A 461373-nucleotide genomic window follows, 5' to 3' on the forward strand; every position below is an offset into this window, starting at 1 on the left:
ATGTATTAGGCACGCCGCCAGCGTTCATCCTGAGCCAGGATCAAACTCTCCAATAAAGTTAGTTTGTCTAGCATCTAAAAATAAAAATTGACGTTCACGTTGTTTGTTTCGTTCAGTTTTCAAAGAACTTATCTGCCGCTTCAGAAGCGACTTCATCATATTAACATCTTCATTTTTCGATGTCAACTATGTTTTTCAATTTCTTTTTTGTCGTTTTCTGCGTTTCTGCATCAGCGACGTTTATTAATATATCATGTGAAAAAATGAAATGCAACACCTTTTGAAAACTTTTTTGAAACCAACTACATTTCTTTTTTAATATCATATACTTAAACGAAACATCCCTTTCATTTCTAAGTAATTCCTACATATATTCTATAGAAAGTCCCTCTGTCACAAAACGTTTCTTTCTATATAAAGTGAAACTTTAATCAGTGTGGGGGGTGTTCATCCCCCACTGATTATTAGCCTTCACCAATCGGGCATTTACGGGCAGTTGTCTCCCACCTATCTTTCTCACATTCGGCGAATTTTGAGGCGGGGCTTACTGCCCGCAAATAGTGGGATAAACGTTTTATTCATATACTATATCATACAAGGAGGAATACACATGGACTACACCGACTTATTAATAAAACTAGGTCTCTCGGCTATTTTAGGATTCGCTATCGGTTTAGAGCGCGAATTAAAACGTAAACCACTCGGCTTAAAAACTTGTTTAGTTATTTCTATTATTAGTTGCCTCCTAACCATTGTTTCTATTAAAGCAGCTTACAACTTACCACATACCGATCATATGAATATGGATCCACTTCGACTTGCCGCTCAAATTGTATCAGGAATTGGTTTTTTAGGTGCCGGTGTAATTTTACGCAGAGGAAACGATAGTATTGCGGGATTAACGACCGCCGCTATGATTTGGGGTGCTTCTGGCATCGGCATTGCCGTTGGAGCTGGTTTCTATATCGAGGCTATTTTCGGAATGTGTTTCCTTATGATTAGTGTAGAACTTATACCATTAGCGATGAAATACGTCGGTCCTAGATCATTTCGCCAACGTGATATCGCAGTGAAACTCGTTGTACGAAATATGGACAATATCCCGACCGTAATTGAAGAAATAAAAGAAATGGATATAAAAGTTAAGAACATGAAGCTCAAAACATTGGAAAATGGTTCGCACTATTTACATTTGAAATTGTCTATCGATCAAAAAAGACATACCGCTGATGTTTATTATGCTCTTCAGCATCTTGAAAGTGTTCAACAAACCGAAGTGGAGAGTATGTAACATAAAGAAAAACGTTACTAACCAGCCATACCTTTCATTTAGAAGTTAGATAAGGTGTATTACTCCCGCGAGAATACGTACCTTATTACCTATAGAAAGTTATTTTCATTTTTCAGCATATAGATTACTGCCATGGAGATAAAATGGTCCTCTACCTTTCTTTGTTTTAAAACTTCGCGCATGGCAGGAAAAGACACTGACCGATCCTATACTATACATAACCAGTCCCTCTCGGTCATTTTAAAAAATGCTTTTCTGGCGTTTTTTCATAGAGTGACTGAGTAGTTAAAGAAAAACTCTCTTTTTAATTAGAGAGTTTTTCTTTTTTCTATAATGGTAACAATGAATGTAGTCCTGAAAAGTAAGGAGGAATAGGAACTTGAAATCCCGTCCGAATTTAGTAGATACATTTCGTGATTCCATTATTTTTCGTTTAATTTGTTTTATTATTGTACTTACTGCCTTCTCCGGCTTTCTTATACATATATTAGAGCCATCTCACTTCACCACATGGTTCGACGGGGTTTGGTGGTCAATCGTTACCATTTTCACCGTTGGATACGGCGATTTCGCCCCCCATACAACGATAGGAAAACTTATTGGTATATGTATTATTTTATTAGGGACGGGATTTTGTTCTTATTATATGGTTCTATTCGCTACCGACATGATTAATAAACAATATATGAGAATTAAAGGTGAAGCAGCTGCTACCTCTAATGGTCATATGATTATCGTTGGCTGGAATGAGCGTGCAAAACATGTTGTAAAACAAATGCACATATTACAACCGAACCTTGATATCGTTTTAATTGATGAAACACTTTCTTTACTTCCAAAGCCATTTCATCATTTAGAATTTATAAAAGGTTGTCCGCATCACGATCAAACTTTATTAAAAGCTAACATTACAACAGCTCACACTATATTAATAACAGCGGATAAAGAGAAGAACGAAAGCTTAGCAGATACACAGTCCATTTTAAATATTTTAACTGCAAAAGGACTTAATCCAAACATTCACTGCATCGCTGAACTTCTTACTTCTGAACAAATCCAAAATGCAACGAGAGCTGGCGTATCAGAAATTATAGAAGGAAATAAATTAACGAGCTATGTATTTACCGCTTCTCTTTTATTCCCTTCCATTTCAGGTGTACTATTCTCACTTTACGATGAAATCTCTGATAACAAATTACAACTGATGGAGATTCCCCCGTCCTGCACCGGACAATCCTTTGCAAATTGTAGCTATACTCTTTTAAAGCAAAACATTCTCTTACTAGGTGTAAAGCGCGACGAACAATATATGATCAATCCAGTTCATTCTTTCATTCTCATCGAAAGCGACATACTCATCGTTATTCACCATTAAAAAAATGTTTTTCTAGTTCTTGTACCAATACTTTACCAATATTGACATACTTTCTTTTCACATCTCCATCTGGATCTTGCGGCTCCGCAAATTGATCCAATCCACTCGTTCCAGCTGTTAAAGCATTAACATTATCATCTAGTTCGTCTTGATATACGTGCGAAAGAATATACGGTGTTTCAAGACGGACTATTACACCAGGCACATCTAGTTCCCCATCCACCGCTGTAAATGGTACGCGTAAAAATTGATACCCTTCTTCTTCGTCGATTTTATAATCAAAGCATCCTTTATCATAATCCCAATTGCCGCCAATACTATATCCAAGTGGTTTCATAACCTCTTCTAACTTATATAACGCATATGTACATCCTTCTAATTTTGATTGAATCGGAATCAAGCCCATCCCTCCTAGACTTTTCCTTTAGCATACCCATTCTAGTTTGAATATACCGATGTACCTTTCAACAAAATAATAAAAAGCGACCGGAGACCCGATCGCTTTTCATTATTTTAAACGCTCTTCTAATTCTGCTTTTAATTCTTCAAATCCTGGTTTACCAAGTAAAGCAAACATGTTTTTCTTGTATGCTTCTACTCCTGGTTGGTCAAATGGATTTACGCCTAATAGGTAGCCGCTCATCGCACATGCTTTTTCGAAGAAGTATACAAGGTAACCGAATGTGTACTCATTTAATTCAGGGATGTTTACGATTAAGTTTGGTACTCCGCCATCGCTATGTGCAAGTAATGTACCTTCGTATGCTTTTGTGTTTACGAAGTCTATCGTTTCACCAGCAAGGTAGTTTAATCCATCTAAATCGTTGTCGTCTAATTCGATTTTTAGTTCGTGTGTAGATTTACCTACTTTAAGAACTGTTTCGAATAGGTCACGACGACCTTCTTGAATGTATTGACCTAATGAGTGTAAGTCAGTTGAGAAGTTTGCTGAAGATGGGAAAATACCTTTTTGATCTTTTCCTTCACTTTCACCAAATAACTGTTTCCACCACTCAGAGAAGTAGTGAAGTGCTGGCTCATAGTTAACAAGCATTTCAATTGTTTTCCCTTTATTATATAGAGCATTACGAACTACTGCGTATTGGTAAGCCGGGTTTTCTTCAAGTTCTGATTTCGCGAAATCATTATGACCAGCAGCTGCACCTTTCATCATCTCTTCAATGTTTAGGCCACTTACAGCGATTGGCAATAAACCTACTGGTGTTAATACAGAGAAACGACCGCCAACATCATCTGGAATAACGAACGTTTCGTAGCCTTCATTATCAGATAATGTTTTTAAAGCACCGCGCGCTTTATCTGTAGTCGCATAAATACGTTTGCGTGCTTCTTCTTTTCCATACTTTTCTTCTAATAATTTACGGAAAATACGGAATGCGATTGCAGGCTCTGTTGTTGTACCTGATTTGGAAATAACGTTAATAGAAAAGTCTTTACCTTCTAGTACGTCCATTAAATCTTTCATGTAAGTGGAGCTAATGTTTTGTCCAACAAATAGCACTTGTGGAGTTTTACGTTGTTCTTTAGAAAGCGTGTTATAGAAAGAATGGTTTAACATTTCAATTGCTGCGCGTGCTCCTAGGTAAGAACCACCAATACCTACAACAAGTAAAATATCAGAGTCATTTTTAATTTTTTCTGCGCATTTTTGAATGCGAGCGAATTCTTCTTTATCATATTGAAGCGGAAGCTCTACCCACCCAAGGAAATCGTTCCCAGCTCCAGTTTTTTCGTGGATTGCATGATGTGTTACTTTTACTGCATCACGTAAATAAGTTAGTTCATTTTCACCGATGAAGGATAACGCTTTAGAATAGTCGAACGTTACATGTGTACTCATCTTTTTCCCTCCAATTATGTATATGTATTTCTGTATTCACTTTAGCGAAACTAAAGTTGTAAATCAAGCGATTCAGCAATTGTAAACGTAACCATTATTTATTTTTTAGAAAAAGTTCATTTTTTGCATAAAAATTCGAATTTTTCGGTATAGATGTATATACATCGTTTTTCGTACATTTTTCATGTATAAAAACAACAAAACTATACCATTCTATAAAGGAGTTAAATTTTCTTATTAACTCCTTGCTTGCTCACGCTTCACATTAAGGGGGGGACTTTTCATGAGTACCTTGCAACGTATCGCATTAGTCTTCACTGTAATCGGCGCTGTTAACTGGGGACTGATCGGGTTCTTCCAGTTTGACTTAGTAGCGGCTATTTTCGGGGGACAGAAATCAGCTCTTGCACGTATTATTTACGGCATCGTTGGTATTTCTGGGCTTATCAATCTCGGCTTACTATTTAAACCATCCGAGAATCTTGGTACTCACCCAGAAACACATGAAATTCAATAGTCAGTATGTCTTTTTCGCCTCCGACATACGAATATGATTGCATGCAATCATATTTGCAAATATATATATCATAAGTCACAGTAAAAGAGGAACGCTCATATGCGTTCCTCTTTTACTTTATTACCTCCGACTCTTCAATCCATTCCGCTAGCTTTTCTCGCAGTGTATTAAATCCGTTCTCTGATGGATTCGGTATAAGAATTCGTCCTTGCTTTCTTTTCGCCGCTTTTAACGATAAACTCATTTTTCTGTGTTCTTCATCAATTGAAAGTACTTTTACTTCTACTGTATCTCCGACCTTTAAAAAGTCATGAATGTCTTTTACATACCCATTTGTGATTTCAGATATATGCACAAGTCCTTGTGTTTCTGCATCCAAAGCTACAAATGCACCGTAATCTTGAATTCCAGTTACTTTCCCTGTTACAACCACTCCCGTTGTATATTGTTCTGACATGTGAAACACTCCCATACGTTTACCATTTTCTCTACAATTGTAAATAGCAAAGCAGATGTATTTATTGTTAAATATCCGATTAGTGGTAAGTATCCTAAGTAAAACACCGAGGATACTCCCACCTTATATTAGTAAATTATACCACTTTGATAGAACTCATTCAAAATTCACGAAAAAATTTCCTGTAATACGTATAATTCTCCAATATTAGGATAGAATACTAACACATGGCTTTCTAGTATTCCCCCCCTTTTATGGACAAAACGTATTGTGTTTTGTCCTTTTTTTATTCTCTATGAACCGTTCCATTCTCTTCATTGCTTCCATAAGTTGCTCAAGCGATGTTGCATATGAACAACGAATAAATCCTTCACCACTCCCGCCAAACACATTTCCAGGAACAACAGCCACTTTTTCTTCTAATAATAATTGTTCTGCAAATTCTGCTGAAGATAGTCCGGTTGAAGCTATAGAAGGGAAGACATAAAATGCCCCGCCTGGTACATGACATGTTAAGCCCATTTCATTGAAAGATGTCGTCATAAAGTTACGACGCTTTTTATAGCTATCTCTCATTCGAATTACTTCATCATTTCCTCCGCGTAATGCTTCAAGCGCTGCAAATTGAGACATCGTTGGTGCACACATCATTGAATACTGGTGGATTTTGAGCATTAATTCTGAAAATTGAACAGGGGCTGCAATCATCCCAAGACGCCATCCCGTCATGGCAAACCCTTTTGAAAACCCTGAAATTAAAATCGTATGGTCACGCATATTTTTAATACTCGCGAAACTCGTATATGCTTCGTCGTATACGAGCTCTGCATAAATTTCATCCGATAACACGATTAAATTATACTTCTCAACAATAACAGCTAGCTTTTCTAATTCGGATTTATTTAACATTGCGCCTGTTGGGTTATTGGGAGAACAAAGTAATATTGCCTTTGTTTTCGTTGTAATAGCTGCTTCAATTTGATCTGGCTGTACTTTAAATTCAGCTTCTAATGAAGTCGCCACTGGAACTGGGACCCCGCCCGCTAACGTAACAAGCGGTGCATACGAAACGAAACTTGGTTCAATAATAAGTATTTCATCATCAGGGTTTACAATAGCACGCATCGCTACATCTAGCGCTTGACTCGCTCCAACTGTAACAATGATTTCATCATTCGGATCATAAGATACTGCAAATTGTTTTTTTAGATACTTTGCTATTTCTTGACGGAGCTCCAATAATCCTGCATTTGCTGTATATGACGTATATCCTTGTTCTAAAGAACGAATACATGCTTGCCTTACATTCCAAGGTGTAACAAAGTCAGGCTCTCCTACTCCAAGAGAAATAACACCTTTCATATTTGCTGCTAAATCGAAAAACTTTCGAATACCAGATGGTTGTAAAGATTCTGCCGTTCTAGATAGTTCAAATTGCTTCATGGTGTCACCACAATGCGCTTATCATCATCGTTTTTTTCGTAAATAATTCCCTCATGTTTATACTTCTTCAAAATGAAATGCGTTGTTGTAGAAACGACAGATTCAATTGTTGCTAATTTCTCAGAAACAAACATCGCTACTTCTCCCATCGTCTTTCCTTCTAATGTAATAGAAAGATCGTATGTCCCTGACATTAAATACGCAGATTTTACTTCTGAATAACGATAAATTTGTTCAGCTACTGCATCAAAACCGACACCACGCTTCGGTGTAACTTTCACATCAATCATCGCCGTTAAACCAGTATGTTCTTTCACTTTTGTCCAATCGATATGTGTTACATAGTCCACGATAATCTTTTCACTTTCTAATTTCATAACCATTTTTTTCGCTTCTTCTACTTCTATATTTAACAACTTCGCTAATGTATCTACAGATAAACGACTATTCTTTTCAAGACAAGCTAATAATTCCAATTCTTTCTCTGTCACCATATAAATCATCCTTCCTTTTCTGTTGTGTCTAAATTATACAAATACCCTTTCCAGTTTGAAAAGAAGATTTTTTTAGTGAATTATGTCAAAATAAAGTGAAACTTTAATCAGCGGAAAAATGCGTGATAAAGCGAAAGGGGATGGAACCGTGAAACCAAAAGTATATATTGCCGAACCAGTTCCAACATTTGTAGAAAACTATTTATCAGAACACTGTGATTTCGAAAAATGGGATCAAGATGAGAAGGTACCTCGTGATGTTCTATTAGAGAAAATACAAGATAAAGATGGTTTATTAAATTTTGGATCTGCTATTAATGAAGAATTATTAGAAGCGGCTCCTAACTTAAAAGTAGTAAGCAACATTTCTGTCGGTTACGATAATTTTGATTTACAAGCGATGGAAAAGCGAAATGTCATCGGAACGAATACACCATACGTACTAGATGATACAGTAGCCGACCTTGTTTTCGCTCTTATGTTATCTGCCGGTCGCCGTGTTTGTGAACTCGACTCCTACGTGAAAAATGGTGAATGGAACGCTGAAATTGGAAAAGAACACTTCGGACTAGATGTACACCATAGTACAATCGGTATTATCGGAATGGGACGCATTGGTGAAGCTGTCGCAAAACGAGCGAAATTCGGATTTGATATGAATGTTCTTTATTATAACCGTCGCCGTAAAGAAGAAGCAGAGCAAAAATTCGATGCTACATATTGTGATTTACAGACGCTACTAAAACAATCTGACTTTATTGTCCTTCTTACTCCACTAACAGATGAAACATATCATCTTATTGGAGAAAAGGAATTTTCATTAATGAAAGAAACTGCAATCTTCATTAATGCTTCTCGCGGAAAAACAGTAGATGAAGAAGCGTTAATCCATGCATTAACAGAAAAGAAAATCTTTGCAGCGGGCATCGATACTTTTACACAAGAGCCGATTCAAAAAGATAATCCGCTCTTATCATTACAAAATGTTGTAACTTTACCGCACATCGGATCTGCAACATTAAAAACTCGGCAGCAAATGGCAATGACAGCTGCTGAAAATTTAGTAGCAGGATTACAAGGAAAAACACCACCTAATATTGTGCGTGGGTAATTATAAATACGCGAAAGGCAAGATGACATCGTCATCTTGCCTTTTTTTGTTAACATATTTTGTTTCTTGCCGGGAGATGATATGAACAAAAATCAATGGAGTGACAAAAAATGAACCATGAATGCAAATGCCCTTACTTCACTTTTTCCACTCGCGGGACTACTATTCATTACGAATTGTATGAACATAATACTAAAAAAGAACGACCTACTTTCGTACTCGTTCACGGCTTCCTCTCTTCCTCATTTAGCTATCGACGACTCATTCCTTTACTAACAAAGGAAGGTACAGTAATTGCCCTTGATTTACCACCATTCGGAAAAAGTGATAAATCTCATCTCTTTAAATATTCTTATCACAATTTAGCAGCTATTATTATCGATTTAATCGAACATTTATCTCTCTCGAATATTGTACTAGTTGGCCATTCTATGGGCGGACAAATTTCACTCTTTGTAAACCGACTACGCCCTGAATTAATTTCAAAGACGATTTTACTATGTAGCTCTAGTTATTTAGCACGCGCAAACTTACCTTTACTGTACTCCTCTTATTTACCGTTCTTCCACTTATACGTGAAGAACTGGATTATTCGAAGGGGCATCGTCCATAACTTAATGAATGTCGTTCATGACCATTCATTAATTGACAATGAAATGATGGAAGGCTACGCTGCTCCTTTTTATGATGATCGTATATTCCCTGCTTTAACTCGAATGATAAGAGACCGTGAAGGTGACTTATCTTCAACTGAATTACAAAAAATCGAAACCCCAGTATTACTCATTTGGGGTGAAAAAGATCGCGTCGTCCCTGTACATGTAGGACACCGTCTCCATAAGGACCTACCTAATTCAACTTTCATTTCTTACGAAAATACAGGGCACTTACTACCTGAAGAAAAGCCCGATCATGTTTATGAAGAAATTATTACGTTTGCGGCGCAATAAAGTGAGGCTTTAATCCGTGGGGGTTTTTACGGGCAGTTTGATTTCTCGCCTAACCTCTTTGCTTCAACCGAATTTTGAGGCGGGAGTCTTACTGCCCGCAAATAGCGGGATAAAATGAAGCTTTAATCCATCCTCACAAATGAAAATAAACAAAAAGGCTGTCGTAAATTCCGACAGCCTATAATGAACAACTTCCGCCTTCTTTTAGTACGAGTAACTCTACTGCTAATTTTTCGCATTTTTCAAGTGCAGGTACTTCTTCAAAAGACATAAAGTATATATGTTGAATCTTCTTTGCGATGTATTTCGGATCATCAAACACACTTACGACGTTTACAACATCGCTCGCTTCTGTTTCATAAAACTCCGGCCCCATTTGAAACGGATCCCAATTTTTCACAACCTCAATCATTTTGTCATATGCACCCATCTGCTTCCCGCCTTTTCACTTTTTAATGCTTTTCTTTATCGTATCACATCAGCTATTCTATAAGAAGAGTGAGAATTTTCATAACTTAACAGTTTGACAGAAGAAAGGAGCAAACATATGCAACTATTTCATAAAACGGTAAATCGTCGCGGAACGCATAGTACAAAATGGGATACATATAAAAATGAAGAGCTCATCCACGCTTGGATTGCCGATATGGATTTTGAAGTACCAAAACCAATTCAAACTGCATTACAAAAACGCACAGAACATCCTATTTTCGGCTATACACTTCCTCCTGAAAATATTGGGAATATCATTTGTAATTGGACGAAAAGCCAATACAATTGGGAAATACAAAAAGAATGGATTGTATTTAGCGCAGGTATCGTCCCAGCTCTTAGTACGAGCATACAAGCTATAACGAAAGAAGGAGAAGCCGTACTCGTACAACCTCCTATTTATCCACCATTTTTTGAAATGGTCAAAACAAATAATAGACAATTATGTGAGAGTCCCTTGTTTAAACAAAATGGCATATATAAGATAGACTTCGAGCATCTAGAAACTCAATTTAAACAAGGTGTAAAACTAATGCTTCTTTGCAGCCCTCACAATCCTATCGGGCGCGTTTGGACGAAAGAGGAGCTAACAAAACTCGGTACGTTATGTACGCAATATAATGTAACCGTTGTCGCGGATGAAATTCATGCCGATATTATTTATAGAGGCCATACTCATACACCGTTTGCTTCTTTATCTGAAGAATTAGCAGCACGCACTATTACTTGTATGGCTCCGAGCAAAACATTTAATATCGCTGGATTACAAGCATCAACCATTATTATTCCGAATGAAAATCTCCGTAATGCCTTTATGTCTATCCAACATAGACAAGGATTCCACGGATTAAATACATTTGCTTATACAGCAATGCAAAGTGCCTATACAGAATGTAATGATTGGCTAAATGAAATTCGATTGTACGTTGAAGATAACGCTCAATTTGCTTGTGAGTATATTCAAAATCACATACCATCTCTTTCTATAATTAAACCAGAAGGCAGTTTTTTACTGTGGATTGATTGTTCCCACTTGGACCTTTCTCAAAATAAACGAACAGCCTTGCTTGAAGAGAAAGGTAAAATCATCGTTGATCCTGGTGAGAAATACGGAACAGGTGGAGAAGCCCATATAAGAATTAACATTGGCTGTCCTAGATCTGTTTTAGAAGAAATTTTAAACAGACTGCGTCATACATTCTCATAACAAAAAAGGGGGCTATCCCAAAATGATTTTGGGATAGCCTCCTTTTTTTCGATAAATCGATATAATTCCACTTACTATCATGCGGTTTTACAACAAAATCTACCATTCAAGGTAGCTTCTATTTTTTCTTCATATCCGACACTTTTTTTACGATAACACCGCAAGCAATTCGGCCACCAGATTTACCCGTTGGTTGCGTCATACCATCATCAGCGTTTTCTGTAATAATAATAGACGCTCCATCTTTTCTATGAATCGTCGTTTTTCCTTCTTCAAGCGTTATATGCGGAGCATCGATTTCTGCTTTAATCTTTCCCGAACCGTCTGCAACTACGTTCGGTAAATCACCATTTTCTGCACCTTTCGGATTCAAGAGCCCATGTTTTTTATTATCCGGATTAAAATGATTCCCAGATGATTCGAAACGTGGCGCTTTACATTCTCCGATTTCATGCACATGTATCCCGTGTGGTCCTGGTGTAAAGCCTTCCGCTTTAATCGTAATTTTCACTCCACTTGTTTGCTGAACTACTTTTGCAGTCCCAACTTCATCACCTGAAGCATTATGTAATTTCACATCAATTTCTTTCGGCTTCCCTTGGTCACAACCCGCCATTAGAAATAATAAACAACAACTGAAAAAAAGCCGTCTTTTCATTCAATTCCCTCCAAAATGCTTTCTGCCCTTAGATTGTCCGAGCATAGAGGGAAACATACAAAAATGAACTACCGTTTCTTTTCAGCTAAAAGCTTTTCTTCTACTTTCTGTAATCGCTCTGCTTCTCGTTTTGATACACGAATAAACATACGCCACGTAGCAACCGCACCGATGATAAATAGAACGCAAACAATACCTGGAATAATATACTCCGTTTTATCTTCAGGAAAATATAAAGGCATCATATAGAACACTCCTTATCGGGGAATTTATGACAAGAATAAACATCAGAATTTTCTGTTTTATCATCTTAAATTATAATTGAAGCCTGTCATATTCTCAAGGACATTCAAAAATCAACTAATTTCTTTGACTCCTTCTTATACTTTCCTTACTATAAACTTGAGGTGAAAAATATGAGAGAAACATTTGAAATTGGTGAAATCGTTACTGGTATTTATAAAACTGGAAAATACATCGGCGAAATTACAAATAGCCGTCCTGGCAGTTACGTCGTAAAAGTACTAGCTGTTTTAAAACATCCAGTGCAAGGTGATTTACATAATGTAAAACAAGCTGACGTACCATTCTTCCATGAAAGACGTGCTTTAGCTTTTCGTGAACAGACGAACATTCCAGAGCAAATGGTGAAGAAATATGAAGGAGAAATTCCGGATTATACAGAGTCACTAAAATTAGCATTAGAAACTCAAATGAATTCATTTTCTGAAGATGATTCACCTTTTGCGGGGCGTAGTCTAGAAACACTTCAGCAATTGAAGCAAGATTACAAACTTTAAAAAACAAAACGACCAAATTACATATTTTGCAATTTGGTCGTTACTGTGTACTCACTTTCTTTAACACTTTCGAAAAATCAACAAGTTCCCCTAATGTCGGAGGTGCTGGTTTGACTAAATACTCTTTATCTTTTTCTACTAACTTAAAAATATTATATGTCGTCATCGCATCATCAAGCGCACAATGATGCTTTCCTGTTCCTGCTTTTCCATACGCCTCAATTGCCTTCCACAGCCCTGTTTGATTTCTCTCTCCAAAAAACTTCTTATACTCAAGCGATAAATCACGACACTGTCCAAAGAATGGAAATTCTACTCCCGCCATTTCACAGTTATGCTTTAAGACTTTCATATCCATATTTCCCCACGTTACAATTGTCGGTCTACCACTCTTTTCATATTCTGCAAGTTTCTCAACAAGTTCATGAAAAGAAATTCCTTTGTCCACTACTTCCTGTTTAATTCCTAAAAATTTTTTACATCGATCCGTTAAAGACGGAAATGTTTTCGGTCTAATATGCGATGAATACGTATCTTCCACCTTACAACCAACAACTGAAACGAGTCCGACCTCAATAATTTCTGGGAAAAAACCTTTTGGCTTTTTTCTATGCTGGGGCATCGTAAACTCAAAGTCTAAAAACAAAAATCGTTGTTCATCCATACGATCCCTTCCTTATCATATTTGTCATTCCTTTCTATTTGACACTCCTACACGAACAAGCTCGAATGCTGATTCGATTTTAAATATTCAGATTGGATGTATCTTATATATATGTCAGATGCCCACAAATATTTTTAAAAATAAGAAAAAATGACCTATGCAGAAAATATGACAAAATAAACCCTTTCATTTACATCCGCCATTTTTCTACTTTATAATGACGTTATGTGTGTTTCATCTAGTTAATTTTTTGACACACTAAGAAAAGTGAATGAAAGGAGATGAGAGTTTTGCACGAAACAACGCAAGAACTCGCAAACTGGCAGTATTATTTCGCTATCGCAGTCTTTTTAATTACATATGCCATTATTATTTCTGAAAAAATTAACCGTGCTGTCATCGCACTTCTTGGTGCAGCATTCATGGTAATTGCAGGGGTCGTTGACTTACACAATGCCTTTACGAAGCATATTGAATGGGGAACAATTACATTACTCATCGGCATGATGATACTGGTAAATATTACAAGTAAGTCAGGTGTCTTCCAATACGTTGCCATTAAAGCCGCAAAAGGAGCACAAGGAAATCCAATTAAAATTTTAATTTCACTTTCCTTACTTACCGCGCTTGGCTCCGCATTTTTAGATAACGTTACAACAGTACTTCTTGTTGTTCCAGTTACTTTATCTATTACGCGCATCTTGCAAGTAAATCCTGTCCCATATTTACTTTCTGAAATTATTTTTTCAAATATCGGAGGAACAGCAACATTAATTGGTGATCCACCAAATATTATGATTGGTTCTGCAAATAAGCATTTAGATTTCAATGCTTTCTTATTCAACTTAGCACCTATCGTAATCATCATTATTGCTGTTATAGCAACAATTCTTTACTTCATGTACCGTAAGCAATTAATTGCTGATCCTGTACAAATTAAAAAGTTAATGAGCTTAGATGAAAAACAATACATTAAAGACCCAGTATTAATGAAGAAATCTTTAACAGTACTTGGCCTTACTATTGTAGGCTTCATGACTCATTCCATTTTCCATATTGATGCAGCTATCATCGCCTTAACTGGCGCTACTGTACTTATGCTAATCGGTGTGAAAGAACATGAAATTGAAGAGGTATTCGCAAGTGTAGAGTGGGTAACAATCTTCTTCTTCGCGGGACTATTCGTACTCGTTGGAGGACTTATCGATATCGGGCTTATCAAAATGTTAGCTCAAAAAGTAATTGGAATAACAGGCGGAGATATCTCTCAGGCATCTATCCTTATTCTATGGGTATCTGGTATCGCCTCTGCAACAATCGATAACATTCCATTCGTTGCAACAATGATTCCACTTATTAACGATATGGCAGTTGGGCTAGGTTTATCACCTTCTGACGCACAAATCGACGTACTATGGTGGGCATTAGCATTAGGTGCTTGCTTAGGTGGAAACGGAACATTAATCGGAGCTTCTGCTAACGTAATCGTAGCCGGAATCGCAAGTCGTGAAGGACATAAATTCAGCTACATGGAATTCCTTAAAGTCGGCTTCCCAATTATGATCGTTTCATTAATCATTTCTCACATTTACATTTACTTACGCTATCTTATGTAGTAGAAAAAAGCGCCCTGCTCAGCAGGGCGCTTTCGTTCTTTTTTCAGCATATCCGAATTATTATAGAATCAAATATATCGACCGTAGGGCAACTTTGATACGCCTACTCGTTATACCTCACCGGTTCATTCCGAATAATGAACAAATGAATCGGCAAGAAAACCGAAAACGTGATTGTATGAATGATCGTAAATAGTATGGAATTCGTTCCGTATCTATCCAAAATAGCATATATAAGATAAATAGACAGTACAAGTGATACAGCTGTTGCTAATATATATAGAATTGGTACGAAATTAAAGATGAAGCATCCAACATATATGCCAAATACTTTCCACCCTGCTTCTTCTTTCAAGAAATCTGGTAATTTATCTTTCGCTAAATCACCCCATATCTTACTATTTATAAACGGAATAAAAGCAAGAACACCATCAGTTGCACCATCATTTTTCGCCATCGTATAAAGTGCAAAAGCCGTTAACAAATACGAAATAATTGCCCAAATTATTATAACAAGCATAAACGCAAAACTAAGAGCAAAGAAACCTGCTAGTACGCCTTGATCTTCCATCTTATCCTCTCCTCTCTCTTCTCAACATATTTCATTACAGTGCAAGTTATGTTTTAAAATTTAACCAAACTCTTTGTATAATAAGAAGAGAAAGATAATGAGAGAGGAGCACATACCTATGCATCCATTTGTAAAGGCACTACAAGAGCATTTTACAGCTCATCAAAATCCCGAAAAAGCAGAACCGATGGCACGTTATATGAAAAATCACTTCCCGTTTCTCGGTATTCAAACTCCTGAGAGAAGACAGTTATTGAAAGACATCATTCAAATACATACTCTCCCAGATAAAAAGGACTTCCAAATTATCATGCGTGAACTTTGGGACCTACCAGAACGTGAATTTCAAGCTGCCGCACTCGATATCATGCAAAAATATAAAAAACACATAAATGAAACTCACATCCCATTTCTAGAAGAACTTATTGTCACAAAATCTTGGTGGGATTCTGTTGATAGCATCGTCCCTACATTTTTAGGTGCTATCTTTTTAAAACATCCAGAATTAATTTCCGCATATATTCCAAAGTGGATTGCATCAGAAAACATATGGTTACAACGTGCCGCTATTTTATTCCAGCTAAAATATAAACAAAAAATGGATGAAGAACTCCTTTTCTGGATTATCGGACAACTACATTCCTCAAAAGAATTTTTCATTCAAAAAGCAATCGGCTGGGTCCTTCGCGAATATGCAAAAACGAAACCAGATGTAGTATGGGAATACGTTCAAAACAACGAACTCGCTCCATTAAGTAAACGCGAAGCAATTAAGCACATTAAGCAAAATTACGGAATAAATAACGAAAAAATAGGCGAGACTCTATCCTAGATGGGCACGTTCCTCTATTGAGATTTAAAAAAGAACGTGTTAAAATATGTTCATTATTATTAATATAAGTAGCGATGACGGACTTATAAGTACTTGCATAAAAAGCGATTCAGGGATAGTGAAAGCCTGAAGCTGCGAGGAAACGGCAGTCTCGAGCAATACGTGATAAAGTGGATGCACATTTTGTGTATCAACTAGGGTGGAACCGCGGGCAAACGCTCGTCCCTAGGCGATTAAGCCTTGGGACGAGCGTTTTTTTATGTTTTTTAAAGCATATATTGCTCGTTTCCAAAGTACCCATCACGTCATCGCAAATACGTTAACTTTCAAAAGGAGGATTTTATTATGTATTCAATGGAACAAGTTGTAAACTTAGCGAAACATCGCGGTTTCGTTTTCCCTGGTTCTGAAATTTACGGTGGTCTTGCAAACACATGGGATTACGGTCCACTTGGAATCGAATTAAAAAATAACGTCAAAAAAGCTTGGTGGAAAAAATTCATTCAAGAATCTCCACACAACGTTGGTTTAGATGCTGCTATTTTAATGAACCCAAAAACTTGGATCGCTTCTGGTCACGTTGGTAACTTTAATGATCCAATGATCGACTGTAAAAAATGTAAAGCTCGTCACCGTGCTGACAAATTAATTGAAGATGCATTAGACGCAAAAGGTATCGAAATGGTCGTTGACGGTCTTACTTTCGACCAAATGGCTGACTTAATGAAAGAACATGAAGTAAAATGCCCAGATTGCGGTAGCCAAGAATTCACGGAAATCCGTCAGTTCAACTTAATGTTCAAAACATTCCAAGGTGTTACAGAGTCTAGCACAAACGAAATCTTCCTTCGTCCTGAAACAGCACAAGGTATTTTCGTAAACTTTAAAAACGTACAACGCTCTATGCGTAAGAAACTTCCATTTGGTATCGGCCAAATCGGTAAAAGTTTCCGTAACGAAATCACACCTGGTAACTTCACATTCCGTACACGTGAATTCGAACAAATGGAACTTGAATTCTTCTGTAAGCCTGGTGAAGATTTAGAGTGGTTCGCATTCTGGCGTGAAACTTGTAAAAACTGGTTACTTTCACTTGGTATGACTGAAGAAAGCATGCGTCTTCGTGACCACGGTGAAGACGAATTATCTCACTATAGTAACGCGACAACTGATATTGAATTCAGATTCCCATTCGGTTGGGGCGAACTATGGGGCGTTGCATCTCGTACAGATTTCGATTTAAAACGTCATATGGAACACTCTAACGAAGACTTTAACTATATCGATCCACAAACGAATGAGCGTTACGTGCCGTACTGCATCGAGCCATCTCTAGGTGCAGACCGTGTAACATTAGCATTCTTATGTGATGCATATGAAGAAGAGCAATTAGAAAACGATTCTCGTACAGTTCTTCGTTTCCACCCTGCTTTAGCACCATATAAAGCAGCTATCTTACCATTATCTAAAAAGCTATCTGAAGGTGCTACTGAAGTATTCGCAGAACTAGCTAAAGACTTCATGGTAGACTTTGATGAAACTGGTTCTATCGGTAAACGTTACCGTCGTCAAGACGAAATCGGTACTCCATTCTGTATCACATACGACTTCGACTCTGTTGAAGACAAAGCTGTTACAGTACGTGACCGTGACACAATGGAACAAGTTCGTATGCCAATTAGCGAACTAAAAGGTTTCTTAGAGAAGAAAATCCAGTTCTAATTATAAAGTGAAACTTTAATCAGTGGGGGTTTTGTTCATCCCCCACTGATTATTAGCCCTCACCAATCGGGCATTTACGGGCAGTTAATCTCCAACCTGAATTTTGAGGTGGGCGTTTTACTGCCCACAAATAGCGGGATAAGAAAAGAGGCTGCTCATCAGAGCTGCCTCTTTTCTATTTTTCACGTTTTTCTTTAATTGCTACTGTACATCTTGAAATACATAATAAGTCATCATTTTCATCAATGATGCGAATATCCCAAACCATTGTCGATTGTCCTCTATGTATCGGTGTTCCAATTGCTGTTACAATTCCATCTTTCTTTGAGCGAATATGATTTGCATTAATTTCTAATCCGAAACAAATACATTTTTCTTGATCAATTAAATTGTATGAACCAACACTTGCCACAGTTTCTGCTAATGCAACAGATGCACCGCCATGTAAAAATCCAAACGGCTGATGCGTACGTTCATCAACAGGCATTGTAGCAACTACTTTATCCTCTGTCATTTCTAACAACTCAATTCCAAGCGAATCCATTAAAGTTTTTGACATATCGTTTTCAACCTCTCTCCCTTTAGATCAAATGTATAATTTTACCTGTTTAATTTCAAACTACCTATAACACTTATATAAGGAGGTTTCACCTAAATGAAACAGAAATTTTGTATACTATTGCTTATGTTCTCCTTGCTGACTATTGTACCAAATTGTGCAATAGCAGCCAAAGCATCCAACCTGACAATCAATGTTAAGACTGTAACGCAAAAAGGTAAGAAACCTTATATAGAATATCAAATTAATAGGCCTTCCTTTCACAACTTTTCTGATTCGAAATTTCAAAATAAGCTGAATTCCTATTACAAAAACTCTACTACTAAATTTAAAAGTAAATTAGAAAAAGAAGCGAAGAAATATTATGAAGAAACAGAAGGATCTAGCACACCTTTTCATCCATACGTTGCAAATGTTGACTATAAAGTAGCTTTAAACAAACCACCTTTCCTAAGTCTATATGTGAATTACTATCAATATACAGGCGGAGCGCACGGACTGTATACGTGGAAGGCAAATACATTTGATTTAAACGAAAAAAAATTATTACACTTAGACGATTTATTTCAACAAGAGGATACATATAAAGAAATAATTCGCACAGAGATTGTAAGACAAATTAAACAAAATGAAAGCATTTATTTTCCTGATGCAGTCGAAAAAGTAACGAGCACTAAAAAGTTTCACTACTTTTTAGAACCGGATAATCTTGTAATTTATTTCTCTTTATATGAAATTGCTCCTTATTCAAGCGGAATTCCGCAGTTTCGTATTCCATACACATTGCTTAGAGACTATTTAAAGCCTTCTTATCAAAATATTTTGATTGACAACAAGTAAATATTTTCGCTACGATAATGTTAACCTAAACACAACTGGAGGTTAACATTATGAAGAAGCTTCATGTTTTAGATTTAGCATTAGCTGCCATGTTCGTCGCTCTTATGGCTATTGGTGCAAATATTGTATCGTGGGCACCATTCTTACAAATAGCGGGCATTCCATTATCTATGCAACCATTTTTCGCAATTTTAGCAGGTCTTCTTCTTGGGAGTAGACTTGGGGCATTATCAATGACTGTTTACATGCTTGTTGGAGTAGCAGGTGCGCCAATCTTCGCTAACTTCAAAGCTGGATTTGGAGCACTTTTAGATCCTACTGGTGGTTTTATTATCGCATTTATTATCGTTGCTTACGTATCAGGAAAACTAGTAGAACAAAAAGAGCGACCAACATTCAGCACCTTTGCAATTGCTTCTTTCGTCGGAATCATTTTAACGTATATTATCGGTACTACTTATATGTACGGGGCAGTCAATATTTTCATGGGTGGTAATATGAGTTATAAAGCTGCCTGGATGATTATGATGTGGTTCGCAGTAAAGGATATTGCGTTTACAATTATCGGCGCTATTATCGCACCTCGCATATACTATGCTGTACGTCGTTCCGCTTATCAGCATTCTCATTCGACGATTTCATAATAAACAAGGAGCTGTTCCTATTGGAACAGCTCCTTGTTTATTATATTAAGACTCTTGCTTCATTTGCTCGTCTAAAACTTTCTTCATCATTACTAGCATATCATCACGTAATTCTGGGTGCTGCAATGCCATTTCAATTGTCGTTTGAACGAATCCTAATTTTTCACCAACGTCATAACGCTTTCCTTCAAAATCATATGCAAATACACGTTGAATTTCATTTAAGCTTTGAATGGCATCCGTTAACTGAATTTCGCCACCCGCTCCAACTTGTTGCTGTTCCAAGAACATAAAGATTTCAGGAGTTAAAATGTAACGTCCCATAATCGCTAAGTTTGAAGGCGCAGTACCTTGCGCTGGTTTTTCAACGAATTTACGAACTTGATAACGACGTCCCTCTTGCTCTAACGGATCAATAATTCCGTAGCGATGTGTTTCTGCTTCAGGAACAGTTTGTACACCAATAACAGAAGAAAGTGTTTTGTCATACTCGTCCATTAATTGACGTAAACATGGTTTTTCAGCTTGAACGATATCATCGCCTAATAATACTGCAAACGGCTCATCACCAATGAATTTACGTGCGCACCAAACAGCATGTCCTAATCCTTTTGGTTCTTTTTGTCGAATGTAATGGATATCTACCATTTTAGAAGAAGCTTGTACTTTTTCAAGTAACTCATACTTTTTCTTCTCTAATAAGTTTTGCTCTAATTCAAATGCGTTATCAAAATGATCTTCGATAGAGCGCTTTCCTTTACCAGTAACGATAATAATATCTTCGATGCCTGATTTTACTGCTTCTTCTACGATGTATTGAATTGTTGGTTTATCTACAATTGGAAGCATTTCTTTTGGCATTGCTTTCGTTGCTGGTAAAAAGCGTGTTCCTAATCCCGCTGCCGGGATAATTGCTTTTCTCACTTTTTTCATGACAAATACCCTCGCTTTTCATTCTAATTCTCTTAGTAAAGTGCAAATTTATAACACTCGCTCGTAATAATCCTCTACATCAAACAAAACTACATGAAAAGAGGAGGCCGTTCTCCGTTCTCCTCTTTTCCTATCAGTAGCATTCTATTCTATTATAAACGATTCATAATATCTTCTTTAATAGTAAGTAACTTTTGTTCACTATTTTGTAAGGAATCATCTTGTACACCAAAGTAGAATTTAATTTTCGGCTCTGTTCCAGATGGACGTAAGCAGAACCAAGAACCATCTGCTAATTGATATTTTAACACATTTGATTTCGGTAAGTGAATCTCTTCCTTATTTCCATCTTGTAACGTTGTAATGGTGCTTTCCTTATAATCCTCAACTGCAACGACTGTTAAACCAGCTACTTCTTTCGGAGGATTCCCGCGGAATGTTGCCATCATCTTTTGAATCTGTTCGGCACCATCTTTTCCTTTTAACGTTAACGATACAAGGTCCTCACGGAAGAACCCATACTTCTTAAATACTTCTAACAGGCCATCGTATAACGTTTTACCTTGTGATTTGTAGTACGCAGCTACTTCACATACAAATAGGACGGATTGCACCGCATCTTTATCACGGCAGAATGGACGGATTAAATAACCATAACTTTCCTCATAACCGAATTGGAATTCATATTGTCCGCTTTCTTCATACTGTTTAATTTTTTCACCGATAAATTTAAATCCAGTTAACGTATCAACTGTATCTAAACCGTATGCTTTTGCGATTGTGCGGCCAATTTCAGACGTTACGATTGTTTTTAAAACAACACCGTTTTCTGGAAGCGTTCCGTTTTCCTTCTTTTGTGATAATAAGTAATCCAGCATTAACGCACCTGTTTGGTTACCAGTTAATACTTGGAACTCACCATCGTGATTGCGAACTGCTACACCTAGACGGTCTGCATCAGGATCTGTTGCGATTAACACGTCTGCGCCTACTTTTTCACCGTCGCGAATTGCATACTCAAACGCTGCATGCTCTTCTGGGTTTGGTGATTTTACTGTAGAGAAATTTGGATCTGGTAACTCTTGCTCTTTTACAACAGTTACATCTGTAAATCCAACTTCTTCTAAACCACGGCGTACCGAAATATTTGATGTTCCATGCAATGGTGTAAAGACGATTTTTAAATCTTTTCCTACTTCTTTCACCATCTCTTTATTAATAATGACATTGTTCAATTCTGCTGCATAAGCATCATCTACTTCTTGTCCAATTATATGTAATAAACCGTCAGCTTTTAATTGCTCAACATCAGCAACTTCAACTGTTAATTCATTCTCTACTGCATTTACGTAGCTAATTAACTCATCAGCTTCTTTTGGAGGCAATTGTCCACCATCGTCACCATATACTTTATAACCATTATATTCAGGCGGATTATGGCTTGCCGTAAGAACGATTCCACTTGCTGTATGTAAATGACGAACTGCGAAAGAAAGCACTGGTGTTGGACGTAAGCTTTCAAATACATATGTTGTAATACCGTGTGCACCAAGAGTAGCAGCTACTTCCATTGCGAATTCAGGTGATTTATGACGAGAATCATACGCGACAACAACACCGCGTTTTTTCGCTTCTTCACCTAATTTTTCAATAAACATAGCTAATCCTTTTGTTGCTTTACGAACTGTATATACATTTAAACGGTTCGTACCAGCACCAAGTTCACCACGCATACCACCTGTGCCGAACTCTAGATTTTTATAAAAGCTATCCTCGATTTTCTTCTCATCTTGCTTCATGTTTTCTAGCTGTTCTTTTAATTCTGCGTCTAATTCTGCATATGAAAGCCAGCGACTAAATTCTTGTTTCCAATTCATACTTCCATCTCCTCTCGCCTGTCGTACCTTCATTATATGAAAAAAACAACCTGAATCTCAATATTTTTTAAAATCTAGCAGGATTTTACTATAAATATTTGTATACACTATGGTTAAATACTCCACCAAAGGGAATGAGGATTATGCAAGAATGGGGCTTGTCAGAAGAGCTCAAAATAAAAACAAAGCAGATGATTGAAATTGCTGAAAAAGAATTATCAAACATGAAGCATGCAATCGATAAAGAAGATGAATGTATTTTATGTAAAATGGAAGATATTCATCATATGTTAACAAATGTACAGACGTTAGCAGCTACATATTATATTCAAGCATATTTATCACCTTATACGGAAAGTTCACATTTCATCACTACAGCTGTCCAACATTTAAGCGCTCGAAAACACGGTGCTCTTATTATTGTGGAACGAAGTGACGCTCTTGATTCTTTCATTCAAACTGGAACGACATTAAACGCACACTTAACCGCGCCACTACTTGAATCGATTTTTTATCCAGGGAACCCTCTTCATGACGGAGCCGTTCTCATTAAAAATAATCATATTGTCTCAGCAGCTAATATTCTCCCATTAACAAAAAGCATGGAAATCAATCCTGAGCTAGGAACACGTCATAGGGCCGCAATTGGCTTATCCGAGAAAATTGATGCACTTATATTAGTTGTCTCTGAGGAAACAGGGCGTACTTCATTCGCATTAGGCGGGACGTTATATACGATTTCTTTATAGGACGAATCTTTCACTATATAGCACTTTTTGGAACGGTAAAATAATAAATGAAATTATATGAACCGTAACTCCAAATATATCGACGTTTCGACAAGGAGTATCGACTTACCGACAAAAACTTACAATAGTCATACCATATCAATAAGAAAAGGCTATCCCAAAAATTTGAGACAGCCTTTTCTTCAAAAATTATTCTTCTCCGAAACGCTCAACAAGTGTTGCAAGTGTACGCACCATTGCACCTGTTGCTCCAGATGGTCCTAAATCATGTGCTCCTGATGTTTCAGATGTTCCAGCGATGTCTAAGTGTACCCATGGTGTTTCTTCTGCAAATTCACCAATGAATGTCCCAGCCATAACCGCATGTCCTTCACGGCCTGGTGAGTTATTTAAATCAGCAAATTTACTGTTTTTGACACGTTCTTTATCACGTTCAAAAATCGGCAATTGCCAAATTGGCTCATCCGTTTCCATAGAAGCCTCTAACACTTGTTCAAACAACTCTTCATTATTTGTCATCGCGCCTGTTGTATGATTTCCAAGTGCAACAATTACACCGCCTGTTAATGTTGCAACATCAACTAAGTAATTTGCGCCAAGTTTCTTCGCATACGTAATACCGTCAGCTAACGCTAGGCGACCTTCTGCATCTGTATTTAATACTTCAATTGTTTTTCCGCTCATAGATGTAATAACATCATCTGGCTTAAATGCTGTACCACTTACAACGTTGTCAGTTGATGGAATAACAGCAATTACATTTTGCTCGGGGCGAAGTTCACCGATGATCTCCATCGCGCCAAGAACAGCTGCAGCTCCGCCCATATCACCTTTCATACCAACCATGCCTTCACGTGGCTTTAAAGAATAACCGCCTGTATCATATGTAATCCCTTTTCCAACAAATCCAATTACATCTTTCCACTCTTCTTTTCCTTTATAAATAAGAGCGATCATTTTTGGAGGTTCAGTAGATCCTTGGTTTACTGCAAGTAATGCACCCATACCAAGCTCTTCCATCTCTTCTTTCTCAAGAACCTTATAATCCATATCGTATTTTTCTGCTAATTCAACTGCATACTCAGCAAGCTTTGTCGCTGTTAATACGTTTGGCGGCATATTTACAAGCGTACGAGCTGAATTCGTTGCACGTCCATGTACGTATCCTACCGTTAATGCTGCTTCAATTTCTTGTGCATCTTCTGCTGTAATAGCCGTAAACTTCTCTAATTCTACACGATCCTTTTTATCTGTTTTATACGTTTGTAATTCATATGTACCAAGACCTTGTACTTCTGCCGCAATATGAGCTACATCAATCGCATCTAATTTATCTGTCACGAAAGAATCAAGTAAGATTGCTGCATCTTGTACTTTTGCTGCTTGTAACGCTTTAAACGCCTTACCAAGAGCCGCACGTAACGTTTCTGTTGTATATGACTCTTTCTTACCTAAACCAACAAAATAATAACGTTTAACATTTGTTTTTCCTAAGCTATGTACTTTTGAAATGGCTTTCTTCTTAGTTGAAAGTTCTTTTTCTTCTAATAAAACTTGTAATTGTCCTTCAAACGCTTTATCCAGTTCTTGTACAAAGCTACTCGTTTTATCTTCTTCAAATAAGGCAACAATTACCGCTTCATGACTTACTAATTCTTTTTGTACTTGAAACATGTTCAGACCCCCTAAATTTCTCTACGTCCATTATAACTTTATTTTCGATAAAATGCGACAATTCTAAATTCTGTCATTTCATATAAAGTGAAACTTTAATCAGCCCGCACCAATCGGGCGTTTACGGGCAGCAGGGCTCCCCCCTAACTTCTTTGCCCCAGCTGAATTTTTAGGTGGGAGTTTTACCGGCCGCAAATAGCAGGATAAAGATGCTATCTCCAATATCTTCTATGGTGAAATAAGACAAGAAAAAAGTCTAGCGTTATTGCCACTAGACTATCTTTGTTTTAAATATTGTCCACGAAACACTTGCATCGTTTCGTCTTGATTTAACATCGTCAACTCTTCTTCCGAAAACTTACCATTTCCTATTTTCACTATATACACATTTACTTTTTTCTTACCCCATTGGCTATAAACATCTTTCACCGTATCATAATATAAATCGAGACGATTTCCTTTTATAGCACCGCCCTTATCAGCTACAACACCATATCCGTAACCTGGCACGAATAGAATTGTCCCAAGCGGGAATACGCGTAAATCGGCAGCGATTGTGGAATATAAATCCCTTTTTGCTTTAACACCTGAATATGTAATGCCATACTCTGGATGCCCCGGCCTCTTTCCAGTTGACTCTATACCTGATGTATAACCAGTTGCAGTCATTTCTATAACACGATATTTAGACCAGTCATTTGCCTGTTCTAAAGCATTTATCACTTCTTTACTCGGAGCAACTTTTTTCTCAATTTCTGCTGCATGTACTTCTTTTACACTTGTTCCTTCATATGATCTTATAATCTCTAATAAAGAAACTCCTGTGAAAGCCTGCCATGTTACGCATAATGCGAATGCAAGTAAACAAGTCATCATAATGCGAATACAATATCGTTTTAACATTTTTATATTCCACACTCCTTCATCGTTAATCATTCCCTATACGATGAAGGAATATGCAAAAAAATAATCTCCAAATTGATTGGAGATTAAAACATTTGATATCCACTTTTTCGAAGTTTTTTAATTATGATTCCTGCTAAAGCAGCACCTACTAATCCAGTAGATAGAATAAACACATCTGCGTGTCCTAAATGCGATACACTTGTCCCAAATGAAGAAAATGTTTCTTTTGGCTTTGAAAAATATTCCCATACACTCGCTTTATTAATAATAAGCATACAAATAATTGGATATACAATAACCATTACCCACGTAGCTCGCAAAATCATGTTGAGTAAAAATCCAATTCCAAAAAATAAAATAAAGAACAACATCATTGAAATAAGTAGTACCGGTATACTCACTTCTTCTCCCTCTCCTTCGCATACGCCGTAAACACATGATAAGCCGTATAACCAAATTGCTCTCCTGGATTTAATGTTTTGTCCATTTCAAAATGCGACTCTGCTCTTCCTTCTAATAAATATTTGATGAGTACAGAAGTATTTTGATCATCTGCAATATTTTCCGGATGTAAAAAAGCTACTTCCGACAATTCTTTCTCCTGTACGATAACGTCTTCTCCCTCTGGCTCTAGAAGAAAAATAATCATATTATCACTAATTTCATTATGAATAACACCTGAGCGAATACCAATGATCCCCTTTACATGAGCAACAATGCCTGTCTCTTCCAATATTTCACGTTTCACAGCTTCATCAACAGTCTCGCCTTCATTAACAAAACCAGCAGGTAAAGACCATTGCCCTTTCAATCCACCGTATTTTTTCTTAACGAATAGCCATCTCCCATCTTCTGTAGCTACTAAGCCACTGACAGCTAACCACACTTTCCCTCGCTTCCCCATGATGTAACCTCCTCCATCAAAACGAACAGAATATTCTTTCTTTTTGTTTATTATACTATATTTTCAATACGAAAAAAGCAGAAACAGCTCATAGCCGTTTCTGCTTTTTCTACTATATATTAAAAGAACTTCAATTTACCTTTTTTAAGAACTAATAAAGGTCCGCCTAGTAAGAATAAGTAACGGTTGTCAATTACTTTCTTCATGAATGAAGCTTTCCAACCTGTTAACTTTTTGCCCATAACAACGCCCATTGCATCGTCATGACCTAATGAACATACAGATCCTTTATTATCAAATGCGAACTTTTTCATTTCACCTTTGCCGCGAACTAACACAGTTAAATTGTGTGCAATATTATAACCTTCTTGAATTGCAATCTGTGCTGTTGGTGGGTATGGACGGTTAATTTCTTCGTTGATGATTAACGCTGCATCACCAACCATGAATACATCTTCATGACCTGGAGCGTGCATGTACTCATCCACTTTAATACGTCCGCGCATTGCTTCAAATCCAGACTCTTCCACAATACCATTACCACGAACACCTGCAGCCCAAACTACAGTTTCAGATTTAAGAAGTTCAGCATCATCACCGTTTGCAACGATAATACCTTCTTCAGTTGCTTCCTTAATTGCTGTACCGATGCGGAATTCTACACCTTTTTTCTCAAGTTGTTTTACAGCGTACTCTACTAATGCTGGATCGAAACCAGGAAGTGCTGTTGGAGCAGCTTCTACACAGATGATACGTGCTTTTTCACGTGGAACATCATACTCTTTGCAAAGTTCAGGAATACGGTTTGCAAGCTCACCTACGTACTCGATACCAGTAAATCCAGCGCCACCAACAACGATTGTTACTAACTCATCACGTTTTTCAGTCGCATATTGAGCGAATTTTTCTTCCATATGCTCACGAATTTGACGAGTTGCATTAATGTTAGTGATTGAGAATGCATGCTCTTTTAATCCTTTAATTCCGAACGTTTCTGATTCGAAACCAAGACCGATTACTAAGTAATCATACTCTAATTCACCATCTTTTAAGATAATACGTTTTTCAGCAGCTTTAATCTCTACTACTGTATCTTGTACAAAGTTCACTTTATTTGTATCGATAACGTCTTGAATATCTAGACAGATTTTATCATCTTGTAATGTACCAGCTGCACTCTCATGTAACCAAGTTGCTTGGTAGTGATAGCTGTTGTTGTTTACTAACGTAATTTCAGCTTCACTTACAGATAATGTTTTTTGCAGACGAACAGTCGTAATCATCCCGCCATAACCTGCACCTAAAACTACGATTTTTGGAGTCTTCACTAAATCACAACCCTTTTCTTTATATAATAGTAATAAAAAATAATACCAAGTACTAAAAACTCTATTTGTCAAGAATGTGGAATTTATCACATTCTATATCATAACAAAACGCAGTCAAAAAATCGTACGAAATTTGTCATAGAAATTTAACATAATACTTCCCTATATTAGTCGGTTTCATTCCATAATTCAAGCACCTAGAGAATTATCAATATTTTAAAATAACATAGCGTTTTCAAGGGTTTTTCAGCCTTTTTTTCATGTATTTTCCTTTCGCTATATTTTATACAATTCTAAAACATCTATGCGCAAACTTACTTATTATTCAGTCGTTTCCAGAAGTATTATTAACTGAAATATGCTATCATTTATTTGAAAGTGTCATCATTTGCAGGATTTTCATGTACATATGAACAATATATGAAATCAATATTAAAATTCCATCATCTATAGGGGGAATGAAAATGACAGAAAATCAAAAAGTTTACGACATAACGATTATTGGTGGTGGCCCAACAGGACTATTCACCGCATTTTATGGCGGAATGAGACAAGCAAGTGTAAAAATTATTGAAAGCTTACCTCAACTTGGAGGGCAATTATCCGCACTATATCCCGAAAAATATATTTATGATGTAGCTGGATTCCCAAAAGTGCGCGCACAAGAGTTAGTTGATAACTTAAAAGAACAAATGAAAAAGTTCGATCCAACTGTTTGCTTAGAAGAAGCTGTTGATACGCTTGAAAAACAAGCTGACGGTATATTTAAACTTGTTACAAATAAACAAACTCACTACTCTAAATCTGTCATTATTACTGCTGGTAATGGTGCTTTCCAACCACGCCGCTTAGAATTAGAAGGCACAGCAAAATATGAAAAGAAAAACTTACATTATTTCGTTGATGATATGAATAAATTTGCTGGAAAACGCGTCGTTGTATTCGGCGGTGGTGACTCAGCAGTAGATTGGACAATGATGTTAGAACCGATTGCGGACAAAGTTACAATTGCTCATCGCCGCGATAAATTCCGTGCACATGAACATAGCGTAGAAAGCTTAATGAATTCCCGTGCAGAAGTAAGCACACCTTACGTTCCAGTTGAACTTATCGGTGATGATACTATTGAACAAGTTGTTCTTCAGCACGTAAAAACAGAAGAAAAAATTATCATCGATGTTGATGACGTAATCGTAAACTACGGCTTCGTTTCTTCACTTGGTCCAATTAAAAATTGGGGCTTAGATATTCAAAAGAACAGCATCCTCGTGAACTCAAAAATGGAAACAAATATTCCTGGCATTTACGCTGCTGGTGACATTTGTACATATGAAGGAAAAGTAAAACTCATTGCTTGCGGCTTTGGTGAAGCACCGACAGCAGTAAACAATGCAAAAGCTTACTTCGATCCAAACGCAAAACTTCAACCAATGCATAGCTCAAGTATGTTTTAATATAGAAATGAAAAGAGCTCCTTTTACATGAAAGGAGTTCTTTTGTTATAAAGATCCCTAATCCAAATTACCTCTCTTTCTTCACAGCTATGTACTTTAGAAAAAAATACCACATACTCCTAAAATATGTTACAATAAAACAGAACGTACGTTTCATTCAATGGAGGGGAATTTTATCATGAAAGAACCTATTATCATTAAGAAAGAAGCTTTCCAAGCAATCGGCGTTTCTATTACGACGAAAAATGAGAAAGAAGCATCTACTGAAGGAAAAATCCCACAACTTTGGAACCAATACTTCCAAGAACAAATCATGCATCACATCCCAAATCAACAAACAAAAGAAACATTCGCTTTCTACTCAAACTACGAATCAGATGAAACTGGTACATATCAATTTACTATTGGCATGCCTGTTTCTTCATTAAAAGACGTTCCTGAAAATATGACAACTTTAACAATACCTACTGCTACGTATGCGGTATTTACAACGAGAAAAGGTCCTGTGTCTGAAGTCGTTTGTGAAGCTTGGGAATATATTTGGCAATGGTCGAAAGAAAACAAACGTGCTTTTACAACAGACTTTGAGCTTTATGACGAAAATGCAGTAGATCCAAATAACGTACAAGTGGATATTTATATCGCTTTAGCGTGAATGACAAAAAAGAAGATACCCTTTGGTATCTTCTTTTTTGTCGTTAAATAGCCACTGTGCAAATTCATTATTATTGTCTACAATGAGAAAGTGCAGTATAGAAATATTAGAAACTGTATAAAACGATTGTTAATAGGTTTTTCAGTCTAAATTTGGTACATAGAAAGGAAGCAATATGGAGGAACTACAACAAAATAAATCTGCTTTAGAAGGAAGCGGAAAACCGTTATTAAAAAATACGAATTTCCTTTTTCTTTGGGCAGCTACTCTCTTTTCAAGTTTTGCTTTAGCCTTTTTTACTTTTTCACAAACATGGTACATAGCAAAAACATTAAACCTTGAGGCTTCACTCGGTATTGTTTTCGTGGCTCTTAGTGTTCCAAGGCTCATCTTTATGATTATCGGCGGAGCATTAGCTGATAAATTCCCGAAAAAAAATATTATGTTTTACTCTAATATTATTCGCGCTATTCTTGTCGCAACCATTCTCACCTGGTTCATCGTCGGTGATGTAACACTATATACATTTGCTTTGTTCGCTTTGTTCTTCGGACTTGCTGACGCTTTCTTCTGGTCAGCAGATGGATCTATTCTGCCTGAACTTGTAGAAAAAAGCCGTTTAACACAAGCAAATTCACTTACTCAAATGACAAACCAAGGATCGGTCATCTTGGGCCCTGTACTTGGCGGTATTCTCATTAAATTTACGAACTATGAAACAATCTTTTCAATTACAATCCTGCTACTCATTATCGCTGCGATACTCGTTCAAAAAATACAATTTACAGTACCCGAAAAAAATGAAACAGATAAAGGCATGTTTACTTCTATTAAAGAGGGAATTTTATATGTAAAAGAATCACCATTTCTTTCAACTTTCCTTATATGTAGCGCCTTTTTAAATTTATTTTTAATCGGCCCAATGCAAGTAGGCTTCCCGCTCTTCGTCAAAAACGTTCTGCACGGTGATTCACTTCAGTTTAGTTACTTAGAAGCGTCTGTTGGCGGCGGGATGGCGATAGGAGCTGTCATTGTCGGATTAAAAAACATTAACCGCAGACGTGGTCTATTTTGTATTATCATGATGCTACTGTCTGGTGTATTCTTCCTAGCCATCAACTTTAGCACTGTACTTTGGCAAGCGTTATTAGCTGGAATGTTTTACGGTATTACAATTGCGATGGCTATCGTTCCACTTATGGCGATGATTCAATCAACAGTAAAAGAAGAGATGATGGGACGCGTTATGAGCTTACTCATGCTTTCATCGATGGGATTCATTCCACTCTCTTACGCATTTACATCGCTTGCACTTGGGATAGGCATTCCAATTGTAACGGTTATGAAAAGCGGTGCAATCGCTGTTATCGTCTTTGTACTATTTGTAGCAATTCGTGTTCCAGTTGTAAGAAAGTTCGATTAGCTACTTGGAGTCATGTATTATACGCATGGCTCTTTTTTAAATGGATCGAATAACGGTATTCCCTTACTTCTCCTTAATGCCGCTCCCCACTCTAATCCAATTTCTAAAAATAAATCTCGCATCGTACTATACAATAGTGCTCCAACATCTTTACGAATTTCTCCGTACTTATACGCTCTCACAACACTTTTCACCCTCCAAATTAAATTTCCACGCACTTCTTCATCAGCTAATATTCCCTCTAATAAAGCACCTTGCTCTAGTAATCCGCTCTTTTTATAAGCAAGTTCCACCTTACTCCAAAATATATTAATCTTCTTCGGATTACTCGTCATCGGCACCAGTGCATATATAAAAGGCTTAGGTATATCGTGACGACAATACGTTTCATCAAGCTCGTACGTTACTTTTCTTTTCTCTTTTATTTGTGGAATGTTTTTAGAAAGAATTGTTTCCCCCTCATTTTTTTGCTCGTTTCCACTACAGCCATCTGTATGATCATCACTTTCACATGCGGACATTTTCATACGGTCATCCATGCGGTCAATTGCAGATTTAAGAAATACATATAAGTTTGCACTATATCCCCCGCGCTTATATCTTTCTTTTGTCGCAACACGCTTTATAATTCCAAGCTCCTCTAGCTTCGCAATCGAGCGACGTACTGTACGAATACTCTTTCCAATATTCGTCGCAATTGTCTCCATTAACAGACAAGCAACACCAACTGTTTCGTTCTTCTCATTAACCGCATATTTTCCTAAAAAATGAATGACGGCAGAATCAGTCTTATTTAGTTGAAACTGATAACATTTAAAAACTTGTTTTTGATATACATTAAACTCTTCTTTACTTCGAAATTCACTATATGGTTTCATTAAATTATATAAGCTTCCCATTTTTATCACCTCATTTATAGGTAAGAGTCAGGAAGAGAAATTGGCGTGATATTTAATATTTTTTATCCCGCATTAACGGGCAGTAAGACTCCCACCTCCAGATTCGGCGAATGCGAGGAGGTTAGGTGGGAGTCTTACTGCCCGTAAAAGCCCGATTGGTTCAACTAATAATCAGTGGGGGATGGACAAAACCCCCACTGATTAAATTTTCACTTTATTGGAGATGAAAATATGATTGTAATTAGTGCTTGTTTAGGTGGTATTGCTTGTCGGTATGACGGTAACGATAATCTCGTTTCAAAAATAGAAGAGTTATTACAAAGGGAAGATACCATCCTCGTTTGTCCCGAAGTATTAGGCGGTTTACCAACACCACGCCCTTCTGCTGAAATTATCGGCGGTAATGGCGATGATGTTTTAGATGGAAAAGCAAAAGTAATGACGAAAGAAGGACAAGATGTCACGGAGGCTTTCGTGCGTGGTGCTTATAAAGCATTAGAACAAATAAAAGCTTTAAACCCAGAATATATAATTTTAAAAGAACGCAGTCCATCTTGTGGTAGTTCTACTATTTACACAGGGGAATTTAACGGCAATAAACAAACTGGTTACGGAGTGACAACTGCTTTATTCAAAAGGCATGGATTTAAAGTAATTTCAGAAGAGGATTTTGAGAACGAAAAAAGGAATTGACCTTGTTCGTCAATTCCTTTTCCATCTGTCTTATTTCACACCTAATTTTTCTTTCACTTTCGCAGGAAGCTCGTCCTTTTTCACTTCTTCCCAAGCAGTTACACCTTTTTCATCTGAGTGGAATACACGCAAAAATGCTTCTTTACGAAGATTTTTCGCAGCGGTAAATTCCATTTCTTTTTCTTTACCATCCTTATCAAATGCAGGTAGCTTATACTCGAATGATTTGTGCGGCTGACCACTATCAGCTTTTTCATTCTTTTCGATTCCATCAGTAGTAATTTGAACGTAGTACTCATCTTTACCCATACGGTTTAAATCACAGCCAACTAATAGACTTGCAAATACAACTAAAATACTAAAAAGTGCAATATATCTTTTCATTTCCTTCACCTCATGTGTTTTTCTTATATTGTTATCTTAAAGCCTAAGCTTTAAAGAAGAAATTCAAAAACATGACATGAACATTACACTTTTGTAAGATAGTAAATTAAAACTTTAATCAGTGTTTTTTCATTGAAAACGTCATTGACACTCATCTAGCCTAGTCATGACAATCTATTAACGCCAATAACGTCTTCCACGCCAATTTTTCCACTTGTCACGAATCTTATCACGTAATTTCCTTATACCGCTTATTACACCTTCTATTACGCACTCTATTATGATATCTATTACAATGTAACTTACAAATCTAATTATAGGTTTAATCACATATCTCCTTACGAATTCAAAAATATCGTCGATCTTGCGTCCCCTTCTTCTTGCATATATTCGTTATCTTTGTCATGCTCTTTTTCTTTTTAGCGCAAAAGAAAAGACCTTCCTAACGATTTGGTTTCATCGCTAAGAAGGTCTTTATATGCAACCTACCCATTCAATTTCCACTTAGAATAAAGGGATGAAAAAACTTAGCAATCTTCTGGCTTACCAGCATTCGACGCTGTACGGAAAGATGATCCGCATCCACATGATGCGATCGCGTTTGGATTGTCGATTGTGAATCCGCCGCCAAGCATAGATTGTTTATAGTCAACTTTTACTCCTTTTACAATCGGAGCACTTTCTTTATCGATAACAAATTCAACACCGAAAAACTCAAGAACTGTATCGTCTTCTTTTGGTTCTACTTCAAATCCTAAGCCGTAAGAAAGACCACTACATCCGCCGCCATGTACAGCAAGGCGCACGTACTTCTCTCCATCTTCAGCATCTTTTAACATATCTTTAATTTGAAAAGCTGCTTGTTCTGTTACTTCAATCATGAAATACACCATCCTTTCTGTTCTCATTCTATTATACATCTTTACGCTTCTATCTTGTACTCATACACTCCGCGGCAAATTATTTCCGCAGGTCCTTTCATTAATACATTTCCTTCTTCTGTCCATGCGATCATTAAGTCGCCGCCTGCTAAGTGAACCGTAATTTCTTTACCGTGTTCCATTTTCCCATTTAAAATTGCCGCAACGACAGCTGCGCATGCTCCTGTCCCGCAAGCTTGTGTTACACCAGATCCTCGTTCCCAAACGCGGAAATTCATCTCTTCATCATTCAAAATCTCGATGAATTCAACATTCACTCGCTCTGGGAACATTTCATGCGTCTCAAGAACCGGTCCTAACGTTGTAAGAGGCGCTTTTTCTACATCATCAACAAAAATAACCGCATGTGGATTCCCCATTGAAACAGCTGTAAATGCATAACGGTGATTATTGTATAAGAAGTTTTCACGAATAAATGGTGTTTCTCCTTCACCAAGCATCGGTATCTCTTCACGTGTTAAACGAGGTGCTCCCATGTCGATTTTCGCTAATGTAACTTTGTCATCTTCTACCGTTACTTCTGCCGTAACAATGCCCGCTAACGTTTCAATTGTGAAAACTTTACCTTCTACTAGTTTATGCTCATACGCATATTTCGCTACGCAGCGTAAACCATTTCCACAGCTCTTTCCTTCTGAGCCATCGTTATTAAACATGCGCATTTTTACTGGTGCCACGTCAGAAGGACAAATTAAAATCATTCCATCTGCACCAATACCAGTATTAATATTTGAAACCTTTTCCGCTACAATTGCTAAATCTTCTTCTCTAATTTGTTCCTCAAACATATTTACATATATATAACTATTTCCAAGACCATGCATTTTTGTAAAAGAAAATTGGCTCATTTTTATTCACTCCAAAAATAATTTATTATTTCAAGTATAAAATGCATGCTTTTAGAACACAATATGAATGTCCCCCGTTTCTCATATTTGACAGTGTTTTGGCAATAAGCCGTTCTTACACAAATCGTGTAAGAAAAAAGCCCTTCTAAAAGGGCTTTTTTTTTCGAAATAAACACTCCTAATAAAGTGAAACTTTAATCAGTGGGGGGACGGGCAACAGGGCTTCAACCTAACTTCTTTGCTTCAGCTGAATTTTGAGGTGGGAGTCTTACTGCCCGCAAATAGCGAGATAAATGAAAAAAGAAAAACGTTGCCTGTTTGCAACGCTTTAAAACATTGGATTTTCATCCATATAATCATATACATTATTTACAAGTTCTTCTACTGTTGCACCTTGTACCACTTCACCATTTACAAGTGCAAATGGACCTTCAAAACAGATACCACAATATCCTAAACAACCATATTCCATTACGTCTAAATTAGGATCTTTTTCTAATTTTTCTAAAGCTGCTTGCGAACCGCTTGCAAGGTTACCTACACAAAATTCGATTAATGGTTTAATCAAAACTCTCTCCCCCCTGTATCTCTAAACAAATTACCATTTACTTTATATGGTATGTGCATACCTAATTTGCGAAACGGATAAGTAAACCTCTCTACTTGTTACCATTCCACTTTATTTATAAGAAGAAAACTAAGCTGTTTCTTGTTGTTTTCGTTATATATTCTAAACTATTTAGTTACTTCACTATTTCACTTCATAATAGATGGTCTTCTTTATATAACATACTACTCATAATGAAATAGTAAATAGTAACTAGAAAATGAAAACCACTTACTTTACTTTTCTTCTTATTGTACAACAGAGTATTCATTCATGCATTGTTATTTGTTCACAAATTCGATATAATTTGATTGTGTAAAGTCAAAATATTTTATTAATATAAAATTGTATGATTAGGGGATATTTCAACAGAAAAGGGGTAATCCATCATGAAACACCTCGTACTACTAGGTGGTGGCTACGGTGGAATGAGAATTCTGCAGCGGCTACTTCCAAGCAACCAACTTCCAGATGATGTACAAGTGACATTAATCGACAAAGTACCATATCATTGCTTTAAAACTGAATATTATGCATTAGTTGCGGGTACAATTTCAGAAACGCATATTCGCATACCGTTTCCTGAGCACCCACGTCTCAATATTCAATACGGAACAGTAACAAATATTGACCTCGAAACGAAGGCCGTTCATCTCGATGGCGGTGAAACGATTCAATATGATGATCTAATTATCGGGCTTGGCTGTGAAGATAAATACCATAACGTTCCTGGGGCGAAGGAATATACACATAGCCTACAATCAATTGAACAAACACGTAAGACATATGAACAATTAAATAGCTTAGAACCAAATGCAACAGTAGCTGTCGTTGGGGCTGGTTTAAGCGGCGTTGAAGTGGCAAGTGAACTTCGCGAAAGCCGTTCAGATTTAAAAATCTATTTATTTGATCGAAAAGATAGAATTTTATTCCCATATCCAGAGAAATTAAGTAGATACGTAGAAGAATGGTTTGTAAAACATAAAGTTACCATTATACGAAACTCTAACATTACAAAAGTGGAACCAAACATTGTATACAACCATGATGAACCACTTGAATGTGATGCAATCGTCTGGACAGCTGGTATTCAAGCAAATGAAGTTGTTCGAAACCTTCCAGTTGAACAAGATGGTAGCGGACGGGTTGTTTTAACGAAATATCACAATATTCCAAACAATGAGCACGTTTATGTCGTAGGAGATTGTGCAGCACTTCCACACGCACCATCTGCTCAACTTGCTGAAGGTCAAGGAGAACAAATTGTCCAAATATTATTAAAACGTTGGAATAATGAACCCCTTCCTGATGAACTGCCTGTTATTAAATTAAAAGGTGTTCTCGGTTCTCTCGGCAAAAAACACGGATTTGGTTTACTAGCAAACCAACCCTTAATGGGACGTGTACCGAGATTATTAAAATCCGGTCTTCTTTGGATGTACAAATATCATAACGGTTAATACTTTAAAGGCTGCCTACATAGTAGACAGCCTTTTTCTATTCATTTTTTGTAACTACTCAGTCATTCTATGAAAAACCGACAAAAAAGCATTTTTTTAAATGGTCGAAAGGGACTGGCTATGCATAGGATCAGTCAGTGCCTTTTCCTGCCACTCGCAAAGTTTTAAAACAAAGAAAAAAGATGTTCCTTCTAAAGAGACTTTATTTTTCTATTTTTCTCTCTTTTTGATACGATATAACTAGAATCAGAAAGGAGCAATTTATGTTTATATTAAAAGACATCACATATAAAGATATTCTACACATTCCTTATTTACAGATTCAAAAAGAAAAAACAACTTGTATTATCGGTGAAAGTGGTAGTGGTAAAAGCACATTACTTCGCATGTTAAACGATTTACAATCACCCACATCTGGCACAATTGAATATAACGGAAAATCTATTTTAGATTATCCTCCCATTCAATTACGCCGTGAAGTTGTCATGCTCGGACAAACTCCGCCTATTTTTGATGGAACAATTAAAGATAATTTATTAATGGGACTTCGATTTTCTGAAAAGCCATTTCCAAATGACGATGCCCTGCAAGGCGCATTAACGACTGTTAGCCTAGATAAAAAATTAGAAGATAACGCCTCTTCTTTATCAGGTGGCGAAAAACAAAGACTTGCTTTCGCTCGTATTATACTAATGGATCCGCCCGTCTATTTATTAGATGAACCAACTTCGGCACTAGATGGTGACACAGAACGCCGCGTTATGAAACAATTCACTCTACTGGCAAAAGAAAAGAAAAAAACAGTTATCTTCATCACGCACTCGCAACAACTTCCAGAAGAAATCGCAGACGATATTATTGAAATTAGTAAAACAAACGGTGCAACTAGAAAGGAAGTGCTATCAATTGAAGGGCGTTATTGAACTACAAATTTGGCAACTTGCAGCTGCATATATTTTCATCCTTATTTTAATCGGGCTTGTGAAATTAAAAGGAATACCGCGTGAGAAACAAATTACAATTGCTACATTACGTATGACAATTCAGCTCGTACTAGTCGCATATGTTCTTACATACATATTTGAAAATAGTAATCCGTTTTATACAATAGCTCTCATTACTTCTATTACTACATTTGCGATTTTCAACATTTATAAACGAATAAACCTTCCTATGTCAAAAGAATTAAAACGAGTAGCCGCCCTCTCCATGATCGCTGGATCAATTGGCCCTCTTCTACTATTTATCTTTGTCATTATCGGACACGATCCTTGGTATGCTCCGCAGTATATCGTTCCTATTGCCGGCATGCTAATCGGTAACGCTATGACAGGTATTTGCCTCGGGGCAAACACCTTTTTAAACAGTATGAAATCACAAAGAGACCATATTGAAGGTGCACTTATGCTTGGCGCAACTCCAAAACAAGCAGCTGCTCCGCTCATACGGGACGCTTTCGATTCTGCTATTTTACCAACAATTAATTCCATGGTCGGAATGGGAATTATAAGTCTTCCAGGCATGATGACAGGACAAATTTTATCCGGTGTATCACCATTTACAGCTATCCAATATCAAATTGCGATTATACTTGGCATTTCTGGAAGTACAGCTTTCTCTGTTATTATCTTCTTACAGCTTGGGTATAAAACGTTCTTTAATAAGCGGTGCCAGTTGAAAGAAGTTGAAGTACAATCATAAAAAAGACGCTCTGCAAGTTACTTACAGAGCGTCTTTTTTCTTTGCTAATCTTACACTTTCTTAACGAACTGTGATTTTAACTTCATAGCTCCGAAACCATCGATTTTACAATCAATATCGTGATCTCCCTCAACTAGACGGATACTCTTTACTTTCGTACCAATCTTTACAACTGAAGAAGTTCCTTTTACTTTTAAATCTTTAATTACAGTAACAGCATCGCCATCTTGAAGAACGTTTCCGTTCGCATCTTTTACAACTTTTGCACCATCATTACTTTCAGCTTCCGCTTCTTGACCCCACTCATGGGCACATTCTGGACATACGAAAAGAGCGCCATCCTCATACGTATATTCTGAATTACATTTTGGACAATTTGGTAAAGTAGCCATAAATTCATTTCCTCCGTTCATTATTTATACGTAAAAATCAAATCGAATTTTTACATGTCGATAAATAAAATTTGTATAGCATTTCTTTATACTGCCATAGTCTCACGTTATTGACAAGCCTACCTCAAATTCTCATTTTTTATTGTATTTTACAAAATTTCAATTAGTATGGCGTTTGTTTACTAATGTTTTTCTCTTCTTGTTACATATCCTTTCTCATAAATAAAAAGAAGAATCTTCATTAGACTCTTCTTTTTGCGATACATCATTATCTATTTATATTAATACCAGGCATTTTCTTCAATATAAAATTGATACTCTTCTGCTTCTTCTTCATTTAACTTTTTATCGTTTAAATAAATTTCTTTCCATTCAAATCTCTGTTTATCTAAATACACAGCGAACTTAACCTTTACATCCTTTTTTTCCTCATAATCATAACCAGTAAATTCTACTATATCAAAACGTCCTTCTTTTTTTACATACGTCCATTTTGGATCATCAGTAAAAACTTCCAATGTAATCCCTTCATCACTTAAACGAACTACATCTTTTATATTTGGTTCCGTCGGTAAATACGATAACCCATAACCAGCTGCACCAAATACTACAAATAATAACGCATTTAATCCAAGCATAATCCCAACATGAGTGCCACCCTTTGTTTGGAAGTAATAATTGTGTTGTGCATCAGATAACTCTTTTGCCTTATGTAAAACACGAACTGTATGCTTGTAATATAAACGATTCCCTTGCCATCCAGTAAATAGCATAGTTCCGAAATAAACAATAAAATCGATCCACATCGGGATATCTATAAAAACAGAGGTAATTAAAGTAGGAACTCCTACTAATGCAATAATAATAAATAATTTATACATTTTGCGATAAGCTAACCACAATAATGGGAAGAAAAAGGCTATCCAGTTCCAACTATTTCCCGTCTCGGGATCTTTTGCTTTCCCCCACTTAAAGTCGTAATATGCAGTATTATTTCTCACAACTTTATGTAACTCTTTAGGAGCTATCGCTTCCTGTAAAACAGTGCCCTTCACGTACATCATCCTTCTCTTATTTCTATATAACTTTATTGTATATCTATAAAAAGAAGGAATCTAACAAAAAATAGTTATATTTCATAAAAATGAACAAAAATCGAATACATTCCGACAATTATCCATTCTATATTCCATTTTACTATTAAATATATTAGAATACTCATATATAAGACATTTAATACACTATGTTAAACATCTTGTATATTCGTAAAAAAGGATGTATCAAAATCATTTTGACACACCCTTCTCCTATTATATAAACTACTGTTGTAATATGACCAAACCTAAAATCTCGACTTAAGAGACTTCACAAATTAGCTCTCTACTATTTCAAACATATTTCCACTTACACAACTAATGAATAATCTATCATTAACTTCCTCAATTGATACAATAAAATCCACTTCAACTACATTTTTAGGCAGTTTAATTATACCTTTCGTTTCGCCAGATTTTGAAGTGAGAGTCTTACTGCCCGTTAATGCGGGATATACATCAAAAAGAATAGTCTATTACATAATGTTTCACATGAAACTATACATTCCATAACTCCTGTACTAGCTGTCGTTCCAATATTACAAGAAAAAGCATTTTTGCTTCTTACTTGTTTTTCTTTCTACAACTTAAAACAGTACGAACAAGCTAATCGCTACTTACAGCAATACTTGCATTGTGCTGTGTATCTTAATAACGAAGAAAGAGAACCGGTTTTCTTTCATGAAGTTGATATGTATATGAAAAAACTAGTAGAAAACGCAATGTAACTTCACATTGTGCTTTCTACTAGTGCTTTATATTCCTCTTGTAACTTTTTAAATTGTTCTTCATACTTTTGCATCTTCACCGCATCCGTTTTCGAATTAAGGAATGGTCTTCTTCTCCCAATCACCATTATATTTTTCCCTTCTATTGCATCGTTCATATATACGTAAGGTTTAAAAAACTTACATTCCGTATATGGCAATGCTACAGATAATTTTGCATACTCTTCCACTTTAAATTGATTAGATAAACTTAACTCTCGCAAATTTTTTAATTGTATTAAAGGTTCTAACGAATCATCTTTAACCTTTAAGTTCATAAGAGTAAGCTTTTTCAAATGTTGTAATGCAGCGAGTGGTTGTAAAGTTTGTACTTTCATCGTTGTATTTATCCCACCACCCATGTAAAAGGTATTGAGTTGCGGACACTTACTTAAAGCAGTTAAATCTTCTAGCTTAGAAAAATCATCAATTAGTAAGGATTTGAGTTTTTTATTATACGCAATATCCCATAACGTCTTCGCTTTTGTATTCCAGCACATATACAACTGTTGTAAATCAGATAATTTTTGAAGACTACTTAAATCCTCGACCCTCATTTCGTAAACGTACAATATATTTGGACGAGCGTACGTAAGAATATGCTCAAATTGCTTTTGATTTACTGCGAAAACCCATAACTTCTTAACTTGTAAAGATGCTAATCGTTCTATATTTTTTGTTTTCCCCTCAATCGCTAATTCTTCTAAACTAGCAGTAACATTTTCCAAGTCCTTTATAATCCTCGGCTGCTCACCAATTGGAAACATTATATCCCTCCTACAACGCCCAAGTAATATTCATTTCTTCAAACGACTCCTTACTCACTTCCAACCCTTCGTCATCATTCGTTTCAATCATCGCTACCTCTTCTTTAGACAACATAATTTTCTCGTTTGGATTTTTGATTTTTCTCTCATACACGAGTTGTAAAAGATCGATTTGCTCCTCTGTCAGTTCATACTCTTCTTCCACTCTTTCTATTGCAGATTCCGTATCAAGTAATGGAATTTCTAATAAGAATCCACCGTGCTCTTCCATCTCTTCAAATGAATCAATTGAATATGCACCGCTATCCTCAATCCAAAATGCCGTCGTAATGAAAGGAACTGTTTCCCCCTCTACCTCTTCTAATACGTATTGGAGTGCTTTCTCTTTAGCAATTTCTATCACTTCCGAAGATGCCACTTCAAAATAATTTACCGCATCAATCCACTCATCAATTCTCTCACTATTCACATCTTGAAGACATACGATTGTGTACTTCGAATCAAAAGTAATTGTCCCTCTTCCGCCTTGACTATCTTGCATACTATAGTTAAATCCATCCCATGAACTTTCATGTGAGAAATCAGGAGCATGTGCTACAAAAATTGCATCTGCAATCGACTTTAAGATGCAACCTCTCCATAATTGTTCTTTGTCTATATGTAATTTATATTTACTCATCGTCTTCCCCCATACACATATTTTTTCTATTATCTTTCCTCTACATAATACTTGTAAAGCCTTTTCTACCTACTGCAAAATAGGAAAGACGCCCTTTTCAAAAAGGCGTCTTTTTATATTTGAAAATTTACTAATATAAAAAATGAATTATTTAATAAATGAATTCCCCATGGAACGAGTAAATTATTTGTTTTCTTATATGTGTAGGCTAAACATACACCTATACCAAAAATATATAACATACTACCTAAAGTAAGGGGATGACCTAAAGTAAATATAAAAGCACTTATAACAATACTAGTAAGTGTAGAGAAGCGCTGAGATAATTTCGTGAAAAATATCCCCCGAAATAAAAGTTCTTCCCAAATCGGTGCAAAAATGGTGAGTACAACTACGTATAAAATGATTTCACTTATAGTAGGCTCTATTACTATATTTGACTCATCCACACTAAGCCCATGTGGTAAAACTAAATTTAATACCGCAAGATATATAAGCAGTATGATCATCGTCATTACTATCGTTACATAATGTTTAAAATTATTGACCTGTAGTGATTTTACTAACTGTAAACAATAATTTTTTGCTGGTGCATACATTACAATAATCGCACAAAACGTGAAGGGTGGAATAAGATGGTCTACATACCATGGATATAATGAGGAGTTATATAAAAAGTTCAAAAAACCCATTCCATGCATTACCCCAAAAGTAATTATTATAATGCTAATTACTTCGAGCATACTCATTTGTATATTCTTTTCTTCATATGTAGCTAATTCTGTGTTCATCCTATCTCCTCCAGTATAATTAAACCTTTTTAACCATTATATACCAATTTTAACACAAAAACAGACGATACAATTTACTGTATCGTCTGTTTTTTCCCCTACCACTTCCCCCTACACTCTTCAATTACATACAGCAAATACCGCTTCGTCATATCAGCCCGTCTCCACCTAGAGAGCTTTCGCTTTCCTTCTGGATTCTGCCGCATTCGCTCTACTTCCCTTAATAAAGGCTCCCACTTATGAGAGTAAAGTTCCAACATGTATTGTAATCCTCTATCTTTTGAAACAATTGTTTTATGATCTAACGTATATAAAATACGTCCCATCGTAACGACAGCTGATTCTACCCATTCTTCTATGAAAAATAAATAAGGACGCTTCGCTTTTTCAAACCAGTAATGTTCTACGTTGTATTTCATTGTATTTACTACATCGTCCCACTTTATTTGAAAGGAAAGGTCTTCTACTTCTTTCCCGCTAACTGTAATACCTTGATTTTTCAATGTCCACCATGTGACCGCGTTAATATCCCAATGACCAATATCAGCCTTACCATCTGCACAATACACGTACTCATTCATTTCATCATTGTATTTCCCTAAATCAGCAACCGGAATATACATACCATCCATTCTTTTACCTAACGTACTTTTACTATTTTTTTTATGCAGTTCTATAATTTGTTGTTTTTCAGCTTCATTCACGGAATCACTTATTACCGTAACAAAGTCAACATCGCTCGTTTCTATATGAAATGCTCCTAGCGCGATTGATCCGTAAATATATACCCCGACTATTTTTTCATCCGAAAAAATTTCTTTTAATTCTACTATGTACTGCTCCATTAATTGCTTTACTTCTTCTGGTAAAGCATGTTTTATTCCATTCTCCACATCTATCCCTCCAATAAAAAAAGCCTTCGCAAATTCGCAAAGGCTTCCTGCTTTATAAATATTTCTCGATTTCTTCGTAAACATCCTTCAAACGAGGATTTCCTTCTCCAACAATTTCTCCATTTACAAGAACGACCGGATAAAATAGATCTTCTTCCACTACGCGCTCTGCGAATGCTTTTTTATCTTCATCTTCTTGTTCTTCTTGAAAATCAATATACTCGAAATTAAATTTATTTTCTTGTCCTTCATATTTACGACCAATCGCCGCTTGTAACCACTCAAACGTTTCTGTTGAAGATGGCATTCCAACGCAGCTCGCACAAATTACTTTCGTCCCATACACTTGCACATTAACCATTTCTTCTCCCCCGCTTCTTGTTTCAACAGTATATTCAGATGTCTTAGTACATAAGCACATCATTTTACAAACTTATTCCCTACCCCTATACTGAAAAAACACGTTGTAAACATGATAAAAAATTTCGACAATAAAACAAGAACAGAAAAAATAGATTTTCCCCTCTATCTTGATTATAATAAAACTGATGAAAGGAGTCGATAAAAATGGAAAACCCACATATGCAAGAACAAGTATTAGAAGTATTAGATAAATTACGTCCATTCTTACTTCGCGATGGCGGAGACGTTGAATTAGTAGACATTGAAGAAGGTATCGTAAAATTACGCCTTATGGGTGCTTGCGGAAGCTGCCCAAGTTCTACAATCACACTAAAAGCTGGTATCGAACGCGCACTACTTGAAGAAGTACCAGGCGTTATTGAAGTAGAACAAGTATTTTAATTAAAAGCGGAAGCGGCTCGTCCAAAATGTGAGGAGGATGGAGCTTCTGACATAGAGGCGCTTTTTGCCTCGGCGGAAGAAGCGAAGCCACCGAACATTTTAGCCGCTGGAGCTAGATAATATCTAAAAGCGGAAGCGGCTCGTTCAGAACAGAAGGTCATTGGAGCTCCTGACGAAGAGGCGCTTTTTGCCTCACAGGAAGGCGCGAAATGGCCGACTGTTCTAGCCGCTGGAGCTAGACATTATCTAAAAGCAGAAGCGGCTCGTTCAGAATCGCTTCCTAGAAAGAGACCCAAATGGGTCTCTTTTTTTATTCAAATAACACTTCCCCTTTAACATCATAAAACAAAATTGGAAATCCTTCTCAAAAAGTGCGATAATTAATACTATAGAATCGTTCACACATATACAGAAAAAAACATAGGGGGACGACACATGCCAAGAATGGGGAACACTTTCTTAACAATTCAAGAACTAGAAAAGAAAAAAGAGTATTTATTAGACCTTTCATCCGTTATACCAACATGGAATGCAAGTTATCAATTTTTATTTAAAGAAATCCAGCAAGAATTATTGAGTAAAGTAAATGAAAAAATCGAAAGACATCAATTCATTTTAAATATATGTGCAGATCAACAGGTAGGGGCATAATGTATTACATACAATTGTGATATATAAAAAAGAGACCTCACCCGGTCTCTTTTTTCATTTTAAGACAGCCAATCTAATTTCCTAATGCCTAACTTATCAACAGGTAAACGAAATGACTCGTAAAAATGATTCATAAATTGCTCAGTGCGCTTCACGTCATGTAAAATGATTTCTAAACGGGCTCTATATATGCCTTTTTGTTCTTCGTTTCCTGTTTGATAATATCGTTCAATCGTTTCAAAGTAGTGAAGCGGGAACAGAAGCCTTGCGAATAATAAGCGCCAACCAAATGAAGAGAGCGAATAATTACGTTCATAATCTGTAATGAATTGAACTACCGTTTGCTCCCAATCTTTCTTTTTTTCTATCATCATATAGCGAATACATTCTGCTATATCTCTACTTGGGTGATCATATACCCAATCAAAAGGAAGTTTTAAACGCTTCGTTTGCTGCCATAATAAAGGTGTAAATCGTTCTTGGCAAATTGTTGCTGCGTCAGTTATTTGTGGTGTATCATCCATTTCTGTATCGACAACATATTGAATTGCATTTTCTGCAACTCCTAAGTAATACGGGAAGGATTCAATAAACAATTGATCGAATACGTCTGAAGGATGGTTCATCACTTGCGATTGCCAAAACCTTTCTAATTGGTCGAGCCTTTTTTCCCATAATGCTTTCCATTCACCAATGCGGCTTAATTGCTCAACTTCTTCTGGAAAGAATGCGCCACGTTTATGGAATATAGAAAGCTCACTTCCTAATGATGTAGCATGTCGCTCTAACATACGCATACCTTTTAATAAGCAGTAATTTTTTTCTTCTATCTCACTTACATAGTAGCCGTGTATAGTCGGAACGAAAGTCGAAACAGTTATATCCCCTTGCTGGTTCATATAATCACTGAGCTTTTTCATCTCTACAAGTACTTCTTCCTCCATTTCTCCAATTGGAACAAGTACATAAATTTTGTTGCGAATCCAAAAGCTTTTATAGGGGCCAAGGGGGATTAATTCTTTAACATGCATGTGATAATGCTCATAAATATGCTGAATCATCGCAGTCGCCACCTATGGTTTTTCTTTATATATATGAGCTTGTGCTCGCCTTTCATTCCTATGCACATGATAAAGCAACGAAACGTATACAAATACTAAAAAGAAAAAAAGGTGATAAACATGAAAGACTCAAATCAACTACAAGAAAGAGCATTACAACTATTACAAGAGCGCGGTGTAACAATTGACGATATTGCTGATCTTGTTCATTTTCTTCAAAAGAAATACCATGCAAATTTAGAGATGTCAGAATGTCGCTATAACGTTGAGCGTGTACTATCAAAACGAGAAGTACAAAACGCTCTTATTACAGGCATTGAACTTGATGTTCTTGCTGAAAAAGGAATGTTAAGTCAGCCGTTACAAGATATCGTAAAACGCGATGAAGGACTATATGGAATTGATGAAGTCATCGCACTTTCAATCGTTAACGTGTACGGGTCAATTGGCTTCACGAACTTTGGATATATCGATAAATTAAAACCAGGTATTTTAGAATACTTAAATGATAAATCAACTGGAAAGGTGCATACATTCCTTGATGATATCGTTGGCGGAATCGCTGCCGCTGCTTCAAGTCGTTTAGCGCACCGTGCTGAGCATTCGGAATAAGGGGTCTAGGCCGTCAGTTTCACACTGACGGCCTTTCATATTCCATAAGCATGAACTCTCTTCCACGGCTCAAAAAAAGAGGTCCTACTTGAAATCCAATGTTTTTATACAGCCTAATCGCTCTCTTATTGAATGTCGCTACACTCAGTCGAAACATTTTCGAATTCAATTCCTCAGTAGCAAATGCTATTCCCGCTTGAAAAAATATTTCCCCCATCCCTTTCCCTGTTAACTCCGGCTTCATTCCAAGCCCAATATCTACTACATCTTCTCCCCTATATAAATTAGCATCTCTTCCCCCTGGCACTTGTGCATTTTCTCCAAAACAAAAATAGCCGATGAATTCTCCATTCTCTCCGCAACAACCGTAATACGTTCCATCTAGCAACTCTTCTATTACTTCAGCATCTCCCGAAAAGCTATATAACATATAGGGATTTTCATACTTCCACGTATTTATTTCTTTCGCTTCTTCTTCTGTTAACTTATGTATATCCATTCATCTCGCTCCTTATCAAATACTCTACTAATCTATATGTATTTACTCATTCATTTTCCAAACTTGATTCTCCTCTAATCGTAATATGCATAGTTACATACGCACACCCCTTTAAAAAATGCTAAAATTTATTTGAATCGCTGTTGTTACACTTCTTGATTAAGAAAGACTGTTAACCGGAAAATTAACGTCTTATCAAACTCAAGCAATTGGCACGTTTTGTCATCATGAAAGACACTCGAAAGAGTGTCTTTTTTCTATACCTGAGCAGGACCTGCTCATTTACAAAATTAATGCATAAATTAATATAACTCTTTAAACGCATTATTCCCTTTCTATATGTTGCGGCGTTCGTTGCGACATTTTCGGATAATAAAAAGCACTCCAGCCAGAGTGCTTTTTACTTTCAAACAAGGAGGTTACATATATGGATAGTACTCTTGTATTTAACTTTGGTATCGGTATTGTTATCATTTTATTCGTCTTCTTTGTACTTTGTATGAGCGGGATATAATAATCTTTTATGCTGATAACTCCTTTAAAGTATCACTCAATTTAAACTTTCTTAATTGTAATGAAGCAATCATTGCTGCTCCTGCTCCGAGTATAATGCTAGCTAGTGCCAATATTAAAACTTGATTATACGGAATGATAATAACCGTTAACTCTAAGCTTGATAACACAATATAACTAAATACAATTCCACCTAAAACCCCAATACAACCAGCTATCGCTCCAAGTAAAGTGCCCTCTAATAAAACAATCCGTCTCATTTGCTTCGGAATAGCTCCTACCGCACGAATCATACTAATTTCAGCACGTCTTTCATGTAAACTTGAGACAATCGCATTCATTAACCCTATACCAGAAATAATGAAAACAATTACAACTAACAAGCGAATTAACATCATCATTTGCGATAATAACTGCTCCTGTTCTTTTAATAAATCATGGCTATTAATAACTTCTACGTTCTCTTTATTATTTGTAATTTGTTTTACTTGCTTCTTAATCTCTTCAAATGATTGATTAGAATTTGTCATAACTTGAATTGCTTCATATCCTTGCACGTGAAACTTATCACGAACCCATTGTTCATTTACGAAAATGTCTAATCCTCTTCCCCTTAATCCTTGCTCAATAATCGAAACGACTTTAATCGTTTGTTTTTCTTTCCCTTTTCCTTGTACTTCAATCGTATCATGCAACTGAATCCCTAATGTTTTAGCAGTTCTCTTCGTAACGACTCCCTCACCATCTTGTAATGGCTTATTTAAATCTTGTCCTGTAATCACTTTCGCTTTTGTTACTTTTTGATAAGCAACAATATCATTCCCCACAACTTCTATCACATCATATTCAAAATCATCTTTCCTCACATTTTCATACCACTCTTGATCCGCTTTTTTAAAATCATAATTTATAAGCTTCGCTGTAAAGTCAGTAACATTTGCTACGCTCTCTTCTACACCATCAATTTTTTTAACCTTCTCCATCCAACTAAATGGTAATACTTCAGTACTTTGCGACTCTATTGGAATTCTTATTACTAAATCAGCTGGTAAATGTTTTTGTAACCCATCTTTCATGCCTTCGTAAATAGAGTTTATATACATCGTTCCAACAAGTGCTAACATAAAACCAAATGCTAGTATAGCAACCGATACAGCTGCCTTATTTCGATAACGAATTACATTCCGGCTGCTAATCGTCGTTTCAATTCGTAATATCATTTGAAGTGGTTTTGCAATCACTGGTGCTATCATCCGAATAAACAACGGAATCGCAAATAACAAACCGACCGCAAATAACAGCGCACCTATCGCACTTGGATTAAAACCGATATACCGCTCTAATACGTTACCCGTTAGTCCAATAACAGTACCAATGATTAGAATGCTACCACTAAAAGCACTCCATCTCTTTTCTTTTTTCTCATCACTAGGAAGACCTGGCCTAAGCGCTTGAACTGGTGGAATCTTTCTAACCATGAAGGCTGGTATAATAGCCCCTATAATAGACATAACAATTCCTGGTAAAAACGTAATGAGTAAAATCTCGCCTGAAATCGAGAATGATTCTTTCCCTGCACCCTCAATATTCACCCATTTATTAATAAATGATGCTGCGAGTGTTTGCGTACCTGCTCCAAGAATAACTCCTGCTAGTGATCCGATTGCCCCAATACATAAAGCCTCTAATAAAACGACTAATATAATTTGATTTGGATTACTACCAAGTGCACGTAATAATGCCCATTGCTTAAATCGACTTCTGACAGATAAGAAAAAACTTCCCATTATTAAAAGGGCTACAACAAATAAGGCAATACCACCTAAACTAAAAATTAATGGCTTCATTACATTTAGTCGTTCAAATGCCTTATCTACATAAGTACGTTGGTCCACCTTTATATTTTCAATCTTTTTATGTACATCAAAAGCAATTGCTTTTTTCACATTTATATCTTGTACTTTCACTTGAACGAGATTGAATTGATTTGGTAAATTTAATTCTTTTTGAAGCCAATGGATTGGAAAATAAGCACTATGACCCATTGACGCCATTAACGGTGGATTTAAAATACCGACAACTTTCACAGCCTTTTCACCATGCTGCGGGAATGGCAGTTTAATCGTATCTCCTACCCGTATATTTTCACGATCTGTATACCCCTTTGTCAGTGCTACTTCAGCACCTTCTTTCGGATATCGTCCTTCTAATATTTTATAAGAATGCATTTCTGGAGAATCTTGCTCAACACCCCAATAAGATGGCTTTCCCGATAATTCTTTATAATGTGGAAAAGGATACGGTATAAGTGCTTTTGATATTTTTTCAGCATTTTCTAAGCCATCTATTCCTTTTAAACTCTCATTATTTAAATACATATCATTTTTTATATAGCCAAATTGTAAATTATAATCTCCATACCGACTTACTACTTGTTCCTTCACACTTTGCTCTACTGATTGATTGCCTAGCAATAACATCGTCGCTAACATAACACCTAATGCTGCACCGAGAGCAATCAACATATTTCGCAACCAATTTTGTTTCATCGATTTTACCGCATACTTAATTACCCATCGCATCACCTTTACCTCCTACTTTAAAGTGACGATTCATAATCTCTTGAATTTGAGTAACTTGTTGCGGGATATTTCGAAATTTCCATCCTTTACTTTCAGCATGCTCATGAATCACCTCACCATCTAATAAGAAAACGACTTTATCAGCATGAGCCGCTACGAATGGTTCGTGCGTTACAATGACAGCTGTTTGTCCTAATTCATCACATGCATTGCGAAGTACCGCAATAATATTTTTGCTGTTTTCTGAATCTAACGCCCCTGTTGGTTCATCAGCTAATATAATAGCCGGCTCATTTGCAAAAGCTCTTGCTATCGCAACCCTTTGCTGTTGCCCACCTGATAACTGTGCTGGTAAATGCTTTTCTTTTCCTTTCAATCCAACGAGCTCTAATAAACGATTTGCTGTCACCGTTGCCTTCTTTTACGAAACATTATCTAATAGTAAAGGCAACCCTACATTTTCCTCCGCATTAAACACTGGAATTAAATTAAACTGCTGAAAAATAAAACCGATTTTATGCCTTCTAAATAAAGCGAGCTCTTTTTCTTTTAATGTTGAAATCTCCGTACCATCAACTCGAATACTACCTACCGATGGAATATCTAATCCACCTAACAGCTGAAGTAAAGTCGTTTTACCCGATCCACTTGCCCCCATAATACAAACAAAGTCACCTTTTTGAATTTGAACATTAATATCTTTTAAGATCTTTACTTTACTATCCCCAATATCAAACGATTTTTCTAACCCTTCAATTTCAATAATATTCATCCCGATATCCCCTTTTCTCTCTATTTACCAATCTATATATTCTATTCGAAAATGCAAAATCCTTACTATTTTGTATTTTTTTGTCACATACTAACATTTATATTAACCGGCAGTAAGTGCCCGATTAGTGTGAGCAAATAATCAGTGCGGGATGGACACCCCCCACCGATTAAAATTTCACTTTATTTCTCACGTCAGAAAAGTTGACTCTCGCAACGGAAGTAACCATAATAGTTACACGAATATATAAAAACTATTCACATATCCACAATTAGGAGGAAGAACAATGAAACATGTGCTCGTTTATGCACACCCGAATACAGAAAGCTTCAACCATGCTATTTTAGAAACTGTAAAAAGTGAATTAGAAGAAAAAGGTCATCAAGTACGCGTTCGTAATTTATACGAATTAAACTTCAATCCAGTATTAGGCGCTTCCGATTTCATCTCATTTTCCAAAGGAAATACACCAGAAGATATTAAAGAAGAACAAGAGCATATCTCTTGGGCTGATAGCATTACATTTATTTATCCAGTTTGGTGGGCGGGACTTCCTGCTATTTTAAAAGGATACGTTGACCGTGTATTTAGCCATGGCTTCGCTTATGCTTACGGTGAAAATGGTATTGAAAAGTTATTAAGCAGTAAAAAAGGATTGTTATTATCTACGATGGGAAATTCGAAAGAAGTATACACAGCAGGCGGTATGTTTGATGCAATGAAAAAAACAACTGATGTTGGTATTTTTGAATTTACAGGCATTGAAACATTTGAGCATACATTCTATACAAGTGTTCCTTCTGTGGATAATGCTGTGCGTAAACAATATCTTGAAGAAGTTAAAGACGTAGTGAATCGTGCGTTTTAATAAAAAAACTCCGGTTATAACAACCGGAGTTTTTATTTCATCATCAATTTCGGAATATATCTTTGAAGAATGCTTTCTAATTCATTCATATCTTCCTGTCTAATAAGTAAATTCACATTATCATTCATTTTTTCTCGCCCGCGATATAAAAATATATTTCCTTTTGGATTTTCCCATGTTGATGTTTTATAGCCTTTTAATTCTTCGTATGAATAATAGTTCAATCCGTCTATTACACCTTTTTCATATATTTGTACACTTTTAATAAGATTGATCGCTATTAAAATCATAAAACAACTTGCTACAGCATAACTACCTGACTGAACGAGAAACTGTTCAACTGTATCAATATCGCCACTTACGTACTGAGCATATATATACATACATTGCCCGATGAAATACACCGGTCCAAGTAAGGCAATCCAACGTCGTTTCACCCGAGGATATGTTGCAATAAGTTTTCCCGCGCTTTTTTTCATTTCATTTATTTTATATATCTTCCATAGAACAAAGAACAAAACACATAATGTAAAAACAAACATAATACATGACATCCAGTACACTCTTATTTTCCCCTTCACATCATTACATATAAATTTTACATTTTAAATCCCTATAGTACATATGCAATTGTGCATAAAAAAACAGGCAACCTCTTCCGGTTACCTGCCTTTCATTACATCTTCTCAATCCACTCCGTCAAGTTGTGCACAACTTGCGTCGGTTGTACTTCATATTCTGTTAACTTGTCCACAGTTGTTACTCCAGTGTGGACAAGAAGGGTATGCATACTAGCATTTATCCCCGCTAAAATATCTGTATCGTAGTTATCCCCAACCATTAAAGCTTCTTCTTTTCCTATGCCAAGCACTTTTAACGCTTGTTCCATAATGATTGATTCTGGTTTACCAATAAAGATTGGGTCCACACCTGTTGATACTGCAACAACTGATGTTAATGAACCGTTACCTGGTAATAATCCGCGCTCAGTTGGAATTGCAATATCCCCATTTGTTGAAATAAACGTTGCACCGTTACGCACAGCAAGGCACGCTTTCGCTAATTTTTCATATGTGATATCACGATCTAAACCAACAACGACGAAATCAGGATTTTCATCCACAATTTCAAATCCTTTTTCCACAAGAGCAGCGTGTAATCCCTCTTCACCAATCATATATACAGTTGCATCTTGTTTGCGCTCATAAATAAAGTTCGCTGTAGCCATACTCGTTGTGAATATTTGCTCCGCTTTCGCTGGAATATCGAAACGAACAAGCTTTTCTGCAACTTGTTCTGGTTTACGAGTTGAGTTATTTGTAACGAATAAATATGGAATACCGCGCTCTCCTAACGCTTTTACGAAGTCGCTTGCTTCTTCAATTTGCTCTTCACCGCGATACATTGTACCGTCTAAGTCAATTAAATAGCCTTTATACATCTGTTTGTCTCTCCTTCTATGCTAACGTTCATATCTATCATACCACTCTTATATTAACCCCTTTTTCAAAAGAAAAAAACGCTTTACCTTAAAGCGTCCCATAACGTTCATTTTTTCTCTTTTATTTGGTACGAACAATTACAATCGCCCACGCACATGTTTGCTAACGTCTTCACATTTGCATCTGCAAATAACCGCTTATACATATCTTTTTCATCTTCACACACTTGCGGGAATCTCTCTGCAATTTCCTTTAACGGACAGTTTTGCTTTTCAAATATGAAAGAATGCTCCCCATCTCGCTTTATTTGAACCATATAACCGTTTCTCTCTTGCATAGCAGCTACTTCTTGAACTTTATACGCTAAATTGCTTTGATTACTTATCCTCTTTTGCAACTGTTCTTCCATTCGTTTCGTTCTCGCTTGCAAGACGTGACGCAGCATTTTTTCATCGCCCATTCGAGCCAAATCTTCTAGCATATCAATAGCAAATTGCTTATATTCTTTCGGGAATGTATCTTCTCCCTTTTGACTTAATCCATACAAATATGTTGGTCGTCCGACATGCTGTCTTACCATCTTTGAATAGATTAGCTCATCATTTTCTAGTTTACTTAAATGTCGACGAATCGCCATCTCTGTAATTTCTAAAGCTTCGGCTAATTCTGCTACAGTATGCTCTCCTTTTATCTTCAGTAATTGTACAATCTCTTCTCTCGTAGTACGTGCTTCCCCCATAGCTCACCCTTCTCCCTTTTCTTTCTCCTATACAATATAAGATCCCCAAAGGAATTCCCGGGGATCTTATAAGCACAATTATTCTGGTACAAATGCAGATACAGGTCCTAATTCCTTTTCTAAATAACTGTGAATATTCGCTGGGTATTTCTCTACCACGGCGATATGTTTTTGAATCGTCTTATATAATTCATCATGATTCATTTGAATATAATCTTGCGTAAGCATTTTTCGAAGAAGAATAATTTCTTTAATATGCGCTCCCTCTTCTCCACTTATAACTCTCTCGTCCATTAAAATATCAATAATATCTTCGTAACTTCCTGGATCGCGCATAATAAATCCATCAATCATCGCATTCCCTACATCTAATATACAATCGATAATAAGATGCGCCATGCGCTCTAATGCGTAAAATTCAAACTCGGTTTCATATGTCTTTTTCTCTTGAAATGTATTTGTTGCTCGTTCTAAACATACTAGCATTTGTTCTATTTTTTTTCTGTCTACGAAGTACATGAATGTCACCTACCTGGAAATTAAAGCATTTACATTTTAATTGTAACGCTTTCTTCTGAAAAAATCGACAATTTTTCGAATTCACCTTTTCCTCGTTATTTGTTATAGTTATATTTGTATGATTTTTGAAATTGGAGGAATGCAACCTTGGAACGTGAACTCGCACTAGAAATTGTCCGTGTAACAGAAGCAGCAGCCTTAGCATCCGCACAGTGGATGGGCCGCGGAAAGAAAAATGAAGCAGATGATGCAGCAACTACAGCTATGCGTGATATGTTCGATTCAGTAAACATGGCAGGTACAGTTGTAATCGGTGAAGGAGAACTTGATGAAGCACCGATGTTGTATATTGGTGAAGAACTAGGAACAGGTAACGGTCCAGAAGTAGATATCGCTGTTGACCCATTAGAAGGTACAAACATCGTTGCGAAAGGCCTTGCAAATGCAATGGCAGTTATCGCAATCGCAGATAAAGGAAACCTTCTTCATGCTCCGGATATGTACATGGAAAAAATCGCGGTTGGTCCAAAAGCAGCTGGTAAAATTAGCTTAGATGATCCAATTGAAAAAACAATTGAAATTGTAGCAGAAGCAAACAATAAAAAAATTCGTGACCTAACGGTTATCATCCAAGAACGTGAACGTCATCAAGATATTATTGACCGTGTTCGTGCAAAAGGTGCACGCGTAAAACTATTTGGTGATGGAGATGTTGGTGCATCAATCGCTACAGCTTTACCTGGAACGGGTATCGACTTATTCGTAGGTGTAGGCGGAGCTCCAGAAGGCGTTATTTCTGCAGCAGCATTAAAATGCCTTGAAGGTGAAATGCAAGCTCGCTTAGTTCCAATGAACGAAGAAGAAGAAGCTCGTTGTCGTGAAATGGGATTAGAAGATCCTCGTCAACTTCTTATGTTAGATGACTTAGTAGCTGGTGATGACGCAATCTTCTCAGCAACAGGTGTATCTGCTGGTGAATTATTAGACGGCGTGAAATTCCTTGGCGGAGATTTAGCTGAAACATATTCTATCGTTATGCGTTACAAAACAAGAACGGTACGATTCATTAAAACGCATCACCATTTAGATCATAAACCACACTTAAACTTAGATATTTAATAAAGGAGCCATGTGTATGGAAGAACGTTTCTTTCTGTACGACGATACAGTCGCTACAAAAACTCGTTTCGTTAGCTTTTTGGGGGAAAATGAGCGTCATGATTTAGCGCTTTTATACTCCGATCGTCATTACGGTAAAACGATAGTCCTTGATATGCAAAGCAACAAATTTGCTATCATCGGTCCTGACGATTTAAACGAACAAGGCTACTTAGAGCATGCATTTTCGATGTCTGAAGAAAATGCAGAAGAATTACGCTCATTTTTATTTGAACTTATATAATTTATCTGGAGCACCAGCTATGTTAGCTGGTGCTTTTTCATTGTTGTTATTCAGAATTTTCCAACCTCTGTGTTATAATTAAGAATAGATAGAGGGAACGTCAAAGTATATGTAGTTTCTTCGGGCTTATTCCTTTTGTAATTTTCCATAAATAAGTAATTACGATAATAAACACATTCATTTGTTTTTAAATATACTCCAACACTTAGTCCTAAAAATAAAAAAGTGGCATCAAATCGTTTGAGAGAAGAAGCTCCTCATCGTATGCAGTTGCAAAGTTTATGGACACGTTCTTATTTTGTTTTTATTGCTAGAAATGTATCAAATGAACGATGATGGAAATCAAAAAACAAGGGGATGAAATGTATGTCACAGACCCTAACAGTGAAAGTGAAATTGATTCCAACAAAAGAACAAATCCGTTTATTGGAACAAAGTAGCCACGAATATATTAAAGTTATAAATACACTTGTATCAGAAATGGTTGAAGCAAAGAAAAGTACGAAGAAAAGCACAAAAGATATTGAAGCGAATATCCCAAGTGCGGTGAAGAATCAAGCGATTAAAGACGCGAAAAGTTTGTTTGCTACAAAAGTAAAGAAAAGCAATTATAAAATTATTCCGATTCTAAAGAGGCCTGTTTGCGTATGGAACAATCAAAATTATTCATTTGATTACAATTATATTTCAGTCCCTTTGATGATACATGGAAAGTCAACTCGTTTAAAGATACGCGCTTTATTAATCGATAAAAACAATCGCAATTTGGATTTGTTAAAGCATAAGTTAGGTACACTTCGTATCATAAAGAAATCGAATAAGTGGATGGCCCAAATATCTGTCACACTTCCTACAAATGAAAGAGTAGGAACAAAAGTTTTAGGGATAGACCTAGGCCTCAAAGTCCCTGCGGTAGCAATCACAGATGATGATAAGGTTCGTTTCTTTGGAAATGGTAGACACAACAAATATAAGAAGCGTAAGTTTCGTAGTGTCCGTAAGAAGTTAGGAAAAGACAAAAAATTGAATGCTATTCGACGATTAGATGATAAAGAGCAGAGATGGATGCAAGATAAAGACCACAAAATAAGTCGTGAAATCATTGATTTTGCGGTGGATAATCATATTTCTGTCATTCGATTAGAACAACTAACGAATATAAGACAGACGGCAAGAACAAGCCGTAAAAACGAAAAAAACCTACACACTTGGTCATTCTATCGTTTGTCACAATTTATTTCGTATAAAGCAATGCTAGCTGGTATTCAGGTTGAATATGTGAATCCAGCTTATACAAGTCAAAGTTGTCCCAAATGTTCTGAAAAGAACAAGGCGCGGGATAGAAAATACAAGTGTCAATGTGGATTTGAGACACATCGCGATATCGTTGGAGCGATGAATATTCGCTACGCAACTGTGATTGATGGTAATAGTCAATCAGCCTAAGCACCTATATGGTCTGGTTTAGGAGGGGCAATGAGATGCCCTCACCTTGAAGGCTGTTCAAAACAGAAATGGACTGCGAACGCTTAGTCATTCAAGAATCCCACCCGTAACTCCGTAAGGATTCGGGCTTGCGACTTTAGTCGTGGGAGTCTCAAGTTCCTTTGCCACTAATATAAGAAGTGAAGGAAAATGCAGAAAGTACAACTTTCTTGGAGTTTATATGAAAACGAACTAGCAACAATCGAAAAGTATTGTAAAAATTGCAGACTCACTACCCTATTTACTGACACGAACATTCGCAGACATAACGCAAACGGAAAGAACATATACCGATTTGCAATTTATAAATGTCCGAAAGATCATACGTGGAATCAAAAACTTCATATTTATAAATCATTTACTGATCACGTCGAAACTGTCGATATGACTCAGCAAGAACAAACGGAAACAAGTACTACCATTTCCATTACACAATACAAAGAAAGTGGTATAGCCGAAATAACGATCGTATTAGACATAGTTTTCGGTTCCCACCGGATTGATAAAGTGTTATCCACATATATTTCAGATTGGAGCCGTGCACTCATTGTGGATAAAATTAAAAATGGGCATATCCAATTGAACGGACAACAAATGAAACCAAACAAAACTCTTTCTGAAGGTGATTACATTTCAATTTGTTTGTAAGGAGGACTCGCATGTTAAAGGTGAAAAAAGGTACGATTGATTTATTGAATGACTTAGATGTAATGTATACAGCATGCAAAGAATTACTCTTACAGAACCAAATTTACCAATGGGATGATTCTTATCCGACGCGAGAACACATTTCCTATCATCTAGAACAGGCCGAATTGTATTGTCTATTCCAAGATCAAGTACTTGTCGGTGCTGTTGTCTTAAACGAAGCAGAGTCTCCAGAATACAAACTAATTGACTGGTCAGAAATAGACGGACGCTTTCTTATCGTCCACTCTTTTGTCATCCATCCGCTCGCGCAAGGCAAAGGATATAGTAAAGTACTTTTATCCTTTTGGGAAAGCGAAGCAAGACAGATGGGCTACAAAGGAATACGCCTAGATTGCTTTACAGGTAATCCCGTTTCATTAAGCTTATATGAAAAAAATAATTATATTTGTCGAGGTGCTGTTTACTTTGCAAGTAAACAGCCTCCTCATAATTGGTATAATTGCTATGAAAAAATCCTCTTACAATCGTAAGAGGATTTTTTCATTTCTTCACTTTTCGTAATACAAAGTGTGCACAACCGAAGTTACAGTACTCGTATAAATACTCTGATAAAGTACTAATTTTCGTATCATATGTCGAACGTTGATTACTATCATCAAAGAATCCGCGCAATCTAAGTTGCTCATAACCCCAGTCTCCAACGATATAATCATATTTATTTAAAATTTCTGCATAGCGCTCTTTAAGTGCTTCTTCACTAAAACCGTCACGAAAGTTTTTAATCACTTCGTACTGAACATTATTAACGCTCACCGTAGTATGAATCTCTTGTTTTTGCTCCATTATGAACTTCCTCTCTAAGAATTCTTCTTTTTATCGTATCACAAAGCATAACAACCAACAATTTCAAATACAAAAAATTGAAAATTAGTGCATGCTATGGAGGAGGAGGTGCTACATCGTGAAAAAACAAATTATACTCTCTCTTCTCACTCTTTCCTTATTTGCAGGCTGCCAATCAACTAATAAAGCCGAAATGGAGCGTGAAGAAGGAAGTCGTGTTCTTGTTTCCAACAAAAACGACATGTATCATACGGAAAATACAAATACACGGCTCACAAGGGTGGGCTATTCATCTAAACAAAAACATGAAGTATCTAACAAACAAGTAGGAGCCATTAACCGTGAGAAAGTCGCCGAAATGATTACGAGCATGACAGTCAAACTTCCTGACGTCACCAATGCCGCTACACTCGTTACCGACGACGAAGTGTTCGTTGTATACCGTGCAAACACAACGGATCCGAAACTCGTAACAGATCAAGTATATAAAACTGCTTTGTCCATCGTCCCTCGCTATTATAAAGCATATGTATCAACAAACCAAAAGTTGATTTCTCAAATTCAAGGTCTTCAATCTGGTAGCTTAAACGATAAAGAATATGAACAAAGTCTTGATATGTTAAAACGTGAAATGAGCGATAATCCTCATTTGAACAATACGGGGGATCAAACTTTAAATGATATGATAAAAAAATAAAAAGGTGGAGAAAACCTCCACCTTTTTACTATTTCTTACGGTTTGCATAAACCTCCATCGCATCACACATAAACTGCGCTAATCCCACGCCAAACTTATCAATATTTTTCGTAAAGCGCTCATCAGCAACATACATTTGACCTAGTCCCTTAAATGCCTCTAATGAATATTCACCGAAGTTTTGCAAGTAATCGTACCATACCCCGATTGCTTCTTGTGCCTCTTTAGAATCCGGTGCTCCATTTCGAAGTGTCGCTAGATTTCTGTAAATAGTATTAAACTCCTCCTGTTTCTCTGTAGACATACCCTTCGCTGTTTTATTCGCTTTATCTACAGCCTCATCTCCCCATCGTTCACGTGCTTCTTCTTCGTACGGGTTATGACTAAAATCAAATCCTTCAAATTTCTCTTTATTTGTCATCTCAATGTCTCCTTTTGTATGCTTAATTGTTTTATCAATCGTCGCTATCACTTTATCCAACCTAGCTCGCTTTTCAAGAAGCATTTTCTTATGAAGCTGTAGTGCTTCTTTGTGGTCAAATGACGGACTCTTGATAATTTCTTTAATCTTCTTCAAAGGGAAGCCTAGCTCTTTAAAAAACAAAATTTGCTGCAACGTTTCTAAATTTCCATTGGAATACAGACGATATCCAGACTCTGTCGTCTCATCTGGGGTTAACAACCCAATTTCATCGTAATGATGCAGTGTGCGCACACTAATCCCAACTAAATTAGCTACTTCTTTTACCCTCATTGTCATGCGTATCTCCCCCTTAATACATACGATAAAGTATGACGCAACGTTAGAGTCAATAAGTAAATTCATTTATCTCTAAAAGTTTCATCTCTCCCATATTTCATGCATAATAGATATGTACATATATTAGAAAGCGGTGAAAGTATGGTTTCAAATACTGTAATTGCCAGCATCATATTTCAACTCGTTGTTTCGGTTCTGGTCCCAATTATTGTACTCGTTTATTTCCGTAAAAAATATAATATTAATTGGAAAGTGGTCGGCGTTGGTGTTCTTATCTTTATTGGATTTACCCAAATTCTCGAAACACCGTTCCACCTATTTATGCGTGGTAATCCAGCAATCGCTCCATTTTTAGAAAATCCGTATGTCTTTGCAATTTATGGCGGACTAACTGCTGGTATTTTTGAAGAATTAGGACGCTTCGTTGCCTTCTTCTTCCTACTAAAAAAATATCTAGAATATAAAGATGGCTTCGCTTATGGAATTGGTCATGGCGGGATTGAATCCATTTTAGTTGGCGGATTCTCTGCCCTACAAGCATTAATCTTTGCTAATTCCATTAACAACGGAAGTTTCGCTCAAATGGTTGAAAAAATGCCTGAGCTCAGTCGTTTACAGGACATGTTAATTCAGCAACCTGCCTACTTATACTTACTTGGTAGCTTAGAAAGAATTATGGCACTCGTTCTGCAAATTGCCTTCACAATGCTTGTCTTATACGCGGTAAAACAAAAGAAATACATCTTCCTCGTATACGCTATACTATTCCACGCACTTGTAGACTTTTTCGCAGCACTTTACCAAACAAAAATGATTAACATCTTTGTAGCAGAAGGAATTACTCTTCTCTTCGCGATTGGTGGTTTCATTCTTATTCGTAAAATGAAAGAGAAATTAGTAAGTGTGCCAGAGTAAAAAATAACCCACCAGTTGGTGGGTTATTTTTTATATGGATTTTCGTAGTGATGATAACTTTTCCCCCCTCGCAGCTCCCTCTTTGTTTCTGCATCTATAACGATGTACTTATGAAACTCATCTACTTCATCTTGAGAAAAGGAACCAAAAAAATAAAGTGAAACTTTAATCAGTGGGGGTTTATCCACTGATTATTAGTTGAACCAATCGGGCTTTTACGGGCAGTTGATCTCCCATTTAACTACTTTTCTTTAAAACTGAATTTTGCGGTGGGAGTCTTACTGCCCGTTAATGCGGGGTAAACTTGGCGATCTGGATGAACAAACGAATCCTGAATCACCACTCTACTACGACAGCCGACAGCTGTTTTTTGTCGGAAGGTAAATTCTGCATCTTGTACTTCTTTCCATAAAATTTTCTTTCGAACACTATACGAAGCATTTTTGTATTCCTTATAGACCTTCTTATCTAACTGTTCATAAAATAGATTTTCATTCACAAACGATTTATTTCGATTGCTTGGATAGTCTAATTTTTGATTTGATTGTGCATATGTTGTGGACAATTGCGCGAGAAAACAAATACTGAATACAATGCATATCATTTTTTTCATAATTGCACCTCAAATTTTCATTATCCACATTACTTTTCCACATACTTAGATCACTATTCCGTTTCCAATAAAAAGGAATTATTTCCACATTTGTCGAAGTATATAGCGTCAACTTGAAAGATGGGGATGAATTATGAAGAAAATTATTGTAATACGACATTGTTCCGCAACTGGACAAAAACGTGATGCCGAATTAACGTTTGCCGGAAAAGATCAAGCTAACACCCTTGCTGCATTCCTCTTAGAAAATCAGCTACAAATAGATCATATTATTTCGAGCCCATTTGTCCGAGCTATCGATTCCATTCGGCCCTATGCGCTCAAAGCTAACCTATCTATCGAAGAGGATGAACGATTAGCTGAACGTATATTAAGCAACGTTCCGATGGATGATTGGATGCAAAAACTAGAATCTACTTTTACAAACATAGATATTGCCTTTTCAGGCGGAGAGTCAACAAAACAAGCAACGGACCGTGCTATATCGCTTATCCAAGACGTTTTAAAGTTAAACCATACTACAACACTACTCGTTACACATGGAAACTTACTTACGCTCATTTTAAAGCACTTTGATCGTACGATCGGCTTTAGTGAATGGAGAACTTTAACGAATCCTGATGTTTACGAAATTACAATCGATGAACAAAGTTTCATAAAACGATTATGGGAAGCATCGTCCAAATAGTATCCCTTTCCAAAACACTCAGTTGACGCCACGAGAAGAGACTGTATTAACAATAGAGAGGGGTATCATTCAATATGTACGAAGACGTACTTTCTTTACTACATAAAACAAATGCTTCTTATGAAAAATTTGAACACGAACCAGTACTTGACTATGAAACAGATCGTATCGTTCGTGAAAGACTTGGTTTGCAAGGCACTCCAAGTAAAAGCTTATTTTTAAAATCAAAATCCGGGGAGCATTACGTATTCTTTACGTTAGAAGGCACTCGCCTCAACCGAGGAGAGATGAAGGAAATAACAGGAGAGAGCTTATCTCTCTGTTCTCCTAATGAGCTAAGAGAAGAGACTGGTTGCACGCCAGGATGTGTAGCTCCTTTCGGTTATTCACAAGATGTAACGATTATTGTGGACAGTTCAATTTATACTTACGATAAAATTTTAATTACACCTGGTGTACCTGAATTTACAATTGAATTATCCACAGAGGAATTAAAAAAGATTTTATCCACATGTCAAAATAAAGTTTTAGAGTATAAGAAAAAAGAGAGCTAATGATTAGCTCTCTTTTTTCATTATTTCGCTTCTGCTACTTTTTCTTTTGCAGAACGTACTTGCTCGTCCGCATGATAAGAAGAACGTACAAGTGGGCCAGCTTCACAGTGGCTAAATCCTTTGCTAAGTGCAATTTCTTTAAGCTCTGCAAATTCTGCTGGTGGGTAATATTTAATAACTGGTAAATGCTTCTTAGATGGTTGTAGGTATTGTCCAAGAGTTAAAATATCCACATTGTTTGCACGTAAGTCATCCATTGCTTCAATTAAATCTTCTCTCGTTTCACCTAAGCCCAGCATAATGCTCGATTTAGTTGGAATATCAGGCTGCATTTCTTTTGCTCGACGTAAAAACTCTAATGAACGGTCATATTTTGCTCTAGCGCGAACTCGGTTAGATAATCGACGTACTGTTTCAATGTTATGGTTCAAAATATCTGGTTTTGCATCCATTAACATTTTTAAGTTTTCTTCTACCCCACCCATATCAGATGGTAATACTTCGATAGACGTGAATGGATTTTCACGACGTACAGCGCGTACTGTTTCAGCAAAAACAGCTGCTCCGCCGTCCTTTAAATCATCACGTGCAACCGCTGTTATAACAACGTGCTTTAAGCCCATTTGTACTACAGAATCTGCTACGCGTTCTGGTTCTTGTAAATCAAGCTCAGTTGGTAAGCCTGTTTTAACCGCACAAAAACGACAAGCACGTGTACAAACCGCACCTAAGATCATAAATGTTGCTGTTTTCCTTACAGCCCAGCATTCATGAATATTCGGACATTTCGCCTCTTCACAAACTGTATGAAGATTCTTAGAACGCATCATTTTCTTTAAGCCTGTATAGTTTTCATTCGTGTTTAACTTAATTTTCAACCATTCGGGCTTGCGCTTATACTCTGTTTGTTTTGTCATGGTTATCAACTCCGCACAATATGAAATAGTTTACCGTGTTCGCTTCTTTCAATGTAACATATCTATTCTAACGTATGAAAGCGATTTGCTCAAATGAAGATTCTAAGATTTTTTCCAATCGTTCCCTATAATGAAATACTCCGTATATCCCACACTAAAAAGAGTGATGTTGTGAAAGGAGTCTATTTCATGCTTCGAAAAATTTCTCTTTTGCTTTCGATTTGCTTTCTTCTCCACCAAAACATCGCTTACGGTGAAGATAATCAGCAAAGCATATATGAAAAGCGCATGGCACTATATAAAGAAACTGAGCAATCTTCCGGTATTCCGTGGTATTACTTAGCCGCAATGGATCAATACGAAAGAAACATACGGAGCGTAAGAAAAGATATTCCGAAAAAACCAGATGCCATCATTTCCCTTTATTTCAAACCTGAAATATGGGCTGGACCTGTTAATAGTAATGATACTCTCCCCCATACAATTTCTCTATTTGGCGGAATGGGTTTAGATGGTGACAAAGATGGATTTGCAAATGCAAATAACGACCGTGATCTTCTGCATACAGCAGCAACTATTTTAAAGAAACAAGGAACGTCGGAAGACCGTATTAACATTATGCTTTGGGAATATTATAGACGTGCAAAAACAGTTGAATTAATTACAGAATACGCCCGAATTTATAAACATTATGGACGCATTAATTTAGAAGGTAATGCTTTCCCTCTCCCGATTCGCAGTGACCATAGCTATCGTAGTACTTTCGGTGCTGGTAGAAGCTTTGGCGGCAGGAGGATTCATGAAGGAACCGATATTTTTGCTGGATATGGCGTACCAGTACGATCAACTTGCTATGGCGTTATTGAAACAAAAGGATGGAATCGTCTTGGTGGATGGCGCATTGGTATTCGTGACCTTCATAATAATTACCACTATTACGCTCATTTAGGCGGGTTCTCTAAAGAAATACAGCTCGGACAAATTGTCGAACCAGGAAAAGTAATCGGATTTGTCGGTAGTACCGGCTACGGTCCTCCTGGTACAGCTGGAAAATTCCCGCCCCACTTACATTTCGGCATGTATAAAGACAATGGCTATACAGAATGGGCTTTCGATCCATACATGCATTTAAGCCTTTGGGAACGAAAAGAACGAGCAAATACAAAACGATAACCGTAGCAAATTGCTACGGTTATTTTTATAAATATAAATCAATAGAACACTACTGACTAATTATCCGTTTTCTTTTTATCTGGTACAGTAACTCCGCCACTTCCGTAATAAGTAGGCACTTCACCTTGAACGATGCGCGTCGCAATCGGAATGTTTTGCTTCACCTTAATTTCTTTCGTGCGTAACGGAATCATAACTTGTAACGTCACTTCCACTTCCATAATAATTTTGATCGCCGTATTATTAATTCCTTGCGGCTCAACTAATTGTTTAATATCCGTATTCACATGACCAATTGGCGTAAAATTAATCGGAATATCCGGTCCTATATTACCAAGAAGCGCATTATCAGTTATGCGCCCAAAAGGAACTGACATAGATACCCCATTCTCTTCAAAAATACCAAGTGCTTTCGTATCCCCTTTTTCTACTTGTTGTAAATATTTTTCTATGTATGCAGTAGTCGATGTTAATATTTCATTTACTTGTTTTGTATTTAAATCAATTGTAGATACTTTCCCGTTCCTATCCGTTTGCACTTTCATTAATGAATCTACATCAAACCCTTCATTAATTCGGTCTTTTACCGCTTTCGTCATAACTGCTGTTGTCATTTTATGAGTCTCTGTTTCCCCATACTTAATTAACGTTGGCTGAATACTTTTATTTACAATCCATAAACCTTGAACTACCATTACGATAAAAATAATAAATGAAATAAGCAGTATATACCGAAAGGAAATCGGTCCCCTTCGAAACCGCGAATTTTTCGAACGAAATATGCCCATAAGAAAACCCTCCTTCTTATATTATTTCTATGCAAGAAAGAGGGACGATATATGCTTATCTCATTTTTAATAGTGCATCTTTTCCGATTGTGCCTACCGGAATACCTAAAGCTTCTGCTCCAGTCGTTACTGATTCCAGCGGTGCTTCAAGAAGTTGTTCAATCGTTCTTACACCAACCGCACGGCCAGCAATAATTCCTCGATCACCTAACTTCTCATTTAGAAGACCTACATCTAAAGCACCGCACATAATATATCCTTTATCGCTCATTACAGCTAGCAAATTTGTCTTTGGAAGTTTTACGCTAACAGCAATGAACGTATAGTTATCAATTATAATTGGATCTACATTAACCATAGTTCACACTCCTCTCTTTCTTATCTTTATGACAAGAGAAAAATGAGTGTTACAAGTTAACTAGCCTATAGTTTGACTGAAGATGTATAAGTTATCAACATGTCTGTTAGTACATCTCTAAGCAATTCCGGCATATAATATTGTTTGTCAGAAAGTGTGGATAGCTCTGGGTATAAGTATCCGAATGTAAACATATCAATCGTTCCTACCGTATATATCCGGTCTAATTCCAGCGATTCGCCGTTAATCAATACATCCTCTAGTAAAATTTTATTCCCTGGAATCGTATCTGGAATCACTTCCAAACCATCGTAAATCATTTTCCCCATTACTTTTCCACGAAATCCGAATCCTTTCACCTCAAGATTCTCCATATTCGGGCGGCGCGCTTTCAAAATAACTTCTCTTAACGTTTTCCCTGGTACTTTTAACAGACATGGATTAATGGGATGTGGACAAATCCGATGAATATCTCCGCGCGTCACAACACCTTCATTTAATCCCTCAAGAAGTACACCAGCATTCACCATCCCAACATCCGCATTACACCACTCTTTAAGTGCACTTGCCAACATATGAGAAAACGTCGTCTCCTTAAACCAATCAACCGGCAATGATTCTTTTAAATGAACGACAGGCTCAGCCATTATCTGTTTACTTTCTTCCTTTAGCATTTCAATTGTGGATAACGGCTCGCTATAAGCACCTAACCGTTCTGTCTTAATCGCTCTACCGTCTTTTTTCAACAGTCTCTTCGTCTCTTTATCCACAGTAAGCTGAACGTGACCAACGTAATGTCCCCACTTTTCACAACAGCAAAGCAAAGTATTATCCACAAGAACACCGCGCTCAAATAAATGATGCGTATGTGCCCCTAAAATAACATCTATATCATAATGCTCCGCCATATACTCATCCATACTTTTTCCAAGATGAGAAAGCACAACAGTAATATGAGCTGTATCCTTAACTTCTTCTAAAATAGACTCTAAATGGATGATTGGATCTTCAATATGCCAGTCTAACATATGATAAAACTCTGGATAAGCTACCGTTAATCCAATAAAGGCAATCGTAATCCCATCTGTCGTTGTATGTAATTTATAAGGCTGCGCCCACGCCGGACGTACACCTTCTTTTTCAAATAAATTCGCTACAAGCACCTCAAACCCAGCATCATCATATAGACGATTCAAATGCTCTTTCGCTAACGTAATTCCTTCATTATTTCCGATCGTTACATAATCATATAACGCCTCATTTAATAATTTTGTATTCCCAAGTCCATTTGTCGCTTCCGAAATACTATGAAAACGATCCACATGATCGCCAATATCCACAGTTAAAACAGTCTCTCCCGCTTCCTGTCTTCGCTTTTTCTCCCCTCGTACAAACCGAGAAATTTGCGGCCAATTTTCAAAATGACTATGTATATCGTTTGTATGATAAAGGTGGATGATTGTTTCTTTATTTATATTCAGAGAAAAAACCTCCTCTCAGTTCCTTACTGCCATTTACGCTATACGTACGCAATAATCCTGTAAATACTTTTCGTCTTTTCTTGCTATTCTACATTGTACTCGCATTATAAGAAAAAGCCAAAGATTGCCCTTTTAATATGGAAAACTTTATATTACTTTTTCTAGTGTGTTGATTAGTTTTGGGCGGGAATTTTTCGAGAGGTTTAGCGAGCAATGCGGCGGATTTGTCAGTATCTTTGTCTTACCTCTGGTCGTTCTCTTTTCGTATAAAATGTTGCGGGGGGTATGTTTGGGATTTCTTTTGTCTTATTTTGTCGACAAATCGATATTCCTTGTCGAACCGCTGATATATTGAAATAATCGCCGATATATTCCGAGTTGTGGTCGATATATTTGAATAATCGCTGATATATTTTACCGAACACCCACACGGGTATCTTACAGCCGAACCCGAATATACAACATAAAAAAGCGCCCTGCTATGCAGGGCGCTTTCTTCATACATATATTATCCAGTTCCAGCGGCTAGAATGTTCGGTGGCTTCACTTCTTCCTATGAGGCAAAAAGCGCCTCTACGTCAGAAGCTCCATCCCCCTCACATTCTGAACGAGCCGCTTCCACTTTCATATATTGTCCAGCTTCGCCTCCTAGACCCTCATGTCTAAGAACCTTCCGCACCAGAAGATAAAAAGCATCTTCTGTACGAAAGAACCTTAGCCAACGGGTCTGGACAGTCGGCTCCGCATTTCTATTTAACCAATAGAACCTTCCATCTCAAACTTGATTAGGCGGTTCATTTCAACTGCGTATTCCATTGGAAGTTCGCGAGTGAATGGCTCGATGAAGCCCATTACGATCATTTCTGTAGCTTCTTGCTCAGAAATACCGCGGCTCATTAGGTAGAATAATTGTTCTTCTGATACTTTAGATACTTTCGCTTCGTGCTCAAGTGAAACGTAATCGTTTTTGATTTCGTTGTAAGGAATTGTATCAGATGTAGATTGGTTATCCATGATTAACGTGTCACACTCGATGTTAGAGCGAGAGTTTTTCGCTTTTGGTCCGAATTGTACGATACCACGGTAAGTTACTTTACCACCATGCTTCGCAATCGATTTAGAAACGATTGTTGAAGACGTGTTTGGTGCTAAGTGAATCATTTTCGCACCAGCATCTTGGTGTTGGCCTTTACCAGCAATCGCGATAGATAATGTTAAACCACGAGCGCCTTCGCCTTTTAAGATAACTGCTGGGTATTTCATCGTTAATTTAGATCCGATGTTACCGTCAATCCATTCCATCGTTGCGTTTTCTTCACAAACCGCACGTTTTGTAACTAGGTTGTATACGTTGTTCGCCCAGTTTTGGATTGTTGTATAACGGCAATATGCATCTTTTTTAATGATGATTTCTACTACCGCACTATGAAGTGAGTTAGTAGTGTAAACAGGTGCTGTACAACCTTCTACGTAGTGTACGTGTGCGCCTTCGTCTACGATGATAAGCGTACGCTCGAATTGTCCCATATTTTCAGAGTTAATACGGAAATACGCTTGAAGTGGTGTATCAACTTTAATACCTTTTGGAACGTAGATGAATGATCCACCAGACCAAACTGCAGAGTTTAATGCAGAGAATTTGTTGTCTGTTGGTGGGATTACTTTTCCGAAATGCTCACGGAAAATATCTTCGTTCTCTTTTAATGCGCTATCTGTATCTTTGAAGACGACTCCTAGATCTTCTAGGTCTTCTTTCATGTTGTGGTATACAACTTCAGATTCGTACTGTGCAGATACACCAGCTAAATATTTTTGCTCAGCTTCAGGAATACCTAATTTATCAAATGTCGCTTTAATTTCCTCAGGTACTTCATCCCAAGACTTCTCAGATTTCTCAGATGGTTTTACGTAGTACGTAATTTCATCGAAATCTAAGTCGTTTAAGTCGCCGCCCCATTGTGGCATTGGCATTTCATAGAACTTATCCAGTGATTTTAAACGGAAGTCTAACATCCACTGTGGTTCTTCTTTCATACGTGAAATCTCTTCAACGATTTCTTTTGTTAAACCGCGTCCAGCACGGAAAATCGAAACGTCTTTATCCTTGAAACCATATTTATAATCGCCGATATCTGGCAGTTGCTTCGCCATGTTGGTGTGTCCCTCCTTATATAACCTCGTTTTTAGGAACCTTTAACATTACTTATCTTCGTTTAAGCCCTTTTCTAACGCTTTCCACGCTAATGTTGCACATTTAATACGTGCCGGGAACTTGCATACGCCTTGTAATGCTTCAATATCTCCTAAATCAATGCTGTCATCATACTCTTTTCCTAGCATCATGTCAGAGAAAATTTTAGAAAGCTTAAGAGCCTCTTCGATTTTCTTTCCTTTTACTGCTTGTGTCATCATTGAAGCTGAAGACATTGAAATTGAACATCCTTCGCCTTCAAACTTCGCTTCTTGTACAATACCCTCTTCTACTTTCATCGTAAGTTGAATACGATCGCCGCAAGTTGGATTGTTCAAGTTAACGGTAACACTATCTTCTAACACGCCATGGTTACGAGGATTTTTATAATGATCCATAATAACTTGACGATATAACGTATCTAAATTATTAAATGACATTTGTGAAATACTCCTTTGTCTTGATTAGCGATTCAACAAATGTATCAATTTCTTCTTTTGTATTATATAAATAGAAGCTCGCACGTGCTGTAGAAGAAGCTTTTAGCCACTTCATAAGTGGTTGTGCACAGTGATGTCCTGCGCGAACCGCAATGCCTTCTACATCTAATACAGTTGCTACATCGTGAGGATGTACGTCTTCAATATTAAATGTAACTAGACCAGCGCGATGCTTTGGACCATAAATTGTAACGCCATCTACTTCTGATAGTCTCTCTAAAGCGTATTGCGCTAATTCATGTTCATGCTTTTCAATATTATGAAGACCGATTTCTTCTAGGAAATCAATTGCCGCACCAAGTCCGATTGCATTACCGATAATCGGTGTACCTGCTTCGAACTTCCACGGAAGCTCTTTCCAAGTAGACTCTTGTAAGTCTACGAAATCAATCATTTCACCACCAAATTCAATTGGTTCCATATTGTTTAGCAATTCTTTCTTACCATATAATACGCCGACACCTGTTGGTCCGCACATCTTATGAGCAGATAATGCGTAGAAATCACAGTTTAAATCTTGTACATCCACTTTCATATGAGGTGCACTTTGTGCTCCATCAACGATCATGATTGCACCGTTTTCATGTGCGATTGCTCCGATTTCTTTTACAGGGTTAATCGTTCCAAGTACGTTAGAAACGTGCATGATAGAAACGATTTTTGTATTCGGTGTAACTGTTTGACGAACATCTTCTAAAGAAATTGTACCGTCTAGTTGAAGCGGAAGGTATTTTAAAGTTGCACCAGTTTTCTTCGCAACTTGTTGCCACGGAATGATGTTACTATGGTGCTCCATGTAAGAGATGACGATTTCATCGCCTTCTTTTACATTATCAAGACCATAGCTAGCTGCTACTGTATTTAATGCAGTTGTCGTTCCGCGCGTGAAAATAATCTCTTCCATTGATTTCGCATTAATAAACTTGCGAACTTTCTCACGTGCACCTTCATACGCGTCGGTAGCTTTCGTACCGAGCGTATGAACACCGCGATGCACGTTAGAATTATATTCTTTATAATAACGTTCTAACGTTTCAATGACTTGAATTGGTTTTTGAGAAGTTGCTGCACTATCGAAATAAACAAGTTGTTTGCCGTTCACTTTTTGATCAAGAATTGGAAACTGTTTGCGTATTTCATGAATATTCATTAGCGAACTTTCCTTTCAATTACCTCAACAAGCTGTGCTTTTACTCCTTCAATTGGAAGCTCATTTACTACAGGTGCTAAGAATCCATGGATGACTAAACGTTCTGCTTCGCGTTTTGGAATCCCACGGCTCATCAAGTAGTATAATTGGTATGGATCTACGCGGCCTACTGAAGCTGCGTGACCTGCCATTACATCATCTTCATCGATTAAAAGAATTGGGTTTGCATCACCGCGAGCTTTCTCGTCTAACATAAGAACGCGAGAAGATTGTTGTGCATTTGATTTAGATGCACCGTGTTCAATCTTACCAATTCCATTAAAGATAGATGTTGCACTATCTTTTTGTACTCCGTGTTTTAAAATCCAACCTTCAGAGTGTTTACCGAAATGAACAACTTTAGTTGTAAAGTTTTGTGTTTGGTTACCACGGCCAATTGTTACTGTTTTTGTATCAGCAAATGATCCGTCGCCCATTAAGTTCGTAACGTTCTCTGAGATTGTATTTCCGTCATTCATTAGGCCTAGAGCCCAATCAATACGGCCGTCGCGTCCAACAATGCCGCGGCGGTTAACGTAAGTTGTTACGTCTTTTGCTAATAGATCAACCGCACCAAATTTCACTTGTGCGCCTTGTTCCACGATTACTTCTGCTACGATATTTGCAATACCTTTAGCATTTTCATTTGCAACGTAGTTTTCTACATATGTTGCAGTACTGTTCGCATCAGCTACGAATAATACGTGGTTATATACGTTAGCTTCTTCGCCGTCTACTAAGAATACAGCTTGAAGTGGAGTTTCAAGAACAACGTTTTTCGGAACATATACGAATGCACCGCCGTTGATTAATGCAGCATGAAGTGCAGTTAGACGATGCTCGTCTACTTTCACGCCGTCTTTCATTAAGTACTTTTGTACTAGTTCAGCATGCTCTGTTGCAGCTGTTACGATGTCTGTAAAAATAACACCTTTTTCTTTCGCTTCGTCTGCTAAAGAAACGAAAGCAGTTGTACCAGTACGTTGTACTAATACGCTGTTATTTTCATCGATTAAGTTTTTCACTGCTTCTGGAAGCTCTGTTAAAGAACTTACAGGCTCTTGCTTAGCAGCGTCGCCTTTTCCGATAAAGTCCCATTTTTCAATTTTCGTTTTATCAGGCGTTGGCATTGGAAGTTCAGTTGCTTGTGCAAGAGCTTGTAAGCGGAACTCAGTCAACCAAGCAGCTTCGTTTACTTCGCTTGCGCGCTGACGGATTGTTTCTTGATCGAAAGGTAATGTACCGATTGTCATGTTTATGCTCCTCTCTTACGCTTCTTGCTCTGCTGTTTCGTCTTCAATACCTAATTCTTTTTTAATCCAGTCGTAACCTTCAGCTTCTAGACGTTGAGCAAGCTCAGGGCCACCAGATTTAACGATACGACCGTTCATCATAACGTGAACGAAGTCTGGAGTGATGTAGTTTAATAAACGTTGGTAATGCGTAATCATTAGGCAGCCGAACTCTTCGCCGCGCATTTGGTTAATACCTTTAGATACAACTTTTAATGCATCGATATCAAGACCTGAGTCGATTTCATCTAAGATTGCAATTTTTGGCTCGATCATCATTAATTGAAGAATCTCATTACGTTTTTTCTCACCGCCAGAGAAACCTTCGTTTAAGTAACGTTGTGCCATTTCTGGATCCATTTCTAGGAATTCCATGTTTTTATCTAATGTACGGATAAATTTCATAAGAGAAATTTCTTCGCCTTCTTCACGACGTGCATTAATTGCAGAACGTAAGAAGTCAGCGTTTGTTACTCCGCTAATTTCACTTGGATATTGCATTGCTAAGAATAGACCTGCTAGTGCGCGCTCGTCTACTTCCATTTCTAATACATCTTCACCGTCGATGATGATGCTACCTTCTGTTACTTCATACTTTGGGTGACCCATAATCGCAGAAGATAAAGTTGATTTACCTGTTCCGTTAGGTCCCATAATTGCGTGGATTTCTCCACCTTTTACTTCAAGGTTTACACCTTTTAAAATTTCTTTACCGTCGATTGATACGTGTAAGTCTTTAACCGTTAATGTAGAACCAGCCATCTCAATACCTCCATTAATCCTCTATATACATTTTAAAAATTACTAAAACGTTCATATTCTCATTTTATTCTCATTCTAATCTTATAGCAAATAAAATGATATCGCAAACGACGAAAAAAAGTAACAATTTTTTCACAAATGTATATAAGTATTTCCCTTGCATCCTTATATGATACACTTTTCTTCTTATATATATAAAGAAAAAAGGACTGGGAATTTCCCAATCCTTTCCTGCACTTATTCATTTACTGGAAGTACAGCACCTTTATATTCTTTATTGATAAAGTCTTGAATTTCTTTTGAATGCAATACATCTACTAACTCTTTAATTTCTTTTTTCTTCTCGTCACCTTTACGAACTGCGATAATATTTGCATAAGGAGAGTCTGATCCTTCAATTGCAATTGCATCCTTTGTTGGATTTAATTTCGCATCAATTGCGTAGTTTGAATTAATAAATAAAGCATCACCTTCATTGTTTTCGTACAGCTTCGGTGAAAGTCCAGGTTCTACATCTGTTTTAAACTTTAAATTTTTCGGATTTTCTACAACATCTTTTACTGTTGCTTTAACAACATCTACACCGTCTTTTAATTTAATAGCGCCGCCTTTTTGTAACAATGCGAGCATACGACCACGCTCCGCTACGTTATTACTCATAATAACTGTTCCGCCATCTGGAAGTTCTTTTAAGCTTTTATATTTCTTAGAATAAATGCCCATTGGCTCTAAATGAATTTTTCCTGCATTTACAATTTTGTATCCTTTTTCTTGAATCTCTTTATCTAAATAAGGGATATGTTGAAAATAATTTGCATCGATTTCTTTATCAGCTAATGCCTTATTTGGTAAAACATAATCCTGGAATTTTTTTATCTCTAACTTAATGCCCTTTTTCTCTAATATTGGCTGTGCCTTTTCTAAAATAACAGCGTGCGGTATATTAGAAGCGCCAACGACAAGCTTATTCTCATCTTTCCCCCCGCAAGCAGCTAATGTAAATACAGACAGTGCTGTAACAACTGACAATAGAATCTTTTTCATATGATGTCCCCTTCTCCCCTATAGTTATGTAGTAAAAAAAGGACCGGCATACACCAGCCCTTTTTCCGCAATTATTCTTTTACAGGAACAACTGCCCCTTTATATTCTTTAGTAATAAAGTCTTCAATTTCTTTAGAATGCAGTACTTCTATAAGAGCTTTAATCTCTTTTTTATCTTTATCGCCTTTACGAACAGCTACTACGTTTGCGTATGGAGAATCATTTCCTTCAATTGCAATCGCGTCTTTTTCTGGGTTTAATTTCGCATCAATTGCATAGTTAGAATTAATTAGAACCGCATCGCCTTCTTTATTGTTATACACTTGTGGCAATAACCCAGGCTCGATATCTGTTTTGAACTTTAAGTTTTTCGGATTATCCGCAATATCTTTTGGAGTTGCTTTAACTGGCTCTACTCCGTCTTTAATTTTTAAAATGCCTTCTTTTTGTAAAATTGCTAAACCACGACCATGATCAGTAACAGAATTACTCATAATAATTGTCGCCCCGTTTGGAAGTTCTTTTAAGCTCTTATATTTTTGAGAATACACACCAATCGGTTCTAAATGAATTTTTCCTGCTATTTCAAAATCATATTTCTTATCTTTGATCTCTTTTTCTAAATACGGAATGTGCTGAAAGTAGTTTGCATCTAATTCTTTATCTGCTAACGATTTATTCGGTAACACGTAGTCTTGGAATTTTTTAATTTCTAACTCAATTCCTTTTTTCTCAAGTAACGGTTTTGCCTTTTCTAAAATTTCAGCGTGCGGTACGTTAGAAGCACCAACAACAAGTTTCTTTTCATCTTTATCTTTCCCGCCACAAGCAGCTAACCCAAAAATTGAAGTTGAAATAAGTGCTGTAAGTAATAATTTTTTCATTTAAAATATCCCCCTGTTTTCATTATCTTTTATCTATTCGAGTCGTTAAACTATCACCAATCCACTGAATTAAAAATACAACGAGTAATACACAAATTGTCGCAACGATTGTTACATCGTTATTTCCACGCTGGAATCCCTCTAAGTAAGCAAGTGTTCCAAGACCACCAGCACCAACAACACCTGCCATTGCTGTATAGCCTACTAAAGCAATAGTCGTAACCGTAATACCAGATACTAACGCTGGTAACGATTCTGGAATTAACACCTTCAAAATAATTGTGCTTGTTTTTGCTCCCATCGCTTTTGAAGCTTCAATTACACCTTTATCAATCTCACGAAGCGCGATTTCAACCATTCTCGCGTAAAATGGTGCCGCTCCAATAATTAAAGCTGGCAGCGCTGCACTCGCTCCGAGTATTGTTCCAAGAAGAATCTTTGTGAACGGGATTAATAAAATAATTAAAATGATGAACGGTATAGAACGGAAAATGTTTACGAACGCTCCAATCACCGTATTAATCGCTTTATTTTCCCATAAATTATCTTTCGCTGTCATAAAGAGTAATAGTCCTAAAATAAGTCCTAAAACAAATGTGGCAAGTGCTGCGATTGCCGTCATATATAACGTTTCACCAGTTGCTTCTAACATTTGATTCCAATCAATATTTGCGATTAACTTATCCATGTGCAATCACCTCCAGCTCTACTTGATCTTGATGAATCCCTTCTATTGCTTGCTGGATCGCTGTTTCTTCACCATTTAAATGAACGACTAAACTCCCGTAAGATCCGTTATTCGTTTGCGCGATATTTCCTTGCAAAATGCTAACTTCTATATCACCGCGCTGCATTAACCTTTGAAGTACCGGTCTTTCTACCGCTTCACCGACAAACTGCAAACGAATTACTTTTCCATCTGGATACTTTTCTATTAAACTTTCAATCGTTTCATTTGTATCTTCAGAATCTGTTAACTGCTGTACAAATCGTTTTGTAATGTCTTGCTGTGGATTACGGAATACGTCAAGTACTGGACCCGTTTCTACGATCTTCCCTTTCTCCATTACAGCAACTCGATTACAAATTTTGCGAATAACGTGCATCTCATGCGTAATCAATACAATTGTTAAGCCGAGACGCTTATTAATATCTAACAATAAATCTAAAATTTGATCTGTCGTTTCCGGATCAAGAGCTGACGTTGCTTCATCACATAAAAGTACTTGTGGATTATTTGCTAACGCTCTTGCAATCCCGACGCGCTGCTTTTGTCCACCACTTAGCTGAGATGGGTACGCGTCTCCTCTTCCTTCTAATCCAACAAGATGAATTAACTCATCGACACGTTTTCTTCTCTCCGCCTTATCGACACCTGCAATTTCAAGTGGGAATGCGATATTTTCACGCACAGTTCGTGACCAAAGTAAGTTGAAATGCTGAAAAATCATTCCGATTTCTTGTCTTGCCTTACGAAGTTCATTTCCAGTAATCGCTGAAATCACACGATTCGCAATTGTAATTTGGCCAGAAGTTGGTTTCTCTAACTGATTAAACAATCTGATTAACGAACTTTTCCCAGCGCCACTATATCCGATAACACCAAATATTTCGCCTTTCTCTATTTGTAAGTTGGCGTTATCTACAGCAGTGACATCACCGCTTTTTGCCTTATATATTTTCTTTACATTTTCTAATAAAATCATGATGTTCACCCCTTTTTTGTTTAAAAAGCGTAAGCGGCTCGTTTAGAACAAGAGGGCGTTGGAATCCCAGACGTAGAGGCGCTTTTTGCCTCATAGGAAGGGATGAAACGACCGACTGTTCTAGCCGCTGGAGCTGGATTTCATAAAACTTTGGATAGACTCCGCATTTTTTTATTTTTCATGCGTGTAGTCCATCGTTATAGCTCCTCTTATTATTTGAATGTCCTCCGCATTCAAACAACAAAAAACCTTTCCGCTTCTAGAGAAGCAGAAAGGTTTATATGCGTATATAACAACATTATCCCTCTCTCTCATCTCTCAAAGCATTTGCTTTGCAGGAATTGGCACCATTTCAACATAAGTTGACGGTTGCCGGGCTTCACAGGGCACAGTCCCTCCACCTCTCTTAATAAGAGAAATCAGATTAAATTTTCGTCTGATTTAAAATTTATAAAATTGTCTATATTTTATGAATTGAATTGTATCAATATCCACACGCTCTGTCAACAGAAATTTTCGTAAAAAAAGAAACTTCAGAATTTTAAGCTCCGACTGACATCGGTTTACATATATGAAACATCGATTCAACTAATAACATCGTTCGATACGTTCCAGAATATTGTACCCGTCCATCACTCATTAACTTTTGCAACCTCATATTTCCAGTCACTAATTTTTGTACATCCTCTTCCTCTAAACAAACGATTTGTTCCGTTCCTCTCGCCTCTTTCAAAAGTTCTATATAATCTCTTGAAATTTGTAACGAACAGCATTCATCTCCAAAACGAAAATTAACAGTTCTTTCTCCTTGCCTTAAAAGCGGTTCTAAATGATATTGACCATTAGCGTAATTTACAAATGATTGAAGCAAAGAATATAATTTCATCCTAAACCACATCCCTCATATCACTTTCTATTACATACCATTCCCTCTTATTAAAGGGCAATCCTGTTATTTTCGCTCGACAAATACTGTATCTATCATGCATGTCGACATATTTCCCAAGAAATATGTCGAGGCGGCAAAAACTTTGCCGCCTACTTTAATTCCGTATATAAATATTCAACCGAATGAAATGCATATATTTTCTTCATCAGTGTCCCATTTTCAAAAATAAGTAAACACGGTACACTTTCTATCCCATACTCTTTCGCTAAATGTGGGGCATAATTTAAATCTAACATTCCAATTTTTAAATCTTCAATCGTCATCTCAACGACCGTTAACATCTTCTTTGCCAATTGGCATGTTCCACACATTGGTGTATACACATATAACACTGTTTTTTCTTCATTTCCTATTAGGGCTGTAGCTTCGGCACCTGTCCAATCAATCACTTCTATCATTCCTTACCGTAAATATTCTGTATAAACGTCAATGTCTGCTCCCCATAATACATTTGCTAAATGTGAAGAAGGTGCAGTCGCCACCTCGCGATACGAGCGATCAATATAAATATGCTCTGCTTGCGGAAATTCTTTTCGGAATTGTTTCCTTAACTTTTCTCCTGCATCATCAGCATCCACTAGCACATATACGTCCTTATCAAAAAATTGATCAATGAGCTCATCCATTTTCGACAAACCAATTGTACCATTTGTACAAACAATTTCCACTGGTTCACGAATAATAGATTCAATCTTTCTTCTATCCGATTTACCTTCTACAATAATGACTTTTTCCACATAAATCATATGTCATCACCCGATCACCATATACTATACAACCTTTAACTTAGTATATAGTATATTCGTTATTTTCATGTTGTTTCCTGTTTATTTTTGCAAAAGAAAAGCGGAACCGACTGTTTAGCCCTGTTGGCTAAGGTTCTTTCGCACAGAAGACGCTTTTTGTCTTCTCGTACGGAAGGTTCTTAGACATGAAGGGCTAGGAGGTGGAACTAGACAATGAAAAGCGGAAGCGGCTTGCTCAGCATGAAGCCTCCATGAAAAAAGTTTTTCAAAAACGTTCTCCTACATAATAATTAATATATATGTTTTTAAATTCATTATGTACACAACATAAAAAAGGACAGCACAAAGGCTGTCCTTTTTCTTCGACTATAATTAGTCTTGGTTTGTCATTTCCGCATATTTTTCTGCAGTTAATAACTTCTCAACTTGGCTTGCATCAGAAAGTTCAACTTTAACCATCCATGCACCCTCGTATGGAGATTCGTTAACTAGTTCTGGTTGGTCACTTAATTCTTCGTTTACTGCTACAACTTTACCACTTACAGGTGCGTATAATTCAGAAACTGTTTTAACAGATTCTACGCTTCCGAATGGCTCGTCAGCTTGGATTGTTGCACCTACTTCAGGAAGTTCAACGAATACGATATCGCCTAACTCACCTTGCGCAAAATGAGTAATACCGATAACAACCGCATTACCTTCTGTTTTTACCCATTCGTGTTCTTCAGAGTAACGTAAATTATTTGGAATGCTCATGACTGTACCTCCAGTGAATGTATTAATTATGTAAAAATACCTTATTGGTACTTTTTCCACACACTTTCAAACTGCTCTTCGTTAAAACCAAGTGTTACACTCGTTCCATCTGTTACAATTGGACGTTTAATTAACATGCCATCAGATGCTAAAAGCTCGTACATTTCGTCTTCGCTTGCATCCTTTAACTTATCTTTTAAACCAAGTTCGCGGTAACGCATTCCACTTGTATTAAAGAATTTTTTTAATGGTAATTCACTTTTCTCATGTAAATTACGTAAATCTTCTTTTGACGGTGGATTTTCAACAATATGAATCATCTCATATGCTACATCGTTTGCCTCAAACCATTTCTTTGCTTTTTGACATGTGCCACATTTTGGATATGAATAAAATGTTACTGTCATAAATTCACCTACTTTTTTACTAACCTTTACCTTTATCATATAGAAAACATTTTATTATTTCAAACGATTATTCGCTAAACTTTTACTTATTTCGTGATAATTTTTAATAATCCTGCTAATTTTTCTTATTTTTCCGCCATTTATTAAGAAAAATTAAATATATAATTTTTTCTCATCCCACGCCGAACATATATCTTAAACAAACGTTTGATTAATTTCATATTTTTCTACCTCACCCTTCGGAATACGTAGATTCTTTTATACCGAACATATACCTTAAACAAACGTTTGATTAATTTCATGTTTTTCTACCACAACCTTTGGAATACATGAATTCTTCCATACCGAACATACCTCTTAAACAAACGTTTGATTAATTTCATGTTTTTCTATATCACCTTTGGAATACATGATTTTCTATACCGAACATATATCTTAAACAAACGTTTATCCCGCTATTTGCGGGCAGTAAGACTCCCACCTCGAATTTCGGCAAATGGGAGGAAGTTAGGTGGGAGATAACTGCCCGTAAGAGCCCGATTGGTGCGGGCTAATAATCAGTGGGGGGCTGGACAAAACCCCCACTGATTAAAGTTTCACTTTATTTAAAAAATAAGAAGCCCTTTTACAGGCTCCTTCATCATCGACTTAAATAGTCCGAAATGGTTTGAAATACTACTATATACATATTATGAATACTTTCTTCTGTATTTCCACCATTCGATAAACCTACTCCCCATTGTTGCCCTTCGCCACTTCCAATATTTGCAAAACCTTGCGCGTACATAGCATTTACATCTTTTCGTGCACTGTTATACTCTATCCCTTTTGTAATAAAAGTTGAATATGATTTATCTTGTAAACCAATAAAAAACACTGGTTTCTTTAGCGATGAAAATACATCTTTATACTGCTCTTTCGAAGCTTCTTGAAAGTGCTCTTTCATTATTAGAAAACCATCTACTGCTCCAGATTCCTTTTTCAGTTCTTCTAACGTCACTTTTTCAAACTTTATATTTCTAAATGTATCTTTCGGCTTTTCACCAACAACTCCAATGACGAGTGCTCTCCCGTTATATTCTAAATTCTCTCCTTCTTTATCTTTTGCACACCCAGTACTCACCAGGCATAACAATATAAAAACTAAGAAATACAGTGAACGCTTCATATAGCACCCTCCCCCTCTTTTAAGTCAAGTGACAAAAATGTAAGGTGAATTCAAGAAAATGTAAGTAAAATCGATAGCCCAATTGGATTTTCTATATTATAATCAATTGAATTTATTTACATTACTAAAACATAGGAGATTATCATGAAGAAATTTAAACTTTCATCTCTTCTTCCGTTAAGTTATATACTTCTACTCGTACTCGTAAGTCCCCTTTACGATGTATTAAATAAATCTACTGTTCACGCAGTAGATGTCACAACTGTAGTAGATGATTGGATTCCATTTGTCAAAGCATTTATTATTCCTTACTTACTTTGGTTTCCATACTTATACGGTGCACTTATTTATTACTGTTTTGCTGATCGAAAGCAATATTATGTCACTTTAAGTAGTGTAATTCTTGGAAAACTTGCTTGTTTTTCGATTTATTTTTTTTGGCAGACAACTGTACCACGCCCAACCGTCGTTGGAACAGATGTATTTTCCGAACTAGTCCGCTATATTTATAGTATTGATCATCCAGTAAACTGCTTCCCAAGCATTCATGTCCTTACGACATTTGTAATTATGTTAGCTGCCTTTAAGCGTAGAGAACAGCATACTTTGGAATATTACATCCTTACTTTCTTCGGTACGCTTATTATTTTATCAACATTATTTACGAAGCAGCATGCATTTGTAGACGCTATTTCTGGAATGACGCTTGCAAGCGTACTATACTTTGGTGTTCAGCTATTATTAGCAAAAGAAACAGTACGTGTTCCAGTAAAACAAAATCAAAAAATGTAAAAAGCAGACTGTGGCTTCAGTCTGCTTTTCTCTATATTAAGGAGATTTTCAAATTAAGATTGTGGTACAGTCATGTCACCAGAATGAATACGACCTGCTTTTTTAAGAGCAATGTAAAGTATATAAGAAACAGCTACTGGAATGATGATATAAGTGATTACCATCGCTGGGACAACTTCCCACCCTTGGCTGGAAATTAAATTAATTGGAGCTATAAGAGAGCTTAATCCAAGACCTGCAATTTCTTTTCCTGCTTCCAGTTGGAAAATTAGTGCCGATACTGGGCCAACTATTGCACTGGCGACGACAGTTGGGACGAGAATCATTGGATTTTTAGTAATGTTCGGTAACTGCACTTTTGGAGTACAAAGTGCCTGGGCTAATATGCCACCTAAGTTATTTTCTTTCGCTGAAATAACAGAGAATCCGATAAATTGAGCAACACATCCTGCAAGTGCTGCACCGCCTGCAACGCCGTCTAAACTAAGTGCTATTGCTAACGCAGCTGATGAAGCTGGAGAGATAAGTAACAATCCCCAAACTACAGCAATCACGATAGAAGCGATAAACGGGCTACCAGCTGAACTATCTTTAATGAATGCTCCAACTGTATTTAAAACTGGGCTAATATTTTGAGCTAACCAAATACCGACTAAACCAGAACCTAATATTGCTGCAAATGGAACGAGCATCATATCTAAAGCAGTTTTTCCACTTAATCGTTTACCAATATAAACTGCTAAAGTCGCTGTTAATAATGCACCGATTGGTTCACCTGTTTTAATGATGAGACCAGCTTCAGTAATTGAAATTGAACCAGCTCCAATTGCTCCAGCTACCATCGCTGAGAAAATTACGAGTCCGTTTGCACCGAGCATAAAGGCAATCCCGGCTCCAATTGCTGGTGCCATAAGTGATTTTGCAACAACTCCGATTGTAATAAGTAATGGGAGATCAACAATTCTTCCTATATTTTCGATCAGTAAACCAATTCCAAGGGATACGAAAATACCCTGTGCGATTCCGGCTGAAGCTTTAAACACACGAGACATTATATATTCCTTCATTTGTTTCACCTTCTCCTATAATTTAGTAACCAATTGTTTTCATATAATCGCGTAAAACATCGTTTGATTTTGCAAAGCGACTTTCTTCATCTTCTGATAAGTTTAGTTCTACCACTTCTCTTATACCATCTCTAGTAATAATTGCTGGTACTCCTGTACAAATATCGTATTCGCCATATTCACCATCTAAAATGGCTGAAACAGCGATAACACGGTGATCATCATTGAAAATTGAGCGAGCAATATAAGCTAAAGAATTTCCGATTCCGTAATAAGTAGTTCCTTTGCGCTTATAAATTTCCCATCCAGCTTTTGCAGTCTTCTCAACAATTTCATCTAAATCTATTTCACCAAATTGGTCTTTTTTCTCTTCTAAAATTTGTAAAATCGACTTTCCACCAACAGTTACGTGAGACCAAGCAACCATTTGAGAATCACCATGTTCTCCTAATGAATACCCATGAATACTACGAGGATCTACATGTAACATTTCAGATAAAATTGTTCTTAAGCGAGAAGAATCTAGTGATGTACCTGTACCAATCACACGATTTCTAGGTAATCCAGATAACTTCCACACTTGATATGTAATAATGTCAACTGGGTTCGATGCGAGTAAGAAAATGCCATCAAATCCACTTTCCATTACGCCGCCAACAATGCTTTCCATAATCTTTGCACTTGCTCCTAAAGTGTCTAAACGGCTTTGTCCAGGTTTTGGCGCTGGTCCTGCTGTAATAATTACAATGTCCATATCTTTGCAGTCTTCATAACTTCCTGCATATACTTTTGTTCTTGTATTTGTAAAGTTAATGCAATGTGATAAATCCATCGCTTCTCCAACTGCTCGTTCATGATTTATATCAATTAATAATAATTCTTCACATATGCCTTGATTCACAATTGAATACGCACAGCTCGATCCAACTAATCCAGTACCAATAATTGCAATTTTTCTTGTGTTTCTATTCATAGCAATCTCTCCTAATCGATCATGTAATCTATTTCTTTTGTTCTTTACACTCCTAATTATAAAGATTCCCACGATAGAAACCATGGATACTTTGTGAAACATTGAACAAACTTTTGTCCTTTTTGTGAATTGTTATATTCGATTTTCGTCATATTTGTTACAACTGAAAAAATATTTTTTATGTATTTATTGACATATACCAAACAAAAAAACGAGCGAATCCATTCGCTCGTTTCATTCATCACACTATTCCGCACTTAATTGACTTTTTAATTGCTGTACAATCATTGGATTAGCAGGTGCTGCCGGTTTGTAATAACTCTTTTGCTTTGCGTATTCATACATATTACGTTGACGCATCTCATCTTGATTACGAATTTGAATTAACGTTTGATGTAACTGTTCATTATCAGACTGAGAAATATAATTTGCATAACTTGTTAAACTTGAATTTAACCCTGCTAAATAATCATTTACCATATCTTTTTCATTCATTTCCCTCTTCCTCCTATCCTAGAAAATTCATTAATTGCTGTTTCGTATTTCGTGCATCTTGTGCATCCTTTTGTAGCATTTGCTTTAGCTGTGGATCTGTACAAGCCTGTGCATACTGGTCCAATTTGTTAATAATCGTCGCATGTCCACCAATTAAATGACGTAAGTTTTCTACTTCAAGCTCTGTTAAGTTTTGCATAGAACATACCCGCCTTTCTTTGTTCATTCATCATTTATTATTTGATTCTTTTTAAATCATATTCATTAAAAACTTTTTTAAATCCCTTTCATACTCCAACCAACTACATCTATTTATTTAAATGAATTTTTGTTATAATAACAGAATAATACGAATGTTTAAAATAGGAATTGTAACATCTGCTAACAAATAAACCATATTAAGAAGGTATGCTTATGCAAAAAAAGTTTAAAGTTATCTTCTTTATTGTTTATGCAATCCTATATATGAAATTATTAATTGATATATTAACTTCAAAGCCATTACTCACTTCTATACCGTTACATATGTTATTTCTCATTTGTTTCTTATTTATAGCACTTAACAATTATAAAAATCGTAACAATACATTTTTCCTAATATTTATTAGTGCGACTCTATTAGTAAGTGTTAGTTTAATTAAAATCACGATTTTATAAACCTCTTACCAATTTATCTACATACAAAGGAGCAATGACTATGAAAATCCATAACTTCCTTACAAACACTCAAAAAAATTATGATCCGAATCCAAGCCAAGACCCTTTCGTATTTATGTTTTTCAACTTCTTATTAGCAATACATACATTTCTAAAGCCTGCAAAATAATATCATTTAACTAAAAAGAGCCGTTTACAAATACATATGTAAAACAGCTCTTTTCCAGTTAATATTTTCTTTTCAAAACTACGATAGTTAAAGCATACGAACAAAGTACTCCAGCTAATAAAAATGCATTTGCTAACTTATACTGTTCGCCTGTCAATGAATATAGATTCCCAATTAAAAAGATAACTAAATATAGAAATAAAAATACAAACAATGAAATTTTAGCTGCATTCCCTGTAATATGCTCGCCTCTTTCATCTTCCCCTTCATTCTTCTGAAAACGTGTTGAATATAAAACACCTATCAGTCCTGCTATTGAGATTATTATCCCTATTACAATACTCATTCCGTTTCCCCCTCTATCTTATATTGAAAAACTTCATGAAACTCCTTACCTAAAATATGCGCAATTTCAAAAGCTAAAATTAAAGATGGATTGTAACGATTCGCTTCAATTGAGGCGATCGTTTGTCTACTTACCCCAGCTTTGTTCGCTAAATCCGTTTGTGACCAGCGTTTTTCTGCTCTAAGTACAATGAGATTATTTTGTAAATTCCCACTCTGTTTCATAACCTCTCCTCGTTTTACATTATTTTCTATATTTTTATTGTAATTTATTTTTAACATCATATAAACTATTTTTAACATTAGTAAAGTAAAACTTTAATCCTCCCACCTACCGTTCTTTTAAAATCATATGCATTAAAAAACCTTAGAATCGATTCTAAGGTTTCCGGGTGTCTCGCTTCCTATTCAATCTCTCATTACATGTAATCCTTTAATAAACGTTTCCAATAACACATGTAAACTTGTATCTAAATCTAGCGGCAAACCAAATCCACCCTGCTGTTCAATCGACGCAAACCCATGACAAATACTTCTGAATCCACGTGTCGCATGAAGTGCATTCTCTCCTTCTAAGCCGTATTGTTGTAAAACATGAAGACAAAGCTTTACAATTCCGTCACCTGCTTTTCTTACTTCTTCATCTCGTAAAAAAGTTGCTTCATACAATCCAGGATGTTTGCGTACGAATGCTACATACGCTTCTCCTAAAGCATGAACTGCTTCATCCATACGTTTACCCTCAGCCGCTTCTTCCAGTCTGTTATGCAGCTGTTTTATTCCGTAAATACCAAGATTTTTCCGTACATCTTGTAAACCTTTCACATGATTGTATAGCGAGGGAGAACGTATCCCTAACCTTTGTGCTAATGAAGCTAACGTTACTTCTTGTATTCCATTTGTATCTGCAATTTCGGCCGCTGTTTCTACAATTTTCTGTAATGTAAGTCCGATTCTCGGTGACATAAATTAACCTTCTTTCATACTTTCTATATTCCGCTTAGCTTCCTTAATAGCAAGTTTTATGACAGTGCCTGGATCCTTTATCATTTTCCCATGTCCTGCCGCAAGCAAGGAAGGCTCATATTCGCTTAGCTTCTCTGCACTTTGTAATGATATTTCTTTGCACCACGTTGCCATCGCAGGAAACGGAAACCAAAATTTCATTTGACCCGAAACAGCCATACCTCCTCTTGTTTGGAATGCATCCCCGACAATAAGAGCTTTATTTCGTACATCAAGAAACGACATGGATCCTGGCGTATGTCCCTGTGTCATAATCGCAAGAAGTGATCCAACTCGGTCGCCATCTTCCAATAAAACATCAGGTACCGTTTTTACCTTTTTAGGTACACCGCCTTTTATCGGTATATTCGGTTCATCCTCTTGTAACGTCGTATCTCCCTCTAACAGCTTTGCGTCCCGCTTAGAAATATAGACTGGAACATTAGGAAGTACTTCCTTTAATGCGTCTAGTGCACCGATATGATCATCATGCGCATGTGTTAATACAATCTTAGTAATGGGTTTCCCTATGTTCTCAGCCGCCTGTAAAATACCTTTTGCGCTATATGGCAAAGCCGCATCAATTAAAGTTAAACTATCTTCTTCCTCCACAAAGTAACAATTCACAGGAAACACTCTTGGTAAAAATGACAATTGATATACCGTTTTTTCATGTATCATTCTCATATTTCCAGCTCCCTTTCCGAAAAAACTAATGCTATTAGTTTTATTATACTAATGGCATTAGTTTTATGTCACTAAAAATTTCATTTTTTCAAAAAAAATAACAGTAGTCGTATAAACGACTACTGTTATTTAAAGGTATTAAACTGTGTAACGCTCATCTTCTAAAATTTTTGCAGCGATTTCACGTTTCTTCGGAATTACGTTAAGTGGTGTGTGGCGAGTTAATTTACGTAATGATGATAACATCATGCGCAGCATGTCGCCGTTTTCAACTGCGATAAGTGTTTCTTTCGCATCTGCTTCGATTTCGTTGAATGCTTCTTGGCAGAATACTTCAGTGTATAACACTTTTTGTTTATTCTTTTCAAGACCAGTTGTTTTAATTGCTTTTTCTGTACGAAGAACAGCTGACTCCATTGCGTAAAGGTTACTTACGATATCAGCGATATTCACAAGAATTTCTTGCTCTTTATCTAATGCTTTACCGTATTTTTGAGCAGCTAATCCAGCTACCATTAAGCCAATTTTCTTCGCGTTAGTTACTAAATATTTTTGAAGTGCTAATGGCTCATCGCCTACTTCTTCTGGCATCATCATCATTAACTCTTCTTGTAATTTTTGTGCTTTTTGAAGAAGTGGTAATTCACCTTTCATCGCTTTACGTAAGAACGTACCTGGTACGATTAGGCGGTTAATTTCGTTCGTTCCTTCGAAAATACGGTTAATACGAGAATCGCGGTACATTCTTTCAATCTCGTACTCTGCCATAAATCCGTAACCACCGTGAATTTGAACACCTTCATCTACTGTATAATCTAGCACTTCAGAACCGAATACTTTATTTAAAGAGCACTCGATTGCATATTCAGCGATAGAAGCTGCTACTGCTTTACCGTCTTTTACTTCTTCTTCAGATAATGTGCTCATGCGGCTTTCGAATAAACCTACTGTACGATATACAGAGCTTTCAGCTGCATATGTTTTCGCTGCCATATTCGCAAGTTTCTCTTGAATTAATGGGAAGCGAGCGATTGGTTGTTTGAATTGTTGACGTTGATTTGCATATTGTGCTGAAATTTCTACTGCACGTTTCGCAGATCCAACTGTACCAACACCTAATTTATAACGGCCGATATTTAAAATGTTGAACGCGATAATATGGCCTTTACCGATTTCACCAAGTAAGTTTTCTTTCGGTACTAATGCATCTTCTAAAATTAACGTACGAGTTGAAGAACATTTAATACCCATTTTCTTTTCTTCTGGGCTTGTAGATACACCAGCATATTCTTTCTCTACGATAAATGCTGAGAAGTGCTCACCGTCTATTTTTGCGTATACGATAAATACGTCAGCAAATGCAGAGTTTGTAATCCATTGTTTTTCACCATTTAATACGTAATGCGTACCTTCTGCATTTAAACGTGCCGTTGTTTTTGCACCTAATGCGTCAGACCCTGAACCTGGCTCTGTTAATGCGTATGCCGCTAATTTTTCACCAGTTGCAAGTAATGGTAAATACTTTTTCTTTTGCTCTTCGTTACCGAATAATACGATTGGTAAAGATCCGATACCAACGTGAGCACCGTGAGTGATTGCAAAACCACCAGCGCGCGAGAATTTCTCTGCGATTAACGCTGAGCTTACTTTATCAAGACCAATTCCGCCGTACTCTTCTGGTACGTCAGCGCCTAGTAAACCAAGTTCACCAGCTTCTTTTAAAAGACGCACAGAACGATCAAATTCGTGTTGCTCTAAATATTCAAGCTCCGGAAGAACTTCATTTACGATAAAGTCCTCTGTCGTTTTTGCAATCATTTTATGCTCAGATGAAAAATCTTCTGGCGTAAACACTTGATCAATTGTAATTTCCTCTACTAAAAAGCTACCGCCTTTAACCGCATTTCCTACTGTTTTTTCCATGAAAATTTCCTCCTTCATATTTTCATAAGCCGCTTCTCTCATTTTGAAAGAAGCTGGCTCTCATTTTTATTTTTTATAAACCTTTGTTGCTTCCATTCTTTGCTTTAGCGCCCTCTTGTTCTGAGCGAGCCGCTTCCACTTTTTTTATAGTAATTCAAATACTCCCGCTGCTCCCATTCCGCCGCCGATACACATTGTTACGATACCGAATTGTTGGTTGCGGCGTTTCATTTCGTGAATAAGAGATAGTGTTAGTTTTGCTCCTGTACAGCCAAGTGGATGTCCAAGTGCGATTGCACCGCCGTTTACGTTTACTTTTTCTTCATCTAGACCAAGTTCACGAATAACTTGGATAGATTGAGAAGCGAATGCTTCATTTAGTTCAAATAGACCGATATCAGATAGCTCTAAACTAGCTAATTTTAACGCTTTCGGAATTGCAGCAATTGGGCCGATTCCCATTACTTCTGGTGGTACTCCAGCTACTGCGAATGAACGGAATTTTGCAAGTGGTTTCATGCCATCGCTCACTGCTTTTTCACGATCCATTAATAGTACAGATGCTGCACCGTCACTCATTTGTGAAGAGTTACCAGCCGTTACAGAACCGCGAACGTTAAATGCTGGACGTAATTTACCTAAAATGTCTAGCGTCGTCTCTGCTCTTACACCTTCGTCTTGTGCGAAAATGATTGTTTCTTCTTGCAGTTTGTTGTTTGATCCAACAGTACGTAATGTTACATCTACAGATACTGTTTCATCAGCAAAGTTCCCTGCAGCTAATGCTTTCGCAGCACGTTGATGACTTCTTACCGCGAATGCATCTTGCTCTTCACGAGAAATTCCATATTTCACAGCAACTTGCTCTGCTGTATGCCCCATACCCATATAATATTCTGGTGCTGCTTCTACAAGGCGACTATTCGGACGAACAACGTGTCCCATCATTGGAACTAAACTCATTGATTCCGCTCCGCCTGATAATACAGCTTCAGAGTGACCAAGCATAATGCGCTCTGCTCCGTAAGCGATACTTTGTAAGCCTGAAGAACAGTAACGGTTAATTGTAATAGCTGGAACATCGTAAGAAAGTCCTGCTAGCCCACCGATATTACGAGCCATATTTAAACCTTGCTCTGCTTCTGGCATCGCACAACCGAAAATTAAATCATCGATTGGTCCTTCATAATTCGCACGCTTTAACGTTTCTTTTACTACTAACGCCCCTAGATCGTCAGGACGAACTGTTTTTAATGAACCCCTCTTTGCTTTTCCAATTGGTGTTCTTGCTCCCGCAACAATGACAGCTTCTCTCATGAACGATATCTCCCCTCGTTATTAGTTACGTAATGGTTTTCCTTTTACAAGCATGTGCTGCATTCTTGCTTGTGATTTCATCTCACTTACTAAGCTAATAAATGCTTCACGCTCTACATCTAATAAATACTGCTCATCAACTTCTGTTCCGTACGGCACTTTTCCGCCCGCAATGACATATGCCAGTTTCTTCGCAATGTGCAGATCATGTTCAGAAATGTAACCTGATAAATGCATTGCCTCTGCACCAAGTACAAGCGCTGCATATCCTGTCTCACCAACAACTGGTATCTTTTTGCGGATAGGTGCTTTATAACCTGCTTCATATAAAGAAAGTGCTTTTTGTTTCGCATCATATAGTAAGTGATCACCATTCACACTAATACCGTCTTTATCGCCTAAGAAGTTGTTCGATACAGCTTCTTGTGCTGATGTAGAAACTTTCGCCATCGCTACAGATTCGAATACTTTATTCGCAACTTTTTGTAAGTCGAATTCTACACCGTTTGCCATTTTGTTTAAGTGTTTAATGTATAGCTCTTTATTACCGCCTCCGCCAGGGATTAAGCCAACACCTACTTCTACTAAGCCCATATACGTTTCGCTAGAAGCTTGAATGCTCGCAGCTGGTAAGCAAACTTCTGTACCGCCGCCAAGCGTCATACCATATGGCGCCGCTACAACTGGCTTAGAAGAGTACTTAATTTTCGTCATTGCATCTTGGAAGTTTTTCACAACCCACTCAATTTCGAAGTAGTTGTCGTCTTGTGCTTCCATTAAGATCATTGCAAGGTTCGCACCAACGCAGAAGTTCTTCGATTGGTTTCCGATAACAAGACCTTTATAATTTTTCTCTACTTCATCAACAGCGTAGTTAATCATTTGCGTAATATCCATACCGATTGCATTGCTCTTCGAATGGAATTCTAAGCAAAGGATACCATCGCCTAAATCAATTAAGCTCGCTCCGCTATTTTTCTTTAACACACCGTTTTTCTCTTTTAACTGCTTAAGAGAAATTGCTTTTTTGTTACGTTCGATTAGCTTATATTCACCATTGTCGTAATAGTAGCTATCGCCGTTATCATGTTTATAGAAAGTAGTGAAACCTTTCTCTACCATTTCTTTCACCCAAGTAGGAACAACTGCGCCGTTTTCTTCCATCTTTTGAACGGACTTTTCAACGCCGATTGCATCCCAAATTTCGAATGGTCCTTGCTCCCATCCGAAGCCCCATTTCATCGCTTGGTCAATTGCAACGATATCATCAGCAATTTCTTTATGAAGTTTTGCAGAGTATAAAAGAGTTGGTGTAATGATGTTCCATAACAACTCTCCTGCACGGTCTTTCGCGTATACAAGCGCTTTCAATTTATTCGCTAATCCTTTTTCTTGTTTACTTAACTCTACGGATGCAGCTTTTAATTTTTTGCGCGCTTCGTATTCCATCGTTTCAGGGTTTAATTCTAAAATTTCTTTTCCTTGTTTTAAGAAGAAGCCTTGACCTGTTTTGCTTCCAAGCCATTTTTTATCAAGCATGTCATGCATAAAAGCAGGTACTTTAAATACGTCGCGCTCTTCTTCTTGTACATTTTCATATACGTTATTTGCAACGTGTACAAATGTATCTAAACCAACAACATCTAATGTACGGAACGTTGCGCTCTTCGGACGACCAATTAATGGACCTGTTACAGAGTCAACTTCTCCAATGCTATAGCCACGCTTAATCATTTCTTGAAGCGTTACAAGCAATCCATACGTACCGATGCGGTTTCCAATAAAGTTTGGTGTGTCTTTTGCGATAACAACGCCTTTTCCAAGAACGTCTTCGCCAAATAGTTTCATGAAGCTTAATACTTGTGGATCAGTTTCTTTCGTCGGTATTACCTCTAGAAGTTTTAAATATCGTGGTGGGTTAAAAAAGTGTGTTCCTAAGAAGTGTTTCTGGAAGTCGTCTGAACGACCCTCTGCCATTTTTTCAACGGAAATGCCTGATGTATTTGAGCTCACAATTGAGCCTGGTTTACGAACAGCATCTACTTTTTCAAATAGTTTCTTCTTTATATCTAAGTTTTCAACTACTACTTCAATAATCCAATCTACATCAGCTAGACGCTCAAGATCATCTTCTAAGTTACCTGCTTCAATCAGTGCTAAATTTCCTTTCACTGTCAGAGGAGCTGGTTTTTGCTTTAATAGTTTTTGCACAGCCGTATTACTAAAACGATTTCTCACACTTTTATGTTCTAATGTAAGTCCCTTCGCTTCTTCTTCCTTCGTAAGCGCCGGTGGTACAATATCAAGCAATAATGTCGGAATACCAATATTAGCTAAGTGTGCCGCAATCCCTGAACCCATTACGCCTGAACCTAGAACAGCAGCCTTTTTAATTTGGAACATCCATTTCTCCCCCTATTCTTGAATGAATGCTCATTCAATTTTTCGACATAAGTCGCAATCAATGAGTGAGCCTCTACTAATAAATATATGATACAGTTTGAATTTTCGCAATATATTTATTGATAAAATTTTCTGAAATAAATATATTTCTTTCATTTGGCTATGCTATACATGTGTATTTTCTTCATTAAAATGCACTTTTCCTTTTTATGATCTGACGAAACTGGAGGAATATATATGGCAAAACTTAAGAAGAACCCTTCAAAAGCTGGAATTAGCGCAGCAAGTGTAACTGGAAATGCAGGTCCGCATAATCACGGTGTTGAAAAAGGGCGTCAAAGTAATAACCAACAATATAAGAAGCATAATATGGGCGAAAAATAACGCTATATTTTTGGGCAGAGAACGTGGCATAATGATTAATGGCTGCTTTTTCTGCCCAATTTATTTGTACATATGGAAAACAAAAGAGGGAACGACGATGAAACGAACAATAATTATGATTGTAATGATTGCCACACTATTTACAGGGATGATTTTCTTCTCTTATGCACAAAGGCAACAAGTTGTAAGAGCAGATCAGCCTAACATTACTGGGCAATACGGGATTACAATCGATGCAGACACAGGTGAAATTTTGTATGGAAAACGGGAAGATGAACGCTCTTATCCGGCTAGTATAGGGAAAATGATGACTACCTTACTCTTACTAGAAAATGTGAAAGAAGATGAAGAAATTACGGTTACAGAGAATGCGATTAAAACGGAAAGTCAAAGTAAGAAGATTAAGCTTCGCGCGGGTGAAAAATTAAAACGTGATGAGGCATTAAAACTTATGCTTATTATTAGTGCAGACCCAATCGCTGAGTCAATTGCAGAACATATCGCAGGATCAAAAAATGAGTTTGTGAAAATGATGAACGCTAGAGCGAAGGAACTTGGGACAAAACATGCGACTTTCAAAAACGCAAGCGGTGCTGATGCACTTGGAAATAAAGTATCACCATATGACATTGCTATTATTACGAAAGAAGCCTTGAAGTATCCGATCGTTTTAGAATATATGAATTCAATACATACAACACTACATACTTCAGAGCGATCTCCAAAAATCGCAAACTATGGACGAGAAGAACTATATGACGATCCATATGCGATTGGAAGTAAAAGCGGTTTATCAGCTCTCGGAAAATACACAGTCGTAACAGTTGATGAAAAAGACGGTAAACGCGTCATTAACGTCGTGTTATCTTCTACTCGTACGCAGCTATATCCTGATACGAAGAAAATGGCGCACTACGCATTTCAGCAATTAAAATAACCAAGGAGTATTTTCTCCTTGGTTATTTTTTGATCATACCTTTTAATACGAACGCAACGTTTGCTGGACGTTCTGCTAGACGGCGCATGAAATAGCCATACCAGTCGTTTCCATAAGGCACGTAAACGCGCATTTTGTAGCCTTCTTTTACTAGCTCAAGTTGACGCTCTGTACGAATACCAAATAACATTTGGAATTCAAATTGATCCCTTGGAATGTTGTGTTCTTCCGCAAGTTTTTTCGTATATTCAATAATCGCTTCGTCATGCGAAGCAATTGCAGTGTAATTTCCATTTAATAAGTGCATTTTAATAATTTTTTTATAATTGTCATCTACATCTTTCTTTTCCGGGAACGCTACTTCTTCAGGTTCTTTATAGGCCCCTTTTACAAGACGTAAATTAGGATTATAAGCGTTTAAATCTTCCATATCTTTTTCTGTACGATATAAGTAAGCTTGAATAACTGTACCAATATTATCGTATTCAGATTTTAATTGTTTAAAGATATCAATTGTTTTTCCGCAGCGCGTATAGTCTTCCATATCAATTGTAATAAACACACCATTTTCTTTTCCAGCTTCTAAAATACGGCGCATATTGTTCATTACGATTTCGTCAGAGATATCTAATCCCATAGAAGTCATCTTTAAAGAAAGCTGCGAATTAAGACCTTCTCTTCCAATTGCACGAATTGCTTCAATCGATTCGCTAGCCATTTCATTTGCTTCCGCTTCGTTATCAACGAATTCACCTAAATAATCGATTGTTACACAAAGACCTTGCTTATTTAATGCTTTAATTGCAGCTGTCGCTAATTCAATCGTTTCCCCTGCGACGAAGCGACCTGCACCAAAGCGTAAACCGTACTTTTTAGCCAGTTTTGTTAGCGCTTTATTTTTAGATAAGAAAAGAAACGAATTTCGCATTAATTGTTCCATGTAATTCACCCCTATGACTATAATTTATCTGTTTTTTACCCCTCTTCGAAATTATATCATTGTTTAAAATTATTTGATACAAATAATTATTTAGATAATTTATAAAATACTATCAAAACATTTAAAACCCTATATCCTCGTTTATAAATATGAAGAAAATATTTTTCGACATTCAGAAAAAACGGGTTTACTAAGGAAAAAATGAGCATGCCGAAAATATTCGACATGCTCACAAAACCATTTATATTTCATGTAAATTATATAAGGATATTAATAACAAAAACTTGAGGTAACATTATCTCAAGCCTTCTTACTTCTCATTTCGCTTCTCATCATTCAGCTTTTTAATATTCGTAATTAACTGTACCATCTCTTCTTTTGCATCTGGATACGTCTCATTCCAATGTTTCACTAAAGCTGGCATCGTCTTAGCCATATAAGAATATAGTGCCCATTTCTGTACCTGCTCTTTTCGCTCTTCGTTGCTCTCTCCAAGTAATAGTTCCGTGTATTTCTCTAGCAAACCATCAAACTGCTCATTAAACTTTTCACTCATCTTGTTTTCCTCCTATATGAAAAAAGCAGCGAAGATCGCTGCTTTTTCTTATAATTTTGATTGAACAGAGTTTAATTTCTTCTCCATCGTACTTACTTTATCACGGCGATCATCGATACGAATTGTTGTCGCAACGCGCTGTGCACCTTTCGTGTATGGAACTTCATGCATTTGTTGAATGACTTCTAAAATGACAGGAAGATCTCCTTCAATTACTGTATTCATCGGTGTTAATTGATACTTCACGCGATCAGCATTTTTCTCTAGTACCTTTTGTACTTCTGCTACATATTCACTAACACTTGGATTACCTGTTCCTACTGGAATAATCGATACATCAACAATTGCCATAATAATCTTCCTCCTATTACTGCTTCTTATATATCCATTGTCTATTTTACCGAAATTCTCATCATTTTACTAATACGTTACTCTTCTACTTTAAACTGCTCAACCAATCTTTCTAAGTCCTGCATATTCTCTGTCAAACTTTCCATCGTATGAGCTACTTTTTCTAAATGATTCACTTGTGACTCAGTTGCTGCATTTACCTCTTCAGAAACAGCCGCACTCTCTTGACTCGTGCTAGCAATTGTTTGCATAACTTCTGTAATTTCTTCTTGCTCGTGACCTATGTTATTTACCTCTTCTACAATTTTTTCAACTGAGGTACTAATAGTATTTACAACTGACATAATTGTGCGGAATTCTGTCTCCGCCTCTGTCGTAACTTTATTTTGTATATCCGCAATGTCTTTCAATTTGCTTACAACTTCTACAACTCGTTTTACTTCTAACTGCACATCGCTAATCATTATTGTAATCTCACCCGTTGCCTCTTTTGATTGTTCAGCTAATTTCCGAACCTCTTCCGCAACAACAGCAAAGCCCTTACCTTGCTCACCTGCACGTGCTGCTTCAATTGAAGCGTTTAAAGCCAGTAAATTCGTTTGATCCGAAAGACCTTTTATAAGTTCTACCACATTTTGAATCGATCCAACCCTTTGCTCTAACTTACCGGACGCTTCTTCCGTATGAACAACGATAGAAGATGATTGTTCTCTTGTACGAACTAAATTTCGCATCGTATTGAGTCCCTGCTTAGATGCTTCTTCCGCCTTACCAGTCACTCCCTTTATTTCACCAACGGAACTATTCATTTCTTCCATCGACTGCGCCATATTTTCAAGTTGCGCTGAAACCTCCTCTACACTATTAGCAAGAGTAGACGCGCCTCCGCTCACATCATCCATTGCACCTGAAACTTCTCTACTAGCTGCTACAGTTTCATTCGTTAAATAATGCAGATTGTGAGTCGATTTCTGTACTGTCGATACACTATTTTTAATTTTACTTACCATTTCATTCATTTGCTCAACCATATCATTAAAGTGAGTCGTAAGCATACCAACCTCATCTTTACTTGTCACCTTCATTTGTAGTGTTAAATCACCTTCCGCTACTTTTTGAACGTGATTTGTTAATAGTTGTAATGGTCTTGCTAATCTTCTTGAGAATACATACGAAGCTAATATTCCAATCAATAAACTTATACATGCCATTATAATAACTGTATTTCTTGTTTCTATTAGTAAGTTATCAATGGACTCTTTCGGATATACAATCCCGATTTTCCATTTCATCTTATCAAACAATTGACTATAGGCTACTACATCTTTTCCACCTAATGTCGCCGCTGCAAATTTCGTTTCATCTTTATTTAAACTTTTAACAAGTGGTTCTTTCGAAACATCTTTTCCTACTTTCTCCGGGTACACAATGGCAATATTTTTATCATTTATAACAAACATTTCTCCGCCATTATTATATTGAATATTATGGAGTAGCTTTTGAATCGTTCCTAGTGATACATCCATTGCTACAACACCTAACACAGAACCATCTTGTCCGACAATGGCTTTTGAAACTCCAATACTTAACTTACCCGTCGCGATTTCATATTGTGGTTCTCCCCAAATAGTCGATTCTGTATCTGCTTCTGACGCTTTATACCAAGGGCGACTCGTCGGATCATATCCGTCTGGAACTGTCCCACCATCTGCAAGATTTGCACTCAACGTTTTTTTATCTTTCGTCCCAATGTAGACATCTAAAATATCAGGATGATTCTTTTTAAACCTTGAAAATTCCTTTAAAATAAAACTCTCCTCTTCTGGAGTAACCCCATCTTGTAGCATGTTTTGAATATCATCATGAGATCCATAATGACCCATATCTTCTTCAATTCGCTGCATAAATGCAGTTAACTGCTCTGTCACAAGATCCATCGTATTTTCAGAATACTGGTCTAAGGAGTGCGTTTCTTTCTCTTTTTGCAATTGATACACAGCTGTACCTAATATTACAAACATCATAGAAATAAGTACCGAAAATACTACTGCAATTTTTAAACGTAAACTTCTCAACATATTCCCTCAAGCATCCCCTTCTCGGTAAAATCCAATCGTATTAATCACTATATTAAGTATAATAGATAAATAGGAAAGCTCAATCCATATAGTTTAAAAAATTGAAATTTATTCTCATTTCAATCAACTTACTTGTTATCTCAACACTTGTGTAAAAACAAATAGTTCATTATCCTTAACATATAATCTCATTCGTTCGGAGGGAACTATGCTACAAAAATTCGGTTTCTCACAATATGAAAGCCAAGCTTATGAAGTTGTCGTATCAAGCAATGACCCATTAGATGCAACAACTATCGTTAAACATTCAGGTGTTCCAAAAGCAAAAATATACGAAGTGTTAGCACGACTCATTGATAAAGGGATGGTAATGGATTCTGTTTCTGAAAAGAAAAAATTGTATACAGCATTACCACTCAAGCTAGCAATTGAAAAGTTAACGACAGAATTCCAATCTAATATTAAAGAACTTGAAAATAATATTTCTAAAAAATCATTTACAGATGACCGCGTTTGGAGTTTAAAAATGCAGTCTTCTATTAAAGTACAAAGTAGGCAACTTGTAGAAGATGCAAAAGAATCCATACGCATCTCCGCATGGAACGATACCCTTTTAGAATATCTTCCTTTACTAGAACAAAAAGCAAAACAAGGCGTCCAAGTCGAGTCCCTCATAGTTGGAAAAGTGGAAACTGACTTAGAAAACATGCATTTTTTAATCCCAGCTCAAGAACCTAACGCATTAGAGCGTTATTTACTACTCATCGTTGACGATCGTGAAATTTTATTTGCTGGTGTAGAGCAAGAATCATGGCAAGCGATGAAAACAATGTCACAACCTTTCGTGAAGTTCTTTACGGAGTTCTTCTATCATGACGTTGCACTTGCGAAGATTACAGAGAAGCACCATGACCTCTTTATGCAGGATGAAGAAATTAAGGAATTGTTGATGAAGTTGAGGTATTAACAAATCCCAAAATCGATTCTACCATTTGAATAGATAATATAATTTCCCATACAAAAAAAGCTGTACCAAACGGAGTTTTACATACTCATTTGGTACAGCTCTTTTTTACGCTTTCGCTAATTTAATTTTATGTAGTTGGTTTTTCGGATGGTTTTGATTTGTAAATACAGAACGTTCATTTTACGATTTTTTTTGCTCCTTTATCTCCCTCAAAAGCTCAATAATCTTCTCATTTTGCTCTACTTGTTTCTCAGAATTTTGATAGATGAAACGAATCCATCTAAATACAAAAACAATCACAAATAACGGAAGTACTGTGAATATAAAACCAATAATTGAATAATCCATATACTATCACCTCGCTATATACTTCCTTCTCCATTTCTCTACTAACCCCTGTATTTTTTTACACACAAAAAAAAGAACCTATCAAACGATAGATTCTTCTTTCCTAAGCTGATTCGAGCGTCCTCTCGTAATAGAGAAAATCGCACAAAGCAGTGCCAATATAATGAAAACGCCGCCTACCCAAGCGTTATATATAACAGATGATTTCTCAATAACAACTCCGCCTACTGTTGAACCGAGCGCAATTCCTAAATGAAGTGCAGAGTTATTTAAACCTTGCTGAATACCAGCTGATTCTGGCGCAATTTCAATTAAATAGTTTTGCTGTGCTGGCGAAATTGCCCAGCTCAGCATACTCCAAAGACCCATCATAATAATGAAGAGCGGGAATGAGAATGTCATCATCGGCAACATAAAGATTGCACATCCAAATACGATAATGATGGAAATAATACTTTTCTTCGATCCCCATTTATCAGCAAGCCAGCCGCCAAGGCCACCTCCAAGTACCGCTGCAATTCCGAAAATGAAGTAAAACACACTAATCCAATTTGCTTCAACATGCATCACATCTTTTAAAAACGGTGTTAAATATGCGTATAGCGTTAAATGTCCTGTTAAAAATAAAAATGATGTTAACTGTGCACTTACAATTTTTTTATCCTTTAACGTAGCAATTTGTTCTCTTATTGATAATACCGATGTCGCTGGTACTTTCGTTAAGAACAACGAAATACAAGCAATCGCCATAACCGTTAATATTGAAATTAATACAAATGGTGCACGCCATCCATATGCATTTCCGAGCACAAGACCTAGCGGTACTCCAAGTACGAGTGATCCACTAATACCCATGAAAATGATTCCAATTGCACGCGCACGGAAATGCGGCTCTACTACACTAGAAGCAAGTGTTACCGATAGTGCAATAATAAGCGATCCACTCGCTGCACAAATTACCCTCGAGAACATTAACATCTCGTAATTCACACTAAATGCCGAAATGATATTTCCAATTAAGAAAATTGATAATGCCACAACATACAATTTCTTTCTTTCAAACTTGCCTGTTAATGCTAATAAAACCGGCCCTGATAGAGCGAATACTACTGAAAATATTGTAATAAGCTGACCAGCTGCACTAATCGACACACCTAAATCATTAGCAACTAAATCAAGCGTTCCTCCTATAATTAGCTCAACCGTTCCGACTACGAAAGCCGCAATAGCTAAAATATATACACGAAAATTCAAGCCTTTCCCCACACTTTCTCTTTTGGTTACTACCATTATAGTAATCAAAAGAGAAAGTGGACGCAAGTACAAATTTTTTTATAGCAAAAAAGCAGGCGTATAATACGCCTGCCCTTCAATCATTAAACTCCAGTTTCTTTCTTCTTATTTAAGTACCAATATACCGGAAGTCCAGTAAATACAATTCCAATTGATAAGAAGCAGCTTACCGGATCGTTAATAATTGCACTTCCAAGTACAAACAATGACCCTAAAATCGCAACGATTGGTACAATCGGGAATAACGGTACACTATATGCACGCTCTTTATCCTTGTTACGTCTTCGTAAAATGAAGACACCAATAAACGTCATTACGTAGAAAATATAAATAATGAATACGGAAATCTCAGATAGCTTATTCGGATCACTAATAAGCATTAAAATAATTCCTAAAATGATTTCAACAGTAATCGCATTTGCTGGTGTTTTAAATCTCGAATTTTCTTTTGCAATAAACTTAGAAAACGGAAGGTGTCCACGCTCTGCCATCGACATCGGAATACGTGGGAACGTTAAAATCTTTCCATTTAAACAACCGAAAATAGAAATGATAATACCGATACTAATAATTTTCCCGCCATATTCTCCAAGTAACATACCCGCAGCTGTCGCTGTTGCATTTTCTCCAAGGTCTACAATTTTCGCTGCTGGTAATACATTTAATAACGCTAAGTTAATTAACACGTAAGCAGCTGTTACAATTAAAATCCCAACTGTCATTGCCTTCGGTAATAACTTTGTTGGGTTCTTCATTTCTCCGCCAATAGAAGCGAGTAAAATCCAGCCATCATAGGCAAATAAAGTTGCTAAAATTGCCATCCCGATACTTTGATTTTCTGATATCGGTACAACTACGTTGAAGATATCACTATTCCCTTTCCAAAACCCTAGCACAACAATTAATATAATTGGGATCATCTTCCCAACTGTCGTAACCGTTTGGACGATGCCCCCATATTTTGTTCCCAAACTATTTATAACGCCTAGGAACACAACTGTTCCAATTGCGATTGGTAAATTCCAGACTTTATCTAAATAGAAAAAATTAATCATTAAAGAACTAAAATACAAACCTAACGTTCCAATAATAGCTGGCCCATAAACAATTGTTTGCATCCAGCCAGATAAATACCCCCAAAAACTTCCGTAAATCTCCTCTAAATACGTATACAACCCACCATTTTTCGGAATTTGCGCTCCAATTTCGGCTACTGTTAAACCACTTGCTAACGTCAACAGACCACCAATTACCCAAGCAAGAATAGCCATATTAGAACTCCCTGAGTAATCTAATACGCTCCCTGGTTTCATAAACACACCAGACCCAATAATAGTTCCTACTACGATAGAAAGTGCTACTGTTAAACCAATTTTGTTTTTCTCATCATGATGCATGCTGCGTATCCTCCTTCCAATTCTAGTGTGATGCAAAAATGAAATAAAAAAACACTCCTCCCTAAAAAAGGGACGAGTGTTGTATTCGTGGTTCCACCCTTGTTTCAATTAGTAAAGTGACACACTTCACCAATTTCTCAAGTCTAAATAACGGTTTTTGCCGGCATGCAATTACTAGATATCCGTTCACTGCTGCAGTTCAGAGGTGGTAATCGATTTTCCCGTATTAGGAAGCTCACAGCCAAAGGCCTCCCTCTCTGATAATCGTAAAAAACTGATCATATCCTCATCATCACTTCTTGATGTCGAATTTTGTAGTTGTTTCCCATTATATTGAATTGTTATAAAAAATCAATATATTTTTTATATAACATAAGAAACATTTCTCTTCTTATATTATAACAGAAGTTCCGACACTTCTCTAATTCCCTAAAAATGGTATAATTCATGTAGGAGGTGTACTAATAATGATTGCTATTTTTTGTATCATCGCTACTGTTCTTTCTTTTATATTCGCTATCATGTATCGATATAAGTATCCTGGTTATAGCATTTTAGCGGTAGCTATTATACCAGCTGCTTCCTTCTACGTATTAGGTAAATACCAATATACTGAAGTGTTTATCGGTTTTGCAATCTTCTACTGCATCTTTGGATACATACTAACAATGAAAAGAATTTCAATGAATCATTAAAAGGGACCGATTTCTGCTTACAGAAATCGGTCCTCGCATTTGTCGTATGTACCTTTCGGTTGCCCACACGAAAGATACTACATAGTTCAATTATTTATCATCTTTTTTCATAAAAAATTTATGATTTGGAAGATCCACATTTAAATCTGCTAATTGTTTCTTTTCCTTTTCTAGAATCGCTTTCGCTTTTTCTTTTGTCGTCTCATCTAAGTTTGCAAAGATGTCTTCATGCTTCCCTTTCTCTGGAAGATTCACACCTAGTTTTGTCAATTCTTCTTTCGCTTGCTCGCGAGTTAATTTCCCGGACTTTTCTTGCTCAAAAATGGACTTCGCTTTTTCTTTTGTCGCCTCATCTAGATTCGCGAACATATCACCGTGCTTCCCTTTCTCTGGGAATTTCACACCTAGTTCTTTCAACTTCGCTTTCGCTTGCTCACGAGTTAGTGTTCCAGACTTTTCTTGCTTCAAAATTGCTTCCGCTTTTTCTTTTGTCGCCTCATCTAAATTCGCGAACATGTCACCATGCTTCCCTTTCTCTGGAAGCGTTACGCCTAATTCTTTCAATTTCTCTTTCACTTGCTCATGCGTTAATGCTCCGGACTTTTCTTGCTCAAAAATGGACTTCGCTTTTTCTTTTGTCGCCTCATCTAAATTCGCGAATATATCTTTGTGCTCACCTTTCTCTGGGAATTTCACGCCTAGCTTTGTTAATTCCTCATTTGCTTGTTCGCGAGTTAATTTCCCGGATTTTTCTTGCTCTAGAATCGACTTTGCTTTTTCTTTCGCCTGATCATCTAGTCCTGCAAACATTTCCTTGTGCTTACCCTTCTCTGGGAATTTCACACCTAATCCCTCTAACTGTTTCTTTGTATCATCCATAATCGTTTTTACTTTTTGTTTTGTTGCTTCATCTAAATTCTTCTTCGCAGTTCCTTTTGTAACTTGCTCAGCTGCTGGAGTATTAGTTGCCGCAAACGCTGGTATACCAGCTCCTCCTATAATTCCAAGTGATAAAGCACCTGCAATTGCTAAATATCCAACTGTTTTCTTCTTCATAGGAAATTTCCTCCTTCATATTTCTAAAGCATGTACACTTTCGTATACAATGCCAATAGTAATGTTGGTTTCTTAAAATTTCCTTAACGATTTAAATAAAAAACACCGCTCATCACGAGCGGCGTTTATCTAAGCTTTTTGTAATTGTAATTCTTCACGTTCCATTACTTTTCTTAATACAATTGTTTGTGTCATTGTAAATAAGTTACCTGTAATCCAATATAGCACAAGTCCTGATGGCGCCGCAAATCCCATAAATAGAATCATTGCAGGCATCATAATTTGCTGTATTTTCAGCATTTGAACTTGTTCTCCAGGCGTTACATTTGATTGGAACACCTTCATTTGAATAAATGTTGTTAACGCTGCGATAATCGGTAATATATGATATGGATCTGCATGTCCTAGGTTCACCCATAAAAATGAAGATGTACGAATCTCTTCAGTTCGGCTAATCGCATAATACAAAGCAGAGAAAATCGGCATTTGTATAAAGATTGGCCAGCACCCAGCTAACGGATTCCAACCGCCTGATTTCATTAGTTCTGACATTTCTTTTTGATACTGCTTTTGTTTTTCAAGATCTTTACCCACATCACCGTATTTCTGTTTCAGCTTCTGTAATTCAGGTTGCATTTTTTTCATTTTCGCTTGGCTACGATATTGTGAAACAGCTAATGGAATCATTGCTGAACGAATAACGAGCGTCATGATAATGATGGCAATCCCGAAGCTAGCACCAGGTATATGATGAGCAACAAATTGAATCATAAATGAGATTGGATATACGAAATAATGGTTCCAAATTCCCGTACTATGTGAATCAATTGTACCTGCATTACTGCAGCCAGATAAAATAAAAACAAGTAATAATGATAAACTAATGAGCCTAGCTCGGTATGATTTTAACATGTTCATTCCTCCAATGTTTCGTAATTAATTAGCGAAACATTGGTGTATACGGACCTACCTCGTCACTCTCTCCACTCGATTCTTGTCTGCGGACAGAACGAATCATTCCATATTTATAAAAAATAGAAAATAGCGGTACATTTCTTGTACCCTCTTCACACGTATCTACTAGTTTAAAAGCTCTCTGTCTACCGCTCGATGCTTGCTGACGCACAAAGCGAGAAACGTTAGCAAGAAAAAAGACTTCTAATACACAAAGCGCTGTCGTTACAAACGATATATATAGAATTGCATCCTGCAATAAAAATTCCATCGCTTCACATCCTTAATAAAGTCATTTTAGCATATTCAGCAAACATTCTCTATTTCCTTTTGTTCTCAAAAGTTTTTTTGCATATTTCCTCAAAAAATTATGCTAGAAAACCAATGTATTCGCTTTCTTTAGTATATTCACACGTATCTTTGAATAGGTTTAATTTGTTAGAAATTTATAAAATTTTTGCATTATAATAAAACTATTGCCAGTTTTTGAAAAAAGCTTTATTCTCTTCTTGTAATCAAAAATGAATATGGAGATGAAACATACTATGGGTCAACTAGGAGACGCCGATTACGTTCCCGACACCGCCTTTTTATCCTTCCCAGCAGCTAAAACATTTCATTTAGAATTTATCATACAGTTAGTTGTTATTTTTATAGCTTCTATTTTGTATGCAATTTCTATGAATATGTTTTTTATCCCGCATAATATGATTAGCGGTGGGTTCGCTGGTGTAGGGATGATTATCGGTTATTTAATGCACTACAATATCGGAGCACTTATCTTTTTACTAAACATTCCGCTTCTTATTTTAAGTCACTTTTACTTAGGAAAGAAGACAACCTTTTTAACGGCATACTTTGTGGCTGTATCATCTTTAGCGATGAACATTATCCCAGTACACCAAGTTTCAGATGATATTTTGCTGTCTTCTGTATTCGGTGGTGTCATCTGCGGTGCTGCCTCAGGGATCATATTCCGATTTGCTTCTTCAACAGGTGGTTTTGATGTTGTTGGATTGATTGTAGCGAAACATCGCGATGTTTCAATTGGAGCAATCATCTTTGGATTCAACTTAATCTTACTTGTTGCAGCAGGATTTATTTTCGGATGGGATATTACGCTTTATACGTTAATTAGTCGGTTTGTAGTCAGCAAAGTAATTGATGCCGTGCATACAAAACATATTAAATTAACGATAATGACAATTACAGAAAAAGGTGAGGAAATAAAAAGCTCACTATTACATCACGGCATACGTGGCGTAACAATGGTAGATGCTGTCGGCGGCTATACAAACCATAAGAAAAAAATGATTTACACTGTCGTAACTCGCTACGAGTTGGGCGAAATGAAACGTATTATCCGCCAAGTGGATAATAAAGCATTTATGAACATTACTGAAACAGTTGAAATTGTCGGCCGTTTCAAACGTATATAAAAAGGCGCAAGGAACTACAATTCCTTGCGTTTTTTATTTTTTACACTTATTACAAAATCAGATAATTCTATTATTGTATCACTAAATATGTTATAATAAAACTAGACTTACAAAAAAGAGTATATAGACTTGGAAGTTTCTCTTATTTTTATAAGCAAAAAGAAACGAGCAGTCGGGTATATTTCAGACACCATACACGTAACGGTTTAAAAAAACCGATCATCTTAGTTATTCTTCACTGATCTTTTTATAAAAGATACGTACAACTAAAATTCACTTCAATATACTATACCTACCTTTTTGACTTCCAAATCATCTTATTACATAAGGAGATGAACATATGAATCAATATATACGATACACACTAGCTGTCCTATTTGCGATCGTCGGCGGCGTGATCTGTTTCTGGACAAACACAGAGCTTGGAGAGAATATCATTTTTAATGGAATCGAAACCCTTGTAAGCGCTTCGATTTTAGGCGGATACATTTTCTTCCTCTTCAATCCAGAAGAAAATGCTCAAAAAACAATGTTATTAACAATGATCGGAATCGTTGGTGGATGTATTTCCTACTCAATGACAAACTATACATTACCACTTCAATTAAGCTCAGCTTTCTTCCATGGTCTATGGACTTGGTTTATCGCATTCTGCCTAGCAGACGTATTCAACCTATTACAAGACCACGAAGAAGAAAATGGTCAACAAATTGAAAGTAACTCTTAAGCTGGAAGATACTCTTCCAGCTTTTTTATTTTTACTGACTACTTTTGGATACCCCACCCGGAATTCGAAATGAAACATGTGCCCCACCTCGCACCTTGCTATTTTCTACCTGTATTATGCCGCCATGCTTCTCAACAATTGTCTTGGCAATATATAACCCGAGCCCAAAATGCTCCTTGCTTCCTGAACGCGACTGATCTCCCTGATAAAAACGCTGCAATACTTTCTTCAAATCCCCTTCTTGAAAACCAAGTCCTGAATCATATACATGAAACTCTACTGCGCCATGCCAAGCACATACTTTAACAAGCATCTTCCCTGACACCGGCGTAAACCGAACTGCATTCATCACGATATTATCCATTACTTGACTGATCCGCTCTTGATCAAATACTAAGTTTTGTACACCCTCATTATTTTCAAAGGTAACGTCCCACTCAATCTCTTTTTTCCTAGCTATACATTCATATTCTTCTAGTTTTTTAAGAAAGAATGGGGTTATATGCACTTTATTTAAACGTAATTGAAACGAGAAACTTTCTAACTCATTTACTGTTTGGAACTCCTCAAGAAGTTTTGTCATTCTGTTTGTATTTCGTTCAATCGTTTGTAAATACCGATGTAACAAGTCTTCATTTTTCCATAAGCCACTTTGCAAACCTTCTGTATGACCTTGTACAATCGTTAGCGGCGTTTTCAAATCATGAGAAATAGCTCTAATATATTCTCTTCTTTCTTCTTCTAACTCCCATTGCCGTGATAAACTTGTTGCTAATGCTGCGCGCATATTTTCAAACGAACCGACTAACTCACCAATTTCATTTTTCGCGTTGTATTCTAAATGAAAATCTAAATCCTGCTCTTGAATTCTTTTTGAAGCCTCTGATAATTCAGCGAGTGGTTTCTTTATTCTTTTTCCCATTCGGTTTGAAACAATATAAGATAAAATTGTAATGTATATAAAGGGCGAAGCTAAAAATAAGATTACAAACAAGGAGTCAACTGCCGAAGCAGTAGACATTGTCAAATGATAATTAAGTCCTATCGCTCCCCGTAGCTCCCCAGTCTTATCAACTAAAGGCAGATATGTCGTAACTTCAGTATCATCTTCTTCCTCATGAATATTCGTATTAATAACACTCAAAATTGGTCTCTCATTTGTTATTAACTTCTTTTTATATGTACCATAAGAAATATCTCCTTGCCTATTAACAATTTGATATTTAATTCCCTCTTTAGGGATAATTTTCTCTAATTCATTTCGCTCTTTTTCATTTAACAATAGGGCTCCTTTATCTTTTACATATTCTTTTATCATAGGAATTTTTTGTTCATAATAATTTGCAGGAAATACTTTTCCACTCTTCGTTAGCCAATACCAACCACTAGCTGCCGTTAAAACTGTCAGTATTAAACTACCAATTAAAACTATTAAAAAGCCAATTACTAGCTGTTGTTTAATCCTTAACCTTTGCATCAATTCTGTACACTCCACTTATATCCAATTCCCCACACAGTTTGAATATATGTATATTGTCTATCATATACACTAAGCTTTGTTCTAATTTTCTTTATATGCTCAACTACAGTAGAGACATCACTTTCACTATCATATCCCCAAATCTTTTCAAACATCTGCCCTTTCGTCAAAACTTGGCCAGCATGAAGTGCTAACATTTTCACAACTTCATACTCCTTTTTTGTAAAGTGAATTTTTTCTTTACCTAATAGTATTTCATAACTCTGCAAATCTATTACTAAATCGCCATAACGCATTAAATTCTTTTGCCCCATCATTTGCAATTCTGTCGTACGGCGCAAATTAGCAACAATTCTAGCTTTCAACTCTTTTAAACTAAACGGCTTATTAATATAATCGTCTCCACCAATCAATAAACCTTCTATACGAGACCGTTCACTACTATCCGCACTTAAAAATAATATAGGGCATGCATAAGACTCTCTCATCTTCTCGCACACTTTAAATCCATTCATATCAGGCAACATAACATCTAAAATAATGAGATCCACGCTACTATCTAATTTTTTCAAAGCTTCTTCACCACTTAATGCACTTCTTACTTCATAGCCTTCCATGGCAAGACTGTCTTCAATAAATGTAAGAATATCTGGCTCATCGTCTACAAGTAGTATTTTGTCCGCCACAGTAAGTCCCTCCTAATTAAATACATCTTTTTTACACCAACTAAACATAGCCGCTATTGCACATCCTCCTAAAATTGTACCATTTATTAGGTAAAATATGGCTTTCTTCTCACTTAATATTCTTAAAATTGATTCACTTCCCATTACAAAATAACTTATTTCTTCATTCACATACAAACCAGCTACTAGTAAACCAACTATCACAAAATATATAATGATAGCATTTTGAAACCAAAGGCTTACAAAGCTACTCAACATGATTAAAGCACTTGCGATAAACCATAATATTAAATAATATTTCACAGTATATAAAATAGAGGCACCCGTCCCATAAATGACTTGTTTATCCAAAAAGATCGTCTCCTCTGCATGCCTTATAAAAAATGTTCCATATATATAACTCTCAATCAATGCCAGTAACAAAAATAAACTTACGATACTCATTTGAGTCATCCATTTTGCCAATAATAATTCCCACCTACTTACCGGACGGATCATGACAAGACGATATGCGCCAGATGAAATTTCACTATTAAAGCTATCAATAAATAAGATTGGAAAAATTAATAAGAATAGAGTAAAATACCATTCTCTTGTAACTGCAACAGGAAAATTTAAATTACTTAAGATTGCTTCCGTCCCTTTTGTATCGTAAATAGCAACTCCAAAAGTATGAACCCATACACTGTGTAAAATAAGTAGCAGTACAAAAATAACAATTAATACTTTCGTCTTCTTTCTATCAAAAATCCGTTCAAATTCACTTATAAGTATTTGTCTCATTCTTCACACCTCACACAAAATTATCTTTTTTTCCTATCCAATAAACTGTTACAGCATTACAAATAACAATGTATATAAGTAAAATTACAGATCCAAAAAGAATCATTCTTGAACTACCAGATAAAGATATAGCAATTCCTTCATGTTGTAATTTAATTAAAGAAGAATAATTAATATAAAGAAAAGCCGGTGATTTCCCTATCACTAACGCCATGGCTGGGTATCCAAAAGAAAATATAATAAATCCCATACCAAGTAGTGTTGCACTTGTTGTCGATTTACTTACAACCGCTAGCATAATTAATATGCTAGCCATCGCTATTAAAGTAAGATAAGCAATTCCATAATAAGAAATACAGTATAAGAAAACGCCAAGTGCATTCATTTTTTCCGTGAAATAAAACAAAAGAATACTTGGTTCATGCTCAAAGAAAATATAGCCAATACAATAACTACAAATAAAATAGACACCTATAAATAGCAAACTTACTGCTAATATCGTAATTATTTTCGCAATAAGAACCTCAGAATACGTGTATGACCTTTGTATTACCATCCGAATTTGACCGCTATGATACTCTTGAGCAAACACAAGGACAATCAAAACGAGTAAAACAAGATTACATATACTCATAAGCATTTCAGATAATGCAAGTACAGGGAATGAATTCGCATATGTATAATCAACTGCTGTCCTTTCTACCTCTTGATTATGTTTCAAATAGTACTTCGCAGCCCCAAGTAACATCACCGGTATCATCAAAAAACAAAGCCATGTTACTTTCTTTGCCCAAAGCCGTCCCCATTCAGAACGTACTAACATCGTCATGAGCTCATCATCTCCACGAAAGTATCTTCTAATTCTTTATCACTTCCTTGTAACTCTTCCGTCGTTCCACGCCATATTAGTGACCCTTCTCGAATCATGACCCAGGAATTACACATAAGCTCCAACTCACGAATTAAATGACTAGAAATGAAAAAAGTAATTCCCTTCTCACGCTGTAAGTCGAGTACAATTTTACGAAGTTGCTTAATTCCAACTGGATCTAATCCATTAGACGGTTCATCCAAGATGATAAACTCTGGGTCCCCAAGAAGTGCCTGCGCAATTCCTAAACGCTGCTTCATTCCTAACGAATACGTACCAACTTTATCGTCAGCGCGATTTTCTAAACCGACGATTTCTAATACTTGCTGCACTTTTTTTTCAAGAACTTCTCCACCAGTATGTAACGTAATCCTACCTAGGTTGCGTAGATTTTTTCGCCCTGACATATAAGGAAAGAAAATTGGTGCTTCTACAATTGCACCTACATGCTGAAGAGCTTCTTTCCGATTTTTTTGTACGCTAATGCCATTAATTAAGATTTCCCCTTCATTCGGTCGAATTAACCCCATAATCGTTCGAATCAGAGTCGTCTTCCCTGAACCATTCGGCCCAACAAAACCACAAATTTCATTTTTATAAACAGAAAAAGACATGTGACTTAACAACGTTCTTCCCTTCACTCTTTTCGTCACATCTCTTACTTCTAAAACCTCTTTTTTCATTCTTATCGCCTCCTTGCTACTAGAATAGACGGTAAAAATAAACATTTTATAAACAAATAAAAAGAAGTTACCCCCACGGCAACTTCTTTTCCATATACCCCATCCGGTACTTACCGGAATATATCAACGATTTTTTCATTATATCGATTCAATGACATCCTTCGATAACCAAAACGCACAACATACCCTATCCCCCAAGCAGCTTACTGCCGAACTCTACAATTAAAAAGATAATTAATAGGACTGCGAGTATTTTTACTGCTACATATGCCACTTTAAAAATTACATAAATGAGTAAGACTAGCAAAATAATCGCTAAAATTTCCATATATAACTCCTCCAAACTTTGCTCTTCTTACCTCATTTTACTCGCCCCGAACTTTTTATGGAACGGCATAAGATTACATATAGAAAAGAGGATACCTCACCCATCGTAAGATACCCTCTCCTTCAACTGCTCGAACCACTCTCTATCCAATTGTAAATATCCTATTTCACTCTTCTCAGCGCTCTTCAATTCTTTATCCGCTTTCTTCATATAAATATGGCATGCTTCCATATCTTGCTCTAAATATTTGATAACTCCTTGTGCACGGTAATACCCATGTAAGTCCAGCATTGTAATTGCCTTCGCATGATTCTTCGCTTCTTGCAAGTAAAGATTTTCCTGCTGATAAAGTACTCTATATAAAAGATACCAACTATGAAAACTACCAACAAAATATTTATTTTCTTTTGTCACAGGTAACTGCACAATTTTCTCTAAATGCACTATCGCTTTTTCCATTCCCTCTTGATCAGCTCGGGCATAAAATACGAGCATAAGTCCGCTCATTATTTCTCTTATACTTTTATCCTCTTTTATTTTTTCTTCACTAATTTCCACTAATCTCTCATCCCAATCTTTCGGCCGTTTGTAGCTTAATAATTCACCCGATACTTGAATATTATATAAATGCCCTCTAGCCCTTTCATCATCTTTAATTAAAATGAGAAATTGCATGCCATCGCTCAGGAATGTTCCTTTTATCGGCACTATTGTAACGGCAAAAATCGTAAAGTGTAAAACGGAAAAATATAAAAGATATTGATAATAACTAACCATGTATATGTAACCTGAAGTAATACCGAATAGTACACTTGTAATCGGTCCACCTAAAGTCATCCAGGCCCATTTTTTTGAGAGGTTCGGTGTGTGTGTGGAAGGCGGCACTAACATTGCAACGCCACCTACATACATCCATATTTTATTTTCTCGAATTCGTATTTTCCCTTTTTCTTTTTGAACAGTAATAGGTCCTACTGTCATAAACTTAAATTTCAAACCGCACATCAAACCGAATATTACATGCCCTAATTCATGAATAGCTAACACAAGCAATGCAATCCCGAAAAAGGCCCATATTTCTATAATTTGCTGTACTTTTTCTATTCGAATGAATCCGTATAAGGCGGAGCAAACGAAAGCAACGAACATTGAAAAAGCAGGTCTTCTTAAAATGTCCACCGTTTTTCTCCCCTTAATAAATCATTTTTTTATGCATTTCGTACATATATGTTCCAACATGTAATACCCAAACGAACGAAATCATAATGACCATAAAGAAGTCTTTTCCATCTAAAATTGCATACGCAATCGCCGCCAACCACGCACAAGCAAGTGTCATGTTTGTATATTGATATGCCTTATATCCCGCTTCATGAACAATTTGCTTTTGCCCTTCATCTGCATTCTTTGCCCACATTTCCATTGACTGAGAATACGTAACACTCTGTTCTGGATATAGAGCGTTATATCTTTTCCTCATTACAGATCCTAACCAAGTTATAGCAATAAAGCACACTGTAGATACGACAATACTTACACTAACAAAGAGCAAGTTCCCCTCACTTGTATACGTTCTATAAAAAGTGATAACTGAACAAACAAACCATGATGGAATAATAATTTCCATTACTCGAAAATAAATAAGCGCTATCCCTAATCTTCGTCCCTTAACATTTTCTTCTTCATCTTTCGTTTGTGCGAGCGCTCTTGTACGCTTCCAAATATAATATATAATCGCTACGCCAAATACACTCATCATAGCAATGCTAATAACAGGAGGTATTTTGCTATTACCCTCTGTTGCAATATCCCCTACTACATACCCTATAAACCCACCAAAAATTGCTCCTACTAACAACTTCAATATAGCCGTCATTTTCCCCTTACCCTTCATCTCCATCTTCCCCCTCCACTAACGTAAATATTTCCTCCACTGGTACATTGAAAATTTGTGCGATTTTTAGCGATAACACAATAGATGGTGCATAATCTCCACGCTCAATTAAACTAATGGTTTGCCGTGATGAGCCAATCGCTTTCCCTAAATCCCCTTGTGATAAACGATGCTTTGCTCGAAATTCCCTCACTCGATTTTGAAGCTTCATGTCTTCCCTCTTTTTCATTTATTTAATTAAAATTGTAAATAATATCCTTATATTTGTCAATTATAATTGTCATTTTGACGTTAATAATTGACAAAATACCTTCTATATTATCACCTACATAACTTATATAATGAATATAAAATACTAAACATGCGAGGTTACATATGAATAAAACATCTATTCTTTCTTATGTTCTCACTAAGCTTACAGCAGCTTGTTTATTCTCTTTATTACTTGCTATTCTCACACTTTCCGGCAATAGTGGGCTAACAAAATATAAGTTATTGACCGGGGTACCTGAACTACTCTTTTCTTTACCTGCACTTGTCCTTATTTCTTATGCAATCCTTTGTTCCGTTTGCATAGATAAAGTAAAGTTTAAAAGTTACCGCACCTTAAAAACATTAGGTCTTTACATTCTTTGCGGTTATATATTCTTTCTTCCATTCCTATTCTTTCAAGAAACAGGTTTTCTTTTTTTACTTTTTGCAGGATCTATCGGAGCACTTTTTTCTGTTTTCTTCTATTTATGCTCACTTATAACAAAAAAGTTTATATGGATTGGATATATCATCCCTAGTGCTATATTTATTGCACTCATCATGATTAACTTCATTGATGTCACGCAGAAAGAGCAATGGACAGAGAAAAGGAGCCAAAACTCTTTCGAAGCATCTTTTCAACATTTTAGTGGTGAACATAAAATTCCGATTGAACTAAAACGAGGTGACATATTAGAATTCACCATTGAATCACCATCTGGAAATCCCAATGGCTACATGGATGACATAAAAATGGCTAGTGAATTTCAAGAAGAAGAAAATTATTTAGCTTCAGCCGGCCCTAATACATACCATTTCGCGGCAATTAAGACAGGAACTTATTACATTATAGTTAGCGGAGATCAATTAAAAGGAAAGTTGAAAATAGATTGGAACATAAAATAAAAAAGGCAGTGCTTTTGCACTGCCTCCCTAAAATCTGACATAGAATGGATTCCATATTAACTTGCGTTTTGTAAAAATACTCGTTTTAGTTGCTTGCGGAAACGAATGCTTAACGTAATTGCTACAATGACAATCGCTCCGAAAATGATTTTGCCGATATGATCTCCTAGTAATCCGAAAATATCATGTAAGTTACCACCTAACCAGTAGCCACCGATTAAGAAGAATGATACCCAGAATAAAGCACCTGAATAAATTGTAATCGCAAAGCGGCGAAACGGTAAGTTAATGATACCTGCAAAGTATCCTGTAAAATGACGTACACCAGGAATGAAAAAGCCAATAAAGATAAGGAAATATCCGTATTTATCGAACCACATTCTCGTTAAATCAATTTTTCTTTGTGTTAAAAATACGTACTTCCCGTATTTTTGAACAAAAGGCATACCAAGCTTATTTCCTAAAAAGTATTGGATTGTCATTCCTACACTTGTCCCAATAAAGGATAGGATAATTAAAATAGGTAAACTTAGATCACCCTTCTGTGCTAAAAACCCCGCATATGCTAATGTTGGCTCTCCCGGAAACGGAAGTGCAATATATTCTAACAGCAAGCCTACAAGTACTACATAATACCCATATTGCTGAAATAATTCATGAACCCATTCCATGTCATCTCCCCTTTCATTCACGTACAACTTGTTACTATTATTGTATAAAAAAATTGTCGAAATAACTATCACAATAGCTTACATTTTTATTACATTTTTGTAAGGCTCATTCTAAAGTTTTTTGTTCTCTATTTACTTATATCTATTAGCATTTAAAAACAAGCTAACAACTATATATCACGCGAAGGAAATCCATTAATATACATTTTCCATCCAGTTTTTAACTCTCGAAAACCACCTTATTTTGTTCTCTATAAAAAACCACCACAAACTCATATGAACTTCATATTAGCTTCATATACGTATTGTAAGATTATATCGGAATTTGTTGAAAAATTTAGCTAATATATGACTAAACATTAAACTGAATAAATATAAGTCGCTTTTCGAAATTGAAAAAAGGGTGAATAAGAAATGGAAGCTTATAAAATGCACGATTTTATTAATACGAATGTTGAATCTCATCAAAATGAAACCGTTTTTAATTTACAAATATGTGAAACAAATGAATTTGACGTAAGTTTAACAAAATCTACAACGCTGTCTTTTATCGTTTCAAAAAAGAACATTAAGATCGTCACGAGAAAATGGGTTAATTCAAATCAAGAAAGCATGATTGGCAAAAGCTACATCATTCCAACGAAAGCTTTTCACTATTTCTTACCGATTATTTCTGAAACTGAAGATGAACTAAATATTCGAGTTCAAGGTTTTGGACTACATGGTGAGCTGTTATTAAATGAAAGATTACTTATTGATAAAAACAACAAATGTAATACAAAGATTACTACCTTCTTTGAAACATTAGATGAAAATGTCAATCAAGCATTACGAGGATTACAAATTCATTGTATGTAAGACTACTACAATAAGTAAAAGGAGAATATAATGAAAAAACTATTATTAAGTGCGCTATTATCATTAGGATTTTTAACTCTTCCATTCACTACTGCAGAAGCAGCTACGACGAAGGATCAGCTTATCGTAAACACAAAAATAAATAAAATGGATTATTATCAAGATGGAAAATTCATAAAAAGTTTCACTGTCGCTACTGGAAAAGCAGCAACACCAACACCTAAGGGTACTTTTCAAATCGTAAATAAAATTAAAAACCGTCCTTACTATACAGGAAAAATTAAAGGCGGCGATCCACGTAATCCACTTGGGGACCGCTGGCTCGGATTAAATATGGCAGGAACTTACGGAACAACGTATGCGATTCATGGAACTAACAATAATCAAGCAATCGGGAAAGCAACAACACTTGGTTGTATTCGTATGTTTAACAATGATATTCACTGGTTATTTGAGCGCGTTCAGCAGCAAGCTACTGTCACTGTAAATTAGCCTAAGAACAAGATTTATGTGTAGCCAAGAATTTTATGTCTTGGCTTATTTTATTTATTCATTTACAGTAGCAAAGTAACTGTATTTACATATATAATAAAAATAGATTGCATTCAACATCATCGTAACATTGATAAACATGGATATTAAAATTATACAGTTATAATATTTTATAAATTTTACAATACATACTATAATAGAACTACTGTAATTCTGAACTATTCAGTGACACTAAACAATCCCCCTTGCTACTTTCATTACTATTTTATAGCGGGGGCTTATTATATGTATAAACAATCTGAGTCATCCAAAAAATGATGAATTCGAATATTGCAGTAAAAAGCGTTATTTAGGAGGTGTTACTATGACGCATATACTGGTGATTGAAGACAACCCAGATATACAAGAACTTATTCGTGAATTTCTAATGGCACAAAACTTTACTGTTGATGTAGTTGGTGCTGGAACAGAAGGCATTCTTCTTTTCCAAAAAAATTCATACGATCTTGTCCTCCTCGATGTAATGTTACCAGATATAGATGGCTATAGTATTTGTAAAATTATGCGAGGACAATCTGATGTACCAATCATTATGTTAACAGGCTTACATAATGAAGAAAGTGAAATTAAAGGATTTGAGTTAGGTATTGATGACTATATTACAAAACCGTTCCATTACACCGTATTTATAAAACGTGTAGAAGCTGTATTAAGAAGAGCAGCAACAAAGGAAGCAGAAGCTGCAACTATACTACAATTCCATGAATTGATGTTAAATTCTACAGCATATGCCGCTTATGTTCATGGTAATCAAATTGAATTGACTACAAAAGAATTTGAAATTATATATACTTTACTGCAAAATCGGGGAAAAGTACTATCAAGAAGTGATTTGTTGAATAAGGTATGGGGCTATGAACATTATGGTGATGTGAGGGTTATAGATACACATATTAAAAACTTACGAAAAAAATTAGAAATTCCTTATATTAAAACGGTGAAAGGCATTGGCTACAAAATCGAATCGTAGCAAAGACAACATCACCAAAAATATATTCATCAAAACCCTATTGTTTTGTGTTCTTTTATCAATTTGTCTTTATCAAATCATTTATTTTCTAGCCTCAAATTACGATAAAGATCGTTTGAAAGCTTCTGGAACGCAAACTGCGGAACAAGCGGAATCAGACAAACAAAACGACCAAATTAAAACAAAGCAAAATAAAGCTGTGTCAGAGAGTAGCATCTCTAATTTTCAATCTTCTCAAATAGACATGAAAACACTCTCTACAGCCATCAATCATCTTTTGCAGCCTAGCCAAACTGCAAAAGCAAAAGAACATGCACAAAATATTCCGGGGAAAAGTAACACAACGTCTTCACTTACAGAAGCGGGAAAGCAAGTTACTAACAATGATGCCTTACATACACAAAATGCAGCAAGTAAAGCAAATGATACACATGATAATCCAAAGTTAACAGATGTGTTGCAGCAGTTAGCTCCACATATTGGGGCGACAATGCTTGCATTATCTCTGCTTGGATCTTTAATCTACGCAAAAATAATCGCCAAACCTTTCCGATATATGAGCGATGCTTTAAAAGATATTATGAATCTTGATTTCTCAGATAAAAAGCTACTTAACAAAAATACAGATCAAACAGATTTTAATTTGCAAGTAACTGCCTCACAAGTACCTACTATTGTGAAAAATTTACATGAAAGCAATCAAGATTTAAGAAATGAACTCAAGAAGGAACAACAGTTAGAACAATCTCGTAAAGAATTTATGTCTATGATATCCCATGAATTAAAAACACCAATCGCAGCCGTTATGGGACAACTCGATGGCATGATTCACGGAATTGGCGCTTATAAAGATAGAGATAAATATTTAAAGCGTTCATATGAGATGATGCAAGATATTAACATATTAACGGAAAAAGTGTCAGAATTATCCAAAATACAAAACCCTCAATTTAAACCAAATTTAAAAGTTATCTCATTAACTAATATTATTGAGGACGTTATAAAGAAAGTAGATTATTTTGTATCTGTAAAACAATTAAATGTTCAATCTAACATTAAACAAGATGTACAAATTTTAGCTGATCCTAAATTTATGCAAACTGCTATTTTTAACATTATTTCAAATGCAATTCATTATACAATTGACCATCAGCATGTATATATAAAACTTTATGAAAAGCCAAACGGTTACGCATTAGAAGTATTAAATACAGGTTCTCAAATTGATGAAGATAAACTTGCCCATTTATTTGAACCATTCTATCGCGCAAATCCTGACAAACATGGCTTAGTACAAGGTAGTGGTCTTGGGTTATATATTGTAAAACAAATATTAGATAAACATCAGTTTCCTTATGGAATACAAAACACACCTCAAGGTGTAAAATGCTCCATTGTATTCCCAAAAGCAATGTAAAACCTACTCTAATTTCATACCCCAAATTCATACTTCGTATGAATGGCGGAATTTTGTAGAGTATCTAACTCTGTTTCGTTCGCCCGTTATCCTTATTTGGATAGCGGGCGTTTTTTATTATTTAAAAGGAGGATTTTTATGGAGAAGTTTAAGTATTCATTACTAGTTTTATTCGGCGCTTGTAGCTACGGCGTACTTTCAACTATTTTTAAACTCGGATTCATCGACGGATTTTCCGCACACCAACTACTAGGAGGGCAATATGTCTTCGGATGGATTGGACTACTTTTACTCGTTCTGTTCTTTTCACGTCATAAAGTATCAAAAAAACAATTCTTTTCGTTACTAACAGTCGGCACAACAATGAGTATGACAGGTATTTTCTATGCTATTTCCGTAGAAGAATTGCCAGCCTCTATCGCTGTCGTTTTACTCTTTCAGTTCACTTGGATTGGTGTAGTCATCGAAGCGATTGCCAACCGGACATTCCCAAGCCGTGAGAAAGTTATATCTATTATTATTTTATTTACTGGTACATTGTTTGCTGGTGGAGTATTTGAAGGTCTTGGACAAAACTTTTCTACGAAAGGTATTATTTTCGGACTATTAGCTGCCGTCTCTTTCTCATTCTATGTATTTGTAAGCGGGCGCGTTGCTACAGATGTTCCGCCTTATACGAAAAGCTTTCTTATGACAACGAGTGCTACTCTTATTGTATGCTTATTTTTCCCGCCTACCTTTTTAACGGACGGCGCTTTACAAGCAGGCCTATGGAAATATGCTTTCTTCCTTGGACTGTTCGGGGTTATTATACCTGTCATTTGTTTTTCAATTGGGGTACCAAAAGTCGGAACGGGACTTGGTACAATATTAGGTGCAGCTGAATTACCAACAGCAATTATCGCTTCTATTACACTTGTTCATGAAGTTGTATCGCCAATGCAGTGGATTGGGATTGTGGTTATATTACTCGGTATTTTCACACCACAACTACTTACTGCTAGGAAAGAAAAAAAACATAATCGTGTTCATAGTGCGTGACAACATCAACTTGTATATAAATGTGAATAAAGTTACGATATGTTAAACTTTATTACTACCTTTAAAATAACATATGATATTGCGGCTATTATTCTCGTAATCCTTGCTGTGCTTTTCTTTTGAAAGATAAAAAAGAGGGTTATACAACATAGCAAAAGACCTTTCATTTATTTGAAAGGTCTTTTCCTTATATTTCACTTTACCGCTCCATATAACTTCTCTACCTCATGCTCAATTTGTTTTACATCGATTCGCTCAAATAATGGCTGCACATTATCAATTCGGTTTGGCAACGTATTTTGAGGTTCCCAATTTACTTTAACACTCGATAATGTATTTCTAACTCTTTCACTTGAAAACGGTAAAAATGGTTCAAGCAGTTGTGCAAAGTTTGCTATTAGGTAAACACAATTATAAATTGTTTCCTCACATGAAACTGGGTCGTCTTCTCTTTGTTTCCAAGGCTGCTTTTCATCAAAGTATTTATTTGCAAAGCGTACTGCATCAAATATTGTTTCTAGTGCCACCTTAAATTTAGTTTGTTCAATCGCCCCTCCTACACTTTTATATAATCCTTCTACTTTATCTTTCAGCTCTACATCAATACTTCCCTTCGGTACAGTACCACCATAATATTTTTCAATAAACTTTAATGTCCGGTTCACAAAGTTCCCGTATGCACCTAACAATTCACTATTATGACTGTAAATGAATTCACGCCATGAAAAATCAGTATCACGATTTTCTGGTGCGTTAACTGTTAAAAAGTAACGAATAGAATCGGGATTGTAGCGTTCTAATATGTCAGGCACCCATACTGCCCAGTTTTTACTTGTCGATAATTTTCTTTTTTCTACTGTTAAATACTCATTCGAAACGATATGACGCGGGATCGCTTCTTCTCCTATTCCAAGTAATACCGCTGGCCAAATGATTGAATGAAACGGAATATTATCCTTACCATGTACATAATATGTTTTCGCTTCTTTATCCCAAAACTCTTGATCATCTTTCCCTGTTTCTTCAGCCCAATTTTTACTCGCCGAATAATATCCTGTCACTGCTTCAATCCATACGTAAATTTTCTTATCTTCATATCCTGCCACTGGAATTGGTACCCCAATTGGTAAATCACGTGACACTGCCCTATCTTGTAATCCTTCCTTTAAATATCTCTCTGTTAATTGAATTGCATTGTCGCGCCATGTTCCTTTCTGCTTTGCAATTTCTACGGCCTCTTTAATTTGTTGCTGAAATTTATGCAATGCAAAATAGAAATGCTCTGTTTCCTGTACTGATGGCGTATTACCACATAACTTACATTTCTTTTCTAACAAATCGAGTGGATCTAAAATAGCGGAACAAGCATCGCATTGATCGCCCCTTGCTGCTTCATGACAATGCGGACAAATACCTTCTACATATCGATCCGGTAAAAATTGCGTACACGTTTCGCAATAAGCTTGTTCAACTACTTTTTTATAAATATAACCTTCTTCTAATAGTCGCAAAAAGACTTTTTGAACAGTTTCATGATGATGCTCGCTATCTGTACGTGTATAGCAATCATAAGTAAAACCAAGGCTACGAAAACATCGCTCAAACTCTTCGTGATACTTATCAGCAATTTCTTTCACCATCACACCGTCTTGCTTTGCTCTAATTGTAATCGGTGTTCCATTACAATCACTTCCTGAAACATACAACACATGCTCACCTTTTGCCCTGTAATAACGTGCTAAAATATCTCCTGGTAACAAACTAGCAATGTGTCCAAGGTGTAACGAACCATTTGCATACGGCCAAGCGCCTCCAATAAAAATACTCATCTTATATTCCTCCTTTAAAATATAAAAAGCCCCGCCCTTATCTTAAAAAAGATAAGGGCGGGGCTGTATAAACAGTCGCGGTACCACCTTATTTCGTCAGTCATTCGCATAACTAACCTTAACAAGTACGGAGCTATATGCTCTTATACTGTGGTTTTGATAACGAGTACCAACTCTCGTCGCCGCCTACTATTATCATTTGATAAGTTCAGGACGAAGCTCAAAGGCCATTGTTCAAATGAATATTCTTGCTTCTTCTCAGCTACCGAAGCTCTCTGGAAAGAATGGTTCCATTCTACTTTTCCTTTTCAACGCTTTTATGTATAAAACGTATTTTACGACTTAACAACAGAAAAATCAAACTTTTATTCAAAAAAACAGGAAATCCTACTCATTCACCGAATAACTATACGTTCACAAAAGGAGTGATAAAATTGAATCAAAAACAACTAAGTACTATTAATGAAAAAAGCTGGAACGCAGCTGCTTATGAAGCTTGGACAAATCGCCACGGGGCGCCAGAGGATTATGCGAAAAAGCTCATGGAAAATCCCGTGCGCGAGGTAAATCATTATTTACCTTACATACAATCTCCAAAAGGAAAGCGTATTATTAATTTACTCGGATCAAAAGGAAATAAAGCAGTTGCTCTTGCTCTTTTAGGAGCCGATGTAACAGTTGTAGACATTTCAGCAAGTAATGAAAAATACGCAACCGAACTAGCCGAAGCTGCTGGTGTCTCTATCCAATACATCGTCTCTGATGTACTGGATGTAAATCTTTCCGAATCATTTGATGTCGTATTGCTGGAACTTGGTGTACTTCATTACTTTTTAGATTTAAAACCACTCTTTCAAAAGATTGCTAACTTACTTAAACAAGATGGAATGCTTATCCTTCGTGACTATCATCCTATTTACACTAAATTATTAGGTGTAGATCATCCATCATTTCGGGCCAATGGAAATTATTTCGATGAAGAATTGATTGAAGATGATGTTGCTTATAGCATTCTTCTTACAGAATCGCAGAAAGGATCATTACCGAAGACAAACATACGCCGCTGGACGTTAGGAGAAATTGTTACAACACTTGCGGAAGAACGTTTTAAAATTGAAAAGCTAGTTGAAGAACACGGGTCTCATCAAAGGTGGGTTTTCCCTTCTACTTCACCCGAAGGAATTGAAGAACGTATACCAGGTCTATACACATTAATTGCGACAACATGCAAAAAAGGATCCCTTCACGGATAGGATCCTTTTTTTGCATGCTTACGCATATAAGTTGAGGTTGGAGATTACCATAATTCTGTAGAATAGGACACAAGATATTTCAACATTCGTCTCTGACTTACGTCGTCAAAAAGGGGTATGACCAACATAACGAAGAGTAATGTTCAGTTGATAGTGATAATCGTTATCAACTAATTAGAAGTATACAGGATGTTATTTCAAATTACAATACCATTTCTGATTTTTATTTATGAATTTTTTGATATACAAATGTATACATTTTAAGAACATTTAATCACATTAATCTGCCATATTCCATTATCTGCTATAATTTTCATTGAACAGATTAATAACTTCTTAATTATGTTTTTATTAGTTTCGTTCTCAATATTTATAAATTACAATAAATAGTTTTTAAAAAGGTAGGGGTAACAATGAAATATGTTAGCATTCGAAAAAAACTACTGTTCACACTCTTAAGCATTTCTTCCTTATTTAGCATTGCTCTTATTGTTATTCTTTCATTCGCGATGAATCAAGCAAGTGAAATCGAAACATTAAAGAATGATGTATCGAAAAGAGCAACGATTTTAAAAGAACGTGGCGATTGGTTCCAAGCGCAAGTCGCTGGTTTACAAGAATATTTATTATCACATGACCAAAAAGGATTGGATAAATTCAACCGGGAAGGAAAAAAACTAGCTGATACTAGGGAGAAAGTAACAAGTGATAAAAAACTCCCAGAAGGAATGAAAGTGGCCATTTTAATGGGAGCAAAATGGCGCAGCGTCGTAGATAATGAAGTCCTCCCTCTTGCACGGGAAGGAAAATGGGATGAAGCATCCAAAATTGCTCTTGCTCAAACAGATTATGTAAATGATCTTTTAAGTCGTTTTACTAAATATGCAAATGAAGAAAATGACAAACGGGACGTATTAATTGCTGACGTAGAGTCTTCTTCATCCCTTATTCAATATATTATTTTCTTCTCACTCATTACATGTACATTAACGTCTATTCTATTGGCATGGTGGTTCTCTGGTAAACTCGTTAAACCGATTCGACAAATTGATGCGAAGTTAAAAGAATTAGCTTCTCAAGATGGCGATTTAACCGCTAGATTACACGTAACGAGTAAAGATGAAATTGGTGACATCGCAAATTCCTTTAATCAAATGCTTGCTAACTTACAGCGTATAATAAAGCAAGTTCAACAAACATCAACAAGTGTAAAAGAAGCTTCTGAAAATGTGTTTATCGAAACAACTGCTTCTATGGAAAATACCGCAAAAACTAAAGAGACTATGAATGCTCTTGAGCACAATATTCGTTCACAAGTTTCTAGCATTGAAGAAAGTTCAACCGCAATGGATGATATGGCAACGAGTGTTCAGCGCATTGCACAAGCTGCCTCTTCTGCCGCTAGCCTAGCTGTTACAACTTCTGAAAAAGCAGATGATGGAAATAAAGTCATTGAAAAATCTATTACACAAATGCATACAATTAACGAAGCTGTTAACGCTACATCACAAGTGGTAGAGCGACTCATTACACATACGAATCATATTGATACTGCACTTCAATCTATTTCTAATATTGCCGAGCAGACGAATTTGCTCGCTTTAAATGCTTCTATTGAAGCGGCCCGTGCTGGTGAACACGGAAAAGGATTCGCTGTTGTTGCCGATGAAGTACGAAAACTTGCTGAACAATCTCAGCTAGCAGCAAATGACATTAACCATTTACTTCATCAAATTCAAGCGGACACAAAAATAGCAAATGACATGATGACACAAGGTCAGTCAGAAGCTTCTGAAGGAATTACAGTCATTCGTACCGCTGGATCTTCATTCTCAGAAATTGTTAACCACATTAACAATTTCTCTACACAAATACAAGAAATGTCTGCAACTGCTGAAGAAATGGCCGCAAGTTCTGAAGAAATGAATGCAGCTTTAAATAATATCGCTTCTATTTCAAATGAAGTTGCTGCCGAAACATCGAAAACAGCAACTTCAGCTGGTGACCAAGTAAACAAAATGAGTGTCGTTGCTAAAAAATCATCAGAAATGAAAACAATTGTGCAAGAACTTGAAGTGCTCGTTTCTCATTTCAAAACAAATAGTTAAAATGAAAATTTCATTTATACTTCTACGAACTCTAAATTGTTAGAAAGAGCGATTTAGAGTCTCTCTTTTTTCACGCTAAAATATCTCTTTCTATCTCCCATTCTGTCTGCTATAATTCCTAAAGGAAAGAAGAAAGCTTTATTCCAGATGGAGTAAAGCTTTCTTTCAATTTTTTACATTAATTAATTAATTCTAATACTAAGATTTTACAAGGAGGATTTTTATCATATGAATTTTATTAGCATTCGAAAAAAACTAATGTTCATGATGGGAATGATTTGCGCTTTATTCGGCATCGCCTTAGCTTTTATTTTATTCTTTACCATGGATCAGTCTCATAAAGCTGAAACATTACAAAAAGAAATTTCTCCTCTTGCAACAGAATTGAAAGAGCGCGGAGACGCTTATCAAGTACAACTTTCTGCTTTAAGAGGTTATTTACTACAACATGATCAAGTCGAATTAGACAAGTTTAATGAGATGAGTAAACGTCTTGAAGATACAAAAGGGCAACTTCTTTCTAACCCTAACACTTCTCAGTCCGTGAAAAGCACAATGGAATTAGGATCCACTTGGAGAAAGTTCATTGAAGAGAAAGTATTCACTCTTGCAAAAGAACAAAAATGGGAAGAAGCTTTACAAGTAGCTTCTACAGAGAATGGCACTGTTTATAAAGTAATCGGTGATTTCACAAATTACACTAATGAACAAGCTAAATTACGTGAACAATCTATTGAAAAAATCGATCAATCTTCACTACGAATTGAATATGTTGTCTTCTTATCACTTGTTATTTGTATTGTAACTGCAATTATTCTTGCATGGTGGTTCTCTGGTAAGCTTGTAAAACCAATTCAACAAATTGATACTAAACTAAAAGAATTAGCCTCTCAAGAAGGCGACTTAACAGCCCGTCTACAAGTAAATAGCAATGATGAAATCGGTGCTATTGCTACATCATTTAATAAAATGTTAGAAAACTTGCAGCATATCATTAATCGTGTTCAAAAAACATCTGTAGAAGTACAAACAGCTTCTGAAAATATGCTAGAAAAGACTAATACATCACGCGAGGCAACAATAAGAGTTCAAAGCTCGATGTCCAACTTAAATTCAAGTATTCAATCGCAAACTTCTAGTATGGAAGAAAGCTCGACTGCGATGGATGATATGGCAATAAGTGTTCAGCGTATCGCTGAATCTGCTTCATCTGTAGCCGAACTTGCTGTAGCTACATATGAACACGCTAACGACGGAAGTACTGTTATCCAAAAATCTGTTTCACAAATGACAACGATACATGAAGCTGTAAATGCTACATCAGAAGTAGTCGAACGTCTAATCACCCATACGAAATATATTGATACGGCTGTACAATCTATTTCTAATATCGCTGAGCAAACGAATCTACTTGCTTTAAATGCTTCTATTGAAGCGGCTCGTGCTGGTGAACAAGGAAAAGGATTTGCTGTCGTAGCTGATGAAGTTCGTAAACTTGCGGAACAATCAAAAACAGCGGCAAAAGATATTAACCAATTGCTTCATCAAATTCAAAATGATACGGAAACTGCTAGCTCTATGATGTCTCAAGGCCGCTCTGAAGCATTTGAAGGCATTACTGTCGTTCGTGAGGCTGGTACTTCTTTCACAACAATTGTTGAACAAGTAAATAAAGTATCAACTCAAATGCAAGACATATCAGCAACTGCTGAAGAAATGGCTGCAAGCGCTGAAGAAATGAACGCTTCACTTAATAACATCGCTTCTATTTCAAATGAAGTATCTAGTGAAACAGCCGCAACGGCACAATCTGCTGAACAGAAAGTCATCGTGATGAATGAAATGACTCTCACTGCAACACAAATGAAACAAACAGTTGAAGAATTAGATCAGCTTGTATCTCATTTTAAAACTGAATAGCTTTTCAAAAAAATATTCCTCTCTCAGGGAGGAATATTTTTTTGAGCTCATTTCCTGCACTTATCCCGCATATCCGTTATAATGAGAACCGATATCATTAATATTTAGGGGGTGCTACACATGTCACAACAAGCATTTGAAGAAAAGTTATATGCAAACTTAGAAGCTGTTATTGACCCTGAGCTAGGTGTTGATATTATCAATCTCGGATTAGTTTATGACGTTACAGCGGATGAAAATAATAATGCTGTCATTACAATGACGATGACTTCTATCGGTTGTCCAATGGCTGGCCAAATCGTATCAGACGTTAAAAAAGTATTATCAACGAACGTACCTGAAGTAAATGAAATAGAAGTAAACGTTGTATGGAATCCGCCATGGACAAAAGAACGTATGTCGCGTATGGCGAAAATCGCATTAGGTATTCGTGACTAAATAAGGAAAAGACCTGACAATCCAGTCAGGTCTTTTTTCTCTTATTATTTTACTCCTACAGCGTCATAAGCTTTCGTTACAGCTTGTACCTCTTTAGAGTTTTTACCGAATAAATCTTCTGCTGATTGAAGTGCAGCTTGACGCATCATTTTGAAATCAGAGTTTGCAGTTAAATATTTTGTAAGAGCACGATAGTAAATTTTTTCTGTCGCTTCACGGCCCACTCCAGTTACTTTCACATTGTAATGCGTGCCGCCCTCAGACACTAAATACGCCGCCTTATTATTAATACTACTGTTAATATGAACGCCGCCATTATCAGCTGTTCCAGTATAACGTTTATTATAGTGATCTGGGTAACCTTCACCTGGTTTTAATGGGTTTGGAATAGATGCTGGATCCTTTAGAGAACGAAGTGCATCTCCAGGTTTACCAGGTGTATAAATATCAGCACCTAAATCCCAGCTCTTCTTCTCAACCATGACGCCCATAATATCAGATAACGATTCATTTAACGCTCCTGATTCATTTTTATATACAAGGTTTGCTGTATGTTCAGTTACAGCATGCGTTAATTCGTGGCCAATAACATCTAGCCCAGCTGATAATGGAATAAATGTCTTACCATCTCCATCACCATACATCATTTGTACACCGTTCCACGCTGCGTTATTCCAAGATTCACCTACGTGAACAGCAGAAATAAGTTTTGCACCTTTATCATCGAAAGAGTTACGGTTAAATGTCTTTTTATAATAATCATATACTTTTCCTGCATTCACATGCGCATCAACTGCCGCTTTATCTTCGAAGAACTTAGATTTACTTCCAATTTCTTCTCCTGTATATCCAAGAATTTGTGAGAATAAATTAAACCAGTCTTCGTTCATATTCTCTGCATCAAATGTATGGACACCTTGTCCTCGTGTACCATCAAATAAGTTGAACGCTCCTGTTTTCGTATCTTGAGCAATTTCAAATGATTGTCTAGCACCTAATACTCCGTAACCAAATCCAGTAATGTTATCTACAGCATTATATTTCTCAATAACATTTCCATTTGTTGCATCAACAAAGTAATGCCAATATCCTGGAGCTGGTTTCGAAACCGACGCTTTTACAAGATATGCAAGATAGTATTGACCATCTTTTTCATACACATATAAATCTTTTTTCACACCATCATAATTCTTTACTTTACCAATTTCTTTCTCAATATTAGCTTTTGCAATCGTTTCTGCTTGTTCCGCACTAATACTTGCAGATGTAGGAATATTTTTATCATCTAAACTCGGAATAACTTGTCCGAAAAATGCTTTTACATTGTTCTCTTTATCAAGCGTAACTGTTTGATCTGAACCATACACAGGAATGTTATTATGCTTCTCAACTAACTTCACATGTGTTGTACCAGACTCAGCATCTTTTTCTTCACCAACGATATTGAAATGTTTGTCAATATTTCCTGCTAGTTTAAACATATCTTTTTTACTCTCTAAATATTGAAAGACCGTCTCTTTTTTATCTAGTCCTTCCGGCGCTTTCCATTCTTCACCTATGTAAGCTGGTGTTTTAAACTCTTGGTGATACTGGATTTTTTGCTCTTCTGCTTTCGTCGTAGTTGCTCCAAATGCCCCAAACCCACTTGCGATAACAGTTAATGCTAATGCTGATGAAATTACTTGCTTTTTCAATCTAACACTCCCCATTTCCCTAAAAGTTTTTAACACCTTTATAAATATTCTGAATAATCTCTCTAATACCTGCTCTCAAAAATTGAGAAAGTTTTTTCTGATAATTAAACTCACCAAAAAGAGGACATCGAAAAACGATGTCCTCTTTCCTATAACTTTTCATTCCGCTATTTATATGCTGGAAAGCCACCACTGATTAAAGCCTCACTTTATTGCATTTTCATTTCAATTGCTAAATAGTGAGACTTCTCTTTCGCTTGAATGCGAATATATTCTTCTACAGCCTCCGCTGCATCACGCATTACAAGTGTTTCACCGTTTACAACGCTGCTACCTTCAATTTGTACAATGTACAATTGACGTCCTTCTTTAACAGGGAAATGAATTTCTTTACCAGCTTCTAATGATAAAGAATATAAATTTGCATCTTGGTGAATATGAATTGGTGCATCTCCATCAGAAGGAGATACCATATGGAACCACTCATTTTCACGTTTACTCCAATCAAATTTAAACTCACCATAGTTTGGTTTATGACCGTCGCGGTCTGGTAAAATCCAAATTTGCAATAACCGTAATGTTTCACTTCCTAAGTTATGCTCACTGTGAAATACACCAGTACCTGCACTCATATATTGAACATGCCCACGCTCAATTATCCCGCGGTTCCCCATACTATCTTCATGTGTTAATTCACCATCTATAACGTAAGAGATAATCTCCATATCACGGTGCGGATGCATATCAAAACCAGTTTGTGGCGCTATTAAATCATCATTCATAACACGTACTGCTCCAAAATTCATGTTGTTTGGATTATAATAATTTGCAAAGGAAAAATGAAAATGTGTATTTAACCAACCGTGATTTGCTCTTCCCATATTTTTATGATCAACTTTTCTAAACATATCCTTCACCTCATATTATCTCGAAATCGAGATAATTATTTTTAATTTTATCACTGCAACTTCTTCAGTAATTCTAATAATTGTTTTTGTTCTTCTCTATTTAACTTATCAAATTGCTCTGCTTGAAATGTTTCTTGCGGCGGGACTATTTCTTCATATAGAACCTTTCCCTTTTCTGTTAATGAAATATATTTCGTAGTACCTTCTTGTTCACGCTGAACCCAATCTAGTTGCTCCATCTTATTTAAAAGTTGAGTAACATTTCCTTTCGTAACAAACAACTTATTTCCAAGTTCTTGCTGCGTTAAACGATCGTTTCCTCCAATTTGAACTAATACATCAAACTGAGCGGCAGATACATTCCACTTTTTCAAATGCTGATTCGTCTCACGAATACTTCTATTATAAAAGCGTGATAAACGAAACCATAATAGTACTCCAAGTCTTTCCCCTGCTTTCATTCCATCACCTCGCTCATTTGATACTATTAGTTTAGAACTAAACTTATTAAAGGTCAACTACTTATTTTTAATTAGCAATAAATAAAAGCACAGTGATTTTTCTCCACTATGCTTCAGATTAAATTTCTATTTTTATATTCATCTAGCTTCCTCTCCGCGAAACGCCTCGCATCTTTCTCAATCCATCTTTCTTCGTATAGTTCATTTCCAACATATAGTACATCGTCCTTATGCTGCATCGCATGCCTGAATTCATGCAATAGCGTTTTGAGCACTTGCTCATATTCTTCCCACATACAAACGAAAATTAATTGTTTTTCTTTATGATAAAAACCACCTACTGGGAATAAAAACTCCTCTTCTTCTTCTCCTAATGATAAAAGTACATGATTCGCATCACACGTATCACAAAAAATAACTGGCGTTGCACTTACTTCAATAAGAGAAAACAAATCATTTCTTAACTTTTTGACATCCCAAGGAAGCTCCGAATCCAACACATACCAATTCTCGACTTGTTGATATACATTTTGAAACTGGAGTTCCATTTCTCAATAATCCCCTTCCTAAACTCCCTTTTCCTATATATATGCCACAATATGGTAAATATTAAACATACACTTTCATCCTTTAAAAAATGACAATAAAAAAGAATCTATGTCAGCATAGATTCTTTTTCCGTAATCACTTTTTTTTCATCATTTTTTTTAATATAAAATAACCAATTGCACAAACAATAGCAGCAAGTGCAAAGTATTTCACATATGGCCCAGCTACTTTATTAATACTTTCCCACTCTGTTCCTAATTTAAAACCTAAATATACAAATACAATTGACCATGGAATAACAGCTAGTGTAGTTAGCGTAATAAACTTAGCATGTGACATTTTCGCAATACCCGCTGGTATCGAAATAGCATGACGCACAACAGGAATAAAACGCGCTGTAAAAATAACACCAGTTCCGTAACGATTAAACCACGCTTCAGCATAATCAATATGTTTCTTCTGAATCAAAATATATTTTCCATATCGCTCAAGAACAGGTCTTCCTCCGTATCGACCGATCCAATAAATGAATAGTTGTGCGATTACACCACCAATTGTACCGAACGCGACAGCCCCCCAAAATGTAATGCTTCCTGTTGATACTAAATAACCTGCATAAGATAATACGATTTCACTTGGGATAACCTCTATCATTAATCCCAGCATAATTCCCCAATAACCAAGTCCTTCTAGAAAAACTAAAACTGAATGAATCAACTCTCCTAACATCATTTACCTCTCTTTACTGTTTTCATTGCAAAAAATAAAAGTACAAGCAGTAAATATCTTGTACTTTTATTTTTTCAAAATTTATCTAGTCTTCGTATCCCACTTAAAGATTTTATTTAAAAATTTATATACATTCTTTGACTCTTTCGTCAGAAGTGGACCTAAGATCGATAGTATAAGCACGTATAGTGCTGAGAATGGTTTCAATACCGACATTAACCCACCCGCGATACCGATATTAGCCATAATGATTGAGAATTCTCCCCTTGAAACGATTGTTAATCCAATATTTGTTGATGCTTTATGAGATAATCCAGCTTGTCTTCCTGCAATCATCCCTGCTACAAAGTTTCCGATTATCGTCAGAAGTACAGCACCTAACGTTAACCATATTGCTCCGCCCAATGAAAACGGATCGATACTTAATCCGAAACTGAAGAAGAAGATAGCTCCGAAGAAGTCTCTAAATGGAACAACAAGATGTTCAATTCGATCACTATGCTCTGTCTCAGAGAAAACTAACCCTAAAAGAAGTGCCCCGATTGCTTCTGCAACGTGAATTGTTTCTGAAAAACCTGCAATAAAGAACAACGAAGCAAATACTACAATAATAAAAATTTCATCTGAACTAATATTGAGCAATCTATTTAATAACGGCGTTGCTTTTCTAGCCACAATAAAGAATAGAAGCATATATCCTAAAGCAATTCCAATTGAAGTAAGGGCACCTAAGAAGGAAGCGTGATCCCCAAGAACTAAGCCAGAAACTACTGATAAATATACAGCAAGGAATATATCCTCAAACATAATAATTCCTAAAATTAATTCGGTTTCATTATTACCAGTTCTTCTTAAATCAACTAATACCTTTGCGACAATAGCACTAGAAGAAATCGTAATAATACCCGCAATAATTAAGATTTCGAGTAACGGGAATCCCATTATAAATCCGTATAATAATCCTAGTGAAAAGTTAATCAAAATATAGATTGTTCCGCCAATCGCGATAGAACGTCCAGATTTAATTAGTTTTTTCATCGAAAACTCTAATCCCAGATAGAAAAGAAGGAACAGAACACCAATCCTTCCAAGGAAGGATATCACACTTGCACTTTCAATAAATTTGAGATCGATAACACCTATTGTCGGCGCGTGCGGACCTACTAACATGCCAAGAACAATTAGAAAAGGAATTACTGAGAATTTAAACTTTCCAGCGATTACCGCCGCAATTGCTACTAAAACTAAAGCTGTACCAACTTCAAAAATTAAAGTATCCATCTAGTCAGTCCCCCTATTCGAAAGTAATTCATTAATAATCTTTTTAATTTCTTCTCTCTCACCAGAAACTACAAGCATATCTCCTTCTTCAATCACCGTGTCTGGACCTGGATTAAATAGCTTTTTCATATTCTTTTTCATAACTGCAATTATCGTTACGCTATATGTTTTTCTTATTTCAAGGTCGCCAATTGTTTTTCCGATTGCCGGAGCTGCATTCTCCACTTTAAACCACTCAATTGCTAAACCTTCAAAGACCATCTCAACATTTTCTAATGCCCTAGGTTTGTATACCATTCCACCTAATATTGCTGCAATTTGTCTCGCCTCTGAGTCACGTAATGAAATACTTGAGATGCTTTCTTCATGATCTGAATCAAAATGATACATTTCTCTACGCCCATCATCATGAATGACGATCACCATCTTTTCGTTACCTTTCGTAACGATTTGAAATTTATAACCAATACCCGGAAGTTCACTTTCTCTAATATTCATATTTAGCTCCTCCATAACTTCTTTATTTTAATTTTCTGTTTTTCTGTCTTTTGTTCATCCAATCAATTTTAGAAATTCTAACCATTCAGGATACCTATGACTTGGAAATCTTTTATTGTAATAATAAGTGGCTCCTAAAAAGATACTTAAAGATGTAATGATAAAAAATAAATTACTTCTTATTTTCAAACTCTTAAGACTTACTTTCAATAAAGATTCTTCTTTCAAATTATCCCCTCTTTTTCGCTTTAAATTTAGTTTTTTAAAATGTAAATAATTCTAAAAATATTACGATGTAACATAATCATAACACAAAACACATTTAAGTAACATGATTTTTTAGAAAAATTGATTCTGGTATATTTTTTGCATATAATTTTCTTATTACGAAAAAAAGGAAGTGTATTATATGGTTGATATCTTTAGCAGATTCCTTGAGGTAACGAATAATATTTTATGGTCATATATTCTTATTGCAATGTTAATCGGCTTCGGTCTTTATTTCTCTTTCAAATTAAAATTTGTCCAAATTACTCATTTCCGTGAGATGGTCAGTTTAATTAGTAAAGGATTTAATCGAAAAGAAAAAAAGAAAGATAGCATCTCTCCATTCCAAGCATTTTGCTTAAGTGCAGCAGCACGTATTGGTATCGGGAACTTAGCTGGTGTAGCATTAGCCATTTCAATGGGTGGACCTGGGGCAATATTTTGGATGTGGTTTATCGCTATCCTTGGAGCAGCTACTAGTTTTGTAGAATGTACGCTCGCGCAAATTTATAAAGTAAAAGATGGAAGCAGATTCCGTGGTGGACCAGCGTATTACATGGAAAAAGGGTTAAACAAACGCTGGATGGGTGTTTGGTTTTCACTTCTTATTACAGTTGCGTACGGATTAATTTTCAATTCTGTACAAGCAAACACGGTAACAATAGCATTTGAAAATGCTTTTGGACTAGAGCGAACGATCGTAGGAGCTCTATTAGCTTTATTAGTTGCAGTTATTATTTTTGGTGGTATCAAGAGCATTTCACGTATTACAGAAATGATTGTTCCTCCAATGGCAATCATTTATATCGGAGTAGCTGTTTTTGTCGTTATTAACAACTTCAATATGTTACCAAGCATTTTTACAGAAATATTTAACAGTGCATTCGGTTTAGACCAAGCCCTCGCTGGTGGTATTGGAGCAGCAATCAAGTTCGGAATTCAGCGCGGTTTATTCGCAACAGAAGCTGGTATGGGTAGCTCTCCTAATGCAGCAGCAACATCAGATGTATCTCACCCTGTAAAACAAGGACTTGTTCAAGCATTAGGTGTTTTCGTAGATACATTCTTAGTATGTACATCAACAGCGTTTATCGTATTATGTTCTGGACTTTACAAAGGATCGAATTTAGAAGGTATTGAATTAACACAACAAGCATTAAGTTCACAAATTGGACCGTGGGCAAGCACTTTCTTAGCGATTATCATTTTCTTATTTGCTTTCAGCTCATTACTAGGAAACTACTATTATGGTGAAACAAATATCGCATTCATTAAAGAAAGCAAAACATGGTTACTGATTTATCGTGTTGCAGTTGTCGGAATGGTGTTCTTCGGATCTATCGCTGCCCTTCAAACGGTTTGGAGTTTAGCTGATTTCTTTATGGGACTAATGGTATTTACAAACTTAATTGCCATCTCATTCCTTAGCAAGTTCGCCTATGCGGCATTAGTAGACTATATAAAGCAAAAGAAACAAGGAAAAGATCCTGTTTTCATTGCAAGTTCTATCCCTGGCTTAAAGAATACAGAGTGTTGGGATGGACAGGATGTAGAAGAAAATAAGCAAGCAGTATAATAATTAAAAGCAGAAGCTATATATCAAATAAAACTCCCTATTACTTCACAGTAATAGGGAGTTTTATTTACAACAGTTCATAATTTGTTCAAATTAATTCCAGCGAAAGGGTTGATTTATACAAATTACTAGATTATAATAATTATAAATTAGTAATTCATATAACATAATAACTCAAAAGGAGATTGATCATAATGAACAAACAAGTAATCGAAGCATTAAACAAACAAGTAGCAAACTGGAGCGTTTTATTTACAAAATTACACAACTTCCATTGGTACGTAAAAGGACCTCAATTCTTCACACTACATGAAAAATTTGAAGAGCTTTACACAGAATCAGCTACTCACATCGATGAAATTGCAGAACGTATTTTAGCAATTGGCGGCAAACCAGTAGCAACAATGAAAGAATACTTAGAACTATCTTCTATTCAAGAAGCAGCTTACGGAGAAACTGCAGAAGGAATGGTCGAAGCAATCATGAAAGACTACGAAATGATGCTAGTCGAACTGAAAAAAGGCATGGAAATCGCTCAAAACTCTGATGACGAAATGACATCTGACCTACTACTAGGCATCTACACAGAACTAGAAAAACACGCTTGGATGCTACGCGCGTTCTTGAATCAATAATAGATTTTAAAGCGGAGGTGGCTCGTTCAGCTCTGACTGGCTAAGGTTCTTTCACATAGAAGGCGCTTTTTGCCTTCTTATGTGGAAGGTTCTTAGACACGAAGAGCTAGCCACAGGAGCTGGATACCACTTAAAGCGGAAGCGGCTCGTTCAGAACAGGAGGGTGTTGGAACTCCTGATTCCGAGGCGCTTTTTGCCTCGAATGAAGGAGTGAAACAACCGACTGTTCTAGCCGCTGGAGCTAGATACCACTAAAAGCGGAAGCGGCTCGTTCAGAGTCGCTTTTTTCATTATATCGATCGTAACTCGCAATATATCGACGTTTCAACAAAGAATATCGACTTACCGACAAATCACGACAATAATAACACTCCCCGCCTCTACTTTTATCAATATATTACAATCTCTTTTATGTTAAAATATAGGAAACACCCTTTAGTAATTAGATCCAAAAAAGCTTTTCCAAGTTCATCATTTACGACTTAAATGACGGGAGTGGTTCAGTTGAAAGACTACTTAATTAGAGCATTTTTTGCGTTAATAACAGTTGGGATTCTCTTACTTATAGCTAATATTTTCAATATACGTGTCGAGGTTAAAGACTATGCTTTCCTCGTTGTTGTAGCAATTGGTGGCGGCTGGGGTGGCTGGCACCTGTATAAAAAACAAAGTAATCAAAATGATAAAGGCATTCCAAAGTAATATGGAATGCCTTCCTTTTTATTTCCGTCTATAGTAAATAACGAAATTCAGACCACTGATCAAAACAATCCCAATAAACATATTAGAAGACTGCACATCGCCACCTAAACTATATTCATCAGCAATAAATCCTAGCATAACAAGTGTTATCGCAGAAACACCAATACATATAACCGAAATAAACCAAAGCGAAAACTCATTAATCAGCTCTTTCTTCTGTCTTAAAACAATTAGCATAACAAGAATAGACGCTGCTAAAATACTTTTAAAAACAGGACGTAACTACACAAACTCCTCCATCTATTTCTCCTTTTTGAAAACTTAATATTTTAATATTAATATATTTAACTATATTAAAAACACATGCCTTTTTACGATAAAAAGACATGTGTTTCTATAAATCGCTATAAAAATGTACTATGATAATTGCTTCCACTTCGTCCCCAAGACAGGACGCTCGTAATTTTGGATTTCATGAATTAGTTTATCTGCCGTCTCAGCGGAAACGATTAACTCTTTATTCGATGGATTCATAAAGCCTTCTTCTGCTGCCCGTTCAACCATTTGCAAAATTGGTCCGTAAAAGTCTTTTATGTTCAATAAACCAACCGGCTTATTATGTATACCAATTTGTGACCAACATACAACTTCAAATAGCTCTTCAAACGTTCCATATCCGCCTGGTAATGCAATGAAAGCATCCGCAAGCTCTGCCATTTTCGCCTTGCGCTCATGCATTGTTTCTACTTCAATTAATTCTGTTAATCCTGTATGTACGATTTCTCCTCGAAATAGACCGCGCGGCATAACACCTGTTACACGTCCACCTAAACGAAGAACTTCGTTTGCTACTTCTCCCATTAATCCAACGCATGAACCACCGTATACGAGCTCATAGTCGTTCTCAACAAACATTTTGCCTAACTGGATTGCCTGCTCTTTAAATTCTGGTCTCTCCCCTAAATTGGAACCTGCAAACACACAAATCTTTCTCATTCCTACACCCCGAAACTATATATTGTTATGATACAATTGACATTGTACAACATATTGAAGGGATGAGGAAGAAATGGATATCGTTGCATTTCAAAGATGGGTTGAGGAATTTTACGAAAAACGAAGCTGGTCACAGTATAATGCCTTTATTCGCTTAAATTTCTTAACTGAAGAAGTTGGGGAAGTTTCACGAGTTGTTCGCGCTATTGAAATCGGCCGCGATCGTCCTGATGAAGATGCGAAAACAGAAGAAGAGCTAAAACAAGAACTAAAAGAAGAACTTGGTGATGTACTATCTAATCTTATTATTCTTTCGCAAAAATATGATTTAGATTTGCAGGACATTATGGAAGCACACGTCACAAAGCTTTCGAAAAGGTTTGAAACATCTAAATGAGAATGTTATCAATTATGATATAATATTATTGTCACAATAATAAGGGGGATTTTATGTTATCTAAAAAATTGCACGACGCATTAAATGAACAAATGAACTTTGAATTTTACTCTGCCCACGCTTATATGGCAATGGCTGCTTACTGTACAGCTGAGAGCTATGATGGATTCGCTAACTTTTTCCTTGTACAAGCTGAAGAAGAACGTTTCCACGCAATGAAGCTTTACAACTATATTAATGACCGCGGCGAGCGCGCTATTATTACTGGATTTGATCATCCTAATAACGAATATGAGTCTGTATTGAATGCTTTTGAAGTAGCACTTGAGCACGAGCGTGAAGTAACGAAGCGCATTTATCACTTATCTGATATCGCTTGGGATGAGCGTGAACACGCAACAATTACCTTCTTAAAATGGTTCGTTGACGAGCAAGTAGAAGAAGAAGCTTCATTTGATAGCATCATCCAAAAATTAAAACGTATTACAAGCGATTCAAACGCACTATTTATGCTAGATGCTGAACTAGAAAAACGTACATTTACGCCTCCAGCTGAATAATATTTCAATCACCTTAATGAATGGATTAAGGTGATTTTTTTATTTTCTCTCTAGCTTAAAATCACCTTAAATTTCCTTGTATTTGACATAACAACAGTAAATAAATGGTATTATTTTCAATATAAAACAATATACGAGGAGAGAAAAAATGAACCAACGTGTAGAATTTGTTGACGCCATTCGTGGTTTCGCTTTATTTGGCATTTTACTTGTTAATATAACATTAATTCAATTCGGGTTATTCGCTAATGAAAAACCCACTTATATTTTCGGAAAACTCGATGAAAGTGCTAATTGGTTTATTCAATTTTTCGGCACACAGAATTTTATTTCCCTATTCTCTTTTTTATTTGGGCTTAGCATTATTTTGTTACAAAAAAGTATTATCGCAAAAGGAAAAAAGTTTTTCCCTACATATATAAGGCGTATTAGCATTCTTTTACTACTAGGCTACATTCACGGCACTTTTGTTTGGGAGGGAGATATTTTATTTGCCTACGGGATTGTCGGGATTTTCTTAATGATGTTCATCAATCGAAAACCAAAAACGTTACTCATTTGGGCATCCATTTTATTAGCACTCATTATGTTCGCATCTTATCAATCTGAACCAACATCAAACACATTCAATGATGTCGCACCTTATATTGAAAAAGAGCATAAAGTTCATGAAACTGGAAGCTATATGGATCATATCAACTTTAGATTAACTGAAAATCCTTTTGATTACATGGGAATTAACGGTATCTTCGGATTAGTTATCCTGTCAATTTTCGCATTAATTTTTATGTCTCCACTCTTCTTACTCGGCATGTACGTAGGAAAAAAGGGATGGCTATTTGAGATTGATAAACATATACCTGCTGTCAAAAAAATCTGGCTTATTACTGGTATTTTTTCTTTTACAATCAAAATTTTAACCATGTTCGTAAAGCATCCGATTTTAATTATGTTACAAAATGGCTTTACACCCGTAACCATGACCTTCCTTTACGGGTGTACAATTATTTTATTGTTCCATTACAAAAAAGCATCGCGCTTACTAACATACATGGCGAACATGGGAAAAATGTCAGTTAGTAATTACTTAGCACAATCTATTATTGCAACAACCATTTTTTACGCATATGGGTTTGGCTTATACGGTAAAATCGGCTATTTCTTCGGTATTCTTTTAACCATTGGAATTTATACGATTCAATTATTCGTTAGTACCTATTGGCTACAGAAATACCGAATGGGGCCTGTAGAATATGTGTGGAGACTGGGAACTTATTTAGAGAGACCACGATTTAAAAAAGGCTTGGATAAAGCAAGTTAAACAAAAAAGCAATGAGCCTACGCTCATTGCTTTTCTTAATTTATTAAAGCATAACCCCAACGATAATCGCTGATAATATACTTACTAACGTTGCACCATATACAAGTTTTAGTCCGAATGATGATACAACGTTTGCTTGTTTGCCATCGATACTCTTCGTTGCACCTGCGATAATTCCGATTGATGAGAAGTTCGCAAATGATACAAGGAAGATAGATAAAATACCTACTGTACGAGCTGATAAATCACCAGCTACTTTTCCAAGGTCAAGCATTGCAACGAATTCGTTCGTTACTAATTTCGTTGCCATAATTTGTCCTGCTGTTAGCATCTCTGATGTTGGAATACCCATTACAAATGCTAACGGTGAGAAAACGTATCCTAAAATGCTTTGGAATGTGATTCCAAAAATTGAATCGAATACACCGTTAATTGCTGTAATTAATGCTACGAAACCGATTAACATCGCCGCTACTGTTACAGCGATAGAAAAACCAAGCATAATATATTCGCCTAACATTTCAAAGAATGTTTGTTTCTTATCTTCTTGTAATTCTAAAATATCGTCTTCTTCTTTTACGTCATATGGATTAATGATATGAACGATAATGAATCCACTAAATAAGTTTAGTACAAGTGCTGTTACTACATATTTCGGATCAATCATTTTCATATAAGAACCGACGATTGACATTGATACTGTTGACATTGATGATGCACAAAGTGTGTATAAACGATTTTTCGGTAATTTGCTTAGTTGATCTTTTACTGTAATAAATACTTCACCTTGACCAACAATTGCAGCTGCTACCGCATTATATGATTCTAGTTTTCCTAAACCGTTAATTTTACTTAATACGAAACCGACTGCACGAATGATAATCGGTAAAACTTTAATATGTTGCAGGATCCCGATTAATACTGCTAAGAAAATAATTGGTAATAATACTGTTAAGAAGAATGGTGCTTGTCCATCGTTCGCTAAACCACCAAATACGAAATTAACCCCAGCTTCCGCAAATTTTAAAATGGCGCCAAACCCATCTGCAATTCCTTTTACTAACACAAATCCGACCTTTGTATTTAGTAAGAAATACGCAAGTACCAATTGAATGACAAGCATAAGTGCAATTGGCTTATATTTAATTTTCTTACGATCTGAACTTATAAGGAAACCTAGTACAAACACTACAAGTAAACCGACTAGAAACATTACTATTTTCATATATGAATCCTCCACTTCTCCCACGAGTTATTGGTCGTATAACGTATAACGAATGACGTCTGACCATTAATGTTAAAAAAATTTAAACCCCTAAATATTATTCAACTGTTATCTAAAATCAGTAAGCGTTTACATAAATTACAATTTATAAAAGGTAGCCTCTTCTCTCCTACCATACTTGAAAGTCTGAAATTGATACCACCTACAAATCAAATTGTAAGCGTTAACTAATTGAAATGCAATATAAATTTTAAAATATTTTTATATGTTAATATATTCCTAAATAATTGGTTTTTTCATGTAAATTTACCATAAAAAAATAGCCCTAGCTAGGGCTATTTTTTTTACCCCGCTTTAACGGGCAGTAAGACCCCCACCTCAAAATTCAGCGAAAACAAAGAAGTTAGGTGGGTGATTAACTACCCGTAAAAGCCCGATTGGTGAAAGCTAATAATCAGCGGGGGATAAAGCCCCCCCACTGATTAAAGTTTCACTTTATAACATAACACCAACGATAATCGCCGATAAAAGACTTACTAATGTCGCACCGTATACAAGTCGTAATCCGAATGATGAAACAACGTTTGATTGGTTTTCATCGATCCCTTTCGTTGCACCTGCGATAATTCCGATAGATGAGAAGTTCGCGAATGATACAAGGAATACAGAAAGAATACCGACTGTACGAGCTGATAAATCACCAGCTACTTTTCCTAGATCAAGCATCGCAACAAACTCGTTTGATACTAATTTTGTTGCCATAATTTGCCCCGCTGTTACCATTTCCGCTTGCGGGATACCCATTACGAATGCTAATGGTGAGAAAATATACCCTAAAATAGCTTGGAATGTAATACCGAACACTGAATCAAACAAGCTATTGATTGCTGTAATTAATGCTACGAAACCAAGTAACATTGCTGCTACCGTAATCGCAATCGTGAAACCAAGCATAATATATTCACTTAACATTTCAAAGAATGACTGTTTTTTCTTATTTTCTAACTTCAGTGTATCTTCTTCTTCTGTAATATCGTACGGGTTAATAATATGAATGATAATGAAACCACTAAATAAATTTAATACAAGTGCTGTTACTACATATTTTGGTTCAATCATTTTCATATAAGAACCAACGATCGACATCGATACTGTCGACATGGAAGATGCACATAGTGTATATAAACGATGTTTTGGGATTTTACTTAATTGATCTTTTACTGTAATAAATACTTCTGCTTGCCCAACAATTGCGGCCGCTACTGCATTATATGATTCTAATTTTCCTAAACCATTTACTTTACTTAGCATAGTACCAATAGCACGAATAAATATCGGTAAAATTTTAAAGTGTTGCAGAATTCCGATTAACACTGCAAAGAATACGATTGGTAATAAAGCTGTTAAGAAGAATGAAACCTCTCCTTTATTAACAAGACCACCAAATACGAAAACGATTCCAGATTCCGCATATCCAAGAAGTGCTCCAAATCCATCTGAAATTCCTTTTACTAAAATATAACCAATTGGTGTATTTAATAAGAAATACGTTAACGCTAGCTGAATAACAAGCATAATTGCGATTGGTTTATACTTAATCTTCTTACGATCAGAACTTATAAGAAAGCCGAGTACGAATACAACTAGTAGTCCTACAAGAAACATAACAAACTTCATTAATAAAATCCTCCATTTAACTCTTCATTAACGTTGAACGTCTGACTACTCAAAACAAGGAATAATCCGAACTTTCCATTTCTCCTCCAAAACCTTCAATCGGATATGAAAAGCCATAAAATCTCTTGTCTCAAAGCCATTTTCCATTCTAACACAAATTATAACTCACATCCGCACTTTTCTTAAAAAAAATACATTTTATTATAAAACACTCATTAATGTTCGTATTTTCCCTCTTCCTTTAGTTTATCACCATAAAAAAACGAGCATCAAATTTCTCTGATGCTCGTTCCTTTTTTATTATACAGCTTTTTCTTTATCTGCTACTGCTGGCTTGTCCCAGCACTCTGTATTGTTTAAACCCGGAATAGACTCCGCATAAAAGACTGGATCTTTTCCTTGTTTCTTTTGCTTTACGTAATCTGATAATGCCGCGAAAGCATACTTAGAAAGGAATACAATCGCCACTAAGTTAATAATAGCCATGATACCCATGAATAAATCTGCTAAGTCCCAAACAATTTGAATTGTTGCTACAGAACCTAACATAACCATACCAAGTACCGCGATTCGATAAACATTTAGTAAAACTTTACTTCCATTTAAAAACTCAATATTTGTTTCACCATAGTAGTAGTTACCTACCAATGAACTAAATGCAAACAAGAAGATTGCAACTGCTACAAATATAGAAGCCCACGGTCCGATATGTTGACTTAATGCTTGTTGCGTTAATTGAATTCCGTTTAAATCAGCCGCTCCAGGCACATCTGATAATAAAATGATAAATGCTGTACAACTACAAATTAATAATGTATCTGTAAATACCCCTAAAGTTTGAATGAAACCTTGTTTAACTGGGTGCGTTACGTTTGCAGTCGCAGCTGCATTTGGCGCACTACCCATACCAGCCTCATTTGAGAATAATCCACGTTTTACTCCTAATAAAATCGCAGCTCCTAATCCCCCGCCCACTACTTCTTTAATTCCGAAAGCATGTAGGAAAATCTCTTTAAATACATATGGAATTGCCGTAATGTTTGTTACAACAACGAATAATGCCACTGCTACATATATAATTGCCATTACTGGAACAATCATTTCAACCGCACGTGCAATACGTTTTACTCCGCCGAAGATAATGATTGCAAGTAAACCAGCCATAAACAGACCTACAAACTTACCATCTGTGTTAAATGCTCCATCAAAAGCCGCGGCTACTGTGTTTGACTGCACGGCGTTGAAAATTAATCCGAAACTAACTGTTATTAGAACAGAGAAGACAACTCCTAGCCAGCGTTTCTTTAAACCCTTTTCCATATAATACGCTGGACCACCGCGGAATGCGTTCCCATCTTTCACTTTATAAATTTGCGCTAATGTGCTCTCTACAAATGCAGAAGCTCCTCCAATTACCGCGATTAACCACATCCAAAATACAGCTCCTGGTCCTCCTGCTGAAATCGCAATTGCCACACCAGCTAAGTTACCAGTTCCTACACGAGATGCTGTACTCATACAAAATGCTTGGAATGACGATACACCACTTTTTTCTTTTTGCGCTTTTCTTGTTTTTGAACTCGCTCCATCCCCAAGTAAGCGAATCATTTCTCCAAAGTAACGTATTTGAACAAACTTTACTCGGAAAGAAAAATAAAGTCCAAGTCCAATTAGCATCGCAATAATAATATATGACCATAGAACATTATTTATATCCCCAATAACCTGAGTTAAAAAATCCATCATTGCGTTCCCCCTCTTCATGACAATAAGAAAATTATATTCTAAAAACTTTTAGTAATCAAGAACTTTATGTTAGGTTTCATTACATGGATACGTGAAGATTCCTAACATACATGTTTTTTACGTGAAAATATAACTAGTACGTGCATTTATCCAATACTCAATCACTCATCCTATTCGACCAGTCATACTTTTAAGACAGTACGTTCCCTACAAATAACGAGAGGAATGAACAAACAAAAATTATATTAATAATTACCTCTCACCCTTTTTATCATTTACTACAACAAAAAAGGCGAGCATCGAATTCATCTCGATGCTCGCCTTTTTATTATACTGCTTTTTCTTTATCTGTTACCGCCGGCTTATCCCAACACTCTGTGTTCGTTAAACCAGGAATAGAATCTGCACTGAATACCGGATCTTTTCCTTGTTTCTTTTGTTTCACATAGTCCGCCAACGCAGCATACGCAAATCGGCCAAGAAGTGTAATCGCAATTAAGTTTGTGATTACCATTAGACCCATAAATAAGTCTGCCATATTCCATACAACTTGAAGCGTCGCAACAGAGCCGAATAGTACCATTCCTACAACCGCAATACGATAAATCGTTAACCAAGTTTTACTTCGTTTAATAAATTCAATATTCGTTTCACCATAATAATAGTTTCCTAGTAATGAGCTGAAAGCAAATAAGAAAATGATAATCGCTAAGAAGCTACTTGCCCACGAACCGATTTGTGAACTTAGCGCGACTTGCGTTAATTCAATACCTTCTAAATTTGTTGCCTTATACGCACCAGAACATAGTACGATAAACGCTGTTGATGTACATACTAAGAATGTATCCACTAATACTCCAATTGTTTGAATAAATCCTTGTTTAGCTGGATGCGTTACATCAGCTGTTGCAGCCGCGTTTGGCGCACTACCCATACCTGCTTCATTCGCAAATAATCCGCGCTGAATACCAAACTTCATTGCAGCACCAATACCGCCACCTACAGCTGAATCTAAACCGAATGCACCTTTAAAGATTTCTGTAAACATATCCGGTATTAAATAATAATTTTTAATAACAACGAACACAGCTACTGCAATATAAATAATTGCCATCGGCGGAACAATCATTTCTGACATACGCGCAATACTTTTCACACCACCAAAAATAATAACCGCAACCAATACCGCAAGCACAATCCCTACAACATAACGCTCAATACCAAATGCATTTTTAAATGCTAATGTCACTGTATTTGCTTGTACTGAGTTGAAAATTAAACCGTAACTAATTGTAATAAGGATAGAGAACCAAATTCCCATCCAACGTTTATTCAAACCTTTTTCCATATAATAAGCAGGACCACCACGGAAGCCACTGCCATCTTTTATTTTATAAATTTGCGCAAGCGTACTTTCTACGAAACTTGAAGACGCCCCAATAATCGCAATAACCCACATCCAAAATACAGCTCCAGGTCCTCCCATAGAAATAGCTAGCGCTACACCCGCTAAGTTCCCGATACCAATACGAGCTGCTGAACTCATACAAAATGCTTGGAATGACGATACACTTCCCTTTTTACGTGTCTTTCCAGTTAATCCATCACTCATTAATCGAACCATTTCCCCTAAATGAGTAATTTGTACGAATTTCAATTTAATAGAAAAATAAAGACCTAAACCAATTAACATTGCAATAAGAATATATGACCAAAGAATTGTATTCGTTGATGAAACAAATTGCTCTAAAATATTCATACAATTAACCCCTCCTTTTCTCCATAAAACGAATTATATTTAAAAAACATTTAAAAATCAACATTTTTCGACAATTTGCAATTTCCAAATATTAGCCAGACACGAAGTAACAATATCTTTATGACTCTCCTCCCTCTAACTGTGCATACTAAAACAAAAAGTAAATCTACAAACTACCCCATTGACAAAAACACCAACCTGTAACTATAATGATTACATCAGGTTGTAACAAACCTTATTACAACAAATTCATTTACTTTCAGATATACACTTTAACAAAACACTTTGGAGGGATTTATTATGAAAATCGGAATCATCGGAGCAACTGGTAAAGCAGGAAGTCGTATTTTAAAAGAAGCATTAGATCGCGGACATGAAGTAACTGCAATCGTAAGAAACGCTGCAAAAATTACAGAAGAAAATATAAAAGTTTTAGAGAAAGATGTATTCGCTCTTACATCTAATGACCTACAAGCATTTGATGTAGTTGTAAATGCATTCGGCGCTCCAGCAGGAGAAGAACATCTTCACGTAGATGCAGGAAACGTACTAATTGAAGCTATGAAAGGTGCACCTAACACAAAATTACTTGTAGTTGGCGGCGCTGGAAGCTTATTTGTAGACGAAGAGAAAACAACGCGTGTATTTGATACGCCAGGTTTCCCAAATGAATATCTTGCAACAGCTCAAAACCAAGGTAAAAACTTAGAAATCCTAAATCAAACAAATGATATTACTTGGACATTCATTAGCCCTTCTGCACTATTTGCATTAGGAAAACGCACAGGCTCTTATACAGCCGGAAAAGACAACCTTCTTGTTAACTCAAAAGGTGATAGCTACGTAAGTTACGAAGACTTCGCAGTTGCAGCACTTGATGAAATCGAAAATCCAAAACATGTAAACGAACGCTTCACAGTTGTTTCTGAAGCTGAGTAATAGAAAAAAATGCGCGTAGATCCAATATCTACGCGCATTTTTTATTACAATGTTCCCTTTACTAGTTCTAATCCACTTTGAGTGATTTTAAATACAACTTCTGCTGAAGCTACTTGTTCTGCTAACTCATTCTTTTTATACCATTTCAGACGACTTGGTTCTGCATGATACACTTTTACAACATCCCCATACTCAAATGGAGTACCATTTACTTGTTCTGCAAAATTCTTTGAGGTTTCTTGACCGTCTGCTGATATATGCTTTTTCTCATTTCCATTTTGATCATAAATCGCAAAACCTAAATACTGTTCGTTCACAAAACGATAATGAATCACATCATTCGTAAATGTTGCATGTAATTTCTTTTCGTCATGATTTAACGTAACAATAGAACGTGTAACATTGGACACACCTTGATACACCAGGCTATCTCCATACGTCACTTCAATCGGTACTTCTGTTATTGTCTTATTCCAAAACGATCTTTCGTCTCTACTTTTACTTTTTGCTCACCGAGTTTCATTGTGTCTGGTTTCTCTACAAATCCAATTACTTCTCCGTCTTTTACTTCAACAAAGTTTTTCACTTCTAACTTTTCAGCATCTGTTCCGATTACTACTTTTTGCTGTACTGCCTTTACTTCTTGTAGAGCTTCTATTCTTTCAAAACCTTTTTCTGTTACTTTAAAGAATAATTCTTTTTCTACTTTCGCCTTACCTTGACCAGTAAAGTTATTATTTTGATACCAATTAAATCGATCCGATTCTGCATGATACACTTTTACAACGTCACCGTATTCAAATTCTAAGCCGTTAATCGCTTTTGCAAACTCTTTCGTGTTTTCAACACCTTTTACAGTCGCTTTCTTCTTCTCTATTCCTTTTTGATCTAATAATGTAAATTCAAAGTACGTTTCTTCTTTAAAATAATGGTGCACCGGATTCGAATCAGCTGTCGTACTGAATTTTTTCTGATCATGTTGCAATGTTACAATCGATTTAATATCAGTACTATAATTTAGCCCTTTAAATACCAAGCTATCCCCATACGTTACTTCTAGTGATACTTCCGTTACTTTCTTATTCCCGAAACGATCTTTCGTTTCTACCTTTACTTTTTGTTCTCCGATTTTCGTTGTATTTGGTTTCTCTACAAAACCAATCACTTCTCCATCTTTCACTTGAACAAAATCTTTTGCATTTAATTTTGCATCATCTGTTCCGATTACTATTTTTTGTGGTACTGCCTTTATTTCTTGCTGAGCTTCCATTCTTTCGAAACCTTGCTCCGTAACTTTAAAGAACACTTCATGAACGCCATACTGTGCATCCACGAATTCATTCTTTTTATACACTTTAAATCTATCAAACTCTCTTTGATACACTTTTACTATATCGCCATATTCGAACGACATTCCCTTAAATTGCTCTGCGAATGCTTTCGTATTTTCAGACGCTTTTACAGATACTGCTTTCTTCTCTTTCCCATCTTTATCATATACATTCATTCCCATATATTTCTCATCCGCAAATGAAGTATGCATTTTACCTTCTGAATCTGTTGTACCGAATTTCTTCTCTTCATGGTTCAAAGTTACAACCGATTTAATGTTTGTTCCGCCATAATTTGTACCAAAGAACATAATGCTATCTCCGTAAATTACTTCTAACGGCACTTCTGTCACTTTCTTATTTCCAAAACGATCTTTCGTCTCTACCTTTACTTTTTGCTCACCGATTTTTGATGTAGTTGGTTTCTCTACAAATCCAACTACTTCTCCATCTTTTACTTCAACAAAGTTTTTCGCTTCTAACTTTTCTACATCTGTTCCAATTACTACTTTTTGTGGATTTGCTTTTACTGTTTGCTCACCGTCTAACCTTTCAAATCCATTTTCAGTAATTTTGAAGACTAATTCCTTTATCTCTTTACTGTTTCCTTCTCCCACATATAAATCTTTTTGGTACCAATGTAAACGAGAAGATTCTGCATGGTATACTTTCACCACATCTCCATACTCAAATGCAAGTCCATTTACTTCCTTGGCAAAAGCTTTCGTATTCTCCAAACCTTTTACCGCTATATTTTTCTTCTCTTTTCCCCCTTTATCGTACAGTGTGAATTCAAAGTACTTCTCATCTTTAAAGTAATCATGAATCAGATTCTTTGTATCTGTTGCACTCAGTTTTTTCGTATCATGATGTAACGTTATAATTGACTTCATATCGTCAGTACCATAGCTTAATCCATATACAAGTAAGCTATCTCCATATGTTACTGTTAGAGGAACTTCCGTCACTTGCTTATTTCCAAAACGATCTTTCGTCTCTACTTTTACTTTTTGTTCACCGATTTTTGATGTATTTGGTTTTTCTGCAAAACCACTCACTTCTCCATCTTTTACTTGTACGAAGTTTTTCGCTTCTAACTTTTCAGCTTCTGTTCCGATTACTACTTTTTGCGGTACTGCTGTTACTTCTTGTAAACCATCTTTAAATTCGAACCCTTGCGGAGTGATTTGGAATAATTTTTCTTTTTTATTTTTAGCATTTCCTTGATCTACAAGTGCGTTATTTTGATACCACTTCAAACGGTCTGGTTCTGCATGGAATACTTTTACTACATCACCATATTCAAAATCCAATCCATTTAGTTCAAGCGCAAATCGTTTTCCATTTTCTTGCCCTTCTGCCGATACACTTTTCTTTTCAATCCCATTTCGATCATATACCGTTAAGCCCATATATTCTTCTTTTTCAAAACGGTAATGTATTTTATTATTAGTAAAGTTTACATTTAATTTTTTTTCATTGTGACGAAGCATCACTGTCGACATTACTTCATTTGAAAGTCCTTGAAAAATTATACTGTCACCATAAACTCCATTAACTTGGACAGGAATTGAATTTTTATTTCCTTTCTCATCTTCAATTTCTACTAACACTTCCTGTTTTCCATTCTCTAATTTAGGCCATATGATCTTACCTGTTACTTTTACATTCTCACCTAAATTTTGAACGAGTTTACTCGCCTCGTTTTCATCAGAATCCGTACCAACTAAAAGGTTTTGTACCTCATTAGCAGGTTCACCATACGGAACCTTATACGGTTCAACTTGCCTCTCGCGAATATCATTACTATCAGTAGCTTTCCATATTTCTTTTTCTAATTTAGGTAAATTTAATTTTTCTATCTTCTCTCTAGTATCATCATTTGGCGTTAATCCCCATTCCTCAAAGAAAGGAATTAAATTTTGCCCAGCCACTTTTGATGTCATATAAATAAATAGTTGCTTTTTCTCTTCATCAGAATTAGGCATTTCACTCTGAGGCAACAAACGATAAGCTTGATGTAACCTAGGATAAAAATGTTCTCCATACACTACATTTAATTGCCAAAACATTGTAAGAGGATTGATTTCATCAATGACCCTTTCTGCTTTAGGTCTCTCTAAATACTCAAATGACTCTTTATAGTGCTCATCCATTTCTAATTGATTCCCTAATGCCTTTTGAACAGCTAATGAGTAAATATTTACTGTGACTTCCCTTACTTTAGACCACTTCCAAGGTTCTTGCTGATGTAAATGTCCAACTTCATGCCATGGTCCCCAGCCATCCTTTTCAAGTACTTCTAAATCTAAAACTCTATTCATTGCCGTCGGGATATATCCTGTATGATAATTTGTCGCAAACATAAAGTTCCCTTCAGCAGGCTTCCGTTTTTCAACAAACTGAACATAATGAGTTGGAGATTTTGCAACCCCAACACCGTCCTCAGATAATCCTGCCACTGCGTTTTCCAAACGAATAATCTTATCGTGTAATTTCATTAGCTCTGTTGGATCCGTATTCTTCATATATTTCTGCACAGAATCGTAAGTAGTAGTAATTAAGCTTCGCTCACCTTTTAATTCAACTGCATAAGGATCCTTATATTTTTTTAACATTTCATCCCAATCTTTTTTCGTATGTTTACCTAAAATAAACAAAGGGAAATGGCTACCACCATTCGTAACTGAAGCTGTTACCTCTCCTTCGTTATTCATATTATAAAAATATAAAATACCGCCTCTTGGGGATGAAATAACGTTTTTCCCTGGTTTTAAATCAAACTCTTCTGGATCCTTTTCATCATAAGATCTCGTTCCTATGAAAGCTTGAATAGACTGCGTTCCTTTTATGTCAATTGTAACCTCTTCATTTGGCGCTGCATAAATTCCAGTTGGCTCATTAGCAGAAAGTTTCCAAGTAACTCTTAAACGTTTATTTTCTTCATCTACGCTACCTTTACCCGGCAACTGAAACGTCCTCTGCTCAAATTTATTCTCTTCTAAATTCCCACCCTTATTTTCTTCCAAAGGTGCCGCATATCCTTTTGACGCTTCGAAAGCTACTGGTGATAATAATGTAGATATGCATATACCAGCTACTAATACCCTACTCTTCTTTTTCTTCGACATAATCTGTGTCCCCGATTCTTTTTGTCATGCAAACCATCATAGATATATTTTTTTACTGTAAAATCAAATTATCTTTATACAACCATTTAATATATACAACTCAACCTCGCGCCCCTACACCTCTTACCATCGTTCACTTTAAATGTATCCGCTTTCTTATGTGGCGAATTTTTTAAAGCGAAAGTTCCTCCTCACCTTTCTCTATATTTCGTGATGAGTTCTCTTTTTCATGTCAAAATAATGATGAGAGATGGTTTCATCAAGTATTGTTGTCTATACATGAAAAATGCGTATAAAAATATCGTTTTTTACAATTCATTCATAGGCATCCATCTATGGACAGTTTTTCCAAAATGAATTGTACATGATTTCTTTCTCGTTAGATAGCCTTTTCGATTAGATTAATATTACAATTTTATGAATTTAATCCAAAAATCGTAATGTTTAGATTTCTAATTTTTAATGTTATTTTAAAATAAAAACCTGTCCGAAAGATACTATTCTTTCGGACAGGTTTTTATTAATCCAACATACGTTTCATTATAAATCCTTTTCCATGTAACCACTCATCTTCAATTTCACCAGTTAAATGGAAGCCTATTGATTCATATAACTTTTGTGCAAGTTTATTTTCTGGATGTATGCTTAAATACATAACTTTACAATTATATTCTGTGTGAAAATGGTCCATCAACAAACGCAATAATGGTTTTGCATATCCTTTTCCTTGGCATGCACTATCGATGACAAATTGATTTAAATATACAGCCTTTTCTTCTTCCTCAAACCAGCCATACATTGCATATCCAATAGGTACATCGTCATCATATAGACCTACTGAAACTGCATCTTCTTTATATTTTATTTCAGCATCAACTAAACAATTTTCAACTGTACTTTCAATAAATTTATGCTGTTCTTCTGTTACTTTTAAGTTAGCAATTTTATGCCGATTTTCTTTCGTTATTTCACAAATACGAAGTTTCATTTTTTATCTCTCTTTCTAATTTCTTGTTTCCATTATAACGTACGGATCAAAACATTAATGCTGGCGATATAAGAAATCCAAAGCATGCAAAAAAGCACTGGCAAACGCCAATGCTTTTTCCACTATCTTTTAATTTGATTCGGTTTATGTGGTTCATTTGGTGTATAGGGTTTATTTGGTTTATTATCATGACCATTTGCTTTCTTCCAACTTACCGCCAACTCTGGACTTGTTTTCTCTTCACTACGCTCAAGTAATACAACCGCATTTTGAATAGTCGGTGTACCTTTATGTGCAATTCCTTGTAGTTTCGTTAAATTCCCTGATACTTTAAAGCTAAATCCACCCGATGGTGTTTGTTTCGGAATTAAAATGCGGAACTTTTCTCCTACATTAAATTCTGTTTTCCCCTCGCCTTTTTCATTTACGAACTTCGCGCCTTCTGGTGCACCTGTCGCTTGCACTTTATACGTTCCACTTTTTGCATTTGTTTGCACTGTGTATAAACCTGTTTCAAAAAACTCATTTTTTAATACTGCCTCTTGTTCTTCTGATGGTACTACACTCATCGTAATTTCTTGTAGTTCTTCACTAGCGTTTGCTTTCGCAACGATATCTTTCGTTACTTTTTCTACATTTTTATTACGGAAATCTAAATCGTTAATATCAATTTGTTTTAACGCATTCCACACCGCGAGCTGCGTTGCGTAATGTGCCTCTCTCCAATCGGAAACGCCTAATTCTTGTGGACTCTTCTGCGGATACCCGTTTAATAGTACACGGTATACGTTAATATCTACTTTACCCATTTCAGGTAAGTCTTGACCGCTCGGAGATTTCAAATCTACATTTAAGCAAAATGCAATTTTTCCATCTGCCGTTTTAATAAGCTCTGTTCGAATTGGTTTCTTCTTTGACCTACTATAACTCCAATCCATTTCATACTTCGTATGATCCATAACTTCTGCAAATGCTTTTTGAAGCGGGAATAATAAGTTCGCAAATACAAATAAAACACTCAAAAAAGCGGCCATTATCTTGAACGATCGTTTTATATTCATGTCTACAACCCCTTATAAAATAACAAATTTACTACTGTTTATTATTTAGTTAGAAACGTTTTTTATGCATAAGTAAAACAAAAAAGAGTGCAAACTATTTGCACTCTTTCTTCCACTATAAGTTTAGAAATCAAAGTTATCAGGATCTGGACCAACGCGGTGGTTCTGATTTAAAGCATCAATCTTTTCCATATCTTCTTTTGTTAATTCAAAGTCGAATATATTAGCATTCGCAATAATACGCTGTTCTTTCGTTGATTTCGGAATCGTTACAACTTCATTTTGAAGATCCCAACGTAAAATGATTTGCGCTGTTGTTTTACCGTACTTATCAGCAACTTCTTGTAAAGTTTCATTATCTAATAATTGCCCTTGCATAAGTGGTGACCATGCTTCCATTTGGATTCCTTGTTCTTTACAGAAAGCTTGTAGTTCTTTCTGTGTTAAACGCGGGTGATACTCTACTTGGTTAATCATCGGCTTAATTTCCGCACCTTCCAGTACGTCTTTCAGATGATGGATTTGGAAGTTACTTACGCCAATTGCACGCACGCGTTCTTCTTTATAAAGTGTTTCTAACGCTCTCCACGAATCTTTATATTTCCCTTCAACAGGCCAATGGACAAGATATAAATCTAAATAATCTAGTTCTAATTTTTTTAAGCTCTCTTCGTATGCAGCAAGTGTCGTTTCATATCCTTGATCTGCGTTCCACACTTTTGAAGTAATGAATAAATCTTCTCGAGAAATTCCTGCTTCTTTTATACCAGCGCGAATGCCTTCTCCAACTGCTTTTTCATTTCCATAAATCGCAGCTGTATCAATGCTACGGTATCCTTCTTTAATGGCTACTTTCACAGCCTCTACAAGTCCCGGTCCATCTTCTACTTTAAATACACCTAAACCGAACCAAGGCATTTCCACACCGTTATGCAATGTTGTTTTACTTTGTAAATTTTTCATTATATTTTTCTCTCCTTTATTTTGCTTGATCTCTTTTTTCTAAGTTCATACTCCAAGCTGTTAAAATAACAGCGCCTACTACCATAATGCCGCCTACCCAAGCTGTATGAATTAATCCTAACGAGTTCGTTACAATACCGCCCAAATAAGCCCCAAGAGCAATTCCTGCGTTAAATGCTGCAATATTCATTGCTGATGCGATATCAACGGCACTCGGCACGAAACGCTCAGCCAATATAACGACATACACTTGTAGCCCTGGAACATTCATAAACGCGAATAGCCCCATAAAAATAATTGTGATAAGCCCTGCTACTTGAAACGGCGCTGTAAATGTTAGTACGAATAATACAATTGCTTGAATAAAGAACATGTAAAATAGTGCTCGAATTGGATTATGATTCGATAATTTTCCGCCGACCATATTCCCAATCGCAATTGCAATCCCGTACACTAACAAAATGATTGTAACGGTACTCGATTTAAATCCTGCTACTTCTTGTAATAGCGGAGATAAATACGTAAATGTTACGAATGTTCCTCCGTATCCTAATGCAGTAATGACGAAAACAAGTAAGAGTCTTCCGTTCGTGATAAGTTTGAATTGATCACGAAATGATACTCGTGTACCCTTTTTTAAGTTAGACGGAATTAACATACTGTTTGCGACTAAGGCAACAATTCCAATGACCACAATCACCATAAAAGATGCTCTCCAGCCAAATTGTTGACCAATAAACGTTCCAATTGGTACACCTGTAATCGTCGCAACGGTTAAACCAGTAAACATAAATGCTATTGCACTAGCACGTTTATTCTCTGGTACAAGCGCAGCCGCAATTGTGGATCCGATTGACATAAAAACGCCGTGTGCAAACGCAGATACAACCCTCGCCATAAGCAACACAGTAAAACTCGTTGCTACTGCCGCAATTCCATTACCAATAATGAAAATAATCATAATCCACATTAATAACGTCTTTCGCGACATACTAGCTGTTAATGACGTTAATACTGGGGCACCAAACGCTACCCCTAATGCATATAAAGAAACGGTTAAACCCGCTGTTGTAACAGAAACATGTAAATCCTCTGAAATAGATGGTAATAAACCGACACTAATAAATTCGGTTGTACCAATTCCAAACGCACTAATTGCTAGTGCTAATAAAGCAAACATACTTCTTCGATTCGTCTGTACCGCTGAAGAAGATACTGTATATGAATTCAATTGAACTCCTCCTTAATGCGAGAAATCCAATCATAATAGTGTGATAAAAAGGCCTTTTTATCTTCTACAAAAATAATGTTACTGCTGATATATGCTATTATGAATGGCTTCACTCTTTTTTTGAAGAACGCACTTTAAAGTACGATAGGTACCAAAAAGTAACATAGGCACTTTTTAGTACCGTACTACTCATTTCCCTCTTACGTATGCTATTATGGAACATATTCAACATGATAAAAAGTACGTACTTTAAAGTGCTATAGGTACTTTTTAGTAACATTTAAATTATTTAGCTTCTTTTGTTGGAGAACTGAAATCTACATTCATCAAAGGAGATTTTTATATGAAGAAATATAATATTCCCGTTGAAGCGACTTTAGAGGTTATCGGCGGAAAATGGAAAGTCGTTATTCTTTGCCACTTAACGAAAGGTACAAAGAGAACAAGTGAATTAAAACGTCTCATGCCTGGTATTACACAAAAGATGTTAACACAGCAATTACGCGAATTAGAAGAAGACGGAGTTATTCAAAGAAAGGTATACAATCAAGTACCACCGAAAGTAGAATATTCTCTTACAGACTACGGTTGGTCTTTAGAATCCATTCTTGATTCTCTTTGTACTTGGGGCGAATGCCACCTTGAAAAAAGCGGTAACACATCAATGCTAATTACAGAAGGTGAACAATAAAAAAAGGAAAAAATGAACATAAATTTGTCCATTTCCTCCTTTTTTTCTTTATATATATGTACATTTTTAAGATAGATAAAATAATTTATGCGCTTTCATGCCTTGTCAGTACTAGGTTACAGAATCAATATCAAATAATTAGGAATCATTTTTATGTTAACATACGTGTATATAGTATATAATATAGGATATATATTATATACACTTTCCGATAAGGGAACTTTCCATTATGCGGACAAGCCATGTATCGGACAGTTCATAAATAATAGGTAGGACATTATGGTTTTGGATTTATGATTTCAGCTTACTTGCTGTCATAAATTTAAAGGCATTTTATTGTGCTTTGTGAAACTTTGTATAAAGTTTCGCAAGTGTTTACTATCTTATCTATCAAAAATAAGAGTATTGCTATCGTAAAGGAGAATTGGAGATGCCAGAAACTATGACTCAAACAAAGCCAGAACAAGAAACTGTACAAATTTCTGCTAGCCAAGGACAACTTGATGTACTTGATCAGTTGTTAAAACCTGAGGTACAAGAATCATTAACAACACTAGTGGAACAGCTTCCAAAATTAACTGAGCTTGTTAACATTTTAACTAAGTCTTATGACTTCGCTCAAACTGTTGCTACTGATGAAGTATTAAAAAGCGACACTGTTAGTGCAATCACAGAGCTTGTAGAACCTGTAAAAGATACAGTGAAAAGCATGGCTGCAACTGCTATCGAAGCGAAAGATCGTGCTGATGAAAGCAACGAAGTTATCGGCCTGTTCGGTCTATTAAAATTACTAAAAGACCCACAAGCACAAAAAATGTTCCGTTTTGTGAACGCATACCTTCAAATTAGTGCAGAACGTAATAATAAATAATTTAACTTATAACAACAATTAGTAAAGACGGGGGATAACATACTATGTCAAAACAAATTGTCATCTTAGGCGCTGGTTATGGCGGTCTTCTTGCCGCTTTAAACGTACGTAAATACTACAGCAAATCAGAAGCACAAGTTACAGTGATTAACCAATACCCAACGCACCAAATCATCACTGAACTACACCGCCTTGCAGCTGGTAACGTTGCTGAGCAAGCAATTGCAATGCCACTTACAAAGCTTTTCAAAGGTAAAGACATCGATCTTAAAATTGCAACAGTTGAGTCATTCTCAGTTGATAGCAAAGAAATCAAACTAGCTGGTGGCACTACTTTATCTTACGATGCACTTGTAGTTGCTTTAGGAAGTAAAACTGCTTACTTCGGTATTCCAGGACTAGAAGAAAACAGCATGGTATTAAAATCTGCTGCTGATGCAAACAAAATCTACAAACACGTTGAAGACCGTATTCGTGAATACGCTAAAACGAAAAACGAAGCTGATGCTACAATCGTAATCGGTGGTGGCGGATTAACTGGCGTTGAGCTAGTTGGTGAGCTTGCTGACATTATGCCTAAACTTGCAAAAAGCCACGGCGTAAATCCAAAAGAAGTTAAACTTCTTCTTGTTGAAGCAGGTCCAAAAATCCTTCCAGTATTACCAGACCACTTAATCGAACGTGCAACTGCTAGCTTAGAAGCACGCGGTGTTACATTCTTAACAGGTCTTCCTGTAACAAACGTTGCTGGTAATGAAATCGACTTAAAAGACGGTCAAAAAATCGTTGCTAACACATTCGTTTGGACAGGCGGCGTACAAGGTAACCCATTAATTGGTGAATCAGGTCTTGAAGTAAACCGCGGTCGTGCAACTGTTGATGCACATCTACAATCTACTTCTCACAAAGACGTATTCGTTGCTGGAGACAGCGCTGTTGTCTTCTCTCCAGACGGTCGTCCATACCCACCAACTGCACAAATTGCTTGGCAAATGGGTGAGTTAATTGGATACAACTTATACGCAGCACTAGAAGGCAAAGCATTCGAAGAGTTCGCACCTATCAACTCTGGAACACTTGCTAGTCTAGGACGTAAAGATGCTGTTGCTACAATCGGAGCAAGCAATACTCCGCTTAAAGGCCTACCAGCATCATTAATGAAAGAAGCAAGTAACGTTCGTTACTTATCACACATTAAAGGTCTATTCAGCTTAGCTTACTAATCTGAATATAAGCCCGAATCATGCCCTGCATGGTTCGGGCTATTTTTATCCCGCTATTTGCGGGCTGATAATCAGTGGGGATGAACAACCCCCCCACTGATTAAAGTTTCACTTTATCCGTAATTTTCTCTAACTTATTTATTCGGCAAAAGAATAATATAACCTCTTTAATTATCGAAATATACTGACTTTTTCGTGTCGAAATTGTGTATATGAAAAGAGCGGAAGTAGATATCTTACCTACTTCCACTCTTTCACAAGAACTATTCTCCTAATTTCACTAAGCTGTAGTTCTTCTTCCCTTTACGAATAATAATAAATCGTCCATCAAATGAATTTTCTACAGTAACATCCGTAGCTACATCCGTTACTTTTTCACCATTCATAGATATAGCTCCATTATTAATGTCTTCACGTGCTTGTCTTCTAGATGGTTCAATCCCTAAATCAACTAGCCACTCTACAATATTTTTCGTCTCTTTTGAAGACTGGAATGTTGGCATCTCTTTAAATCCTTGTTCAATTTCATCAGCTGTTAACAATTTAATATCTCCGCTAAATAACGCTGCTGTAATTTTCACTGCCTGTAAAAATGCTTCTTCTCCATGAACGAATTTCGTCATTTCTTCTGCTAATACTTTTTGCGCTTCACGTTTATGAGGCTCTGTTTCTACTTTCACAGCTAATTCATCAATTCGCTCTTTCGTTAAGAACGTAAAGTATTTCAAGTATTTAATTACATCATGATCATTTGTATTCACCCAAAACTGGTAAAATTCAAACGCCGTTGTCTTTTCAGGATCAAGCCAAACCGCACCACCTGCTGATTTACCAAACTTCGTACCATCTGATTTTAATAATAATGGAATCGTTAATCCGAATACTTTCGCTTCATGACCTTCTAACTTACGAATTAAATCTAGACCACTCGTAATATTTCCCCATTGATCACTACCACCAATTTGCAATTGAACATCTTCTTTTGTGTATAAATGATGAAAATCCATCGCTTGCAAGATTTGGTACGTGAATTCTGTGAAAGAAATCCCTGTATCTAAACGACTTGCGACAATATCTTTCGCTAACATGCTATTTATGCTAAAGTTTTTTCCGTAATCACGTAAAAACTCGATAATGTTTATTTTATGTGTCCAGTCATAGTTATTTACCATCTTCACTTCGCTATTCCCGCCAAAGTCAAATAGATTTTTCATTTGTGCTGTTAACGCATCTACATTATGCTGCACCACTTCTAACGTTTGTAGTTGACGCTCGGATTGACGACCACTCGGATCACCAATTGTTCCTGTTGCCCCTCCGATTAAAATAACCGGATGATGGCCAGCTAATTGAAATCTTTTCATCATCATGAACGGAATTAAATGTCCAATATGCATACTATCACCAGTCGGATCCACTCCGCAGTATAGTGAAATCTTTTTCTCTTCTACTAACTTACGTAAACCTTCTTCATCTGTCTGTTGATTCACAGCACCGCGCCATTCTAATTCATCAATAATATTCATCTTTTGTCATCCCCTTTATTTTTTTGAAAACAAAAAGCCCCTATGTCTACGATAGACATAGGGACGATTATTCACCGTGTTACCACCCAGTTTGCATAAATAGCATAGCTATTCATACCACTCTTAGCAATAATATCGATTGCTAGTCCGCTTAGCGTTACCTAAGATACTCCAGAGTGTAATTCACAAGTTTGTTTGTGCTAGGTTCCAGCAATCCCTAGCTCTCTTTGATAACAGTGACAAACTGCTACTGGGCTCTTTCAACGTATATTTTATTTGTTAAATTATTAGCCATTATATTGAATCAAAATAAAATTGTCAACAATAACCAAATGTTATTTTGAAATAATTCATACTTTTATACGTTTTTTATTCAAAGATTACTGTAGATCTTCTCCAATAATCCTTACTTCTCTCTCTAATTTCACACCGAATTTTTCTTCAACAGTTGTTTGTACGAAATGAATTAAATCGATATAATCTTGTGCTGTTCCGTTATCAACATTCACCATAAATCCAGCGTGTTTTACAGAAACTTCCACTCCGCCAATTCGCTTACCTTGTAGTCCTGATTCTTGAATCAATTTACCAGCAAAGTTATTTGGTGGGCGCTTAAATACGCTACCACATGAAGGATATTCTAAAGGTTGTTTTGACTCACGTTTAAACGTTAAATCATCCATTTTTTCTTTAATTTCTTCACGCACACCTTCTTGAAGCTCAAATCTCGCTTCAAGAATAATGTAATGGTTGTTCGCAAATACACTCTTACGATATCCAAATTCAAATGCTTCTTTCGTTAAAGTACGTAGCTCTCCATCACCTGTCATTACGACAGCTTCTGTTAATACAAACGATACTTCACCGCCGTAAGCACCAGCATTCATATATAACGCTCCGCCAACTGAACCTGGGATACCACAAGCAAACTCAAGACCCGTTAAATTATGATCTAATGCAATACGTGATACATCAATAATTGCTGCACCACACTGTGCTACAATCGTCGTTCCTGTTACAGTAACACCTGTAATATGAATTAAACTTACTGTGATCCCACGAAGACCACCGTCTTTAATAATAACATTCGATCCGTTTCCTAAAAACGTAACTGGAATATTATATTGGTTAGCATACTTTATCACTTCTTGAATCTCATCATAATTAGTAGGCGCAACAAATACATCTGCTTTCCCACCCACTTTAATGTGCGTATGATCTTTTAGCATTTCATCTTTCTTTACATGACCTTCAGGCAATACCGTACTTAAATATTTATAAACCTCTTGCATATTCATTTTACGATTCCTCTATTTCTATAATCTTTTTATCCCGCTATATACGGGTCCATAATATCCCCACGTAAAAATGCATTACAAAACAACAGCTAACGTGGTGAATACAGTGTACATAAAGCACACCTATAAACCTCTTAAATTATAAGAGGTTCCACTCATATTAAAATATATATCGCATAATAAAGCAACCCAAATGGGCTACTAAACTTGACATGTAACCATATAGACAACAATTTGTAAAATATATAGGTTTTTCAAAGTAATACCCTTCAATATCTTACTATACCATACGAAAGAAAAGTGGTATTTTTTTGTAATCTTTACTTTATTTTCATCAATAAAAAAGAGCACATCCCACAGAATGTGCCCTTTCTATACTTTTTAACTTATTTTTCGTTCTCTTCTTTTTCCTTATCAAACCATAATAGCTCATCGTCATCAACTTCACCATTATAATTGATTAGAATCTCTTCTCCAACTTTTATATCTTTGTAAGCAAAGAAGTTAAACGTATGATTCTCAAAGACAATATCATACGTTGCATTCGGCTTATATGAATGATTAAATAACATGCCGTATCCTAAAAGGAATGCCGTATGATTTACCCCATACTCAAATGCGTAGTCAGCAAGTAACGTTTTCTCAATGTGTTCATGCTGTTCATTCGGATAAGAGATAACTGGTGCTGAGTGTATCAACTCACCCTTTTTAATATCACGAGTTGCAAATACACCTCTATTAAATTCTCCATCACTAAGTTCAGAAGTCTTAACTTCAATCATATGCGTCACCTATATATTTCTTTCTTCGAAGTATTTTTCTCCTTAAGCTTGGCAGAAAATGCGGAGAAAAGCAATTAAATTCCTATCAAGTAGTCGTTTAAATGCAAAAGAGCACATCATTTGCGCTCTTTTAAAGTGAAATTGTTTTTCTAAAATATTCTTTAACGACTCCTCTTGCTAATTAACCGCATGTGACAGCCTTTAACATATTACTTTCTACACTTATACATACCAATTATTTCAGTTTAAATACCGCACTAACTGGGTTATGATCACTATTTTCAAACTTTAAGTCTTTGCCTTGTACATTTACAATCTCGACATTCGGTGAAACGATAAAGCCATCAATAATAGTGACAAAGTTTTCACCTTCCACATACTTCTTCACATCATCCCTTACCGTCATCACAGATGGATCTACAGCCCATTGAAATCCTCCATCCGCAAAGTCCGTTGGTAACTCTACTAGCCATTCAGGACGCTCTTTCACAAACTTAGGATCACTTAATTGAACATTAGAAAGTAACTGGTTCCAATCTCCACCTAATATTACGTAATCACCATTTTGATAACACTTGTTCATATATTCTTTTAAATACTCTGCTTGCTGCTTTCTAATTTTTCCGCCCTCATCATAAGCAGATAAATGTACATTTACAAGCCTAACATACTTCCCATTATTAACAGGAATTTTATGTTCAACAATCGCTCGATCTAAATCGAATAAACGCTTCGGCCAAGGCTCCATTCCGGGTAGTTGGAACCGCGTTGCTGTTTGAACTGCGTATTTAGAAAATGTACTTAATCCTCCCTCAGCATATCCCATCGGTTTCGTGACTGGGACAGGAACCCATTTGGTATCATAGTTCTTTCCAAACGAAGATGCATACTCTGATAATCCTCGCTTTAAAAACTCATGCTCATTTACATCAAATGATCGAAGGGATTTTATATCAACTTCTTGTAACAGCGCAAAATCGCTATTCTCATTTTGTAAAAACGAAAGCATATTCTTTAAATTAACTTCAGTCTGCTCTTTGCTACTCGAGCCAGAACCTTTTCCACCGTCCATAAAAAAATCTTGATCCTTATCTAATCCAGCATATCCAATATTAAATGTTGTAACTTTAAATTCATTTCCTGGCTGCAGTACACGCTCTTTGTTGTTTTCAACCTTTACGTCTAAAACATTCGCTGGCTGTTCTTTTGTAAGTGTCATATAAGCTAAAAAGCCACCTAGAATACAAGCTATTATTAAAATAAATATTAATACTATTTTTAAAAATTTCTTCAACACACATGACCCCTTTTTATTAAATAACGTTTTATTTTTCTGTATTTTCAGTTAAATGAAGGTAAATTAAAGACACAAGAAATATTTTACCATAAAGAAAACTTGATATCATTATATTTAGCTAACAAATAATCGTTGTATCCCTCACTGCAATTATCTTGAAATTCAATCATAACATTTACGAAAGCAAGACTGTAATGTAATTACAACCCACAACAGAGAAATTACAACTTCAAAGAATATAACAACCCCTACTTTCCGCACTTTTCATTAACATATTTATTGGCAATCCAAAATAATATTTAGTAAACTATACATAGAACTTATAGGCGATGGAGTTCGCCATAACCGCGAATTAGCTAATGACTCCTACCAGTATGTACACTGGTAGGAGTCTATTTTTTTGAATAAACTATTAGGGAGGTGAAGAAATTGATATATATTATTGTTGGCATAGCTGGTATATTAGGAGCCCTTTCTCGTTATTATTTAGGCCTTACTATCGATATATTTTGGCATCATTCATTACCATTCGCTACATTAATGATTAACTTAATTGGCTGTTTCTTACTAGCTTGGTTGACCACCTATATCGCTCGGTTAAACATCTTACCTTCCGAAGTTATCACAGGGATTGGAACCGGCTTTATCGGTTCATTTACGACGTTTTCAACATTTAGCGTCGAAACTGTCAAACTAATCAATCATTCTGAGCTAGGTATCGCCTTTTTGTATGTATTATGCAGCATGCTAGGTGGTCTAATTATGTCTGGACTCGGCTATAAACTTGGTGATCTTTCACTACAAAAACGCCTTGGGGAAGGTGAAAAATCATGATTAACACTTTATTAGTAGCAGTCGGAGGATTCTTCGGTGCCATTACACGATTTGCAATTAGTAATTGGTTTAAAGAGAGAAATAAAACTTCATTTCCAATTGCTACATTCCTCATTAATATAACAGGAGCCTTTTTACTCGGATATATAATTGGCAAAGGAATAACTACAAGCTGGCAACTATTATTAGGCACAGGATTTATGGGCGCCTTCACTACATTTTCAACGTTTAAATTAGAGTCTGTTCAGCTTTTCAACCGCAAAAACTTTGGCGTACTATTTTTATATTTAAGTGCTACTTATATGATTGGTATCATCTTCGCATTCCTTGGGATGAAGTTAGGTGGAATATAAAAAAGCGACTCTTTTATCAGTCGCTTTCTTTCATAAAAAGTATGTTGCACCATACGGAATTGAAAATAAACCAGCTGGATACACATTATAATGTACGATTTGCATCGGAGGCTGTGTATACGGTATATACTGACTCTGCATCATTTGCTCTACTTGTGCTTGTTGTTGCATCTGAATAGCCTGATGCACTGCCTGAATTGTCATCTGTGCCCCGGCCATTGTAATAGCCGGACCTACTTGTCTTCCAGTGTAAAAATGATGGTTCATCATTATTCAGCTCACTTTTTATACAGAATGAATTCCTTTTACATGTTATGTTCACATACAATGCAAGTGTTTTAAATTTACATAAAACATGTTTTTAGCCCAACCCATACATCAAACACCTTCATAGAGTATATAAATGCCCACAAATATATGAAAAGGAGTGAGAATATGAGTTTCTACGAACAACAGCCTTTTACTCAAGATAACTATTATCGAGATCAACATTGGCATCCCCAAAATCCACTAAAACACCAAACAATCGCTATAATTGGTCCTGCTGTTTCTCACGGATTACGTGAAGCTGCTCATCTCGGCTATCAACACGCATTAACCGAAGCTGTCGCTATCGGCTACTTACTTGGAAGAGGTTACGATTTTAACACCGCTTGGAAAACCGTTGAATCTTGGTGGAGACCACCAGGATCCCCGCTTCCTACTCCATACTAAAGCGAAAAGACCGTAAATATACGGTCTTTTCACTTTAGCATGCTTTCTTTTTTTGAAGCATCGAGAAAATAGCCATGAACAAAATCGCAATAATTCCAGTAAAAACAAATAAATAAGCTAATGGAATTAAGAAAAATGGTTCCACTAAAGTTCCATCCGGCTTCACTTCCGAACCAATTATATTAAACATAATTATACATAACACTCCTAAAAACATCGGACTAGCCGCTAATAAATATTTGTTTTTCATAATATATTCTCCTTCAATTTCATAATTAATTTTCTGTATTCCTTTTCACTATTCTTACTACCATCATAATAAATCCAACTACATTACAAGTCAACAATTATTTATCGTTTAACGATAAATAATTGTTGACTCAAGTGAAATAAAAAAGGTCTACGAAACATCTTAAATTGCCTCGCAAACCTTTTAAATCATGAATATTTACACTTCAAATCTCCTACTTAATACAACATAAATTGCGCACAATAGTACGAATATCCCCGCATAAATTAACAAAATTTCTACACTAAACGCATCAGCCAAAGGGCCAAATATAATCATCCCCAAAGGCAAAGCACATGAATTTGCAATTTGTACGAGGCTAAACATTCTGCCATGCATAACTGGATCTACTTTCTCCTGCAATAACACAGTAACTGGCGTATTAAAACATGGCATTGTTATACCAATTAAAAAATTAAAGACTAAATACATAATAAATATCGGTGCAATTCCTAGTCCTATCATAAGCAGACCATATAACGCACAGGCTATCGCCGTTGTATGCATACGATTATGAAAGCCACCCCACGCTGCAATCAGTACGCCACCAGCTGCTGCACCAGCACTAAAGGTCATCTCACTAGCAGTAAGTCTCCACATTTCTGCTCCGAAGGAACGAGTTACCATTAAAGGTGTTAAAAAGGCAGCTGGACTTATTAAAATCATGATAATGATTAATAAAACGAGTAGCCTTTTAATAAATACATTTTCTTTTAAATAAACAAACCCTTCTTTTATACCTTGTAGATTAGATTTTTGCTTACTCTCTACATTCACATGTCCTTCAACTTGAATGATAAACATAATACTAATTCCGATTATAGCCGTAATAACATCAATAAAAAATGTCGTTTCAATGCTGGCAATAGAAAGAATTGCAGCACTTACTGCTGGAGAAAGAAACATAATTATAGATGTAATACTGCTATTTATCCCATTTACTTTCATAAGATAATCTTTCGGAACAATTTGTGGGATTAACGCATTCACAGCCGGTGTTTGTACCCCTGTACCAGCTGAGCGAATGAGTAATACTATAAAAAACATCCAAATACTTTTATATCCTGTTAAAAATAAAATTGCCAAAACTAACGTAGCAATCGCTATAATCCCATCCGATAACATAATCATCTTTTTACGGTCATAACGATCAATCCACACACCAGCAAATAAAGATATCGCAATTTGTGGTAGAAAACCGCAAACAGTTGAAATGGTCAACATCACTCCTGATGATGTTGTAAGGGTGATATACCATATGATCGCGTACTGTACGAGAGATGAACCGAACAACGAAATCGTTTGAGCGGTCAAAAACATTATTATTTTCACTTTCCAATCATTATCATTTATCATCTTTTTTACTCTCCTCAATTAAACCGCTCTCTATGTTGAAAATACTATCTGCCCAACCATGATAAAAACTTGCTTCGTGAGATACGAGTATGATGCTACCCTTAAACCGAATTAATGCCTTTTGCAAAGATTCCTTCGCTTCTGCATCTAAATGATTCGTCGGCTCATCTAAGATTAAAAAATTACACGGTGATAATAATAATCCGCACAGTTTCACCTTCGATTGTTCACCACCACTTAACGTATGAATTTCTTGCGAAACATGAGTATCCTTCACACAACACGCAGCTAAATGATGACGTATTTCCTTCATATTCAGTTTAGGAAACTGTTCTGAAATAATTTGAAGCGGCGTTAAAGAATCATTGCTCCAATTTAAATCTTGTTCATAATATCCAATCTTTATTTGCTCTGAGAAGTGAAATTCTCCAGAAATACTAGCAATAGTGCCAACGATTGTTTTTAATAAAGTAGATTTCCCTACTCCATTGAACCCTGTAATAACAAGTTTTTGCCCACCCATTACTGAGAAATTCAATTTTGGTAAGAGAGCAAAGTCATAACCAACTTCAAGGTTATTTACCTCAAGAACTGTTTGAACTGAAATAGGAAGTTCCCGAAAATGAATAGACGGTTTATAAGTAAAACTTGGTGGCGCAATTCTTTCCATACGTTGCAACTGCTTTCTACGTCCTTGCGCTATTTTTGAATTCACTCCAGCAATATTTCTACGAATATACTCTTCCGTTTTTTCAATTTTCTTTTGTTGTGCATGATATTGGCGAATATAATCTTTTCGCAAATGCTTCTTTTGTCTTACAAAATCTGAGTATTTTCCGTAATACTTCTTAACCGTTCCAAACTCTACATCACATATGCAAGAAGTCACTTTTTCCAGAAAATCAAAATCATGTGACACTACAATAAAAGCCCCTTCAAAATTCATTAAATAATTAGCAAGCCACTCCACATGCTCTTTATCAAGAAAATTCGTCGGTTCATCTAGTAATAAAATATTAGGCTCTTCTAATAAAAGCTTCGCTAAAATTACTTTTGCACGTTGTCCCCCGCTTAGTTCAGCGATTATACGATTCATGCCAATAGCATTAACACCTAAGCCAGCTGCAATTTTATTAATTGTGCTATCTACCGAATAAAAATCACGAGCCTCAAGTTGTTCTTGATATGCGGCCGCTTTTAACAATTTGTCAGGATCACCTGTCATAGCACTTTCTTCATACAATTTGTTCATTCTATCTTCCATTTCAAACAAATCATGAAAAGCTCTCTTTAAATATTGTGAAATGGTATAAATTCCATCAATTTCTGCATATTGATCAAGATGCCCAATTTGAATATTAGGCTGCCACTTTATGTCTCCCTTATCAGGAATTATTTCTTCAATCAATATTTTCATTAACGTACTTTTCCCCGCACCATTCTGTCCAACAATCCCCATATGTTCTCCTTTATGCAAATCAAAAGAAGCATTTTCATATAAGGCTTTATCTATAAAACTATGTGATAAACTTTCAACTTTAAGTAAACTCATTCGTATTCCTCTTTTCCTGAAATTAAAAAAAGCAGAGAGATAGCGTCATTCGACACTAGCCCTCTGCTTCGTGGTTTTTTCCTATACTACTCCAATTTATTGTAAAAACTCATCGGAATAATATACACAAAGGGCCATAGACAAAGCATTGTCTATGGCCCCTTAATCTATTTTATACATCAGCTAAAAACCAAAACCAAATAAGCATAGATAAACTATACTTTTTTAGAAAAGTTATTCAGCCGATGAATATCGGGGATTTATACCCCTTGATTAAGCTCCGTACAACGCTTCACCGTATACATTTGTGCGGAGCAAAGTTTTCTAATGAGTTTTACAAATTTTATATAAAGCATGTTCTGCACCTTCCTTAATACTTAAAAGGGATTTTAGCATACGGTTTTATGAAGCGTCAAGATTACTTCCAAATAATTCAACTACTTATTTTCAAAATATTGCTTCTGGAACATACACATTCTTATCGCATTATGATAGTTACCATCAACGAAAAACTCGTCTTGTAACTCACCCTCCACGATAAATCCAACCTTTTTATAAACATGTACAGCCTTTTCATTCTCTTTATCAACAACTAAATAAAGTTTATGCATATTTAATACAGAAAAAGCGTAATCCATCGCTAAACGCGTCGCTTCCGCTGCATAACCATGTCCTTGATAATTCGGATCAATAATAATTTGGAATTCAGTTCTTCGATGAATATAATCGATTTCCACTAACTCGACTAATCCAACCATCTCATTATCTTTCTCCAGGATAAAACGGCGTTCACTTTGATCATGTATATGTTTATCATATAAATCCTGTAGTTCTACAAATGCCTCATACGGCTCTTCAAACCAATAAGACATAATATGTGCGTTATTATTAAGTTCGTGTACAAACTTTAAATCTTCCCGTTCTAAAGGACGTAACTTTAATTCCTGATTCATTTCTATAACCTCCAAGTAAAATAACCTCTTCACTTAATTTCTCAATTTTTTTCGATTTCAAACGCCCTATTTACATTGTAAACTTTCAAGTAACTTGAAGGTCAAGATGAAAAAGTAGTGCAAACTGATGTCTGCACTACTACTCTTTTCTCAAATCTCTCATATTTGATATGTATAAAGCAATGACTAAAACAAGAATGGATCCTGCATATAATAACGTCTCCATCGGTTCCTCATGAGATACAATAATCAATCGAATTAAAGCCGTAATTCCGATATAAATAAAATAGCGTAACGGAAAATGATAATTCGATTTAAAATACTTAATGATTAATGCGATGAACTCAAAGTATAAGAAGTAGACAATGATACTTTCAACTAATTTATAAGATGTATACTTCTTCGCCGAAAATATGTATTGAATAAACGTGATTGTCTCATTAATTAAAAAGATAGATAAAACAATGGATAATATAATTAGAGCTATATTTAATATCCACTGTAACACGCTAGCTATATAATGATCGATATTAAATGATTTCATTTTCTCTTTAAACTCCCCTTCGTATACGTACGTATTTATTATAGCAAAATTATCATTGGAAAGAAGTTAAATCATACTTCCTCCCTTTACTCTCACCGGTATATAGAACTTCCAATACTTGAAGTAACCTTTTCACGATTGAGCTTAATTGCACATTCAGAAGCTCTTCCAACTCACTATTATTAATCGCCTTTTCAATAAGACGTGTTTAATCTTGTAAAATACACTTATGTGCATAGTTAGAAACACTATTACAACTCGAACACTGCCATCCTTTTTTCACCTTAACAGATGAATATTTTTTTCGTACATAATAAAAAAATAAAAAATTTTGTCACAAAACCCGTTATTCCGGGTTCTCTATAATACAGGCATCAAATGAGAGTGAGGTTTTAACTGACATGTTAAAAATAAAAAAGGAAGACAGCCCTTTTTCGGATGTGACATTTGAAGATTTGTTTAAACAAAACTATGTTTACGTTGTGAAACAGATCGTATGGATTGTCAAAAATCAGACTATCGCTGAAGAATTAGCCCAAGAAGTCTTTTTACAGCTATATCGCAACGATTGGAAGAGAATTGAACACTTACCTGGATGGCTAATAAAATCTTCTACTTATGTAGCGTATAAATATCTACGATCTGAAAAACGACATCAGGCGAGAGTAGATAAAACCATACAATATCATGAAGTACAACATATTTCATCATTAGATGATGACTGGATTAGACAAGAAGAAATTACAAAGGTACAAATGGTACTCAGTAACATGGATGAACGGGATCGAACCATTTTATTGATGAAATTTTCTGGTTTTCAGTATAAGGAAATTGCCGAAGTGCTTCAAATCGACATATCTTCTATTGGAACATTATTAGTCCGAGCCAAACAAAAGTTTCGTAAGATTTATAAACAGTTAGAGGAGGCGTAATAAATGAATTGTTATGATGTGGGATTTATTCAAGCATATATGGATGGGGAATTACCTTATGAGACAAGAAAAGAATTCACAAAACATTTAGATACGTGTAACGCATGCCAAGACTTATTACTAGAAATTAGCAAATTAAATCAATGGGAAAATGTCATGTTAGAGGAAGAAATAGTACATTCATCAAAGGAAATCAAAATTGATGTAGACCAAGCGTGGAAAGCATTTGAAAATCGCGCAAAATTAGAAGATGTTTCTTATATCAATCAAAAACCTGAACAGAAGAAGGGATTATTTACAAATATGAATAAAAAATCAAAACGTTTCATGTATATAGCAGTAGCGGTAGCAGGGCTTTTTTCAACAGCCATGATTCCACAAGTTCGAGTGGCAGCTACAGATGTTGCCTCTTATTTTTCCAATGCAATTTCAAATGATACGATTATTGATGAAGGAAGAGACGTTACAAAAGGGCAATTTATTCCTCTTGATGAAAAGATTACAGATCAAGGTGTTACAGTACATCTGAAAGAATTATATGTAGCGGATGCACGTATATCCGTTCATTACAAAATTGAAAAAGAAAATGGAAATGTAGTACCGTTTGAATTTGATACAACGGGGTTACAACTTAAAGATGATGGCAAAGTAAATGGTCAACAAGAAAAAAACCCAGAGTATAAGAAAAATGGGTACTTCGGACAATTAGCATTTATTCAAGGAGCAAATGGTGGACCATTAGAACTAAAAGCATCCGGTGAAGAATTAAAGCATATAGGTATTCGTTTTAAGGATAGACCAGAAGGTGTCATTACATTTATCGAAGGTCCTGAAGGGAAAGATTCTTTCAAACAACCACTTACATTAGATGTAAATATAAGCAGGATTGGAAAATTATCTGGTTCTTGGAAAGGTCAACTTCAAATTGATCCTACCAAATTGAAAAAATAAAGTAAATTTAAATGAAAAAAAGAATAGAACGATGTGTATCCAATACCCTGCTTATATTCTTCCTTGTGTTACTTACATTTATTTTATACATGATTTCTACTCTATCATTTTTAATTTCATAAACATAAAAAGGTAGTATAGAAAGTAGCCGGTTCCTTAACATACAGGGAATCGGCTACTTTTTGTCCAAACGCACAATTTTCTTTTTTCGTATGGTGCCCCTACATGCAAAACTTACATAAAATCTAGATGAACTCCAAATAAACTCCAGATACTTGTTTTATGCTAAATGTAATCTTAAACAAGGAGGTAATGGAAAATGTTTAAAACATTATTAGCAGGAACACTTTTAAGTACAGGATTATTAGCGGGTGGTGCAGTAGATACAGAAGATATGAAAACGAACAAACTAGAATCGAATAAAAAAATAGAATGGAAACAAACAAATAAAAGTGAAAAAGAATCCGCAAAAAAGATGGACAAAGGTAGAAAAATTGATCAAAATCAACCAATGTCAGTTACAACAAGTGTAGATGGAACAACAACTTCTTCGCCAATCCATAATTCACCTGAAGACGCAGTGCCAGCAATTCCTAACGAAGATGTGAAATCTAACCATAATCAAACCTTTGAAATGCCTGAGGACACTAAATCAAAACCTGTACATGATTCTTCTAAATAAGCTATAAAATGAAATAGGATCATACCGTCAGATAAGTAATATTAGAATCCCTGTTGCATACAGCGCAGGGGTTTTGATGTTAAAAAAGTTCCCTTCACTAGTCAAAAGCAAATAATGAAAAAAGAAAAATCAGATGTAAAATAATCAATAATTATTAAAAACAAATAAAAGGATTATCTCTTATTTAATAAGAGATAATCCTTTTATTTTTGGAACCATATCTTTCCCACCAGCAAAAAGAACCATAAACTTGCAGAAAGTTTATTTTAACTTCCCTATTGATAGGTTAACACGGTAATTCCCATACTTTAATAGTCGTCCTAGAAAGTTATCCAATTCTTCATTAGAAGCGAAATGTGTTTTTAATAAATAACACCCCTCACCACTTATACGGTGTACTTCAGAAATTCCTTCTTCTCCTTGAAAGAAATTCATAAACTCTTGATGATTAGCTGTTGTTACGAACAAAGTAACAAATGCAGTCACTACTTGTCCTAATTTGATTCGGTTTATTGCGATTGTGTATTGCTCAATAATCCCTAAATCCTCTAACCTTCGAATTCGATTTCCTACAGCCTGCCCCGTCATATGTATTTTCTGACCAAGTTCTTTCCATTGTATTCTTGAGTTTTCTCCTAATAATTTTAGTATCTCAAAATCTGTTTGATCAATGATATAAACCAATCCTTTCACCGTGAAAGTAGAAAGCCAGAAAGTGTTTCGCCAGCTTATTCTGCTTATCGATACAATTCACTATACTTAGTTTATCCTCTTACATCACATTATTTATCAGTTATATTCACTTATAACATAGAGGACGCAACAAAAAAATACATCTAGATTTAAAGGAGGTTACAAATATGTTATTACAAGAAATCCTATCGTTCAATGAACAATTTGTAGAAAATAAGGAATACGCTCCTTGTGAAGCGACAAAAATGCCTAAAAAACGTATGGTTGTTGTTTCTTGCATGGATGCTCGTTTAATTGAGCTACTTCCAAAAGCTTTAGATATACACGATGGTGATGCAAAAGTTATCAGAAATGCAGGTGGTAAAATTGCTTCTCCTTTCGATAGCGTTATGCAAAGTGTTGTAGCGTCAGTATATGATTTAAATGCAGATGAAATCTTTCTTATCGGACACCATAGATGTGGTGCAAGCCAAACTAATCCAAAAGGAACACTTCAAAAAATATTAGATCGCGGAGTAGCTTCACCAGAAATTTTATCAGCAATTGAATATGCTGGTGTTGACCTTGAAAAATGGTTATTTGGATTCGATGATGTCAACGGTTCAACTCAAGCTAATGTTGATTTAGTAAGAAATCATCCACTTATTCCAAAAGATGTTCCTGTACATGGTCTAGTTATTGATCCTCACACAGGCAAATTAGATTTAGTAGTTGATGGATATAAAAAATTAAATGGTATGGAACATTAATTATTACTTAAATGAAGGGAAGTTATTAGATATGAATAGACAAGAAGCTACGCAAAAAATTATGGAAGCAAAAATCGCAAAAGGTTTAACATGGGACCAAATTTCAAAAGTAAGTGAAAACTCTGAGACTTGGGTTGTAACAGCATTATTAGGACAAGCTACAATGACACGTCCGGAAGCAGAAAAAATTGGTAAACTATTAGAATTAGATGAAGAAGTAGTTCAGGCATTAACAGTAGTTCCACTTCGAGGTCAAGTAATGCAAATGCCTCCTACTGACCCAATCTTATATCGATTATATGAAATGATGTTACAATACGCACCAACTCTTAGAGAATTAATCTTAGAAAAAGCTGGCGAAGGTGTAATGAGTGCAATTAACTTCAATCTAGGTGTGGATACACAAGAAGATCCAAAAGGTGGCGATCCTCGTATCGTTATTACACTTAACGGGAAATTCTTACCGTTCCGTACATGGTAATTAATTAAAAATCTATCTATATAATTAAAATGATTTTATAGATTTACAAAATCCATCCTTTTTAATCTAACTATATAGAACGGGTGGATTTTTACTATGAAATTCTTTTTCGGCAAAGGAGACTAATATGAATAAAAAATACTTTGATACGAGCTTTAGTATTCTACAGTGGTTTGTGTTTTTATTAGCAAATGCAATTGCATTGCCTATCATTATTGGTGGCATATTCCATTTATCAATAGAAGATATCTCAACATTAATGCAACGAACTTTTTTAGTTGTAGGAGTAAGTTCATTTATACAAGCATGGTTTGGGCATCGCTATCCCATAGCGGATGGGCCAGCCGGTTCATGGGTAAGTATATTTGTCATATTGGGACAAGTTGCTATGCATCAGGGACAAAGCGCAAAAGACGTGTTGCAATTTTTAGAAGGCGGATTAATTATTGCAGGTATATTACTCTTCTTTCTTGGTATAACAGGGCTTGTTCATCGAATCTTACGTTTATTTACACCCTTGGTTACAGGAACCTTTCTTTTAATATTATCTCTTCAGCTTAGTGGTGTGTTACTAAAAGGAATGATGGGATTACAAGGAGCTGTAACTCATCCTGACTATACAACAGCTACTATTGCGCTCTTTGTTTTTGCCCTTATTACTTTCTTATCAATTAAAGGGAAAGGATGGATGAAAAGTTACGCTGTGTTACTTGGAATTTCATGTGGTTGGCTTTTGTATGCAGTATTAGGAAAATCATCTCATATACCTTCACATACAACGCTAGTTAAGTTACCAGAGATATTTGCTTGGGGCACACCTAGATTCGATATTGGAATGACTCTAACTGCAACTTTATTTACCTTTCTTTTAGTTGCAAATACAATTGCTGCTATTTCGGCTGTAAAACAAGTGGCTCCCCTATCTAAAGAAAATGAAAAGCAAACACTGAACCGTGGTGTATGGGTCGGAGGTATATCACATATTATCTCATCATTGTTCTCTACAATTGGAATTGTACCATTACCTGCATCAGCAGGATTTATTCAACTAACGGGTCAAAAAAAGGTGAAGTCGTTTCTTATAGCAAGTCTTATATTAGCAGGTATTTCTTTTATCCCCTCAATTGTAAACTTTATATCCTTGCTACCAGGTCCTATTGCTAATTCTGCACTTTTAGCTACATTTGTCCAAGTAATAGGCATTTCATTTCAATCCATTTTACGTGAAGAATTAAAGCAACGCCGATTAGCTATATTAGGAATTTCATTATTAATCAGTTTGGGAATAATATTTCTTCCAGAAAGTGCATTTAGCGGCGTTCCTTCTTCCTTACAATATGTTTTAAGTAACGGATTACTCGTAGGTACTATGATCGTTATTTTGCTAGAACGGTTTTGGAAAGAGTAAAAATTGTGAATAAGTAAAAAAGCGCCCTGATTACAAGGCGCTTTTTTATATCTAATGACTAATACTAGCCGTTGGGTATAATGTTGTTCCTCCAATTGAAACTTTTATTTCATTTGTTAATGGAACATTTTGTTCATTAATAATTGTTCTCCACCATTCCCATGCAAGACCAGTACATTCTCTAGCTACGATTTTTATATTTTTTGAATTTGGTGGAAGAGGGATAACTGTAGAGTAATGAGCTGTTTTGTCTCTGCCGCTACCATCCCATGTTTTATGTGTTAGTACTTCTTTCCCATTTTGATCAAATGTGAATTCATCCCAAGATACATCAAATTGAGCAACGTAAGCACCGTAATGATCCAGTGTCATTTTAGCACTTGAATATTCTGTAGTCGTCGTCTCGATATAATCTGTATTGTTATGAACAGCAGCAGTTGCATTATCTTTTAAGAAAGTGCTTGTATATGAAATTGGATATGCTGGATTTTTAAGACTTAATTCAGCATTATCTTTAATGATATTTCGGATTTCATTGAAATCTTTAGTAACAACCTTGTTATGCTCTTTCGCATCTCCGCCTAATACTACAGCAGTAAAAGTACTTTCTTCAAAAATATCTTTGTACTGTCCACTCGTTTCGACGCTGTTATTCTTAAGTAAGGCTTTAAAAGCAGCTTGTACATCTTTGCTCTTAGATGTTGTTTCTAATTTTACATAAACAGTTCTACCATAAGCTACATTTGAGACCATAACAGGTGGAGCCGAATTACTTACACCTTTACGAGTTAACTCACCAAAAGTAACACTATTATCAAAAAGATCGGATGGATTGTTAGGTAGTTCAGCACTTACGGTATAAAATATTTGCTTATATGCCGCTACCATCACTTTTTTCTCTCCATTTGCAACCGCATTAAAATCAATGTTTAGACTGTTATCAAGATATTTGGCGTTAACGTTAAGGGCACTTGCGATTTGTGATTTACTATAAACCATAGATTCTGTATACTGCATTCTTGCAGGTAACGTATGTGTTTTAGAATACTTTTCATTCCAAGTAGATACTAAATCATCTACTGCTCCAGCCACATTACCATATATCGGATTTTGGACAGTAATTGTATTTTCTTTTCTCATGCCAGGTAAGTCTATACTAATATTCAAAGGCTTTCTCTTAGCCACTAATAAACTCGGTTGATTGTCTGCAAAAGCTTTATTTGCAAGTTGTACCGCTCCTGGATACGTACGATTCACCACAGAATCAATAATCGAAATATCGACTGGTGAAGTTGTAAGTGATTTTTTCTCGCGTTCCACTACTACAAATTTACCATTTGAATTGATACTTTCTTTCGGAACAAAACTCTCTACCTTATCACCATTTACAGCTAAAACCTCTTGATTATTATATTTAAGATTTGCTATACCAGTATCAATGCCACTAGCATTTTTGGTTACATCAGTTGTATTACCTGCTTGTGTTTCTGCGAAGGAAATAGATGAATAATTAATAGTGCATAGACTAACTAATAAACATGTAAGGAACTTTCTTCTTTTAGTGTTTTTCTTAATATTCAGAAAAATCACCCCGTTCTTTTTTTAGTAAGATATGATAATGATTGATAAATGATAGCTAACTAATAAACCTACATAAATGCTTTTAAAAGTTCTTGAATTAACGGGATTACGCCACCTACAAATTTCAAAACTGCCATTGCGATTTCCATATTATTTCCTCCTTTTTTATTGCTACGAAAATGTGATGTATCTTTATGCCCTCATTATAGTGACCCCTTACACTTTTATCAATACACTCTTATATGCAATATTGCATACAAAAAAACAAGCTGAATTCTTATAAAAAGTTATACAGAGATAAATTTTTCGTTTGGTAGATACTTGAAAAGGTGAAGCATTCCTTTGCATTTTATGAGTAATTTACAAGTTTATTGTTGGAAGCGTCGCAGGACTAGAAGTAATGAAATACATGCAGGACTGTTACGAGCATCCAGAAATATTAAGAGTCCTCATGGGCGGCAATCACATAAAAAAAAGCTGCTGCCTATAAAATACAGACAGCAACTTCAACTAGAGTAGCTGGCATGATTTACGCAAGCTACAGTATTTTTTTGACATACTCATTTTTTACACTTTGTAACTAATAAACAGCGATTGGCCCATAAGGACCATTGATAATTTCTATTTTTGTTTCAAAAATATCTGTCAAAATTGTTGGGTCCATAACCTCTTCCACTGTTCCAAAAGCAGCAATTTGTCCATCTTTCATAGCACAAATTTTGTCAGAGTATTTAGCAGCAAAATTTATGTCATGCATAACAGTCAAAATTGTTCTTCCGAATTCATTAGCTGCACGTCTCAAATGCTCCATCATTTGAACAGAACGAGCAACATCAAGGTTGTTCAGAGGCTCGTCCAAAAGTACATATTCAGTCTCTTGGCACAATACCATCGCTACATATGCTCTTTGCCTTTGACCACCAGAAAGCTCATCTAAATATCTATTCTCTAAATTAGTTAAATCCAAGAAATCGATATATTTAGAAATAATAGATTCATCCTCTTTAGTTAACCTTCCCTTTGAATAAGGAAAGCGCCCAAACCCAACTAGTTGTCTAATAGTAAGCCTCGTTACAAAATGATTTTCTTGTCGCAATATAGTCAAAATTTTTGCTAAGTCTTTTGATTTGGATTCAGAAACATCCATATTCGCTACTTGAATTTGGCCTTCATCCATATCTAAGAGTCTTCCAATCATCAATAGTGTCGTAGACTTTCCAGCACCATTTGGTCCAATTAAAGAAGTAAAGCCCGCTTTTGGTATTTCAATATCCAAAGGTCCTATTTTTACCTTATCAGTATAGAACTTTTTAACGTTATCAATTTTTATCATAAAGCCCTCTTCCTTAAAACTATAGTTAAGAATATGATTCCACCAAATAATTCAATAATAACTGAAACTACACCTTGAGCATGGAATACATGATACATTAAAAAGTATGCACTCGTCATTATCAAAAATCCTATTGCAAAAGCCATTGGAAAAATATATCTATGATCATAAGTTGACGCCGCCTGATAACTCAAAGTTGCTACTAAAAAGCCGTAGAAAGTAAGTGGCCCAATTAGAGCTGTTGAAATGGACATCAAAATAGCAACTAATACAAGCGTATAAATTACACTAGGTTGATATTTAACCCCAAAGGAAGTAGCAACATCCTTTCCTAGTGACAAAACATTCAAATTCTTAGAATGAGCCAAAATTAATACTGCTACAATTATGACCATAGGAATTACAATAGGAAAATATGCAGGATCTGCATGATTAACAGAACCAAATAACCTTGCTTGTAAAATATCAAACTCTGAAGGCGCAAGTAGTTTTCTCATGAAAGTTGACACAGAATTTAGCCCGGTACCAATAATAATTCCAACTAAAAGCATAAGTTGTAAATTCCCGTATTTACCGGAAAGTAACCATCCATAAAGTATCAAACTCATGAAGACCATAACAACAACTTGGAATAAAAATGATCCAATTCCACTAAAATTTATCAATGCACTAGCACCAAAGAAGAATATTGTACTCGTTTGAATTGCTGAATAAAGTGATTCGAAACCTAAAAGCGAAGGAGTAATAATTTTATTATTCGTAATAGATTGGAAAGCAACTGTCGACAAACTATGACAAACTGCAGCAATAATCATCGCAACAATAGCTACTATCCTTCTCTTAACAACTGGGATAAAAGAAGGTGAATCTATCGGAACTGGATTGTTATAAACTAAAAGTCCATATGAAGAAAGGAGGCCTAAAGCAATCAATGTTATCAGTAAAATCCAATAACGTCTTGCTTCCTTCTTAGAACGAAAAGCACTAGCTGATCTACTTTCATTATGAAGGCTAGAATCGATTTCGACATTTTCTTTATTTCTATATTCTAATGTGATCATCGTAGCCTCCTTGGTTTTCTTTGTCTCAATAAAATAGTAATAAACACGACTGCTCCCACTGTTGCAAGTATTAAAGAAACAGGTACTTCAAACGGCTTTATAATTGTTCGAGAAATGATGTCACAGGCAGTTATTGTCCCCATTCCGATCACACATACCCAAGGTAAATTACTCCTAAGATCATCACCTCTAAACATTGAAACAATATTTGGAACAATTAATCCCAAGAAAGGTAAGTGTCCAATAACAGCTGCAACAATTCCAACTGCAACAGAGATAAGGCCAGTCCCAAAAAGAACAATTCTATTGTAATTAACTCCAAGGCTTGTTGCGACATCTTCTCCTAGTCCAGCTAAAGTCAATCTATTAGCATACATAAAAATAAGCAAAGTAATGATAACAATCAGCCATAAATATTCATATCTTCCAACCTGAACGTTAGCAAATGAACCTACAAACCAGGTTTCAATACTTTGCGTCATTTGAAAAAGGAGTCCCAAAAAAGTAGACACTGCAGAAATAACTGCTCCAAGCATCAATCCGATAATCGGGACAATTAAAGACGAACGAAGTTTAACTCTTCTTAAAAATAAAAAGAAAATCATAGTTCCTATAAAAGAAAAAATGATTGCACCAGTCATTCTTTGAACTAAAGTCGGGGCAGGAAATAATAAATATACAAAAAGCAGGCCTAAGCCTGACCATTCAATAGTCCCCGTTGTAGTAGGTTCAACAAAACGATTCTGTGTAATGAGTTGCATTACGAGTCCTGCCATCGCCATTGCAGCACCAGTAAGCATTAATGCAACTGTTCTCGGAACACGAGTTATAAAAAACATCTCCATTCCGTCCTCTTGTCCGCGTATATCATAAACTCCAGTAAACAGTGATATAATCCCTAAAATTATAACAATCATAATCGCTATTATAAAAGGTTTTGTCCATATTTTATTGTGATTATAAAACCGGGGTTGAGAAGTATTCTCAACCCTAGAAATCATATTTTTTGACACTGTTTCGTACTCCTTTACACTACTTAGCTAAAGTTTTTGCAATATTACCAAATAACTCTATGTAAGTCTGAATTGATTCATTTGTGTAAGTATCTTCTGGTGCATAAACAACCTGTTTTTTAGAAACAGCAGTTGTGTTTTGAAGAGCAGGTGATTTAGAAATAACATCTTTAGCAGGAGCTGAAGTAGCAGCATCAGATGTTGCAGCATCACGATCTAATACGAAAAGCCAATCAGGATTTGTTTGTGCAATAGCTTCAACAGAAACGTCATCACCTTTATGACCTGCAGTAGAATTAGATACTTCTAGTGCTGGAGTCCAACCGAAAATTTCATACATTGGTCCCCAAACGCGACCAGAGTGAGGAGCAGCAAAACCAATATTCCCACCAGTAACGATAACACTCATAACTTTATCTTTTCCATTATAAGCAGATTTTACATTTTCAATAGATTTATCAAAATCAGCTACTAATTTTTTAGCTTCTTTATCTTTATCAAAGATTTTTCCTAAAGAAATTGTAGAATCTTTAAGCCCTTTTACTAAGTTTTCTCCAGGCTTAGTAGCTTTCTCAGAAACATCAACATTAAGATCAATAACAGCTGCATTTGGCACTAATTTTTTGATCTCTTCGTAATGGCCAGCAAATCTTTGACCAACGATTACAAGGTCAGGGTTTGCCGCTGCAATAATTTCAAGATTTGGTTCGCGGTGATTTCCAATATTTTGAACTTTACTATCCTTTACATATGCTGAATCTGCAGGCATTACATCCTTTGGAGCAGCCGCTAATTTAATTCCCCAATCAGCTAAAGTTTCAAAAGTTCTATTATCCAAAGCAACTACATTTTTTGGATTTACAGGGACTTTAACAGTTCCATGTGCATCAGTGATTTCAACTGTTTTTGGCTTATCACTACTATCACCTTTATTAGCTTTCGAAGTTTCCTTACTTGAATCCGAGCAAGCTGCTAACATTAAAGTGAAAATTGCTAAAATACTTACTAATTTTAAAAGCATAGTTTTTTTCATACGTATACTCCTTATAATGTAATTTAGTTCGAAAATGATAACGTCCATAGATTAAATTAGATAGTAACCTTTATGCATCTAAATTGCTATTGATAATCATTTTCATTTGAATATCCTGTTAATAAGTATAGTCATTAATTATGTGAAAATCTTGTGAATGGTGTGAGTTAATAAAATTAAACATAAATTAGATACAGTCTCATCTAATGCGCACCAGAGTCATCCCCCACACGTACTAATCAATAGATTGGGCACCTTATAAACCATGATTTCTGCTACAAAAAAAATGCCCATTAATAGCTAATTTTTCATAATCCATTGCCTGGTAGTAATCTTCTTTTTATAGTTTCCGTCTTTTAATATTTCACAGAAACTATTTGATTATCAGGTTTAATAGAAAAAACGAGTAAAACTGTACTTTACCTATTATTTTATTTTTATCATTCAACCATTGAATAGCCTCTGCCATGTATCGTTTGAATATATCTCTCTTTCTTCTCGCACTTTAACTTTTTTCTTACATACCCAATATATAAGTCTACTACATTTGGATTGACTACTACGTTATATCCCCAAACCTGATTCAAAAGCATTTCACGACTCAATATTGTATTTTTATTCTTAATTAAAAATACAAGTAAATCGTACTCGCGCTTCGTAAGCGAGAGATTTTTACCACCTTTTTTCACAATATGGCTAGATGCATCCACAAAGAGATCTTTAAACTGAAAAAAGTTTGTCTCATTTTGCTGGATACAGTCACTTCTCCTTAAAATAGCTTGAACCCTTGCTACTAATTCTTCTTTCACAAATGGTTTTCTTATATAATCATCTGCTCCTGCTTGTAGCCCTGCTATGCAATCCTTGCTAGAAATATTGTCGGTCACAATAATTATCGGTGTCGTTTTAACAAGTCGTATTTGTCTACAAATTTCTGGCCCCGATATACTTAATGAATCCCAATCCAATATGATAATATCCCAATCTTGTTCATATACTATATTTAAACCTTGGTTTTCATTGTGAAGTTTTAAAATGAAATAGCCCTCTTGCGTTAGACCGCTTACGATTTTCTTTGCAAAAGACCGTTCATTCTTAATTACTAACACCTGCTTCACCGATGGTTCACCTCTACTTCAATATAACTTAGTTAGATAAAAAGTTATCCCCAAAAAATAATTTAAGATTTATAAATATTAAATCCCTAAAAAAAGCCATTATAACAGCTTATTAGGAGAACTCTATATAATCTTACAATAGATATGGATAAAAACACAAAATATATGAAGATTTAAATACATATTATTTAATCATTAAGAGCAACTATATTATCTAGCTGCTTATTATCAATAACGATTCCCTCAGTTTCTGTTTCAAGGGTACCGTCCTCAACTTAAGCATTTTATCAAACCACAAAACAAAAAGAACCATACCCCCGCCACTCTGGCAAAGTTATGGTTCATATCATACAAAATAAAAAACCACCAAACAGTTATGTATTGGTGGAGACGGTGGGAGTCGAACCCACGTCCAAAAATATCGGCACTTAAGCTTCTACGAGTGTAGTCGATATATTAGCATTTCGCGAACTCTTCAGCCTATCGACAGGCTTCCAAGTTGCTAGTCTGATTGTTCTCTTCCTTCGCCCTCAGACGGCGAACTCCGGCGTAGTCCACTTAGTTTGAGTCCCTTACCCTACCACATGGACGATGGAGGGAGGAACCTTTAGTGCAATTAAGCAGCTAAAGAAAGATTGTTTTGTTTGCCAATTATAGGCTTTGACGTTTTAACGAGGCCGATCCCCTCGACTCGCAACCTAAGCTCGAACTATCCCTGTCGAATCCGTAACGTCCCCATGATAAAAATGGAGCATACGAAGAAATATCGTGATAGCTACTAAGAGCTGTTTTTCAATGTGCAACAATCTTACATAAGTTATTATATCATACGCGCGCCGTTTTACAAATGTAAATATCTGTATTACATCTTTTGACGATCACGGAACACGCGTGCAATTTCACGTTTAGCTTCTTTCTCTTTTAAATCGTGACGCTTATCATATTGCTTCTTACCTTTTGCTAAACCAAGTGCCATTTTCGCAAATCCATTTTTCAAATAGATTCTAACTGGAATTAATGCATAACCTGTTTCTTTTGCATAACCTGCTAGCTTATCAATTTCTTTCTTATGAAGAAGTAACTTTCTTGTACGAAGCGGATCGTGATTAAAACGATTCCCTTGTTCATATGTATTAATATGCATATTATGAACCCATACTTCACCGTTATGTATACGTGCAAACGCGTCTTTCAAGTTCACGCGTCCAGCGCGAATCGACTTAATTTCCGTTCCTTGAAGGACAAGCCCTGCTTCGTATGTTTCTTCGATGAAATAATCATGAAATGCTTTTTTATTTTGCGCAATAACCTTACCTGTACCCTTTGGCATATAACGTCCCTCCTCTATTTTTACTATTGTAACAAATGTAAACCAAAAGCGAAAGTGGCTCGCTCAGAATCTTTGGACATTGGAGCTCCCGACAAAGAAGCGCTTTTTGCTTCGTCCGAGGGCGCGAAATGGCCAATAGATTCTAGCCACTGTAGCTGGATTCAACCAAAAGCGAAAGTGGCTCGCTCAGAATCTTTGGACATTGGAGCTTCTGACCTTGAGGCGCTCTTTGCCTCCTGGGAAGAAGCGAAGCCGCCAAACATTCTAGCCACTGTAGCTAGCTTACAACAAAAAGCGAAAGTGGCTCGCTCAGAATGTAAGGCGAAGCCACTCTTTTCTTACTTGCGCTTTTTCTTTTTCTTCTTGAATCCTGGTACATTTTCAAAGAATCCTTTTTTCTTCTTACCATTACCATTACCATTACCATCTTTTTTCCCTGGCTGACTAGCGGATGTGGATGCAGATGCTGATGCTTTTCCTTTTCCTTGTCCACCACGATCAAACTTTCTTCCTGTGCCGCGTTCACCACCGCGCTCATTACTACGTTCGCTACGTCCACCGCGTTTCTTTCTGCCTGTTCTTGGCTGTTCAATCACAACTGGACGATCTTTGAACTTACGACGAGGTGTGCCTTTCATGCCAACGATTTCAAAGTCGATTGCGCGCTCGTCTTTATTTACGTTAATAACACGAATTGTAATTTCGTCACCGATGCGGAATACGTTACCTGTACGTTCCCCAATCATCGCAAAATGTTTTTCGTCATAACGGTAGTAATCATCTGTTAAATAGCTAACGTGTACAAGACCTTCAATTGTATTTGGAAGCTCTACGAATAAACCGAAGTTTGTTACAGAGCTAATCATACCGTCATACTCTTCGCCAATCTTATCAACCATATACTCTGCTTTTTTCATTTCATCTGTTTCACGCTCTGCTTCAACAGCGCGGCGTTCCATATTAGAAGAGTGCTCTGCAATCTCAGGTAAGTTTTCACGCCATTTCGCTTGCGTTTCGTTGTCTACTTTACCATTAATGATGTATTCACGAATCAATCTATGAACAATCGTATCTGGGTAACGACGAATTGGCGATGTGAAATGCGTGTAGAACTCAGTTGATAAACCAAAATGTCCTAAGCTGTTCGAATCGTAACGTGCTTGCTTCATAGAACGAAGCATAACTGTTGAAATGACTATTTCTTCCGGCTGACCTTGAACCATTTCAAGAATTTGCTGCAATGCACGAGGGTGTATTTCATTCGCACGTCCTTTTACTGCATATCCGAAGTTTGTTACAAACTCGAAGAAACGCTCAAGCTTATCTTCTTTCGGATCTTCATGGACACGGTACATAAACGGTACGTTCATCCAGTGGAAATGCTCCGCTACTGTTTCGTTCGCAACAAGCATAAACTCTTCAATTAACTTCTCTGATACAGAACGATCACGCATTACAACATCAGTCGGTTTTCCTTCTTCATCTACTAGTACTTTCGCTTCTTTAAAGTCAAAGTCAATCGCACCACGGCGCATACGTTTTTCACGTAAAATTTGTGCTAACTGCCCCATTTCTTTAAACATTGGTACTAGCGGCTCGTAGCGTTCAATTAGCGCTTCGTCTTCATCTTCTAAAATGCTTCTTACGTCAGCATACGTCATACGCTCTGTCGTTTTAATTACACTTTGGAAAATCTCGTGTTTTACAACATCGCCTAGATTGTTGATTTCCATTTCACAAGATAGTGTCAGACGGTCTACTTTCGGATTTAATGAACAAATACCGTTTGATAAACGATGCGGAATCATCGGAATTACACGGTCTACAAGATATACACTCGTTGCTCTCTCTGCCGCTTCAACATCAATTGGAGAACCTTCTTGAACGTAATGACTTACATCCGCAATATGAACGCCAAGCTTATAGTTACCGTTCTCAAGCTTCGTTACTGTAACAGCATCATCTAAGTCTTTTGCATCTGCACCGTCAATTGTAACAATCATTTGATCACGTAAATCACGGCGATCTTTTATATCTTCTTCTGAAATCGTTTCTGGTACACTGTTTGCATGCTCCATCACCTCTTCAGGGAACGCTAAAGGTAAATGATGTTTATGAATAACAGATAAAATATCTACCCCTGGGTCATTTTTATGACCTAGAATTTGAATAACTTCACCTTCCGCACTTAAACGATTCTCTGGATAACTCGTAATTTTCACAACTACTTTATGGCCTTCTACAGCGCCCATTGATGCGCTTTTCAAGATGAAAATATCACTTGTCCAACGCTTATTATCAGGTATAACAAACCCAAAGTTCTTCGATTCTGTATATGTACCAACTAATTCTTTCGTTCCACGCTCTAAAATACGAACGATTGTACCTTCTGGGCGTGATCCACTTGATTGTGAGCTAACACGTGCTAATACTGTATCACCATGAAGTGCGCCGTTTAATTCTGTGGGTGGAATGAAAAGATCATCATCTCCAGTTTTCTTCTCTTCTGGAACAACGAACGCAAAACCACGTGCGTGCCCAATTAATTTACCGCGTACTAAATTCATTTTTTCTGGAAGACCGTAGCGGTTACTACGTGTGCGGATAACAAGCCCCTTCTCTTCCATCATTACAAGTGCCTTTACGAAATCTTTAAAGCCCTCAGAGCCTTCGATTCCAAATGCCGATTCTAATTCTTGTATCGTTAACGGTTTATACGCTTCTTCCCTCATAAATAATAACAACTTATCAATATGTTCTTGCATGATTTCTTCCAAGCAGAAATACCTCCTTTAAACCCTTATATTATTTAGTGTATCCGAAAGATGGGGGATGTATAAAGTGAAACTTTAATCATCTCCCAATGATTTTTTACAGCTTTCATAAAGTGTAACTTTAACCAGTGGTTTTTTGTCCGTCCCCACTGATTATTAGCCCACAAATAGCGGGATAAAAATTCCCTTATGAAAAAAAGAGGCAACTAGACCTTACCAATCTAGTTGCTCCAAGAAGTTATATACATCCTCATGTAGCACATCACGTTCTTTATCAAGTGTAATGACATGCGTAGAGTCTTCATACCATTTAATGTCTTTTAACGTAGATTCTACACCGTTATAAATAATGTTAGCACTATCTGTATTAATCATCTCATCATGACGTGCTTGTACAACGAATGTTGGAGCATAAATCATATCAACATTATTGCGTACGTCACGAATCAACTCCTGTAATGCTTTTAATGTATTCATTGGTGTCTGTTTAAATTCAAACATTTCCTGCTCAATTCGTTCTGGTGATTTTTGCTCACGCTTTTTATATTCGCGGGCATATGCCAATATACCTTGGTACATAATTTCTTCACTTTTAATGTACATCGGTGCACACATTGGTACAACACCTAAAATCGGTAATGTATAAGCAAGTTTTAATGAGAATACTCCGCCTAATGATAATCCAACCGCAGCTATTTTCTCGTAACCTTGATCTTTTAAATGCTGGTAGGCATTCATTACATCTTTCCACCAGTCTTCAGGGCCTGTATGAACAAGCTCTTCTGGTGGTACACCGTGTCCTTTGTAAATTGGCGCATGACAAGTATAGCCTTTCTTCTCTAAGAAACGCCCTAGCATGCGTACGTCAGCTGAGTTCCCTGTGAATCCATGTAATAATAAAACAGCGCGGTCTCCACCTTCAAATGTAAATGGTTTCGGAGATGCTAATTTCATCATGTACTTCTCCTCTTTCTCTTCTGTAATCTAGTCGTATTCTTTCTATTCTTAGTGTACCATATTTATAATTCTATAATCTAATTAGAAACTTTTTTTGAATAACAAATCAAAAAAAGAAGAACCATTAGCATAATCCGCTAACGCTTCTTCTTTTAATTTTATAAATTTAAGTACGTAACACCAATTGTTAGTACGAAGAATAGTACAGCTAAGACAACTGTAACACGGTTTAATACCGCTTCAATTCCACGTGCTTTTTGCTTACCAAACAATTGCTCTGCACCACCTGAAATAGCGCCTGAAAGGCCTGAGCTATTACTAGACTGCATAAGTACCATAACAATCATTAAAATCGATACAATAATAAGTAACACTGATAATAACGTATGCACTTGGCGTACCTCCTACAAAGATTCAGTTAGTTTAAATGTTAGCATAAATCCTATAGAAAAGCGAGAGCCTATAGTGTCGCTCTCGCTTTTCTTCTATTACATAAACACCATTGCGAATAACGGTCCGAGCAAACATGTCAAAATTGCTGTTAATGTCATTGTTACCGATCCAATAACACCTTCATGCTCATTATTTTTCATCGCTCTCATAACACCCATAATATGAGACGCACATCCAAAGCCAATCCCTTTACCAACTGAGTTTGTAACACGGCTCCATTTTAATAAAATTGGTCCTGAAATCGTTCCAGTAATCCCTGCGATAACGACGAATGCTGCTGTTAAGGACGGGACACCACCAACTTGTTCAGATACACTCATCGCAACTGGCATTGTCACTGATTTTGGTAAAGAAGATAAAATTAAGCTTTTATCTGTTCCCATAAGTGTGGCGATAGCAAAATCACTTGCAATAGCAACTGTTGTACCTACTAATACACCACCAGCAATTGGTACAACATATTTTTGCAGAACATGACGTTGTTTATAAAGCGGGATTGCAAATGCTACAACACCTGGTCCGAGTAGCTTCGCAATCCAGCCACCACCACTTTCCATATAATTTTGATATGGTATATCAAGCACTATAAATAAGAAAGCCATTAATCCTGTTGCAACAAGCATTGGAATGGTAAATGGCGTTGGAAATAATCCGTAGATTTTTTTAGATAATTGATATAATAGCACCGTAAAAAGAACCCAACCGATTCCGATTAATATTTGGCTCATTGTGTCTCTTTTTCCTTTCTATTCGCAAGATATTGTCCTGTATGTCCTGCGACAATAATAATTAAAAACGTACTCGCTACAACTGTAATGAAAAGAGAAATTCCTTTACTCATAAAAAAAGCACCGTAATTCATTAAGCCAAGCGTTGGCGGAATTAATAAAAACGGCATAATAGCAACGAGTGTTTCTGCTCCTAAATCAAACCATTTCACTGGAAGTACTTTTAGGCTAAGTAAAACAAGTAGGAGGAACATACCAATCAAACTTCCCGGAATCGGAATATTCAACATTTCTTGCACCCAATTTCCAACCATATAAAATACATAAAGAGCAGCAATTTGGACAAGAATCTTTGTAAGTTTCATGTTCATCATCCCTCATGTTTATACGATCTTCTGTTAATATCCTTATCATAGTATAAATTGTAAAAACCTGCAATTTATCAAATCAACAACGAAAATCCACTATATTATACGCTTACACCCTTGATATGACTGCGTTTCCGAATGTAATTTACGTCAAAAACCTTGACCTAATATATAAAGTTTATATTTTCTGAATTTTTATGGTTATTATTTCAATAAAATAAAACCCTTAACTCCATTTTCATTCTGCCTTCTCTCTAGCACACATATATATAAAGATAGGTGGTGAACATATGTCTAAAAAAGTTCTCATTTTTTGTGACCCTGGAATCGACGATACGATAGCCCTCCTCCTCGCATTCTTTATCGATGAAATTGACATCGTTGGGATTGTCGCTGATTACGGCAATGTTCCAAAAGAAATGGCCGTACAAAATGCTCATTTTCTTAAACAAAAATCAATAAATAGAGATATAAAAATATTCGGTGGTTCAGAACGTCCTCTCAATGGATGTCCACCTGCTTTTTTTACCGATGTTCACGGTAAAAAAGGATTAGGACCAATCATCCCAAATGAAAAGTTACAAAACGGAGAAATGGAGAATTTCTTTGAAGTTATCCCTCTTATCGAGCAGTATAAAGACGAACTAATCATTGTAAGTTTAGGGCGACTCACTTCCCTAGCTATTTTATTTATTTTATATAAAAACTTAATGCAGCAAATTAAATCTTATTATGTAATGGGTGGTTCCTTTTTGCACCCAGGTAATGTAACTCCCGTATCAGAAGCGAATTTTTATGGTGATCCAATCGCGGCTAACATTGTATTACAATCCGCATCCAACATGTACATATACCCGTTAAATGTAACGCAGTATTCCATCGTTACACCTGACATGGCTGAATATATTGAGGCGAAAGGAAAGGCTTCTCTCGTCAAACCTCTATTCGATCATTACTACTATGGATATTACGAAAAAATTTTACCACAATTAAAAGGCTGCCCTTTTCATGACACGCTACCGATATTAGCTTTACTTGATAATTCTATGTTTACCTACTACAAATCACCAATTACCGTCATGACCGAATCTTACGCTCAAGGAGTAAGCATCGGTGATTTCCGCTCTTTAGTAGGATCAAGCCCATTCGTCAATCGGCCCTCACAGCAAATTGCTATAGATTTTGATTACAATCTCTTTTTTAAATATTTCATGTCATTCATGACAGATGAACAATTTTAACATAAAAAAAAGACCGTGATTTCTCACGGTCTTTCGTTATTTTCTACAATTATCGTTTGATATTGTAGAAAGATTGTAAACCAGCATAAACAGCGATTTCGCCTAGTTCGTCTTCGATACGTAATAATTGGTTGTACTTAGCAATACGGTCAGTACGGCTCATAGAAATTTTATAAAAACATGATTAAAACAATATTATCCAACTTGTTTCTTCCTATTTATATATGGTTGTATGACTTAGTTCATTAACACCTTTTCTCATTTAACTTAAACCGTGTACGAACTAGTTTAATCATAGTATAGCTTATTCAATATAAAGAATCCAAGCCACCATATGAGTTGAATTTTTATTTTCACTAAAAAGAGCACCTTAGACATACCAGTAACTTCATGTCATACCATTATTAAATCTTTTGTTTAAACTGCTGTCTTTTCTCTTCAAGCATTTCATAAATTTTATCATCTATGCTCCTTAAGGAATCCTGGAATGATTTACTATGCTCATACTCAATTTCATCTATCCTATCATTAAAAGAACCATCATAATCCTCTGGATACCAAGTCATTCTTTTTCGATTCAATATAGCCCTCGGTACCACTTCCCTCGAACTGATTTCACAATATTCACTTTCCGAGATATCATACCCCATAGTCGTTATGTCTAACTTATCAGCTATTCTAATCATTCTTTTAATATCATGTCTCGATTTCCAGTAATCCCATCTTAGATGTGGTGTAATCAAAATATATTTGTTAACACTATTTGTAGTCGTATTTCCTATTTTCACACTGACGATTACCAATACATCAGCTACCCCCCCCTCACCTGAGCTATCCCCTTTAAACTCTTTAAATGTTTTAAGAAAATAAACTTCAATATACTTCTTATAAGCATAAACAGGATATTCATCAATTAATTTACTCAACAAACTTATAAATTCACCTGTATACTTATAACAATCGATACTGTCATACATATATCTACTTGAAGATATTTCATCCTTTTCATCAAACCAACTTCTTTTAATGCCAAATTTCAAAGAAACCCAGCTAAGTAAATCTTCATTAAGTTTTGGAATGATTGAGTTTTCATCAACTATGTCTGAGTACTCAATATTAAACTTCTTATCAATAAAAGATGGTATTTGTAACCTGCTGACTCCATGATACTCAAAAATAGAATAAAATTTATTTTCCAATTCAATTAGTGGACTTTTTTTTTCCGACTCTTTTTTTTCATATACATGAGTTGTGTTATTTATTGTTACCGTTCCATCTGTTTGAATATTATTATTGCCATCTTGATATTTATTGTTTATTGGTTTGACCGAAGATTTTTTTTTAAAAAAACTAATTATCCCACCTACTATAAATATCCCAATACCTGAAAATATCCATTCTTTATTCGCAATTATATAGTCCATTTTTCCCTCCACTATAATAATAAATAAATTCCACTGTAAAACTATGTATCTTCTATCCTTATTGTACCAAAAATCCATTAATTAGTTACGAAGTATTTATTTAACAATCAATCATCCTCTATTAAGACGCTTCAATTTTAGATTGTTTATTTTCTTTCTTGGTTAATAAGATTTGAATCAAAGTATCTATTGCAACAAAAGTTACAAATACTTCCTTAATAACCGAAACAGGCTCTATAGGTAATACTTTTAAAAGGTCACTTTGTGAAAATGTTATAAAATTATATATTACATAAATTAAAATCATCAACACATAACTGTAAATTCTCGTATACAAGACTGTAGAGTATTTATCTAATACATCCTTAACTAACCTAGTCTTAAAGGTACTCATTACAAACTTCATAATACCGTTACCGAAGTAAGCGAAGGCTAAAACTGCAAAAACATTAACTAAATATATTATTCCACCAAGGTAAGGCTTAAAAAAAGAAAATACATTCGATAAATTTAAAACTACAGCAGTAGGAGAGATATAAAATACTATAAACATCATTATCGTAACGATTGGTGCTAAATAATACTGAACTAGCATGACTAATAAAATTGGAAAGCCAAGAACCTTTAACAACAAATCAATAAACCTATTTTTACTTTTCGAAAACAATATTGTTAAACTTAGATATAGACAAAAATAACTCATCCCCCAACCCAATACCTTACTTGTTAAATCTGTTTCATTCTCAGTTAATCTAAAACTAAAATAGCCAAAAGATACGAACATCAAAAATAAAATAATCATTATTGAACTTTTAAAATTCCCCTTCAAGTTATATCTCCTCTCTATTAAAAATAAGCTTCCATATATATAACTGCAAAAACCACACACTTAAGAAAAATAATCCAGCATTTAGCATAATATAAAAATAAATAAAATTAATATATATAATAATATTTCACTATAAAGAGACCAAACAATTTAACAAGCATGATTTTTTATTCAGAGTGCGGGGGCAGATGTGCTTATACACTATTCGATTAATAAATCATACAAAAAGGTGATATGGAGCCCCCTACCTTTTTCTATATATGGTAATTCTTTTCATTCGACACTACTTTCCTGTTCTCTTACTGTTCTATAAAGAGTTGCCCTGCTTATCTTGGTTATTTCCTCAATCTCTTTAACTGTCATCTTATTCGTTGGTCTGTTGTGAAATAACTCAAGGGCATACTGTAAACCTTTGTTATTTTCAGTGTATTTCTTAGGTCTCCCTTTATAGACACCTCTTTTCTTTGCTTCTTCAATGCCCTCTAATTGTCTTTCCTTAATCATATCAGCTTCAAACTCAGCTATTCCAGATAAAACAGTAATCATTAACTTACCAATTGCCGTACTTGTATCAATCTTATCTCCACCCATATTCAAGACAATAAGGGCAACTCCTTTGCTGTTTAAGTACTCAATAGTATTTAAAGCATCCTTAGTACTTCTAGCAAATCTGTCTAATTTTGTAACAACAATAGTATCATCTTTTTGTACTTTCTCAAGGAGCATGTTAAACTGCTCTCTATCTTCTTTCTTCCTTCCACTGACCTTCTCTTTAAAGATAGTTTCACATCCTGCTTCTTGCAGTTGTTTAATTTGTGCACTTAAATTTTGACCTGCTGATGACACACGAGCATAACCATATTTCATGTGAATTTCACCCTTTTATTTTGATACATCTATATGAGACGTTAATAACCTAAGTATATCAAGTACCTCGCTATGTATCAATAGAGTGTACTCAATTGATACATTTATATACACTTTAATCAAACATTTACTAAATCTTATATTATTTTGTACATATTTATTTAAAAATTATAATATAAAAATACTATTATCTACCTAAAACGCTGTTTCAAACGTATATAAATAACTAATGAATACATATGTCGTAAAATAAAAAGGATGAACATTTCATTCATCCTTTTACCTCATTCAAAAATTCTCCATGAGATACTTACCTATATTTTTTGTAAAATGTATATCTAACAAGATTTTAACTTCTTGTTTTTAAAACAAAATTTTTCCACTTCAGATGAGTTTTAATCGGCTCCAATAGGGATAACAGGTAAATCTGGACTCTCTAAACTAGGGAAAGCGGGCAAATACAACGATAACCCTTGTATAATTTTTTCTTTCTTCTCAGTATTTAATAACCTTAAAACTAAGTTACAATAATCATTATTTTGATGCCCGAAGAACCTTCCAATAGTTTTTGATATCCCTTTTTGATTATAATATTTTAAAACATCTCTATATTTACCTTCCTCTAGGAGATTACTAAAAATAAGTTTATTTTTTTGATAAATTTCATTTACATTTAGACTATCAGGTAAATCATTTACAGCTTGCTCTATTTCCGAAAAAATCTTTTTATTTACATCGTACACCGATAATCTATATTTAATTTCATTAACTACAGCATTATTTATTTGTTTATCAATATCCCGCTTAAAAGACTGAATTATACTTTCTTTAACTTCCTGAACTTTTTCTTCATTAAATATCATATGCTCAGCTACCATTTCTAATATTTCTTCTACACAAAAAAGGTTTTCGACCTCCGCAATATCCAATGTAAGGATGTTATGACCTTGTAAAGATTTAATCTCTTCTTCTGTTCTATAATCTCTATCAATTAATCCATAAACCTCTAAATGGTGCAATTGGGTATTACCTCTCATAGATTTGGTAGATTCTATTACCTTAGTACAGCTACCACATGGGATTACATGAAAATCATCGTAAAAATGCCTATACAACGAGTAATCTAAACTGTCTCTATCCCCCTCAATAAACAAGAGCCTTTTCCTTGAGCCTAAAATTTCTAATAGCAACTCTTCAGGTAATCCTTCCGTTTCATTTATAAATTCCAGCTCCCACATTTCATCCCCTAAATATTCATGTACCCATAACTTCTTACAATTCTTATGTGCAGTTGCAAACTGGATGTCGTGTGTTATATATATAAATAAACAATCTTGTCGTTCTTCTTCAAGTTTATTCCATAATCTATTTATTATAGATTTATGCAGATGAATTTCAGGTTCATCTATTATAATAATTGAGTTTAGTGGAGCACATAAACACTGTCCCATTAAATATAATGCTACTCTTTCACCATCACTCATTTCACTACCATGATATTCCATTTCAGAAAAACTAACTGAAACCTTCGCATCTTCCAGCTTAAGTTCCCTATGTGGATATATATCCTTCCAAATCTTAATGATTATATCAATCTCAGTCTCTGGTGCCTTATCATGAAGTAATCCTTGTCGTTCTTTTTCCTTACATTTTTTTACAAACTCATCATTTATCTTGCTTTGTTTTGCAAATAGAGTAGTAAGAACCTTATCATAGTCATTCAATAAAGAGGTGGTATGTTTTCCCCATCCCCATCTGATACCCTTTTTTTGCTCAGGCCCTTTGTAGTTTGCATCCCCCCAAAAGAAGTCATCAAATGCCTGTTCAAAACCCTTCAAATTAACATAATTTGATATTTCTAAAGAGCGTTGTGCCGATACCCTATGCACATTCTCCAAGTTATTTTGTTCAATCCATGCACCCAATCTACTCTTTCCTGCCCCATTTGCTCCTATTATGACTACAGATTGAGATTTCCCAATACTATATTCTTTATTTCCTAGCTCTTTATCAGGTAATATTATCATTCTATCTTCCATAAACATCCCCCTTTATCCTAAAATTAAATACTTCTTAACAAATATTATAACATCCCTTAATATAGAAGGAACAATATTCAAAAAAGGCTAGTTCAACACTTATCCTATTTCACATTTTTTTGATTTAAAAAGGTTCTATAAAAAAATAGATATTATTAATTTTGAGCATAATGGGTCATTCTCTTACCGAAACAACATTAAGCTACTTCAAAAAGTTAGTGCAAACGACCAAAATAAATTATTTAACATAATTAAAGAACTAGAAAGTTGGAAGAAATTACAACCCTCCCTCCCTTAAAATGTAATATCAATTTATAAATCACACGGTAAACACACGCAAAATCATCTTAATTAACAAGTTTTTCATCAAAAATCGTACGTAACACTTTTTTAGATGGACGGAAGCATTGTACATAAAAATCCTATTTTATACAGTTATCCCCCCCATTAAAAATAATGGGGGGGAATTTCTATCACTTTATGTTTGAAATGCTTGATTAGCATTATATATGTTTTATATAAGGTTAATCAAAAATTCCAACACCTCATATTCTCGTTTGTTGACCTTTTTAAATTTTAAAGGTACATTTATTTAAATGTATAGCTGTAATATTCTTGAAGTTTTTGGATACGTTCAGCATACAATTTTTCAAAGTATAATGTGTAATATCCTTCATCAAAAGTGAAATAATCTCTTTCATTGTAATAAGTTTTTGTTGTTGTTTCCATACCATAAACCTCTTGAAGAGTTTTTTCTAATGTATATGTTTTTGTTTTTTTGCCTAAGAATTTATTTTCCACTTCCTGAGCTTTCTTCAAGACAAATTCATGTCGTTCTCTATGAAAGGTGCTTTCATTATCAGTTAAAAATAACCCTTCATTTTGTTTAAACTTCTCAATTACATCCTTATTGTATTTTTCAAGGTATGTGATAATCTTTTTCTTGCTTGCCTTCAAAATAATTGCGTATACCTTATAGAAATAATCCAATCCTAATACATCACCATTTTCATCTGTTACCTGTGCAAGTTCGTTTCTCCAAGATTGATAATATGCTTTTGTTTTTGAGGCGTTTTTATACAGACTTATGTACCAATCATTTACATTATAATTTTCCATCAACTTTCTTTTTAGTGTTAAGATTTGTTTAACTGTATCCTCATGTAAGCTAATAGTTTTACCTTTTCCCATCAAATGACCTTTGTAAACAGGATAATATTCAATAATACCTGCCTTTTGCATTCGGTTAAGTGTTCCTGCTAACTGGTTATTGATTTCCTTTACCATATAAGTAAAATCATCTAGGATTCTTTCTTCACCTTCAAAAATAATATTATTTGCTTTCAAATCTTGTAAGTGCTGTGACCTCAAAAACTCATTATATCTTGATTGCAATAACTCGTACATATTAGGAGTTATTAAACCAAAGTTAACTGCCCATTTAGAAAGAGGGTGTGCAGTTTCCTTGACTAAACCTTGTTCTAACACAGAAACAACCATAATATCCATGTTCTTTGTGTATGGAATACTCCAAGCACCATTATTAATCCGCCCATCTTCTTTAGGTGTAACTTCATCTTTTTTACCACTAAGTTCATAAACATAAGCACGACCCTTTTCAGCTTTGATGGCTTTAACCGAATGATAATACCTTCTCATTTCATTTATTAAAGATTTTTCTAAATCCTTGTTTGTGAATTTCTTATATTTCATAAAATGCTTTTTACAATCCTCAGACCCAAATTGTTCTACTGCTTCTTTCTTTGTAACTATTGTTTTTCCCATGCTTTTCCCATCCCTTTTTAAAATTTTTAAGTAAAGGTAATTACTTAGAATAATATTTTATTTTTTATTACAAGTGATTCCCTTTACTTTCATGTGTATATCATGTACTTTTTACCACCATCCTTTAACAAGCAAAAACCGCTTGTTAAAGCCTAGCCGAAAAAGTACCAAAACGGCTTGCTTAAATCTGGACTTCATTTTCACTCCTTCAACATCAATTTCAATTGGATGTTATCAAAAACAAAAAAACACAAAATAACCTCATTAATAAAAAGAGGATGATTTTGTGTTTGGTTTGTTTCTTTTAATGTTGTATTTAATTAGTTCTTAATGTTTTAGTTTTTGTGGTCACTTAAACCTGACTACAAATAATATTATATCATAAATTATAAAAAAAGTCAAAAAACATGTTACATAACTATTGACACTAATATGTTTTTACGTTAAAAGAATCCCCACTCAATTAAGAACATTTTCATCTAAACATTAAAATTATTTTTTATCTTGAAATACCAAGAATAGATTGCTGTAAAAGCAGGGCGTAGCCCACCGAACGAAGTGAGGTCTATGCGGAGCTACGAAGTAGCTACCGCAAGTATCTATAAATTCATTAACGGACTTGTCTTTGATGCCATTTCTAAAATATTCTCTGTTTCGATTCCTTGCAGATAACGCTTAGTTACTTGAATATTCTCATGCCCAGCTATCTTTGAACAACTATACAAATCAAGTCCATTTCTCAAGTTAGATTGGATAGCATAATGTCTTAATGTATGAGGAGAGCATCGTATATCTTCTCTAACATGAGCTTTTTCACCTGCACGCTTAACAATATTCTCAATTTGTACACCTGTTAATGGTTTACCACTTCGAGACAGAAAATAATTATCATATTCTAATATTTTCTTTTTGAAATAAGCTTCTTTAATCCTTTCATAACGTATCATGTACTTTCTTAACATCAAACTAACAGGAACATAACGCCACTTACTACCTTTACCAAGTATCTTCATATTAGTATCATGAATCCAGCTTGATTGCAGGTTAATTAGCTCTGTCATTCTGATACCTGTATCAGCAAACATAGCAATTATAAGTTTGTTACGGGCATTTAAATATGTTTTAAAATCGTATGCTTCAATCATTTTTGCCACTTCTTTGTCTGTAAATGTTTTAATAACGGTTTTATCCTCTTTAAGTAATTTTATCTTTGCTAAAATATTCAACATTACATATTCTTCTGCCACCAAATACACATAAAAAGCTCGAAGCGATTTAATCATAGTGTTAATGTAACTTGGTTTATTCCCTACCTCTAGTTGATATTGAATAAATTTTTTAATATGCAAAGAAGAAATATCTTCAATTTCAGATATCTCATGTTGTTCACTCAAATAGTTAATTAATTGAACAGCATTATAATTATACGTTTCAATTGTCCGAGGTGCATAATTTTTTATTTTTAAATCAAAAGTAAATTCCTTCAATAAATCCATTATTAACATATAAAAAACCTCCTACTTATTGTGGATTACCACATATAAATAGGAGGTCAAAAGCAATAATTATTGTACGACTAAATTCATGTTTTTGTATCACATAATTCAAACCGTACGCAATTACTTTGTACGACTAAGTTCAGTCGTTTTTTATTTTCTACAATTATCGTTTGATGTTATAGAAAGATTTGATACCATCGTAAACAGCGATTTCGCCTAGTTCGTCTTCGATGCGTAATAATTGGTTGTACTTAGCAATACGGTCAGTACGGCTCATAGAACCAGTTTTGATTTGGCCAGCGTTAGTTGCAACTGCGATGTCAGCGATTGTAGCATCTTCAGTTTCACCAGAACGGTGAGATACAACTGCTGTGTAACCAGCACGTTTAGCCATTTCGATTGCTTCGAAAGTCTCAGTTAAAGTACCGATTTGGTTAACTTTAATTAAGATTGAGTTAGAGATACCTTTTTCGATACCTTCAGCAAGTTTTTGAGTGTTAGTTACGAATAAATCGTCACCAACTAATTGTACTTTATCACCGATACGCTCAGTTAATAATTTGTGACCATCCCAGTCGTTTTCGTCTAAACCATCTTCAATAGAGATGATTGGGAAGTCTTTGCAAAGCTCTTCGTAGAAATCAACCATTTCTGCAGAAGTTAAGCCAGTACGGCCTTCGCCTGCAAGGTCATATTTACCAGTTTCTTTGTTGTAGAACTCAGAAGAAGCAACGTCCATTCCTAAGAATACGTTCTCGCCAGCTTTGTAACCAGCTTTTTCGATAGCTTCGATGATTACTTCTAATGCTTCACGGTTAGAACCAAGGTTTGGAGCGAATCCACCTTCGTCACCTACTGCAGTGTTAAGACCTTTGTCATGTAATACAGCTTTAAGTGCATGGAATACTTCAGCACCCATACGGATTGATTCTTTGAATGTTGGAGCACCAACTGGTAAGATCATGAACTCTTGGAAGTCAACGTTGTTATCAGCGTGAGAACCACCGTTGATGATGTTCATCATTGGAGTTGGTAATTGTTTTGCATTGAATCCACCAAGGTAACGGTATAATGGAAGACCTACGAAGTCAGCTGCTGCGTGAGCTACTGCCATAGATACACCAAGGATAGCGTTAGCACCTAGTTTACCTTTGTTTGGAGTGCCATCTAATTCGATCATAGCACGGTCGATACCAGCTTGGTCAGTTACGTCGAAACCAACGATTTCTGGAGCGATTGCTTCGTTAACGTTGTTTACTGCGTTAAGAACACCTTTACCAAGGTAACGAGATTTGTCACCGTCACGTAATTCTACTGCTTCGTGCTCACCAGTAGATGCACCACTTGGTACGATAGCGCGTCCGAATGCGCCGCTTTCTGTGTAAACTTCTACTTCTACAGTTGGGTTACCACGAGAGTCAAGGACTTCGCGAGCATAAACATCAATAATTGTTGACATAATAAATTCTCTCCTTTTTATATAAGCAAATTATTTAATAATTGTTTTACCTGTCATTTCTTTCGGTTGTTCCACATTTAAAAGAGTAAGCATTGTTGGGGCGATATCTCCTAAAATACCACCTTCACGAAGCTCTACATCATTTTTTGTAACGATGAAAGGAACCGGGTTAGTTGTATGAGCTGTCATAGGTCCACCTTCAGCAGTTAACTCCTGATCGGCATTACCATGGTCAGCAGTAATAAGTGCTACACCATCTTTTGCAAGAATCGCTTCTACAACTTTTCCTAAACATTCGTCAGTTGCTTCTACTGCTTTAATTGTTGGTTCCATCATCCCAGAATGGCCAACCATATCACAGTTTGCAAAGTTAAGAATGATAACATCATGTTTATCATTTTCGATGTCATTTACTAAAGCGTCCGTTACTTCATAAATGCTCATTTCCGGTTTCAAGTCATACGTTGCAACCTTCGGTGAGTTAATTAAAATACGCTCTTCTCCTGGGAATTCAGCCTCACGACCACCGCTAAAGAAGAATGTAACGTGCGGATACTTTTCAGTTTCCGCGATGCGAAGTTGCTTTAATCCCGCTTGCGCAACAACTTCACCTAATGTGTTATCAAGGTTCATTGGCTTGAATGCCACGTAACCATCTACAGTTTCACTGAAATGTGTCATACAAACGAATTCAGGAATGTGAGGTACTTTTTCACCACGATCGAACTCACGGAAGTCTTCGTTTGTAAATACACGAGCAATTTGAATTGCACGGTCTGGACGGAAGTTATAGAAGATAACTGCATCATCATTATTGATTGTTGCAACTGGCGTGTCATCTTCGTTAACAATTACAGACGGCAATACGAATTCATCATAGATACCATTTGCATAAGAGTCTTCTACACACTCTTCTGCTGATTTATAAGTAGGGCCTTCACCATTCACCATAGCACGGTAACATTTTTCTACGCGATCCCAACGCTTGTCACGGTCCATGGAGTAATAACGACCAGAGATAGTCGCGAATTGTCCTACTCCTGTTTCTTTAATTACTTCATTTGTTGCATCGATATAACCTTTTGCTGTTTGTGGTCCAACATCGCGGCCATCTAAGAATGCATGGATATATACTTTCTCCACACCTTCTTTTGCTGCTAAGCGAAGAAGAGCAAACATATGGTTCATGTGACTGTGCACACCACCATCAGAAAGTAAACCGAATAAATGAAGAGCAGTACCTTTTTCTTTCACGCTTTTAATTGCATTTTGGAAAGTTTCGTTCTGATCGAACTCACCTTCACGAATTGCAACGTTTACGCGTGTTAAGCTTTGATATACGATGCGGCCAGCACCGATATTTAAGTGACCAACCTCTGAGTTACCCATTTGACCTGCTGGAAGACCTACTTCCTCACCAGAAGCTGTAAGCGTTGTGTGAGGGAATTTGTTCCAGTAACCATCAAAATTAGGTTTCTTAGCTTGTGCTACAGCATTCCCGTAAGTTTCTTCACGTAGTCCGAAACCATCAAGAATGATTAAAGCTGTTGGCTTTCTCATTTTACCGCCCCCAGAAGACCTAAGAACGAAGCAGGCTCTAAGCTAGCACCGCCAACTAAAGCGCCGTCGATGTCAGATTGTGCCATATACTCTTTAATGTTTTCTGGTTTTACGCTACCGCCGTATTGAATACGAACAGCTTCTGCAGCTTCTGGAGAAACAGCTGCTGCAACAACTTTACGGATGTGCGCACATACTTCATTTGCATCTGCAGAAGAAGAAGATTTACCTGTACCGATAGCCCAGATTGGCTCATAAGCGATAACAGTTACTTTAACTTGCTCTTCTGTTAAACCTGCAAGTGCTTTTGTTACTTGACCTGCTACTAGATCAAATGTTTTTCCGCTTTCGCGCTCTTCTAAAGTCTCACCACAACAAACGATTGGTGTTAAACCATGTTCAAATGCTGCAAGAGTCTTTTTATTTACTGACTCGTCTGTTTCAGCAAACATTTCACGACGCTCAGAGTGGCCAAGTACTACGTAGCCTACTTTTAAGTCGCTAAGTGCTACTGGGCTAATTTCGCCAGTGAATGCACCATTTTTTTCGAAGTGCATGTTTTGTGCACCTACTTGTAAGTCAGTTCCTTCAGCCTTTGCTACTAAGCGCTCTAAGAATAGAGCTGGCGAACAAACTACTGCATCAACAGCTGAAGCTGCTGGGATTTGACCTTTAACTTCCTCTACGAAGCTAACTGCTTCAGCTAGAGTTTTATTCATTTTCCAGTTACCTGCGATAATTGGTTTACGCATGCTTTGCACCGTCCTTTTTCTTTGGCTGCTACTTATTTGTCGTTAAGACAAACTACACCTGGAAGCTCTTTACCTTCCATGAATTCTAATGACGCACCGCCGCCAGTAGAAATGTGGCTCATTTTATCAGCCATACCGAATTTTTCAACAGCTGCTGCAGAGTCACCACCGCCGATAACAGAGTATGTATCTTCTGCATCTGCTAATGCTTGCCCTACTGCTTTTGTACCTTCTGCGAATGGAGTCATTTCGAATACACCCATTGGTCCATTCCATACAACAAGCTTAGAGTTTTTAATTACATCTGCATAAATTTCACGTGTTTTAGGACCGATGTCCACGCCTTCCCATGTAGAAGGGATAGAGTCGATACCAACGATTTGAGTTGTTGCAGTTTCAGAGAATTCCTCTGTGATTACAACATCAACTGGCATATAGAAGTTTACGCCTTTTTCTTTTGCAAGTTGCATAAATTCTTTAGCTAGTTCAATTTTGTCGTTTTCACATAGAGATAGACCAATTTCATGACCTAATGCTTTAACGAATGTGTAAGCAAGTCCGCCACCGATGATTAAGTTATCTACTTTGTCTAATAGATGACGAATTACACCGATTTTATCTTTTACTTTCGCACCACCGATGATAGCTGTGAATGGACGTTCTGGGTTAGAAAGTGCTTTACCTAATACATCTAACTCTTTTTCCATTAATAAACCAGATACTGCTGGTAGGTAGTCTGCGATTCCTGCTGTAGAAGCATGAGCACGGTGAGCTGCACCGAATGCATCGTTTACGAAGATATCAGCAAGAGCTGCAAATTCTTTCGCAAGTTCTGCATCGTTCTTTTCTTCGCCCGCATAGAAACGTACGTTTTCAAGAACTAATACGTCGCCTTCGTTCATTGCTGCAACCATTTCTTGTGCAACTGGTCCGAATGCTTCGTCCGCTTTTTTAACATCTTTACCAAGAAGCTCGCCTAAACGTGCTGCTACTGGAGTAAGACGTAATTCTTCTACTGCTTGACCTTTTGGACGGCCTAAATGACTTGCTAAAATTACTTTCGCACCTTGCTCTATTAAATATTGAATTGTAGGAAGAGCTGCACGGATACGAGTTTCATCTGTAATTTTGCCTTCTTTCATAGGTACGTTGAAATCAACGCGGCAAAATACACGCTTACCTTTTAAATCTACGTCACGAATTGATTTTTTGTTCATTGGATTTCCCTCCGACTACTAGTTAGGATTGACAAAACCCATTCAAAAGCTTAACACATTTGCTTCTAAAACGAAAGAAGAGAGAGAGGGAACAAACCCTCTCCCTCGTTTTGTCATTGATTACTTATATACTTAAGAATTAAAGACCTTTAGAAGTCATGTATGCAGCTAGGTCTACTACGCGGTTAGAGTAACCAGTTTCGTTATCGTACCAAGAAAGTACTTTAACCATGTTACCTTCCATTACCATTGTAGATAATGCATCGATTGTAGAAGAAGCTGTACATCCGTTATAGTCGATAGATACTAATGGCTCTTCGCTGTATCCAAGGATACCTTTTAATTCGCCTTCAGAAGCTGCTTTGAATGCTGCGTTTACATCTTCAACTGTTACTTCTTTGTCAAGTTCAACAACTAAGTCAACAAGAGAAACGTTAGCAGTTGGAACACGTACAGCGCCGCCGTTTAATTTACCTTTAAGTTCTGGTAATACTAATGCTACAGCTTTAGCAGCACCAGTAGATGTTGGGATCATGTTTTCAGCTGCTGCACGAGCACGACGTAAATCTTTGTGTGGTAAGTCTAAGATTTGTTGGTCGTTAGTGTAAGAGTGAATTGTTGTCATCATTCCGCGTTTTACGCCGAATTTTTCGTTTAATACTTTAGCGAATGGAGCTAGACAGTTTGTAGTACAAGAAGCATTAGATACTACGTTGTGGTTAGCTGCATCGTATTGTTCGTGGTTAACACCCATAACTACAGTGATATCTTCGTCAGAAGCTGGAGCTGAGATGATAACTTTCTTAACTGATCCACCTAAGTGTTTCTCAGCGTCTGATTTTTTAGTGAAACGGCCAGTAGATTCTACTACTACTTCTACTCCGTAGTCGCTCCATGGTAATTGAGCTGGGTCACGCTCAGCGATAACTTTAATTTCTTTACCGTTAACAACGATGCTGTTTTCGTTAGCAGATACTTCTGCATTTAAAGTTCCGTGAACTGTATCATATTTTAAAAGGTGAGCTAATGTTTTAGCATCTGTTAAGTCGTTGATTGCTACTACTTCTACCTCAGAGTTGTTAAGAGCTGCGCGGAATACGTTACGTCCGATACGTCCAAATCCATTAATACCAATTTTAGTCATTTAAATTTCCTCCTTGGGGGATTATATTAAAGGGTAATACCCTTTGTTAATTGTTTTGCTGCACCTTCATCTGTAATTAGAATTGAAGTGTGCCCTTGCTTTATTACAGCCTGTATTGCTTTTGCTTTTGAAGAACCTCCAGCGACTGCGACAACGTGAGATACATGTTGTAAATCTTCAAGTTGCATACCAACTGTTCTTACTTTATGAACAACATTTCCTTGTTCATTAAAGTAGTAACCGAAAGCTTCGCCAACTGCTTCGCTTGCCTGAATCTTTAACCAATCTGCTTCTGAAGTATTTCTGCGACGTGCCATTGTTAAGGCATCACCAATTCCATGAATGACGATATTGGAAGATCGAATCAACTCAAGAACTTCTTTCACGGAGGGCTCTGTTACAATAGACGCATATGCTTCGCTACTAACGTGATCTGGAACATACAATAAGCGATAATTACTCATCGTATTTTGTGCCATTTTGGCGCAAATGGTATTGGCTTCTAACTCGACACCTTCTCCAATTCCACCACGTGCTGGGACAAATAGCATATGTAAATCTTTGCAATCAAGTTGCATCATGTCCGCAGCAGCAGCTAGCGTAGTTCCTCCAGCCACAGCAACGATATTATTCACTGTCAGACGGTCTTTTATACAAGTCACACAAGCACGGCCCATCTCCAGTTTGACCCAAGGTGATTCATCACTATCACCAGGGACAACGAAAACTTCATCCAAGTCTAATGTTTCCTTAAGTTGTTTTTCTAAAACCTTTAACCCGGAAATTTCTTTCATAAAGTCTTCCAAAGCAAGAACTAAAGCTGTTCCTTCTTCTGTCAAAGTCATTCCAGAAGAAGCGACGTGAACTAAGTTTTGTTCTTTCAAAACTTGAACTTCACTTCGCAATACTCGTTCTGTCATACCGAGACTTGCAGATAAGTTTCTTCTTCCAATCGGCTGCATAAGCCTAATGTACTGAAGCACTTGCATTCTCGTTTGCATAACAGGTAGCAGATCAGGTAATAATTTTTTTGTGTTCTGAATCCATGAGCGCATATCTTTTCTCCTCACTGCATCGGTTCATTTTCCTTCGTGGTCACTTTATGTCCCGTAGTGACATTTTGCGTCCCACTTAGGTTAAAAAAATAATCCCTGCTACGTGTATTATTGTAACAGGAGACAGAAACTTATTCAACTCTTAACTGCATTGTTTATATAGTTTATTATGACACCTTTGTGAATGTTACCATATTCTACTTGTCTTCCGCCTATTTCTACAACAGGAATCATTAGATGGTATTTCTCTAAAAGGTCATTATCTTCATATATATCTATTTCCTCAATTTGAAAAGAATATTCATATTGTACTTCTTTTAAAACTTGTTTCGCCTTCACGCAAAGACCACAATCTTTTTTTGTATATAGTACAACCTTCATCTTCTTCACCTATCCAATTGTTTTTCTTAGAGACGAAGCAGGAATATGCATTTGTTCTCTATACTTCGCAACCGTTCTTCGAGAAATAACTATTTCATGCTCTTCTTCTAATAATTTTGAAATCTTTTGATCCGAAAGTGGCTTTTTCTTATTTTCTGCTCCAACAAGCGTTTGAATGAATTGTTTCACACGCTTTGTAGAAACCGCCTCATCTTCCGTCGTAGAAATAGAATTACTAAAGAACGATTTCATCTCAAATAAACCGTGCGGCGTTTGCACATATTTATTACGCGTTGCACGACTAATTGTAGACTCATGCACACCTAACTCTTCCGCCACCTCTTTTAAAGCAAGTGGTTTTAAATACTCTGGACCTCCCCAGAAGAAATCATGCTGTTTTTCCATAATAATATTCATCACTTGTAAGAGTGTTTGTTTTCTCTGTTTCAAACTGCGCATAATCCATTGCACATGCTGATACTTCTCCGATACGTAAGAAGCCACTTCACTTTCACTATTATTTAGTAACGCACTATACTCAGAGTGAATTTCAATTCTTGGCATATTTCTCTCATTCATCTGTAAAACGAGATGATCGCCATCTTTTTTTACCGCCATATCAGGCACGATATAAAGTGGTTTATCAGAAGAAAATGCAAGACCTGGTTTCGGCTGCAATGATGTAATACAGTTCACCGCATCCTGTAATTCCTCGTTGGTACACTTCAACACTTGAACGAGCTTTCGCCAATCTTTCTTAACGAAATAATTAAAATGATCATCTATAATTTCTTCCGCTAACCCATTCCTTCTTTGTAAGCGCTTCAATTGTATTGATAGACATTCCTGAATATTACGCGCACCTACCCCTGCTGGCTCTAACGATTGAACAAGCTCCACGGAACAGTCCACTACATCAATTGGCGCAGAAAGAAGCTCTGATAACTCTTCATTTGTTTCTTGTAAATAGCCATTTCCATCCATGTTCATAATAATGAAAGAAGCTGCTTTTCGCTCTTCTTCATCTATTTTATAATACTGTAGTTGATTTAATAAATGTTGCTGAATCGTTGTAGAATCCACACTGTAGATTTCCATTTGATTCTCGACTTGTTTGCGGGTACTTTTACTTGTGTTAGAGCTCTTTTTCTTCTCCCTCTCAAAACCACCTAACTCAATAAGGGGATTCTCTAACGATTGCTCATACAAAAACTCCGATAATTCTTGTACATTATACTGGAGCATTGTAATCGCTTGCCTTAACTCTTGTGTCATTGCCAAACGTAAGCTTTGTTCTTGTAAAAGACTTGCCTTCAAACTAATCTCCCCCTTGTTTCTATTGTACAATAAGTTTGGTAAAAGGAGAATCCTCACGCAGACACCCATTCCAAAATATTATTAATTTATATGTATTAATGAGATTTAGATCTTACAACCGAAATTTGAATAATATTGAAAGAAAATAATAACGCATAAAATTTATTACCACATACTAATAGTAAATCTTATTATCAGATATAACAAGTGATAATAAAAAAAGGTCTGAACTTATACTTGTAAGTTCAGACCTTTTTTACAATGGCGAGTACATATCGAATATTACACGTTTCTTCACCATTGTCGCATTTTCATTTGATAGATTAATTCCGTTCGTATCCTCTACGAGTACCACACACACCAAATTCACAGCGTTGCGATTTGCTATAAAGATACTTTCTTGTTTATCTGCTTTGTGTAATTTTCGAATTGTGACTTGGATTACCTCTGAGTTATTTTTCCAGGGTCTATTCTTACAAGTGAACAACATTTATGACATGTACCTTTTACTTAACTGCAATAAATACCTAGCGATGCCGTTATCTTATAAACTTCATTGAAATTTTCACCTTCCATGAAGACCTCCATGATTTCAGGTATTCCTTTTGCATACGCAACTAACATTTCGAATGCATCATCTTTCGTTATCTTGTGACGAGTCACACTACTGTTGTGATGTTCCATCGTTACATAATAGACCTTTTCTCCGCACTCCTCTTCTTCAATACATGTAAGAAACGATTTTATTTCAAATAGCTTGCGAGAACCTTTTTTCATTCTTCTTCTCCTTCATAACGGTCAAGAAAGTCCGATAATGCCAACGAAAGATGATCACTTTTATTAAACTTCAGCTTACTGGCAAAGACGGCTAGCCTGTCCCTATTGCTTTGTGAATCACTACTATCTTACGTGTCATATCTTCGTTCAGCAACTTAACAATACGCTTGTGCAATATATCTCGTTACAATTTCTTTTAGTGCTAAAATCTGTTCTGATTTGAATTGCATTTCACTCTTTAATTCTTTTCATAACGAAAAACCCCCTATACACGATTATTTCTAATCACATACAAGGGGTTTCTTTAGATTTACTATTAATTTTCAACACGTTCTTCACGCTATTATGTGCTATTTACTCAATACTTTTAAATAGAATAGAACACATCACAACAACAATACATAACGCGCCCAGAGGGATTCGAACCCCCGGCAGACGTGGTACCGGAAACCACCGCTCTATCCGACTGAGCTATGGGCGCATGATTATTACGATAATATCAACGGTTTGCCTCCGTCTTCTTCCGACTTGTTCTTACCGAAAGTTAAACGTAGGATACGAACACCAACACGTAGACGTTCGCTTCTTTACATATGGATATTATATCCTGACGCTAACCTAATACGCAAGCATAAAAACCTCTTCTACACTAGCTTTAGCGCGCAGTTTTCCTTCTTTCGTTCCCCCTTAATCTACTTAAATCGAAATAGAACGCATATAGTCTATAAAAAAAAGACAGGCGAAGTGATGCCCGCCCATCTCCGCACTATTTTATATATTTTGATCGCAGGCTAAATATATCTTCCCCTTCACGAATGCCTGCCGATCCCTTCCTCACATTTTTTACGACAGTCCAATTCGGGTTAGTTTCATCACCGATGTTCTGTACTGTAAAGTTGCCGTCACCATATTCTCGGTGACCTTCTGCCAATTTCTCCGTTAAATCATTCTCTTTTGATCTCACCATCTTTGCGCCATCTCCCTTTTTATACAACTCTCTTAAACTGTCCAACCGATTACACGTCCAGTCAATTGGAGATCCTCGTTTTCCGCTTCGATTAATTTTAACACACTGTCGGGGGTAAGTTCCGATAACGGCTGCCCAATCGCATTAGAAACGTTATTTTCTTTGATAGTAGAAACTCGGCGAGAATTGGGTAAAAGACAATTCGCTGGGCTGCGTCAGGACTTCGCGAGAGATCAACCCCCTGATTCAAAAATCACAAATACTATCTCTAAAGGACTCCTGCGACGGCTCAGCGGGGTGGCTTGGAGGGTTCGGAAAATTTTCGTTTGGGTTGGCTTGTGGTGAATAGTGTATTCATTTTGATGAATGACGAATACAACATAAATGACTTTTTTTACTTTCGACTTTCTCTTCTAAACGTTGATTTAAAAGAATTCGCAAGACTTTCGATTAACAAAACAATTCGTAAATGTTTTATGCATTAAAAGAAACGTTGATTTAATAACGTTCTTCTTTCGTGAATGACTTCGATTGAACGAATAAGATAATGAAGATATTATTTTTTTAAAACTGAAAACATCCTTTTTTTTACTATACAAGAAAATTTTATTTTAAATTGAAAATAACTACAATAATAGAAATATATATATTTTATCGATATGTTTTTTGTGAATAACCAGAAATTTAACCTCATGTAATTTTCAGTTACTTTTTAATCTTCAACAGGTAACATACCTACATCATGAATTACATATCATCCTCTTCCATCTTATAAAGCGCCACTATAACAAAGAATTCATTGACGCTTGAATCAAAGCTTCAACTTCAAAAACCTAAATTTTCCAATCATAAATTCACCCAAACCCACAAATTATAATCTTTGAATTGATATTCCAAAGGGGGCTTCATTCAATGACTGTAATTACAAAACTAAAGCAAACTGTTTCTGGATTAAAAAGTGCACAAGCTAGCTTAGAGGGATTCGCTCTTGATACGGATAACCAACAAGCTAAGCAACTTTTCCAAACAGCTGCGCAACAAACACAAACAATTATCGATTCTTTAAACCCGCGTGTTGAAGAAGTCCAGCAAGAAGAACCACAATACACACAGCAATAACCAAAAGTGCCATTTCATCTAATGGTACACAATTTGAGAAAAAGGATGATATGCAATCATCCTTTTTCTCTCACATTACATACTGCAATAGAAATGGAATGATTATAATGCGAAAACTTGGAATCATAACCGCGTTATTTATGCTCCTATTCGGTTCACTTACCGGATGTGATAATAGCCCGTTAGATAAAAAAGTAAAGAAAGAAGAAGCTAAGCGGGCAGATGAGAAAAAGGGCCCTAAATTAACAAAAATGAGTACAGAATCCTTTAATCAATCTATATCGCAAGACGCTAAGAAAAAAGCTCTTGCTATGGAGGGAATTATAGAAGCTACCGCAGTTAATACAAATTTAGATCTTTACATAGCCGTTAAACCTGAACATCACGAAAGATTTGGTTTAAAACCTTTACGAAGTAAATTAAAAAAGAAGCTAAGTGATGAAAACCCTACTTTCGATATTCGTGTAAGTACAGACAAAAAGATTTTTATGCTCATAGAAGAACTTGAAAACAAAATTAAGAACAAGAAAATAAGCAAGGATGGCATTAAAGATCAATTGAAACTCATTCAATCAGAAATGGGATCTAATATTTAAGTTTTCTAAAAGAGAAGGAAGGATTCAAATGTCTAGTAAAGATAAAAATTTAACACCTGTGCAACAAGAATATAAAAAATTCGAACAACAGCGCGAACCGAAGCGCCCCGTTTTAAAAAATTGTATGAAAGCTTTTTTCGTCGGGGGATTAATTTGTCTAATAGGCCAACTGATTTCCACCTTTTATATTACGTACTTTGATTTCACTGAAAGATCTGCCGGGAACCCTACCGTTGCAACTCTTATTTTTATCTCCATGCTACTGACGGGATTTGGCGTCTACGATCGCCTTGGGCAATTTGCTGGTGCTGGTACCGCCGTTCCCGTTACTGGATTTGGTAACTCTGTTATTGCCGCATGTATTGAACACCGTACAGAAGGATTCGTTCTCGGCGTTGGTGGTAACATGTTTAAACTAGCAGGATCGGTCATCTTATTTGGCGTATTTTCCGCTTTCGTCATCGCTCTTATTAAAACGATTCTCTTTCAATGGGGAGGGCTGTAAATGTTACAAGGACACCGAACATGGGTATTCGAAAACAAACCAGTTATCATCTCAACAGGTGTAGTCGGTGGCCCATTTGAGGCAAATGGAAAAATTCCTGAAGACTTCGATACCCTGCATGAAGATTTATGGCTCGGACAAGATTCTTACGAAAAGGCGCATAAAATTTTATTTGAAGAAGCTTGTAGCCGCGCTACCGAAAAGGCAAAGCTCCGTAAAGACGATATTCAATTCGTACTCGCAGGGGATTTAATTAACCAAATAACTCCAACGAGCTTTGCATGCCGCACACTCGGAACACCTTATCTCGGTTTATTCGGCGCCTGTTCTACCTCTATGGAAGGCTTAGCACTCGGTGCAAGTATCGTAAATGCAAAAGGTGCAAAGTATTTATTAACTGGGGCATCAAGTCATAACGCTGCGGTAGAAAAACAATTCCGCTATCCAACTGAATATGGTGGTCAAAAACCTCCTACGGCTCAGTGGACAGTGACCGGTGCAGGCGCGGCTATTTTAAGCGACACTGGATATGGTCCACAAGTAACATCGGCCACCATTGGACGAGTTATTGATATGGGACTAACAGATCCTTTTAATATGGGTGGTGCGATGGCCCCAGCTGCTGTCGATACGATTGAAGCTCATTTACGCGAACGACAAATTGACGCCTCTTATTACGACTTAATCGTAACAGGTGACCTTGGACATGTCGGTCGCGAAATCGCTTACGACCTACTACATAAACATGGAACAAAGGTAAAGAGCGAGCAATTTCAAGATTGCGGAATCATCATTTATAGAGAAGGTCAACCTGTCATAGCTGGTGGAAGTGGTCCAGGCTGTTCAGCAACAGTCGTATACGGACATTTATTAAACCGAATGAAAAGAGGAGAATTCAAAAAAATACTTGTCGTTGCGACAGGCGCTTTACTATCTCCACTTACATTCCAACAAGAAGAAACGATTCCGTGTATCGCTCACGCTGTTTCGATTGAATTTGGAGGTGCAACGCAATGATTTTTTTCTGGGCTTTCGTCATTGGTGGACTCATATGCGTAATCGGACAGCTTATGTTTGATGTCGGCAAACTAACCCCCGCTCATACGATGGCAACACTCGTTGTTGCTGGAGCTATATTAGATGGATTCAATCTGTATGAACCATTAATAGACTTTGCAGGCGCTGGCGCAACTGTACCTATTACAAGTTTCGGTAATGCCCTCGTTCATGGCGCGATGGAGGAAGCAGCCAAACATGGCATCGTCGGCGTTATTACCGGCATGTTTAAAGTAACGAGTGCTGGTGTATCAGCTGCCATTATTTTCGGCTTCATTGGAGCATTGCTATTCAAACCGAAAGGATAAGGTGTTCGTATGACAGTTATCGCTAGCGTTAAAACCTGCCTTGCCAGTGTAAGGGGCGCTCAAGCAAGTTTAAGCTCCCTTTCACTAAATTCACAGGACGCGGAATCAAAACGTGTATTTCATGAATGTATGTTAGAAATGGACAGCATCATCACCGATTTACAGAATAGAGTTTCAGTATTAGAACGTGAAGAACCTCAATATAAAGGGTTTTAAGTAGACTGGAGGAAATGACTATGTCTCACCTGCCGGAATGGACACTTGTCATTCTTCGCTCTGTATTCATATTAATTATTTTATTCGCTATTACGAAATGGTTAGGAAAAAGACAAATCTCTCAGCTCTCCTTTTTTGAATACATAGCCGGAATGACAATCGGTGACATCGCTGCCCAAGTATCTACAGGGCTTGATTCAAAATTTTTCCACGGCGTCTTTGCGATACTCATTTTCGCTGTGGTACCTTTTTTCACTGGAATCCTCTCTTTAAAGAACAAAACAGCTCGAGATTTTTTTGAAGGAAAATCTACCGTATTAATAAAAGATGGCAAAATACTTGAAGATAATTTAAAGAAAGAAAAGTATACAAGTGATGAATTACTTGAGCTTCTCAGAGGAAAAAATGCGTTCAGCGTAGCTGATGTTGAATTTGCTGTACTAGAACCGAGCGGTGAATTAAATGTATTATTAAAGAAAGATTGCCAACCACTTACAGCAAAAGATATCAGCTTAAAAGTGCCAAACGAAAAAGAACCGCAAACTGTTATTATGGATGGAAATGTACTAGATGAACCTCTTTCTGCTAGCGGACATAATCGCGCTTGGTTACATTCTGAGCTAGAAAAACTCGGTGTTGTCATTGAAAATGTCTTTCTTGGTCAAGTTGATTCATACGGACAACTTACTATCGACATCTATAATGATAAACTCCAAATGCCTTCTCCTCAAAACAAGCCTTTATTATTTGCATCCTTAAAGAAATGCAATGCTGATCTTGAATTATTCTCTTTAGAAACGAAATCAAAATCAGCGAGTGATATGTATAGTAAAAACGCAAAACAAATCGAGAAAATCTTAAATAAAGTAACCTATCTGTTAAAAGAATAAAAAATGAAAGAACGCTTCTATACAAAAGGCGTTCTTTTGCCTTTTCCACACCATTAATCACGTTTAAATTTATGTAATTCGGTTATGATGTTGAAGATACATAAGCAGGGAATTTTAAAAACATAGCGAATAAATCATGATACAACTACATATTTTTTGATTTAAAGTGGTTTCGTTTGACCTTCATTGACCATAATTGTATTATAAGACTAAGAAAGCTTTTAAAGGAGGAAATAACAGATGAATTTAATTCCTACAGTAATTGAACAAACAAATCGTGGAGAACGCGCTTACGATATTTACTCTCGACTATTAAAGGATCGCATCATTATGCTTGGTAGCGCAATTGATGACAACGTAGCAAACTCAATCGTTTCCCAGCTTTTATTCTTGGAATCTCAAGATCCAGAAAAAGATATTCACATCTATATCAACAGCCCTGGTGGTTCTATCACAGCTGGTATGGCAATTTACGATACAATGCAGTTTATTAAACCACAAGTATCAACAATCTGTATCGGTATGGCTGCATCTATGGGTGCATTCTTACTTGCAGCAGGTGAAAAAGGAAAACGTTACGCACTTCCAAACAGTGAAGTTATGATTCACCAACCACTTGGCGGAGCACAAGGTCAAGCGACTGAAATCGAAATCGCTGCAAAACGTATCCTATTCTTACGTGAAAAATTAAACCAAATTCTTGCTGACCGCACAGGTCAACCACTTGAAGTTCTACAACGCGACACAGACCGCGACAACTTCATGACAGCAGAAAGAGCTCTAGAATACGGCTTAATCGATAAGATCTTTACAAATCGTTAATACTTAAAAGCGGAAGCGGCTCGTTCAGAATGAGAGGGGGATGGAGCTTCTGACAAAGAGGTGCTTTTTACCTCGACGGAAGAAGCGAAGCCACCGACCATTCTAGCCGCTGGAGCTGGATACATCTAAAAGCGGAAGCGCCCTACTACAGGGCGCTTTTTTATTATGTACAAGGGTATCACATACCCCCACCACTCAAACTCAACTCACCCCACAAACAGAAAAATAAAAAAAGCTATCGCACATTCGCGATAACCCTTTATTGTACATATGCAGTTAATGCTTCCAAAGCCTCTTCTGCATCTGAACCTTCTGTTGTGATTGTAATCATGCTACCAGTTCCGATTGCTAAGCTCATAATCCCCATTATGCTCTTTGCATTCACTGTCTTTCCATCTTTCTCGATGAAGATATCCGCATGAAAGCGATTTGCCTCTTGTACAAACAACGCAGCCGGACGTGCTTGTAAGCCGTTTTTTAATGCCACTTTAACCAATTTTTGAACCACAGCTCCATTTCCCCTTTAACCTTTTATTTTTTTGCTACTGTTTCCCCCGCGCGTAATTTCTCTGCAATTTCATCGATTTTACGCAAACGATGATTAATACCCGATTTACTAATTTTCCCCCCGGATACCATCTCACCTAACTCTTTCAATGTTACATCTTGATAATCTCTTCGTAACTGTGCAATTTCTCTTAATTTATCTGGCAAAATATCAAGCCCAACCGTCTCATCAATATAGCGGATGTTCTCAATTTGCCTTAGCGCTGCACCAATTGTTTTATTTAAATTAGCTGTTTCGCAGTTAACTAAACGATTTACTGAATTACGCATATCGCGAACAATTCGAATATCTTCAAATCTTAAAAGTGCATTATGAGCACCTATAATATTTAAAAACTCTGTAATTTTTTCAGCTTCTTTCAAATACGTAATGTACCCTTTTCTTCTTTCCAACGTCTTACTATTTAAATCAAATCCGTTCATCAGTTCACATATAGAATCATTATGTTCCTTATATAACGAAAAGATCTCTAAATGATAAGATGATGTTTCTGGGTTATTTACTGAACCACCTGCTAAAAATGCACCGCGTAAATACGATCGTTTACAACATTTCTTCTCGATTAATTCCTGCGATATATTTCGAATAAACGAAAAGTCATCTCGAACAATGTGAAGATCTGCTAATATTTCGCGAGACTTCTCAACAAGCCGCACGATATATACATTATTTTTCTTCAATCGCATTTTTTTACGAACAAGTAATTCTACCGTCACATCATATCCTTTTTTCAAAAGCGTATAAATCCTTCTTGCAATTGCTGCATTTTCCGTTTGAATATCGATAGATAGGCGACGGTTTGAAAAAGAAAGCGATCCGTTCATTCGAAGCAACGCCGATAATTCTGATTTCTCGCAGCATTCCTTCATTTCAAGGTTGGTCAACTCTTTCTTTGTTTCTGATGCAAATGACACAGTCAACACCTCCTTATACTATTACTTTGGAACAAAAATCTTGTCCTATATGAATGAGGAGCGTTACCTCAAATGAGGCAACGCACATTTATAACAATGAATATAAAATAGAAGCTAACTTTAATGTATCATGTCTTACAACACGATCATCATATTTCGCTAATCGATCTTGGATGATTTCGATATTATGTTCAGCAAAACGATTTGTATCCAGTGCCACTGGTTCCGACATCTCTTCCTCATATAACTTACGTAATTCACGAGGAATATCACGATTATTTACAATCGCAGTGTCGATAAATGGTTTACCTAAATGATCATGTAACGCCTGCACATGATCAAACGCAGTATAACCCTTCGTTTCGCCCGCTTGCGTCATAACATTACATACATATACCTTCTTCGCTTTTGCAGCAAGAACAGCGTCTCCAATTTTGTTAACAACTAAATTCGGTAATATACTTGTGTACAGACTTCCTGGACCGAAAACAAGCAAATCAGCTCGTTTAATTTCCGTCAACGTTTCACATAACGGTTCTACATCTTCTGGAGTTAAAAAGACACGATTAATCTTCTTCCCGAAATGAGGAATCTTTGATTCACCTGTTACAATTTCTCCATCTTCTAATTCTGCATGAAGTACCGCACTTTGATTCGCTGCTGGTAATACACGTCCTCTGACATTTAATACTTTACTCGTTTCCGTAATCGCGTGGTAAAAGTCTCCCGTAATCGAGGTCATACCTGCCAATAGTAAATTTCCTAACGCATGCCCTTTCAGTCCGTCTCCAGTTGTAAAACGGTGCTGAAATAAAGCCTCCACTAATGGTTCTACATCCGATAACGCAACAAGTACGTTACGAATATCACCTGGAGGTGGAATTTCTAGCTCATCACGTAGTCTACCTGAACTGCCTCCATCGTCGGCTACTGTTACAACTGCTGTAATATCAACAGGATATTGTTTTAATCCCCTTAATAAAACAGAAAGTCCAGTTCCACCTCCCATGATAACAATTTTAGGTTTTCTCTCTTTTTTCATCCCTTAATGGCCCTTTCTCTTCTCCACATCACGATGAGATACATGAACGCTATACTCTGGTTTCAAATGTTTCCCAAGGTACTCTGTAAGCGTAACAGAACGATGTTGCCCACCTGTACATCCAATCGCAATTACAAGTTGACTCTTACCTTCTCTTTTATAATGAGGCAGCATGAAAGTGATAAGATCCGTCAATTTCTCTAAAAACTTATGTGTTTCATTAAATTTCAACACATACGACGAAACTTCTTCATCCAGTCCTGTTAATGGCTTCATATGTGGAATATAATATGGATTTGGTAAAAAACGAACATCAAATACTAAATCAGCATCAATTGGAATTCCGTACTTAAATCCAAATGACATAACATTTACACGAAATGCTTGCTCAGTTTCTGTTGAGAATAAGTGAACAATTTTTTCTCGTAATTCTTTCGGTTTCAAATCAGATGTATCAAGCACAATATTCGCTCGTGCCTTCATATCAGTTAAGAGACCACGCTCAGCTTCAATTCCCTTTAACGGCAATCCAGTTGGCGCAAGTGGATGTGAACGTCTCGTTTCTTTATAACGAGTTACAAGTGTGCTATCTTTCGCATCTAAAAATAAAATATGAGGAATAATCCATGTGCGTTCTGATAGATCATCAAGCGCTCCCCATAAATATTCAAAAAACTCTCGGCCACGTAAATCAATACCGAGTGCCACTTTATTCATTTTACCTTTTGAATCTGCCATAAGTTCAATAAACTTCGGCAATAACATCGGTGGTAAATTATCTACACAGAAATATCCTAAATCTTCAAAACTTTGTAACGCTACCGTTTTTCCAGCTCCAGACATCCCTGTAATAATTACCATTTTTATATCATTATTCTCTGTCATCGTATCCTCTCCTTGCAGGTTTAACTCGGATCTAATCGATATGAAAGCAACTCAAAATCTGGGGTATATACAAATGTACCGTAGATTATACCATTCCCTTTAATTAAATAATCAATAATGTGATAATCTCCTGGTGCCATTGCTAAGTCATCAATTTTATCAAATGTATGCCAACCAATGATGCCTTCTTCGCTCTCTAATTTGTTTTCTCCTGCAAAATCTGTTGCTAAAAAGGAGAACATCATCCATTCAGAAACAACTTTATCACCTTCTTGGATGACAAAAGTGAAGACCCCTTTTAATGCTGGATTCTTTAAATAAATACCTGTTTCTTCACGATACTCGCGAACAACGGTATCTCTTACTGTCTCACCACGCTCCATTTTCCCGCCCGGTGCAACCCACCAATTCCGGCGAGGTTTTTGGAGTAAAAGTACTTCATTATCTCTAATTAACACACAGTTTGTCACTCTTTGCATGTTTCTTCACCTCAGCTACTTGCAGCAAAATTTCTCACTGCATACTCATTTCATTATACTATCAAAAACAGTTTGCTACAACGAAGGTGCCAGTCTCCTTTCGCTAAGCAATTGTAAAAATTCTTTCTACAACAAGCAATCAAAATACCTTACTTCCCATGAATAGCACATAAAAATCCCCTTAACGATTTTTATCGTTAAGGGGATTAAAACACTTATTTCTTACCGAAATAAGTAACAACCGCAAATCCTAAAATAAAAGTAATAATTGAACTTAAAATTGAAATTCCACCAGTCGGAATGCCAGGGAACACAATGACAATCGACCCGATAACGAGCCCAATAATTGCCGCAAATGTCATACTTTTATAACGATCTAACAAATAACTAATTCCTTTACTACTTACAACAAATCCTGCCATCACGCCGGCACCGATAACCACGATTAACGGTAAATTGAGTGTAGTTAAAGCGTTAATTGCTGTCGGATACACACCAATAATTAATAAAATAAACGATCCACTAATTCCAGGAAGAAGCATAGCCATACTAGCCATCCATCCTGCGAAAAATAAGCCAATTGCATTTAAAATTGTTAACGTCGTAATCGGATCAGCTGCCTTATCTGGTTTAAAGAATGCTGTTATTGCAACAAGAATTGCTGCAATTATTAATAAGGCAATATGACTACCTTTAAACGTTGCCTTTGCATCAGCTTCTCTCATTAACATCGGTAATATACTAATAATTAAACCGAGGAAGAAAAATTGAGTCGGTTCATAATGATTTGCTAATAAATATTTAATAACATGACTTAACGTTAGAAAAGCTGCCGCTACACCAGCTGCAAGTGGGATTAAAAACGCTAAATGTTTTTTCCATTCACGACTAAAGAATCCGCTAATTGCTGCGAGCAATTGTCCATAAATCCCCAACACAACAGCGATTGTTCCGCCGCTCACACCAGGAATTAAATCACTAACGCCCATACAAAATCCACGATATATATTACGCCATTCCATACTGAATAAATTCCTCATTTCTTATAGTGATTTTTTCCGTAAAGTCCAGTATATCAATAAGAAATCTTATAATCCTAATTGTTTTTGACAAAACTTTGACATTTTCAAAAAAAAAAGAAAGCTCCTATCGGTAGCTTTCTTCTCAAAAGGTATATTACCCCTTATTTTTCTGTTACAGTTTTTAATTCTTCTACTAACTCTTCTATATAATGCTGTGCACTCTGCGCTGCAATACTACCATCACCTGTTGCAGTTACAATTTGACGAAGCATTTTTTCACGAACATCACCAGCTGCGAAAATACCAGGAACTTTCGTTTCCATACGCTCGTTCGTTTCAACATAACCATTTTCATTTGTAATACCTAGCTCAACAAACGGTTTTGATAAAGGTAACATACCGATGTATATGAAAACGCCGTCAGTTTTAACTTCTTGTTCTTCTCCGCTGTTTACATCTACAAGTGTTACGCTTCCTACTTTACCATTTGCATCGTTAATTTCTTTTATAGTGTGATTCCAAATGAAATCTACTTTCTCATTTTGGAAAGCACGATCTTGTAAAATTTTCTGTGCACGAAGAGTGTCACGACGGTGAACGATCGTTACTTTTGATGCGAAGCGTGTTAAGAATACACCCTCTTCAACAGCAGAATCTCCGCCGCCAATAACAACAAGTTCTTTCCCTTTAAAGAATGCACCATCACATACTGCACAATATGATACACCGCGGCCGCCAAGTTCTGTTTCACCCGGCACACCAATTTTTTTATACTCTGCACCGCTTGCAACGATAATTGCACGTGCTTTATATTCTTTTTTACCAGCAATAATTGTTTTGTACTCTTTACCATCGATGATTGCTTTCACATCACCGTATGCATATTCAGCACCAAATTTCTTCGCATGCTCAAACATTTTATTTGATAAGTCTGGTCCTAAAATAGACTCATAACCTGGATAGTTCTCTACATCTTCTGTATTTGCCATTTGTCCACCTGGGATACCACGCTCAAGCATCAGTGTGCTTAAATTCGCACGAGATGTATATACCGCAGCTGTCATACCAGCTGGTCCTGCACCAATAATAATGACATCATAAATTTTTTCTTCTGACACACTATTCACTCCCATTCATTCATACACATTAAGTTACCCTCATTATACTGTTAGCATCATTTTTTTCCCAATGATTTGCCTACCCTACGTGTGCGTGCGCTTAACAGCCTGCACATACTTTCGTACAGTCGCTACAGATACATTATATACATCACCAAGCTCTGCCTGTGTCATCTTATTTCTTTGTTCGCCGCGCACAATGTATTCAATTGCCGCTGACCAACCGTACACATTTGTAAAAGTCGCTCCAGATGTATATAAACGTATGAACGTGCAAAACCAAAAATTTAAACACTCTTCGATTAATTCATCGTCTTTTTTCGTATAATTGTATAATGCATCCGCGATTCGTACGCACTGTTCAAATTGCTGTAAATCAGCTGGGATACTTTTATGACTATTAAGTAAAAAGAAATATTTTGCAAGTTGCGATACGATTGGAACACCATTTTTCGCTTGCGTTACATCAAAGAAGAATCCAACCTTCTCTGGTGTTGACAATTCATTCATTAAATATAAAGCTAGCATTTTCTCTTCTAGCGTCGTACTTTGCTGAAATGATTTTCGTAACTCTTCAAATAAAAGATTTTGTCCTTCATCTGCTAAATTCAGTGCATTCCACGGTTCTTTTCCTTTTTTATCAGGATGCAATTCTACAACATGTTGCCACATTTTTTCAGCTACTTGCTGTTCCTTCACCATATACGCAGAGTATGCAAACCAGTAATAAAAACTGACGTCTCCTTCATACCCTTGACGCTTTAATACTTTGAACCATTTATATGCAGGTTCAAAATGACCAATTGTTGCAAGCGTTGTTCCAAGTTTCAAACGATGCTCAAATGAAATTGGATATACCGAAACTAACTGCCCCGCTAATGACTCTACTTGCTTATGCTCTCCAATTGAATATAGAAAAATAAGCGTATTACAAAGCGCATGCATATTACCAGGATTTTTCTCTAAAATCATTTCTGTTAACTTAAGCGCTTGATCTACATTACCTGATTGAAAATGTGCAATCGCTAAATTATTATGTCCTGACCAAAATTCTGGATATTCTTTCGTAACAACTTCTAGTGTAGCAATCGCCTCTTCTAATTGTCCGTTACGAATGTAGCGGTTCGCTTCTTCTTGCATAACAATTAGCTCATCTTCATCCTCAATCTCTTCCGCACCCATTGCATCTTCTTCCATAATCTCAAGCAATTCTAATGTATCTTTTACAAATTCCTTCTCTTCCGCAACTTCTAAATATCGCTCTGCATACTTCTTCGCCTGTTGAAACAAGCCCATATATGCATAATTATTTGAAATAAAATAATAGCATTGCTCAAGTTCAGGATTGGATCTAACAAGCTTTAGAAATATCTGATTCGACTCTTGATATTCACCAGATTCAGATAATGCTATTGCTAGTTGGCATAAAATAAACGGCTCCTTCTCGCTTTGTGCTGCTCTTCGAAAATATTTAATTGCATCTTGCAATTTTTGCCCTTTATAAGCCCTCATCCCTTTTTTATAAAAGAAGTCCGCTAACTGATTAAAAGAGATAACTTGTCCGTTCTCCTTATATATTCTTTGATTTTTCCCCATATATCCTCCAGTTTTTTGTTTTCTTCGTTCACACATTCTTCTATCTATAAGTATAAACGATTCCGTAAAAAACAAAACAGTATATTATAATCAATTATTTCCTTTTTATTCATAAAAAGAGAAGGGAAATGTTACATTTTTAACATCAACCTTCTCTAGTGGCCATTTCCTCTTTCGTATAAATAATACGCATCGGATTTCCGCCTACGAAAGCGCCGCCTGGTACATCTTTATGGACAAGTGTGCCTGCAGAAACGATAGCTCCATCTCCAATTGTCACACCTGGTAAAATTGTCGTATTCGCTCCAATCATAACTTCATTCCCTATGACGATTTCTCCGAGTCGATACTCACGAATTAAATATTCATGCGCTAAAAGCGTTGTATTATAGCCGATAATTGAATTGTCTCCCACAGTAATCTTTTCTGGAAACATAATATCTGGCATTACCATAAGTGCAAACGACGTTTTCTTTCCTACTTCCATCCGTAAAAACGTGCGATATAACCAATTCTTTACGGATAAAAATGGCGTGTAACGTGCGATTTGGATGATAATAAAGTTTTTCATTACCTTCCAAAAAGAAACTGTTTTATACACATTCCACAATGAATTTTCTCCTGAAACAAGATAGCGCGTTGTCCGTCGCACTGAACTCTCTCCTCTACTTATATAAAGTGACACTTTAACCGGCAGGAATCTTACTACCCGTTAATGCGGGACAAAATCGGTAGTAAATCACTCATTTTATCTAGCACATAATCTGGTTTATACGCTTCTAAATACGCTCTACCTTTCAATGTCCATGAAACCGCTACTGTTTTCGTACCTGCATTTTGTCCACCGACGATATCATGATGATTATCACCAACCATCAATGTTTCTTCTGGCTTTGCATCTAATAATTCGAGTGCTTTTTGAAGTGGTTCTGGATGTGGTTTCACATGTTCCACATCATCAATCGTCACGACAACATCAAAAAACTGATCCAGTTTCGAAAGCTTTAATCCCATTTCAACCGTCTGTCTCGCTTTCGTTGTAACGATGCCGATCTTATAACCTTGCTTCTTCAATTCTTGAACCGTTTCATATACAGTTTCATACTCTTCCACTAATTCATCATGATGCTCATGATTAAATTGACGATAACATGTAATCATCTCTTCAACCTTACTTGCATCAATCTTACTAAAAGTATCATGCAAAGATGGACCGATAAATGGCAATACATCTTCACGCTTATACTGATTAGAATAATAGTGATTTAACGTATGTAAAAAAGAAGAGATAATAAGTTCATTTGTATTAATTAACGTTCCATCTAAATCAAATAACACTGTATTTATTTTCATCGTCCTTAATCCTTTCATTACCTGAATATGAAAGAAGCAGCATCTTATATAAGATGCTACTTTTCTCTAATTTTCTAAATATCTTTTATCAGCTTGCCCCATTTTTCGTCTCACAATAATGAAAATGATAGAAATAACAACAATTCCAATAGACATTACTTGTGCAATACGAAGTGGTCCTAGCATTAAACTATCTGTACGCAAACCTTCTACGAAGAAGCGTCCCACTGAATACCAAATTAAATATGTGAAGAATAATTCACCACGGCGTAAATTCACTTTTCGTAACGCGAGTAGTAAAATAACGCCTGCAAAGTTCCATAATGATTCATATAAAAACGTTGGGTGATAATACACACCATCAATGTACATTTGATTAATAATGAAATCCGGTAAATGAAGACCTTCTAAAAACTGTCTCGTCACTTCATCACCATGCGCCTCTTGGTTCATAAAGTTTCCCCATCGGCCAATTGCTTGTCCTAGTAAAATACTCGGCGCAGCAATATCCGCTAACTTCCAGAATGAAAGCCCGCGTCGTTTCGCAAAAAGGATTCCTGTAATAACAGCCCCGATTAAACCACCATGAATCGCCAAACCACCTTGACGAATATTAATAATTTGACTCGGATTTTGCGAATAATATTCCCATTCAAAAATGACATAATACATTCTCGCAAAAAGAATGGCAATTGGTACTGCGATTAATACAAGGTCGATAAATGTATCTTTGTGAATACCAAGCCTTTCTCCCTCGCGGGTTGCTAGCCAAAGACCTAATAGCACACCTGTACCGATAATAACCCCATACCAATAAACAGGGAACGGCCCAAGTTGGACTGCTATACGGTCAAGCTGTGGTACAGAACCTAACAGCATATATATGACCTCCCTCTCCAGAGTCTACTCTTGATTTCCTAACTCAATCGCACTCATTAATCGTTCAGAGAACTGTTGTGCCGCATTGACTCCCATACGTTTTAATCTGAAGTTCATCGCTGCTACTTCAATAATAACAGCCAAGTTTCGACCAGGACGAACTGGAAGTGTAATCTTCGTAAGTTCTGTATCAATAATCTTCATCTTCTCTTCATCAAGACCTAAGCGATCATAATTTTTCTTTTGATCCCAAATTTCAAGATTAATAACAAGTGTAATACGTTTATAATTTCGTACTGCCCCTGCACCGAATAACGTCATTACGTTAATGATACCTAGACCACGAATTTCTAATAAGTGCTCAATTAAATCAGGTGAGCTCCCTACTAATGTATCTTCATCTTCTTGACGAATTTCTACGCTATCATCCGCAACAAGGCGGTGACCACGCTTTACAAGTTCAAGCGCTGTCTCACTTTTCCCGACACCACTTTGACCTGTAATTAAAACACCAACACCATAAATATCTACTAACACACCATGAACAGCTGTTGTTGGCGCTAACTTACCTTCTAAATAGTTTGTTAAACGACTTGATAATCTCGTCGTCGTTTGAGCAGAACGTAATAAAGGCACGCCTGATTCACGTGATGCTTGTAATAACTCATCCGGTACATCTTGATTACGAGTTACAATAATACAAGGCGTCTCCTCAGTACAAAGCGCTTTCATTCTCTCTTGCTTTTGCTCTGTCGTTAACGTATCAAAGAACGTAAGCTCCGTTTTTCCAAGAAGCTGCACGCGATCAGCTGGATAATATGTAAAAAATCCTGCCATTTCAATTCCAGGTCGCGATAAATCACTCGTATCAATCGGACGATGAATCCCTTCTTCACCACTTACTAACTCCAATTGAAATTGTTCAATTAAATCTTTTGTCCTTACTTTCGGCATATGTATAAACCTCCACTCCGCTGCGGGTTCAGTCTCATTTGATGTAAAATTCCATTCTATCGGATATTGTACCATTTTTTTCTGGAAACAAGAAACTCGGTTTCTAATAAATAGAAAAAAACATTTCATATGAATCATGAAATGTTTTTCTTTTTGTCATTTTCTCTTTTTTTCATGTAATGGTTCAACAATTACTTTTTCAATTATCATATTAAAAATAGAAATACAAATTGCCGCAACAATCGCTACACCAAATCCAGATATATTAAAGGCGTCTCCTAATAACGAATCCGTCATCTTTAACGTAATCGCATTAATAACAATTAAGAAGAAACCGAAAGTTACAAGAGTAATCGGTAGCGTAATTAAGATTAAAAGCGGCTTTACAAATACGTTTAAAATCGCCAATATAATACTCGCAATAATTGCAGTTTGTATATTTGCTATGTAAAATGCGTCTGGTGCAACCCCTTTTAAAAGTCCGGATACAGCGATTAACACAACGCTATTTACAAGAAGTGATACAATCCATCTCATTTCCTTACACATCCTTTTAACATATATATTTCATCATACGCTAATAGACAATAAACGCAAGTATCATACAAATACTTATACCAACTTATTCTATTCTTTACGCTTGTATACCTACTAACATTTCCTAGTAAAATAAGGACCACACCATCTATGTTCGTGCGTTTTCACAAAGGTCCAAGTAAAGTCTTTGTCTACAATATATATATCACCTTTATACGCATCGTCTGTCTCCCGTAATATATCCTCCATATGTAATAAACTTGCATCCTTTATTAGCAGTACATCATCACAATGTTGATAGAATATGTAACAATCCTTTTTCACTTCATTATGAAACGCTCTCTCTGCTGCTTCACCTTCTAAACATTTCTTCTTTTCATAACTAAATATGTGCCACAAATAACCACAGCTATATTTATCCCCGTACAAATGAATCTCTTCTTTCTCTTCATAACTCAAATGATTCGCAAAGTTATCCTCCCAGCGTTTTCTAAAGTATATTCCCCACTTTTGAAACTCTCTCACCTTCATATTTTTCTTTCTCAAAACATCTAAAAACTCCATTTTATCCCCCTATGAAATAAAAACCGAGTGTACTTCCCACTCGGTTTTCATAAATAAACTTATTGCGATAATTCTACTTCTTTTATCTTCTCTTTCATTCTTGCTTTATCACGATCTAAAATCTCTTTTAAATACTTACCTGTATAAGAGCGCTCTTCTTTCACTACTTGCTCTGGCGTTCCGGAAGCAACGATTTGTCCGCCTTTGTCTCCGCCTTCTGGTCCAAGGTCAATAATATAATCAGCTGTTTTAATAACATCTAAATTATGCTCAATTACAAGTACCGTCTCACCACTCTCAACAAGACGTTGCAACACTTCTAGAAGACGTGCAATATCATGTGCATGTAAGCCAGTCGTTGGCTCATCTAAAATGTATAACGTACGCCCTGTAGAACGACGATGTAATTCAGAAGCTAATTTCACACGCTGCGCCTCACCACCTGATAACGTCGTAGCTGGTTGTCCTAATTTCATATAACCAAGCCCTACATCTACAAGAGTTTGAAGTTTACGCTTAATTTTCGGGATATTAGCAAAGAACTCTACCCCATCTTCAATTGTCATCCCTAACACTTCAGAAATATTCTTATCTTTATATTTCACTTCTAACGTTTCACGGTTGTAACGTTTACCGTGACAAACTTCACATGGAACATACACGTCTGGTAAGAAATGCATTTCGATTTTAATAATTCCATCACCGCGGCACGCTTCACAACGGCCGCCTTTTACGTTAAAGCTGAAACGTCCTTTTTGATACCCACGTACTTTCGCTTCATTCGTGTGCGCAAATACATCACGAATATCATCAAATACGCCAGTGTATGTCGCCGGATTTGAACGTGGTGTACGCCCGATTGGTGATTGATCAATATCAATAACTTTATCTAACTGCTCAAGACCTTTAATTTCTTTATGAGCCCCTGGCTTTGCTTTCGCTTTATATAGCTTTTGAGCTAATGATTTGTATAGTACTTCATTAATTATCGTACTTTTTCCAGAGCCAGATACGCCTGTTACTGCTACAAATGTTCCTAGAGGGAATGACATTTTCGCATTCTTTAAGTTATTTTCTTTCGCACCGACAATCTCCACTTTACGTCCGTCACCTTTACGTCTTTCAAGTGGTACCGGAATAAACTCTTTACCGCTTAAATATTTCCCAGTTAATGAATTCTCGTCTTGCATAACTTCAGCTGGTGTACCTGCTGATACAACTTGACCACCATGAATACCTGCACCAGGTCCGATATCAAGTAAATAATCAGCAGCCATCATCGTATCTTCATCATGCTCAACAACAATTAACGTATTTCCTAAATCACGCATTTCCTGCAATGTACGAATAAGACGATCATTATCACGCTGATGCAAACCAATAGAAGGCTCATCAAGAATGTAAAGTACGCCAGTAAGGCGAGAACCAATTTGTGTCGCTAAACGAATACGCTGCGCCTCACCACCTGATAAAGTTCCTGCGGCACGACTTAACGTTAAATAATCTAAACCGACGTTCACTAAGAACCCAACACGTTCCTGAATTTCTCTTAAAATTAAATGAGCAATTTTTTGTTGTTTCTCCGTTAACTCAACAGTTGAGAAGAACTCCTGTACTTCTTGAACAGAATATTTCGTTACATCGGCAATCGTTTTATCACCAACGAACACAGCTAAACTCTCAGGCTTTAAGCGTCCACCTTTACACTTCGGACAAGCTTGCTCTGCCATATATTTCTCCATTTGCTCACGAATATAATCAGAACTCGTCTCACGATAACGACGCTCAATATTCGGAATAACACCTTCAAATAAAATCTCATTTTCCTTTACTTGACCAAATTCATTCACATAGCGGAAATAAAGCTTCTCTTCCCCGCTTCCGTACAGCACTTTATCAAATAAATCCTTCGGTATATCTTTCACCGGCATATCCATATCGATGCCGTAATGATTACACACAGATTTTAATAATTGCGGGTAATATTGTGAACTTGTCGGTTCCCAAGGAGCAATCGCATGTTCATTTAATGATACATCCCAGTTCGGAATAACAAGTTCTAAATCTACCTCTAACTTCGATCCAAGTCCATCACAAGAAGGACACGCGCCGAACGGACTATTAAACGAGAACATACGCGGCTCTAATTCTCCGATTGAAAAACCACAATGTGGGCAAGCATGATGTTCACTAAATAGAAGTTCTTCCTCTCCCATTACATCGATTAAAACTCGGCCCCCGCCAAGCTTTAAAGCACTTTCTAGTGAATCTGCAAGTCGGCTTGCAATTCCTTCTTTCACAACAATACGGTCAATAACAACTTCAATTGAATGCTTCTTATTTTTTTCTAAAGTAATCTCTTCAGATACATCCAGCATCTCTCCATCAACGCGCACACGAACATAACCTTGCTTCTTAATATCTTCTAATACTTTCGCATGCGCACCTTTACGCCCAGACACGATAGGCGCTAATACTTGCAACTTCGTACGTTCAGGATATTCAAGAACACGGTCTACCATCTGTTCCACTGTTTGTGATGTAATTTCAATTCCATGATTCGGACAAATCGGCGTACCAATTCGTGCGAATAATAAACGTAAATAATCATAAATCTCCGTTACCGTTCCAACCGTTGAACGAGGATTACGACTCGTCGTTTTTTGATCAATTGAAATCGCTGGAGATAAACCTTCAATCATATCAACATCCGGCTTATCCATTTGCCCTAAAAACTGGCGCGCATACGCAGATAAAGATTCCACGTATCTACGCTGTCCTTCTGCATAAATCGTATCGAATGCTAACGATGATTTCCCCGAACCAGACAATCCCGTCACAACAACAAGCTGATTCCTCGGAATGGTTACGTCAATATTTTTTAAATTATGCGCTCTAGCACCTTTTACAACAATAAAATCTTTACTCACTCTTTTCACCCTTCCGCTTTTAATTCTAATAGTAAATCTCTTAATTCAGCTGCACGCTCGAAATCTAATGCCTTTGCTGCTTCTTTCATCTCTGCTTCCATCTTCGCAATTGTATTTTCACGTTCTTTTTTCGTCATCTTCTTAGCTGGTGTTGCTTCATATATTCCCGTATCCTCAGCTGCTGTTGTCGCACGAATAACGTCACGTACTCCTTTTTGAATCGTTTTCGGCGTAATACCATGCTTTTCATTGTAAGCTTCTTGTATACTACGACGACGCTGTGTTTCTTCAATTGCAATTCCCATTGATCTCGTTATGCGATCTGCGTACATAATAACGCGGCCGTTTGCATTACGCGCCGCACGACCAATTGTTTGAATTAATGAACGCTCTGAACGTAGGAACCCTTCCTTATCAGCATCTAAAATAGCTACAAGTGATACTTCTGGAATATCTAATCCTTCTCGTAATAAGTTAATACCGACAAGTACATCAAACTTACCAAGGCGAAGATCACGGATAATTTCAATACGCTCTAATGTTTTAATTTCAGAGTGAAGATAATTCACTTTAATTCCTACATCTTTTAAATAGTCCGTTAAATCCTCTGACATTTTCTTCGTTAAAGTCGTAATTAATACACGTTCATTTTTCGCAATCCGGTCATGGATTTCTCCTAATAAATCATCTATTTGTCCTTCAATTGGTCGTATATCAATTGGTGGATCTAAAAGCCCTGTTGGACGAATAATTTGTTCTATTGCTTTCGGTGACTGCTCTAACTCGTACGGTCCTGGCGTTGCCGAAACGTAAATAACTTGATTCGTTTTCTCTTCAAACTCATCAAACGTGAGCGGTCTATTATCTAAAGCTGATGGCAGACGGAATCCATGATCAACAAGCACTTGCTTACGTGCTTGGTCCCCGTTATACATCGCTCTTACTTGCGGAACCGATACATGCGACTCATCCATAACGATTAAGAAATCCTCTGGAAAATAATCTAAAAGCGTATACGGCGTTGAGCCTGCTGGACGAAGTGTTAAATGACGGGAATAGTTTTCAATCCCTGAACAAAAGCCCATCTCGCGCATCATTTCTAAATCATAACGCGTTCGCTGTTCTATGCGCTGCGCCTCTAACAACTTACCGTTATCATTTAATTCTTTTAAACGCTCTTCTAATTCTTTTTCGATATTTTCAATAGCGACCTTCAGCTTTTCTTCACGTGTAACGAAGTGAGATGCCGGGAAGATTGCTACATGATCACGTTCTGCTAATACTTCACCCGTTAATGCATTTACTTCTCGAATACGATCTATTTCATCCCCAAAAAATTCAATTCGAATACAATGCTCATCAAGTGATGCGGGGAAGATTTCAACTACATCTCCGCGCACACGGAATGTACCACGCTTAAAATCAATATCATTACGTCCATACTGTACATCAACAAGTTCACGAAGCAATTGATTGCGGTCCTTTTCCATACCAACTCGTAGCGAAACAACTAACTCGCGGTATTCTTCCGGAGAACCTAAACCGTATATGCACGAAACACTTGCAACGATAATAACATCATCTCTTTCAAATAAAGAAGACGTTGCCGAGTGGCGTAATTTATCAATTTCATCGTTAATTTGCGCATCTTTTTCAATAAACGTATCCGTATGTGGCACGTACGCTTCCGGCTGATAATAATCGTAATAACTAACAAAATACTCCACAGAATTGTTAGGAAAGAAATCTTTCAGCTCACTATATAACTGTCCTGCTAACGTTTTATTATGAGCCATTACAAGTGTTGGCTTCTGCACTTCTTTAATGACATTTGAAATCGTAAATGTCTTACCCGTTCCTGTCGCTCCAAGTAACACTTGCTTTTTCTTCCCACTATTAATTCCCTCTACAAGCTTCTCTATCGCTCCCGGCTGATCACCTTGCGGGGAATACTCTGAGATAATTTCAAATGGATGTTCCAACTAAAAACCGACCTCCTCATAAAAATCTGTATTATTATTTTACCACGAATGCCCATAAAAAACCCAAAAAACGAACAGATATTCGGTAAAATTTTCGACAAGATATACATAAAAAAAGAAGGAATAAATACTTCCTTCCTTTACTAACTCTATTTTTTAAGTACATATAATAAGTCATATCCATTGCGCCCATTTTCATTCGTACAATCTATTAACCTATATGCCGTTTCTGATTCACGTTGCTCTTTAACAATCCTTTTACAACTATCTTTATGTAACCCTTTATGGTCACCTGCAAATTGATCTTGCCTATTATCTAACACATAAAGTATATCTTTCTCACTATGCTCTAACGTTTGAAAAACAGGATCACCTTCATGTGTATACTGTACAATTCTTATTTTATCAACTTTCCCTTGTTCCACATTCCAAATGAACTTTTCGAATTTATCTAGATTAGAAATTTCTGCCCACTTCGCAAAGACATCATTCTTCCTATCAATTGCACTGTTAGGTTGTGAACATGCTACTAAACTAAAGAGAAATAAGCATATGAAACCTGTTCTTTTTCCTATTGTTATCCTCCCCTATACAAACTATTGGTATACTAGAAAAAGCTACTTTCCTCTATGAAAGTAGCTTCTTGTTTCCTTTCTCCTTCTTCGGAAAAATAACATATGAAAATGAAATCACAGTATCCACTAAAAGAATAATAGCCCACACTTTGCTTACACGGCTTGCTGTTTTATTTAAAACGATTCCTGACTCTAACCAATTTCCCCACTGTTCTACTGGAATAAGCCCATACATGAAGAAAAAGAATATATGAACCGCAACAAACAAAATAAGATGTAAAACCCAATTTTTTATTTCCTGCTTCGCATGCGCCACCCCTGTTACTTCAAGTGGTTCTTCGATAATAGGCGCCGGTTCATTCCGCCACTTCGCAACTAATTTTTGTACATATATATCTAATTTCTTCAAATCCTTTTTCCCATAAAAAACTGCATATAATAAAATGATTACCGTAATGATTTGAAAATTAGAGAACTTCCCTGTTTGATAATAGTCTACTACCCCTAAAGTTAAAATAAACACTTCATTTACGAGGAGTACAATCCCCATAATAAAACTCGCCTTTTTCAAACGGAATCCGTAACGAAGTAAAAAGAAACCGATAGCTGATAACCAAAATACAATTTCTGCCCCAATTAAAAAATACCAACGATATTCTGCGAGTATACTCATTTATCCCTCTCCTTCTCATCATATATACGAAAAGCCTCATCCATATATAATAAAAGTTCTTCTTCAATTGGATACATGCTCATTTTCTGTGAATCTTCCTTCGATTTTCTAACTTCCCATAACTTATCTAAAAACGCTTCGTCACCATTGGCCATTTCTAAACACTTCTGCATTAATCTCTTCGTTGCCCCTTGTACCTCATCACTCACGGCTTCTTTGCCGTCTTTCATAAAAGTACGTAATTGCTTTAATAAATCTACCCATTCTAAAATATTCGGATCCTCTTCACTCATATTCGGCAAGTTATGAAGCAATTTTTGTTCTTCCTTTGAAAATACTTCATTTTGAAATATTTCACGTATACGAGACGACTGTTTCGAAAGCTGAATAAGTTCAAACATAACTTTCCAATCAAGTTCTCCTTCCACATCTACCGAATAAACAACAGCTTGTAAAACACGCTCCATTCGATTGAATTTCTTTTGTTCTTCCTGTACAAACCGAAGTTGTTTTTCAAGAGAATCCTTTAAGTTAAGCTCACCTTTTACTAACATATTCGCAGCCTCTTTTAATGAAAATCCCATTTCCTTTAAAAACAAAATTTGTTGTAGTCGAATGACATCAGTTTCACTATATAACCGATGTCCACCCTCCGTTTTCCCGCTCGGCTTTAATAAATCTATTTGATCATAATAACGTAATGTACGTACTGTTACCCCTGTCTCTTTCGTCAATTGTTGTATTGAAATCACTACCATCACCTCTTCCCCTTCATTATAAAAGATGACGTTACGTAACTTTCAAGACTTTTGTAAAAAAAATACAAAAAGCTGTTTATACTCTTTGTATCAACAGCTTTTACGGAAATAATCCCTTTTGTATAGAGCGCCCACAACAACACTCGTTGCTGTTTTATGATAATGAGTTGAAACTAATAAATAATATGATAAACCTACAGTACCAAGCATAATACAAATACTTGGCACTGGATTACGAGAGAAGCTTTGCATCCCCCAAAACAAAGCAAAAATAGCCGTAGCGACACATAATACCGGTAATCCCATCCCAGTTCCCCTTTTTCTATCTATTCCTTGTTGCTAACACACTCGTCGATGCCATACTTATTAATAAACCAAAAATAGCAATATATAATAACTCATTTACATGCACTGCTTGCCTATCTAAATACTTATTTACACAAAGATACATAATGAACAAGAAAATGAAGCTTGTAATACAAATCGTAAAATACGACTTTATCTTATTCACAACTCGCTCATCAATCGACGGTACTCCCTCTTCTTTCAAACGCTTTTGTTCTCTATATTCCGAAATACCATATAAAATGACTAGTGCTACATTTGAAATCAATATCGCTCCCCACGAAATATTTAAAATGACTAAACTTGTATTTAAAATAAGCCCCGCTAAAGATAAGCTTCCTATAAACCTCATAACTTCTTGCTTATTCATGTATTACCAGCCTCTTTCTTATTTCTATACTTCCACTTCGGCCAATAATTCACAAAGAAATAAACAAACTGTCCTAATACAAATAAAACAAATGGCATGCCCGCATTTCCATAAACAATTAAATTATACAAACTCCATACCGCTAAACTCATTGTTAAAAACAACCCTAAATATTTAAACGCTTTATCCGACTGAAATCTCTCAAACTCATCTTGCATTTTCATTCCTCCTATCGTTATGCCCGTTTTCCCGCCATTACTCCTATGATGAGACTACCCGCAAATAAGGAACTACATATCATAAATATTTCTTGCACTGGTATAACAGCTCTGCCTATTGCTTTACTCGCAACAATATAAACAATAAGCAATAAAAACGCGCATACAAATGAAACATTTACATACCTTTTTATGTTTTCATTTACTCGCTCATCTATATCTGGAAGTTCTTCTTTTTTGTACTTACGCTTTTTGTAATACACACACACTATCAAAAATGCAATTGCTAAAATGTTACTCACTACGAGTGATAAAATTGGTATAGCCGGATTCATAATATGAACTACAATGTCTCCCAAAAACAATCCAAAAGTCACACCGGTAAATAATTTTTTAGTATCGTTCATTTTTTCTCCCCTTACTCTAGCGTAAATATTTCCTCCACCTTCATCCCAAAATATTTGGCGATTTTTAAGGATAACTCTAGACTCGGGTTATAATGATGGTTTTCAATCGCCACAATTGTCTGCCGCGTCACTTGCATCGCCTTTGCCATTTCAACTTGCGTTATATGATTTTGCTTTCTTAACTCTTTTATTGTATTTTTTACACCCATAGGCTCCACCTTCGAAAGTAAAGATATCTTTACTTTAATTATAAATATTTTCCAATTACAAGTAAAGATATCTTTACAAAAAAAGGTAAAAAAAGAGACACCTATAAGATGCCTCTTTGCTACTACATAAATCCTAATGCATATACAAGAACGTACCCAAGAACAGATAAGCAAACCGAGCCAATCAATCCTGCCACGAATGCCCTACTTCCTAATTTGCGGAACGTTTTAAACTCTACATTTAAACCGAGTCCTGCCATTGCCATTGCAATAAGCATGTACGCAATGACTACAATATATCCAGCAACAACTTCTGGGATAATCCCAATCGAATGCACTGCACTCATCGCTAAAAATCCAAAGATGAACCATGGAATTGGAAGGTCGCGCCACGATCTTTTTTCCTCGCTATCTTCACTCTTACCAAACCATAATCCAATTAAAATTGCTACTGGCACAAGCATCGCAACGCGCGTTAATTTCACAATAACCGCGATGTCTACAGCCGTGCTACCTCCTGGCGCCGCCGCAGCGATAACGTGAGCGATTTCGTGCAATGTCGCACCTGAAAACACCCCGTAACCGTACGGTGAGAAGCCCAGCACTGGGTATAATAGCGTATAAATAAGTGTAAATATTGTACCTAAAATTGCAATAATCGCTGCCCCAACTGCCGTTTCTTCATCTTTCGCTTTCACTTGCGGTGCAATCGCGACGACTGCGGCCGCACCACAAATCGCCGTCCCGCATGCTGTTAAAATCCCAAGTCTCTTTTCTACTTTAAATACTTTCGTTAGTCCATATACAACGAAAATTGTAAATGTAATAACAACCGCTGCGATGACCAATACTTTCGGCCCCGCCTTCGCAATATCTACAAGATTTAACCGCATTCCAAGTAAGATGATCCCAAAGCGTAGCAACTTCTTGCTCGCAAAGTTCGTTCCCGCTATCGCTTCTTGAGGAATCCCGATTGCCGCGCGCCAAACCATCCCGATTAGAATAGCGATTACTAATTGTCCCATAATATTTAAAAATGGAAGCTCTGCTAAATACTTCGCGGCGATTGCGATTAATAACGTAATCCCAATACCTTGCGAAAATCCAAAGCCCTTCTTCTTTTGTATAACAAGTGTTTGTTCCACTTTGTACCACCCCAATAATCGTATTGGAACATGCATGTTCTTTCTAGTTACATTATAAGAGAGTTTTAATAATAAGTTTAATATCAATATTGAATCCCTATCATCAGAAATACTTATGATAAAATAAAAGCAAAAATAAAGGGGCCTAACAAATGAACGTCGACATTTTAAAGATTTTTGTTACTGTCGTTGAACAAAAACATTTTTCGCGTGCTGCGGAACTATTAAACCTTTCACAACCTGGCGTTAGTATGCACATTCGCAACCTGGAAAATGAATTTGGGACTACACTTATTCAGCGGTCCCCAAAGCACGTCCAAGTTACGGAAGCTGGAAACATATTATACATACACGCAAAGCAAATGCTTTCACTTTATGAAGATGCAAAACAGGAAATTAATGCGCTGCATAACGTCGTAACAGGGACACTTCGCATCGGCGCTAGCTTTACAATTGGCGAATACTTACTTCCAAAAATACTTGCGCGCTTTGCCAATGAAAATGCACACGTCGAAGTTCATACATTTATCTCCAATACGGAAGAAGTTTTGCAAAGCCTCCGCTCTAATCAAATTGATATCGGCTTAGTGGAAGGCCAAGTCGTATACGCTGACGTAGATGTTGAAACTTTTATGCAAGATGAAATGAAACTCGTCGTCCCGCCAAACCACCCATTGCTCCATATCGAGGGAATTAACGAAAATACATTGCAAGATCAAGTCTGGGTATTAAGGGAGAGCGGCTCTGGCACACGTGCCTATAGCGATCGATTTATACACCAACATCATTTAAAAATGAAACGCTTCTTTACATTTAGCAGTATTCAAAGCGTGAAGGAAGCCGTTGCAGCCGGTCTTGGCATCGCTATCCTTTCAGATTGGACTGTTCGAAAAGAACTGTTGGCACAAGAAATATTCCACATCCCTGTTCCGAACGAAGAGCTAATCCGTCCATTCTCCATCGTGCGCGGCAAATATTTTATCCCGTCTAAAGCTATTCAAGTCTTTTTAAAACACGTAGATTCTTTTGCGAAAAAACAGAGTTGACCTTCACATTAGTGTGAAGGTTTACAATACATGTAAAAGGAGTGAAACGCATTGCGAATTGGAGAGTTATCAAAAGAAACTGGGGTTAGCGAAAGGGCACTAAGACATTATGAAGAGAAGGGATTACTTCCTTCGAAACGCCTAGCAAATGGCTACCGTGATTTTGATGAAAGTGCAATCGAAAAAGTAGAGCTGATTCAAATGTACTTGCAAATCGGCTTAAATTTAGAAGAAACAGAACGAATGCTACGTTGCCTTGAAATCGAGCCACATCTCTACGAAAATCCGTGTAGTAGTATCCTTGCACTTTACGAAGACAAACTTGATGAGGTAACGAAGCAAATCACATTACTTTCCAACATTCAAACGAATTTACAAAAACACGTTTCACTCCTAAAACAAGCAAAAGAAAAGGGATGATTACATGTTTGTTATACATGGCAGTTCAAGACAAAACGGAAATACGGAAGCTTTAACACATATGGTGATTGATGGGATTGAAACAGAACAAATTTACTTGCGTGATCATATCGTCCACCCAATCATAGATCAGCGCCATGATGTAGAAGGATTTCAACCTGTAAATGATGACTACGAGCAGTTAACCAAACGCATGCTAGAGCACGACACAATTATCTTCGCCACACCGCTATACTGGTACGGAATGAGCGGCCACATGAAGAACTTCGTTGATCGCTGGTCACAAAGCTTGCGTGATAAATCTCTTCATTTCAAAGAAAAAATGAAAGGCAAAAAAATGTACGTTGTCATCGTTGGCGGAGACAGTCCAAAACTGAAAGCATTGCCGCTTATCGCCCAGTTTCAATATATCTTTGATTTTGTTGGTTCATCATTTGAAGGGTATATTATTGGGGATGCGAATGGACTAGATGAAATCAAGAACGATGCTGAGGCGCTGGCAAAAGCACAATTGTATAATAATAAATTCAAAAATAGCACACAGAAATAAGTTTGACAAATCCATTTGTATGCGCATACAATAAAAATAATATTATGAAAGGAAGGTACTTTGACCAATGAAGTTCTAATTCTCTTATTTATTTCATCCATCACAAATAGTGAACAAAAATGATGAAAACTAGCAGAGGATTAGTCTGTCCATTTGTCGATACTTTCTTTCGATACGATCATGTAAAAAATCGTTTATTTATGTACGATTTTTACATTGAAGGGCGACATTTATCCTCTCTAGTGAAACTAGGGAGGTTTTTTTATGACTATTTTAATCGCACGTAATATCGAAAAGAGCTTTGGTGATCGCACCATATTTACGTTACCATCACTAGAAATTCAAGCAAACGATCGTATAGGGATTGTCGGAGTCAACGGAGCTGGAAAATCTACGTTATTACAAATATTAAGTAAAGAAATAGAAGCTGACAAAGGCACAGTAACTCATCATAGTTCTATCGCCATCATTCCACAGCTTAGCGAGGGGATACCGGAAACCGCTTCTTCCCTCGCTAAGGGCAAATGGAATATTTCAAACGTCGCAAATTCAATGAGCGGCGGTGAACGAATGCGCCTAAAGATCGCCCATGCCCTCGAACAAGATGCAGGCATTCTATTTGCTGATGAGCCAACAAGTCACTTAGATATGTTCGGTACAGAGCAATTAGAAAAGGCACTTTTATCTTATAAAGGAGCACTTGTTTTAATATCGCATGATCGTAATCTTTTAGATGCCATATGTACAAAGATCATTGAAGTTGAAGACGGTACTATTCAAGAATATAAAGGTAATTATTCAAACTATCGAAAGCAAAAAGAACGTGAGCGAATACAAAAGCAGGCAGAATATGATCAATATATACAAGAAAAAAATCGGTTAGAACAGTCAATTTCACAAAGAAAGCAACGTGCTTCTAGCATGACAAAAATCCCAACACGGTTCAGTTCATCTGAATCTAAACTTTATAAGTGCAGCGGGGCTCATGGGCAAGAAAATGTTAGCAAAGTAGCGAAAGCACTAGAAACACGCCTTGAAAAGTTGGAACAGAAAGAAAAACCGAAAGACTTTTCTCAAGCTCAGTTTGACGTACAATACCACACACCAATTCATAGTAAAGCAGTTGTTCAGTTTAATAAAACAACGAAGAAAATAGGGGATCGCACACTATTTAAAAATATGAATGGAACAATTGTCCCTGGGGCAAAGCTTGCTATTTTAGGGGAAAACGGAAGCGGAAAAACAACTTTGTTCAAAATGCTTCTCGCGAACGAGCGTGGCATTCAGCTTTCGAAAAGTTGTAAAATTGGATACTTTGAACAAACATTATCTATTTTAAAAACAGATAAAACAATTTTAGAAAACGTTCTAGAAGAAACAAACTATACAGAATCGTTCGTTCGAACAATACTTGCAAGGCTCCTATTCCGCCGTGAAGATGTTCATAAACCTGTACATGTCTTAAGTGGCGGCGAACGAATGAAGGTTGCACTCGCAAAAGTATTTTTAGGAAACTATAATATGCTTCTGCTCGACGAACCGACAAACTATTTAGACTTGGCAACGCAAGAAGAATTAGAAAGCATGTTACAGGAGTATCCTGGTACAATACTTTTCATTAGCCATGACCGTGCCTTTATTCGTTCTGTTGCAAACCATATTCTACAAGTAGATGAGAGCGAACCAAGAATATTCCACGGCAATTACGAGCAATACACAAAAAGAACCACCCAAGCTTCTGTAAACGTTACTGAACAAGAATTATTACGATTACAAACAAAATTAACAGAAATCATCAGCCGGATTTCTATTCCAAATCAGCATGATGACATCACATTTCTCGAACAAGAATACGAAAAATTATTAGTTCGAATTCGGCAGTGTAAAGAAGCGCTCTAATGTCTTCCCCATATATCGACGGGACCTTCCACATTTCCCAAGAAATATCGAGGCTTCGACATAGAATATCACCCTACCTATCATGTTAGACACAATAACAACAAAAAGCCGTGCACCAGCACGGCTTTTCACTTTATCCCGCTATTTGTGGGCAGTAAAACTCCCACCTCAAAATTCGGCTTGAGCAAAGAAATTAGGTGGGAGTCGGGCTGCCCGTAAACGCCCGATTGGTGAGGGCTAATAATCAGTGGGGGATGAACCCCCCACTGATTAAAGTTTCACTTTATATACGGACAGCAGTCCCACTTACCGCAACCATTAGCATTCCTTCGCGAACTACTTCGTAGTCCACGTCGATACCAACAATGGCGTTCGCATTTTTTTGTCTTGCGAGAGTTTTCATCTCTTCCATTGCAATGTCGCGCGCTTCTTTTAATTTACTTTCATAGGCGCCTGCGCGACCACCGACAACGTCACGGACAGAAGCGAAAAGGTCACGAACGATATTCGCACCCATGATTGCTTCGCCATTAACGATATCGATATACTCAATAATTTCTTTCCCTTGAATTGTAGAAGTTGTTGTTACAATCATGCTTTATAGCCTCCCATATAAGATTTTCACTTACTTATGGTGCACTAATTCAGCAGAAATTATATTTACGAACTAAACTGCGCCTCATACAATCGGCTGTAACCCTCGCCTCGTTCGATTAGTTCCTCATGTGAACCTTGTTCTGCAATACCGTCTTTATTTACAACGACGATGCGATCTGCATTTTTAATAGTTGCAAGCCTGTGAGCGATAACTAATGTTGTACGACCGACAGATAGTTCTGCAAGTGATTTTTGGATAGCAAGTTCTGTCTCTGTATCTAGCGCAGAAGTTGCTTCATCTAAAATTAAAATTGGCGGGTTCTTCAAGAACATACGTGCAATCGCTAAGCGCTGCTTTTGTCCTCCTGAAAGTTTCACACCACGCTCACCGATAACTGTATCTAAACCGTCTGGTTGCGAGTAAATTAAGTCCTCTAGCTGAGCACGTTTTACCGCCTGCCAAATTTCAGATTCTGAAGCTTTTAAGTTTCCGTAAGCGATATTTTCACGAATTGTTCCTGAGAATAAGAAAACATCTTGCTGTACAATTCCGATTTGCTTACGAAGTGACGATAACGTCATCTCTTTGGTGTCAATGCCATCAATTTGAATTGATCCAGATGAGTGTTCATAAAAACGAGGTAATAAACTACATAGTGTTGTTTTCCCTGCCCCTGATGGTCCAACGAAAGCAACTGTTTCACCTGCATGTATTTTCAAACTAATATCGTTTAAAATCGGCTCTTTATTTTCATATCCGAACGTGATGTTATTGTATTGAATATCGCCGTGTACATGTTTAACTTCTATTGCATCTTTAGAATCTACAATATCCGGCTCTGTTTCCAGAAGTTCTACATATCTTTTAAAACCAGCGATTCCTTTCGGATAACTTTCAATAACCGCATTAATTTTTTCAATTGGGCGGAAGAAAATATTCGTTAATAAAACGAATCCAATAAATCCACCGTACGTTAATTCACCTTGCAGAACAAACCATGTACCACATATTAATACAAAGAGTGTTACAAGACGCATCAGCATATAACTAATCGATGAATTTAACGCCATAATTTTATACGCCATTAATTTTGTTGTACGGAAACGAGCATTATTTACAGCAAATTGCTCTTTCTCAAACTTTTCATTTCCGAATGCTTGTACAACGCGGATACCACCTACATTGTTCTCGATACATGCATTGAAATCAGCAACGTCTGAGAATAAACGTCTAAACGTGCCTGTCATTTTTTTATTGAAGTAAAGTGCCAACCATAATAAGAACGGGATTACGAAGAATGTTAGAAGTGCTAACTTCCAGTTAATCATCATCATAAATGAAAATGCTCCAACTAAAGTCATAATGGCAATGAATAAATCTTCTGGTCCATGGTGAGCAATTTCCCCAATTTCCATTAAATCGTTTGTAAGACGTGAAATTAAATGACCTGTTTTATTATTATCAAAAAATCTGAATGATAGCTTTTGAATGTGATCAAATAATTTCTGCCTCATATCTGTTTCAATGTTAACCCCAAGCATATGTCCCCAATATGTAACGACATATTGCAAACCTGCATTTAACACATAAACTACGAACAAGCCGAAACAAGCCCATAAAATAAGCGTCCAGTTTTGTCCTGGTAATAACTTATCAATAAATTGATTTACGATAAGCGGGAAACCAAGTTCGAGTAAACCTGCGATAACTGCACAGGAAAAATCGAGTACGAATAAACCTTTGTACGGTTTATAGTAAGAAAAAAATTTACGTAGCATATCTTTCCTCCCTTTTCCAAATTAAAAGACTCTCTAAATGATAACCATTATCAAATAATTATTCAAGTTATCCGTCTATGAAACTAAAAAAACCTTCATCTATATTTGATGAAGGTTTCCATTTTATTTTATATAGCTTCCGAATCCCACTCGTGCTCTTGCTGAACAAATACAACACCTAATTCATGATGTCCCCCGGCGTATAATGCCGTTTGAGCAAGACGAAGCTCACCATTTGTATCTACTACTTCTAATTTACAAAACGCTCCTGTCGTCTTCGTTTGAAGCGCGTCATAAAACTCTTCGGTACTTCTTGGAATGATTCCATTTACTTTCGTAATAACTTCTCCAGGCTTTAAATTCATCTCTGCCCCAATTGTATTAGGAATTGTATCTAACACAACAAGTCCATCATTACGTGCGGCAAAGTATGCTGGTCTTTTCTCGTCTGCAATTTTCTCTTGCATCGAGATTGTAAAGCGTCCAAGCATTGCGACTCCCATCGCGATAATTGCGAATACGTGCCACCAGTAACTTGCGATACCTAAAACGAGTACGAGCCCCGCTAAACCATAGACACGTCTTCCTGTAAATAATAAAGCTTCCGTCGGCTCATAACTTCTAACCTTTCTCATAAATCCAATTAAAAATGGAACGAGGAATAAAGAGTATGTAGTCGAACCTATTGAAACGACAGGCCACCAAGAAATAAATCCTGTCACCGCGTCTCCTGGTATAAGAATAAATACTGGTACAAGCCATAAACGATTGGATTCATGTAGTCCAATTCGTAGCCCACGCTTACCTTTGTTAATTTTTGGCGTAGAATAACGAACTGCATTTTTAGAGATTAATAAACCCTCTACAACGAGCATAACGCCTAGTAAAATAGCAAGGGATACAATCGTACCCTCTTCACCTTCTCCAAGCTGTAAGAAGGAAACTGGCATCTTAGACGATAACAACATGAGTGCAATCGCGATTCCGAAAGTATAAGCTACAGATAAATATCGATACATAGCAGTTAATCCGAATAATAACGTCCAAAGTAAAATTGCCCATAAACTCGCTTTTGAAACAACAAGCCCGAGTCCAATCGTAATAATAGATACGATTAATCCGTACCCAATACCTGCAAATAGAGTTGTTCGTAGTTCAAACCAAATATCATATACTTTAAAAGAAAAATCTTTTCGTTCTCGTAATATACGTAAGTATCCAACGAAGATACTACTAATTAAAAATACATAGACAGCAGGGTGTAAGAAAAAACGTCCAACTCCTCGTAGTATTTCAAAAATCCATGCCTCCACGAATTCATTCACCACCATTTATATCATTCTTTCTTTTTATTTTATCATATTTAACACATAAAAAAATACAGGCATCGAAGTGCCTGTATTCTTTCTTATTTCGCTATTAATTTCAATGCCGTCTGTAATTGTAAATCGTTTTCTCCAGAACGGATTTTTTCAATGATTTTAGTTTGAATCGCTTCAGCTGTCTTTTTATCGAGTTGTCCTGTTGCTTCCATCTCATTCGCATTTTGGAATGCTTTTAGTGCTGATTCTGTCTCTTTGCTAAAGTATCCATCTTCACGTCCTGGTACATATCCTAAGCTCTTAAGCATTTCTTGTGCGTGTTTTACTTGTACATCATTTGAATTGTATGAAAGTGTCTTTTCAATTTGAATTGGTGTCGCATGATAATAATCTGGTTGCTTCACTTCTACAGTTGGCGCGATTCCTTTTTTATGAATCCAATTGCCATCTGGTGTTAACCATTTAAACATTGTTAATTTAATGTTGCTGCCATCTTTAAATGGAACAGCCTGCTGAACAGTACCTTTACCAAACGTTTTTTCACCAATTAAATCGTATCCTTCTCCTTCTTTTAGCGCACCAGCTAAAATCTCTGAAGCAGAAGCACTTCCGTTATCAATTAATACTGAAATTGGATATGACTTTCTCTCTTTCAGTTCCGTAGAGAATTTCTTCTTCTCACCATTTCGCTGTTCTACTTGTAGCATTGGCTTTTTATCTGTCATGATATCTCCTAGTATATCTTCTACACTATTTAAATAACCGCCAGGATTACCACGCACGTCAATAACTAAGCCTTTTATGTTTTTCTTCTCTAGCTCTTTTAACTGATCCTTAAATTCTTTCGCAGTATTTTCAGCGAAAGAAGTAATTTGCATATAACCGATATCTTTTCCGCTATCTTGCTTTACGGAACTAAATACAGTGAAAATCGGAATCTTTTCACGCTTAATTTTAAATTCTATCGGATCAGCCACTCCTGCGCGCTTAATTTCAATTGCAACAGTCGTTCCTTTTTTACCACGAATTTTTAATACTGCTTCTTCACGTGATAAATCTTTCACACTATTTCCATCTACAGATAAAATTTGGTCATTCGGTTTAATTCCTATCTTTTCTGCTGGTGAACCTTTAATTGGCGATACGATAATAAGCTTACCGTCCGTCTTGTTCACTTCAGCTCCAATCCCTTCAAGTTCAGGATCCAGTGACTGACTAAACTGTTTTGCCGTTTCTTTATCCATATACGTGGAATAAGGGTCCTTCAGCGTAGACAACATTCCCTGTATCGCACCTTCGACTAATTTGTCGTCTTTCACGTCTTCCACATAACGTGAATCAATTAGTGCATACGCCTCATTAATCTTTACCAAATTCCCTTGCGCTGTGCCAGCATTACCATTCGATACTGTTTGCGTTACATACGCTGGGTTTATCCCAAACCAGTACATACCACCAAACATCCCGCCAGCACCAATTAAAAATGCAACAACCATTCCAATAATTGCAACTCTACGTTTCAATGCGGAATTCCCCTTTCCAGAACACACAGGTGGTGTAGCAAAAGGCATCACACGATGTGTGATGCCTTTACCTATTTCTACTATATGATAAGCTTGTACGAATTATGTTTGCAACTTTTTATACTTTTAAGAAGCGACGAATTGACATTACACTTCCCCACATACCGATTAATGCACCGATTAACATTAATAAACCAGCTAATTGGAATACGAATGGGTTGTATGGTAGAAGCTCGAAAATTGTTCCGCCAAGTTTTTCATTAAACACACCTTGCAACGAATTATACATAACTAAAATTAGGCCAATTGGAATAATTGATCCTAATACTCCTAGGAATAATCCCTCTAACAAGAACGGCCAACGAATAAACCAGTTTGTTGCACCAACAAGTTTCATAATTTCAATCTCAGTACTACGAGCATAAATTGTAATTTTAATTGTGTTAGAGATTAAGAACATCGCTGTGAATAGAAGACCCGCAATTAACGCAATCCCGATGTTACGACCAGTTTTTACAGTATCAAATAATTTTTCAACTTGACCTTTACCGTATTGAACATTACTTACAAACTGCATTTTCTCAATCTTTTTCGCAATTGTTGCCGTATCTGTTGGTTCTTTCGCCTTTACAACAAATACGTTTTTCAGTGGGTTATCTTGCTCAAATAACTCGAACGTTTTTCCACTATCGCCTAAGCTTTTAATTAAACGTTTCAACTCTTCTTCTTTAGAAGAATATTTAATAGAATCTACTTTCGCAATTTTACTCATATCTTCTTCTAATTTCTTTTGATCAGCTTCTTTTGCTGCTGGATCAACATGCACACGAATTTCTACATCTTGCTCTACTTTCGTCGCAAAATGGTTCATATTCATAATCGCTGTCAAAAAGACACCTACAAGTAATAATGTAACTGTTACTGCACTTACAGAAGCAAATGTCATCCATCCGTTACGGGATAGATTTTTCACACCTTCTCGCAAATGTCGACTAAGGGTTTTAGCCTTCATATCCGTATCCTCCCTCAATCTCGTCTCGAACAATTCTTCCGCCTTCAATTGCAATTACACGATGACGAATTGTATTTACGATATCTGCGTTATGTGTCGCCATAACAATCGTTGTACCACGCTCATTAATACGTTTGAAAATCTTCATAATATCAAGAGCTGTTTCAATATCTAAGTTACCTGTTGGCTCATCGGCAATTACAACCTTTGGCTTATTTACAATCGCTCTTGCAATCGCCACACGTTGTTGCTCTCCGCCCGAAAGCTCATTTGGAAGTGCATCGGCACGCTCTTCAAGACCAACAAGACCTAACACTTCTGTAACGCGCTCACGAATCGCTTCCTTCTCTTCTTCAATTACTTCTAAAGCAAACGCAACATTCTCATATACCGTTAATTTAGGTAGCAATTTAAAATCTTGGAAAATTACGCCTAATTGACGACGGAAATATGGAACATCTCTTTCTGCTAATGTTTCAATTACAAGTCCATTTACATTAATTGATCCTGTAGATGGCTTCTCTTCACGATACATCATTTTAATAAATGTAGATTTTCCGGCTCCACTCGGTCCAACTACGTATACGAATTCACCTTGTTTAATGTTAACTGTGAGACCAGCAATGGCTTTCATACCATTTGGGTACTCCTTATAAACATTCGTCATTTTTATCATTATTTATCACCCAATACTTAATGATTTTTTTCGAAATACTTTTCTGTACATTTGAAAATAAAAGAACAACCTTTATTTTCGCTCGACCATTCTTGTTGAAGGTAGCTTCCATACATGCTCTTTATTAGCAACGCTACTCTATGTAATATATTTCATCAAAATTCTACAAACCCCATTGTAACATCAATCGGTTTCCAATTCGGATACAGTTTTGTTACAGTTCTGTTACATCCCAAGAAAAGGTAAACGAGCTCATGTAATTACTTAACCCGAAGCACTTTTCGGTCAAGTTATACAATCAGCTCGTTTATTAATTACGTTTCTTATTTATGCTCCGCTAACCATTCAGCTACTTTTTTTGCGTCTTCACCTTGAATAAGTCCAGGTGACATTGAGCCGCGACCTTTTTTAATAATTTCTTCGATATCTGCAGCGTCATACTTACTGCCTACTTTTCTTAAATCAGGTCCAGTTGCTCCTGATAAATCTTTAGCGTGACAACCTATACAACTTTTTTGGTAAATTTGCTCTGCGCTATCTGTGCTTGCAGATTGTTTTGATGGTTTACTCTCTTCTTTATTTCCACATGCTCCTAAAGCAAAAACGACTGATGTCCCCAGCGTAATAGCCAACAATTTCTTTTTCACTTCTATCGCTCCCCATTGTTGATATTCTTTTCATTCATAACTAGGCAATAGTTTTCATAACACATTCAATATTCATTATAAGCATTATCTTTATATAGAAAAACTAAGGTGTATTTCATATTTTTTACAAATATAGTGAGAAGCCTAATGAAATAAGCTTTCATAAATTGTTTCAATTCTGTGAACACCTTAGAAAGTTCTATAAAGAGCCTTTTTCTCCAATCAAAACTGAGAAATTCCATATAAAGTCCTACTCTATTACCACTTTGTTTTACTATTCTCTACCTTTTACAAAACAATATACGGCATTGTATTCTACATATAATCTCATCAAAAAGAGAAGTTGTCGTTTCCAACTTCTCTTCCTCTTTATTTCATCAATATAAATAAGATAAGCCTCTTTATATCCTCTTGGACCTCAACATGTGCCAACAATTCTGTTGGCTTTTTCTCTTATTAAATACGAGAACGTAAATACGCATCAATAAACGGATTAATTTCTCCATCCATAACTGCTTGTACGTTACCAACTTCTGTATTTGTACGATGGTCTTTCACAAGAGAATACGGGTGGAATACGTAAGAACGGATTTGGCTTCCCCATCCAATTTCTTTTTGCTCTCCGCGAATCTCATCTAATTGTGCTTGTTGTTCTTCTAATTTCTTTTGATATAATTTCGCTTTTAGCATTTTCATCGCATGCTCACGGTTTTTAATTTGAGAACGCTCTGACTGACATGTTACAACCGTGTTTGTTGGTAGATGAGTTATACGAACTGCTGAATCTGTCGTATTAACGTGCTGTCCACCTGCACCACTTGCACGATACGTATCTATTTTCAAATCTTCTGTACGCACTTCAATTTCAACTTCATCATTGAATTCAGGTACAACTTCACAAGATACGAACGATGTATGACGACGACCTGAAGAATCGAACGGTGAAATACGTACAAGACGATGTACACCTTTCTCCGCTTTCAAGTAACCGTAAGCGTTATGACCTTTAATTAATAATGTAACACTCTTAATACCAGCTTCATCGCCCGGTAAGTAGTCAACCGTTTCTACTTTAAACCTACGTTTTTCAGCCCAGCGCGTGTACATACGTAATAACATAGAACCCCAGTCTTGTGACTCTGTTCCACCTGCACCTGGGTGTAATTCTAAAATAGCGTTATTTTTATCATAAGGATCGCTTAATAGTAACTGCAGCTCGTACTCATTCATTTCTTGAATTAAAGTTTTCACTTCAGATTCTAGTTCCTCATGTAAATCTTCATCATACTCTTCTTTAAGTAAGTCATGCGTCATTTCTAAGTTTTCGAACGTCTCATCTAAATGACGGAACCTTCCAACCATATCTTTCAGCGCATTCGCTTCATTAATTACAGCTTGTGCGCCTTGTTGGTCATCCCAAAATCCTGCGCCCATCATCGTTTCTTCTAATTCTGCAATTTGTTTTTCCTTAGTAGGAAGGTCAAAGAGACCCCCTAAAAGCCGCTAATCTCTTAGCCATTTTTTCTAATTCTTGCCTAATTTCTACTAATTCCATTTCCTTCACCTCTATGTAATTGCTGTTACTTTCATATGAAAACAAGGGAAACTCTCTCCGCTTATTACGGAGAGAGTTTAATCCTTTTCATTATACATTTTTGATGTAAAAATTTGCAAAGCAGTCTAAACTACAGTTTCTTATTACTGCCCAATGCCACAACAGTTTTTATATTTCTTGCCACTACCACATTTACATAAATCGTTGCGTCCCATTTGGTCACCTTTTACAACCGGTTTTTTCTTCGCGTCTTCGCCATCGCTTGATGGATGAACAGCTTCACCTTGAACAACTTCTTGACGCTCTAAGTTTTGCTCAATTTCAGCTTTCATAATGTAACGAGAGATTTCCTCTTCAATAGAAGCGATCATCGACTCGAACATTGCGAATCCTTCCATTTGGTATTCACGAAGTGGATCGATTTGCCCGTAAGCACGTAAATGAATACCTTCACGAAGATGATCCATTGCATCGATATGATCTGTCCATTTCGTATCTACAACACGGAATACAACAACCTTTTCGAATTCACGCGTCTGCTCTTCAGGTAGAAGCTTCTCTCTTTCATTATAACGCTCTAACAATTTCGCGATAATTGATTCGCTCATTTCTTCTGGAGCAAGGCGACGTAACTCTTCTTCTTTTACATCTCCTTCTTCAAGAAGGTTTGTATTTAAGTAATCGACAAGACCTTTAATGCTCCAATCTTCTTCGATTTCTTCTTGCGTATGAAGTGCAACAGCACGTTCTATCGTAGATTTCATCATACCTTCAATAATACTGCGTAAGTTCTCTGAATCCATTACTTCTTGACGCTGTTTATAAATTACTTCACGTTGTTGACGAAGTACATCGTCGTATTGCAATAGTTGCTTACGTGCATCATAGTTATTTCCTTCCACACGTTTTTGTGCAGATTCTACAGCACGAGAAACCATTTTACTTTCGATTGGCTGTGAATCATCCATACCAAGACGATCCATCATCGCTTTCATATTGTCAGAACCGAAGCGGCGCATTAGTTCATCTTCCATTGATAAGTAGAACTGTGTTACACCAGGGTCCCCTTGACGACCAGAACGACCACGTAACTGATTATCAATACGACGGCTTTCGTGACGCTCTGTACCGATAACTGCTAGACCGACGTTTCTAATATCGTCGCCTAACTTAATATCCGTACCACGACCAGCCATATTCGTCGCAATTGTTACAGCGCCTTTCATACCAGCTTCTGCAATGATATCTGCTTCACGCGCATGGTTTTTTGCATTTAAGATATTATGACGTACACCTTTACGTGTTAACATTTTTGAAATAAGCTCTGACGTTTCAATTGCAACTGTACCAACAAGAATAGGTTGCCCTTGCTTATGACGATTTACAATATCCTCAACAACTGCATTGAATTTACCTTCCATTGATTTGAAGATTAAATCAGCACGATCATCACGAATAATATCTTTATTCGTTGGAATTACGATAACATTCATATTGTAAATACTACGGAATTCTTCTTCTTCCGTTTTCGCTGTACCAGTCATACCAGATAATTTTTCGTACATACGGAAGTAGTTTTGGAACGTAATTGTTGCAAGCGTCATACTTTCATTTTGAATTTCTACGCCTTCTTTTGCTTCAATAGCTTGATGTAAACCTTCGCTATAACGACGACCTTTCATAAGACGACCAGTGAATTGGTCTACGATTACGATTTCGCCTTCTTGTACAACATAATCTGTATCAAGGTGCATAACAACATGTGCACGAAGCGCCTGATTAATATGGTGAAGAAGTGCTACATGTTTTAAATCGAATAAGTTATCGATATGGAAAGCTTTCTCAGCTTTCGTAATACCATCTTCTGTTAACATTACATTTTTCGTTTTCACATCAAATGAATATTCTTTTTCATTTTCTAATGTACGAACGAATGCATTTGCAAACATGTATAGCTCTGCTGATTTTTGAGCTTGTCCCGAAATAATAAGCGGCGTACGTGCTTCATCGACTAAAATAGAATCGACTTCATCGATGATAGCAAAATTAAGTGGACGCTGAACGCACTGCTCTCTATATAACACCATGTTGTCACGTAAGTAATCGAACCCAAGCTCGTTATTTGTGCTATACGTAATATCAGCAGCATAAGCAGCTTGTTTCTCTTCACGTGACATACTATTTAAGTTAATCCCTACAGTTAAGCCAAGGAACTCATGAAGTTGTCCCATTTCGCTCGCATCACGTTGCGCTAAGTATTCATTGACTGTAACAACGTGAACACCTTTTCCTGTTAATGCGTTTAAATATACAGGTAAAGTAGATGTTAACGTTTTACCTTCACCTGTTTTCATCTCAGAGATATTTCCTTCATGTAAGGCGATACCACCCATTAGCTGTACGCCATATGGACGCATTCCAAGAACACGATTCGCTGCTTCACGAACAACCGCAAAAGCTTCAGGAAGTAGATCATCTACTGTCTCACCTTTTGTCAGACGTTCTTTAAATTCAATCGTCTTTCCTTTTAATTGTTCATCAGTTAGCGGCTTAATAGATGATTCTAATGCATCAATTTGCTCCACTGTCTTCTGCATACGTTTAATTTGGCGTTGGTTGACATCAAATACCTTTTTTAAAATACCGATCATAGGAAATACGCTCCTCTTTTATTAAAATAAAACTTCCGATTGCTTTCTTTTTCTCTTTACAATCAGTCGTTATAAAAATCAAATTTATGTTATGCCAATTTTTCTCCTAATTTAAAAAGCTAAAATGTATAAACCTAATGATAATTGTAACACTTGTCTTATAACTATGACAACAATCGTCCAAATGTCGAGCCATAGATTCAGAAAAAATTTTTATTTTATTTTATTTCTTCCAACAAACTACTATCTCTTCGTTACAAATTTTGTATTAAATCTAAGTAGTATTCTTTCAAGTTCTCTTTTAAAGAAGATGGCTCAATTATTTTTATAGTTTTACCAAAACTAGCTAGATATGAAATGATAAAGTTGATTTCAGCAGGCTCATAAGTTCCTATTAAATATGTATCTTCACATTCTTCCCATAATTTCATCGAAGGATATTGTTGTTGCTTGAATATCTCTATCCCCCTCGCAGTAATTGAGCATTTAAATTGAATAGCTTGTTCAGTTGCCTTCCAAAGACTATGTGCGTTATGTATATTTATATTTTCCAAATCCAGACTATCCTGAGCATCTACCATTTCTAACGACCTAATACGATCACAGCGAAACACTCGATAAGTCTCTTTATCTAAATCGTAAGCCTGACAATACCAATAACCTTTCATTGCATAAATCGAAATCGGCTGAATACGGCGCATTGTCGTTTGTTTCGGCGTTACATAGTTTATAGTTAAAGGCCTATTTTGAACAGCAGCTAACAAAATCTCTTCTAGATAACCACATTCATGTGCTTGTTCCAAATGAAAAAAGGATACTCTTTTTTGCAAGTTTTCAATTTGCTCACGCTGTTTTGACGAAACACTATCTAAAAATTTCTTATTAATGGAACGAAACGAGATTTGAAAAGGAATACTTACAAAACTACTTAGTGCCTGCATTGCAAAATAAAGTGCAAAAACTTCATGATTTGTAAATGAAATCGGTGGTAATGTCATCGTTTTTATTAAACGATACCCTCCATACCGACCATACTCTGCAAAAAGAGGTACACCCATTTCCTCTAATGATGCAATATCACGTAAAGCTGTCCTTTTTGAAATTTGAAATTCATCCATTAAATCTTTCAATGTGAATATTTGTTTTTGATTAATAAAACGTAGCATCTGATTTAAACGCTCAACTTTTTTCATAAACTCTCCCTATAGGTGCCACATATTGGCACCTTATATTTGTATAGTAATAAGTGTAAACATATATGAAGGAGGCAATACAATGAACTTTGAAGTAATCCCTTTTTTATCATTAAATGGGCAAGGTGCTAAAGCAATTGCATTTTACGAACAGTATTTAGACGCAAAAGTTTTATTTAAAAAGAATTATAAAGAAATGAAAGAAATAGATCCGAATTTCACGTATAAAGAAAGCCAAGAACATTATATTACCCATTCCGTTTTACAAATTGGCACTAATAAAATTATGATTGCAGAACAGGCAGTGGATTCCACACGCCCTTGGCAATTAAGTAATAGCTCATCATTATGCATTCAATCTAAAGATTTCCAAACCATTGAAGCACTCTATCACAATCTAATTCAACATGATGAGGTTTATATTTTAACACCTTTTGAAAAAAACTCCTTCAGCCCTGGTTACGCCATTGTGCGAGATCCTTTTGGAATAGTAATACAATTGACCGTTACAAAACATGACTTCTAAATTTCATTACGAATAAGCCATTTAAATTCATATCAATATTACAAGATAGGAAGGCAAAAACATATAAAAAAAGCGCAGCCATTTCGGCTGCGCTTTTGAATGATTATTTTGTTTCGATTAAACCATATTTCCCATCTTTACGGCCATATACAACATTAGTTTCATTTGTATCAGCATTTGTGAAGACGAAGAAATTATGTCCTAGCATATCCATTTGTAAGATCGCTTCTTCAACGTCCATCGGTTTTAAATCGAATCGTTTTGTACGTACAAGTTCTAATTCATCCTCTTCTACCGCATCCAGAACAGCTACTGCTTCTGGAAGGATAAAGTTAGTTTTCACAGAACCTTTTTCACGTAATTTACGGTTTACTTTTGTTTTATGTTTACGAATTTGTCGCTCAAGTTTATCAACTACTAAATCGATAGCAGCGTACATATCGCTATTTGTTTCTTCTGCACGAAGTAATAAATCTGTAAATGGAATTGTTACCTCGATACGTTGCTTGTCAGAGTATACTTTTAAATTAACTTTAATCTCTGGGAATGTATCAAAATAACGCTCTAATTTACTTAGTTTTTTCTCTACATATTCCTTTAATGCTGGAGTTACTTCAATATTTTCACCACGAATGTTGAATTTCATAGATGAATTCCTCCTTTCAAGCCTATGTACTATAATTTCGACATTGGCTTAAAAACTCCTTCTAATTTTTTTGAAAAATTAGTGGAATTGCGATTTTTTTATCGTTTTTTGTTGAAATGAAAAGATGCATCGTTTCTATCTTTATTTTATCCTATTAACATCATGAATAACGAATGTAACTGTGGACAATTAGTTACAGAAAAGAAACAACTTTTTGACAACTTACCCACAACAAAAAAGCCCTTGTTACGAGCAAGAGCTTTCGCCATCTATATAATGCTGCTAAAAATACAGCTCTATCTTTTCCAAAAACTTAATTTTTACAGTTTCACAACATTATCCGCTTGTGGCCCACGTGCTCCATCAACAATATCAAACTCCACTTGTTGACCTTCTTCTAACGACTTATACCCATCTTGTTGAATAGCAGAAAAATGAACAAACACATCGTCACCATCCTCACGCTCAATAAACCCAAATCCCTTTTCTGCATTGAACCATTTTACTCGTCCTTGCATGTTCATTCCATTCCCTTCACTCTTAAAATCAGGGCATTCGCCCCATATTCTGACTATAGCGAATGACAAGACTGTAAGTCAAAGAAGACCTGTCGTCTTTTTATTACCCCTTTCGACATTCACATATTAACCTCTACAAAGCGTCAAACAAGAAACCTCTCTCGCTCCTCGATCATACAAAAGGCTTCCAATTTGCCTAACAGTAATTCCTGTCGTATACACATCATCCACGATTAAAACATGTTGCTCATGAAACATCTCTTCTCCCTGAAAATAAAAAGGATTAACTCCTGATATCCTTTCTTTACGCTTCTTCTTACTTTGTTTTTCTGTTTCAATTCTTCTTAATGATGTACAAAACATTTTGATAGGCAAACAAGAAGCTAGTAACTCCGCTTGATTAAAACCACGCTCGTATTCTCGCGCTTCACTAAGAGGAACAGGAATGGCAACTGAAACATTCGCAAAATATTTTTGAAAAAGACTTCGAAAAGGCTGATGAAAAATATGCACTAATTCAGCATCTCCTCGAAATTTAAACTGTGCTAATATTTCTTTCATCGCTTCATCATACACATACAACGAACGATTTATGAGAGGCGGAAACCCCTGCTCGTTCGTCCACCTTATGCAGTCCATACAAATATCCCCGTTTTTATATTCAGCTGGTACAAGTTCTAAAGGCCGACCACACTCCTTGCAAATATCTCCTATAATATAGGAAAGTTTTTGTTCACATCTATCACATATATACTTTTTATGAAGCTTAACAAAAAAAGTGTACCAACTAATCGCATATGAAATATACTCATCACAAAGTAGACAATGCATCAATCTATCAATCCTTGTTCTTTAGCATTCTTATTCATACTTTGAATATGTTTTTTCGCACGCACCATCGCCTCTGTCTTTCCATAATGAAAATAGATAACATCTCCATGCGGTTCATCAGAGCTTCTGCCAGCACGCCCTGCAATTTGAACGAGAGCACTTTCTGAAAATATTTCTTCCTCAGCTCCTAAAACTGCAACTTGTAAATTTTTCACAGTTACTCCTCGTTCCAAAATCGTCGTTGTAACTAATAAAGGGATTTCTCCTTTTCTGAAAGCTGCTACCTTCTCTTTTCTCGCCGAATCTTCTGCATGCACACCGTCAATTTGATTGTTTAATGATTTTAATAACTGGCTAATTTCTTCTACATATCGCACATGAGGAACAAATAGAAAAATGGGGTATCGTTTCGATAAGTACAGATTTAACCATTGTAATAAAGCACGAGGAATTTTTTTACGTATAACACCCTTTTTCCAATTTCCGCACCACCGAAATATCGGAACTGGCAATGGATGACGATGGTATCGCCCTGAAATAATAACCCCTTTTTGCTTACCACTTCGCAACTTACGCTTCCACTTTTCATCTGGAGTTGCAGTTAAATAAATACGTGCTGCCTTCTCTTTCATCGCTTCGTTTACTGCATACTGCAACATCTTATCTGCATGATACGGAAAAGCATCTATCTCATCTACAATCATGACATGGAACGCCCTATAATAACGTAACAATTGATGTGTAGTTGCAACGATTAACGCCGCATCTTTTTCTCGGTCTAAACTCCCTCCATATAGAGCAGCTACATTTATATTTGGAAACACTTCTTGTAATCTTGGTGCTAATTCAAGTACAACGTCCGTTCTCGGCGTTGCAATACAAACCCTTTCTCCCTTTTGTAGTGCCTCTGCAATTCCGCGAAACAACATTTCTGTTTTTCCAGCCCCGCACACCGCCCAAATAAAAAATGATTCTTTCTGCTTAACGGCGTCAACGACACTTTGCGCAGCTAACTCCTGACCGTCAGACAAAATGCCTTCCCACTGTAACGGATTCAAATAACTTTCTCCGCTTATTTCAGCAATCCCGCGAACAAGTACAGTACATTCACTTACCCTGCCCATCGTTATACATTTCCGGCAATACGTACATACTTTATTGCACCTTTTACATAGCAATGATGCAAATAGTCGCTTCTCTATATTTCCGCAGCGCTGACACATATATTTTGAAGACTTCTTAATTACCCCTTGTACACAAACGACGTCTCGATTCCTTTTCAGATGATCCAATTTATCCTGCAAATCTGAAGAGAGTTCTTCTAACAGTAACTGTCTACCAGCTAACATCATCAATAGCCACCTCCAGCACTACTATAAATCCTTCTCTTTATCTCGTAAAAACTCAAAAAAGCCGATAACCTACTTATAAAATAGTAAGCTATCGACTTTATACACGTTTTTTATTCAGTTATAAATCCTAGAATCTACCGTATCCTAAGAAATGTTTTTGGTTGTAGCTACTGCTTAAGCTAGCGTAATCAATCCCTTTATCACCAGCATGAATCATTTGGTCGTTACCAACGTAAATACCGATGTGAGATGGACCGTCTTTATAAGTATTTTGGAAGAATACTAAATCTCCCGGCTGCGGGCTACTTACTTTAGAAACTGAATTCCAATATCCATTAACATCTTGACGTCCTACACCATAAATGTAAGAAATGAATCCACTACAGTCAAAACCGCCGTTTGATGGAGATGCACTTCCCCAAACATATGGCATTTTTAGGTATTGTTGTGCTTTACCAATTACGCCAGTATCCGGAGTTGGCCCTGGTGCTGGTGCTGGCTCTGTTTTTTTGTTTTCTTGTTTAGGTGTCTCTTTTTTAGGCTCTTCTTTTTTAGGTTCTTCTTTTTTAGGTTCTTCTTTTTTAGGTTCTTCTTTTTGAGCTTGTCCAGCATTGTTTGCTGGTGCAGCTTGTTGAGCTTGTGCTTCTTTAGCAGCTTGTTCTGCTTGTTTTTGAGCAGCAGCTTCTTGTGCCGCTTTTGCTTGCGCTTCTTCTTCCGCAATACGTTGTAATTGCAGTGCTTGTTTCTCAAGATCTTTCAATTGACCTTCCGTACTTGTCATTGTAGTTACAACTGTATCCATTTTACCGCTTAAATCGTTTACTGCTGTTGCTTTTTTCTCTTTTTCAACGTCAAGTTCTTTCTTAGCAGTTTCAATTTGAGCTTGTGCTTCTTTTAATTCTTTTTGTTTTTCTTTTACTGTCTCAACATCTTTTTTCACGTTCGTTTGATCTTCTTGTTGTGTTTTCATGATATCTTCGTCAGATTCCATAATTTTAGACACAGAAGCTAAACGATCAACTAAATCTGCAACGTTTTTAGAGTTTACAAGAACTTCTGTTACAATGTTCGTATTTGGCTGTTCTTGTAGTGCAACTAAACGTTTTCTTAATAACTCTTCACGTTTTGCAATCTTTGTTTGTAGTTCTGCAATATCTTTATTTTTATTTTCGATTAATTGCTCAGTATCAGAAACTTTTTTTGTTGTTTCATCAAGTTTTGAAGCGTTCTCTTGAACAGACTTATCCAAACCTTGGATTGTTTTGTTTAAGTCATTCATTTGTTTTTGTAATTCATCACGTTCTTGTTGTTGTTTATGTAAAGTATCATTTTGTGTGTTAATTTGTGATTTCACGTCAGAAATTTTATCTTCTGCAAATACATTTGGTGTTAGCCCTGAAAACATTAACCCTGCAACTAATGCGCAAGATGCCATTTTTAGCTTTTTCATTTTATTTTTTACACCGCTTTCTTTTTTCATTTTCCGTATATAACCTATTAAAATTTATACCATAATTCGGGAGTTTTTTTGCTAATGTTACGGTTTTGTAAAATAAATGTAATATTACATTTATCTCTATAGCAAAGTATATCTAAATTTGTATATATATGTAGAATTTCAAGAGCCTTATACCGTTTTTTATAGGATTGAAAAAAAACGTAAGGGAACCCCTTACGTTTTGAAAATACTCCAATATGAATGAAATAGAAACGTTACTTCATCCATTTCTCAGCCCAATTTTGGACCTCATCCATAACACTTTCCAACGCTTTCCCTTTATCAGTTACACCGTACTCGATTCTAACTGGTACTTCTGGGTAAACATTACGAACTACAATACCTTCGCCTTCTAATTCCTTTAAACGTTCTGACAACATACGATCGCTCATATTCGGTATAATATCTGCGATTTCTCTGAAACGTTTCGGCTCTTCAAGTAAAGATTTAATAATTAAGCCAGTCCATTTCTTACTAAGCATTGTAAAAGCTGACTCAAACTTTGGACATAAACAAGAATTATGCTCCATATGTTTCACCTCTCTTCTATTATAATATAGTTTCTTGTAAAAAGTAAGTAATAAAACTTTCCTCATTATTTAATTTTACATACATTTTACCATTTCCAAATATTAACTTGTCAAATCCCCGTAAAAAAACCCTCTTCAAGTAAGAGAGCTTTTATATCTTTATCACTTCGTATACCAACCTAAACCAAGCGCACCTTCACCTAAATGCGTCCCAATTACAGCTCCGAAATAACTCGTACGAATTGTAACATGAGGGTATATCTCTTCTAATTCTTGTTTCCATTCATTAGCTTCCTCTTCACGATTCGCATGAATAATAACAGCTTCCATAGGCACACCTTTATTTGCCTGCTCATCAAAGATTTCAACGATACGCTTTAACGCTTTTTTACGCGTACGAATTTTTTCGAATGGAATAATTACTTTATCCCTAAAGTATAATACTGGTTTTACTTGTAACAAACTACCAATGAAAGCTTGTGCACTATTTAATCTTCCACCACGTTGTAAATGATGTAAATCATCCACTACAAAATAAGCATCCATCGTTTGCTTCATTTCATCAAAGCGAGCGATAATCTCTTCTGGGGCTTTCCCTTCACTTACTAATTTCGCCCCTTCACGCACGTAAAACCCTTGTACTTCACAACTAATTTCAGAGTCGTACGTATATACATCAATACCATCTACCATCTGTCCAGCTGCCGTTGCTGTTTGATATGTACCACTAATTCCACTGGAAAGGTGAATGCTAATAACTGCATCATATTCTTTAGATAACTCTTCATATAACTCTAAAAACTTTCCAATTGCTGGTTGCGAAGTTTTCGGAAGTTCTTCTTGTTCACGTACCTTTATATAAAAATCATTTGCTGAAACTTCAGCCTCTTCTTGATAAGATTCCGTTCCAAACACAACGTTTAATGGAATCATATATATATTGAGTTCGTCACGAATATGCTTCGGTATATATGCTGTACTATCGGTAACAATAGCTGTTTTCATTTTCGTACCTGCCTTATAAAAAATTTTTATCCCCTAATTTTACACGAAAACTAGAAAAGGTGCATCCATACATAAAAATGCCGGCTAGAAACTACAATCACTCGCTCGACAAATTACAACAAAAAGATAAAATACTCACCAAAAATTTCAACATATTTGTAAAAAATGTTTGAATATAAAAACGCTCGCTTTTAAAATGTAAAGTACTAGTTATTTTGAAAGATAGGGGCGTATACCATTGTTATTACAATATTTAACAATAAAAGGCTATGGAGAGCACGAAATTGTGATTCAAAAATCAAGATTCATTTGCTATGTGAATCGCGCCACAACGGAAGAGGAAGCTCAAGCATTTATACAAAAAATAAAAAAACAGCATTGGAATGCAACACATAATTGTTCCGCATATTTAATCGGTGAACAAGATCAAATTCAAAAGGCAAACGATGACGGCGAACCGAGTGGCACAGCTGGTGTACCTATGTTAGAAGTATTAAAAAAGCGAGGTCTAAAGGATACTGTCGTTGTCGTCACGCGCTATTTTGGTGGCATTAAACTTGGTGCTGGTGGATTAATTCGCGCATATGGAAAATGTACAAGTGAAGGACTTAATCACGTAGGCGTTGTTGAGCGAAAACTAATGCGCGTTATGGAAACAGAAATTGATTACACATTGCTTGGTAAAGTTGAAAATGAATTACGTAATTCAGAATATAACATTAAAGATATACATTATCTAGAAAACGTCACATTCGATACGTATGTAGAAGAAAATCGAAAACAAGCATTTACGGATTGGATGATTGAATTAACAAACGGGAAGTGTACAATTAAAGAAGGAGATATGTTGTACTTAGAACAAGGTGTTATCTAAGAATAGCTAACGTCTCGCCTTTAAAGATTAATGTAGTGAATTAATTCCCTACAAATGAACTAAGGAGATTATATATGGAAGAACGTTATTATCATCTCCAAAATAGCAGAATAAAAAAGAAACGTAGAAGAAAGTTTTTCTTCTTTCTTATTTTCGCATTTTTATTTGGTAGCGTAGGACTTTATATGTTAAATTCCTACACTTCTCTCATGGGGATGTACAGTGGATTTAGCCGTGAAAAATCTAAATTACGAGCAGAAGATGTGGAAATCACAAAAAAACCTTTCACAATACTAATTATGGGTATTGAGGATTACGCAACAGATGGTCAAAACGGCCGAACAGATTCACTCATGTTCGCGACAGTTAATCCAAACTCAAAAAAGGTTTCACTTATGAGTATCCCACGCGATTCTCGTGTTAAGATTGTTGGCAAAAATAAAGAAGACAAAATTAACGCTGCCCATGCTTACGGTGGAGAAAAAATGGCAATCGACACCGTCGAAGAGTTTTTAAAAGTTCCTGTTGATCATTATATTAAAATTGATTTCCAAGGATTTAAAGGTATCGTTGATGCTGTTGACGGTATTACCGTTGATGTCCCCTTCGATTTCTGGGAACGCTCTGACGTGGATTACTATAAAAAAATCCAATTTAAACAAGGTCAACAGAACTTAAATGGTGAAGAAGCACTCGCATACGTCCGTATGCGAAAGCAAGATCCTAACGGTGATTATGGTCGAGCTGCTAGACAAAGACAAGTACTGGCTGCTGTTGCCCAAAAGCTAAACTCTGCTTCTACCGTATTTAAAATTAAAGATTTAACAAAGGTAGTTGGAAAATATATAAAAACCGATATTCCTATTTCAGACGGACTTGCTCTTTACAATAAAATCTCTGGATTCGACCCTTCTACAATACAAACGTTAAAACTTGAAGGAGAAGACAGAAAAATTGGCGGTATTTATTACTTCCTTCCAGATCCAATCAGTGTAGAGACTGTACGTAACGAAATTGAAAAGGAAATAGGAGAAAAAGCAAAAGTTCCAACAGAGACTACGAAAAATGAGAATACAAATTCCGATTCAAATTCTAACTCCAGCGCAAAAGCAAAGAAGGAGCCGAGTGAGAACAAAACACCACCGCCTCCTCCCCCTTCTACAAATGCTCATGCAGAGTGGATTATGAGGAATCATGAATAAAAAAAGAGCCAAATCGTATACGATTTGGCTCTTTTTATTTCACGCAATTGTTGTTACTTCTTAAAGTGTTGTAAAATCGCTTCTACAATACGCTCAGACGCACGACCATCGCCGTAAGGGTTAGATGCTTTCGTCATCTTATCATGAGCTTCTTTATCAGATAACAACTCATCAGCAAGACCAAAGATTGTCTCTTCATCTGTTCCTGCTAATTTCAGCGTACCTGCTTCGATACCTTCTGGGCGTTCCGTCGTATCACGAAGGACAAGGACTGGCACACCTAGTGATGGTGCTTCCTCTTGTACACCACCAGAATCAGTTAACATTAAGTATGAACGAGCTGCAACGTTATGGAAATCAATTACATCTAACGGCTCAATTAAATGAATACGGCTATGCTCGCCTAAAATATCATTCGCTATTTCGCGAACAACAGGATTCATATGAACAGGGTATACAACTTGTACATCTTCGTGCTTATCAACAAGACGCTTAATTGCACGGAACATATTGCGCATTGGTTCTCCTAAATTTTCACGACGGTGTGCTGTCATAAGTACAAGACGATCATTTCCAAGTTTCTCTAACACCGAATGGCTATAAGTTTCTTTTACAGTTGTCTTCAATGCATCGATCGCTGTATTTCCTGTTACGAAAATGCGTGACTCATCTTTATTTTCTTTTTGTAAGTTCGTTGCTGATTTTGTTGTAGGTGAGAAATGAAGATCCGCCATTACACCTGTTAGTTGGCGATTCATCTCTTCTGGATATGGAGAATACTTATCCCATGTACGAAGTCCTGCTTCAACATGTCCTACTGGAATTTGATTATAAAAAGCAGCTAAGCTTGCAATAAATGTCGTCGTTGTATCACCATGCACAAGTACGATATCAGGCTTCGCTTCTTTCATTACTTTATCTAAACCTTCTAAACCACGTGTTGTAATATCGATTAACGTTTGACGATCTTTCATGATATTCAAATCGAAATCTGGCGTAATTCCAAAGATATTTAATACTTGATCTAACATTTGACGGTGTTGTGCTGTTACAGTCACAATTGATTCAATCTTTTCTGGGTGCTTTTGCAACTCTAATACAAGAGGTGCCATTTTAATTGCTTCTGGTCGTGTCCCGAAAATTGTCATTACTTTTAAACGTTCAGTCATTCCATTGCCTCTTTTCTTTCACTAGTTAAAACTTCTATTATCGCATATAAAAATATGCATGTGAAAATATACTTTTTAACGCACCTGAGAAACATTACTATTACAGGCGCCTTTTCGCCCAACTGAGTAATAATCTAATCCATGCTTCTCGGCATCCTCATTAGTATAACAATTTCTCCCATCAAATAGAATAGGTTCCCTCATAAGCTGTGCATACTTTGCTAGCGGATAATTTCGAATTGATTCCCATTCTGTTACGATAAAAGCTGCATGCGCCTCTCTAATCGATTCATCTATACACTCAGCGTATCGTATCGTATTTCCAAATAAACCTCTTACATTTTGAATGGCTTGTGGGTCATATAAAACCACATCCGCACCTATATTAATTAATTCTTCTATTATAATAAGTGATGGTGCTTCCCTAATATCGTCAGTATTCGGTTTGAATGCTGCACCAAGAACCGCAATTCGCTTCTTCTTCATATCTATAATTTTCTTCGCTTTTTCAACTAACAACAACTGTTGTTTATTATTCACTTCAATGACTGCTTTCAACAAGCGAAAATCATGAGAAACATTCCCTGCAATTTGCACAAGTGCTTTCGTATCTTTTGGAAAACAAGATCCTCCATATCCGATGCCTGCATTTAAAAAAGATGCACCAATTCTCTTATCCATCCCCATCCCTGTAGCTACATCTACTATATCTGCACCCACTTGCTCACATATATTAGCAATTTCATTAATAAAACTAATCTTCGTAGCTAAAAAAGCATTAGATGCATATTTAATCATCTCAGCACTTCGAATATCTGTAATATACGTTTGTAAGCTTAATTTGCTGTACAAATTCTCTACTTTCCTTGCCGCTTCTTCACTACATGATCCAATTACGATACGATCACCATGAAAAAAATCATAAATACCAGAACCTTCTCTTAAAAACTCTGGATTCGATACAATATATAATTCATGTCTACCTTGTAGTTTCCCCTCAATCCATTCTCTCATTACATCATTTGTCCCTACAGGAACCGTACTTTTCGTAACAACAATAATATCGTTATTCACATATGTTCCAATATCATCACAAGCACTACGAATATACGTTAAATCTGCTGTTCCATCTAATAAAGATGGCGTTCCAACTGCAATAAATATAAACTCTACATCATTAAATGCCGCTGATTTACTTGCTGTAAAAGTTAAATGATTATTCTCGTATGCTTCATTTATTAATTCATTTAATCCACATTCATAAATAGGTAACTCGCCTTGTTTAATCCGTTCAATTTTCCCACTATTTATATCGAGACATGTGACTGAATGTCCCAATCTCGCCAATCCTACTCCTGTAATCAATCCAACATATCCGGTACCTATTATCGTAATTTTCATTTTCTTTTCGCACAGGAATATACATAAGAAAATATACGAATACATAGAACTCCCCCTGTGCTTCCCCCTCTCACACTAAGAATGAGAAAACTCTTTCACTTCTTTATTATATGAATCGTTTTTTTATTATTTTTTAAGATTTTGTAAAGTTAAATGATGCAATATATACAAAATGTAAATTCCCACAATTTAACACGGAACTTACTCATTTTACGTGCAACACTTATAATACTGAAACAAAAGTCATCGCTATATGAGAGGAGAGTACAATGTCATATTACAAGCCACAATATGAAATCAACCTTCTCAAAGGAAACAACATTCCATATCCAATTGTCATATATTCTATTCACTCCCCTTTACAGTCAAAAGAAAAAAAGATTGAATTCTAATCTTTTTGTGATACCATATGTTATGAGCCTGTAAACAAACATCATAATTTTCAGATAAATACGATTGAAAAAATTACGTTAAACTATAAAGGGTGGGGTATTAATGGACTCACAAGTGATTTATGCCATTTTGGCATCTTTCATCACTGTACTCGTCGTTACTCCTTTAGTTATTAAATTAGCTTTCAAAATAGGAGCAACAGACAAGCCAAATGCGCGTAAAGTACACCAAAAAATTATGCCTCGTCTTGGCGGGTTAGCAATTTTCATCGGTGTAGCCGTAGGATTTGTTGTCGGTGGATTGTACGAACAAAGAATGTTATCGATAACTTTAGGTGCTATCATCATTGTTATCATCGGGATTTTAGATGATATGTACGAACTATCTGCGAGGGTAAAATTCGGTGGACAACTATTAGTTGCCATCATGATTGTAAAAAGTGGATTATTAGTGCAAGTATTATATATTCCAATTCTTGGAGATACTGAACTCGGATGGCTTGCTTATCCAATTACTGTATTTTGGATTGTAGGTATTACAAATGCCATCAACTTAATTGATGGATTAGATGGATTATCCGCAGGGATTTCATCTATCGTACTTGCAACGCTAGCATATATGGCCTTCACTAGCCCATGGGGTACTGGAGCAGCTATTATATTACCTCTAGCACTGATTACATTAGCAAGTACAATTGGATTTTTATTCTACAACTTCCATCCAGCAAAAATTTTCATGGGAGATACAGGAGCACTATTTTTAGGATACTGTATTTCTGTTATATCGTTACTTGGATTATACAAAAGCGTAACGTTATTCAGTTTTATCGTTCCAATCATTATTTTAGGTGTACCTATATTTGATACGACATTTGCAATTATCCGCCGTATCGTAAATAAAAAGCCTATTTCAGCACCTGATAAATCGCATTTACATCACCGTTTGCTTGCAATGGGATTCTCTCATCGTAAAACGGTACTAATTATTTACGCATTGGGTATTTTCTTTAGTGTAAATGCAATTATTTTCAGTAGTGCAACATTATGGTTATCCATTATTCTTCTTTTCATTTTAATCTTCTTTACAGAAATCATTGCTGAAGTAATCGGTCTTGTACACGAACGTTACAAACCAATTATTTCCTTCTATAAAAAAGTGAAAAAACGCGAAGACTAATTGTAGTATAGCCTTTACTATTATGAAATATTCAAATAGCATCCTCTTTTCATAAGAGGATGCTATTTTTTATTTTTTAATCCTTATTCCCCATTTCCAAAATATAGATTGTTTGAGAGTGCCTCTATTGGAGAAAGATATACGTATAACGAAAAAAGTATCAAATTTTCATTTTTACATCTTGATTGTCAAACTGAGGGTGAATGTTATGATCAAGCGATTACTTCAATGTATAATTTTATTTTTAACTATTACTATGTACGCATCATCGAATACAAAAGCTACTACAGACATTCAAGTAAAAGATTACCAAAGTACTCAAACTACCTCTCCTACAACAAAAATTGCGTACTTAACATTTGATGACGGACCAAATAAATACACACCACAAATTTTAAATATTTTAAAAGAGAAGAACGGAAAAGCAACTTTCTTCGTTATTGGCGGAAAGGTGCCACATTATAAAAAAACGATGGAGCGATTGATTAAAGATGGACATTATATCGGTCTCCATAGTATGTCGCATGATGTAAAACGTCTTTATACTGGCGATCCATCTGTTTTAATTGCAGAAATGGAGCAAACCCAAAGCATTGTCCAGCAAGTTACACATTTAAATACACATCTCGTTCGGGTCCCATACGGTAGCATGCCTTACTTAAAAAAGAATTACCGTGACGCACTCGTATCGGCCCAGTATAAAATGTGGGATTGGACAATTGATACATATGACTGGAAAAGCTATGATAATCCTTCCGCAATACTAGAAAGAGTACGAAATCAAAGCGATGAACAAGTAGAGGTTATTTTAATGCATGATTCTAGTGTCACAGTGCAAATACTCCCAAAAGTAATTGATTATTTACACTCACAAGGATATAAACTACTTCCCTACAATCCATCTTCACATCTCGAAGTGAATTTTTGGAAAGACACAAGATTGTAACAGCTTTAGTGCCTATGTACTAAAGCTGTTTTACCCCGCGTTAACGGGCAATTGGTGAAGGCTAATAATCAGTGGGAATGAACAAAAACCCCACTGATTAAAGTTTCACTTTATTTTTCTCTTCCCACACTTCTCATTTTTGTGTAAAATTTTAAATAGTGATGAAGTTTCGAGGTGAATAGAAATGAAACGAATAGATCTCATTTTTAACGCAATACAAAAAGGGAATTATACAGAAGGTATAACAGCATCAGAAATCGCTACACTTCTACAGTTAGACCGTGCAAATGTTAGTAGCGATTTAAACAAGCTTGTGAAAGATAATCGTTTATTAAAAACGAGTACACGCCCTGTCCGTTTTTATATAGAAACGAACTCTTCATTGGAAACGCATTCAACAAAGGGCACTTCATTAGATACATTTGCTATTGAAAATACAAGCCTAAAAATTGCAATTGAAAAAGCAAAAGCTTCTATTCTCTATCCTCCAAACGGTATGCATACTTTATTACTTGGAGAAACAGGTGTCGGAAAATCGATGTTCGCTTCTTTAATGCACGAATACGCAATTGAAGTGGAACAACTTCCAAAAGATGCACCTTTTATCGTCTTTAACTGTGCTGATTATGCAAACAATCCACAACTACTACTTGGACAGTTATTTGGGATAAAAAAAGGAGCTTACACAGGTGCCAGTGATCAAAAAGGGTTAATTGAAAAAGCACATGAAGGAATCCTCTTCTTAGATGAAGTACATCGCCTTCCTCCAGAAGGACAAGAGATGCTCTTCACATTTATTGATCGCGGAGTATACCGCCGCCTTGGAGAAACGGAAAATGAACGTAAGGCACGAGTGTTGATTATTACTGCAACAACCGAAGAACCGAATTCATTTTTATTAAAAACATTTACAAGACGTATTCCGATGACCGTTACGCTTCCACCACTTCGTGAGCGAACACATAAAGAACGGTTTGCTTTACTACAGCTATTTTTCACAAATGAAGCAATTCGTCTAAGGAAAGAGATTCATGTTAGTCCAAATACAATGCGTGCTTTCGTCTTTTACAATTGTCCAAATAACATCGGCCAATTGAAAACGGACGTACAAATTGCCTGTGCAAAAGCTTATTCTGATTTCGTAACAAAAAAACGTGATTCTGTCTATGTTTCAAGTACAGATTTACCTTGGTATATGAAAGAAGGATTATTTATTGAAAGAAAGAGCCGTCATCTATATCAAATACCAAATGAAACATTTGTATTTACAGGTGATGAAGGTTGGAGTAAACATACAATAAAACCCGAAGGAAGTCGCTCTTCTATTTACGATTATATTGATTATAAATATGAAGAACTTCAAGCACGCGGCATTGAAGAGGAAGAATTAGAATTACTAATAGAAAATGATATTCAAAGCTTTTTCGTCCAATACTTTAACCAAATATCTAAAAAAACAAGTCATGAAAATGTTTTTAAAATTGTGGATCGTAATATCGTTTCCGTATGTGAAAAAATTGCGGAACTAGCTGAAAAATATTTATCTAAAACTTTCGATGAAAAAGTATTTCTCGCTTTAAGTTTACATGTACAGACAACTCTACAACGTTTACAGGGCGGGAAACAAATTCACCACCCACAATTAAATCAAATTCGCACGAAATATAAAGAAGCTTTTTCCGTAGCTATGCAATGTATTCAGCTATTAGAAGAAGAATTACAAATAACAATACCTATTGATGAAGCTGGCTTTTTAACAATGTTCTTCGTTGTTGATCCAATTCCTGCCTCACAAACAGAAGTAAAAGTATTAATATTAGCACACGGTAATGGTATCGCAACAGAAATGGCAAACGTTGCAAACGAACTTCTCGGTATTGATGAAGTAACTGGTATCGATATGCCCTTGTATGAATCACCAAAAGACTTCTTAGAGCGTGTTAAAGTGTATATGAAAACACTTCAAAATGTAAACGGGCTTCTCTTACTTGTTGATATGGGGTCTCTCGCTTATATTGGTGATATATTAGAAACTGAATTCAAAATCCCTGTACGTGTTCTTTCCATGACGAGTACACCACACGCACTAGAAGCAGCTCGAAAAGCTCAACTTGGCTATTCATTAGATGCACTATACGAAACAGTGAAGAACTTAACGCCGTTCTATTTAAACGTACAGGAAGAAAAGAAAAAGCCACTATCGCCAATGAAATCCGTGATTTTAACAGCTTGTTTAACCGGTGAAGGAAGTGCTTTAGCAATTCAAAAAATGTTAGAGAACTATTTACGCTTTGATAAAGACTTAATTGAAATTATTCCGATTAGCATCGTTCATGAAAAAGATTTAACGAAAATGATCGAGAACATAAAAAAAGAGCGTAATATCATTTGTATCGTCACGAATTTCGATATGCAAATACCTTGCTTAACATATCATTTTCAAGATATTGTGAACTACACAGCTATTCAACCAATTCAAGAATTGATTACGTATGAAGAAACCTATGCAAAAATGGCTGATATTCTTGAACAACAAATGCAGCGTAACGATGGAGCATTACTTATTAAAATAATTCGTTATGCATTAAATACAATTCAAGAATTGATTTCTTTACAGCTAACTCCCGACAGTTTAATGGGTGTGATTTTGCATATGAGCTGCATGGTTGACCGTCTTCAAAAAGGCGAAAGTCTCCTCCCTCATCCTGATAAAGAGAAACGAAGACAAGATGAGTACTGGATGTATATGAAAGTGAAAAAAGCATTGCAACCTATTGAAAATACATTTGAGATACAAATCCCAGATGACGAAGTATTTTATATAATGGACTTCTTCATTAAAAATCAGCCTGTAAAAAATTAAACTAGGCAGTTTTTTAAATATATCGACCGTAACACGAATTATATCAGCGATTTTTTAAATATATCGGCGTAACCCGGATTATATCAGCGATTTTCAAAATATATCGATTTACTGACAATAATCGCTAAAATTTGCACCTTATAGCAGAAAAGGCTGTTCCAAAATGTTTTTTGGACAGCCTTTTCGCTTACTTCTTTACTTCCCTTATTCTCCCCCTTATTTCTCCCTTTTTATTAGATTTCGTATTAACATTTACATATACATTTGCTTGCATTATCTCTTGAAACAAGCTGTCAAATGCTCTCCCCTGTAAAGGCCCTTCAAAATCCTCTACTCTAGCTACACCAGTAACGACTCCTTCATTCACACTAATTCCTTGCTCTAACGGACCAAACAAACTTAAAATAACTGGACCAATTTGATTCGCTTTTCCTAAATGAATTTGGCATGACGTGATTTTTTTTATATTTTTTAATATGACCCGATATTGCAACTTCTTTAAATCTTCACTAAAAATGAGCTCTGTTACACCGTAAGCTTCTGTATTTACAGGAGGTACTTCCCTCTTTCCTGTTAACCTAGCAAAGAAATGTGTTGTCATACGGGCATTCTCCTCATATAAATTTCCCAGCACTACTTCTACTACTTTATGGTTTAGACATAATCATTTATGACTTTTTCAAATTTTAATTACGAAGAAAAGATTCACACAATCTTTACATTAAAATCGTTTCTTTTGCTTTACTCCCTCTTGTATAATGCACTTAGAAAAACAGTCTAGGAGGAAATTTTGAAAAATAATAACTACTCTTTCCAATCATTAATAGAGATTTTTCTCGTATCATTTAAATTAGGACTTACTTCATTTGGTGGTCCCGTCGCCCATCTTGGTTATTTTCATCATGAATACGTGCAAAAAAGAAAATGGATGGATGAACGAAGTTACGGAGACTTAGTAGCACTATGTCAATTCCTTCCTGGCCCTGCTAGCAGCCAAGTCGGTATGGGAGTTGGCTTATTGCGCGGCGGATTATTAGGAGCCATTATTTCATGGATCGGATTCACTCTCCCATCTGTGCTCGTTTTAGTTTTCTTCGCTTCATTTCTTAACCAATTCGAGCTTGGAAGTACTGGCTGGATTCACGGACTGAAACTTGTAGCGGTCGCAATTGTCGCTCATGCAATATGGGGAATGGCTCAAAAGTTAACACCAGACCGAAACCGTGCAACAATCGCAATTGCAACTGCCGCAATCGCCCTATTATGGCCAAGTAGCTGGACACAAGTAATTCTCATTATAGTATCTGGTTTCATCGGTTGGTTTTTATATCGCGATCAACCAGTTAGCCAAGCTCATAAAATAAACGTACCTATTTCAAAAATGGTAGCCATATCTTGTCTCGTCTTATTCTTCGGACTATTAATACTGTTACCGATGTTACGACCATACTCTTATTTCATCTCTTTATTTGACAGCTTCTATCGCTCTGGTGCACTTGTATTTGGCGGAGGGCACGTCGTACTTCCTCTCCTTGAAAGTGAGTTTGTACAAAACGGGATGATGACAAAAGAACAATTTCTAGCTGGATACGGATTAACACAAGCAGTGCCAGGGCCACTATTTACATTCGCTTCTTATATAGGAGCAGTGCTAAATGGAACCGCTGGAGCAGTTGTTGCAACGATCGCTATCTTTCTTCCTGCCTTCCTGCTCGTTGTTGGCGTTTTACCATTTTGGGACAGTGTAAGGAAAGTATCTTACATACAAGGTGCACTACTTGGAGTAAACGCAGCCGTTGTCGGCATTTTACTTGCAGCTTTTTATGATCCAATTTGGACGAGTACAATTATGAATTCTGTAGATTTCGTTTTTGCTTCTCTTCTATTTTGCTTACTCGCTTTTTGGAAAACACCACCTTGGGTTATCGTTATAATCGGGGCCTTCGGTGGATATGTTCTATCCATTTTGTAAGCACAAAAAACGACGGCCCCATTTAGCCGTCGTTTTTTCTATTAAAACTTCACAAGCTCCATTCCCTCAGGCAACTCGCTCTCCGTTAAAATACGCAACTCTTTCACGCGATCCATTACGTAAGAAGAACGCTTCACAAGCGCTGGGTCAATATAAGCTGGATGCACCATAATTTCTACCGTTTGCTCATCCTGTACTCTTTCTTTTAACTTCACAAAGTAATCTTCCGTCACACCGTCAGCGTAAAAGTCACTGTAAAACACATCTGAAAATGGGCGCACCGCTCGCTCTTCTTCACAACGACGAATTGGAACATTATATTTACTTGCTAATCTCTCAAGAACATCGTGTAAAAGCGGTAATCCATGCACGTGATGATGACTATCTAAATGAGTTGGTGTTAATCCGTAAGATAAAAACTTCTCAATTTGAGCAGCCCATTCTTTTTCTACCTCTTCTGGATTTATATTTCCTTCCCATACAACACTTTGTTTATGAAACAATCCATCGCTACTTACAAGTGATGGAACGTCTTTAAGAAGTGGTTCTCCTGCTGTTAATACGAGATGAACTCCTACTCCTAACGTTTTATACTCTTTCGCTAAGCGTACGGCATGCTCTGTCCCTGGCATATTCATCATCATCGTCGTTGAATTTACAATCCCGTTTTTATGTCCATCAATAATTCCGTAATTTGTACCTTCCGTAAGACCGAAATCATCTGCATTTACAATTAGTTTAATCATCGCAATACCTCCTACTAGAATTAAAAAAAGCGGGCTAAACAGCGCCGCTTTTTATTTCTCTATCTTCTTAAAGAATTGTGGAAGATGTTCTTTATGTGCTTCCAACATTTCATCTAAAATTTGTTTTGCAACTTTATCTGATGGTACAAGTGGGTTAATTGTCATAGCAAGCAGCGCTTTATGATAATCCCCTGTAACAGCAGCTTCAATTGTTGTGCGCTCAAATGATTTAATTTGCTGTACTAAACCGCGAACTGGTACCGGAAGATCTCCAACCGCAATTGGTTTTGGACCTTCTTTCGTAATAATACAGTTCACTTCAACAGCCGAATCATGTGGCAAGCTTGCAATTGTTCCGTTGTTTCGTGTATTAACAGGCTGGATATCACCTTTATTATTGTAAATAGACGTAATTAAGCTACATGCTGCGTCACTATAATAAGCTCCACCGCGCTTTTCTAATTGTGGTGGCTTAATATCTAAATTCGGGTCTTTATATAGCTCGAATAAATCATCTTCTAATTGTTTTACTACTTCTGCACGTGTACCTTTTTCAATCGAAGCTGCTTTCTCTTCTTCCAACATTTCACGTGTTTTATAGTAGTAACGATGATATGGACACGGAATTGCACGAAGACCGCGAATAAAGTCTGGCTCCCAGTTAAGCGCAGCAATGTTTTCCATCGTAATTTGCTTTTCTGGATCTGTTACAAGTTCTAATACACGATCCATTACGCTTACGCCATCCAAGTATACATCTAATCCGTATACCATGTGATTTAAACCTGCGAAATCAACGTGTACCCGGCTTGCATCTACTTCAAGTAATCTCGCAAGACCCATACGAATTCCAATTGGAACGTTACACAGACCAACTACTCTTTGAATGTTTGTATAACGAAGGACAGCTTCTGTTACCATACCAGCCGGATTCGCAAAGTTAATTAACCATGCATTCGGACAAAGTTCCTCCATGTCCTTACAAATATCTAAAATAACAGGAATCGTTCTCAGCGCTTTGAACAAACCACCAGGACCATTCGTTTCCTGACCAATTACATCATATTTTAATGGAATTGCTTCATCTTTTGCACGTGCTTCTAACAAACCAACGCGAAGCTGCGTTGTTACGAAGTCAGCATCTTTTAATGCCTCACGGCGATCAAGTGTTAAATGAATATCAATTGGTAAACCTGATTTTTTCACCATACGTTTCGCTAAGTCACCAACGATTTCTAACTTCTCTTTTCCTGCCTCAATATCTATTAACCAAATTTCACGAACAGGAAGCTCGTCATAACGTTTAATAAACCCTTCAATTAACTCTGGTGTATAACTAGAGCCACCGCCGATTGTAGCAATTTTAATTCCATTCATGCTTTATTCCCCTTTCGCTTCTAGCTTTTTATAAAGGTCAATAAATTCTGCCGCTAATTCTTTTACCGTAATAGAATTCATTAAATGATCTTGCGCATGAATTAAAAGAACACTAATCTCTGTTTTTTCCCCTCTTGCTTCTGATTGTATGAGCTCTGTTTGGAAATGATGCGCTTCATTAATCGCTTCTTTCGCCTTTACCATCGCTTCATCAGCCTCTGCCATTTTCCCCTGTTTGGCGAATTGCAGTGCCTCCATTGCAAAGCTTCGTGCATTACCACTATTTAAAATTAATTGGAATGGAATTTGTTCTGCTGTAGTCATCATAATTACCGCCCTCTCTATTATGGTTCAACCGATTTAAATACCCCTTCAGTTTGAACATTTCTATTAAATTATTATTTTATTAATGATAGTTTGGTGTTCTTGTAGATGGGTCTCATCTTTTTGAACATGATATAAAGGTGATTGTTCTCACAGATAATGTTACCTGTGAGAACAATTACTATGTTACATAGGTACAGAGTTGTTATTTCCTTGTGCTGCTGCTTTTTCAGTACGAACAACAGAACGGTCAGATAATACAACGAATGGATAGTAGATTACCATCGCAATTACAAAGTTGAATAACTGTAGAATTGCACCTGAAAGATGTCCACCTGTTACAAGATAACCACTAATAATTGGTGGTGTTGCCCATGGAATCATCACAACTGTTTTTGGTACCCAACCAATAGATAGAGCTGTATAAGAAGTAATTACTAATACAATTGGTGTTAGGATAAACGGTAAGAATAAAATTGGATTTAAAATAATTGGTGTACCAAAGATTACTGGTTCGTTAATATTGAATGCACCTGGTCCAATTGATAAGCGAGATACACCGCGTAATTGTGCACTTTTTGCTACAAGTAATACGACCACTAAGAACGCTAATGTTGCACCAGAACCACCAAGATATACAAAAGTATCAAAGAATGGTTTTGTAATAATGTTTGGAACATCAAATGCAGATGTACCACCTTGGAATAACTTCATATTTTTCTCTAATGCCGGTAAGTATAATGGCTCAATAATACCACCAACGATATTTGGCCCATGTAAACCGAAGAACCAAAGAAGATGAACAAGGAGTACAATGACAATTGCACTTGGTAATGTCCCTGCTAAACTTTGCAGTGGTGATTGAATCGTATTAAAGATAAATTCATGAACACTTGTACCAGCTAATTTCACTGCTAATTGAATACCTGCAACTGCTGTTAAGATAACAAATGCTGGAACTATAGCTGCGAAAGATCTTAAAACTGCTGGTGGTACTCCATCAGGCATTTTAAAAGTAATGTTTCTTTGTACAAAGAAACGGAATACCTCAGTAACAAGGAGTGCCACGATAATTGCTACAAATAGCCCTTGTGCCCCTGTCCAAGCTAAGTTCAATCCGCCTTCTTTCGGTGTTGTTGGCGTAAGAATAATTAACGCACCAAATGAAATAATACCTGCTGACAAACCATCAACGCCGTAAGATTTTGCTAAGTTATAACTTGTTGTAAATGCTATGATTAGTGCTAGAATTGCGAAAGAACCAGTCCACATTCCACCGCCAACTTGTTTCCACGTTTCACCAAACAAACCTTTCATGAACTCTTGGAAAGCTTCAGACGGAAAACCATTAATTAGTGATGCCAATGCACCAACTAAAATAAGTGGCATAACTGCAATAAATCCATCACGGATCGCAGCTAAGTGACGTTGCGATCCGATTTTACCAGCGACAGGAACAATATACTTCTCCATAAATGCAATAAATTTTTGCATTTCGCTTCCCCCCTAATTATTTTTTAAGTGTTAATGCGTGATCTAAAACTGCTTCTCCATTCATCATGCCGTAGTGCATTGAGTTAATAACATCGACTCCAACATTTTTCTCATCGGCAAGCGTTTTCATTGTAGAAAGCATGTAACGAACTTGTGGTCCTAGTAATAATACATCTGCTTGATCGATATTGTTTTTTACTGCATCCCCAGATACAGCCCAAATCTTACCTTCTAGACCACGAGCTTTTGCAGCCGCTTCCATTTTTGTAACTAGTAAACTTGTAGACATCCCTGCTGAACAACATAATAAAATATTCATTTATAAATCCCCCTTGTGTAGTATAAAAATTTTATGTTTTATTTATTTTTCTTTACGCTATTTATTATTGCAATTAGCGTGCCAACTTTTCAAAACGCCTAAAATCAGCGTTTTTTCGAGTGATTTCTTTGTGTGTTACCGCTTTCAATCAGTGTGTCCCCCAGAAAACACACAGTGTGTTATAAAACACCTCACTTTTAACACATAACTGTATGAAAATAGATTAGTGTTTAGTTGTCTAGTTGTGTTTAAACAAAAAAAACACTAAATTATTTTTTAACACATAAAAAAACCTTGCCTAAGCAAGGTTCATTCATCCACCGACATCTTCCTATATAATTCTACAAACTCACTCGCCAATTCCTTCACCGTAATTGCGTTCATTAAATGATCTTGTGCATGCACCATCAAAAGGGTAACTTCGGTTTTTTCCCCGGCAGCCTCTTTCTGTATGAGCTCTGTTTGTAAGCGATGCGCCTCTTGCAATTCATTTAAAGCTTCTTGTAGTTTCGCTTCTGCTTCCTGAAATTCACCGCGCTTTGCACAATCAATTGCTTCCATTGAGCAGCTTCTCGCATTACCACCATGTAAAATTAAGTGAAAAGCTTTCGTCTCTATCGTATCCATTTTAGTTCTTTACTCCCCCTTTTCTTCCGCTACTTTTTGTTTATCCCATATTTTTAAGAACGGTAAGTAAATAAAGAATGCAAGTGCAAAGTTAACAAGTTGTAAAACAACACCTGAAATTTTCCCGCCTGATCCTAAATATCCACTAAAAAGAATAGGTGTCGTCCAAGGTACAGCCGCTCCGCTCGGACGTGCGACCCATCCCCATTCCATTGCAAAGTAAGAAACAATCGTTAACACAACTGGAACCAATATAAATGGAATAAGTAAAATTGGATTCATTACAATCGGCATACCAAAAGTTACCATTTCATTAATATTAAATATACCAGGCGCAATTGACAATCGCCCTAAACTTTTTAATTGCTGACTTCGCGCAAATAGTAACATTCCTACAACTAAAGCGAGTGTTGCACCAGAACCACCCATATAAATCCATAAATCAAAAAACTGTGCGGTAATCGTATTCGGTACATCTTGCCCTGCTTGGAAAGCAACTCGGTTTTGATCCATTAACGACAACCAAACGGGGCTCATTACACCACCAACAATAGTAGCGCCATGAATTCCACAAGACCAAAGAACATGAACGAGAATAACTGCTATTATTGCGCCCCAAAGACTAGCACCAAGTACACTGAGTGGTTCCTGTAAAATTTGCCCCACAATATTATGGATACTGCCAAAAGAAGTATTTTCTATAATTAAGCGCAAAATCCAAATAACCGTTACAACAATAAAACCTGGAACAAGTGCCGCAAATGAACGTGTCACAGCTGGTGGAACTGTCTCCGGCATCTTTATAATCATCTTTTTTTGTACAATAAACCGATAAAGTTCAGTAGATATAATTGCAATAATCATCGCTACAAATAAACCTTGGCTTCCCATTAGCGCCGCTGGGATTGCTCCATCTACAATCACACTTTCCTTCGTGCTTGGTATAATATATGCAACTTGAAATGGAGTTGCAAGCAAGAAGGTTACAAGCGATAATGCACCAGATGCTAAAGCATCTACTTTATAATACTCACCAAGTCTGTAAGCGATTCCAAAAACAGCTATTAAAGCCATTATATTAAAAGTTGCACTAACTGGATACCCTAAAGCTCTCTGCCAATTCTCACCAAATAAACCTGCCATAAAATCATTATATCCTGGTATTGGTAATGCACTAATAATAAGGAAAAATGATCCAATAATTAAGAAAGGCATCGTTAAAACAATTCCATCACGAATCGCTTGCAAATGCCTCTGCTCTGCAACCTTCCCTGCCACTGGCATCACATATTTCTCTAAAAACTTTATCATCTATCCCACTCTCCTCATGGTTTCATGGACAAAGCTGCTTGTAAGATAGCCTCTCCATTACAAAGTCCGTAATGGACGGATTGAATGACATCAACAGGTATTCCCTTCTCCTTACATAATTCTTTCATTTTCGGTAATAAATAACGTACTTGCGGTCCAAGTAAAAGTACATCTGCAGTATCAATATGATTTCGCACTTCTGAACCTGATACTGCCCAAATCTTTACCTGGATCCCTCTTGCCTCTGCTGCTTTCTCCATTTTTGTAACAATCAAACTGGAAGACATTCCCGCTGCACAGCAAAGTAAAATATTCATCTCGCTCCCCTCCCCCTTTTTCCAAACCTAAGTTATGGTGTAGCCCTTGCCACCACTAGGTTACAAATATATATGTCTAGATTTCTAACTGTATGCCGAGCTTAAAAACAAAAATTTCTCGGTTTTCACGCTATTCCATCTATCCGTATTTTCCTAGTAAAGAAGTCTCTAACTCGCTATAATGATTCAGTATGATTTTTTATAATCGATAGGAGGATATATTTATGAAGGCATATCGCTTTCCGCTTATTTTATTATCTTCTATCCTAATTGGTGGTTTCATTGGTTATTTCATGGGTGCCGATGCAGTTGCTTTAAAGCCGCTTGGTGACATTTTCTTAAACTTAATGTTTACGATTGTTGTACCGTTAGTGTTCTTTAGCATCGCGTCATCTATTGCTAATATGGATGGATTAAAACGTTTCGGTAAAATTATGTCTAGTATGGCTGGAACTTTCTTATTTACAAGTATTTTAGCTGCTATTTTTATGATTATTATCGTGAAAGTATTCCCGCCAGCACAAGGTGTTGTATTAGAACTAACGCAGCCTGATAAAGCTGAAAAAGCAGTTAGTGTTGCTGATCAAATTGTTGGTATCATAACAGTATCAGACTTTTCAAAGTTACTATCTCGCGAGAACATGTTAGCTCTTATTTTCTTCTCTATCTTAATGGGGGTTGCAACTTCAGCAGTTGGTGAAAAAGGGAAACCATTCGCTACATTCCTACAAGCTGGTGCAGAAATTTCAATGAAAGTTGTATCTTTCATTATGTACTACGCTCCAATCGGACTAGCTGCCTACTTCGCAGCATTAGTTGGTGAATTCGGACCACAACTTCTTGGAACTTACTTCCGAGCAGCAATGGTATACTATCCAGCTTCTCTTATTTACTTCTTTGTATTCTTTACATTCTATGCGTACCTTGCAGGTCGCAAACAAGGTGTACAAGTATTTTGGAAGAACATGGTCTCTCCTACAGTTACATCACTTGCAACTTGTAGTAGTGCCGCAAGTATTCCATCGAACTTAGAAGCAACGAAGAAAATGGGTATTTCTTCTGACGTTCGTGAAACAGTTGTCCTTCTTGGATCTACACTTCATAAAGACGGATCTGTTTTAGGCGGGGTATTAAAAATTGCTTTCTTATTCGGTATTTTCAACATGGAATTCGAAGGACCGAAAACATTAGCAATCGCACTTGTCGTTTCTCTATTAGTAGGAACAGTAATGGGTGCTATTCCAGGCGGCGGTATGATTGGGGAAATGTTAATCGTTTCTCTATACGGATTCCCACCAGAAGCATTGCCAATTATCGCAGCAATTAGTACAATCATCGATCCTCCTGCAACAGTGTTAAACGTAACAGGAGATAACGCTTGTGCCGTAATGACAGCTCGCCTTGTAGAAGGTAAAAACTGGATCAAAAATAAATTTGCTTAATATATAGAAAGAGGATGCTCCTAACAAGCATCCTCTTTTTTGTTGTGATAGATATATTGGAATAATCGTTGATATATTTAAAGTTGTGATACATATATTTCGAAATAATCCATTCCGCCACAAATTTGTTATAATCTTCACAAATACTCCACATCCATTATCCATTCTCCGTACTATAATCATGTATGGAAAAGGAGATGGATACAATGACTCAAAGCGCACCAGAATTCAAAGTTTTGCAAAGCATTGCATTTCTTGCTGTCGTTTTGCAAAGTTCCTTATTATATACAATGAATCAAGGAAATGTCTTACTCGAGCAATCCCTCATTATGGGCATGCTATTTAATCTTGCAAAATTTTCAGCACCTGCATTCATATTTATCGTCGGCTTCCATTTAATTCGGCAATATACGAAGAAACTCGTTTATACAGAGTATATTTATGAAAAATCCACACATTTACTCATCCCTTATTTCTTTTGGTCTATTCTTTATCTATTAACAACAAACGATGTCATTACACTACAAGGCGGAATACAAAGTTTATTACTCGGAACAGCTGCACCTCATCTTTGGTACGTTATTATGATGTTCCAAATTCACTTATTGTTCCCGTTACTATGCACACTATTTTATTGGTTTCAAAAACGAACAGAAAATAAAAAAGACATATATAAATATATGACCATTTTCGCTTGTCTATATTTCTTCTTAATGTGGTATTCTTCTCACTACATTTTTAATGGAGAGAAACTGACTAGTTCAACCATTTTACATTATACAGATCGTTCCTTCTTCTTCTACTCATTCTATTTCGTCATGGGAGGAATAGCTGCTGTATCATTAAAAACTTGGCGTATATTTGTCATGAAACATATTCCGCTTATCACAATACTATTTTTCATCTTATTTTTATTCATCAATTATGAGTTATTTAGTTTTTACGGCGCCAATTCTATTCATTTAACGGTTTCTACTTATTTAAAACCGTCCATGTTTTTATATATTGTTTGTGAAATTATGATACTGTACGTGTTATCTATTACAATTGTACAGCGACGTGGTTTCTTATATAAAGCTTTACGCTTTATCGGGAATTACACGTATGGCGCTTATTTAGCTCATTTTTTCTTCTTACAACTATGTACAAAATTTCTTTCTTTATTTACATTGCAAGAAAACACAATATTATATAGCCTATTATTATTTATACTAACGGCCACATTCTCTATTTTAGCAATGGTCATTGGTAGCATACTACCATTTCACACGTGGGTTACAGGGCCTTCCCCTACGACAAATATGAAATGGGCGAAGATTGCCATTCGGAAAAATCATGAAAAAGTATTTAAACCATATATTTGATATAATAGTATTCCATACAAGAAAAGAAAGTAGGACACACCTATGATTAATCAAATTGGACAAATTATGTTATATGTAAATAACCAAGATGAATCAGTACAATTTTGGACAGAAACAGTAGGATTCCAAATCGTTGCGGAAGAAAATAACGGTCAAGGATTTCGCTGGATTGAAATTGCGCCGGCAAAAGAAGCTGGAACAAGCATCGTCCTTCACGATAAGGCGTTAATTGCGAAGATGCAACCTGAATTAAACTTAAATACACCTTCACTTATGTTCTTCTCTAATAACTTAGATCAACTGTATAAAGATCTTTCTGAGAAAAACGTTACAGTTGGACAAGTTGTAGATTTACCTACTGGTAGAGCATTCAACTTTGCTGATAATGAAAATAATTACTTTGCGGTAATGGAACGTAAATAAAAAAGAAGCTATCCTAAAAAAACGGATAGCTTCTTTCATTTTAAGAAACTTGTTCTGCATTCGTTTCCCTATGCTGTATATGGCTCGTGATCCAAGCAATTCCGCCAGCAACAACGAGATAGCATAATAAAATTAAAATCTGCATTCGTAATTGCGACCAATCTCCTAAAGAGATAACATCTTGTAATCCTCTAAGAGAATGAGACATTGGGAGAAACTGTCCAATTTTGCTAAGAACAGCTATATTTAATTCTCCTGGGAAAGTCCCCCCGCTCGTCGCTAATTGCAGGACGAGAAGCGTTACTGCTAAGAACTTTCCAACAAGACCAAATACCGTTACTAGCATAAGAATAAATGTCATGAACGTAAAGGAAATAACGATACTTGATAAAACAAAGAGTGGCACACTTGCAACTTCTAATTTCATAACTCCTAGCACAGCCACATCCACAAGTAATGCTTGAATAAGTCCAATTAAATATACCAATCCTAGTTTATTAATAAAATGTACTGTTCCGCTTACCTTCATATTTTGTCTACGGCCAAGAGGTAAAATATTCGATGCCATAATTCCGCCAACATAAAATGCCAGTGATAAAAAGTATGGTGCAATACCTGAACCGTAGTTAGGCACATCAGAAACTGTCGACTTCACTAATTGAACCGGCTCTGAGAACATCGTATTGCGTGCATCATCATTGCGAACATCCGCTATCTTCTCTGCGCCCTCTCCCAATTTCGTAGAAAGTTCTTTCGCACCATCGTCAAGTTTAACAAGTCCGTTCGTTAACTTATCAGCCCCATGATTCAGCTCTGTTCCGCCACTCGCAAGGTGATTTACACCTTCTTGTAATGATGTAAATCCATTTCCCCACTTCGTAAATCCATCAGCTAAATTCGAAGTACCATCTGCTATCTTTTTCGTTCCAGCGGTAGCTTCGTTTAACTTAACTCCGAATGTATTCATGCCTTCCTCAATCTTATGCTGACCATCAGTAAGCTTCCGCGCACCTTGTGTCAATTGTTGTTGGCTATTATTTAAAGTGTTTGTTGCTTTAGCTAATCCGTTAGAAGTAGCAATGATCTTTTGAAAAGCAGGATCTTGCTGCACTTCTGGATGACTTTTCACGTACTCTTCTAATTGTTGTTTTACACTATTTGCTGCATTGTCCGCTTTCACTTGCCCTTCAGCAAGTTTCTCACTTCCGTTCACCCATTCATTTGTACCAGCACTTAATTCACTAACTCCTGATTGTAAAGACTTCTCACCTTGTGCTAGCAGCTCCATACCATTATGAAGTGATGTCGCTCCTTGACTAAGCTCATTTGCTCCCCAAGTTAAGGCCGATTGACTAGAGGCAAGCTTATCACTTCCTTCTTTTAACTTCACTGTTCCATCATTTAAACGATGAATACCATCTACAAGCTGATTCGCCCCATTTTTCGCATCCGTCGTTCCTTCGTGCAACTTCTCAGCGCCATTTCTTGCATCACCCAACCCTTGTGCCAAATCTTGAAACTTTGAAAAGACACCTTCTGTATAAGATTTCGTAATACTATTTGAAATTTTTGTTTTCATATTTTCAACAGCTGTCGTTCCAATTTGAGCTGCTACAAAGTTTTTCCCTGGATTTACTTTGTACTGCAGCCTCGCCGGCTCTGGTTTCTCATCCATTAGTGTACTTACCTTTTTAGAGAACTCCTCCGGAATCGTAACCACCATATAATACTTATCTTCTTTTAGCCCTTCATCAGCATCTTTTTCTGATACGAAATGAAACGCCAATTCCTTATTCTCTTTTAAATTTTTAACAAAATCGTCTCCAGCCTGGATTGTTTTTTCATCCATCACAGCACCCTTATCTAAATTAACAACTGCAACAGGTAATTTATCTAATTTTCCGTACGGATCCCAATATCCAGCTAAGAAGAATCCTGAATAAATTAAAGGAACGATTAATAAAAAAATTAAAGCGATACGTCCATGTTTATGGTTCCACATCGCCTTCCAATCTTTAAATATAAGTTGAATTCCCTTCATGAAACATACTCCTTCTCCTAATTTAACACCCTTCGAATGGTTTAACAGATTTACTATACACGTCACTTTCCATACTGTATAATACATCTTTAATTATCAATTCATTCCTTTTGGTCTATAGAAAGGAGATTCGAAGTGGAACTTCTTCAATTAAAATACTTTCAGACAGTCGCACGACTAGAACATATGACAAAAGCAGCTGAAGAATTGCATATCGCGCAGCCTTCACTCAGTAAAACAATCGCTAGACTAGAAAAGGACTTAGACGTCCCCTTATTTGATCGCCAAGGTCGACAGATTACATTAAACTCTTTCGGCAAAGTATTTTTAAAACGAGTAGAACGCATTTTTCATGAATTAAGTGAAGGGGAACGTGAAATTAAAGATTTAGCTGAATTACAACAAGGCTCTATTACGCTTGCAGTTTCTATTCCAAGAATATTACCCGAGCTACTCGGTTCTTTTTTACTAGAACACCCTAACGTTCGATTCCAACAATTTCTCGCATCTACTCCTTCTATGAAGCGGCAACTAGATAATATGGAAATTGATTTTTGTATCTCCTCTGTACCAATTGAAGGCGAGGAAATGGTTTGGGAACCACTTATCACAGAAGAAATTTTCTTAGCTGTTCCTTCAGGACATCGGTTATCAAACCGCGAAAGTATCTATTTGCATGAAGTAAAAGACGAATCGTTTATTAGTATGAACACTGGTTACGGATTTCGGCACTTAACAGATGAATTTTGTAAAAAAGCTGGTTTCACTCCACATATCGCTTTTGAAGTAGATGAACCAACCGTGATTAGCGATCTCATTAAGCAAGGTCTTGGCATCGCCTTTGTCCCAAGTTTAACTTTATTAAAAAACTCTACTTTAGCATCAAATAAGTTACGTATCATTGAACCTAATTGCGAACGAACTATCGGCTTAAGTTGGTCGAAGAAGCGCTATTTATCAAACACCGCCCAGCAATTTCGTGAATTCGTGATTGATTACTTCTCCAATATTAGGGCGTAAAATTATATCGCTTTACAAACAAATAACGACACAAATAGAAGGTACCATCCCCATAGGGTGGCACCTTCTATTTTTTACTCTTATCCAATTCCATTTCCGCTAAAAGCGGCAATACGTTATCGAAAATATGTGTATTATTATTCTCACCTGTTACATATCCACCATAATATCTACTAAATACATTATCATTTCGGAATGTAGTCATCCGCTCATACAATTCCTTCGCAAACTTTGTATCACCTGTTTGTAGTACGTACAAAATTGTTAATCCGTAAGATGCTGGTGATTCATAGTTCACAGCTTGTTTTCCCGTTTCTAAGTTATAACGACCATATAACTTTTCGTCTTCGCGAAATTTCTTCTTTATAAATTCCAAATAAGCATCTGATGAAAGACCGCCTAAACTACGATGATAAGCAACGTATGATTGATCAATAAGATTCACTTCTTTATCGTACGTAAATGTCCCATCATCTTTATACTCTTTCGGGAATGCCCAGCCCTGCCTTGGGTAATCCGCTAAAAACTGAACAACTTCCTGATACTGCTGTGCAGAAATTTTTCCATACTTTTTCATATAAGAGAATGCATGCGGATTTATGTAAGATGTTGTTGCAAAGTTATTTTGTTTCCCTGTATCTGCATCGTAATAATCAACGTAATAATTACCTTTTTTATTATAACGAAGTACAGAATCACTCAATTGATCTGCAAGGTTTTTATAGCGATCTTCCTTGTACATTTCATAAGCACGATATAATTGTTCTATAATACGAAGATCATCGATAAGTGCATTAGTAGCTGACTGCATTTCTCCCTTTTCAGAGATTTTCCATATAACGATGCGATCCTTGTGTACAAAGTTATTTTGAATAACCTTCACTTGTTCATCAAATAAAGCTTGATCATCTTTATCAAGTGTATATTGTAGCCATAACCCTGCAGATTCTGATAAAGCTTCACGGCCCTTCGCTTCACCCTTACCTGCCTTTGTATCCTCTAAGCGATACGTTGCAAGTGTTCCATTTTCATTCACCATATGTCGTAAAATAAAATGCTCGGTACGATTTCCTTGTAAAGCTGACCAAAATACAACTCCACCTAAAGCGATTAAGAGAATAACCCCAATCCCTATATATAAACGTTTTCGCAAGCTTTTCACCTCCTTTTAAGGCTAACCTTAATTTTACCAGAACATACGCAAATATAAAAAAGACAATCCTTTAGATTGTCTCTCCCACCTTATCCTTCGCAAGCCTCTTTAGAAGGTCTATATAGCGATTCCACAAGTCGATCATATTCACGACGCGTAATTTCTTTATTATACAACTTTAATAATAACTCTCTATGCTCTCTTGAAAATGCCATCTTTTTAATGACTTCAGGATACATAAAACACCCTCTCCATTTCACATAAACTTCTTCATCCCGGAAACAGAACTTACGTTCGCATAAAAGATTATAAAAGATTCAGCCCTAAAAAACAAATAAAATATTACCAAATATCAATTTCTTTTTCTTTAGAATATTTAAACATTAAATTATCGTACTCATTTTTTAAATACATATATATTTTTGGTAGTTTTTTTGAATAAATTTTCCAATTAAATCAGAAAATAATGGCAAAAAGAAGAGGAGTATACATATGGATACCGTAACATTAGCAAGGGCATTTTTTGGTTCTTCATTAGCATTCCACATTATCTTTGCAACGCTTGGAGTCGGGCTTTCTTTAATGATTTTTATAAGTGAAATACTCTATCACTGGAAGAAAGATTCCGACTATGCCATTATGGCAAAAAGATGGACAAAGGCTTTTGCTATCCTTCTCGGTGTAGCAATTCCAACTGGAACAATTGTTGGTGTACAAATTTCACTTCTTTGGCCTGGTTTCGCCAAAATTGTTGGGCAAGTTATTTCCGTTCCGTTTCAAATTGAGATTTTCGCCTTCTTTTTAGAGGCTTTATTCATGTCTATTTACGTATATGCGGCTGATAAACTGCCTCCAGTTATGAGATTAATCTCACTATTTTTCGTTATGATTGGCGCCACTGCATCTGCCGTGCTTATTACATCGGCAAACACATGGATGAATACACCTGCGGGCTTTTCAATGAATCCAGATGGCTCAGTTTTTAACGTTGATCCGTGGAAAGCTTTCTTTAATCCGAGCTTTGGCACAAGTGCATTCCACGTCGTTATTACGGCCTATACAACTGGAGCAGCTGTTATTGCTTCTATCGCTGGATTTAAATTATTAAAGAAAAATTTAAGCGCTCGTGAAATTGCTTACCATAAAAAAGGATTACTGTTAGGGCTTGTCGTTACATTTATCACAGGTGCTACGATGTGGCTTTCAGGACACGAATCTGCTATTGCCTTACATAAACATTCACCTGAAAAACTAGCATCTGCTGAAGCTTTGTTTGAAACGACATCACACGCGCCTTTATCGATTGGCGGGGTTGTGGACCCTAACACACTTGAACTAAACTATGCCCTTGAAATTCCGAACATGCTTAGCTTATTAGTGGGACTAGACCCTAACACCGTTGTAAAAGGTCTAAAGGAATTCCCACAAGAAACATGGCCACCATTTTACACACATACACTGTTCAACTTAATGGTTGGCACCGCTGCCTTTACTTTTGCAGTTGCAGCTATTGCCCTCTTATATTGGTACTTTGTTTACCGAAAAAAAGGAGTAGAGTTACCGAAGTGGCTTCTTTGGGGAGCTGCCGCCTGTGGACCCGTTATGTTGCTCGGTATTGAATTCGGATGGATTTTTAGTTGTAGTGGTCGTCAGCCATGGACAATTTATGGCATGCAACGCACGGTAGATGCTTCTACGCGCGCTGATTTCGTCGGTCCTTTATTTGTTTTATTCATCATTTTATATATCGGACTCGGTATTTTAACAGTCTTTGTACTACGGACATTCTTTAAGAAACATCCATTAAAGAATGATTTACATCACGAAGGAGGCGATTCTCGTGCATGAGGAAAGCATTGCAATCATCATCTTATGGGCTCTTATTTTCGTATATAGCATACTAGGTTCTATTGATTTTGGAGCTGGTTTTTGGGGCATGGTATACGCTAAACACCCGACACTTGCTGCCAAGCTTGCTAATCGGTACTTATCACCAACTTGGGAAGTAACAAATACGTTTCTTGTCTTTGTCGTCGTTGCTTTTCTCGGTTTCTTCCCAAAAGCGGCCTTTACCCTTGCAACCGTTATGTTTGTACCAGTTATGTTAATTTTAGTACTCGTTGCGATTCGTAGTACTTTTATGGTATTTGCTTACTCCCTGCCAAAATACCAACACCTTCTTCGGATTATTTCAGGTATTACTGGGCTCTTAATCCCAGCTCTATTAATTACCGTTCTGCCAGTTACAGAAGGTGCCTATATTACGATGTCTGAAGGAAAAGAAGTGCTCCTTTATGGAAAACTTCTTTCTAGTCCCGTTATTTATTGTTATATGCTCTTCGGACTAACTTCGGAACTATTTCTATCATCTCTCTTTCTTGCTGATTTTGCTAGGGAACAAGGTTCTGAAGATACGTACCGAATTTATAGAAGAAATGCCATCATACTTGGTCCTGCAACGCTCGTGACTGCTATTATCGCTCTCGTTGTAATGGACCCTGAAACACACTGGCTTATGCAAGGACTCATAAAGCAATTCCCATGGTTTACAGTCTCTATCATTTTATTTGTTATCGGATACTCTTCCCTTTGGTGGACAAATAAGAAATATGGCACACTAGGCTTTCCTCGCATTGCAGTTTTAGCTGTCGTCGCTCAATATGCATTTGCAAGCTACGCTTACGGCGTCGCCCATTTACCTTATATCATTTACCCGGACGTAACTGTATTTACAAGCTTTACGACGGTCGAAACATTCTATGCACTTCTTATTCTTTACGCAATCGGGATTGCAATTTTACTACCAGGATTTATTTTCTTCTGGAATTTATTCTTAAAAGATCGAACATTTTTAAAGGAAAAATAGTAAATGAGGGGCATTCACACATTGAATGCCCCTCATTTATTAGACTCCGCTCCTAATAGTTATTACACTACTACTTATACTTGCCTTATTGCTCAAAATACACATATTCACTAGATTCAGGTAGATGCCTAGTTCTTCTTATTTTCTTTTGAATATAATGCTATATAAACTTGAGACAAGCTACATTTGTTCAAGGGAAAATAGAAAGGTAGGTTAAATATGAGCATTGAAATATGGATTACTATTATTGTATTCTTCTTAACGATGATTGTTATCTTTTGGCGCCCTCGTGGTATAAATGAGGCGTGGCCGGCAGCAGTCGGCGCCGGCATTATCCTCATTACTGGACTTGTATCAAAACCAGACGTCATAGACATTATAAGTAAAATTGGAGGCGCCTCCATAACGATATTAGCGACCATCGTTATGGCAGTTATATTAGAAAGCTTCGGCTTCTTCCACTGGTCCGCAGCAAAACTCGCAAACTTAGCGAAAGGTTCCGGACACCGCCTATACTGGTACATTCAATTACTATGTTTTCTTATGACTCTTTTATTTAATAATGACGGTAGTATTTTAATTACAACTCCAATTTTAATCCTTCTTCTGAAAAATCTTCAATTAAAACCTCATCAACAAATCCCTTATTTATTAAGTGGCGCTCTAATTGCCACTGCATCTAGTGCACCAATCGGTGTAAGTAATATCGTAAACTTAATCGCATTAAACATCGTCCATATGACTCTTTATATGCATACTGCTATGATGTTTGTACCTGCAACATTAGGACTACTGTTTATGTCATGGCTTATGTATACAGTTTTAAAGAAAAAGCTACCAGAAAGATTACCTGTTTCTTCATATGATATTGAAGAAATTTTCTTCACGAAAAACTTCCATCCGTTAAAAGGACAAAATTCTGTTAATACGAAACAAAAACGTACGAAATTCATGTTAAAAGTATTAGGCTTCGTCTTCCTTATGCGCTGCCTTCTATTCGTTGCATCCTTCTTATCGATTCCAATCGAAATTGTTGCCGTACTCGGTTCACTCGTTCTTCTCATCTGGAGATGGTACTACTTACGAACAAACCCAGTCGATATTTTGAAAAAGACACCGTGGCACATTTTAATTTTCGCCTTCTCTATGTACGTAATTATTTACGGGCTTCATAACGCAGGATTAACAGCGGCGCTTGTCCATTGGCTCGAACCAGTTGTAAGTCAGCATCTACTCTATGCCAGCTTTGCAATGGGCGGACTCGTTTCCCTCCTCTCTAACGTCTTCAATAACCACCCTGCACTTATGATTGGTACAATCACATTAACAGAAATGGGACTAGATCCAGTCACATTAAAAACGATCTACCTCGCAAATATCATCGGTAGTGACATCGGTTCACTATTATTACCAATCGGTACACTAGCTTCCCTCATTTGGATGTATATCTTAAGACAAAACAAAATTAAAGTGAAATGGAAAGATTATTTAAGCGTATCTCTCATCGTAATCCCACTCACAACAGTCGTCACATTATTCCTCTTATACTACTGGGTACAATTATTCTTCGCCTTATAGACGACAGAAGCCCCCTTTGCTACCGTCTTAGCAAAGGGGGCTTCTTCTATATTTAAGTTAGGTACAGTGTGATCAATCAAGTAAAGAGGTGTGACGTGTTATTGATATAAGTGACTACCAGTTTCTTTGAATTCTACCGCTTTCTCTTTCATTCCTTTTTCAATTGCTTCTGTCGTTTCTAAGTCATTTTCTTTCGCATATTCACGAATATCATGTGAAATTCTCATACTACAAAACTTTGGGCCACACATTGAACAGAAATGCGCTGTTTTCGCCCCTTCTGCTGGCAACGTTTCATCATGGTACTCCATCGCGCGTTCAGGATCTAAAGATAAATTAAATTGATCGCGCCAACGGAATTCAAATCGTGCTTTTGAAAGTGCATCATCACGCTGATGAGCCGTTTTATGCCCTTTCGCAAGATCGGCTGCATGCGCAGCGATTTTGTACGTAATAACCCCTTCGCGAACATCATCTTTGTTCGGTAAACCTAAATGTTCTTTCGGTGTTACATAACAAAGCATCGCCGTTCCAAACCAGCCGATCATCGCAGCACCAATCGCTGAAGTAATATGATCATAACCTGGTGCAATATCTGTCGTTAACGGCCCAAGTGTATAGAACGGCGCACCCTGACAAATATCAAGTTCTTTCTCCATATTTTCTTTAATTAAATGCATCGGTACATGCCCAGGTCCTTCAATCATAACTTGCACATCATGTTTCCAAGCGATTTTTGTTAATTCACCAAGTGTTTCAAGCTCAGAAAACTGCGCTTCGTCATTTGCATCTGCAATAGAACCTGGACGTAATCCATCTCCAAGAGAGAACGAAACATCGTACTGCTTCATAATTTCACAAATCTCTTCAAAGTGAGTATATAGGAAGTTTTCTTTATGATGGAATAAACACCACTGCGCCATAATCGAACCACCGCGCGAAACAATACCTGTCATACGCTTTGCAGTAATTGGAATGTAACGAAGTAATACACCAGCGTGAATCGTGAAGTAATCAACGCCTTGCTCCGCCTGCTCAATTAACGTATCACGATACACTTCCCACGTTAAATCCTCTGCAATTCCGTTTACCTTTTCAAGCGCTTGATAAATTGGCACAGTTCCAACTGGTACCGGAGCATTACGAATAATCCACTCACGTGTTGTATGAATGTTTTTACCTGTAGATAAATCCATAATCGTATCTGCACCCCAGCGAGTCGCCCACGTCATCTTCTCTACTTCTTCTGCAATAGAAGACGATACAGCAGAGTTTCCGATATTTGCATTTACCTTCACGTGAAAATTACGTCCAATTATCATCGGTTCCGCTTCAGGATGGTTAATGTTCGCCGGCAAAATCGCACGACCTTCTGCAATCTCCTTACGAACAAATTCAGGCTCTACCCCTTCACGAATCGCAACATATTCCATCTCAGACGTAATAATGCCATTACGCGCATAATGCATTTGCGAAACATTTGCACCTTGCTTCGCTCTAAGCGGCTTACGATCCATTTGCGGGAAAACAGGTGTATGTTTTGAAGCCACTTTCACACCGTCATCCTCTGGTTTCACTTCGCGCCCTTCGTATGCTTCTACATCACCACGCCCCACAGTCCAAGAGTGGCGCGGCGCCTGCAACCCTTTTTCCAGCTCCACTTTATACTCTGGATCTGTATAAGGTCCACTCGTATCATACACACGGATTGGCGGATTTTGAACACCGTTCGTATCGCTTTGTTCAATCTCGCGCATTGGTACTTTCATACCTTCACGTGTTCCATCCACATACACTTTCTTACTTCCTGGTAAACTCGATTTCAATTCAATTTGCTCAGCTGAAACAGACTGTTTCATAACCTTTGTTGCCCCCCTGTTCGTGACAAGGACAAGATATGGCCAGCGCATGCCAAAATAAAAAGAGCCAGGTCCATAAAAGAATAAGGACCTGGCTCATAAAGACATAATTATGTAAAGCCGTTAACTTCCCTACGCTGGTACGAGCCAGATCAGGTCCAAAGGGTTAAGAAGTTCACACGCTTCTCTCTCAGCCTACGCATACGTTAGGCACCCCTAGTTTATCACTGATTTAATTTTCAATACTTTCCCATCATACACTATAATCTGAAAAATGCAAAGTTTATTTCTTTTGTTGTTTACGGAATCATCCAAGTTAAATAATAAGCCTGCACATACGTCATAATCCCAACAATAGTAACGAAGAATAAACTATGCTTCAATGTAAAGCGGAACAAATCTGACTCTTTCCCAGCAAGTCCAACTGCCGCACAAGCAATCGCAATTGATTGCGGAGAAATCATTTTACCTGTTACACCGCCCGTTGTATTTGCTGCAACGAGAAGTACTTCAGATACACCGACTTGCTGCGCTGTAATTGCTTGTAAATTCGAGAACAGTGCGTTCGCTGACGTATCTGATCCTGTTAAGAATACGCCAATCCATCCTAAGAATGGTGAGAAGAACGGGAATAGTCCGCCAGTTCCTGCAAGTGCTAACGCTAATGTAGAAGATAGACCAGAATAGTTTGCGATAAATGCGAATCCTAATACGAATCCAATAGATAGAATTGGCATTTTTAGTTCATTTAACGTTTCTTTAAATGTTGCTACTGCATCTTTTGCACTCATTTTCAAAATAAAGATAGAAATGATACAAGCAATTAAAATTGCTGTTCCAGTCGCTGATAAAACATCTAATTTCAAGATTGCTTCATAAGGTGTTGGTTTATTTACAATAGGCTCTGCTTTCATTACTAAATTGTGCAAGCTTGGAATTTCAAATTTAAATACGAGACTTTCTAAAGCGCCGCCCGGGGCGAATAACGCTTTAAAGAAACTCTGGCTCCAGATGACTACCATCACAGTCAAAATAATGAACGGAGACCACGCTTTTACTACTTTTCCTACCGTTAGTTTCGGCATAGATGTCGTTGTCGTCGCCGCGGCTACTTCACTATTCGCTTGCTTAGTTTGATAAATTTCTTTCGGCTGCCAAACTTTTAAGAATAGCGATAAACTTACTAAACTTACAAGCGCTGACGTAATATCCGGAAGTTCTGGTCCTAAAAACGTCGCTGTAATAAACTGTGTAATTGCAAATGAACTACCCGCTACAAATAAAGCAGGCCACGTTTGTTTTACTCCTTTAAAGCCATCCATTAAAAATACGATAAAGAACGGAACAAATAAAGATAAGAACGGTAATTGATGCCCAGCCATTTGTCCAATTTTATGCGGATCAATGCCTGTTACTTGTCCAGCAACTGTAATCGGAATCCCCATCGCTCCGAACGCTACTGGTGCAGTATTTGCGATTAAACAAAGACCTGCTGCATATAAAGGATTTAGCCCAAGGCCTGCCAGAAGCGCTGCCGTAATCGCTACTGGTGCACCAAATCCTGCTGCCCCTTCCAAAAATGCTCCAAATGAAAATCCGATTAAAATAACGAGTAAACGATGGTCATTCGTAATGGATAATACAGATGCACGAATGACATCAAATTGACCTGTTTTCACAGAAATTTTATATAAAAATACTGACATAATGATAATCCACGCAATTGGCCATAATCCGTATAAGAAACCGTATCCGGTCGCTGCCATTGCCATTGTGAATGGCATTTTATACGCAAATAACGCCACCAAAATCGTTAATACAACTGTAATAAATCCTGCCACATACCCCTTCATGCGGAAAACTGCTAAAGCTAAGAAAAAAAAGATGATTGGAATAAGTGCGACTGCTGCCGAAATCCAAATGTTACCGAACGGATCGTAAACTTGTGTCCATGTGTTCATTGTTCTCTCCCCCTAAAGAATCCCCTTTTAAATAAGATATAACCTTATCAATAGACTACCAGGTCATCATACCTTTAAGTCTAAAAAATATAAAACGTTTAAGAAAACGTTTTCAATAATTTTATCACAACAATTTTCATTTAAAAAGATTTTTTTGAAAATTTTATCATTTAAAAAGGAAATCTTACAAAAGCGTCACGTTCTTGTAATGTTAATCGATAGGAAGCTCGCCAAATCTACTGCATACTAAAGGTATAACAACGAACATTACTTATGAGGTGATATATATGAACGGAAACAAAATATTAGCAGCTTTATCATACTTTAGTGTATTATTTGCGCCTATCTTATTCCCTATTATCGTGTGGATTGTGGGCGATTCTGAAACGAAACCACATGCAAAACGTGCTCTATGGACACATATCGTTCCAAGTATCGCAACATTTATTGGATTAGTTATTTTGGGAATTATGGGCATCGGATCTGATCAACCAGACGTAACACTTGGAATTGGAGCAATCATCGTCTTATGCATTTGCGGAATCATTAGCTTATACTACTTCATTTGGAATATCGTGAAAGGTATTAAGATACTGAAAGCTTAGTTTTAAACAAACGTTTGATTAAAAAGAAACTGTCCAGAAATTAATGTCGCATGATCGTAAATGAAATTTTATCGGCGATTCGACAAGGAATATCGACTTAACTACAAAATACGACAAGAATAACCTACCTATTAATAAGAAAAAACCGTCCCAAAATACCTTTTGGGACGGTTTTTTTATCTTCTGCGTTTCTTCTTTTTTCTCATCATTTTCTTTCGGCGCGTATTCGCTTTATCCGCTATAATGTGGAGCGTACTCGCCACAACAATCCCCATTACAAACGTTACAATTTCAACCTCGTGTTCCTTCGCAATTTCTATTAAATTTCCACCGAATGCGATTATATTTAATAGGAATAAAAACGGAGAAAACACGATTAACATGTATGCAATACGAATAATATCACCAATTATAATCGTATGTGTGAAGAAGGAACGATGGGGCATTACGCTCCTATATGGATACCAAAAAATACGGAGGAATCCCCATTTATTATACGCATTACTGTACGTATCTAAATCCGGTGTTAGAAATGAAGTACCTACTAAAAAGCCAATTGCAAAAGTTAATAAAAAATCAAAACTTGTTAATCCATACGAAAAGAGCATAAACAAAACAACTGGAAGGGATATTAAGTTTATTTTCGTATGCGTTCTTCCTGATGGCATAATGCACTTCCTCGCTTACGTTCGCCCTGTCATCCTATGACAGTTCTCGCCTATTGATCTAATTTTTGATCGATAAATGATGTGTCTATATCCGAACCAAACCATTCTGCCAACTTCACTCGCGACTTATCTTTCACATCTTCATTTACGTATATCGATGCTTGTAATAGTGCGGCCATTAACGCACCTAAATCATCCGTATAACCGACTCCAGCAATGAAATCTGGAATGGCATCAATCGGTGCAATGAAATAAGCAAGTGCTCCGATTACAATAATTTTCACTCGTTTTGGAACATCCGGCCTTTGCAAAACGTAAAACAACAATAAACTCGCATAGATTACCGACTGCCCTGCCTGCTTCGCAACATGTTTTATTTTCTTCCAAAACGCTTCAACTGAAAATTTTTGTTTCATTCAAAAGCCTCCCTATTTTCAAAAGAAATAAGCTACAATATGTTATGTTATCAGTAAAAGTTCATCAAAATTACACATAATCTATCAATGAAATTTCATTGTAACAAACAAAACCAAAAAGAACAAGTGTTCGTTAATTTTTTCATATTTTCCTTCATATAATAGTTTTCTAGACAACCACTTAAAGATTTCTATTCCATATTTCTCAACCAAAAAACTTTCAATTCCGCTTAACATTCTTTTCTATTTTTGTTATATTTTCTAGTTGACGGGCATATAAACGAATGTTAAAGTTTTCTCTGGTAGTGACAAATCACATACAAAAAATGTAAAATGTTATAGTGTTTCTCAGAAATGAATTTTGTTGTATAATACAGAAATGACGTTATGCTTATGAGCAGCACAAGAAACCAAAAAGGGTATGCATAGTTAAAGTCGTATATGGGTGAATATAGAAACTCTAATTATGGCCAAGAAAACTATGTATTTTTTATTTTAGCATTTTTCGCTCCAAAATCGACCAAGCCTGATAGAGAAAGGGTGGAAATGAATGAAAGAAACCATGAAATCACAATTTCAAAATGTGCGTTTCACTTTATTCGTAGCTTTGGCCGTATGGCTAAAATCCTACATCATTACACGCACTAGCTTCGATTTAAAACTTGAATATTTCATGCAAGAATTCATTTTATTCATTAGTCCATTAGCAGCATCATTACTGTTTGTGGGTCTTGCATTATTTGCAAAAGGGAAAAAACGTAACTATATAGCACTAGGAATTAACTTTATCTTAACGTTCATTCTTGTTGGTAACGTAATGTTCTACGGATTCTACAATGACTTCGTTACTTTACCAGTACTAGGACAAACGTCTAATTTCGGAAGTTTAGGTTCTAGTGTAAAAGAATTATTTAACTTCAAAATCATCCTTGCATTTGCGGATATTATCGTATTCTTCGTTCTATTGAAGAAGAAGAAAAATTTTGCACCGACAGAGCGTGTAGCACGTCCGATGCGTTCTCTATACTTCGTGTCAACAGTTGCTATTTTCTGCGTAAACCTAGGATTTGCAGAAGCTGAGCGTCCAGAACTATTAACACGTTCATTCGACCGCGTTATGCTTGTTAAAAACTTAGGATTATATGTACACCAAGCATACGATCTTGGCCTACAAGCAAAATCAAGTTCACAAAAAGCGTTTGCTGATAGTAGTAAATTACAAGAAGCAGAAAACTATGTGAAAACAACACAAAGTAAACCAGATCCAAATATGTATGGTACTGCAAAAGGGAAAAACGTAATTGTTGTCTCTCTTGAATCATTACAAACATTCTTAATTGGTGCGCAAGTTAATGGACAAGAAGTTACACCATTCCTAAACCAATTTGCGAAAGAAAGTTATTACTTCGATAACTTCTTCCATCAAACTGGGCAAGGTAAAACATCTGATGCTGAATTCTTAGTAGATACTTCGTTATATCCACTAGACCGTGGTGCTGTATTCTTCACACACGGTAACAACGAATATACAGCAACTCCAGAAATTTTGCGTGAGCAAGGGTATCACACATCAGTATTCCACGCAAACAACGCAACATTCTGGAACCGTAATATTATGTATCCGGCACTTGGTTATGATCGTTACTACAACGAACTTGACTACAAGATTACGCCAGAAACAAAATTAAACTGGGGACTAAAGGATATCGAATACTTCGATCAGTCTATCGATATGTTAAAACAAGTGAAGCAGCCGTTCTATACTCGCTTCCTTACTTTAACAAATCATTACCCATTCACTTATGATGACAGTACGAAATTAATCGACGAGTACAATTCTGGTGATGGAGTATTTGACCGCTATATGGTAACAGCTCGCTACTTAGACGAAGCAATGAAGCACTTTATTGAGCGTCTAAAAGCTGAAGGTATTTACGACAACTCTGTTATCGTATTCTACGGTGACCATTATGGTATTTCTGAGAATCATAACCGTGCAATGGCACAGTTCTTAGGAAAAGAAGAAATCACTACATTTGACCATATGAACTTACAAAAAACACCGATGTTTATTCACGTTCCAGGTCAAAAAGAGGGTAAAACAATTTCAAAACCAACTGGTGAAATTGACATTAAACCAACAATTCTAAACCTACTTGGTGTAGATTCTTCGAATCAAATCCAATTCGGTCATGATGTATTCTCACCAGACAATAAAGGATTCGTTGTTCTTCGTGACGGTAGCTTCATTACAGATAAGTACATGTACACAAACAGTACATTCTACGATCGTAACACAGGTGAAGTTGTACAATTACCGAAAGAAGAAGCTCAACCACTTATTGATCGTGCACAAAATGAATTGCACATGTCTGACAAAATCATTGAAGGCGACTTACTTCGCTTCTCTGAAAGCAATAAGATCAAAACTGGTGAAGTAAAAACGGTTATTAAAGAAGAAAAGAAGAGCGCTGAGTAACCTCAGCCTCTTTTTTATTTTCCTCTCTACACATTCTTCTATACATTAACTTTAAAATTACATAACCTTCACCTAATATTTACACCACATTAACGAAACATCTTTATAATAAAATATGTAAACAAGGTTCTACATATTTCTTATCTCTCATCTTCAATAAGATCCCTTAAAGAAATATGTTCATCATTTGTTTTCAACTTTCTTATAATTGTCTTTCCAAGTGTTTTGTTTGCATAAATGAAACCTTTAAAGACGATGTCCCTATGAAAGATAGCTACCCTCCTTGTGCAGCATTCCATACGAATGTTGCTTTTTTTTTTCAAAAAGCAGGATTCTTATTTCTCATTTCCGAATTTGTATATACAAAATGCTATAAAGTGAAACTTTAATCAGCGGGGGGTTTGTTCATTCCCACTAATTATTCGCCCTCACCAATCGGGCGTTTACGGGCAGTTAATGCGGGATAAATCACCACCACTTCTCTGTGATTTACAAAATACATATACGTCATATGTATAGAATTGCTTACATAAAAATTACTATAGTGATTTTTATTCATGTACTAACGAAAGGATGGGACGAAAATTGGCATACGAAAGATTTGTACTATGGAATGATGCAGTTATTGATACAACAAAACATCGCGCGTACATAGAACTTGAAGAAAGAGGTTTACAATTTGGCGATGGCGTCTATGAAGTTATTCGCCTTTATAACGGAAACTTTCACTTATTAGACCCACATTTAACAAGATTATATCGATCCCTTGAAGAAATAGAATTATCACTTCCTTTCTCAAAAGCCGAACTTATCATCTTACTCTACAAATTAATTGAAAACAATAATTTCCACGAAGACGGAACAATTTACTTACAAGTATCTCGTGGTGTACAAGCTCGAGCACATGCATTTTCATATGACACATCTCCGACAATCTATGCTTATATTTCAAAAAAAGAAAGACCATCTTTATGGATTGAATACGGTGTACGTGCTATATCAGAACCTGATACACGCTGGCTCCGCTGTGATATTAAATCGCTAAATTTATTACCAAATGTATTAGCTTATACGAAAGCTGAACGCAAAGGTTGTAAAGAAGCACTTCTCGTACGAAATGGTATTGTAACTGAAGGTAGCCACTCTAACTTCTTTCTCATAAAAAACGGAACACTGTATACGCATCCAGCCAATCACCTTATTTTAAACGGCATTATTCGTCAGTACGTCCTTTCTTTAGCTAACACTCTTCAACTTCCTGTACAGGAAGAGCTTTTCAGCGTTCGCGATGTTTATCAAGCAGATGAATGCTTCTTTACGGGAACGACTATTGAAATTTTACCGATGACCCATCTCGATGGAACTGCGATTCAAGATGGTCAAGTTGGCCCTATCACCAAATTACTACAAAGGTCATTTTCTCAAAGCCTTTTAAAATCCAACAGCACATCTTCCTAAATACGAATAATCTTCTCATTTTCCACATCAAATATATGTATTTAAATGGACATCAAGGTGCAGGTTTATACCTTGATTTTTTTTTGTAACCTTTTTGTCATATTCAGATTACCACATAAGTCTTGACAGTAATCGACATGCTCTTTAGAATTTTTAACAGTTGGTAAATATTTCTTCACTACATTACAGACAGAAAGGAATCGACAAATTATGAAAAAATACCTTGCCGGTCTTGCGGCAGTGTCTGTAGCAGGAGGAGCAGCTCCTACACTTGATAGTGTTCAAGCTGCCCCTGAACAAAATACACAAAAAGCTGCTACACAAACTGTCCAAGCTTCCGCATCAAACAATTCATCATATACGGTGAATGCTAGCGTACTACACGTTCGTGCAGGATCAAGTACTTCTCACGACGTCATCTCTCGCGTTTATAATGGTCAATCATTAAACGTAATTGGAGAAGAAAATGGTTGGTTCAAAATTAACGTTAATGGACAAACTGGTTTTGTTAGTGGTGAGTTTGTATCAAAAAACGGAGCAACGAATAACAATGTAAGCGCAGGTGGAAACAATAAAGTTACTGCTGATGTATTACGTGTACGTACAGCTCCTAACACTTCTAGTTCTGTTTCAGGACGTGTATATGAAGGACAAACTTTAAACGTAATTGGAGAAGAAAATGGTTGGGTGAAAATCAACCATAACGGACAAGCTGGTTATGTTAGTAGCCAATTTGTATCAGGCACTTCTTCAAATACTGGCTCTACAAGCAATAACAACAATAACAATGAAACAACTGTTCAACCAGCAAGTGGAAACTATACAGTAAATGTATCTTCCCTTCGCGTTCGTACAGGTCCTAGCACTTCTCATCCAACTGTAGGTTCTGTTAAACAAGGACAAGTAGTACAAGTTGTAGGCGAAGTTCAAGATTGGTTCAAAATCAATTACGCAGGACAAACAGCTTACTTAAGCAAAGACTACGTAACAAAAGGCGGTTCTAACGAAAACGTCACTCAAGGTAACAACCAAGAGCAAAATAATAATGGAACTGTTCAAACTGGCGGTACTTACGTTGTTAACGCAACATCTCTACGTGTTCGTACAGGCCCTGCTGCTTACCATAGTGTAATTGGCGGCGTGTTAAATGGTACAACATTAAACGTAGTTGGATCTGAAAACGGGTGGTTTAAAGTAAACTACCAAGGAAAAACAGGCTATGTTAGTAGCGAATTTGTAAAATTCGTTAAAGGTGGCACTGCTACTCCTGAACAACCGAAACAACCTGATCAAGGTGCAATTGGCGACTACTACATTAATGCTTCTGCACTAAATGTACGTAGCGGCGAAGGTACAAATTATAGAATCATAGGCGCACTTCCACAAGGACAGAAGGTTCAAGTAATCTCTGAAAACTCTGGATGGAGCAAAATTAACTACAACGGTCAAACTGGTTACATCGGAACACGTTTCCTATCTAAAACACCAGTTGGCGGCGCAGTAGATAATAAGCCTAACGACAACCAAAATAACAATAATAATAACACTAATAATAGCGGTGACAGTTCTTCTCTACTTGCATACGCGAAATCTATGCAAGGCGTACCATACGTTTGGGGCGGTACTTCTGCTAACGGTGTTGACTGCAGTGGTTACATCTACCACGTATTTAAGAAATTTGGTCATAACATTAGCCGCCAAAGTGTTGCTGGATATTGGAGCAGCTTACCACAAACTTCAAGTCCACAACCTGGAGACTTAATTTATTTCAAAGATACTTATAAAGCAGGTCCTTCTCACATGGGTATCTACCTTGGCGGGGGATCATTCATCCAATCTGGAGATAAAGGTGTAGCAATCGCTTCATTAAACAATTCTTATTGGAAAAGCCATTTCTTAGGGTATACGAAAGCACCTTAATTTATAGTTTCAGAGCCTTCTAGTTTACTAGAAGGCTCTTTTTAAAAGACTCAACATAGTAATCCCCTTTCATTCTCTCTACGAAAAAATTATGCGTTCATTCTCCTATTTCATACACTATATTCTATAAAAATTGTCCAAAACGTTATCATAATGAATATATTTCAACAAAAAACATAACATATTTCATGTCTATTCATTTTATATGTGTTTTTTCAAAGAATTTTCTTTTTATTTAAACTTTTCGTTAGACGTTTGACCTCCGATGTCCATTATGATAAGTTACTTAAGATGTTATATTCGCAAAAGTATAGACAACTGGTTTATACACTTTTTTACTATGAGGAAGGAGCATACACTGCATGAATGTTTTATGGGGAATTGGCGGCGTGATTGGAGTATTAGCAATTGCTTTCTTACTATCTTCCAACCGCAAAGCTATTAATTGGCGCACAATTTTAATCGCGCTAGCATTACAAATGACATTTTCATTTATCGTATTACGATGGGATGCTGGAAAAGCAGGCTTAAAAGTTGCTGCTGACGGCGTTCAAGGATTAATTAATTTTTCTTACGAGGGAATTAGGTTCGTTGCTGGGGATTTAGTCAACGCAAAAGGCCCTTGGGGATTTGTTTTCGTTATTCAAGCACTACTTCCAATTGTATTTATTAGTTCATTAGTTGCAATCTTATATTACTTAGGTATTATGCAGAAATTTGTTAGTATCGTTGGTGGTGCATTAAGTAAACTTCTTGGAACTTCTAAGGCAGAAAGCTTAAATGCAGTAACAACTGTATTTTTAGGACAAACAGAAGCACCAATTTTAATTAAACCATACTTAGCACGTTTAACTAACAGTGAATTCTTCACTATTATGGTAAGTGGTATGACAGCTGTTGCCGGATCAGTTCTTGTCGGATATGCAGCAATGGGAATTCCATTAGAACATTTATTAGCAGCAGCAATTATGGCAGCTCCATCAAGTTTATTAATTGCAAAACTAATTATGCCAGAAACAGAAAAAGTAGATAATAATGTTCAACTTTCAACAGAGCGTGAAGACGCAAACGTTATCGATGCAGCTGCACGCGGTGCATCTGAAGGTATACAACTTGTTATTAACGTAGCTGCAATGCTAATGGCCTTCATTGCATTAATCGCTTTATTAAATGGCTTATTAGGATGGGTTGGTTCTTGGTTCGATATTAAACTTAGCCTTGATTTAATCTTCGGTTACTTATTATCACCATTTGCAATCTTAATCGGGGTTTCTCCAGGTGAAGCTATCCAAGCAGCAAGCTTTATCGGTCAAAAACTTGCAATCAACGAATTCGTTGCATACGCAAACTTAGGACCACACATGGCAGAGTTCTCTGCAAAAACAAATATGATTTTAACATTTGCAATCTGTGGTTTTGCAAACTTCTCTTCTATCGCAATTCAATTAGGTGTAACAGGAACGTTAGCTCCTACTCGCCGTAAACAAATTGCACAATTAGGGATTAAAGCAGTTATCGCTGGTACACTAGCGAACTTCTTAAACGCAGCAGTCGCAGGTATGATGTTCCTATAAAGTGAAACTTTAATCAGTGGGGGTTTTCTTCATCCCCCACTGATTATTAGTTGAACCAATCGGGCGTTTTCGGGCAGTTGAACTCCCACCTAACTTCTTTGCTCCAGCCGAATTTTATGGCGGGAGTTTTACTGCCCGTTAATGCGGGATAAACTCATGTAAAGTCTCCTCTTTTAAAGAGGAGGCTTTTTTATATAACATAAATATAATTTTCATATATATTAAATACTTTATGTATAGATGTATAGACGCTATGTTACAATAATTAGTATGTCTGTTTATTTTTTCTTATAAAAGAGGGATACTACTTGATGTATCTCGCCCCAAAAAAACTTCCAGCTACATGGTCATTTCTTAATAATTGTGCATACTACAAATATCCAGCACGAATTATTTTTAAGGAGGAAAGTTTCGTGAAAGATAAGTCCTATAAAGTCCTCTCTATGTGGATTTTACAAATTTTATTTTATTTTACTACTGTACATGTGACGAAATATGAGCACGCGCTCATTTTTACAATTATATATGTCATCATAAATGTACTATTCTTATTTTTACCTGATAAAACAGCATTTATTTTCTTCATACTGGGAACAATCATTTCAGTATTCTATTTATTTTATCAAGCGTGGCTTCACTTATGGAGTACATCAGATCAATGGGAATATATTATTACCCACTTCCTGATGGCAGCTAACTTCTTCATTGTTTATATTTCAACCCATCTATTAAAAAAGGTTATCCTTAAAAATAAAGAGTTAACTGAACGGGTAAGAGTGCTTGAGCAATACATTGGAGAATCAAAATTATTAACAAGACAAGAATTCGAAAGACGACAAGCTTTATTAACAACTGCGATGAATCGTCGTAATGAAACAGGCATTATCATTTTCTTTGATTTCACTTCCTTTAGTAAATATACGAAAGAAAGTGTCATGGATCGTGTAGCTTCATTATTAGTTGATACAGTCAGAGCTGACTTTGACCTTGCTGCTGAATATGACAGCAACACATTAGTTATTTTATTACAAAATACAAATGAAGCCGGTGCTGACATTGTAATGAACCGTCTACATCCAAAAATGGCACAATGGCTTGCTGCTGAAGCAATTCAAGATATTAAAATAAAACGAGAACAAATCAATACAAAAGGACATATCACATTATGATGACACTCGTTATGCTTCTTTTATTTATTTTGTTTTGTGTACTTGTTTTCTGGATCAGCATCACATTTTCAATTAAATATGTATTGATTTTTACGGCCTTTCTATTCTCTGGTTTACTCGTTTATTACTCTTTCTTAACAATTGCGGGTTTAATTCATCGAAATAGTAAACGAAAAGATCGTACGCTAGAACATTATCCAAGTGTAGATATTTTAATACCTGCCCATAATGAAGGGGTTGTTATTAAAGATACATTAGAAGCAATGGCAAAGATTGAATACCCAGGCAAACTAAACGTTTATTTATTAAACGATAACTCTCAAGATGAAACACCTGAAATTGGAGATGATTTCGACAAAGCTTATGCTCATATTCATCACATTCGTGTACCACCTGGCGAACCGAAAGGAAAATCGCGTGTATTAAACTACGGCCTTAGCATTTCGGATGGTGAATATTTCTGTGTTTACGATGCAGATAATCAACCTGAACCACATGCACTGCGAATGCTCGTAGAACATGCTGAAACAACAAAGGATGCCGTTGGAGCAGTTGGACACGTTCGTACAGTAAATGAGAAAAGAAACTGGCTTACACGAATGATTTCATTAGAATTTCAGATTTTCCAGCTCCTTATGCAATCTGGACGCTGGCTATTATTCCAAACAGGTTCACTAACCGGAACAAACATGCTTCTTCGTCGTTCCGCATTAGAAGAACTTGGCGGCTATGATCCTTATGCAATTGCAGAGGATGCCGAATTAACATTAAGAATTACCCAAAAGGGCTATCTCTTACCAATCGTCCCGGAATCGATTACATGGGAACAAGAACCTGAACATTTAAAAATCCTTATAAAACAGCGGACACGTTGGCTTCAAGGAAACTTATACATTTTAGAAAAAATGTTTTCTTCGTTAAGCTTCTTTAAAGGAAAACTTCTCGTCCATTCCTTACAACAAGTTTTAGTGTATGTCGTATTTTGGCTATTCCTAATCATTTCAAACGTTTGGTTTGTAATTGGACTGCTCGGCATATTCCAAATTCAATATAGCATTCCATTACTATTTATGTGGTATGTCGCATATATTACATATGTTTCTCAATTATTTAGTGCTCAGAGCGTCGAACGAACCTTTACACCGACCAACATTTTCATAAGCGTCATTATGTACTTTACGTACGCACAGCTCTTTACGTATTTGTTTATTCGCAGTCTCATTCTTTACTTACGTGCAAAGAGCAAGAAACAAGTAATTGGTTGGGATAAAACAGTACGATTTAAAAAAGAAAAATAGATTTCATTAAAAAATAAGCACAGAGCGCCGTATGCTCTGTGCTTATTTTTTACCGTAATACTATATATATCAGACAATACCCCTTAGCTGAAAGTTATTTCACGTCCATCCCCCAACGAACGATCGACCTTCATTTATATACGAAAAAGTGATTGCTATTTTTGTAGAACCAATTGCTTCTCTTGATGCTCTTTACGAGTTTCAGTCTTTGGTTCCGTGCTTTCTTGGGCATTTCGATGTGCCACACGTTTCAAACAAATATGCTTCCACTTTCTTTCGTAACGTTTCATTATTCTAGTTGTCCCCCTTGAATGCGCTTTAAAACTATTTGAAATCGCTTACAGGAAATAATATAGCACATATACATAAAAGTAACAACACATTTCCGACATATTTTTGTCAAAAATATGAATATAATGTGTAAAATATCGGATATTGTCGAACTATATCGATTTTTCTTTTTAAATTACCGATATCTATAGTATTCCGTAACAAAGTAATGCTTTTCCTACAATAGTATAGAACAGTGAAAAAGGACTGCCGAATGTCGGCAGTCCTAATACTATTTATATATACAGAATTTTTTTCTCCTATTATTAATGTTGTTTCATGCGTCCTTCTTTTTGCAACTCTTTAAATAGTGCTGCAATCATAAAGAAAATAACAAATACGAACGGGAAGGCCGCAATAATCGACGCAGTTTGCAGCGCCTCTAATCCTCCGACATACAATAAGATCGAGGCTAACGCCGCTAGAACAATACCCCAAACCATTTTAATACGATTTGGTGGGTTTAAGCTACCATGTGTCGTTAACATCGCTAGAACAAACGTAGCAGAGTCTGCCGATGTAATAAAGAATGTTGAAATAAGTAAAATAGCTAACACACATAAAGCCGGTCCTATACTACCCATTTGGTCTAACATAGCAAACAATCCTACTTCTGTGCCCATTTCTTTAATTTGTCCATATATATTTGCACCATCAAATAGCTCCATGTGAATACCTGTTCCTCCGAAAACAGAGAACCAAAGCGCACCAATTACTGTTGGTACGAGTAACACACCAACAACAAATTCACGAATTGTACGCCCGCGTGACACACGAGCAATAAACGTACCTACGAATGGTGACCATGCAATCCACCATGCCCAGTAGAAAATTGTCCATGACTGAATCCATTGATTTCCGCCTTCATTTAATGGACTTAAACGGAAACTCATACTTGGCAATTCTTGAATGTATGAACCGATTGTTGAAGTGAAATAATTCATAATAAAGTTTGTTGGACCTGCAAATAATACAATTATCATAAGTGCAAACGCTAAAATAATATTCGCATTACTTAAATATTTAATTCCTTTATCGAGTCCCGTTTGCGCAGATAGCATATAAAGAACAGTTACAATTCCGATGATTACTAGCTGTGTCGGTAATGAGTTTGGAATGGATGTTAAATAACTAACACCACCCGCAATTTGCTTTGCCCCAAGTCCTAATGATGTCGCCACACCAAATACTGTTGCAAACACAGCTAGAACATCAAACATATGGGCAATACGGCCATGTTCACCGCCTTTAAATAGCGGACCGACCGCCGCACTAATTGTACTTGCTCTTCCTTTTCTAAATGTAAAATACGCAATACATAATGCTACAAGTGCATATAATCCCCACGGATGTAATCCCCAATGGAAAAATGAGAAACGAAGTGCAAGGCGTGCACTCTCTTCAGTCGCACTCTCTCCAAACGGAGGTGTGTATAAATGGTTCATCGGTTCTGCGACGCCCCAGAAAACCAAACCGATTCCCATACCGGCACTAAATAACATAGCAAACCATGTCATATAACTATAATCAGGTTCATCATCATCTTTACCTAAACGAATCGAACCGTACTTAGAAACAATTAAGAAAATAGCAATTCCTAAGAAAATAGAAACGGAAATAATATAGAACCATCCAAACTTACTAACTAACGCAGCTTGAATTATAGTCGTTACATTTCCTAAGCTACCTTTTCCAATAATAGATTCGGGAATAATCCCCCAAAGTGTAAATGCAATACATAATGTTAATGAGACAATAAATGTTTTCGTCAGTTTCCTCATCAAATCCCCTTTCGTATGTTTCATTTCTTGTAAAAATCATAAATTCCGATATGTTAAATCGGATAGAAAACCATATTTTTTTGTGGTGATTTTCTTTCGGCTCTCTCAAGTTTGCCTTCACCAATTAGAGTTCTTATGGACAGCCTTACCTTCCGTACAACCTTTCCACTCTGCAAGAGCTACAAGATTGGAATACTACTGTCAAATTGTGTGAGAAAAATGCGGATGGGAAGAGATTTTCCCAAAAAAGGATGTGTTACAGTTTTAAAAAAGGGCAGATTTATTCTTTACAACCCTTTCTTCTTGTAACAATTATGCGGTTTTTTGCTAGTATATAGCGCGTGTTTATAACTTCACAAACGAGATGTTTATGTTTATATAACTATATTACCCATAAAACGGTAAAATACTCAAGGAATGTAACTGTATAGTAATCATTATGTAACACCCTTGTAATATTTTTATTTACGCCGAAAAAAATACGTTGTATTAAATATTTTGAATATAACTAGAAACCTACTAATTATATGGAATGAAAAACGCTTTCCTCTCATTCTAGCTATATTACAAAGTGTTAACGACTTATTACGAATGGTTTGTAATTGTGTGTTTTCCCAAAATCCGAAAAAATCTGTTGCTATAATGAGGACACGAAAACAAACGCAATGGAGGCTATCATGAAAAAATTAATTGGAATAGCAACAGCAGCAGTTTTTGGTCTTGGGATTTTCACCGCATCTGCTAATGCAGAAACTGTTGTAAAAACAGACGTACTAAACGTACGAGAAAACCCTACTACTGAATCAAAAGTTGTCGGTAAATTACAGAATGGTCATAAATTAGATGTTCTAAATACAGAAAACGGATGGTCACAAATCAAATTAGATGGTAAAGACGCATTCGTAAGTGCAGAGTTTACAAAGAACTCTTACTATGTAACAGCTAACGTATTAAATGTACGTGCTGAAGCGAACACAAACTCAGAAATTCTTGGAACGCTTAAGAAAGACGATATGATCGAAACAACGAACCAAGTACAAAATGAGTGGTTACAATTTGAATATAACGGGAAAACAGCTTATGTTCACGTTCCTTTCTTAACAGGTACAGCACCTGTTATCGAGAAACAAGAACAACCTGCTCCTGCTAAAACTGTAGCACCAGCTAAAGCTCAAGCACCTGCAGCACAAGCAAAAACAGCTGCTAAGCCTGCTGTGAAAGCTGCTGAAACTAGCGAACCTTCTAATGGTCGTGAGTTAACAGTTGTAGCTACAGCATATACAGCTCATCCGAGCGAAAACGGTGGCACATACGGCGGCCGTGTATTAACTGCAATGGGTCATGACCTAACAGCGAACCCAAACATGAAAATGATCGCTGTTGACCCGAAAGTAATCCCATTAGGATCTAAAGTATGGGTAGAAGGTTATGGAGAAGCAATCGCTGGTGATACTGGCGGTGCAATTAAAGGTAACCGTATCGACATTCTACTTGGATCAGATAGCGCTGCTAACAAATGGGGACGCAAAACTGTTAAAGTGAAAATTTTAAAATAACCAATGACTGCTAAGTTACAGCCGGTTCTCTTTATTGAGAGCTGGCTTTTATTTTTTATATAATACATATAAGGAGGTGACGTCCATGAATTTACAAGCTAAGGTAGACTGGGTCGGTACACCAAAACCGTACATATATAAAGATGATATAACATATGATGCTATCGCAATTGACTTCTCACTCGCAAGTGATGACAATCGCTATAAATTAATTGTGCTCAAGTCTGAAGAAAATACAGATTACAAACTCGTACAATACGGAATAAAACCAGGCTCTCAAAAGCCATTCCCTATTGATATTCCATTCGAGCAAAACATGTTACCAATTATAAAACAAATATTACATGATCCATATGTAAAAGCGGTATTACAAGAATCACGCTCTTAATTCCCAAAAAGGATGCTACCTAGTAGGAAAGTTCAACTAGGCAACATCCTTTTTTGTAATCCAAATTTCATTTTTTCTGTTTTGAGCATTTTTTGTTTATAATGGTAAAGGAAAGAAATCTGTGTACGGAGGAATATTATGCTGCAAGACTCAATTACGAAAGATGAAATTATGATGATTGCGAATGAGTTCGTTCAAGGGCTTGATCCACAGCAAGTTGCTGATCAAGAGCATGTCGCTACAGCTCGGCAACTATATCGTAGTGGTGTTGTCTATAACGTTGACTTTGATGGCTATACGCTATCCGGAACTGTAAATGCTGAAGGCAGTGTATATAGCGTTCACATCCCGATTCGTAATGTCACTGAAAGCTATTGCGATTGCTTCGCGCCAACGCAATGTCAGCATATGCTTGCTGTGTTACTATCTGCAGCTTCTAGTTTTGGGCAAGTAGGAGATGTATTAACTTTATTCAAAAATAATACAAAACCTTCTCTTCCTCCTATTCGAACTGCACGACAAGTATTGCAATCATCAGCTTTTGAAGAAATGGATTATAAAAGTTGGCAAACATACTTTGAAAATGAATATGAATCATTTAAAAAAGAACAAGCGCGGCTCACTTATAAACAAATGTATTTTCTTATGAGTCTTTTTACAGACTTCTATACAAAATTAGAACGGAAAGCTCCGCGCATCGTTGCTATTCATGAATTATTTAAGTTGCACGCGGCACTTTATTGCTTTCAAAAATTATTAGAAGAAATTCAAGAATTTGAAGCAAACAAACTATATTCTTATCACCAACCAGTTAACGTCGTTCGCCTATTCGTTGATAAAGTTGAATCTACCGTTAGGGACCTAAAAACAGAGGCGATTCCAGAAGAATCCAAACCGATTTTAGAAGAAACAGCGCGGCTCATACATGAATCATTCTTCTCTACCGATGCCTATACACAAGAGCGATTCTTCATTTATCGTCACGTATGGGGTGAACTGTTAAGAACAGAAGAGCAGCTACAAGAAGAAAAAAAACGAATCGATACTAAAATCAATCCACTTTCCAAAGCATTAGCATCTTCTCATCTGCTCTTTTTAAACGGTGAAGATGTATCGGCAATGGAATTACTGGAAAAACAGCCTTCTTCTGTTGTGAGCCTTTACTTCTATTGGTTAGAAGAGTTATTAAGTGCGATGGAGTGGGACCGCGCTAAAGATTGGCTTTCTTTTACTTATAAACAAGTAAAAGAAACGATAACGGAACAAGAGAATACCGTCTTCATACAAGATATCGTTCGATTATTTGTGATGATGTATGAGACATATGCAACGCATACGAATGAACAAGCGGGATTAGAAATGATTTTACAAGAACTATTACCGTATAGTTTCACCAATTATGAACAATATGTACTTGCGAAGAAACAATACCATGCATGGACGGAACTTCAGCTCTTATATGGATTCGAAGTAATCGAACTTTTGAAAGAACCATTGAAAGATATTGAAAAAGAAGCGCCCGAAGCAGCACTTCCTCTCTATCACCATGCCGCAATGGAAGCAATTGAAGAGCGAAATCGCAAATCATATAAACGTGCCGTTCGTTACTTAAAAAAATTACGTATGCTTTATAAACGACTGAAGCGAACTGATGAATGGGATGCTTTCATTATTCATATCGCTAACTTACATTCACGTCTGCGTGCACTACAAGAGGAATTACGGAGAGGAAAATTAATCGATGATCATACAAACTGAAGTAACAATTAGGCTCCAGCACGTTAGTCAAGGTTGGTTCCTTTGGGGAGAAGATGATAGCGGTACTCTCTTATCCGTAGCAACTTGGAAAAAAAATGCATTCGCATGGCACTCTACTTCTTTCTACGGAACGTTTTTAAAAGAAGCAACGTACGAGGGAAAACAAGGCGTTATGTTAACGAATGCCCAGGCATTTGAATACATCGCAAATAAACCGATGAATTCATTTGCAAATATGCAAATGAACGGTCCTATTACGGCACTTACAAAGGACGCAAGTGAATTATGGGACGCTTTCGTCAGCGGCAGCTTCGCACCTGACATGAAGCATTGGTCTCAGCAGCCATCTTGGAAAGTTCAGAATACCTCAATTGAAGATGACATGTTAGCATCTCTTTTCTCTACCGCTGTGAACGAAAGTATTTTGCAAGATGCTCGCTCAAATGACGGATGGGAAGATGCAAAGAGACTATATGAACATTACGACTTTACGAAAAGGCAATTGGAAGCAGCACTACATGAAGAAGATTGGCTTCGAAAAATTGGTTACATTGAAGATGATCTTCCATTTACAGTCGGCTTAAGACTACAAGAACCGCAAGAAGAACTTGAAATGTGGAAGCTTGAAACAATCGTTACACCAAAACGTGGTGCACATCGCATATATGTATATGAAAGTATCGATTCCTTACCAAAACGATGGCACGATTACGAAGAACGTATCCTTGAAACACAAGAAGGATTCAGTAAGCTCGTACCATGGCTAAAAGAAGACGACAAGTTCCGAGAAGAACTCTTTGAAACGGAAGCTTGGAACTTCTTAACCGAAGCAAGTAATGAATTACTGGCAGCAGGTATTACAATTTTACTACCATCATGGTGGCAAAATTTAAAAGCAACAAAACCGAGGTTGCGTGTACAGCTGAAGCAAAGTACAGCACAAACACAGTCTTTCTTCGGCATGAATACGCTCGTTAATTTCGACTGGCGCATTTCAACGGACGGAATTGATTTATCAGAAAGCGAATTTTTCGAACTCGTTGAACAAAACAAACGTCTTTTCAATTTAAATGGTCAATGGATGAGACTTGATCCTGCCTTTATTGAAGAGGTAAAAAAACTAATGCACCGTGCCGATAAATATGGACTTGAAATGAAAGATGTGTTGCAGCAACATTTATCTAATACGGCAGAAACAGAAATTGTAGAAGACGATAGTCCGTTTACCGATATTGAAATCGAGCTAGATGGATATTACGAAGAGCTTTTCCAAAAACTTCTGCACATTGGAGATATTCCAAAAGTAGATGTACCATCTTCGCTACAAGCAACACTCCGCCCGTATCAACAACACGGTGTTGAGTGGTTACTATACTTACGAAAGCTTGGATTTGGAGCGTTATTAGCCGATGATATGGGACTCGGAAAAAGTATTCAAACGATAACTTACTTACTATACGCTAAAGAAAACAATCTCCAAACAGGTCCTGCATTAATTGTGGCACCAACATCAGTCCTTGGAAATTGGCAAAAAGAATTTGAGCGTTTCGCACCAAGCTTACGTGTTCAGTTACACTATGGAAGTAACCGATCTAAGGATGAGTCATTTAAAGATTTTCTTCAATCAGCAGATGTTATATTAACTTCTTATGCATTAGCTCAGCTTGATGAAGAAGAACTTAGTACGTTATGCTGGGACGCTGTTATTTTAGACGAAGCACAAAATATAAAAAACCCACATACGAAACAGTCGAAAGCAGTAAGAAACCTACAAGCAAATCACAAAATTGCTTTAACCGGTACACCGATGGAAAACCGACTTGCTGAGCTTTGGTCTATTTTCGACTTTATCAATCATGGGTATCTCGGAAGCTTAGGACAATTCCAGCGCCGCTTCGTCACACCGATTGAAAAGGACCGCGATGAAGGAAAAATCCAGCAAGTTCAGCGGTTTATCTCGCCATTTTTACTGCGTCGCACGAAGAAAGATCAAACGGTCGCATTAAACTTACCAGATAAACAAGAACAGAAAGCTTATTGTCCACTAACTGGCGAACAAGCTTCCTTATATGAACAACTTGTTCAAGATACATTACAAAATGTAGAAGGATTAAGCGGAATTGAAAGACGCGGATTTATATTACTTATGCTGAACAAGCTAAAACAAATTTGTAATCACCCAGCCCTTTATTTGAAAGAAGAAGAACCACAAAATATCGTCGAGCGCTCTATGAAAACAAAAACGGTAATGGAGCTCATCGAAAATATAAAAGACCAAAATGAAAGTTGCTTAATCTTCACTCAGTACATTGGCATGGGGAACATGCTAAAAAGTATGTTAGAAGAAACATTTGGTCAGCGCGTCCTCTTCTTAAACGGGAGCGTACCGAAGAAAGAGCGTGACAAGATGATTGAGCAGTTCCAAAACGGAACGTATGACATCTTCATCTTATCGTTAAAGGCCGGCGGAACAGGATTAAACTTAACTGCCGCCAACCATGTCATTCACTATGACCGTTGGTGGAATCCAGCTGTAGAAAACCAAGCAACAGACCGTGCTTATCGCATCGGTCAAAAACGCTTCGTTCACGTTCATAAGCTTATTACAACGGGAACACTTGAAGAGAAGATTGATGAAATGTTAGAAAGAAAACAATCATTAAACAACGCCGTCATTACAAGCGATAGTTGGATGACCGAACTATCAACCGACGAACTAAAAGAATTACTTGGCGTATAAAGTGAAACTTTAATCAGTGGGGTTTTGTTCATCCCCCACTGATTATTAGCCTTCACCAATCGGGCTTTTACGGGCAGTTAATGCGGGATAAGGTGGATGTTTCTATTCCTACAAATAGCGGGATAAATGAAAAAGGAGCAAATCTCTAACTGAGATTAGCTCCTTTTTCTATGCCAAAACCAATTGCTTATTATAATTCCTGTTAACCCGCCGCACGTATCAAGCAATGAATCTTGCCACATCGGTGTACGGTCTCCTGTAAACCATTGATGAATTTCATCAAATGTTGCATACCCCGCAACGAAAAGGAGGGCGTATGCAAAGCACCTTTTTCTCGAATAACCCGATCGATGAAAAGCATAATACGTCAATGAACCGAGCATAAAGAACACCATAAAATGAGCACCTTTACGAAGGAAAAACTCAACAAATCCACCTACACCTTTATTTGCGATACTAACAGGTGTACCTCCCCCATAATCGATAGATACCCATGAAAAATGCTCTTTCACAAACTCAACATTTACATATTGCTCAATATTCGAGCGCATATCCTGTTTTTTATATGGCTGTGCTGAAGAATAGAAAATAATCCCCATCCATAGTAATACAGGAATCCAAAATAACCATTTACGATTCATTCTCCCGAAAACCCCTCTCTTAGTCTTTTAAGAGTACCAAAAAAAAGAAAAAATTTCACGCCAAAACATGACATTTACACCCTATTTATAAAGTGAAAGGGGGTGATAAACATGGCAGTTGAAACAATCGTAATGGATTTAACTTTACGCCTTGTATTAAACGGAGGATTAGACAAAAACGGTAAAACAGTTTTTAAGAACAAACAATTCAAACGTGTGAAAACAAATGCAGATTTAGGAAAAGTACATGAAGTAGCACGTGCTCTTGCTTCACTACAACAATCATCACTTCACGCTGTACAACTTGTAAGCACGTCAGATCTTTCTAATCTATAATTAAAAAGGAGGGAATAAAGCATGCAAGTACTAGAGTTAATTTTCGTGAAAGAAGATGGAAAAACAGTTGCCTTTTCTATCGAAAATCCCATCACACCAATAAATGAACTAGTCGTAAATCAAGTAATGGATACCATTCTTTCTTCATCTGTATTTTCGTCAATTAGTGAAAATACTCGTAAAAAAGGGGCTCGCCTCATAGAAAAAAACGTATCTGAAGTTCAAATCACTCCGTAAATCAAAAAGACGAATCTGCATTATTTTGCAGATTCGTCTTTTTTCTTCGGCATTTCAATTGGAATAAAAATGTTTGAAAAACCAACACAAACATACTTATAATTCTCTCCGCCTAAATCAAACTCTGTCGTATATGTTGAGAAGAAAATATAATCATTTCGCTTTGTATAATGCTCAATTAATAATCCAACTTGTGGTTCAACATACTTATTTGCTAATTTCTTTCCCGCCGATGCTAGATCGCCAAGTATACCCTCTTTGTTTTCTTTCTCAACCTCTTCTAGCTTCTTACTCACATCATTACGCTTCATAAATTGTTTTGCTGCCCAATCCGTATATTCTCCCTTACCCGGATTACTGTTTGCTAAATAAACTAAGAGAACAACAGCTAGAGCCATAATAATATACTTTTTCTTCATGCTATATCACCGCCTACTCTTTTCTATTTTCATATATATGTACAAGCGATGCAAATTAGAAAGACTATCATCTATTGATTGTAAACGAACCGTAAAAATTTACAATACGAAACAAAAGATTAATAATAATTTTACATAATTCGTATATAATTATATTCAGAATAACAATTTTTATAAGGGAGGATTTTAGAATCATGGATAATGAGAATGATATTTTTATTTCTAGTTCTACAATGATGCTCGAACCTTGCAAACACCCTTATTACCGGACAAAAATTATCGACAGTAGCGGAAACCCTCTGTACTCTTGCCAAACAGCTATCTAACTCATAAAGAAATCTTGTCTAACACATGTTCATTCTACTTATCAAGGTAGACGTCATGCAGTCCAAATAAACTTTAAGCTCAAACAAAATGTTCCAATTCCGATTAATCACAAAGAATATATTTGCGTTTTCCCTACAGAATCTCCTTCTTCTCCAAACTGCATTTGGTTGTTCTATAACCATATAGAGGAGATAGAGTTTCCCCAAAAAACTAACAAAGCAAACATTCATTTTTTTAACGGAACTACCATAACAATACAAATAGGCTCTCATAAGTTACAGCAACAATTTTTCAAATCTGGACATATATTATCCCGAATGAACATAAAAGATTCACTACACTTAAAAAACCCCTTGCCACATTTACTGCCTTAAAGTAAATAGAATGGAACGCAATATTTCCTTTGCCTTCCATTCTACTTATTATTCTTATCCCCTTACACTATCTCTCATTTTCTCAAGTGCTTGTCTATATACCCATCTCACTTGATAGTACGTCATCCCCATTTCAGAAGCTATCTCTCCCATATTTTTCCCTGTAAAAAATCGCTCTGAAATGATATGCTTCTCCCTCTCATCTAACACACTCATAAAGTCCTTCGCCCTCGTTCCAGCATCGTCACACTCAAATCGTTCCTCATACTCGTCCGTGCATACATAGCGCTCTTGCACTACGCATTCTTTCTTCAACCTCTCCAATATATAACCACGTACCGTTACAACAGCATAAGCAGGGAAACTACCTTTCTCCTCCTCATACCTTTCATAAGCATGCCAAAGACCAATTAAACCACATTGATAATACTCTTCATAATCCTGGTAAATATTTAACCTCTTTATTTGATTTACAATCATACCTTCATACAAAACAACCGTATCTGCAAAAGTCGCTGGCTTCACACAGTGCCCGTTTCTAAAAGGTATACCTCTTCAGTATTCCGCGGTACCTCTACAATATAAAATGAGAAAGGAAATTTCATTGTGGGTAATTTCAAATACTGCTGCTAGAATTTGAAATTACACTAGGCAGTATTTGAAATTCTGTTTGAGGTATTTGAAATAGGAGTAAAAATAAAAAAGGTGACTCTAGGAAGAGTCACCTTTTTTATTTTATTATTGGAACATTCCTTTTACTGCGCCAAATCCAATAGTTAAGATAAAGAAGACAACCATAAGAATTGTTGCTTTCTTTTTACTTAAACCAGCCGTAATTTGAAGACCTAACCATGTAATAACAAATCCCCAAATCGTGAACACTTCAATGCTATTTGCAATACCTTTTGCAACACCACCACTTGAAGCGAAAATCGGCCCTAAACCAGTATACATTTCTTTCCCTGATCCGCCTAAAACAAGTGCTAATACTGTGTTTATTAATAAACCAAGTAATGAAATAATGCTTGAATACACACTAATCGTTAATAATTTCTTATAAGAAGTATCATTGCTCATTAACATCATTAATACTTTATACACTGCTGCACTAATAAAGAAGCCTATCGCCATACCAATAGCACCAAATACTGCACCCATACCAAACGACATTATAGGTGTAACGCTAATACCCAAATCCTTATTCATCTTAATCGCCTCAGGGGTTAAAGAGCCTACATAAGCAGCAAGTCCACCAACAACTGCTCCTAATAAAACAAGTATCCAAAACGCACCCCAAACCGCATTACTAGTCTTCATTCTCTCAAACTGTACACCAGGAGATGTAATCATTCCAAATAATGACGGCTTCTCTCCACCAACTTTTTGCGTATTCAAATTCGCTTCCATCATAACGCCTCCTTCTATTTATATAACCCGTTCTAGTGGGCGGTTCACATCCTCATGCAAGAGGATACGAACCGCCCACTAGAACGGTAATGTGTATTAGAGAGTTTTCTCTCTAATACACTAGTAAATTACTCATAACGCAGTGCTTCAATCGGATCTAATTTCGCAGCTTTGTTCGCTGGAATTAATCCGAAGATAATACCTAGTGTCATAGAGAACAATACGCCCCCAACGACAACTTCCCATGAAACGAGCGGTGGCCACTTCGCAAATGTGGAAACGATATATGCCCCGCCATACCCAAGACCGATTCCGATTAAACCACCTAGAAGCGTTAACATAACTGCTTCAATTAAAAACTGTAATAAAATTTTACTACGTGTTGCACCAAGTGCCTTACGCACCCCAATTTCACGTGTACGCTCTGTTACAGATACGAGCATGATGTTCATTACACCAATACCACCAACGACTAATGAAATACCAGCGATACCACCGATAATCATCGTCATGATATTAGTAACTTTAGAAACATTTTCTTGGAACTCTTTTAAATTCACCAGTTCATATTTACCTGGAATTTCACTTGGCTTACGACTATTTAATACATCAACAGCTTGTTTCCCTGCTGATTCTAAATTGTCTACATTTTTAGATTGAATTGCTATACTTTGAATCTCATCTGTTCCGTATAAAACAGGCCATAAAGTAAGGGGAATTAACGCTTCTTCCATTTCAAATCCCATAAACTCATTATCAGATGTATACACACCAATAATTTGCATTGGCTGCCCCTTCATCTCAATAATTTGTCCAACTGGGTTTACGTCCTTAAATAACGTCTCTTCTGTTTTTGTACTAATCATCACAACGTTATTTGCATGAGAAATATCGGATTCATTTAAAGTACGCCCCTTTACGACCTTTACTTTATTAACCGCAAAATATTCATTATCAAGACCAATAACATTTAGATTTGCTTTTTTATCATTTACATCAAGTACCTCTGAATTCTGGTTTGTCGTAATAACATGTGAAACATCTTTCACTTGTTTTACTTCCAAAATATCCTCTTCAGTTAACTTCGGTATTTGAAATCCACCTATAGCAAACTCATCATTAATATCTGGTTTAAACTGAATTGGCATAAGGTTATTACCACCAGAACCTGCGAATTTCGACTTCAGCATCGCTTCCCCGCCTTGCCCAATCGCAACGACAGTAATAATAGAACCAACACCAATAATAATACCGAGCATCGTAAGAGCTGAACGCAGTTTATGAGCTAAAATAGAAGATAGGGCAATTTTTATACTATCTAGTAAACTCATACTGCACACCTTCTATCTTCTGTAATTTTCCCATCTCGCAGTACAATGCGGCGGGAAGAATACGCCGCTACCTCTTCTTCATGCGTAACCATAACAATCGTCGTACCTTCTGCATTTAGCTTCGTGAAAATATCCATAACTTGTGCACCAGACTTCGTATCAAGCGCACCTGTCGGCTCATCGGCCATAATGAACGTTGGATTATTTGCAATCGATCTTGCGATAGCTACACGTTGCTTCTGTCCACCTGATAATTCACTAGGTAAATGGTCTACTCTATCTGATAATCCAACTTTTCCAAGCGCTTCAAGAGCTCTTTGACGACGCTCTGCTTTCTTCACTCCACCGTAGATGAGCGGAAGTTCAACGTTTTCCACTGCGGAAAGACGCGGCAGCAAATTAAAGTGCTGGAATACAAAACCGATATATTCATTACGAATTAAAGCTAGTTTTGACTCGTCTGCTGTTAAGATATTCACATCATTCAACATATATTCACCTTCTGTTGGACGATCTAAACAACCGATAATATTCATAAGCGTTGATTTACCAGAACCAGACGGTCCCATAATAGAAACGAACTCACCGCTTTGAATTGTTAAACTAATACCATGTAAAATCGGCACTGCCAATTTTCCTTGATAATATGTTTTAGCAATATTATTTAACGTAATCATTTCTCTTTCACTTCCATTCCGTCATACACGTTGTCGGAAGGATTTTTAACCACCTTTTGCCCCACTGCTACGCCTTCAACAACCTCTGTCCAATCTCCATCAGTAGAACCTTTTTTCACATTTTGTTTACGAAGCTTTCCTTTCTCTTCAATATAAACAAATGCATCTTCGCCTTTTTCTACAATGCTCTTACTTGGAACAGCAATCATCGTCTTATTCTCTAAATTTACTTGTAATGAAACATGGTACCCTGGAGATAAACCATCTTGGCTATCAAGGCTTGCTTTATATGTATATTGAGACATATTTTGAGTCGCTTCGCCTACACCACCAGCTTGAGCCATCTCTGCACTCGTTGGGAATTCACTTACCTCTGTAATCTTACCTGTCCACTTCTTCTTGCTATTTGCTTTCGCAGTTACAGTGAATGTTTGATCTTTTTGAATTTGTGACTTTTGAAGCTCAGTTAACGTCCCTTGAACTTGGAACGGGTCTTTAGAAGCCACTTGTAAAAATGCCTTTCCTTGTCCACCTAACGCTTGAGATGAACTTTGTGCTGCATCTTTATCTAACTTTTGAACAACACCCGTAAAGTTACTATAAATCGTAAGTTCTTTCTGCTTTTTACTTAACTCTTCTTTTTGCAACTTCCCTTTTTCTTTCTCAAGATCAGTTGTTTTCTGCGTCATCTCTAACTCACTTACTTGCTCTTCCATTGGGTCTGTTACTTCTTTCCCAGCCCCGCCATCTTTTACCTTCTTAATTTCTTTCTTCAATGAATCAATCTTCTTTTTCCCTTGATCGTAACGCATATCAGCCATCTTCTGATCAAGATCAGCTTGCTTCATTTGAAGATTAATTTCTTCATTATCATAAGAGAATAATTTCGTTCCCTTTTCTACCTCTTGTCCTTCTTTCACTGCGATATCTTTCACTTTTCCTTTAGTCGGATCTGCATAGAAACTTTCAATATTCCCTGGCTTCACCTGACCCGAAATTAACTTCGTATTATTAAGCTTTCGCTCTGTCACCTTCTCAAAGCTCACAGCATCAGTCGTTGTTGCTGCGCCTTTCTTCTTACCTTGCATAACAAAAATATTAACTGCTGCAACAATAACAATTAGTGCAATAACTCCGATGATAATCCATTTCTTCTTCTTGTTTGGAGTACGAACCGTATTTGGTAACATATTCTCGCTCCTTTTTATATCTTATAGTTTAATAGATATTTAATTGTATAAAACTTTCGGAAAATTACATCCCCACTTACATTGTTACACTCATTTTACAAAGTTTTACACAATCATTTATATTGTAACAAAAATACCAATGATTAGAAATATGACATTCTATCTTTTAAGATAGTTTTAAGGAAAAGAAAAATCCAATTTAAATTAGTTTTTTTGTATTTAGATGATACATTTTCATCTTACACAACATCAATTTCATGCTCCCTCCTTTACTAAAGAACTTCCTACTAATTTGAATTATTAAACTAAATCCCCCAATTGTATCACCCTCATTTTTGTCATATATATTTGACATTTTATTTATCCAAGTGTAGAGTGTCATATATATGTGACACTTTGGTACACGAAGCCTACAACTATTAATAGGAGGTTTATATTTGAATAACGTTAAAAACTATCGAAAATCTGAAGGCCTGTCTCAGCTAGAATTAGCTAAAAAAGTTAATGTGGCTAGACAGACAATAAACTTAATTGAAAACAATAAATATAATCCTTCTTTAGCTTTATGTATCGAATTAGCAAAAGCGTTAAAAACAGATTTAAACAGCCTATTTTGGGAGGGAGATTAAATGATGAAAATTGAATGGAAAGAAAAAGTTTATAATAATTTTATTGGAACAATTAGTAAAAGAGATGAGTATCAAAAACAAGAAATCAATAAAGAATTAGCTATAGCTGGAATTGGTTTATGGTGGTTAAATATGTTGGTAATGCTTATTATGTTACTCGTCGATACTATGAACCATACAATATCTATAGGCACTATATTTATTTTTCTTATTAATATGATTTACGCTAATTATTTAATCTTTAAATTGAAAAAAAAGGGCCTAAATGATACTGAGTGTGCAACAGAAGAAGAGTATTTAAAACATAAAAAGACATTAAAAAAAGCTGGCTTAAAAGCAGGTGCACTTTGGGGATTCCAAATGTTTGTATTTATGACTTATATCCTTCCTTATTTAGGTTCAGAAGAAATCTCTGTCTCTTTATTTGATGTTGTACTTTGGGGCTGTGCTGGGGCTTTTTTCGGTCTATCCATGTATGTAATTGCTTTATTAAATCTAAAAAAATTATATTAAATAACTAGCCCCTCAGTAACTGAAAGTGCTATTTATTATATAAGCGATTTATACATAAAACTTTAATTTTACATATGGTCGTCCTTTCGATTATTAAAAAAGCGATCCAAAATAATGATTGGATCGCTTTCCAGAATAAACTATTACGCCACTTTAGGACCTTTTCTCTCATGTCCCATTTGAACAATCAGTAAGAAAATTGTTGATAAAACACCGCCTGCTAACAGTAACATGAAACAACCATCCCAGCCAGAACGATCCACAATAATACCAATTGCTGCGTTTGCTACGAAGCTTCCTCCAACATAACCAAACAGACCACACATACCAACTGTTGTACCTACTGCAAATTTCGGTACTAATTCCATTGCACTTAAACCAATTAAAAACTGTGGTACGTAAATTAAACAACCGATAACAGAAACTGCAATACTTACAACCAGTATGCTAGTTGCTTGCCAATATACAACCGTACCAACAACAACCCCAGCCATACTAATAACACATAATGGCATACGTTTCCCTTTGAATAATTTATCACTTAAAAAGCCGACAATTAAAGAACTTGGAATCGCTGCTGCCTCAAATATTGAATACGCTGCATGCGCTTCTGTTTTTGTAAAACCTTTAACTGTTGTTAAGTAAATTGGTACCCAGTTAATAACACCGAAGCGAATTAAGTAAACAAATGCATTGGCAATACATAAATACCAAACGAACTTATTTGTCACTACATATTTCATTAAAATTTCTTTTGGTGACATCTTGTTAGCATTATCTGCTTTTTCAAGATCTTCATAGTCATTACGATACTCATCAATTGGCGGAAGACCTTCAGATTCTGGTGTATCCTTCGCATTAATCCATACTAGAACTGCAATTACCATAACGATAATCGCTGGGAAAATAAATACCCCGCCCTGCCAATGACTTTCACCGAAAATACCTACACCAATTCCAATGAATGGCGGAACAAGTAATCCACCAACGTTATGTGAAATATTCCAAAGACCTGTTTTCGTACCACGTTCTTTCTTTGAAAACCATTTCGTCATAACAATACTACACGGTGGTGCTCCCATACCTTGTACAATACCGTTTAGAACAAGTAATGTTAAAATCATCCCAAAGGAAGATGCAAAACCGAAACAAATATTAACAAGCCCAGATAAAAATAAACCTACTGCAATAAATCGTTGAGCAAAAGCCTTATCCGATAAATTCCCCATAAAGAATTTACTAAGTCCATAAACAACAGCCATTACTGCACCTAATAACCCGATTTGTGTAGTGCTAAATCCGTACTCGTCTACTAAATACGTAGTAGATAAATTAAAGTTACTACGCACTAAATAATAAGCAGCATACCCAACTGAAATTCCCATTAGCACACGAATACGTAATAATTTGTATACCCTGTCAATCATATCCGCCGGCAATCTCTCAATTGCAGGTGCTGGCTTAAGCCATTTAAACATATTCTTTCGTCTCCTTTTCTCACTGCTGAGAGAGACGCTGTCTATTCCATATCTCGATTATTCCACTATTTGATATATTTTTGTTCGTCCTTCTAACCGGCTGACCTTCTATCTCTTTCTGATTCTTCGCAAACATCGTTGGTACGCCAAACGAAACTTTTTCTAAAATGTGCCCCGCTTCTTCTGATAAACAATAATCAATAAATAAGTCCGCAATAAAACCACTCGGTGCACGCTTCAGTTTCGAAATCGCATTAACAGATAAGCCTGTTTGCTCAGGTTCATTACTTACAATAGGAAAGCCTTGTTTCTGAAGCATTCTCTGATCTCCCGCAAAATTGATGCCTATCATATATTCACCGCTCGCAACCAGTTCTGCGGGCATATAACCATTCACCGTCACTTCACCAACTTGCCTTGCAAGATTCTTAACATACTCTTTCGCTTCTTCTTCACCTAAAGTATCAATAAGTGATTGAAACAAAGTATACGCTGTGCCGGAAACGTTTGGATCAGGCATTGCAATCTTACCCGTATATACCGGATCTAATAAATCTTGCCACCTTGATGGATATGGAAGACCGAGCGGCGCTATTTCTTCATTCCACCGCTCTTTATTAATCGCGATTGCCAGTTTCTCCACTTCATAACCGTACCAATAACCATCTTTATCTTTAACAGTCTTTGAAATACGATTCGCATGCTGGGTCGTAACAGGAATAGAAAGGTTCTTTTGCTTCATCATTTGATGCGCATCTACTGTACCGCCAATAATAATATCCGCCTTCGGATTTCCAGCTTCCTCTTCTACTCTCCGAAGAAGTTCTTCTGTCGATAGACGAATAAATTCATATGTACACCCGCGTTGTTTACAAAATGACGAAAGCAAAGCTTCACCAACTTCCTCGCGGGCCGCTACATACGCAACGAGATGACGATCATCCAAAATAGGGAGACCACTTTTATTATATTTAATAGAGGTTGTATCTCGAGAGCAACTAGACATCGCTCCTCCGATTACTAGCAAAAAGAAGAAAAAGGCTATCTTTCTCATGACACACTCTCCTTTACAAGGAATTCTGCTAGGGAGCCCTTCATATACATGACATTCCCGTTATTATCACCGAGATATTGCACAACAAAGTACGATGGATACACAGAAATAGTTAGAATATCCTCCCGCTCATTCTTTACACGTTTGCCTGTTTTATAGGCAGTAATATAAGCAATCGGCTCATTCTGTGATTGTAATAATTTCTGAATTTCTCCGTAATCTGTAATTTGCTTTGCGTATCGAATAGAATCAAATATTTGCGTAAGATCTATAGTACGTATTACATCCCCTTGCCTCACTACAACTTCCTTTGCCTCCGCAAAGAAATTACTAATGCGCTCTGGTGTATAATACAGACTTAACAAATACGTTTGAAATGCTGAGATCATCGGATCCGTGCCATTCTTTCCGTATACATTAGCCTCGTACTGGAACAAGTCACCTACTGCAAAAGTACGTTTATGTCCATTCAAGTACGTTACTTCTCCAGTAAATACTTGTTCTTGATTCCTCGCTTCTCTCGGTTCTATTCGAATTCGGTCAAAGAATGAAACAATCGTATGCAAACGAACTTCATCCGTTACAACAATTTCTCCCCACTTTTCATGCCTTACTTTCACTTCAGTAGGAAGGGATTCATTCACTCTTTGTAAAACGGCTTGTTTGTCATCCACAATTGTGATTCGATTATATATTTGCTTCTCAATAACATAAAACAAAATAAGAGAAACAATCATACAAAAGACAAACATAAGAATTTGAAATGATAGCCTTTTCATTTCTGCCTACCTCCAAGATAAAAAAACGTTGTTTCGAAAATACCGCATAATTGTTTCATAAATGTATCATTTAACCGCTTTCAAGTTTTTTATGTCTTCCATCCGTCTCGGAAGTAAAAATGTAATGCATATTGTAGTTCCCATTTCTTCACTACTCTCAATTCGCATACTTCCGCCTTGCTTCTTCATAATCTCCTGACAAATGTATAAACCATAGCCATTCCCGTAACTAGAAGGAAGCACCTTACCTTCCGGAGACTCATTCCATTCCGCAAGCACACCTTCATCCATACCAATACCATCATCATGAACAAAAACCTTCGCTTCCTGCTCATTTATAATTACATTCATACGAACTTGCGTAGCATCACTATATTTAATCGTATTATCAAGCACATTCAAGAAAATTTGCTTCGTCTTATCAAAATCCGCAACAACGTGTACTTCCGTTAACTCATTCATAACTTCAATTTCAAATTGCTGCAACCTAAGTTTCACAATCGAAATCGCTTCTTCTGCCAATTCTTTAATATTCACAACTGTAGGAGACACTTCAAACGTACTCTTCCCGTACTTGGAAGACTTAAGTAATTCCTCCACAAGTGATAATAGACGCTCACTTTCTACAGCCACATAACGAAGACTCTCCTGCACATCCTCCTTCGATTGTAACTTCGGAATTAAATCCACATAACCGATAATTGCCGTAAGCGGTGTTTTCAGCTCATGCGTAATGCGGTCCAAGAAATCTTTCTGTTTCTCTTTCTCCTCCTTCAGCTGCTTAATATGCAGCTCAATCCCATCAGCCATCGCATTAAAGGACGCTGAAAGCTGCGCAATTTCCACATACTCATTCAGCTCAATCTTACTTTCATAATCTCCATTCGCAAGCCGATATGCCATTTGCCTTAACTGATCAATTGGTTTATGAAGAGACTTCGCCAAACGAATCGCAAAGAAAATACCAGCAGCTACTAAACAAAGCGACGTCATTAAAAACGTCCAACTTACATTTGTTAAAACTTCCTTCTCATCCGTTAACTCATTTATAAAACGAATACTTCCAATGACATCGTTTCCATAATAAACCGGACTTGAAAACAAAAGAATTGGAGCTGGATCTCCCTCCTCGAAAACATAAGATTTCTTTCCCTTCAAAGAACTCTCAATGTCAATATTCCGATGAAGTAACGCTCCTTTTTGTGTATCTGCAACAACATCTCCATTCTTCCCAATCATCTGCACCCGGACATCCATTCGCTTCGCTAAATACGAAGCAATTAAAAGCGAATTAGGACCTAGCGTCTCTACTTCTGCTTCCTTCTCTAAATAATTCATCGTATAAATTTGTGCTTCCACACTTAACTTTTCTAAGGAATCTGCCGCATTATGATACACATTCTTCTCCAGTGCAATATAAACCACCGCATACAAAAGAACAAGAATTGGAATCAACAACCCAACTATTCCAAACACCATATTTCGTTTTAAAGACATATCATCACCTTTTAGCAATCAAGCTTATACCCCACACCATAAATTGTCTTAATATACTCCCCGCTCGCGCCGAGTTTCTTCCGAAGCCTTTGCACCATAATATCAACTGCTCTCGTATTTCCGATATACTCAAATCCCCATACCTTCTCAAGTAACTCATCCCTCATAAACACACGCTGCGGATTCGAAACAAACAACTGACATAAATTAAACTCTCGGTACGTTAACTGAATCTCCTGTCCACTCACATGAAGCTTTCGTTCCTTTGGACAAATAAGTAAATCACCAGCCCCAATCACCTCATGATTTAAAGGAACCTCCTTCTTCTTCACGCGCCGCGCCATATTCTTCACCCGAAGAATAAGCTCCGCATAATTAAAAGGCTTCGTCACATAATCATCAGCTCCAAGCTGAAGACCAAGTAACTTATCATTCATCTGACTCTTCGCTGTCAACATAAGCACCGGAATATCACGCTCCTTCTCTCTGAATAAACGTAACAACTCATACCCATCCGTATCAGGAAGCATCACATCTAAAATAAGTACATCCGGCCGTTCATTCCATCTCTCTAAAGCTTCTCTCCCATCAGCCGCCGTCAATACTTCATACCCTTCCATCTCTAACTGCATCCGAATCAAATTACGAATACTCGATTCATCATCTACTACAAGTATTTTCATCATTCTCCTCCTTCCATCCTGTATTATAGTACAGTTTAGTATAGCAAAAATCATACAAAAAAAGAGAGGGTATTGTCGAACATATTTTGTCGACGATACCCTCTCCTGTTATATATTTCTCTCTTACACGCTCGCAATAATAAATTCAGCACATCCTACAATCCTATATTCCCCAAAATTACTTGGTAATATGAAATGATCCCCTTGTTCAAACGAATATTTCTCATTACCATGTACCAAGTCTCCTTTTCCATCTATTACACTTACGAGAAGAAATGGACTTTTTTGCGTCAAGTTAGCCACTCCGTCTAACTCCCATTTTCTCACTGAAAAATAAGAGTACTCAATAAACGTTGTTACATGTAAATCCTCTATTTTTTCATATTGAATAGTTCGTTGGTCTGAAACAAATGGTGTTTCTATCAATTCAATACTTTTCTCAAGATGCAGTTCACGTAATTCTCCCTCTGAATCTCTTCTATTATAATCGTATAATCGATAAGTAGTGTCAGAGTTTTGTTGCGTTTCTAATATTAAAATACCTTTACCAATTGCATGAACAGTTCCGCTTGGAACAAAGAAGAAATCACCCGGCTTCACTTTTACATGTCGTAATAGCTTGTCCCATTCTCCTTGTTCAACCATATCTACTAGTTCATCCTTTGACTTTGCATGATGCCCATAAATAATCTCAGCATCCTCTTTGCAATCAATAACATACCAACATTCAGTTTTTCCTAACTCACCATTTTCGTTTATACGTGCATACTCATCATCTGGATGTACTTGGACAGATAAATCTCGATTTGCATCTAAAATTTTTGTAAGAAGAGGGAATCGATTCCCCTCCATATTTCCAAATAACTCTCGATGTTCATTCCATAATTGTCCTAAAGATAAACCTTTATATTCTCCGTTCTTCACTACACTTTGTCCGTTCTGATGTGCGGCAAATGCCCAACATTCACCCGTTTGTTCTGATGGTATTTCATATCCGAAAGAAGTTAATTTCGTACCACCCCAAATTCTCTCTTTAAAAATGGGTGCAAAAAATAACGGTTCTGTCATGATTAAAATCCTCCATTTTATACGATGTCATCTAATAACTTATGTGCTTCTTCTTTCGTTTGGACAGATATTAATCTCTCTCTATAACTATCATCCATAAGTTTTCGTGAAAGCATTTGAAGAATCTTCAAGTGCTCATTTCCTTCACTCTCTTTCGGAACTGCAATCATAAATATTAATTTTGCATCCGTTCCGTCTAAACTTTTCCAATCTACTCCCGATTGTTTAATTCCAAATACAACACTCGGTTTTTTTACTGCATCTGACTTCCCATGAGGAATCGCAATATTCATTCCAATTCCTGTAGTGCTCTCTGCTTCACGATTCATAATAGCTCGCTTAAATTCCGAATCAGAATGTAAAGCACCTACAGTATTTAATTTCCCAATCATTTCATCAATAATATCGTCACGTGTCTCTCCCGATAGGTTAATATCAATAAGCTCTAAACTCGTTATATCTGTTAACTTCTGAATTTCTACCTTTTCAGCTTTCTTTTCTATTACTTGCTCTTGAACTTCCGCTACTTCCTTCGTTGCTGAAACTTCTTTCATTTCTTTTGATTCTTGTATTTCTTCAAATTTTGAAATATCTTTCTTTAATACGTTCACAACGACTGCTGTTACAGTAGAACCTACAACAATAGCAACAAAGAACATAAACACATTATCTACTGCTCCTAGTACAGCAACAATCGGACCACCATGTGCTACTCTATCCCCAACATTACCAATCATCGCAATAACAGCACCTGTCATCGAACCAGCCATAATACTTGGAATAACACGTAATGGATCCTGTGCTGCAAAAGGAATAGCTCCTTCTGTAATACCGAATAAGCCCATAGTAAATGAGGCTTTCCCCATTTCCTTTTCAGACTCTTGGAACTTTCTCTTTCCTATAAATGTAGCGAGTCCCATCCCAATTGGCGGAATACAAATTGCAGCTGCAATCGGTCCCATAATTTCATAATTTCCTTCTCCAATCATTGCAGAACCAAATAAGAATGCCACTTTATTTACTGGACCACCCATATCGAATGAAATCATTGCACCTAAGATTAATGCTAAAAGAATTGAACTTGAACCTTGCATACCAGCTAACCAAGCTGTTAACGATTCAAATACTTGTGCTACAGGAGCACCAATAATAAATACAAATGCTAAACCAACAATAAGCGATGTAAATACCGGAATAATAATAATTGGCATAATTGGTTGAAGCGCTTTTGGTACTTTTAACTTTTTAATTCCTAAAGCTACATAACCAGCTAAGAAACCTGCGATAATTCCACCTAAAAAGCCAGCCCCACTCTCACTACCATAGAAACTTCCTGTTGCTGCGATATATCCGCCAATCATACCTGGAACAAGTCCAGGCTTATCAGCTATACTATAAGCAATATATCCAGCTAGAATTGGAACCATGAATGAAAATGAAGCCCCACCTATTTGCTCAATTGTTTTCCAAAAAGACCCTTCTGGTATTACTAAACCACCAGGAGTTTTCTCACCACCAAGTGTTAATGCAATTGCAATTAATAATCCCCCTACCACAATGAAAGGAACCATGAATGATACACCATTCATTAAATGGCGATATATTGGATTTTGTTCTTTACCTTGTGAATCATTTCCTTTTTCTTTCACATCCGAATGATAAACAGGAACATTACCATCTACTACTTTTTGAATTAGCTCTTCTGGTTTACGAATACCGTCTTTAACTCCTACAACTAGTAGCTTCTTACCTACGAATCTATCTTTATTTACCACTCGATCTGCAGCTATAATGATGCCATCTGCTTCACGAATTTCTTGCTCAGTAAGTTCATTTTCAACACCTATACCACCTTGTGTTTCAACTTTCATTTGAATTCCTAATTTATCCGCTGCTTTTTGTAAGTTTTCTGCAGCCATATAAGTATGGGCAATCCCATTTGGACACGATGTAATCGCTAGTACTTTCATTTTAATCCTCCTCAACCCTTATGTAAGCGCCTACAAGTAATATATATCAATATTCGATTCATAAAAGTTTTGTTTTTTACCGTAACCTCCGGAAAAAACACTTTTTTTACCGTAACAAACAAAAAAGTAAGGCTTCTCGCCTTACCTATTCATATCTCAAATGAGATAAAAATTTCATTATATTTGTTTCCTTTATAAGCTTCTGAACAAAAACTGGTTGCTCACTAATAAAAGATAGTTCATGGAATAGTTGTTTCTTAATTTCCTTTCCATCACTTTTAACCGCCAGCATAAATACGAGTGATACCTTCTCTACTCCCCAATCCAATGGTTCCTTAAGCGTAGCGACTGCAATGACCGACTGTTTAATAAACTTAGGATTCCCATGTGGGATGGCGACTCCAGCACCAATTGTTGTTGCTGACATTCTATCTCTAGCAATTGCATTTTCAATATACTCTTTTTCTACATATCCTTTTTCATAAAGTGATTTCGCTAATCTTTCAATTAATTCATACCGATGTTCTACTTCTTGTTGTAGAAAGACTAGAAAAGGGGTTGTGTAATTCAATAATACAAAGTCCTTATTTTCATTAGATGGTAGTTCATCTAATGTCTTCATAAAACCCTCTAATTTCTCTTCTTCTCTCTGCTCTAATAAAGGAGACACAACACAATGAGGGATCTTTAACTGTGGAAGATCAATCGTAGAAATTATGAGCTCTACCTTCTGATTTTTCATCAAATATTCTTCTAAGTCAGACCTTGCTATACAATCCATCACATGAACATACCGGAACTTCCTTTCAATTTTTGTCCGTAATAATTGGGACATTCCTATTCCCATGTGACAAACTATAATTACATTTTTCGATACCTTTTTATCACTTAAACGCTCCATCGCTGCCTGAAAATGCAAAGTAATATACGCCGCTTCTTCCTCGGGAATTTGTAAATTCAATAATGTATTTATATCATCCAACTCATGGATTAACATATCAAACATATACGGATACATTCGCTTAATTTCATGAAGCATTGGATTAGAAACAGAAAGATTATATTGCAAACGATTTAATGTCGTATACAAGTGCATCTGTAATCCTTCTAATAAAAATTTATCCCTCTCGAAATCGATTTCATTTAAACTAGACATGCGCTCTATTAAATGCGATACAACTTGCGAAAGCACAGGACTGCTCACATTAAGCTTATTTCTTTCCCATTTATCTTGATAGCGAAATTTCCCTCCTAAAATATGAATGGCTAAATAAGCTACCTCCGCCTCAGTAAAATGGACCGTAAATACAAACTCTAGCCTTGTTAAAAAATCTAAAGTCCATTCGTATTCTTTCGTCTCTCGTACAATTTCCAAATCCTCTTTAGGCATTGAAATGGGTTGTTTTAACTTCATTCTTCGCACCATAATCAATGTATGTAATAAAAGATTTTCTAACGTATCATCTGTAAAAAATGTAGAATATCTTTTTTGTAACGCTTTCAATTCAGTCATTACAAATTCAATTTCATGATACAAAAACTGCTTTTTAATAAATTCGTTCATTAATTCCTGACTATGAATTAAATCCGATATTTTAGCTAATGCTTTCCTCTTACTTCTCTCTTCTCCTTCTATTGTTAATCCTACCCTTTGCTTTGAGATCAACTCTAATTCCAGTTCCTCAAGCCACTTTGCAATTTTATCTAAATCCTTCTTAATCGTAGCTCGATTTACAAAATATCGCATGGCAAGCTCCTGTACCGTAACCGTTTTGACACTCATCAACAAGCTATATGCAATTTGCAATACTCTCTCTTCATCTGATTCATAGCTTATATCCTGTCTTACAGCATACAACCGATTAAATAAATCCGCCTTATTATAATCGTTAATCTCTAAATGCACTCCTAAACCCGGTTTCCGAATAAGAAGTGCATCTGAATGCCTTTCTAAATACTCCTCAATCACTTTAAAATCATTGCGAATCGTCTTCTCAGAACAACCTACCCGATCAGCAAGCTCCTGCACTAACAAATACTCATTAGACTCAGATAATAAAACTTGTAAAATTTCCTGTTGCCTTTTATTCATCTGCTTCACCTGTTTCTTCTATCCTTTGTACCCAGTATGTTACTAACTTAGTGCATTTATCATAACATATTGGTAGATTAGTGAATCGATGGACTTTATTGTTTGGAATTTGTTCATAAAAAAAGAAGAGTTCGATGCATAACCGAACTCTTCTAAAAATTTATTATAAACGATTCATAATATCTTCTTTAATAGTAAGTAACTTTTGTTCACTATTTTGTAAGGAATCATCTTGTACACCAAAGTAGAATTTAATTTTCGGCTCTGTTCCAGATGGACGTAAGCAGAACCAAGAACCATCTGCTAATTGATATTTTAACACATTTGATTTCGGTAAGTGAATCTCTTCCTTATTTCCATCTTGTAACGTTGTAATGGTGCTTTCCTTATAATCCTCAACTGCAACGACTGTTAAACCAGCTACTTCTTTCGGAGGATTCCCGCGGAATGTTGCCATCATCTTTTGAATCTGTTCGGCACCATCTTTTCCTTTTAACGTTAACGATACAAGGTCCTCACGGAAGAACCCATACTTCTTAAATACTTCTAACAGGCCATCGTATAACGTTTTACCTTGTGATTTGTAGTACGCAGCTACTTCACATACAAATAGGACGGATTGCACCGCATCTTTATCACGGCAGAATGGACGGATTAAATAACCATAACTTTCCTCATAACCGAATTGGAATTCATATTGTCCGCTTTCTTCATACTGTTTAATTTTTTCACCGATAAATTTAAATCCAGTTAACGTATCAACTGTATCTAAACCGTATGCTTTTGCGATTGTGCGGCCAATTTCAGACGTTACGATTGTTTTTAAAACAACACCGTTTTCTGGAAGCGTTCCGTTTTCCTTCTTTTGTGATAATAAGTAATCCAGCATTAACGCACCTGTTTGGTTACCAGTTAATACTTGGAACTCACCATCGTGATTGCGAACTGCTACACCTAGACGGTCTGCATCAGGATCTGTTGCGATTAACACGTCTGCGCCTACTTTTTCACCGTCGCGAATTGCATACTCAAACGCTGCATGCTCTTCTGGGTTTGGTGATTTTACTGTAGAGAAATTTGGATCTGGTAACTCTTGCTCTTTTACAACAGTTACATCTGTAAATCCAACTTCTTCTAAACCACGGCGTACCGAAATATTTGATGTTCCATGCAATGGTGTAAAGACGATTTTTAAATCTTTTCCTACTTCTTTCACCATCTCTTTATTAATAATGACATTGTTCAATTCTGCTGCATAAGCATCATCTACTTCTTGTCCAATTATATGTAATAAACCGTCAGCTTTTAATTGCTCAACATCAGCAACTTCAACTGTTAATTCATTCTCTACTGCATTTACGTAGCTAATTAACTCATCAGCTTCTTTTGGAGGCAATTGTCCACCATCGTCACCATATACTTTATAACCATTATATTCAGGCGGATTATGGCTTGCCGTAAGAACGATTCCACTTGCTGTATGTAAATGACGAACTGCGAAAGAAAGCACTGGTGTTGGACGTAAGCTTTCAAATACATATGTTGTAATACCGTGTGCACCAAGAGTAGCAGCTACTTCCATTGCGAATTCAGGTGATTTATGACGAGAATCATACGCGACAACAACACCGCGTTTTTTCGCTTCTTCACCTAATTTTTCAATAAACATAGCTAATCCTTTTGTTGCTTTACGAACTGTATATACATTTAAACGGTTCGTACCAGCACCAAGTTCACCACGCATACCACCTGTGCCGAACTCTAGATTTTTATAAAAGCTATCCTCGATTTTCTTCTCATCTTGCTTCATGTTTTCTAGCTGTTCTTTTAATTCTGCGTCTAATTCTGCATATGAAAGCCAGCGACTAAATTCTTGTTTCCAATTCATATTCTTATCCTCCAATTTCAAATTTAAAAGGTATGCTATAAAACACATACCTTTTAAAGTAGTAATTTAATTTCTTTTATTTAAACATCCTTTATTACTTAGCTACAAAATAATCCGTTACGTATTGCGCCCAAATTTCATGCCCTTTTGCACTTGGGAAACCGAACTCTTCTTGTAAGTACGGTAAAATTGCTTTCGTTGTTGCATCAGGCCATGCTCCCCAATGATCAACATATGTATAGCCATTTTGCGTCGCAAATTGTTTTAACGCTTCAATCGATTTCGGATAATTCTTCGCACCATACACTGGGTTTGATGGTTGAATCATAATTGTAGCGTCTTTTGCACTAGTAGACAGCGCCTGAACAAACTTCTGTGTATTCGTAACAGAATTTCCATTACCATTTTTTCCGTTATCAGTAATAAATGGTGGCTCAAACAAAATTACATCTGGATTTTCTTTCGCAATCTCTTTATCGCGTTTATTCGCGATTAATTCCTCTGTACTTTCACCCTTATATTCCTTTACCGTCACATTCCATAAACCTTTACCGTAAGAGGCCTCTAAATTAGCAGTGAACTTAGCTACCCAAGCATCTTTTTCAGATGAAGAAGCTTCATCACCAACAATAACAAGATTTACTACCTTTTTATCCTGAGCAGCTTTCTTTAACTTCTCTTTCACTGCATCTGGCAAGTTCTTTGCGTATGCTTCATTAAAAGATGACTTTGCATCTTGTTTTTTCTCGTCCTTCTTCGCACCGCTATCTTTTACTTCAGCCTTTGTTTTCGTTACTTCACTCGTTTGCCCTGTTGCATTCGCAATCTTCTTATTCCAATATATTTTACCGCTCACAACCGAAGCAATAAACAATACAAAAATAAATAGGACAAGTACCGCTTTCTTATTCATCGATTCACCTCATCTATTAATCTCACAATATATAATACTAATATAAATCTAAGCAAAAATAAACCCAACTCCTTCCAAAGGAGTTGGGTTATTACATATTACTTAGTCAATTCAAGATGTGCTCTTAACTTATTCGTTAAATCTTGTTTTGCTGCATCTGGAACGTAGTAGTACCAAATACCGTCAGCAGCTTTGTGACCGTCACCTGGAATTTGGATTTCTTCACTGTTCTGCAGGCAATCTTTATAGTTCTTTTGAATATCAAACATTTGGTCTTGAGTTAAGCTTGTTTTAACGTTTTTCTCAATTGCTTTTAATACATCACCGTAACTTGCTAGAGAAGAAACACTTGCACCTTTTTTAATTACAGCTTGAATAACTTGACGTTGTCGCATTTGGCGGCCGAAGTCACCGCGTGGGTCTTCGTAACGCATACGAGTATACTTTAATGCCGTTTCACCATTTAAATGAATATTACCTTTAGCAAAATGCGATTCCCTTGATGTAAATTCCAAATCGTTATTTACATCAACACCGCCAACAGCATCTACAATATCTTTGAATCCAGCCATGTTTACTTCAATATAATGATCAACTGGTACATTAAGAAAATTCTCTACTGTTTTTACAGACATATCAACGCCACCAAAAGCATAAGCGTGGTTGATTTTGTCCTTTTTGCCTTTACCAATAATTTCTGTATAAGTATCACGAGGAATACTTGTAATCTTCATTGATTTTGTTTTCGGATTCAGTGTAAATAGCATTAAAGAATCAGACCTAGAAGTTTCGCTTTCTCTTTGATCAGTTCCCATTAGTAAAATTGAAATTGGTTTCTGGTCGGAAACATCTACCTTTTTATCACGTTTTTCAGATTTATCACGATCCAATGGTTTGTGTACTGCATCCAACGTGTTAGATACATTAGAGTAAACAGTATATGCATATACACCACCAGCAATAACAAGAACACCAATGATACCTAGAATCCAGAATAAAATTTTCTTTTTCATTATTTATACCTTCTTTATATTTAATTATAGGTGATGTAATCTAGAAAATCACTTTATTATACCACATCAACAATAATCCTAAATCAAGTAATTTAATAAAATACTTTTAGGATTCTATGGGTGAGATACAATAGCAGTTACATTTCCGGCTATATTAATATTTTCCATCTTTGCTGGTAGAATAAAATGATCGCCTTTCTTTATAGGGAAATTCCCGTCCACAGTACTCAGAATTGCTTCACCATCTATAACGCTCACCAATTGAAAATGCTTACCCTGTTTAACAGTCGCTTTTTCTTTTATTTCCCATTTAAAAACACTGAAATATTCCTCTTGTACATATGTAGTAATATTGCAACCATTTTCATTACTAATTTTTAATTCGATCTTATAATCCTCATGTGGGATAGAGGAAACTTCAATCGCCTTATCAAGATGTAGTTCACGTTTATTCCCCGCTTGATTCATACGATCATAATCATATACTCTATAAGTTGTATCTGAACTTTGTTGTGTTTCTAAAACTAAAGTTCCTTCACATAATGCATGGATTGTTCCACTCGGAACATAAAAAAAGTCGCCTGGTTTAATTGGTATACGACGTAATAATTGAGTCCATTTTCCATCATCTATCATTTTTTTAAATTCATCTTTTGTTTTCGCATAGTGACCATAGACTATTTCCGCGTCATCTTTACAATCAATGATATACCAACATTCTGTTTTTCCTAGCTCTCCATTTTCATTGATTTGTGCAAAGTTGTCATTTGGATGAACTTGAATGGATAAATCTTTATTAGCATCCAATATTTTTGTTAATAACGGGAATTTTTCAGATTCATAACATCCAAATATTTCGGGTGAGAAATCCCAAAGCCTTTCAATAGTATAACCTTTATATATACCATTTCTAATTATACTTGCTCCATTTTGATGTGCTGAAATCCCCCAACATTCGCCAACGGAATCTGATAATAATTCATATCCAAATTGTTTTAAATTGCTTCCTCCCCATATCCTATCTTGTAGCACCGGTTGTAAAAATAAAGGAGTATTTTTCATGACCTATTTCACCTCTAATAAAATTACATGCTATTATCTTAAATGCTAATAGCTTATTTATATATTATTTCACTACATAACATGCTTGCTCAATTTCATCCCAATTCATATGAATACGTACTATATCTTCCTCAACTAACTCTGTACCTGACTGTATCTCTATAAATTCCAAATCATTCACAGCTTTAATAGCATGATGATCCCCAGCATGAATTTCCAAAACATCACCCGGGCGAACCACTCTAAACTCATTTCTCAGTACGAATACTCCCTCTCCTTTTACAATTGTCCACACTTCACTACGATTATTATGATATTGATAACTTAGGTTCTTTCCTGCGGTGATACCAATTCTTTTTGTTAAAACCTCATTACCTTTCTCATATTTCGTGTAATCAAGCACCCTATACCATCCCCAGCGTCGCTCCTCGTACATAGGGCGTTGATCCCAATCACCCACTAATTCTTTTACTCTAGGACTCGCCTCTTTATCTGAAACTAAAATTCCATCTGGGCTTGCAGCTACAATAACATTCGAAAGTCCTAAAACAGATATAGGAATTTCTAGTTCATTTATAATATGATTGTTTTTACAATCATTGCTCATATTTGCTTTACCAATTCTCTCTGTTCCCATTTCTTCAGTAAGTGTATTCCATGTTCCTAAATCTTTCCACGAACCCTCATATGGTAATGCTATTATCTTTTCTGTCTTCTCTACAACTTCATAATCAAAACTAATTTTAGGTAATTTTTCATATTGTTTTACTAATTCATCATATTGTACAGGCAAACCCTTTTGGTCTAATAGGGAGATTATTTTATCTAATTTAAAAGCAAATACCCCACAATTCCACAATGCATTTTGCTCCAATAGTTTTATTGCTTCTTCAACATTAGGCTTCTCTTTAAAATGGCTTACAGAAATATAGTTTTGATTATTTTTTTCCACATTAGGAACAATATACCCATATTTTTCAGAGGGATATGTAGGTTTTACCCCCATCAAAGCCATATCTGCTACCGAATTTTTTAGAATATCTTCCAAATCTAATAAACGTTCAAAGAAACTATCCTCTACGTAAGGGTCTACTGGTAATACCCCAATAACCTCATCTAAATCTACATGTTGTTTTGAATATAGGTAAGTTGCTGCCAGTGCAATCGCCGGAAATGTATCACGGCGTTGTGGCTCGATAATAATAGGTGTCTTATTTCCTAATTGGCTATTAATCATATCTACTTGTGATTTACTAGTTGCAATAACGGAGTTTTCTTCTAATCCCAATCTTCGTAATTGTCCCCATACTCTCTGTACCATTGATTGCAATTCATTTTGCTCATCCCTTAATACCTTTATAAATTGCTTAGAACGGGAATCATTTGATAGTGGCCATAGACGTTTTCCCGATCCACCTGATAATAATACTAATTTCATTTTATTACCTCCAATAGCTTCTTCTCTTCTTTTAAAATTACACTTGGTCTCCCCATAGAATAATATTCAATATCCAATTCCATCATTTTATCTAGTTCAAAACAGTTTCTTCCATCAAAGATAATCGGTGTATTCATAAGTCGCTTTAATAAGGTGAAATCCATATTCTTAAATTCATCCCACTCCGTTACTATTACAGCAATATCAGCACCCTCTAATGCCTCTTCCATTGAGTTTGCATATTTTGTCTTTATATTTAAGTATTTTTTTGCATTTTCCATAGCAATTGGGTCGTATGCTATCACTTTCGCCCCTTCTTCTATTAAGCTATTAACTAAGACAATAGCTGCCGCCTCTCTCATATCATCTGTATTTGGTTTAAATGCTAGGCCCAATATAGCTACTTTTTTTTCATTTAAGTTCTTAATTCTGAACTTAATTTTTTCCATCATAATTTTTTGTTGATTATTATTAACCTCAATTACAGACTTTAATAAATTAAAATCATACTCTACTCCTCCAGCAATTTGGACTAGTGCATGAGTATCTTTTGGGAAACAAGAACCTCCATAGCCGATCCCTGCATTTAGAAATGCCCTTCCAATTCTCTTATCATATCCCATCCCTTCTGCCACATCCTCTACATTGGCTCCTAACCTTTCACATATATTAGAAACTTCGTTAATAAAGCTTATTTTTGTTGCTAAAAAAGCATTAGAGGCATATTTAATCATCTCCGAGCTGTAAATATCCGTCTTAAATACTTCAATACCTAGAGGCTTATACATCTCTTCTAAAATAACTGCTGTCTCTTCATCTTCAGTGCCAATAACAATTCTATCACCGTGGAATGTATCATAAACTGCTGAACCCTCACGTAAGAATTCCGGATTAGATGCAATTTTAACATCAACATCTTTCTTCAAGTTTTCCATAATTGTTCTTTTTATGAAATCATTAGTACCAACAGGTACAGTACTCTTAGTAACTACAACCACATTACTATCAATATATTCCCCTATAGATTCGGCTACACTTTTAACATACTGTAAATTAGCTGAGCCATCCTCCATTTGAGGCGTTCCTACAGCAATAAAAATAATATCAACACCTTTAAATCCTTCTTCATGACTAAAGGTAAATTTTAAGGTACCCTTTTGAATATTTTCTTGCATTAGCTCTTCTAAACCTGGCTCATAAATCGGTGAGGTGCCTTCTTGCATCATTTTAACCTTGTCTTTATTGGAGTCAATGCATATAACCTCATGATTAATAGCTGATAAACATACTCCCGTAACCAGCCCTACATATCCTGTACCCACTACTGCTACTTTCATATCTTAATCGCACATCCTTACAATTTATTTTTATTACATTCAAATGCTCATTAAAAATCTACTTTTTTCTTTTTCTTAAAAACAATATAATTTCCTTATTAAATATAAAAGTACTTATGAAATATATTAAAATCCCTATACATATTTGTAAAAATAACATAGATGTATTTTCTAAACTTACTAAGCCTTTAAATATTACCAAGCAAATAACCATAATTACTGTACATAAGAGACTAGGTTTCAAGGATTCAAAAAATTCCCGCATATTTGATTTAATTTGTTGATTTACTAGCAAAATTTTAATATAGTCAAAAATAATCGTTTTAACTAAAATACCTATTGCTAGGACATTAAGTCCATAATCTTTTAAAATACATATCATTATTGTTAAAAAAATAAACGATCCCATATTCAATCTCATTTCTAATTGCGGCTTTCCTAAACCGTTGAATATGGATCCACCTAATGTTCCAATAGAAGTAACTAATCCTACTACTAATAGAACTTGCAAAGGAAATACCGCTTCTATCCATTTATCACCATAAACAAACAAAATAAACTCCCTAGAAACCACTAGTAATCCCGCACATAAAGGGAATGTAAAAAAGGCTACCTTACTTATAACCATTAAATATAATTTTCTAACCTTCTCAACATCACTCTGTAAACTTGCTACCTCAGGAAATACAACTCTATTAATTGCACCAGATATATATTGTCTCGCAACTACGCTCCACTGGTATGCCATGGTGTATAATCCTAAAGATTTACTTCCCAAAAATTTTCCTATAAGAAGATAATCTACATTATTATTTAAATATATAAACATTTGGGAACCTAGAAACTTACTACTATAAGGGATAATTTCAAATATATATTGATAACTAGGTTTCCCAACAACTTGTTTTCCATAAAGCAATAGAAGAATTACTGTTTGGAAAGTTGGCTTTATTACTAGTCTAGATGTAACTGCCCATATGTCTTGATGACATATAGCCAGAACAATAGCCACTACACTACTTGATACTTCAGAGATAACATCAATTATAGTTAGTACTTTAAATTTTTTCTCCCTTATTAATAAAGCCCTTGAAGTAATACCTAATCCGCCTATAGCAACACCTATCGAGAGTACCTCTATTACTTTACTGACCAATATTTCATTGTAAAATCCCCCTACCAGATCACTGGTTAATAAGAGAAATATAGCTAACAAGAAAGATGTAAAAATATTCAATACAAATGTTGTATTTATTAATCGTTTATCTATTGTATTTTTAAATATCAAATATGAACTTAAACCTGCATCCTGGAATACTATGATAAAACCAGCAAAAACATATGCCATACCTAGTATTCCAAATATTTCAGGATATAATAGCCTCGCTAATATTACATTTACCATCAATCCTACCAATTGAACCCCTATAATATTTAGAATAGACCATAGAGAATTTTTGAAAAAGTTCATTTATATCCTCCTATACTACTTTACAGCACTTAAATAACATAACATCGTTTTTTCTCCTATAATCCCCCAATTTATTTTTTCTAATTTCTCATTAAAATCTTCATCGGAAAATGTTTTTTGCTTTGCATCATAGAGAGATTTTAGTAATCCACTTTCCTTTTCATAAAGTACTGCTGTATTGTCATCAAAGTACTCTTTCATAAAAGGATTTACAGGACTAACAACAGGTTTTTTAAAAGATAATGCCAAAATTGCGGAACCTGACGTTGTTATATTTTTATAAGGTAGAACAAAGACATCTGCTACTTTAATTAAATCTGCCACTTCGTTATCCGGGATAAACCTTATATCTTTTATAATATTTTGGTTATTAACTCCCTCTAAAAAGATTTTTGTCTCCTCATCTGCCTTCCCAGCAATAATTAACGTAGATTTTGAATCATTCATTTGTTGAAAACTCTCAATCAATTCCCCTACACCTTTATATCTTTTTATAGCTCCTAAAAATAAATACACAAAATTATCTTCCGGAATATTATAAACCTTTTTAAAATTTAGCCCTTCAAATTTATATACTCCAACATAATCTCCATGCGGAATAACATTGATTTTCTCAGGGTTAACATTAAATTCCTGTATAACCAAATCCTTTATAGAATTTGCACAAGTAATTAACTTATCGCATTTATTCATTACCCTTTTTCTAACCCACTTTTCATAATTTTTGTATTCATAATGATGCGGATATAAATTGTGAATTGTCCATATAAATTTAATACCTCTAAATTTCATTACATCTATTACCAATAACAATAAAATTGATTTAATTAAAAATAATAACCTATTGTGGCTCTGATACAAAGAATGTATCCAGTGCATATGTACAACATCACCTCTTTTTATCTTAAAAATATATCTTTGTCTGAAATTCCTAACATCTACTCCTTTTTTCTCTAAAGAATTTGATAATAAATAATTATACTGATTGGTTTCTGAAGTCTTGGGAAACATCCATACTTTCATAACTAACTCCCTTTACGCCCAAAATTAAAAAGCGATACATTTTATTAACATTAGTCAAAATGTATCGCTTTTCTACTCTCATTATATATTTTTATAGTTAATACAAATATCAGGATGAACAGGTAGTACAACTGGTTATGTGAAAACGCCCAATCCGAAAAATTATATATGGCAAGGACAATAATTGAAATAAACATTGCTAATGCTTGTAAAGAAATCTCTTCAGTTCCTTTCTTCATTACATTCTTCATTGCCTTCAATTGCATTATTAATAAAACTACAAACGATAACATGTAAAACAGTCCACCTTCAGCCCATAATAATAAATAATAATTATGTACTGGATGAATGTATTTAAATTGATTTGTCCCCATTTTACCTATTGTATCTACATAATTATTTAAACCTACACCAGTAAATGGGGTACTAAAATCTTTGAAAATTACTTGAAATGAAAATAATGATAAATCTAGCCTATCATAATATTGTTTTACAAAATCTGACTGGGCAAATCTTTCATATAAAACATCAAAGAAAAATATACCTACTACAGTAATTGATATACATATTAAAAATAAATTTAATAATCTTTGATATAACTTGTTTCCCTTTTTATTTTTAATATTATTATAATAAAAAAAGAATAGAGTAAGGGTAATTAAAAAGAGTAAAATGGAGGTTCTTGCATTCGTTAAAAGGACCCCGGCAGTTAGCACCACAAAAACTATTCCGTAATAGATCCTTGAAATAAATTTTGATTTTTTATTTAATATCCCTACTAATAACATACTAAGTATTAAAACAAGAAAAATCGCAAAAGTAGACGGATGACCTAATGTACCACTTAAGCCCTGCTCTGTTAAATCTACTCCTTTTCGAAATGGTTCTTGATTTTCTCCTAAAACATGTAAACCAATAGCATCCGATTTTTTTATTTGTATTATCCCCAATAATACTTGCATAATTACGGTTATACTTAGACCTAAGAGCATCGTATTCCAAATTTGCTTTAAATTTAGGCTAAGCACCAGCCAAATAAATATTAATGTAAATATATAGCGCACCATTAAGAAGGAATAGGCTATAATGTTGTCTACAAAAATAATTGATAATAATCCAATTCCTACATGGACATAGAATATTTTAAGAAGTTTACTTTTTTCAATGCTTATAAACTTTTTCTTTATAATAAAACTATAAAAAGCCCATACTAAAATGAGAATATAGAACTGGTTTACTACAATAGCGGAGGGTAAGCCCCCAATACGGTTTGTATTATATAGATTGAATTCTATATTAAATGATGTTAAAACTACAAATACCATAAATATATATCTTTCAAATCCTATTGATTTAACAATAAAAATAGAAAGAAATAACCCTACTATAACTAATAGCATGGCTATCATTATAGTATTAGAAATATATGCAGCTATACAAAATGCTACAGAAAGAATACTCACTAATAAAAAGGTAAGCAAAATATAAATACTATCCCTGCTAATTTGAAACATAATCAATACCTTTCAACTAATTATTATAAAGCTTTTTATATAATTCCGTTACTTTAACAGCTACCAACTCTGTACTAAAAAACTCTTCAACCCTCTGTCTCCCATTTCTCCCTAATAAATCCAAACTTTGCTGACTTAATTCCATAAATTGAATTATAGACTTTGCTAAATGCTCCTCATTATTTGACTCAACTATATCCCCACAGTTACTATTCAAAATAATTTCTGGAGCTCCACCCGAATTTGCTACAATAACAGGTGTTTTCATTGCTAAAGCTTCTATTATTACTCTTCCAAACGGTTCATTATTGGAATAACTAATAAACAAATCTAAAGATTTCATAACATTAGGTATATCTTTTCTTGCCCCTAAAAATTCTACCTTATCTCCTAAATCCAATTCCATTACTAGCCTTTTTAACTCATCTAAATAACCTTTTTCTTTTGTTAAAATCTCATCGCCTACTATAACTATTTTAAATTTACGAGAAGAGTTTTTAATAATTGAGGCCGACTTAATAAGATAATGGAAACCTTTCCATCTATCTATTCTTCCTACCATACCAATTAAAAATGTATCTTTTGAAATTGATAACTCTGATTTTAAGTCACCTTCAATATCCTGTATATTATACAGCTTCAAATCGACTCCGTTATATATTAAATTAACTTTCTTATGTCTAGTATCCTTTGAAAACTGATTACTTACTGCATTAGAAATAGTTATGATTTTATCAGATAACCTAGGCAAAATACTTTTAAACAAAATACTCTCATGTATATCACGAACATGCCAAACAGTTTTTTTCCTAGCCAGTTTGCCTCCTATTAATCCATATATAGCCCCTCTATAAGAATTTGTATGAATAATATCAATATGCTCCTGCTTACAAAATCTACGGATATCTCGGATATCTTTTATGAAACCTTTAAAATTTTTAATACTATCTAATTCCATATTAACTACCCTAACTGAAGGTAGGTTTTCCACCATTTTCTGCAACTCAGAGTTAGGAGGTGTTAACAAATATGGTTGCACCACATTATAATCTAATTCTTTAAGAAGATAGTATAAACTATATTCAGCTCCTCCCATAGCTCTAGCATGATCAACAAAAGCAATTTTAATTTTATTCAAATTTATCAACTCTTTTTCTTTGATAATATATGTAATCTTTAATTACTAAAATAATAAAAGATGAATCATTAATTATATACCTTTTAAACATCCTCTTAGGCTCTTGAAATAATCTATATACCCATTCCAGGCCATATTTTTGATAAAACATAGGCGCGCGTTTCACATTACCAGCCATAAAATCTATAGTAGCCCCAACACCTATATTAATATTTGTATTCAATACATCCTTATATTTTGAAATCCAAAATTCTTGTTTTGGTGCACCTAACGCTACTAATAAGACATTTGCACCACTATTATTTATTTTTTTTATAATTTGTATAGATTTTTCTTCGTCATTTATTTCTTCTTTTTTAGGGCTATAAGAGCCAACTATTTCTACATTGGGATACAGGTTTCTCATCTTTTCCATCGCTAGCTCACCAACACCCTCTGCTGCACCTAAAAGAAACATCTTAAAATTATTTTCTCTAGACGTCTCACACATTTTATAGGCTAAATCTACACCAGTTACCCTTTCCGGCAATTTTTTTTTAAGAATTTTTGAATACCAAACAATAGGCATTCCATCTGCAATTACAATTTCCGCATTTTTCAGTATCTCTGCAAATTTATAATCTTTACTAGCTATGACTATATGATCAACATTAGCAGTATGTAAATGAATCTTTTTATTATCCCTTACAACTTCACCTAAATGGCGGGTTAAATCCTTCAGACTAACCTTCGCAAAATCCACATTAAACATTTTTTCCGTTTTCATTAATTACTCTCCTGAATAATTTCTATTATATTATTTGCATGTTGCATCCAGCTGAATTTTTTAGAATGTTCTATTCCTCTCTGAGATAATCTTTTTTGAAGATTATCATTACTGACTATCCTAAAAATCACCTCTGATATATTTTGAATGTCATTAGGATTAAAATATTCACATGCGTCTCCACCAACTTCTGGTAATGATGCTTGATTTGATGTAGCAACAGGTACCCCCACAGACATAGCTTCTAGTAAAGGTAAGCCGAAACCCTCGTATAAGGATGGAAATACAAAAACCTTTGCTCCTTTTAAAAGAAATGGCAAATGTTCCTCTTCTACATAACCCGTAAAGATAACTTTTTCTGCTATTTCTTCTGGAATAATAAAATCACTATTCCATCCTTTCCTACCAACTATAACTAACTTGCCTTTGTAATTAAATTCATGTACCAATTTCTCAAATGCATAAAATAATGATTGTAAATTCTTCCTCGGCTCCAATGTTCCAATTGCAATTATATAGTCCTTCTCTATACTATATTCCCCCAAAATCCGGTCTTCTTTCTCAAGGTTTAAATTTTTTTGAAATGAAGGGGATACGCCAAGATAATTAACAAAAATTTTATCTGATGGAACTTTTAAAGCCCTACAGATTTCTTGCTTAGAAAACTCAGATACAGTTATAATATTTTTTAGGTTTTTATTTTTTACAGCTTTTTCTATTAAAGGTTTATAATAAAAACGCATCCCCTTTGAGATGGTTTCTGATTTTACCCAGGCTACTGCATCATGAATTATTATCGTAAAAGGAAATTGTTGAATAGCTGGAAAACCCAATGTTGTATAATATACATGCTCTGGTTTTATAGCATTTAAAATTTTAGGCATCCAAATTTGGTCTGTAAGAATTCGATTTGTAAAAGGCGATTCATGTACCTGCACTCCTCGAAAATCTATTTCAGTCTTAAGATTCTTAATAACTTTCAAACCGCCTTTAGCGCATAATATAATAAATTCATTCTGTTCCCTTAGCGCCTCGTTACTAAGAAAGTTTTCTAAAGTTTGAATTGCAACTCTCTCGACCCCTGTGATTTTTTTTTCATTTCTAATAATTGTTAAATCAACAGCAATTTTCATATATATTCTATCCTTTACTAAATACTAGTAAGCATCATTAGGCTTAAACATGATTTTAATAGTTTTTAAGATTATTAAAAAATCGTACTTCAAACTCCTATTTTTTATATATTGCAAGTCCAACTCTACCATTTCTTTAAATCCTAAATTATTTCTTCCACTTACTTGCCAAATTCCTGTACATCCTGGTGTTACCAGTAACCTCTGCTTATCATAGTTTGTATATTCTTCTACTTCACGTAATAAAGGTGGCCTTGGTCCTACAAGACTCATATCACCCTTCAACACATTGATTAATTGCGGCAATTCATCAATGCTTGTTTTACGTATAAATTTACCTATCCTCGTAATCCTTGGATCTTCTTTAATTTTAAACATCGCACCAGAGGCCTCGTTATATTTCAATAATTCATTTAGCTTCTCTTCTGCATTCGTCACCATAGAGCGAAATTTATACATATGGAACTTATCGCCATCTTTCCCGACACGAATTTGTTTGAAAAATACAGATCCTTTCGGGTCTTCATATTTAATTAACGCTGCCACAATAAGGAAAGCAGGAGATAATAAGATTAGACCAAATATTGCCCCAATAAGATCCATGCAACGTTTAGCTACCAAATACCCTTTACGTGCATTTATTTTTTCCTTATTAATTTCTAGCTTTTCTTTTTCTCCTAACTCTTCGCTTGATATTCTTACCAAGGTCAAAACGCTTCCACCTCACTTTATACACATATATTTTCTTTTTTCACAAGTTCATTCATATAACTCATCAATTCTTCTTTTAGTTCCTCATGCTGAAGTGCCATCTCAATTGTAGTCTTAATAAACCCAAACTTCTCTCCAACATCGTAACGTGTTCCTTCAAAATCATACGCAAACACTCGTTGAATTTCATTTAATCGTTGAATCGCATCTGTTAATTGTATTTCTCCACCAGCACCTGTTTGTTGATCCTCAAGGAACATAAAAATTTCTGGTGTTAATACGTAACGACCCATAATTGCTAAATTAGATGGTGCTGTGCCCTCTGCTGGTTTTTCGACAAATTGACGAACTTGATAACGACGATTATTTTGTTCAACTGGATCAATGATACCATAACGATGTGTCTCATTTTCTGGAACCGTTTGTACACCAATAACTGACGATTGTGTACCTTCATATTGATCCATTAATTGACGTAAACACGGTGTTTCCGCTTGGACAATATCATCACCGAGTAAAACTGCGAATGGCTCATTACCAATAAATTTACGTGCACACCATACTGCATGTCCTAAACCTTTTGGTTCTTTTTGCCTTATGTAATGAATATTAATCTTTGATGAAGCTTGTACTTTTTCAAGTACTTCATGCTTTCCTTTTTCAAGTAAGTTTTGTTCTAACTCAAATGAGTGATCAAAATGATCTTCAATTGCACGCTTTCCTTTTCCAGTAACAATAATAATATCTTCAATTCCTGATTCTATCGCTTCTTCTACTATGTATTGAATTGTCGGTTTATCGACGATTGGTAACATTTCTTTCGGCATTGCTTTCGTTGCTGGTAAAAACCTTGTCCCAAGCCCAGCAGCGGGTATAATCGCTTTTCTTACTTTTTTCAAATCCAGTCCCCCAAAAACATTATTTTATCTATATGTAGCAATAACAAAAAACCCTACCTATAGAGTCATATTTATAACTCCATAGGTAGAGTTTCTAAGTATAAATAAACTATGGGCATCTAACCCATCCTCACGTCACACTCCCGACGACAAGCATCTAAGGTAGGTTGAAATATAATTTCTACCCACAGCACGACCGAGTGCCCCCTTTGATAACGGTTAGGAGACATCACCAATTCCTTATTTAGAAAATACCGAACAATTTTTTACGACGAATTTGTTCTGGATCTTCTTTATAAATTGCTTTTCCGCTAATTAATAAATACGGATTTTCTTTTAAGTCGCTCATAACGTTCATTCCGAACTCTTTTTCGATTAACTCGTAGCTTTCTCCTAAATGAAACCCTCTTGATGTCGTGTTATGTGCATCTGATGCGATCATATGTGTTAAATTATGTTCAACAAGTTGTAATGAAAATTTTTTGATTTTTTTACCGAATTTTCCAAGTAAGCTACCTGCTGTCACTTGTGTTAATGCACCTTTATTTACAAGGTTATATAACTTATCTGGTCGCTCAATTAGCTCGGAATTACGCTCTGGGTGAACGATAATTGGAATCATTCCTTTAACACGTAGTTCATATAATAGTTGTTCTGCATAGCGAGGTACATGATTAGATGGAAACTCAATTAATATGTATTTATTTGTTTCGTTTAAAGTAACAATTTTGCCAGCTTCATAGTCTTCTAATAAATCACCATATAACCTGACCTCTTGACCTGGTAAAATTTTCAACTTAATATCATGTTGTTGTAATTCATCATTTAATTGTTTTACTTGATGAATCATAGAAGTACGCTCATTTACATATTTTCCGTTTTGATGATGTGGTGTAGCAACGATTGTATGAATTCCTTCTTGAACAGCTTTTTGTGCCATCGCTAAACTATCTGTTACTGTTTGCGCACCATCATCGATGCCAGGTAAAATGTGACAATGCAAATCAATCATTCTTCTCACCCTTCCTCTCGTATAAAAATCTTTTTTCCTTTGAATATGAGATATATCTCATATTCAAAGGAAAAAAGGAGATATGTTCTCGCCATATCTCACTTTTTAATTAGTTCGCACCGTAGTAATAATATAAGCCATGTTCTCTTTCACGATCGTTCAGAACAACGCCTAACAATTTACCTTTTGCGGATTCTAATAATCCTTTTGCTTTTACCGCTGTTTCTTTTTCTGTCGATTCACTACGAACGACAAGAATAGAAGCATCACATACATTCGCCATAATTTGTGCGTCTGTTACAGCTAAAATTGGCGGTAAATCAAAGATGACTAAATCGTACATACTATATGCTTGCCCAAGAAGTTCTTTCATCGATTTCGAACCTAACAATTCCGCCGGATTTGGTGGGATTGGACCACACGCTAAAAAGTGTAAATTATCAACTAATGTCGTTTGTACACACTTCTCTAACCGTTCACTATGTGTTAATACGTTCGTGAGTCCAAAAATATTATCAACTTGGAACATTTGATGCATCGCTGGTTTACGCATATCTGCATCAATTAATAATACTTTCTTTCCTTGTTGAGCGAAAACAACTGCCATATTCGCTGTCGTTGTCGTTTTCCCTTCACTCGGGTTCGCAGATGTTACCATTAGCGAATGTAAGTTTGTATCAACAGACGCAAATTCAATATTCGTTCGAATATTACGATATTGTTCTGAAATTGGTGATTTCGGTTGTTGATGAGCAACTAGTTGACGACGTTGACGATGATTTTTTTTCTTTTTAAATAAACTATTAAGAACCAATTGTCTGTCCCCTCACTTTTCTTGATGATGGAGCATGTGATTTCACGTTCATTGTTTCTTCATCCATACGAGCCACAATACCTAATACTGGTAAGCCAAGTAAGTTTTCTACATCTTCTTCTTTTTTCACTGTGTTGTCTAAGTATTCTAGTAAGAATGCAAGACCAACTGCAGCCATTAAACCAACAACGAAAGCAATTGCGACATTTAGCATCGGACGTGGTTTAATTGGAGATTGATTTTCCCCAACCTCTGCTTTCGATAATACTGTTACGTTATCGACATTCATAATTTTTGCAACTTCACCTTTAAATACATCCGCAGTTGCATTCGCAATATCACGAGCTACTTTTGGATCTTTATCCTCAGCTGTAACAGAAATGACTTGTGAATCTTTTTCATTTGCAACATTAATCTTTTCTGTTAAAGCTTGTGCAGTCATATTTAAATGTAATTTTTCATTCACTTGGTCTAAGACTACTGGACTTTTAATAATGACCTTATATGTATTCGTTAATTGAATATTTGTTTGAATTTCACCAGCTTGAATCATTGCACCCTCTTGCTTTTTCTGGTTAACAAGAATTTGCGTTGAAGATTGGTAGATTGGTGTCATGAAGAAGAAGCTAATGATAACACTTACAATAGCTGCACCAAAGGCGATTACGAGGATCATTGCTAAACGTTTTTTTAAGATATGAAATAACTCTTTTAGACTAATTGTTTCTTCCATAAGTTCCTCCAACTTTCTAAAATTTACACATAGGAAAAATTATAACATATAAATCTTACATTTTTCATTTTTAATAATTCAGTTCTATATTCGTTCACAAGAAACAAGTTTAATCTTACAAAATAATCTTAAATATGACAACACATTCCAATCATTTTCCAAAATTTTTTATTTTATCATGTTTTTCATGCTGTGTAACTTGATAAAGAATTTTCAGAAAACAATAAAAAGCCAACAAAAATTTTGTTGGCTTTTTATATTTTAGTAATAACCATACTGCTCTTTTTCTTCCTTTTTATCGTTTAAAACGACACCGAGTATTTTGCCAGATGCTTTATCTAATATTTGTTTCGCTTTTACGATCTCATCTTTTTCTGTCTTTTCACTGCGTACAACGAGTACGATTCCATCACATTTGTTCGCAAGTATTTGTGCATCGGTTACCGCAAGGACAGGTGGGGTATCGATTAAAATAATATCGAACATGTTATATGCTTCGAGCAGCGCCTCATCCATCATTCGACTACCTAATAGTTCAGCTGGGTTTGGCGGTATAGGGCCTGATGCCATTACATATACGTTCTCTATATCTGTTTTTTGGATGCATTGCATTAGTTTCGCTTGTCCTAATAATAAGTTCGTTAATCCATTTGAATTATGAATCGCAAATAAGTTTTGAATTGTCGGCTTACGTAAGTCCGCCCCAATTAACAATACTTTTTTCCCTTGTTGACCGAAAACAACTGCTAGATTAGAAATAGTCGTTGTTTTCCCGTCTCCTGGATCTGCTGAAGTGACAATAATAGAACGAATATGGTTATCTACAGATGTAAATTCAATGTTCGTACGAATGTTACGGTATTGTTCTGTAATACGTGATTTAGGCTCTTTATGTGTAATTAATTGTCGTAATGGTTTTCTTTTCTTTCTTCCGAACATGTTCTAGTCTCCTTTTTCAAAATGCGACCTTTTCCCTTTTTCTCTTTTATGCTCGATATGCTACGCCTATTTTTCATTTACTTCTACCGTTAAATTTCCCCATTACTTTCCTCTACAGTTCATCATAACGAATCATAATAACCTTTGTCCTATCTTATAACCTCCATAATGTGACAACGGCATCTCTATCTTTATCGCGCTATCATTCATCTTGATTCCAAGATATTTATAGCGTCATTATATACAAACTCCCATTCATTTACAATTAAAATTCTGATTACTCTGCATTTTAATGTTTCAAACAAAAAATATAGTAATTAAAAAAATCCTTCTGCATATTACAGAAGGATTTTTTTAATTACTATCTATTCTTTCTTATCACCAATTGCAAATGTAATTTCAGCTTCACACGCAACTTCACCATCTACTGTTGCGATTGCTTTTCCTTTTCCGATTGGTCCACGTACGCGCGTCATTTCTACTTCTAAACGAAGTTGATCACCTGGGCGTACTTGTTTTTTGAAGCGGCAGTTGTCGATACCTGCGAAGAAAGCAAGTCTCCCGCGGTTTTCTTCTTTCTTTAATACAGCAACTGCACCAACTTGCGCTAATGCTTCTACAATAAGTACACCAGGCATAACTGCATAATCTGGGAAGTGCCCATTAAAGAACTCCTCGTTTGCAGATACATTTTTAATTCCAACCGCTCTTTTTCCCTCATCCACTTCTAATATTTTATCAACAAGTAAAAATGGATAGCGGTGAGGAATGATTTCTTTAATTTGTTCTATATTTAGCATGTAACAATCGCCCCTTTTGTAATATTGGTCTTACCACTTGGACATATTGTTATTATCCCATTTTGTTTATTATTTGTCATTATAAAGTAACACTTTGCTCTCTATTATAAAAAAATGCACACACTCTATTCCATTAAAATAGTTGCACTTCCCGGCAACTGACACGGAGGTAGAAAAGAGTGTATGCCCAAATTAGGGAAAGGCAATATGTATTTGAACATTTTTTGCCTTAATGTCGTATTCCGAATCATTATATTACATACGTTTTCAAATAAGAAAACATTAAATTTAACTGTATATACGGATATATCACCTTATTTCTTTATTTTCCTCTATTTTTCTTCCGTTTTCGTAAAAAATTAGAATTAAAAAAATCAAAAAAAAGAACTAAGGTTTTCCCTTAGCTCTTTCTCACTTTATTTCAATGCACGACGTGGTAATTTATCGATATTCTCTAACATAATACCTGTACCAATAGCAACACATTGCATTGGGTTTTCAGCGATTAATACTGGTACCTTTAATTCTTCTGCTAGAAGCATGTCGATACCGTGTAATAAAGCTCCACCGCCTGTTAGAATAACACCGCGGTCGATAATGTCCGCAGATAGTTCTGGTGGTGTGCGCTCTAGTACGCCTTTTGCAGCTTGTACAATGATAGCTGCGTCTTCTTTTAGTGCTTCTGTAATCTCTTCAGAGCATACTGTAATTGTACGTGGTAAACCTGTTACCATGTCACGTCCGCGAATTTCAAGCTCTTCACTACGTGCACCTGGGAATACTGTACCAACTTTAATTTTAATATTTTCTGAAGTACGTTCTCCAATTAATAGCTTATACTTACGTTTAACGTAGTTTAAGATTTCCATATCAAACTTATCGCCAGCCATTTTGATAGAGGAAGAGGTAACAATATCACCCATAGAAAGTACGGCAATATCTGTTGTACCTCCACCAATATCAACAACCATGTTTCCGCTTGGCTGGAAGATTTCCATACCAGCACCAACTGCGGCTACTTTTGGTTCTTCTTCTAAAAATACTGTTTTACCACCTGAACGTTCAGCAGCCTCACGAATTGCTTTTTGTTCTACAGATGTGATATTTGTTGGACAGCAAATTAAAATACGAGGTTTTGAAAAGAAGCTCTTCACGTCCAATTTGTTAATGAAATACTTTAACATTGCTTCTGTAATTTCGAAATCTGCGATTACACCATCTTTAAGTGGACGAATTGCCACAATATTACCAGGTGTACGTCCCACCATACTTCTTGCTTCTTCACCTACTGCTAATACTTTTCCACTATTACGATCAATTGCCACAACAGATGGCTCATTTAATACAATACCCTTACCTTTAACATGAATTAATACGTTAGCCGTACCTAGGTCAATTCCGATATCTCGCGCAAACATTCCCGTCATTTCCTCCTCGATATTCAAAATCAGGTTACACCCGAATTCTTTTACACCTAATTTCTGATTTTATCATAAATTTAACAGAAACGTAATATTCGCAAAAAGAATTCTTCTGAAAAATATTACCGAATTCACAAGGAATGTTTGCTATTTTAGATTTATTGGCGCACAGGGTTTTCTGTATCTTCTTTTCGGTACTTTTGCTTTGTTGCTTCTCCACCTCTTAGATGACGAATAGACTTATGATAATCAAGAATTTCTTTCACTTCATTTGCGAGCTCTGGATTAATTTCTGGCAAACGTTCTGTTAAATCTTTATGGACTGTACTCTTTGATACCCCAAACTCCTTTGCGATTACACGCACTGTCTTTCTTGTCTCCACGATATACTTGCCAATCTTGATAGTTCTCTCTTTGATGTAATCGTGCACACCACTCGCCTCCCTAAATTGGATGTGAGAAGTGTGAAATGAGACTCGCTGCATACGACTATGAAGTAAATGTGAGTGCTGTTTGTAAGCGTTAAACATTCTTGGATTTATAATGAAATGATTCACGATTTCTCACCTCAAACACTCTCTTTGCATTGGTTTATACCATTGTATTGCCCGCACTACTGATATATGCTACATGTTCACTATTTTTGCGGACTAAGTTAAGAAAAATTACGTTTTTTTGTGAGAAATACGTTAACGATGACAATTATGGCGAAAAAAAGTGACACCTCTTTATACAAGGTGTCACTCTTCTCTTTCATATTCTTCTTCTAACAACTGATGGTGGGGGACTTCTTTCTTACCGGCAATATAATAATATAAAGCGAATAAAACAAACAATAAAATGATAGCAATCGACAGAACAGATAAAAATGACACAGTATCCCCTCCCTTTTGTAATATATATTCGAGAATCTCGTCATTTTTCCTTGTTATTGCAACTTTTTTCTCGAAATTGATTATTTTTATATAAAAATAAAAAAATCAGCTCTCCTAATGAGAACTGATTTTTTCACTTTATTATTCTTGTGAAGAAGAACCGTTAGATGATTCTGTAGAACCATTCGTTGATTTTTCTTCTTTTTGAGATTTCTCATCTTGTTTACCGTTCGTCTCTTTATCACTAGTCGAGCCGCTTGTTGATTTCTCTTCTTTTTGAGACTTATCTTCTGTTTTACTTTCTGGTTTCGTGCTTGTTGACTTTTCTTCTTTTTGAGATTTGTCATCAGCTTTTTTACCAGAAGCATTTGTCGCCTTTACAGCACCTGCATCAGCTTTAATTTCTGCTACTGATTTATTTAAATAACGCTCAGGGTTCACAGCCACATTGTCTTTACGTACTTCAAAGTGAACGTAAGAACCTGCATCTTTATTCATTGCATTTAGACCTGATTTTCCTAACACTTCACCTTGCGCGACTCTTGCACCTTTTTCTACTTTCACACTGCCTAAGCTTTGATAAGATGCTGCTACACCATTTCCACTATCTACTGTTACAACATAACCAAGAAGTGAATCTTTTTCAGCTTTCGTTACTGTACCACTTAAAGCAGCTGTAACATCGAATTCTTTTCCGTTTTTCGCAGCAATGTCAATTCCTTTATTCGGGGAATATGTGTTGTTATAAAAGACAAGTGCTTTTTCTTGTTCCGCCTCTGATGCTGCATCTTCATAGAATTTCTTCTGTACTACTACTTCTGCATTTGCTGCAGTTGGCATTTTCACTACTTCTGAAGATTTTGTTACTGGTACTGCCGGATCTTCCGTTTGTGTATACGGTGTTGCTTGATCTTGGTTCGGAGCTTTCTTTGGATTAGCTCCCTGGAACCATAGCGCAACCATTAAGATTATCGCTGCACAAGCAATGTATAGTGCCGGAAACACCCATCTTTTTTGAAATAAATGTACTACTTTTTGCGACTTTTTACTATTTCTTCCTCGCATTCCATCATCACCTCAGCAATCATTTTGAACAATATTCACTCATCCTATACAACCTATAACTAATTACTTTTCGACAAATTCTGTAAAAATATGTATAGGAATTGCAAAATTTCCGAGGAAATGATAGAAAAAGGAAAAAACTGAGCGTTTCAGCTCAGTTTTTTAGTCTAGTTGTTTCTTTTTATAAACGATAATACAAAGAATAATAGAAAGTACGCACCAAATTATTATATTTATTAAATCACCACTAACAGTTGATAATCCCTTTCCGTTCATTAGCTTCGGCATTGCATCCGCAAGGTGTTTCGTTGGAAGAAAATCAATCATTTTTTTTACAAAATCATTTTTTAAAAAAACTCCTAATATTGGAGCTAGAAGGAAAATAAATAAGATTGGCATACCTACTACTGATGTTGATGCTGTTGTTTTAGCTATTAATCCAATCGCCGTACCTAACATAAGAAAGAAAAATATACTAATAAGTAAAAATAGCACTATTAATGGAATATTCCCCTTTACTACACCTAAAATTGCGAAGTTACTAAAACAAATTGCAAATGTAATAAGACCTGTTAATGCGCTTTTTCCTAGTAACACTTCTAACGATGATGCTGGTGATAACATCAGCACACGTAGCGTATGCTTTTCTTTTTCTTCTGCAATTAAAGCCGCTTGAACAAAGCTTCCTACCATTGTTAAAGCCATTAAAGTTACCATATTAGATATTTCATCTTTCGGCCCATCCATCTGTCCATAAACAAAAGCAAATATAATTGGAAGTATTGCCATTACAAGTACAGATGCATTTGCTTTAATATCCTGTACCTCTTTCCAAAAAATCGCTGAAAATCTTCTCATCGAAAACGTCATTATAATCCCCTCCCAGTAACTTCAATAAAGATATCGCCTAACGTTGGTTCGTGTGAATGAATAGATAGCAATTCGCCTTTTTTCATCCATTCTGAAATGCGTTTTGCTCCTAATTCATCTTTTTGTACCGTTTCTTTTTGCTTATCTTTTAACACAACTTGTATTTGGTCTTTCGCATATTGCAAGCGAAGGTTTTCTGGTGTATCAAGAGCTACAATTTCTCCGCCGCACAGAAAGGCAATACGGTTACAAAGCGTTTCTGCTTCGTCCATATTGTGAGTCGTTAAGAAAATCGTCGTTCCCTCTTTATTTAAGTCTTTTAAGATTTTATGAATGTTTTGTACGTTTACTGGATCAAGTGCAGATGTTGGTTCATCTAAGAAGAGGATATCTGGTTTGTGAAGGATCGCTCTCGCTAGCGTGACACGCTGCTTCATTCCTTTTGATAATTTTTTCACTTGTGTTTTTTTATCATCCAATAAGTTCACTTGTGCTAACACTTCATCAATTCGTTCTTTTTTGCAATCGTATAAGTCACAAAATAATAGTAAGTTATCATAAATGCTAAGTCTTTCGTATAAGCCGCTATTGTCTGTTAAAATGCCGATTCGTTTGTAATCGATGCTGCTTGGTCCTGTAATGTCTTTCCCCAACACTCTTACCGTTCCAATACTATGAAGCAATTGGGATGTTAATATTTTTACGGTTGTCGTTTTCCCAGATCCACTCGGTCCGAGGAATCCAAAGATTTCTCCTTGCTTTACCTCAATATTTACATTTCGAAGGGCCGTTTTTCCATCGAAACTTTTCATTACATCTTTCATTTCAATTGCCAATGTCATTTCGTCATCCCCTTTGTTTTTCTTTTATAGATGAAATTTGCTTTCGCAAGTTTCGATTTGATTGTTTCGCTTTTCTTGACTCAATCATATGAAAAACAAAGGGTTTACGCAGTAAAATACCAGTAAAAGGAGTATTTTTACTGTTGAATGAATCGTATTTTGAGCTTATCGGAGCATTTTTTATATCCCAATTACACCTTTTAGCTCATCCATTCTTCCTTTTGAAAGTGGGATTGAACTTTTTCTTTCGTCATCCAAAATTAAGCTAAAACTATTCCGAGTCCACGTAATAACTTCTCGTACTCTTTGTAAATTAACGAGGTACGAGCGATGACATCTAAAAAATCCGAATCCTGTTAATCTTGTTTCTAATTCACTTAATGTTAATGCACATACGAAATCTCCTTCGCGCACATGAATATGCGTCACTCCGTTTTGCGTTTCAATGAAATGGATCTCCATCGGATCCAGTAAAATGATTTTATCATTCACTTTCGCTGGAATTCTTTCTAACTTCATTTGCGGAATCATTTGAACTACTTTTTCTTCATCTACTTCTTCAGCTTCTTCTTGCTCTATTTCTACTTTTTTTACACCATCGTTATTTAATATGTATACATCTTCTGTTAACGAAAGAGCGTCTGACAAGAAAGAAGACGTAATAAAAATCGCCTTTCCTTGCTCTTTCATTTTCATAATCGCTTTTCGAATAATAATCGTACTCTCTGTATCTACATTTTGCTCTGGCTCTTCTAAAATAACTAAATCCGGATTATGAATCATAACTCGCCCAAGATGAAGACGGCGTTTCTCTGAAAATGACAATTTTTCTATTTTAACGTTCAACTTGTCTAGGAGACCGACATATTGTACTACTTCTTCCATACTCATGTTGGATTCATAAAGCCCTAATATAAACTTGAAGTACTCCTTCACCTTCAAACGATCGTATGCTTCATCTTTCAAAAAACAAAAACCAATGCGGGAATAATTCTTCTTTCCAATCGCTGTGCCTTCAAATAGTACATTCCCAGTTGAAGCTTCTTCTTCACCGATAATGATGCGGTGCAACACTTTAGCTGTATGGTTATTACACTGCAAAACAACACATTGTCCCTTCTCAACCTCTAGCTCAATTGCCGGTAACTGGTTCGTCTTCCCTAACTGTTTCAACTCCAGTAGCGCCATTCCGTCTCCTCCAAATGTTTTTATCCTATTATACCAAACAATTAATGGAAAATTATGATATTTTAAACAAAAAAGAAGTAGGTATCAGGAAACCCCTGACACCTACTTCTTCACCATCAACTTTCCTTCATAATCATTCATCGTCTTTATTTCAATGCCTTTATAGTAATGAGCGACTATCTCTGTATATTTCTTACCTTCCGCTGCCATACCATTCGCGCCGTACTGGCTCATACCGACGCCGTGACCGAACCCTTTCGTTGTAACGGTGATGTTATCTCCTTCTTGTTTCCACGTAAAGTCTGAGGAGCGTAAGTCTAATTTTTCACGAACTTGTTTTCCTGTTAATGTTTTTCCTTGAAACTCTACATCCTTTACTCGCTTTCCTTCCGTAAGGTCTTTAATATTACCAACCTTTCCGTTTGCTAGTACTTTCACACCGAGACGTTTTTGAAAATCAGCTACTGTGAATTTTTGCTCACTCGTAAATTTTGGAGAGGCTTGATCCCACGGACTATCTACACTCTTTAAGTACGGATAATCATTTCCCCAATAATCAGCTGCATTTTCTGTTCGTCCGTTACTCGTTGAGAAGAAGGATGCTGAAATTGGTTTTCCATCATACGTTAAAACTTGTCCTGCGGTTTTCGAAACGGCTTCCTCAATTTTCTTTAAATTATTTTCGTAGTTATTACCCCATTGTTTCTTCAATTCCTCTTTGCTTTTGTACACTTGATCTTTCACCGTATCTGTCACGTCCGCATTGTTTTTCTTACCTCCGCTTAGCATACGCTGCACTACAAATGTTCTTGCTGCTAATGCCTGCGCCTTTAGCGCCTCTATTTCAAAGCTGGCATTCATCTCAGAAGCTACTACACCGGCCACATACTCCTCCATAGGCAATGTCTCTACCTTCTTCTGCTGATCACGATATACAGCAACTTGAACCGCTGTATCCACTTTCCCTGGAGCTGGTATACTTTCTATCGCTGGAGGAGTTTTAGAAGCTGCTTCTTCCCCTACTTTTGCTTTCGCAAACGGAATAACAAGAGAAGCAGGTACAATGATAACGAGCGCTATTAAGAGCGCTACTGTAATGAAAAGTGGCTTTGAAAATTTCATCCTATTCCCCCAATATAAAGTTGGATTCCTTTCATTCTTATGGAAATACGGGATCTTTTAGAACATACTTGGGGGTATCGTTATAAAGTGAAACTATAATCAGTGGGGTTTTACTGACCGCAAATAGTGGAATAAAACAAAATTTTCTAAATATTTTTACTGAGACGTGCATAAGTATAGAATTTATTGACTATAACAGTAATAACCCAAAAAAAAAAAGCCCCTATGTCAAAAGACATAGAGACTACTTCAATTAAGCGTGAAGATCAGAAACTTCTTGTTCTTTCACTTCTTCTACTTTTTCGTTTACACGTTCAATAGTTGCACCTAATGCAGCTAATTTCTTATGGAAGTCTACATAACCGCGGTCAAGATGTTTTAACTCTGTTACACGAGTATAACCTTCTGATACTAAACCAGCTAAGATTAATGCTGCTGCTGCACGTAAATCAGTTGCGCCAACTTCAGCTCCTTGCAAGCTACTTGGACCGTTCATAATTACAGAACGACCTTCGATTTTAATATCAGCATTCATACGACGGAATTCTTCAACGTGCATAAAGCGGTTTTCGAATACCGTTTCTGTAATCATACTTGTTCCATCAGCATGTAGTAATAATGCCATCATTTGTGATTGCATGTCTGTTGGGAAACCTGGATGAGGCATAGTTTTAATATCAACCGCTTTTAACTTATCTGGGCCGATAACACGTACACCTTCATTTTCCTCAATAATTTTAACACCCATTTCTTCCATTTTCGCTGTAATTGAGCGTAAATGTTCAGGCACAGCATTTTCAATTAAGATGTCTCCACCTGTAATTGCCGCTGCAACCATGAATGTTCCTGCTTCAATACGGTCAGGAATAATAGGGTGGTTCGCACCATATAATTTTTCAACGCCTTCAATACGAATCGTTCCAGTTCCAGCTCCGCGTACTTTCGCTCCCATTGCATTTAAGAAGTTAGCTAAGTCAACGATTTCTGGCTCTTTCGCTGCGTTTTCAAGGACTGTTGTCCCTTTTGCTAATGTAGCTGCAGACATAATGTTTTCTGTCGCGCCTACGCTTGGGAAGTCTAAATAAATTTTAGCTCCTTTTAGTTCGCCCTCTACGTGTGCCTCAACAAATCCGTTACCAACTTTTACTTTCGCTCCCATTGCTTCGAAGCCTTTTAAATGTTGGTCAATTGGACGTGAACCAATTGCACATCCACCAGGAAGTGCAATACGAGCACGACCGTTACGTGCTAATAATGGTCCCATTACTTGAACAGATGCACGCATCTTACGTACATACTCAAATGGTGCTTCAATGTTTAATTCTTTAGAAGAATCGATTGTTACTTGGTTATTTTCAAATACGACTTCAGCATTTAAATGACGTAATACCTCGTTAATTGTGTATACATCAGATAATACTGGTACTTCAGATAGTACATTCTTTCCGTCACTCGCTAATAGGGCTGCAGCGATTATAGGTAATACAGCATTTTTTGCGCCCTCAACACGCACTGTGCCGCTTAACCGCTTTCCGCCACGGACGATGATCTTTTCCAAATTATTCCCCTCCGTGTCCTTTTTTCAGTATCTATTCACTCAATACTCAGAAGTTATGATCGGTGTGCCAACCACAATTGTATCTTTGTTGTTTGTAGAACGTATTGCTATTTGCACATTTATTTTCTCTCTATTTGTTGAAAGAGCGTCATTCCACTTTTTATTATATGCGGAGACTGATACAAATGCTCTTTCTTCTATCTGTTCGATCGCTCTTGCTGAAAGATCTTTCAAAACCTGATTGGTTTTATTTTGCAAAACACCTTCAATCTTATCATTCAGTACACCTTGAACACAAGTGTAAATTATAGGTTTTTCACTAAAAATTTTATCTATGTTCTGAACGTACTTCGGGTCCCATTTCGCCCCGCTCACTTCAAAAATAATAAAAGTGTTTTCTTTAGTATTTTCCTTACTCCAAGTTACTACTATTCGTTCTTCATGTGAAGAAGATTTTTTATAGGATGTAGCCTTATATCCATCTGGAGATTGTTCTAATTCCCAACCTTCGATGTTTGCCTCTTCCTTCACATCGTTTAACAATTTTTGAAACGTATGTATATTAGAAATTGTTTTCGTTTCTCGCGCTAACCATGACCACCGCTCTACTTTTGCATCGTTCTTCTCTAAAGCTGCAATCATGCTCTCCATTTTCTGTTCATCGCTTATAGGTTTCATCTCTTTATATCCAACCAAAAATAAAACAACACTTACGATAACGATAAGAATGGCTTTAAACTTCAATTTCATCCCCTCCTATCCCCATTGTTAACGGAGATACGAGGTTCTATACACTTACTTTACTAAATACGTTAAACTCTTTGAATAGCCTAAATAATCAAGGAAAAAGTTACTTACAGATGTCCCAATTGCAATTGTAATTAGGATAAGTAATACTCTCGTCTGCATCACTTTTCCAGACTTCATTAAGCGCTCAATGTGAATACCTTGTAAGGCCCACCACGTAATGGTAATAAACAATAAATGCGAAACAATGGCAATCAGTGCTTGTTGCCCTAAAAGATGTGCCAAAAAATCGACCCCTTTTTTGCTTGGCTACTACTTACGCAAAATGTAAAAAACGATACCATAAATAAGTAGGAGCCACACTTTTTCAAACGCAAATAAGCATCTTACATCGTAATTTCCTCTCGGAAAACATATACCTATAGACGTTTTCATTTGTTGTTACTCCAAAATAAAAAGCGTAGAGTACGGACTCTACACCTTTTATTTCCACTATTGTACCACGTTCCCCAAGAAGAAGAAATCCTTCATTAATGGAAAATGTTCATAAAAGAAATTGTAACCAATCATCGGCATAATCCCTAGTATTACAATTGAAATTGCGCAAAGACTCATGACAATCTTTATATTTAACGGTAATCGGAGCTTTTCTTCTGTCTCTCCCTTGCGGAAAAACATTTGCTGTAATATTTGGAAATAATATATGAATGAAATAACCGTCGTCCCCATCATAATAGAAGCTAATACGTAATGAGCAGGTTCAACATGAAGTGCCCCTAAAAAAATGTTAATTTTCCCGATGAAACCTGCTGTCCCCGGTATTCCAGCTAACGATAAAATAAAGACCGTCATCACTATAGCTGTAAAGGGGGATCGCTTATATAACCCTGTAAAAATCGTCATGTTTTCCTTATCATTTTGTAAGATTAATCCGTGGATGATTGCAAATGCTCCTATATTCATAAGCATATATGCAAGCATATAAAACCACATACTATCCATCGTAAACTGTGATAGCGCTACAAGAGGGACTAGCAAATACCCAGCATGCGCGATACCTGAATAGGCAAATAGACGTTTTACGTTGTATTGCTTTAATGCTACTACGTTCCCAACAATCATCGTAATACTAGCTAGTACCGCAATGTATATACTCATACGCCCGTACAAAGATTGTGCGTCTCCTTGGATTGCCACACCTGCAAACACCATAAGAAACAAACGCGTAATGAGTAGAAAACCAGCAATTTTAGAAATCGTTCCGAGAAAAGCAGTGACAGGTGTAGCGGCTCCCTCATACACATCTGGTGCCCACATATGAAATGGCACTGTTGCAATTTTGAATGAGAGTCCAACGAGCAAAAGTAGAAATGCGAGAGCTAACAATAACTGAATGCCCCCAGCCAATCCTTGCGTAAATACCTTTTGCATTTCCACTATGTTGGTCGACCCTGTAATACCGTATAAATAACTCATTCCAAAGAGTGTAATTGCTGTTCCAATTCCTCCGTTAATGACATATTTCATTGCAGCCTCATTCGATGCGCGGTTTCTTTTTCGGATTCCTACTAAAATATAGGAAGAAAGCGAAAGCAACTCTAAACCAACGAACAATGTGATGAAATCAACGCTAGACGCCATGAACATCGCTCCAAGAAGCGCCATTAAAAACAAATAATAATATTCCCCTTTATCTTGAATAGGCTCCTTCTTGTCATCGCTTATTGCCATACATAAAACGAGAGCTGCTCCGCCTAATAACAACGTTTTAAATCCTTTTGAAAATCCATCTAGTACAAACGATCCATTTAAAATATCTCCTGCCGGTTCGCTATATAGCGTCATTAATGACACTATCGCTAACAAGGCAGCGGCAATTGCACCAATCGCAACGTACCTATGGTTCAGCTTAAAAAACAAATCACATATGGAAAGAAGGATGGCTGCCCCGAGAATAATGAATTCTGGTACCATGAGATGCCATGATAAGCTAAGTAACGTGTTCATATCCATCCTACTTCACCCCCAATGTTTTCAATGTAGTTTGAAGTGGATCCCCTAGTAGTTCTGGCATTACCCCAATTGCAATAATACAAACGATAAGCACTATAACAGGAACGTACTCCCATCCGTGTATATCAATTTTCGCTTCCCATTCTTTCTTACCAAATATCACTTGAAGTGTCGCTCTTAATACGTATACAGCGGTTAAAATAATTCCAATTACACCGACGGCGGCGATAACAGGTTTCCCTTGGAATAAACCGAGAAAGGCAAGGAATTCGCTAATAAATCCGGACATCCCTGGCATTCCAAGCGATGCCATACCGCCCGCTAGGAAGAAACCGCTAAGCACCGGAACACTTTTTGCAAGTCCACCAAGTGCTGTAATATCCGAAGTCCCGAAACGCTCTTCAATAATGCCAAGCAAGAAGAAGAGTAAGGCCGCAATTAAACCGTGAGACACAACTTGGAACAATGCCCCTTGTGTACCTGGTGCATTTAACGCCGCAAGCCCCATTAATACAATGCCCATATGCGAAATACTAGAGTAAGCAAGTACCTTTCTAAAGTCCGTTTGGATGAGTGCTAGAAAGGCTCCATACAATAAATTAATTACCCCTAAAATCGCGATTAGCGTTGCAAAATCACGAAAATATTCTGGGAATAATCCTTTCCCGAAGCGAACAATACCGTACGCGCCAATCTTCAGCAAAACCCCCGCGTGAAGCATAACTACAGCAGGATGCGCTTCTATGTGTACATTGACCATCCAGCGATGCAAAGGGAAAACAGGGAGTTTAATCGCAAAAGCAATCATTATGGCAAGAAACAAGCCGAACTGTACGCTACTTGAGACGGCCATTCCTCCCCCAGCACCTACACTCGTTAATATTTCTTTAAGCTCCGCAATATTTGTTGTACCTGTTTTCGCAAATAAAACCGAGAAAACGATAAGTAAAATAGCTGATCCAATACCGTTATATATTAAATAACTATATGCAGCCTTTTCACTCGACAACTTCCCCCACTTGCCAATTAATAAAAACATTGGTGGCAACGTAATCTCAAAGAACATGAAGAACAACATTAAATTTTGAGCAGCGAAGACACCGAGCATACCTATTTCTAACATGAGTAACAGCATGTAGAATGCTTTCAAATTTCTTTTAATAGAAAATGCCGCAATAGCTGCAAGCATCGCTAGAAGGGCTGTGAGCACCATCATTACAAGCGATAAACCATCAATTCCGAGCTCGTAATAAATTGAAAACCACCTTTTGTCCACTGCTGTGAAATCCCCAAATTTAATCCATTTCACTTTTTCATCAAATATCGATAAACTCTTTCCTGAAGCGTATGTACAAGCAAGAACGATAGCAATTCCAAATGGAAGCGCCGTTCCGAATAAACCAAGCGCCTGCACTGTACGCGATTCTCGTTTCGGCGTTAATAAAAGCAAGAGAATTCCTAAAAGCGGGGAAAAAATGAAGAACGTTAATAGCAATCCATTCACCGTAAATCCCCTCCCGTATATAACAAAATAATTAGGAGAACTGCGAGCGAAACTGCTGTTACAGTTCCGTACACTTGTACATTCCCGTTTTGAAGCCGCGATCCTAGACCACTCATACCTTTAACCAATCCAGTAATTAAAACTGCGATTCCTTCTACAACGTATACTTCAAATAAGCGAAGCACATGAGCGATTCCTTTCGTAATAGGAAGCACCGTCACATTGTATAGTTCATCCACATAATATTTTCCTTTCAAAAGGTTATAAAGAGGCGTCCCTTCTCCGCCGGCCCAATCTCTAGAGATAGATTTCTTGCCGTATATGAAATATGCAAGGGCAATTCCCGCAAATGAAACGAGCGTCGCAACAACCATAATCCAAACAGGTCCATGCACTTCCTTCACCTGGAATCCTATATCTTTCGTAAGCCAATCCCCAAGAAACGTTCCGAACCACGGTGTATTTATATAACCTGCCACTACCGCAAGAACACCAAGGACAATCATCGGATACGTCATTGTGCGAGGTGATTCATGCACCTCTTCCTCCGTCTTCGTTTCCCCTGTAAAAACAAGAAAGTATAGACGGAACATATAAAATGCTGTTAGAAATGCCGCAATTACTGCTAAAACGAATAGAAAGTAATTGCCATTCATCCAAGCCGCCGCTAAAATTTCATCTTTACTAAAAAATCCGGAAAGCAGAGGAACACCACTAATTGCAAGTGTGCCTATTAAAAATAGTGCACCGGTTACTTTCATCTTTTTCTGTAAACCGCCCATTTTATTAATGTTTTGCGTATGGACTGCATGAATTACGCTTCCTGCTGCCAGGAACAATAATGCTTTAAAAAAGGCGTGTGTCGTTAAGTGAAAGATACCAGCTACATAACCCGCCGAGCCTAGCGCAAGCATCATATACCCGAGCTGACTAACTGTAGAGTAAGCAAGAACCCTCTTAATATCAGTTTGTACTAGACCAATAGAGGCCGCAAAGATTGCGGTGAAAGCCCCAACGATTGCCACAGTTTGCATCGCTACCGCACTTGCTGAAAATAGCGGGAACATCGTCGCTACTAAATATACGCCGGCTGCAACCATCGTTGCCGCGTGAATAAGCGCCGAAACAGGCGTCGGTCCTTCCATTGCATCTGGCAACCATGTATGAAGCGGGAACTGACCCGATTTCCCCATCGCACCGATAAAAATTAATATCGCCGTTATTGTAATCATAGAAGGAGACAGGTCGCCCGTATGAATCGCTTTAAAAATCGCGTCATATTCAAAACTACCTGCGTGCCAAAAAATTAATATCATCCCAATAAATAGCCCAACATCCCCAATGCGTGTCATAATAAAAGCCTTTTTCGCAGCAGCCTTCGCTTCTTCTTTAAAGAAATAAAAACCGATAAGTAAAAACGAACCAAGGCCGACTAACTCCCAAAATATATAAAGCTGTAATAAATTCGTCGATATAACTAGCCCAAGCATCGCAAAGGTAAAGAGCCCTAAATATGCATAAAAGGTTGGTAATCTGGTGTCACCTTTCATATAACCTTTTGAGTACACATGTACAAGAAAACTCACAAGTGTAACGATAAACAACATTAAAGCCCCTAATGCGGTAACTTCAAAACCAAATGATATGTCTATATCTCCTACCCTAAGCCATACCCACTTATGCTTCACTGCCTCGGATGAAAATCGTTCTATTAGTACCACTACCGCGGATATAAAGGAGAGAAAGGTAAAGAAAATACCTAGTACACTACTTCCCTCTCTAATTTTCTTCCCGAACACAATAAGTAACAAAAACGAAACAAGCGGGAAAAGCGGTATGAGCCATGCATAATCGATCATTGTTTCCTTCCCCCTTTTCGGTCACAATGCTATCCTTTGAGCGTATCCATCTCATCTACATGAACTGTCGGGCGATTACGGTACAAAGCAATCAAAATTGCAAGACCTACCGCTGCCTCCGCTGCCGCTACAGACATCGTAAACAGCGAAAAAATTTGTCCTGTTAAATTCGGAAACAAGCCTAATTTACTAAACGCTACTAGATTTAAATTGGCGGCGTTTAACATCAATTCGATACAAACTAGTACAATTACTGTATTTCGCTTTGTTAAAGCTCCAAATAAGCCGATGCAAAACAAAATAATCGCAAGTGTTAAATACGCAGAAGCCGGAACGCTACTCATGGGAATCCTCCTCTCCCTCATCCTTCTTCGCAAGGATAATCGCTCCTACAAGTGCTACAAGTAAAATAACTGAGGTTAATTCGAATGGAATAATATATTTTGAATAGAGAAGTGTACCGATTTGAAGTGTGTTATTTTCATGGAGAGGTAAACTTCCTTGTGTGCTTTGATTTGAAAAATCGATACTATTAACAACGAAATACATAACTGCTCCAAATGCTACAACCGCAAAGAAGATAATCCATTTTCGAAGAGTAAGGCGCGATTCATTTTCCGCGTTATGTTTCGTTAACATAATGCCAAAAATCATAATAATAGTGATTGCACCAGAGTAAAGTAAAATTTGTGCCACTCCGATAAATTCGGCTGATAAGAGAAAGTACAAACCCGCAATGCTAAGGAACGTAAGTACAAGGGCCAGCATCATATGCATTACTTTCGTTAAATTCAGCATAAGAACGCCGCCGATAATCGCAGACAAGGATAATATAAAGAAAGCTACAAACTCGCCGTTCATGCTTTATTCTCCTTCCTGATGTTCTCGTCGTTCTCGTCAAGCCACTGCAGATTTTTAAATAAATCATCACGTGAATACTCTGCAAGTTCAAAGTTATTTGTCATTACAATCGCCTCTGTCGGACAAACTTCTGTACATAAATCGCAAAGAATACAAATTTCAAAATTAATATCATACGTGTCGATAATTTTCCCTTTTTTCGTAGGATCAGGATGTTTTTTTCCTGTTAATTGAATGCAATCTGTCGGACAAATGTTGGAACACTGATTACAAACAATACATTTCTCTGGATAAAACTTTTGAATACCTCGAAATCGGTCTGGTAATGGCAACGGTTGATTTGGATAATCATACGTCACCTTTTTCTTACTCAAATTACTAAGCGTATATTTTAACCCTTTAAATAGTCCTTTCATCTCTTACTGGCACCCCCTTTATAGATTAGAAGAATAGCTCCTTAATCAATGCCGTTAAGAAAATATTTGCAAGTGCGATTGGTAATAATACTTTCCAACCAAACTCCATTAACTGGTCACCTCTTATGCGCGGGAACGTAACGCGGAACCAAATCAATAGAAAGACCACACTGCTGAATTTCAAAGCAAACCATACGGCTCCTGGAATAAACCCAAGGAACATAACTGGATTCCAGCCTCCTAAAAAGAGTACTGTAATTAAAGATGACATCCCGAAGAAATACACATACTCTGAAAGCATGAAAAACGCCCATCGAAAACCTGAGTATTCCGTATGGTATCCTGAAACAAGTTCTGACTCCGCTTCGGGTAAATCAAACGGTGTCCTATTTAACTCTGCAACTGCCGCGATTAAGAAAATGACGAAACCGATTGGCTGTGCGAAAATGTACCATACCTTTTCCTGCGCCGCTACAATTTCATTCAAGTTAAGACTACCAGCTAACAAAACGACGCCAATTACACTCATCACAAGTGGAATCTCATAAGAAATCATTTGCGCTGCTGCGCGCATCCCTCCTAAAAGGGAATATTTATTATTTGATGCCCATCCCCCAGTTACGACGCCGATCGTCGTAATCCCAGAAACAGCAATGTAATACAGTAACCCTACGCCAATATCCGCGAACTGAAATTTATCAGTAAATGGGATAACCGCAAGTACCATAAATGCTGGTGCGAATGCAATAACAGGTGCTAATATAAACAACGGTTTATCTGCAGCTTTCGGAATACTATCTTCTTTTAATAATAGTTTCAAAACATCAGCTACCGTTTGAAGTAAACCGAACCGGCCCCCAACTTGGTTTGGTCCAATCCGCCCTTGCATAAATCCCATCACTTTCCGTTCTGCCAAAATACCGTATGTAACGAAGCCAAGGACTGCAAATAATAGAAGCACCGCTAATCCGAAAAAAATGAAGAAATTCGTCCAGCTTGAAGGTGATTGTAAGAGCGTCTCAATCATTAGCCGTCAACCTCCCCAAGTACAATATCAACCCCACCTAAAATCGTAATTAAATTGGCGATGTTTTCACCTTTCAATAACTTCGGTAAGATTTGCAAATTATAAAAAGACGGCCTACGAAATTTCAAGCGGTACGGCTCTTTCTTTCCATCACTAGCAATATAACAGCCAATCTCTCCCCGCGGTGACTCTATACGGACGAACGCTTCTCCCTTAGGTGCTTTAATAATTTTCGGCACTTTCGCCAGCACAGCGCCGTCTTTCGGGAACTGCTCGGCTGCTTGCTCAATAATTTTCAATGACTCCTCAATTTCCTCCATCCGGCAAACGTAGCGATCCCAAGCATCTCCCGAGATCCCAACAGGAATATCAAAGTCAAAACGATCATAAATAGAATACGGCTCATCTTTGCGAAGATCCCAGTGGACTCCCGTGCACCGCAAATTTGCGCCACTTAAAGAATACGAGATCGCCTCTTCCGCGCTATATACGCCAACGCCTTTCACACGATTTAAGAAAATTTCATTTCCGCTAACAAGGTCGTGATACCCTTCCAACTGCTCTCTCATATACGGAACAAACTCTTTCACCTTTTCAATCCAGCCGTCTGGTGCATCCCACTTCACGCCGCCGACTCTCATATAGTTGAAAGTAAGCCTTGCACCGCACAATTCACTTAATAAATTTATAATCATCTCTCGTTCACGAAAGGCATATAAAAATGGACTAACCGCTCCTATATCAAGCAGGTTCGTTCCCCACCAGACGAGATGGCTCGCAACTCTCCCAAGCTCCATCGCAAGCACCCGTAAATATTCAGCACGCTCTGGAATCTCAAGATCCATCATCGTCTCTACAGCGTGGCAAAGGACGTAATTATTCGTCATTGCTGATAAATAGTCCATTCGATCTGTATACGGGATAATTTGTGTATATTGCAAGCTCTCAGCTATCTTTTCTGTTCCGCGATGCAAATATCCGATAACCGGTGTAGCCTCTTTAATAATTTCTCCGTCAATCTTAATCACAAGCCGAAACACACCATGTGTACTCGGATGCTGCGGCCCTACATTTAAGAGCATCTCTTCCGTACGGATCACAAGCTACACCTCCACATCATACGGTTCATAATCTTTCCTAAGCGGATACCCCACCCAATCATCCGGCATTAAAATGCGAGATAAATTAGGATGACCTTCAAATATAATACCGAGCAAATCATACGCTTCACGCTCCGGCCAATCTGCCCCTTTCCAAAGCGGCGTCACCGATTTCACTTGTGGCGCTTCCCTATCCAGCTTTACCTTCACTGCTACTGACTGTTTCTTTCCATATGAAAATAAATGAACGTATACTTCCATATGTGTCACAAAATCTGTCGCATGTAGCTCTGACATATAATCAAAAGCAAGCCCCTCATGGAATCGCATTAATTCCATCACTTCATAATATTTCGAAGGCTCCGCCACAAGCGTTGGAACATCTTTTGAAAGCTTATTAATATAAGAATCTACTAATGCATATTCTCCTACCCTCTCCTTAACAACCTCCACATAGCGATTTAAATATGGTTGGTTAACTGATGGTTCTTCCTGCTGCAGTTCGTCTTCTATCTTATTTACAGATCCCTTTGCCCTTGCCGCAGCAGCGGCTTTCGCTTTCGCGGCTGCAATTGCCTTTGCTTTCTCATCTCCAGAATCCCTCTCACCTTGTGAGGCTTTCTGCTTCGCTAACGCTGCTGCTTTTGCTTTTGCAGCTGCTACAGCCTTCGCTTTGGCTTTTTCTTCGTCCGTTACTTCTTCTGATCCTTCTCGCTTCTGTTTCGCTAATGCCGCTGCTTTTGCTTTTGCGGCTGCTGCAGCTTTCGCCTTCGCTTTGGCTTTTTCTTCGTCCGTTACTTCTTCTGATCCTTCTCGCTTTTGTTTCGCTAATACCGCTGCTTTTGCTTTTGCAGCCGCTGCGGCTTTCGCCTTCGCTTTGGCTTTTTCTTCGTCCGTTACTTCTTCTAATCCTTCTCGCTTCTGCTTCGCTAATACCGCTGCTTTTGCTTTTGCGGCTGCTGCGGCTTTCGCCTTCGCTTTGGCTTTTTCTTCGTCCGTTACTTCTTCTGATCCTTCTCGCTTTTGCTTCGCTAGTGCCGCTGTTTTTGCTTTTGCGGCTGCTGCAGCCTTTACCTTCTCTTTAACCTTTTCCTCTTCCGTGGCTTCTTCTGACTCTTCTTGCTTCTGCTTCGCTAGTGCCGCTGCTTTTGCTTTTGCGGCTGCTGCGGCTTTCGCCTTCGCTTTTGCTTTTTCTTCGTCCGTTACTTCTTCTGATCCTTCTCGCTTTTGCTTCGCTAATACCGCTGCTTTTGGCTTTGCAGCTGCTGCAGCTTTCGCCTTTGCTTCTTCTACATTAATCCCCTTATCTTTTGGTAGCGCTTTCTCTTTTTCTCGATGTTCTCCTTCAAGTTTAGACATTTCCGCCTCATGTTTCGCAGCAAGACGTTTTCGCGCTTCCTCTTTCGCATGACGGGCTGCTTCTCTTTTCATACTTTCTAAGTCTTTATTTGGATCACTCATTTATTCGTCACCTGCTTCCCGGTCCTCGCCTCGTAACGAATTTTTTCTTTTAATTTATTAATTCCATAAATTAAAGCAGCAGGATTTGGAGGGCATCCAGGAATATACACATCAACTGGTACAATTTGATCTACACCTTTCACAACAGCATACGAATTCACATACGGACCACCGGCTGTTGCACAAGATCCCATCGCAATTACCCACTTCGGTTCAGGCATTTGATCATATAGGCGCCGAACAATAGGTGCCATTTTCTTCGTTACCGTTCCTGACACAATCATGACGTCCGATTGTCTTGGTGAAGTCCGAAAAAATGACCCAAATCGATCTAAATCGTAATGTGATGAACCTACTCCCATCATTTCAATCGCACAGCATGCCAGTCCAAATGTCATCGGCCATAAAGAGTTGCTCCGCGCCCATCCCTTCAACTGTTCCAATGTAGAAAAAAAGATATTTCTTTCTAATTCCGCTCGCTCCTGTGGGTGTAATTCCTCAAAATTTATAACCATTGTAACACCTTCTTTTTCCAAGCATACGCTAATCCAACTAGCAACATCACAACGAAAATTAGCATTTCGATCAGTGCAAATAAACCAAGCTTGTCATATGCAACAGCCCATGGGTATAAAAATAAAGTTTCTACATCAAAGATGACGAACAATAAAGCGAAAATATAATAACGAGCATGAAACCGAATATTTGCATCATGAAAAGGCTCAATTCCACTCTCATACGTCGTCGCTTTCGCTGCACTCGGTTTGTTTGGACGCAGCATTTTCCCTAATGTAAGAGCCACTACCGGCAGCAATATACCTAATAGCAAGAAAATCAAAACGATCATATAACTATTTTCATATACACTTGCCATTGTGAAACCCTCCCCCCTGAATTAAGAACAAGTTCACATAGTAAACAATATGTCTTACTTGCATCATTTATTATTTTTAAATTTTTCTAAATAATGAAACTATTTAATTCATTATAGCAAACTTCAAATTCCTATGTCGATATATTGGGAGCAGAAACAACAATTAATACTTGCTGAGCAAATCTATTTTTACAACTCATAATAAATGTGTAAAATAAATATAGAAATTCTATATGTTTTCAAGCAATCATAAAAAACATAAACTACAAAAAGGTGGTTCTTATGTATATACAGTGGGTGATATAAATGAAAAAACAAACACATGTAAGTATTCTTATAAGCATTTCATTGTTGTATATAACTATTCATTACGTATCAATGCCCTTTTTATATGAATACGCACTTCCATTTCAAATTTTGACTGGAATAAGTACCATATTAATTGATATTACAATTTGCAGTTATATATTTTACTTTTCAAATGTAAAACAAGGATTAGCACGTTTATTTTGGATAATATTAACTATCGGAACCTTCTCTTATTTCATCGGTGATATAATAGTTGCTTATCAACGCTTAATTTTGCATGACTACTATACATTCGTTGATCCATCAGACTTTTTTTACTTATTATTTTTAATTAGCTTTGCATTTGCCTTTCTATATGAAATTATTTATGGCCGAGACTTATTGGAACAGCTTTTTACGATATGTGATATTTGTATTATTGTTACGGCTCAATTTACTTTAAGCTACTATTTGCTTATTGAAAGAACCATTCATATTTTTACAACATCATATATCGACATATTTGTTCAACTCATGTATCCAATGGCTGATTTACTCTTTCTTTTAATAGGAATCAACCTTTTATTCAGACCATTATTCTTACTACCAAAACAAGTTGGCGCTCTTCTTGGCAGTGCTTTAATTTTGTATGCTACTACGGATGCTATTTATGCTTATATAAAATATTTCCAGCCCGAGCACTCTATGTTCACAGTTGCTCCATTATATCAAGTAACCTTAGTATTAGTAGCAATCGCTTGTATACTTCACACAAAAGAGCCCGAAAAACAAGAACAAATATTACTAACTCCTCAATTTGGTGAATCAATCCGATTATCATTACCGTATATTTCTGTCGTGATGCTTATTGTTTTTATATTGGTCGAAAATGTTTTTGCACCTATCGTAGTAATTGGACTTATGGTAACTTTCGCCTTCGTTCTCATACGCCATACGTTAGTTCGAAGACAAAATAAAATATTATTGCTAGCACAAATGCAATTCAGCTTAGAACTCGAGAAACAAATCGAACTACGTACAGAAGATTTAGTAGAACAAAAAAATGAGTTATATCATAACCAACAAATGTTTAAATCTTTATACGAGCATCATCCAGATCCAATTTTCACATTAGATTTGTACGGTAATTTTCTCAATGTGAACAACGCTGGAACTACTTTACTCGGTTATCAAACGAATGAATTATTAAACCAACCATACTATTCACTTATGTATGAAGAAGATTTGGAAGAAATCATTAATACCTTTCATCAAGTGAAAAAAGGGAAATCTATTTCTTTAGAAATACGGGCATATCATAAAAATAGAGATATTTACTACTTGCTTGTTACAGCTGTTCCCATCTTTTTAAAGGAACATATTTCTGGGGCCTATTTAATGATTAAAGATATTACAGAAAGCAAGCAGCAACAAGAACAAATTAATTTCCTAGCATATCACGATACTTTAACGGAACTTGCAAATCGCCGTTCATTTCATCAGTATTTAGAAAAAGCAATTGCACGAGCAAAAATATCGAAAAGCCCTTTTGCTGTTATGTTTCTAGACCTAGACCGCTTTAAAGTTATTAATGATACCCTCGGTCACCGGGTAGGAGATCTTCTATTAATTGCAGTAGCAAAAAGGCTCGAGCGAATATCAACACATAATATGAAACTTGCTCGGTTAGCTGGGGATGAATTCACAATCCTTATCGAAAATTATCAAAAAAGGACAGATGTAAAGAAGATAGCTGATATGATTGTAGCAGCCATGAACGAACCATTCGAAATCGAAAATCAACATTTACGAATCTCACCGAGTATCGGAATTGCCATATACCCTGAAGCAGGCGAAGACCCACTGTCTATTTTACAACATGCCGATATGGCCATGTACGAAGCAAAAAATAAAGGGAAAAATCGGAGCTCTCTTTACACGAAAGAACTATATAAAAAAATGGAACGAAAAGCTCGAATCGAAAAAGATTTGCCACTCGCTTTAGTAAACAACGAATTTTATCTCGTCTATCAACCACAAATTGATACGACGGCAAATAAAATTATCGGTGCTGAAGCATTAATACGTTGGAAACACCCGCTCCTAGGTGACATTTCACCATGTGAGTTCATTCCAATTGTGGAAGAGACTCCGCAGGTCATCCCACTTGGACATTGGGTGCTACGAGAATCTTGTCTTCAACTAAAAATATGGCAAAGTTTTGGATACACAAACTTAAAAATGAGTGTCAATTTATCAGCGAAAGAATTTCAACAAAATCAATTAATCGAAAATATTTCACGAATACTAAAGGACGTTAAGATTGACCCGAAAGATGTAACACTTGAACTAACAGAACGAATTGCGATGATTGATGAAAAAGAAACATTATCGAGACTAAAGCAATTAAAAGAATATGGTATTCAAACGTCCATTGATGACTTCGGTACCGGCTACTCTTCTCTTGCTTATTTATCAATTTTCCCTATCGATACATTAAAAGTACCAAAAGAATTTACACAACTAGCCGATCATCGGCCTGAAGAAAGAGCCATCGTTTCCACTATCCTTTCCCTTGCAAATACTTTAAATCTCTCTGTCGTTGCTGAAGGAATTGAAACAGAAAAACAGCTTAAGTTTCTGCAAAAAAACAACTGTAAATACATGCAAGGTTACTATTTCAGTAAACCTCTAACAAGTAAACAGTTTATAAAATTTCTACAAAAAACACCCAGTATGAACCAATAGTTCACACTGGGTGTTTTTTAAAGTGTCGGAATTCTTTTTTCGTAATACTCTTCTGCAATCTCTTCGTAAAAAGCTGCTGTCGTTGTATAAAAATACGGAATCAACCATAAAAATCCAATCCCTAATGTAATACAACTTAATATAAACCAACCAATAAAACTTAAACATAAAATGAAATACTCCATCTTATGTCCAGCCATCATACGACGACTTTCTGTAATAGCTTGATTTATTGAATACTCAGGATGATCATTTATAATAAAATACGTCATCGCATAAGAAAATGCTTTAATAATGCCTGGAATAATAAATAGTAAACACCATAAGAAAATATAAATGTTTACTACTATATATAATAAAAATGACTTTATAAACTTACTTCCTTCTGTAAACCATCTAAATATATGCCCAATACGCGCTTCTTTTTCACGAATTATATGTAGTGCTAAACAATAACCCCCTAGCGTTAAAGGCCCCACCAGCAATATTGTAATAACATCTATTGAAAGTGAGCTATTCACTTCTTTCCACTCCCAAACCTGAGAGAGAAGGAACTGAATACTAAAACTAAAAGCTGAAGTAAGAATCGAAATAAGTAATGTTGCCCCAACAGCTAAGCCCCATTTTCCTTCCAGTGAATCTAGCGCTTCTCCTTTTAAATCACTAATCATACTTAACCTCCTATACGTAATAATTCTATTAGTATAGCACGTCCCTACTGCAATTCACCTTTTGCAATATAGCGATAAAAATGTGCTGTCGTTGTACCTACATATGGACTAAGCCAAAGAAATCCTATTCCAAGAGTAAGAATTGCTAAAATAGCCCATCCTATGAAGCTAAGCCTTGAACTACCCCCACTTTCACTTCGTTTAGAAGTGGGGGATTCCTAAGTAAAGAGTTCTATTGAACTCTAATTTATTAGGCTATCTCCGCAGTCCTTGCGGTTAGAAGCCTTATCGCTTCATTCTTTAGATTGATACTTGCGTTAATATCCCTATCATGGTGTGTAAGGCAAGAAGGGCAGTCCCATTTACGTAGGTTTAGATTTTTAACGTCTTTGTTTTGATATCCACAACAAGAACATAATTAGCTTGAAGCAAATGTTTTCGATACGACAATGATTTGTTTGCCGTACCATTCCGCTTTATATTCCAACATGGTTCGAAACTGTGACCATGATACCTCACTAATCGCTTTTGCTAACTTATGATTCTTTAACATATTAGATACTTGCAAATCTTCTATACCGATAACATCGTGGTTTTTGATGATTTCAGTTGAGATTTTGTCCAAGTAATCTTTTCTAGCATTTGCTATGTATTCATGAATTCTAGCTACTTTTACTCGTTGTTTATTCCAGCGAGAAGATCCTTTCATTCTTCTAGAAAGAACACGCTGTGCTTTTGCCAACTTCTCTTCTAACGATCGAAAAAACTTCGGATTTTTATAGGTTGTTCCATCTGACAAAATGGCGAAATCTTTTAGTCCCACATCCATTCCAATGTAAGAATTTGTTTTCGGAAGTTCTTGCACTTCTGTTTCAACTAACAATGACACAAAGTATCTGCCAGAAGAGTTCCGTCTAACCGTAGCATTTAAAATACGTCCCTTTATTTCACAACTTTTGGCAAATCGAACAAGACCTAGTTTTGGTAATTTTATTTTGTTTCCTATAACGGAAATGTTTTCATTTGTTTGTTTTGTGGTGTAAGATTGTACGTTGTTTTTCTTAGACTTGAAACGCGGGGCACTATTTTGTTTTTTAAAAAAGCGTGTATACGCATCCGCAAGGTTGCGAACAGAAGACTGAATCGCAATACTATCCACTTCTTTTAGCCAAACAAACTCTTTCTTCATGGCAGGAAGTTTGGCAGAGCATGTACCATATGTCAAACCTTTTCCTGTTTCTTTGTATGCATTATCCCATAGAGATAGGAAATGATTGAATACAAAACGAGAACAGCCAATCGTTTTATTGATTAGGGTCGCTTGTGCTTTATTTGGATAGATACGAAATTTATATGCTTTATTGATTATCATTCGTTTCACCCCCATTTCGATATGTGCCTATTATACAACAAACGTACATTTGATAGGTAGTGAAGTAACAGTTTATGTATGTCGAACAATTAAGATGGCTTCCTGCCATCCCTTGTCCGAAGCCAATTCATCTCCCACCTACTCACTTCGCGTTCCTTGAGGAAGGAGTCTTCTTGGCTAAAATGATAAAAGAAATAAATCTAGTTTATGTCCCTTCATAACGTTCTTACTTTCTCTCATTGCTTGTGAAACGCTATAATTTGGATTTTCAACCATAACATAATACGTTATCGCATAAGAAAAATACATCACAATCATTACAACAATCGAAATAGCTAATAGTACAAAGAAAGCAATTGTTAACGATACATTCCCTTCCTCACCAAAAAACGCGAATACACCTAGTAACAACATCGGAATCCACGTACCTGTATATAACAAAAAACGAACCTGCAATTCTTTTTATTTCTTGATTTTCACTTGGCATGGGGCAAAAAAAGGCTCTGACCGCTTCTATGCACGGCTAGATGCTCTCTCCTACCTAAAGAGAGGCGTTTTTTTCCTCTTTTTATTTATATCCACAACAAAAAATCCGTAAAGGCAAGAGCCCTTACGGATTTTTTTACTTCATATCAGAAACGTTTAAACGGTTCACAGCACGCTGCAAGGCCATTTCTGCACGTCTAAAGTCAACATGCGCTTGTTTATCTTGCATACGTTGCTCAGCGCGACGTTTCGATTCATTTGCACGATGGATATCGATATGGTTTGCTTCTTCAGCAGATGATGATAATACAGTTACTTTATCTGGACGAACTTCGATAAAGCCACCGCTTACTGCTACATAATCAGTGTGCCCACCATTTTTCAGACGAACCGCACTAATTTTTAAAGGTGCAACAGTTGGAATGTGACCTGGTAAGATCCCCATTTCCCCACTCTCTGCTTTTACGCTTACCATTTCTACTTCTTTTTCGTAAACCGGTCCATCAGGAGTTACAATACTGACTGGAAATGTCTTCATAATTCGTCCCTCCTAAGGCCTTACGCCATCATTTTCTTCGCGTTTTCAATAACTTCTTCAATGCTACCAACAAGACGGAACGCATCTTCTGGAAGGTCATCATATTTTCCTTCTAGAATTTCTTTGAAACCACTAACTGTATTTTTTACAGGTACGTAAGAACCTTTTTGACCTGTAAACTGTTCAGCTACGTGGAAGTTTTGTGATAAGAAGAATTGAATACGACGAGCACGATGTACAACTAACTTATCTTCTTCAGATAACTCATCCATACCTAAGATAGCGATGATATCTTGAAGCTCTTTATAACGCTGTAAAGTTTGCTGTACTTGACGAGCTACTCCATAATGCTCTTCTCCTACGATTTCTGGAGAAAGCGCACGAGATGTAGATGCTAATGGATCTACGGCTGGGTAAATACCCATTTGTGTTAAACGACGCTCTAAGTTTGTTGTTGCATCTAAGTGAGCGAACGTTGTAGCTGGTGCTGGATCCGTATAGTCATCGGCTGGTACGTATACCGCTTGGATAGACGTGATAGATCCTTTATTTGTAGATGTAATACGCTCTTGTAATTGACCCATTTCTGTTGCAAGTGTTGGCTGGTAACCTACCGCAGATGGCATACGACCAAGAAGGGCAGATACTTCAGAACCCGCTTGCGTGAAACGGAAGATGTTATCGATGAACAATAGTACGTCTTGTCCTTGCTCATCACGGAAATGTTCAGCCATTGTTAAGCCTGTTAATGCAACACGTTGACGTGCTCCAGGTGGCTCGTTCATTTGTCCGAATACCATCGCAGTTTTCTTAATTACGCCAGAATCGCTCATTTCGTGGTATAAGTCGTTACCTTCACGAGTACGCTCACCTACACCAGCGAATACAGAGATACCACCGTGCTCTTGTGCGATGTTGTTAATTAATTCCTGAATTAATACTGTTTTACCTACACCGGCACCACCGAATAGACCGATCTTACCACCCTTAATGTATGGAGCAAGTAAGTCTACTACTTTAATACCAGTTTCAAGAATTTCTACTTTAGTAGATAACTCTTCGAATGCAGGCGCTTGACGGTGAATTGGATCACGACGTACATCCGCAGGAACATCACCATCTAAGTCAATTGCATCACCTAATACGTTAAATACACGACCAAGTGTTGCATCACCAACTGGTACAGAGATTGCTTTACCAGTATCTTCTACTTCTGTGCCACGAACAAGTCCATCTGTGGAAGACATTGCAACTGTACGAACTGTGTCATCACCTAAATGAAGTGCAACTTCAAATGTTAAGTTAATGCTTGCTCCGTTTTCGTTGCTTTGTTTTACCGTAAGGGCGTTGTAGATTTCTGGTAGCTTTCCGCCATCAAACTTAACGTCTACAACCGGACCCATGATTTGCGTAACGCGCCCTTTATTCATCGGGTTCCCTCCTAGCTTTCTTTTAATTAGCCAGCTTTCTAAGAGAAGTCGGCTTTTAATTTTTATTAGTTTATAGCTTACGCGACTCTCCTGTTCTGGACGAACCGCCTATGCTTTTTATTGAATCTAGCTCCAGCGGTTAGAATGTTCGGTGGCTTCGCTTTTTCCTGCGAGGCACAAATCGCCTCTACGTCAAAAGCTCCATCCCCCTCTCATTCTGAACGAACCGCCTACGCTTTTTAATACTATTCTAACGCCGCTACTCCACCAACGATTTCCGTAATTTCTTGCGTAATCGCTGCTTGACGCGCACGGTTGAATGAAAGTGTAAGTGAATCGATAACTTCCATTGCGTTGTCTGTAGCACTCTTCATTGCTGTCATACGCGCCGCATGCTCACTTGCTTTACCGTCTAGTAATGCACCGTACACTAAGCTTTCTGCGTATTGTGGCAATAATACTTTTAAAATTTCTTCTTCAGAAGGTTCGAATTCATAAGCTGTCGTCGGTTTATCAGACGCCACATCCGTAAGCGGTAAAATTTTATTTTCCGTTACTTCTTGTGAAATTTTACTTACATAATGATTGTAGTAAATATACAGCTCGTCATAAGCACCATCTGCGAACATCGCAATTGCTCGAGAAGCAATATCTTTAATATCAGTAAATGATGGGTGGTCAGATAATCCAACTACTTCATCAATGATGTTAAAGCCGCGACGTTTTAAATAATCACGTCCTAGTCGTCCAAGCACAATAATTGAATATTGGTTTGAATCCATATTATGACGTTCACGAATTACGTTACTTACTGTACGTAATACGTTACTGTTATAACCACCTGCTAGTCCGCGATCAGATGTAATAACGATGTATCCTGTACGCTTTACAGGACGCGCATTTAGCATTGGATGATTAATCCCTTTACTTCCTTGCGCAATGCTCGCTACTACTTCTTGAATCTTTTCCATATACGGAACGAAAGATTTAGCATTTTGCTCTGCACGGTTTAACTTAGATGCAGATACCATCTCCATCGCTTTCGTAATTTGACTCGTTTTCTTTGTCGAGTTAATCTTCGCTTTTATATCGCGTAAAGATGCCACAGGTTTTCACCACCTTTTTTCCGGAAGTTGGCACGATTAGTAAGAATCCTCTTCCTAATCTACGTTGCAAGATATTCTTGCTCATGATTGAAGGAAAAGAATAGGTGCACCTACTCTTTTCCTTTACATAACCGTCAGCAATCTCAAAAGCTGAGATGCCTTTTATATGATCTAGCTAAGCCACAGTCGACTTCACTTTTAATTATTATTCAGAAGCTACGAATACTTTTTTAAATCCGTTAATTGCTGCTGCAAATTTGTCGTCATCCGCAAGTTTCTTAGTTGTGCGAATTTCGCTTAATAAGTCAGTTGCATTTGAATCTAACCAAGCATGGAATTCTTCTTCGAAACGAGTGATATCTACTACTGGGATATCATCTAGGAATCCACGTGTTAAAGCGTAAAGAATGATAACTTGTTTCTCTACACGTAACGGTTTGTGTAATCCTTGTTTTAATACCTCAACTGTACGAGCACCACGGTTTAGTTTCGCTTGTGTTGCTTTATCAAGGTCAGAACCGAACTGAGCGAACGCTTCTAACTCACGGTAAGATGCAAGGTCAAGACGAAGTGTACCTGATACTTTACTCATCGCTTTAATCTGAGCAGATCCACCAACACGAGATACAGAAGTACCCGCATCGATCGCTGGACGTACGCCAGAGAAGAATAGGTCAGATTGTAAGAAGATTTGTCCATCCGTAATAGAAATTACGTTTGTTGGGATGTAAGCTGATACGTCCCCTGCTTGTGTTTCGATGAAAGGTAGTGCAGTTAAAGAACCGCCGCCTCTTGCATCACTTAATTTTGCTGCACGCTCTAATAAGCGAGAATGTAAGTAGAATACATCCCCTGGATATGCTTCACGACCTGGAGGACGACGTAATAGTAATGAAAGCTCACGGTAAGCCGCTGCTTGTTTTGATAAGTCATCATATACTACTAAAACGTGTTTACCATTGTACATGAACTCTTCACCCATTGTTACACCAGCGTAAGGAGCTAGGTATAATAATGGAGCTGGTTGAGAAGCTGATGCAGTTACAACGATTGTGTAATCTAATGCACCGTGCTTACGTAGTGTTTCTACTACGTTACGTACAGTTGATTCTTTTTGTCCGATAGCTACATAGATACAAACCATATCTTCATCTTTTTGGTTAATGATTGTATCAAGTGCAACTGCTGTTTTACCTGTTTGACGGTCACCGATGATTAACTCACGTTGACCACGGCCAATTGGTACAAGAGCATCGATCGCTTTAATACCTGTTTGAAGTGGCTCATGAACAGATTTACGATCCATTACACCTGGTGCTGGACTTTCGATTGGACGAGTGTTTGTTGTATTGATTGGGCCTAAACCATCAACTGGTTGACCTAATGGGTTTACAACACGACCGATTAGTTCCTTTCCTACTGGTACTTGCATGATGCGACCAGTACGACGAACTTCGTCACCTTCACGGATTTCTGTGTAAGGTCCTAAGATAATGATACCTACGTTGTTTTCCTCTAAGTTTTGTGCTAGTCCCATAACGCCGTTAGAGAACTCTACAAGTTCACCAGCCATAACGTTATCAAGACCATGAGCACGCGCAATACCGTCACCAACTTGGATAACTGTACCAACATCACTAACTTCGATTTCAGACTGATAGTTCTCGATTTGTTGCTTTATCAGTGCGCTAATTTCTTCAGCTCTGATGCTCATGTGCTTCACCCCTATCTATTCTTCATTAATTCACGCTGAATACGTGCTAATTTTCCTTGTAAGCTTCCGTCGTAAATGCGATTTCCAATACGTACTTTAATGCCGCCTAGTAAATCTTCATCTACAACATTTTTCACGCGAATTGCATCTTTTCCTGTTTTTTTTGCAAATGCTTCTGCAATGTTAAGTTTTTCGTCTTCTGATAGAAGACGAATAGAATATACAGTTGCATCCGCTACGTTACGTTCTTCATTAGCAAGAACAACATATTCATCTGCAATTTCAGGTAGAATATCAATACGCTTGTTATCAATTAAAATATATAACGTATTTAAAATAGATTCAGAAACAGATGCGAATACGTTTGCAAGAAACGTTTTCTTCTGCTCTTTTGAAATGTTCGGTTGCGTTAAAAAGCTATGTAGTTCTCCGTTCTTTACATAAACGTTTTGTACAAGGCGTAATTCCTCTTCAAACATTTCTAATACGTGTTTTTCTTTTGCAATTTTGAAAAGAGCGACAGCATAACGTTTTGCTACAATCCCATTGCTCATCGCGCTTCTCCTACTTCTTTAATATAATCGCGAATTAACTTCACTTGATCTTCTTCTTTTAACTCTTTTTCAATTACTTTAGAAGCAATTTGAACAGATAAAGAAGCGACTTGTTCTTGTAAAGCAGCAATCGCTTGCTCTTTTTCGCGTTGAATTTCTTGTACAGCAGATGTTTTAATTGATTCTGCTTCTTCTTTCGCAGCAGCAACAATAACATCTTTTTGATCTACAGCTTGTTTTTTCGCTCTTTCGATTAACTCTTGTGCTTCAACACGCGATTGTTTTAACATTTCACGTTGTTCTTCTACTAACTTCTTCGCTTCAGTGTTACTTCTTTCTGCAGCGTCGATTTCATTAGTAACATGCTCTTCACGTTCTTTCATAATTCCCATTAAAGGACCCCACGCAAATTTGCGTAGCATTACTAATAGAAGTAAGAAAATGAACAATGTATAAGCAATCGTTCCAAATGGAATGGAAGCCCCTAATAATAAAGTTGGCACAAGGATTCACTCCCTTCAAAATATCTAAATTGATCATATGAAAAAAAAAGACATACGTTTAGTTCATAAAGCAATGGCGAAGAAAGTTCAAAAAACACTCTTCGCCATCTATGTAAGGGGAGTCTCCCTTATTTGTTCATTACGATGAAAGCAATAACTACACCGATAATTGGAAGTGCCTCAACTAATGCAACCCCGATGAACATAATTGTTTGAAGTGCGCCTTTTAATTCTGGTTGACGAGCAACACCTTCGATTGTACGTGATACGATAAGACCGTTACCAATACCTGCACCTAATGCTGATAAACCAATTGCAATTGCAGCTGCGATTACACCTAAACTCATTTAATTTGTCCTCCTTTGTATTATAAAAAAATAAATTTTTTCTTACTTAAATTATATTAATGGTCATGGCTTACTTTATGAGCCATATAAACCATCGTTAACATTACGAAAATAAATGACTGGATTGAACCAACGAATACGCTGAATCCCATCCATGCTAACATCGGTACAAGTGCACCTAATGCTCCTAAGAATGATGCCCCACCTAACTTAGCAAGTAATCCTAATAAGATTTCACCTGCGTAAATGTTACCAAATAAACGAAGACCTAACGTTAATGTGTTAGCAAACTCCTCAATAACCTTTAATGGGAATAAGAATTTCATAGGTTGGAAATAACCTTTAGCATATTCTTTCGTACCCTTCATCTTAATTCCATAGTAATGGGTGAGGGTAACTACCATCACGGCTAATGTTAATGCAACTGCTGGATCAGACGTTGGTGATCTCCACCATGCAATATGTTCGCCAGCCTCAACTGTTGAATACATGAATGGTAAACCAAGGAAGTTCGATACGATGATAAACATGATAAGCGTAACGCCAAGCGTTAAGAATCGTCCACCTGTTTTCCAGTCCATCGTACTATTGATAATCCCTTTCACGAAGTCAAACACCCATTCCATGAAGTTTTGCATTCCGGTTGGGCGAAGCGCTAAGCTGCGAGTTCCGATAACAGCGATTAAGAAAACAATAACTGCTGCTACAGTAACCATCATAACTGATGACAAATCGAACGTTAAACCTAGAAATTCAACTAATTTACCGTGTTCCACTAGTAATTCACCTCTCTTCCCTGCTCGTATACTCTAAATAAAGAAAATCTATGATCATGACAAGGTATCCTGTCAGCAATCCTACACCTAAGCCCCACATCGCAATTAACTCTTGATATTTGGCTGCAAATAAAATTAATAACCCAATCGTGGCGAATCTTGAATATGTACTTACCGCTGTCGCCTTAAACTTCACGTTTTCTCCATTTGTTACGCGATCTAATAGCTTGTCTGTTCTACGTGCAATGATGCGCAAACTAAGAAAACTGAAAATCGTTCCGATAATCAGCCCAAGAAATACATCCTTGTAAGAGGTAATTCCCCATCCTAGCACTAGAAGCGCAAGCAAGTAGTACATATATTTCTTTTGTCGTTGGACAAGTCCATGTACGTCTATCATCATTGCTCTCCCGAATAGTAATGTTGAATGAGTCGAATCATTGCGTATACCCCTGTTCCTAACCCGAGTAATAACCCTATAATAAGAAACAACGGAAACGTTCCAACCTTATTATCAATCCATTGCCCACCAAAGATTCCAATAAGAATAGAACCAACTAACTGAGCAAGTATTCCTGACATTAAAGCATACGCTTTTATATGGCTGCGATCGTTTTTTTGCAAGGATTCATCCCTCCAATATGTAACCCTCATTCACGATGTGTTAATAATAACTCATTTTTCTGCATAAATTCTATACAAAATAAAAAGTTTACATTTTCGTCACGGAATAGATGCATTTTTGTCACTGAAAGCCCTACCATCTATCCCCGTTGTTAGCATACAATAGGGTATTAACAGTGTCAACGAGAAATCGTAAAAAATCAAAAAATTTGAGTATTAGGCATTTCCTCCCAAAAATGAAAACGTTCCCCTTCTAAATACTGGTTAGAGATATGCAATTTCTAACAGTTTTCTCTTTATAATAGAAGAAAATGTTCACAAGTTTGTCACTATTATATTTTTAAGATATAGCGCTTTCCTTCCATAATATAGTGTCCCCGAGACGTAAGACTTCTATATTATATGTGATGTGTATATAACTTATGTTGTATATACCCTGTATATTTATCTCCCCCTCCCCCGTGCGCTGAGGGCGAAAAAAAAACGAGCGGGGAATCCCCCCTCTCGTCTTTTGTCTTACTTCGTTCCGAATAAACGGTCACCAGCATCACCAAGACCTGGAACTACATAACCATGGTCATTTAACTTCTCATCTAATGCCGCTACATAAATATCAACATCAGGATGCTCTTCCTGCACTACTTTTACTCCTTCTGGAGCAGCTACGATACACATTAATTTAATTTGCTTTGCACCGCGCTTTTTCAGAGAATTAATTGCTTCAGCCGCAGAACCACCTGTTGCTAGCATCGGATCTAGTACGATAAAGTCACGCTCTTCTACATCCGTTGGAAGTTTCACATAGTATTCTACCGGTTGCAATGTTTTAGGGTCACGGTATAGACCAACGTGTCCTACTTTTGCTGCTGGAATTAATTTCAGAATTCCATCAACCATTCCTAAACCTGCACGTAAAATCGGAATTAAACCAAGTTTTTTACCAGCGATCACTTTTGTTGTCGCTTTGCTTACAGGTGTTTCAATTTCAATGTCTTGAAGTGGAAGGTCGCGAGTAATTTCGAAAGCCATTAAGCTTGCTACTTCGTCCACTAATTCACGAAAATCTTTCGTACCTGTATTCTTATCGCGAATATATGTAATCTTATGTTGAATTAACGGGTGATCAAATACATACAGTTTTCCCATGTGAATCTCTCCTTTAGATGATATTCATGCGTTTACACGCTTTTTTACACTATTTACGATTGTAAAGAAAACGCTACTAATATTCAAGGGCAAATTTGGTAAAATCGTGAATTAGAATGAATCTATCTAGTATCTTTACCAATTATGGGAGCTGTATCCTTCATTATATCGCCAAAATTTATTCATCATTTGTATACATACTTTAAAAATAATATATGTCCACAAAAAAGACTGCCAAAACAATTACGTTTCAGCAGTCTTTTTCAATCTATTATAGACTTGTATACATTGGGAATTTGCTCGTTAACGCTTCTACACGCTTACTTGCTTCTTCTAATGCAACTTCATTCTCATGATTTTTTAATGTATAAGCAATAAGTGCCGCAATTTCATCCATTTCTTCTAAACCGAAACCACGAGATGTTACAGCTGCTGTACCGATACGTACGCCGCTTGTTACAAATGGGCTTGCTGTTTCAAATGGAATTGTATTTTTGTTCACTGTAATACCAACTTCATCTAATACGTGCTCTGCTACTTTACCTGTAATTTCTAAGTTACGAACATCAATTAAGATTAAATGATTGTCTGTTCCGCCAGAAACAAGTGTAAGTCCTTCCTTTTGAAGGCCTTCAGCTAAACGATTCGCATTATTAATGATATTTTGTGCATATGTTTTAAAATCATCTTGTAGTGTCTCACCAAATGCAACAGCTTTTGCAGCAATTACGTGCATAAGTGGACCACCTTGAATACCAGGGAAGATTGATTTATCAATTTGTTTTGCAAATTGCTCTTCACATAAAATCATACCACCACGTGGACCACGTAATGTTTTATGTGTTGTCGTTGTAACGAAATGTGCATGTGGTACTGGGTTTGGATGTAAACCAGCAGCTACTAGACCAGCGATATGTGCCATATCAACCATAAAGTATGCGCCCACTTCATCTGCAATCTCACGGAATCGTTTGAAATCGATAACACGAGGATATGCACTTGCACCTGCAACGATTAATTTTGGTTTATGTTCTTTCGCTTTTGCTAATACATCATCGTAATTAATACGGTGAGATTCAGCATCCACGCCATACTCTACGAAATTATATTGTACTCCACTGAAGTTAACAGGGCTTCCGTGTGTTAAGTGACCACCATGAGATAAATTCATACCAAGTACTGTATCGCCTTGCTCTAAAATCGTGAAGTATACTGCCATGTTCGCTTGTGCACCAGAATGTGGTTGAACATTTACATGCTCTGCGCCAAAAATTTCTTTCGCGCGATCACGTGCGATATCTTCTACTACGTCTACGTGTTCACAACCACCATAGTAACGTTTTCCAGGATATCCTTCAGCATACTTATTCGTTAGAACAGAACCTTGCGCCTCCATTACTGCTTCACTTACGAAGTTTTCCGAAGCAATTAACTCGATCTTTGAACGCTGTCTTCCTAGTTCTGCCTCAATTGCAGCAAATACCTTTTCATCTTGACGTTTTAAATGATTCACCAAAATCCCCCTTTTCTGAACGAATTACATCAATTCCCAATAGTTTTTTCTCATTTATTCAGAAAAAACGAAAATTCAGGTTGTAATTCTTTCGAACCTTCATGTTTTCAACTACATTCTAACATGACTTTCTATATCATAAAAGAAAAAAAAAGACCAAAATTGGTCTTTTCTTTCTTCTATTATAAAGTCAGACTACATACCTTTTACCTTTCGATATAAAGCTGTTATAAGACTTTATAATTTTTCATGTTTAACGGCAAGGAATAGCTTCTTCATTTGCCGCATAAACGGCACGTGCTCCACCTATTAGTTTCCCACGTGTTTTTGCCATCGTTACATGCGCACTTCCTATTTCCTTCACACTTGTACGAATCGGTACAGCTACATGCTTTAAATGCATACCGATAAATGTATCGCCGATATCCATTCCTGCATCTGCTTTAATAAACTCAATTACTACCGGATCTTTAAAATTGTGATACGCATACGTCGCTAATGCACCACCTGCTGATCTAACAGGCGTAACTGTTACAATTTCAAATTGATATTTCATCGCTACATCTCTCTCAACTACTAAAGCACGATTTAAATGCTCACAACATTGAAACGCCAATTCAATACCTGTTCTCTCTTGAAATTGTTTTAATTCAGAAAAAATCGCCTCTGCCACTTCCATCGTTCCTGATGTTCCAATTCTTTCACCTAGCACTTCGCTCGTGCTACACCCCACTACAAAAATTTGGCCTCTTTGCAGCGTGGCTTGTTCTTGGAAATCAGAAAGCGACATTTGTAGCTGTTCTCTTACCTTTACGATTTCTGTCATTACGCCTCTTCCTTTCACAGGTTGGTTCACCAAATTATATTTCATACTACTTATAGTTAGAATCTATTACTTTGTTTCGTACGTTTTAATTTTTCCTACGCGGTTTTCGTGACGGCCACCTTCATAGTCAGTTGTTAGCCAAATTTTCGCGATATCACGCGCTAGACCAGCTCCAATTACACGCTCGCCCATTGCTAACATGTTAGTGTCATTATGCTCTCTCGTCGCTTTCGCACTGAAAGTATCATGAACTAATGCACAACGAATACCATTTACTTTGTTTGCTGCGATTGACATGCCAATGCCTGTCCCGCAAACTAAAATACCACGATCCACTTCACCATTCGCGACCATTTCTGCTGCTGGAAACGCAAAATCAGGGTAATCAACAGAACCAGCTTCACATTCACAACCTAAATCAATATATTCAATATTTAACTCTTCTAATAAATTTACAAGTTCTTTACGGATATTCATACCGCCGTGATCAGATGCTACTACTACTTTCATTTTTACCCCTCCGAAGTTTCAATCAATTATCTTCATTTCACACTCGCTACCTTAATGGAACAAAGTGATCTCCAATATCGTATTATACACGAAACATCAACCTTCTGAATGTTTTTTCAGTAAAGTTTGTACAAGTTTTTCCATCTCTTCTAACGTTTCTTTATAAATAGAAAGCGATCCACCAAATGGATCTGAAATATCCTTACTTACACCCTCAGTTAATCCATATAATGTATCCAATTTCTTTTCCACGCTCGGGTAATACCCAAGTACAATTTGCTTATGGTTTTCCGTCATTGTTACTACAATATCCGCCCAATCAACCAAAGCATCGTTTACCTGCTGCGCGGCATGATCGATTACAATTCCTTTTTCAGCTAAAGCTTCCTTTGCATGTATCGACGCATCGCTTCCAGGATAGGCGAAAACACCAGCAGATTGCACTTCAAATTTACCTTCTCCATAATGACGAAGCAAAGCCTCAGCCATCGGACTACGGCATGTATTTCCAGTGCAAACAAATAACACCCGTTTCATCTAAACCCACCCCTTTTTTTCTGTTTCCTACCATTTATCATAGCGTACATTAGAATAGAACAAAAGAAATGTGAATATACGAAAGGCGCATTTCTCTTATATTTTTTCTAAGAAAAATGCGCCTTATCCACATATATGTGAAACCCTATTTCCAAGTGCCCAAAGTATTTCACCATACATAATGAACACACTACGAAACAAAAGAAGGAATCCATTTCATATGAAACGGATTCCTTCTATCAAATAATTATTTCATTGTAACTTTCATTACTTCTGTTGAACCTTTTGTAGCTGTTACACCTACAGTTGTCTTAATAGACTCAGCTGCATCTGTGTTTGTAATAACGATTGGAGTAATTGTGCTTTTCGCTTTTTCACGAATTAATTCTAAGTCGAATGAGATTAATTTATCTCCAGCTTTTACAGCTTGTCCTTCAGAAACGTGAGCTTCGAAACCTTCACCTTCCATTTTTACAGTTTCTAATCCAACGTGGATTAAAATTTCTGTACCGTTTTTCGCTTTAATTCCAATAGCATGTTTCGTGTGGAATAATTGTACGATTTCACCATCAACTGGAGATACAACTACACCTTCAGTAGGATCGATCGCAACACCGTCACCCATCATACGACCAGCGAATACTGGATCTGGTACTTCTTCAATATTTTTCACTGCTCCAGTTAATGGAGCTACGATTGTTTCTTCATTTGTTTTTGAACCAAAACCGAATAATTTTTTAAACATAGGATAGTCCTCCTTATAATTTACCTAAAAGTTTATAGGGCAATCTCTATTCAAGATCGAAATACACGTAAGACTTCATACTTCGAATGTTATACTGTAAAAACTCTTTCGAAATAAATCATGTCATTACTACTAGACTCTTATTGTAGCGCTTCACAAAATTCCAGTCAATTCTGATTGTCTGAACAACAATGAGAAGTTAACTTCTACTTATATTTTCTCTTTTTTTCACTTACTTGTCTAGAGGTCTTTACTACATTTTATTTTTTGTTGTTAATTTGTAAAATTACTTTCAAATTTTTGTCGAAATCCACTTGACTAAAGTAAGTAACTATTTTATTATTACTTACATAAGGTAAGTTAATAACTTTTAGGAGGTTTTTTAAAATGATGGATATCGGTCTTCTTATTATTCGTCTTATTATAGGAATTACATTCATGGGTCATGGTGCTCAAAAATTATTTGGTTGGTTCGGCGGTTACGGCTTAAAGGGAACTGGCGGCTGGATGGAGTCAATCGGCTTACGTCCTGGTGTATTTATGGCATTTATGGCTGGCGCAACTGAACTATTAGGTGGTTTCTTATTCGCAGCAGGTATTTTCACTGTAGTTGGTTCATTATTTATCGTAGGAACAATGTTAGTAGCAATTTTCACAGTTCACGGAAAAAATGGTTACTGGGTAACACAAAACGGATTCGAATATAATTTAATGTTAATCGCTGTCGCTATCGGTGTAGCTTTAATTGGACCCGGCGCTTACGTTTTACTTTAATATTTATCTCTATTTCAAGATATTTACAAAAAAAGAGATTACTTCAGTACAATCGAGGTAATCTCTTTTTTTTACATCATCAAAAAAATATTATTTTCAGCAGGAGATTCCCATTGATATCTTGTAAAGGAACAATAAGTATTCATATTTAGAAAGGGGATTACAACATGTTATCCATTAATCCAAACGAACAAACCGAAAAAGATAATTACAAATTACTAACTGGAAGTATCATTCCACGTCCTGTTGCATTCGTTACTTCTGTAACTAAAGATGGCGTATTGAACGGTGCGCCATATAGTTATTTCAATATCGTCGCTGCCAATCCACCACTTATCTCAGTTTCAGTACAACGCAAAGAAGGAAAACCGAAAGACACTTCCAGAAACGCAATAGAAAAAGGGGAATTTGTCGTACATATTTCTGATGAATCTTACGTAGAAGCGATCAACGAAACAGCAGCGAACCTACCTCCTAATGAAAGTGAAATCAAATTAGCAAAACTAACACCGATTGACAGTGATGTCATTTCAGTACCAGGGGTTAAAGAAGCAAACATTCGAATGGAGTGCATATTAGAACGCGCTATCCCACTCGGCGGAACCGAAGACTCGCCAGCTTGTGACCTACTAATCGGCCGCGTCGTTCGCTTTCACGTCGCTGAACACTTATACGAAAACGGCCGAATTCACGCCGAAGAACTAAAACCAATAAGCCGCCTAGCAGGACACAACTACGCAAAACTAGGAGAACAATTTGAATTAGTGAGGCCCATTTAAAGGCGGAAGCGGCTCGTTCAGAATCGCAGGGCATTGGAACTCTCGACCTTGAAGCGCTTTTTGCTTCGAGCGAGAGAGTGAAATGACCGGAGATTCTAGCCGCTGGAGCTGGATACAACTAAAGGCGGAAGCGCCTCGTTCAGAATGAGAGGGGGGATGGAGCTCCTGACGTAGAGGCGCTTTTTGCCTCGCAGGAAGGCGCGAAGCCACCGACCATTCTAGCCGCTGGAGCTGGATAGATCTAAAAGCGGAAGCGGCTCGCTCAGAATGGTTCTTCCTCACAGAAGATGCTTTTTATCTTCTCGTGGGGAAGGTTCTTAGACTCAAGGGCCTAGGAGGGGGAGCTGGATGCCACCGAAAAGCTCCAGCTTCATCACTCAAACATACCCCCCCGCTGAAAGCGGGGGATTTTTTATCGTAATTCTTCGTTCTTCTCCTCTAATGCCGGGAATTTCTCTTTTTTAGATCTACCAAGCTTTATTACAAAGAAATATAAGGAAAGTAACGTAATAAGGAAAACAATTAAAAACGGGTACGGAGAATAAAAAGTACGCGCCGCCTCCGATTTTCCTGCAACAAACTTCAATGACTCAATATCTAAAAACTCAGCAAACATTTGTACACCGAGCATACTGAACCAAAAAACAAAAAAACTAATAATAATACCAAAAACTTGCTTCAATCTCGTCATCCATCTCATCCTTTCTATATTTGTAATTTTTTAGTGTGATCAATATAGTACAAACGAAACTATGCACAGAAAGGAACGATCTCACCATTCACGAATTAACTTAATCCAACCTAACATCGAAATTTGCAAAATAATACCCCAGATTATTAGCCTTCTTAGCCATCTAGGAAAGAAGGTTAAAAACTTAACATACCATTCCAATAACTTGTTCATAATTCCCTCCTATATAAAATTATATAGGAAAAAGGAGATATAATCCAAATCCAACCAGAATGATACCACCTACTATTTCACCATATGTACCAAGCATATTTTTGGCATGCCTACCGAGCAATAAACCCATCCACGCCAGTAACATACTTATTAGTCCGAACAATAATATCGTAATAATTGTCTCTGCTCCGTAAATTCCAAGACTAAGACCTACTGAAAAACTATCTATACTGACACCAAATGCAAATACAAATAAACTAATTCCAATTGGAGCAGTTCTAGTCTCTTCACTTTCTAAAATAGACGAATATACAATATAGAACCCTAGCCCAATTAATAAAATAGCTCCTGCAAAATTCGCGACATCCCCATACTTCTCTGATAGAAAACGTCCTAGTACCATTCCGATAAATGGCATAATAATATGAAATATCCCAATTGTCATACCTATATAAAGGATTTGTCTTAACTTTAATGTTACCATCCCCATACCGAGGCTCACTGAAAATGCATCCATCCCCAGGGCGAATGCCATAATTATTAAAGGTATTAATTGTTCAAGTGTCATTCATATCCCCCCTCGGACGTGCTACTTCACAATATGCTTATCCGAGGAAAAATATTCTGTTTGCTAAAGGTACATTATCATTCAGTGATAATATGATGTCCCGCAGCTTTTGTTAAACGATTCATAATTGCATTTCCTATGCCTTCATTCGGGAATGATTCACTAAAAATAACATCTACTTCACTTGCATCAAACGTTCTAAGCACATCATATAACTTAGTCGCAACGCTGGCTAAATCGCTTCGCACACCACAAGACAATACAACATCTGCACTATACACATGTTGATACTCTTCGGTCGTTAATACACCTACTTTAAATCCTTCTTTCTTTTTCTCATCCACAATACGTTGAATAAACTCACGGGATCCTTCAACAATACTAAGTGGCGCTTTCGGTGCATAATGTGTATATTTCATTCCAGGCGATTTCGGTTTTTCTTTCTCATCCTTTAAAGCTGGATCTAAAGAAACATTTCCTATTACTGCTTCCAATTGTTCCTGCGTAATCCCACCAGGACGTAAAATCGTCGGAACTTCGCTCGTACAATCAATTACAGTTGATTCAACACCTACTCCTGTCGCCCCGCCATCAACAATACCAGCAATTTTCCCATTTAAATCTTCATACACATGAGAAGCTAACGTTGGACTTGGGCGTCCTGAACGATTCGCACTCGGTGCCGCAACAGGCACGTTTGCCTCTTCAATAAGGGCGAGCGCTACTGGATGATCCGGCATCCTCACTCCGACTGTATTAAGTCCTGCCGTAACCCTCTCTGAAATCCCTTTTTTTCTCGGTAAAATGATTGTTAATGGTCCTGGCCAAAAATGCTCCATTAACTTTTCTGCAACCGGCGGAATTTCTTTTACGATACCATCTAACTGAGATTTTGTTCCTATGTGGACAATCAGTGGATTATCGCTCGGTCTCCCTTTCGCTTCAAAAATTTTCGCTATCGCTTCATCATCCATTGCGTTTGCTCCTAACCCATAAACCGTTTCCGTTGGGAAGGCCACCGCTTCATTTTCTCTTAATAATCTCGCTGCTTCTTTTAATTGTGGATAATATTTTTTTCTTTCCACAACATTATCCACAACCCACATATTTGTATGCATTTTTTCCCACGTCCTTTTCTACCATGAAATACTTGTCTATTTTTAGTTTACTATGAGATTTATCCAAAAGACAAACAAGGTTTATCCACAAAATGTGGATAAACCTTGTTAATCCGTGGATAACTTTGTGAATAGCTGACAATTTAGTATTATTGCATTTAGCTCTTTTATATTTTTACAAAAGTGTTCTAACTGTCGAATTCCCTCTGGCACTTCCTCTTTCTCTATAATGACAAAGTTAAAAAACTGAAAGATGGTCACAGATTGTGGATGATTTGTGAGTAAGTACAATTGTCGAATATCTTTTTCTTTCATATACTGCAAAAACATCTCGAAAAAATATAAGAAAGTCTGTTTATCCACATTAGGTGTGAATAAACAAGAACGGATAAGTGCATTTTCTCCACTTTGTTCATATCCAATTACCGCTCGTATTTCTCCCGCCTCTTCCAAGATCATAAATTGTGCGTACAACTCATTTATTTTATCATCTTTTTTATTAGCTTGTCCGAAAAAAGAATGTAATCTTTCTACATCTGCTTTCGTAGCAAAATACACGTTCTTCATAGTAAATCCCTCCTCATTGATATATATGAGGAAGGATTTATTAATAGCACTATTTAGAGAATAAAGATGTAAAAGCTTCGACGATAAATAATTTAACCTCTGGTTTCTCTTCCTCTTCTACTGTTACATACTCATTTTGCTTTTCTTGTTTTTGCTCCACAGGTTTCTCCACTTTTTCCACAGTTTTTGTTTCTACTTTTTTTACAGGCTGTTCTTCTACTTGTGTTTCGTGTTTTACTACTTTCTTTTCAGAATCTGTTACTTTTTTTGCGACTTCCTGCTTTACAACCTTCGTTTCTTTCACTTTACCCTCTTTCTTCTCTGGTACATCCACTACTTCCTCATCTTGCCCCTTAACTTCCCCCTCCTCAGGAGATTCAGCCTTCACAACATGTTCTTCTTTCCTTACAGCTGTACCACTTGAAAAATCTAAGAAACACATCGGTGGAAATAATACACACCACCAGTTTGCACCTTCACCTTTTCCAATTGTAATAAGTACCGCTTCATATTCTCCTGCCGGATAAATAAAATTCCCATATACCTTTGTAGGAAACTTCACATTCTTACCGAATTTCACTTGAAACGCCTCTTTACTTCCTTCTCTTTTCAGCGTATTCGCCACTGTCTTTTCAATTTCAGGAATATGATTTTGAATTACTTTTCGAGCTTCTTCAAATGACGTTAAATCCGCTACCCATCCATCAATTTGCGCTTTCACTTCATCACGTACTTTACGTTTTAATGCCTGATCTTTATCGGAATCACTATTAGCTAAAATACGTAATCGAACGGCCTCTTTCGGAATAACAGTAGGCCCTTTTGCATCAGCTTTCATATATCCAAACTGCACAAGTAACTGTGCACCAATTAATAATAAAAGAAAGTAAGCAATAACTTGTTTTTTCATTTCCTCCACCGTCCCCTCTAAAAACAGTGTGGACAGACTTTCATCTTTCTAAACTATTAAATTCAAAATCTATATGAATTTTTGTAACTAATCAGCCACTCTATGAAAAACCGACAGAAAAACATTTTTTTAAATAGACGAGAGGGACTGGCTATGCACAGGAGCGGTCAGGGCCTTTTCCTGCCACGCGCAAAGTTTTAAAACAAAGAAAGCTAGCAAAGTGTATGTCCATTTTTATCTTCGTGGCAGCAATCTATATGCTGAAAAATGAAAATAACTTTCTATAGGTAATAAGAGGCGTATTTTCTCTGGAATAATACCCCTTACCAAAATTCTAAATAAAATGTATGGCTGAGTAGTTACGAATTTTTCATACAAAAAATAGAGTAAGGCTTATGCCTTACTCCATCTCTGCAAATACCATGCGATCTTTTCCATTAATATCAAATACAACTTCAACTTGAGCGCGCGGGAAAGTTTGCTGTAATAATACTTTCACATCTTCACCTTGCCCTACACCAATTTCAAACGCCACAATCGCCTTTTTCTGTAATACATTCGGCAATTCTTCCATAAAACGACGATAGAAATCTAGTCCATCTTCACCACCAACAAGCGCACGCTTCGGCTCATGCTCCTTCACAACAGTAGAAAGACCACGCCAATCCTCCTCTGGTATGTACGGAGGATTGGAAACAACAACATCTAACTTCTGACCTGTTTCATAAAACGGAGACAGTAAATCGCCGTGATAGAAAGTTACATCCGCCCCTAAAGTTTTTGCATTTTCTTTTGCAACTTCAATCGACTCCTGTGCGATATCTACTGTATACACATGAAGATTTTTATTTTCTAAAGCGAGCGTAATAGAAATCGCTCCACTACCTGTTCCAATATCCGCTATGTGAAGCTCCTCATTACCGAAATGGCGCTCAATTCTCTCTAGTACTCCAACTATAAGTTCCTCTGTTTCCGGTCTTGGTATCAATACCTCTTCATTTACAAAGAATGATCGGCCATAAAACATTTCATAACCGAGCATATATTGGATCGGAATACCTTCTACATGCTTGTGGATAAATTCTGCAAAACTTTCCTCTTGTTCCGCAGTTATTTCTTCACGCATATTCATGAGCATTCCGGTTCTGTTCGTCTTTAATACATGACAAAGGACAATTTCTCCCGCATTTTCATCTCGTCCATTTTCCTGTAAAAAAGAAGAAGCCCATTTCAGGGCTTCATAGACACGCATTACTCAGCTGCCTCCATCTTTTGCGCCTGATCTTCCATCACTAAGGCATTGATGAAATCATCTAACTTACCTTGTAGGATTTGATCTAGCTTTTGAATCGTTAAACCGATTCGATGGTCTGTAACACGGTTTTGCGGGAAGTTATACGTACGAATACGCTCTGAACGATCTCCCGTACCAACAGCTTGTTTACGATTTTGATCATACTCAGCTTGCGCTTCTTGTCTAAATTTATCATAAACACGTGCGCGTAATACTTTCATCGCTTTTTCTTTATTCTTAATTTGTGATTTCTCATCCTGACAAGATACAACTACACCAGTCGGTAAATGCGTTAAACGTACCGCTGACATCGTTGTATTAACGCTTTGTCCACCAGGACCACTAGAAGCAAACGTATCAACACGAACATCTTTTTCATGAATATTAATTTCTACTTCTTCTGCCTCTGGTAGTACAGCTACAGTTGCTGTAGATGTATGAATACGTCCGCCAGATTCCGTTTCAGGAACACGTTGTACACGGTGAGCACCATTCTCGAATTTCAGCTTCGCGAAAGCACCTTTACCGTTAATCATAAAGATAATCTCTTTATATCCGCCTAACTCTGTATAGCTCGCTTCGATAATTTCAGTTTTCCAACCTTGCACCTCAGCATAACGGCTATACATACGATATAAATCACCAGCAAATAAAGCTGCCTCGTCACCACCAGCAGCGCCACGAACCTCAACGATAACGTTTTTATCATCATTAGGGTCTTTTGGAACAAGTAAAATTTTCAGACGTTCTGATAATGTTTTCTCTTGTCCTTCTAATTCAGAAACCTCTTCTTTTACCATATCACGCATATCAGCGTCTAACTTATCTTCTAACATTGCTTTTGCATCTCGTAATTGCTCCCGAACATCTTTATACTCACGGTACACCTCTACCGTGTCCTGAATATCAGATTGCTCTTTTGAATACTCACGAAGCTTATTTGTATCGCTAATAACCTCTGGGTCACTTAACAACTCATTCAACTTCTCATAACGATCTTCTACAGCTTGCAAACGATCTAACACACCATTCACCTCTACATCCTAGTATCTAATACAAATAGTATATGGTACTTAATCAAAAAAACGCAAATTATATTTAAAAGCGTAAGCGGCTTGCTCAGGATCGCAAGACATTGGAACTCTCGACCTTGAAGCGCTTTTTGCTTCGAGCGAGAGAGTGAAATGGCCGGAGATTCTAGCCGCTGAAGCTAGATAATATTTAAAGCGCAAGCGGCTCGCTCAGAATGGGAGGAGGTTGGAGCTTCTGACAGAGAGGCGCTCTTTGCCTCGCAGGAAGAAGCGAAACCACCGGCCATTCTAGCCGCTGGAGCTAGATAATATTTAAAAGCGCAAGCGGCTCGCTCAGCTCTGACTGGCTAAGGTTTTCTCGCACAAAAGGTGCTTTTCACCTTGAGTAGCGGCGGTTCTTAGACACGAAGAGCTTGCCACCAATCTTCATCTATTTTCGAAAAAAACCCGCTCTACATAGCGAGTTTCACTTATCTTTGTTTTGTAGGTACTGCATGACAATGACGACAACGTGGTTCATACGATTCTGAAGCCCCAACTAAAATAATTGGATCATCAAATGCCGCTGGTTCTCCATCGATTAAACGTTGCGTACGACTTGCAGGAGATCCACATTCAGAACAAACTGCCTGCAATTTAGTTACATGTTCAGCAATCGCCATCAGCTGAGGAACTTGTCCAAATGGTAGACCACGGAAATCTTGGTCTAATCCAGCTACAATGACACGATAGCCACGATTTGCCAATACTTGCACCACTTCCACAATGTCCCCATCAAAAAATTGTACCTCATCGATTGCAATAACATCCATTTCTTCTGTTACATGGTTAAATATATCTTTTGAAGCTGAAACAGGAACTGCTTTAACCTTTAATCCATTATGTGATACAACATCTTCTTCACTATAACGATTATCAATACATGGTTTAAATACAATTGCATGTTGTTTCGCAAATTGTGTACGGCGTATACGGCGGATGAGCTCTTCTGATTTCCCAGAAAACATACTCCCGCAAATCACTTCAATCCAACCATTTTGATTCATTAAGTACATTGAGCTCTCCTTTCATCTACTTTCCTAATCCAAAGTAGGGTAAAGGTTTAATATTTTCGCAAAAAAAACAGACAAGCGAATACATACACTTGCCTGTTTTATGTTCTTTATTACTTGATGCCGTATTTCTTATTGAAGCGGTCAACACGTCCGTCTGCAGTAGCAAACTTCTGACGTCCAGTGTAGAATGGGTGAGAATCAGAACTGATCTCAATTTTTAGTAATGGATAAGTGTTACCATCTTCCCACTCAACAGTTTCGCTAGAGCCTTTTGTAGACCCGCTTAAGAATTTGAAGCCAGTGTTCGTGTCCATAAATACAACTTTATTGTAATTTGGATGGATTCCTGCTTTCATTCTTTTCATCTCCTTCCGCCCTGAATCATTTTCGAAACAGAGTTTTTCATCTTCAGCTGCTTACACAACTATATTGATGAAACACATATGATGAAATTATAACAAGGCTAACTCCATTTTGCAACTACCTGTTTTTGTCTTTTTAAAAATTAAAAGCACAAGCGGCTCGTTCAGAATGAGAGGGGGATGGAGCTTCTGACGTAGAGGCGCTTTTTGCCTCGTAGGAAGACGCGAAGCCACCGACCATTCTAGCCGCTGGAGATGGAACTAGATACACCTTAAAGCGCAAGCGGCTCGCCCAGAATCGCAGGACACTTCAAGCTCTCAATCCAAATATGATTTCTATCTCAAAAAACAAATTTTTTCCATATATTACTCTCTCTAATATTCCCTTAAAAACATAAAAAACTCGCTTACTACGAAATAAGCGAGTCCCCATCTTTTCCCTTTACTTAGTGGTTACATACCTTTTTGAGTCTGCAACAATGTTTTGTAAAAATTCTTCATTTGTCTTTGTTTGACGAAGTTTACGTAAGAAGCCTTCAACAAAGTCTGGTGTATCACGCATTGTTTTACGAATACCCCACAGCTTGTCTAAATGTTCTTTCGGAATTAATAGGTCTTCTTTACGCGTACCAGAGCGACGAATATCAATCGCTGGGAAGATACGGCGCTCAGCTAATGAGCGATCTAAGTGAAGTTCCATATTTCCAGTTCCTTTAAACTCCTCGTAAATTACATCATCCATACGAGACCCTGTATCAACAAGCGCTGTTGCTAAAATCGTTAGGCTACCGCCCTCTTCGATATTACGCGCAGCCCCAAAGAAACGCTTCGGTCTATGAAAAGCAGCAGGATCAATACCACCCGATAAGGTTCTACCACTTGGCGGAATAACAAGGTTGTAAGCACGCGCTAAACGGGTAATACTATCCATTAAAATGACAACGTCCCTTTTATGTTCTACAAGACGCATTGCACGCTCTAATACAAGCTCCGCTACTTTAATATGATTCTCTGGCACTTCATCAAAAGTAGAACTTACAACATCACCTTTAACAGAACGTTCAATATCTGTTACTTCCTCTGGACGCTCATCAATTAAAAGTACAATTAATTCTGCTTCCGGATGATTTGTTGTGACACTGTGTGCAATTTCTTTTAACAGACTTGTTTTACCAGCCTTTGGAGGCGCAACAATTAAACCACGTTGTCCAAATCCAACTGGTGCGATTAAATCCATGATGCGTGTCGGTAACTTTTTCGTTTCCGTCTCCAATTTCATTTGGCGATCTGGGTATAACGGTGTTAATGCAGGGAAATGTACACGCTCTTTTGCTGAGTCTGGATCATCTCCATTTACAGCTTCAACTTGTAGCAATCCAAAATAGCGCTCATTTTCTTTCGGAGGTCGTACTTTACCAGAAACCTTATCTCCATTACGTAAATCGAAACGACGAATTTGCGAAGCCGAGATATAAATATCTTCTGAGCTTGGAGAATAATTGATAGGACGTAAGAATCCAAATCCTTCTGATTGAATAATTTCTAATACGCCTTCCATGAAAAAGAAACCTTCTTTTTCTGCTCGAGCTTTTAAGATAGAGAAGATTAGCTCTTTTTTCGTTAACTTGCTGTAATACGAAATCTTAAATTCCTTCGCAAGCTCGTATAACTCTTTTAATTTCATGTTTTCTAATGCTGCAATTGACAAATTCATTCAGACACCACACTTTAACTTTATTCTCTTTTCACATGGGTAAAGGGAAAAATACGGAAGGCAAATAAATAATAATGAAAGGCAATAAGTTCAAGTAGGATAATATTCACTATTGTAACCCTTTTATCTAGTTTTAATCAATACGTTGAAACACAAATACAAGAAGCGAAGACAAGAAAATTTGTCTTCGCCTTTTCATATTTCTTTCTTTTTTCTACACACCTGATTTTAAGGCAGAATAGATAAGGTATTTCTGCTTTTATTTAATCCAGCTTCAGCAGCTAGAATGGTCGGTGGTTTCGCTTCTTCCTGCGAGGCAAAAAGCGCCTCTTCGTCAGGAGCTCCATCCCCCTCCCATTCTGAACGAGCCGCTTACGCTTTTTACTTAATCCAGTTCCAGCGGCTAGAATCTCCGGTCATTTCACTCTCTCACTCGAAGCAAAAAACGCTTCAAGGTCGAGAGTTCCAATGCCCTGCAATTCTAAACGAGCCGCTTACGCTTTTTATTTAATAACCAAATTCGGTTTTTTATTTAAGCTATGGCGGCCGTCTACGAAGCGTACTGTGCCTGATTTTGCACGCATAACAAGGGATTGTGTCGTTCCGACGCTACCTTTAAATTGAACGCCTCGTAATAGTTCTCCGTCTGTTACACCTGTTGCTGCAAAGATTGCATCGTCACCTTTTACTAAGTCTTCCATACGAAGGATACGATTGATATCTTCAATACCCATTCTTTTACAACGAGCTAGTTCAGCTTCGTTTTGAGGTAAGAGCTTCCCGTGAATTTCTCCACCTAAGCATTTTAATGCGACCGCAGCTAATACACCTTCAGGTGCTCCACCAGAACCGAATAGAATATCTACACCAGTACGGTCAAATGCTGTATTGATTGCTCCAGCTACATCTCCATCGTTAATTAATTTAATACGAGCACCAGCTTTACGAATTTCTTCGATAATTGCTTGATGACGTGGACGGTTTAAAACTGTCGCTACAACATCTTCGATATCTTTATTTTTCGCTTTCGCCACTGCACGTAAGTTGTCGATAATAGGTGCGTCAATATCAACTGCACCAACTGCTTCTGGACCAACCGCTATTTTATCCATGTACATGTCAGGAGCATGTAACAAATTGCCGTGATCTGCAATTGCAATAACAGCAAGCGCATTCCATCCGCCAGCTGCTACGATATTTGTCCCTTCTAAAGGATCAACTGCAACGTCTACGCGTGGTCCATATCCTGTACCCAACTTCTCTCCGATATATAGCATTGGCGCTTCATCCATTTCACCTTCGCCAATTACAACTGTACCTTTCATCGGAATTGTATCAAATACATCACGCATAGCTGATGTTGCTGCACCATCTGCCTCATCTTTTTTTCCGCGCCCCATCCAACGCGCTGATGATAATGCTGCAGCCTCTGTTACACGTACTAACTCCATAGATAAACTTCTTTCCACGATAATCCCTCTCCTTTAAGTCTTTATATTTCTGCCGTATTTTGTGAACCTTGTTTTTCTATAAAGTGTACTTCCGTTAGTAGTGATTCTTCGCTCCCCATTAACGGAAGTATCACCACCTTATCCCGATTGGTGAGGGTTAATAATCAGCGTGGGATAGCCCATACTGATTAAAGTTTCACTTTATGCATTCTTCATTTCTTCAATTTCTTGCTTTGTCATTTGTTCTCGCCAAATGTTTGCACCAAGCCCTTTAAGCTTGTCTACTATATTTTCGTAACCTCGATCAATATGATCAAGTCCCGTTACTTCTGTAATGCCATCTGCCATTAAACCCGCAATAACAAGGGATGCACCAGCTCGTAGGTCACTCGCTTTCACCTTCGCACCTTGCAATAAAACCGGTCCAGTCACAATTGCTGAACGGCCTTCTACTTTAATTTGCGCGTTCATACGGCGTAATTCATCAATATGCTTGAAACGTGCGCTGTAAATTGTATCAGTTACAACTCCTGTTCCATGCGCTTTTGTTAAAAGCGTTGTAAACGGCTGTTGTAAATCTGTTGGAAACCCTGGATATACAAGCGTTTTTACATCAACTACTTTTAACCTTCTATTGCCGTTCACTGTAATTTGGTCATCGTTCGTTTCAATTTGAACACCAGCTTCTCTTAGCTTCGCCGTAACGGATTCTAAATGCTGAGGAATAACATTATCAACTGTTACTTCTCCTCCTGATGCTGCTCCTAAAATCATATACGTACCAGCTTCAATACGGTCTGGAATAATAGTGTGGTGACAACCGTGCAGTGAATCCACACCATCAATTCGGATTACGTCTGTACCAGCACCTTTAATACGTGCTCCCATACTCGTTAACAATGTAGCTACATCAATAATCTCTGGTTCTTTCGCTGCATTTTCAATAACAGTTCTACCTTTCGCTCGTACAGCCGCTAGCATAATATTAATCGTAGCTCCTACACTAACAACATCTAAATAAATACGTGCCCCACGTAGTTCGTCTGCTCTTAAATAAATGGCACCTTGTTCATTTGTAACATATGCCCCTAACGCTTCAAACCCTTTAATATGCTGATCAATCGGTCGTGGCCCTAAATGACATCCACCTGGAAGCCCAATAACAGCTTTTTTAAAACGGCCAAGCATTGCACCCATTAAATAATAAGAGGCGCGCAATTTTTTCACTTTTCCATTTGGTAAAGGCATCGCAACCATGTTAGAAGGATCGACTACCATCTCTTCTTCCTGCCCATAAGTTACTTTCCCTCCAATTTCCTCTAGTAAGTCTCCTAACATTTTCACGTCCGAAATATTAGGAACACCGCCAATAGTTACTGGAGTATCTGCTAAAATTGTCGCTGGAATTAGTGCAACAGCACTGTTCTTTGCACCACTCACACGAATCGTTCCATTTAAAGCTCTTCCGCCTTCAATTAGCAACTTTTCCATATTGAGCTCCCTTCTTGTGAATGTATTTATCTTCTACTTCTTTATAAGAAGTAGAAGATTCCCCCTTAAGAATCTCAATCACTCTTTCCATCCTGAAACTCAATAAGTAGAAAACCATCACCTTTAGCTCCCCTGCTGTACAAATAGATGAAGATTAACTATTCATCGAATCAAATTACTCAATTCAGATACTTACCACATTTATTAATAGGACTATGCACATTATTTTCTATATTTGCAAACCAAAAATTCACTTTATAAAATCTTTAGACTTGTTCGCGCTTTCATTATACAACGAAAGGAAACCGTCTAAAAGACTAGACGGTTTCCAAAACGGAATTTTATTCTTACGCTTTACCGTTAGAACCGAACTCACGCATTTTACCAGCAACAGTTGCTTTGATAGCGTCGCGGCCAGGTCCAATATATTTACGAGGATCGTAAACTTCTTGGTCTTTGTTTAATGCTTCACGAACAGCTTTTGTAAACTCAATTTGGTTCTCAGTGTTTACGTTAATTTTTGAAGTACCTAGAGAAATAGCTTTTACGATATCAGCAGTTGGGATACCAGTACCACCGTGTAATACTAAAGGTACGCCAGTGAAGTCACGAACTTGTTCCATTTCAGCGAATCCTAAGTTAGGCTCACCTTTGTAAGGACCGTGTACAGAACCTAAAGCTGGAGCTAGGCAATCGATACCTGTTGCTTCAACAAGGTGCTTACACTCTGCTGGATCAGCGTAAATTACGCCTTCAGCGATGATGTCGTCTTCTTGTCCGCCAACTGTTCCAAGCTCAGCTTCAACAGATACGTTACGAGCGTGTGCGTATTCTACCACTTTTTTAGTAGTTTCAACGTTTTCATCGAATGGGTGGTGAGAAGCGTCGATCATTACAGATGTGAAACCTGCATCAATTGCTTCTTTACATTTTTCGAAGCTTGAACCATGGTCAAGGTGAATCGCTACAGGAACAGAAATGTTCATTTCTTCGATTAAAGCTTTAACCATAGCTACAACTGTTTTGAAACCAGTCATATGACGAGCTGCACCCTCAGATACACCTAAGATTACAGGAGATTTTTCTTCTTCCGCAGCAGCTAAGATAGCTTGAGTCCACTCTAAGTTGTTCATGTTGAATTGACCAACTGCGTATTTTCCTTCTAGTGCTGTGTTTAGCATTTCTTTCATAGAAACTAAAGGCATGGTGAATCCTCCTAAAAAACGTTTTTTGTATCCGATAAATTCTTATCGCTGGTAGTATGACCAGAATAAGGTAAAATATGTATATTTACATACCGGACTTCTTTCTACACTCAATAGGATAACAACTTGTACTCAAAAACTCAACTGTATTCACCTGCTCAATAGTCCATGTAAACGCTTTTTTCCATATTTTTTATAAAAAATTCATTTTTTACGCCTCTACAGCAAGCTGATCTCTCACTGCTTGACGAATCTCATCAATATCAAACGGTTTAGCAAAGTGCATTAAAGCTCCTAAATCTTTCGCTTCTTGAATCATATCCAATTCTCCATAAGCAGTCATTAAAATCACTTTAATACTCTCATCAATTTCTTTTACATGTTTTAAAATCTCTATACCATCCATACCTGGGATTTTCATATCTAACACTACTAAATCCGGATTATCTTTTTTCACGATATCTAAAGCTTGAAATCCATTCGCTGCTTGGAACGTCTGATAACCTTCTTTTTGGAACACTTCATGCAATAAAACACGAATGCCATATTGATCATCAACGATTAAAATTTTCCCTTCCATAACTCCCAACCTTTCTGTGTAAGTACAAGATTTAAAGCTTCTTATATCTTATCGGTTTATTTTCGCTACTCTTTGCCAAATCCCTTCCTATTCTTTCTTATTTTACCGTTTCCTATTTTGTTATGCCACCCTACTATTTCCCCTTTCCAAAAAAAATAAGCTATAATGAGAACCAGCTAACACGAAAGAAAGGAGCAACAACATGTTAAAAATTTTCTCGACTCAATTAAGTGGATATTTCTCTCGAATTTCTCAAAAAGAGGAATTGAATATAGAAGACAGCGCTCGTCTACTTGCCCAGGCGTTAGTTGGCGACGGCTTCATTTACTTGCATGGTACAAACGAAATGGAAGGTATTGTTTCAGAAGCATTATTTGGCGCCGAACCAATGAAACAAGCAAAACGTTTAATAGAAAACGGTGAACCGGCGGCAGTGACTTCTGCGGACCGCGTACTTCTTATTAGTCGTTTTTCGACAGATGAAGAAATTATAAAAACCGCGAAAAAACTTCATGAAGAAGGCCAATCTATCGTTGGAATCTCGGCTATTCAAGAAGGTGTTGAATCACTGGAACAATATACAGATGTACATATTGATACAAAGCTGTTAAAAGGTCTTATTCCAGATGATGAAGGTAACCGCTATGGGTTCCCAAGTTTAATTATAGCTTTATTTGCTTATCACGGATTGAAATTTACAATTGATGAAATGTTAAACGAATATTAAAAAAAGCGCCCTATTTCAGGCGCTTTTTTTTATTACTTGCTCTCTTTATTCGTAATAGAAGCACTTACGAAGTCATGGAACAATGGTTGTGGACGGTTTGGACGAGATACAAGTTCTGGATGGAACTGTGCTGCCACGAACCAAGGGTGATCTTGTAATTCAATAATTTCCACTAGACGACCGTCTGGGCTTGTACCAGAGAATACAAATCCTGCTTTTTCCATATCTGGACGGAATTGATTGTTGAACTCATAACGATGACGATGACGCTCATATACAACCGGCTCATTGTAAGCATTGTAAGCATTTGTTTCTTCAGCAAGCTTACATGGATATAGACCAAGACGAAGTGTACCACCTAAATCTTCTACATCTTTTTGTTCTGGTAATAAATCGATAATTGCATAAGGTGTGTCAGGATTAATTTCAGAAGAGTTAGCTCCTTCTAATCCTAATACGTTACGTGCAAATTCGATTGATGCAAGTTGCATACCTAGGCAAATTCCTAAGAATGGAACTTTGTTTTCACGAGCATATTGAATTGCAACGATTTTACCTTCTACACCACGATCGCCGAAGCCACCTGGTACAAGGATACCATCTGTGTCGCCAACTAATTCTTTTACGTTCTCTGCTGTTACGTGCTCAGCATTTACCCATTTTACTTCTACATCTGTGTCGAATGAATAACCTGCATGACGAAGCGCTTCTACAACAGAAATGTATGCATCTTGAAGCTCTACGTATTTACCAACAAGAGCGATTTTTGTTTTCTTAGAAAGGTTACGTACTTTATTAACTAGCGCAGTCCAATCTGTCATATCTGCAGCTGGATTGTCTAACTTCAAGTGATCACAAACGATTTGGTCCATGTTTTGTTCTTGAAGAGATAATGGAACCGCATATAAAGTATCTGCATCGCGTGCTTCGATAACTGCTTTTGTATCGATGTCACAGAATAATGCAAGCTTGTCTTTCATGTCCTGAGAAACAGGTAGTTCTGTACGAACAACGATAATATTTGGTTGAATACCTAAGCTGCGAAGCTCTTTAACGCTATGTTGCGTTGGTTTTGTTTTCATTTCACCCGCTGCTTTTAAGTACGGGATTAACGTACAGTGAATGTACATTACATTGTCACGACCGATGTCGCTCTTAATTTGACGAATTGCTTCTAAGAATGGTAAAGATTCGATATCACCAACAGTTCCACCGATTTCTGTAATAACAACGTCGGCATTTGTTTCGCGACCAGAACGATATACACGTTCTTTAATTTCGTTAGTAATGTGAGGAATAACTTGAACTGTTCCTCCTAAATATTCACCACGACGCTCTTTTTGAAGAACTGAAGAGTAAATTTTACCTGTTGTTACGTTGCTGTATTTGTTTAAGTTGATGTCGATAAAACGCTCATAGTGACCTAGGTCTAAGTCCGTTTCTGCACCATCATCTGTTACGAATACCTCACCGTGTTGGTAGGGGCTCATAGTCCCTGGGTCTACGTTAATGTATGGATCAAACTTTTGAATAGTTACGTTTAAACCACGATTCTTTAAAAGTCTTCCAAGAGATGCTGCTGTAATACCTTTACCTAAAGACGATACTACACCGCCTGTTACAAAAATATACTTAGTCATGAAAATACTCCCTTCTACTTCGTTGTTATATAATCACCGTTGCAAAGCGCAACGTATGTAGATAACACTGTATCTATCTTATTGTTAGGCTCTTTTTATTTTCTAAACAAAAAACAAAAAAGAAAATTGCTCCCCTCATCACATAAAGTAATAAGTAGGGAGCAATTTTCTTTTATATTTACACTTTAAAAGTATTATCGTCTTTTTTTAAAGAGCCCAAAAATGATTCTACATGGACGATAATGAAAAGTCAAGAACTACCGCTCTTCCTCTTCTTCTTCTTCAGTTTCATCATACTCAAGTTCTTCTTCTGCGAAGTCTTCATTATCTTCTTCTAAATCATCAAGATCATCATCTTCATCGTCTGCGTCTTCGTCTTCAAGAACTTTGTCCAAATCTACTACATCTTCTTCTACTTCTTCTGCTTCTTCTTCTACATCATCTTCTTCAATGTAGTCGTCAAAACCGTCTTCTTCAACTTTGCGTTTCTTCTTCGGTTTTGGCTGAGGCAGAATTTCTTCATCAATTTGCTCATATGGGTACCAGCTACGTAGCCCCCAACGATTTTCTCCTAAATTAATGAAACGTCCATCGATGTTTAAATCTGTATAAAATTGTGCGAGTTTCGTATTAACTTGCCCTTGAGATAGTCCCAGCACTTGAGCGATTTCTTGAACCAACTCGTTGAATGTCGTTGCTTGTCTTTTATTCCCTAAAACACTATGTACAACTTCAATCATTGAACATTCTTTTAGCTCTTCTGGTGAATATTGCTTAAAACCCACTTATGCGGCACTTCCTTTCTTCAAATATAAGCTTATATATAACGGTCTGCTTAAAAAAATCCATACTATTCATTATAAACAAAAGTCGCACAAATATGCTACAAAAAAAACGGGAAACTTTTATCCCGCTATTTACGGGCAATAAAATTATAATTTGTCCATTCTTTATTTCGGAGACATATGTGCTCCTTGCAGTACATACCTAATTTGCATTTCTGTATATTCTTCGAGAGTATACAGTTTTTGCAGGGCCCAACGTCTAAATCCCCACATTTGTCCTTGTATGAAAATATTATGTGCAAGAAGCTGTATCTCCTTTTTATTTAGTGTAAATGTCCCATTTTCCGTACACTGCTCTAAAATATCCTCAAACATCCCGACCATTTGAAACTCTTTTTCTAATACATATGGGAGTGATTCTTTCGGTAAAAAACGTACCTCTTGATACATAATTAATACTTCTTCTTGCAATTCATCCATCACTTTAAAATAATTCATTATCGCTATCTTTAAGCTTTCTATACTTCCCTTCTCTGTACACACTACTTCCTCTAACCGCTCTTTTACATGTTCATAAATACTATCACAAACTAAATATAATACATCATCTTTTGTGCGAATATACTCATAAAGTGTTCCGATACTAAATCCAGCCGCTTTCGCAATTTCTCTCGTTGTTGTACGCGGGAATCCTTTTTGCTTAAACAGCTGCACCGCACCTTTAATCATTTGTTCACGTCTTAACGCAACTAATTTTTCATCTTTCACTGACGCATGTACATTATGTTTAACCATCCCTTCACCTCTCTCTATTATTTTTGGAAGTAAAAAGCGTAGGAAAATACCTACGCTTTCGTTCCTACTTCGTTAACATACGAGAAATTACAAGCCTTTGAATCTCTTGTGTTCCCTCATATATTTGTGTAATCTTTGCATCGCGCATATAACGCTCTACTGGATAATCTTTCGTATAACCATAACCACCAAATACTTGTACCGCTTCAGTCGTTACCTTCATCGCTGTATCACCTGCAAATACTTTTGACATCGCTGACTCTTTCCCATACGGAAGCCCTTCAGATTCAAGCCAAGCCGCTTGATATGTTAAAAGACGCGCTGCCTCTACATCCGTTGCCATATCCGCAAGTTTAAAGCCAATTCCTTGTTGCGCTGCAATTGGCTTCCCAAACTGATGACGTTCTCTTGCATATTCTACAGAAGCATCTAAAGCGGATTGTGCAATACCGACTGCTTGTGCCGCAATACCATTACGGCCGCCATCTAATGTCTGCATCGCAACTTTAAATCCTTGGCCCTCTTCCCCTAGTAAATTCTCTACAGGAATACGGCAGTCTTCAAATATAATTTCAGTTGTTGGCGAAGAACGAATCCCTAGCTTACTTTCCTTCTTCCCAACCGAAAATCCTAGCGTATCACTCTCCACAATAAATGCACTCGTGCCGCGCTGCTTCGAATCAGGATCTGTTAATGCAAAAACAACATAAATATCAGCAATACCGCCATTTGTAATAAAGATTTTCGAACCATTTAAAATGTAATGGTCTCCATCTCGTTTTGCAGTCGTCCTCATTCCACCAGCATCTGATCCAGAGCTTGGTTCTGTTAAGCCATATGCACCAATTTTCTTCCCTTCAGCCATTGGGCGCAAAAACTTTTGTTTTTGCTCTTCCGTTCCAAATTTAAAAATTGGCCATCCAGCAAGTGAAGTATGTGCAGACAACGTTACACCTGTAGAAGCACAAACGCGGGATAATTCTTCAACGGCAATTACATACGCCAAGTAATCGCTTCCAATTCCGCCGTATTCTTCAGGCCACGGAATACCGGTTAAACCAAGCTCTGCCATTTGATCAAATAAAGCGCGATCAAACCTTTCTTCCTCATCACGTTCAGCTGCTGTCGGTGCTACTTCATTCCTTGCAAAATCCCGAACCATTTTTCTTATCATTTCATGTTCTTCTGATAATTTAAAATGCATTCCCGTCTCCCCCTCTGCCTTTTTATAAAGCTCGACTAATTACAAGCTTTTGTATTTCGCTCGTTCCTTCGTATATTTGTGTGATCTTCGCATCACGGAAAAATCTTTCTACTGGATAATCTTTCGTATAACCATAACCACCAAATACTTGCACCGCTTCAATCGCAACTTCAACAGCCGTCTTAGAAGCAAATAATTTCGCAATAGAAGCCTCTTTACCGCATGGTAATCCTTGTGCTCTTAGCGATGCTGCTCTGTATACAAGTAATCGCGATGCTTCTACACTTGTTGCCATATCTGCAAGTTTGAATCCGAGTCCTTGCTGCGCCGCAATTGGCTTTCCGAATTGCTCACGCTCTTTCGCATAATCAATCGCACATGAAAGCGCCGCTTCCGCGATTCCTAATGCTTGCGCTCCGATTCCAATTCGCCCAACATCTAAATTCGCCATTGCCACCTTAAATCCTTGTCCTTCTTCGCCAAGTAAATTCTCGGCCGGCACTTTCATATCTTCAAACGTAAGTTGCACTGTACGAGAACCAAGAAGACCCATCTTATGCTCATCTTTTCCAATGATTAAGCCTGGTGTATCTTTCTCTACTATAAATGCTGAAATCCCGCTTTTCCCCGCATCTGGATTTGTAGACGCGAAGACGATATATGTACTTGCTTCACCACCATTTGTAATAAAGACTTTCGATCCATTAATGATGTAGTGATCGTCTTTCTTTACAGCTCTTGATTTCAAACTACCTGCATCTGATCCTGCATTCGGTTCTGTTAGAGCAAATGCGCCTAAATACTCACCAGTCGCCAATTTAGAAACATATTTCTGCTTCTGTTCTTCTGTTCCAAAGTATAAAATCGGATTCATTCCAACTGACGTATGTACAGCTAAAATTACACCAACCGTTGCACTTACCTTTGAAATTTCCTCAATTGCTAGAATGTAAGAAATAAAATCCATTTCTGCCCCGCCATATTTTGCAGGCGCTGGAATACCCATTAGTCCAAGCTCACCCATCTTTTGCAAAATCTCTTTCGGGAACACCCCTTGTTCCATACTAGGAACAAAGGGAGCTATTTCCTTCTGTGCAAAATCTCGAACCATTTTCCTCATCATTTGTTGCTCTTCAGTAAAATGAAAATTCATGTACTTCGCCTCCGTTTGCTATATATCTTTTTAACAATCTGGTAAGACCACTACTTCAATAAAGGGAGGCCTTTATTCGTAAACGTAGAAACCACGACCCGTTTTACGTCCTAACCATCCTGCATTCACATACTTACGTAATAATGGACATGGGCGATATTTACTATCTCCTAATCCTTCATGCAACACTTCCATAATGTATAAACACGTATCTAAACCGATAAAGTCAGCTAACGTAAGTGGTCCCATCGGATGGTTCATACCGAGCTTCATTACGTCATCAATCGCTTCTTTCGTCGCTACTCCTTCGTATAACGTATAAATCGCTTCGTTAATCATCGGTAATAAAATACGGTTCGATACAAACCCTGGGAAATCATTTACTTCAACTGGCACTTTCCCGATTTTTTTCGTAATATCCTCAATCGTTTCGTACACTGCATCATCTGTAGCTAAACCACGAATAATTTCAACGAGTTTCATAACTGGAACCGGATTCATAAAGTGCATGCCGATTACTTTCTCAGGACGTTTCGTTACCGCTGCAATTTCCGTAATTGGTAACGATGACGTATTCGTCGCTAAAATTGCGTGTTCTGGAGCGATTTCATCTAAATTCGCAAAAATTTTCTTTTTAATATCCATTTTTTCAACAGCTGCTTCAATAATAAGATCAGCTTCTTTGACACTATTTAAATCGAGCGTCCATGTAAGACGATTTAAAGTCGCATCTTTCTCTTCTTCCTTCATACGGCCTTTTTCTACTTGGCGGGCTAAATTTTTCGAAATAACAGCTAGCCCTCTATCTAATTGCTCTTGCTTTAAATCTTGCACTTTCACATCATAGCCTGCCATTGCACACACTTGTGCGATACCTGAACCCATTTGCCCTGCACCAATTACAACAATCTTTTGTACACTCATTTTTTCTTCCCCCTTAATTGTTAATAAACTATATATCTTCTAATCTTAATTAGTGAACTTCAATCATCACTGCATCACCTTGACCCCCACCGCTACAAATAGAAGCAATTCCAATTCCGCCGCCGCGCTGCTTCAGTGCATGGATAAGTGTAACGATAATACGTGCTCCGCTCGCTCCAATTGGATGCCCCATTGCTACAGCACCGCCATTTACATTCAATTTTTCCGGATCGATCCCTGCGATTTCTGTACTTGCAATTGCTACCGCTGCAAAAGCTTCATTAATCTCAAATAAATCGATTTCTTCAATTGTCTTACCTGTCTTTTTCAGCAATTCATTAATTGCATAACCTGGTGTTCTTGGGAAATCCTTCGATTCTACCGCAATCGCCGTATGCGCCAAAATTGTCGCTAATGGTTTTCTTCCTTCTTGCTTCGCTCTGTCCTCGCTCATTAATACAAGTGCAGCACCGCCATCATTTAGTCCCGGAGCATTACCTGCTGTCACCGCTGACGTCTTATCAAATACAGGCTTTAATTTCGCTAATTTTTCAATCGTTGTATCCGCGCGTGGCGCCTCATCCTTAGCCACGACGATAGGATCGCCTTTTCTTTGCTGAATTGTTACTGGTACAATCTCCTCTTCAAAACGCCCTTCTTTATGTGCCGAAACCGCACGTTGATGGCTACGATATGCCCATTCATCTTGTGCTTCGCGAGAGATTCCATCTTCCTTCGCAACTTCTCCGCCATAAACACCCATGTGTATACCTGAAAATGCGCACGTTAAACCGTCTGCAACGTTTAAATCGATAACTTCGTTGTTACCCATTCTGTATCCCCATCTTGCCCCTCGTAAAATGTAAGGGCTGTTACTCATCGATTCCATTCCACCAGCTACAATCAGTGATTGGTCACCAGTGCGAATAATTTGATCTGCTAACGTAACTGCGCGAAGCCCTGATGCACAAACTTTATTTACTGTTTCTGTCTGCACTTCCCAAGGAATGCCGGCCGCTCTTGCTGCTTGGCGTGATGGAATTTGTCCTTGCCCTCCTTGGATAACCGTTCCAAATATAACTTCTTCAACATCACTAGCGGAAACATTCGCCCTTTCAAGCGCTGCCTTAATTGCGATTCCTCCAAGCTCTGTTGCTTTCACGTCTTTTAAAGTTCCTCCAAATTTTCCAACCGGTGTTCTTGCAGCACTTAAAATAACTGTTTTACTCATGTTTCTTTCCCCCATTTCTTTTTTTAGCACCGAGCGCTCGCTCGGTATCCTTGCGCCTAGAAGAGGTGCAATTATTGCACCTCTTTCTAAATTTGAATGCATTCCTACAAACTACATTGCTTCTTTCTTCTGTCCGATAACTGAGCGTTCTAAAATCTCTGTTACGTCCAAAGTTTGAACTGTTTCTTCAACTTCTTTCGCTTTCGTGCCGTCACTAATCATCGTTAAGCAATACGGGCATCCTGTACCGATAATTGACGGCTGTACAGCTAGCGCTTGTTCTGTACGAGCAACGTTAATACGAGAACCTGTCGTTTCTTCCATCCACATTAGGCCGCCACCCGCACCACAGCACATTCCCGTTTCACGGTTACGCGCCATTTCTACAAGGTTTACACCTGGAATTGCTTTTAGAATATCGCGCGGTGCTTCGTATACTTCGTTGTATCTTCCTAAGTAACAGGAATCATGGTACGTAACTGTCTCTTCAATAGAATGGACAGGTTTTAAACGACCTTCCTTCACCCACTGGGCTAGTAATTCTGTATGATGATAGACTTCTGCTTGTAAGCCAAAGTCCGGGTACTCATTTTTAAAAGTGTTATAAGCATGAGGGTCAATCGTAACGATTTTCTTCACTCCTGCTTTTTCAAATTCTTCAATATTTTTAGTCGCCATTTCCTGGAATACAAATTCATTTCCAAGGCGGCGCGGTGTATCACCAGAGTTCTTTTCCTTATTACCAAGAATTGCGAATGAAATGCCTGCTTCGTTCATTAGCTTCGCAAATGATATCGCAATCTTCTGACTGCGATTATCATACGAACCCATTGATCCAACCCAGAATAAGTATTCAAACTCTTCGCCAGCTTTTGATTTCTCCTTTACAGTTGGAACTGTTACTTCATCGTCACCTTGGCGCCATGTTTCACGCTCTTTACGGTTCAGTCCCCACGGATTACCTTGACGCTCAATGTTTGTCATTGCACGCTGCGCTTCCGCGTCCATTTTTCCTTCTGTTAAAACGAGATAGCGGCGTAAATCAATAATTTTGTCAACATGCTCATTCATAACTGGGCACTGGTCCTCACAGTTACGACACGTTGTACATGCCCAAATCTCTTCTTCTGTAATAACGTCTCCGATTAAACTTGGGTCGTACGCTAGCGCTGTAGCCGCTGATTCTTGTTGTCCTTTTCCAGCTGCCATCATCGCTAACTGATTTCCTTGTGTATTATTAAAAGCAACAACTGGAACCCACGGTGCTTTTGATGTTACCGCTGCTCCTTTATCAGTTAAATGATCACGAAGTTTTAAAATTAAATCCATCGGTGATAACATTTTCCCTGTTCCTGTTGCCGGACACATATTTGTACAACGACCACATTCGACGCAGGAATATAAGTCGATAAGTTGATTTTGTCTAAAGTCTTCAATTTTACCAACACCGAATGTTTCTTGCGTTTCATCTTCAAAATCGATTTTTTCAAGTTTTCCTGGATTTGAAAGACGACCAAAAAATACGTTAACTGGTCCAGCAATTAAATGCGCATGTTTTGATTGTGGAACATAAACTAAAAACGTTAACAAAATTAGTAAATGCACCCACCAAGAGAAATAGAACACTGAAATGGCTGCGGTTTCATTTAATCCCGAGAAAACGTAAGCGATTGCAGAAGCGATAGGTTCACTCCATGAAAGCTCCTCGCCGTGCCATATAATTCCCATCCCATTACCAAGTAGCACAGAAATCATTAAGCCACCAATAAAGATAAGAACAAGACCTGATTTGAAATTACGTTTCAAACGAACAAGCTTTTCAACATAGCGTCTATGAAAAGCCCAAAAGACTGCAATTAAAATAACGAGTGTGACAATTTCCTGGAAGAATGTAAATGCAGGGTATAGTGGTCCAAGTGGAAGATGCGATCCTGGTGCAAGTCCTTTCCAAACGAAGTCAATTGCTCCAAATTGGACAAGAATAAATCCGTAAAAGAACATAACGTGAATGATGCCGCTCTTTTTATCTTTCAGCAGCTTTTTCTGACCGAAAACATTGACCTTAAGAAGATCCCAACGCTCTTTAAAACGACGGTCAAATTCGATCTTTTTTCCTAATTGTATGTAGGCCATCCTTGTTCGTATAAGATATACAAACAAATACCCCGCATAAGCAATAACAGCAATGGCAGCCAGCCAATTAATGATTAGTAAGCTATTCATTTTATGCTACCCCTCTCTTTGTAAGCTCTCTTTCTTTTTTAGAATCTTCGAAAATATATAATTTTCTGAATTATATCCCCTATTCCCATTATATAATGAGTGAGCATTCAGTCAACAGTTTTTTGTTATACAACAACACATTTTTTAATAAAGCTGTTTATTTCGGTGAAACTATAAAGTGAAACTTTAATCGGCGGAGAGCTATTCCTCCCCACTAAGTATTAGCCCTAACCAATCGGGCTTTTACGGGCGGCCCGAATCCCAACCAACTTCTTTGCTTTAGGTGGGCGTCTTACTGCCCGCAAATAGCGGGATACAGTGAAATTTTGATTTGTAAAAAATCGATGGTGAAAAGACCGTGAAGGAGGGAATTCACTTATGTTTTTCTTATCTCTCTTGTTATTAGGCAGCGCTCTCTGGATTACAATCGACCTTTCATATGGGAGAATTGTTCATTTAAAGCGTGTACGTTCTCGTTCTTTCCCTTTACGTCAAAGTGATTTTCGCCTTTATACATATGGAAATGATCTATACGATGCTCTCTTTACTGATATAAAACAAGCTAAACACCATGTGCACGTTTTATTTTTTATTGTAAAAAACGATGATATAAGTCGTACGTTTTTAAAGTTACTTATCGATAAAGCACAAGAAGGAATTGAAGTAAGACTTTTACTCGACCGGTTTGGAAGTCATTATTTATCAAAAGAAGCGATTTACTCCCTACAAAAACATGGTGTCTCTTTTTCATTTTGTCATAAAGTGAAATTTCCTTTTCCTTTCTTTTCTGCAAATCAAAGAAACCATAGAAAAATTACAGTTATTGACGGGAAAATTGGTTATATTGGTGGATTTAACATTGGCGAGGAATATTTAGGGCATAATCAAAGGTTAGGGTTATGGCGAGATTATCATTTACGTCTTACAGGAGAAGGGATACAAGATTTACAAAAACAATTTTTACATGATTGGCTCGACGATACAGACCAAAATTTATTAGATTCATCTCTTTATTTTCCTACGCAACAGCCAGGGACCGTTCTACATCGTTTCATCCCTACTGATGGTGCCTATTTACAAAATACATTTTTACATTTAATCGAAAGCGCGAAAAAAGAACTCTTTATCGGTACACCATATTTTATTCCTGGAAAAAAAATTATGAATGCATTATTAAAAGCGCGAAAACGTGGGGTTCAAATAACTATTCTCGTTCCACAAAAGGCTGATCACGCCCTCGTTCGAGAAGCAAAATTCCCATATTGCCGAAAGTTAATACAAGCTGGTTGTAATATTTACGCTTTTCAGCAAGGATTTTTCCACGCAAAAATTATTATAGTAGACGATCATACTTGTGATATCGGAACTGCTAATTTCGATATGAGAAGTATATATATTAACCATGAAATCAATTGCCTTTTATACGATAAACATTTCATACAAGAAGTAAAACGTAAATTCGAGGAAGATTTGGGACGCTCCTCATTACTTTCCTTTGAAGATGTCAGCCCCCTCTCCATTATCGATAGAGGAAAGGAATGGATAGGAACGATACTCGCGTTCTTTTTATAGAGAAATTTCAAGAGCCAAGGAGGTGCATCACATATGATAATTCGATTTGGATATGTCTCACATGCTACGGCATTATGGGACTGTTCGCCTGCCAAAACAATGACATTTACAAGCTGGAAAAAGCTAAAAAAACAAGAGCGTGAAGATAAATTATATAATGTTACACTGCAAAATCTAGAACACACAATACGCATCCTTCATTACAATATTGCACACGAAATTCCATTATATCGTTTATCATCTTCTATCGTCCCGCTTGCAACACATCCTGAAGTTGAATTTGATTACATTCAAATATTTGCTCCACTATGGCGTAAAATAGGAGCATTAATTCAAGAACACAATTTACGCGTAAGTTTTCACCCAAACCAATTCACACTATTTACAAGCGACAAACCACATATTACAACTAATGCAATTACAGATATGACCTATCATTATAACGTGTTAAATGCTATGGGAATTGCAGATTCTTCCTACATTAATATCCATGTAGGTGGCGCGTATGGAAATAAGGAAAAGGCAATCGAACGTTTTCATGAAAACATACAAAAACTTCCATGCCATGTAAAAAGACAAATGACTCTTGAAAATGACGATAAAACATATACAACTTCTGAAACTTTGGCTATTTGTCAAAAAGAGCAAATCCCTTTCGTGTTCGATTATCATCACCACATAGCGAACCTTTGTAATGAACCGCTAGAAGAATTACTTCCTATGATATTTAAAACTTGGTCACATACAAATGTCCTTCCTAAAGTTCATATTTCTTCTCCTAAATCCGTAAAAGAATTTAGGGCTCACGCAAATTATATTGATTTGGAGTTTATTAAACCCTTTTTACACATTACAAAAAAAATTGACCATGATTTCGATATTATGATTGAAAGTAAACAAAAGGATTTAGCACTTCTTCAGTTAATAGATGAAATCTCTTCTATAAGGGGAGTGAAAAGAATAAAAGGCGCAACAATACAATGGTAAATTGTAACGTTGCGCTATTTTTTTCAAAAAGTATTTCTTATAGTAAAAAAGCTCCTGTTTTATATGCTATTATTTAAATTAGCATTTTCCCCCTGTGATTCAACTTTATTGAAACGGAGCCATTATATGATCAATCAAAAAAAATATGTACAATTTGTCATGATGTATATTATTATATTTTCTCTTTGGATATTCCTTATCCCTAAGGACTTGAATATAAAAGAAATTGGAATTCTCTTCTTATTTTGTTTTGCTGCACTCTTTTCTTGCTATTGCTTATATAAAGCAATTAAGAAGATGAAGCACGGTGACAAACTATTTTGGGTTCTAGTACTATGCACTTGTATATGTGGATTAGCTATGGAGATAACTTTATTTCTTCATTCACTTTCTATATATGATCAAGTCATATTCTCATATAAGGCATTGCCTTTCTTCATCATACAATATATTTTGCTCTTTTCTGGCTTTGCTATAAAGTTTATAAAACATTACTCTATTAGAGGCCTTGCTCAATTTTCATTCGATAGCATCTTTATTGTCATTATGAATATTTACTTTACCTTAACCTTTATTTTAGACATTTCAAGCTTTCGTATGTTAACAACAGATACATGGGTTTTAATTGGATATTTCATTGCACAATCATTAGTAATTTACGCCGTTATTAGCTTATATAGAAGAGAACAGTATTCTTCTAGTAGAATCTCATTAATTGTCGGCTTCACTATCATACTTGTTTACGGATATATACACCTGTTCCAGTTAAGATCAGGAATGGAAACTTCTTCTGAAGTCTCTTATTTAATACATACTGCTTCAATTTTATTAATCGGTTTATCGTCCATACTATACATTTTAGATAAACCAATGCAACATGAAACTAAGACTAAATATTATCGATTCGATTATGTACGCTTTATATTACCTTATTTTAGTATAATCATTACTTTTTCCTTTATTGTCATTCAACCTTGGGATGATAAGTTCATGTTAATCGGTCTCGTATTATCACTTATCTTATTATTCCTACGACAACTTTACATGTGGAAAGATAATCAAGTATTAATCGATACGTACGAACAGTTGACTACACAACTAGAAGGTAAAGTTGAAGAAGGCGCATCTGCACTATCAAAAAGTGAACAACGTTATAAATCTTTATTCGAAGATCATCCTGATGCTGTTTTTTCTTTAAATATGAACGGGATTTTTCAACAATCTAATAAGGCTTGTGAAAGTTTATTTACAGCCTATTATTGTGAAGTAACAAGCTATTCTCTTCAACACTTCATTGATCCACAAGATCATGAATTATTGAAGAAATCTTTACAAATTACAAAAGAAGGTAGACCACAAACTCTAGAAATTCGTACAAAAGAAAAAGAAGGCTATTATTATCACCTTCACATTACATTCATCCCTATTTTTATAAATAAAGAAGTTGTTGGGATGTTTGGTATAGCACGTGATATTACAACTTTATATGAAAAACAAAAGCAAGTAGAGCATATGGCTTTCCATGATGCACTTACAGGACTACCGAATCGACGGAAATTCGAAAAAGATTTAAAAACGATTTTAAATCTAGCTCAAAACAACACTAATGACGTTGCGGTTATGTTCCTCGACCTAGATCGATTTAAAAAAATTAACGATCGACTCGGCCATGATGTCGGGGATTTATTATTAATTGAAGTAGCAAAAAGATTACGTGGATGTTTACGTTCAAAAGATATCGTTGCCCGCCAAGGCGGAGATGAATTTACGATTCTATTACCAGATATGTACTCTGAAAAAAGTGCTTCTTTTATAGCTGAACAAATTTTAACTATCTTAAATAAGCCTTACTTTATTAAAGATGAAGAACTTTCTGTTACACCGAGTATCGGAATTGCAATGTACCCTGACTATGGAACCGATGTAACCGAATTAATGAAAAATGCAGATATGGCTATGTATCGAGCAAAAGCAAATGGAAAAAACAGATTCGTTTTCTTCTCAAAAGAAATGAGTATTGCGCAAAATGAAATACACTTCCTAGAAGGTGAGCTTTCAAAAGCACTACAACAAAATGAATTTTTCCTTGAATACCAGCCACAAGTAAACACAAAAACAAAACAAATTATCGGTTTCGAGGCGTTAATTCGTTGGAAACACCCAAAACTCGGAATTGTATCACCTGCCCAATTCATCCCTCTAGCAGAGGAGACAGGATTTATTATTGAACTTGGTAATTGGATCTTACGTACAGCCTGCTTAGAAGCAAAGAAGTGGCATAACCAAGGGTTTTCTCACTTAAAGGTTGGTGTGAATTTATCTGTTGTTCAATTTAACCGTTCAGATTTAATCCCAACTATTTCAAAAGTCTTGGAAGAAACCGAACTAAAACCGGAAGCACTAGATATTGAGATTACGGAAAGTATCGCGATTAATCAAAATCATTCTGTAATTGCTAAACTAGAAGAACTTCAAAATCTCGGTATTCAAATTTCAATTGATGATTTTGGAACTGGTTATAGTTCTTTAGCTTATTTAACGAAATATCCAATCAATACATTAAAAATTGCTCGAGAATTTATTTGTGGAATTACAAATAGCCCTTTAGAAGAAGCCATTATCGCTTCCATTATTACGCTATCAAAAGAATTAAATTTAGAGGTTATTGCGGAAGGTGTAGAAACAGAAGAACAATGGAAGTTTTTACACGAGCAAAACTGTGACCACATTCAAGGATTCCTCTTTAGCAAACCTGTTTCTAGTAAAGATGTTTGGATGTTACTCCATAAAAAAACAACCGTCTAAGTAAGACGGTTGTTTTTTAATACTCAAAAGGCATATCTGAAGCTAATTGTACCTCTTGATCATTATGAGAAATTACTTGGCTTTTCTCTAAAGCTGTATCTGCTAATGAAATACCCCATGCCATCGCTAACGTTAATAGACTACCAATAAGTAGTTTTTTCATATTCCATCACCCACATTTTTCTTTTAATATATCATGAAAATTTATCCATATCGTATGCAATTATGCATATCTATTTTTTAGGTCGTTTTTATTTCTTCATTTTTTTTATAAGCGTTTCTTTATACGCATGCATTTCTAATATATCGAAAAAGAAGCAAGCTTTTTCATAAGCATCTTCAATCTCTGCCCCATCATACTCTAGCTTTTCTAAGCATTCACCTTTTTGATAGTATAACTGTCCAATCAATGCCATACTATTAATTCGACATGATATTTCAATGGCTTTATTTATTTGATAAAGTGCTTCTTCATATTGATTATCTAAGTATAATGTTTTTGCATGATTATGTCTTACCTTCACATCAAACTCTTTATTTTCAGGCAATGCCTCTAATTGCTTTAATATACCTTCAAATAACTCCATACCCTTCTTAAAATAACCATTTTCAGCATAAATATTTGCAATTGCATTTTCTATATAAAGTTTTTGATACACGTCTATTCCAGTTAACTGTTGATTTAGTAGCTTTTTTAGCTCCAGAATACAATATTCATAATCAATCTTCTTTAGCACATACGCAGATACATGATATTGCCATTGAAGAAACTGCTGAAACTCAGGATGATATTCTTCCTTTTTCAGTTCATTCCATACTTTATTATATATTTCTTTATATTTCTTTTGCTTACAAAGCATAATGATTTGATCTTTTAACTGCTTTTTCCTCTCGATATCAGAATAAATGAGTACCTCATAAAAATGAATAATGGGAACTTGTAACTTTGCTGCAATACCTTGCAATATATCCATACTTGGGTATACCGCGCCCGACTCAATTCTGCTCACCTCCGATTGATGACATACATTGTCGGAGAGTTGTTTCTGTGTGAATCCTCTCATTCCCCTAATTTTCTTTATTTCGCTTCCTAGTTTTTCTGCGTGCATACTTGCTCACCGTCCCATTATAACAATCTAATTTTTTCAAGTTGTCATACCACTACAATAATGTGAATTCGACAATTTTTGATATGAAATAATGCATAATATATATAAAATTCCGCAAATTCTTCATATAATTCATCTCACATACAATAATAGATTAGAAGTTTTATAGATAAATTATAGAAAACTTGCTCGTGCTTTTCGTTACATTCGGTCTTCTTTATCCTTTATCAGCAGAAGCTGTTCACACCCAAGAATTAGACAAAAATGAAGTAAAAGTTGAAATTGCTCAGCCTAGTTTAACGATAAAAAAATTAACACAACCTCAAAATAATACGAAAAAATATGGCGAAAAAGTATTTAAAAGATGAGATAAACGAGGCTAAAGCTCAACAAGAGTGAGTGACAACTGAAATGAATGTAGATTCCCAACCTACAAATAAAGAAACAAAAGAAAGTCAAACCGAAGTTCGCCTTGCACAAACTTACGAAAATTATAAAGTATATGGCCAAGATCTTATTGTAAAAGTAGATAAAAATGGAGTAATTACAACTGTTAGTGGTAAAATTGTCCAAAATTTAGACCAACAACTTAATCTTACTATAACAAATTTTTTGTCGAAAAATGAAGTAAAATCTAAATTACGCGATATACTTCAAATTCTGAGCGATGCGACTGCGACGAAACTTTCTATTGAAATACTTGTTTATAAGAAAAAAGAAGTTTACCACTCGTAGGTAAACTTCTTTTCATATCCATCCCTTTTCTTCCGCAATTGTAATTGCCTCAATTCTATTTTTCGCTTCCAGTTTTGCTAATACTTCCGAAATATAATTACGCACTGTACCAGGCGAAAGATAGAGCATCTTAGCAATTTCATTTGTAGTCTTTCCTTCTTTCGCAAGTACCAGCACTTCTTTTTCACGATCTGATAGCGGATTTTGTTCCTGCCATAAGCCAAACATTAGCTCCTGCGAAATTTCTCGCTTCCCTTTCATGACATTTCGAATTGCTGAAGCTAGATCTTCACTCGGGCTATCCTTTAATAAATACCCGTGAACACCAGTTTTCATTGCCCTTTCAAAATAACCAGGACGCGCAAATGTTGTTAAAATCATTACTTTACAAGATGATTGTTCTTTCTTTAAAATTTCAGCAACATCTAAACCACTTTGGATCGGCATTTCAATATCCATAATACTTATATCTGGCTTTAACGATTCGATTAATTTTAACGCTTCTTCACCATTCGCAGCTTGCCCAACTACTTCAATATCATCTTCCAGATCAAGCAGGGCTCCTAATGCACCACGAAGCATCCGCTGATCTTCTGCAATAATAATTCGAATCATGCCCTCACCTCATCTTTTCCTGTTCTAATTACAATTGGAACTTTCACCGTTAACAGTGTCCCTGGATTGATCGTATCCAGTTCAACTATTCCATCAATAAGGGAAATCCGTTCCTTCATACCTCGAATACCGTTTCCATCATGACTTTGATTTTCCAAACCTACGCCATTATCTTCTACTTTCAAAATCAACTCACCTTGTGATTCTAATATAGAAACTGTACATGACTTTGCCTTACTATGCTTCACGACATTCGTAACAGCTTCACGTAAACACATACCTAAAATATTTTGTTCAATTGGTGATAATGAGCTAGAATTAGCCTCCTGCTTTACTTCTAATTCAATATTGGCAGCTTGCAAAATCGCTTTTATTTGCTCAATTTCTTCTTCCACTGTAATCATACGCATATCAGAAATTAACTCGCGCAGTTGTTTTAAAGCAGTACGAGATGTTTGTGTAATCTCCTTCGCCTCTATACTTGCGCGTTCTGGATTCTTCACAATCAATTTCTCCACAAGCTGACTCTTTAAAGTAATAAGAGATAACGTATGCCCTAACGTATCATGAAGATCTCTTGCGATTCGCTGACGTTCTTCACGTTTTACTAAGTCTTTAATTTGTTCGTTTGCTTCGTTTAGTTGATTTTTTAACATCTTTTTCTGATTAAAATTACGCATTCCAAATGGCGTAAGTAGCATTAAAATAAACATCGGAACGATATTCACTAAACTCGGGATTGTTAGTTGTTTAACATTTATAAATATAAAAGCTCCAAGCATTACAACTAATAAACATAACAACACACGAAACGCCTTCTTACTTGGCGCAAATCCCATCGCGCTCGCCGTGAAATATCCGAACAATATCATGAAGGGATTATAAAATAAAGCAAATGAGAAAGTGAGCATCATTTGAATACACGCCCATAAAATGAACGTCTTTTGAACGAAATAAAGTTGACGGTACGTGACGATGAAAACCATCAATATACCAATACCTATTACAAGCTTCCCTCCCGATACTTGTGTTAAATTATAAATTGGAAATAACAGATAAACGAACCACATATACGGGAAGAAACCCATATGTTTTGGAAAAAACTCAAACCTCTTCTTCTCTATCATCTATACCGCTTCCTGTCTCTTTCTTATATATATTGATACTACAACAAATATAAAGAAGTAACCTCCTAGTACCGCGATATTTTCCCATCCAATTGATTTTCCAGCTACAATATCCCATGCACCGCTTCCAAAGTGGTATGTTGGTGTCCATTCACCGATAGATCTTAATATTTTCGGGAACACTTCAATTGGCATCCATAACCCGCCAATTACAGCCAGACTCATATTTAAAATATTGGCTAAACCAGCTGCTGCATCCGCCTTCTTAATTGAACCTATTACTGTTCCAAGGGCTAAAAATGGTGTCACGCCTAGTAATAGCCATAATCCTGCACCAATCCATTGGCCTATCGTTAACTCAACATTATTAATTAATATTCCTGCCATAAAAATAACTAAGATTGAAAAAGCATTCACTACTGTTTGAGCAATAATTTTAGCTGCTAAATATGCTCCCTCTGGAAGCGGTGTAATTTTTAACAAATGTGTCCATCCTTGCCCTTTTTCCTGAGAAAGTCTCACACCGAAACTAAAAAGGGCAGTCCCTACAATACTGAAAGTCGCCATTGAAATTAAATAATGTGCTTTCCATGCATCTCCGTTTTGCGGGACTTGAACAACATTTGTAAAGATGTAATAAAACATAACTGGCATTAATAATGAGAAAAAGATGAATAATTTATTGCGGAACGTACGTAAAACCTCTATTTTACATTGCATCCATAATGCTCTCATGCGATTCCCTCCTTCTGATTTGCAACAAACTGTTCAAATGCTTCATCGAGGCTTCCACGTTCAACTGAAACGTCTGTTACAGGTAGATTCCTCTGATAAATTGATTGTAAAGTGGCATCTGTATCTTCCGTCGTTAAAGTGAAGCGCCCTTCATTTGACTGTACTTCTGTTACATGCGGTAATTCCTTTAGTAAACTCTTAGGAATTTTCTCTTTCGAATAAAACGAGATTGTTTTTCGAGAAATCGTCGCTTTCATCTCATCTGGTGTGCCATCTGCGATAATCTTTCCGTTCGCAAATAATAAAATTCGATCTGCTAGCGCATCCGCTTCTTCTAAATAATGTGTTGTTAAAATAATCGTTTTCCCTTCACTTGCTAATTTTCTAATCGTTTCCCAAAACGTTTTTCGAGATGTTATGTCCATCCCTACAGTTGGTTCATCTAAAAATAACAAGTCTGGATTCCCTGCAAGTGCCAGCGCAAAATTTAACCTTCTTTTTTGACCGCCCGATAATTTCTCACATCTTTGCTTTCTTTCTGATTCTAAGTTTGACAACTGCAGTAATATTTCTTTCTCTACAGGATTCGTATAATAACTACGGAATAACTCGATTGCCTCTTCTACCGTGATGCTATCAATGACACTTACTTCTTGCAGCATCGCACCGAGGCTATTACGAACATCTCTATGCTTCGGACTCTTTCCAAATATAGAGACATTCCCCTCTGTCGGATCTTTTAATCCGAGCATCATTGAAATTGTCGTTGTTTTCCCCGCACCATTTGGACCGAGTAATGCTACTATTTGCCCTTTATTTACATGAAATGAAACGTTATTTACTGCTTTTTTATGTTTAAATGTTTTAGAAACACCATTTACTTCAATAATCTTTTCCATCTCTCCACCCCCGCCGTTTCTTATATTTACATTGTATGCTCTGGAAAATTTGGGAAACAGTATGATGCGTCATGGCATCAATATGACAATTGTCATGTATTCTTTATGAGAGGAATCAACCCGCATACCGCACGCGAGTAGCAGTACAAAAATAAACATGATACAATCGGATAAGACATATATTCGAGGAAGGACAGTGGTTTTCATGATTATTCGTAATGAACAAGATTTAGAAGGTTTACGAAAAATCGGCCGCATCGTTGCACTTGCACGCGAAGAAATGAAAAAGCAAGCGAAGCCAGGTATGACAACGAAAGAGCTTGATTTAATTGGTAAAAAAGTATTAGATGAGCACGGTGCTATTTCAGCGCCTGAAAAAGAATATAAATTCCCAGGTGTAACTTGCATTAGTGTAAACGAAGAAGTTGCTCACGGCATTCCAAGCGATCGCGTATTAAAAGAAGGCGATTTAGTAAACGTAGACGTATCAGCAGCACTTGACGGATATTATGCAGATACAGGTATCTCATTTGTTCTTGGCGACGATGAAGAAAAAGAAAAGCTTTGCCAAGCAGCAGTAGACTCATTTTGGGAAGCAATGAAAAAAGTAAAAGCTGGCTCAAAACAAAATCAAATTGGTCGTGCTGTTTCTAACTTTGCACATAAAAGTGGATATAACGTTATTCAAAACTTAACTGGTCACGGCATTGGTCTTAGCTTACACGAAGCCCCAAATCACATCTTAAGCTACTATGATCCAATGGATAATGCACTTCTAAAAGACGGCCTTGTTATCGCTGTAGAACCATTCATTTCTATGAAAGCTGATCATATTATTGAGCGCGGTGATGATGGTTGGACATTCGTTACACCAGATAAAAGCCTTGTTGCACAATGTGAACATACAGTTGTCGTAACACGCGGCGAACCAATTATTTTAACAGAAATATAATAAAAAGGTGATGCATCAAAGTATCACCTTTTTAACGGGGTGAGGCTGTCCAAAAGTATGGAAAACTCTTGAACAGCCTCGTATTTTCATATGGATGCCTTACATATATCACTGATGATAATTATGAAATGCGGAAACATAGTTACCATCACATGATTCAAACAAAAGAAAAGAAACCCTATAACGGATCCCTTTTCCCCACATAATCTAAAGTTTGGGTACACTAGATTCATGCAATGTAGGAGCCTTCAGAATAGAAAGCGATCCTTCATTTAAAATGATAGCATACATATCTAAGCTGAAAATATGCAAATATGCATATAGCGTTTTTTATTTCTCAACATCCGATTATTGAAAATTCAAACATATAAAGATAAAATAAAGTCGTTATCCGTCTTCTTTTGTCAGTCAGAGAGAATAGAAGAATGGGAGAGGAAAAAATGAGAAAATCGCTGAAACAAAAAATAGTAAGCTCCTTGCTTGCTGTATCACTCACCGTTAGCTTAGCTCCAATCGGGCAAGCAAAAGCTGATTCCACGTCAGAAATTACACAGACCCCACCTATTACAAAACAAGTTGATGCAAACCGCGCCATCGAACATATCCGTTTCTTATCCGAAACAATCGGTCCCCGTCCAGGTGGTACAAAATCAGAAGAATGGGCTTCTCGCTATGTTAGTATGCAGCTTAAATCAATGGGATATGAAGTAGAGTATCAGCCCTTTCAAGTGCCGGATCAATACGTTGGATTTATCGAATCACCATTAGGGATAAAGCGTAATTGGCAAGCTGGTGCTGCTCCAAATGCACTAATTTCTACAGAAGCTGTTACAGCTCCGCTTATCTTTGTTCAAGGTGGTACAAAATTAGACGATATTCCAAATGAGGTAAACGGAAAAATTGTTTTATTCGAAAGAGGTGCAACAGTAGCAGATTATAATAAACAGGTTGAAAATGCTGTTAGTAAAGGGGCAAAAGGTGTTCTTTTATACAGCTTAATTGGCGGACGCGGAAACTATGGACAAACTTTCAATCCTCGCTTAGCTAAAAAACAGGCTATCCCTGTCTTCGGTCTTGCTTACGCTCAAGGAAATGCATTTAAAGAAGAAATCGCTAAAAAAGAGACAACAATTCTTTCCCTAAAAGCGAGACATGAATCTAATTTAACATCCTTAAATGTCATCGCTAAAAAGAAACCAAAAAATAGTACAGGTAATGAAAAGGCCGTCGTTGTAAGTTCACACTACGATAGTGTCGTTGGAGCACCTGGGGCAAATGATAATGCTTCTGGTACAGGATTAGTATTAGAACTGGCTCGTGCTTTTCAAAATGTAGAAACTGATAAAGAAATTCGTTTTATTGCTTTTGGTTCTGAGGAAACTGGCTTACTTGGCTCTGATTATTATGTTAATAGTCTGTCCCAAAAGGAACGTGATCGAATTTTAGGTGTCTTTAACGCAGACATGGTTGCAACAAATTATGATAAAGCAAAAAATTTATATGCAATGACTCCTGATGGCTCAACAAACCTTGTAACAGATGCTGCCTTACAAGCAGGTAAACAATTAAATAATAACCTCGTTCTTCAAGGAAAATTTGGCTCTAGTGATCACGTACCATTTGCTGAAGTGGGTATCCCTTCTGCACTATTTATTTGGATGGGCGTCGATAGTTGGAATCCATTAATCTATCATATCGAAAAGGTATATCACACGCCTCAAGATAACGTATTTGAGAACATTTCACCAGAACGTATGAAAATGGCATTAGAGGTCATTGGTACAGGTGTCTATAATAGCCTTCAACCTACCGTGAAAACAGGACAAAAAGCCGCTTAACACTATTTCAAACTACCGATTAATCGGTAGCTTTTTATTAAGGAAAAATAAATATGTAAAAAGGCATATTTATTACATGGCATTACCATATAGAATAAAAAATTCAAATATATGCATAATAACATATTTATTACACAACTTATCATGTATAATAAAAATTGCAATATACTCATAATAAAATATCCATTACATGGTACTACCATGTAGAATAAAAATTGTAATAATAGTGAGTACATCTAATAAAGAGGCTCTTCCATTATGAAAAAATTATTCTTGCAGTTTTATTATCGCTTTAGAGCCGCTTATCTCTATGAAAGCTGACCATATTATTGGGCCGCTGATTGAGTCCAACTTGAAACTGTTCTCTTTTTTCTATAAAAAAAACCCTTCAGGTTGCATTCTTCCCTTCACTTTATCGTGAAGTGTTTTTGAATACTTACCTAAAGGGAGCAATATCAATAGTAATTTTTTAATTTATCTGCTACTCAGATTACGATGTAATCAATAATCTAAAGCTTTTTTATTATTCTATTCGCTGACGAGCGAATAGAATTCCACCTAAAAGGAACAATACCATACCTCCAAGAATTGAAATCATTTCTGCTGATGTTCCTCCTGTGTTAGGAAGTAATGTTGGCTTATCATTTTCTTTATTAGGTGGAACTTTTGAATCGCTATTTTTGTCTGTATTTGTGTTTGGATCTGTGCTTGGATCTTTTGGATCTACACCTGGTTCGTCCTTGATTTTTGTATTCGTGATGTCATAACCATTTACTTCGGATTTGTATCCCGCTACTGGTTGTTCTTTCACTTCATACTTGTACGCCTTACCTTCAGCATCATATGCTGCTAAATCTTTAAATTCATATTTCCAATCACTTTCTGTACTCACTTCTTGTGTTGCGATTACTTGGCCACTTTGTAGTAAGTCTACTTTAATCATTGAAGGACGTTCTTTCGCATTATCGTCTTTCCACGTTTTCGTTCCTTCTACTTTTGTTTGACCAACCTTTGTATTCGTGATGTCATAACCATGTACTTCTGTTTGATATCCGTCTACTGCTTGTTCTTTCACTTCATACTTGTATGCTTTTCCGTCTGCATCATATGCTGCTAAATCTTTAAATTCATATTTCCAGCCTGTTGCTTTGCTTACTTCTTGCGTCGCAATCACTTTACCGCTTTGTAGTAAGTCTACTTTAATTGCTTTCGGACGATCTTTCGCATTATCGTCTTTCCACATTTTTGTTCCTTCTACTTTTGTTTGGCTTACTTTTGTATTCGTGATGTCATATCCTTTGACTTCGGATTGATATCCATCTACTGGTTGCTCTTTCACTTCATACTTATATGCTTTTCCTTCAGCATCATATGCCGCTAAATCTGTAAACACATATTTCCATTCGCTTGCTGCGCTCACTTCTTGTGTTGCGATTACTTGGCCATTTTGTAGTAAGTCTACTTTAATCATTGAAGGACGATCTTTCGCATTATCGTCTTTCCATGTCTTCGTTCCTTCTACTTTTGTTTGGCCTACTTTTGTATTTGTGATGTCATTACCTTTGACTTTTGATTGATATCCGTCTACTGCTTGTTCTTTCACTTCATACTTGTAAGCTACACCATTCTCATCATATGCTGCTAAATCTTTAAACGCATATTTCCATTCGCTTGCTGCGCTCACTTCTTGTGTTGCGATTACTTGGCCTTTTTGTAGTAAGTCTACTTTGATCATTGAAGGACGATCTTTCGCATTATCGTCTTTCCATGTCTTCGTTCCTTCTACTTCTGTTTGGCCTACTTTTGTATTTGTGATGTCATTACCGTTTACCTTAGATTTGTATCCGTCTACCGGTTGTTCTTTCACTTTATACTCGTAAGCTACACCGTTTGTATCGTATGCTTGTAGGTTTTCAAATGTGTACTTCCAATTTGTTGCTGCTGTTACTTCTTTTGTGTTTACTACTTTACCATTTTGTAGTAAGTCTACTTTAATTGCTTTCGGACGATCTGTTGCGTTGTTATCGTTCCAAGTCTTTGTTCCTTCTACTTTCGTTTCGCCTACTTTTGTATTTGTGATGTCATATCCTTTGACTGCGGATTGATATCCATCTACTGCTTGTTCTTTCACTTCATACTTATATGCCTTACCTTCAGCATCGTATGCCGCTAAATCTTTGAATTCATATTTCCAGCCTGTCACTTCTGTTACTTCTTGTGTTGCGATTACTTGGCCTTTTTGTAGTAAGTCTACTTTAATCATCGTCGGACGATCTTTCGCATTATCGTCTTTCCACGTTTTCGTTCCTTCTACTTTTGTTTGACCAACTTTAGTATTCGTGATGTCATAACCATGTACTCCTGTTTGATATCCGTCTACTGCTTGTTCTTTTACTTCATACTTGTATGCTACTCCGTTTGCATCGTATGCTTGTAGGTTTTCAAATGTGTACTTCCAATTTGTTGCTTTGCTTACTTCTTTTGTGTCTACTACTTTACCATTTTGTAGTAAATCTACTTTAATCATTGTTGGACGATCTTTCGCATTATCGTCTTTCCATGTTTTCGTTCCTTCTACTTTCGTCTTGCTTACTTTTGTATTCGTAATGTCATATCCTTTGACTGCGGATTGATATCCGTCTACTGGTTGTTCTTTTACTTCATACTTATATGCCTTACCTTCGGCATCGTATGCCACTAAATCTGTAAACGCATATTTCCATTCGCTTGCTGCGCTTACTTCTTTTGTATCGATTACCTTGCCATTTTGTAGTAGGTCGACTTTGATTGTTTCTGGACGCCCTTCACCGTTTCCGTCCTTCCATACCTTCGTTCCTTCTACTTTTGTTTGACCAATCTTTGTATTCGTGATGTCATAACCTTTCACTTCGGATTTGTATCCGTCGATTGGTTGTTCTTTCACTTCATACTTGTATGCCTTACCTTCGGCATCATATGCCGCTAAATCTTTGTATTCGTATTTCCAGCCTGTTGCTTTACTTACTTCTTGCGTCGCAATCACTGTACCATTTTGTAGTAGGTCTACTTTAATCATTGTTGGACGATCTTTCGCATTATCGTCTTTCCATGTTTTCGTCCCTTCTACTTTTGTTTTGCCAACCTTTGTATTCGTGATGTCATAACCTTTTACTTCTGTTTGATATCCGTCTACTGCTTGTTCTTTTACTTCATACTTATATGCCTTACCTTCGGCATCATATGCCGCTAAATCTGTAAACGCATATTTCCATTCGCTTGCTGCGCTTACTTCTTTTGTATCGATTACCTTGCCATTTTGTAGTAAGTCTACTTTAATCATATTCGGACGATCTTTCGCATTATCGTCTTTCCATGTTTTCGTTCCTTCTACTTTTGTTTGACCTACTTTTGTATTTGTAATGTCATAACCTTTTACTTTGGATTGATATCCATCTACCGCTTGTTCTTTTACTTCATACTTATATGCCTTGCCTTCGGCATCGTATGCCGCTAAATCTTTGAATTCATACTTCCAACCGCTTGCTTCTGTTACTTCTTGTGTTGCGATTACTTGGCCATTTTGTAGTAAGTCTACTTTAATCATCGTCGGACGATCTTTCGCATTATCGTCTTTCCACGTTTTCGTTCCTTCTACTTTTGTTTGACCAACTTTAGTATTCGTGATGTCATAACCTTTTACTTCTGTTTGATATCCGTCTACTGCTTGTTCTTTCACTTCATACTTATATGCCTTTCCTTCGGCATCGTATGCCGCTAAATCTTTGAATTCATACTTCCAACCTTTTTCCGCTGTTACTTCTTGCGTTGCGATTACTTGGCCATTTTGTAGTAAGTCTACTTTAATCATATTCGGACGATTTTTCGCATTATCGTCTTTCCATGTTTTCGTTCCTTCTACTTTTGTTTGCGCCACTTTTGTATTTGTAATGTCATAACCTTTTACTTCGGATTGATATCCGTCTACTGGTTGCTCTTTTACTTCATACTTATATGCCTTACCTTCGGCATCATATGCCGCTAAATCTGTAAACGCATATTTCCATTCGCTTGCTGCGCTCACTTCTTTTGTATCGATTAACTTGCCATTTTGTAGTAGGTCTACTTTGATTGTTTCCGGACGCTCTTCACCGTTTCCGTCCTTCCATACCTTCGTTCCTTCTACTTTTGTTTGACCAACCTTTGTATTCGTGATGTCATAACCTTTTACTTCTGTTTGATATCCGTCTACTGCTTGTTCTTTCACTTCATACTTGTATGCCTTACCTTCGGCATCATATGCCGCTAAATCTTTGAATTCATATTTCCAACCTTTTTCCGCTGTTACTTCTTGCGTTGCGATTACTTGGCCATTTTGTAGTAAGTCTACTTTAATCATCGTCGGACGATTTTTCGCATTATCATCCTTCCACGTTTTCGTTCCTTCTACTTTTGTTTTGCCTACTTTTGTATTCGTGATGTCATTACCGTTTACTTCCGATTGATATCCGTCTACTGCTTGTTCTTTCACTTTATACTCGTAAGCTACTCCGTTTGCATCGTATGCTTGTAGGTTTTCAAATGTGTACTTCCAATTTGTTACTTCTGTTACTTCTTTTGTGTCTACTACTTTACCATTTTGTAGTAAGTCTACTTTAATCATCGTCGGACGATCTGTTGCATTGTTATCGTTCCAAGTCTTTGTTCCTTCTACTTTCGTTTCGCCTACTTTTGTATTTGTGATGTCATTACCTTTGACTTCCGATTTATATCCATCTACTGTTTGTTCTTTCACTTTATACTCGTAAGCTACTCCGTTTGCATCGTATGCTTGTAGGTTTTCAAATGTGTACTTCCAATTTGTTGCTTCTGTTACTTCTTTTGTGTCTACTACTTTACCGTTTTGTAGTAAATCTACTTTAATCATCGTCGGACGATCTGTTGCGTTGTTATCGTTCCAAGTCTTTGTTCCTTCTACTTTCGTTTCGCCTACTTTTGTATTCGTGATGTCATAACTGCTTACGCTAGATTTATATCCCGCAATCGGTTGTTCTTTCACTTCATACTGATAAGCTACTCCATTCGCATCGTATGCTTCTAAATCTGCAAATATATATTTCCAACCCATTACTGCTAGTACATCTTGTGTTTTGATTACGTTACCGTTTTGTAGTAAGTCTACTTTGATCATTGCCGGACGGTCTATTGCATTTCCGTCTTTCCACGTCTTTGTTCCTTCTACTGTCAATTTTGCTACTTTTGTGTTTGTAATGTTGTAGCCATTTACTTCCGATTTGTATCCCGCTACTGGATGCTCTTTTACTGTGTACGTATAAGGAACACCATTTGCATCATATCGTGCTAAGTCTGCAAATGTATAATTCCAACTGGTTGCTTCTGTTACATCTTGTGTTTGAATTACATTGCCATTTTTCAATAAGTCTACTTTGATTGTTGTTGGTCGATCTGATGCATTGTTGTCATTCCAAGTTTTCGTTCCTGCTACTGTTGTTTTTGCATCTTTTGTATTCGTAATGTCATATCCTTTTACTTCGGATTGATATCCATCTACTGCTTGTTCTTTCACTTCATACTTGTACGCTTTTCCTTCGGCATCATATGCCGCTAAATCTTTGAATTCATACTTCCAACCGCTTGCTTCTGTTACTTCTTGCGTTGCGATTACTTTATCGTTTTGTAGTAAGTCTACTTTGATTGTTTTCGGACGATCCGGTGAATTGTTATCCTTCCACGTTTTCGTTCCTTCTACTTTTGTTTGACCTACTTTTGTATTTGTAATGTCATAACCTTTTACTTCGTATTGATATCCGTCTACTGCTTGTTCTTTCACTTCATACTTGTATGCCTTACCTTCGGCATCGTATGCCGCTAAATCTTTGAATTCATATTTCCAACCTGTTGCTTCTGTTACTTCTTGTGTTGCGATTACTTGGCCATTTTGTAGTAAGTCTACTTTAATCATGGTCGGACGATCTTTCGCATTATCATCCTTCCACGTTTTCGTTCCTTCTACTTTCGTCTTGCCTACTTTTGTATTCGTGATGTCATAACCTTTTACTTCTGTTTGATATCCATCTACTGCTTGTTCTTTCACTTCATACTTATATGCCTTACCTTCGGCATCATATGCCGCTAAATCTTTGAACTCATACTTCCAACCGCTTGCTTCTGTTACTTCTTGCGTTGCGATTACTTGGCCATTTTGTAGTAAGTCTACTTTAATCATATTCGGACGATTTTCCGCATTTCCGTCCTTCCATGTTTTCGTTCCTTCTACTTTGGTTGTTTGTACCACTTTTGTATTTGTAATGTCATAACCATTTACTTCTGTTGTGTATCCATCTATCGGTTGTTCTTTTACTTCATACTTGTACGCCACTCCATTTGCATCATAGACTGCTAGGTTGTCAAATTTGTATTTCCAACCATCTGCCGCTGTTACTTCTTTTGTGTCTACTATTTTCTCATTTTGTAGTAATTCTACTTTGATTGAACTTGGACGATCTTTCTCGTTATCGCCTTTCCACATCTTCGTTCCTGAAACAGATGTAGTTTTCACTTTATTTGGAATATCCAGTTCGACTCCATTTTCATCATCTGATTTTATTTCAAACTCTACTTTTTTCTGAGGATCGAAATCAATATAGTCTGGAGCTGAAACCTCTTGTACATAATATTTACCTGGTGATAATTGAGGAGTTTCAACTATCCCTTTTTCATTTGTTTTATATTCGCCCCCAACTTGTTCACCAGACTCTTTATACAACTTAAACGAGACATTCGGAATTACTTTTTCTTTATTTCCTTCAATATGTTTAACAATTTTCAGCTTTCCTTTTGGAACCTTGTTACCAGTAGCACCACCACCAGCTGTCATATTTTCGACTGGATGAGTACCCGATTCAGTAACTGGTTCTTTGTTTAGGACTTGGTAATCAATCGTATAATCATTCTTAAAAAACTCTTGCTTCTTCCCAGCTTCCGTTATAGTAGATGTATAACCAATCGTAAAGGCAGCAAGACGTGCTTTATCCTTATTAAGCATAACTTTAAATGATCTGTCTCCAGTAAAGGTAATCGTTCCGTAACCTTGCTTTTCAAACTCTTGTAGCGTTAAAGATCGACGACCTAGATAATCATCTACACTTATATAGAAACTATCCTTATTAAGTGTTTGACCTTCCTGTAAATTATCAGTCACAACAATATCACGACTTAACTCTTCTTTATTTAAATTTATATTCAAGAACCAACGTACTTCATTGTCCTTACCTGAGTTCATATCACCAGTTTTATAAAAAAACGGTGGCTTTCCAGGATCTGTGCCACCACCACTACTTGGACCGGTAATTGTTACAGACTGCTTATCTACAGTTGTACCAAAATTGGTTTCAATCTCTTTCTTTTGATCCGTTCCTACATTAGTAGCTTCCACGAAAAAGTTTAAATACCCTTGAATATTTTCATATGTATCCACTTTATCATTAAATGTACATACCACAGTACCTGCTGTAACTTTACAAGTACCATAGTCATTTAATAGAAACTCGCTATTTAATCCTTTTAACTCTGGAGGCAGTGTTAATGTTAGTGTGTCTCCAGGCTTCAGCCTAAGTCCATCTTTTTCACTGAAGTTTACAGTTACTTTAGTCCTTTCTGTGGTACTTAGATTTGTTTTACCAATCTGAAAACTATCCACAAGTCCTGCTGTGTTTAGCTCTTGCGCATTAGCTACTATAGGTAAAAGACTCTGACCTATAGTAAACATGAAAATCATTATAATCGAAAAAATCGAAGTAACTTTTTTTAAATACATATTTTATGTTGTCCTCCTATAAAATTAAAAATAGATAGATCCTGGTACAAACATACTATGACAAAGATTCTATTATTCAATGTCATTAAGCTATTTCACTTAAATATTTTTGATAGCTATTATCATCTTTTTCTCTTTTTTCAACCCTTCTATTACTTAGAAACTTGAAGTTTGACTTTTATATAGATTCATCTCATTTCTCCGACATGTCTAAACTATGTTATTTCTGGTCTATATTGTTTAACAAAAACAGATTAAGAAATTCAAATTGCAAATACACATGGACGGACCATAGAATAACTTCAAAGTCAGAAGAAGACAATTCAAAAAGCACTCACGATAAAACGCATGAAAGTCTTTCGTCTTATTATGCCGTAAAGTTTCCAAAACTTCTTCACATCTACCGCAAACGATTGCGCAACAACACCAAAAATTGTAGTGTGGGCAAATATAGACCAGCTATTTCACAGCGAATATGCATTTGGCCAACTTCCATACTTATCCTCCAAAAGAATAACAAGAAGTACCATCTATAATCGAAATTAGCATATCAACCGAGGAAAGTTCGAACTGTGAAACATACTTGGATACTCGTATTCTAAAAGATGTTATTGAAGATGCGTTTTCTGCCATTATGAGTTGAGGTGAAATTGGCCATATGTTAAAACGTTTTGTGTTTAGTTACACAGCCGACCTACACACCGAAACAAGTAGAACAAGAAGCGTTCCACCGCCAGCATTATATAATTAAAAACGCTCTGGATGAAGTATTGTTTGTTTGCCTATGCAAGATGATAGTCATATTCTCCAAATTTGAATACAGTGGACCGAATTTGGGGGTAACTAAAAAAGAGTATGATTGTCAACTGATTTCATGTAAATCGTATAGAAATACGAAATTCAGCCTTTTCATTTTTGGAGTATATAAATGAGTGTCGAGAAAAAACACTTTGCCTAATGGGTTCCATGGCTATGTCGAAGAATTAAAATGAGCTTATATATGATGATAATATCAAAACCGAGAGATTTATATCCTTTCATTATTTTTTATCAAATCATGAAAACTTCAATTGTACTATATGTACTATTTTAAACATATCCCCCTAGTTTCTTGACTAAGCTGGAAGTTTTCAAGATTAATTACTAATTGGTTAGATGAATTGTTATTTTAGTATTTGGCATAGCTGTAACAATGTTTTTTACAACAATCACACCATTTCCTAGTAACATTCCACCAACTAATAATACATATATGGATTTTTGATAATTTTACCCCCAACAGTCTATTATTCTAGAATCGTTCCTAAAAATCAATAGTTAATTGGTATTTTACTATTTTCACTTCATCACCATAACATATATTTGTCACATGTATTTATATTAGAAAACTGAAATAAAAAAAAGAGACAGCTCTGCCATCTCTTTTTTATTTCAGTTTACCCTCATCAAGACGTACGTGAGGTTCTCCCCCATACGTCTTTTCGTTGATCTTCTTTCTTTGACTTCTGATCAGTCTATAGACTGATCAGAAGTTTATATATCAACTTGTATATCAATTCTAAACAAAAATAGACATCTTTTCTTTATTACATTTTTTCTGGTGCAGATACTCCTACGATTGCTAATGCATTTTGAAGTGTCGTGCGTACTGCTTTCATTAATTCGTAACGAGCTTTACTTAATTCTAAATTATCTTGGTTTAATACTTTTTCTGCATTGTAGAAGCTGTGTAATGCTGCTGCTAATTCAAATGCATAGCTTGTAATGCGGTGTGGCAGACGTTTTTGCGCTGCATCCGCAACTACAGCTGGGAATTCACCAAGTTTTTTCAGTAACTCTACTTCTTTCTCAGAAGTAACAAGTTTGTAATTTACGCCTCCACCTGTAGCTAATCCTAACTCTTCACCTTGACGAAGGATACTGCATACACGAGCATGTGCATATTGTGCATAGTATACTGGGTTTTCATTAGATTTTGATACAGCTAAGTCCATATCGAAGTCTAAATGAGAATCACCGCTACGCATTGCGAAGAAGTATCGCATTGCGTCCACGCCTACTTCTTCCATAAGCTCACGAAGTGTAACTGCTTTACCTGTACGCTTACTCATTTTCATTTTTTCACCATTTTGGTACAGTTGTACCATTTGGATGATTTCTACTTCAAGTGTTTCTTTATCGTAACCTAGTGCTTGAATAGCAGCTTTCATACGAGGAATGTAACCGTGGTGGTCAGCACCCCAAATGTTGATTAGCTTATCGAAACCACGCTCTAATTTATCACGGTGATAAGCGATATCTGGCGTTAAGTATGTGTAAGAACCGTCATTTTTAATTAATACACGGTTTTTGTCGTCACCGTAAGTCATTGAACGGAACCAAGTTGCTCCGCCTTCTTCAAAGATTTCGTCACGCTCTTTTAATACAGCAAGAGCCTGATCAATTTTTCCGTTTTTGTATAATGATGTTTCTGAGAACCACACATCGAAGTTAACACGGAAGCTTGCTAAATCTTTTTGAAGTTTTGCTAACTCATATTTTAAACCGTATGAACGATAGAATTCATAGCTTCCTTCTGCATCAGCTTTTGCATAACGATCGCCAAACTCTTCAGCTAAACGTTTACCGATTCCAATGATATCCGCACCATGGTAACCGTCTTCTGGCATTTCTTTCTCTAAACCTAAAGCTTGCATGTAACGAGCTTCAACAGAAAGAGCTAAGTTATGAATTTGGTTACCAGCATCATTAATGTAGTACTCACGAGATACATCATATCCTGCTTTTGCTAATACGTTACATAAAGTGTCACCTACTGCCGCACCACGTGCATGTCCTAAGTGAAGATCGCCTGTTGGATTCGCAGATACGAACTCAATTTGTACTTTTTCACCTTTACCAGTATTCGTTTCACCGTATGCTTCACCAGCGTTGACGATTGTTGGGATTAAGTCTGTTAAGTAGCTATTATCCATGTAGAAGTTAATGAAACCAGGACCAGCGATTTCAATTTTTTCAATAGAAGCTTTTGCTTTATCGAAGTTTGCAACTAATTCTTCTGCAATCATACGAGGTGCTTTTTTCGCAACGCGTGCAAGTTGCATTGCCATATTTGTAGAGAAGTCACCATTTGTTTTATCTTTTGGAGATTCTAATACAACGTTTGGAATTTGTTCTTCTGTCGCTAGTTCTGCCTTTAATACAGCAGCTTGAATTTCTTCTTTAATCAATCCTTTTACTTGTTCTAAAGAATTCATTATTTTGCCTCCTTCAAATTAAGTGTAATTGTATATCTGCCAGCTTCTTGTTCACTTAGAAGCAATGCGTACGTTAAGAAGAGTTGTCCTTTTTTCTTTTCATCCGACCATTTAAAAAAAACGTTATCAGTTTTCGTTTGCAATGCAAACGTACCAAGTTCACTCGTATACGTACCAGTTGTCCATTCACCTTTCACATGCGTCTGACGCATAGAAATAGCACCTGAACGCATAATGAGAACTTGTTCATCTTGAATTTTAATAATTGTTTTCACTTCGCCTTGTTCGTTCGGCTCTTGGAATGTTATATATGTACCTTGACCTTTTACATAGTATTGACCATTTGCTTCAAAAGCAACGGTTTCCTTCCTCGCCCCTTCACGGATTTCTGTTACGAAATGAACGTGTACCGGCAAGCCTGCAAGTTGTTTCTTCACGTCTTGCACACCCTTCAAATGTTATAGATATTAAATACTACTTATAATAAATCACTTTTCCTATCATATCAAAAAAAGACTCTGTCTGTCTGCTGAAAAATCAGGAAAACTCCTTTTCAAAAAATAATTCACCTTCACTTTATTTCATATGTTAAAATATTTTTTAAATCTAAATATTCTTTCATTTCAAGGGGTGAATTTGGTGCTACCAACAAAGTTAAAAAAAGGTGATGAAATAAGGGTTATTTCACCATCTTGTAGTTTAAGTATTGTCTCAAATGAAAACAGAGACCTTGCTATAAAAAGATTAACCGACATAGGCTTTCAAGTTACATTCTCAAAATATGCTGATGAGATAGATCGATTCGCTTCCTCTTCTATTTCTTCACGAGTTCAAGACCTCCACGAAGCATTTAGAGATCCTAATGTAAAAGCCATTTTGACGACACTTGGCGGATACAACTCTAATGGTTTATTGAAACATCTCGATTATGATTTAATTCGAGAAAATCCGAAAATTTTCTGCGGTTATTCTGATATTACCGCTTTAAGTAACGCGATTTATGCTAAAACAGGCTTAGTTACATATTCAGGTCCTCACTTCTCTTCATTTGGAATGGAGAAAGGGCTCAATTATACGACCGATTACTTTTTAAAGTGCTTAACTTCTCATGAACCTATTGAAATACTACCAGCTGAAACTTGGAGCGATGACTCTTGGTATATGGATCAAGAAAATCGAGAATTTATTACAAATGAAGGATATGTTTCAATTCAAGAAGGGGAAGCGATCGGAGATATTATTGGTGGCAATATGAGCACATTTAATTTACTGCAAGGTACACCATATATACCAAGCTTACAGGGCAAAATTTTATTTCTTGAAGAGGATAGTTTAACAGGAAAATCTACCCTAAAAACTTTTGATCGATATTTACATTCTCTTATGCAGCAAACTGATTTTGAGTACGTAAAAGGCATCGTTATAGGAAGAATGCAAAAAGGAGCAGAATGTACGATAGAAGACATTCAAGAAATGATTGCTTCAAAGCCTGAACTTGCACATATCCCTATTATTGCGAATGCCAGTTTCGGACATACAACTCCAATCTTTACTTTCCCAATTGGTGGAAGGGCAAAAATCATTTCTAATAAAGAAAGTTCAGCTATCACCATTTTAACTCACTAAAAAAGGAGCGAACGATTCGCTCCTTTTATGGCTTTTCTATTTTTTGCAACGCTTTTTGCGGGATTGATTCTTTCGAGATTTCAGCCCATCCTTTTCCCTGCATACCTTTTGCATAAATTTTTATAAAAGCACCCGTATGCAATTCACGGTTCACCATTCTTTTAATAACTTGTAGCTTTCCATCTTCTGTATACCCTTTAAATGTATACAAATATTCATCGTCTTTTTTTTCACTTTTATCTATAACAGCATAATAATCTTGTATTTCTTTATTTGAAAAGAAGTTGTCTACAAAAGCATGCACACCTTCTGTTTTCGTGTTTAAATAATATGCTGTTCCACCTAAAATAATGGCGAACACAGCTAAAACTTTAATTACCAATTTCATAAATGCGCCTCCTGTTTGCACTTCTTTCTCACTGTCTGTCTATACCTGTATTATACGAAAAAAGGCATACTATACTCTATCGAAATGCCTTACACTTTCCTTACATTATTGTAAGAGTTTTTCACCTTACAGCAATTTCCCAATAAAAATTTTTTCCGTTTAACAAACTTTTATATTATTATTGAATGATACAAATTTTTATTACAAAAATCAAAGGAGACAGTTTTCAAATGGCTATCTTGCAAGGTTTAGCACTATTACTTGTTGTACTTTCTCTATTTACACTTTTCAGTTACCGTGCGCCTTACGGAATGAAAGCAATGGGCGCTTTAGCTAATGCAGCAATCGCAAGTTTTCTTATTGAAGCATTTCACCGTTATATTGGTGGAGAAATGTTTCATAATGACTTTTTACAATCAGTAGGAGAAGCTTCTGGTAGTATGAGCGGTGTCGCAGCGGCAATTTTAGTCGCATTGGCAATCGGTGTCTCACCCGTATACGCTGTTTTAATCGGTATCGCTACTAGCGGATTCGGTATTTTACCAGGATTTTTCGCTGGATACGTTTGTGCTTTCGTCGTGAAATTTCTCGAAAAGAAATTACCAGCTGGTGTAGAATTTTTAGCAATCCTATGTATTGCCGCACCAATTTCACGTGGAATGGCCATGCTTATGGATCCACTCGTTAACGCAACACTCGGTAAAATCGGTTCTATGATTTCAGTTGCAACTACAGAAAGTCCTATCATTATGGGTATTATGCTTGGTGGATTAATAACAGTTATTTCTACATCTCCATTAAGTTCTATGGCACTAACTGCAATGCTTGGATTAACTGGTTTACCAATGGCAATTGGTAGTCTTGCCGTAGCAGCTTCTGCCCCAATGAACTTCATTTTCTTTAAACGACTAAAAATCTGTTCAAAGAAAGATACAATCGCCGTGGCAATCGAGCCGTTAACACAGGCCGATGTTGTCTCAGCAAATCCAATTCCTATCTATATGACAAACTTTGTTGGCGGTGCGCTTGCCGGTATTATTACGTCGCTATTCCAGCTCGTTAATAATGCACCAGGGACAGCATCACCAATTCCAGGACTTCTCGTACTGTTCGGATTTAATGATGTAATAAAAGTAACGATTGCTGCCGTATTATGTGGAATCGTTACCACTATTGTTGGATACGTCGGTTCCATTGTGTTCCGCAAATATCCAATCCGTTCTGCTGATGAAATTCGCGGAATTACTTCGGAAGAGAAGGTTGCGTAAAGAAAGGGAGCTATTCTCATCGTTTGAGAATAGCTCTTTTTTATGTCGCGTGACGGTAAGTGAAATTATATTGAACACAACTCCGCATATATCGATGTTTCGACAAAGGATATCGACTTAACTACTAAATAAGACAATAATAACCTACCTATTAATAAAAGAAGCCGGCTCAAAACACTTTTTGAGTCGGCTTCGCTTTTATTTTATCTAGCTACAGCGGCTAAAATGCTCCGTGGCTTCGCTTCTTCCTTCGAGGCAAAAAACGCCTCTACGTCTGAAGCTCCATCCCCCTCACATTCTGAGCGAGCCGCTTGCGCTTTTATTTTATCCAGCTACAGCAGCTAGAATCTCCGGCCATTTCACACTCTCGTTCGAAGCCAAAAGCGCTTCTCGGTCGAGCGTTCCAATGACCTGCGATTCTGAGCGAGCTGCCTCCGCTTTTACTTCACCCAGCCGAGCAGCATTTCCCGCACGAATTTGCTTGCTGCGATTGGTGTTTGATCACTATGATCGTAGACTGGAGCTACTTCTACTAAGTCTGCTCCGACTACTTTTATATTTGAATTTGCAATTGCTACGATGGACTCTAATAGTTCTTTAGATGTGATACCTCCAGCTTCTAATGTTCCTGTTCCAGGAGCGTGAGCTGGGTCTAATACGTCGATGTCAATTGTGACATAGACTGGGCGTCCTGCAAGTTTCGGTAATACTTCCTTTAACGGTTCTAATACGTCAAATTTATATAAATTCATACCTACTTCTTTTACCCATTCGAATTCTTCCTTCATTCCAGAACGAATACCGAAAGAATATACGTTTTCCGGACCAATTAAATCGCACACTTTACGAATTGGTGTAGAGTGGGATAAAGGCTCTCCCTCATATGACTCACGTAAGTCAGTATGAGCATCCATATGGATGATTGCTAAATCCGGATATTTTTTTGCCATTGCCTTAAAAATTGGCCAAGACACTAAGTGCTCTCCGCCGAGACCTAGTGGAAACTTACCGGCATCTAATAGTTTTGTTACATATTCTTCAATCATGTCTATGCTGCGCTGTGGATTCCCAAATGGTAATGGGATATCACCCGCATCAAAATATTTTACCTCTTCTAGTTCACGATCTAAATACGGACTATATTCTTCAAGACCGATTGATACTTCACGAATACGTGCAGGGCCAAAGCGAGATCCTGGACGGAAACTTACTGTCCAATCCATAGGCATCCCGTAAATAACTGCCTCTGACTCTTCAAAACTTGGATGACTTTTAATAAATACTTTACCTGAATAAGCTTCATCAAAACGCATATTCTTTTCCTCCTTATGTGGAACTTAAGGTATCCCAACCTTTCACTATTTCTCAAATTTGGAGCGCATTGCTCCTCTTTCTCGATTTACCGGGGTCTTCTTTTTTAACGATAAGAAGACTATTTTATATATAGGAGTGTAAGTAGCTAGCATGTTCAAGTCTTCTGGACAAACACCTTAAATGAACTACTTACACTTTATTTGTTCAAACTCGATTTTCTTACTTAATTAAATCGCCAACAAATTTCGGTAATGCGAATGCTGCATTGTGTAATTCTTTTGTGTAATATTTCGTTTCGATTTCATGGAAACGCTCTTCACTTACTTCTAATGGATCATGTTTTTTAGATCCGATTGTGAACGTCCAAAGTCCACTTGGATACGTCGGAATGTTTGCTGTGTATAGACGAGTAATTGGGAAAATCTCTTTTACGTCTTTAAACACAGTTGTAATTAGTTCTGGTGTAAACCAAGGGTTGTCCGTTTGGGCAACGAAAATACCATCTTCTTTTAACGCTTTTGAAATTCCAGCGTAGAAGCCTTTTGTAAATAAGTTTACTGCTGGACCTACTGGCTCAGTAGAATCTACCATAATTACGTCATATTCGTTTTCGCTTTCTGCGATGTGTAGGAAACCGTCTCCTACTTTTACTTCTACACGCTCATCATCTAATGCACCTGCAATTGATGGTAAGTACTGCTTAGAGTACTCAATTACTTTTCCATCGATTTCAACAAGAGTTGCTTTCTTCACGCTTGGGTGTTTTAACACTTCACGAATAACACCACCATCGCCACCACCAACAACTAATACGTTCTCAGGGTTTGGATGTGTAAATAAAGGTACGTGCGCTACCATTTCATGATAAACGAACTCGTCCTTTTCTGTCGTCATAACCATGCCGTCTAAAATAAGCATGTTTCCGAACTCTTCCGTTTCAACCATATCAAGCTTTTGAAATTCTGTTTGCTCCGTATGTAATGTGCGGTTAATACGCGCCGTAATTCCAAAATGCTTTGTTTGTTTTTCAGTGAACCATAGTTCCATCGTACAATCACGCCTTTCGCTGCAAATTTATAATGGGGACATCATTAATGTCCCCTACCAAAAATAAAACAAAACATCCAAAAAGTATAGTTAAAAGTAAAAAAATACCGAAAATATATTTTAGTCAGAGGGTTCTAACATATATGTAAAAAGGGTTTGCTCTGTAATAGGAAAGAAAACCCTTTCTTAAGAAAGGGCTTCTGTCTCTATTTCTACCGGTTTACGAATCGGAATTAAGATCATTACGCAACCAACTAACACAACAATTCCACCGACTAAAAACGGACTTTGTGGTGAAACTGTATGACCGATGACTCCTGATAAAATTGGAGCAATCGCGCCCCCTAACCAACGAACGAAGTTATAAACACCTGATGTAACAGATCTTTCATAAGGTGAAATATCCATTACATAACTTGTAAATAACGCGTTATTTAAGCCTGATGCTAATCCTGATAGAACGATTAATACGATTTGTAACCACATAATTTTAACGAAGAATAGTGCAATTAAGAAAATCGCAAATACGAGTAAACTACCTTTTAACAATGTTTTCGGTTCATATTTACCTTCTAGCTTATGCGCTAAAATTGCTGATCCGTAAGCTAATGCTAATCCCCATCCGCAAAATACAAATCCTAATTGAATAGCAGATAAATGCATAATAAGTGGTGAATATGCTAACACGACGAAAAATCCGTAGTAATATAACATCCCGGAAATGGCACCTTGCATAAACGGTTTATACTTCACCAGGTTAAGTAATTCACCTACGCCTGCTGCTTTACGCTTCACTTTTCGCTCCGGTTCTTTTACAAAAAAGAAAACTAAAATAAATGCTAAAGAAATTAAAATACTCGTCGCAAAAAATGGGTAACGCCAAGAATGTCCACCTAATATACCACCTAACAATGGGCCACCTGCCATCCCTAAACCGATAGCTGCTTCATATAATCCTACTGCTTCATGAACTTCTTTACTTAATGCAATTAATAATGTCATCGCCGTTGCGAAGAACATCGCATTTCCTAATCCCCACCCCGCGCGGAAAAGAGATAATTGAGCAATCGTTTGCGATATACCACATATAAATGCAAATACAGTTACAATCGCAAGACCGATTGTCATCATTCGTTTATCACCAAATCTTGATGCAAATATTCCAGCTGGTAACATCATAATTGCCATCGTTAAAATATAAGCTGTAAATAACATCTCGACTTGCCAATGCGAAGCACCAATTTGTTCAGCAATACTTGGTAAAATTGGGTCGACTACTCCTATACCTGAAAAGGCAAGGAAGGTAGCCACCACTGTAATCAATCTCCCTAATTTTTGTTTGCTCTCCATTTTGATTACTCTCCTTTTGTATTCTCTAAAAATGTAACTGCACGGCTTAAACTATCCTCTAGCTCTGCCTTAACACGCTGCATTTGCTCCATTTTTTCGTCTAACGTTTGCACTTGTTTTTCAAGCATCTCTTTAATTTCTTGAATCACTTCACGGTCACGCGGATTCTCACTATTTCTTCTTTGTTCCATTCTTTCTTTTAACGATAAGAAATGTTGCATTTCTTGAAGCGTAATTCCTAGTACTTCTTTCGCTTCCACAATCCTTTTAATTCTCGCAATGTCCTCGTCTGTATACAGGCGAATGTTCCCCTCACTTCGTTCTGGGGGATGAATTAAACCAATTTCCTCATAATAACGAAGTGTACGCTTTGTTAAACCAACTTGCTTTGTTACTTCATCGATTTTATACATGTTTATTCCTCCCTTCACTTGATTGTTACATTTTACGTTAACGTTAACTTTTATGCAACTGTTAGACTTTTGTAAATGTTTGTCCTATTCAATTGTATTTTTTCCAAGGCAGTTTCATAATGAAGAAAAAGAGATGATAAGGAGATTTTCACATGAATAAACCACTTATTTTCGCTCACCGCGGGGTAAAAGGGACACATCCAGAGAATACGATGATTGCCTTTCAAGAAGCCGAACGCATTGGTGCTCATGGAATTGAACTTGATGTCCATTTATCAAAAGATGGTGAACTTGTCGTAATTCACGACGAAACCGTCGATCGTACAACAAATGGCATAGGACTTGTTTCTGAAAAAACTGTAGAGGAATTACAAGCTTTAGATGCTGGTAGCCATAAAGATCCTTCTTTCCATGAGGCGAAAATCCCAACATTACGAGAAGTATTTATTTGGCTCTCTACAACAAATTTACAACTTAACATTGAATTAAAAACAGATGTTCTTCATTATCCAAATATTGAAGAAAAAGTTGTTGCTCTTGTTCGTGAATATCATCTATCCAATCAAATTGCATTTTCATCATTTAACCACGATTCCGTTTCATTATTAGCAGAAATTGCTCCAGAAATTCCAAGAGCGATTTTGTACGATACACCACTTGCAGATCCTATTGCTGAAGCAAAAAGGCGCGAGGCGACTGGATTACATCCAAACTTTCAATTATTAACGAAAGAGTTTGTCCAATTAGCACAGGGGCAAGGATACGTTTTTCGTCCTTACACCATTAATGAATATAAAGATTTACAAACTATGATTGACTATGGTGTAGATGTCATCATTACCGATTGGCCAGCACGTGCCTTTGAGCTCCTTTCTTAATTGAAGGGGCTTTTTTGTTTTCAAAATTTCATTGTTTAAAATAAACGAAAACCCTCAATACTAATACAATAATGCTTGTATTAGTATTGAGGGGCTGAAAAAGATGGATCAAACTATGAATCCAAAACTTAAAAAATATAAACGTCTTTTCTTCACCGTAATGTTTTCTTGTGTTCTTTTTTTCGTTTTTTCCTTTTTTATTATCATTATAGCTGCAAAAATTATGGGGCCTCCCCCTGTTGCAGTGCCGCAAACGAGTGTCTTTTACGCTAATGATGACACTGTTATAGGACAAAGTAACGAAACACAAAAGCGCTATAATGTATCTCTTGATGAAATTTCTCCTTATGTAAAAGAGGCAACACTATCTATTGAAGATCAACGATTCTACAAACATCATGGATTTGATATAAAGCGCATTGTTGGTGCCATTGTTGCCGATTTAAAAGCAATGGCAAAAGTACAAGGTGCTAGTACTATTACACAACAGTATGCTCGTAACCTATACTTAGATCATGATAAAACGTGGAAGCGTAAACTATTAGAGGCAATGTATACCGTTCGCCTTGAAGTGAACTATAATAAAAATCATATTTTAGAAGGATATTTAAATACAATTTATTACGGGCATGGTGCTTACGGAATCGAAGCTGCTTCTCGCTTGTATTTCGATAAAACTGCAAAAGAATTAACATTAGCAGAAGCTAGTATGCTCGCAGGCATTCCGAAAGGACCTAGCTTCTACTCTCCCTTTTTAAAAGAAAAGCGTGCTAAAGGGCGTCAATCTCTCATACTAGATGAAATGGTAGAACAAGGTTATATTACAAAACAGCAAGCTACCTCAGCAAAAAAGGAAACACTTACTTTCGCCTCATTAGATACGAAAAAAGTGGCAGAGGTCGCGCCTTATTTCCAAGATGCTGTACAAGCTTCTCTTCTTCGTGATATCGGATTAGATGAGCAAGCCTTACAGCGAGGTGGCTTACGTATTTATACAACGCTAGACCCTAAATTACAATCTGTAGCAGAGCAAGCTGTAAAAAATCATATACCTGAAACAACAAACATCCAAACTGCCCTCGTCTCTATGAATCCAAAAACGGGTGAAGTGGCTGCCCTTGTTGGTGGAACTGATTATAATACGAGTCAATTTAACAGAGCTACACAAGCCGCTCGTCAGCCCGGCTCTACATTTAAGCCATTCCTATATTACGCAGCCTTAGAACGAGGATTCACCCCTGCTACGCGCTTAAAAAGCGAATATACTGTATTCACTTTAGGTGACGGTGTTTCCAAATATAAACCGAAAAATTATAAAAACTATTATGCAGACGACTTTGTGACAATGGCACAAGCACTCGCTGTTTCTGATAACGTATATGCTGTGAAGACAAATCTATTTTTAGGCGAGGACATTCTTACAAAAACAGCGAAGCAATTCGGTATTACTAGCGCATTAAAAGATGTTCCGTCTCTTGCTCTCGGCACATCTCCTGTAAAACCAATTGAAATGGTCAATGCTTATAGCATGTTTGCAAACGGCGGGAAAGAAGTAAAACCAATCTTTATAAGGCGCATCGTTGATCACGAAGGAAATATGCTATACGACGCTCATTTAGAAAGTAAACAAGTTCTAGATAAAAGCAAAGCCTTTGTGATGGAAGAAATGATGGCAGGTATGTTTAATAAAAAACTAAGCAGTTATGCCGCTGTGACCGGTCAATCGATGTTATCAAAACTATCAAGAACATATGCTGGAAAGTCTGGTTCTACAGAAACTGATAGTTGGATGATTGGATTTACCCCACAACTTGTAACAGGGGTTTGGATTGGATACGATCAACCTAAATCCATTTCAAACGTAGCAGAACAAGGATACGCAAAAAAAATATGGACCGATACAATGGAAAAAGGATTAGATGGACAGCCTAAACAAGAATTCAAACAACCAGCAGATGTTGTTGCAGTCGATGTTAATCCTGAAAACGGTAAGATTGCTACAAAAAACTGTCCCATTTCTGTGAAAATGTATTTCGCAAAAGGTACAGAGCCAACAGAGTATTGTATGGATCACGTTGATGATAAGGAAGAGTTCGAAAAGGTTAGTGAAGAGAAGAAAAAGGCGGGTTGGTGGAAAAAATATCTCCCGTGGTAAAAAAATAGCTGACGGAAATCCGTCAGCTATTTTTATTCGCCTAATAATGCGTGGCGCAATTCTTCACTAGATTCGTTCCAAATTGCTTCATTATGCTCTTTTAAGAATGTACCAAGCACTTTTTTAGATGATTCATCCATATGATCAATCATGATGTGACGCTTTAGTGATTTATCCATTTTATTTACATGCTCTGGAAGTGATTTATATCCGCGGCGAATTTCACGATCAACTGTCATTTCACAGGCTGTTGCACCTGCGTAATAAGCACCGTTTGGTGTTCTTTCAATTGTTACCCAAACGAGCCAAAACGGTTTTCCGTTTGGAACTTCATCTTTATTTGTTAAAAACTTAATTCCTTTTTCTACTGTACTACGCGCATGCATCGCACCGATATCAACGAACGCAGTTTTCTCTAATACATCAACAAATACAGGAGAAATATTTTCTAAACTTAATGCCCCAACGCCAAAACCACCATGTCCATCTGTTGAATCATTTTTCACGATATTAAAACCGATTTTTTTCTTTTTCTCTGTCATATGTAAACTCCTCCTCACTTAATGATTAAAAAAGCCTGAAAATAGGCGCAATGATATTTTGTAAAAATACTAATACATATGGAATAACAACATTGAAAATAGGTTGAATTGTGTAATTGCTAAGCGGTGTAATAACAAGAATTAATAACGCAATTGATCCATACTTTTCATACTGTGTCATTTTCGCACGAATATTTGCTGGTGCTAAATCTTCCACAACGCGATACCCATCAAGTGGCGGGATTGGTAATAAGTTAAATACAAGTAAAACAATATTAAGCATAATAAAAATTTGGAAAAATTGATCCAGCGTATCTGCTACTGCAAGTGGCATCGCATCTAACACACCAAATGTTATTAAGCTATACCAAATAATTAAACCAATTGCACTTAAAATAAGATTACTTATCGGTCCCGCAATAGAAACTAATATTCCTGCAAGACGCGGTCTTTTAAAGTTATATGGGTTAACAGGCACGGGTCTTGCCCAACCGAATCCAAGAATTAATACAGCAATCATCCCGATAGGATCTAAATGAGCCATCGGTGATAACGTTAACCGTCCTTGTTTTTTCGCTGTATCGTCTCCAAATTTATATGCAACATACGCATGTGCAAATTCATGCACAGATAGCGCAATAATAATCGCCATTGCTACCAATGGAATTTGTTGCAACGGGTATCTAAATAACTGATCCATAACTCATCTCCTCTTCAATATGTCAAAAAAAGAAATTATTTGTTTTTCCGATTGTTCTTCTTCATAATCCGCTATAATAAGAGTGTAACTTACATAAAAGGAGCGATTGTACATGCCATACGTAACAGTGAAAATGCTAGAAGGACGCACAGAAGAACAAAAGAAAGCTCTTGCTGAGAAAGTAACCGCAGCAGTAAGCGAAACAACTGGTGCTCCTGAAGAAAACATCGTTGTTTTCATCGAAGAAATGTCTAAAAACCATTATGCAGTTGGCGGAAAACGCTTAAGCGACAAATAATTTCAAGTTTTTTCATAAGAAGCAGCTCTTAGCTGCTTCTTATTTCTTTCCTTCTAACAACTCGATAATTCTCTCTTTATATTTTCCTTTTCTTCCATCTTCATAGATTAAATCATGCGGATAGAATAACTTTTGATCCGTTCTCTTCTTACCCGTAATCGCCTCAACAATATCCGATTCACGCGAAAGCTCTCTAAGTTCCCCATTCGGCATAAGGAGTAAGATTGGCAGACGCTCTTCTTCTTCTCCTGCACGGTAAAAGTCATACGGTAAGTCTGATGTTGAATCAACAACTAAATAATACTCTGGATCTAGTCCAATCTTCTTAAATAAGCTACTTAATTCCATCCAATTATCTAAACCGTGCTTATCTGTAAACTCTACATATTTAAATAGATTTCGATTCATAAAACGACGGCATAAGTCACTTAAAATTGGATCTTCTTCCTCTTGCCATACTTGGAAGTAATAATACATTACGTTCTCGTCTAATTTTAAATAATCCTCTACTGTCACTTCTTCTTCAAATAAAGAATAGAAATGAACAGGATGATATTTAAACGCATAATACTTCTCATGCAACGATTTAGCTCGGTGTAAAATCTTCGTTAAAATAACTTCTGCACTACGTGTTACCGGATGAAAATATACTTGCCAATACATTTGATAACGGCTCATAATATAATGCTCTACAGCATGCATACCACTATTTTTAATGACAACTTGATTACCGTACGGGCGCATGACACGCAGTATACGTTCCATATCAAAATTCCCATACTTTACGCCAGTAAAATATGCATCTCTTAATAAATAATCCATACGATCAGCATCAATTTGGCTTGAAATCATACTAATCGCTAATTTATTAGTAGATGTTTTCGCAATTACATCTGCTACCTTTTGCGGAAACTCCTTATCAACACGGCTTAACACATCGTTAATTTCCGTATTGCCAACGATAATCTTTTGCGTAAATTTCTCATGATCTAACGAAAATACTTTTTCAAACGAGTGAGAAAACGGGCCGTGACCGACATCATGAAGTAATGCCGCACATAAACATAATAATCTATCTTCAGCATTCCAATTTGGTCTGCCATCAAACACATCATCAATCATACGACGAATAATTTCATATACACCTAACGAATGAGTAAAGCGACTATGCTCTGCACCGTGAAATGTAAAAAATGTCGTTCCAAGCTGCTTAATACGGCGCAAGCGTTGAAATTCTTTCGTTCCGATTAAATCCCAAATAACACGATCACGCACGTGCACATATTTATGTACTGGGTCTTTAAACACTTTTGTTTCGCTGAGTTTGTCGTTTAAATATACCACCTTCCGACATCCCCCTTTCTTTACTGCATTCTTACTATATATTATAAACGATATAGGAAACAGAAAGAAATGAAAGACTGTATTAATTCCTTGTATATAAAGAAAAATCACTTTTACCGAAGTAAAAGTGATTTTTCTTTATATATTATTTTCCTAAAACAAACTCAGCAACTTCGTCTAAGATCATTTCTTTACCTAGTGGGAAGTATCCTTTATTTAGGTCTTCATTGCTAATTGTAAATACGTGGTTGTTTTTAACAGCGTTCATGTTTTTCCAAATTGATTCTTCTTGGAATTCTTTTAAGCGCTGAGAACCATCACCCGTTGTAAATACGAATAAGTAATCTGGGTTGTAATCAATTAAAGCTTCTTTTTGTACTTGTACTAGCGGTTTATCAGTTGGTGTACCTTTAACTGCTGGTAATTTTAAGTCATTAAAGATTACGCTACCGTAACCGTAGTCACCGTATACGCGGAATGCGTTTGGATATGCAGCCATTTTCATGAATGTTGCATCACCAGTTTTAGCGATGATTTTGTCATGTAATTTGCTTGCTTTTTCATCATACTGTTTGAACCATTCTTTTGTTTCTTTCTCTTTACCTAAGATTTGACCTACTTCTTCGAATTTTGGACGCCATTGGTCTAATGGAGTTTTTAACATAACTGTTGGTGCAATTTTAGATAATTGATCATAAATTTTTTCTTGACGATTGTTTACAATAATTAAGTCTGGTTTTGCAG

At 36.6% G+C, this 461373-nt stretch carries 455 protein-coding genes, 1 tRNA gene, 1 other RNA gene, 11 pseudogenes, 3 riboswitches and 3 other annotated features (1 of these 474 only partly in view); of the genes and pseudogenes, 134 read left to right on the top strand and 334 right to left on the bottom strand.

Annotated elements, in window-relative coordinates; genetic code table 11:
- Window positions 1-610: 610 nt before the first annotated feature.
- Window positions 611-1291, top strand: coding sequence for an MgtC/SapB family protein (locus ABH960_RS00005; RefSeq protein WP_002067957.1), 681 nt, complete (start codon window positions 611-613; stop codon window positions 1289-1291).
- A 379-nt stretch (window positions 1292-1670) separates the two neighbouring features.
- Window positions 1671-2666, top strand: a complete 996-nt coding sequence (locus tag ABH960_RS00010) for a potassium channel family protein (RefSeq protein WP_002191049.1) — start codon at window positions 1671-1673, stop codon at window positions 2664-2666.
- Here ABH960_RS00010 and ABH960_RS00015 read toward each other — a convergent pair.
- Complete coding sequence (locus ABH960_RS00015) at window positions 2653-3066, bottom strand: YugN-like family protein (RefSeq protein WP_404441839.1); 414 nt, start codon at window positions 3064-3066, stop codon at window positions 2653-2655. The genes ABH960_RS00010 and ABH960_RS00015 overlap by 14 nt on opposite strands.
- A 108-nt stretch (window positions 3067-3174) precedes the next feature.
- Window positions 3175-4527, bottom strand: a complete 1353-nt coding sequence (locus ABH960_RS00020; RefSeq protein ID WP_002015845.1) for a glucose-6-phosphate isomerase — start codon at window positions 4525-4527, stop codon at window positions 3175-3177.
- Window positions 4528-4810: 283 nt separating this feature from the next.
- Here ABH960_RS00020 and ABH960_RS00025 point away from each other — a divergent pair, with 283 nt between their 5' ends.
- Window positions 4811-5044: a DUF378 domain-containing protein gene (locus ABH960_RS00025; RefSeq protein WP_002089278.1), complete on the top strand. Its 234-nt coding sequence runs from the start codon at window positions 4811-4813 to the stop codon at window positions 5042-5044.
- A gap of 112 nt (window positions 5045-5156) precedes the next feature.
- Here the strand turns inward: ABH960_RS00025 and yugI are convergent, their stop codons facing one another.
- From yugI to ABH960_RS00040, 3 genes are all read right to left on the bottom strand, one after another.
- Entirely contained in the window at window positions 5157-5501 is a 345-nt protein-coding gene (gene yugI / locus ABH960_RS00030; protein WP_002015848.1) for a S1 domain-containing post-transcriptional regulator GSP13, read from the bottom strand.
- A gap of 252 nt (window positions 5502-5753) precedes the next feature.
- Window positions 5754-6944: an aminotransferase gene (locus tag ABH960_RS00035; RefSeq protein WP_404441841.1), complete on the bottom strand. Its 1191-nt coding sequence runs from the start codon at window positions 6942-6944 to the stop codon at window positions 5754-5756.
- Entirely contained in the window at window positions 6941-7438 is a 498-nt protein-coding gene (locus ABH960_RS00040) for an Lrp/AsnC family transcriptional regulator (RefSeq protein ID WP_404441843.1), read from the bottom strand. Before ABH960_RS00040 ends, ABH960_RS00035 begins: the two co-directional genes overlap by 4 nt.
- A 118-nt stretch (window positions 7439-7556) precedes the next feature.
- Between ABH960_RS00040 and ABH960_RS00045 the strand changes: the two genes are divergently transcribed.
- On the top strand, window positions 7557-8549 hold the full coding sequence (locus ABH960_RS00045) for a 2-hydroxyacid dehydrogenase (RefSeq protein WP_404441845.1): 993 nt from the start codon (window positions 7557-7559) through the stop codon (window positions 8547-8549).
- Between the two features lie 110 nt (window positions 8550-8659).
- Entirely contained in the window at window positions 8660-9499 is an 840-nt protein-coding gene (locus ABH960_RS00050; RefSeq protein WP_404441847.1) for an alpha/beta fold hydrolase, read from the top strand.
- A gap of 178 nt (window positions 9500-9677) precedes the next feature.
- Here the strand turns inward: ABH960_RS00050 and ABH960_RS00055 are convergent, their stop codons facing one another.
- A complete protein-coding gene (locus ABH960_RS00055; RefSeq protein WP_002015854.1) occupies window positions 9678-9929 on the bottom strand; it encodes a YugE family protein in 252 nt (83 codons plus the stop codon).
- 117 nt (window positions 9930-10046) lie between these two features.
- Between ABH960_RS00055 and ABH960_RS00060 the strand changes: the two genes are divergently transcribed.
- Window positions 10047-11198 carry a MalY/PatB family protein gene (locus ABH960_RS00060; protein WP_404441850.1) on the top strand — a complete coding sequence of 384 codons (1152 nt, stop codon included), beginning with the start codon at window positions 10047-10049 and terminating at the stop codon, window positions 11196-11198.
- 118 nt (window positions 11199-11316) lie between these two features.
- Here ABH960_RS00060 and sodC read toward each other — a convergent pair whose 3' ends face one another.
- Window positions 11317-11856, bottom strand: coding sequence for a superoxide dismutase [Cu-Zn] (sodC, locus tag ABH960_RS00065; protein ID WP_002143588.1), 540 nt, complete (start codon window positions 11854-11856; stop codon window positions 11317-11319).
- A 68-nt stretch (window positions 11857-11924) separates the two neighbouring features.
- Window positions 11925-12101: a hypothetical protein gene (locus ABH960_RS00070; protein ID WP_000982764.1), complete on the bottom strand. Its 177-nt coding sequence runs from the start codon at window positions 12099-12101 to the stop codon at window positions 11925-11927.
- Window positions 12102-12272: 171 nt separating this feature from the next.
- Between ABH960_RS00070 and kapB the strand changes: the two genes are divergently transcribed.
- On the top strand, window positions 12273-12656 hold the full coding sequence (kapB, locus tag ABH960_RS00075) for a kinase-associated lipoprotein KapB (RefSeq protein ID WP_001209324.1): 384 nt from the start codon (window positions 12273-12275) through the stop codon (window positions 12654-12656).
- 40 nt (window positions 12657-12696) lie between these two features.
- Here the strand turns inward: kapB and kapD are convergent, their stop codons facing one another.
- The gene (gene kapD / locus ABH960_RS00080) at window positions 12697-13320 is read right to left on the bottom strand and encodes a 3'-5' exonuclease KapD (protein ID WP_219301097.1); all 624 of its coding nucleotides are present in this window, start codon (window positions 13318-13320) and stop codon (window positions 12697-12699) included.
- Between the two features lie 290 nt (window positions 13321-13610).
- Between kapD and ABH960_RS00085 the strand changes: the two genes are divergently transcribed.
- Window positions 13611-14936, top strand: coding sequence for an ArsB/NhaD family transporter (locus ABH960_RS00085; RefSeq protein WP_404441854.1), 1326 nt, complete (start codon window positions 13611-13613; stop codon window positions 14934-14936).
- 103 nt (window positions 14937-15039) lie between these two features.
- Here ABH960_RS00085 and ABH960_RS00090 read toward each other — a convergent pair whose 3' ends face one another.
- A complete protein-coding gene (locus ABH960_RS00090; protein WP_002034556.1) occupies window positions 15040-15507 on the bottom strand; it encodes a hypothetical protein in 468 nt (155 codons plus the stop codon).
- Window positions 15508-15625: 118 nt separating this feature from the next.
- On the opposite strand from ABH960_RS00090, the gene ABH960_RS00095 reads away from it, so the two are divergent.
- Both ABH960_RS00095 and ABH960_RS00100 read left to right on the top strand, forming a co-directional pair.
- Window positions 15626-16339 carry a DNA alkylation repair protein gene (locus ABH960_RS00095; RefSeq protein ID WP_404441856.1) on the top strand — a complete coding sequence of 238 codons (714 nt, stop codon included), beginning with the start codon at window positions 15626-15628 and terminating at the stop codon, window positions 16337-16339.
- 345 nt (window positions 16340-16684) lie between these two features.
- Window positions 16685-18061: a glycine--tRNA ligase gene (locus ABH960_RS00100; RefSeq protein WP_002015863.1), complete on the top strand. Its 1377-nt coding sequence runs from the start codon at window positions 16685-16687 to the stop codon at window positions 18059-18061.
- A 175-nt stretch (window positions 18062-18236) separates the two neighbouring features.
- On the opposite strand, the gene ABH960_RS00105 is transcribed toward ABH960_RS00100, so the two are convergent.
- A complete protein-coding gene (locus ABH960_RS00105) occupies window positions 18237-18620 on the bottom strand; it encodes a hotdog fold thioesterase (protein ID WP_404441858.1) in 384 nt (127 codons plus the stop codon).
- Between the two features lie 96 nt (window positions 18621-18716).
- On the opposite strand from ABH960_RS00105, the gene ABH960_RS00110 reads away from it, so the two are divergent.
- Complete coding sequence (locus ABH960_RS00110; RefSeq protein WP_404441860.1) at window positions 18717-19460, top strand: DUF3298 and DUF4163 domain-containing protein; 744 nt, start codon at window positions 18717-18719, stop codon at window positions 19458-19460.
- Window positions 19461-19510: 50 nt separating this feature from the next.
- On the top strand, window positions 19511-20104 hold the full coding sequence (locus ABH960_RS00115) for a biotin transporter BioY (protein ID WP_078185138.1): 594 nt from the start codon (window positions 19511-19513) through the stop codon (window positions 20102-20104).
- A 45-nt stretch (window positions 20105-20149) separates the two neighbouring features.
- Here ABH960_RS00115 and galU read toward each other — a convergent pair whose 3' ends face one another.
- The gene (gene galU / locus ABH960_RS00120; RefSeq protein ID WP_002015869.1) at window positions 20150-21037 is read right to left on the bottom strand and encodes a UTP--glucose-1-phosphate uridylyltransferase GalU; all 888 of its coding nucleotides are present in this window, start codon (window positions 21035-21037) and stop codon (window positions 20150-20152) included.
- Window positions 21038-21189: 152 nt separating this feature from the next.
- Window positions 21190-22914, bottom strand: a complete 1725-nt coding sequence (locus ABH960_RS00125) for a phospho-sugar mutase (RefSeq protein ID WP_404441862.1) — start codon at window positions 22912-22914, stop codon at window positions 21190-21192.
- Window positions 22915-23057: 143 nt separating this feature from the next.
- Here ABH960_RS00125 and cdaS point away from each other — a divergent pair, with 143 nt between their 5' ends.
- On the top strand, window positions 23058-23663 hold the full coding sequence (gene cdaS / locus ABH960_RS00130) for a sporulation-specific diadenylate cyclase CdaS (protein WP_002067925.1): 606 nt from the start codon (window positions 23058-23060) through the stop codon (window positions 23661-23663).
- A gap of 189 nt (window positions 23664-23852) precedes the next feature.
- Here the strand turns inward: cdaS and pepA are convergent, their stop codons facing one another.
- From pepA to ABH960_RS00155, 5 genes are all read right to left on the bottom strand, one after another.
- Window positions 23853-25337: a cytosol aminopeptidase gene (gene pepA / locus ABH960_RS00135; protein ID WP_002139343.1), complete on the bottom strand. Its 1485-nt coding sequence runs from the start codon at window positions 25335-25337 to the stop codon at window positions 23853-23855.
- A 276-nt stretch (window positions 25338-25613) separates the two neighbouring features.
- The gene (locus tag ABH960_RS00140; RefSeq protein WP_002143595.1) at window positions 25614-26240 is read right to left on the bottom strand and encodes a 3D domain-containing protein; all 627 of its coding nucleotides are present in this window, start codon (window positions 26238-26240) and stop codon (window positions 25614-25616) included.
- 86 nt (window positions 26241-26326) lie between these two features.
- Window positions 26327-26644, bottom strand: a complete 318-nt coding sequence (locus ABH960_RS00145; protein WP_404441865.1) for a YuiB family protein — start codon at window positions 26642-26644, stop codon at window positions 26327-26329.
- Window positions 26641-27147, bottom strand: a complete 507-nt coding sequence (locus ABH960_RS00150; RefSeq protein ID WP_002015875.1) for an NUDIX hydrolase — start codon at window positions 27145-27147, stop codon at window positions 26641-26643. The genes ABH960_RS00145 and ABH960_RS00150 overlap by 4 nt, the downstream gene beginning before the upstream one ends.
- A 119-nt stretch (window positions 27148-27266) precedes the next feature.
- The gene (locus ABH960_RS00155) at window positions 27267-28475 is read right to left on the bottom strand and encodes an NAD(P)/FAD-dependent oxidoreductase (RefSeq protein ID WP_002067919.1); all 1209 of its coding nucleotides are present in this window, start codon (window positions 28473-28475) and stop codon (window positions 27267-27269) included.
- A gap of 464 nt (window positions 28476-28939) precedes the next feature.
- Here ABH960_RS00155 and ABH960_RS00160 point away from each other — a divergent pair, with 464 nt between their 5' ends.
- The 3 genes from ABH960_RS00160 to ABH960_RS00170 all read left to right on the top strand — a co-directional run bounded on the left by ABH960_RS00160 (window position 28940) and on the right by ABH960_RS00170 (window position 32007).
- A complete protein-coding gene (locus tag ABH960_RS00160; RefSeq protein WP_061690105.1) occupies window positions 28940-29929 on the top strand; it encodes an NAD(P)/FAD-dependent oxidoreductase in 990 nt (329 codons plus the stop codon).
- Window positions 29930-30107: 178 nt separating this feature from the next.
- Window positions 30108-30584, top strand: a complete 477-nt coding sequence (locus ABH960_RS00165) for a GyrI-like domain-containing protein (protein ID WP_404441868.1) — start codon at window positions 30108-30110, stop codon at window positions 30582-30584.
- 175 nt (window positions 30585-30759) lie between these two features.
- Window positions 30760-32007, top strand: a complete 1248-nt coding sequence (locus ABH960_RS00170) for an MFS transporter (RefSeq protein ID WP_098168722.1) — start codon at window positions 30760-30762, stop codon at window positions 32005-32007.
- Window positions 32008-32024: 17 nt separating this feature from the next.
- On the opposite strand, the gene ABH960_RS00175 is transcribed toward ABH960_RS00170, so the two are convergent.
- Window positions 32025-32906 carry a helix-turn-helix domain-containing protein gene (locus ABH960_RS00175; protein ID WP_404441871.1) on the bottom strand — a complete coding sequence of 294 codons (882 nt, stop codon included), beginning with the start codon at window positions 32904-32906 and terminating at the stop codon, window positions 32025-32027.
- Between the two features lie 231 nt (window positions 32907-33137).
- On the opposite strand from ABH960_RS00175, the gene ABH960_RS00180 reads away from it, so the two are divergent.
- A complete protein-coding gene (locus tag ABH960_RS00180) occupies window positions 33138-33599 on the top strand; it encodes a 2-thiouracil desulfurase family protein (RefSeq protein WP_404441873.1) in 462 nt (153 codons plus the stop codon).
- A 30-nt stretch (window positions 33600-33629) separates the two neighbouring features.
- On the opposite strand, the gene ABH960_RS00185 is transcribed toward ABH960_RS00180, so the two are convergent.
- The 5 genes from ABH960_RS00185 to ABH960_RS00205 form a co-directional block, all read right to left on the bottom strand.
- Window positions 33630-33983 (bottom strand): YxeA family protein, encoded by a 354-nt coding sequence (locus ABH960_RS00185; RefSeq protein WP_078203758.1) that lies wholly within the window; start codon window positions 33981-33983, stop codon window positions 33630-33632.
- A 177-nt stretch (window positions 33984-34160) separates the two neighbouring features.
- Window positions 34161-34346 carry a hypothetical protein gene (locus ABH960_RS00190; RefSeq protein WP_404442586.1) on the bottom strand — a complete coding sequence of 62 codons (186 nt, stop codon included), beginning with the start codon at window positions 34344-34346 and terminating at the stop codon, window positions 34161-34163.
- Between the two features lie 164 nt (window positions 34347-34510).
- Window positions 34511-34864, bottom strand: coding sequence for a HesB/IscA family protein (locus ABH960_RS00195; RefSeq protein ID WP_002034566.1), 354 nt, complete (start codon window positions 34862-34864; stop codon window positions 34511-34513).
- Window positions 34865-34905: 41 nt separating this feature from the next.
- A complete protein-coding gene (dapF, locus tag ABH960_RS00200; protein WP_002015893.1) occupies window positions 34906-35772 on the bottom strand; it encodes a diaminopimelate epimerase in 867 nt (288 codons plus the stop codon).
- A 328-nt stretch (window positions 35773-36100) separates the two neighbouring features.
- Window positions 36101-36340, bottom strand: coding sequence for a YuzB family protein (locus ABH960_RS00205; protein ID WP_002015892.1), 240 nt, complete (start codon window positions 36338-36340; stop codon window positions 36101-36103).
- A gap of 428 nt (window positions 36341-36768) precedes the next feature.
- Here ABH960_RS00205 and ABH960_RS00210 point away from each other — a divergent pair, with 428 nt between their 5' ends.
- The 3 genes from ABH960_RS00210 (at window position 36769) to ABH960_RS00220 (ending at window position 39540) form a co-directional block, all read left to right on the top strand.
- The gene (locus tag ABH960_RS00210) at window positions 36769-37839 is read left to right on the top strand and encodes an NAD(P)/FAD-dependent oxidoreductase (protein WP_002015890.1); all 1071 of its coding nucleotides are present in this window, start codon (window positions 36769-36771) and stop codon (window positions 37837-37839) included.
- A 263-nt stretch (window positions 37840-38102) separates the two neighbouring features.
- Window positions 38103-38762 carry an ABC transporter ATP-binding protein gene (locus tag ABH960_RS00215; RefSeq protein ID WP_404441877.1) on the top strand — a complete coding sequence of 220 codons (660 nt, stop codon included), beginning with the start codon at window positions 38103-38105 and terminating at the stop codon, window positions 38760-38762.
- Window positions 38746-39540: an ABC transporter permease gene (locus ABH960_RS00220; protein WP_002191065.1), complete on the top strand. Its 795-nt coding sequence runs from the start codon at window positions 38746-38748 to the stop codon at window positions 39538-39540. The genes ABH960_RS00215 and ABH960_RS00220 overlap by 17 nt, the downstream gene beginning before the upstream one ends.
- Before the next feature lie 50 nt (window positions 39541-39590).
- Here ABH960_RS00220 and phnA read toward each other — a convergent pair whose 3' ends face one another.
- Together phnA and ABH960_RS00230 are read right to left on the bottom strand one after the other, a co-directional pair.
- Complete coding sequence (gene phnA / locus ABH960_RS00225; protein ID WP_404441879.1) at window positions 39591-39932, bottom strand: alkylphosphonate utilization operon protein PhnA; 342 nt, start codon at window positions 39930-39932, stop codon at window positions 39591-39593.
- A 281-nt stretch (window positions 39933-40213) separates the two neighbouring features.
- Complete coding sequence (locus tag ABH960_RS00230; RefSeq protein ID WP_404441881.1) at window positions 40214-40987, bottom strand: DUF2628 domain-containing protein; 774 nt, start codon at window positions 40985-40987, stop codon at window positions 40214-40216.
- A gap of 491 nt (window positions 40988-41478) precedes the next feature.
- Between ABH960_RS00230 and ABH960_RS00235 the strand changes: the two are divergent.
- Window positions 41479-41754, top strand: a pseudogene (locus tag ABH960_RS00235) (DUF4304 domain-containing protein); the annotation flags it as partial.
- Window positions 41755-41756: 2 nt separating this feature from the next.
- Here ABH960_RS00235 and ABH960_RS00240 read toward each other — a convergent pair.
- The 5 genes from ABH960_RS00240 to ABH960_RS00260 all read right to left on the bottom strand — a co-directional run bounded on the left by ABH960_RS00240 (window position 41757) and on the right by ABH960_RS00260 (window position 45284).
- Window positions 41757-42560, bottom strand: a complete 804-nt coding sequence (locus tag ABH960_RS00240) for a leucine-rich repeat domain-containing protein (RefSeq protein ID WP_404441883.1) — start codon at window positions 42558-42560, stop codon at window positions 41757-41759.
- Between the two features lie 10 nt (window positions 42561-42570).
- Complete coding sequence (locus tag ABH960_RS00245) at window positions 42571-43239, bottom strand: hypothetical protein (protein WP_404441885.1); 669 nt, start codon at window positions 43237-43239, stop codon at window positions 42571-42573.
- A gap of 113 nt (window positions 43240-43352) precedes the next feature.
- Window positions 43353-44030, bottom strand: coding sequence for a CPBP family intramembrane glutamic endopeptidase (locus tag ABH960_RS00250; protein WP_404441887.1), 678 nt, complete (start codon window positions 44028-44030; stop codon window positions 43353-43355).
- A 98-nt stretch (window positions 44031-44128) separates the two neighbouring features.
- Window positions 44129-44923, bottom strand: coding sequence for a nucleotidyltransferase domain-containing protein (locus ABH960_RS00255; protein ID WP_404441889.1), 795 nt, complete (start codon window positions 44921-44923; stop codon window positions 44129-44131).
- Window positions 44924-44975: 52 nt separating this feature from the next.
- Window positions 44976-45284 carry a YuzD family protein gene (locus ABH960_RS00260; protein WP_000248590.1) on the bottom strand — a complete coding sequence of 103 codons (309 nt, stop codon included), beginning with the start codon at window positions 45282-45284 and terminating at the stop codon, window positions 44976-44978.
- Window positions 45285-45490: 206 nt separating this feature from the next.
- Between ABH960_RS00260 and ABH960_RS00265 the strand changes: the two genes are divergently transcribed.
- Both ABH960_RS00265 and ABH960_RS00270 read left to right on the top strand, forming a co-directional pair.
- Window positions 45491-45727 carry a NifU family protein gene (locus ABH960_RS00265; RefSeq protein ID WP_000431159.1) on the top strand — a complete coding sequence of 79 codons (237 nt, stop codon included), beginning with the start codon at window positions 45491-45493 and terminating at the stop codon, window positions 45725-45727.
- 435 nt (window positions 45728-46162) lie between these two features.
- Entirely contained in the window at window positions 46163-46378 is a 216-nt protein-coding gene (locus ABH960_RS00270) for a hypothetical protein (protein ID WP_001137788.1), read from the top strand.
- A gap of 59 nt (window positions 46379-46437) precedes the next feature.
- Here the strand turns inward: ABH960_RS00270 and yutH are convergent, their stop codons facing one another.
- Window positions 46438-47439 carry a spore coat putative kinase YutH gene (gene yutH, locus ABH960_RS00275; protein ID WP_002089339.1) on the bottom strand — a complete coding sequence of 334 codons (1002 nt, stop codon included), beginning with the start codon at window positions 47437-47439 and terminating at the stop codon, window positions 46438-46440.
- Window positions 47440-47559: 120 nt separating this feature from the next.
- Between yutH and ABH960_RS00280 the strand changes: the two genes are divergently transcribed.
- Window positions 47560-48051 carry a phosphatidylglycerophosphatase A family protein gene (locus ABH960_RS00280; RefSeq protein WP_002015902.1) on the top strand — a complete coding sequence of 164 codons (492 nt, stop codon included), beginning with the start codon at window positions 47560-47562 and terminating at the stop codon, window positions 48049-48051.
- 19 nt (window positions 48052-48070) lie between these two features.
- Here ABH960_RS00280 and ABH960_RS00285 read toward each other — a convergent pair whose 3' ends face one another.
- From ABH960_RS00285 to ABH960_RS00295, 3 genes and pseudogenes are all read right to left on the bottom strand, one after another.
- Window positions 48071-48550: a GNAT family N-acetyltransferase gene (locus ABH960_RS00285; protein WP_003192160.1), complete on the bottom strand. Its 480-nt coding sequence runs from the start codon at window positions 48548-48550 to the stop codon at window positions 48071-48073.
- 521 nt (window positions 48551-49071) lie between these two features.
- Entirely contained in the window at window positions 49072-51645 is a 2574-nt protein-coding gene (locus tag ABH960_RS00290; protein ID WP_404441893.1) for an FtsX-like permease family protein, read from the bottom strand.
- Window positions 51629-52417 (bottom strand): annotated as a pseudogene (locus ABH960_RS00295) (ABC transporter ATP-binding protein). The gene ABH960_RS00290 and the pseudogene ABH960_RS00295 overlap by 17 nt, the downstream one beginning before the upstream one ends.
- A gap of 286 nt (window positions 52418-52703) precedes the next feature.
- Between ABH960_RS00295 and ABH960_RS00300 the strand changes: the two are divergent.
- Complete coding sequence (locus ABH960_RS00300; protein WP_404441895.1) at window positions 52704-53285, top strand: NAD(P)H-dependent oxidoreductase; 582 nt, start codon at window positions 52704-52706, stop codon at window positions 53283-53285.
- Between the two features lie 32 nt (window positions 53286-53317).
- Here the strand turns inward: ABH960_RS00300 and ABH960_RS00305 are convergent, their stop codons facing one another.
- From ABH960_RS00305 to ABH960_RS00320, 4 genes are all read right to left on the bottom strand, one after another.
- A complete protein-coding gene (locus ABH960_RS00305; RefSeq protein ID WP_016102217.1) occupies window positions 53318-53848 on the bottom strand; it encodes a hypothetical protein in 531 nt (176 codons plus the stop codon).
- A gap of 113 nt (window positions 53849-53961) precedes the next feature.
- Window positions 53962-54726 carry a TIGR01457 family HAD-type hydrolase gene (locus ABH960_RS00310; RefSeq protein ID WP_002034595.1) on the bottom strand — a complete coding sequence of 255 codons (765 nt, stop codon included), beginning with the start codon at window positions 54724-54726 and terminating at the stop codon, window positions 53962-53964.
- A 107-nt stretch (window positions 54727-54833) separates the two neighbouring features.
- Window positions 54834-55466 carry a helix-turn-helix transcriptional regulator gene (locus tag ABH960_RS00315; RefSeq protein WP_002139296.1) on the bottom strand — a complete coding sequence of 211 codons (633 nt, stop codon included), beginning with the start codon at window positions 55464-55466 and terminating at the stop codon, window positions 54834-54836.
- 78 nt (window positions 55467-55544) lie between these two features.
- On the bottom strand, window positions 55545-55985 hold the full coding sequence (locus ABH960_RS00320; RefSeq protein ID WP_002015910.1) for a DUF86 domain-containing protein: 441 nt from the start codon (window positions 55983-55985) through the stop codon (window positions 55545-55547).
- A gap of 147 nt (window positions 55986-56132) precedes the next feature.
- Here ABH960_RS00320 and glpX (ABH960_RS00325) point away from each other — a divergent pair, with 147 nt between their 5' ends.
- The 6 genes and pseudogenes from glpX (ABH960_RS00325) to ABH960_RS00350 all read left to right on the top strand — a co-directional run bounded on the left by glpX (ABH960_RS00325) (window position 56133) and on the right by ABH960_RS00350 (window position 60053).
- Window positions 56133-57104, top strand: coding sequence for a class II fructose-bisphosphatase (gene glpX / locus ABH960_RS00325; protein ID WP_002068074.1), 972 nt, complete (start codon window positions 56133-56135; stop codon window positions 57102-57104).
- Between the two features lie 16 nt (window positions 57105-57120).
- On the top strand, window positions 57121-57387 hold the full coding sequence (locus ABH960_RS00330; RefSeq protein ID WP_002034592.1) for a DUF3055 domain-containing protein: 267 nt from the start codon (window positions 57121-57123) through the stop codon (window positions 57385-57387).
- A gap of 163 nt (window positions 57388-57550) precedes the next feature.
- Window positions 57551-57723 (top strand): annotated as a pseudogene (locus ABH960_RS00335) (transposase); the annotation flags it as partial.
- Between the two features lie 30 nt (window positions 57724-57753).
- Complete coding sequence (locus ABH960_RS00340) at window positions 57754-58833, top strand: RNA-guided endonuclease InsQ/TnpB family protein (RefSeq protein ID WP_404441899.1); 1080 nt, start codon at window positions 57754-57756, stop codon at window positions 58831-58833.
- Between the two features lie 189 nt (window positions 58834-59022).
- Window positions 59023-59520: a cytoplasmic protein gene (locus ABH960_RS00345; RefSeq protein WP_404441901.1), complete on the top strand. Its 498-nt coding sequence runs from the start codon at window positions 59023-59025 to the stop codon at window positions 59518-59520.
- 11 nt (window positions 59521-59531) lie between these two features.
- Entirely contained in the window at window positions 59532-60053 is a 522-nt protein-coding gene (locus ABH960_RS00350; RefSeq protein ID WP_404441903.1) for a GNAT family N-acetyltransferase, read from the top strand.
- Window positions 60054-60063: 10 nt separating this feature from the next.
- On the opposite strand, the gene ABH960_RS00355 is transcribed toward ABH960_RS00350, so the two are convergent.
- Window positions 60064-60366 (bottom strand): YutD family protein, encoded by a 303-nt coding sequence (locus ABH960_RS00355; RefSeq protein WP_002015914.1) that lies wholly within the window; start codon window positions 60364-60366, stop codon window positions 60064-60066.
- Between the two features lie 118 nt (window positions 60367-60484).
- Here ABH960_RS00355 and ABH960_RS00360 point away from each other — a divergent pair, with 118 nt between their 5' ends.
- The gene (locus ABH960_RS00360) at window positions 60485-61063 is read left to right on the top strand and encodes a YhcN/YlaJ family sporulation lipoprotein (protein ID WP_002015915.1); all 579 of its coding nucleotides are present in this window, start codon (window positions 60485-60487) and stop codon (window positions 61061-61063) included.
- A 28-nt stretch (window positions 61064-61091) separates the two neighbouring features.
- On the opposite strand, the gene ABH960_RS00365 is transcribed toward ABH960_RS00360, so the two are convergent.
- On the bottom strand, window positions 61092-61823 hold the full coding sequence (locus ABH960_RS00365) for a MerR family transcriptional regulator (protein ID WP_404441906.1): 732 nt from the start codon (window positions 61821-61823) through the stop codon (window positions 61092-61094).
- Window positions 61824-61922: 99 nt separating this feature from the next.
- On the opposite strand from ABH960_RS00365, the gene ABH960_RS00370 reads away from it, so the two are divergent.
- On the top strand, window positions 61923-62738 hold the full coding sequence (locus ABH960_RS00370) for a YhfC family intramembrane metalloprotease (RefSeq protein WP_404441908.1): 816 nt from the start codon (window positions 61923-61925) through the stop codon (window positions 62736-62738).
- A 301-nt stretch (window positions 62739-63039) separates the two neighbouring features.
- Here the strand turns inward: ABH960_RS00370 and ABH960_RS00375 are convergent.
- Window positions 63040-63351, bottom strand: a pseudogene (locus tag ABH960_RS00375) (hypothetical protein); the annotation flags it as partial.
- Window positions 63352-63484: 133 nt separating this feature from the next.
- Between ABH960_RS00375 and ABH960_RS00380 the strand changes: the two are divergent.
- Both ABH960_RS00380 and ABH960_RS00385 read left to right on the top strand, forming a co-directional pair.
- On the top strand, window positions 63485-64039 hold the full coding sequence (locus ABH960_RS00380) for a histidine phosphatase family protein (protein WP_219301043.1): 555 nt from the start codon (window positions 63485-63487) through the stop codon (window positions 64037-64039).
- Window positions 64040-64113: 74 nt separating this feature from the next.
- Window positions 64114-64593, top strand: a complete 480-nt coding sequence (locus tag ABH960_RS00385) for a YbaK/EbsC family protein (protein WP_002034581.1) — start codon at window positions 64114-64116, stop codon at window positions 64591-64593.
- A gap of 20 nt (window positions 64594-64613) precedes the next feature.
- Here the strand turns inward: ABH960_RS00385 and lipA are convergent, their stop codons facing one another.
- The gene (gene lipA, locus ABH960_RS00390; protein WP_002015922.1) at window positions 64614-65510 is read right to left on the bottom strand and encodes a lipoyl synthase; all 897 of its coding nucleotides are present in this window, start codon (window positions 65508-65510) and stop codon (window positions 64614-64616) included.
- A 189-nt stretch (window positions 65511-65699) separates the two neighbouring features.
- On the opposite strand from lipA, the gene ABH960_RS00395 reads away from it, so the two are divergent.
- Window positions 65700-66683, top strand: coding sequence for a M23 family metallopeptidase (locus ABH960_RS00395; RefSeq protein WP_002034579.1), 984 nt, complete (start codon window positions 65700-65702; stop codon window positions 66681-66683).
- A 56-nt stretch (window positions 66684-66739) separates the two neighbouring features.
- On the opposite strand, the gene yunB is transcribed toward ABH960_RS00395, so the two are convergent.
- The 18 genes from yunB to ABH960_RS00485 form a co-directional block, all read right to left on the bottom strand.
- Window positions 66740-67471, bottom strand: a complete 732-nt coding sequence (yunB, locus tag ABH960_RS00400) for a sporulation protein YunB (RefSeq protein ID WP_404441911.1) — start codon at window positions 67469-67471, stop codon at window positions 66740-66742.
- Between the two features lie 55 nt (window positions 67472-67526).
- On the bottom strand, window positions 67527-67829 hold the full coding sequence (locus ABH960_RS00405) for a YunC family protein (protein WP_404441913.1): 303 nt from the start codon (window positions 67827-67829) through the stop codon (window positions 67527-67529).
- A 65-nt stretch (window positions 67830-67894) separates the two neighbouring features.
- A complete protein-coding gene (locus ABH960_RS00410) occupies window positions 67895-69310 on the bottom strand; it encodes a bifunctional metallophosphatase/5'-nucleotidase (RefSeq protein ID WP_404442589.1) in 1416 nt (471 codons plus the stop codon).
- 753 nt (window positions 69311-70063) lie between these two features.
- A complete protein-coding gene (sufB, locus tag ABH960_RS00415) occupies window positions 70064-71461 on the bottom strand; it encodes a Fe-S cluster assembly protein SufB (RefSeq protein ID WP_002015928.1) in 1398 nt (465 codons plus the stop codon).
- Between the two features lie 48 nt (window positions 71462-71509).
- Window positions 71510-71941 carry a Fe-S cluster assembly sulfur transfer protein SufU gene (gene sufU / locus ABH960_RS00420; RefSeq protein ID WP_002089369.1) on the bottom strand — a complete coding sequence of 144 codons (432 nt, stop codon included), beginning with the start codon at window positions 71939-71941 and terminating at the stop codon, window positions 71510-71512.
- On the bottom strand, window positions 71931-73151 hold the full coding sequence (gene sufS / locus ABH960_RS00425) for a cysteine desulfurase SufS (protein WP_002015930.1): 1221 nt from the start codon (window positions 73149-73151) through the stop codon (window positions 71931-71933). Before sufS ends, sufU begins: the two co-directional genes overlap by 11 nt.
- A complete protein-coding gene (sufD, locus tag ABH960_RS00430) occupies window positions 73151-74443 on the bottom strand; it encodes a Fe-S cluster assembly protein SufD (RefSeq protein ID WP_002015931.1) in 1293 nt (430 codons plus the stop codon). The genes sufS and sufD overlap by 1 nt, the downstream gene beginning before the upstream one ends.
- Window positions 74444-74458: 15 nt before the next feature.
- Window positions 74459-75244 (bottom strand): Fe-S cluster assembly ATPase SufC, encoded by a 786-nt coding sequence (sufC, locus tag ABH960_RS00435; protein WP_002015933.1) that lies wholly within the window; start codon window positions 75242-75244, stop codon window positions 74459-74461.
- Between the two features lie 237 nt (window positions 75245-75481).
- Entirely contained in the window at window positions 75482-76288 is an 807-nt protein-coding gene (metQ, locus tag ABH960_RS00440) for a methionine ABC transporter substrate-binding lipoprotein MetQ (protein ID WP_003192184.1), read from the bottom strand.
- Window positions 76289-76359: 71 nt separating this feature from the next.
- The gene (gene metQ, locus ABH960_RS00445) at window positions 76360-77172 is read right to left on the bottom strand and encodes a methionine ABC transporter substrate-binding lipoprotein MetQ (RefSeq protein ID WP_002015935.1); all 813 of its coding nucleotides are present in this window, start codon (window positions 77170-77172) and stop codon (window positions 76360-76362) included.
- A gap of 22 nt (window positions 77173-77194) precedes the next feature.
- The gene (locus ABH960_RS00450; RefSeq protein WP_002129754.1) at window positions 77195-77860 is read right to left on the bottom strand and encodes a methionine ABC transporter permease; all 666 of its coding nucleotides are present in this window, start codon (window positions 77858-77860) and stop codon (window positions 77195-77197) included.
- Window positions 77853-78878: a methionine ABC transporter ATP-binding protein gene (locus tag ABH960_RS00455; protein ID WP_061673671.1), complete on the bottom strand. Its 1026-nt coding sequence runs from the start codon at window positions 78876-78878 to the stop codon at window positions 77853-77855. Before ABH960_RS00455 ends, ABH960_RS00450 begins: the two co-directional genes overlap by 8 nt.
- Window positions 78879-79186: 308 nt before the next feature.
- A riboswitch (SAM riboswitch) is annotated at window positions 79187-79294 on the bottom strand.
- 125 nt (window positions 79295-79419) lie between these two features.
- On the bottom strand, window positions 79420-79764 hold the full coding sequence (locus tag ABH960_RS00460; RefSeq protein ID WP_002015939.1) for a hypothetical protein: 345 nt from the start codon (window positions 79762-79764) through the stop codon (window positions 79420-79422).
- A 152-nt stretch (window positions 79765-79916) separates the two neighbouring features.
- A complete protein-coding gene (locus ABH960_RS00465; protein ID WP_002015940.1) occupies window positions 79917-80225 on the bottom strand; it encodes a thioredoxin family protein in 309 nt (102 codons plus the stop codon).
- A 3-nt stretch (window positions 80226-80228) separates the two neighbouring features.
- Entirely contained in the window at window positions 80229-80573 is a 345-nt protein-coding gene (locus ABH960_RS00470; RefSeq protein ID WP_000640865.1) for a toprim domain-containing protein, read from the bottom strand.
- A gap of 372 nt (window positions 80574-80945) precedes the next feature.
- Window positions 80946-81329, bottom strand: a complete 384-nt coding sequence (gene gcvH, locus ABH960_RS00475) for a glycine cleavage system protein GcvH (protein WP_000026895.1) — start codon at window positions 81327-81329, stop codon at window positions 80946-80948.
- A 41-nt stretch (window positions 81330-81370) separates the two neighbouring features.
- A complete protein-coding gene (locus ABH960_RS00480; protein ID WP_002129756.1) occupies window positions 81371-81736 on the bottom strand; it encodes an arsenate reductase family protein in 366 nt (121 codons plus the stop codon).
- A gap of 640 nt (window positions 81737-82376) precedes the next feature.
- Window positions 82377-82904 (bottom strand): hypothetical protein, encoded by a 528-nt coding sequence (locus ABH960_RS00485; RefSeq protein ID WP_404441920.1) that lies wholly within the window; start codon window positions 82902-82904, stop codon window positions 82377-82379.
- 144 nt (window positions 82905-83048) lie between these two features.
- On the opposite strand from ABH960_RS00485, the gene ABH960_RS00490 reads away from it, so the two are divergent.
- Window positions 83049-83696: a phosphatase PAP2 family protein gene (locus ABH960_RS00490; RefSeq protein WP_002129758.1), complete on the top strand. Its 648-nt coding sequence runs from the start codon at window positions 83049-83051 to the stop codon at window positions 83694-83696.
- 53 nt (window positions 83697-83749) lie between these two features.
- Here ABH960_RS00490 and ABH960_RS00495 read toward each other — a convergent pair whose 3' ends face one another.
- From ABH960_RS00495 to ABH960_RS00510, 4 genes are all read right to left on the bottom strand, one after another.
- On the bottom strand, window positions 83750-84763 hold the full coding sequence (locus ABH960_RS00495) for a PTS sugar transporter subunit IIC (protein ID WP_404441922.1): 1014 nt from the start codon (window positions 84761-84763) through the stop codon (window positions 83750-83752).
- 22 nt (window positions 84764-84785) lie between these two features.
- On the bottom strand, window positions 84786-85736 hold the full coding sequence (locus tag ABH960_RS00500) for an L-lactate dehydrogenase (protein WP_431182324.1): 951 nt from the start codon (window positions 85734-85736) through the stop codon (window positions 84786-84788).
- Window positions 85737-85982: 246 nt separating this feature from the next.
- Window positions 85983-86231, bottom strand: coding sequence for a spore coat protein (locus ABH960_RS00505; protein ID WP_002015950.1), 249 nt, complete (start codon window positions 86229-86231; stop codon window positions 85983-85985).
- A gap of 13 nt (window positions 86232-86244) precedes the next feature.
- The gene (locus ABH960_RS00510; RefSeq protein WP_201034464.1) at window positions 86245-86430 is read right to left on the bottom strand and encodes a hypothetical protein; all 186 of its coding nucleotides are present in this window, start codon (window positions 86428-86430) and stop codon (window positions 86245-86247) included.
- Between the two features lie 215 nt (window positions 86431-86645).
- Here ABH960_RS00510 and ABH960_RS00515 point away from each other — a divergent pair, with 215 nt between their 5' ends.
- A complete protein-coding gene (locus ABH960_RS00515; RefSeq protein ID WP_219301032.1) occupies window positions 86646-86888 on the top strand; it encodes a hypothetical protein in 243 nt (80 codons plus the stop codon).
- Between the two features lie 40 nt (window positions 86889-86928).
- Window positions 86929-87057 carry a hypothetical protein gene (locus ABH960_RS00520; protein WP_404441925.1) on the top strand — a complete coding sequence of 43 codons (129 nt, stop codon included), beginning with the start codon at window positions 86929-86931 and terminating at the stop codon, window positions 87055-87057.
- A 58-nt stretch (window positions 87058-87115) separates the two neighbouring features.
- Here the strand turns inward: ABH960_RS00520 and ABH960_RS00525 are convergent, their stop codons facing one another.
- The 7 genes from ABH960_RS00525 to ABH960_RS00555 form a co-directional block, all read right to left on the bottom strand.
- A complete protein-coding gene (locus tag ABH960_RS00525) occupies window positions 87116-87403 on the bottom strand; it encodes a DUF2178 domain-containing protein (protein WP_404441927.1) in 288 nt (95 codons plus the stop codon).
- On the bottom strand, window positions 87400-87627 hold the full coding sequence (locus ABH960_RS00530) for a helix-turn-helix transcriptional regulator (RefSeq protein ID WP_404442592.1): 228 nt from the start codon (window positions 87625-87627) through the stop codon (window positions 87400-87402). The genes ABH960_RS00525 and ABH960_RS00530 overlap by 4 nt, the downstream gene beginning before the upstream one ends.
- A gap of 183 nt (window positions 87628-87810) precedes the next feature.
- Entirely contained in the window at window positions 87811-88368 is a 558-nt protein-coding gene (locus ABH960_RS00535; RefSeq protein ID WP_404441929.1) for a TetR/AcrR family transcriptional regulator, read from the bottom strand.
- A gap of 3 nt (window positions 88369-88371) precedes the next feature.
- Complete coding sequence (locus ABH960_RS00540; protein ID WP_404441931.1) at window positions 88372-89094, bottom strand: MBL fold metallo-hydrolase; 723 nt, start codon at window positions 89092-89094, stop codon at window positions 88372-88374.
- Window positions 89095-89232: 138 nt separating this feature from the next.
- Window positions 89233-91017, bottom strand: a complete 1785-nt coding sequence (locus ABH960_RS00545; RefSeq protein ID WP_016102228.1) for an acyl-CoA dehydrogenase family protein — start codon at window positions 91015-91017, stop codon at window positions 89233-89235.
- A 144-nt stretch (window positions 91018-91161) separates the two neighbouring features.
- Window positions 91162-92334, bottom strand: coding sequence for an acetyl-CoA C-acetyltransferase (locus ABH960_RS00550; protein ID WP_404441934.1), 1173 nt, complete (start codon window positions 92332-92334; stop codon window positions 91162-91164).
- Between the two features lie 21 nt (window positions 92335-92355).
- Window positions 92356-94737 carry a 3-hydroxyacyl-CoA dehydrogenase/enoyl-CoA hydratase family protein gene (locus ABH960_RS00555; RefSeq protein ID WP_404441936.1) on the bottom strand — a complete coding sequence of 794 codons (2382 nt, stop codon included), beginning with the start codon at window positions 94735-94737 and terminating at the stop codon, window positions 92356-92358.
- A gap of 237 nt (window positions 94738-94974) precedes the next feature.
- Between ABH960_RS00555 and ABH960_RS00560 the strand changes: the two genes are divergently transcribed.
- Window positions 94975-95121, top strand: coding sequence for a YuzL family protein (locus ABH960_RS00560; RefSeq protein WP_002034611.1), 147 nt, complete (start codon window positions 94975-94977; stop codon window positions 95119-95121).
- A 97-nt stretch (window positions 95122-95218) separates the two neighbouring features.
- A complete protein-coding gene (locus tag ABH960_RS00565; protein WP_033713142.1) occupies window positions 95219-96058 on the top strand; it encodes a D-alanyl-D-alanine carboxypeptidase family protein in 840 nt (279 codons plus the stop codon).
- A 22-nt stretch (window positions 96059-96080) separates the two neighbouring features.
- Here ABH960_RS00565 and ABH960_RS00570 read toward each other — a convergent pair whose 3' ends face one another.
- The 5 genes and pseudogenes from ABH960_RS00570 to ABH960_RS00590 all read right to left on the bottom strand — a co-directional run.
- The gene (locus ABH960_RS00570; protein ID WP_002112697.1) at window positions 96081-96998 is read right to left on the bottom strand and encodes a proline dehydrogenase family protein; all 918 of its coding nucleotides are present in this window, start codon (window positions 96996-96998) and stop codon (window positions 96081-96083) included.
- 310 nt (window positions 96999-97308) lie between these two features.
- Window positions 97309-97554, bottom strand: a complete 246-nt coding sequence (locus ABH960_RS00575) for a YusU family protein (RefSeq protein ID WP_001290599.1) — start codon at window positions 97552-97554, stop codon at window positions 97309-97311.
- Between the two features lie 48 nt (window positions 97555-97602).
- Window positions 97603-97905, bottom strand: coding sequence for an MTH1187 family thiamine-binding protein (locus tag ABH960_RS00580; RefSeq protein ID WP_002089423.1), 303 nt, complete (start codon window positions 97903-97905; stop codon window positions 97603-97605).
- Window positions 97906-97982: 77 nt separating this feature from the next.
- Window positions 97983-98936, bottom strand: a complete 954-nt coding sequence (locus ABH960_RS00585) for a methyl-accepting chemotaxis protein (RefSeq protein WP_404442595.1) — start codon at window positions 98934-98936, stop codon at window positions 97983-97985.
- A pseudogene (locus ABH960_RS00590) lies at window positions 98931-99983 on the bottom strand (cache domain-containing protein); the annotation flags it as partial. The pseudogene ABH960_RS00590 and the gene ABH960_RS00585, both read right to left, overlap by 6 nt.
- 208 nt (window positions 99984-100191) lie before the next feature.
- Here ABH960_RS00590 and ABH960_RS00595 point away from each other — a divergent pair.
- Window positions 100192-100950, top strand: coding sequence for a TrmB family transcriptional regulator (locus ABH960_RS00595; RefSeq protein ID WP_404441940.1), 759 nt, complete (start codon window positions 100192-100194; stop codon window positions 100948-100950).
- Window positions 100951-101130: 180 nt separating this feature from the next.
- Here the strand turns inward: ABH960_RS00595 and ABH960_RS00600 are convergent, their stop codons facing one another.
- From ABH960_RS00600 to ABH960_RS00610, 3 genes are all read right to left on the bottom strand, one after another.
- Window positions 101131-101298, bottom strand: a complete 168-nt coding sequence (locus ABH960_RS00600; RefSeq protein WP_404441942.1) for a hypothetical protein — start codon at window positions 101296-101298, stop codon at window positions 101131-101133.
- Between the two features lie 81 nt (window positions 101299-101379).
- Entirely contained in the window at window positions 101380-102564 is a 1185-nt protein-coding gene (locus ABH960_RS00605; RefSeq protein WP_404441944.1) for an MFS transporter, read from the bottom strand.
- 110 nt (window positions 102565-102674) lie between these two features.
- On the bottom strand, window positions 102675-103988 hold the full coding sequence (locus ABH960_RS00610) for an APC family permease (RefSeq protein WP_002167429.1): 1314 nt from the start codon (window positions 103986-103988) through the stop codon (window positions 102675-102677).
- A 65-nt stretch (window positions 103989-104053) separates the two neighbouring features.
- Window positions 104054-104290, bottom strand: a binding site (T-box leader).
- 165 nt (window positions 104291-104455) lie between these two features.
- Here ABH960_RS00610 and ABH960_RS00615 point away from each other — a divergent pair.
- Complete coding sequence (locus ABH960_RS00615) at window positions 104456-104683, top strand: hypothetical protein (RefSeq protein ID WP_002015964.1); 228 nt, start codon at window positions 104456-104458, stop codon at window positions 104681-104683.
- 90 nt (window positions 104684-104773) lie between these two features.
- On the opposite strand, the gene ABH960_RS00620 is transcribed toward ABH960_RS00615, so the two are convergent.
- The 3 genes from ABH960_RS00620 to ABH960_RS00630 form a co-directional block, all read right to left on the bottom strand.
- The gene (locus ABH960_RS00620) at window positions 104774-105739 is read right to left on the bottom strand and encodes a hypothetical protein (protein ID WP_404441947.1); all 966 of its coding nucleotides are present in this window, start codon (window positions 105737-105739) and stop codon (window positions 104774-104776) included.
- A 129-nt stretch (window positions 105740-105868) separates the two neighbouring features.
- Window positions 105869-106651, bottom strand: coding sequence for a membrane protein insertase YidC (locus tag ABH960_RS00625; RefSeq protein ID WP_404441949.1), 783 nt, complete (start codon window positions 106649-106651; stop codon window positions 105869-105871).
- A gap of 28 nt (window positions 106652-106679) precedes the next feature.
- Window positions 106680-106964 carry a hypothetical protein gene (locus ABH960_RS00630; protein WP_002015967.1) on the bottom strand — a complete coding sequence of 95 codons (285 nt, stop codon included), beginning with the start codon at window positions 106962-106964 and terminating at the stop codon, window positions 106680-106682.
- A gap of 274 nt (window positions 106965-107238) precedes the next feature.
- Between ABH960_RS00630 and ABH960_RS00635 the strand changes: the two genes are divergently transcribed.
- Together ABH960_RS00635 and ABH960_RS00640 are read left to right on the top strand one after the other, a co-directional pair.
- Entirely contained in the window at window positions 107239-108132 is an 894-nt protein-coding gene (locus tag ABH960_RS00635; RefSeq protein ID WP_000530031.1) for a YitT family protein, read from the top strand.
- Window positions 108133-108472: 340 nt separating this feature from the next.
- Window positions 108473-108859, top strand: coding sequence for a DUF3938 domain-containing protein (locus ABH960_RS00640; protein WP_002015968.1), 387 nt, complete (start codon window positions 108473-108475; stop codon window positions 108857-108859).
- Between the two features lie 31 nt (window positions 108860-108890).
- Here ABH960_RS00640 and ABH960_RS00645 read toward each other — a convergent pair whose 3' ends face one another.
- The 9 genes from ABH960_RS00645 to ABH960_RS00685 form a co-directional block, all read right to left on the bottom strand.
- Window positions 108891-110336: a sensor histidine kinase gene (locus ABH960_RS00645; RefSeq protein WP_404442599.1), complete on the bottom strand. Its 1446-nt coding sequence runs from the start codon at window positions 110334-110336 to the stop codon at window positions 108891-108893.
- Complete coding sequence (locus tag ABH960_RS00650; protein WP_404441951.1) at window positions 110336-111025, bottom strand: response regulator transcription factor; 690 nt, start codon at window positions 111023-111025, stop codon at window positions 110336-110338. The genes ABH960_RS00645 and ABH960_RS00650 overlap by 1 nt, the downstream gene beginning before the upstream one ends.
- A 12-nt stretch (window positions 111026-111037) precedes the next feature.
- The gene (locus ABH960_RS00655; RefSeq protein ID WP_404441953.1) at window positions 111038-111808 is read right to left on the bottom strand and encodes an ABC transporter permease; all 771 of its coding nucleotides are present in this window, start codon (window positions 111806-111808) and stop codon (window positions 111038-111040) included.
- 10 nt (window positions 111809-111818) lie between these two features.
- Window positions 111819-112637 carry an ABC-2 transporter permease gene (locus ABH960_RS00660; protein WP_404441955.1) on the bottom strand — a complete coding sequence of 273 codons (819 nt, stop codon included), beginning with the start codon at window positions 112635-112637 and terminating at the stop codon, window positions 111819-111821.
- A complete protein-coding gene (locus ABH960_RS00665) occupies window positions 112634-113362 on the bottom strand; it encodes an ABC transporter ATP-binding protein (RefSeq protein WP_404441957.1) in 729 nt (242 codons plus the stop codon). The genes ABH960_RS00660 and ABH960_RS00665 overlap by 4 nt, the downstream gene beginning before the upstream one ends.
- Window positions 113363-113549: 187 nt before the next feature.
- Window positions 113550-113690, bottom strand: coding sequence for a DUF3985 family protein (locus ABH960_RS00670; protein WP_002034639.1), 141 nt, complete (start codon window positions 113688-113690; stop codon window positions 113550-113552).
- 96 nt (window positions 113691-113786) lie between these two features.
- Complete coding sequence (locus tag ABH960_RS00675) at window positions 113787-114869, bottom strand: M50 family metallopeptidase (protein ID WP_404441960.1); 1083 nt, start codon at window positions 114867-114869, stop codon at window positions 113787-113789.
- A 13-nt stretch (window positions 114870-114882) separates the two neighbouring features.
- On the bottom strand, window positions 114883-115590 hold the full coding sequence (locus tag ABH960_RS00680; RefSeq protein WP_404441962.1) for a DUF3169 family protein: 708 nt from the start codon (window positions 115588-115590) through the stop codon (window positions 114883-114885).
- A complete protein-coding gene (locus ABH960_RS00685) occupies window positions 115574-115795 on the bottom strand; it encodes a helix-turn-helix transcriptional regulator (protein ID WP_159147226.1) in 222 nt (73 codons plus the stop codon). Before ABH960_RS00685 ends, ABH960_RS00680 begins: the two co-directional genes overlap by 17 nt.
- Window positions 115796-115959: 164 nt before the next feature.
- Between ABH960_RS00685 and ABH960_RS00690 the strand changes: the two genes are divergently transcribed.
- Window positions 115960-116742, top strand: coding sequence for a hypothetical protein (locus ABH960_RS00690; protein WP_404441964.1), 783 nt, complete (start codon window positions 115960-115962; stop codon window positions 116740-116742).
- Window positions 116743-116798: 56 nt separating this feature from the next.
- On the opposite strand, the gene ABH960_RS00695 is transcribed toward ABH960_RS00690, so the two are convergent.
- Window positions 116799-117413 carry a DedA family protein gene (locus ABH960_RS00695; RefSeq protein WP_002143668.1) on the bottom strand — a complete coding sequence of 205 codons (615 nt, stop codon included), beginning with the start codon at window positions 117411-117413 and terminating at the stop codon, window positions 116799-116801.
- A 414-nt stretch (window positions 117414-117827) separates the two neighbouring features.
- Here ABH960_RS00695 and ABH960_RS00700 point away from each other — a divergent pair, with 414 nt between their 5' ends.
- The 5 genes from ABH960_RS00700 to ABH960_RS00720 all read left to right on the top strand — a co-directional run bounded on the left by ABH960_RS00700 (window position 117828) and on the right by ABH960_RS00720 (window position 122251).
- Window positions 117828-118271: a DUF3978 family protein gene (locus tag ABH960_RS00700; RefSeq protein WP_404441966.1), complete on the top strand. Its 444-nt coding sequence runs from the start codon at window positions 117828-117830 to the stop codon at window positions 118269-118271.
- Between the two features lie 30 nt (window positions 118272-118301).
- Window positions 118302-118763, top strand: a complete 462-nt coding sequence (locus ABH960_RS00705; RefSeq protein ID WP_002015973.1) for a L,D-transpeptidase — start codon at window positions 118302-118304, stop codon at window positions 118761-118763.
- A 364-nt stretch (window positions 118764-119127) separates the two neighbouring features.
- Complete coding sequence (locus ABH960_RS00710) at window positions 119128-119793, top strand: response regulator transcription factor (protein ID WP_000148832.1); 666 nt, start codon at window positions 119128-119130, stop codon at window positions 119791-119793.
- A complete protein-coding gene (locus tag ABH960_RS00715) occupies window positions 119771-121210 on the top strand; it encodes a sensor histidine kinase (RefSeq protein WP_404441969.1) in 1440 nt (479 codons plus the stop codon). Before ABH960_RS00710 ends, ABH960_RS00715 begins: the two co-directional genes overlap by 23 nt.
- Before the next feature lie 138 nt (window positions 121211-121348).
- Window positions 121349-122251 carry an EamA family transporter gene (locus tag ABH960_RS00720; RefSeq protein ID WP_002015976.1) on the top strand — a complete coding sequence of 301 codons (903 nt, stop codon included), beginning with the start codon at window positions 121349-121351 and terminating at the stop codon, window positions 122249-122251.
- A gap of 194 nt (window positions 122252-122445) precedes the next feature.
- Here the strand turns inward: ABH960_RS00720 and metG are convergent, their stop codons facing one another.
- A complete protein-coding gene (gene metG / locus ABH960_RS00725; protein WP_404441971.1) occupies window positions 122446-124080 on the bottom strand; it encodes a methionine--tRNA ligase in 1635 nt (544 codons plus the stop codon).
- A gap of 50 nt (window positions 124081-124130) precedes the next feature.
- Window positions 124131-124401, bottom strand: a binding site (T-box leader).
- Between metG and ABH960_RS00730 the strand changes: the two genes are divergently transcribed.
- The 4 genes from ABH960_RS00730 to ABH960_RS00745 all read left to right on the top strand — a co-directional run bounded on the left by ABH960_RS00730 (window position 124365) and on the right by ABH960_RS00745 (window position 129799).
- A complete protein-coding gene (locus tag ABH960_RS00730) occupies window positions 124365-125333 on the top strand; it encodes a class I SAM-dependent methyltransferase (protein WP_404441973.1) in 969 nt (322 codons plus the stop codon). It overlaps the preceding feature by 37 nt.
- A 413-nt stretch (window positions 125334-125746) precedes the next feature.
- Window positions 125747-127441 carry a methyl-accepting chemotaxis protein gene (locus ABH960_RS00735; RefSeq protein WP_404441975.1) on the top strand — a complete coding sequence of 565 codons (1695 nt, stop codon included), beginning with the start codon at window positions 125747-125749 and terminating at the stop codon, window positions 127439-127441.
- Between the two features lie 228 nt (window positions 127442-127669).
- Complete coding sequence (locus ABH960_RS00740) at window positions 127670-129361, top strand: methyl-accepting chemotaxis protein (RefSeq protein ID WP_404441977.1); 1692 nt, start codon at window positions 127670-127672, stop codon at window positions 129359-129361.
- Between the two features lie 120 nt (window positions 129362-129481).
- A complete protein-coding gene (locus tag ABH960_RS00745; RefSeq protein WP_000082522.1) occupies window positions 129482-129799 on the top strand; it encodes a metal-sulfur cluster assembly factor in 318 nt (105 codons plus the stop codon).
- 44 nt (window positions 129800-129843) lie between these two features.
- Here the strand turns inward: ABH960_RS00745 and ABH960_RS00750 are convergent, their stop codons facing one another.
- The 7 genes from ABH960_RS00750 to ABH960_RS00780 all read right to left on the bottom strand — a co-directional run bounded on the left by ABH960_RS00750 (window position 129844) and on the right by ABH960_RS00780 (window position 135919).
- Complete coding sequence (locus ABH960_RS00750) at window positions 129844-131493, bottom strand: M4 family metallopeptidase (RefSeq protein ID WP_002129824.1); 1650 nt, start codon at window positions 131491-131493, stop codon at window positions 129844-129846.
- 209 nt (window positions 131494-131702) lie between these two features.
- Window positions 131703-132401, bottom strand: a complete 699-nt coding sequence (locus tag ABH960_RS00755) for a pirin family protein (protein ID WP_002129827.1) — start codon at window positions 132399-132401, stop codon at window positions 131703-131705.
- Between the two features lie 50 nt (window positions 132402-132451).
- The gene (locus tag ABH960_RS00760; protein WP_404441980.1) at window positions 132452-132862 is read right to left on the bottom strand and encodes a MarR family winged helix-turn-helix transcriptional regulator; all 411 of its coding nucleotides are present in this window, start codon (window positions 132860-132862) and stop codon (window positions 132452-132454) included.
- Between the two features lie 113 nt (window positions 132863-132975).
- A complete protein-coding gene (locus tag ABH960_RS00765; protein ID WP_002129830.1) occupies window positions 132976-133410 on the bottom strand; it encodes a DUF3920 family protein in 435 nt (144 codons plus the stop codon).
- 136 nt (window positions 133411-133546) lie between these two features.
- Complete coding sequence (uptA, locus tag ABH960_RS00770) at window positions 133547-134140, bottom strand: undecaprenyl phosphate transporter UptA (protein ID WP_000900199.1); 594 nt, start codon at window positions 134138-134140, stop codon at window positions 133547-133549.
- Between the two features lie 81 nt (window positions 134141-134221).
- Window positions 134222-135421, bottom strand: coding sequence for a cation:proton antiporter (locus ABH960_RS00775; RefSeq protein ID WP_002129832.1), 1200 nt, complete (start codon window positions 135419-135421; stop codon window positions 134222-134224).
- Window positions 135422-135919 carry a cation:proton antiporter regulatory subunit gene (locus ABH960_RS00780; protein WP_001026068.1) on the bottom strand — a complete coding sequence of 166 codons (498 nt, stop codon included), beginning with the start codon at window positions 135917-135919 and terminating at the stop codon, window positions 135422-135424.
- 409 nt (window positions 135920-136328) lie between these two features.
- On the opposite strand from ABH960_RS00780, the gene ABH960_RS00785 reads away from it, so the two are divergent.
- The 3 genes from ABH960_RS00785 to ABH960_RS00795 all read left to right on the top strand — a co-directional run bounded on the left by ABH960_RS00785 (window position 136329) and on the right by ABH960_RS00795 (window position 139099).
- On the top strand, window positions 136329-137762 hold the full coding sequence (locus ABH960_RS00785) for an alanine/glycine:cation symporter family protein (RefSeq protein WP_404441983.1): 1434 nt from the start codon (window positions 136329-136331) through the stop codon (window positions 137760-137762).
- Between the two features lie 194 nt (window positions 137763-137956).
- The gene (locus ABH960_RS00790) at window positions 137957-138397 is read left to right on the top strand and encodes a Dps family protein (RefSeq protein WP_404441985.1); all 441 of its coding nucleotides are present in this window, start codon (window positions 137957-137959) and stop codon (window positions 138395-138397) included.
- A gap of 504 nt (window positions 138398-138901) precedes the next feature.
- On the top strand, window positions 138902-139099 hold the full coding sequence (locus ABH960_RS00795) for a hypothetical protein (protein WP_002143682.1): 198 nt from the start codon (window positions 138902-138904) through the stop codon (window positions 139097-139099).
- An 18-nt stretch (window positions 139100-139117) separates the two neighbouring features.
- On the opposite strand, the gene ABH960_RS00800 is transcribed toward ABH960_RS00795, so the two are convergent.
- Both ABH960_RS00800 and ABH960_RS00805 read right to left on the bottom strand, forming a co-directional pair.
- A complete protein-coding gene (locus ABH960_RS00800; protein WP_404442602.1) occupies window positions 139118-139360 on the bottom strand; it encodes a hypothetical protein in 243 nt (80 codons plus the stop codon).
- Window positions 139361-139516: 156 nt separating this feature from the next.
- The gene (locus ABH960_RS00805; RefSeq protein WP_001225748.1) at window positions 139517-140095 is read right to left on the bottom strand and encodes an LOG family protein; all 579 of its coding nucleotides are present in this window, start codon (window positions 140093-140095) and stop codon (window positions 139517-139519) included.
- Between the two features lie 73 nt (window positions 140096-140168).
- Between ABH960_RS00805 and ABH960_RS00810 the strand changes: the two genes are divergently transcribed.
- The 3 genes from ABH960_RS00810 (at window position 140169) to ABH960_RS00820 (ending at window position 142373) form a co-directional block, all read left to right on the top strand.
- Entirely contained in the window at window positions 140169-140492 is a 324-nt protein-coding gene (locus ABH960_RS00810) for a MazG nucleotide pyrophosphohydrolase domain-containing protein (RefSeq protein WP_001990794.1), read from the top strand.
- 53 nt (window positions 140493-140545) lie between these two features.
- Complete coding sequence (locus ABH960_RS00815) at window positions 140546-141052, top strand: ferritin (RefSeq protein WP_002015996.1); 507 nt, start codon at window positions 140546-140548, stop codon at window positions 141050-141052.
- 148 nt (window positions 141053-141200) lie between these two features.
- A complete protein-coding gene (locus ABH960_RS00820) occupies window positions 141201-142373 on the top strand; it encodes a DUF418 domain-containing protein (protein WP_404441988.1) in 1173 nt (390 codons plus the stop codon).
- A 43-nt stretch (window positions 142374-142416) separates the two neighbouring features.
- Here ABH960_RS00820 and ABH960_RS00825 read toward each other — a convergent pair whose 3' ends face one another.
- From ABH960_RS00825 to ABH960_RS00840, 4 genes are all read right to left on the bottom strand, one after another.
- Window positions 142417-143598, bottom strand: a complete 1182-nt coding sequence (locus ABH960_RS00825) for a NupC/NupG family nucleoside CNT transporter (RefSeq protein ID WP_000706851.1) — start codon at window positions 143596-143598, stop codon at window positions 142417-142419.
- Between the two features lie 495 nt (window positions 143599-144093).
- Window positions 144094-145275 (bottom strand): NupC/NupG family nucleoside CNT transporter, encoded by a 1182-nt coding sequence (locus tag ABH960_RS00830; protein WP_002089478.1) that lies wholly within the window; start codon window positions 145273-145275, stop codon window positions 144094-144096.
- 300 nt (window positions 145276-145575) lie between these two features.
- Window positions 145576-147018 carry an alanine/glycine:cation symporter family protein gene (locus ABH960_RS00835; RefSeq protein WP_033713841.1) on the bottom strand — a complete coding sequence of 481 codons (1443 nt, stop codon included), beginning with the start codon at window positions 147016-147018 and terminating at the stop codon, window positions 145576-145578.
- Between the two features lie 331 nt (window positions 147019-147349).
- Window positions 147350-148780 carry an alanine/glycine:cation symporter family protein gene (locus ABH960_RS00840; protein WP_002191129.1) on the bottom strand — a complete coding sequence of 477 codons (1431 nt, stop codon included), beginning with the start codon at window positions 148778-148780 and terminating at the stop codon, window positions 147350-147352.
- A gap of 300 nt (window positions 148781-149080) precedes the next feature.
- Here ABH960_RS00840 and ABH960_RS00845 point away from each other — a divergent pair, with 300 nt between their 5' ends.
- Entirely contained in the window at window positions 149081-149719 is a 639-nt protein-coding gene (locus tag ABH960_RS00845; protein ID WP_240380753.1) for an NAD(P)-dependent oxidoreductase, read from the top strand.
- A 44-nt stretch (window positions 149720-149763) separates the two neighbouring features.
- Here ABH960_RS00845 and ABH960_RS00855 read toward each other — a convergent pair.
- The 5 genes and pseudogenes from ABH960_RS00855 to ABH960_RS00875 form a co-directional block, all read right to left on the bottom strand.
- Window positions 149764-154181: pseudogene (locus ABH960_RS00855) on the bottom strand (putative mucin/carbohydrate-binding domain-containing protein).
- A gap of 520 nt (window positions 154182-154701) precedes the next feature.
- Window positions 154702-155169 carry a GNAT family N-acetyltransferase gene (locus tag ABH960_RS00860; protein ID WP_404441995.1) on the bottom strand — a complete coding sequence of 156 codons (468 nt, stop codon included), beginning with the start codon at window positions 155167-155169 and terminating at the stop codon, window positions 154702-154704.
- 122 nt (window positions 155170-155291) lie between these two features.
- Window positions 155292-156230, bottom strand: a complete 939-nt coding sequence (locus tag ABH960_RS00865) for a thioester domain-containing protein (protein ID WP_078185084.1) — start codon at window positions 156228-156230, stop codon at window positions 155292-155294.
- Between the two features lie 123 nt (window positions 156231-156353).
- Window positions 156354-157193, bottom strand: a complete 840-nt coding sequence (locus tag ABH960_RS00870; RefSeq protein WP_404441997.1) for an aldo/keto reductase — start codon at window positions 157191-157193, stop codon at window positions 156354-156356.
- Between the two features lie 16 nt (window positions 157194-157209).
- Complete coding sequence (locus tag ABH960_RS00875) at window positions 157210-158373, bottom strand: MFS transporter (protein ID WP_404442605.1); 1164 nt, start codon at window positions 158371-158373, stop codon at window positions 157210-157212.
- 394 nt (window positions 158374-158767) lie between these two features.
- Between ABH960_RS00875 and ABH960_RS00880 the strand changes: the two genes are divergently transcribed.
- The 3 genes from ABH960_RS00880 to ABH960_RS00890 all read left to right on the top strand — a co-directional run bounded on the left by ABH960_RS00880 (window position 158768) and on the right by ABH960_RS00890 (window position 161209).
- Complete coding sequence (locus tag ABH960_RS00880; protein WP_000760478.1) at window positions 158768-159115, top strand: winged helix-turn-helix transcriptional regulator; 348 nt, start codon at window positions 158768-158770, stop codon at window positions 159113-159115.
- A 430-nt stretch (window positions 159116-159545) separates the two neighbouring features.
- On the top strand, window positions 159546-159986 hold the full coding sequence (locus ABH960_RS00885) for a DUF1641 domain-containing protein (protein WP_002016003.1): 441 nt from the start codon (window positions 159546-159548) through the stop codon (window positions 159984-159986).
- Between the two features lie 44 nt (window positions 159987-160030).
- Entirely contained in the window at window positions 160031-161209 is a 1179-nt protein-coding gene (locus ABH960_RS00890) for an NAD(P)/FAD-dependent oxidoreductase (protein ID WP_002016002.1), read from the top strand.
- A 263-nt stretch (window positions 161210-161472) separates the two neighbouring features.
- On the opposite strand, the gene tyrS is transcribed toward ABH960_RS00890, so the two are convergent.
- From tyrS to ABH960_RS00910, 4 genes are all read right to left on the bottom strand, one after another.
- A complete protein-coding gene (gene tyrS / locus ABH960_RS00895) occupies window positions 161473-162735 on the bottom strand; it encodes a tyrosine--tRNA ligase (protein WP_404442000.1) in 1263 nt (420 codons plus the stop codon).
- Between the two features lie 56 nt (window positions 162736-162791).
- Window positions 162792-163008: a binding site (T-box leader), on the bottom strand.
- Between the two features lie 107 nt (window positions 163009-163115).
- A complete protein-coding gene (gene murB, locus ABH960_RS00900) occupies window positions 163116-164033 on the bottom strand; it encodes a UDP-N-acetylmuramate dehydrogenase (protein ID WP_404442002.1) in 918 nt (305 codons plus the stop codon).
- Between the two features lie 386 nt (window positions 164034-164419).
- A complete protein-coding gene (locus ABH960_RS00905; RefSeq protein ID WP_002129853.1) occupies window positions 164420-164815 on the bottom strand; it encodes an SET domain-containing protein in 396 nt (131 codons plus the stop codon).
- A 235-nt stretch (window positions 164816-165050) separates the two neighbouring features.
- Window positions 165051-166109 (bottom strand): endonuclease/exonuclease/phosphatase family protein, encoded by a 1059-nt coding sequence (locus ABH960_RS00910; protein WP_404442005.1) that lies wholly within the window; start codon window positions 166107-166109, stop codon window positions 165051-165053.
- A gap of 319 nt (window positions 166110-166428) precedes the next feature.
- A riboswitch (Fluoride riboswitch) is annotated at window positions 166429-166488 on the top strand.
- A 53-nt stretch (window positions 166489-166541) separates the two neighbouring features.
- On the opposite strand from ABH960_RS00910, the gene crcB (ABH960_RS00915) reads away from it, so the two are divergent.
- The gene (gene crcB / locus ABH960_RS00915) at window positions 166542-166946 is read left to right on the top strand and encodes a fluoride efflux transporter CrcB (RefSeq protein WP_404442007.1); all 405 of its coding nucleotides are present in this window, start codon (window positions 166542-166544) and stop codon (window positions 166944-166946) included.
- On the top strand, window positions 166943-167299 hold the full coding sequence (gene crcB / locus ABH960_RS00920; protein ID WP_404442009.1) for a fluoride efflux transporter CrcB: 357 nt from the start codon (window positions 166943-166945) through the stop codon (window positions 167297-167299). Before crcB (ABH960_RS00915) ends, crcB (ABH960_RS00920) begins: the two co-directional genes overlap by 4 nt.
- 30 nt (window positions 167300-167329) lie before the next feature.
- Here crcB (ABH960_RS00920) and ABH960_RS00925 read toward each other — a convergent pair whose 3' ends face one another.
- Complete coding sequence (locus ABH960_RS00925; RefSeq protein ID WP_404442010.1) at window positions 167330-167569, bottom strand: DUF3947 family protein; 240 nt, start codon at window positions 167567-167569, stop codon at window positions 167330-167332.
- A gap of 165 nt (window positions 167570-167734) precedes the next feature.
- Here ABH960_RS00925 and ABH960_RS00930 point away from each other — a divergent pair, with 165 nt between their 5' ends.
- A complete protein-coding gene (locus tag ABH960_RS00930) occupies window positions 167735-168013 on the top strand; it encodes a hypothetical protein (RefSeq protein ID WP_404442012.1) in 279 nt (92 codons plus the stop codon).
- Between the two features lie 34 nt (window positions 168014-168047).
- Here the strand turns inward: ABH960_RS00930 and ABH960_RS00935 are convergent, their stop codons facing one another.
- The 5 genes from ABH960_RS00935 to psiE form a co-directional block, all read right to left on the bottom strand.
- The gene (locus tag ABH960_RS00935; protein WP_078175877.1) at window positions 168048-168263 is read right to left on the bottom strand and encodes a DUF3955 domain-containing protein; all 216 of its coding nucleotides are present in this window, start codon (window positions 168261-168263) and stop codon (window positions 168048-168050) included.
- Between the two features lie 198 nt (window positions 168264-168461).
- Window positions 168462-169655 carry an MFS transporter gene (locus tag ABH960_RS00940; RefSeq protein WP_404442608.1) on the bottom strand — a complete coding sequence of 398 codons (1194 nt, stop codon included), beginning with the start codon at window positions 169653-169655 and terminating at the stop codon, window positions 168462-168464.
- Window positions 169648-171210 carry an ABC-F family ATP-binding cassette domain-containing protein gene (locus ABH960_RS00945; protein ID WP_404442016.1) on the bottom strand — a complete coding sequence of 521 codons (1563 nt, stop codon included), beginning with the start codon at window positions 171208-171210 and terminating at the stop codon, window positions 169648-169650. Before ABH960_RS00945 ends, ABH960_RS00940 begins: the two co-directional genes overlap by 8 nt.
- Window positions 171211-171647: 437 nt before the next feature.
- On the bottom strand, window positions 171648-172163 hold the full coding sequence (speG, locus tag ABH960_RS00950) for a spermidine N1-acetyltransferase (RefSeq protein ID WP_404442019.1): 516 nt from the start codon (window positions 172161-172163) through the stop codon (window positions 171648-171650).
- 139 nt (window positions 172164-172302) lie between these two features.
- Complete coding sequence (psiE, locus tag ABH960_RS00955; protein ID WP_002129862.1) at window positions 172303-172707, bottom strand: phosphate-starvation-inducible protein PsiE; 405 nt, start codon at window positions 172705-172707, stop codon at window positions 172303-172305.
- Between the two features lie 401 nt (window positions 172708-173108).
- Here psiE and ABH960_RS00960 point away from each other — a divergent pair, with 401 nt between their 5' ends.
- The 3 genes from ABH960_RS00960 to ABH960_RS00970 all read left to right on the top strand — a co-directional run bounded on the left by ABH960_RS00960 (window position 173109) and on the right by ABH960_RS00970 (window position 175272).
- The gene (locus ABH960_RS00960; protein ID WP_404442023.1) at window positions 173109-173639 is read left to right on the top strand and encodes an RNA polymerase sigma factor SigX; all 531 of its coding nucleotides are present in this window, start codon (window positions 173109-173111) and stop codon (window positions 173637-173639) included.
- 3 nt (window positions 173640-173642) lie between these two features.
- Window positions 173643-174590, top strand: coding sequence for a DUF4179 domain-containing protein (locus ABH960_RS00965; RefSeq protein WP_002144943.1), 948 nt, complete (start codon window positions 173643-173645; stop codon window positions 174588-174590).
- Between the two features lie 319 nt (window positions 174591-174909).
- Complete coding sequence (locus ABH960_RS00970) at window positions 174910-175272, top strand: hypothetical protein (protein WP_404442026.1); 363 nt, start codon at window positions 174910-174912, stop codon at window positions 175270-175272.
- Window positions 175273-175533: 261 nt separating this feature from the next.
- On the opposite strand, the gene ABH960_RS00975 is transcribed toward ABH960_RS00970, so the two are convergent.
- Window positions 175534-175965, bottom strand: a complete 432-nt coding sequence (locus ABH960_RS00975) for an Lrp/AsnC family transcriptional regulator (protein WP_002096214.1) — start codon at window positions 175963-175965, stop codon at window positions 175534-175536.
- 167 nt (window positions 175966-176132) lie between these two features.
- On the opposite strand from ABH960_RS00975, the gene ABH960_RS00980 reads away from it, so the two are divergent.
- The 3 genes from ABH960_RS00980 to ABH960_RS00990 all read left to right on the top strand — a co-directional run bounded on the left by ABH960_RS00980 (window position 176133) and on the right by ABH960_RS00990 (window position 178603).
- Complete coding sequence (locus ABH960_RS00980; protein ID WP_002144941.1) at window positions 176133-176714, top strand: beta-class carbonic anhydrase; 582 nt, start codon at window positions 176133-176135, stop codon at window positions 176712-176714.
- Window positions 176715-176745: 31 nt separating this feature from the next.
- Window positions 176746-177195, top strand: a complete 450-nt coding sequence (gene cynS, locus ABH960_RS00985) for a cyanase (protein ID WP_404442030.1) — start codon at window positions 176746-176748, stop codon at window positions 177193-177195.
- Window positions 177196-177322: 127 nt separating this feature from the next.
- Window positions 177323-178603, top strand: a complete 1281-nt coding sequence (locus tag ABH960_RS00990; protein WP_404442033.1) for a purine/pyrimidine permease — start codon at window positions 177323-177325, stop codon at window positions 178601-178603.
- A 51-nt stretch (window positions 178604-178654) separates the two neighbouring features.
- Here ABH960_RS00990 and alo read toward each other — a convergent pair whose 3' ends face one another.
- The 8 genes from alo to smpB all read right to left on the bottom strand — a co-directional run bounded on the left by alo (window position 178655) and on the right by smpB (window position 187072).
- Window positions 178655-180193: an anthrolysin O/cereolysin O family cholesterol-dependent cytolysin Alo gene (gene alo, locus ABH960_RS00995; protein ID WP_404442035.1), complete on the bottom strand. Its 1539-nt coding sequence runs from the start codon at window positions 180191-180193 to the stop codon at window positions 178655-178657.
- 571 nt (window positions 180194-180764) lie between these two features.
- Window positions 180765-181517, bottom strand: coding sequence for an iron ABC transporter ATP-binding protein (locus ABH960_RS01000; protein ID WP_404442038.1), 753 nt, complete (start codon window positions 181515-181517; stop codon window positions 180765-180767).
- A complete protein-coding gene (locus ABH960_RS01005; RefSeq protein WP_002144933.1) occupies window positions 181514-182578 on the bottom strand; it encodes an iron chelate uptake ABC transporter family permease subunit in 1065 nt (354 codons plus the stop codon). The genes ABH960_RS01000 and ABH960_RS01005 overlap by 4 nt, the downstream gene beginning before the upstream one ends.
- Window positions 182575-183591, bottom strand: coding sequence for an ABC transporter permease (locus ABH960_RS01010; protein WP_002144932.1), 1017 nt, complete (start codon window positions 183589-183591; stop codon window positions 182575-182577). Before ABH960_RS01010 ends, ABH960_RS01005 begins: the two co-directional genes overlap by 4 nt.
- Window positions 183592-183610: 19 nt before the next feature.
- Window positions 183611-184624: a siderophore ABC transporter substrate-binding protein gene (locus tag ABH960_RS01015; RefSeq protein WP_404442611.1), complete on the bottom strand. Its 1014-nt coding sequence runs from the start codon at window positions 184622-184624 to the stop codon at window positions 183611-183613.
- Window positions 184625-185064: 440 nt separating this feature from the next.
- Window positions 185065-185742: a response regulator transcription factor gene (locus ABH960_RS01020; RefSeq protein ID WP_002089527.1), complete on the bottom strand. Its 678-nt coding sequence runs from the start codon at window positions 185740-185742 to the stop codon at window positions 185065-185067.
- A 382-nt stretch (window positions 185743-186124) separates the two neighbouring features.
- Window positions 186125-186479, bottom strand: a transfer-messenger RNA (tmRNA) gene (gene ssrA / locus ABH960_RS01025).
- A 125-nt stretch (window positions 186480-186604) separates the two neighbouring features.
- On the bottom strand, window positions 186605-187072 hold the full coding sequence (gene smpB / locus ABH960_RS01030) for an SsrA-binding protein (protein WP_002089531.1): 468 nt from the start codon (window positions 187070-187072) through the stop codon (window positions 186605-186607).
- 54 nt (window positions 187073-187126) lie between these two features.
- On the opposite strand from smpB, the gene ABH960_RS01035 reads away from it, so the two are divergent.
- Window positions 187127-187516, top strand: a complete 390-nt coding sequence (locus ABH960_RS01035) for a hypothetical protein (RefSeq protein ID WP_404442043.1) — start codon at window positions 187127-187129, stop codon at window positions 187514-187516.
- Here the strand turns inward: ABH960_RS01035 and rnr are convergent.
- The 5 genes from rnr to ABH960_RS01060 form a co-directional block, all read right to left on the bottom strand.
- Window positions 187411-189837, bottom strand: a complete 2427-nt coding sequence (rnr, locus tag ABH960_RS01040) for a ribonuclease R (protein ID WP_404442614.1) — start codon at window positions 189835-189837, stop codon at window positions 187411-187413. The genes ABH960_RS01035 and rnr overlap by 106 nt on opposite strands.
- A 222-nt stretch (window positions 189838-190059) precedes the next feature.
- Window positions 190060-190800, bottom strand: coding sequence for an alpha/beta hydrolase (locus ABH960_RS01045; protein ID WP_162836430.1), 741 nt, complete (start codon window positions 190798-190800; stop codon window positions 190060-190062).
- Window positions 190801-190961: 161 nt separating this feature from the next.
- Window positions 190962-191195, bottom strand: coding sequence for a preprotein translocase subunit SecG (gene secG / locus ABH960_RS01050; RefSeq protein WP_002016062.1), 234 nt, complete (start codon window positions 191193-191195; stop codon window positions 190962-190964).
- A 96-nt stretch (window positions 191196-191291) separates the two neighbouring features.
- Window positions 191292-191984, bottom strand: coding sequence for an LrgB family protein (locus ABH960_RS01055; RefSeq protein WP_404442048.1), 693 nt, complete (start codon window positions 191982-191984; stop codon window positions 191292-191294).
- Window positions 191981-192358 (bottom strand): CidA/LrgA family holin-like protein, encoded by a 378-nt coding sequence (locus tag ABH960_RS01060; RefSeq protein WP_199674426.1) that lies wholly within the window; start codon window positions 192356-192358, stop codon window positions 191981-191983. Before ABH960_RS01060 ends, ABH960_RS01055 begins: the two co-directional genes overlap by 4 nt.
- A gap of 284 nt (window positions 192359-192642) precedes the next feature.
- Here ABH960_RS01060 and ABH960_RS01065 point away from each other — a divergent pair, with 284 nt between their 5' ends.
- Complete coding sequence (locus ABH960_RS01065; protein WP_404442052.1) at window positions 192643-193593, top strand: nucleoside hydrolase; 951 nt, start codon at window positions 192643-192645, stop codon at window positions 193591-193593.
- Window positions 193594-193642: 49 nt separating this feature from the next.
- Here the strand turns inward: ABH960_RS01065 and ABH960_RS01070 are convergent.
- The 18 genes and pseudogenes from ABH960_RS01070 to ABH960_RS01155 form a co-directional block, all read right to left on the bottom strand.
- Window positions 193643-193759, bottom strand: a pseudogene (locus tag ABH960_RS01070) (hypothetical protein); the annotation flags it as partial.
- A 238-nt stretch (window positions 193760-193997) separates the two neighbouring features.
- Complete coding sequence (locus ABH960_RS01075) at window positions 193998-195017, bottom strand: hypothetical protein (RefSeq protein ID WP_404442055.1); 1020 nt, start codon at window positions 195015-195017, stop codon at window positions 193998-194000.
- 121 nt (window positions 195018-195138) lie between these two features.
- A complete protein-coding gene (locus ABH960_RS01080; RefSeq protein WP_404442058.1) occupies window positions 195139-195846 on the bottom strand; it encodes a hypothetical protein in 708 nt (235 codons plus the stop codon).
- Window positions 195847-196119: 273 nt separating this feature from the next.
- Window positions 196120-196713: a recombinase family protein gene (locus tag ABH960_RS01085; RefSeq protein WP_404442061.1), complete on the bottom strand. Its 594-nt coding sequence runs from the start codon at window positions 196711-196713 to the stop codon at window positions 196120-196122.
- Between the two features lie 395 nt (window positions 196714-197108).
- The gene (locus tag ABH960_RS01090; RefSeq protein ID WP_404442064.1) at window positions 197109-198752 is read right to left on the bottom strand and encodes a DUF4435 domain-containing protein; all 1644 of its coding nucleotides are present in this window, start codon (window positions 198750-198752) and stop codon (window positions 197109-197111) included.
- Between the two features lie 588 nt (window positions 198753-199340).
- Window positions 199341-200537: a hypothetical protein gene (locus ABH960_RS01095; protein ID WP_404442067.1), complete on the bottom strand. Its 1197-nt coding sequence runs from the start codon at window positions 200535-200537 to the stop codon at window positions 199341-199343.
- A 599-nt stretch (window positions 200538-201136) separates the two neighbouring features.
- A complete protein-coding gene (locus tag ABH960_RS01100) occupies window positions 201137-202042 on the bottom strand; it encodes a tyrosine-type recombinase/integrase (RefSeq protein ID WP_404442070.1) in 906 nt (301 codons plus the stop codon).
- Between the two features lie 157 nt (window positions 202043-202199).
- Window positions 202200-203495, bottom strand: a complete 1296-nt coding sequence (eno, locus tag ABH960_RS01105; protein WP_000103948.1) for a phosphopyruvate hydratase — start codon at window positions 203493-203495, stop codon at window positions 202200-202202.
- A gap of 30 nt (window positions 203496-203525) precedes the next feature.
- On the bottom strand, window positions 203526-205055 hold the full coding sequence (gene gpmI / locus ABH960_RS01110) for a 2,3-bisphosphoglycerate-independent phosphoglycerate mutase (RefSeq protein ID WP_002144920.1): 1530 nt from the start codon (window positions 205053-205055) through the stop codon (window positions 203526-203528).
- Entirely contained in the window at window positions 205052-205807 is a 756-nt protein-coding gene (gene tpiA, locus ABH960_RS01115; RefSeq protein WP_404442074.1) for a triose-phosphate isomerase, read from the bottom strand. The genes gpmI and tpiA overlap by 4 nt, the downstream gene beginning before the upstream one ends.
- A 32-nt stretch (window positions 205808-205839) precedes the next feature.
- Window positions 205840-207024: a phosphoglycerate kinase gene (locus ABH960_RS01120; RefSeq protein WP_002016070.1), complete on the bottom strand. Its 1185-nt coding sequence runs from the start codon at window positions 207022-207024 to the stop codon at window positions 205840-205842.
- 139 nt (window positions 207025-207163) lie between these two features.
- Window positions 207164-208168 carry a type I glyceraldehyde-3-phosphate dehydrogenase gene (gene gap / locus ABH960_RS01125; RefSeq protein ID WP_002016071.1) on the bottom strand — a complete coding sequence of 335 codons (1005 nt, stop codon included), beginning with the start codon at window positions 208166-208168 and terminating at the stop codon, window positions 207164-207166.
- Window positions 208169-208194: 26 nt separating this feature from the next.
- Entirely contained in the window at window positions 208195-209223 is a 1029-nt protein-coding gene (cggR, locus tag ABH960_RS01130; RefSeq protein WP_002089545.1) for a gapA transcriptional regulator CggR, read from the bottom strand.
- A gap of 135 nt (window positions 209224-209358) precedes the next feature.
- Window positions 209359-209604 carry a glutaredoxin family protein gene (locus ABH960_RS01135; RefSeq protein WP_002089547.1) on the bottom strand — a complete coding sequence of 82 codons (246 nt, stop codon included), beginning with the start codon at window positions 209602-209604 and terminating at the stop codon, window positions 209359-209361.
- Between the two features lie 9 nt (window positions 209605-209613).
- Window positions 209614-210921 carry an RNA polymerase factor sigma-54 gene (gene rpoN / locus ABH960_RS01140; protein ID WP_002016074.1) on the bottom strand — a complete coding sequence of 436 codons (1308 nt, stop codon included), beginning with the start codon at window positions 210919-210921 and terminating at the stop codon, window positions 209614-209616.
- Between the two features lie 510 nt (window positions 210922-211431).
- The gene (locus ABH960_RS01145) at window positions 211432-211698 is read right to left on the bottom strand and encodes a hypothetical protein (RefSeq protein WP_367964063.1); all 267 of its coding nucleotides are present in this window, start codon (window positions 211696-211698) and stop codon (window positions 211432-211434) included.
- Between the two features lie 405 nt (window positions 211699-212103).
- A tRNA-Arg gene (locus tag ABH960_RS01150) sits at window positions 212104-212179 on the bottom strand.
- Between the two features lie 285 nt (window positions 212180-212464).
- A complete protein-coding gene (locus tag ABH960_RS01155; protein WP_002129884.1) occupies window positions 212465-212665 on the bottom strand; it encodes a hypothetical protein in 201 nt (66 codons plus the stop codon).
- A gap of 912 nt (window positions 212666-213577) precedes the next feature.
- On the opposite strand from ABH960_RS01155, the gene ABH960_RS01160 reads away from it, so the two are divergent.
- From ABH960_RS01160 to clpP, 8 genes are all read left to right on the top strand, one after another.
- Window positions 213578-213784 carry a DUF1657 domain-containing protein gene (locus ABH960_RS01160; protein WP_000216167.1) on the top strand — a complete coding sequence of 69 codons (207 nt, stop codon included), beginning with the start codon at window positions 213578-213580 and terminating at the stop codon, window positions 213782-213784.
- 107 nt (window positions 213785-213891) lie between these two features.
- Window positions 213892-214380, top strand: a complete 489-nt coding sequence (locus tag ABH960_RS01165) for a YhcN/YlaJ family sporulation lipoprotein (protein ID WP_003192317.1) — start codon at window positions 213892-213894, stop codon at window positions 214378-214380.
- 28 nt (window positions 214381-214408) lie between these two features.
- Complete coding sequence (gene spoVAC / locus ABH960_RS01170) at window positions 214409-214885, top strand: stage V sporulation protein AC (RefSeq protein ID WP_002129887.1); 477 nt, start codon at window positions 214409-214411, stop codon at window positions 214883-214885.
- Window positions 214886-215902, top strand: a complete 1017-nt coding sequence (gene spoVAD, locus ABH960_RS01175) for a stage V sporulation protein AD (RefSeq protein WP_000938981.1) — start codon at window positions 214886-214888, stop codon at window positions 215900-215902.
- Complete coding sequence (spoVAE, locus tag ABH960_RS01180; RefSeq protein WP_000575919.1) at window positions 215899-216249, top strand: stage V sporulation protein AE; 351 nt, start codon at window positions 215899-215901, stop codon at window positions 216247-216249. The genes spoVAD and spoVAE overlap by 4 nt, the downstream gene beginning before the upstream one ends.
- A gap of 9 nt (window positions 216250-216258) precedes the next feature.
- A complete protein-coding gene (locus tag ABH960_RS01185; RefSeq protein WP_002034728.1) occupies window positions 216259-216465 on the top strand; it encodes a DUF1657 domain-containing protein in 207 nt (68 codons plus the stop codon).
- A gap of 20 nt (window positions 216466-216485) precedes the next feature.
- On the top strand, window positions 216486-217355 hold the full coding sequence (locus ABH960_RS01190) for a DUF421 domain-containing protein (protein ID WP_404442085.1): 870 nt from the start codon (window positions 216486-216488) through the stop codon (window positions 217353-217355).
- A gap of 240 nt (window positions 217356-217595) precedes the next feature.
- The gene (gene clpP, locus ABH960_RS01195) at window positions 217596-218177 is read left to right on the top strand and encodes an ATP-dependent Clp endopeptidase proteolytic subunit ClpP (protein WP_001049163.1); all 582 of its coding nucleotides are present in this window, start codon (window positions 217596-217598) and stop codon (window positions 218175-218177) included.
- A 259-nt stretch (window positions 218178-218436) separates the two neighbouring features.
- Here the strand turns inward: clpP and ABH960_RS01200 are convergent, their stop codons facing one another.
- From ABH960_RS01200 to ABH960_RS01320, 25 genes are all read right to left on the bottom strand, one after another.
- The gene (locus ABH960_RS01200; protein WP_002016081.1) at window positions 218437-218685 is read right to left on the bottom strand and encodes an HPr family phosphocarrier protein; all 249 of its coding nucleotides are present in this window, start codon (window positions 218683-218685) and stop codon (window positions 218437-218439) included.
- Between the two features lie 23 nt (window positions 218686-218708).
- The gene (gene whiA / locus ABH960_RS01205; protein ID WP_002016082.1) at window positions 218709-219659 is read right to left on the bottom strand and encodes a DNA-binding protein WhiA; all 951 of its coding nucleotides are present in this window, start codon (window positions 219657-219659) and stop codon (window positions 218709-218711) included.
- An 88-nt stretch (window positions 219660-219747) separates the two neighbouring features.
- Window positions 219748-220701 carry a gluconeogenesis factor YvcK family protein gene (locus tag ABH960_RS01210; protein WP_002016083.1) on the bottom strand — a complete coding sequence of 318 codons (954 nt, stop codon included), beginning with the start codon at window positions 220699-220701 and terminating at the stop codon, window positions 219748-219750.
- 3 nt (window positions 220702-220704) lie between these two features.
- Window positions 220705-221586 (bottom strand): RNase adapter RapZ, encoded by an 882-nt coding sequence (gene rapZ / locus ABH960_RS01215; RefSeq protein ID WP_002016084.1) that lies wholly within the window; start codon window positions 221584-221586, stop codon window positions 220705-220707.
- Between the two features lie 20 nt (window positions 221587-221606).
- Window positions 221607-222065, bottom strand: a complete 459-nt coding sequence (locus ABH960_RS01220; RefSeq protein ID WP_002124062.1) for an NUDIX hydrolase — start codon at window positions 222063-222065, stop codon at window positions 221607-221609.
- 215 nt (window positions 222066-222280) lie between these two features.
- Window positions 222281-223087, bottom strand: coding sequence for a DUF368 domain-containing protein (locus ABH960_RS01225; protein ID WP_404442091.1), 807 nt, complete (start codon window positions 223085-223087; stop codon window positions 222281-222283).
- Between the two features lie 161 nt (window positions 223088-223248).
- A complete protein-coding gene (gene trxB / locus ABH960_RS01230; protein WP_002089563.1) occupies window positions 223249-224205 on the bottom strand; it encodes a thioredoxin-disulfide reductase in 957 nt (318 codons plus the stop codon).
- An 84-nt stretch (window positions 224206-224289) separates the two neighbouring features.
- A complete protein-coding gene (locus tag ABH960_RS01235) occupies window positions 224290-225801 on the bottom strand; it encodes a tetratricopeptide repeat protein (protein ID WP_113936266.1) in 1512 nt (503 codons plus the stop codon).
- A 145-nt stretch (window positions 225802-225946) separates the two neighbouring features.
- Window positions 225947-226453 carry an acyltransferase gene (locus tag ABH960_RS01240; RefSeq protein WP_404442095.1) on the bottom strand — a complete coding sequence of 169 codons (507 nt, stop codon included), beginning with the start codon at window positions 226451-226453 and terminating at the stop codon, window positions 225947-225949.
- Between the two features lie 53 nt (window positions 226454-226506).
- Window positions 226507-227154, bottom strand: a complete 648-nt coding sequence (gene ppaX, locus ABH960_RS01245; protein ID WP_002112826.1) for a pyrophosphatase PpaX — start codon at window positions 227152-227154, stop codon at window positions 226507-226509.
- 66 nt (window positions 227155-227220) lie between these two features.
- Window positions 227221-228033, bottom strand: a complete 813-nt coding sequence (lgt, locus tag ABH960_RS01250) for a prolipoprotein diacylglyceryl transferase (RefSeq protein WP_002034719.1) — start codon at window positions 228031-228033, stop codon at window positions 227221-227223.
- 24 nt (window positions 228034-228057) lie between these two features.
- The gene (gene hprK / locus ABH960_RS01255) at window positions 228058-228987 is read right to left on the bottom strand and encodes an HPr(Ser) kinase/phosphatase (RefSeq protein WP_002016091.1); all 930 of its coding nucleotides are present in this window, start codon (window positions 228985-228987) and stop codon (window positions 228058-228060) included.
- A gap of 156 nt (window positions 228988-229143) precedes the next feature.
- Window positions 229144-229524, bottom strand: a complete 381-nt coding sequence (locus ABH960_RS01260; RefSeq protein ID WP_002089574.1) for a phage holin family protein — start codon at window positions 229522-229524, stop codon at window positions 229144-229146.
- Between the two features lie 114 nt (window positions 229525-229638).
- Complete coding sequence (locus ABH960_RS01265; protein WP_003192334.1) at window positions 229639-230088, bottom strand: DUF4275 family protein; 450 nt, start codon at window positions 230086-230088, stop codon at window positions 229639-229641.
- Window positions 230089-230147: 59 nt separating this feature from the next.
- A complete protein-coding gene (uvrA, locus tag ABH960_RS01270) occupies window positions 230148-233018 on the bottom strand; it encodes an excinuclease ABC subunit UvrA (RefSeq protein ID WP_002016096.1) in 2871 nt (956 codons plus the stop codon).
- Between the two features lie 5 nt (window positions 233019-233023).
- Window positions 233024-235000 carry an excinuclease ABC subunit B gene (gene uvrB / locus ABH960_RS01275; RefSeq protein ID WP_404442102.1) on the bottom strand — a complete coding sequence of 659 codons (1977 nt, stop codon included), beginning with the start codon at window positions 234998-235000 and terminating at the stop codon, window positions 233024-233026.
- Between the two features lie 149 nt (window positions 235001-235149).
- Window positions 235150-235581, bottom strand: a complete 432-nt coding sequence (locus ABH960_RS01280) for a DUF4362 domain-containing protein (protein ID WP_404442618.1) — start codon at window positions 235579-235581, stop codon at window positions 235150-235152.
- Window positions 235582-235627: 46 nt separating this feature from the next.
- Window positions 235628-236248 carry a hypothetical protein gene (locus tag ABH960_RS01285; RefSeq protein ID WP_404442105.1) on the bottom strand — a complete coding sequence of 207 codons (621 nt, stop codon included), beginning with the start codon at window positions 236246-236248 and terminating at the stop codon, window positions 235628-235630.
- Window positions 236245-237006, bottom strand: a complete 762-nt coding sequence (locus tag ABH960_RS01290) for a MerR family transcriptional regulator (RefSeq protein WP_242310140.1) — start codon at window positions 237004-237006, stop codon at window positions 236245-236247. The genes ABH960_RS01285 and ABH960_RS01290 overlap by 4 nt, the downstream gene beginning before the upstream one ends.
- A 90-nt stretch (window positions 237007-237096) precedes the next feature.
- Window positions 237097-237312, bottom strand: coding sequence for a hypothetical protein (locus ABH960_RS01295; RefSeq protein WP_404442109.1), 216 nt, complete (start codon window positions 237310-237312; stop codon window positions 237097-237099).
- A gap of 16 nt (window positions 237313-237328) precedes the next feature.
- Window positions 237329-237721: a hypothetical protein gene (locus tag ABH960_RS01300; protein ID WP_012261978.1), complete on the bottom strand. Its 393-nt coding sequence runs from the start codon at window positions 237719-237721 to the stop codon at window positions 237329-237331.
- Window positions 237718-237939, bottom strand: coding sequence for a hypothetical protein (locus ABH960_RS01305; protein ID WP_002143738.1), 222 nt, complete (start codon window positions 237937-237939; stop codon window positions 237718-237720). Before ABH960_RS01305 ends, ABH960_RS01300 begins: the two co-directional genes overlap by 4 nt.
- 17 nt (window positions 237940-237956) lie before the next feature.
- Window positions 237957-238346: a hypothetical protein gene (locus tag ABH960_RS01310; protein WP_215587063.1), complete on the bottom strand. Its 390-nt coding sequence runs from the start codon at window positions 238344-238346 to the stop codon at window positions 237957-237959.
- A gap of 11 nt (window positions 238347-238357) precedes the next feature.
- Window positions 238358-238555 (bottom strand): helix-turn-helix transcriptional regulator, encoded by a 198-nt coding sequence (locus ABH960_RS01315; protein WP_002143740.1) that lies wholly within the window; start codon window positions 238553-238555, stop codon window positions 238358-238360.
- A gap of 122 nt (window positions 238556-238677) precedes the next feature.
- Window positions 238678-239700, bottom strand: coding sequence for a YeiH family protein (locus tag ABH960_RS01320; protein ID WP_404442114.1), 1023 nt, complete (start codon window positions 239698-239700; stop codon window positions 238678-238680).
- Window positions 239701-239852: 152 nt separating this feature from the next.
- Between ABH960_RS01320 and ABH960_RS01325 the strand changes: the two genes are divergently transcribed.
- The 4 genes from ABH960_RS01325 to abc-f all read left to right on the top strand — a co-directional run bounded on the left by ABH960_RS01325 (window position 239853) and on the right by abc-f (window position 243615).
- The gene (locus ABH960_RS01325; RefSeq protein WP_044439365.1) at window positions 239853-240746 is read left to right on the top strand and encodes a LysR family transcriptional regulator; all 894 of its coding nucleotides are present in this window, start codon (window positions 239853-239855) and stop codon (window positions 240744-240746) included.
- A 51-nt stretch (window positions 240747-240797) separates the two neighbouring features.
- Window positions 240798-241166: a MerR family transcriptional regulator gene (locus ABH960_RS01330; protein ID WP_002016114.1), complete on the top strand. Its 369-nt coding sequence runs from the start codon at window positions 240798-240800 to the stop codon at window positions 241164-241166.
- Window positions 241167-241170: 4 nt separating this feature from the next.
- Complete coding sequence (locus ABH960_RS01335; RefSeq protein ID WP_404442118.1) at window positions 241171-241716, top strand: flavodoxin family protein; 546 nt, start codon at window positions 241171-241173, stop codon at window positions 241714-241716.
- A gap of 264 nt (window positions 241717-241980) precedes the next feature.
- Window positions 241981-243615, top strand: a complete 1635-nt coding sequence (abc-f, locus tag ABH960_RS01340; RefSeq protein WP_404442121.1) for a ribosomal protection-like ABC-F family protein — start codon at window positions 241981-241983, stop codon at window positions 243613-243615.
- Window positions 243616-243898: 283 nt separating this feature from the next.
- Here the strand turns inward: abc-f and ABH960_RS01345 are convergent, their stop codons facing one another.
- The 10 genes from ABH960_RS01345 to ABH960_RS01390 all read right to left on the bottom strand — a co-directional run bounded on the left by ABH960_RS01345 (window position 243899) and on the right by ABH960_RS01390 (window position 256570).
- Entirely contained in the window at window positions 243899-244210 is a 312-nt protein-coding gene (locus ABH960_RS01345) for a heavy metal-binding domain-containing protein (protein WP_002068307.1), read from the bottom strand.
- Window positions 244211-244275: 65 nt separating this feature from the next.
- Window positions 244276-245991 (bottom strand): ABC transporter ATP-binding protein, encoded by a 1716-nt coding sequence (locus ABH960_RS01350; protein ID WP_002089591.1) that lies wholly within the window; start codon window positions 245989-245991, stop codon window positions 244276-244278.
- A gap of 128 nt (window positions 245992-246119) precedes the next feature.
- Entirely contained in the window at window positions 246120-247304 is a 1185-nt protein-coding gene (locus tag ABH960_RS01355) for a PDZ domain-containing protein (RefSeq protein ID WP_404442126.1), read from the bottom strand.
- A 95-nt stretch (window positions 247305-247399) separates the two neighbouring features.
- Entirely contained in the window at window positions 247400-248836 is a 1437-nt protein-coding gene (locus ABH960_RS01360; protein WP_012261984.1) for a S41 family peptidase, read from the bottom strand.
- A 118-nt stretch (window positions 248837-248954) separates the two neighbouring features.
- Window positions 248955-249848, bottom strand: coding sequence for a permease-like cell division protein FtsX (gene ftsX / locus ABH960_RS01365; RefSeq protein WP_002089596.1), 894 nt, complete (start codon window positions 249846-249848; stop codon window positions 248955-248957).
- The gene (ftsE, locus tag ABH960_RS01370; protein ID WP_002016128.1) at window positions 249838-250524 is read right to left on the bottom strand and encodes a cell division ATP-binding protein FtsE; all 687 of its coding nucleotides are present in this window, start codon (window positions 250522-250524) and stop codon (window positions 249838-249840) included. Before ftsE ends, ftsX begins: the two co-directional genes overlap by 11 nt.
- 323 nt (window positions 250525-250847) lie before the next feature.
- Window positions 250848-251171, bottom strand: a complete 324-nt coding sequence (cccB, locus tag ABH960_RS01375) for a cytochrome c551 (RefSeq protein WP_002089600.1) — start codon at window positions 251169-251171, stop codon at window positions 250848-250850.
- 456 nt (window positions 251172-251627) lie between these two features.
- Window positions 251628-252726 (bottom strand): peptide chain release factor 2 gene (gene prfB / locus ABH960_RS01380; RefSeq protein ID WP_404442131.1). Its coding sequence is split into 2 segments (ribosomal slippage): window positions 251628-252653 and window positions 252655-252726, totalling 1098 coding nucleotides; the frame shifts between segments, so codons are not numbered across the junction.
- A gap of 143 nt (window positions 252727-252869) precedes the next feature.
- Window positions 252870-255377 carry a preprotein translocase subunit SecA gene (gene secA, locus ABH960_RS01385; protein ID WP_002034761.1) on the bottom strand — a complete coding sequence of 836 codons (2508 nt, stop codon included), beginning with the start codon at window positions 255375-255377 and terminating at the stop codon, window positions 252870-252872.
- A gap of 254 nt (window positions 255378-255631) precedes the next feature.
- On the bottom strand, window positions 255632-256570 hold the full coding sequence (locus ABH960_RS01390) for a helix-turn-helix transcriptional regulator (RefSeq protein WP_404442135.1): 939 nt from the start codon (window positions 256568-256570) through the stop codon (window positions 255632-255634).
- Window positions 256571-256652: 82 nt separating this feature from the next.
- Here ABH960_RS01390 and ABH960_RS01395 point away from each other — a divergent pair, with 82 nt between their 5' ends.
- Window positions 256653-257096 (top strand): VOC family protein, encoded by a 444-nt coding sequence (locus tag ABH960_RS01395; protein ID WP_002139133.1) that lies wholly within the window; start codon window positions 256653-256655, stop codon window positions 257094-257096.
- Window positions 257097-257199: 103 nt separating this feature from the next.
- Here ABH960_RS01395 and hpf read toward each other — a convergent pair whose 3' ends face one another.
- From hpf to ABH960_RS01430, 7 genes are all read right to left on the bottom strand, one after another.
- On the bottom strand, window positions 257200-257742 hold the full coding sequence (gene hpf, locus ABH960_RS01400) for a ribosome hibernation-promoting factor, HPF/YfiA family (RefSeq protein WP_000671183.1): 543 nt from the start codon (window positions 257740-257742) through the stop codon (window positions 257200-257202).
- A gap of 320 nt (window positions 257743-258062) precedes the next feature.
- Window positions 258063-258260 carry a cold shock protein CspC gene (gene cspC / locus ABH960_RS01405; protein ID WP_002034757.1) on the bottom strand — a complete coding sequence of 66 codons (198 nt, stop codon included), beginning with the start codon at window positions 258258-258260 and terminating at the stop codon, window positions 258063-258065.
- Between the two features lie 126 nt (window positions 258261-258386).
- Window positions 258387-259091: a ComFC family protein gene (locus ABH960_RS01410; protein ID WP_404442139.1), complete on the bottom strand. Its 705-nt coding sequence runs from the start codon at window positions 259089-259091 to the stop codon at window positions 258387-258389.
- On the bottom strand, window positions 259091-260440 hold the full coding sequence (gene comFA, locus ABH960_RS01415; protein ID WP_404442142.1) for an ATP-dependent helicase ComFA: 1350 nt from the start codon (window positions 260438-260440) through the stop codon (window positions 259091-259093). The genes ABH960_RS01410 and comFA overlap by 1 nt, the downstream gene beginning before the upstream one ends.
- A 130-nt stretch (window positions 260441-260570) precedes the next feature.
- Window positions 260571-261923 (bottom strand): C40 family peptidase, encoded by a 1353-nt coding sequence (locus ABH960_RS01420; RefSeq protein ID WP_404442145.1) that lies wholly within the window; start codon window positions 261921-261923, stop codon window positions 260571-260573.
- A 233-nt stretch (window positions 261924-262156) separates the two neighbouring features.
- Window positions 262157-262471, bottom strand: a complete 315-nt coding sequence (locus ABH960_RS01425; protein WP_002089608.1) for a winged helix-turn-helix transcriptional regulator — start codon at window positions 262469-262471, stop codon at window positions 262157-262159.
- 162 nt (window positions 262472-262633) lie between these two features.
- Window positions 262634-263476: a DegV family protein gene (locus ABH960_RS01430; RefSeq protein WP_002016143.1), complete on the bottom strand. Its 843-nt coding sequence runs from the start codon at window positions 263474-263476 to the stop codon at window positions 262634-262636.
- 238 nt (window positions 263477-263714) lie between these two features.
- On the opposite strand from ABH960_RS01430, the gene ABH960_RS01435 reads away from it, so the two are divergent.
- On the top strand, window positions 263715-264350 hold the full coding sequence (locus ABH960_RS01435) for a YigZ family protein (RefSeq protein WP_404442150.1): 636 nt from the start codon (window positions 263715-263717) through the stop codon (window positions 264348-264350).
- A 74-nt stretch (window positions 264351-264424) separates the two neighbouring features.
- Window positions 264425-265552, top strand: coding sequence for an LCP family protein (locus tag ABH960_RS01440; RefSeq protein WP_002016146.1), 1128 nt, complete (start codon window positions 264425-264427; stop codon window positions 265550-265552).
- 53 nt (window positions 265553-265605) lie between these two features.
- Here the strand turns inward: ABH960_RS01440 and wecB are convergent, their stop codons facing one another.
- Window positions 265606-266721, bottom strand: coding sequence for a non-hydrolyzing UDP-N-acetylglucosamine 2-epimerase (gene wecB / locus ABH960_RS01445; protein ID WP_002034751.1), 1116 nt, complete (start codon window positions 266719-266721; stop codon window positions 265606-265608).
- 75 nt (window positions 266722-266796) lie between these two features.
- Entirely contained in the window at window positions 266797-268167 is a 1371-nt protein-coding gene (locus tag ABH960_RS01450; RefSeq protein WP_404442155.1) for a UDP-glucose dehydrogenase family protein, read from the bottom strand.
- A 450-nt stretch (window positions 268168-268617) separates the two neighbouring features.
- On the opposite strand from ABH960_RS01450, the gene ABH960_RS01455 reads away from it, so the two are divergent.
- The 3 genes from ABH960_RS01455 (at window position 268618) to ABH960_RS01465 (ending at window position 273500) form a co-directional block, all read left to right on the top strand.
- Window positions 268618-269691, top strand: a complete 1074-nt coding sequence (locus tag ABH960_RS01455; RefSeq protein ID WP_002068377.1) for a glycosyltransferase family 4 protein — start codon at window positions 268618-268620, stop codon at window positions 269689-269691.
- Window positions 269692-269899: 208 nt separating this feature from the next.
- Entirely contained in the window at window positions 269900-270637 is a 738-nt protein-coding gene (locus ABH960_RS01460) for a polysaccharide deacetylase family protein (RefSeq protein ID WP_107887206.1), read from the top strand.
- Window positions 270638-270821: 184 nt separating this feature from the next.
- Window positions 270822-273500: a sigma-54-dependent transcriptional regulator gene (locus ABH960_RS01465; protein WP_404442159.1), complete on the top strand. Its 2679-nt coding sequence runs from the start codon at window positions 270822-270824 to the stop codon at window positions 273498-273500.
- Between the two features lie 187 nt (window positions 273501-273687).
- Here ABH960_RS01465 and exsM read toward each other — a convergent pair whose 3' ends face one another.
- Window positions 273688-274101, bottom strand: coding sequence for an exosporium regulatory protein ExsM (gene exsM, locus ABH960_RS01470; RefSeq protein WP_002166452.1), 414 nt, complete (start codon window positions 274099-274101; stop codon window positions 273688-273690).
- 189 nt (window positions 274102-274290) lie between these two features.
- On the opposite strand from exsM, the gene ABH960_RS01475 reads away from it, so the two are divergent.
- The gene (locus ABH960_RS01475) at window positions 274291-275472 is read left to right on the top strand and encodes a chromate transporter (protein ID WP_404442162.1); all 1182 of its coding nucleotides are present in this window, start codon (window positions 274291-274293) and stop codon (window positions 275470-275472) included.
- A gap of 41 nt (window positions 275473-275513) precedes the next feature.
- Here ABH960_RS01475 and chbG read toward each other — a convergent pair whose 3' ends face one another.
- The 8 genes from chbG to ABH960_RS01515 form a co-directional block, all read right to left on the bottom strand.
- Complete coding sequence (gene chbG, locus ABH960_RS01480) at window positions 275514-276218, bottom strand: chitin disaccharide deacetylase (RefSeq protein ID WP_404442165.1); 705 nt, start codon at window positions 276216-276218, stop codon at window positions 275514-275516.
- Window positions 276219-276269: 51 nt separating this feature from the next.
- Window positions 276270-277595, bottom strand: a complete 1326-nt coding sequence (gene celF / locus ABH960_RS01485; RefSeq protein ID WP_404442167.1) for a 6-phospho-beta-glucosidase — start codon at window positions 277593-277595, stop codon at window positions 276270-276272.
- Between the two features lie 3 nt (window positions 277596-277598).
- Window positions 277599-277922, bottom strand: a complete 324-nt coding sequence (locus ABH960_RS01490; protein ID WP_000989054.1) for a PTS lactose/cellobiose transporter subunit IIA — start codon at window positions 277920-277922, stop codon at window positions 277599-277601.
- 183 nt (window positions 277923-278105) lie between these two features.
- Window positions 278106-279413, bottom strand: coding sequence for a PTS cellobiose transporter subunit IIC (gene celB / locus ABH960_RS01495; protein ID WP_012261997.1), 1308 nt, complete (start codon window positions 279411-279413; stop codon window positions 278106-278108).
- A gap of 16 nt (window positions 279414-279429) precedes the next feature.
- Window positions 279430-279732 (bottom strand): PTS sugar transporter subunit IIB, encoded by a 303-nt coding sequence (locus tag ABH960_RS01500; protein WP_002089627.1) that lies wholly within the window; start codon window positions 279730-279732, stop codon window positions 279430-279432.
- A gap of 309 nt (window positions 279733-280041) precedes the next feature.
- Window positions 280042-280359 (bottom strand): PTS sugar transporter subunit IIA, encoded by a 318-nt coding sequence (locus ABH960_RS01505; protein WP_002016162.1) that lies wholly within the window; start codon window positions 280357-280359, stop codon window positions 280042-280044.
- Between the two features lie 9 nt (window positions 280360-280368).
- Window positions 280369-281670 (bottom strand): PTS cellobiose transporter subunit IIC, encoded by a 1302-nt coding sequence (celB, locus tag ABH960_RS01510; protein WP_404442172.1) that lies wholly within the window; start codon window positions 281668-281670, stop codon window positions 280369-280371.
- Between the two features lie 14 nt (window positions 281671-281684).
- Complete coding sequence (locus ABH960_RS01515) at window positions 281685-281987, bottom strand: PTS sugar transporter subunit IIB (RefSeq protein ID WP_002089630.1); 303 nt, start codon at window positions 281985-281987, stop codon at window positions 281685-281687.
- A 224-nt stretch (window positions 281988-282211) separates the two neighbouring features.
- Here ABH960_RS01515 and ABH960_RS01520 point away from each other — a divergent pair, with 224 nt between their 5' ends.
- The 3 genes from ABH960_RS01520 to ABH960_RS01530 all read left to right on the top strand — a co-directional run bounded on the left by ABH960_RS01520 (window position 282212) and on the right by ABH960_RS01530 (window position 285216).
- Window positions 282212-283429, top strand: a complete 1218-nt coding sequence (locus ABH960_RS01520) for a dicarboxylate/amino acid:cation symporter (protein WP_002139104.1) — start codon at window positions 282212-282214, stop codon at window positions 283427-283429.
- Between the two features lie 206 nt (window positions 283430-283635).
- A complete protein-coding gene (locus tag ABH960_RS01525; RefSeq protein ID WP_404442176.1) occupies window positions 283636-284793 on the top strand; it encodes an acyltransferase in 1158 nt (385 codons plus the stop codon).
- Between the two features lie 42 nt (window positions 284794-284835).
- On the top strand, window positions 284836-285216 hold the full coding sequence (locus tag ABH960_RS01530; RefSeq protein WP_219300911.1) for a VOC family protein: 381 nt from the start codon (window positions 284836-284838) through the stop codon (window positions 285214-285216).
- A 40-nt stretch (window positions 285217-285256) separates the two neighbouring features.
- Here the strand turns inward: ABH960_RS01530 and ABH960_RS01535 are convergent, their stop codons facing one another.
- Window positions 285257-287257: a YhgE/Pip family protein gene (locus ABH960_RS01535; RefSeq protein ID WP_404442179.1), complete on the bottom strand. Its 2001-nt coding sequence runs from the start codon at window positions 287255-287257 to the stop codon at window positions 285257-285259.
- A 135-nt stretch (window positions 287258-287392) separates the two neighbouring features.
- Here ABH960_RS01535 and ABH960_RS01540 point away from each other — a divergent pair, with 135 nt between their 5' ends.
- The gene (locus tag ABH960_RS01540; protein WP_404442182.1) at window positions 287393-288277 is read left to right on the top strand and encodes a LysR family transcriptional regulator; all 885 of its coding nucleotides are present in this window, start codon (window positions 287393-287395) and stop codon (window positions 288275-288277) included.
- Between the two features lie 67 nt (window positions 288278-288344).
- Here the strand turns inward: ABH960_RS01540 and ABH960_RS01545 are convergent, their stop codons facing one another.
- The gene (locus ABH960_RS01545; RefSeq protein WP_002089636.1) at window positions 288345-289430 is read right to left on the bottom strand and encodes a hypothetical protein; all 1086 of its coding nucleotides are present in this window, start codon (window positions 289428-289430) and stop codon (window positions 288345-288347) included.
- An 89-nt stretch (window positions 289431-289519) separates the two neighbouring features.
- Window positions 289520-289669 carry a hypothetical protein gene (locus ABH960_RS01550; RefSeq protein ID WP_242310174.1) on the bottom strand — a complete coding sequence of 50 codons (150 nt, stop codon included), beginning with the start codon at window positions 289667-289669 and terminating at the stop codon, window positions 289520-289522.
- 253 nt (window positions 289670-289922) lie between these two features.
- Here ABH960_RS01550 and cydA point away from each other — a divergent pair, with 253 nt between their 5' ends.
- The 3 genes from cydA to ABH960_RS01565 all read left to right on the top strand — a co-directional run bounded on the left by cydA (window position 289923) and on the right by ABH960_RS01565 (window position 293874).
- Complete coding sequence (gene cydA, locus ABH960_RS01555; protein WP_002034780.1) at window positions 289923-291278, top strand: cytochrome ubiquinol oxidase subunit I; 1356 nt, start codon at window positions 289923-289925, stop codon at window positions 291276-291278.
- Entirely contained in the window at window positions 291271-292296 is a 1026-nt protein-coding gene (locus tag ABH960_RS01560) for a cytochrome d ubiquinol oxidase subunit II (protein WP_002089640.1), read from the top strand. Before cydA ends, ABH960_RS01560 begins: the two co-directional genes overlap by 8 nt.
- 219 nt (window positions 292297-292515) lie before the next feature.
- Window positions 292516-293874 (top strand): arsenic transporter, encoded by a 1359-nt coding sequence (locus ABH960_RS01565; protein ID WP_113936238.1) that lies wholly within the window; start codon window positions 292516-292518, stop codon window positions 293872-293874.
- Between the two features lie 98 nt (window positions 293875-293972).
- Here the strand turns inward: ABH960_RS01565 and thiC are convergent, their stop codons facing one another.
- Window positions 293973-295733, bottom strand: coding sequence for a phosphomethylpyrimidine synthase ThiC (thiC, locus tag ABH960_RS01570; protein WP_242310176.1), 1761 nt, complete (start codon window positions 295731-295733; stop codon window positions 293973-293975).
- Between the two features lie 112 nt (window positions 295734-295845).
- Window positions 295846-295961: riboswitch (TPP riboswitch) on the bottom strand.
- Between the two features lie 71 nt (window positions 295962-296032).
- The gene (lldP, locus tag ABH960_RS01575; protein ID WP_404442188.1) at window positions 296033-297694 is read right to left on the bottom strand and encodes an L-lactate permease; all 1662 of its coding nucleotides are present in this window, start codon (window positions 297692-297694) and stop codon (window positions 296033-296035) included.
- Between the two features lie 287 nt (window positions 297695-297981).
- On the opposite strand from lldP, the gene ABH960_RS01580 reads away from it, so the two are divergent.
- Entirely contained in the window at window positions 297982-298299 is a 318-nt protein-coding gene (locus ABH960_RS01580) for a magnetosome magnetite crystal formation protein family (protein WP_404442191.1), read from the top strand.
- Between the two features lie 176 nt (window positions 298300-298475).
- On the opposite strand, the gene ABH960_RS01585 is transcribed toward ABH960_RS01580, so the two are convergent.
- Both ABH960_RS01585 and ABH960_RS01590 read right to left on the bottom strand, forming a co-directional pair.
- Complete coding sequence (locus tag ABH960_RS01585) at window positions 298476-298967, bottom strand: metal-binding protein (protein WP_002089644.1); 492 nt, start codon at window positions 298965-298967, stop codon at window positions 298476-298478.
- A gap of 50 nt (window positions 298968-299017) precedes the next feature.
- Window positions 299018-299383: a YkvA family protein gene (locus ABH960_RS01590; RefSeq protein ID WP_002089647.1), complete on the bottom strand. Its 366-nt coding sequence runs from the start codon at window positions 299381-299383 to the stop codon at window positions 299018-299020.
- 550 nt (window positions 299384-299933) lie between these two features.
- On the opposite strand from ABH960_RS01590, the gene ABH960_RS01595 reads away from it, so the two are divergent.
- From ABH960_RS01595 to ABH960_RS01620, 6 genes are all read left to right on the top strand, one after another.
- The gene (locus tag ABH960_RS01595; RefSeq protein WP_404442194.1) at window positions 299934-301862 is read left to right on the top strand and encodes an LTA synthase family protein; all 1929 of its coding nucleotides are present in this window, start codon (window positions 299934-299936) and stop codon (window positions 301860-301862) included.
- A 573-nt stretch (window positions 301863-302435) separates the two neighbouring features.
- The gene (locus ABH960_RS01600) at window positions 302436-303320 is read left to right on the top strand and encodes a D-amino-acid transaminase (RefSeq protein ID WP_080220993.1); all 885 of its coding nucleotides are present in this window, start codon (window positions 302436-302438) and stop codon (window positions 303318-303320) included.
- 210 nt (window positions 303321-303530) lie between these two features.
- The gene (locus ABH960_RS01605) at window positions 303531-305240 is read left to right on the top strand and encodes a C40 family peptidase (RefSeq protein ID WP_404442198.1); all 1710 of its coding nucleotides are present in this window, start codon (window positions 303531-303533) and stop codon (window positions 305238-305240) included.
- A gap of 362 nt (window positions 305241-305602) precedes the next feature.
- On the top strand, window positions 305603-306814 hold the full coding sequence (locus ABH960_RS01610; RefSeq protein WP_002016182.1) for a NupC/NupG family nucleoside CNT transporter: 1212 nt from the start codon (window positions 305603-305605) through the stop codon (window positions 306812-306814).
- Between the two features lie 413 nt (window positions 306815-307227).
- Window positions 307228-307983 carry a diguanylate cyclase domain-containing protein gene (locus ABH960_RS01615; RefSeq protein ID WP_201053373.1) on the top strand — a complete coding sequence of 252 codons (756 nt, stop codon included), beginning with the start codon at window positions 307228-307230 and terminating at the stop codon, window positions 307981-307983.
- The gene (locus ABH960_RS01620) at window positions 307980-309281 is read left to right on the top strand and encodes a glycosyltransferase family 2 protein (protein ID WP_340814356.1); all 1302 of its coding nucleotides are present in this window, start codon (window positions 307980-307982) and stop codon (window positions 309279-309281) included. Before ABH960_RS01615 ends, ABH960_RS01620 begins: the two co-directional genes overlap by 4 nt.
- 155 nt (window positions 309282-309436) lie before the next feature.
- Here ABH960_RS01620 and ABH960_RS01625 read toward each other — a convergent pair whose 3' ends face one another.
- The gene (locus ABH960_RS01625) at window positions 309437-309571 is read right to left on the bottom strand and encodes a hypothetical protein (protein ID WP_002068447.1); all 135 of its coding nucleotides are present in this window, start codon (window positions 309569-309571) and stop codon (window positions 309437-309439) included.
- A gap of 306 nt (window positions 309572-309877) precedes the next feature.
- Complete coding sequence (gene opuD / locus ABH960_RS01630; RefSeq protein ID WP_113936233.1) at window positions 309878-311392, bottom strand: glycine betaine transporter OpuD; 1515 nt, start codon at window positions 311390-311392, stop codon at window positions 309878-309880.
- Between the two features lie 677 nt (window positions 311393-312069).
- Here opuD and ABH960_RS01635 point away from each other — a divergent pair.
- The 4 genes from ABH960_RS01635 to ABH960_RS01650 all read left to right on the top strand — a co-directional run bounded on the left by ABH960_RS01635 (window position 312070) and on the right by ABH960_RS01650 (window position 317834).
- Window positions 312070-312948 carry a cell wall-binding protein EntA gene (locus ABH960_RS01635; RefSeq protein ID WP_404442204.1) on the top strand — a complete coding sequence of 293 codons (879 nt, stop codon included), beginning with the start codon at window positions 312070-312072 and terminating at the stop codon, window positions 312946-312948.
- Between the two features lie 85 nt (window positions 312949-313033).
- The gene (locus ABH960_RS01640; RefSeq protein WP_404442207.1) at window positions 313034-313336 is read left to right on the top strand and encodes a DUF3910 family protein; all 303 of its coding nucleotides are present in this window, start codon (window positions 313034-313036) and stop codon (window positions 313334-313336) included.
- Window positions 313337-313474: 138 nt separating this feature from the next.
- Window positions 313475-315094: an SWIM zinc finger family protein gene (locus ABH960_RS01645; RefSeq protein ID WP_113936229.1), complete on the top strand. Its 1620-nt coding sequence runs from the start codon at window positions 313475-313477 to the stop codon at window positions 315092-315094.
- A complete protein-coding gene (locus ABH960_RS01650; RefSeq protein WP_404442211.1) occupies window positions 315078-317834 on the top strand; it encodes a DEAD/DEAH box helicase in 2757 nt (918 codons plus the stop codon). The genes ABH960_RS01645 and ABH960_RS01650 overlap by 17 nt, the downstream gene beginning before the upstream one ends.
- Window positions 317835-317989: 155 nt before the next feature.
- Here the strand turns inward: ABH960_RS01650 and ABH960_RS01655 are convergent, their stop codons facing one another.
- On the bottom strand, window positions 317990-318475 hold the full coding sequence (locus ABH960_RS01655) for a VanZ family protein (RefSeq protein WP_404442214.1): 486 nt from the start codon (window positions 318473-318475) through the stop codon (window positions 317990-317992).
- A 111-nt stretch (window positions 318476-318586) separates the two neighbouring features.
- Here ABH960_RS01655 and ABH960_RS01660 point away from each other — a divergent pair, with 111 nt between their 5' ends.
- Both ABH960_RS01660 and ABH960_RS01665 read left to right on the top strand, forming a co-directional pair.
- Window positions 318587-318811, top strand: a complete 225-nt coding sequence (locus ABH960_RS01660) for a DUF1659 domain-containing protein (protein ID WP_002016256.1) — start codon at window positions 318587-318589, stop codon at window positions 318809-318811.
- Window positions 318812-318832: 21 nt separating this feature from the next.
- Complete coding sequence (locus ABH960_RS01665; RefSeq protein ID WP_002129997.1) at window positions 318833-319048, top strand: DUF2922 domain-containing protein; 216 nt, start codon at window positions 318833-318835, stop codon at window positions 319046-319048.
- A gap of 20 nt (window positions 319049-319068) precedes the next feature.
- Here ABH960_RS01665 and ABH960_RS01670 read toward each other — a convergent pair whose 3' ends face one another.
- Entirely contained in the window at window positions 319069-319467 is a 399-nt protein-coding gene (locus ABH960_RS01670; protein WP_002034805.1) for a DUF4359 domain-containing protein, read from the bottom strand.
- A 194-nt stretch (window positions 319468-319661) separates the two neighbouring features.
- Between ABH960_RS01670 and ABH960_RS01675 the strand changes: the two are divergent.
- Window positions 319662-320168, top strand: a pseudogene (locus ABH960_RS01675) (competence protein ComK).
- A 54-nt stretch (window positions 320169-320222) separates the two neighbouring features.
- Here the strand turns inward: ABH960_RS01675 and ABH960_RS01680 are convergent.
- From ABH960_RS01680 to ABH960_RS01700, 5 genes are all read right to left on the bottom strand, one after another.
- Complete coding sequence (locus ABH960_RS01680; RefSeq protein ID WP_113936224.1) at window positions 320223-320693, bottom strand: sigma-70 family RNA polymerase sigma factor; 471 nt, start codon at window positions 320691-320693, stop codon at window positions 320223-320225.
- Window positions 320694-320906: 213 nt separating this feature from the next.
- Window positions 320907-321575, bottom strand: coding sequence for a YknW family membrane protein (gene yknW / locus ABH960_RS01685; RefSeq protein WP_404442220.1), 669 nt, complete (start codon window positions 321573-321575; stop codon window positions 320907-320909).
- A 128-nt stretch (window positions 321576-321703) separates the two neighbouring features.
- Window positions 321704-322906, bottom strand: a complete 1203-nt coding sequence (locus ABH960_RS01690) for an ABC transporter permease (RefSeq protein ID WP_002089681.1) — start codon at window positions 322904-322906, stop codon at window positions 321704-321706.
- Window positions 322903-323583, bottom strand: a complete 681-nt coding sequence (locus tag ABH960_RS01695) for an ABC transporter ATP-binding protein (protein WP_002089682.1) — start codon at window positions 323581-323583, stop codon at window positions 322903-322905. The genes ABH960_RS01690 and ABH960_RS01695 overlap by 4 nt, the downstream gene beginning before the upstream one ends.
- Window positions 323580-324773 carry an efflux RND transporter periplasmic adaptor subunit gene (locus ABH960_RS01700; RefSeq protein WP_404442225.1) on the bottom strand — a complete coding sequence of 398 codons (1194 nt, stop codon included), beginning with the start codon at window positions 324771-324773 and terminating at the stop codon, window positions 323580-323582. Before ABH960_RS01700 ends, ABH960_RS01695 begins: the two co-directional genes overlap by 4 nt.
- A 437-nt stretch (window positions 324774-325210) precedes the next feature.
- On the opposite strand from ABH960_RS01700, the gene ABH960_RS01705 reads away from it, so the two are divergent.
- Both ABH960_RS01705 and ABH960_RS01710 read left to right on the top strand, forming a co-directional pair.
- Window positions 325211-325402 carry a helix-turn-helix transcriptional regulator gene (locus tag ABH960_RS01705; protein WP_002089683.1) on the top strand — a complete coding sequence of 64 codons (192 nt, stop codon included), beginning with the start codon at window positions 325211-325213 and terminating at the stop codon, window positions 325400-325402.
- On the top strand, window positions 325403-325915 hold the full coding sequence (locus ABH960_RS01710; RefSeq protein WP_404442228.1) for a DUF3278 domain-containing protein: 513 nt from the start codon (window positions 325403-325405) through the stop codon (window positions 325913-325915).
- 143 nt (window positions 325916-326058) lie between these two features.
- Here the strand turns inward: ABH960_RS01710 and pgtP are convergent, their stop codons facing one another.
- The 49 genes from pgtP to nuoA all read right to left on the bottom strand — a co-directional run bounded on the left by pgtP (window position 326059) and on the right by nuoA (window position 377943).
- The gene (pgtP, locus tag ABH960_RS01715; RefSeq protein WP_002034819.1) at window positions 326059-327393 is read right to left on the bottom strand and encodes an MFS transporter; all 1335 of its coding nucleotides are present in this window, start codon (window positions 327391-327393) and stop codon (window positions 326059-326061) included.
- Window positions 327394-327412: 19 nt separating this feature from the next.
- The gene (locus ABH960_RS01720; protein ID WP_002143816.1) at window positions 327413-328447 is read right to left on the bottom strand and encodes an ABC transporter substrate-binding protein; all 1035 of its coding nucleotides are present in this window, start codon (window positions 328445-328447) and stop codon (window positions 327413-327415) included.
- Window positions 328444-329226: a DUF3919 family protein gene (locus ABH960_RS01725; RefSeq protein ID WP_002089688.1), complete on the bottom strand. Its 783-nt coding sequence runs from the start codon at window positions 329224-329226 to the stop codon at window positions 328444-328446. The genes ABH960_RS01720 and ABH960_RS01725 overlap by 4 nt, the downstream gene beginning before the upstream one ends.
- 66 nt (window positions 329227-329292) lie before the next feature.
- On the bottom strand, window positions 329293-330723 hold the full coding sequence (locus ABH960_RS01730; RefSeq protein WP_404442621.1) for a HAMP domain-containing sensor histidine kinase: 1431 nt from the start codon (window positions 330721-330723) through the stop codon (window positions 329293-329295).
- A gap of 11 nt (window positions 330724-330734) precedes the next feature.
- Window positions 330735-331406, bottom strand: coding sequence for a response regulator transcription factor (locus ABH960_RS01735; RefSeq protein ID WP_404442233.1), 672 nt, complete (start codon window positions 331404-331406; stop codon window positions 330735-330737).
- A 123-nt stretch (window positions 331407-331529) separates the two neighbouring features.
- Window positions 331530-332474 carry a mannose-6-phosphate isomerase, class I gene (gene manA, locus ABH960_RS01740; protein ID WP_404442236.1) on the bottom strand — a complete coding sequence of 315 codons (945 nt, stop codon included), beginning with the start codon at window positions 332472-332474 and terminating at the stop codon, window positions 331530-331532.
- Between the two features lie 17 nt (window positions 332475-332491).
- Window positions 332492-334444, bottom strand: a complete 1953-nt coding sequence (locus ABH960_RS01745; protein WP_404442239.1) for a fructose-specific PTS transporter subunit EIIC — start codon at window positions 334442-334444, stop codon at window positions 332492-332494.
- A gap of 145 nt (window positions 334445-334589) precedes the next feature.
- Window positions 334590-336536: a BglG family transcription antiterminator gene (locus tag ABH960_RS01750; RefSeq protein WP_404442242.1), complete on the bottom strand. Its 1947-nt coding sequence runs from the start codon at window positions 336534-336536 to the stop codon at window positions 334590-334592.
- Between the two features lie 163 nt (window positions 336537-336699).
- The gene (locus tag ABH960_RS01755) at window positions 336700-338424 is read right to left on the bottom strand and encodes a phospho-sugar mutase (RefSeq protein WP_404441862.1); all 1725 of its coding nucleotides are present in this window, start codon (window positions 338422-338424) and stop codon (window positions 336700-336702) included.
- A gap of 94 nt (window positions 338425-338518) precedes the next feature.
- Window positions 338519-339337, bottom strand: a complete 819-nt coding sequence (locus ABH960_RS01760) for an SGNH/GDSL hydrolase family protein (RefSeq protein ID WP_404442245.1) — start codon at window positions 339335-339337, stop codon at window positions 338519-338521.
- A 98-nt stretch (window positions 339338-339435) separates the two neighbouring features.
- Window positions 339436-340350 (bottom strand): polyisoprenyl-teichoic acid--peptidoglycan teichoic acid transferase TagU, encoded by a 915-nt coding sequence (gene tagU, locus ABH960_RS01765; RefSeq protein ID WP_404442248.1) that lies wholly within the window; start codon window positions 340348-340350, stop codon window positions 339436-339438.
- A 114-nt stretch (window positions 340351-340464) separates the two neighbouring features.
- Entirely contained in the window at window positions 340465-341412 is a 948-nt protein-coding gene (gene manA, locus ABH960_RS01770; protein WP_404442251.1) for a mannose-6-phosphate isomerase, class I, read from the bottom strand.
- A gap of 64 nt (window positions 341413-341476) precedes the next feature.
- On the bottom strand, window positions 341477-342850 hold the full coding sequence (locus ABH960_RS01775) for a sugar phosphate nucleotidyltransferase (protein ID WP_404442254.1): 1374 nt from the start codon (window positions 342848-342850) through the stop codon (window positions 341477-341479).
- The gene (locus tag ABH960_RS01780; RefSeq protein WP_404442257.1) at window positions 342847-344187 is read right to left on the bottom strand and encodes a UDP-glucose dehydrogenase family protein; all 1341 of its coding nucleotides are present in this window, start codon (window positions 344185-344187) and stop codon (window positions 342847-342849) included. Before ABH960_RS01780 ends, ABH960_RS01775 begins: the two co-directional genes overlap by 4 nt.
- Window positions 344188-344245: 58 nt before the next feature.
- Entirely contained in the window at window positions 344246-345658 is a 1413-nt protein-coding gene (locus tag ABH960_RS01785; protein WP_404442260.1) for a lipopolysaccharide biosynthesis protein, read from the bottom strand.
- Between the two features lie 15 nt (window positions 345659-345673).
- Window positions 345674-346681, bottom strand: coding sequence for a glycosyltransferase family 4 protein (locus tag ABH960_RS01790; protein ID WP_404442263.1), 1008 nt, complete (start codon window positions 346679-346681; stop codon window positions 345674-345676).
- 50 nt (window positions 346682-346731) lie between these two features.
- On the bottom strand, window positions 346732-348195 hold the full coding sequence (locus tag ABH960_RS01795) for an O-antigen ligase family protein (RefSeq protein ID WP_404442265.1): 1464 nt from the start codon (window positions 348193-348195) through the stop codon (window positions 346732-346734).
- 16 nt (window positions 348196-348211) lie between these two features.
- Window positions 348212-349333, bottom strand: a complete 1122-nt coding sequence (locus tag ABH960_RS01800) for a glycosyltransferase family 4 protein (protein WP_404442268.1) — start codon at window positions 349331-349333, stop codon at window positions 348212-348214.
- Entirely contained in the window at window positions 349326-350099 is a 774-nt protein-coding gene (locus tag ABH960_RS01805; protein ID WP_404442271.1) for a WecB/TagA/CpsF family glycosyltransferase, read from the bottom strand. The genes ABH960_RS01800 and ABH960_RS01805 overlap by 8 nt, the downstream gene beginning before the upstream one ends.
- The gene (locus ABH960_RS01810; protein WP_404442274.1) at window positions 350099-351232 is read right to left on the bottom strand and encodes a glycosyltransferase family 4 protein; all 1134 of its coding nucleotides are present in this window, start codon (window positions 351230-351232) and stop codon (window positions 350099-350101) included. Before ABH960_RS01810 ends, ABH960_RS01805 begins: the two co-directional genes overlap by 1 nt.
- 24 nt (window positions 351233-351256) lie before the next feature.
- Complete coding sequence (locus ABH960_RS01815) at window positions 351257-351943, bottom strand: sugar transferase (protein ID WP_404442277.1); 687 nt, start codon at window positions 351941-351943, stop codon at window positions 351257-351259.
- A gap of 17 nt (window positions 351944-351960) precedes the next feature.
- Entirely contained in the window at window positions 351961-352842 is an 882-nt protein-coding gene (bpsC, locus tag ABH960_RS01820) for a UTP--glucose-1-phosphate uridylyltransferase BpsC (RefSeq protein ID WP_404442280.1), read from the bottom strand.
- 244 nt (window positions 352843-353086) lie between these two features.
- On the bottom strand, window positions 353087-353854 hold the full coding sequence (locus tag ABH960_RS01825) for a tyrosine-protein phosphatase (RefSeq protein ID WP_404442283.1): 768 nt from the start codon (window positions 353852-353854) through the stop codon (window positions 353087-353089).
- A 109-nt stretch (window positions 353855-353963) separates the two neighbouring features.
- Window positions 353964-354668, bottom strand: a complete 705-nt coding sequence (locus ABH960_RS01830; protein ID WP_404442286.1) for a CpsD/CapB family tyrosine-protein kinase — start codon at window positions 354666-354668, stop codon at window positions 353964-353966.
- Entirely contained in the window at window positions 354658-355401 is a 744-nt protein-coding gene (locus ABH960_RS01835) for a YveK family protein (RefSeq protein WP_404442289.1), read from the bottom strand. Before ABH960_RS01835 ends, ABH960_RS01830 begins: the two co-directional genes overlap by 11 nt.
- A 261-nt stretch (window positions 355402-355662) precedes the next feature.
- Window positions 355663-356340, bottom strand: a complete 678-nt coding sequence (locus ABH960_RS01840) for a CpsD/CapB family tyrosine-protein kinase (protein ID WP_404442292.1) — start codon at window positions 356338-356340, stop codon at window positions 355663-355665.
- A gap of 365 nt (window positions 356341-356705) precedes the next feature.
- Window positions 356706-357140: a 3-hydroxyacyl-ACP dehydratase FabZ gene (gene fabZ / locus ABH960_RS01845; protein WP_000931959.1), complete on the bottom strand. Its 435-nt coding sequence runs from the start codon at window positions 357138-357140 to the stop codon at window positions 356706-356708.
- 416 nt (window positions 357141-357556) lie between these two features.
- Window positions 357557-358558: a rod shape-determining protein gene (gene mreB, locus ABH960_RS01850; protein WP_002130035.1), complete on the bottom strand. Its 1002-nt coding sequence runs from the start codon at window positions 358556-358558 to the stop codon at window positions 357557-357559.
- Between the two features lie 161 nt (window positions 358559-358719).
- Window positions 358720-358992 (bottom strand): sporulation transcriptional regulator SpoIIID, encoded by a 273-nt coding sequence (gene spoIIID / locus ABH960_RS01855; RefSeq protein ID WP_002089714.1) that lies wholly within the window; start codon window positions 358990-358992, stop codon window positions 358720-358722.
- A gap of 309 nt (window positions 358993-359301) precedes the next feature.
- Window positions 359302-359436: a hypothetical protein gene (locus tag ABH960_RS01860; RefSeq protein WP_002016211.1), complete on the bottom strand. Its 135-nt coding sequence runs from the start codon at window positions 359434-359436 to the stop codon at window positions 359302-359304.
- A gap of 141 nt (window positions 359437-359577) precedes the next feature.
- The gene (gene spoIIQ / locus ABH960_RS01865) at window positions 359578-360501 is read right to left on the bottom strand and encodes a stage II sporulation protein SpoIIQ (protein ID WP_404442298.1); all 924 of its coding nucleotides are present in this window, start codon (window positions 360499-360501) and stop codon (window positions 359578-359580) included.
- 162 nt (window positions 360502-360663) lie between these two features.
- Window positions 360664-361371 carry an ABC transporter permease gene (locus tag ABH960_RS01870; protein ID WP_061673793.1) on the bottom strand — a complete coding sequence of 236 codons (708 nt, stop codon included), beginning with the start codon at window positions 361369-361371 and terminating at the stop codon, window positions 360664-360666.
- The gene (locus tag ABH960_RS01875; RefSeq protein ID WP_404442301.1) at window positions 361371-362213 is read right to left on the bottom strand and encodes an ABC transporter ATP-binding protein; all 843 of its coding nucleotides are present in this window, start codon (window positions 362211-362213) and stop codon (window positions 361371-361373) included. Before ABH960_RS01875 ends, ABH960_RS01870 begins: the two co-directional genes overlap by 1 nt.
- 180 nt (window positions 362214-362393) lie before the next feature.
- Window positions 362394-363401 (bottom strand): LytTR family transcriptional regulator DNA-binding domain-containing protein, encoded by a 1008-nt coding sequence (locus ABH960_RS01880; RefSeq protein ID WP_404442304.1) that lies wholly within the window; start codon window positions 363399-363401, stop codon window positions 362394-362396.
- 102 nt (window positions 363402-363503) lie between these two features.
- Window positions 363504-364523, bottom strand: a complete 1020-nt coding sequence (gene spoIID / locus ABH960_RS01885) for a stage II sporulation protein D (protein WP_404442307.1) — start codon at window positions 364521-364523, stop codon at window positions 363504-363506.
- Window positions 364524-364776: 253 nt separating this feature from the next.
- A complete protein-coding gene (gene murA / locus ABH960_RS01890; RefSeq protein ID WP_002068497.1) occupies window positions 364777-366081 on the bottom strand; it encodes a UDP-N-acetylglucosamine 1-carboxyvinyltransferase in 1305 nt (434 codons plus the stop codon).
- 39 nt (window positions 366082-366120) lie between these two features.
- Window positions 366121-366825 (bottom strand): YwmB family TATA-box binding protein, encoded by a 705-nt coding sequence (locus tag ABH960_RS01895; protein WP_404442310.1) that lies wholly within the window; start codon window positions 366823-366825, stop codon window positions 366121-366123.
- 51 nt (window positions 366826-366876) lie between these two features.
- Window positions 366877-367113: a DUF1146 family protein gene (locus ABH960_RS01900; RefSeq protein ID WP_002016201.1), complete on the bottom strand. Its 237-nt coding sequence runs from the start codon at window positions 367111-367113 to the stop codon at window positions 366877-366879.
- Window positions 367114-367320: 207 nt separating this feature from the next.
- The gene (gene nuoN, locus ABH960_RS01905) at window positions 367321-368835 is read right to left on the bottom strand and encodes an NADH-quinone oxidoreductase subunit NuoN (protein ID WP_002192256.1); all 1515 of its coding nucleotides are present in this window, start codon (window positions 368833-368835) and stop codon (window positions 367321-367323) included.
- A gap of 7 nt (window positions 368836-368842) precedes the next feature.
- Entirely contained in the window at window positions 368843-370345 is a 1503-nt protein-coding gene (locus ABH960_RS01910; RefSeq protein ID WP_404442313.1) for an NADH-quinone oxidoreductase subunit M, read from the bottom strand.
- The gene (nuoL, locus tag ABH960_RS01915) at window positions 370342-372204 is read right to left on the bottom strand and encodes an NADH-quinone oxidoreductase subunit L (protein WP_404442316.1); all 1863 of its coding nucleotides are present in this window, start codon (window positions 372202-372204) and stop codon (window positions 370342-370344) included. Before nuoL ends, ABH960_RS01910 begins: the two co-directional genes overlap by 4 nt.
- 29 nt (window positions 372205-372233) lie before the next feature.
- Window positions 372234-372548: an NADH-quinone oxidoreductase subunit NuoK gene (nuoK, locus tag ABH960_RS01920; protein WP_000100081.1), complete on the bottom strand. Its 315-nt coding sequence runs from the start codon at window positions 372546-372548 to the stop codon at window positions 372234-372236.
- The gene (locus ABH960_RS01925; RefSeq protein ID WP_404442319.1) at window positions 372541-373065 is read right to left on the bottom strand and encodes an NADH-quinone oxidoreductase subunit J; all 525 of its coding nucleotides are present in this window, start codon (window positions 373063-373065) and stop codon (window positions 372541-372543) included. Before ABH960_RS01925 ends, nuoK begins: the two co-directional genes overlap by 8 nt.
- On the bottom strand, window positions 373062-373481 hold the full coding sequence (gene nuoI, locus ABH960_RS01930; RefSeq protein WP_002016193.1) for an NADH-quinone oxidoreductase subunit NuoI: 420 nt from the start codon (window positions 373479-373481) through the stop codon (window positions 373062-373064). The genes ABH960_RS01925 and nuoI overlap by 4 nt, the downstream gene beginning before the upstream one ends.
- 25 nt (window positions 373482-373506) lie before the next feature.
- Complete coding sequence (nuoH, locus tag ABH960_RS01935) at window positions 373507-374508, bottom strand: NADH-quinone oxidoreductase subunit NuoH (protein ID WP_002068471.1); 1002 nt, start codon at window positions 374506-374508, stop codon at window positions 373507-373509.
- A complete protein-coding gene (nuoD, locus tag ABH960_RS01940) occupies window positions 374508-375608 on the bottom strand; it encodes an NADH-quinone oxidoreductase subunit NuoD (protein ID WP_033731107.1) in 1101 nt (366 codons plus the stop codon). Before nuoD ends, nuoH begins: the two co-directional genes overlap by 1 nt.
- Before the next feature lie 3 nt (window positions 375609-375611).
- Window positions 375612-377069: an NADH-quinone oxidoreductase subunit C gene (locus tag ABH960_RS01945; protein WP_404442324.1), complete on the bottom strand. Its 1458-nt coding sequence runs from the start codon at window positions 377067-377069 to the stop codon at window positions 375612-375614.
- Window positions 377066-377584 (bottom strand): NADH-quinone oxidoreductase subunit NuoB, encoded by a 519-nt coding sequence (gene nuoB / locus ABH960_RS01950; protein WP_002089729.1) that lies wholly within the window; start codon window positions 377582-377584, stop codon window positions 377066-377068. Before nuoB ends, ABH960_RS01945 begins: the two co-directional genes overlap by 4 nt.
- Window positions 377575-377943, bottom strand: coding sequence for an NADH-quinone oxidoreductase subunit NuoA (gene nuoA / locus ABH960_RS01955; protein ID WP_000179270.1), 369 nt, complete (start codon window positions 377941-377943; stop codon window positions 377575-377577). The genes nuoB and nuoA overlap by 10 nt, the downstream gene beginning before the upstream one ends.
- Before the next feature lie 306 nt (window positions 377944-378249).
- On the opposite strand from nuoA, the gene ABH960_RS01960 reads away from it, so the two are divergent.
- Entirely contained in the window at window positions 378250-380979 is a 2730-nt protein-coding gene (locus ABH960_RS01960) for a putative bifunctional diguanylate cyclase/phosphodiesterase (RefSeq protein WP_404442328.1), read from the top strand.
- A gap of 17 nt (window positions 380980-380996) precedes the next feature.
- Here the strand turns inward: ABH960_RS01960 and ABH960_RS01965 are convergent, their stop codons facing one another.
- From ABH960_RS01965 to ABH960_RS02065, 21 genes and pseudogenes are all read right to left on the bottom strand, one after another.
- Window positions 380997-381650: a DUF975 family protein gene (locus ABH960_RS01965; protein WP_404442331.1), complete on the bottom strand. Its 654-nt coding sequence runs from the start codon at window positions 381648-381650 to the stop codon at window positions 380997-380999.
- Between the two features lie 44 nt (window positions 381651-381694).
- Window positions 381695-381823, bottom strand: a pseudogene (locus ABH960_RS01970) (DUF975 family protein); the annotation flags it as partial.
- Between the two features lie 77 nt (window positions 381824-381900).
- Window positions 381901-383022: pseudogene (gene tnpB, locus ABH960_RS01975) on the bottom strand (IS200/IS605 family element RNA-guided endonuclease TnpB).
- Between the two features lie 186 nt (window positions 383023-383208).
- A pseudogene (locus ABH960_RS01980) lies at window positions 383209-383463 on the bottom strand (DUF975 family protein); the annotation flags it as partial.
- 181 nt (window positions 383464-383644) lie between these two features.
- The gene (gene atpC / locus ABH960_RS01985) at window positions 383645-384046 is read right to left on the bottom strand and encodes a F0F1 ATP synthase subunit epsilon (RefSeq protein ID WP_002016279.1); all 402 of its coding nucleotides are present in this window, start codon (window positions 384044-384046) and stop codon (window positions 383645-383647) included.
- 20 nt (window positions 384047-384066) lie between these two features.
- On the bottom strand, window positions 384067-385476 hold the full coding sequence (atpD, locus tag ABH960_RS01990; protein WP_002139020.1) for a F0F1 ATP synthase subunit beta: 1410 nt from the start codon (window positions 385474-385476) through the stop codon (window positions 384067-384069).
- A 245-nt stretch (window positions 385477-385721) separates the two neighbouring features.
- A complete protein-coding gene (gene atpG, locus ABH960_RS01995) occupies window positions 385722-386582 on the bottom strand; it encodes a F0F1 ATP synthase subunit gamma (RefSeq protein WP_002016283.1) in 861 nt (286 codons plus the stop codon).
- Between the two features lie 205 nt (window positions 386583-386787).
- Window positions 386788-388296, bottom strand: a complete 1509-nt coding sequence (atpA, locus tag ABH960_RS02000; protein WP_113936192.1) for a F0F1 ATP synthase subunit alpha — start codon at window positions 388294-388296, stop codon at window positions 386788-386790.
- Window positions 388297-388307: 11 nt separating this feature from the next.
- Window positions 388308-388850, bottom strand: a complete 543-nt coding sequence (gene atpH / locus ABH960_RS02005) for a F0F1 ATP synthase subunit delta (protein ID WP_002113044.1) — start codon at window positions 388848-388850, stop codon at window positions 388308-388310.
- Window positions 388847-389353 carry a F0F1 ATP synthase subunit B gene (atpF, locus tag ABH960_RS02010; RefSeq protein ID WP_002113045.1) on the bottom strand — a complete coding sequence of 169 codons (507 nt, stop codon included), beginning with the start codon at window positions 389351-389353 and terminating at the stop codon, window positions 388847-388849. Before atpF ends, atpH begins: the two co-directional genes overlap by 4 nt.
- A 128-nt stretch (window positions 389354-389481) precedes the next feature.
- Window positions 389482-389700, bottom strand: a complete 219-nt coding sequence (gene atpE / locus ABH960_RS02015) for a F0F1 ATP synthase subunit C (RefSeq protein ID WP_000052064.1) — start codon at window positions 389698-389700, stop codon at window positions 389482-389484.
- A gap of 56 nt (window positions 389701-389756) precedes the next feature.
- Window positions 389757-390476 carry a F0F1 ATP synthase subunit A gene (gene atpB / locus ABH960_RS02020; RefSeq protein ID WP_002089740.1) on the bottom strand — a complete coding sequence of 240 codons (720 nt, stop codon included), beginning with the start codon at window positions 390474-390476 and terminating at the stop codon, window positions 389757-389759.
- A gap of 7 nt (window positions 390477-390483) precedes the next feature.
- On the bottom strand, window positions 390484-390876 hold the full coding sequence (locus ABH960_RS02025) for an ATP synthase subunit I (protein ID WP_002016288.1): 393 nt from the start codon (window positions 390874-390876) through the stop codon (window positions 390484-390486).
- Window positions 390876-391100: an AtpZ/AtpI family protein gene (locus ABH960_RS02030; protein WP_002089742.1), complete on the bottom strand. Its 225-nt coding sequence runs from the start codon at window positions 391098-391100 to the stop codon at window positions 390876-390878. Before ABH960_RS02030 ends, ABH960_RS02025 begins: the two co-directional genes overlap by 1 nt.
- 26 nt (window positions 391101-391126) lie before the next feature.
- Window positions 391127-391240, bottom strand: coding sequence for a DUF4024 domain-containing protein (locus ABH960_RS02035; RefSeq protein WP_000232963.1), 114 nt, complete (start codon window positions 391238-391240; stop codon window positions 391127-391129).
- 376 nt (window positions 391241-391616) lie between these two features.
- Entirely contained in the window at window positions 391617-392246 is a 630-nt protein-coding gene (gene upp, locus ABH960_RS02040; protein ID WP_002139017.1) for a uracil phosphoribosyltransferase, read from the bottom strand.
- Between the two features lie 271 nt (window positions 392247-392517).
- The gene (gene glyA / locus ABH960_RS02045) at window positions 392518-393759 is read right to left on the bottom strand and encodes a serine hydroxymethyltransferase (protein WP_242310796.1); all 1242 of its coding nucleotides are present in this window, start codon (window positions 393757-393759) and stop codon (window positions 392518-392520) included.
- Between the two features lie 253 nt (window positions 393760-394012).
- Window positions 394013-394585, bottom strand: a complete 573-nt coding sequence (locus ABH960_RS02050; protein ID WP_404442624.1) for a TIGR01440 family protein — start codon at window positions 394583-394585, stop codon at window positions 394013-394015.
- Between the two features lie 66 nt (window positions 394586-394651).
- On the bottom strand, window positions 394652-395095 hold the full coding sequence (rpiB, locus tag ABH960_RS02055) for a ribose 5-phosphate isomerase B (RefSeq protein WP_002089748.1): 444 nt from the start codon (window positions 395093-395095) through the stop codon (window positions 394652-394654).
- Window positions 395096-395191: 96 nt separating this feature from the next.
- On the bottom strand, window positions 395192-395632 hold the full coding sequence (locus ABH960_RS02060; protein WP_404442344.1) for a low molecular weight protein arginine phosphatase: 441 nt from the start codon (window positions 395630-395632) through the stop codon (window positions 395192-395194).
- A gap of 247 nt (window positions 395633-395879) precedes the next feature.
- Window positions 395880-396377, bottom strand: a complete 498-nt coding sequence (locus ABH960_RS02065; RefSeq protein ID WP_002016294.1) for a PTS sugar transporter subunit IIA — start codon at window positions 396375-396377, stop codon at window positions 395880-395882.
- Window positions 396378-396764: 387 nt separating this feature from the next.
- Between ABH960_RS02065 and ABH960_RS02070 the strand changes: the two genes are divergently transcribed.
- On the top strand, window positions 396765-397151 hold the full coding sequence (locus tag ABH960_RS02070; RefSeq protein ID WP_002068579.1) for a DoxX family protein: 387 nt from the start codon (window positions 396765-396767) through the stop codon (window positions 397149-397151).
- Between the two features lie 167 nt (window positions 397152-397318).
- Window positions 397319-397930: a flavin reductase family protein gene (locus ABH960_RS02075; RefSeq protein ID WP_404442349.1), complete on the top strand. Its 612-nt coding sequence runs from the start codon at window positions 397319-397321 to the stop codon at window positions 397928-397930.
- Window positions 397931-398342: 412 nt separating this feature from the next.
- On the opposite strand, the gene ABH960_RS02080 is transcribed toward ABH960_RS02075, so the two are convergent.
- The 15 genes from ABH960_RS02080 to spo0F all read right to left on the bottom strand — a co-directional run bounded on the left by ABH960_RS02080 (window position 398343) and on the right by spo0F (window position 412180).
- Window positions 398343-398621 (bottom strand): DUF3935 domain-containing protein, encoded by a 279-nt coding sequence (locus ABH960_RS02080; protein WP_002034899.1) that lies wholly within the window; start codon window positions 398619-398621, stop codon window positions 398343-398345.
- A gap of 81 nt (window positions 398622-398702) precedes the next feature.
- Window positions 398703-398834, bottom strand: a complete 132-nt coding sequence (locus ABH960_RS02085; RefSeq protein WP_001037634.1) for a hypothetical protein — start codon at window positions 398832-398834, stop codon at window positions 398703-398705.
- Between the two features lie 19 nt (window positions 398835-398853).
- Window positions 398854-399402, bottom strand: a complete 549-nt coding sequence (locus ABH960_RS02090; RefSeq protein WP_113936188.1) for a manganese efflux pump MntP — start codon at window positions 399400-399402, stop codon at window positions 398854-398856.
- A 77-nt stretch (window positions 399403-399479) separates the two neighbouring features.
- Window positions 399480-400520, bottom strand: coding sequence for an L-threonylcarbamoyladenylate synthase (locus tag ABH960_RS02095; RefSeq protein WP_113936187.1), 1041 nt, complete (start codon window positions 400518-400520; stop codon window positions 399480-399482).
- Between the two features lie 108 nt (window positions 400521-400628).
- Window positions 400629-401087: a GNAT family N-acetyltransferase gene (locus ABH960_RS02100; RefSeq protein ID WP_404442354.1), complete on the bottom strand. Its 459-nt coding sequence runs from the start codon at window positions 401085-401087 to the stop codon at window positions 400629-400631.
- A 49-nt stretch (window positions 401088-401136) separates the two neighbouring features.
- Window positions 401137-401997, bottom strand: coding sequence for a stage II sporulation protein R (gene spoIIR / locus ABH960_RS02105; RefSeq protein ID WP_404442357.1), 861 nt, complete (start codon window positions 401995-401997; stop codon window positions 401137-401139).
- Window positions 401998-402397: 400 nt separating this feature from the next.
- Window positions 402398-403249, bottom strand: a complete 852-nt coding sequence (prmC, locus tag ABH960_RS02110; protein WP_404442360.1) for a peptide chain release factor N(5)-glutamine methyltransferase — start codon at window positions 403247-403249, stop codon at window positions 402398-402400.
- A complete protein-coding gene (prfA, locus tag ABH960_RS02115; RefSeq protein WP_002113060.1) occupies window positions 403249-404316 on the bottom strand; it encodes a peptide chain release factor 1 in 1068 nt (355 codons plus the stop codon). Before prfA ends, prmC begins: the two co-directional genes overlap by 1 nt.
- A gap of 476 nt (window positions 404317-404792) precedes the next feature.
- Complete coding sequence (locus tag ABH960_RS02120; protein ID WP_002016305.1) at window positions 404793-405377, bottom strand: thymidine kinase; 585 nt, start codon at window positions 405375-405377, stop codon at window positions 404793-404795.
- 110 nt (window positions 405378-405487) lie between these two features.
- Window positions 405488-405733 carry a type B 50S ribosomal protein L31 gene (locus tag ABH960_RS02125; RefSeq protein ID WP_000643447.1) on the bottom strand — a complete coding sequence of 82 codons (246 nt, stop codon included), beginning with the start codon at window positions 405731-405733 and terminating at the stop codon, window positions 405488-405490.
- 448 nt (window positions 405734-406181) lie between these two features.
- Window positions 406182-407453 (bottom strand): transcription termination factor Rho, encoded by a 1272-nt coding sequence (gene rho, locus ABH960_RS02130; RefSeq protein WP_002016308.1) that lies wholly within the window; start codon window positions 407451-407453, stop codon window positions 406182-406184.
- Between the two features lie 503 nt (window positions 407454-407956).
- On the bottom strand, window positions 407957-408922 hold the full coding sequence (gene glpX / locus ABH960_RS02135; protein ID WP_002016310.1) for a class II fructose-bisphosphatase: 966 nt from the start codon (window positions 408920-408922) through the stop codon (window positions 407957-407959).
- 183 nt (window positions 408923-409105) lie between these two features.
- On the bottom strand, window positions 409106-410395 hold the full coding sequence (gene murA, locus ABH960_RS02140; RefSeq protein WP_002034893.1) for a UDP-N-acetylglucosamine 1-carboxyvinyltransferase: 1290 nt from the start codon (window positions 410393-410395) through the stop codon (window positions 409106-409108).
- 347 nt (window positions 410396-410742) lie between these two features.
- Window positions 410743-411600, bottom strand: a complete 858-nt coding sequence (locus ABH960_RS02145; protein ID WP_002016312.1) for a class II fructose-bisphosphate aldolase — start codon at window positions 411598-411600, stop codon at window positions 410743-410745.
- Between the two features lie 211 nt (window positions 411601-411811).
- Entirely contained in the window at window positions 411812-412180 is a 369-nt protein-coding gene (gene spo0F / locus ABH960_RS02150) for a sporulation initiation phosphotransferase Spo0F (protein WP_000398592.1), read from the bottom strand.
- 202 nt (window positions 412181-412382) lie between these two features.
- Between spo0F and ABH960_RS02155 the strand changes: the two genes are divergently transcribed.
- Window positions 412383-412907, top strand: a complete 525-nt coding sequence (locus ABH960_RS02155; protein WP_219300820.1) for a DUF2529 domain-containing protein — start codon at window positions 412383-412385, stop codon at window positions 412905-412907.
- Between the two features lie 32 nt (window positions 412908-412939).
- Here the strand turns inward: ABH960_RS02155 and pyrG are convergent, their stop codons facing one another.
- From pyrG to ABH960_RS02195, 8 genes are all read right to left on the bottom strand, one after another.
- Window positions 412940-414547: a CTP synthase gene (gene pyrG / locus ABH960_RS02160; protein ID WP_002016314.1), complete on the bottom strand. Its 1608-nt coding sequence runs from the start codon at window positions 414545-414547 to the stop codon at window positions 412940-412942.
- Window positions 414548-414804: 257 nt separating this feature from the next.
- A complete protein-coding gene (gene rpoE / locus ABH960_RS02165; protein ID WP_002130074.1) occupies window positions 414805-415332 on the bottom strand; it encodes a DNA-directed RNA polymerase subunit delta in 528 nt (175 codons plus the stop codon).
- A gap of 165 nt (window positions 415333-415497) precedes the next feature.
- Window positions 415498-416127 (bottom strand): TetR/AcrR family transcriptional regulator, encoded by a 630-nt coding sequence (locus ABH960_RS02170; RefSeq protein WP_002034889.1) that lies wholly within the window; start codon window positions 416125-416127, stop codon window positions 415498-415500.
- 64 nt (window positions 416128-416191) lie between these two features.
- Window positions 416192-417331, bottom strand: coding sequence for an acyl-CoA dehydrogenase AcdA (acdA, locus tag ABH960_RS02175; protein ID WP_002016320.1), 1140 nt, complete (start codon window positions 417329-417331; stop codon window positions 416192-416194).
- Between the two features lie 22 nt (window positions 417332-417353).
- Window positions 417354-418484, bottom strand: coding sequence for an acyl-CoA dehydrogenase (locus ABH960_RS02180; protein ID WP_215560122.1), 1131 nt, complete (start codon window positions 418482-418484; stop codon window positions 417354-417356).
- A 72-nt stretch (window positions 418485-418556) separates the two neighbouring features.
- Window positions 418557-419408, bottom strand: a complete 852-nt coding sequence (locus ABH960_RS02185) for a 3-hydroxybutyryl-CoA dehydrogenase (protein WP_002089768.1) — start codon at window positions 419406-419408, stop codon at window positions 418557-418559.
- Window positions 419409-419457: 49 nt separating this feature from the next.
- Complete coding sequence (locus ABH960_RS02190; protein WP_404442372.1) at window positions 419458-420741, bottom strand: acetyl-CoA C-acetyltransferase; 1284 nt, start codon at window positions 420739-420741, stop codon at window positions 419458-419460.
- A 9-nt stretch (window positions 420742-420750) separates the two neighbouring features.
- Window positions 420751-422862: a (Fe-S)-binding protein gene (locus ABH960_RS02195; protein ID WP_404442375.1), complete on the bottom strand. Its 2112-nt coding sequence runs from the start codon at window positions 422860-422862 to the stop codon at window positions 420751-420753.
- Window positions 422863-423240: 378 nt separating this feature from the next.
- Between ABH960_RS02195 and cls the strand changes: the two genes are divergently transcribed.
- The 3 genes from cls (at window position 423241) to ABH960_RS02210 (ending at window position 428226) form a co-directional block, all read left to right on the top strand.
- Window positions 423241-424434: a cardiolipin synthase gene (gene cls, locus ABH960_RS02200; protein ID WP_215587108.1), complete on the top strand. Its 1194-nt coding sequence runs from the start codon at window positions 423241-423243 to the stop codon at window positions 424432-424434.
- 33 nt (window positions 424435-424467) lie between these two features.
- Window positions 424468-425421 carry a UV DNA damage repair endonuclease UvsE gene (gene uvsE, locus ABH960_RS02205; protein ID WP_404442378.1) on the top strand — a complete coding sequence of 318 codons (954 nt, stop codon included), beginning with the start codon at window positions 424468-424470 and terminating at the stop codon, window positions 425419-425421.
- Window positions 425422-425547: 126 nt separating this feature from the next.
- Window positions 425548-428226, top strand: a complete 2679-nt coding sequence (locus tag ABH960_RS02210) for a DUF4084 domain-containing protein (RefSeq protein WP_256484475.1) — start codon at window positions 425548-425550, stop codon at window positions 428224-428226.
- A gap of 16 nt (window positions 428227-428242) precedes the next feature.
- Here ABH960_RS02210 and ABH960_RS02215 read toward each other — a convergent pair whose 3' ends face one another.
- Window positions 428243-428389, bottom strand: coding sequence for a quorum-sensing peptide PapR (locus tag ABH960_RS02215; RefSeq protein WP_002068556.1), 147 nt, complete (start codon window positions 428387-428389; stop codon window positions 428243-428245).
- A gap of 88 nt (window positions 428390-428477) precedes the next feature.
- On the bottom strand, window positions 428478-429335 hold the full coding sequence (locus tag ABH960_RS02220) for a helix-turn-helix domain-containing protein (RefSeq protein ID WP_113936178.1): 858 nt from the start codon (window positions 429333-429335) through the stop codon (window positions 428478-428480).
- 191 nt (window positions 429336-429526) lie between these two features.
- Here ABH960_RS02220 and ABH960_RS02225 point away from each other — a divergent pair, with 191 nt between their 5' ends.
- Both ABH960_RS02225 and ABH960_RS02230 read left to right on the top strand, forming a co-directional pair.
- Window positions 429527-429703 (top strand): hypothetical protein, encoded by a 177-nt coding sequence (locus ABH960_RS02225; protein ID WP_404442383.1) that lies wholly within the window; start codon window positions 429527-429529, stop codon window positions 429701-429703.
- Window positions 429704-429746: 43 nt separating this feature from the next.
- On the top strand, window positions 429747-430070 hold the full coding sequence (locus tag ABH960_RS02230) for a bacillolysin (protein ID WP_404442628.1): 324 nt from the start codon (window positions 429747-429749) through the stop codon (window positions 430068-430070).
- 12 nt (window positions 430071-430082) lie between these two features.
- Here the strand turns inward: ABH960_RS02230 and ABH960_RS02235 are convergent, their stop codons facing one another.
- The 4 genes from ABH960_RS02235 to ABH960_RS02250 are packed head-to-tail and all read right to left on the bottom strand — an operon-like array spanning window position 430083 to window position 433446.
- Window positions 430083-430685 (bottom strand): response regulator transcription factor, encoded by a 603-nt coding sequence (locus ABH960_RS02235; protein WP_219300806.1) that lies wholly within the window; start codon window positions 430683-430685, stop codon window positions 430083-430085.
- Window positions 430682-431812 (bottom strand): sensor histidine kinase, encoded by a 1131-nt coding sequence (locus ABH960_RS02240; RefSeq protein ID WP_404442387.1) that lies wholly within the window; start codon window positions 431810-431812, stop codon window positions 430682-430684. Before ABH960_RS02240 ends, ABH960_RS02235 begins: the two co-directional genes overlap by 4 nt.
- The gene (locus ABH960_RS02245) at window positions 431813-432547 is read right to left on the bottom strand and encodes an ABC transporter permease (RefSeq protein WP_404442390.1); all 735 of its coding nucleotides are present in this window, start codon (window positions 432545-432547) and stop codon (window positions 431813-431815) included.
- Window positions 432544-433446 carry an ABC transporter ATP-binding protein gene (locus ABH960_RS02250; RefSeq protein ID WP_404442393.1) on the bottom strand — a complete coding sequence of 301 codons (903 nt, stop codon included), beginning with the start codon at window positions 433444-433446 and terminating at the stop codon, window positions 432544-432546. Before ABH960_RS02250 ends, ABH960_RS02245 begins: the two co-directional genes overlap by 4 nt.
- Before the next feature lie 157 nt (window positions 433447-433603).
- On the opposite strand from ABH960_RS02250, the gene map reads away from it, so the two are divergent.
- Together map and ABH960_RS02260 are read left to right on the top strand one after the other, a co-directional pair.
- Window positions 433604-434398: a type I methionyl aminopeptidase gene (map, locus tag ABH960_RS02255; RefSeq protein ID WP_080001788.1), complete on the top strand. Its 795-nt coding sequence runs from the start codon at window positions 433604-433606 to the stop codon at window positions 434396-434398.
- Window positions 434399-434838: 440 nt separating this feature from the next.
- Entirely contained in the window at window positions 434839-436236 is a 1398-nt protein-coding gene (locus ABH960_RS02260) for a M28 family metallopeptidase (protein WP_404442396.1), read from the top strand.
- 523 nt (window positions 436237-436759) lie between these two features.
- Here the strand turns inward: ABH960_RS02260 and ABH960_RS02265 are convergent.
- The 3 genes from ABH960_RS02265 to ABH960_RS02275 all read right to left on the bottom strand — a co-directional run bounded on the left by ABH960_RS02265 (window position 436760) and on the right by ABH960_RS02275 (window position 447743).
- Window positions 436760-444049, bottom strand: a complete 7290-nt coding sequence (locus tag ABH960_RS02265; protein WP_483862321.1) for a Cna B-type domain-containing protein — start codon at window positions 444047-444049, stop codon at window positions 436760-436762.
- Window positions 444050-445635: 1586 nt separating this feature from the next.
- Window positions 445636-447306, bottom strand: a complete 1671-nt coding sequence (gene argS / locus ABH960_RS02270) for an arginine--tRNA ligase (RefSeq protein ID WP_404442402.1) — start codon at window positions 447304-447306, stop codon at window positions 445636-445638.
- Entirely contained in the window at window positions 447306-447743 is a 438-nt protein-coding gene (locus ABH960_RS02275) for a YwiB family protein (protein ID WP_404442404.1), read from the bottom strand. Before ABH960_RS02275 ends, argS begins: the two co-directional genes overlap by 1 nt.
- A 148-nt stretch (window positions 447744-447891) precedes the next feature.
- On the opposite strand from ABH960_RS02275, the gene ABH960_RS02280 reads away from it, so the two are divergent.
- A complete protein-coding gene (locus ABH960_RS02280; protein ID WP_404442407.1) occupies window positions 447892-448932 on the top strand; it encodes a S66 family peptidase in 1041 nt (346 codons plus the stop codon).
- Between the two features lie 25 nt (window positions 448933-448957).
- Here ABH960_RS02280 and ABH960_RS02285 read toward each other — a convergent pair whose 3' ends face one another.
- On the bottom strand, window positions 448958-449320 hold the full coding sequence (locus ABH960_RS02285; RefSeq protein ID WP_002130097.1) for a YxeA family protein: 363 nt from the start codon (window positions 449318-449320) through the stop codon (window positions 448958-448960).
- Between the two features lie 230 nt (window positions 449321-449550).
- On the opposite strand from ABH960_RS02285, the gene ABH960_RS02290 reads away from it, so the two are divergent.
- Window positions 449551-450588, top strand: coding sequence for a PTS sugar transporter subunit IIC (locus tag ABH960_RS02290; protein WP_404442410.1), 1038 nt, complete (start codon window positions 449551-449553; stop codon window positions 450586-450588).
- A gap of 440 nt (window positions 450589-451028) precedes the next feature.
- Here ABH960_RS02290 and speB read toward each other — a convergent pair whose 3' ends face one another.
- From speB to ABH960_RS02310, 4 genes are all read right to left on the bottom strand, one after another.
- Entirely contained in the window at window positions 451029-451901 is an 873-nt protein-coding gene (speB, locus tag ABH960_RS02295) for an agmatinase (protein ID WP_404442413.1), read from the bottom strand.
- A 220-nt stretch (window positions 451902-452121) separates the two neighbouring features.
- On the bottom strand, window positions 452122-452949 hold the full coding sequence (speE, locus tag ABH960_RS02300) for a polyamine aminopropyltransferase (protein WP_000424693.1): 828 nt from the start codon (window positions 452947-452949) through the stop codon (window positions 452122-452124).
- Window positions 452950-453135: 186 nt separating this feature from the next.
- Window positions 453136-454299: an MFS transporter gene (locus ABH960_RS02305; protein ID WP_002089799.1), complete on the bottom strand. Its 1164-nt coding sequence runs from the start codon at window positions 454297-454299 to the stop codon at window positions 453136-453138.
- Between the two features lie 5 nt (window positions 454300-454304).
- The gene (locus ABH960_RS02310; RefSeq protein ID WP_002016353.1) at window positions 454305-454712 is read right to left on the bottom strand and encodes a MerR family transcriptional regulator; all 408 of its coding nucleotides are present in this window, start codon (window positions 454710-454712) and stop codon (window positions 454305-454307) included.
- Window positions 454713-454864: 152 nt separating this feature from the next.
- Here ABH960_RS02310 and ABH960_RS02315 point away from each other — a divergent pair, with 152 nt between their 5' ends.
- Together ABH960_RS02315 and ABH960_RS02320 are read left to right on the top strand one after the other, a co-directional pair.
- Entirely contained in the window at window positions 454865-455590 is a 726-nt protein-coding gene (locus tag ABH960_RS02315) for a glycerophosphodiester phosphodiesterase (protein WP_219300794.1), read from the top strand.
- A gap of 103 nt (window positions 455591-455693) precedes the next feature.
- Window positions 455694-457745: a transglycosylase domain-containing protein gene (locus tag ABH960_RS02320; RefSeq protein ID WP_404442418.1), complete on the top strand. Its 2052-nt coding sequence runs from the start codon at window positions 455694-455696 to the stop codon at window positions 457743-457745.
- Window positions 457746-457777: 32 nt separating this feature from the next.
- On the opposite strand, the gene ABH960_RS02325 is transcribed toward ABH960_RS02320, so the two are convergent.
- Together ABH960_RS02325 and ABH960_RS02330 are read right to left on the bottom strand one after the other, a co-directional pair.
- Window positions 457778-458287: a YwhD family protein gene (locus tag ABH960_RS02325; RefSeq protein ID WP_002016357.1), complete on the bottom strand. Its 510-nt coding sequence runs from the start codon at window positions 458285-458287 to the stop codon at window positions 457778-457780.
- 25 nt (window positions 458288-458312) lie between these two features.
- Complete coding sequence (locus tag ABH960_RS02330; protein ID WP_002016358.1) at window positions 458313-458987, bottom strand: site-2 protease family protein; 675 nt, start codon at window positions 458985-458987, stop codon at window positions 458313-458315.
- Between the two features lie 112 nt (window positions 458988-459099).
- Between ABH960_RS02330 and ABH960_RS02335 the strand changes: the two genes are divergently transcribed.
- Entirely contained in the window at window positions 459100-459285 is a 186-nt protein-coding gene (locus tag ABH960_RS02335) for a 2-hydroxymuconate tautomerase (RefSeq protein ID WP_001147171.1), read from the top strand.
- A 39-nt stretch (window positions 459286-459324) separates the two neighbouring features.
- Here ABH960_RS02335 and ABH960_RS02340 read toward each other — a convergent pair whose 3' ends face one another.
- Both ABH960_RS02340 and ABH960_RS02345 read right to left on the bottom strand, forming a co-directional pair.
- Window positions 459325-460629 (bottom strand): HD domain-containing protein, encoded by a 1305-nt coding sequence (locus ABH960_RS02340; RefSeq protein WP_002089804.1) that lies wholly within the window; start codon window positions 460627-460629, stop codon window positions 459325-459327.
- Between the two features lie 145 nt (window positions 460630-460774).
- Window positions 460775-461373, bottom strand: the 3' portion of a protein-coding gene (locus ABH960_RS02345; RefSeq protein WP_113936167.1) for an ABC transporter substrate-binding protein. It continues 340 nt past the right edge of the window; only the last 599 of its 939 coding nucleotides appear in the window; its start codon lies beyond the right edge, outside the window; it ends in the stop codon at window positions 460775-460777.

This window comes from Bacillus sp. RC252 (genome assembly GCF_044909215.1).
GTDB lineage: Bacteria > Bacillota > Bacilli > Bacillales > Bacillaceae_G > Bacillus_A > Bacillus_A mycoides.

Coding starts and splice junctions, on each gene's coding strand:
- ABH960_RS00005 (WP_002067957.1), top strand. CDS start 611: ATGGACTACACCGACTTATTAATAAAACTAGGTCTCTCGGCTATTTTA.
- ABH960_RS00020 (WP_002015845.1), bottom strand. CDS start 4,527: ATGAGTACACATGTAACGTTCGACTATTCTAAAGCGTTATCCTTCATC.
- ABH960_RS00025 (WP_002089278.1), top strand. CDS start 4,811: ATGAGTACCTTGCAACGTATCGCATTAGTCTTCACTGTAATCGGCGCT.
- yugI (WP_002015848.1), bottom strand. CDS start 5,501: ATGTCAGAACAATATACAACGGGAGTGGTTGTAACAGGGAAAGTAACT.
- ABH960_RS00035 (WP_404441841.1), bottom strand. CDS start 6,944: ATGAAGCAATTTGAACTATCTAGAACGGCAGAATCTTTACAACCATCT.
- ABH960_RS00040 (WP_404441843.1), bottom strand. CDS start 7,438: ATGGTGACAGAGAAAGAATTGGAATTATTAGCTTGTCTTGAAAAGAAT.
- ABH960_RS00045 (WP_404441845.1), top strand. CDS start 7,557: ATGCGTGATAAAGCGAAAGGGGATGGAACCGTGAAACCAAAAGTATAT.
- ABH960_RS00050 (WP_404441847.1), top strand. CDS start 8,660: ATGAACCATGAATGCAAATGCCCTTACTTCACTTTTTCCACTCGCGGG.
- ABH960_RS00055 (WP_002015854.1), bottom strand. CDS start 9,929: ATGGGTGCATATGACAAAATGATTGAGGTTGTGAAAAATTGGGATCCG.
- ABH960_RS00060 (WP_404441850.1), top strand. CDS start 10,047: ATGCAACTATTTCATAAAACGGTAAATCGTCGCGGAACGCATAGTACA.
- sodC (WP_002143588.1), bottom strand. CDS start 11,856: ATGAAAAGACGGCTTTTTTTCAGTTGTTGTTTATTATTTCTAATGGCG.
- ABH960_RS00070 (WP_000982764.1), bottom strand. CDS start 12,101: ATGATGCCTTTATATTTTCCTGAAGATAAAACGGAGTATATTATTCCA.
- kapB (WP_001209324.1), top strand. CDS start 12,273: ATGAGAGAAACATTTGAAATTGGTGAAATCGTTACTGGTATTTATAAA.
- kapD (WP_219301097.1), bottom strand. CDS start 13,320: ATGGATGAACAACGATTTTTGTTTTTAGACTTTGAGTTTACGATGCCC.
- ABH960_RS00090 (WP_002034556.1), bottom strand. CDS start 15,507: ATGGAAGATCAAGGCGTACTAGCAGGTTTCTTTGCTCTTAGTTTTGCG.
- ABH960_RS00095 (WP_404441856.1), top strand. CDS start 15,626: ATGCATCCATTTGTAAAGGCACTACAAGAGCATTTTACAGCTCATCAA.
- ABH960_RS00100 (WP_002015863.1), top strand. CDS start 16,685: ATGTATTCAATGGAACAAGTTGTAAACTTAGCGAAACATCGCGGTTTC.
- ABH960_RS00105 (WP_404441858.1), bottom strand. CDS start 18,620: ATGTCAAAAACTTTAATGGATTCGCTTGGAATTGAGTTGTTAGAAATG.
- ABH960_RS00110 (WP_404441860.1), top strand. CDS start 18,717: ATGAAACAGAAATTTTGTATACTATTGCTTATGTTCTCCTTGCTGACT.
- ABH960_RS00115 (WP_078185138.1), top strand. CDS start 19,511: ATGAAGAAGCTTCATGTTTTAGATTTAGCATTAGCTGCCATGTTCGTC.
- galU (WP_002015869.1), bottom strand. CDS start 21,037: ATGAAAAAAGTGAGAAAAGCAATTATCCCGGCAGCGGGATTAGGAACA.
- ABH960_RS00125 (WP_404441862.1), bottom strand. CDS start 22,914: ATGAATTGGAAACAAGAATTTAGTCGCTGGCTTTCATATGCAGAATTA.
- cdaS (WP_002067925.1), top strand. CDS start 23,058: ATGCAAGAATGGGGCTTGTCAGAAGAGCTCAAAATAAAAACAAAGCAG.
- pepA (WP_002139343.1), bottom strand. CDS start 25,337: ATGTTTCAAGTACAAAAAGAATTAGTAAGTCATGAAGCGGTAATTGTT.
- ABH960_RS00140 (WP_002143595.1), bottom strand. CDS start 26,240: ATGTTAAAACGATATTGTATTCGCATTATGATGACTTGTTTACTTGCA.
- ABH960_RS00150 (WP_002015875.1), bottom strand. CDS start 27,147: ATGGGGAAGCGAGGGAAAGTGTGGTTAGCTGTCAGTGGCTTAGTAGCT.
- ABH960_RS00160 (WP_061690105.1), top strand. CDS start 28,940: ATGACAGAAAATCAAAAAGTTTACGACATAACGATTATTGGTGGTGGC.
- ABH960_RS00165 (WP_404441868.1), top strand. CDS start 30,108: ATGAAAGAACCTATTATCATTAAGAAAGAAGCTTTCCAAGCAATCGGC.
- ABH960_RS00170 (WP_098168722.1), top strand. CDS start 30,760: ATGGAGGAACTACAACAAAATAAATCTGCTTTAGAAGGAAGCGGAAAA.
- ABH960_RS00175 (WP_404441871.1), bottom strand. CDS start 32,906: ATGGGAAGCTTATATAATTTAATGAAACCATATAGTGAATTTCGAAGT.
- ABH960_RS00180 (WP_404441873.1), top strand. CDS start 33,138: ATGATTGTAATTAGTGCTTGTTTAGGTGGTATTGCTTGTCGGTATGAC.
- ABH960_RS00185 (WP_078203758.1), bottom strand. CDS start 33,983: ATGAAAAGATATATTGCACTTTTTAGTATTTTAGTTGTATTTGCAAGT.
- ABH960_RS00195 (WP_002034566.1), bottom strand. CDS start 34,864: ATGATTGAAGTAACAGAACAAGCAGCTTTTCAAATTAAAGATATGTTA.
- dapF (WP_002015893.1), bottom strand. CDS start 35,772: ATGAGCCAATTTTCTTTTACAAAAATGCATGGTCTTGGAAATAGTTAT.
- ABH960_RS00210 (WP_002015890.1), top strand. CDS start 36,769: ATGAAACACCTCGTACTACTAGGTGGTGGCTACGGTGGAATGAGAATT.
- ABH960_RS00215 (WP_404441877.1), top strand. CDS start 38,103: ATGTTTATATTAAAAGACATCACATATAAAGATATTCTACACATTCCT.
- phnA (WP_404441879.1), bottom strand. CDS start 39,932: ATGGCTACTTTACCAAATTGTCCAAAATGTAATTCAGAATATACGTAT.
- ABH960_RS00240 (WP_404441883.1), bottom strand. CDS start 42,560: ATGTTTCCAATTGGTGAGCAGCCGAGGATTATAAAGGACTTGGAAAAT.
- ABH960_RS00245 (WP_404441885.1), bottom strand. CDS start 43,239: ATGAGTAAATATAAATTACATATAGACAAAGAACAATTATGGAGAGGT.
- ABH960_RS00250 (WP_404441887.1), bottom strand. CDS start 44,030: ATGAACACAGAATTAGCTACATATGAAGAAAAGAATATACAAATGAGT.
- ABH960_RS00260 (WP_000248590.1), bottom strand. CDS start 45,284: ATGGTTAATGTGCAAGTGTATGGGACGAAAGTAATTTGTGCGAGCTGC.
- ABH960_RS00265 (WP_000431159.1), top strand. CDS start 45,491: ATGGAAAACCCACATATGCAAGAACAAGTATTAGAAGTATTAGATAAA.
- ABH960_RS00270 (WP_001137788.1), top strand. CDS start 46,163: ATGCCAAGAATGGGGAACACTTTCTTAACAATTCAAGAACTAGAAAAG.
- yutH (WP_002089339.1), bottom strand. CDS start 47,439: ATGATTCAGCATATTTATGAGCATTATCACATGCATGTTAAAGAATTA.
- ABH960_RS00280 (WP_002015902.1), top strand. CDS start 47,560: ATGAAAGACTCAAATCAACTACAAGAAAGAGCATTACAACTATTACAA.
- ABH960_RS00285 (WP_003192160.1), bottom strand. CDS start 48,550: ATGGATATACATAAGTTAACAGAAGAAGAAGCGAAAGAAATAAATACG.
- ABH960_RS00290 (WP_404441893.1), bottom strand. CDS start 51,645: ATGCGATGGGTAATTAAGTATGCGGTAAAATCGATGAAACAAAATTGG.
- ABH960_RS00300 (WP_404441895.1), top strand. CDS start 52,704: ATGAAACATGTGCTCGTTTATGCACACCCGAATACAGAAAGCTTCAAC.
- ABH960_RS00310 (WP_002034595.1), bottom strand. CDS start 54,726: ATGTATAAAGGCTATTTAATTGACTTAGACGGTACAATGTATCGCGGT.
- ABH960_RS00315 (WP_002139296.1), bottom strand. CDS start 55,466: ATGGGGGAAGCACGTACTACGAGAGAAGAGATTGTACAATTACTGAAG.
- ABH960_RS00320 (WP_002015910.1), bottom strand. CDS start 55,985: ATGTACTTCGTAGACAGAAAAAAAATAGAACAAATGCTAGTATGTTTA.
- ABH960_RS00330 (WP_002034592.1), top strand. CDS start 57,121: ATGGAAGAACGTTTCTTTCTGTACGACGATACAGTCGCTACAAAAACT.
- ABH960_RS00340 (WP_404441899.1), top strand. CDS start 57,754: ATGTCACAGACCCTAACAGTGAAAGTGAAATTGATTCCAACAAAAGAA.
- ABH960_RS00345 (WP_404441901.1), top strand. CDS start 59,023: ATGCAGAAAGTACAACTTTCTTGGAGTTTATATGAAAACGAACTAGCA.
- ABH960_RS00350 (WP_404441903.1), top strand. CDS start 59,532: ATGTTAAAGGTGAAAAAAGGTACGATTGATTTATTGAATGACTTAGAT.
- ABH960_RS00355 (WP_002015914.1), bottom strand. CDS start 60,366: ATGGAGCAAAAACAAGAGATTCATACTACGGTGAGCGTTAATAATGTT.
- ABH960_RS00365 (WP_404441906.1), bottom strand. CDS start 61,823: ATGACAATGAGGGTAAAAGAAGTAGCTAATTTAGTTGGGATTAGTGTG.
- ABH960_RS00370 (WP_404441908.1), top strand. CDS start 61,923: ATGCATAATAGATATGTACATATATTAGAAAGCGGTGAAAGTATGGTT.
- ABH960_RS00380 (WP_219301043.1), top strand. CDS start 63,485: ATGAAGAAAATTATTGTAATACGACATTGTTCCGCAACTGGACAAAAA.
- ABH960_RS00385 (WP_002034581.1), top strand. CDS start 64,114: ATGTACGAAGACGTACTTTCTTTACTACATAAAACAAATGCTTCTTAT.
- lipA (WP_002015922.1), bottom strand. CDS start 65,510: ATGACAAAACAAACAGAGTATAAGCGCAAGCCCGAATGGTTGAAAATT.
- ABH960_RS00395 (WP_002034579.1), top strand. CDS start 65,700: ATGCTTCGAAAAATTTCTCTTTTGCTTTCGATTTGCTTTCTTCTCCAC.
- yunB (WP_404441911.1), bottom strand. CDS start 67,471: ATGGGCATATTTCGTTCGAAAAATTCGCGGTTTCGAAGGGGACCGATT.
- ABH960_RS00405 (WP_404441913.1), bottom strand. CDS start 67,829: ATGGTTAATGTAGATCCAATTATAATTGATAACTATACGTTCATTGCT.
- sufB (WP_002015928.1), bottom strand. CDS start 71,461: ATGGCGAAGCAACTGCCAGATATCGGCGATTATAAATATGGTTTCAAG.
- sufU (WP_002089369.1), bottom strand. CDS start 71,941: ATGTCATTTAATAATTTAGATACGTTATATCGTCAAGTTATTATGGAT.
- sufS (WP_002015930.1), bottom strand. CDS start 73,151: ATGAATATTCATGAAATACGCAAACAGTTTCCAATTCTTGATCAAAAA.
- sufD (WP_002015931.1), bottom strand. CDS start 74,443: ATGACAATCGGTACATTACCTTTCGATCAAGAAACAATCCGTCAGCGC.
- sufC (WP_002015933.1), bottom strand. CDS start 75,244: ATGGCTGGTTCTACATTAACGGTTAAAGACTTACACGTATCAATCGAC.
- metQ (WP_003192184.1), bottom strand. CDS start 76,288: ATGAAAAAGATTCTATTGTCAGTTGTTACAGCACTGTCTGTATTTACA.
- metQ (WP_002015935.1), bottom strand. CDS start 77,172: ATGAAAAAATTATTACTTACAGCACTTATTTCAACTTCAATTTTTGGG.
- ABH960_RS00450 (WP_002129754.1), bottom strand. CDS start 77,860: ATGGATAAGTTAATCGCAAATATTGATTGGAATCAAATGTTAGAAGCA.
- ABH960_RS00455 (WP_061673671.1), bottom strand. CDS start 78,878: ATGATTTTATTAGAAAATGTAAAGAAAATATATAAGGCAAAAAGCGGT.
- ABH960_RS00460 (WP_002015939.1), bottom strand. CDS start 79,764: ATGAAATTATATTCTTTGCTTCAATCATTTGTAAATTACGCTAATGGT.
- ABH960_RS00465 (WP_002015940.1), bottom strand. CDS start 80,225: ATGATAGAAGTGATTGATTGGACAGGTGCCGAAGCTACAGCCCTAATA.
- ABH960_RS00470 (WP_000640865.1), bottom strand. CDS start 80,573: ATGATTTATGTGGAAAAAGTCATTATTGTAGAAGGTAAATCGGATAGA.
- gcvH (WP_000026895.1), bottom strand. CDS start 81,329: ATGAGCATTCCAAATAATTTACGTTACTCTGAAGAACACGAATGGGTA.
- ABH960_RS00480 (WP_002129756.1), bottom strand. CDS start 81,736: ATGACAGTAACATTTTATTCATATCCAAAATGTGGCACATGTCAAAAA.
- ABH960_RS00485 (WP_404441920.1), bottom strand. CDS start 82,904: ATGAAGCGTTCACTGTATTTCTTAGTTTTTATATTGTTATGCCTGGTG.
- ABH960_RS00490 (WP_002129758.1), top strand. CDS start 83,049: ATGAAGAAATTTAAACTTTCATCTCTTCTTCCGTTAAGTTATATACTT.
- ABH960_RS00495 (WP_404441922.1), bottom strand. CDS start 84,763: ATGAAGGAATATATAATGTCTCGTGTGTTTAAAGCTTCAGCCGGAATC.
- ABH960_RS00500 (WP_431182324.1), bottom strand. CDS start 85,736: ATGAATAGAAACACAAGAAAAATTGCAATTATTGGTACTGGATTAGTT.
- ABH960_RS00505 (WP_002015950.1), bottom strand. CDS start 86,231: ATGAATGAAAAAGATATGGTAAATGATTATTTAGCAGGGTTAAATTCA.
- ABH960_RS00510 (WP_201034464.1), bottom strand. CDS start 86,430: ATGCAAAACTTAACAGAGCTTGAAGTAGAAAACTTACGTCATTTAATT.
- ABH960_RS00515 (WP_219301032.1), top strand. CDS start 86,646: ATGCAAAAAAAGTTTAAAGTTATCTTCTTTATTGTTTATGCAATCCTA.
- ABH960_RS00520 (WP_404441925.1), top strand. CDS start 86,929: ATGAAAATCCATAACTTCCTTACAAACACTCAAAAAAATTATGATCCG.
- ABH960_RS00525 (WP_404441927.1), bottom strand. CDS start 87,403: ATGAGTATTGTAATAGGGATAATAATCTCAATAGCAGGACTGATAGGT.
- ABH960_RS00530 (WP_404442592.1), bottom strand. CDS start 87,627: ATGAAACAGAGTGGGAATTTACAAAATAATCTCATTGTACTTAGAGCA.
- ABH960_RS00535 (WP_404441929.1), bottom strand. CDS start 88,368: ATGTCACCGAGAATCGGACTTACATTACAGAAAATTGTAGAAACAGCG.
- ABH960_RS00540 (WP_404441931.1), bottom strand. CDS start 89,094: ATGAGAATGATACATGAAAAAACGGTATATCAATTGTCATTTTTACCA.
- ABH960_RS00545 (WP_016102228.1), bottom strand. CDS start 91,017: ATGGAAAAAACAGTAGGAAATGCGGTTAAAGGCGGTAGCTTTTTAGTA.
- ABH960_RS00550 (WP_404441934.1), bottom strand. CDS start 92,334: ATGAGAGAAGCTGTCATTGTTGCGGGAGCAAGAACACCAATTGGAAAA.
- ABH960_RS00555 (WP_404441936.1), bottom strand. CDS start 94,737: ATGTTCCAAATTAAAAAGGCTGCTGTTCTAGGTTCAGGCGTAATGGGT.
- ABH960_RS00560 (WP_002034611.1), top strand. CDS start 94,975: ATGGCAAAACTTAAGAAGAACCCTTCAAAAGCTGGAATTAGCGCAGCA.
- ABH960_RS00565 (WP_033713142.1), top strand. CDS start 95,219: ATGAAACGAACAATAATTATGATTGTAATGATTGCCACACTATTTACA.
- ABH960_RS00570 (WP_002112697.1), bottom strand. CDS start 96,998: ATGGAACAATTAATGCGAAATTCGTTTCTTTTCTTATCTAAAAATAAA.
- ABH960_RS00575 (WP_001290599.1), bottom strand. CDS start 97,554: ATGAGTGAAAAGTTTAATGAGCAGTTTGATGGTTTGCTAGAGAAATAC.
- ABH960_RS00580 (WP_002089423.1), bottom strand. CDS start 97,905: ATGGCAATTGTTGATGTATCGATTATTCCAGTAGGAACAGGTAATCCA.
- ABH960_RS00585 (WP_404442595.1), bottom strand. CDS start 98,936: ATGGTTGAGCAAATGAATGAAATGGTAAGTAAAATTAAAAATAGTGTA.
- ABH960_RS00595 (WP_404441940.1), top strand. CDS start 100,192: ATGCTACAAAAATTCGGTTTCTCACAATATGAAAGCCAAGCTTATGAA.
- ABH960_RS00600 (WP_404441942.1), bottom strand. CDS start 101,298: ATGGATTATTCAATTATTGGTTTTATATTCACAGTACTTCCGTTATTT.
- ABH960_RS00610 (WP_002167429.1), bottom strand. CDS start 103,988: ATGCATCATGATGAGAAAAACAAAATTGGTTTAACAGTAGCACTTTCT.
- ABH960_RS00615 (WP_002015964.1), top strand. CDS start 104,456: ATGATTGCTATTTTTTGTATCATCGCTACTGTTCTTTCTTTTATATTC.
- ABH960_RS00620 (WP_404441947.1), bottom strand. CDS start 105,739: ATGAAGAAGAAAACAGTTGGATATTTAGCAATTGCAGGTGCTTTATCA.
- ABH960_RS00625 (WP_404441949.1), bottom strand. CDS start 106,651: ATGTTAAAATCATACCGAGCTAGGCTCATTAGTTTATCATTATTACTT.
- ABH960_RS00630 (WP_002015967.1), bottom strand. CDS start 106,964: ATGGAATTTTTATTGCAGGATGCAATTCTATATATATCGTTTGTAACG.
- ABH960_RS00635 (WP_000530031.1), top strand. CDS start 107,239: ATGGGTCAACTAGGAGACGCCGATTACGTTCCCGACACCGCCTTTTTA.
- ABH960_RS00640 (WP_002015968.1), top strand. CDS start 108,473: ATGAATCAATATATACGATACACACTAGCTGTCCTATTTGCGATCGTC.
- ABH960_RS00645 (WP_404442599.1), bottom strand. CDS start 110,336: ATGCAAAGGTTAAGGATTAAACAACAGCTAGTAATTGGCTTTTTAATA.
- ABH960_RS00655 (WP_404441953.1), bottom strand. CDS start 111,808: ATGAGACAAATACTTATAAGTGAATTTGAACGGATTTTTGATAGAAAG.
- ABH960_RS00660 (WP_404441955.1), bottom strand. CDS start 112,637: ATGACGATGTTAGTACGTTCTGAATGGGGACGGCTTTGGGCAAAGAAA.
- ABH960_RS00665 (WP_404441957.1), bottom strand. CDS start 113,362: ATGAAAAAAGAGGTTTTAGAAGTAAGAGATGTGACGAAAAGAGTGAAG.
- ABH960_RS00670 (WP_002034639.1), bottom strand. CDS start 113,690: ATGGAAATTTTAGCGATTATTTTGCTAGTCTTACTCATTTATGTAATT.
- ABH960_RS00680 (WP_404441962.1), bottom strand. CDS start 115,590: ATGGAGATGAAGGGTAAGGGGAAAATGACGGCTATATTGAAGTTGTTA.
- ABH960_RS00685 (WP_159147226.1), bottom strand. CDS start 115,795: ATGAAGCTTCAAAATCGAGTGAGGGAATTTCGAGCAAAGCATCGTTTA.
- ABH960_RS00690 (WP_404441964.1), top strand. CDS start 115,960: ATGAATAAAACATCTATTCTTTCTTATGTTCTCACTAAGCTTACAGCA.
- ABH960_RS00695 (WP_002143668.1), bottom strand. CDS start 117,413: ATGGAATGGGTTCATGAATTATTTCAGCAATATGGGTATTATGTAGTA.
- ABH960_RS00700 (WP_404441966.1), top strand. CDS start 117,828: ATGGAAGCTTATAAAATGCACGATTTTATTAATACGAATGTTGAATCT.
- ABH960_RS00705 (WP_002015973.1), top strand. CDS start 118,302: ATGAAAAAACTATTATTAAGTGCGCTATTATCATTAGGATTTTTAACT.
- ABH960_RS00710 (WP_000148832.1), top strand. CDS start 119,128: ATGACGCATATACTGGTGATTGAAGACAACCCAGATATACAAGAACTT.
- ABH960_RS00720 (WP_002015976.1), top strand. CDS start 121,349: ATGGAGAAGTTTAAGTATTCATTACTAGTTTTATTCGGCGCTTGTAGC.
- metG (WP_404441971.1), bottom strand. CDS start 124,080: ATGAGTATTTTTATTGGAGGCGCTTGGCCGTATGCAAATGGTTCGTTA.
- ABH960_RS00730 (WP_404441973.1), top strand. CDS start 124,365: ATGGTTCCATTCTACTTTTCCTTTTCAACGCTTTTATGTATAAAACGT.
- ABH960_RS00735 (WP_404441975.1), top strand. CDS start 125,747: ATGAAATATGTTAGCATTCGAAAAAAACTACTGTTCACACTCTTAAGC.
- ABH960_RS00740 (WP_404441977.1), top strand. CDS start 127,670: ATGAATTTTATTAGCATTCGAAAAAAACTAATGTTCATGATGGGAATG.
- ABH960_RS00745 (WP_000082522.1), top strand. CDS start 129,482: ATGTCACAACAAGCATTTGAAGAAAAGTTATATGCAAACTTAGAAGCT.
- ABH960_RS00755 (WP_002129827.1), bottom strand. CDS start 132,401: ATGTTTAGAAAAGTTGATCATAAAAATATGGGAAGAGCAAATCACGGT.
- ABH960_RS00760 (WP_404441980.1), bottom strand. CDS start 132,862: ATGAAAGCAGGGGAAAGACTTGGAGTACTATTATGGTTTCGTTTATCA.
- ABH960_RS00765 (WP_002129830.1), bottom strand. CDS start 133,410: ATGGAACTCCAGTTTCAAAATGTATATCAACAAGTCGAGAATTGGTAT.
- uptA (WP_000900199.1), bottom strand. CDS start 134,140: ATGTTAGGAGAGTTGATTCATTCAGTTTTAGTTTTTCTAGAAGGACTT.
- ABH960_RS00775 (WP_002129832.1), bottom strand. CDS start 135,421: ATGGATACTTTAATTTTTGAAGTTGGTACAGCTTTAGTTTTAGTAGCA.
- ABH960_RS00780 (WP_001026068.1), bottom strand. CDS start 135,919: ATGAATATTAGAGAAAGTGAACTTCCGGGTATTGGTTATAAATTTCAA.
- ABH960_RS00785 (WP_404441983.1), top strand. CDS start 136,329: ATGGTTGATATCTTTAGCAGATTCCTTGAGGTAACGAATAATATTTTA.
- ABH960_RS00790 (WP_404441985.1), top strand. CDS start 137,957: ATGAACAAACAAGTAATCGAAGCATTAAACAAACAAGTAGCAAACTGG.
- ABH960_RS00805 (WP_001225748.1), bottom strand. CDS start 140,095: ATGAGAAAGATTTGTGTGTTTGCAGGTTCCAATTTAGGGGAGAGACCA.
- ABH960_RS00810 (WP_001990794.1), top strand. CDS start 140,169: ATGGATATCGTTGCATTTCAAAGATGGGTTGAGGAATTTTACGAAAAA.
- ABH960_RS00815 (WP_002015996.1), top strand. CDS start 140,546: ATGTTATCTAAAAAATTGCACGACGCATTAAATGAACAAATGAACTTT.
- ABH960_RS00820 (WP_404441988.1), top strand. CDS start 141,201: ATGAACCAACGTGTAGAATTTGTTGACGCCATTCGTGGTTTCGCTTTA.
- ABH960_RS00825 (WP_000706851.1), bottom strand. CDS start 143,598: ATGAAAATAGTAATGTTTCTAGTCGGTTTACTTGTAGTGTTTGTACTA.
- ABH960_RS00830 (WP_002089478.1), bottom strand. CDS start 145,275: ATGAAGTTTGTTATGTTTCTTGTAGGACTACTAGTTGTATTCGTACTC.
- ABH960_RS00835 (WP_033713841.1), bottom strand. CDS start 147,018: ATGGATTTTTTAACTCAGGTTATTGGGGATATAAATAATGTTCTATGG.
- ABH960_RS00840 (WP_002191129.1), bottom strand. CDS start 148,780: ATGAATATTTTAGAGCAATTTGTTTCATCAACGAATACAATTCTTTGG.
- ABH960_RS00845 (WP_240380753.1), top strand. CDS start 149,081: ATGAAAATCGGAATCATCGGAGCAACTGGTAAAGCAGGAAGTCGTATT.
- ABH960_RS00860 (WP_404441995.1), bottom strand. CDS start 155,169: ATGAAACTTCGTATTTGTGAAATAACGAAAGAAAATCGGCATAAAATT.
- ABH960_RS00865 (WP_078185084.1), bottom strand. CDS start 156,230: ATGAATATAAAACGATCGTTCAAGATAATGGCCGCTTTTTTGAGTGTT.
- ABH960_RS00870 (WP_404441997.1), bottom strand. CDS start 157,193: ATGAAAAATTTACAAAGTAAAACAACATTGCATAACGGTGTGGAAATG.
- ABH960_RS00875 (WP_404442605.1), bottom strand. CDS start 158,373: ATGTTTGCTTTATTAGCACTAGCAATTAGTGCGTTTGGAATTGGTACA.
- ABH960_RS00880 (WP_000760478.1), top strand. CDS start 158,768: ATGAAGAAATATAATATTCCCGTTGAAGCGACTTTAGAGGTTATCGGC.
- ABH960_RS00885 (WP_002016003.1), top strand. CDS start 159,546: ATGCCAGAAACTATGACTCAAACAAAGCCAGAACAAGAAACTGTACAA.
- ABH960_RS00890 (WP_002016002.1), top strand. CDS start 160,031: ATGTCAAAACAAATTGTCATCTTAGGCGCTGGTTATGGCGGTCTTCTT.
- tyrS (WP_404442000.1), bottom strand. CDS start 162,735: ATGAATATTATTGATGAATTAGAATGGCGCGGTGCTGTGAATCAACAG.
- murB (WP_404442002.1), bottom strand. CDS start 164,033: ATGAATATGCAAGAGGTTTATAAATATTTAAGTACGGTATTGCCTGAA.
- ABH960_RS00905 (WP_002129853.1), bottom strand. CDS start 164,815: ATGATTGAAGTTAAGACTTCTGAACTTAGTGATGGAGAATTTAATAGA.
- crcB (WP_404442009.1), top strand. CDS start 166,943: ATGATTAACACTTTATTAGTAGCAGTCGGAGGATTCTTCGGTGCCATT.
- ABH960_RS00925 (WP_404442010.1), bottom strand. CDS start 167,569: ATGATGAACCATCATTTTTACACTGGAAGACAAGTAGGTCCGGCTATT.
- ABH960_RS00930 (WP_404442012.1), top strand. CDS start 167,735: ATGAGTTTCTACGAACAACAGCCTTTTACTCAAGATAACTATTATCGA.
- ABH960_RS00935 (WP_078175877.1), bottom strand. CDS start 168,263: ATGAAAAACAAATATTTATTAGCGGCTAGTCCGATGTTTTTAGGAGTG.
- ABH960_RS00945 (WP_404442016.1), bottom strand. CDS start 171,210: ATGAGTTTACTTAAAGTTGAAAGTTTATCACATAGTTTTATAGATAAA.
- speG (WP_404442019.1), bottom strand. CDS start 172,163: ATGAATCAGGAATTAAAGTTACGTCCTTTAGAACGGGAAGATTTAAAG.
- psiE (WP_002129862.1), bottom strand. CDS start 172,707: ATGAAATCATTTAATATCGATCATTATATAGCTAGCGTGTTACAGTGG.
- ABH960_RS00960 (WP_404442023.1), top strand. CDS start 173,109: ATGTTAAAAATAAAAAAGGAAGACAGCCCTTTTTCGGATGTGACATTT.
- ABH960_RS00965 (WP_002144943.1), top strand. CDS start 173,643: ATGAATTGTTATGATGTGGGATTTATTCAAGCATATATGGATGGGGAA.
- ABH960_RS00970 (WP_404442026.1), top strand. CDS start 174,910: ATGTTTAAAACATTATTAGCAGGAACACTTTTAAGTACAGGATTATTA.
- ABH960_RS00980 (WP_002144941.1), top strand. CDS start 176,133: ATGTTATTACAAGAAATCCTATCGTTCAATGAACAATTTGTAGAAAAT.
- cynS (WP_404442030.1), top strand. CDS start 176,746: ATGAATAGACAAGAAGCTACGCAAAAAATTATGGAAGCAAAAATCGCA.
- ABH960_RS00990 (WP_404442033.1), top strand. CDS start 177,323: ATGAATAAAAAATACTTTGATACGAGCTTTAGTATTCTACAGTGGTTT.
- ABH960_RS01000 (WP_404442038.1), bottom strand. CDS start 181,517: ATGATAAAAATTGATAACGTTAAAAAGTTCTATACTGATAAGGTAAAA.
- ABH960_RS01005 (WP_002144933.1), bottom strand. CDS start 182,578: ATGATCACATTAGAATATAGAAATAAAGAAAATGTCGAAATCGATTCT.
- ABH960_RS01015 (WP_404442611.1), bottom strand. CDS start 184,624: ATGAAAAAAACTATGCTTTTAAAATTAGTAAGTATTTTAGCAATTTTC.
- smpB (WP_002089531.1), bottom strand. CDS start 187,072: ATGCCAAAGGGTACAGGTAAGGTTATTGCGCAAAATAAAAAAGCATTT.
- rnr (WP_404442614.1), bottom strand. CDS start 189,837: ATGCAAGAACATATTGATAAGTTGTTATTATTTATGAGGGAAGAAGCG.
- ABH960_RS01045 (WP_162836430.1), bottom strand. CDS start 190,800: ATGAAATTAGCATCTCCGAAACCATTTACATTTGAAGGTGGAGACCGC.
- ABH960_RS01055 (WP_404442048.1), bottom strand. CDS start 191,984: ATGAGCCAAATATTAATCGGAATCGGTTGGGTTCTTTTTACGGTGCTA.
- ABH960_RS01060 (WP_199674426.1), bottom strand. CDS start 192,358: ATGATGAACATGAAACTTACAAAGATTCTTGTCCAAATTGCTGCTCTT.
- ABH960_RS01065 (WP_404442052.1), top strand. CDS start 192,643: ATGTCTAAAAAAGTTCTCATTTTTTGTGACCCTGGAATCGACGATACG.
- ABH960_RS01075 (WP_404442055.1), bottom strand. CDS start 195,017: ATGGACTATATAATTGCGAATAAAGAATGGATATTTTCAGGTATTGGG.
- ABH960_RS01085 (WP_404442061.1), bottom strand. CDS start 196,713: ATGAAATATGGTTATGCTCGTGTGTCATCAGCAGGTCAAAATTTAAGT.
- ABH960_RS01090 (WP_404442064.1), bottom strand. CDS start 198,752: ATGGAAGATAGAATGATAATATTACCTGATAAAGAGCTAGGAAATAAA.
- ABH960_RS01095 (WP_404442067.1), bottom strand. CDS start 200,537: ATGGGAAAAACAATAGTTACAAAGAAAGAAGCAGTAGAACAATTTGGG.
- ABH960_RS01100 (WP_404442070.1), bottom strand. CDS start 202,042: ATGTTAATAATGGATTTATTGAAGGAATTTACTTTTGATTTAAAAATA.
- eno (WP_000103948.1), bottom strand. CDS start 203,495: ATGTCAACAATTATTGATGTTTATGCTCGCGAAGTCCTTGACTCTCGT.
- gpmI (WP_002144920.1), bottom strand. CDS start 205,055: ATGAGAAAGCCAACAGCTTTAATCATTCTTGATGGTTTCGGACTACGT.
- tpiA (WP_404442074.1), bottom strand. CDS start 205,807: ATGCGTAAACCAATTATCGCAGGTAACTGGAAAATGAATAAAACTCTA.
- ABH960_RS01120 (WP_002016070.1), bottom strand. CDS start 207,024: ATGAACAAAAAATCAATTCGTGACGTAGATTTAAAAGGTAAGCGTGTA.
- gap (WP_002016071.1), bottom strand. CDS start 208,168: ATGACTAAAATTGGTATTAATGGATTTGGACGTATCGGACGTAACGTA.
- cggR (WP_002089545.1), bottom strand. CDS start 209,223: ATGCGCTCATGGATTCAGAACACAAAAAAATTATTACCTGATCTGCTA.
- ABH960_RS01135 (WP_002089547.1), bottom strand. CDS start 209,604: ATGAAGGTTGTACTATATACAAAAAAAGATTGTGGTCTTTGCGTGAAG.
- ABH960_RS01145 (WP_367964063.1), bottom strand. CDS start 211,698: ATGAAAAAAGGTTCTCGCAAGCTATTTGAAATAAAATCGTTTCTTACA.
- ABH960_RS01155 (WP_002129884.1), bottom strand. CDS start 212,665: ATGGTGAGATCAAAAGAGAATGATTTAACGGAGAAATTGGCAGAAGGT.
- ABH960_RS01160 (WP_000216167.1), top strand. CDS start 213,578: ATGACTGTAATTACAAAACTAAAGCAAACTGTTTCTGGATTAAAAAGT.
- ABH960_RS01165 (WP_003192317.1), top strand. CDS start 213,892: ATGCGAAAACTTGGAATCATAACCGCGTTATTTATGCTCCTATTCGGT.
- spoVAC (WP_002129887.1), top strand. CDS start 214,409: ATGTCTAGTAAAGATAAAAATTTAACACCTGTGCAACAAGAATATAAA.
- spoVAD (WP_000938981.1), top strand. CDS start 214,886: ATGTTACAAGGACACCGAACATGGGTATTCGAAAACAAACCAGTTATC.
- spoVAE (WP_000575919.1), top strand. CDS start 215,899: ATGATTTTTTTCTGGGCTTTCGTCATTGGTGGACTCATATGCGTAATC.
- ABH960_RS01185 (WP_002034728.1), top strand. CDS start 216,259: ATGACAGTTATCGCTAGCGTTAAAACCTGCCTTGCCAGTGTAAGGGGC.
- ABH960_RS01190 (WP_404442085.1), top strand. CDS start 216,486: ATGTCTCACCTGCCGGAATGGACACTTGTCATTCTTCGCTCTGTATTC.
- clpP (WP_001049163.1), top strand. CDS start 217,596: ATGAATTTAATTCCTACAGTAATTGAACAAACAAATCGTGGAGAACGC.
- ABH960_RS01210 (WP_002016083.1), bottom strand. CDS start 220,701: ATGAAAAAAGAGAGAAAACCTAAAATTGTTATCATGGGAGGTGGAACT.
- rapZ (WP_002016084.1), bottom strand. CDS start 221,586: ATGACAGAGAATAATGATATAAAAATGGTAATTATTACAGGGATGTCT.
- ABH960_RS01220 (WP_002124062.1), bottom strand. CDS start 222,065: ATGCAAAGAGTGACAAACTGTGTGTTAATTAGAGATAATGAAGTACTT.
- ABH960_RS01225 (WP_404442091.1), bottom strand. CDS start 223,087: ATGGAATGGCGTAATATATATCGTGGATTTTGTATGGGCGTTAGTGAT.
- ABH960_RS01235 (WP_113936266.1), bottom strand. CDS start 225,801: ATGGGGAAAAATCAAAGAATATATAAGGAGAACGGACAAGTTATCTCT.
- ppaX (WP_002112826.1), bottom strand. CDS start 227,154: ATGAAAATAAATACAGTGTTATTTGATTTAGATGGAACGTTAATTAAT.
- lgt (WP_002034719.1), bottom strand. CDS start 228,033: ATGCTGTTAGGTTCTGTACCACAGCTTGACCGTATAGCAGTCCAACTT.
- hprK (WP_002016091.1), bottom strand. CDS start 228,987: ATGCCGAAAGTAAGGACAAAAGATTTAATTGAACAATTTCAATTGGAG.
- ABH960_RS01260 (WP_002089574.1), bottom strand. CDS start 229,524: ATGAGATGGATTGTATCACTTCTTGTAAATAGCGTTGTGTTAATCGCT.
- ABH960_RS01265 (WP_003192334.1), bottom strand. CDS start 230,088: ATGGAGTTTTTAGATGTTTTGAGAAAGAAAAATATGAAGGTGAGAGAG.
- ABH960_RS01285 (WP_404442105.1), bottom strand. CDS start 236,248: ATGAGTATACTCGCAGAATATCGTTGGTATTTTTTAATTGGGGCAGAA.
- ABH960_RS01290 (WP_242310140.1), bottom strand. CDS start 237,006: ATGGTAGTGATTTCAATACAACAATTGACGAAAGAGACAGGGGTAACA.
- ABH960_RS01295 (WP_404442109.1), bottom strand. CDS start 237,312: ATGGGATTACCGGTATTATGTGTCGCTACGGCTATTTTTGCTTTGTTT.
- ABH960_RS01300 (WP_012261978.1), bottom strand. CDS start 237,721: ATGAATAAGCAAGAAGTTATGAGGTTTATAGGAAGCTTATCTTTAGCG.
- ABH960_RS01305 (WP_002143738.1), bottom strand. CDS start 237,939: ATGCAAGATGAGTTTGAGAGATTTCAGTCGGATAAAGCGTTTAAATAT.
- ABH960_RS01310 (WP_215587063.1), bottom strand. CDS start 238,346: ATGAACGATACTAAAAAATTATTTACCGGTGTGACTTTTGGATTGTTT.
- ABH960_RS01315 (WP_002143740.1), bottom strand. CDS start 238,555: ATGGGTGTAAAAAATACAATAAAAGAGTTAAGAAAGCAAAATCATATA.
- ABH960_RS01325 (WP_044439365.1), top strand. CDS start 239,853: ATGAACGTCGACATTTTAAAGATTTTTGTTACTGTCGTTGAACAAAAA.
- ABH960_RS01335 (WP_404442118.1), top strand. CDS start 241,171: ATGTTTGTTATACATGGCAGTTCAAGACAAAACGGAAATACGGAAGCT.
- abc-f (WP_404442121.1), top strand. CDS start 241,981: ATGACTATTTTAATCGCACGTAATATCGAAAAGAGCTTTGGTGATCGC.
- ABH960_RS01345 (WP_002068307.1), bottom strand. CDS start 244,210: ATGATTGTAACAACAACTTCTACAATTCAAGGGAAAGAAATTATTGAG.
- ABH960_RS01350 (WP_002089591.1), bottom strand. CDS start 245,991: ATGCTACGTAAATTTTTTTCTTACTATAAACCGTACAAAGGTTTATTC.
- ftsX (WP_002089596.1), bottom strand. CDS start 249,848: ATGAAGGCTAAAACCCTTAGTCGACATTTGCGAGAAGGTGTGAAAAAT.
- ftsE (WP_002016128.1), bottom strand. CDS start 250,524: ATGATAAAAATGACGAATGTTTATAAGGAGTACCCAAATGGTATGAAA.
- secA (WP_002034761.1), bottom strand. CDS start 255,377: ATGATCGGTATTTTAAAAAAGGTATTTGATGTCAACCAACGCCAAATT.
- ABH960_RS01390 (WP_404442135.1), bottom strand. CDS start 256,570: ATGAAAAAAGTTGAGCGTTTAAATCAGATGCTACGTTTTATTAATCAA.
- ABH960_RS01395 (WP_002139133.1), top strand. CDS start 256,653: ATGAACTTTGAAGTAATCCCTTTTTTATCATTAAATGGGCAAGGTGCT.
- hpf (WP_000671183.1), bottom strand. CDS start 257,742: ATGAAATTCAACATTCGTGGTGAAAATATTGAAGTAACTCCAGCATTA.
- cspC (WP_002034757.1), bottom strand. CDS start 258,260: ATGCAAGGACGAGTAAAATGGTTCAATGCAGAAAAGGGATTTGGGTTT.
- ABH960_RS01410 (WP_404442139.1), bottom strand. CDS start 259,091: ATGCATTGTCTACTTTGTGATGAGTATATTTCATATGCGATTAGTTGG.
- comFA (WP_404442142.1), bottom strand. CDS start 260,440: ATGTTAGCTGGTAGACAGTTACTGTTAGAAGAACTCTCTTCAGATTTG.
- ABH960_RS01420 (WP_404442145.1), bottom strand. CDS start 261,923: ATGAAAAAAGAAAGCGGTGTAAAAAATAAAATGAAAAAGCTAAAAATG.
- ABH960_RS01425 (WP_002089608.1), bottom strand. CDS start 262,471: ATGGAGCATAATTCTTGTTTATGTCCAAAGTTTGAGTCAGCTTTTACA.
- ABH960_RS01430 (WP_002016143.1), bottom strand. CDS start 263,476: ATGAAAACAGCTATTGTTACCGATAGTACAGCATATATACCGAAGCAT.
- ABH960_RS01440 (WP_002016146.1), top strand. CDS start 264,425: ATGGAAGAACGTTATTATCATCTCCAAAATAGCAGAATAAAAAAGAAA.
- wecB (WP_002034751.1), bottom strand. CDS start 266,721: ATGACTGAACGTTTAAAAGTAATGACAATTTTCGGGACACGACCAGAA.
- ABH960_RS01450 (WP_404442155.1), bottom strand. CDS start 268,167: ATGTATTCGTATATTTTCTTATGTATATTCCTGTGCGAAAAGAAAATG.
- ABH960_RS01455 (WP_002068377.1), top strand. CDS start 268,618: ATGGACTCACAAGTGATTTATGCCATTTTGGCATCTTTCATCACTGTA.
- ABH960_RS01460 (WP_107887206.1), top strand. CDS start 269,900: ATGATCAAGCGATTACTTCAATGTATAATTTTATTTTTAACTATTACT.
- ABH960_RS01465 (WP_404442159.1), top strand. CDS start 270,822: ATGAAACGAATAGATCTCATTTTTAACGCAATACAAAAAGGGAATTAT.
- exsM (WP_002166452.1), bottom strand. CDS start 274,101: ATGACAACACATTTCTTTGCTAGGTTAACAGGAAAGAGGGAAGTACCT.
- chbG (WP_404442165.1), bottom strand. CDS start 276,218: ATGATTAAACTAATTGTAAATGCAGATGATTTCGGTCTTACGGAAGGT.
- celF (WP_404442167.1), bottom strand. CDS start 277,595: ATGAATGGAATTAAAATTGCTACAATCGGCGGTGGCTCTAGTTATACA.
- ABH960_RS01490 (WP_000989054.1), bottom strand. CDS start 277,922: ATGATGACTACAGCAGAACAAATTCCATTCCAATTAATTTTAAATAGT.
- celB (WP_012261997.1), bottom strand. CDS start 279,413: ATGCAAAAATTTATTGCATTTATGGAGAAGTATATTGTTCCTGTCGCT.
- ABH960_RS01500 (WP_002089627.1), bottom strand. CDS start 279,732: ATGAATATTTTATTATGTTGTTCAGCAGGGATGTCTACAAGTTTACTA.
- ABH960_RS01505 (WP_002016162.1), bottom strand. CDS start 280,359: ATGGATACGATAGAGACGAAAGCTTTTCACTTAATTTTACATGGTGGT.
- celB (WP_404442172.1), bottom strand. CDS start 281,670: ATGATAAAGTTTTTAGAGAAATATGTGATGCCAGTGGCAGGGAAGGTT.
- ABH960_RS01515 (WP_002089630.1), bottom strand. CDS start 281,987: ATGAATATTTTACTTTGCTGTGCAGCGGGAATGTCTTCCAGTTTGATT.
- ABH960_RS01520 (WP_002139104.1), top strand. CDS start 282,212: ATGAAGGCATATCGCTTTCCGCTTATTTTATTATCTTCTATCCTAATT.
- ABH960_RS01525 (WP_404442176.1), top strand. CDS start 283,636: ATGACTCAAAGCGCACCAGAATTCAAAGTTTTGCAAAGCATTGCATTT.
- ABH960_RS01530 (WP_219300911.1), top strand. CDS start 284,836: ATGATTAATCAAATTGGACAAATTATGTTATATGTAAATAACCAAGAT.
- ABH960_RS01535 (WP_404442179.1), bottom strand. CDS start 287,257: ATGAAGGGAATTCAACTTATATTTAAAGATTGGAAGGCGATGTGGAAC.
- ABH960_RS01550 (WP_242310174.1), bottom strand. CDS start 289,669: ATGTATCCTGAAGTCATTAAAAAGATGGCATTTTCAAGAGAGCATAGA.
- cydA (WP_002034780.1), top strand. CDS start 289,923: ATGGATACCGTAACATTAGCAAGGGCATTTTTTGGTTCTTCATTAGCA.
- ABH960_RS01565 (WP_113936238.1), top strand. CDS start 292,516: ATGAGCATTGAAATATGGATTACTATTATTGTATTCTTCTTAACGATG.
- thiC (WP_242310176.1), bottom strand. CDS start 295,733: ATGAAACAGTCTGTTTCAGCTGAGCAAATTGAATTGAAATCGAGTTTA.
- lldP (WP_404442188.1), bottom strand. CDS start 297,694: ATGAACACATGGACACAAGTTTACGATCCGTTCGGTAACATTTGGATT.
- ABH960_RS01580 (WP_404442191.1), top strand. CDS start 297,982: ATGAACGGAAACAAAATATTAGCAGCTTTATCATACTTTAGTGTATTA.
- ABH960_RS01585 (WP_002089644.1), bottom strand. CDS start 298,967: ATGCCATCAGGAAGAACGCATACGAAAATAAACTTAATATCCCTTCCA.
- ABH960_RS01590 (WP_002089647.1), bottom strand. CDS start 299,383: ATGAAACAAAAATTTTCAGTTGAAGCGTTTTGGAAGAAAATAAAACAT.
- ABH960_RS01595 (WP_404442194.1), top strand. CDS start 299,934: ATGAAAGAAACCATGAAATCACAATTTCAAAATGTGCGTTTCACTTTA.
- ABH960_RS01600 (WP_080220993.1), top strand. CDS start 302,436: ATGGGACGAAAATTGGCATACGAAAGATTTGTACTATGGAATGATGCA.
- ABH960_RS01605 (WP_404442198.1), top strand. CDS start 303,531: ATGAAAAAATACCTTGCCGGTCTTGCGGCAGTGTCTGTAGCAGGAGGA.
- ABH960_RS01610 (WP_002016182.1), top strand. CDS start 305,603: ATGAATGTTTTATGGGGAATTGGCGGCGTGATTGGAGTATTAGCAATT.
- ABH960_RS01620 (WP_340814356.1), top strand. CDS start 307,980: ATGATGACACTCGTTATGCTTCTTTTATTTATTTTGTTTTGTGTACTT.
- ABH960_RS01625 (WP_002068447.1), bottom strand. CDS start 309,571: ATGAAACGTTACGAAAGAAAGTGGAAGCATATTTGTTTGAAACGTGTG.
- opuD (WP_113936233.1), bottom strand. CDS start 311,392: ATGAGGAAACTGACGAAAACATTTATTGTCTCATTAACATTATGTATT.
- ABH960_RS01635 (WP_404442204.1), top strand. CDS start 312,070: ATGAAAAAATTAATTGGAATAGCAACAGCAGCAGTTTTTGGTCTTGGG.
- ABH960_RS01640 (WP_404442207.1), top strand. CDS start 313,034: ATGAATTTACAAGCTAAGGTAGACTGGGTCGGTACACCAAAACCGTAC.
- ABH960_RS01645 (WP_113936229.1), top strand. CDS start 313,475: ATGCTGCAAGACTCAATTACGAAAGATGAAATTATGATGATTGCGAAT.
- ABH960_RS01650 (WP_404442211.1), top strand. CDS start 315,078: ATGATCATACAAACTGAAGTAACAATTAGGCTCCAGCACGTTAGTCAA.
- ABH960_RS01655 (WP_404442214.1), bottom strand. CDS start 318,475: ATGAATCGTAAATGGTTATTTTGGATTCCTGTATTACTATGGATGGGG.
- ABH960_RS01660 (WP_002016256.1), top strand. CDS start 318,587: ATGGCAGTTGAAACAATCGTAATGGATTTAACTTTACGCCTTGTATTA.
- ABH960_RS01665 (WP_002129997.1), top strand. CDS start 318,833: ATGCAAGTACTAGAGTTAATTTTCGTGAAAGAAGATGGAAAAACAGTT.
- ABH960_RS01670 (WP_002034805.1), bottom strand. CDS start 319,467: ATGAAGAAAAAGTATATTATTATGGCTCTAGCTGTTGTTCTCTTAGTT.
- yknW (WP_404442220.1), bottom strand. CDS start 321,575: ATGGAAGCGAATTTGAATACGCAAAAAGTTGGTGGAGAGAAGCCGTCA.
- ABH960_RS01690 (WP_002089681.1), bottom strand. CDS start 322,906: ATGAGTTTACTAGATAGTATAAAAATTGCCCTATCTTCTATTTTAGCT.
- ABH960_RS01695 (WP_002089682.1), bottom strand. CDS start 323,583: ATGATTACGTTAAATAATATTGCTAAAACATATTATCAAGGAAAATTG.
- ABH960_RS01700 (WP_404442225.1), bottom strand. CDS start 324,773: ATGTTACCAAATACGGTTCGTACTCCAAACAAGAAGAAGAAATGGATT.
- ABH960_RS01710 (WP_404442228.1), top strand. CDS start 325,403: ATGATGAAAATTGAATGGAAAGAAAAAGTTTATAATAATTTTATTGGA.
- pgtP (WP_002034819.1), bottom strand. CDS start 327,393: ATGTTTAAATGGCTTAAGCCAGCACCTGCAATTGAGAGATTGCCGGCG.
- ABH960_RS01720 (WP_002143816.1), bottom strand. CDS start 328,447: ATGAGAAAGATAGCCTTTTTCTTCTTTTTGCTAGTAATCGGAGGAGCG.
- ABH960_RS01725 (WP_002089688.1), bottom strand. CDS start 329,226: ATGAAAAGGCTATCATTTCAAATTCTTATGTTTGTCTTTTGTATGATT.
- ABH960_RS01730 (WP_404442621.1), bottom strand. CDS start 330,723: ATGTCTTTAAAACGAAATATGGTGTTTGGAATAGTTGGGTTGTTGATT.
- ABH960_RS01735 (WP_404442233.1), bottom strand. CDS start 331,406: ATGAAAATACTTGTAGTAGATGATGAATCGAGTATTCGTAATTTGATT.
- manA (WP_404442236.1), bottom strand. CDS start 332,474: ATGACAGAACCGTTATTTTTTGCACCCATTTTTAAAGAGAGAATTTGG.
- ABH960_RS01745 (WP_404442239.1), bottom strand. CDS start 334,444: ATGAAAGTACTAGCGATTACATCGTGTCCAAATGGGATTGCCCATACT.
- ABH960_RS01750 (WP_404442242.1), bottom strand. CDS start 336,536: ATGAATAAAAGGCAACAGGAAATTTTACAAGTTTTATTATCTGAGTCT.
- ABH960_RS01755 (WP_404441862.1), bottom strand. CDS start 338,424: ATGAATTGGAAACAAGAATTTAGTCGCTGGCTTTCATATGCAGAATTA.
- ABH960_RS01760 (WP_404442245.1), bottom strand. CDS start 339,337: ATGAATAAGAAAGCGGTACTTGTCCTATTTATTTTTGTATTGTTTATT.
- tagU (WP_404442248.1), bottom strand. CDS start 340,350: ATGAAAAAGAAAATTTTATTCTGGATTCTAGGTATCATTGGTGTTCTT.
- manA (WP_404442251.1), bottom strand. CDS start 341,412: ATGAAAAATACTCCTTTATTTTTACAACCGGTGCTACAAGATAGGATA.
- ABH960_RS01775 (WP_404442254.1), bottom strand. CDS start 342,850: ATGAAATTAGTATTATTATCAGGTGGATCGGGAAAACGTCTATGGCCA.
- ABH960_RS01780 (WP_404442257.1), bottom strand. CDS start 344,187: ATGAAAGTAGCAGTAGTGGGTACAGGATATGTAGGGCTGGTTACGGGA.
- ABH960_RS01785 (WP_404442260.1), bottom strand. CDS start 345,658: ATGAACTTTTTCAAAAATTCTCTATGGTCTATTCTAAATATTATAGGG.
- ABH960_RS01790 (WP_404442263.1), bottom strand. CDS start 346,681: ATGAAAGTATGGATGTTTCCCAAGACTTCAGAAACCAATCAGTATAAT.
- ABH960_RS01795 (WP_404442265.1), bottom strand. CDS start 348,195: ATGTTTCAAATTAGCAGGGATAGTATTTATATTTTGCTTACCTTTTTA.
- ABH960_RS01805 (WP_404442271.1), bottom strand. CDS start 350,099: ATGAAAACGGAAAAAATGTTTAATGTGGATTTTGCGAAGGTTAGTCTG.
- ABH960_RS01810 (WP_404442274.1), bottom strand. CDS start 351,232: ATGAAAATTGCTGTTGATTTAACAATTATTAGAAATGAAAAAAAAATC.
- ABH960_RS01825 (WP_404442283.1), bottom strand. CDS start 353,854: ATGATTGATTTGCATTGTCACATTTTACCTGGCATCGATGATGGTGCG.
- ABH960_RS01835 (WP_404442289.1), bottom strand. CDS start 355,401: ATGGAAGAAACAATTAGTCTAAAAGAGTTATTTCATATCTTAAAAAAA.
- ABH960_RS01840 (WP_404442292.1), bottom strand. CDS start 356,340: ATGTTCGGAAGAAAGAAAAGAAAACCATTACGACAATTAATTACACAT.
- fabZ (WP_000931959.1), bottom strand. CDS start 357,140: ATGCTAAATATAGAACAAATTAAAGAAATCATTCCTCACCGCTATCCA.
- mreB (WP_002130035.1), bottom strand. CDS start 358,558: ATGTTTGCGCGAGATATCGGAATTGACCTAGGTACGGCTAACGTATTA.
- spoIIQ (WP_404442298.1), bottom strand. CDS start 360,501: ATGCGAGGAAGAAATAGTAAAAAGTCGCAAAAAGTAGTACATTTATTT.
- ABH960_RS01870 (WP_061673793.1), bottom strand. CDS start 361,371: ATGACGTTTTCGATGAGAAGATTTTCAGCGATTTTTTGGAAAGAGGTA.
- ABH960_RS01875 (WP_404442301.1), bottom strand. CDS start 362,213: ATGACATTGGCAATTGAAATGAAAGATGTAATGAAAAGTTTCGATGGA.
- ABH960_RS01880 (WP_404442304.1), bottom strand. CDS start 363,401: ATGGCGCTACTGGAGTTGAAACAGTTAGGGAAGACGAACCAGTTACCG.
- spoIID (WP_404442307.1), bottom strand. CDS start 364,523: ATGAAATTTTCAAAGCCACTTTTCATTACAGTAGCGCTCTTAATAGCG.
- nuoN (WP_002192256.1), bottom strand. CDS start 368,835: ATGAACACGTTACTTAGCTTATCATGGCATCTCATGGTACCAGAATTC.
- nuoL (WP_404442316.1), bottom strand. CDS start 372,204: ATGATCGATTATGCATGGCTCATACCGCTTTTCCCGCTTGTTTCGTTT.
- nuoK (WP_000100081.1), bottom strand. CDS start 372,548: ATGAGTAGCGTTCCGGCTTCTGCGTATTTAACACTTGCGATTATTTTG.
- ABH960_RS01925 (WP_404442319.1), bottom strand. CDS start 373,065: ATGAACGGCGAGTTTGTAGCTTTCTTTATATTATCCTTGTCTGCGATT.
- nuoI (WP_002016193.1), bottom strand. CDS start 373,481: ATGAAAGGACTATTTAAAGGGTTAAAATATACGCTTAGTAATTTGAGT.
- nuoH (WP_002068471.1), bottom strand. CDS start 374,508: ATGATTGAGACGCTCTTACAATCACCTTCAAGCTGGACGAATTTCTTC.
- ABH960_RS01945 (WP_404442324.1), bottom strand. CDS start 377,069: ATGAGTGATCCAAATAAAGACTTAGAAAGTATGAAAAGAGAAGCAGCC.
- nuoB (WP_002089729.1), bottom strand. CDS start 377,584: ATGGTTATAAATTTTGAGGAATTACACCCACAGGAGCGAGCGGAATTA.
- nuoA (WP_000179270.1), bottom strand. CDS start 377,943: ATGGCAAGTGTATATGAAAATAGTTATATGATCGTTTTGATTTTCTTG.
- ABH960_RS01960 (WP_404442328.1), top strand. CDS start 378,250: ATGAAAAAACAAACACATGTAAGTATTCTTATAAGCATTTCATTGTTG.
- ABH960_RS01965 (WP_404442331.1), bottom strand. CDS start 381,650: ATGATTAGTGATTTAAAAGGAGAAGCGCTAGATTCACTGGAAGGAAAA.
- atpC (WP_002016279.1), bottom strand. CDS start 384,046: ATGAAGACATTTCCAGTCAGTATTGTAACTCCTGATGGACCGGTTTAC.
- atpD (WP_002139020.1), bottom strand. CDS start 385,476: ATGAATAAAGGGCGCGTTACGCAAATCATGGGTCCGGTTGTAGACGTT.
- atpA (WP_113936192.1), bottom strand. CDS start 388,296: ATGAGCATCAGAGCTGAAGAAATTAGCGCACTGATAAAGCAACAAATC.
- atpH (WP_002113044.1), bottom strand. CDS start 388,850: ATGAGCAATGGGATTGTAGCAAAACGTTATGCTGTCGCTCTTTTCAAA.
- atpE (WP_000052064.1), bottom strand. CDS start 389,700: ATGAGTTTAGGTGTAATCGCAGCTGCAATTGCAATTGGTTTATCAGCA.
- ABH960_RS02025 (WP_002016288.1), bottom strand. CDS start 390,876: ATGATAGACGTACATGGACTTGTCCAACGACAAAAGAAATATATGTAC.
- ABH960_RS02035 (WP_000232963.1), bottom strand. CDS start 391,240: ATGGTAGGGCTTTCAGTGACAAAAATGCATCTATTCCGTGACGAAAAT.
- upp (WP_002139017.1), bottom strand. CDS start 392,246: ATGGGAAAACTGTATGTATTTGATCACCCGTTAATTCAACATAAGATT.
- ABH960_RS02050 (WP_404442624.1), bottom strand. CDS start 394,585: ATGACAGAAATCGTAAAGGTAAGAGAACAGCTACAAATGTCGCTTTCT.
- rpiB (WP_002089748.1), bottom strand. CDS start 395,095: ATGAAAGTAGTAGTAGCATCTGATCACGGCGGTATGAATATCCGTAAA.
- ABH960_RS02060 (WP_404442344.1), bottom strand. CDS start 395,632: ATGAAACGGGTGTTATTTGTTTGCACTGGAAATACATGCCGTAGTCCG.
- ABH960_RS02065 (WP_002016294.1), bottom strand. CDS start 396,377: ATGTTTAAAAAATTATTCGGTTTTGGTTCAAAAACAAATGAAGAAACA.
- ABH960_RS02070 (WP_002068579.1), top strand. CDS start 396,765: ATGATGGATATCGGTCTTCTTATTATTCGTCTTATTATAGGAATTACA.
- ABH960_RS02075 (WP_404442349.1), top strand. CDS start 397,319: ATGTTATCCATTAATCCAAACGAACAAACCGAAAAAGATAATTACAAA.
- ABH960_RS02080 (WP_002034899.1), bottom strand. CDS start 398,621: ATGACGAGATTGAAGCAAGTTTTTGGTATTATTATTAGTTTTTTTGTT.
- ABH960_RS02085 (WP_001037634.1), bottom strand. CDS start 398,834: ATGAACAAGTTATTGGAATGGTATGTTAAGTTTTTAACCTTCTTTCCT.
- ABH960_RS02090 (WP_113936188.1), bottom strand. CDS start 399,402: ATGACACTTGAACAATTAATACCTTTAATAATTATGGCATTCGCCCTG.
- ABH960_RS02095 (WP_113936187.1), bottom strand. CDS start 400,520: ATGCATACAAATATGTGGGTTGTGGATAATGTTGTGGAAAGAAAAAAA.
- ABH960_RS02100 (WP_404442354.1), bottom strand. CDS start 401,087: ATGAAGAACGTGTATTTTGCTACGAAAGCAGATGTAGAAAGATTACAT.
- spoIIR (WP_404442357.1), bottom strand. CDS start 401,997: ATGAAAAAACAAGTTATTGCTTACTTTCTTTTATTATTAATTGGTGCA.
- prmC (WP_404442360.1), bottom strand. CDS start 403,249: ATGCGTGTCTATGAAGCCCTGAAATGGGCTTCTTCTTTTTTACAGGAA.
- ABH960_RS02120 (WP_002016305.1), bottom strand. CDS start 405,377: ATGTACTTAATGAATCAAAATGGTTGGATTGAAGTGATTTGCGGGAGT.
- ABH960_RS02125 (WP_000643447.1), bottom strand. CDS start 405,733: ATGAAAGCAGGAATCCATCCAAATTACAATAAAGTTGTATTTATGGAC.
- rho (WP_002016308.1), bottom strand. CDS start 407,453: ATGAATTTGTCAATTGCAGCATTAGAAAACATGAAATTAAAAGAGTTA.
- murA (WP_002034893.1), bottom strand. CDS start 410,395: ATGGAAAAGTTGCTAATTGAAGGCGGAAGAGCTTTAAATGGAACGATT.
- ABH960_RS02145 (WP_002016312.1), bottom strand. CDS start 411,600: ATGCCTTTAGTTTCTATGAAAGAAATGCTAAACACAGCACTAGAAGGA.
- spo0F (WP_000398592.1), bottom strand. CDS start 412,180: ATGGAAGGGAAAATTTTAATCGTTGATGATCAATATGGCATTCGTGTT.
- ABH960_RS02155 (WP_219300820.1), top strand. CDS start 412,383: ATGTTAAAAATTTTCTCGACTCAATTAAGTGGATATTTCTCTCGAATT.
- pyrG (WP_002016314.1), bottom strand. CDS start 414,547: ATGACTAAGTATATTTTTGTAACAGGCGGTGTAGTATCGTCTTTAGGT.
- ABH960_RS02170 (WP_002034889.1), bottom strand. CDS start 416,127: ATGGTTAAACATAATGTACATGCGTCAGTGAAAGATGAAAAATTAGTT.
- acdA (WP_002016320.1), bottom strand. CDS start 417,331: ATGCATTTTAAATTATCAGAAGAACATGAAATGATAAGAAAAATGGTT.
- ABH960_RS02180 (WP_215560122.1), bottom strand. CDS start 418,484: ATGAATTTTCATTTTACTGAAGAGCAACAAATGATGAGGAAAATGGTT.
- ABH960_RS02185 (WP_002089768.1), bottom strand. CDS start 419,408: ATGAGTGTACAAAAGATTGTTGTAATTGGTGCAGGGCAAATGGGTTCA.
- ABH960_RS02190 (WP_404442372.1), bottom strand. CDS start 420,741: ATGCATTCAAATTTAGAAAGAGGTGCAATAATTGCACCTCTTCTAGGC.
- ABH960_RS02195 (WP_404442375.1), bottom strand. CDS start 422,862: ATGAATAGCTTACTAATCATTAATTGGCTGGCTGCCATTGCTGTTATT.
- cls (WP_215587108.1), top strand. CDS start 423,241: ATGTTTTTCTTATCTCTCTTGTTATTAGGCAGCGCTCTCTGGATTACA.
- uvsE (WP_404442378.1), top strand. CDS start 424,468: ATGATAATTCGATTTGGATATGTCTCACATGCTACGGCATTATGGGAC.
- ABH960_RS02210 (WP_256484475.1), top strand. CDS start 425,548: ATGATCAATCAAAAAAAATATGTACAATTTGTCATGATGTATATTATT.
- ABH960_RS02215 (WP_002068556.1), bottom strand. CDS start 428,389: ATGAAAAAACTACTTATTGGTAGTCTATTAACGTTAGCGATGGCATGG.
- ABH960_RS02220 (WP_113936178.1), bottom strand. CDS start 429,335: ATGCACGCAGAAAAACTAGGAAGCGAAATAAAGAAAATTAGGGGAATG.
- ABH960_RS02230 (WP_404442628.1), top strand. CDS start 429,747: ATGAATGTAGATTCCCAACCTACAAATAAAGAAACAAAAGAAAGTCAA.
- ABH960_RS02235 (WP_219300806.1), bottom strand. CDS start 430,685: ATGATTCGAATTATTATTGCAGAAGATCAGCGGATGCTTCGTGGTGCA.
- ABH960_RS02240 (WP_404442387.1), bottom strand. CDS start 431,812: ATGATAGAGAAGAAGAGGTTTGAGTTTTTTCCAAAACATATGGGTTTC.
- ABH960_RS02245 (WP_404442390.1), bottom strand. CDS start 432,547: ATGAGAGCATTATGGATGCAATGTAAAATAGAGGTTTTACGTACGTTC.
- ABH960_RS02250 (WP_404442393.1), bottom strand. CDS start 433,446: ATGGAAAAGATTATTGAAGTAAATGGTGTTTCTAAAACATTTAAACAT.
- map (WP_080001788.1), top strand. CDS start 433,604: ATGATACAATCGGATAAGACATATATTCGAGGAAGGACAGTGGTTTTC.
- ABH960_RS02260 (WP_404442396.1), top strand. CDS start 434,839: ATGAGAAAATCGCTGAAACAAAAAATAGTAAGCTCCTTGCTTGCTGTA.
- ABH960_RS02265 (WP_483862321.1), bottom strand. CDS start 444,049: ATGTATTTAAAAAAAGTTACTTCGATTTTTTCGATTATAATGATTTTC.
- argS (WP_404442402.1), bottom strand. CDS start 447,306: ATGAATTCTTTAGAACAAGTAAAAGGATTGATTAAAGAAGAAATTCAA.
- ABH960_RS02280 (WP_404442407.1), top strand. CDS start 447,892: ATGTTAAAATATTTTTTAAATCTAAATATTCTTTCATTTCAAGGGGTG.
- ABH960_RS02285 (WP_002130097.1), bottom strand. CDS start 449,320: ATGAAATTGGTAATTAAAGTTTTAGCTGTGTTCGCCATTATTTTAGGT.
- ABH960_RS02290 (WP_404442410.1), top strand. CDS start 449,551: ATGGCTATCTTGCAAGGTTTAGCACTATTACTTGTTGTACTTTCTCTA.
- speB (WP_404442413.1), bottom strand. CDS start 451,901: ATGCGTTTTGATGAAGCTTATTCAGGTAAAGTATTTATTAAAAGTCAT.
- speE (WP_000424693.1), bottom strand. CDS start 452,949: ATGGAACTATGGTTCACTGAAAAACAAACAAAGCATTTTGGAATTACG.
- ABH960_RS02305 (WP_002089799.1), bottom strand. CDS start 454,299: ATGGAGAGCAAACAAAAATTAGGGAGATTGATTACAGTGGTGGCTACC.
- ABH960_RS02310 (WP_002016353.1), bottom strand. CDS start 454,712: ATGTATAAAATCGATGAAGTAACAAAGCAAGTTGGTTTAACAAAGCGT.
- ABH960_RS02315 (WP_219300794.1), top strand. CDS start 454,865: ATGAATAAACCACTTATTTTCGCTCACCGCGGGGTAAAAGGGACACAT.
- ABH960_RS02320 (WP_404442418.1), top strand. CDS start 455,694: ATGGATCAAACTATGAATCCAAAACTTAAAAAATATAAACGTCTTTTC.
- ABH960_RS02325 (WP_002016357.1), bottom strand. CDS start 458,287: ATGACAGAGAAAAAGAAAAAAATCGGTTTTAATATCGTGAAAAATGAT.
- ABH960_RS02330 (WP_002016358.1), bottom strand. CDS start 458,987: ATGGATCAGTTATTTAGATACCCGTTGCAACAAATTCCATTGGTAGCA.
- ABH960_RS02335 (WP_001147171.1), top strand. CDS start 459,100: ATGCCATACGTAACAGTGAAAATGCTAGAAGGACGCACAGAAGAACAA.